Origin of the sequence: Aquimarina mytili (assembly GCF_016735115.1) — a bacterium.
Taxonomy (GTDB): domain Bacteria; phylum Bacteroidota; class Bacteroidia; order Flavobacteriales; family Flavobacteriaceae; genus Aquimarina; species Aquimarina mytili.
Map to the genome: position 1 here is coordinate 57,672 of NZ_JAERQJ010000001.1, position 461,373 is coordinate 519,044.

Genomic DNA, 461,373 nt, shown 5'->3' on the forward strand with positions numbered 1-461,373 from the left:
TGGGAGTGTGGGACTAATTTGGGAAGGTTCTATCATTAATCCTGACCAAAACTATAGCTATGCTTTTTTAGTCATTATCGCAACCTTTGGTTATGGGATTAATGTAAATATCATTAAACGGTATTTGCAGCACATTTCGCCTATGGCAATTGCCAATGGTAATTTTATTGTTTTAATACTTCCGGCGTTAATTGTGTTATATTTTTCTGATTTTTTTACTGAACGTTTAATTTCAGACGAGACTGTACACACCAGTATTATGTATATGGCACTATTAGCAGTTGTAGGTACAGGAATCGCTAAGATAATGTTTAACAAACTTGTGCAAATAAGTACTCCTGTATTTGCAAGTTCTGTTACCTATACAATGCCGATAATAGCACTTATTTGGGGACTGTGGGATGGAGAAAAATTTTCATTGTACCAGCTGTTAGCGTCTATGGTTATTATTTTTGGAGTATATCTAACGAATAAAAACCGGTAAGAAGTCAAAAGGCTGTTAAACAATAAATTAACAACCCTTTAAGGTTAAAAAACTCTTAATTTTCATACTTTTAAGTAAGAATCTTAAAGAGTGAAATTATGAAAAAGTCTACTATCCCTGTTAAATATGGAGTCTTAATAGCTATTGGCCTAATCGCTTATTTTTTAATTCTTTCACTTATTGGTGTACAAACTAACCCTATTTTTAGTCTTGGTAATGGTATTATTGTTGCGTTTGGATTATATACCGCAATGAAAAATTATAAAAAAGAAAAAGGAAGTGATTTTGATTATCAAAAAGGTTTTATGGCAGGTTTGTTTACTGGCTTTAATGCGACTTTAATCTTTACAATTTTCTTCGCTATATACGTAACTAATATTAATACCAATTTTCTGCCAGAAATGCTAGCGAATTGGAGCTCGCATTATCATGTAGGTGTCGGGATTGTTGTTTTCATTGCCGCAATAATGGGGTTTGCAACCACTTTTGTGCTTACGTTATCCTTCATGCAATTATTTAAAGAAAGCTGGAATCCCAAAAAAAATCACAATTCGTCTCCTGTAGAGGCCTAAAATGTTTGTCATTTAATTAATTAGCAGTATATTTGCACCCGCCTATTGAGAAAATAGGAGTGTTCTTTATATAAAATAATTAATTAAACGTTACGCTATGTACGCAATTGTAGAGATAGCAGGGCAGCAATTTAAAGTTGCAAAAGACCAAAAAGTATTTGTACATCGTTTAGCAGGAGAAGAAGGAGATAAAGTTTCTTTCGATAAAGTTCTTCTTGCAGCAGATGGAGATAAAGTTACTTTAGGCGCCCCAGCTATAGATGGAGCTCAAGTAGGAGCAAAAATCACGAGACACCTAAAAGGTGATAAAGTTATTGTTTTCAAGAAAAAGAGACGTAAAGGATACCGTGTTAAAAATGGTCATCGTCAATCTCTTACAGAAATTGTAATTGAAAGCATTGTAACTTCTGGAGCTAAAAAATCAACTCCAAAGGCAGCAGCTAAAAAAGCTGAGCCAAAAGTAGAAAAAGAAGCAAAAGCGGCTGCTCCAAAAAAGGCAGAAACTAAAGCTAAAAAAGCAGAACCAAAAGCACAAGCTGAAGATTTAAGTACTAAAACAGTAGCTGAATTGAAAGAAATGGCAAAGGCTAAAGGTATTTCTGGTATTTCTTCTATGAAGAAAGCAGAATTAATTGAAGCTTTACAAGGAAAATAAAAAACGGCAGGAATCCCTGTAAGTATTAACAATATAAAACCGAAAGAAAATGGCTCATAAAAAAGGAGTTGGTAGTTCGAAAAACGGTAGAGAATCAGAATCGAAACGCTTAGGTGTTAAGATATTTGGTGGACAAGCTGCCGTGGCTGGTAACATCATTGTAAGACAAAGAGGTACAGCACACAAACCAGGTGAGAATGTATACGCTGGTAAAGACCATACCCTACACGCTAAAGTGGATGGTATCGTAAAGTTTACTAAAAAGAAAGATAATAAGTCCTATGTTTCAATAGTTCCGTTTGAAGCATAACAGGATCTTTCCTTTGTAATATATACAGGCCCTTTTCAATATTTTGAAAAGGGCTTTTTTTATTTTGTGTTCGAAACAAACACTTTTTTCTTCTTAATTAAATTATAAAAGTTAAAAATTTAAGAAAAGTAATTATAAATTTATAAGAATCTTAAAATTTATAATTATGAAAAAACTAACAGCATGTATTTTATTATCGGCATCAGTCTTATTTTCTAGTTGCCTGGGATCTTTTTCTGCATTTAATGGATTAAGAGATTGGAATGATGGTCTTACCAGTAGCAAGTTTTTAGACAACCTTATTTTTTGGGTATTTAATATCATACCAGTTTATGGGTTGTTTTTCGTTGGAGACGTCATTATTTTTAATGTTATAGAATTTTGGAGTGGTTCTAATCCTTTAGCGATGAATGAGGGAGATATCGAAACACAAATTGTTGAGAAAGATGGTAGTACTTTTGAAATGATCGCTACCAAAAACAGATTACAGATTAAAATAATCGATGGCAAAAGAAAAGGTGATAAATTAGATTTAGTGTATAGTCCTTCTCAAAAATCATGGAGTGCAATAAAACCGAATGGAGAAGTGATTAAATTATCTTCTTTTGAAGATGGCTTTTATGTAATGCATTTGCCTAATGGAGAAAAAGTTAAAATTGATCCAATGGCATCAAGAAGTGAAGGTTTAGCATTGATTCAAAATAAAGTAGCGCATTATGAAAACTGCTTGTTAGCAGAGGCAAACTAAATATGTTATACTATATAAGAATAAGTCTTTCTTTTAACTAAGAAGGACTTTTCTTTGTTTATGAGAGAAATATACTAATGCTTACCGATGATATTGCAAATGTCTGGGTTGTTTTCGTCTTTAAGACTTAATAGTTTATGATATGATCCTATAATCTCTTTTGTTAGATCCTGAGAGCAATCTATTTCTTCGTTTTTTGTGGTATCAGATAGATTGTTGGGATGGTCTATTGATTTATCTTCATATCTCTTGACTAGGCATTTTATGGCAGTTCTATCATCAAAATAAATACGTTTTTCTTCATATGTCCATATTTCATTGGTAAATCCTTGGTCTGCAGGTGTGCATTCGTAATCCCATGTCCATGAGGCATATTCCGAAAAATGGAATATTAGGTGATTATTCCAAACATAATAATGAGTGTTATAATTGCTATGTCCTTCACTGAAACTATATGCTATGTATACCAATTCTTTACTATGATAATAAAAAGATATTGATGCATTGATTTGTTCATTATCATTACAATTACTTATTAAAGATATTTCTTCAAGACTGTCTTGTTCATGCAATTCTGTAATGGTATTGTATTTCTGTCTTATATCTTTTAGGGCGTCTTCGTTACTTTGACTATAACTACAGAAAAAGATAAATAAAGATGGTAAGGCAAAAACTAATTTCATTTTAAATTGAATTAATCTAATTGTCTAAATTTACTATACCAAACTTATAAATTAAATAAAAACCATGAAAACTTCAATGATTACTGCCTTATGGTGCACTGTCTTTTTGTTGTTTATTACATTTGAATCAATTTCTCAGGATATACCTACATATGATTACCTGGAGGTTATTGTAATACAAAAAGTAAACAATAGCGGTAAAGTAAAGCGAATAAAGGTTGAAGAGCAACAATCTTTGGAAGGAAAGCAAATCACTATCAAACAAATAGAAAAATTAGAAAACACATCAGATTTATTAAATTTTATGAATACAGCAAATTGGGAATTTGTAGATAGGCAATCGGTAGTTTCTGAAGAGAATGATCCGGTATGGATGAGTTATATTTTTAGAAAGAAAAAATAAATCTATTCAAAAATGTAACCCCCACTAAAAAGTGAGGGTTATGTCTATTTTCAAAAAGAAATAAGATGTTTCTTAGTATCGGTAATGTTCAGGTTTAAATGGACCCTCAACAGTAACGCCAATATATTCGGCTTGATCACTACGTAATTCTGTTAATTCAACACCAATTTTAGCCAGGTGTAATTTTGCTACCTTTTCATCAAGATGTTTGGGTAACATGTATACTTCATTTTTGTAGCTTTCAGAATTTTTCCAAAGTTCGATCTGGGCTAATGTTTGGTTTGTAAATGAGTTACTCATTACAAAGCTTGGATGCCCAGTTGCACAACCAAGGTTTACCAAACGTCCTTCTGCAAGAATGATAACATCATTTCCATTGATGTTGTATTTGTCTACTTGAGGCTTGATAGTGTCTTTGGTATGACCATGGTTTTTATTTAACCAAGCCATATCAATTTCATTGTCAAAATGCCCAATGTTGCATACAATTGCTTTGTCTTTTAATGCTTCAAAATGTTGCGCTTGTACAATGTCTTTGTTACCAGTAGTAGTGATTACTACATCGGCATTACCTATAACAGTTTCTAATCTCTTTACTTCAAAACCATCCATTGCTGCTTGCAAAGCACAAATAGGATCAATTTCGGTTACAGTTACTATAGATCCTGCTCCTCTAAATGATGCTGCGGTACCTTTACCAACATCACCATATCCACAAACAACAACTCTTTTACCTGCAAGCATCAAATCTGTAGCTCTTCTTATTGCGTCAACCGCACTTTCTTTACATCCGTACTTATTGTCAAACTTTGATTTAGTAACAGAATCGTTTACGTTAATGGCTGGCATCGGTAGTGTTCCATTCTTCATTCTTTCATATAAACGATGAACACCAGTTGTTGTTTCTTCAGATAATCCTTTGATACCATCAACCAACTCAGGATATTTGTCTAATACCATATTGGTTAAATCTCCACCATCATCTAAGATCATGTTTAATGGTTTGCGATCTTCTCCAAAGAATAACGTTTGTTCTATGCACCAGTCAAATTCTTCCTCATTCATTCCTTTCCAGGCGTATACTGGGATACCAGCATCAGCTATGGCAGCAGCTGCTTGGTCTTGAGTAGAGAATATATTACATGAGCTCCATGTAACTTCTGCACCTAAGGCTTGTAATGTTTCAATTAGTACTGCAGTTTGGATGGTCATATGCAAACAACCAGCAATACGTGCACCTTTTAGAGGTTGCTCATCTTTGTACTCTTCTCTAAGAGACATTAATCCAGGCATTTCAGCTTCAGCTAATTCGATTTCTTTTCTTCCCCAGGCAGCTAATGAAATGTCTTTCACCTTGTAAGGAACGTAAGGTACTGTTTTGGTACTCATAGGATTTATTTTATGTTTATGAAGTGCATTCTAGTATTTCGCACTAAATTGTTCTAAATTCGTTTTCAGAAAAAAAGAGTAATAATCTCCCAATTTTCAGTTTGCAAAGATACGTAATAACTTTAAGAATTTAAATGCCTCTTTACAAAATAATAACAGTAGACCAGGGTACTAACATATTGATTTGGAAGATAGAAGAGTCTTACGAGGATCTTTGTAAAGACATAGATTTAACTTCACATTGTAAGGATAGAGTATCCAATATGAAATCTGACATACATCGTAGAGGTTTTATGAGTGTAAGGCATCTTTTGGCAATACAAGGGTATACAGATCATGATTTATATTATGACGAAGCTGGAAAGCCTCATCTTAAAGATGGTAAACAGATTTCAATTTCTCATTCTTTTATATTTGCGACAATAATAATAAGCGACCGACCCGTTGGTATAGATATAGAAAAGCAGCGAGAAAAGATTCGTAAAATTGCACATAAGTTTATCAATACAGGAGAAGAAACATATTTAGAAGATCAGAAACTTGATAAAACAAGAGCCTTGACTATAATTTGGGGAGCAAAAGAATCCTTATATAAACTTTATGCGACTGCAGGATTAAGCTTTGAGCAACATATCTATATTCCTGCCTTTACAATGGATCATCCGTTTCTTTTTGGAGTGATAAACTATAATCAAGAAATTACGCATTACGATTTAACTTATATGGAGTTTGAAGGTTTTACCTGTGTATATGCTTTACCTTCGATCTAATATCTTTACCTTAGTAATTCTAAAAATAGAAAATGTAATTATACTTTCATGCAAATATCCGTAGAACTCACTCTTACCCCGCTTCAGGATGATTTTGAAGAACATATTATTCGATTTATAAAGAAATTAAGAGCTTCAAAATTTACAATTTTAGAAAATCCATTAAGTACCCAGGTTTATGGAGATTATGATAAATTAATGCCTTTTTTAACCGAAGAAATTAAAAAAGCATTTAATGATATGGAGCATGTTTTGGTACATATGAAAATTGTAAAAAGCAATAGAAGTGATTATGACCCAAATTTTTGATTTTTTCTTCGGGCAGTATGCCGAATATTCAACGCTTGATATTTCATTAGAAATTACTGCTGTTTTTTTTGGAATAGCCAGCGTCTATTTTGCTTGGTTGAATAGAATTTGGGTATATCCAACAGGGATCATTAGTACGGCAATTTATGTGTATTTACTTTTGAAATGGTCACTATTAGGAGATATGATGATTAATGCATATTACTTTATTATGAGTATATATGGATGGTACATTTGGACGCGTAAGATTGATGAAACTCATGTAACTCCAATTTCTAGAACGACCTCAATAGAAAAACTGGTGCAAGTTTTAATCTTTATCGGGACTCTTATTTTTGTATACGTGGTTTATATAGCATTTGATAAGTGGAATGATTGGACTGCTTATGTGGATACATTAACTACAGCAATATTTTTTGTTGGAATGTGGCTAATGGCACGAAGAAAAATAGAAAATTGGATTTTTTGGATATTAGGCGATATTATCTCAGTACCGTTATATTTTTATAAGGGATTTACATTTTCTAGTTTTCAATACATGATTTTTACAATTATGGCAATTTTTGGATATCTAGCATGGAAGAAAAGCTTAAACAACAACCTAGTAACTGCATAAAAGTAGTATTGTTTGGTCCAGAATCTACTGGAAAAACCACCTTGTCTAAGCAATTGGCCGAGCATTATAATACACAATGGGTACCCGAATACATGCGTGAATATCTTCAAAAAAAATGGGATCAGAGTAAAGAAACTTGTACTTATGAAGATTTACTTCCTATAGCTAAAGGTCAGATGAAATTAGAAAATGAAATGACCCTTAAAGCTAATAAATTGTTGTTTAGTGATACTAATTTACTAGAACTGAAAGTGTATTCAGAAGTATATTATAATGAATCGGTGCCAGAAGAATTAAATAAATTTTCATTAGAAAATCATTATGATTTGTATCTTTTAACTTATATTGATACTCCTTGGATCCCTGATGATCTAAGAGATAAACCCGAAGAAAGAGAAAAAATGTTTTCGCGATTTAAAGAATCGCTTGAAAAATATAAACTTCCTTATGCGGTTATAAAAGGAGATAAAGTATCGCGTTTAAAACAAGCAGTTACAATTATTGATCAATTAATAATAAAACGAAAAAGTGAACATAACAGATAAAGACATTAAATTAATTAAATCCAAAGGGTTAACAGTTGATAAAGTTCTATCTCAAATAGAAACCTTTAAAAATGAAATTCCTTTTGTTGCTTTGAGAAGTGCAGCTACTCTGGATAACGGTATTCTCAAGTTTTCTGAACACTATCAAACAGAATTAGCCAAATTGTACGATTCTAGATTATCCGATCTTGAAACAATAAAGTTTGTTCCAGCATCAGGAGCGGCAACACGCATGTTTAAAGATTTATTTAAGTTTTTGGATAATTATGATTGCGAAAAAGAAAGCCTAAATTCTTATACGAACCATGAAAAAGCAAATGCAATTCGTCTTTTTTTAATTGGATTAGAAAAATTTCCATTCTATAACATCGTAATGGAAAAAGTAAAGAAAGCGTACCCTAAATTTGAATCCTTATCAGAAGGTAGACAGCTATATATTTTTGTTGAAATGATGCTAAAAGAAAAAGGGCTAAATTATGGAGGGTTTCCTAAAGGGTTGCTTCCTTTTCATAAATATACCAATAGTATTGCCACATCATTTGAAGAGCACCTTTATGAAGCTGCTGGGTATAATACTAATGATAAAGGAGAGTCTGAATTACATTTTACAATCTCTAAAGAGCATTTAAAAGGCTTTAAAGGAGAGTTTGAAAGAATTAAGAAAAAAGTAGAAGAAAAAACTAACACTAATTTCACAATTACGTATTCTTTTCAAAAACCTGAAACAGATACTATAGCAGTTACTAAAGATAACGAGCCTTTTAGAAAAGAAGATGGTTCGCTGGTATTTAGACCAGGAGGTCATGGTGCTTTAATTGAAAACCTTGATGACTTGGATGCCGATATCATATATATAAAAAATATAGATAATGTTGTGGTTCGTAAATATCAAGATGAGGTTTCTGGCTATAAAAAAGTATTAGCAGGCAAATTAATAGAGATACAAGATGAGGTGTTTAGAATATTAAACGCACTTGATGAAAAAAAACCAACCGATGCTGAACTTAAGGATATTAAGAAATTCTTGGTACAACAACTAAATGTAAGATTACCTTTGGATTTTGATAAATTTTCTGATAAATATACACTGCAATTTTTGAGAGCATCTTTAAATCGGCCAATTCGTGTTTGTGGTATGGTTATTAATGAAGGAGAACCGGGCGGCGGGCCGTTTTGGATAAAACGAGAAAATGGAAGGTTGGTGCTTCAAATCATAGAGACTCCACAAATAAATAAAAGAGATCGTAGACAACAGGAAATTTTGGAGAGCGCAACACATTTTAATCCGGTAGATTTAATTTGTGGAGTGCGCGATTATCATGGTAACAAATTTAATTTATTAGAATTTGTTGATCCTGAAGCAGGGTTTATAACGCAAAAAACCATGAATGGTAAAATTCTAAAGGCTCTTGAACTACCCGGTTTATGGAATGGAGCTATGGCAAATTGGATTAGTGTTTTTGTAGAAGTTCCTTTAACCACTTTTAACCCAGTAAAGACGGTTAATGATTTGTTGAAGTCAGCCCATCAGGTAAAGCTTTTTTCGTGAACACTTCTGTCATCATTAATGAGTTAAAATTTAAAGCTATTAGAAGCTCTGGATCTGGGGGGCAACATGTCAATAAAGTATCATCCAAGGTTGAACTTAGTTTTGATATTACAAGTTCTAAAGGACTCACAGAAGATGAAAAAGCAATTCTTGCTCGAAAACTATCTTCGAGACTTACAAAAACAGGAACGCTTTTGCTGCAATGTGGCGATAGTAGAAGCCAACATAAAAATAAGGAATTGATCATTAAAAGGTTTTTAAATATCTTAAAAGCTAATCTGCATATACCCAAAAAAAGAAAGCTAACCAAACCCTCTAAGATTGCAATTAAAAAAAGATTAGAGAACAAACAAAAGCAGTCCATAAAAAAGGCAAATCGCAGAAAACCACCACTCTAAAACTGATTTCTCCATAGAAAAGTGTGTAATATTTCCACAGTTTTGTGGGTATTCCACGGTTTTTTGATTCCGTTTTATTGCGGAATAAAAACATAAATAACTGTATTTCAACAATTTAAATAATACTTCAGTTACATACCTTCTTTGGAACAATTATTACTATTAAGTAAGTGTAGAAATTATTTTACCAAATAACCCAATGAAAAAGTTACCAATGATAGTAGCGATTGTAGTAAGTATTTTTTCGGCTCAGGGTGTAGTAGCTCAAAATGAATTAGCTTATAATGATAATTTTGGATATGGAGATTATGAGTATGAGTTACAAGAATTTACAGAAATAAATATTGTAGAGCTTCCTATAGTAATTCAAGAGATTGCCGCAAAGGATTTTGAAGAATATAGAATTACAAAAGCATACATATCTAAAGATAATACATATAAGATTATCTTGAATGATAAAAATAATAATACGAAAGTTGTATTTGCAAGCGCTAATGGCGAATGGATAAAGCCAAACGACAATAAATCTTAAATCTAGGGGTAGAAAAAGGATATCGTTTTGCAACCAAGGACGATATAAAGTTGTTTAGTGCTAAAAAAGAGACTCACTCCCAAGGGTCTCTTTTTTTATGTTTTTATTCTAGCAAAGTGTTTTAAAATTGTAATTTTATAGCATAGCTTTTTTTAGGTACCAAATTAGTAGATATGTCTAAAATACTTATTGTTGAAGATGATGTAGCTTTTTGCACAATGCTAAAGACCTTTTTGCAAAAGAAGGACTATGAGGTTTTTACTGCATTTTCTGGTAATGAAGCTATTCCTCAAATTAAAGAAAATACATTTGATGTTGTACTGGCAGATGTTAGGTTGCCAGACACAGATGGTATCACATTATTAGATACGGTTCTCAAAAATAACCCGAATACCCAAGTAATAATTATGACTGGTTATGCAGAGATTAATATGGCAGTAAATGCTATTAAACAAGGGGCATTTGATTATGTTTCTAAGCCGTTTAATCCAGATACTATACTACATACAATAGAAAAAGCACTTAAGAAAGAGACTTCGAATACAATAAGTAAGAAAAAAACTGCAACAGCAACAGACAAGCAAAATGATACTAATAATTCCTTCGTAAAAGGAGTGAGTGACGCTTCTAAGAAACTAAATGAATATGTCGCTTTAGTAGCTCCAACACGTATGTCGGTATTGGTTATTGGAGATAGTGGAACAGGAAAAGAATATGTTGCAAGCAGTATCCATAAAGCAAGTAAAAGAGCTGATAAACCTTTTGTAGCTGTAGATTGTGGAGCAATCCCAAAAGAAATTGCTTCTAGTGAGTTTTTTGGACATATAAAAGGATCTTTTACAGGTGCGGTTAATGATAAAGTAGGACATTTTGAAGCTGCAAATGGTGGTACATTATTTCTGGATGAGATAGGGAACTTAAGTTACGAGCTTCAAGTTCAGTTATTAAGGGCGCTACAAGAAAGAAAAATTAAGCCTGTAGGAAGTAATAAAGAAATAGAAGTAGATATTAGAGTGATTGTGGCTACCAATGAAGATCTTAGTCATGCAGTTAAAGAAGGTGAGTTTAGAGAAGATTTATATCATAGACTTAATGAGTTTTCTATTAAGGTCCCTCCTTTAAGAGATAGGATTGAAGATTTAATGCTTTTTGCGAATCATTTTCTTGAAGAATCAAATATTGAACTAGAAAAACATGTAGTTGGATTTGCCGATGAGGTATTAGATGCATTTAAAAAGTATGACTGGCCCGGCAATCTAAGAGAATTAAAGAATATAGTAAAACGCTCCGTTCTTCTGTCGCAAATAGATATGATTACGCTAGATGTTTTACCTAATGATATTGCATATGCACCTCATAATGCTAAACAAACATATGGATTGTTTAAAAATCAAAACGAACAGGAGCTGATTTTGGATGCGTTAGAAAAGGCAAACGGAAACAAAGCAAAGGCTGCAAGAATGCTTTCAATTGATCGCAAAACATTATATAATAAATTAAAGCAATACGATATTAGTCTTTAATTTTCTACTTTAAGTTTGTCGATAAGAACTTCAATTTTAGTAATTCCATTTTTAGTTAGGTCTAATATAGATTCTTCATTTAGATCATATTGATCCGGGTGCTCTAATTTTTCGAGTATTGGGATTACTTCTTTTGCTTTTATTTGTTTGAACATAGGTAGCATTTTGTGTGCTATCCTTTTGATATGGGCTATATCTTGATTTTGAACATTATCTTTTAACTCTTTTAAATTATCAATAGTGCTATCATAAAAAGTATCCAAAATGGCATATAAAGAATCAGAATCACCATGTGCAAAAAGCATCAGGTCGTTTAAAGAATATTCCTCGTTTAGGGTATCATTTATAGAGGTCTCTTCATATTCAATAATATCAACTTTAAGAATTTCTGCAATAAGATCTATTAATTCCTTTGGAGCATATGGTTTGCGTAGACTACCTGCAAAACCCGCTTCTTGATATTCTAAGAATGACGTATCTGTTCGGCCAGATAGTGCAATAACCGGTAATTTGGTTTGATCGGTTTCCTTTTTAATGGCCTCTAAAAGCTCAAAACCATCCATCTTAGGCATTTGAATATCTGTTAAAATGAGATCATAAGTATTTGCTTGTATTAAAGAAAAAGCGTCAACACCATTTTCACAAACGTCATAAGACAATCCAGCAAGTGAAGCCACTTCACTAGTTAATGACAGTTGACTCGGATCATCATCTACAATTAGAACTTTTTTATTGAAAAAATTCTGAATCTCAGAAATTTCATTTTCCTCTTCTGGAGCTAACAAATGTGAAAGCTTAATAGGAATATAGAATATAAACTCACTTCCTTTATCAAGTTCACTTGTCAAGGTAATTTTTCCATTAAGAAGCTTAATTATTTTTTTAGTAATAGCCAATCCAAGACCAAAACCTCCATATCTTTTTTCGGTATCATCATCGCCTTGAGAGAACTCCTCAAATATATGACGTTGTTGGTCTTTGGTAATACCAATACCTGTATCCTTAACAGATATTACTAATTGCTTTTCTGACAATCCATTTTCAATAATTTTACTTTCAATGACTATCGACCCTTCATTAGTAAATTTGTATGCATTATTGACCAGGTTGGTTAATATTTGTTTAATTCTGAAAGGATCACTTAAGTATTGCTTTTTTAGTTGATCATCAGTAATAATCTGTATGTCAAGATTTTTTTTATCATTTATAGGAATTACACTTGAAATCGTATTTTCGATTAATTTTTTTGGAGAAAAAGGAAGCTCCTCAATGACCATCTTTCCAGCTTCAAGTTTGGATAAATCCAGAAGATCGTTTACCAGATGAAGAATATAATCTGATGACTTTTTTAAATGTCCTAGGTAGTGTTTTTGTTTAGTGTTTAGTCCGGTTCTTTCTAATAAATCAGAATACCCTATTACCGTATTTAATGGTGAGCGTAGATCATGTGTAACAGTATTGATTAATGACTCTCTGGTATTTAATAGAGATTCTGTATATGTTTTTTCGGCTTCAAGTTCGTTACGGTATTTCTGACTTTTAGAGACATCTTTAGTAATTAGATATAGAAATATAATAGCAATCAAAAGACTAATGGCTGCTATAACTACAATGATATTCGATGTTTTGTTGAGTACTTGATTAGAAGCCTCTAACCGCTTGTAATATTGATTTCTTTCATTTAATTCTATAGCGGCCAGTAAATCTCTTAACTGTTTGGTTATAATTTGATCATTTTTGAGAAGATTGTTTTCTTTGATAGATATTTCTCGTTTATACCTTTTGTCTTTTTGTTCTAATTCAGCAAGTACTTGTTTAACAGAGCTGGCCAAAGAATCTACTGTTTGATTCGTTAAACGTTTGGCGTTATCCTTCTTAGTGTATTCTAAAATGTCAATTAAAGCTCTTTTGGTACGAGGATCGTAGTTTTTGAATCTTATGTCATAGTTTTCGTATCCTCCGAAACTTTTATTTACTTTTTTTAGTTCATTGATTGCAGTTTCATAGAGTCCTTTTTGTTTTCGTTGTTCATAAATTTTTATGAGCTCTTCGAGGTTTTTATTTTTGCTATCAATAAGATATTTGATACTATCTATTTTCTTTGTTTGTAAAGTGTCATCAGATATTTCAGATACCTTATTGATTGTTTTTAGTATCGTATCAATTTTCGTTTTATAAATATCAAACTTGCTTACATCAGAGGTTTGAATAATATTTCTAGTTAAACTCTCTGCCTCATATAATCCAGTTATTGTTTCGCCTACCAAAAAGAGTTTCTCGTTGTTTTGACTTTTAATTTCGGTAATCTGAGTATAGTTATTTAATTGGCGATAAATTACCCAAAAGGCAGTTACAGCAAGTAAACCTGCAACCAGGTATCCTGCAATGATCTTAAACGTAACTGATCTTTTTGTGTTTTTCATATAATTAATTCAAGTACTATCATAACTAAAAATACCTGAAAGCATTGTTTTTTATGTATAATAAAGTTACAATAAATCAATAAAACATAGTATTTTTGCCCCAAAATCTCAAAGGGGTGCTTTAGATTAGGTCTTAGAATTGAGATTTTGGGTATGAGGGTTAAAAATTGACTCCTCAATACTAAAATCTCAATTCTAAGACCTAAACAAGGCTGAGATCATACCCGATGAACCTGGGCAGGTAATGCTGCCAAGGGACGACGGAGCTAAAAAAGAAACAATATCTTTTTTGCGACGGGCGAGATAGTGAGACGGAAAACAAAATACATGATTAACCTTGTACTCCAGAAACACTATTGAACGCCAAATACATCAAATTAATATAATAGTAGAGTAATTACCCCTTTTATTCGTAATAAATCATTTACGAATGAAAAATGTAATGTTTTTTCTTATACTTTTTTCTTTGAGTATAAGTGTGTTGGGTCAAGAACAACAAAAAGATTCGATCTCTAACGAGGTTGAAAAATTGGATGAGGTGTTAGTTAAATCTGTTCGAGTTAGTGCAGATTCTCCTATTACACATTCTAATGTTTCCAAAGAAGAATTGGCAGAACGTAATCTGGGGCAGGATATTCCAATTTTATTAAATTACTTACCAGGAGTAGTGACCACAACAGACGCAGGTACAGGGATTGGATATACTTATATTCGAGTACGTGGAAGTGATGCATCTAGAGTCAATGTAACTTTAAATGGAATACCCTTTAATGATGCCGAGAGTCAGGGTACTTTTTGGGTCAATTTACCAGATTTTGCATCTTCAATAGAAAATCTTCAGTTGCAGCGTGGTGTTGGAACTTCTACTAATGGATCGGGAGCATTTGGAGCTAGTTTAAATCTATTAACAGATGCAGTTTCCAAAACGGCTAATGCTGAAATTTCAAATTCCTTTGGATCTTTCAATACCCGAAGACATAATGTAAAATTTAGTACCGGATTGTTAAATGATCATGTAGAGGTAGCAGGGCGATTGTCTGCAATAGCATCAGATGGGTATATTGATCGAGGATCATCTGACCTTAAATCATACTTTTTACAAGGATCTTACATCGCAGATAATACCCTGATAAAAGCAGTCACTTTTGGAGGCCATGAGATCACATACCAATCCTGGTTTGGTATCGATAAAGAAACATTAGAAACCAATCGCACTTTTAACCCGGCGGGGCAGTACACCGATGAAAACGGAAATACACGTTTCCATGATAATGAAGTAGATGATTACAAACAAGATCATTATCAATTACACTGGAACCAAAGGTATGACAACAATTGGTCAACAAATTTAGGCCTTAATTATACCTATGGTAGAGGATTCTTTGAGCAATATAAAGAAGATGAGGATTTTGCAGATTACGATTTTACCCCAATTATTACTGTTGGAGATACTATTAATACTACTGATCTAATTCGTAGAAGATGGTTGGATAATGATTTCTATGTAGTAAATGCAACGGCTAATTATAAAAACGGCAACATTGATTTAGATTTTGGGGCTTTCTATAGCCACTATGATGGTGATCATTTTGGCGAGGTAATTTGGGCTCAAAATGCTGGAGGATCAGAAATAGGAGATCGATATTACTTCGGAAATGGAGAAAAGAACGAATTTACCGTTTTTGGAAAGACAACATATAGAGTAAATGATAAATGGAGTGCATTTTTAGATCTTCAAGGAAGATTTGTGGGATACAAGACCACGGGGGATACTTCAGATCGAATTCCATTAGAAGTAGACGAAAACTATGATTTCTTTAATCCAAAACTAGGAGCAACCTACCAGTTTAATACATCAAGTCAATTATATGCATCTTATGCAAGGGCTAATAGAGAACCACGAAGAAGTGATTTTGAAAACGGGATCGACACAGCCGAAATATTGAACGATATAGAATTAGGGTGGCGTTTTTCAAAAAATAAGACTATCGTAAATGCTAACCTATATTATATGTGGTATAAAGATCAATTAGTATTAACAGGGGCTCTGGATGATGTTGGTGCACCTATACGAGCTACAAGCGGAGAAAGTTATCGCTTAGGGATCGAAATTGATGCCGATATTACACTTTTAGATAAATTTGTTGTAAAGCCTAATGTCGCTTTAAGCACGAATAAGAATAAAGATTTTGTAACCTCTAAAGATGGAAGCCTGGTTAATCTAGGGGACACAAATATTTCATATTCTCCTAATATTGTTGCTGGGAATATGTTTATTTATCAACCTATTAAAAACCTTCAATTGGGATTGTTGTCTAAGTTTGTTGGAGAACAATACATGGGTAATATCGATAGTGAAACCTCTAAATTAGATAGTTTTTTTATCAATGACCTTAATGTTGTGTATGAAATCAAAGATGTTTCTGTCTTTAAATCAATTGTACTTACAGGATTGGTAAATAATATTTTTGACTCAGAATATGTGTCTAATGGATATTTCTTCACTTTTGATGATGATTTTTCTAATCCAGGAACAATCACAACGGTTGAGGGTGCAGGGTTTTATCCTCAAGCAGGGATTAATTTCTTACTTGGAGCAACACTAAAATTTTAAGTAAAAAAAAGAGGTTAAATAGATGTTTAGCCTCTTTTTTATATTACTTTTATAGTATAAACTTTAGGGGTGTTTCCGCAATAGCGGAATCTGAGAAATACCCTTTGAACCTGATGCGGTTAGTACCGACGAAGGGAAAAGTTAATATCACATTATATATGTGATTTATCTTCTACAATTAGGTAAATAGGGTATTACCTAAAGTTTATAGTTTTTGTATTAATAAAAATAGATATGACTATAAACGTTAACAATCAATCACAATCCATTTCAGAAAATAGCTCGATATCAAACTTGTTAGAACAAATAAACATTGTGCCTAATGGAATCGCTATTGCTATTAATAATGAAATCATTACTAAAGAAAAATGGGATCAGACTATACTAAATAGTAATGATCAGGTTACCATTATTCAAGCTACGCAAGGGGGGTAATTAGAATACTTCCTCAATTAGGGTTGTCGAAATGATACCGGGATTTAAAAATTGAAGTTTTAGCTTGTTGAAGACTAGCGTTACATAAATATATAGAAGAAAATTACCATAAACTCAAACATACCAATGAAGAAAAAAGATACTGCACCACAAGGAAATGTGATTTCCACGACACCTTTCCCAAATTCGAAAAAAATCTATGTAAAAGGTACGATACATCCACAAATTAGTGTTGCCATGCGCGAGATATCGTTAGAAGATACTACCGATAGTTTTACAGGTAAGAAAACACCAAACCAACCAGTAACAGTGTATGATACTAGTGGTCCATATACAGATCCTTCAAAAGAGATTAATGTACACAATGGGATCCAAAGAATACGAGAGCAATGGATTTTAGATCGTGGCGATATTGAGGAATTAGATAGTTTTTCTTCAGAGTATTGTAACCAAAGATTACGGGATACCAGCCTGGATCATTTGCGATTTAACCATTTGCATAAACCAAAAAGAGCTAAGGCCGGAAAGAATGTTTCGCAAATGCATTATGCCAAACAAGGGATTATTACTCCCGAAATGGAATATGTTGCCATTCGGGAAAATCAAAAGATACAAGAAGCAAAACGTTTGTCAAAACAGCATCCCGGGCAAGATTTTGGAGCAAGCATACCTGATGTAATTACACCAGAGTTTGTTAGAGAAGAGGTTGCCAGAGGTAGAGCAGTGATTCCTTCAAATGTAAATCACCCAGAGGCAGAACCTATGATTTTAGGGCGTAATTTTTTAGTGAAAATCAATGCTAATATTGGAAATTCTGCCACAACTTCAAGCATCGAAGAAGAGGTAGAAAAAGCAGTATGGGCTTGTCGCTGGGGGGCAGATAATATTATGGATCTTTCTACAGGGCAAAACATTCACGAAACTCGTGAATGGATTATTCGTAACTCACCGGTACCTATTGGGACAGTACCTATATATCAAGCTTTAGAAAAAGTAAATGGTAAAGCCGAATATCTTACTTGGGAGATTTTTAGAGATACACTAATCGAGCAAGCAGAGCAAGGAGTAGATTATTTTACAATACATGCAGGTGTGCGATTAGCCTATGTGCCCATGACTGCAAAACGGATTACAGGTATCGTGTCCAGAGGAGGGTCAATTATGGCAAAATGGTGTTTAGCACATCATAAGGAAAGTTTCTTATATACGCACTTTGAAGAAATTTGCGAAATTATGAAATCGTATGATGTAGCCTTTTCTTTAGGAGATGGACTACGACCTGGTTGTATTGCCGATGCTAATGATGAAGCACAGTTTGCAGAATTAGAGACTCTGGGAGAATTAACCAAAATTGCTTGGAAACATGATGTACAAACGTTTATTGAAGGCCCTGGTCACGTACCGATGCACATGATCAAAGCCAACATGGATAAACAATTAGAAGCCTGTGGAGAAGCACCATTCTATACCTTAGGCCCATTAACAACAGATATCGCACCTGGGTATGATCATATTACTTCAGGAATTGGAGCTGCAATGATAGGGTGGTATGGTACCGCGATGTTATGCTATGTGACCCCCAAAGAACACCTTGGATTACCAAATAAAGAAGACGTGCGTATAGGAGTAATTACATATAAATTAGCTGCACATGCTGCAGATTTAGCAAAAGGACATCCAGGAGCGCAACATAGAGATGATGCATTAAGTAAAGCTCGTTTTGAGTTTAGATGGCAGGATCAATTTAACTTGGCTCTAGATCCCGAAAGAGCAAGAGAATATCACGATGAAACCTTGCCAGCAGAAGGTGCAAAAATTGCTCATTTCTGTAGTATGTGTGGACCAAAATTTTGCTCTATGAAAATTTCTCAAGAAGTTAGAGACTATGCTGCTAAAAAAGAGATGGATGATCAAAAAGCCTTAGCAACTGGAATGCAGGAAAAAGCAGAAGAGTTCAAAGAAAAAGGAAGCGAAGTATATTTATAAATTAAGATATCGGCTATAAGGGTATCAGTTATTCATGAAAGTTACCCAATCCATAACAAAATACCATAAAAATGTTAATAGTACTTACTTCAGAAAAGCCATTACAGGATGAAGCACAACAGATTAATAATCTGTTTGATGCAGGTTTAGAAATATTACACCTGCGCAAACCAACTTTTACTATCGATGGATATCGTTCGTTATTAAATCTAATAGAAATAAAATACCATAATCGTATTATGACCCATCAGTTTCCTGAGTTGACTCTAGAGTATACATTACGAGGGATTCATTTACAAGAACAAGCTCGATTAGATTTAGAAGATGCATTGGCAGTAACAACAAAAGTCTATAAAAATAAGGGGTTTTCAGTAAGTAGCTCTTTTCATTCTATAGAAGATATCAAGAACTGCCCGGTTGATTTTGATTATGTTTTGTTGAGCCCTGTTTTTGGATCAATTTCTAAATCAGGTTATGAAGGAAAAGAATTTGATGTTACAGCGCTTAAAGAAACTGTAATTGGCATGGGTGGTATCAACGAAAATACATTACAAGAAACATATAAACTCGGATTTAAAGGAGTCGGTGTATTAGGAGGAGTATGGAATACAAAAAACTCATTAACGAGTTTTTTAGAGATAAAACAGGCAAACGATCAAGTGATTAAAGCTAAAAATTAGCGTATGAAACCTCGGCCAAATGTACTAACTATTGCAGGTTTTGATCCATCTAGTGGAGCTGGACTCTCTGCAGATATTAAAACTTTAGAATCTTTAAAATGTTATGGATTGGCAGTTTGTACTGCAAATACGATTCAGAATGATATTGAGTTTAAGACCTGCAATTGGGCCGAAGTTGAGATAATCAAAAATCAGATTCAAATTCTGTTTGATAGGTTCGATATAGACTTTGTGAAAATTGGAATTATAGAGAATTGGAAGGTGCTTAATGAAATTATTGATTTTTTGATTTCTAGGAACGAAAACGTCAAAGTCGTTTTGGACCCTATATTAAGATCGAGTTCTAATTTTGACTTTCGTAATTCAAATGTTAGTTCGAGTGACCTCGATTTTAATCGGAATGGTATCGAGAACCAGTTTGATGAAATCTTAAATAAAATTTACTTACTCACTCCAAATTATCAAGAAATAGAGCAATTGTATACTGATAAAACTATAGTAGAAACTATTAAACATATTATTAGTAAAACCAATTTGTTTTTAAAAGGAGGGCATCGAGAAGAAGCCAAAGGAAAGGATGAATTATTTACGGTAACGAGAGAACATTTCAAATTAAACCCAAAAGGGAAGAATAGTTATGAAAAGCACGGAAGTGGTTGTGTGCTTTCGTCAGCTATTATAGCAAATTTGGCATTGGGATTTCCTCTTCTCAAAGCTTGTTATAGAGGGAAACGATATACTGAAAAATACTTGAGTTCAAATAAAACACTATTAGGGTATCATAAAATGTAGAAATGAAGAAGATGAAAGAAGTCAGTTTACAGTACATCTCTCAGGGAAAAACACCAGACGAACACCTAAAAAATATCGAAGAGGTTTGTAAATCTGGAGGGAAATGGATTCAGTTGAGGTTAAAAGACGTAGATATAGCAACATATCTGAATACCGCAGTACAATGTAGAAATATTTGTGATCACTATGAAGCGATTATGATTATAAACGATAATGTAGGGGTAGCCAAAGCCGCTATGGCAGATGGAGTGCATCTGGGATTAAATGATACGAATCCTTTAGAAGCACGTAAAATACTTGGAAATAACTTTATTATTGGAGGTACGGCAAATACTTTAGAAGATTGTAAACAACATATCGATTCTGGGGTAGATTATATAGGTTTAGGTCCATTTAGACATACCACTACAAAGAAAAAGTTAAGTCCAATATTGGGGCTCGATGGGTATCAAGAAATACTTTCAGAATTGCAGGATCAAAATCTAAAAATACCCATTGTTGGAATCGGTGGTATTACTGAGAATGATATATCAGATATAATTAAAACAGGAATACATGGTATTGCAGTTTCAGGAATGCTAACCGATAAGAAAGATTTAAAAGAAAAAATTAAAAACATAAAGAGTTATAGTTTAGGATAATGGATACACTAAAAATTGCAGATAAAGAATTCTCTTCAAGATTGTTTACAGGTACAGGAAAGTTTAGTTCTTCTCAAGTGATGAGAGATACATTGCTTACTTCAGAAAGTGAATTAATAACAGTAGCCCTAAAACGTGTTGATGTCCATAATGAGAATGATGATATATTGACCCATTTAGATCATCCAAGAATTAATTTATTGCCAAATACATCTGGTGTTCGTGATGCTAAGGAAGCCGTCTTTGCGGCTCAATTGGCAAGAGAAGCTTTAGAAACAAATTGGATAAAACTAGAGGTTCATCCAGATCCCAAATACTTATTACCTGATCCAATAGAAACTCTCAAAGCCGCAGAAAAGTTAGTGAAACTAGGGTTTGTAGTAATGCCCTATATCCATGCAGATCCTGTTTTATGTAAACGATTAGAAGAAGTTGGAGTACAATGTGTTATGCCATTAGGAGCACCTATCGGAAGTAATAAGGGATTAAAAACATTAGAGTTTTTAGAAATTATAATAGATCAAAGTAATGTCCCTGTTATTGTTGATGCCGGTATAGGTAGTCCTTCACATGCGGCAAATGCGATGGAGATTGGGGCAGATGCAGTGTTAGTAAATACAGCTATTGCAGTATCGCAACAGCCCGTTGCAATGGCAGAAGCGTTTAAAATGGCAGTTGAAGCAGGTAGATTAGCGTATAATGCAAAGTTAGCACCTGTAAAACAACATGCAGAGGCAAGTAGTCCGTTGACAAGTTTTTTAACACAAGGCTAAAAAAGGTAATGGGGTTTCAGGTCTCAGGTTTCAATGCATACTTAAAGTATAGAATTTGGATAATAATTATAAAAAATGAAATCCTTCAAAAACATATTTGATCAATATAATTGGGATGATACATTATCTAGTATTTTCTCTAAAACAGAAGACGATGTTGTTAGAGCATTGCATAAACCCAAAAGAAATCTTGAAGATTTTAAAGCGTTAATTTCTCCTGCTGCAAAACCATTTTTAGAGCAAATGGCAAGCTTAAGTAGTCAGATTACTAAAAAGCGATTTGGTAATACTATGCAAATGTATGCGCCAATGTATTTGAGTAATGAATGTCAAAATATTTGTACCTATTGTGGCTTTAGTATAACCAATAAAATTCCAAGAAGAACATTAACAAATCAAGAGATTTTAAAAGAGGTAGATTTCTTAAAATCAAAAGGATATGATCATATTCTACTGGTTACTGGTGAGGCCAATAAAACTGTTGGCACGGACTATATTAATAACGCAATACAACTCATACAATCAAAATTTGCAAATATAACCATAGAAGTGCAGCCACTGGATCAACCAGACTACGAAATATTAAAAGAAAGTGGTCTCTATGCTGTACTGGTATATCAAGAAACCTATCATAGACAAGAATATAAAAAGCATCATCCTAAAGGGAAAAAATCAAATTTTGATTATAGATTAGAAACTCCAGATAGATTGGGTCGCGCAGGAATTCATAAAATAGGATTGGGAGCTCTTTTTGGATTAGAAGATTGGCGGGCAGATAGCTTCTTTACGGCATTACATTTGCAATACCTGCAAAAAACTTATTGGAAAACAAAATATTCAATCTCTTTCCCGAGATTAAGACCTCACAGTGGAGGATTAGAACCAAAGGTAGCCATGACAGACTCAGATTTGGTACAACTAATTTGTGCTTACAGATTATTGGATGAAGATGTAGAACTATCTATTTCTACCAGAGAAAGCGAAGTGTTTAGAGAGCATATTATTAATTTAGGAATTACTTCAATTAGTGCAGAATCCAAAACAAATCCAGGTGGATATGTTGTAGAACCACAATCCCTGGAACAGTTCGAAATTTCTGACGAACGATCTACAGAAGAGATAGTGAAAATGTTAAAAAATAAGGGTTTGGATGTAGTATGGAAAGATTGGGCTTACAATTGGCAATAAAACTTAATATAAAAAGATAAAAACAGTTTAATTAGTCACAAATATCGTATTCCCTTCTTTTATAGCTTTATAAGGTAAAAGGGGTCTTCCTCCTGTACCCTTAATTTGTTGACCCAATGAAGTAATTTCATATATATTTTCATTTCCATTGCAATTTGATGAAGCCCGTGAACCTTCAACCGTAAGATTTGAACAGGGAAGACTTGGGCTCAAATTAGGATCACTTAATTCATAAGCAAAAAACTGATCATTATTTTGATTATATATCACTACACCTTTTATTCCTCTTCCTTCAGTACGATCTTCAAAAATACCTCCTGGTACCCTCAGGTTAACATATTGAGGTAAATTAAGGTTAATACTAAAGTTTACATTTACCGGTGTTAGGTTCGGATTATTAGGATTATCATCATCACTCTTACAAGATGAAATCAGTAGAATTGAAAGTAAAAAAAAAGCCTTTTTCATAACATGAATATCTGTGACCAAATTACATAAATTTGTGGTCTTCCGTAAATTTTTTGTTATCTTTGGATAACTAATCCCATAGCTATGGGATTTTTTGTATTTATATAAACGATGAAGTTATGAGCAAAGTATCTTATTACAGTGCAGAGGGGCTAAAAAATTTAAGAGACGAACTAAACCAATTAAAGGATATAGAACGTCCGAAAGCTTCTCAGGCGATAGCAGAAGCAAGAGATAAAGGAGATTTAAGTGAAAATGCAGAATATGATGCTGCAAAAGAAGCCCAGGGGCTATTAGAAATGAGAATTTCTAAACTAGAAGAAACCCTTGCCAATGCCCGTTTAATAGATGAATCACAATTAGATACATCTAAAGTATTAATTCATTCTACGGTTAAGATTAAAAACCAAACCAATGGTGCCGAGATGACCTATAAATTGGTAGCACAAAGTGAAGCTGACCTAAAAACAGGGAAAATATCTGTAGATTCTCCAATTGGTAAAGGATTATTAGGTAAAAGTGTTGGCGAAATAGCCGAAATCCAAGTGCCTAATGGAGTTATGAAATTTGATGTCGTAGAAATTACCCGAGAATAAAAGAGTTAATTTTTTTACAATATATAAAAGCCTTTTTTGAATTTTCAAAAAAGGCTTTTATATGGTTTTCACTTACAGATAAATAGAGTATATTTCGAATTCATAAACCGACTAAAAATTAACATAATGCCTACCCTATTCACTAAAATTATTAATGGTGAAATCCCATCTTACAAAATAGCTGAAGATGAGGACTTCTATGCTTTTTTGGATATTAATCCTAATGCAAAAGGCCATACCCTATGTATTCCTAAAAAGGAAGAAGATAAAATATTTGATTTGGATGAAGATACATACTTAAAATTGATGAAGTTTTCTCGTAAAGTTGCAAAAGCTATTGAGAAAACGGTTCCCTGTAAACGTGTTGGAATTGCTGTAGTAGGTCTTGAAGTTCCACATGTGCATGTTCATTTAATTCCATTGAATAATATGAGTGAAATGACTTTCCAGCATAAAGTTTCGTTGTCTAAAGAAGAATTTGAAGCTTTGGCGTCCAAGATTCAGTCGAATTTATAATGTATGGAAGATTCAGATTTTAAATTATCCCTAAAACTTCGGATTGATTGGAGTGAAATGGATACGTATCAGCATGTAAATAATGTAAATTTCATGAAATACATGCAAAGTGCCAGAGTGCAATTCTGGGAAGTTACCGGATTGTCAAAATTGTATACCGAAACCAAAAAGGGGCCGATGTTAGTTTCTACTAAATGCGATTTTAAACATCCATTATTTTTCCCGGGTAATGTTTTGATCAAAACCAAGGTCGACTATATAAAAAATTCTAGTTTTGGACTACATCATAAATTATATAATGATAAAGGTATACTCTGTGCAGAAGGCTATGATGTTGCTGTTTGTTTTGATTTCAATATTGACAAAACATTTAAGATCACAGATAATTTACGTGAGATAATGTTGCAATATTAGTTTAAGTATCGAGTCCTAAAAGATCTGGGTGATTTAGATATAAATATCCTGCGGCTACAACGATTAATAGTAATAAAAACAAGAGATAAAATAAGCCCGTAAACCGTATCGAAGAAGGCAGAGAGGTTATCGTTTTTTTGTGGTATTCATATACCCGTTCTATGTCTTGAGTCCATTGTCCCGGGAAAATTTGGTTTTCGCAGGTGTTACAGTTGATACTTTCGATTACATTTCCTTTAGTTTTGATTAAAAGTTTTGATTTTTGCTTCTTCTGTTTAAAAGATAGAATCATACCGTTGGTAGAATAACATTCTGGACAATTATTATTTAACGCGGCTTCCTTAAGGATAATATATTCAGTTTTCACTTTTTGAGATTTGATATCTACTATAACGTACTGAAAAAAATATTGTTATACGTTAGCACCAGATTTACGAAATGTGATTTGAAAAGTAGTCCCCTTATCAATTTCTGATCGCAGCACTTTAATTTTTCCCAGATGATACTCTTCAATAATTCTTTTTGCTAGTGATAAACCTAGTCCCCAACCACGACTCTTAGAAGTATATCCGGGTTCAAAGATTTTGGTAAACCTGCTTTTTGGAATACCTTTTCCAGTATCTTTAATTCTTATAAATACTCTTTTTGCGTCATCTATAAGGTCAATCTTTAGATCTCCTTTTCCTCGCATGGCATCAATTGCATTTTTTACCAGGTTTTCTATGGTCCAGCTATAGAGTTGCGGATTAATAGATACATAAATTGGTTTTTCAGGTAAATCAAGCGAAAAATTGATCAGTTTAGAGCTTCTGGATTGGAGATAGGTATAGGCATTTCTTGTTTCTTCAACAATGTCTACTTCTTCAAGATTTGGGATAGATCCGATTTTAGAAAAACGCTCTGTGATTACTTTTAACCTTTCAATATCTTTTTCTATTTCTGTGATGTACTCTGGGTTTACATTTTCGGCTTTTAAAATCTCGTTCCATCCAACCAGCGAAGATAAAGGGGTTCCAATTTGATGAGCAGTTTCTTTAGCCATACCCGCCCAGAGTTTATTTTGTTCGCTAGCTTTTGATGTGGTAAAAAAGAAATAAATCACTCCAATAAGTAAAAAGATGAGCAATGCTATGGCAATAGGATAATATTTTAATTTGTTTAATATATCCGAATTTCCGTAATAAATATATTGGAAAGTATCCTTTAGGTCCAGTTCTATAGGTTTGTTTTCAGACTTTATCTTGTCTAAGTATGATCTTAGTTTCTGCTCATTATTAATAAGGCTTTCAGATAGGTTTTGGAAATAGCTGGGATCCGGTTTTCCATTAGAATCTCTAATAAAATCACCTTTAGAATCAGTAATAATGATAGGAATTGATCTGTTGGTTGAACCAATAATTATAGAAAGTTCCAGATAGTCATCAGATTGTTCACTATTTAAAGCCTTTTGTGATTGAGCCCATATTTCAATTTTGGTACGCTCATCATCTTTTAATCGCTGTAGAAATAATGAAGTGTTCCATAAAGCAAGAACAGTGATTACTATAACAGCTAAAACAATGAAATAGCTAGGAAAATTACGCTCATCAGAGAAATTCATACAAATCTGTTAACTAAATCCTAAATATAAACGTTTTAAAACGATTTTATTGTTTATAAAATAGATTACTAAATCAAATTTTAACCATGATCAAGAGGCAAAAGTTTAGTTATCTTTGTTTAATATAAAACAAATTATGATTACAATTGATCCTTCAGTGGTTTCTACAGGTAAATTGCATGGTCTAATGCTTGGCGCAATTGGTCCCAGGCCTATAGCTTTTGCTAGTACTGTAGACGCAAATGGCAATCCCAATTTATCGCCATTTAGTTTTTTTAATGTATTTAGCGCTAACCCTCCAATATTGATATTTTCTCCAGCTCGTAGGGTAAGAGATAATACGACTAAACACACACTTGAGAATGCTCAAACTACCAAAGAAGTAGTAATCAATATTGTAAATTATGATATTGTACAACAGATGTCGTTGTCAAGCACAGAATACCCAGAAAATGTTAATGAATTTATAAAATCAGGGCTTACAATGGTGCCTTCAGAAAAAGTGAAAGCATATCGTGTTGGAGAATCACCTGTGCAATTTGAGTGTAAAGTAAATGATATAGTTCCAATGGGAAATGAAGGTGGAGCCGGAAATCTAATTATTTGTGAAGTATTACTTATGCACATCAATGAAAATGTTATGGACCAAAATGACAGAATTGATCAGCATAAAATAGACCAGGTTGCTCGTATGGGAGGTAATTGGTATACTCGAGCCAATAAAGGAATGTTTGAAGTTCCAAAACCATTAAGCACCATAGGTATTGGTATAGATGTATTGCCTGAAGAAATAAAAAACAGTACGATTTTTACTGGAAACGATTTAGGAAAGCTCGCTAATGTAGAAAGAATACCTGAAAATACAGCAGCTTTGGCGTTTGTTAATAAACATGATAATATTAAGGATAAAATTCAGCAAGCTAACCAGATAGAAATTCATAAATTTGCAAAGCAATATCTGGATCAGGATGATATAGATACTGCATGGAACATATTAGCAGCAAAATAATAATACAATACGATGGAAGTACAAGGTAAAGTAAAGATGATCGGTGAGACCCAAACTTTTGGAAGCAACGGTTTTAGAAAGAGAGAAATTGTAGTCACTACTGAAGAGCAATATCCACAGCATATTATGGTAGAGTTCATTCAGGACAAATGTGATCTATTAAACACCTTTCAAGTAGGGCAAGATGTAAAAATTAGTATTAATTTAAGAGGACGTGAGTGGGTGAATCCACAAGGGGAAACAAAATATTTTAACTCAATTCAAGGCTGGAGAATAGAAAGTTTACAAGCTGTTTCTGCAGGAGCTGGAACACCACCGCCAACACCACCAGCAGATGCTTTCGAACCTGCAACTGATTTTTCTGAAGAAGAACATGATGATTTGCCATTTTAAGGAAATAACAGTTATTAATATAACACTAAGCTATCATACTGAGCTTGTTGAAGTATTGACGAAGTGTTAAAGTAAAAAGTCCGATACTAAACTATCGGACTTTTCATATTGTGGTTTTAGATTAACCTTTTAATAAAACTCAAAAAAGCAATGATGAACAAAATTTATCTTAAAAGGTTTTAACAAATATTGCGATTTTTTTGGTCAATTCAAACAACTGATTGATATTTAACGTTGTAGAAATAGTATTAACCATATTTTGTTTATTCTTACAGACTCCATACAATTTCCTGATGTTGCCTACGCTGATATGGATGGGTTGTTAGCTATAGGTGGAGATTTATCCCAAGAAAGACTCTTGGAAGCATATCGTAACGGTATTTTTCCTTGGTACAATGAGGGTGAAGTGATTTTATGGTTTAGCCCAGATCCTAGAATGGTCCTATTTCCATCAGAGTTGCATGTAAGTAAAAGTATGAGGCAACTTATTCGGAAGAATAAATTTGAAGTAACTTTTAATCAAGAGTTTTCAAGTGTAATAGATAATTGCGCCGCTATCAAGCGTTTGGAGCAAAATGGGACATGGATTACAAACGATATGCAAAAAGCCTATAAGAATCTTCATGAATTAGGGTATGCTATATCTGTTGAAGTTTGGGAGAATTCGAGGTTAGTAGGAGGATTGTACGGAGTATACTTAGCGGATAAAAATGTATTTTGTGGAGAGAGCATGTTTTCAAAAGTGAGCAATGCATCAAAATATGGTTTTATTAAATTGGTGGAGTGGTTAAATGAAAAGGAAATAAAACTGATCGATTGCCAGGTATATACAGAGCATTTGGCCAGTTTAGGGGCAAAGGAAATACCAAGGAAAACATTTTTAGAGTTTTTGAAATAAATAATATACATCTGGTTTGTATACTAAAATATATCTTTTATGACCATTCATAATCTAGCGTTAGAAAATTCACTTTTGAATCAATTTGTACTTGAACTTAGAGACGTCGAGATGCAAAAAGATACCTTGCGATTTAGAAAAAACATTGAGCGCATTGGTGAGGTTTTAGGCTACGAATTAAGTAAAACGTTAGCGTATGAAACCAAAATGGTTCAAACTCCTTTAGGAACCAAAAAAATGACAGTTCCAGAAAAAGAACTTGTTTTATGCTCTATTCTGCGGGCAGGGTTGCCGTTGCATCAAGGACTACTAAATTATTTTGATAAAGCGGAGAATGCATTTATCTCAGCATATCGAGATCACAAAAATGATGATGATGATTTTGAAGTTGTAGTAAATTATTTGGCCGCTCCCTCACTACAGAACAAGATTTTAATCTTGGCAGATCCAATGCTTGCTACAGGCAAAACTTTGGAGAATACATTTAAAGCTATGAAAAAACATGGCATACCTAAGCAGATACATATTGTATCGGTTATAGGTTCAAAACAAGGTGTAGCCTATGCAAAAGAGGTCTTTCCTGAAAATACGCACCTTTGGATCGCTGCTATTGATGAAGAATTAAGTAATCGAGGTTATATTATACCTGGTCTTGGAGATGCTGGGGATTTGTCTTATGGTATTAAACTATAGAAATTAAACTTCGTTATATCTAAAACATTCGGTGGTATGGTCATTTACCATACCTATCGCTTGCATAAATGCATAGATAACTGTTGATCCTACGAACTTGAATCCGCGTTTTTTTAAATCTTTGCTAATACTATCTGATATTTCTGTAGTTGCAGGACAATCCTTATGATGTTTCCATTTGTTTTTAATAGGTTTTCCGTCTACAAAATTCCAAATATAGGTGTCAAAACTGCCAAATTCTTCTTGAATTTTCATAAAGTTTTGGGCATTTGTTATTGCCGAATTTACCTTTAGCTTATTGCGAATAATTCCAGCATTTTGAAGCAATTCTTCTTTTTTCGCTTCTGTATATGATGCAATTATTCTATAATCAAAATTATCAAAAGCTAACCTAAAATTTTCTCGTTTACGTAGAATTGTGATCCAACTCAATCCTGCTTGAAAAGTTTCTAAAACAAGAAATTCAAATAAAAGTTGTTCGTCATGCAGAGGTGTGCCCCATTCATTATCATGATAGCTTTCATATAAAGGGTCACCAACGCACCACCCGCATCTGATTTTTGTCATAGTTCAAATTTTAAGATATAAATATATTACATTCGCCTGTTTTATTGTGTTATTCAGAGATAAATACAGGGATTCGTAAGTTTTAAAAATAATTAACGTCTTATATCATAACATTTATGAAAAAAAATATGGAAACCACTACTATAGCAAAACATGAATTAATTGAGCAAGGTATCGCAAATTCATATACCTATCAAGAATATAAAGAACAAGTAAGTAATTTGTTAGCCGAAAATAAATCTACGGGCCATGAGCAATCAGAAGCATTGACTAATTATAGTATGCTTAATGATCGGAGAATGAAACGTCTTGATAAAACTATAAAGATCGATGAATCGATTAAAGAAGCTTTTGTAAATACTCCTACTAAAGTAACTTGGTTAGTGTTGACAGAGGGGTGGTGTGGTGATGCTGCGCAATCTCTGCCTGTAATTAATAAACTTGCAGAATTGAATGATGGTATTGATTTAAAGATTATTTCTAGAGATGATCATGACGAGCTTATGAATAATTTTCTTACTAATGGAGGAAAAGCAATTCCTAAATTAATAGCATATGACACAGAAAAAAAGGAAGTTGTAAACTCTTGGGGGCCAAGACCTTCAGTAGCTACACAAATGGTTAACGACTATAAAAAACAGCACGGAGGCCTTGATCCTCAATTTAAAGAAGACCTACAGGTATGGTACAATAAGGATAAAGGAAAAAATATAGCCGAAGATATATCTAAGATAATCTAATAACTATAATTAAAATAGTACGTAATTAGTCCTTCTTGTTCTTCTACATCTGATTTAGAAAATAATGCTTGTTTGGCATAATTCATTGCATTGTCAAATAAGCATTCGTTTCGAGTTGTAGAGTTTCTCTTATCGATTTTAGTGTCGATTACGTATCCATTTTTATTTACTTCAATTTTTACAACAACTTTACCACTTCCATTACAGGTATATACAGGATTTGGTAATCTTCCTACAACTTTTCTGCCCTTTAGGGTATAGCTTGAAGAACTATAACGATTATTCGTTTTTTCCTCCTCGGGAGTGACTTCTTCTTTTTTCTTTTCCTCGATCACGACATCTTCTTCATTTTGTTCAGGTTCTTCAGTTTGAATATCCTCTTCGATTTCTGTCAAGGATTTTATTCTTTGTTCAATTTCATCATGATCCTCAAAATCCTCATTATAGGCAGCATGTGTTCTTTTAGCATCATCAATCTGCCTGTTTTCCTGGGCTAGTTCTTCTTCGGTTTGCTCCTCTTCTTCTTCATCCATTAGAAATTCTTCAGGAATTTCCATTAAAATCTCTGCTTGCTCTTTTTGCTTATTAAACATCGTAATGTTGTATAGACCAAGAACAAGAATCCCCATCAACATTGATGTAATGATTAGAGCTTTATGTTTTTCTATAAATTCCATAGGTTACTATAACTTCTTTTATTCTACATTATTTTATGCAGTTTCAATTTTTGTTTGCAACTGATTTTCAAAAGATTGAACCGTAATGGCATCATCTACTGAGAATGAGCCTATTTTTGTTCGTCTTAATGCAGTTAAATGAGCCCCACTTTTTAAAGTTTTACCAAAATCATGTGCTAGTGATCGTATATAGGTTCCTTTACTACAAACTACCCTAAAATCGATTTGGGGCAATTGTATGCGTGTAATTTCAAATTCTGAGATCGTTATGTTACGAGGAGGAACTTCTACATGCTCACCTTCTCGAGCATATTCGTATAATCGTTTACCATCTTTTTTTAGAGCAGAAAATACAGGAGGGTATTGTTCTATTTCTCCAATAAAGCCTAAGGTGGCATCTTCAATATTATTTTCTGAAATATGATCGATTGGAAATGTTTGGTCTATCTCGGTCTCTAGATCATACGATGGTGTTGTAGCTCCTAACGTTATGGTACCTGTATATTCTTTAATTTGTCCCTGAAACTCCTGAAGCCGTTTTGTAAACTTTCCTGTACAGATAACCAGTAAACCTGAAGCAAGAGGGTCTAAAGTGCCCGCATGTCCTACTTTAATTTTTTTGATACCAAAATTTTTTCGAATAAGCCAACGAAGTTTATTTACAACCTGGAAAGATGTCCATTGCAGCGGCTTATCGATCAAAAGAATTTGACCGTCTTTATAGTCTTTTTCGGTTAGCATAATATGGGGCTACTATTTAATAAAACCAAAGATGATGGCTAAAAAACCAACAAGTATACAATATAAGGCAAAATAAGTTAATTTACTCTTTTTTACCAAGGAAATCATCCATGTACAGGCAAAAAGACCAGAAATAAATGCTGCAACAAAACCAATTGCTATTGGAACAGTGTTTTCTGATGAAAAAGAGAGATCGCCACTAAGAATATCTTTGGCTATTTTTCCAAAAATTAAAGGAATAACCATTAAAAAAGAAAAACGAGCTGCTTTGGTTTTGTCATTTCCTAAGAGTACTGATGTTGATATTGTGGCACCACTTCTAGAAATCCCTGGTAGCATAGCTATAGCTTGTGCAACTCCAATTACAAAAGCATTAGAAAAGCTTACTGGTTTCCGTGTACTTTTGGCTTTGTCGGCAAACCAGAGTAATGCTGCAGTAATAATAAGCATGAAACCAACAAACATAATATTACCTCCAAAAAGTTGTTCTAACTGTTCTTCAAAAAATAACCCAACAATGACTGCCGGAATCATAGATATAATAATCTTTAAAGAAAAATGGGTTTCTTCATTATTTTTAAACTGTAATAACCCTCGAATAATAGTCCAAATATCTTTTCTGAAAACAACAATAGTACTAAGTGCAGTTGCAAAATGAAGCACTACCGTAAAAAGTAGTGATTCTTCAGGGATGCTATTGTCTCCTAAAATTGCTTTGCCTAATTCTAAATGCCCGCTAGAAGAAACAGGTAAGAATTCTGTAAGACCTTGTACGATTCCTAGAATGATTGCATCAAAGATTTCCATGTAGTATGTGGGGTTTTCTTAAAAAAATTGGTGCAAATATAGGACTACAAAAAGATAATTTGTTGAATTACTGCTTTTTCTTCTTGTTAGGATTAAGCAAAATCGCGTAGATTTCTATACCAAAACCGATCAAAACTATAGTTGGTGCAAGGCGTATCCTTCTAAAATTATAAATCTCAGGGTTAAAAACATTAGGGTCATCACTTCCTCCTCCGGCCATAAGTATAAAACCTAAAGCAATTACAGCAATTCCGATAGCCATAACAACATAGTTCTTTTTTCCGAAGACAAAATCCGGGGTATACGGCGTATTTTTATTGGATTGTTTTTTCATGCTCATCGTTATTTATTTCGTTATAGATCACACGGTCTTTAATCATTAGTTTGGATATATGTCCCATGTTACTATCTGGGGTAAAGATAGTCCATCTTTTAATAGCATACAAAGTAACTCTTTTGTTTAGAATATCGGTACCTAACTGCGCTACAGTTAAATTGTGCTGTAGTCCTCTATTAATGTAGTAGTAATGTTCATCATTTTCGAGGGTAAGCACAATATCAAAGCCAGGAGCTTCTTTAATATCAATTACTCTACCGGTAATTTTAAGTACATCATCAGGTTGTACATTGCGTACAGGCCTGAATGTTTGAATTGCAATAGCTAAGAAAGCTAAAAAAAGTACAAAAACAATTAAAAACCATATTTTACCAATTTTGCCCATGATCACGCTATGTATTTAATTTTCTTTTTGCTAAGAATTACCAATGCCACTCCAACCAGTATAAAAGGTATGCTTAATAACTGCCCCATATTCAAAGTCATATTGTCTTCAAAAGCGACTTGATTTTCCTTAAAAATTTCTAGAACCAATCTTGCCGAGAAAAGAGTTGCTAATAAAATTCCGAAAATGAAACCTTGATTCTTTTTTAGGTCAGTTTTTTGATATAGATACCATAATAATCCAAAAATCAAAAGATATACAAAAGCTTCATATAATTGTGTGGGATGTCTTGGGATTAAATCATCCTTCATAAATATTACACCATAGTTTCCTTGGGTTGGCTTTCCATATATTTCTGAATTCATGAAGTTTCCTAGTCGAATAAATGCTCCGGTAACCGGTGCCCCAATTGCTACACGATCTAATACCCAAAGCAGTGATGTTTTGCTTCGGAAACAATATGTTATAATTGCTAAGATGGCTCCAATACTACCTCCATGGCTTGCGAGACCTGCAAAACCTGTAAAATGCCAATTTCCATTTACAATCTGAAACGGAAGAAATATCTCTAAAGGATGTTGAGAGAAATAAGCAAAATCATAAAATAAACAGTGACCAAGACGCGCACCAGCTAAGATTCCAATAAAGAGATAAGTGGATAGTTTTTCGAGGTTTTCAACCGGGATATTTTCAGATTTATAGATACGTTTAACGATCTCATAACCCAGCAACAAGCCTGAAACAAATAGTATTCCATAATATTTTATAGGAAAAGTCCCGAATAACATTACAATTTCAGGATCGACATTCCATTCTATTGGCCCCATAAAATCTTTAATAATATAGTTCGTCGGTTCTAAGATTCAAGAATCGCTGTGTGGCAAAAAATGTGCTTATCCATGTAATCAATACTCCAATCCCAAAAACACCAAGAAATAGAATGATAAGCAATATTTCATCTTCTAATAGAGCTAATTCTGGAAACGTCTTGTTGAGATAGTATAGCACTATTGCAACGCCTATTAATGCGACTATAGCCCCGATCATACCTAAGCGAATACTCTTCCATACAAAGGGTCTTCTTATAAACTTTTTTGTGGCACCAACCATTTGCATGGTTTTAATAATAAAACGCTTAGAATATACAGATAGACGTATTGAGCTATTAATAAGCAGTACTGCAATAAAAGTGAAAACACCGCTAATTAATAATACCCAAAAACTAATTTTTTTGATATTATCATTTAGCAAAGAAATCAAAGGCTTGTCATAGATTACTTCATCTACAAAATTCTTTTTTGAAATAGATGCCGAGATTTCTTCAATTTTATCGGGAGCTACAAAATCAGCTTTCAGGTATACGTCGATCGAGTTTTGTAGTGGATTATACCCAAGGAAATCCATAAAATTTTCTCCTATATCCTTGCTATGTTCTTCGGCAGCTTCATCCTTAGAGATGTATGTTGTTGATTTTGTATATTCTGATAGTGCTAATGTTTTTTCAAGTTGTTTGATTTCTACATCTTTAGCAGTGTCTTTTAAATAAATAGTAAGTGCAATTTTTTCTTTAAAATGATCTGCAACTTTTTTAGTGTTTAAAACTAATAAACCTAAGAGGCCCAATAAAAATAGCACCAACGAAATACTAATAACCACTGAAAAGTAAGAAGAAATTAGTCGTCGTTTTTGGTATTTTTCAAAAGATGAGCTCATATATAATTCAATTTTCGGTAAAAATAATAAAGTTAATGAGACTTATTGTGCAAAAATGTATCCCATTTTAGAATAAACAAGCCGAATTAACCTCGTTAAAGAAGAGATCTGTTTTATAATATAGTTTGATTAAATTTGATATATAATAGTAACGCAGAATGACAATTAAAATTTTTTGTCACCATGTGTATTCAATAAATTATGACATATGCATATTGTAATCATTGGTGTTGGGGGTGTTGGCGGATATTTTGGAGGAAAAATATCTCATTCAGGTCAAAAAGTTACGCTAGTAGCCAGGGGGAAACATCTAGAGGCAATTAAGAAAAACGGATTACAAGTCAAAAGTATAGATGGGGATTTTGTAGCAAAGCCTTTCATGGTAACTGATGCTATTGAAGAAATAGAAATGGTTGATCTGGTTTTAATTTGCACAAAATCTTGGCAAGTGTCTCAAGCCGCAGAGTTGATTAAGCCTATACTTAAAGAAGAAACTATAGTAATTCCATTGCAAAATGGTGCAGATAATGCAGAAAGGTTACTTTCTGTTCTGGATGCAAAGCACATTTTAGGAGGATTATGTAAAATCTATAGCAAAATAGAAGCTCCGGGAGTTATTTCACATTTTGGTCATTCACCCGAAGTAGTATATGGAGAAACTGATAAAAGTAGTACGGAGCGATTGCTGAAGGTGAAAGAAGTATTTGATAAGGCCGGATTTAATAATACGATTTCAAAAGATATTTATGTAGATATATGGAGTAAATTTATGTTTATTGCTACGGTAAGTGGTTTAGGTGCCTTAACCAGAGCTACCATTGGTGAAATGTATGAAAATCAGAAAACGCGTCAGATTTTAGAGCAAACTGCAACCGAGATTTATGAAGTAGGCAAAGCAAAAGGAGTAGCATTGCAAAAAGATCTTGTGGATAGAATCATGATGTTTATAAGTAAACAACCTTATGACTCAACTGCATCCACGCAGCGCGATATTATAGAAGGACGCCCTTCTGAACTGGATAATTTTAATGGATTTATTGTTAAAGAAGGAAAGAAATTAGGAATTGCAACACCTGCAAATACTTTTGTTTATAGTTGTTTGCAACCTATGGAAACTAAAGCAAGGTTAGCGAAAAACTAAAACAAAAAACAATAGTTAACTCACATAAAATCGTAAATTTGCGGTCTTAATTTTAGATGGATGAGCTACGATTTTAATACCATTGAAGCCAGATGGCAAAAATATTGGGCAGAAAACGAAACGTTTAAAGCACAAAATGGCGGTGATAAACCAAAGTACTATGTATTGGATATGTTTCCTTATCCATCAGGTGCAGGATTGCACGTAGGACACCCATTAGGGTATATTGCCAGTGATATTTATGCACGATACAAACGTCATAAAGGATTTAATGTATTGCATCCACAAGGATATGATTCTTTTGGTTTGCCGGCAGAGCAATATGCTATCCAAACAGGACAACATCCTGCTATTACAACTAAAGAGAATATAGCTCGCTATCGTGAGCAACTAGATAAAATTGGTTTTTCTTTTGACTGGAGTCGTGAAGTAAGAACAAGTGACCCCAAATTTTATAAATGGACACAATGGATTTTTATCGAACTTTTCAATTCATGGTATGATAATGAAGAGAATAAAGCCAGAAAAATTCAAGATTTGGAGGCTATTTTCTCTTCTGAAGGAAACGCAAGCGTAAACGCAGTTTGTGATGAGGGTGTAACTGAATTTACAGCAGAGAATTGGAATAACTTTTCGTCCAGAGAACAACAAGAAATTTTACTAAAATATAGGTTAACTTATTTAGCAGAAACTGAGGTGAACTGGTGTCCACAATTAGGAACAGTATTAGCCAATGATGAGATTGTAAATGGAGTTTCTGAGCGTGGAGGATATCCAGTTATTCGAAAAAAAATGACACAATGGAGCATGAGAATTTCTGCTTATGCTCAGCGTTTACTTGATGGATTGGATACGATCGATTGGCCGCAACCGCTAAAAGATTCGCAAACCAATTGGATTGGACGTTCACAAGGAGCGAGTGTGATTTTTAAGGTAAAAGATCATAATGAAACCATTGAAGTATTTACAACAAGACCTGATACTATTTTTGGAGCTACGTTTATGACGTTAGCACCAGAACACGAATTAGTTCAAAAAATTACAACTGCCGAACAAAAAACCGAGATAGATGCATATATAGAAGCCACAGCAAAACGTAGCGAGCGTGAGCGTATGGCTGATGTAAAGACCATTAGCGGAGTATTTACAGGAGCCTATGCAGAGCATCCGTTTACAAAAGAGCCGGTGCCAATCTGGATTGGAGATTACGTATTAGCAGGATATGGTACAGGTGCAGTAATGGCTGTGCCATGCGGGGACCAGCGTGATTATGATTTTGCGAAGCATTTCGATATTCCAATTACTAATATTTTTGAAGGAGTAGATATCTCTGAAGAAGCTTTTGCCGATAAAGAAAATACAGTCATAGCAAATTCTGAATTCTTGAATGGTTTAAATTATAAGAAAGCAACCAAAACGGCCATCTATGAACTAGAAAAATTAGGGCAAGGAGAAGGTAAGATCAATTATAGATTACGCGATGCTGTATTTAGTCGCCAGCGTTATTGGGGAGAGCCATTTCCTGTATATTATGTAGACGGTATGCCGCAAATGATTGATGCAAAACATTTACCTATTGAGTTGCCGGAGGTTGAAAAATATTTGCCTACTGAAGCTGGAGACCCACCATTAGGTCGTGCAGAGGTTTGGGCTTGGGATACCGAAACTAATACGGTGGTTTCTAATGAAAAAATAGATCATAAAACGATTTTTCCATTAGAGTTGAATACGATGCCAGGTTGGGCTGGAAGTTCATATTACTTTAATCGATATATGGATCCTAATAATGAAGATGAGGTGTTTTCTCAAGATGCTATTACGTATTGGAAAGAAGTTGATCTATACATAGGAGGTAGTGAACATGCCACAGGTCATTTACTATATGCGCGCTTCTGGCAAAAGTTTTTATTTGATAGGGGTATCGTTCCTGCAGATGAGTTTGCAAAAAAATTGATCAATCAAGGAATGATATTAGGAACAAGTGCTATAATCTATAGAATAAGTGGCACAAATACCTATGTTTCTAAAGGACTAAAAGACCAACATGAAACTGAAGAACTTCGTGTTGATGTAAATATGGTTAATGCTTCAGATGAATTGAACCCCGATGAATTGAAAAACTGGCAACCTCAATTCAAAAATGCAGAATTTGTTCTTGAGGATGACAAGTATATTGTAGGTCGAGAAGTTGAAAAAATGTCAAAACGATGGTTTAATGTCGTTAATCCAGATGATATTTGTAATGATTACGGGGCAGATACATTGCGTTTATATGAAATGTTCTTAGGTCCATTAGAACAGGCAAAACCTTGGAACACAGCAGGGATTACCGGGGTACATTCTTTCCTTAAAAAATTATGGAAATTATACCATAATGGCGACAAGTTTGAGATTTCAGATACAGAGCCGACAAAAGATAGTTTAAAAACCTTGCATAAAACCATTAAAAAGGTTAAAGAAGATATTGAGAATTTCTCTTTTAATACTTCAGTAAGTACCTTTATGATTGCTGTGAATGAACTTACAGCTCAAAAATGTAGTTCAAAAGCGATTTTAGAACCTTTATTGGTATTAATTTCGCCATATGCACCACATATTGCTGAAGAATTATGGAAAAAAATAGGACATGATACGTCTATTTCAACAGCGTCTTTCCCGGTTTTTGAAGAAAAGCATCTGGTAGAAAGTACGAAGCAGTACCCGATTTCATTCAACGGTAAAATGCGTTTTACTTTAGAGTTATCTTTAGATTTAAGTAAAGATGAAATTGAAGCAGCTGTACTAGCACATGAAAAAACACAGCAACAGCTTGCAGGTCGAGAACCTAAAAAGGTGATCGTGGTGCCTGGTAAGATCGTAAATGTTGTTGGATAAGTAAAATATTTACTTATAGTGGCAGGCTGAGGTTCTCGAAGCCTGCAATTCACTATTATAGATTGACCCTTTATTTATTAAAACATGATTAACCCTATAGAGATCTTAGGATTGGTGGCTGCAATTTTAACTACTGCTGCATTTTTACCACAAGTGTATAAAACCTGGAAAACAAAATCTACCGATAGTTTATCTTTAACAATGCTATTGATTTTTGTTTCTGGAGTTTTATGTTGGTTAGTTTATGGGTTTTTGATTGATAGTTTTCCAATTATTTTGGCTAATTTTATAACAGCAATTTCAGGTTTTCTGCTATTGTATTTTAAGTATCGATATAAAAATTAAGGTAAACTCTTCAGGTTTATCGTTTTTTAACAATTTCTATTATAATTCCATAAAATTATTGATACAATATTTTTTGAATATGATTTATTGGTTTATTTCATAAAAACAGCTATTTTCGACAAAAAAATAAGAATATGATAATTGGTGTTCCTAAGGAAATCAAAAATAACGAGAACCGTGTAGGTGTAACCCCTGCCGGAACTATGGAGCTCGTTAGACATGGCCACACTGTTTTCATTCAGCAAAATGCTGGTCTTCAAAGTGGTTTTAGTGATGAAGAGTATATCGGTGCAGGAGGTAAAATTTTACCGACCATTGAAGAAGTATACCAAACTGCTGAAATGATTATCAAGGTCAAGGAGCCAATTGAACCTGAATATTCTTTAATAAAGAAAGATCAATTAGTTTTTACATATTTTCATTTTGCATCAAGTGAACCACTTACTAGAGCTATGATTGATAGCGGCTCTGTATGTGTTTCTTATGAAACAGTTGAAGATCCAGATCGTAGTTTACCTTTATTAACTCCAATGAGTGAGGTTGCAGGAAGAATGTCTATTCAACAAGGTGCTAAATATCTTGAAAAACCACTCAAAGGGAGAGGAATCCTTCTTGGTGGTGTTCCAGGAGTTGCTCCGGCCAAAGTTTTAGTACTTGGGGGTGGAGTTGTAGGCACTCAAGCCGCAAAAATGGCTGCTGGAATGGGAGCAGATGTAACGATTTTAGATATTAGTCCTAAAAGATTAAAATATCTTGATGATGTAATGCCTGCCAATGTAAATACAGAATATTCTAATGAGTATACCATTCGTAAGCATATTAAGACATCAGATCTTATTGTTGGTGGTGTATTGATCCCTGGAGCTAAAGCACCAAAATTAATCACTCGTGATATGTTGAAGGATATGCGTCCGGGAACTGTTTTGGTAGATGTTGCAGTAGATCAAGGAGGTTGTTTTGAAACCACAAAACCAACAACACATCAAGATCCGGTATATATTATTGATGATGTAGTGCATTATTCTGTAGCGAATATGCCAGGAGCTGTACCTTTTACGTCAACTTTGGCATTAACTAATGTCACTTTGCCATATGCTGTTCAACTTGCTAATAAAGGTTGGAAAGCTGCTTGTGCAGAAAATGAACCACTTAAAAAAGGATTAAACGTCATTAACGGAGATGTTGTGTATCCGGCAATATCAGAGGCTTTTAGCCTTCCTTTAAAAGATGTAGATACATATTTATAGTAAACTTCGACGTATTGGCTAACTCAAGTTTATTTAACCAAAGACCTTGCTATTATGGCGAGGTTTTTGCTTTTATAGATAGTATATAAATTGTAAATTTAACAAGCATAAAAAAAGGATAACGTTATGATGGGATATTATATCATTGCCGGAATCATATTTCTGGTAAGTTCATATGTAAGTAATAAGTTAAAAAGTAAGTTTAAAAAATACTCAAATCTGCATTTGCAAAATGGAATGAGTGGAGCAGAAATAGCAACAAAAATGTTGCATGATAATGGAATACGTGATGTGAAAGTGATTTCTACACCAGGAATGCTTACGGATCATTATAATCCATTAAAAAAGACAGTAAACCTTAGTGAAGGTGTGTATAATCAACGTAATGCAGCGGCAGCGGCTGTAGCCGCGCATGAGGTTGGCCATGCCGTGCAGCATGCAACCTCATATAGTTGGTTAACGATGAGGTCTAAGATTGTTCCTGCAGTTGGTGTGGCCAGTAAGCTTTCTAATTTTGTAATTATGGGAGGACTTGTTTTATCAGCATCAGGTATGGTTCTTGGGAATACAGTTTTCTTAATTGGGATCATGTTATTTGCGGTAACCACTTTATTTACATTTATTACCTTACCAGTAGAGTATGATGCCAGTAATAGAGCTTTAGCCTGGTTAGAAAATAATAATATGGTTACGCAGCAAGAGCATGCCGGGGCAAAAGATGCTTTAAAATGGGCAGCTAGGACATATTTAGTGGCTGCCTTAGGGTCATTGGCAACATTACTGTATTTTATTTCAATTTTTTTAGGAAGAAGAGATTAAGTAAAATAATATAAAAAGATTGCGGGCCTCAAAGATTTCTAATATCTGTGAGGCCTTAATTTTTATATTTTAATTTGTCGATCAATTTGTTGATCTAATGATATAAAGGTTTCTGTACGAGAAACGCCCTCTATTGCCTGAATTTCTTTATTTAATACATTCATCAAATGTTCATTATCTCTACATAAGATCTTGATGAAAATAGACCAATTTCCAGTAGTATAATGACATTCAATTACTTCTGGGATGTCTTTGAGTTGTTTTACGGCTTTTGGATTACTTACTGCCTTGTCTAAAAAGACGCCAACAAACGCCATCGTTTTGTAACCAAGTACTTTAGGATCGATAATAAACTTGGATCCTGCAATTAATCCTGAGGCTTCAAGTTTACGAAGACGTTGATGTATAGCTGCGCCAGATATTCCGACCTTTCTGGCAATTTCTAAAATTGGCTTTCTGGCATCTTCCATAAGATTCCTTAGAATCTCTTTATCAATACCATCTATTTTTAAGTTATTGTTTTGACTTTTCATTACAGACAAAATTACAAATGATAATCAAAAATACAAGTACTGCTTTGTAATTGAAATTAAATAATGGATAATACTGCATATGTGGATGGCGTTTAAAGAGTACTTTAGTTTTTACCCTTTTACACCATCGGGGTTATATCCAAGATATTCGCGTTCTTTTTCTTTAAATATGATTCCGTATTCTTCAAGCTCTTTAAGTATGGGTTCGTATACTTCTTCTTGAATAGGGATTTGTACACCTGTGGTGGTAATTTGTTGATTTAATATGCGTAATGTTGCCATTGCAACTGGCAAACCAACTGTTCTAGCCATTGCGGTATAAGTCTGATCTTTACCCATGGTGACCATAGTGGCATCTATTTGTTTACGCTCTCCATTGAGCTCGTATCCAAATTTGTGGTACATCACAATCATATCTTTGTCTCCCTTATCCAGAGTCCAGTCATCCATCAAAATTTTCTGAAGAATTTGAGCTGGAGTAGCATTAGGGATTCCTACTTTTTTGTCGGGATTAAATAGATCAAGTTCTAGAAGTTTATCCCACATAATATCGTCTTGGTCGATCTTAAGATAATGTCGAAGTTTTAGTTCAACCGAATCTGTAGGGGAATATGCCAAAAAGGAATTGGTAAAATCACGATAGCTCATGTTTTCCGAGTTGGTTATAGTGTAGTCATCTGCGGTCATTCCTAGCTGTACAAAAGTATTCCAAGCTTTTGAAAACCCTACTCTTCGAATCGTTCCTCTATATAATGTAAGAATATCATTTAAACCATATATACTTTTGTATTTCAAAGAATTTCGATTTGCATAGGCTTCAAAACGCCCATATCCCTCAACTTCAAGAAACTCTGTTCTTCTAAATAGCTTGTGATAGGGTATGTATTTGTATGTTCCTTCCTGCAAGAATTCTGCGGCACCCCCTTGTCCGGCAATTACAACATTACGGGGATTCCAGGTAAATTTATAGTTCCAAAGGTTGGTATCACTCTCTGGGGCTACCAGACCACCAGTAAATGATTCGAATAAGATGATTTTACCTCCTTGATTTCTTATGCGATCAATAACTTGCATGGCACTCATATGATCAATACCAGGGTCTACTCCTATTTCATTCATGAAAATGAGGCCTTTTTTGCGAACCTGATCATCTAGCTCTTGCATTTCCGGACTTACATAAGAAGCAGTAACCATTGATTTTTCATATTTCAAACAGTCTTTAGCGACCTCAATATGAAATCGTGCTGGCAACATAGAGACGACTATATCTGCATCTTTAATTGCAGTCTCTCTAGAATTTTTATCAAAAACATCTAAAGCTTGTGCTTTAGTATTTGGATGATTATTTGCTAGTGCAATAGCATTTTCTACGGAGATATCTCCAATGGTTATATGAAGTTTTTCAGAAATAGATTTATCCTGAAAATATTTAATTAAGACCGCAGTAGATTTACCTGCACCAATAACTAGAATCTTTCGCATACCTCCTGATATTTTGATAACTTTGATACGAATGTAGTGAATACAGTAAAAAGTAAGCTCTCAAATTTATGAGATTAATTATTCTTTCTGAAAAAATGTGTCTAAAACATAAAATCTACTACAAGATATAATCAATTATGAAAAATAACAGAATTAATAAAACTATTTTGATCACTGGGGCTGTCCTAGCGTTATTAGCAGTGCTTTTAGGAGCATTTGGAGCTCATGGATTAGAAAAACTAGTAGATACTCAAAGTATTGACTCATTCAAGACTGGGGTTAGATATCAAATGTATCACGCTATTGTGTGTCTCATTTTAGGAAACATGAATGTCATAAGTTTAGAATCCAAGAAGCGAATTTTTTATTTTTTTATGGGGGGAATACCCCTTTTTTCAGGGTCAATATACCTTTTGGTTATTGATGAGGTATTAGGAGTTTCTTTGTCAAGCCTTGCTTTTCTTACACCTTTGGGAGGTTTATTGTTAATTTTTGGTTGGATTTTCTTTATTGTTTCACTTGTTAAGATTAAGTGATGTTTTTGACGGTTAGTGTAATTATTATTTATAATTTTGCACGTACATAACAAAACACAACATATTTTTATGGAACCACTGTATCCAACTACGAAAACGTTTTCGTTAAAGCATTACGGTATTGAAAATGCTACAATGCGCTACCAATTATCTCCAGAAGATCTAGAGAAAGAGGCAGTGCAAAAAGGTCAAGGGAGAGTAACCAAATCTGGTGCACTGGCAATTAACACAGGAGAATTTACCGGTCGATCTCCAATGGATCGCTTTATTGTGAAAGATCATATCACAAAAGATAAAGTGTGGTGGGGCGATATTAACCTTCCTTTTGATTCAGAAAAGTTTGATGCATTATATGATAAGGTAACCAAATATTTATCTGGGAAAGAAATCTTTGTAAGAGATAGCTATGCTTGTGCTGATCCGGAGTATAGGCTAAATATAAGGGTTATCAATGAATATCCTTGGTCTAATATGTTTGCCTACAATATGTTTTTGAGGCCTACAGACGAAGAATTGAAAAGTTTTGATCCAGAATGGACTGTGATCAATGCACCTGGATTTATGGCAGATGCTAAAGTTGATGGTACTCGACAGCATAATTTTGCGATTTTAAACTTTGATAGAAAAATAGCTCTCATAGGAGGAACAGGATATACTGGAGAAATTAAAAAAGGGATTTTTTCTGCATTAAATTTTATTCTTCCGGTAGAACGTGATTGTTTTCCAATGCACTGTTCTGCTAATGTTGGCGAAGAAGGAGACACCGCAATATTTTTTGGACTTTCTGGAACAGGTAAAACTACATTATCTACAGATGCTAATCGCAAATTAATTGGTGATGATGAGCACGGATGGACTAAAGAAAACACTATTTTTAATTTTGAAGGAGGGTGTTATGCAAAAGTGATTGATTTGTCTCAAGAAAAAGAGCCAGAAATATATGGAGCTATCAAGAAAGGAGCGATTCTGGAAAATGTAATCATTGATGATAATAATGAAGTAGATTTTGCAGATACATCAATTACACAAAATACGAGAGTAAGTTATCCGATTCATCATATCGAAAATATCAAGGAGCCTTCAATCGGTAAAAATCCAAAGAATATATTCTTTTTAACTGCAGATGCGTTTGGGGTAATGCCTCCAATCTCTAAATTGACACCAAGTCAAGCTGCATACCATTTTATATCTGGATATACGGCAAAAGTTGCCGGAACTGAAGCAGGCGTTATAGAGCCACAACCATCTTTTTCGGCTTGTTTTGGAGCGCCATTTATGCCTTTACATCCAGCTGAATATGCTGAGATGTTAATCAAAAAAATGAAAGATACAGGGGTAAATGTATGGTTAGTAAACACAGGTTGGACAGGTGGACCATATGGTGTTGGTACGCGTATTAAACTTAAGTATACCAGAGCGATGATACAGGCTGTATTAAATGGTGATTTAGGTTTGTATTCTTATGATGACTATCATATTCACTCGGTGTTTGGAGTAGCTCAACCTAGAACTTGTCCTGGCGTTCCGGATAGTGTTTTAAGTCCGAGAGCAACCTGGAACGACGATGAAGCTTACTATACAACTGCATTTAAATTAACAAATGCATTTAGAGAGAATTTCAAGAAATTTGAATCGTATGCTAATGAAGAGATTCGTAGAGGAGGTCCTCAACGATATTCTTTCTAAGAAAGCATACTTTTTATAAATAAATAAAGCCCGAAATTTAAATTTCGGGCTTTATTATTTTTATTGTTAAAGAGAGAAGAAGTTCTAGCTCTACTTTTTATTTACTTCTTTAATATATTTTTGAAGCGCCATAGTCATCGACGGAGTCTCTGGAGTTGGTGCTTGAATATTTACGATAAGATTGTGCTCTTCGGCAGCTTTTACCGTAGAATTTCCAAAAACTGCAATTCTAGTATCGTTTTGCTTGAAATCTGGAAAGTTTTCAAATAGTGATTGGATTCCTGAAGGGCTAAAGAAAACTAAAATATCGTAAAATACATTTCTTAAATCAGAAAGATCACTTACTACAGTTTTATAAAAAACACCTTGCTTCCAATCCACTTTTAAACTATCTAAAGTTTCTGGAATTAATGGTTTTAGCTTATCAGATGATGGTAACAAAAACTTCTCGTTCTTATACTTTTTTATAAGAGGTGATAACTCCTGAAAAGTACGTTTTCCAACATAGATTTTTCTTTTTCGGTATACAACGTATTTTTGCAAATAGTATGCAACCGCCTCACTTTGACAGAAATATTTTAGAGTATCAGGAACCTTATATCGCATTTCTTCAGCTATTCTAAAAAAATGATCGACAGAATTGCGGCTAGTAAGAATAATAGCGGTGTATTGTGATAAATCCACTTTTTGCAATCTTACCTCCTTAGCATCGACTCCCTCTACATGAATGAATGGAATAAAGTCAATTTTTACTTTTTCCCTTTCCTCTAGATCAAAATAAGGTGAATTTTCTACTTTAGGCTCCGGCTGCGAGACCAAAATTGTTTTCACTTTCATAAATATTCTTTTCTTACGTTCCTATCTTAGTACTTAATGGACTTATATAGTATAAAATAAGGCGCGATTTCAAGTGCGCAAAGATACAAAATAAAATAAAATAAGTGGTTCAAAATTATATTTTCATTTTTCCTGTAGAAAGAAACGAGTATAATAATGTTAAGAATAGCAATCGCAACTAACAATATTATAAAGGCAATTTTTGAAGGCTCAAAAGTGTATATAAACACTATATTAATTGGTAATAAAAGCAATCCAGTAAAATTGCGGTATGATATTTTATAAAAAAGATATTCATCAATGATAGCATCAATGGAAAAAATAGTAGCAATAATTTTTTCAATTAATACTTTGAAAATAACAATTACAGTATAAATTATTGCTATTTTAAAGTATAAAGTGATTTCGATTGGAGTTGTCCGCCATTCAAAAACATCAAAACATAAGTATAAGAATAGCGATACTGAAGCAATTTGCAATAACAATAAAGTAATATTAAATAAAGAAGAAAGCTTATTTGGCTTTTGATATGATATAATATACTTATTGTTACTAAAAAGTGCTACAAAATCATAAAACCTTAAGGCATTAATACTTTTGGCAGTAGCCAATAAAACTAGGCATATCACGATTAAAACGGTAAGCCAATTGGTTGATAGTATTTCTCTAGTAATAAATTCCATATAATACAGATGATAAAATTACAATCTATTAACGAATAAAAACAAAAAAATGTTGAAGATGCCTAATTATTAATCGAAATACATTTTATATCCCTCATTTATAATCTATGCGCTCTGAACAAGTTTTTCTGTAGTAGGAAGGAATGATTATTTGGTTATATTTGCTTGAAAAATAGTATAGATGGCAGATGCCTTAGTTATCATTCCTACCTATAATGAAATTGAAAATGTGGAGCGTATCATTAAGAATGTATTTTCGCTGCAACGTGATTTCCATATTTTGATTGTAGATGATAATTCACCTGATGGTACAGCTAGCAAGGTTGAAGAGTTGCAATTAGAATATCCTGACGAACTCTTTTTGTTACAAAGAGAGGGTAAATTAGGACTAGGTACTGCTTATATTGCCGGTTTTAGATGGGCTCTAGAGCGCTCTTATGAATATATTTTTGAAATGGATGCCGATTTTTCGCACAATCCTAATGATTTGATACGATTGTATAATGCATGTTCCAAAGGATCTTCTTCTGTTGCGATAGGGTCTCGATATGTTACAGGAGTAAATGTTGTAAACTGGCCAATGAGTAGAGTATTATTGTCGTGGCTAGCATCAAAATATGTTCGTTTTATTACCGGAATGGATATTCATGACACAACCGCAGGATTTATCTGTTATAAAAGAGAGGTGTTAGAGAAAATAAATTTAGATAAAATCAAGTTTGTGGGATATGCTTTTCAGATTGAAATGAAGTTTAAAGCATATTTGCTAAAGTTTAAAATAAAAGAAATCCCGGTAATATTTACAGATAGAACAAGAGGTACTTCAAAAATGAGTAAAGGGATTATTTCTGAAGCAGTTTTTGGAGTTATAAGAATGAAATTTAAGAGCTTATTTAAAAGTTATGAGATATGAATAGTGTACTTATTAAAAATGCAAACATTGTTAATGAAGGAACGATTTTTAAGGGTGACATTTATATAGAAAATGGAATCTTCAAAGAAATTGCATCGCATATTAGTGCTAAATCAGACCATGTTCAAATAATCGATGCAGAAGGGAAATATCTAATCCCAGGAGTAATAGATGATCAAGTACATTTTAGAGAGCCTGGTCTTACTCATAAGGCTAATATTGCGACAGAGTCTAAAGCTGCTGTTGCAGGAGGCATAACTTCATTTATTGAAATGCCTAATACTGTCCCTCAAACTACAACCATAGAGAAATTAGAAGAAAAATTTGAAATAGCTGCAAAAACAAGCTATGCTAATTATTCTTTCATGTTTGGAGGAACCAATGATAACCTGGAAGAAATAAGAAAGGTAGATAAAAAAAATGTGGCAGGCTTAAAATTGTTTCTTGGGTCATCTACGGGAAATATGCTTGTTGATAATCCCGAAGTTTTAGAGAAAATATTTGCATCTACAGATCTTTTAATTTCGGTACATTGCGAAGATGAACAGACGATAAGAGATAATACTAAAAAATATAAAGAGCAGTACGGAGAGGATATTCCAATAGAGCTTCATCCTATTATCAGGAGCGAAGAAGCTTGTTATCTGTCGTCGTCAAAAGCGATAGAATTGGCAAAAAAAACGGGTGCTAGGTTACATGTTTTTCACCTTTCTACGGCAAAAGAAACGGATTTGTTCACGAATAAAATTCCGCTTAAAGAGAAGAAAATTACAGCAGAAGTATGTATTCATCATTTATGGTTCTCAGATGCAGATTATAAAGAAAAAGGAACCTTAATTAAATGGAACCCCGCGGTAAAAACATCTAAAGATAGAGAAGCTTTATTCGAGGCTTTATTAGATGATAGATTAGACGTGATTGCAACAGATCATGCTCCACATACCGCTGAAGAAAAAGATAATGTGTATACAAAAGCACCTTCTGGAGGTCCATTAGTGCAACATGCGCTCACCGCAATGCTAGAATTTTATCACCAAGGTAAAATTAGTCTAGAAAAAATTGTCGAAAAAATGTGTCATAATCCCGCAATTTTATTTCAAGTTCATAAAAGAGGGTATATTAAAGAAGGATACTTTGCAGATGCTGTTTTGGTAGATCTTAATGATCCATGGACAGTGACTAAAGATAATATACTTTATAAATGCGGTTGGTCTCCGTTCGAAGAGACTACATTTAAATCAAGAATTACGCATACTTTTGTTAATGGAGGTTTGGTGTATGAAAATTCTAGGTTTTATGATGTAAAACTAGCGCAACGGTTAACTTTTGATAGATGATTAGAACTATAAAATATAGTATATGGTGTTTGATGTTACTTGCATGCCAAAGCATTGACAAGGCATCAGAACCTAAAGTTTTGATAGGCGAAGATCGTATGGTTGAAATTCTTACAGATATAGCTTTTGTAAAGGCAGCCAAGTCTTCAAATAGAAAAGTATTTGAACAAAAGAAAATCAATCCAGAAAAGTATATTCTAAACAAATATGGTATTGATAGTATTGTTTTTGCTGAGAATAATACCTGGTATGCTGGTCAATTAGAAAAGTATGAAGAGATTTTTAAGCGCGTAAAAGGTAATTTAGAAAAATCCAGAGATGCTTTTGAAAAGCTGAAAAAAGAAGAGGATTCAATTAAAAAAGTTGAAGATTCTATATTGAAAAGCAAGGATACCTTACAGGACAAGGATAAACTTATAATTCCTTCAGAATTAAAACCCATTGAAGAAGATATAGAAAAAGCAAAACAGAAGAGGCTTAAACCTCGTTTAAAAAAGCAGTAGCAGTTTCTTCAATTGCATCTTGAACAGGTGTAAATGTATACTTTAACTCGTTTTTGATTTTATCGTTTTTGTAGAACGAATTTGAAAGAGCACTACGTATCGAAGATTTGAATATAGAGCGCTTAGTTCTAAAAAAGAAATGACTAATTCTTTGGATATTATAGGCTAGTTTTAGTAAAAAAGGAGACGCTTTTTTTGTTGGTACAGGCTTTTTTAATGCTTTGGCAATCATAGAAAATGCATCCTTATAACTTAAGTTTTCTCCAACCAGAATATATCTTTCGTTAGTATGGTTTCCTTTCATAAGTTGATGCATGACGTTTACAACATCCTTTATGGCTACATATCCTGTTGCTCCGGTGGTATAGTACCGCATTCCTGCATATATTCTTTTAAACAAAAAGCCACTGCCACCATTAAAAAAACCGGGTCCGATAATAATTCCTGGGTTGACGATAACTGTATTTAACCCTTCTTGAGTTCCTCTCCAGACCTCCATTTCGGCACCATATTTAGTAATTGCATATACCGATTTTTGAGTTTCGGGATTCCATTCTACGGTTTCATCAATAAACGATGTAGCAGGATCTTCTTCTAGAGTTGCAATCGAGCTAACGTAGCATAGCTTTTTTACATTATGAATTAAGCAAAGGTTTACAATATTGGCTGTGCCCTCAATATTCACCTTTCTCAGTTTTTTATAATGAGAAGGGTTGAAACTAATTTTTGCAGCACAATGATATACATGTGTAATTTCTGTAAAGGCTTCAGATAATTCAGGAATATTATTTATTGTAGTTTTAACCCAGTCTATAGAGTCGAACAGATGTGCTTTCTCAGGTAAATGATAAGAAAACATTTTTTTGGCGTATTCTTTTTTAGCTTCTGATCTATATAATGCACGTATAGGTTGTTTTTCATTTATCAGTTGAACTAATAAGTGAGTGCCTACCAACCCTGTTGCTCCTGTAATTAAAATCATAGTATTTGTTCTGCTGTACTAAAGTAAACATATTTAGGATTTCTGCCGTATTGATAGCTCCATATTAACCATATTTTTATCTTTGTCGCGTCTTAATTCAATGATAAAAAAATGACTAAGAATTTTATAGAAGAGTTACGCTGGAGAGGAATGCTACATGATGCTATGCCCGGTACCGAAGAATACTTACTAGAACAGATGAGATCTGCATATGTAGGCTTTGACCCTACTGCAGATTCTTTGCATATTGGCAACTTGGTTCCGATTATGTTATTGGCTCATTATCAAAGAGCTGGACATAAACCTTTTGCTTTGGTAGGTGGCGCTACAGGTATGATTGGAGATCCATCTGGCAAATCTGCAGAGCGTAATCTTTTAGATGAAAAAACACTTAGACATAACCAGGAAGCCATAAAAGCTCAGTTATCCCGGTTTTTGGATTTTGAAAGTGATGCATCGAATGCCGCAGTATTAGTAAATAATTACGATTGGATGAAAGAATTTTCATTCCTTGATTTTATTAGAGATGTAGGGAAACATATTACGGTAAACTATATGATGGCTAAAGATTCTGTAAAGAATAGAATTTCTTCAGAATCTTCTGAAGGGATGTCGTTTACAGAGTTTACGTATCAATTAGTTCAAGGATATGACTTTTTACATTTGTATAGAGATCATGACTGTACATTGCAAATGGGCGGTAGTGATCAATGGGGGAATATTACTACTGGAACAGAGTTGATTAGAAGAATAGCAGGCGGAAAAGGATACGCCCTTACATGCCCATTAATTACAAAATCTGATGGATCAAAATTTGGGAAATCTGAAGGAGGTAATGTATGGTTAGACGCTAATAGAACCTCACCGTATAAGTTCTACCAATATTGGTTAAACACCAGTGATGAAGACGCTGAAAAGTACATCAAGATTTTTACTTTTCTAAATAAGGAAGAGATAGAAAGCCTTATTGTTGAGCATAAAGAAGCGCCCCATATGAGAATCCTACAAAAAAGATTGGCAGATGAAGTTACTGTGATTGTACACTCTCAAGAAGATTTAGATAACGCTATAAAAGCATCAAATATCCTGTTTGGAAAATCGACTTCAGCAGATCTGAAAGATTTGGATGAAGCTACATTTTTAGATGTTTTTGATGGTGTGCCACAAGCCGAAATTTCAGGAAGTATGATTGATAATGGTTTGGATATTATTGGGGCATTGGCCGAGCATACTGGTTTTTTAAAATCAAATGGAGAGGCCAGGCGAGCGTTAAAAGAGAATTCTATTTCAGTAAATAAAGAAAAAGTTACGGAAGGTTTTTCTATATCAAGTAAAGATTTGATTAACAATCAATTTGTCTTATTACAACGTGGTAAAAAGAACTATTTTGTAATTAGAGTGGTTTAAAGAACTCTGTTGGATTTAAAAACTAAGGGTTAAATCTCTTGACTTCTGAGACTGTATTTAAAAACAGGAGTCAAGAGATTTTGGACCATACGAGCTTACATAAAGCTATTTGATTGATAAATGACCTAGTTGTTAATTATTTATGCGGTCTTGCTCGTCTTGTAGCCCTGATTTTTTCTGTTTTTTAGCCTTTACATCTTTGTTTCCGAAAGAATGGCTAATATAAAATTGTACCGTTCTACTATCACTACCACCACTTCCATCAATAAAAAGATTTCCAAACTGCGTGGTTCCTCTCCATGGGATCGTATATAAAATATCATTGCCAGTAAGTTTTACAGTCCAATTATCCCATTTCTTTTGTATACCGATGTTTAAAGAACCTAAAGATTCGGTAGCATAGGTGCCACCCCAGATCGAAGGGCTGCTGTACCAACCACTTAACTCAAAAGTCAATCCTTTGCTAAGTGTAAACGTACTTTGTGCATATCCACCATAAGTGGTTTGGTCGACTGCAATAAATGAAGAGTCTGTAGGCTTAAAATCACTATAATATATATAACCACTCATGTAAATATTCCACCAATTATTGATTTTTTTAGGGTAAGAAATACTCAGATTAATGACCTCTTGATTTGCAACATTACGGGTATTGATAAAGTTCCTGTTTTCGCCTTCTGCTTCAGTTATTTGTGCAAAGAAGTCATTTATAAAGGAGTAACTTAGACTAGTGGTAAGTGTGTACTTATAGGTATGGGATAGTTTTAGATTATCCGTATACTGGGGTTGTAAAAAAGGATTCCCTCTTCTAAAACTTAATTCATCTAATTGAAATTCAAACGGGTTTAATGCTTGATAATTGGGTCGTTGTATTCGACGACTATATAGTAATGCTAAGGAATGATTCTGAGAAGCTTGATACGTAAGTCCGCCAGATGGAAACCAATCTGTATACTTTCGTTTTACAGTTTTGTTATCATTTGGACTCGCAGCAGCAAGGTCTCCTTTAGAATCAGTGTTTTCTACACGTAATCCTGCCTGTATCTTGAATTTGTTAATTCCAAAATTGTAATTTATATAACCTGCAGTAACAATTTCATCATATACAAAAGTATTACTTCTGTCCATGTCCAAAGAACGAATTCTATTTTGAATAGTAAAAAAGTCAAATGTGTTGTCAGTTTTAACAAAAGAAAGCTTTGATCCTAGAGATAACATTCCTTTTCCTAATTTTTGTTCATAATCAACTTTGGTTACATAAATGTCTATATCGATTGGAGTATCTTGTGCGGTAATATTTTCATTGAGTGGATCTCCTTGTGAAGTAATATAAAAATTGGGCTGATTATTAAAGCGATTTCTTTGATAACGACCATAGTTTAGATCAATTAGCAAGCTTCTGCCTAGTGTATCTTTATATCGATAATTAAGATTGGTATTTAGGTTTAGACTTTCATTTTCATTGCTATTTGGTGCCAGCAAGATACTGTCAATTACACCAGTATTTCTTTGAATGATCGGAGTTCTAGAATTTGTTTCTGAAGAAGCATCTCTTAAAGAAAGATTTGCAGAAATACCAATTGTGTTTTTTGTATTAATTATATAATCTGCTGAGGTTCGAATATTGTGATTAATTACATCATTTTCAGATGTTGAACGAGCATCAAAAATATTATCTCCTTGTACACGATAAAGGTTAATAAAACTAGTAGGTTTCCCAATAAAATTACTGTAATTGGCGTTAAGTGTCCACTTTTTTGTTTTAGTCGTAATTCCTAGTTGACTATTATTTCTTAAAAAATCACCATAGGTCAACGTATTCGAAAAACTACCTACGGTACCCAGTCCTTTTTCTCTTTTAAGACGTATGTTAATGATTCCGGCATTTCCAGCAGCATCATATTTTGAAGAAGGTTGTGTGATAATTTCAATGCTCTCTATTTCATCTGCTTGTAACGACTGTAAAAATGTAGTAAGATCATCTCCTTGAAGAAAATTCTGACGATCATCAATATATATAAGTACTCCGTTTTTACCTTCAACTACAATATCATCATTATTATCTACGCGAACTCCTGGAGCCTTGCGAAGCACATCCAAACTATTATTTCCGGAAGATGTAATCGTTTCGGCAACATTAAATACTGTTTTATCAGGTTTTACCTCTACAATTGGTTTTTTGGTGGTAATAGTAACTTCTTCAAGAGATTCTTCGTTTTGTTCAAGAGTAATAGTTCCTAAAGTCAATGCATTATCCGAAAATGCAAAAGTTTTGTTGTAGGCTGTAAAACCAATACTACTAATAGTAATTTGGTATGTATTACTCTCAATGTCTTTTAATAAAAACACACCTTTATCATTAGTAATTCCGGCTTTTATTAGTTTTTGATCGGCATCTTTCAAAATAACATTAGCGTAAGGGACTGGTTGATTGGATAAATCCTGGACATTTCCGCTAATAGTTTGTGCAGACATAAGGTTGACAATGCTTGTAACTAAGTAGATTAAAATAAATAATAATGATCTCATAATTTCTAATTTTGATCCAAAGGTGAATGTTTTTAGAAATGGTTAAAAGAGTTTTTGGTCGAGTGGTCCAATGGATCGATCAATGGACCCGGTGCAATTTATCTGTGTATAGGGCCATTGATCGGGAAATTCTTGATACGTATAAAGTGAACAAGTAGTTTTGTAAGTGTCTATTTGTGTATGATGCTCTTTGGCTACTATTTATATAGTAGTATTTTAGTTTGAAAGAATAGTGAAATAATGCAATGTCCAATTTTGAAAGATTAAACTTTATGTGGAACAAAAGAATTTACGGAATAAAAGTTGGTGAAATAGCTGCGGTTATTGGTTTATATTTATTACTATCGTTTGCATATCGATTTACACTTTGGACAATTTACTGGGAAAAACCTGATCGATGGGAAAAGCTATTTAGTTTATGGGAATGGTTTGATACTAGTGGATTACAATACGTTTTGATGTTTATGGCTACCGCACTGATTTGGTGGTTGATTTTTAGAGTTTTTTACAAATGGCCACTTCGCTACCGTATCCTATTACATCTGATAACATTACCTTTTTTTATACTTATTGCCTGGAAAGGATATTATTGGGTATGCGATCGCTTTGATATGATGCATTTAGAAGGAAATCCTGAAAAATGGGATATTTATATTCCCGCACTTATCTATATGATTCAATTTGCAATATTTCATGCATACGAATATTATACAAGTAATCAACGTAAAATTCGTTATGAGATCGAGCTAAAAAATACTGCTTTAAAGAGTGAGTTAAGTGCTATTAAAGCACAACTAAACCCTCATTTTTTATACAATGTATTTAACACAATCAATGCCAGTATTCCAAAAGAGATGGAGGGTACTCGAGAAATGGTTGCCGATTTATCGGATCTATTCCGATATCAGCTGCGGGCAAGTAGAGAAGACTTGGTTCCTCTAAAGGATGAATTGGATTTCGTACGTAAATATCTGGATCTAGAACAGAAACGATTTGAAGATCGCTTGCAGATCACTATCAATGTAGATAAGGCGTTACTCAATAGACAGATTCCTCCGATGTTATTACAACCTTTAGTAGAAAATTCTGTAAAACATGGCATTTCTCCACTTACTGACGGTGGACATATTGATATTACTGTCAAAGAGAAAGAGAACGGAGTTTTATTATTTGAAATTAAGGATACTGGAGTTGGGGTACCTGATAAGGTTTCTGTAATGGATACTGGTGTAGGCTTAAGCAATACACAAAAACGATTGGAAAAGATGTACAACTCAGGGCTATTTTTGTCCGATAATCGACCAAGGGGCTTAATAGTACAGTTTAGTATTTAAATTTTTGATATGAAATTTGTGTGTGGTGTGTAACTAAAAACACTGCGAATTTTTTAGATGTTATATACATGAAAAAAGTTATTATAGTTGACGACGAAAAATCAGGTCGTACTTTGATCAAAGAGTATTTAGAATCACATCCTGATTTGGTTTTATTAGGTGAAGCCAATAATGGTGTAGATGCTGTCAAAATTATTAATGAGTTTAAACCTGACTTGGTATTTATGGATATACAAATGCCAGGAATGAATGGTTTTGACGTGTTGCAACATCTAGAAGAACTTCCACAGATTGTATTTAGTACAGCTTATGATCAGTATGCCTTGAAAGCCTTTGAAGTACATGCTGTAGATTATTTGTTAAAACCTTATACTAAAGATCGTTTTGACACTGCTATTTCTCGTATCGGCGAGGTAAAACAAATTGTTCCATTAGCTGAAGAGCACATTCATCAGAAGCATGAATTCCCTGAACGCATCATCGTACAAAAAGGAACTAAATATGTAACCTTATCTACAAGCGATATTTATCAGATAGAAGCGTATGGCGATTATTCAAAACTCCATACCGTTTCAGACACTTTTATTAGCAATCACGGAATTAGTGTATTAGAAGAGAAACTTAATCCAAAACATTTTTTACGAATTCATCGTAGTACCATTGTACATTTGGATAAAATCAAAGAAGTAGTAAAATATGGTAAGAGTTATATGATCGTCCTTTTGAATCAAAAAAATGTAAAAGTTAGTAGAGGTTATGCAGATAAAATCAAAGCATTGATGTTTTGATGAATGTGTTCCCAATAAACTAATAAAACTTTACATACATGATCTAAAAAACAAAGCCTACCAGAAGGTATTCTTAGTAGGCTTTGTCAACTAACCAATCAATTATTGAAAAAACTTAGCATTCAATACAGTTCGATGCAACTGTATTATCTTTTTATTTTAATTTTTTGCCAATTTGCATCAGCTTTCGCCTGCAATTGTTTCGCATCTTCTTCTATCCATTTATCTAGTGTATTAATTCCCCATGAATTGTAAAACAAGTATAATTTACCTTCTCTTACTTCAAAAGTTTTAGGGTTAATATCTACTTTTTCGCTATTTACTGCTACAGCGTATGCGCAATAACCCCCATACTGTGGGATAAATTTTTCAGGGTTGTTGTTAAACTTTTCTAAGTTTTGCTGATTTGCAAACTTATAGTGTACATTATCATGTTTAGCAACAAATTTACTATCCCCTTTGACTGCTCGGTTATTAAAATATTCTGTAACATCGTATCCCTGAGCGACAAAGCTTTTCTTTGTATTATAATCTAATTGTTGTGCGCTTAAACTCACTACAAAAATAAAGAATAATACAGTCAAACTTTCTTTCATTAATATCATTTTATGATCGTTCTATTAATTAAGACGTGAAAAATTCTTAATCATTACAAATTTAACATAATTATAAGATTTACAGGGGGTTACAATAGAAAGTTAGTGGTTTCAGGATATGGAATTAAGGCGCTGATTAGTAAGCTAATACTGTCTTTGGCAATTAAAGTAATGGATAGTAACGTAGCAGTAACTATTATTGCAGTTGCTATATTATTGTCTTGAATATCTTTAAACTCATTAATGCCCTTTGTGAGAGCCGAAAAAAGTAAAAAAACGGAAGTATTAATTAATATTGCGAAAATGAATCCGATAAAAAGATATAGCCCTGAATATTGAATAATTATTGACAAGGTAATTTGATGTGCATCAGACATCGATAATCGAACCATATTGGTAATCGAAGGAATGATTTCTCCAAGAATAATACCTATAGATAAAATAATACCAGCAGAAAAAACAGAGAATGCCATATTATTTTCTCTAATAGAAATATTTTTAAAGAAAACTTTTTGCAAAATCTTAAACGAAATAAATAAGATCAATACAGAGACAAAAATAGCTAAAGCTATTTCAATAAAAGCAAGGGTTAATAATTTGGTTTGCATAATTTTTTAAGTATTAGTTAGCACTATATTCCAGTGATTAATATTTTTAAAGTTATTGGGCAAAGTACCAAGCGTAAAATATTTGTTTGTGGTTTCCCAGATGTAGTATCGTTTACCATTATGTAATTTATAAATTCCTTTGCCGGGTATGTTAAGGCCCAAAATAGAATGTCTGTAATAATCACTATTCAGAATAGCAACATCATATCCAAAATAGCTCAGAATAGCATAAACAATAACCGTTCGGGTATCACAATCACCTTTTAAGTTTCCCATAAAACCTACGGGGTTTTGTATGCCGTGAGGAATATTTCCAATACAGCAATCGGGGCAAGATTCTAATATTACACGAATAGATTCTTCGTATTGATCGGCAGATTTACAACTGTTTTCAAAAACAAAAGAGTAAGGGATATCCTGTATAAATGTCACCACCATATCAGCAAACTCAAATTGATTGAGCGTATTGGATTCTTTTATTTTTTTAAGCTTTTTAAGAATTAAATCCAGCTTAGGTGTATCTGATTGGGCAAGATGTTGGTAGAGACCTCCCCAGGATAATTGTTTATGTTTCTGAGCACTATTAAAATATTCTTTTTTGGAGGATATATAGTCCTTTTCCCGAACTGAAAAATGTCCTTCAAAAGAGTTTCCGTAGTTATCATTCCATTGTCTTTTTTGACTTAAAACAGGAATGGAATCTCCGTTTTCAAAAATGCGTTCTCGATAAATGTTTTCTGAAATATCAGATTTTATAATTGGGTCAGATGATGGGATATTAGAAACTATATATCGCAAACCAAAGAGTACGATTAAAACGAATGCACTATAGATTAGATAGCGCCATGCAAAGGTGTTTTTTTCTCGATTTTTGGATCTTCCAAAGATAAATGAAAGTGAAAGTAGTAGTGTGATAAATGCTGTAAATGTTGAAACATGTAAAAGTCCTTTGATAAAACCACTTCCAATAACCGAAAATAGGATAATAGTTAAAAATGGAAAACAACCTGTTTCTTTTTTTTGTGCCATAGTTATAATGCCATTAAATTACAGCCGCGTATATCGCTATGATCAAATCTACCTAATATTTCAAAACTACCATCTTCATATACTTTTCCAAGATCTTGAGAAGCGATAAATGAACAAGAATTAATATTGGCCAGATCAATAATATTAACACCACCAGTCTTGTGGTGCCCTAAATTAGTAAGTGGATCTTCGGGGTTTCTAATAGAAATTTTCATCCAAGGTGGGCAATAAAAAAGGCCATTTCCTTTAGAGTATGCTTGCGATAAAAGTTCGGTCATTCCATATTCACTATGTATTTTATCAATATTAAATCCTTTTTTAAGACGTTGATGCAATTCTCCGCGAACCATTTCTTTTCTTCTTCCTTTCATGCCTCCGGTCTCCATAATGATAGTTTGATCATGCAATTGAACATTATGGTGCCCTACAAGATCTAATAAAGCAAAAGAAACCCCTATAAGTAAGATTTTTTTATTCTTAAGGCTATCTTTTTTAAGAGTTTTGATTAATTTTTCAATATCATAAAGATAGAATCCGCTTTCAGGGTGACTGCTATCTTTTATTAGTTTTTCTGCCATATAAACTAATGAAGATCCTTCTCTTTCTAAGTAAGAAGGGAGTAAAGCCAAAACAACATACTCTTTAATATCTCCATAGAAATACTCAAAACCTTTTCTGAAGCTTTTTTCGTAGACATCAAGGTCTTTAACATAATGCTTGCTGATAGTACTTCCTGTGGTGCCACTACTTGTGAAAATTTTTTCTATAGAATAAGGAGTGCTTACTATTTTTTCCTGTTTAAAGAACTCAATAGGCAAATATGGAATGTCATTGCTGGATTTTACTGAGGCTTTCGTAATCCCCAGAAGATTACAAAACCTTTGATAAAAGGTGTTATGGATGTATTGATGATTAAATATTCTTAATGCAATCCGCTCAAAATCTAAATGGTTTTGAATAGAAAAGATAGTATCGGTTTGCATGGAGTATGTTCAACAATTATGTAGAACAAAGGTATAAAAATGCAGTCTTTTTTAGGTAATATTATAAAAGCTTATAATTTATAAGATTGGGTATAAGAAAAACGATAAAAAATTCGAAAAGGCTAATTACTCAATAATAAGTTTTTGAGTCGAGGTTTTAGTTCCTTCGGTCACCTTGATAATATAAACACCTCTATTAAGATGACTGATGTCTAATTCTTTTCCAATTAAGACTTTAAAGAATATTTTCTTACCTAAAACCGAATAAATTGAAACTTGTTTTGTCAGCCCTAGTTCAGAAGTAATATATAAAACACTTCCTGCCGGCATAGGATTAGGAAAGATACGAAGTTGCTCGATCTTTACATTTTTTGAATCTTGTTTTTCGACTATATTCGATTGCGCTTGAATTCCTGAAGTAAAGGACAAGCAGACTAAGCAAACAAATATAAATAGCAAGTAGATTTTTCTCATACATTATTATTTTGGGACGTTAAAGATACAATTTTTAATTAAAATTGTACTAAAAATTGAAGTGCAATAGTGTTAAATATTGATTATAAGGTAGTTCCGTAATCGAATTACGGTTTTTTATATCTAAAATAGCTCATGAATAGCTTTGAAAATCAAAAATAATGGTGCATATTTGTTTCATTATGAAGTTATAAAGAATTATGTACATAATTGTGCGCACACTCACCCAGCGATTTACAAGCTAAAAACTTCTTTAGCTAATCTTCCTATTTTTTTATTTCTAATTTCATAATTCTTTACATAATGGCACAAAATAAACACATTATTAATCGCCTTTTCTCATATTTCAAAATAGCAGTAGCTGGTAAAGAGCAAGAATTTACTTCGGGTAGTATTCGTAGAGCTATTTTTATGTTATCTGTACCTATGGTACTTGAAATGATGATGGAGTCTATTTTCTTTCTTGTAGATGCATATTTTGTTTCTAGTTTGGGGGCTAATGCGATAGCCACAGTTGGGTTAACGGAATCGGTTCTTACCTTGGTATATGCAGTGGCTATTGGCCTTAGTATGGGAGTAACCGCAATTGTTGCTCGTAGAGTAGGAGAACAAGATATTCGAGGAGCGTCTCAAGTAGCTGTACAATCCATATTTCTAGGAATTATTGTTGCTATGATCATTAGTTTGATCGGTATTCTTTTTCCTAAAGAAATTCTCGGGCTCATGGGAGCCGAATCAGACTTGATAGCCGATGGATATAGATATACTCAGATACTCTTAGGAGGCAATGTTACCATAATGCTTTTATTCTTAATAAATGCAGTGTTTCGAGGGGCAGGAGATGCTTCTGTTGCAATGCGTGTACTTATATTCTCAAACCTTTTAAATATTGTTCTCGATCCGATGTTTATATTTGGGTTTGGACCCATTCCGGCATTTGGAGTGCAAGGAGCGGCCATTGCTACAACAATTGGTAGAGGAAGTGCTGTGATTTTTCAACTATTGATTCTGTTTTATGGATGGAGCAAAATTAAAGTAGCATTAAAAGATATTGTTTTTCAGGCCACAATTATGCTTAACCTTATCAAAGTTTCTCTAGGAGGTATTGGTCAATTTATTATAGGAACATCAAGTTGGGTATTCTTAATGCGTATAATGGCAGAGTTTGGTAGCGAAGTATTGGCAGGATATACAATAGCGATCAGAGTATTAATGTTTACACTAATGCCTTCTTGGGGGATGAGTAATGCTGCCGCAACATTGGTTGGTCAAAATTTAGGAGCGAAAAAACCAGATCGCGCAGAGAAATCTGTCTGGAAAACGGGAAAATATAATGCCTGGTTTATGATTGCGGTATCGATTTTTTATTTATTGTTTGCCGAAATGATCATTAAAATTTTTAGCGATGAAGCTTTAGTGATAGAATATGGGGCTTTAAGTCTACGAGTAATTGCTGCGGGATACGTTTTTTATGCCTATGGTATGGTTATTATACAGTCTTTTAATGGTGCAGGAGACACTTTAACACCAACGATTATTAATTTCTTTTGTTTTTGGGTGTTTCAATTACCATTTGCCTACCTGGGAGCTTTAGTTTTAGATTGGGGAGCGATGGGAGTGTTTTTGGCCATTACTTTTGCCGAAGTTTTGATTGCAATTATTGGAATCATCTGGTTTAGAAAAGGAACATGGAAAAAAGTGCAAGTGTAATCATTTTCTAAGTTTCAAAAAGCAAAATAGAGATTGGTTAATGTTATACTAGTATCAACAAAAAAGAGGCTATCTTATGATAGCCTCTTCCCATTTTTGTAAGATAATCTTATAAACTAGATGCGAGTCCAGTTTTCTGCCCAAGTATCTCCTTCTTGTAATGCACCTACATAGTTGGCAGCATCAAAGAATGATCCTAACGTCGATGGGTCAAAATTATCCACCCCGTCTTTAGTAGCAGAATATTGATAAGTACCTGTGAAACCGTTAATTTTAAAGTCATTTGGGATAGCCGTTCCGGTTGGATCCAAAGAATAGTTATGATACTCAGAAAAATCTGCTGGATTTACCGTAGATGTACCGCCGCTTAGATCAAAAGAGTTTACATTATCAATGATCGAATTTCTAAATACGATTTCGTTGTTGTTTAGATTTGTAAAAGTTTGATCATCATTTAATTCAATTCCTTTGCTTGGAAATCCCTTGATAATTGAATTGTACATGGTTAATTTTGTACCTCGTCGTAGTAAGATTCCTTTGTTTTTACCATCTCCATCTTCAGCACCGATTAAAGTAATGTTTGATAAAGTGGGATTTGAGAAAGGAGCAGCGGCATTATTAGATTTTAAATTATCAGCTTCAATTCCTCTATCACCAGCACTTGTAGTTTGCTGAGCAATCCAAAACTGTCCGTTTCCGGTCCATCCGTCAGTCCAGTCAAAAGAATCGTCACCAGCGCCAGTTACGATCGCATATTTTAGATTTACTGTACCACCAAAAAATTCAATACCGTCGTCATTACCATTAAATGCCTGAATATATTCTAAAGTTGTTCCGTTACCAACACCGTAAAGAGAAAGCCCATTATATTCTGCATCTGCATTAATTTTTCCTCCAGTGTATTCTAAACGTACATAACGTAATATTCCAGAGTTGTCTGTTGGATCAGTACCTCCATAAGTAAGATTAGCAACTTCGGTAGTAGCAGTTGTTCCTCTATTAATAGGAGCTTTACCAGCAAGTAGTAATCCTCCCCAATCTCCTGGATTTGGAGTTGATTTGTTTGAAGTAAATACTATTGGCGAGTTAGCGGTACCTTCAGCCATAATTTTGGCTCCTTGTTCAATTGCTAAATAGGCAAATACTCCTCCAGTATTGCCAGCAATGATTCTGGTTCCTCCTTCAATAGTTAAAGTAACACCATCTACAACTGATACACCACCTCTTAATTCATACACCTCATCTGAGGTTAAGGTAAGATCTTCTGTAATTTGTCCTTCAAGAATTATTGTTCCGTTATTATCTGCTCCTCCTGGATTTATGATTACATCCCCTATATTGTCTTCCTGAATTGTGCATGCGCTGAAAAGAACAGCTGCACTTAATACAATTCCCTTAATTAAATTTCTAGTTTTCATCTTGATATATTATTTAATTTTAGTTGTGTTTTCTTGTTAAAGTTTGAAGGTTACCCCAAGACTGAAGTTAATACCGTTATCGAAATTATAATTTGTGATTTCGCGACCTATACTTTCTTGATCGATATACCTTTTTATGTCTGGATTCAATAAGTTTTTTGCTTTGAAGCTTATTTCAATATGATCACCGATTTCATCTTTAAAATTGAAATTGAGAGATCCATATCCTTGTTCAAAAATGTCTCCTACACCGTTTCCTCCTGCAGAGTATACTCTGTCTCCAAAAATGTTGAAGTCTATGGCTGAAGTAATTTTGTGTGATTCGAATTCTTTAGAATATGCAAGATCTGCATTAACTAAAAATGGTGAAGCTCCTTGTAATTGTCTCTCTAAATTGGTTGGAGCAATATTTGATCCATTAAATGTAGTTATCGTCGGGTCAATTTCTACTTGGGTATACATTAATGTAGCATTGATTCCAAAACTTAGATCATTCCAAGTAGTTTCTTCTACCTTGAACAGGTTACCCAAATTTTTCTTGTACTCTAATTCTGCTCCAAAAATCACGGCATTATCAGAATTTATAAAGGTATTTTGATTAGCAGCTGAGGCAACGAATACTTTTTCGATAGGGTTTTCTATATATTTACCAAACAATGTCGCCGCAACTAACTCTCCAGATTGTTCCGGGAAATGTTCCCATTTGATATCTACATTATAATTATCAGAGTTTGTAACGATAGGGTTTCCTAAAGTAACCTCGGTAACGTCTTCATCTAGGAATGGGGCAACTTCTGTAAATTTTGGTAAGGTTACTGTTTTACTTGCAGCAAAACGGAGGTTGGTTTGATTATTAACTTCGTATTTAAAGCTAATACTTGGTAGGATAAATGTTTCTTCAATCTTTCTAGTCCTGAAAGGAGAAGTTTCTAAATCCTGTTGCTCTCTATAGAAAACGTTTTGCTCAAACAATTCGGTACGAATACCTCCATTGAAAGTTAATGTTTTAGATAAAGCATACTGCAAATTTGCAAAAGCGGCTAAGGTTGATAAATCTGCTTCATAAATTCGGGTTGGGTTAAGGTTTTCTAAAACCACATAGGCGCCATCTAAGAAATTGGTTTCATTTAATAGAGCGTCTGGATTGTTAAATTCAACGGGTGTGTTTCTAAAATTATTCAGATTATAGTTTAGCTGATTGGCTTCAAATTCTCTGTCTTTAGATCTGGAAGCAACTCCAACAGTGAGTTTATTTTTAAACTCGTCATCCTCATTTTTTCCAAAGTTGATATCAAAATCAATTTTAGCCGAGTAGTCGTTTTCATCCAGTTCCTGATAAAATCGTTGGTTGTTTGCAAAATCAGGACTGGTTCTGTCTCCTAATACCACAAGGCCTTCTTCGATTTCGGTAAAGAATAACTGCCTTCTGTCTGGGATTAATCCTTGAGCTTTGTTATAAGCCATTCCCCAGCTTAATTTGTATTTATCTTCTTTAAATTTGTGCTCTCCTGTAAGTTGTTGAGTAAATAAGGTGTTTTGCTCATAGGTACCTCTTCTGGCAAATATTCTTGTACTTGCGTCTTCATCTCCAAGGCCTCTAAATTCTCTTAACTCATCTTGTGTATCATTAACAAATAAAGTGGTAGCTAATATTTTGTTATTGATATTCCATCTATATCCAACACTTCCTAAAACTGTTGTGTTGGTGTTGTAACGGTAACGATTTATATCAGAAAAATTAGAAATTGGACCTCCCTGAGCATTGAAGGTTGATTCGATTCCAGCTGTAGCAGTTTCATGATTTTGGCCAAAGGATCCGGTAAATAAAAGATCTAATTTTTGTTCATTTCCAACGGTAAACGTTTTCCCACCGGTTATACTTGCAGAACCATCTGGGGCATTAAATCTTTTTTCAGGATTAAAAGAAGTATCAAATGGAAAATTGTTAATGTCAGTACTTACGTAGTTATAGTTTGGAATGTCCAAGAATATAGGCACTCTTCTTGATCCATCATCTAATCCCCAATCGTCATATTTTCCACCATTAAGCAAGAAAAAATCATTGCTAACAGCATTGGTGTTTACTCCAGAACTAAAACCAACTTCCAAGAATCCTTTACCAGGACGGTCCTTGGTATCGATATTTACACTTGCACCTGCAAAATCTCCATAAATATCAGGAGAATAGGTTTTGTAAATTCCTAAATTTTCTACAATATCGGTAGGGAAAATACCAAGGTCAATAAGCTTTAGCTTTGGATTTAAGGAAGGAATCGGTAAACCATTTAGGTAAGCATTATTGTAACGATCCCCAAGACCACGAACATAAAGTTTATCACTTTGTTTAGAAATACCTGTAGCTTTAGTAAGCCCAGTTGCTACATCACTCACTCCTTTTTTGGAAAGTTCTTGTGCGCCGATTTTTTGTTGAATAGTTACTGCATTTTTTTGCTCAAGTAAAATAGCAGCTTCCGATTCTTTTTTGGTGGTGGTTTTAATAACTACTTCATCCAGTGCAGCTGCACTGGCACCAATAGATGCATTAACAGTAGTTGTTTGACCGGCAGTGATGACCAACTCTTTGTCTAATGTTTCATACCCAACAAAACTGAATTCTAGTGTATAGGTACCAGGCTCCAGGTTATCAATAGTGTACAGTCCATCAAAATCGGTGGTGGTTCCTTTTGTGGTTCCTTTAATTAATACATTTGCAAAAGGAAGCGGTTGATTGTCGGCTTCTTTGTCTAGTAATGTTCCGGTAACCGAACCGGTTTCTTGCGCATTTAGCATTCCAACAACAAATAGCGCTATTAGGATAACAATTTTTCTCATTTGTTTTGTTCTCAGATTCCGGGGCAAAGAACGATAGGAAGTGTTAAATGTGTGTTACTCAAAAATTAAGGATTGTTCATTAAAATGTTAGATAATTGTTATCGATCTTTGCTTTATAATAACTTTCTAAGCAGAACATTTTTGCTACAGTTTGTTTTGTAAAGTACTGATAATGAAAGAAAAAATATTTTTTTGATATGTAATGAGGTGAAGTAATGGAATGTTAAGAAAATGTTTCCATTATCATTATTGTAAAAGAAAATTTAAGGATTTTTAGATCTAAAAATCAAGTTATAGAAGGGAAGGGTATTTTTCATAAACAAAAAACACCTCAAAACTTTGAGGTGTTCCCGTTTATATTTTTGATGAAAATCTAATTATTATAATTAACTACAACATTATCCTTATTAGACCATGTAGTTACATCGGCAATCTGATTTTTTGAGTAGTTTACTTCAGATAACTTATCAGCTCCCCAGAAGAACCATTTTCCGATTTTTACGCCATTATCATATCGTCCCATAGCAATTTTTTTTCCTGTTGCATCATATGCTTTCCATACGCCATGCAATTTACCTTCTTTATTATAGAAACCTTGTTGACGAATTTCTCCATTTTCATGAAAGAAAGTTCCTTTTATAGCATTTCCTTGTTTTTCAAAAGTAGGTTTTACATCCTGAGCCATTAAAGTTGTAGAAAATAAAACGGCTATAACTACTAATATCTTTTTCATGTTCTTTAAATGTTTAATGTTATTTGGGATGTCGACTTATGTACTATAAAAGTAATATTTATTTTACGTTTAAGCAACATTTGCATAACATTAAATTAACATTAAAATCTTACTTATTTGATTGTCAATGTTTTGAATTTGATATAATTCCCTATTTGGTTTAGTGTCATGTCATTGATTTGCTACTTTTTCAAGTTAGATGAGTTCCTATTATATTTATATTTTTGAGCAATATAATTCTAATAAGAAAGACAATACCTGAATGAACAAGAATAATAAACTGATAGAAGTCGCAACGGTTTTCTTTAAACTTGGATGTATTGCTTTTGGTGGACCGGCTGCTCATATTGCTATGATGGAAGATGAGATCGTTCAGAAAAGAAAATGGATGGATAGGCAACATTTTCTAGATCTTATGGGGGCTACAAATTTGATCCCTGGGCCTAATTCTACGGAGATGGTTATGCATTGTGGTCATGAACGAGCCGGAGTTATTGGTTTATTTGTTGCCGGTACATGTTTTGTTTTTCCTGCTGTTGTTATTACTGGAATATTGGCTTGGTTCTATACATCATACGGACAATTACCAGAGGTTGTACCTTTTATTTTTGGAATAAAACCGGCAGTACTGGCTATTATTGCTTCTGCCATTGTGAAATTAGGTAAGAAAGCTTTGAAGAGCTGGGAAATTGGTATTATAGGAATCTTGGTGTTGGTTATTAGTCTTTTGGGAGTCAATGAGGTTTTAGCATTACTTAGTGCTGGTGTTGTTGGAACCTTATATTTTTATTCAAAATCAAAATTATTTACTACTTCCAAATCCATTGTGCCTATTCTTTTTCTAAAAGCACCAACAGCGATTTTTATCAAGCTTTCTTCTTTAAAGGTTTTTTGGACATTTCTAAAAGTTGGGGCTATATTGTATGGTAGTGGTTATGTCCTGTTTGCATATCTCGATGCAGAACTGGTGACCAAAGGCTGGTTAACAAGACCTGAACTAATAGATGCAATTGCTGTAGGACAATTTACTCCTGGTCCCGTTTTGTCTACGGCAACCTTTATTGGTTATCAACTAGCAGGATTTTGGGGAGCAGTTGCTGCTACAATCGGAATTTTTCTTCCTTCTTTTCTTTTTGTATTACTTCTTAATCCTTTGGTGCCCAAAATGAGAACATCCAAAGTGCTGAGCTACTTTTTGGATTCGGTTAATATTGCCGCAGTATCTATCATGTTATCGGTACTATATGTAATGTCTTTGGATACATTAACAGATTGGAAATCGATAGTAATTGCTTTATTAAGTGTGTTCATGATATTTGGTGTAAAAAAGGTAAATGCCATGTGGATTGTACTTGGGGGATCAATATTGGGGTATTTATTGCATTTTATATAGAATTATTTTAACGATTGCTTAAAGTTGTGATAACATAAAAACTCGCCAAATAAAATATTTTTGACGAGTCGTATTGACAAATAGTAATTTCAAAAAATCGTATTAGTTTTTGTCGACTTAGATTTTTGAAATACTGGGCTGACCACAATTGGTCAGCCTTTTTTTGTCTTTAATTAAGTGCATAAATACTTAAAAAAAAGGTGGTTTTAAAATAATTATTAAAAAACATTAAGATAACATTAACTTAACATTGATATTGGTTCTTTGCAGCGACAAAAACTAGTATCGGATTATGAAATTAAAGACTACACTTACGGCGTTAGCCTTATTTACATTTTGTTTTATAAATGCTCAGGAGACTACTGAAACCAAATTTGGAAAAGGAATACTGAATGTGGTGGCAAAAGATAGTTCTTGGAGCATGAAATTTGCTACAAGATTCCAATTACTTGGTACTGCTGGCTGGGATATCAATGATGGAGATTACAGCAAGTCTGAGACCAATTTTTTGGTTAGAAGAGCCCGTCTAAAATTTGATGGATTCGCTTATAGTCCTAAGGTAAAGTATAAAATAGAGCTTGGACTGTCTAATAGAGATATATCAGGAGCTTCAGAATTTACAAATAATGCACCCCGTTACATTCTTGATGCGGTTATCAAATGGAATTTCTATAGAAACTTCACCCTTTGGGCAGGTCAAACAAAATTACCAGGTAACGTAGAGCGTGTTGTTTCTTCAGCTAACTTGCAATTAGTAGATCGGTCTAGATTAAATAGCAGATTTAATATTGATCGTGATCTTGGTGTACAATTAAGACATCACTTTAAGTTATCAGACAAATTTTTGGTAAGAGAAATATTAGCTGTTTCTCAAGGAGAAGGGCGAAACATAACTACCGGAAATTTAGGAGGTCATGAGTACACGGGTAGAATAGAATTACTACCTTTTGGAAAATTTAAGAGTAAAGGAGATTATAAAGGAGGAGATTTGAAAAGAGAACAGGCTCCAAAATTAATGCTTGCAGCTACTTATGATTTTAATGCTGATGCTGTTAAAAATAGGAGTAATCAAGGATCATATATGGAAACTAGTACAGGTTTCTACGAAACTAATATTTCAACAATATTTGTTGATGCAGTATTTAAATACAAAGGCTTCTCTTTTATGGGAGAATTTGCAGATAGAGATGCTGATGATGCTATTGCTGTAGAAGAAGATGGTACTCCAACTGGAGATATTGTACAAGTTGGTAATGCTATAAATCTTCAGGCAGGGTATTTATTTAAAAATAACTGGGAAGTAGCAGGACGCTATACTAATCTTAATTTTGATGCTGTGGTGGGCAGAGCTCTTGAAGAGCAATACACTTTAGGTGTTTCAAGGTATATAGCAGGCCATAATTTAAAAGTTCAATCTGATATAAGCTATACTACTCAGGATGGTGATGCTAGTGGATTAGCATATAGATTACAATTTGATATACATTTCTAAACATTAGATAAATACATAACAGTTTGATAACATTAAGCTGAGAATTGATTATAATATTTGCACTTTAAACAAAAAATGTAATGGATAATATTTATTTATTGATGGTAGTTGCACTTGCAGTACTTGCAATTGCAGACCTTGTAGTTGGAGTTAGCAACGATGCAGTTAACTTCTTGAACTCTGCGATTGGTTCTAAAGCAGTTTCTTTTAGAACCATTATGATTGTTGCCAGTGTTGGTATTGCCGCTGGAGCTATTTTTTCTAGTGGACTAATGGAAGTTGCAAGAAAAGGAATATTTAATCCTGGAGAGTTTTATTTTGATGAGATCATGATCATTTTTATGGCGGTGATGATAACAGATATACTCCTTCTCGACTTTTTTAATACACTGGGGATGCCAACTTCAACAACCGTATCCATTGTATTTAACCTTTTGGGAGCTGCAGTTTGTGTAGCATTAATCAAAATTGGAGCAGATCAAGGTTTATCTTTTGCTGACTTAGGAAATTATATCAATACCAAAAAAGCAGGAGAAATTATTAGTGGGATATTACTCTCGGTAGTTATCGCTTTTTCTGTAGGAGCCATTGTACAGTTTATTACTCGTTTGTTATTATCTTATAATTTTGAAAAGAAGGCTAAGTGGGTAGGTGCTTTGTTTGGAGGAATTGCCCTAACAGCGTTGTTATATTTCATTTTTATGAAAGGGATCAAAGGTACTAATTATGCAAAAGCGATAGTAGATGTTGTGTATAGTGGTGGTGCAGAAGGACTTTTGAGTTGGGCAAATGAGTATTTAGGAACTGGTTATGAAAGTGTTAAAGAATTAGCAAAAGCGCAAAAAGACTTTTATAAAATAGATGCTGATGCTGGCACAATGAAATTGACATTACGAGGATTTCTCGAAACAAATGTATTGCAAATTGTAGCAGTAGGCTTTGTAGTATGGTCAGCATTATCATATGTATTGGTGAACTTCTTTAAAGTCAACATATATAAATTAATTATTATTGTAGGTACTTTTGGATTGGCTTTGGCCTTTTCAGGTAATGATTTGGTGAACTTTATTGGAGTACCTATTGCAGGATGGCAATCTTATGAAGCTTGGGTAGCCTCTGGTACTCCGGCTGCAGAATTTTCTATGGATGTTTTGGCTAAAAAAAGCGAAACACCAGTATTGTTATTGTTCCTTGCAGGAGGTATTATGGTGTTGACATTATGGCTTTCAAAAAAAGCGCGATATGTTGCGGATACGGAAATTAATCTTTCTAGAGAAGGAGAAGCTAAAGAACGTTTTAAGCCTAATTTCTTATCTAGAGGAGTCGTGAGAGGTACCATATTAATATCTCAAGGACTTACAGCTATTACTCCAAAGCCTGCTAAAGAGTTTATAGAAAAGCAATTTACAAAGCCAGTTATAGATTTACCGAAAGATAAGACATATCAGATGCCGGCTTTTGATATGGTAAGAGCAGCAGTAAACCTAGTAGTTGCTGGAATTTTGATTTCTATTGCAACTTCAATGAAATTACCGCTTTCTACGACTTATGTGACTTTTATGGTCGCTATGGGTACGTCATTAGCAGATAGAGCGTGGGGAACAGAGAGTGCTGTATATCGTGTAGCCGGAGTATTAAATGTAATTGCCGGTTGGTTCATGACTGCAATCAGTGCATTTATTGCTGCAGGAGCAGTAGCCTTTTTGATTAACCTTGGTGGTCCTGCAATGATAGCTGTGCTATTACTTGTGGCAATATTACTTTTAGCAAGAAATACAATAAGTTATAGAAAAAGAGTAAAGGCAGAAAAAGCAGAAGATAGCCTTAAAAGCTCTGAGAGTAGTTCTATTCAGGGGGTTATTGAAGAAAGTGCCGATAATATCAAGTCATTTGTAAATAGAGGAAACAAAATTTACTCAAATGCCGTGGATAGCCTTGTAAAATATGATTTACCGGCTTTGAAGAAGGGTAAAAAAGGTATTGCCAAATTAGATGCTGAAGTTGAAGATCTTAGAGACAATATTTTCTACTTTATTAAGAATTTGGATGAATCCAGCGTAGGAGCTAGTAATTTTTACATTAACATACTAGGGTATTTACAAGACATGTCACAATCGCTTGAGTACATTACTAAAGCAAGTCACAAACATGTCAATAATAATCACAAAAAACTTCGATTTAACCAGATTAAAGATCTAAAAGAAATTGAAGAACAATTGAATGAGTTGTTTGGACAAATTAAGAAAGCTTTTAGCGATAGAGAATTTGAACGTATAGACTCAATTATTGATGAAAAACAAGAATTATTCAATAAAGTAAATCAGAAAATTGACAAGCAAGTTGCACGAACCAGAACCGAAGAAAGTAGCCCTAAAAATACTACTTTGTATTTTGGATTGTTATTAGAGACCAAGGATCTTATTACAGCAACAATGAACTTGTTAACGACATACAGAGATCATCAATAAAACATTGTTTTAAGAATCAAGTAAAGACCGAATAGTTTACTATCCGGTCTTTTTATTTTTATATACATATGTGCTAATAGCACAAACTATAGAAACATTACCAAAATGTTATCATCATATGGATTTAATGTTAGATTATTGTTACCATGTACATGTAAGTATGTATACTTGGCATTAAATAGTATATTTATCAAATGTTATGTAATACTATATTATGAAGAATAAAAAAGATATTACCATACTATTGGTAGACGATGAACCCGATATTTTAGAAATTGTGGGATACAATCTTACCGCAGAAGGATATAATGTGTTAACTGCAGAAAATGGCGTTGAAGCTGTAAAAATTGCTAAAAAGAAAAACCCACAACTAATTATCCTTGATGTCATGATGCCAGAGATGGATGGGATCGAAGCTTGTGAACAAATCCGCAAGTTACCCGATCTTAAAGATACCATCATTACTTTTCTTACCGCAAGAGGAGAGGATTACTCTCAATTGGCAGGATTTGATGCAGGGGCAGATGATTATATTACAAAACCAATTCGACCAAAAGTCTTGGTGAGCAAAGTAAAGGCCTTGCTCCGTAGATTAAAAGAAGAGGATTCTTCTGATAACGTGATAAAGATTGGAAGCTTGGTGATTAATAGGGATGAATATAAGATTGTAAAAGACAAAAAAGAGATCGTATTACCTAGAAAAGAGTTCGAATTATTATCTTTATTGGCCTCAAAGCCTGGAAAGGTATTTAAGCGAGAAGATATTCTTGATAAGGTTTGGGGTAACGAGGTTATTGTTGGTGGTCGTACTATCGATGTTCATATCAGAAAACTAAGAGAGAAGATAGGCGATAATAGCTTTAAAACGATCAAAGGAGTAGGATATAAGTTTGTGGTATAAATGGCAGAAAACTTTAAGAAGTCGTACAGATTTGCATACCTGTCGTCTCTATATATAACTATAGTATTAACGCTCGCATTGGGCGTTTTTTTATATACTCAATCAATACTTAACCCCATTTTTGTGATAGGTTTTGTTTTGGTATGCTATGCCATTTGTTTTTTCATCATTCAGTACAGGGTAGAACGGTTTATTTATCGTAGAGTGCGTAAAATATATGATGATATTGAAATGCTTGATGTAGAAACTATAGAAGATACCCCTGTTACAACCGATATGCGAACTTTGATCAAAGAAGTAGAGAAGTTTGCACAACAAAGAAAAACAGAAATCGAAACTCTAAAAATACGCGAGGATTATCGTAAAGAGTTTATGGGTAATGTTTCTCATGAACTTAAAACACCGTTATTTACTGTTCAAGGATATATTCTTACTCTTTTGGATGGAGCAATGAAAGACCCAGCAATTCTCGATAAATATCTTAACCGAGCCAACAAAGGGGTCGAACGGTTGATTTATATCGTAAATGACCTCGATATGATAACCAAACTTGAGGTAGGCGATCTTAACCTTAACTATACTGGTTTTGATATTGTAGAGTTGGTGCAAAGTGTATTTGATCTCTTTGAAATGAAGGCTTCAAAAAAAAATATAGCACTTACTTTTGATATGAATTATACTGAGCCGATCATAGTACACGCCGACAAAGAAAGAATACAACAAGTACTTTCTAATTTGATAGTAAATTCAATTAAATACGGAAAAGAAGACGGTACAACCGAAGTGAGTATTGAAGATTTGATTCGAAATAAAGTCATTATACGAGTAACAGACAATGGAGAAGGGATCGCGCAAGCACATATTCCTAGGTTATTTGAACGCTTTTATAGAGTGGATAAAAGTGGTTCGCGTAAAGAAGGAGGTTCAGGTCTTGGGTTAGCCATTGTGAAACATATCATCGAAGCACATCACGAACGTATTTATGTAGAAAGTGACTATCGTGTAGGTAGTGAATTTTCATTTACTCTCGAAAAAGTGAAAAAGTTTCCTGTAGTCGATGTCAGTACTAAAACTTCTTAGTCCTTTATACATATTTATATTCCTCAATTTTTTTAACGTAAATTCATTTTGTGTGCAACTAGGCACAAGTTTTTGACTTGTTAAACGATCAGCTAAGTATTCCTGTTCGAACTGCCCCGGAGTAGGTATAAAAAATGCTTTTTTCTTTAGTTTGGCCAAATCCATAACTGTAGTATATCCAGAGCGAGATATAATTAAATTGCTGCTATTAATAGTGTTTTCTAGTTCTTTTCCAGCTAAATAATTATGAACCGTTATATTGTTTTTTACATAAGTTTTATGAATATTTTCTATGAGACCACGTACAAAAACAATTTTTTTATCACTTTGTTCAAATTCCTGAAAAAGCTTTTGCTCTAAAAGCGTGCGTTGTGGTTCTGGACCGGACAGCAATACCATGATATCATATTTTTTGGGTACAATGTGATACTCAAACCTGCTTAATGGTCCTAAGTAAGTTACCGGCAAACTATTTTTTTTTGGATGGCCTAGTTCTCCACTTAAATTAGGATCATCTGCCATATCTGGCACCCAGCATAAATCAAATTTCTTAATGTATTTATGGTGCAGTTTTGTACTAAACGAGGTAGTCTTTCCACTTAAAACGGTGAGTTGATGTGTTATAAAAACTGAAGGAAGGCTTTTATGTCTAACTCCCATTCTATTATCAGAAATGATCCCGCAAAACTCTTCTTCTTCAACTAATCTTTTTGTGGCTTTTTTTTCTGCACTTATGGCATGGGCAATTTTAGAGCTATTTAATAGCATTTTGAACTTAAAATTGCTGCCTTTTTTAGAATATTCGATATTATACGAAGGAAGTGTTTTTGTCTGTAATTCAGGAAACTCCTTTTTTAATAATGAAAGCGCTGCTCCATCTGAAGCAATAATAGGTTCAATTCCCTCGTGTATTAATGCATGGATAATAGGGATACATCGGGTTGCATGGCCTAGTCCCCAATTAAGAGGAGCAACAAGTACTTTTTTGTTCAAATGTATTAGTTTTTAGTTTGCCATACTGACTAACTATTTAATTTGTAATAATAAAAGTAATCCTATTTCTGTATGCGTATATTTCCTTAATTTTACCAAAAAATTATCTTTAGGTATAGTTGTGAAATAGTTGATTATGAGGAAGGCATATTAGATTTTAAAAGAATGAAAATTCAAATCTATAACAGGTGCTAAGAAATATTTAGTTCTATCTAAAAACGCATAACTAGTGTAACACAATATAAGTTCTAAAGACTAGTAAATAAGAAATAGAATAATACGTGGGAAGTAAAAATAAACTAAAACGATTTAACGAGAATAAAACCTTTCATAATGTACTAGAGCCTACTAGAGAAGAAGTACTTGATAATATGTCGGGTTTAAAAGGAAAGTGGAATAAAAAATTTTTTAAGAATCCAAATCCCATAGTTCTTGAATTAGGTTGTGGTAAAGGCGAATATACGGTTGGTCTTGCCGAAAGATATCCTGATAAAAATTTTATAGGTATAGATATTAAAGGAGCCCGTTTTTGGAGAGGAGCAAAAACAGCAATAGAAAATGAGATGAATAATGTAGGGTTTATTAGAACTCAAATTGAGTTAGTAGACCATATTTTTGGCGAAGGGGAGATTGATGAGATTTGGATTACGTTTCCTGATCCACAAATAAAATATAAACGTACAAAGCACAGAATGACCAATACTACATTTTTACAACGGTATAAAAAGATTTTAAAGCCCAATGGTCTTATGCATCTCAAAACCGATAGCGAGTTTATGCATGGATACACCCTGGGATTACTTCATGGCGAAGGACATGAGGTGTTATATGCAAATCACAATGTGTATCATAATGAAGGAGCACCAGAGGTGGTAACATCAATTCAAACTTTTTACGAAAAACAATATTTAGAACAAAATAAACCCATAACTTACATCCAGTTTAAGATCTCATAATTGGTACTACAATTTTGGAAACTACTAAACTTTTTTTAGTCACTTTTTTTGCATCACTAGTAGGCGTAATTCCTCCTGGATTGGTCAATATGACTGTAGCCAGAACCTGCCTAGAACGAGGTAAAAATAATGGGATTTTGGTAGCAATTGGAGCTTCTCTTGTTGTTGTGTTTCAAGCATTGGTAGCTATCCTTCTAGCTAAATATATTTTCTTTAGTCCATACGTTAAAAATATTTTATTGCGCACGGGAGCCGTAATCTTTTTCTTGATGGCAATTTATTTCTTTGCAAAAGCAAAGCAAAGAAAGACGAAAATTAAAGTATATAGACATAATAATACCAGAAGTTTTTTTAAAGGAGTCATGATGTCGGCTATAAACGTATTGCCCATACCATATTTTGTAGCGATTGCTGCGGGTATGAGTGTTAGTGGCGAAATAGAATACGATGCCCCAAGAATTATAGCTTTTATTATTGCTGCAGGATCAGGAACCTTTGTAACATTATACTTTTATGTGTTTTCATTTTTAAAGATTGAAAAGAAAACAACCACAATTACAAAGTATTCAAACTATTTTATGGGTATACTAATGCTAATTTTGGTCATGATAACGCTTGCAAGAATTATATATACATGGGAGTAAAAGATAATGATAATACGAAATCAGAATCCGGAACAAACTTTTTTGAAAGAGTTTATGAAGTAGCAAGATTGATTCCATATGGTAGAGTAACTTCTTATGGAGCGATAGCAAAATATCTTGGTGCAGCTCGTAGTGCCCGAATGGTTGGATGGGCTATGAATGCATGTGATGGACGAGAAGATGTGCCTGCACATCGAGTGGTAAATAGAAAAGGAATTTTGACTGGTAAACATCATTTTCAGGGTACAAATCTTATGCAGCAGCTATTAGAAAGTGAAGGTGTCCAAGTGATCGATAATCAGATCCAAAATTTCGAGCAATTATTCTGGGATCCCATGCAAGAATTGTAATTTTTTAAGACTTAAAAAGATATTCCTAAACCTACAGAAAATGTTGAAAAATTGGGGTGACCAATTTTGAGATGCTCGTAACCACCAGAGATTTTATAGCGGTTTACATGGTAGTTTAAAAGTATATTAAACTTGTTTACAGTTTCTTTATTAATAAAAGTTTGGTTAAAATTAGTTTCCAGACTGAAAGGTTTTGTAAAGAAAAACTCTGCTCCCAGTCCATATGCAAATCCTAATTCTTCAACTTCTCTAGCAATATAGGTAGTGCCCAATCCCCACCAGGCATTAAACTTTTCTGTACGAATTCGATGGTATTTTGCCATGAAAGTAAATATAGCTAAAGAATTGTTTCCAAAATTAGTGTTCTCTTCCCATAATTGAAGATAATCTGCCTCAAATCCCATTCGTCTTAGAAATCGAATGTCAAGGTTAAAATGATTTCCAGTAATTTTAGGGTTTTCGATAATAAATCGATTAGAAAAAGAAGTCCGAAACAATCCAGTATCTTCTCCTCGTTCATAAGCGTAGTTACCTTTATTAGCGTTTAGATAAGGGTATTTGGTAATAGCCGCTGTGCTCCCTCTGAATTCTTTTTCCATAGGGCTTTCTATGGCTATGTAATATGTTGAGTACAGGCAAGCTTCGACCAAAAGAAACCCCAATTCTTCAACAAGAAAATTATCTTGATAATCTTCAGAATCATTAGAATTTGTAGACCTGGATCTCGATCTGTTCCCAGAGCGTTGATGCTCTTTTTTAGACAAGCTTTCTTCAGCTTTTTCAAGCTTACCTTGACTATAATTTATAGTGGGAGTGCTGAACACTAGAAATATGATTAACGCTATTCGGTACATAGAGATTTGCTTTGAAATGAGCTATAACAATTAGTTAATGACTACTTATGGTTATTGATAGTGAATTTATCTGATTAGTTAAAAAACAAATAAAACTCAAATATTTTAGCGATCACAAATCATACCGTTTTCAAAAAAAGAGGGTATCATAAATAGCGATACTATTATAAATCATTTCGATTCTTGAGCTTTATAATCTTAACTTTTCAACCTATCTTTGCGTTTAGAATGAATCTAGATAGATTTGTTTTTAAGAAAAAGAAAAATACGCATGAAGTTAGAAAAATCTGATATACTAAAAGCATTAGAATCCATTACAGTAGCCGGAGAAGGAAAGAATATGGTAGAAAGTGGAGCCGTAAAAAATGTAATTACTTTTGGAGATGAGGTTGTTGTAGATTTAGTGCTTTCTACTCCAGCATTACATATTCGTAAACGTGCAGAGGTAGATGTGCTGAAAGCTATTCATGAAAAAGTATATGAGAAAGCAAAAGTAAAGGTCAATATTAAGGTTGAAGCAGCTGAAAAGCCTGATTTAAAAAACTCAATTAAAGGAAAACCAATACCTGGGATTACAAATATTATTGCGGTTGCATCGGGTAAAGGAGGAGTAGGAAAATCTACGGTTACATCTAACCTTGCCGTTTCTTTAGCAAAAATGGGTTTCAAAGTTGGATTGCTGGATGCTGATATTTATGGTCCTTCTGCACCAATAATGTTTGATGTTGAGAGAGAACGACCACTTTCGGTTAAAGTGGGTGATAAGTCAAAAATGAAACCTATAGAGAATTATGGAGTAAAGATATTATCAATTGGGTTTTTTACACAACCTAATCAAGCTGTTGTTTGGAGAGGTCCAATGGCGGCAAAAGCTTTAAACCAAATGATTTTTGATGCAGCTTGGGGAGAGCTCGATTTTATGTTAATTGATTTACCACCAGGAACAGGAGATATACATTTATCGATCATGCAATCACTTCCAATTACCGGAGCCGTTGTTGTTAGTACCCCGCAAAATGTGGCCCTCGCAGATGCCAAAAAAGGGGTAGCCATGTTTCAGCAAGATAGTATTAATGTTCCTGTTTTGGGGATTGTAGAAAATATGGCGTATTTTACTCCAGAGGAACTTCCTAACAATAAATATTATATCTTTGGGAAAGAAGGGGCTAAATATCTTGCAGAAGATATAGGAGTTCCATTTTTAGGAGAAATTCCATTGGTACAAAGTATTCGAGAAGCTGGTGATATAGGAAGACCTGCAGCCTTACAAACTGCAACTCCTATAGAAAAAGCATTCGAAGAATTAACTAGAAATATAGTGCAGGAAGTAGTAAATCGAAATGAAAGTTTACCACCTACCGAGGCAATTAAAATAACGACAATGGCAGGATGTTCTGCTGTAAAAAAATAGAGTATGACTTCTGAAGAATTAAGAAAGAATGTAGAAAAGGCTCTTGATGAGATTAGACCTTTTTTAGAAAGTGATGGAGGTAATATTTCTTTGATTTCTATTGAAGATGATAAAAGAGTCAAGGTTCAATTAGAAGGGGCATGTGTGGGGTGCAGTGTAAATCAAATGACATTAAAATCTGGAGTCGAAATGACAATAAAAAAATATGCTCCCCAGATTGAAGAAGTATTAAATATTGCTTAGAAATATTAATCAGTTATAAATTGATTTAATGGCTTAGGGCCTTCAAGTGGTGTTCTTATAATTTTTAAAACACCATCATTTGTGGTTGATATTTGCCATTTGATAAGAGTAATATTACCACCTTCTATCTCAATTCCTGTAATACATCTGGGATGCACACAACTACCATCATTAAAAAGATTTAATTCTCCAATTTCAGGAAACCTGGGGCGATGCGTATGACCAATTATAGTGCAAAGGTTTTTATTATTGGCAATCCATTTTTTAATCCTGCGTTCTATTCGAATGGTTTCTTTAAAATTTTGTGCAGGACTTGTCGGATCTGATATACCTATAACCTGTAAAGGTTTCCATAATACACGAACCAAAAATCGGTGAATCCTCCAACCCGTATAATTCATAAAATCTGCCTGATGGCCATGTAGAAGGAAGATTTCTTGAGTTGTAGTCTTATGCTTTAGGATAATGGCTTCTTCATATTTTATGCCCGGAAAAAGAGAGATTTTTTTTCCTGTTTTATGATCCAGATAATGACTAAGGTGTTTCTTTACATATTTTGGGTTTCTGTATACCATATCATGATTACCCCAGATCATTTCTAATCGATTTTCATTATAAAATAACTGAAGTAGCTCATAGATATTTTTATGAGCCCTAAGGATCATATTGAAATTTAAATTTTCCCATAGCTCATCTCCATCACCTAATTCGCAATAAGTAAACCCTTTAGTATAATAATGATTTAAAGCGTGAAAGTAAATATTTCTATTATTTGCAAAATCATCAGCAAAACTATTATCTCCACGATGGCAGTCACTAAAAAGTATAAACTTAGAATCATTATCAAACGGAATTACTTTGGCATTTTTATAAGCACGATCCAGTCGGGATTGAGAAGACATACACTAAGTTTTCAGTAAATATAAAATATTCCATTAACTTTTTTATGTACGTATCTCTTTTAAAAAAAACACCCTTCAAATGGGTTCAACTTTGAATAATAATCAAGATGTACTAATGTAATTTAAGACTTCATATACCAATATTGCAGGCCAGACAATTGCTTTTAAGACTCCTAGAGCTCCGATCCAAAAACTAGTAGCATGACTGATAAAATAAATTACAGTCCCTATAAACCCTAATCCATAGATAGTATTTGAGGAAGCCCTTTTTTTTGCGGTCTCTTTCATAATGACTTTTATTTGATTAATCTGCCGATAGCACAGCTTATATACGATTTGACCTTTTTATTGGCGCCATTTTTATCTCCTTGAATGGGGTATCCTAGTTTTGAAAGCTCTTTTTGTACAGTTTCGGTTACATTTGGAGTTTCATAACTATACGAAACCATATGGTTTTCAATATTTATCGATATATCTTTTATTCCCTTTATAGTGCTTAATTTGTTGATTATCATATTTTCACAACCACTACATTTTAAGTTTTGTATTGCTATTGTTGTTTTCACAGTGTATGATTTTAACAGCTAAAATTATTTTAAGATCAGCGATCTAACTATGATATATATCAGTATAAGAAGACGAAGTATCTGATTTATGTCATTTTTAATAGGCCTGGCTACTTCTATATTTGAGTAATTATAGAAGTAGACGTTTTTCATGACTCAATCACTTAACATAGTGAAAAGAACTAAGGCTTTCTTTATAGAGGTTAGGGATTTGTCATTTTTTGCCGGAAAATTTTTCAAAGAAGTATTTGTGAGGCCTTTCGAATTTCAAGAATTGTTGAAACAGTGCTATCACATGGGTAACCGTTCTTTGCTTTTGGTGGGAGTTACTGGGTTTATTTTAGGATTAGTATTTACGCTTCAATCCAGACCCACGCTTATGGAATTTGGAGCAGAATCGTGGATGCCTTCAATGGTTGGGATCTCTATTGTAAGAGAAATTGGTCCGGTAATCACGGCATTGATTTGTGCGGGTCGCATAGGTTCTGGAATTGGAGCAGAATTGGGATCCATGCGAGTAACAGAGCAAATTGATGCTATGGAAGTATCTGGAACAAACCCCTTTAAATACTTAGTGATTACACGCATTATGGCTACTACGTTAATGCTACCAATTTTGATAATCTTCGGCGATGCAATTGCATTACTAGGTTCTGCCATTGTAGAAAATTTAAAAGGAGCCGTATCATTTCAATTATATTTTAATCAAGTTTTTGATGCGATCGAGTTTAGTGACGTTATACCTGCCACGGTTAAGTCATTTTTCTTTGGGTTTGCCATTGGATTAGTAGGGTGTTATAAAGGATATAATTGCAAAAAAGGTACTGCTGGAGTTGGAGAGGCATCAAATTCTGCAGTAGTGTATACCTCAATGTTATTATTTGTAATTGATTTTATAGCCGTATTTCTGGCTGATATTTTTTTTGAGATTTGAAATGGAAACTAAAAAAGAAATAGAACCGGTATTAGAAATTAAAAATCTTCAGAAAAGTTTTGGAGATAATCATGTACTTAATGGTTTTAATTTGCAATTGTTTGAAGGAGAAAATTTAGTCGTAATGGGTAAATCCGGCTCTGGAAAATCAGTAATGATTAAATGTTTAGTGGGGTTGTTACAAGCAGATAGTGGAAGTATAAGAATAAGAGGTAAAGATATTACTGCGTTAGGACAAATTGAGTTAGATCTTTTACGTACTGAAATAGGGTTTTTATTTCAAGGAAGTGCTTTATATGATTCTATGACGGTTCGCGAGAATTTAGAGTTTCCTCTACGAAGACATAAAGACAGGTTAAATATGATAGAGGATACAGAAGCATTAGTCATAGAAGCACTTGAAAACGTGGGATTGGAAGATGCCATTGATTTAATGCCTGCAGAGTTGTCTGGAGGAATGCAACGCAGAGTTGCATTAGCTAGGGCTCTTATTTTAAAGCCTAAAATAATTTTATATGACGAACCTACCACAGGGTTGGATCCAATAACGGCCAAAGAAATCATACAGCTTATGCGAAGCATACAAAAAAAGTATGGAACATCATCTTTAATTATTACTCATGATGTGGATTGTGCAAGGGTTATCTCTAATAGAATTATTTTATTAGTTGACGGTATTAACTATGCAGAAGGTACGTATCAAGAATTGTCTAAATCAGGTGATTCTCAGATAAAGGCATTTTTTAAACATTAGAAAACGATAGAATATGGTTACGATAAAAAAAACAGCTTCACGAAAACTAAAACTTGGGGTTTTTGTTGTGTTTGGAACCTTACTTCTTATTACAGCATTATACTCCATAGGAAATAGACAAAATCTTTTTGGGAGCAACATTAAAGTCATCACCAAATTTAAAAATGTGAACGGACTAGAGCTAGGTAATAATGTTAGATATTCAGGGATTAACATCGGAACCGTTAGCAAAATTCAAATGATTGATGATGCACAAATTATTGTAGAGATGATTGTAAAACAAAGCGTAGGGAGATATATAAAAAAAGATGCAGTTGCGACAATAAGCTCAGATGGTTTAGTGGGCAATATGATTGTAAACATTGTACCAAAAGAGAGTAAAGCACCACCCGTAGTTTCTGGAGACACCATTCAATCCTATAGAAAAATTGGGGCCGATGATATGTTGACTACTCTAAATGTAACCAATGAAAATGCTGCATTACTCACTGCTGATTTATTAAAAATTACTACTAAAATTACTAATGGCAAGGGCGCATTGGGGTTGTTGATTAATGATTCTGTTATGGCTAGAGATCTTAGATTAACCATCCATGAATTGAGAAAAACAAGTACTGAAGCTTCAAAAACAATGAAAGAGTTTAATAAGATTATTAAATCAATACACCAAAATGAAAATGTAGCTGGCGTATTACTAAGCGATAGCTTGTCAGGGCAAAAAATGAAAACCATCATAGATAATCTGGAACGATCAAGTATTGGAATTGATGAAGTAACCAAAAACTTAAACAGTATTATAAAAGATATTAAGAACGAAGAAGGTACGCTAAACTACTTGATTAATGATCGCGACTTGGTGAAAAATATAGATTCTACACTGAATAATATTAAAGAAGGTACTGATAAGTTTAATCAAAATATGGAAGCACTAAAACACAACTTCCTTTTTAGACGATATTTTAAAAAGAATAAAAACAAATCAGAGCAATAAATCTTCCATAAATACAAATTGATATAAATTGATCACATTTTTATTAGCTTCTAAAATTCTCACTACTGTTTTGCATTTTCAAATGGTGGGGAGTGAACTTTTTAAGTAAAAACCGCAATATATTTAAGGTAATATTTCGATTCACCTATAATTATTCTATATATCTGATTTTCAATTGAATAATTATTTGTTTTCATAATTTCATTTGAAATAAAGTAAGAAACCCCCTTCATAAAATACACTTAAACTGAAAAAACAGCATTTGATCGTTAAAAAAATTGTTAATTAACAATAGAATATTTTAACATTTTTTGCCTATTTTCGCAGTCTTTGTGTCTAAAAATGAGGTACATAATCAAGATGTAATTCATTTTATAGCAAAGAAATATTACAGTAAATAATTTTAACCCAATATTTAACCTATGAAAAAAGGATTACTCTTTTTATTAATGACCATTACCGTATGTACTACTAAAGGTCAAGAAAAACCTACCGACGTTGTTTACAGAAGAAGTTCATTATTTACCTTGATGGTAACTGATGAGACTAGAAAGTTTGCCGATGTTATTCAAGATGCATTTACAAATGCTCAGATTCCAGACAAATTTAATGATCATAATATAGATGGAAGAACAATAGAAAAAGTGTATGATGAGTCATTGTCAAAGGAAGAGCTAAAAGAAGCTCAAAAAGTTGCTATTGGCGAATATTTTACAAAAAATAGTGTTGCAAAGGCAGTCGTTGCAAAATGGTTTAACAGAAGTGAGCAAGGAGGCTTTAATATGGATCTGATTTCGGAAAGAGGATCGTATAATGCTACAGAATTAGATGTGAAAATTGCTAAAAATAGTGAAAGAGGTTTGTCTTTATTAGCTGATGCAGGTGAGGAGTTGATCAATAATACATTTGTTGTTGTTAATGATTTTAAATACATAAGTAAAGAAGAAATCGCTCAGAAAGCAAAAGCAGGATTAGCATTAGCAGGTGGACTAATGGGAAAATCAGGACTTGGATCTAAATTAGCAGGTAAAGCCCTTGATGTTGCAGGAAAAGGATATGTTATCAAAACTACATCACATCTATATAAATTAGTATGGAATGAAGAAATAGCGGCTACATTTTATAATGACTATTGGACTGATGATGCTCATTTTGATGAGGCAAAAAAGAAGGCGTTTGATGATTCAAACATATTTAAATTAGAATTAGTAGGTACAGAAGTTGCATGGGCAGATCTTCAAAGTACTGTGTTTACTAAAAAGAGCGAAGAAGAGTTAGTTGCTATAGCAACCGTAAAAGCTGTTGATGCCGTAATTGCAAAATTGCAAAGAAAATATGAAGTGTTTAGAACTAAGACACCATTGATAAGTGGTGATCCATTATCTGCAAAAATAGGACTTAAAGAAGGACTAGAAGGTGGTGATAAATATGAAGTTTTAGAGCAAACTATTGACAAGAATGGAAAAACTGTTTATAAGAGACAAGGTGTTATCAAAGTAGACAAAAAGCAAATTTGGGACAATCGTTTTATGGCTGGAGAAGAAAGAGAATCTAATGAAGAGGTTAAAGAATATACTTTATTCAAAGGAGGTAAAAATTTCTACTCAGGAATGCTAATCAGACAAATTAACTAAAAAAATCAAACTTTATATTATGAATAAATTCATTGCAAAAACGACTTTGGTGATGCTATTACTTGTAAGTTTTAGTTTTAATGCCAATGCACAAAGAAAAAAGAAATTAGCAAACCAAGATACCAAAGAATGGAGATATGATATTGAGTGCGAAGGTATCGCTAAACAAGGATCTAAATTAGTAAAGGTATGGTCATATTCTAAGAAACCTCAGTTTGCAATAGGGCAGGCCATGAAAAATGCTGTGCATGGTATTGTTTTTAAAGGATACGCTGGTGGAGGAAATGGATGTACGCCTTTCAAACCTTTAGTAAGTAACCCAGGTGCAGAAAATGATCATGCAGAGTTCTTTGAAGCATTTTTTAGTGATGGTGGCGAATTTAGAAAATATGTTACTGCAGCAGCAGATGGTAACATAGCACCGGGAGATCGCTTAAAAGTTAGTAAAAGAGAATATAAAATAGGAGTAGTTGTAAATGTTGCTACTGATCAATTAAGAAAGAGATTAGAATCAGAAGGAATCATTAGATCATTAAGCGCTGGATTTTAATATAAAAAGATAACTGTAATGAAAAAAAATATAATAGTACTCATAGGAGTTTTTATGCTAACGCTTACCACAGGATTAGCTCAAGCAAAAAAACCTACACTTATGGTTGTGCCAAGTGATGTTTGGTGTAATCAAAATGGATACATGCTAAATTTTGATAATCAAGGAACTACTGTAAAAGTACCTGATTATAAAAGAGCTTTTCAAGAAAATGCTGAAGTACTTCAGGTGATCAGTCAAATAAACGGTATGATGGCCGAAAGAGGTTTTCCTCTTAAGAATATGGAATCTGCAATAAAGACCCTAGAGGCTAATGCTGCAGAAGATAATATGCGTTCTTCAAAAGAAACAGGTAGTGGAGTAAGCGAAAGCCCTATTGATGCACTTAAAAAAGTAGCTAAGGCAGATATCATTATGCAACTTACCTGGACAGTGAACAGAACTGGACCAAAAAAGTCGATTACATTTAACTTACAGGGATTAGATGCGTATACAGATAAGCAAATAGCAACAGCTACAGGAACGGGAGCGCCATCATTCTCTGCAGAAGTGCCGGTACTGTTATCAGAGGCAGTATTATCACATATGGATAATTTTACAGGTTCGTTACAAACTCATTTTGATGATATGTTTGAAAACGGAAGAGAAATTATAGTAAGAATCCAGAAATGGGATGATTGGGATGGAGATCTTGAAACTGAATATGGTGATGATGATGAAGAACTTGGAATTATTATTGAAGATTGGTTAGCAGATAATGCTGTTAAAGGAAGATTCAATACTACTGATATGACTGAAGATATGGCGTTGTTTGAGCAAGTTAGAATTCCTCTTTTTAATGATAAAGGTAGAGCTATAGATGCACGAAGATTTGTTAGAGGGCTAAGCAAAATGCTTAAGAATGAACCGTATTCAATTCCTAACAAACTTGTTATGAAAGGTCTAGGTAGAGCAACTATCATATTAGGAGGAAAATAAAACATACAATTATGAAAAAAATAGTATATATAGCATTATTTTTTGTGGTAACATCATTAGTTGCGCAAGAAAAGAAAAGCAACGATGGTATTACATTAGCGGCATATGTTCCACAACAAGTTGAAGGAATTCCAGCTTCTGCAAAGAAAATGCTACTTAATCGATTAACACAAATAATTACTAAAAATGGGATTAGTAATAACGTGTATAATTCTAGATTTGTATTGGCACCAAATATTAGCGTAGTAAGTAAAGACATTACTCCTACCGCGCCACCTAAGACAGCATTAAACCTAAATGTAACATTATACATAGGAGATGGTATATCGGGAACGTTATTTGCAAGTCAATCTGTAGAATTAAAAGGAGTAGGAACTAATGAAAACAAAGCATACATTGCTGCAATAAAAAGATTAAGTCCTAAAAATCCTGAAATTTTAGAATTTGTTGATAAAGGAAAAGAAAAAATCATAGAATATTATAATACGAATTGTAGTAACATTCTTAAGCAAGCCGCAGCATTAGAAGCTCAGAACCAGTTTGAAGAAGCTTTGATTTTATTGACAAATGTGCCCGAAGCGAGTACATGCTTTAATAAAGTGAAATCTAAAATAGGTATCCTTTATAAAAAGAGTATCGATAGAGATTGTAAGCAAAAATTAGCTGAAGCATCTGCTATTTGGGCTGCTAATCAAGATATAAATGCCGCTAATGAAGCTGGTGATATTTTATCTTCGGTTGAGCCTCAAGGAGCTTGTTATGGTCAGGTTAAATCTTTATATGCAAAAATAGCTGCAAGAGTAAAAGATTTAAGTGATAGAGACTGGAAGTATAAGCTAAAAGTACTTGATCTTAAGAAAAGTGCAATCAAAGCCGCTAGAGATGTAGGTGTAGCTTACGGAAAAAATCAACCAAAATCTGTTACATATAATGTAAGAGGTTGGTATTAAAAAATAGCTATTTACAAATAGATGAAGGCTACTCTTTTTAGAGTAGCCTTTTTTGATAGGGCTATACTATTTTTGGATTTTTACGATGCGTATCCAAATGATGCTCTAATAATTGTCTTAGACTATCTAAGTAATCTAGTAGCGTTTTATCATTTGTATCGCAATGGTTGTTAGAAGGTATTGTGATTGGCTGTTCTTCAATGAAATGATATATTTCTGGATACTGAGTTTCTATCTTGGTGGTTAACCTATTAATCTGATTAATTAGATTTTGAGAAGGGTTCATAACAGTGGTTTATAGAATTAACTAATTTATGCTATAGAAGATACGATAAAAAAGAAGTAAATCATAGTTAAAATATGGATAATTAAAATGATAGAAAATACTTGAAGTTTGTATTTAACTAATAATCCTGCCATCACCCATCTCAATAATTCGGTCTGTTTTATGGGCAAAATCTATATCGTGAGTTACTACTAATAGTGATAGTCCTTGTTGATCACTAAGTTGCTTGAAAATATTAAAAACATTATCAGAGTTATAACTGTCTAGGTTTCCGGTTGGTTCGTCTCCCATAATGATTGCGGGATTATTTATTAATGCCCGGGCAATGGCAACACGTTGTTTTTCGCCACCAGATATTCTTGAAGCTCTTTTTTTTGCTAAATGATCGATTTCTAACATGCGTAATTTCTCTATAGCATTATGTTCTATCTCTTGTAAAGGTTTTTCTGCTAGTTTTTTAGCTGGGAGCATTACATTTTCAAGTACCGAAAATTCGGATAACAAATAATGAAACTGAAATACAAAACCAATGTGTTTGTTCCTTATAAAAGATAACTTTTCTCTTTCTTGCCCGGTTACTAATTCATCATTTAGATATAATTGCCCTTCGTAATCGGTATCCATCGTAGAAAGTATGTATAGCAACGTTGATTTACCACAGCCCGATTTTCCCATTATGGAGGCAAATTCTCCTTGATTTACTTTAAAATTGATATCCTTTAGCACATGAAAAAGTACCGGTTTTTTAAAGTACTTGTTAATATTTCTGGCTTCGAGAACTGTTTTCATAGTATTGTTTATTGACCTCTGATGATTCTAACAGGGTCGATTTTTTTTGCTTTTCGCGAAGGTAAATAACCAGCTAAAAATGTTGAAATCATGGCAAACGTAATGCCTATCACATAAAAAGTTGGGTTATGATTAATAGGGTAAGTAGTAATTGTTGGAAGCGCTTCAGTCTCAAAAGGTAGGTTATCAATAAAATGTGATAATCCTAATCCGATCAACAAGCCTAAGATTCCACCTACAGCACCAATAATCATAGCTTGGCTCATAAAAATCAGTTGCACATCTTTACCCGAGAAACCAGTTGCTTTCAGAATGGCTATATCATTCATCTTCTCATAAATAAGCATATTTAGAATATTATAAATACCAAAACCTGCAACAATAAGTAAGGTAATCGAAACAGAATATGTAATCAGGTTTCTAATGGTAGTACCGGTTTCAAATTGAGCATTAGCCGTTTTAATATCAATTGCTTTTAGTTTGAATTGTTTTTCGATTTTTTTTGATAAAGAAATGGCGTTTGTTATATCATACAGCTTTACATTAATATCAGTAATATAATTTTCGGCTTCGCCCAGGATGCGTTGAACAGTTTTTACGTTAGCAAAGCTTTGTATATTATCTATATCAGCAATACCGCTCTGATAGATCCCTACTATTTTTAAAGGAAAAACATCGCCTTTAATGGTACTTACCTGTACTCGATCACCAATGTCTAAAGACATTTTCTCTGCTACCCCAGCACCCAATAGTATTCCGTTATCATTGTTGTTTAGGGCTTGTGGTGTTCCTTTTATTATATAATCTTTGAAATTAAAAAGCTCAACTTCTCTTAATACATCAATCCCAGTTAAACTTCCTCCTAATTCTATAGAACCTGCAATGTAAAATATCTGCTCTTTAATTTGTGGAATTGCTCCTCGCACCTGTGGATCTTTGTTCAGGTAATTCATAATAGGTAATGCATTATGAATTCTTTTCTGACTTTGCTTGGGCTTTATAGAATGAATAACATTAAAGGTATTTTGCAGTTTTGTGTACAAATCAACGGGCTGTTTTTTTGAAGGTTCAATTTCATTAAAGATGTGAATGTGTGGAGTTACATTAAGAATTAAATCATCGAGCATAGCATTGAGGCCCGTCATAAAACAAACCAGAGTTATATAGGCACCTATTCCAAAGGTTACTCCCAAAGCAGCTGTTGCTGTTTGTTTAATTTTGGTTAGCAAATGCGTTTTTGCAATGTTTAATATAACGTTCCAATTAGCCATTAGTTGGGTTTATAAATCCATGTTTCTGTAGTGATGCCGGATAATACTTCGACAGTGTCCATACTTTGCAGTCCGATTTTTATTTCAATAATCCCAGCATCAGTTTTTACCTTGGTATCATCAATCACATACTGTTTAGGTATCGTTAGCACATCTTTTTTAGTATCAATAATAATATTTGCTTCTCCTGATAGCCCTGGATACAATACCTCTGGGTTTTGGTCAAATAAGGCTTCCACCATAAAGGTTTGATTACGTTCATCTTTTTTAGGATAGATTTTACTTACTTCAGCTGTAAATACCTTGCTATTATAAGCATCCAGGGTGATCACAGCTGTTTGTCCCTTTTTTATTTTTACAATATCCACTTCATCTACGAGCATTTCGATCACAAATACATTTGCGCTACCAATAGCGGCCAAAGGTTCTAAAGTATTGACAATCTCTCCCGGATTCTTGTAGAGGGCATATACTTTTCCATGTATTTTACTGTTAATTGTGAAATCTTTTGTCGTGATAAGCGAAGTTTTATAATTATTTTCAGCTTGTTTTAGTTGGGTTTCGAGCTCATCTTTAGTACGTTGATATTTACTTTTTAGGAGGTTTAAAGAGCTTTCAGAAAGTTCGTAAGCAAGTTTTTTTGTATCAAATTCTACCTTAGAGCCTATACGTTGTTCCCAAAGATTCTTTTGACGACAATAATTAATAGAATCATTAGATAACTTCAAGGTTGCGGCCTCAATTTCATCTTGGATACTACTTAAGATGGCAGCACTGCCGTTATAATTTTTTTGAGCAAGATCTAGAGATAACTTGGCATTTTCGGTATTTAATTTGGGGTTACTATTGATAATTTGTACCAAAGGCGTTTCTTTTTTAACAACATCTCCTTCTTCTATTAGATTTTTATCTAAAATACCATGTACCGCTGCATAGGCATGGTATAAACTGTCTGGTTGGATAGTAACTGAAGAATATACCGATTCGGTAATGGTAGTTTTGGTCGGTAAGATCTTTTGATCATTAGGAGTACAAGATGCTATAAGGATATAAAAAAATAGCAACAAAAACTGCTTATAGGCGCCCATTGTTTTTTCTTCAAATGTCTGCGAAAACTAGAATTTTTGGAATGATATTTATCATATTTAATATAGAATTGAGCAGTTATTTTTGAATAAATAACGAAAGCCAGGAGCTATGGATATTTCTATTTTTTTAGCAAAGTTTTGGGGTTGGTACCTGATTATATTTTTCTTTATTCTAAGTTTTAATCCCACTCGGATTAAACAAATTTTTGATGACTTAAAGGATCAAAAGTTTCTGATCATTACCTCATTTGTAGGAATCATCGTTGGATTGCTTACGATTCTTTTTCACAACGTTTGGGAACCAAATTGGAAATTTATAATCACTGCAATTGGTTGGATGGCATTAGGTATAGGATTGGCTCTTTTTACCTTTCCTGTTCAAACCACAAAATGGCTAGAAGCTAGTAATGTGAAATTAGTGCAGCTCATATATATACTCTTATTTCTAATTGGAGTATATTTATTAAATGCTGCTTATCAACTGGTTCCTTATTAAGATTGAATACTTTATAAATTTAAATAAATAATTGCATATGAAAACGAACATTCAATTTGTACAAATGCCAACGAGTGAGGCTATGGAAGGCTATGTGCATGAAAAATTAGATAAGTTTTACAAAAAATATGATTGGATTATCAAAACTGATGTATTTTTCAAAAAAGAAAACGACCCAAAAGGAAAAGGAAAGATTTGTGACCTGGAGTTAAGTCTGCCTGGCCCAAAGATATATGCCACATCAAACGAGAAAAATTTTGAACTGGCTTTTAAAGAAAGTTTAAGTGATATTGAGAAACAACTTAAAAAAAGAAAACAAGATATGAAACCCTACATGTAGTATTGTTTTTATTGAGTTTTGCTGAATGTTACAAAAAACCTAGAAACTGATAATTGTCATATTTTTAGAGGTGTTTATGGAGTATTTTAGCAGGGTAGTTGAACAATGATTTTTTGTATTTTTTAGTTAAAAATAAGTTTTTGTTATCGCAATGTGACAAAAACCAAATCGAAGAAGTTAAAAATATTTTAGGATGATAATCCAATGTCTTTATTTAGAAATAAATGGAGTATGAAGATTATGCAGATGCTATATAAAAATAATTTCTTCGAAGTAAACAGGTAGATTTTCATTTACCTGTTTCTGTTTTTATGTCTTTATTGTCAATGGTCTACCTTCTTCAAGTATTGTTCAATTTTGCTTATCTCTTTTGTTTTTTGAGGAGCATTATATTTTGACCAAAATGCTGCATTGTATTCGTTTGATTGATTTTCAAGACTATTTCCAATATTCATATTTTGTTGAAAAGGATATTTGTCAAGATCATCCACAATTATTTTATTTATAAATAACTCCTTTTTAGGGTTTTTAATAAATAGTAAATTGTTAGGTTTTTTAACATCATAAATTTTCCAGGTATCCTCCTCTTTTTGATATTTTAGATACATTTTATTATTATACTCTTGATATTCAAAAATGACATTATAATATACTTGTTCTTGTCCGTTTGTTAACCTTCTTTTCCATGATTTTCCATTATGCGCACTGCGTGTAAGCTCTAATCTTACAAAAGCAAAAGACTCTGTATCAATATATAATATTGCTTTTTGAAAAGGAGGATCTGTCCCTTTTATTTTATAGACATACTTCTTGTTGTAAAGCAAAATGTCTTCCAATTCATATTTCCATCCATTTTTGCCTTTGATAGGACCGTAATCGAATCGAATAAAATCGTCTTCGATTAGATCTATAATCGAATTTTTTCTATCCCATTGTTCATTCCATGGGTTTTTTTGTGCGATATATCTATTTCTTATTTCAACTAATTCTACTTTTGCTTCGGTTTCTATATCTGTAGGCTGATTATAAAACTTAGCCGCGCACTCAAGATATTCTACATAAGTACTATCTTCTTTTTGAAGATCTCGAACAAACCCTTCAAGAATATAAGGTTGATTAGGATAGTTTTTGTTAATCTCTTGATACGCCTTTTTAACAATTTGTTTGGCTGTTAGTTTTTTCTTTTTTGTAGTCTTAATTACTACTTCATCGAGACTTTTAATTTGAGTACTTAGAAATATATTTTGATTGGTTGTAAAATCGCCAATTCTTTTCTCCACAGAACCATATCCGAGACTAGATATTACTATGGTATTTGCATCTTTGAAATTAGAAATATGAAAAATAAATTTACCTTCTTCGTTAGAAGTGGTACCTATTGATTGTCCTTTTAAATATATAGATGCAAATGCAATTGGTTCATTATTTGTTATATCTAAAATCTTACCTGTAATGGTTTGCTCATCATTTTGTGCAATAGTTATACTTGAAAAAAATGAAATAATAGTAAAAACAAAAAATCTAATAGTCATGTTGATAGTATGATGACGAATCAAATATAGATTCGTTACTTTTTCCTTATTCTTTCTTGCACTAAAATAATACTAAATATATTATGTAATTCGTCTACTTTCCTTTGGGTCGAAGTAAAGTTAGGATTCTTCTATATTTTCTCTAACCAAAATTGATGTTGCGTATGTCTTTTTAAACTTTTTAGTTACTTTAAATTTGGAAAAGCTTCGTGGTTATTATAGATAGTAAATTCATCATTTTTTAGTACAAATTAGAGTCTAGGCTCAAATCTCAGCTGATGTAAGTTGATTGCTATACTATGATTCTTTTAAGTGTTAAAATGAAGTTTCTATGGCATAGAGATTCCAAAGATTATTTTTGTTTTTGACTGCAATAAGATCTGATGATAAAAAATGGGAGTGTATAACCGGAGGCTTTCTAAGCCTGTCTTTTTTATACACTAGATGTATGGGGCCATTTAAAAAAGTTTTACTTTTTCCGGTAGTATCAATAACGATTTCATCATAACTATACGAAACTACTTTCTTATCCAATAAATCATTTCTTCCTAATTCTTCTTTAGCGATTTTAAGCACAATGGCATGACCATTTTCAAAATTAGTAGCATTAAGAAATTCTGGTTTAATGACAGTATTACCTTTTTTATCTATATAACCAAATTGGGATATACCATTTGCTTTTTGCTGTATACGGCATCTACCATCTTCAAAGTATGGATATGCAGTAGTATTTTTATCGGTTTTAGAAAGCACAAGATCGTCTCTATAAGCAATTACTAATGCTCCTTTTTTATCTATAAAGCCCCATTGTGTTCCTTGTCTTACTGCGGCCAGTTCTTCATGAAAAGGAGCAATCTCATCTATATTTTTGAGTACTTGTGATGATCCCATAAAGGGCAACATCAAAACTAGGTTTATTAAAATGAATATACGTCTCATTATTATGTGTTTTAAGGGTTATTCCTTAAAATTACCAATGGATAAGGAGAGATAAAATGAGAAATATCATACAGTGGGTTTATTTTAAAATTTCAAAAAGAGTGAAGTGTTGCATACTTGCTTCTTCAAAAGAGACATGATCTACATTGGCAAATTTAGGGCCTATATGGCACCAATCTACTAATAACTGTAGCTGATTTTGATCTCCTTCGGCTTCGATATAAACATCTCCATTTGGTAGATTTTTCACAAAACCAGTGACCCCCAATTCCTGAGCTTTATCCAGAGTACTTTTTCGGTACCATACACCTTGTACTTTCCCTGATACTATAATGTTGTAATGTTTTATCATTGTGTGAAATGAAATAACTGTTATGTATTTATAGCGAAAGATAGGGCAAATTTTATGAATCAAGAGTATGACAATTATCATATTAATTAAGGAATACATGATCTAATTTTGAGAGTATAAAAACAGAGAACACATGAAAAAAATTCTTGTCCCAGTAGATTTTTCTGAATATTCAGAATATGCTTTGCAGGCAGCTGCGAGTATTGCTAAACAGCAAAATGCTAAAATTATAGTATTGCATATGCTTGGATTGTCTGAAGCGGTATTGACCAAAAATGAAGGCCAGGAGGTAGCCGAAGCAATGTATTATATGAAACTTGCCGAAAAAAGGTTTAAGACGTTTTTGGATAAAGAGTATTTAAAAGGAATCCAAATTGAGGAAACCGTACAGAACTATAAAATCTTTAGCGAAGTAAATGAGGTTGCACATGAAAATGATGCTGATCTTATTATTATGGGATCTCATGGCACAACAGGTTTGCGAGAAGAAGTCTTTATAGGCTCAAATACCGAAAAAGTGGTTCGTACTGCTGATGTACCGGTATTGGTTATAAAAAAACCGGTCAATGATTTTAAAATAGAAGAAGTGGTATTTGCCTGTGATTTTAAAATGGAAAATATCAGACCTTATCTTAATGCAGTCAAATTATTTGAATCCTTAGGAGCTAATATACATCTGCTATATGTAAACTTACCAGGAGAACGATTTAGAAATTCTAATGAAATCGAAGAAAAAGTAAAAGAGTTTCTTTTTAAAGCAGAATCGGGTAACTTAGAAATGCTTGATAAGGTAGTGTATTATAGTGATTATAGTGTAGAAAGAGGGGTTTTTAATTATAGTAATAAAATCAATGCTGATGCTATTGCGATTCCAACGCATGGTCGACGAGGCTTAGCACATTTCTTTAGCGGAAGCATAGGCGAGGATATTGCAAATCATGCTACAAAACCAGTAATAACCTTTAAAATATAACCTCATAAAATTATTTTCCTTGTAAAAGTTGGGTTTTCAATAAAGGGGGTTACAGTATTGTCCTGAAATTTGATTTTCAGGACAATATTATAATATACCCAAGGCAAGTTTTATCATCTTACTAAATGTAGTCTCACGTTCTTCGGGTAATGTTCTTTCTCCTGTAACTAACGAATCTGAAATAGTTAGAATAGTTAGTGCTTCTACATTAAATTTTGCGGCAATAGTGTATAATCCAGCAGTTTCCATTTCAACACAAAGCACGCCATAATCTGCCCAATGTTTGTAAGAATCCGGATCATCTTCATAAAATTCGTCTGAGGATAATACATTTCCTGCCTTTATCGGAATATTATGATCCATGGCATACCGAGTAGCTTTCATAAACAAGTCAAAACTGGCTGTGGGTGAATAATCTGCATTAATAAACCGTGTGTTATTAATACCCGAGGTAGAAGATGCAGCCATGGCAATAACGATATCCCTTATATGTATATCTTCTTGATATGACCCTGCTGATCCGACTCTAATGAGGTTTTTGACACCATAATGGTTAATGAGCTCATGACAGTATATTAACGCCGAGGGGATTCCCATTCCTGTTCCTTGTACCGAAACGCGTTTGTTTTTATAAGTTCCGGTATATCCAAGCATTCCTCTAATTTCATTATAACAAAAAGGGTCGTCTAAGAAGGTCTCTGCGATCCATTTAGCTCTCAATGGATCGCCTGGTAATAAAACTGTTTCGGCTATGTCACCTGGTTGGGCACCTATATGTACACTCATTTGATTTTATTTTGAAGTCACAATTTGTATTCCTGATGAGGTGCCTAGTCTTGAAACACCCAAATCTATATATTGCTTTGCAGTTTGAAAATCTCGAATACCCCCAGAAGCTTTTATCATTACATCCTCCTGCACTTCATTTTTCATTAGTTTTATATCTTCAAGGGTGGCACCGCCAGTTCCAAAACCGGTAGAGGTTTTTATAAAATCTGCACCAGCATTCATAGATAATTTACAAGCAACTTTTTTTTCTTCATCGGTTAAATAACAGTTTTCAAAAATTACCTTTAGAACCTTATTTTCGATGGCTTTTTTGATCGCCCTGATTTCGTCTTCAACAATTTTATAGTATCCAGATTTTAATAATCCAATATTAATAACCATATCAATTTCATCGGCGCCTTGATCTATACATTTTTTTGCTTCAAAAACCTTAACCTGGTTTACAATTGACCCAAGAGGAAAACCAACAACCGTTGCGACTTTTACATCGGTATGCATTAGTTCGCTATTGGCTAAGGCAACATAATAACTGTTTACACAAACGGCATAGAAGTTATGCTTTTTGGCTTCGTCGCAAAGTTTTTTAATATCTTCTACAGTGGCATTAGCTTTTAGTAAGGTATGGTCTATATACTGGTTTAGTAACATAACTATAGATATGTGTTTATTACTCCTATAATGTCATTTTTTTGTAATACGCCAGACTGTCTCCAGAGTTGTTTTCCATCTTTAAACAAAATCATTGTAGGAACACCTCGTACTTGATATTTTGCTGATAAGGGTTGATTTTTATCGACATTAATCTTTACAATCTTAATGTGATCCCCTAATTCGTCTTTAACTTCTTTAAGAATAGGAGATAGTACCTTACATGGACCACACCAATCAGCAAAAAAATCGACTAAAACTGGTTTTTTTGAATCTATAATATTGCTAAAACTGCTCTTCATTATATGTTGTTTTTATACCTAAAATATAATAATGAATCGAGAAAACATCTAATACAACGAATTAACTTACATTTGGATTAGCATTATATTTTTTTAATAAATGCATAATCTTTGTTATAGGAATAGTTACAGAGTAGGTTCCTGTATATGATGGGCAAATAACACAATCATCAAAGTAAAATTCAACAACATCATCATCAATTACAAAGTTATTTTTATACGCTCTAAAATCACCGTCAGAAATTTCCCAACAATCGTAATATAGTTCTCCAGAATTGATCTTTTCTTTAATCAAATTATTGATGACATTAAATACTGCTTCTTCAGATCCTGTTTTGAAGAGATCATTAAAATATACAAATTCATGTGTATTAAGGTCAAAATTTATGCAATCAAAAAGATAGGTAGAATAACGCATTCCAGAATAATAGTTTTCTTTGTAAAGAACTACACTTAATACCTTATCGTTTACATTGTAAATTTTGTAATCAATGATTCTCTTTTCTCTTAATCTATTTGTTTTTAACGTATCGCAAAGCAGTTCCTTGTCTTCTAATATTTGATTTTCGGTTTTTTCGATGTTGAGATAGTTTTCTTTGATTACATTGTTAAATACCGAGTAATATTTGTTGATATTTTCATTTAAATACGGATACTTATAATCTAAAATGTAAAGATCTTCTTCTTTATAAAACTCTTTTGAGATCACTAATTCCTGTAACTTGGATTTATCGTCTTGAGCTTTAAGTAATCGTTCTCGTTTAATAGATTTAGTTTTCTCTTTGTCATAATCTTGTATTTCTTCAGAAAATACGGGTACTGAATCTCTAGATTGATTATGGTTTTGTTGTTTGGTTTCAGTTTTTTCGACATCAGTTGTTTTATTCGATGATGTATCGTTTTTACAAGCAATAAAACTGAATACAATGAGGCAAGTGATTAGGGTTTTCATAAGATTATTGTTTAAGACATTTTTTAATGAGTTTATAAGCCCAGTCGTAATGACTAGAAGTTGCTGAAATAAGGTATGAAGCTAATGATGTTGTGCCTGTCCATGTGTACCTTCTTTTTTCAAATAACTCTTTTTCGGTGTGGTGATTTATTATTTCTTGTAATTCTTCAAAAGATTTTTCGAGTAGGATTTTCACCTCTTCAAAATTAATTTCCTGATATTTTTTCCATATGTCTTTATTAAGTTCAGGGGTGGTTTTCCAAGTGTATCCTTTTGCTGGCATATCGGGTTTTTCTCCTGTCATTCCAACAGTATACCAATCGAACATCATAATATGCCAGTGATGAAGATGAGCCAATACATCTCTGACGTTTCGGTTTAAATATCCTTTGGGAAATTCGGTTTTTAGCTTTTCTTCAGAGAGTGAATTGATATAATTCCATAAGTTTTTATAATTCTGATTGCTTACGCTTAGTAATTCATTTTTGGTTTTTGGTCTTGGCATTTTTTTAGGTTTGAGCTATGTATAAATGTAACAGAGATCCAACGAAAAAAATATGATATTGATCAGTAACCATAATAATAAAGGTGAGATCAGAAGACCTCACCTTTTGCTATTTATATATGAGTGTGATTAATAAAGTCCGTTACCAAGAATAATCAACGTATTTACGACCAAACTGGCGATTAATAGATCTAATACTAGTTTGGGTTTTTGAACGGTTAAAATTGCAGCATTATGGGCACTACAAACAACAACACTTAAAAAAACCAGAAACATTTGGATCGTGCTATTTCCATTAAGTAATGTTGCCATAATAGCAATAGAACCTAAACAAGTAGAAGCGATAATTGCAAGAGCAGAGTATCCGATATAATTTTCTGAAAAGTCAGCATTTATTTTAGCATATAGTGTCATAGTATTTGTTTTTTAATTTGAAGTAAAAGTAGTAGTCAGGGATTTTCTAAAATATGAGAAATATCAGTTTTCAAAAGTGAGCTTCAATTTTCCCAGCATAATTAATTCAGATTTATTTTTCCCAGAAAAAGCCCCAGCGATAGTATTGGCAGTTTCCCAAATTAGTTGTTTGATACGCTCAGAGAAACGAGGTTTATGTTGGTTATAGAAGGATTCAAATTCTTGAAAACAGGATTCTGCAGTAGGAGTTTCATAATCCATCCAATCAAAAACAATTTCGATCTGAAAAGCTGCATCTACACCAAACTCATCTACTACATCATCTACTTGCAGCCATTTCGATTTTACAATTTTTCTCAAAGAATCATATTCTGATTCCCGAACTACTTTATCAGAAGCGGCGATGGCATAGAATAATTTTCCGAGGTTTTGATAAAATTTGATTCCTATATTTTGAGTGATGTTCATAATATCGTTTTTAATGATTTATAACATAAAATTAAGGGGTTTATAACAAGAATTTTATGATATTGGTCAGTTCTGGTAATAAACCAAAATCCGTACATTTGAATAATGAAAGTTTTTGAAAAACAAAGCAATGTTTTTAGGATATTATCCGAGGCCGTTTCTGAGGGGATTATTGTAGTAAACAAAGATCAGATTGTGGTTGCTACCAATGGATCGGCTAATGAAATCTTTGGATATGATGAAGAGGAACTTTTGGGAAAACCTCTAAATACATTAATACCTCAAAAGTACCACCATAGTCATAGTGGTCATTTTGAAAATTTTGTGAAACATAGTGAGAAACGCCATATGGGGCGTGGAAGAGATCTTTATGGAGTTCGAAAAGATGGAACCGAATTTCCTTTAGAAGCGGGTCTTAATCCATTTACTATATATGATAATAATTATGTTATGGCTTTGGTGATTGATATCACAGAGCGAAAAGAACATGAAAAGAAAATACAGGAGTTAAACGCAGTACTCGAGCACAAAGTAGAAGAACGTACCGAGGAATTGCACCGTACAATCCAGGAGTTAAAAGAAGAAGTAAAACTTCGTAAGGAAGCAGAAGCCAAAGCCAAAGAATCATTAAAAAAAGAACGTGATCTTAACGAATTAAAAACGAAGTTTTTATCAATGGTTTCTCATGAGTTTAAAACACCATTAGGAGGGATTCTTACATCGGCAACTTTAATAGGAAAATATACTAAAGAAGAACAACAAGAAAAAAGAGACAAGCATCTTAATACCATTAAAAATAAGGTGAAATACCTGGATAATATTCTTACCGATTTTTTATCTGTTGAGCGATTAGAAACAGGTAAAGTAAGTTATAAATTTAGTCAGTTCCCACTGAGTAAAGTAATCAATGAGGTAGTATATAATGCCAATATGTTACTTAAAGATGGACAAAGAATCAACTACCCAAATGATATCGATGAGTATACAATTGAGTTTGATGAAAAGATCTTAGAATTGATATTGTCAAATCTAATTAATAATGCTATAAAGTATTCTAGCGAGAATACGATAATAGATTTGCAAGTAAACTTTGAAAAAGACGTTCTTATATTTAAGGTTATAGATCAAGGTCGGGGAATCCCTAAAAAAGAACAAGAGTTTATTTTTAAACGATATTTCAGGGCAGAAAATGCCTTGCTAGACCAAGGAACTGGAATAGGATTAAACATAGTTAAAAATCACTTAGAAAACCTTGGAGGGACTATTACATTTACTAGTCATGAAAATCAAGGCTCTATATTTATTGTTAAAATACCAATAGTAAACAATCACAAAAAATGATGAAAACCATTCTATTAATTGAAGATGACGTTGCCCTTAGAGAAAACACTGCCGAGTTATTAGAACTTTCAGATTATAATGTAATTACTGCTCCAAACGGAAAGATTGGAATCATAAAAGCAAAAGAAGAAAAACCTGATATTGTTGTTTGTGATATTATGATGCCCGAGGTTGATGGTTATGGAGTTTTAGAGGCATTATCTCATGATAAAAATACCAACCAAATTCCTTTTATATTCTTATCAGCAAAAACAGAACATAAAGAAGTACGAAAAGGGATGGATTTAGGAGCCGATGATTATCTTACTAAACCATTTGAGGAAGAAGAATTACTAAGTGCGATAGAAAGTCGGTTGGCCAAAGCTCAGATCATCGCTAGTCTACTTGATGAGTATAATAATCAACCCAAAGAGGATAAAAAAGAGGATGGACTTAGAAACCTTCATGAACTCAAGAATTTTTTTGATGATCATGGAGAGATCGCCGAATATAAAAAAGGAAAAATAATTTATAAAGAAGGTGAACATTCAAACAAGATTTATCTAATTCTAAAAGGTGTAATCAAATCTCATAAGATGGATGAAAATGGTAAAGAGTTGATTACAGCATTATACAAGGCCGATGATTTTCTGGGGTTTACTTCATTTACAGATAATGTCCCATATCAAGAATCCGCCACAGCAGTCGAGGATGCCCAATTGGCAGGAATATCTAAGAGCAATCTAAAGGATATTTTAGACAAGAGTAAAAATATTTCTCTGGAGTTAATGGAGTTGCTTACTGATAACCTATCAGAAATAAAAGACCAATTACTACAAATGGCGTATAGTTCGGTGCGAAAAAAAACCGCACAAACTATTCTTCAATTTGCACAAGTGCTTAATAAAAAGCCCGAAGATAATATCAAAATTTCTCGTAACGATTTGGCAAGTGTTGCGGGAATAGCCACAGAGAGTTTGATAAGGACTCTATCGAGTTTCAAAAAAGACGGTTTAATAGATATAGAAGGGCGTAATATAAAAATCCTCGATTTGGCAGGTCTTCAACTAGTTGAATAAAAAACAATTCCAGAGGTAAACTGATTTTTATCATACTTTTCATCAAAGCATCCTGATACATTTGTTGTATTAGAAAGTATTAATGATGAAGAATATTCTAATTCCGACAGATTTTTCTGAAAATTCGTGGAATGCCATCCTCTATGCATTATCATTTTTTAAAAAGATGCGGTGTAATTTCTATGTGTTACATGTTTCGCCGTATAATGAAATGATTGGTAGAGCACCATTTCATGAGACAAAAGATACCATTCTGGAAAACATCACGCATACAGACCATGAGCATATGCAATTACTGCTCAAAAAAATCCAAAAATTACCATTAAATCCAAAACATCGTTTTTTTACGCTTAATGAGTATGTGTTTTTTATTGATGCGATTAGAAAACAGGTAGAGGATAAAGAAATTGATTTTATCGTGATGGGTACAAAAGGAGCTTCTGGACTTAAGGAAAAAACAATAGGAAGCAACACAGGTGATGTGATAACCAAAGTAAAATGTCCAGTTTTAGTAATTCCAGAAAAAGCTAAGTATACCAAACCAAAAGAAATTGCTTTTCCTACAGATTACAACTTGTTATATAAAAGTAGAATATTAAATACGATAACGAGTGTTTTATCTATAAATAGTGCTGCTCTTAGAATACTTCATATTGCCAAAAAAGAACAAGAACTTACTGATTTACAAAAAAAGAATAAGAGCTTTCTTGATGATTATCTAGAAGATGATATCGAGCATAGCTTTCATTTTTTATCTAATCCAAATATTGAAGAAGCAGTACAATGTTTTGTAGAGAGTAGAAATATAGATATGATCACAATGATTGCCAAAAACCTTAATTTTTTTCAACGTATTTTATTTCACCCTATTGTAGAAAAGATAAGCTATCATACCGATGTACCGTTCTTGGTATTGCATGAATAGAAAAACTCAGATAAATAACAAAAAACTCAAAAAATAATTCAATGTGCTCAAGCTTAGTTCATAAATATAATATACCAGGACCGCGATATACAAGCTATCCTACTGTACCATATTGGGATATTAATACATTTTCATTAAAGAATTGGACAACATCTATCAAGAAATCATTTGCAGAAAGCAATGATTCTGAAGGCATAAGTCTATATATACATCTTCCATTTTGTGAGAGCATGTGTACGTTTTGTGGTTGCCATAAAAGGATTACAAAACGTCATGATGTAGAAATACCCTATATCCATACCGTATTGAAAGAATGGCGATTATACACTAATCTTTTTAACACTAGACCTAAAATCAAAGAATTACATCTCGGTGGTGGCACCCCTACTTTTTTTTCTCCTAAGAACCTGGAATACCTGATCAATGGGATTTTTAGATTGGCCGAAAAATCCGAAGATTGTGAGTTTAGTTTTGAAGGACATCCTAATAATACAACAAGAGAACATTTACAAGCTCTTTATAATGTTGGTTTTAGAAGGGTTAGTTTTGGCGTACAAGATTATAACGAAACTGTACAAAAAGCTATTCATCGAATACAACCTTTTGAAAATGTAAGATATACTACAGAAGCAGCTAGAGAAATTGGGTTTACTTCAGTAGGTCATGATATTATTTTTGGGCTTCCTTTTCAGAAACAAGAAGCAGTTGTTGAAACAATTCTAAAAACCAAAGAATTAATGCCAGATCGGTTGGCATTTTATAGTTATGCACATGTACCCTGGCAAAAGGGAAATGGGCAACGAGGCTTTAAAGAATCAAACTTACCCACAGCTGAAGAAAAAAGAAAACAATATGAAACAGGTAAGAAATTACTATCAGAAGTAGGTTATGTTGAAATAGGAATGGATCATTTTGCACTACCAAACGACTCATTATACACCTCTATGAAATATAAAACGTTACATCGTAATTTTATGGGGTATACTGCATCTAAGACCCAAATGATGATTGGTTTAGGTGCATCTTCTATAAGTGATAGTTGGTATGGTTTTGCACAAAACGCAAAAAATATAGAAAAGTATCAACATTTGGTTGACGAAGGTATAATTCCAGTATACAGAGGTCATATGTTAACTCAAGAAGATGAAATTATAAGGAAACATATCTTAAATTTAATGTGTCATTTTGAAACCAACTGGAAAGATGATGAATTATATTTTAAGGAGCTGCCTGAAGTAATTGAAAATTTGAGAGAGTTAGAAGCAGATAATTTATTAGAAATTCAAGAGGATTCTTTAAAAATTACAGACAAAGGGCGTGCTTTTGTACGTAACGTATGTATGGCTTTTGATTTAAGATTACAACGCAATAAACCCGAAACAACATTGTTTTCTATGACCGTTTAATCTATGATTAATGACATTCAAAATTAGAAGAAACTATTTCTGTAGTTGGTTTTGGCGAAAGGTATGGGATTCCTAATCCCAGACCACGCACAATGAACAACAAACCTATAATAATTATAAATAGAGGAATAACTTTTTGGACGTGCTTTTGTGCTTTTCCCTTTAAAAAATTACCCGCATATACAGCACTGGTCATTAAAGGGATTGTGCCTAATCCAAAAAGTAACATGTACAGGCTGCTCTCTAAGGCATCGCCATAGGCAATAGCACCAAATACTGCCATATAAACTAATCCACAAGGTAAAAATCCGTTTAAAAAGCCGATCGTTAAAAAGGTGTCCGGTGTTCTCTTTTTAAGTGCTGTACCCAAAGCACTTTTCACCTTAGAAATTAAGATATATATGGGTTTAGTAACGTTATATTTTGTCAAAAAATGAGTTGGGATTAATACGATTAGAATCATTAAAACTCCTATTGTGATCGATATGCCTTGTTGGATACCAAAAATTTTAAGGCTTTTTCCTAATAGACCAAAAAACAACCCAATGATGCTATAAGCCAATAATCGACCTAAATGATATAGAAATATCTGTAAAAATTTTTGAACACTATTAGATCTGCTTACGGGCAACATAAAAGCAATAGGTCCACACATCCCTATGCAGTGAAAACTACCTAATATACCCAATATGAGTGCAGATGCTAACATTTTTAATATGTAAATGATTTTTTAAACATATAGGAAGTACTCTCGTATTGCCAATCAATAGTAATATTCCAGCGACCTTCGATCATATATTCATCCTGAATAAGATAAATGTTGTTTTGAAGTGAGATCGGAATTTCGAAATCTAGTTTCTTGTTTGATGGACGGTATAAGAATATTGTTCCTGAGATTTTATCGAATTTTTTTTCCTCTGGAAAAGTAATGAGCATCCCATAAGAAGTTTTCTTAAGAGTAATATTATTTTTTAGAGCCTTTGCATTTTTTTCGGCATCGATTTCCTTTTGAAATGCTAGTTCTTCCTTATAATATTCTTCGGTAACCAAATCATGAGAATATTTTTCATTCGTGTTCATTTTTATAACAAAATACATTATAAAAGATATGAATCCGATAAATGCAAGTACAATGGCTGTTCCCCAATTTATTTTCATTTTTTAAAGTTTTTGAGTATATGGATCATGAGTTTTGGAGTAAGAGAGAGGTGGATGTTTTTCAATTCTTCTTTCCGCTCATGGATTCGTATACGATTTAAATATTATCTATAGCTTCTAGGTCCTAAAAAGGTGGCGGTTGTAGTTTCTATAAGTTTGTTACTACTATACACACCTATTTTTACTTTGTCCTTATCTCCACTTAAAGCAGAAGCATTTACTTCTATAAATAAGGTACCTTCAGCCAATCCTTGTTTGGGAACCGCGAAGTTTTTATGCGTTACTAATTCGATCGTTCCTTTGTGAGATAATAATTTAAAATGAACATCTTCAATTTGTGAAGTAGTTTTATTTACGAGTTTATAAGTATATACATTGCTGATCATATTATTATCTTTTCGTTCATACAGTTGTCCAGGTAATCGTAAGATATTAGCTTCAACATCATTTCTTAATAACGACATTCCTAAGAAAACACCCGTAAGAATAATTAGTACAGCACTATACCCTTTTAATCTGGGTGTAAATTTGAATTTTGCTTTTTTAGCAATATTTTCTTCACTTGCGTATCGTATCAATCCCTTTGGTAGATTTACACTTTCCATCATATGATCACATGCATCGATGCATGCGGTACAGTTTACACATTCTAGTTGAGTTCCGTTACGAATATCAATTCCGGTAGGGCAGACATGCACACATTGAAAACAATCTATACAATCACCTTTCCCGGTAGAAGGGCGATCTTCATTTTTTTTAAACTTAGCTCTTCCAACTTCTTTCTCTCCTCGTTTATAATCATAGGCAACCACAATAGATTTTGAATCGAGGAGCACTCCTTGCAATCGGCCATAAGGGCATGCAATAATACAAACCTGCTCTCTAAACCAGGCAAATACAAAATAGAATACAGCCGTAAAAATGAGTAATGAAATCAAAGTACTTACGTGGACTAGAGGTCCGTCGATAACATATTGAAGTAATCGATCACTACCAATTAAGTACGCCAAGAATATATTTGCTATAAGAAAAGAAATGATAAAAAATATGAACCATTTCGTTACTCGTTTTCTTATTTTTTCAGAATTCCAGGGTTGCTTATCCAAACGTATTTGTTTACCGCGATCCCCTTCGATCCAGTATTCGATTCTTCGAAAAACCATTTCCATAAATATGGTTTGCGGGCAAATCCATCCACAAAAAATTCTTCCGAAGGCTACGGTAAAAAGTGTAACAAATATGACTCCAATAACCATTGAAATCACAAATAGATGAAAATCTTGAGGCCAGAAAGGAGCTCCAAAAATATTAAATCGACGTTCTAAAACATTAAAAAGTAGGAATTGGTTACCGTCAATTTTTATAAAAGGAGCCGAGAATAAGAATAGTAACAATGCATAACTCACCCATTTTCGATATTGATAAAACCTACCACTTGGCTTTTTGGGATACACCCAGGCACGTTTTCCTTCTTCGTTAACCGTAGCAATCGAATCTCTAAATTTTTCGTTTGTTGGTGTTTCCAATGGGTTTTGTTTAGAATTATAGAATTATCGGCCTTCCTGTAGAGCGTTTTGCAATAATGCTACTACTGTTGAATCAGAAATTGTTTCTTGAATTTCTTCTTTCGGAGTCTCTTCTTTTGACGCATCAGGATCAATCCATATTTCCCCTTGTGCTTCTTTAGGTTCTGCAGGAGTAGTGCCGACTAAAGTGATGACATAACTAGCTACCTGAGCCATTTCGGCAGGTTTTAAAGTTTGTTTCCAAGCAACCATTCCTTTTCCATCTCTTCCTCCTTCAGAAATAGTTCGGAACACATTTTTGATTCCTCCTCCCAAAATCCAATATTCATCGGTAAGATTGGGACCAATACCACCACCTCCATCGGCTTTATGACAAGCGACACAATTGGTTGCAAAAATTGCTTTTCCGGCATTAATATCTGATGTTTCGGTTAATAAGGTTACCGTATTGACATCTACCAAATCTTTGGCGTTCTTTTTATATTCTTCGATAGCGATTTTGGCTTCGGCCACTTCGGTTTCATATTCTTCTGCTTGCGTGTAATCATCAAAAACATGAAAACGGATCATATAAATTACACCAAAAATTATTGTAGCATAAAACCCATATACCCACCATGGTGGTAGGTTGTTGTCTAACTCTTTAATTCCGTCGTAATTGTGGTCCAAAATGATTTCATCTTCTTGTTCTAGAGGTTTACTATCGAGAAGTTTTAGATATACATCTTTAATCCATCTAAATTGTTTCTCTTTTCTCACTTTTTCTGCCAGCAGGTATCGTTCTTGTGCTTCAGGCTTTAAAGACATAAACAGAACATTTCTAAAAGCAGCTAAACAGATTTCGGCTGCAACAACGAACAGCAATGCCATCCCTAAGCCTAACCAACATAGTGGCTGGGCTATAAATGCAGATTGATCTCCTGATTCTACTGTTATTTCTATTAAAACATAGGTTATCAATAGAAATGCAATGATTCTTATATACGATGCAGTACTTCTCATAGTATAGTTTCGTTTTCGGTGGTTTCTAATGGAATGTTGCTTACTTCTTTAATATGCTCTTTTTTAGCAGTGAATACCCACCAGAACAATGCGGCAAAGAAGATGAAAAATATGAGTAAGGATATCATAGGATAAATCTCCACTCCATCGATACTTTCCATATGGCCTTTTACAAATTTTAGCATGGCTTTATTCTTTAATTTGAACTTATTGTTTCTTCATTTTCATTTTTGACCTTAATATCGGTTCCTAATCTTTGGATATAGGCTATTAAAGCTATGACTTCGCGATCACGCATCTCTATAAAATCCAGCCCATTTTCTTTTGCATATTTTTTATCTGCTTCATACGTTTTTGCAAAATCAGGATCACTGTATAGGTTTTTTTCGATAGTTGTAGCTTGTTCATCCATCCATTGCTGTGCTTTTGCAATTTCTTCGGGTGTATAAGGTACTCCCAAAGAAACCATTGCCTCCATTTTGGTTTCGGTTAGAGATCGATCAAGTTTATTTTGTATCAACCATTTATAGCTTGGCATGATGGATCCAGATGAGGTACTTTGTGGATCGTAAAAGTGATTCAGATGCCAGTTGTCAGAATATTTACCTCCAATTCGCATTAGATCTGGTCCTGTTCTTTTACTTCCCCATAGGAAAGGATGATCATATACATATTCTCCTGCTTTAGAGTATTCTCCATATCGTTCCACTTCGCTTCGGAAAGGTCGTATCATTTGCGAATGACAAGACACACAACTCTCTCTTATGTATAGATCTCTACCTTCTAATTCTAATGGTGTATACGGTTTGACACTTGTAATAGTTGGAATATTAGAATCAACCATTAATGTGGGTATGATCTGTACCGCTCCGCCAATAAGAATAGCAATAGTAGCGTATATAGTAAGTTTAACTGGTCTTCTTTCTAACCAGGTATGATATCCTTCTTTCGCTGTACGTAATTTTGTTACTTTTTGAAGTGCTGCAGCTTCAGCCAATTCGTCTGTAACCGAACTTCCACTTCGTATTGTTTTGATAATATTATAAAGCATTACAAAAGTTCCAAGGATATATAAACTTCCTCCAATAGCGCGCATCCAGTACATCGGAATAATCTCGGTTACTGTTTCTAAGAAGTTACCATATACCAAGCTTCCATCTGGATTAAACTGTTTCCACATAGAGGCCTGAACAAAACCAGCAACATACATAGGTAAGGCATACATAATAATACCTAAGGTTCCAATCCAGAAATGTACATTGGCGAGCCCTGTAGACCATAATTTTGTCTTTGTTAGTTTAGGAACTAACCAATATACCATCCCGAAAGTTAAAAATCCGTTCCAGGCTAAAGCTCCTACATGTACATGGGCAATAATCCAATCGCTAAAGTGCGCAATGGCGTTTACATTTTTTAGGGATAACATGGGGCCTTCAAAAGTAGCCATACCATATCCGGTGATGGCAACAACCATAAATTTTAATACAGGATCTGTACGTACTTTATCCCAGGCTCCTCGTAATGTTAATAACCCATTAATCATACCTCCCCATGATGGAGCGATCAACATAATCGAAAATGCTACACCAAGGTTTTGAGCCCAATCAGGTAATGACGAATAAAGTAAATGATGCGGTCCTGCCCATATATATATAAAAATAAGAGACCAAAAATGTACTATAGATAATCGGTACGAATATATGGGCCTATTAGCCGCTTTCGGAATGAAATAGTACATCAATCCCAAAAATGGAGTAGTAAGGAAGAATGCTACAGCATTATGACCGTACCACCACTGCACCAAAGCATCTTGTACTCCTGCATATACCGAATAACTTTTTAGTGCACTTACAGGAAGCTCAAGACTATTAAATATATGAAGAACAGCTACAGTGACAAAAGTTGCAAGGTAAAACCAAATCGCTACATATAAATGACGCTGTCTACGTTTAAGTATTGTACCAATTAAGTTCCATCCAAAAACTACCCATATGATTGCTATTGCAATATCAAATGGCCATTCTAATTCTGCATATTCTTTTGAGGTTGTATACCCCAATGGTAATGTGATTGCAGCGCCTACAATAATCAATTGCCAAACCCAGAAATTTATAGAGCTTAGTGTATCACTAAACATTCGGGTCTTTAACAAACGTTGGGTAGAATAATATACCCCAGCAAAAATAGCATTCCCTACAAAGGCAAAAATAACAGCATTGGTATGTAATGGTCTTAATCGACCAAAACTTAACCAGGAAATACCATCAGTAAGATTGGGGAATAAAAACATAAATGCCAGAAGAAGGCCAACAGACATTCCTACAATACCCCAAAGCATTGTAGCGTATAAGAATTTTTTTACGATTTTGTTATCGTAATAGAATTGTTCCATTTCCATATTATGATTGATTATTTTTAGTGGGTACCGAAGATTTTTCTTTACCTTCTTTTACGAGTTCATCGTCAAAAAGCATACGTATAGAGGGTGTATAGGTATCATCATATTGACCATTTCTTACAGATAGTATAAATGCTATGAAAAAGATGATGGCAACGATGATACTAATCGTTAAGAGTACATAAATTACACCCATACTTATTTAATTAGATGTCAAAAGTAGAGGTGAACATTTTCCTAAAAAATGACTTTTATCAGGTTTTAATACAGAATATCAATTAGACACAAGTCAATTCTAAGTTAAACTTAGAATTGACTTGTGTTATTTATTTGATAATAAGTGTTTTATAAAACTACTTGTTTTTAAACTGTAGTTTTCCGGTTTCAATTTTGATTGCGGTTTTTGCAAGAATTGTAAATATGAAAGCACCAAGAGCCCAAATGCCGAGAGTGACCCCTATTTCTATACCCGTGGGAGTATATTCTGCAATTTTACCATAAGGGCCGGGAATAAAGCCAGGAACGATTAAACCAAACCCTTTCTCTATCCAAATGGCAATGAATAAGATAAAGCAACAAAAATAAAGCACCTTGAGATTGTTTCTTAATTTACCAAAGGTAAGGAGTATTGTTGCCAAGACATTTAGGGGAATCGCAGTCCATATCCATGGCAATAACGCCGTTTTACCGTGTAATCCAAAGAATAAATAATACGCGCTTTCGCTATGATGAGTGGGTGCATAAAACTCTTTGAATAACTCTGATACAAGCATTATTAAGTTGATTTGGGCCGCAACTGTAACGATCATCCCTATTTTTTTGATGGTTTTATCTTCGATTTTAAACGTTGTAAATGTTCTGATAACTGCCAAAACCAAAATAATTAATGCTGGACCAGCGGCAAAGGCAGATGCTAAGAACCGAGGTCCCAGTAAAGCATTATTCCAAAACGGTCTGGCTTGCAATCCCTGATATAAAAATGCAGTTACTAAATGAATAGCTACAGCCCAAAAAACAGAAAGAATTGCTCCAGGAACATATATTTTAGGGTCTGGGGTTTTTCCTTGGTAACGTCTAAATAGAATATAAAAAGGAATAGAAATGTTCAAAAATAGATAACCATTTAGTACTATGACATCCCAGGTAAGCATAGAATTCGGGAAGTTAAATACTCCAATACCAGGTATCATATGCCATAATACTGAAGGGCCTCCCATATCTGCAACCACAAAAGCCAGACACATGATTAATGCCGCAACGGCTAATCCTTCGCCTATAAGTACAGCTTGTTTAAAATCAATATCTTTTAATACGTAAGTAGGCATTACTAACATTACTGCAGCTGCTGCTACACCAACCAAAAATGTAAAATTAGAAATATATAACCCCCAGCTTACTCGATCTGTCATCCCTGTTACGCTTAAACCAAACTCTAATTGTATCGAATAGCAATACATTCCTATGAGCATTACAAAGGTTAAAAATGCCATCCAGATATGATATTTTTTGGATCCTTGTGTCGTAGTATCTAAACTATCCTTTACTAAACTTGTAAAAACTTTAAGTCTTCTCATTTTGAGTTTTTTTAATTAGTCCATGAAGTACCAGAATTTTGGTTCTGTACCCAGATCTTCTTTTAGTCTAAACACCTTTTTGTTTTCTAATACCCAGCGAATAGTACTGTTGGGGTCTAGTAAATTTCCAAAAATTCGGGCACCAGTAGGACAAGCTTCCACACATGCTGGATTTTTACCGGCTCTGGAGCGTTGAACACAGAATGTACATTTTTCCATCACTCCTTTTTTACGCATACGGTTGCCTAGATAATGTTGATTGTTATTAATTTCATTTTCAGGAACTTCTGGAGTGCTCCAATTGAATCGACGGCCATCATACGGGCAAGCAGCCATGCAGTATCTACAACCCACACACCAGTCATAATCAATAACTACTAATCCATCATCTTCGCGCCAGGTGGCTTGAACAGGACATACATCTACACATGGTGGATTATCACAATGAAAGCACTGTGTACCCATATAAAAATGCCCTTCGGCAGGGACCTCATGATAATAATTGTCATCAGCCTCATCAAATTTAAAGCCTTTTCCGTCTTCCATCTCATGAATACGTATGTATTGCATTTGGGAATTTCTATCTTGATTATTTTCTTCAACACATGCACTAACACAATCCATATATCCCTGGCATTTTGAAATATTAAAAGCATAACCAAAAAGCACATTTTCTTCAGCATTTTTTGAGGACATAGTGATGTTTTTTCCTTTACGTAATTGATAGGATCGAACCAATCGATCTACAGTAGCTTTTTTTTCATCATCAGTCATTAATTTGTAATTGCCTTTGAACTGTTCTTCCCAATCAATTTGAGCTTTTTCTTTGCTTTTGTCATCGCTAATTACACTACACGAAGTGCTTACGGCTCCGGCACCAATCATTAAACTCGCCGTCAATTGTCTGAAAGCAGTTCGTCGATCCATTTTTACATCAAAAACCTGATCAAAACCATCCTTTTTGCGTTCCTCCCCAATGGCATTAGTATGAGACCCACAACTACCAGAAGATTTTCCACAACCACACGATCCCGTAGATTCTTTTTTTGAAGTGCCAAGGTTTAGCGAAAACCATTTTTTGTTATTGTTGCTCATATGACTGGTGTTATTTATGATCTGATTATTCTCTTTCTTTTAATTTTTGGGTATTATATTGTGCTGGCCATTTAGTTTCAAAACCTGGTTTATGTGGATTATGACAGTTTACACAGGTCATAGAAGCTCTGGGAGGTGCCCATCCTGCAACTTTTTTTCCGTGTGCTCCACCTTTCCAATCTTCAAATTGCTTATTATGGCATTGACTACATAATTTATGGCTTCGGTTAAAATCAATCTTATTTCCTGTTAGACTTTTTAGGTTGTCCATATTCTCTCCATTATGACAGGTAATACAGTTCATTGTATTCAGATTTGCATGTGCTAGTTTAATATCCCAATGTGCTTTTTTAAGAGTATCATTACTTTGTAATTCATGTAATGGCTTTGTGTGGCATTCTGTACAGGCATATGATGTTATCTGACTTTTACGCTCGGGAATCAAAAAAGTATGTTCACCTTCCGTAATTTTTATAGTATGAATATCTTCTAATAGTGATTCTGAAGAGATTGAAGTGCCCTGATAATTTTTACTTTCGGCTTCTATTTTGTCGTTAATGCTATGATATTCACCTTCGCCATGCTTACAGGAAAAAAGTGTAACAATGAAAGTACAGCCTAGTATATATATATAATTTTTTTTAGTCATTTTGGTGGCGATTAGTTCTTGTAAAAATTTCCACATCTACATACTCACGAGTATCAGGTACGTGACATTGACGACAGTTTATCCTTTCTGGATGCGTAACTCGAATCTCTTTTGGTGCTGCTGGGCCTGCATGACAAGACAAACAGTTCTCTCTCATTTGAATATCATGTGGCATCATTGGCGGACTACCAGGTAAAGCATTATTTATACCTACTTTGGGAGCATGCACTTTTGCAAAATTTACATTGGTAAAAAGTGTTTCGACTTTTTGAGCTACGTGACATTGCCGACAATTAATCAATTCGGGATGTGGAGTTACGGGAGTATAGGCATTAAATTGTTCTACAAATCCTCCATTTTGATGGCATTGTAAACAAGCACTTCCACCTATGCCTCTTTCGCCTTTAAGTAAAGGGTGAGGAATGCTTGGTGGTGCTCCTGGGTATGCTCTATTATTATAATATGTTTCTAAACTTCGCTGATGAGCTTCATCGACAGGCATATTAAGATATTCTAAAGCAAATTCTGATCGTGTAAATACTCCTTTTTCTGAAGGAATCACAGAAGAGGGAACAGTAGTTTCAATTGGGATATAAGCTTCTTCTAACCCTTTTTTATAACTATAATTCCAGATCGTTATAAAGGTTATGAATAAAAGTGTAAATAATGATATAATACCTAGTCTCTTTTTCATAACCTATACTTTTTCGACTTTGACAGCACATTTTTTATAGTCCGGCTCTTTAGAAATTGGACAAAAAGCGTCTAGAGTAACATCATTAATCATCATGTTTTCGTCAAAGAAGGGGACAAAAATTTGCCCCTTGGTTGGCAACCCTCTTTCATTTATGGATACAGGTAATGTGCATGACCCTCTTCGCGAAGTTATTTTTACATTTTCTCCATTTCTAATTCCCAATGCTTTTGCATCTTCGGGATGAAACTCAACATAAGCACTTGGCATTGCCTTATGCAACACAGGAATTCTACGTGTCATAGAACCTGTATGCCAATGTTCGATAACTCTTCCTGTATTGAGCCAAAAAGGGTATGTTGCATCTGGGATTTCAGGAGCGGGTTCGTAGGGTCGTTGCCAAATTACAGCCTTACCATCAGGTTTTCCATAAAAATGAAAATCCTCACCATTAGAACATGCGGGATCATATTTTGCATTGAAGCGCCACTGAGTGGATTTTCCATTTACATACGGCCAGATTACTCCAGATTCTTTTTTTAATACTTCTAATGGAGCCATCCCATGTTTGGCTCCTTCATGGAATTGTCTATATTCGTTGTAAATTTCTTCAACATGATTTTCTTCACTGTAAGGGAATAAATCACCATAACCCATTCGTTTTGCAACTTCGATTGTCATCCATGCGTCTGGAGTTGTTTCTCCTGGCCCCTCTACCATTTTATCCCAATGTTGTGTTCTTCTTTCTGAGTTTCCATATAATCCACTTTTTTCTATGTGCCATGATGCTGGTAAAATTACATCGGCAACATCTGATGTTGGTGTTGGAAAGACATCCGAAACAACAACAAAACAGCTCTTTTTTTCCATACCAGGACGATAACGACTTGTTTTAGGTAATGACACTAGAGGATTTGTTACTTGTGTCCAAATAAATTTAATATCTCCGCGATCGACAGCTCTAAACATTTCTGTAGCATGATATGTTGGTTTAGCAGGAATACGTTCATACGGCACTTTCCATATTTTTGCTGCCAAGCGTCTATGCTTTTCATTTATAACCAATCCTTTAGGTAACTTATGCGTAAAAGTACCTACTTCTCTTGCGGTACCACATGCAGAGGGTTGACCTGTTAATGAGAATGGCCCATTTCCAGGTTGCGAAATTTTTCCTGTAAGTAGATGAATATTATACACTAAGTTGTTCATCCATGTTCCTCGGGTATGTTGATTCATTCCCATACACCAGTAGGAAACTACTTTTTTATTTGGATCTCCGTATATAGCCGCCAGATACTTTATATCCTTTACGCTTACTTTTGAGTATTTTGCTACCTTTTCTGGGGTGTAATCTTCTAAGAATTTTTTGTAGGCTTCAAAGTCTATTTTTTCTGGCTTGTCCTTAAATTTGTAATTATCTTCCAGACCATATCCCATATTGGTTAACCCTTTACTAAAGTTACAATGCTTTTCAACAAAAGATGTATTTACCCATCCATTATTAATAATTTCATAACAAATAGCATTAGCCACTGCCAAGTCAGTTTGAGGTTCGAATAATATAGATTTATCCGAAGCCGTACTAGAGCGTGTTGTACGTGTAGCAAAATCAATAATTTTAGCACCTCTTTTACTTTTTTGTTCTAACATTCTAGAGAATAATACAGGATGCATTTCTGCCATATTATTACCCCATGTTATAAAAAAATCTGCATGATCTATATCCTCATAGCACCCCATGGGCTCATCTGCACCAAAAGTAGTCATAAATCCAGCCACGGCACTAGCCATACATAGACGAGCATTACAGTCTAGATTATTAGTGCCAATAGCACCTTTCATAAATTTTGATGCAACATATCCTTCAGGTATAGTTGATTGGCCAGAGGTATACATAGCTACAGCATCTCTACCATGCTCCTTAATAGTTTCTTTCATTTTGTTGGCAACAATATCTAAGGCCTCATTAAGCGGAGTTTTAATATATTGACCATTTTTCTTTACCAGAGCATGAGTTAGTCTATCTTTTGATTGAATGCACATGGTTTGATGATATCCTTTTACACAAAGTAATCCTTTATTTACAGAACTGTTAGGATCTCCTTTTACAGCAACAGCTTTTCCATTTTCGGTTCCTACCAAAATACCACATCCTACACCACAGAATCTACACGGAGCTTTTTTCCAATCTAAGTTTGCATTAGCAGGAATGCCGTTTTCTTGTTCATCTGCAAATAAGATTCCTGGAAACATGGTTGCAGCTGCAGTCATTGCAGATAACATGGCCATTTTCTTGATAAACTTTCTTCTATTGGTTAGAGAGGTATACATATGATTAATTATTTTGTGGTGTATTAAATCCAGAAACCATAGCCAATAATTTTAAGCTTTCAATAGCCTCTAGTTTTTCTTTTAGAATTGCTTCTTCTGCATTATCCTCGGTTTCGGTAATTAAAATGAGAACATCTTTATTTTGGGCAGGCATAATTTCGCATTGTTCTATAGTCGATAGCGATTGAATAAGTTCTTCTTTCTTGCCCGAATGTGGGTGGGCCAAATAGCTCTTGATAGGCATATTTTTGGTTTAAGGTTCTTTAAATGATATCTATATTGATCATTTTTTATTTAATGTAACCTTCTTATTATGTGATTAATAAGATAAGCATTTTTATTCATTTTCCTTTTTAAAATCTGTAGTAAAAAGATTAGGATTGATGATTAATTGTGCCCAACCCCAATTATTGGTATTATCATGTGGTCTTCCTCCTTTTATAAGCGACATACTTTCTGAGGCGAACATATGTGAATACCCTAGGTTCAGTTTTACATTTTTTATGATTTTTTGGGTAAAAACAAGATCTAATTCAGTGCCCAGATACTTATCTTCATCACCTGTTAAATCTGCATTAGCCATAAAATAGTGCCCTTTTAGTAACAACGTAGATTTTTCTCCGGTTGTAAAAACGACTTTAGCATACAGGTCATTTAATCCAACATTATTAGCATGATTTCCTACATAGAAATAATCCATATAACCGTTGAATTTATGATTAGTTCCATAAAGAGGGAAGAAAGATTTGTTTTTATCATCCCCATCTTGATCTGTACCACTTAGGATTTCTATACCTAATCCATATAGCGTTTTTTTGGGTTTGTATGTAGCTTCTAAAGAAGCTTGATAAGCGCTTAAATCGGTATCTGCATTTGCCTTGCCGAACTGATAATAAATGCTACCTGCGATATTGACTTTTTTGATGGGAAAAGTGAAATAAGAACCAGCGGTTTGTCTATAAAAAGTTCCATCAGGCTCATCATTATCGACTCCGGTAAATTTTTGAAATCCGGTATTCAAAAACAGAAAGCTTGCAGAAGTTTTTTCCCAGTTCTTTTTTAGATAGGCATACTGCATTACTTTATACGTAAAGAATCCCTGAATATTAAATCCTGTTCCTTCGTTGGGTTGTCCTTCTTGACTAAAAGCGGCTCCAATATCTGCCTTGAAGTCTTCACTTTCATATTTAATTAACGCGGCATCATGAAAGCGCCCTTGCATAGCCCAATCTAACCCACCAAAAATACGTTGATCATCATAAGAAATAACTTGTCTACCCGCTTTTAAAGACCAATTTTGGTCAAGAAATATTTGCCCCCAAGCCTGGAATAAGGAAAAGGAGTCGTTTCCATCATTAAGTAATATTTGGCGTGTATCTCCCCAAGTGCTTACATCCTGAATACTAAGAAACAGTTTTAACTTTTCTTGCTGGTATCCAACATTAAGTCGCGAACGCTGAGTAACAAATGCTGCTGGATCTGCATTATCAGGAAATAAATTATTAAATCCGTGACGATATTCGAATCGTGATCGCAGATCTGCATCAATTATTAATTGAGAAAATGAGTTGGTTGTAAAAAGGACAAGAAATAGAACAAGAAGAGATTTAATAACTTTCATCAGAAGTGATATTGGTTTGGTATCACAAATGTTGATCTAAAATTTTTGTTAAAACATGATATTTATCATCGTTTACATATTAATAGTTTATGAACTTAAGCATGATCGTTTTCTCTTTAAAAGAGAAGGTTTATAGATTTAGATAACTCTCTTTTCTTTCCCAACTATAATTCTGTTGTATTGTATATCTTATAAAATGGCTAAAACCTGTTGATAGATCGTGCTCAATAAATTCCATTCGTTTAGGTTTAATAATATATCCTCCCCAATATTTAGGTTTGGGTATCGATTTATTTTTGAATTTGGCTTCATAATGTTTTAATCGGGTGTTCAGTATTTCGCGAGATGTAATTACTTCACTTTGTTTAGAAACCCAAGCACCTAATTTACTACCTTCAGGGCGAGATTCGAAGTATCCTTCAGAAAGGTTTTCGGATATTTTAGATGCTTTTCCTGTAATTAGAACTTTTCGTTTTGCCGGTGCCCAATTAAAAGATATAGATACATTATTATTAGCAGTTATTGCTTTTCCTTTTTCGCTCTTATAATTGGTGAAAAAGATAAATCCTTCCCATGTAAAACGTTTTAATAATACGATTCTACTTTTTGGAAACCCATCGATCCCGATTGTAGAAAGAAACATGGTATTAGTTTCGATTTCGGGATGAGCAATATCGACCTCATGAAACCATTTCTGAAAATGTTGTATAGGATTATGATCACTTGATATACTCATCATTTTTAAGTTTTCTACTGTAGATATTAGTAAGTAGTGTCACATATAATACTACCGAGATCGAGCTCAGAGGCATCAAAATGGCTGCAACAAGTGGTGAAAGCTGACCAGTAACTGCAAAATATAAACCTACAATATTATATAAGAAAGATAACACAAAACTTGACTTGATAATTTTTAGAGCCCTTTTTGAAGTTGAAATATAAGTCGAGATTTGATCAAATTTTGAGGCGTCTAATATAGCATCGCAGGCAGGAGAAAATACATTAACATTCTCTGATACTGCAATACCAACATCGCTTTGCGCTAAGGCACCAGCATCGTTTAAACCATCACCAATCATAACTACCTTTTGTTGATGCTGCTGTAACGATTTTATATAATTGAGTTTATCATCGGGTTTTTGGTTAAAGAGTAATTTAGTTTTTTTAGGAAGCAATTGTTTTAAATATTTTTTTTCACCCTCATTATCACCAGATAAGATAGACAGATTATAAGTTTTTGAAAGAACATGAAATACTTTTTTGATCCCGTTTCGATATTGATTATAGAAAACATACTTGCCCTTGTATTGATCATTTGTACTTATATGTACTGCAGTATTAAGTACTTCAGATTCGTTTTGATTGCCTACAAATCTAGAAGAACCAATCTTGATGGTATTCTGCTCTGATTTTCCTTCGATTCCTTTTCCTGTAAACTCTTGATATTCGTCTAGGGGGTAGATATTATGTTCGGCTAAGATTGCATAAAGAGATCTACTTAGTGGGTGATTTGATGCTCGAAGTGTATTTTTTAACAAAGATTCTTCTTCTGATGTTAATTGCAATCCTTGATACTCGATCTTATTTTTTTTATTGGTAGTTATGGTACCAGTTTTATCAAAAATAATAGTATCGGTTTTTGCCAATTGTTCAATTACATCAGCATTTTTAAGATAAAATTTACTTTTCCCAAAGATTCTAAGCACATTTCCTAAAGCAAAAGGTCGTGCTAAGGCCAAGGCGCAAGGACAGGCAATAATGAGTACAGCAGTTAATACATTAATGGCTTTTGAGGCATCGATATATAACCAAAATATAGTAGCCAATACTGCTATGCATAAAATGACCATTGTAAAATACTTACTAATGGTATCGGTTAAATTAACGAAAGATGCAGATTTGTCTTTAGTAAATATATCATTGCTCCATAACTGTGTAAGGTAACTTTGTTCTACCGATTTGAGCGCTTCGATTTCGATAGCTCCTGATAACTGTTTTCCGCCAGCAAAAAGTTTATCGCCAGATAGTTTCGTAACAGATTCACTCTCTCCGGTAACAAAACTATAATCTATTTGAGCATTACCTTCAATAAGAATAGAATCTACAGGAATTAATTCTTCATTTCTAATTAATAACCTATCGCCTTGTTTGATATCATATACTTGTACACTTTCTTCTTTTCTTTCATTCTTTTGTTTTGCCTTTATAACTCGGGTCACTGCAATAGGGAAATAGGATTTATAATCGCGCTCAAATGATAAAAATGAATATGTTTTTTGTTGAAAAAACTTTCCTAATAATAAGAAGAATACAAGCCCCGTAAGGCTGTCAAAAAAACCTGTACCAAGGTCAAAAACGATCTCTGTAGTACTTCTTAAAAATAATACCATGATCCCTAATGCTATAGGAACATCAATATTCAATATTTTAGATCGTAGTCCTTTATATGCAGACACAAAGTAATCCTGAGCAGCATAGAATACCACTGGTAAAGAAAAGCTAAACATTAACCATCTAAAAACATATTTGTATTGCTCTAACCAATATTCTGATATTTCAAAATACTCTGGAAAAGATAAGAACATGACATTGCCAAATGCAAAACCTGCAATTCCTAATTTATATAATAAACTACGATCAATATGTTTTTTCCCAGAAGTATAATCATCAAGACTTATATAGGGTTCATATCCTATAGAACTTAATAAGAGTACTACTTCTTTTAGTGAGAGCTGTTCTTTATGAAAGGTAATACGAACATTTTTTTTTGGAAAATTTACTTGAGAAAAAGTAATACCGGGCTGAAGTTTATGTAAGTTTTCTAGAATCCAGATACAGGAACTGCAGTGTATATGAGGAATGTTTAAGGTAATGATTTGTGTACTGTCATTATTAAATTCTATTAATTTTTCAGCAATAGTATCAGTATCGAGATAATCGTATTTTCCTTTAATTTCTTCAGGGATGGCTCCAGGAGCAGATTGTAGGTCATAATAACAGGATAAATCATGAGTCGAAAAAATATCATATACAGTTTTGCACCCATTACAACAGAATGTTTTTTGATCAAAGTTTATAATTGTTTTACCACAATCGTTTCCGCAGTGAAAACAAGTTGACTCTATCATAGAGATATTGTTTTGCAACAAAATTGAAAAAGTATCACACAATATACTATGATAAATGTCATCATTTCTTAACTGACAAAAATCATAGTTTCTACCTTTGTCATTATCTAGATTTGGATAAACTATCAAAAAGAGCGTAACGATGAGAAAAATAGTAATTCCTACAGATTTTTCTGAAAATGCAATGAATGCCATTCGATATGCTGTTGAGCTTTTTAAGTACGAACGAAGTCATTTTTTTATTCTACATGCATATGCCGATGAAGTTTATGATCATAATGCCTTGGTTTCTCGTGATATTTTTGACGAATTAAAAGAAATTGTACGTCAAAACTCTGATAAGCAATTAGCAAAGATTCTTAAAGAAATACGTAAAATTTCACCAAATCCAAGACATGATTATGATACATTATCAAGTTTTGGAACGTTGATCGATGAGACCAATGACTTAGTAGATAAAGAAAATATTGACATTCTAATTATGGGGACTCGAGGTAAAACAGATGATAGAAATCTTACTTTTGGGAGTAATACATTACAAGTACTTAAGTACGTAAAATGCCCAGTTTTGGCCATTCCAAAAGGGTGTTCCTATGATCAACCCAAAAAAATTCTTTTCCCTACAGATTACTTATTACCCTTTATGAGAAGAGAATTAAAATTATTGAGCACGTTAATTAAAAGTTTTAGATCCAAGATTCATTTTTTACATGTGTCAAACTTTGACAAACTATCAATAAGACAAGAAGATAATAAAGCTTTTATAATGTCATCTCTACCAGAGTCAGAACTTGAGTTTCATAGAGTAGAAGCAGAAAATCTTACTACGGCAATAAATGAATTTATAAAAAAACATGACATAGACTTTTTGGTAATGGTTAATTCTAGGCATTCCTATTTAGAGAATGTCTTATATCAATCCACAATTGATAAAATAGGGTTATCTATCAAGATTCCATTTTTAACAATGCAAAATTTACAACGATACTAACAATGAAACGGATATTATTACCTACAGATTTTTCAGAAAATGCGTATAACGCAATTCGATATGCACTACATTTTTTTAAAGAAGAAAAAGCAACATTTTACTTGCTCAATACTTTTACTCCTGTTTCTTATCATACAGGGTATCTTATTGAAAATCCCACGCCCTATGGTATGGAAGATGTAGCAATGTTAAATTCTAAAAGAGACATAAAACGTACCGAGGAAAGGATAAGGAAAGAGTTTACGAATCCGAAACATGAATTTGTACAGTTATCTGCTTTTAATACTCTTATTGGCGAAATTAAAGAGGTGATAGAAAAATATAATATTGACTTGGTTATCATGGGTACCAAAGGAGCAACAGGCGCCAAAGAAGTTTTTATAGGTACCCATACTATGTATACTATTAAGAAAGTAAAATGCCCAGTGATTGCAGTTCCTTCTGGATTTGATTTTGAAGAACCTAAAGACATTTTATTTCCTACAGATTATCATTTAAGTATAGATAATAGATATTTACCCTTTGTAAAAGAAATATGTAATACTCATGTGTGTAGATTAAATATTTTGAATGCGTACTATGGGGTTCCGTTAAATAATCAACAACAAGAGGTTAAAGATTTTTTGGACGAATATTTCAAGGGCATTGCTCATATATTTCATATTGCTGAGGGAGTAGATGTATTAGAAGCCGTTGAAGATTTTCAGAAAAAGCACAAAATTAATTTACTGGTTATGATTCATAATAAACATTCATTTTTCGAAAATCTTTTGTTTAAACCGGTGATTAATCAAATAGCCTATCATACTAATATTCCTTTTTTGGTGATCCCATCAGAGAAAAGAATACAATAGTTTGAAAAACTTAAAATATAAACCAATGAAACGAATTTTGATTCCTACCGATTTTTCAGAAAATGCATGGAATACCATATTGTATGCTATGCAGTTGTATGGAGATGTTTCTTGTGAGTTTTATATTCTTAACTCATTTGATGTTACTCCTGTGCAACTTATTAGTACGGTGAGTTCGCAACGAGTAGGCCACTACTATGAAGCCGTTAAAATGAAATCTGCACAGACATTGGAAATGGTAATGGCTGATATCATAAATTCTAATCCTGATGAGAAACATGTTTTTAAATCTATCTCAAAACCAGGTACTTTGATAGAAGCAATGGAAGAGTCAATTAATGAGAACCATTTTGATATGATTATTATAGGTACAAAAGGAGCTACCGGCGCTAAAGAAGTTTTTTTAGGAAGCAATACTCAAAAGGTTATTAGAAATATTGATGCCTGTCCAATTTTAGTTGTACCAGAGGATTCTTTTTTTGATAACATTACCGAAATAGCCTTTGCAACAGATTTTGAAAGAATGTACTATAATTCAGAGATAAAGCCAATAGTTGATCTTGCCAAAAGTCATAACGCCACTGTAAGAATGATACATGTATATGATACGCCAAAGTTAAATCAGATACAGCGTTATAATTCGAATAATCTCGAGCATTATTTCAAGTCGATTCCCTATGATTTTCATGTCATCCCTGATTTTTCTACTATAGAAAGAGCCATTCAGGCATTTATCGAAGAACTTGAAATCGATATGTTGGTAATGATTAATTATAAACACAGCTTTATAGAACGACTTACAAGAGAAGCAGTGATTAAAAAAATAACATTTCATACCGCCATTCCTTTTTTAATTATTCCTTCAGATACCTGAGAATTGTCATAGTATTCTTCAGATTTTAGAAATAGTTTTATGTATCACTTATAATACTATTTGTCATGAAACGAATACTTATACCAACCGATTTTTCAGAAAATGCATATAGTGCACTTTTCTATGCTACCCGTTTATTTCAGCACCAGAAATGCCAGTTTTATATCTTGAATACTTTTGATGTAAATACTCCCGTTTTAACCAGCCGGATTGATACAAGTAAAGGGGATTTGTTATATCATCAGCTAAGTAATGAATCTCAAGACAGGCTTTTAGAAACGTACCATTCAATTGTTAGAGATGCAGATGAGTTTGATCACACTTTTGAAACTATTTCTGTTTCCAAAAAATTATCTGAAACCATTAATAAAACCATAAAAAGCAAGAATATTGATCTTGTAGTTATGGGAACCAAGGGAGCAAGTGGTGCTAAAGAGATTTTTATGGGTAGTAATACGGTTAGAGCAATTCAAAAAATTAAAGATTGTCCAATATTGGCTATACCTGATGAATTTGATTTTGAAAAACTTGTAGATATCGCCTTTGCAACCGATTTCAGAAGATTTTATAGTAAAGAAGAACTTGAACCTCTTTTACAAATGGCCTCGTTATTTGATTCAAATATTAGGATCATGCACATCCATGAAGAAGAAAAGTTGGATGAGTTGCAAGAACATAATTTTAAGAAGCTTAAAGAACATCTTGAAGGATACAATTATACATTACATTGGATGTCGCGGTTTGACAAAAAAACGGAAGTGATTAATACGTTCATAGACAAGATGAATATAAATATGCTAGCCATGCTATACTACAAACATAGTTTTATAGAAAGCATTACTCACGAACCTGTTATTAAAAAGATAGGATTTCATGCATCAATACCATTTCTGGTAATTCCAACGGCCAGCTGATAATTATCATAGTTTCCAAGAGTTATGACCCATAAATTTATACTGTAAACCTTAAAAACTTAAGTAATGAAAAAGAAGATTTTATTACCTACCGATTTTTCAAAAAACGCATGGAATGCCATACAATATGCTATAGAATTATATAAAAATGAAACCTGCGATTTTTATATACTCAATGCTTTTAATGCCACTGGCTATGCATTAGAAAGCATGATGGTACCAGAACCTGGAGAAAAACTTTACGAAGAGGCTAAAGAGAAATCAGAACAAGGACTAGGCAAAATTTTACAAAGGTTGAGTTTTAGAGATGAATCTCCTAATCATAAATTCTTTATGGTATCACAATTTAATAACTTACTAGATGCAATCAAGGATATTGTTGATAAAGAAGATATTCAGATGATTATTATGGGGACCAAAGGTAAAACAGCAGCCCAAGATGTTGTCTTTGGAAGCAATACCGTTATGGTAATGGAAAAATCCAGAAATTGTCCTGTGATGGCAATTCCAGAAGAAGCAAGCTACAAAGATCTTGAAGAAATAGTATTCCCTACAGATTATAAAATGAACTTTAAACGTCGAGAACTTCAGGATATCGTAGAAGCTGCAAAAATGAGCGATGCAGCTATTAGAATTTTACATGCATCAAATGGAGACCCTCTTGATGAAGAACAGGAGAACAATAAAAAATTACTAGGAGAAATTTTTGATGGATTACCACATACATTTCATACCGTAACTAATGTTGATCCACAATCTGCAGTACGTTGTTTTGTTGAGAGTAGAGAGAGTGATATGATTACTTTTTTTAATAGAAAACATAGTTTCTTCGGAAGTGTATTTTCTAGACCAATGGTAAAAAGTCTTGGGCGCTATTCTAAGGTGCCAGTATTAGCTTTACACGATTTAAGAAATTAAAAATAGAAATAAGATGAACAAGAATATAGGAATCTGGATGGATAAAGAAAAGGCCCATATTATTACAGTAAAAGAAGATGGGGAAGACATGATTACAATTATATCAAATATTGAAGACTTTCGTATTCATGGTGGATCTGGAACTCGATTAAAAGGAGGACCGCAAGATGTAGTGCAGGACAGTAAATATCTGGAACGCGAAAAAAATCAGTTTAGAGTTTATTTTGCAGAGGTCGCTTCATATCTAAAAGAAGCAGATAAAGTAGCCATTTTCGGACCTGCAGAAACTGGAGAAAAATTTAATAAAGAATTAAAAGAAAAGTATAGAGATGTTAGTGCTAAAGTGGAAGGTGTTTTTAAAGCAGATAGCATGACAGAAAACCAAACAAAGGCCTTGGTAAGAGATTACTTCAAAAAACGCAAGAAGAGTATTGCTTAATCTTTCGTTTACATAATATATTCTGATTCTGAATTAGATCAGCTAACGAGAGTTTTATGTACAATTAATTTCTATGTAAAACTCTCGTTAATCAAATTATCCCCCTGGGTTTAAAAGAATGAATATGCAAAAACAGGATTTTGATATTATAAAATCTTCTGGCGAGCGAGCCAAATTTTCAATTCATAAATTACGCAAATCTCTTAAACGCAGTGGAGCCGATGATCAGTTTGTTGAGCAAATATTATATAAGGTCAGAGATGAGCTATATCAAGGAATTTCTACCAAAGAGATTTATAACCGTGCGTTTGCTTTACTAAAAGAAAAGAAGTCATTTTTTGCTTCAAGATATAAGCTTAAAAAAGCTATATATGAGTTGGGCCCTACTGGATTTCCTTTTGAACGTTTTGTAGCCACCATGTTGAAGTATTCTGGTTATAAAATAGCAGTTGGGCAAAATATTAAAGGAAAATGTGTTTCCCATGAAGTAGATGTTATCGCTAGAAAAAATAATCAATATCTTGTTATAGAATGTAAGTTTCATAGTGAAGAGGGTCGTAATTGCAATGTTAAAGTGCCTCTGTACATTCATTCCCGATATCAAGATATCATAATTCTAAATCAAGAACAGAACAATGGAGATATGACTCCAGATAAAGGTTGGGTAGTTACCAATACGCGTTTTACCAAAGATGCTATTCGATATGGAGAATGCGTGGGATTATATTTATTGAGTTGGGATCATCCGATGGGTAATGGACTTAAAGATAGAATAGATCGTTTAGGATTATATCCGGTAACTGTATCTACATTATTAACCAATCGCGAAAAACAATTTTTATTAAGCCGGGATATTGTATTATGCATGCAGCTTATTAACGACGTGTTTTATCTGGATCATTTAGGGATTTCAGAACAACGAAAACTAAAGATTCTAAATGAAATAAAAATGTTGTGTAATGTCTAAAACAAACCATTATGCCAGCAATTAAAATTCATTTTCTAGGTGCTACCGGAACCGTTACAGGATCAAAGTTTTATATCCAAACACCGCAAAAAAATATACTTGTAGACTGTGGGATGTTCCAGGGAGTGAAGGAGCTTCGGCAATTAAATTGGAAAGATTTACCTATAAATACACCTGATATAGATGTCGTATTACTCACACATGGGCATTTAGATCATACTGGCTATTTACCAAGATTAATCAAGCAAGGGTTTACCGGAGATATTATAGGAACACCTCCTACATTAGCTATAACCGAAATTATCCTTAGAGATAGCGCAAAAATACATGAAGAAGAAGCTGAAAGAGCTAATAAAGAAGGATACTCAAAACATGACCCAGCTTTACCTTTTTATACCAAAAAAGATGCTGAAAAGACAATAGGATACTTTAAGAGTCAGAAAGAAAATACGTGGATTTCTCTATCCAAGGATATTCAATATCGATATAAATATAACGGACATATTATAGGATCTACGTTCATAGAATTAGAACTCTATGGTAAAATTTTCGTCTTTTCTGGCGATGTGGGAAGAAGCGATGATATACTTCTTAATCCTCCCGAAAAACCAAAATGGGCAGATTACCTTTTTGTCGAAAGCACGTATGGTAACAAATTACACCCTGCTGAAGATGTAGAAGAAAAATTAATAGAATTGATTAAAGATACCCTTTATAAAAAGGGGATTTTGATTATCCCTTCTTTTGCGGTAGAAAGGTTACAAGTATTAATGTACATATTGTGGAAATTATATCAAAAAAACCGTATTCCCAATATTCCGATATATGTAGATAGTCCAATGGGGAATAATGTGCTTTCAGTTTTTGAAAATTTTCCGGATTGGCATAAATTATCAATACAAGAATATCATGCCATCTGTAATCATATTAATATTGTTACCTCATATAAAGAAACCTGGGAGGTAATTGATAAACCTCATGCCAAAATTGTTATTGCAGGAAGTGGTATGGTTACAGGTGGTAGAGTGCTTACATATCTAAAACAGTTTGTTGATTATAATACAACCACTATTGTATTAGTAGGTTTTCAGGCCGAAGGAACCCGAGGAAGATTATTACAAGAGGGAGCGCATGAAATTAAATTATTTGGGAAATATTATCCCGTTAGAGCAAAAATTCATCAAATTGAAAGTCTATCTGCCCATGCCGATCAACAAGAATTGTTAGACTGGATGAGCAAGATCAAAAACATACCAGAAAAAGTTTTTTTGATTCATGGAGAAGCTACCGCCGCCGACACATTACGAGTAAAAATACAAGATACACATCGCTGGAAAGTTTATATTCCAAAATTATATGAAGTTATCGAAATCCTGGTTTGATTTTTTGAGATCTCGAACCATGGTTCGCTATCCCTAATTTCCAAAAAACATTCGTGGTTACAAAGTAAAATTTTATGAACACGTAGGTTTTGTTTTTCTTCAAAAAGCTCTCATAACCTGATAATTATCATTTTTTTATTGCTTTTATATGGTTAATTTTCTCAATAGCCTTAAAACTTAGAAAAATGAAAACTGCAATACCACCATCGTCAGGAAAAGAGCTCAAGGAAATTCATTTAGATACATTAGAATGGAAATCCAGCCTTCATTTTATAGAAGTAGAAATTCAATTTATGAATCAATTACTCAATGCGTACATTTTTGAACCCTCAACACCTAATCTTTTTGAACACTTACAAGGATTTAAAGAACAAATTATAATTGCAGAAGAAGAAATTGCATACATACGTAAGAGTATTAATAAGCACGAAAATCAACTGGGAGGGTTATTAGAATATCACACGATTTCTTACGATCATTCATACTATCAAGAGCACGAGTTAATGAAAATAACAGTTGATGATTTCTATAAAAGTTTTAGAAAACTAAAAGCCGATGTTTTTAATTATACTGGAGGTATTCTTAGAAAGAGATGTAAATAAAGTTAAAAAATCTTTAAACTGATATTTGTCATTTGTAAAGGGGCTTAACCATCTTAATTTTAGCAATATAAATAAATTAATAACTCTAATAAACCACACTATTATGTCAATAATTAAATTTAACAAAAACAGATTGCCCTGGATAAATGATAGGGTAGCAACTTGGATGGATACTGATGATTTTTTTGCAGATGACTTTTTCATGAGAGATAAAAATGTTCCTGCAATGAATGTCAAAGAAAATAAAAACGACTTTGAAATTGAACTTGCTGTTCCGGGCTTTTCTAAAAAAGATATCGAAGTGACCCTAGAGAACGATATTCTACATATTTGCGCAAATAGCAGTAAAGAAGAAGTTGAAGAAAATGAAAACTATGCGCGTAGAGAGTTCAATTATAACTCATTTGACCGAAAACTACAATTACCCAGTAGTGTAGACCAAGGCAAAAATGTTAAAGCTATCTACAAAGACGGAATTCTTACACTAAATCTTGTAAAAAAGGAAGACGCTATAGAACCACCTAAAAGAGTGATTGACATAGTTTAGTTGTATGTTGACCTCACAGGTTTTAAAAACCTGTGAGGTCTTTTCTAAGATAAAATACCAATAGTTATGAAATCGAAAGAACCAAATGTGAAATATATTGAGTGGAGAAGTCCAGAGGAGCTGCATGAGACTTCATTAAATTGGGTTTCAGAGCTCAAATTCATAAAAGATGAGCAGCATTTTTTAGATGAATTAATCGAAAATCATATACTACAACTTATTTCTGGAGCAACTTTTGAAAAAAGTAAAGCTGTAGTGAATGCGTTATCTCAAAAAAAGAAAACGATAGATCCTTTATTAAAAAGAATAATTAATCACCATAATGAACTCACTATATTACTCGATGGAATAGATCAACCAAAAGAAGAAAAACAATACAAAGAAGACCATAGGGTATTGCTTGTTGAGATAGCAAACTATTTAAACGAATACAAAAATGTAAAGAGACAGATTTTTGACTTGATCAAGACTATCATGAAACAAGAAAAACAAAAACGGCTATTGCGTTAAAATATTTAGATGTTACGTATTCTCAAAATAATTGTTTTATCCGCTTTAATATTATTCGCCGGGTTTTGGGCGTGGTACGAGTATACATATTCTATGGATACAGTGATTCCTTTTGAGGTTAATGACTCTAACCTAAAAACTAAGGTGTTAATAGCTTCACAAGGAAGTAGATTCAAAGATTCATTAGTACAAGGTATCTTGAAACATTATGAGAAAGATACGATCTACTTTAAAGTAATAGATGTATATACTTTATTTACTGTAAATATTGAAAAATGGGATGCCTTAGTTATTATTAACTCCTGGGAATATGGGAGTCCGCCACGCAATGTTAAAAGATTTATTAAAAACCATCCTGATCGACTGGATAAACTTATCATTTTATCTACCGTAGGAAGCAGTAACATTGCCTTGGAAGATATAGATGTTATATCTGGAGAATCTATTATAGAGAAAACACCACAGTATACCAATGTGGTTGTAGAACGATTAAATAACATTATAAAATAAACCTAAAAATTATGAAAAAACCATATATACTTTTGTTATTTATTGCAGTGGTATTGTATAGCTGTACTTCTAGTGAATTAGTCGAAAATTGGAAGAATCCGGATATTGACACTTTTGAAGCTCAAAAAGTATTGGTTATTGGTATAACTCCTGATGATGGCAATCGAAAAATATTTGAAAAAAAACTAGCATCAGAATTAAAAAAGAGTGGAGTTAATGCAGTAAAGAGCCTTGGTTTCTTTCAGAAAAATTTTACAATCTCACCAAGAACCGAAGAAGAATTAATGGCATTAGAAGAAGAATTAATACAACAAGGTTTTGATGCCATATTACTTTCAAAAGTAGTTGGTATTGAAGATAAAGTAACTGTGGTAAAAGCCTATAGAAATCTTGATAAAAATTTTAAAAGCTTTAGAGATGATTATTTTGAAAATCAGGAAATCTTTCATGATGAAGATTATTACGAAGAATATCAAGTTTTTCATGCAGAATCATCATTGTATTGTATTTGTCCAGATAAAGATCGAGAGTTAATCTGGAGAGGTTCTATAGATATTACAGAACCTGAGAGTACTAAGAAAGCAGTAAATGATTATGTTAAAGTATTGGTATGGGCATTAAAAGGACAGCAATTATTAATTATAGAAGAAGAACTAACAGATGAAGATCTTGATATATAGTGCCAAAGATTTTGAAATACCTTTTCTTGAGAAGGCCAATAATAATGAACATCAAATTAAATATATTCCAGAACGACTTACTACCGAAACCGCGAGATTAGCCTTAGGGTTTGATGTGATTTCTATTTTTTCTGCCGATGATGCCTCATCTTTAGTCCTAGAAAAATTAAAGGATTTTGGAATTAAATACATCACTCTTCGCTCTACTGGATATGACAATGTGAACCTGACTGCAGCAAAAAAACTAAATATCAAAGTGGCTAATACTGCAGGGTATTCACCAAATGCTATTGCAGAACATGCAGTAGCACTTTTACTGGCATTAAATCGCAAGTTAATCCTTTCTAATACCCAGGTAAATAGTTATAATTTCTCATTAAGTAATTTAGTAGGATTTGATCTAGATCAGAAAACAGTTGGTATCATCGGAACAGGTAGGATAGGAAAAGTAATTGCTAAAATAATGCATGGATTTGGTTGTCATATTTTAGCTAAGGATACCTATGAGGATTCTAAATTAAAAGAAAATTATGATGTTTTTTATACCGATTTAGAAGATTTATGTAAACGATCCGATATCATCTTTTTAAGTATTCCTCTTACCACTCAAACACATCATATGATCAATAAGGATGTTATTCAGCATATGAAAACACACACGTTATTAATTAATGTGGCTAGAGGAGGAGTGGTCTGTACTGAAGATATCATACAAGCATTAGAATTAAAAAGAATTGCAGGCTATGGTACAGATGTATATGAGCACGAGAGTGGTATATTCTTCTATGATCATTCGAAAAATAAACCAAAAGATGTTTCCTTGCAAAGTTTGATTAATTTGCCTAATGTATTACTAACTCCACATCAAGGTTTTGCTACTCAAGAGGCGCTTAGTAATATAGCCGAAGCTACATTCTATAATATTAACTGTTGGAGCCAAGATCAACCTGGTAAAAATGAACTTACTGATAAAAATTAGTGGGGTAGTTTATCTTTTAATACTCCATATAAGAAAGTCCCTAAAATAGCCGAAAGGATTACAATAATAATTGGAGTATATCCTGCTCCTAATAGTGCAAACATAGGCCCTGGGCATGCACCTGCAAGAGCCCATCCTAACCCAAAGATAATTCCACCAAACATATATCTACTAAAACTTCTGTCTTTGGGAGTAATGGTTATAGGATCGCCATAAAAAGATTTCACTGAGTATCTTTTAATAAGTTGAATTACAATAACACCTAATCCAACTGCAGAACCAATAATTCCATACATGTGAAAAGATGCAAATTGAAACATTTCATAGATTCTAAACCATGAAGCAGCTTCAGATTTGAATAGAATAATTCCGAAGAAGATACCGATACTTAAATAGATGATAGAGCGCATATACTAAAAGATTAAAGGGAAAATGAAATGAATCATGAGTAAACCTCCAATAAAAAAACCAATTACAGCAATCAACGAAGGTAATTGTAGATTGCCTAATCCAGAGATGGCATGTCCAGAGGTACATCCTCCCGCATATCGAGCTCCAAAACCAACAAGTAGACCTCCAAGTATTAGTAGCAATAAATTTTTGGGACTGGTAAACACATCATTAGAAAATAATATATCCGGCATATATGCATTCCCTGCACTTTCAAAACCTTTAGACCTCAAATCAATAATCATAGCGGGGTTGAGGTCTACCGCAGAGTCCTTGGATAAAAAGGTATTAGCAATAAATCCACCAATAATTACACCAAGAACAACGATAAGGTTCCAGCGTTGCGTTTTCCAATCAAACCTAAAAAAGTCAGATGTTTTGCCCGCACCACAAAGAGTGCACATTGTTCTTAAATTAGAAGACATCCCAAATCTTTTACCAATCATTAGCAATAAAAACATCACTAATGTTATTAATGGCCCCGATACATACCAGGGCCATGGATTATAAACCCAATTCATATACATTATTTTTGGGCGAAATAATTAAATTTATGAAAGGTAGTCAGTAACAAATGTTACATAGCAGTATTTTTATTTCAAAGTTGTAGGACACACATAGTCTGTAGTTTGGATGCCTACCCCTTTAATATCTTTAAATCCACCAGCAATATCAATAAGATTGTGTATTCCTCGACTTTTCAATATAGACGCTGCAATTACAGATCGATATCCGCCGGCACAATGCACATAAAAAGTTTTATCATCAGGAAATTCGGTTAAATAATCATTTAAAAAATCTAAAGGCGAGTTATGTGCTTTATCCATATGTTCAGCAACAAATTCACTTTCCTTTCGAACATCAAAAACAGGAACTTCCTTTGTGGCTACAATATCTTTAAATTCTGATGCAGGGATTGAAGTTATTGTATCATATTCTTTACCCGAGGTTTCCCAAGATTCGAATCCACCGTCTAAATATCCTAAAGTATTATCGAACCCTACACGAGATAAGCGGGTGATGGTTTCTTCTACACGTCCTTTGGGCGCTACTAGCAATATAGGTTGTTGTACATCTGCGATTAGAGCTCCTACCCACGGTGCAAATCCACCATCGATTCCTATAAATATAGATCTGGGGATATGCCCTTTTATGTATTCACTTTGGTGTCTTACATCTAAAACGATAGCTCCGGTTTTATTGGCTATTGCTTCAAAATCTTCTGGCGATAATGGTTTTGTGCCTTGTGCAATTACTTTATCGATATCCTCATATCCTTCTTTATTCATTTTTACATTAAGAGGAAAATATAACGGAGGAGGGAGCAACCCATCGGTAACCTCTTTTACAAACTCTTCTTTGGTCATATCTGCACGAAGCGCGTAATTCATCTTTTTTTGATTGCCTAAAGTATCCACAGTTTCTTTCATCATATTTTTACCACATGCAGAACCCGCTCCATGTGCAGGATATACAATTATATCATCTGCCAATGGCATGATTTTATTACGAAGACTATCATAAAGCGTTTCAGCAAGTTGTTCTTGTGTCATATGTGCCGCCTTTTGTGCAAGATCTGGTCGTCCTACATCCCCTAAGAATAAGGTATCTCCACTGAAGATGGCATGATCTTTTCCATCTTTATCTCTTAGAAGATAAGTCGTGCTTTCCATCGTATGACCCGGAGTGTGTAATGCTATGATGGTAATATCTCCTAGTTTAAATTCTTGATTATCTTTTGCGATAATAGCTTCAAAAGAAGGGTTAGCCTCTGGCCCAAATATAATATCAGCCCCTGTTTCTTTTGCCAATGTAATATGACCGCTCACAAAATCAGCATGAAAATGTGTTTCAAAAATATATTTGATTTTAGCCTGATCAGCATCAGCTTTTTCTATATATGGCTTTACTTCTCTTAAGGGGTCTACAATAGCAACTTCACCTTTACTTTCTATATAATATGCTCCTTGGGCAAGGCATCCAGTATATATTTGTTCTATTTTCATTTGTTCTCTTCTTTACGTATTCTCTAATTGTAGAAAGAAATACTATCTGTTTATTAATTATTTGTCAAAAATACATCAATTATTGTTTCAAAACAGTAACAATTGTTACAAAGCTTAGTTTATGTTATTTCTTTAATAATGATATAAATTCCCATTATCAAAACGAACCATCCAAATCCTTTCTCTAATTTTTTGCCTTCAATATAGTTGGATAAAAACATTCCTATAAAAATTCCTATGACCGAAATAGCAGTAAACATTAATAAGAAGCTCCACTCTATTTCCAGATTTTGAATATCACCAATAAACCCGATAAGAGATTTAATAGCAATAATTAATAATGAAGTGGCTACCGCTTTTTTCATAGGTAGTTTTGCCAACAGCACCAATGCCGGAATGATCAAAAAACCACCACCAGCGCCAACGATCCCAGTTAAAATACCCACTACAAAACCTTCAATTAAGATTAAAGGATAGTTGTACACCTTTTCAGTTTTGGTTTCAATATCATTTTTGTTGTTTTTAATCATTGAAATTGAAGCCAATACCATAATGACTGAAAAAAATATCATAATCCCTATATTTTTAGTAATCATAAATCCTTGAACTGTAAAAAGATCATTCGGTATGGCGGGAACCAGATATTTTCTAGCAATATACACAGCAATTAATGCTGGGGTTGCAAAAACCAATGCTGTACGCAAATCGACCAGACCCTTTCTAAGATTCGTAAAAGTCCCTACAAGAGCAGAAACTCCTACTACAAATAAAGAGTATGCCGTTGCGGTTATTGGATTTATATACATAAGGTAGACAAATACAGGAACGGTTAATATTGAACCACCACCGCCAATTAAACCAAGTACAATTCCAATACATAATGCTCCTGAGAAACCCAGAATTTCAGTTATTTCCATCAATTATTTTTTTGCCAAAAATAATTTTAGGAATTCGGCGATACAGTAACATTTGTTACATACACTAGAGCTGTATTACTTCGATATTATTTCGGTTAAGTTTTACTTTTCCATCATTTTCTAATTTTTTAAGAAGCCTTGAGATAACAACTCTGGAGGTATGTAGATCATATGCAATTTCTTGATGTGTATTGTTGATGATTTTATCTTGGTTAACCTTAGTTTTATCTTTAAGATATTTTAGTAATCGCTCATCCATTTTAAGAAAAGCAATACTATCGATGGTTTCAATAGCTTCATTTAAGCGTTTATGATAACTATCGAAGATGAATCTTCTCCAGGATTTATATTTTGCGGTCCATTCTTCCATTTTTTCAATAGGAATCATAATAAGTTTGGCATCGGTTTCGGCAATTGCCTTGATTTCACTTTTGTGATGCCCCAAACAACAGGATAATGTCATTGCACAAGTATCACCGGTTTCTAAAAAATACAATAGTAACTCATCTCCATCATTATCTTGTCTCAATATTTTTATGGCGCCATTAAGGATTAAAGGCATAGATTTTATATAACTTCCTGGTTTGATTAGCTCAAAACCTTCTGGAATTTCTTTAAAAGTGCCTACTTCATTAATTTCCTCTACAAGTTCGTCTTCAAAAAAGTTTTTGTAATTATTTTTTATCTCCTGAATCATTTTCTTGATTTTTTAGAAATAGTGATATCTGTTGTTTTGCTTCCTCGTATCCCATATCATATACTTTTTCTAAGCTACTACTATTAAAAATACCATGATTAACTAACTTTTTTGGTTGTACTACAATGTCGCATTGTTTAAATTTTACTTCGGCATTGGGCATGGCTCTAAGATAATAAGCGCGTTGCATAACGTTATAAGAGTGTTTAAAATCTGTGATTTTTGGTTTCTTTATTGGTGATACATCTATGCCAATAATAAAGTCGCATTTTTTTTTCAATGGTTGTATCGGAAAATTGTCCAAAATACCGCCATCGGCATACAACTCTCCATCGATCATTACAGGGGTAAAAACTCCAGGAAATGCAGCAGATGCCAATATGGGTTTAATAAGTTCTCCAGTGTCGAATACTTTTGTAGTTCCTTCTACCAGATTTGTAGCGGTTATACATAGTTTTTTCTGTAAGGCTTCAAAAGAATTATCTGGGAAAAAGGTTTTGAGATCATCTAAAAATTTTTCAGAATCTAAGAAACCAGCTTTTTTTCTGGTAAATCGGTTGAATTTAAATATAGGGGTTTTTTTAAAGAAATCTTTAATCTCTTCAGGAGAATAACCACCAGCATACAAAGAACCTACAATAGCACCAGCACTAGTGCCCGAAATATATTTAGGAACTATATTAGCTTCTTCAAAAGCTTGTATGGCACCGATATGAGCAACGCCTTTAAACCCTCCGCCCGATAAAACTAATCCTATGTTTTTTGAATTTTTCATTACATGCATGTTATAAAACTGGACTAAATATTTTAGCAATCCCTTCTTTTATTTTATTCTGCCATGGTCGTTGTACAAAGGTATCATACTTCAATTGAATACTTTTATTACAATCCTTTAAAAAATCATTTTTCAGTGCTATTGCAAAGATATCATCATAAATGACTGCATTTACCTCGTAATTATGCTCAAAACTTCTGATATCCATATTCGTAGTTCCGATAGAAGAAATGGTGTTGTCTGCTACAATTATTTTGCTGTGTAAGAAGTTTTCAGGAAAAAGATAGATACTCACTCCTGTTTTCAATAGATCTTCAAAATATGATCGAACACACCATCGTACAATTTTACTATCGGATTTGTCTGAAAGTAATAATCGAACATCAACACCACTTAATGCAGCAACTTGTAACGCTTTTAAAATTCCTTCACCCGGAATAATATAGGGATTGATAATATACACATATTCTCTTGCTTGGTTGATGATTGAGAAATAGGCCTGTTGTGTTGAAGAAAAATCTGAATCGGGCCCGCTATGCACAATTTGAGCACTAGAATTTCCAATTTTTGGATGTCGTATAAAGTAAGTTGAACTCAAAATATGATCATCGTTGGTAGTGGAATACCAATCCATAGCAAACACAGCATGTAAACTGTTTACAATAGGTCCTTCAAGTTTAATATGTCTGTCGTGCCAGATTCCTAGATAAGGATCACCTTTGATATATTTATCTGAAACATTTATACCTCCAGTAAAGGCTATTTTGTCGTCGATAACAATAATTTTCCGATGGTTTCGGTAGTTAATCGAGGATAAAAATTTTCCAAATTGTATGGGTAAAAAGCTATACACTTCGCATCCGCAATTTCTTAATTCTTTTATATATTTTTTGCTTAAAGAGAAACTTCCGATACCATCATATAGAATACGTATGGATACCCCTTTTTTACTTTTGGATTCGAAAAGCTGAAGAAGTCGATTGGCTAATTCACCATTTTCAAAAATATAATACTGTAAATGAATGAATTTTTCAGCTTTTTCGAGAGCAGAAAATATTGCGTTAAAAGTAGCTTCTCCATCTTTCAGTAATGTAATTTTGTTGTTAGAACTTGGAGCAAAACCACTATTTTTCGAAATTAAATCGATAACTCTTCGATGTTCTTGGTATTCTGAGGCGGGCATTGGGTCATAACTCTCTTCTGTTCGTTGTACGTATGCGGCAATTTGCTGATTTTTTTGTTCAAAAAGCTTATTCTTTCTTCGATTTCTTCCCAAGGAAAGATACAATAGCATTCCGCCAACCGGGATCGTAAAAATGGCAAGCATCCATGCTAGTGTTTTAGTCGGACGAATCCCGTTTAGAAGTAACTTTACAATAATAAAAATTCCGATCAGGATATATACAATAAGAAGAATAGTAAATATCATGAGAATTAATGATTTTGCAAGGTATTAGCTATGCATAATTAATAAAGGAACTCGGGTTCCATAGCTGATTTTTGAAGTCTCAGAACCTTTAAAAAATCGTTCCAAAAAAGTTTCTCTCTTAACAAACATGGCCGTCATATCAACATCCATGATTTGCACAAAACTATTAATGGCTAGTGCTGTTGGCACATTGATTATAGAATGAAAAGTATGATTGATCCCTTTAAAGAATTCTTTCATATGTTTTTTGTCATCAAATTCAGCTACGGTCACTGTTTCATCTTCCTTTACTTTAAGGATACGTAATGATGATTTATACTTAGTGATCGTATCCATTAAGGGCTCTATGCCAGTAGTAATAAAACGGTCTCTATAATCAATTGTAAATAAAACGATCTTAGGTTTTTTGAAATGATACCCTTGAGGGATTGCTAACACTGGGCAATCTATTTTTCGGATAACGTTAAGCGTATTACTTCCAAAAACTACTTCTGAAGCACTTGTGGCACCATTGGTTCCCATAACGATTAGATCTATATTTTTAGAAGCAATGGCTTGCCTAATGGCATCGGTAAAAATATCATAATCCGTAATGGCATGATACGAATAGGCTTGGTTAGGATATTGTAGTTTAAGGTCCTCAATCATGGTTTTAAGTTTCCTTTTTGCTTCACTAAGTACGGATTGATGCACAGATGTATTTGCCGGAGCGGCCATAAGATCATCAGTTGTATAACTAGATGCTTTCTGTACATTAAGAAGATAAAATGTACAGAGTTCGTTTTTAAAATATTCCATGGCAAACAATATGGCATTCTTTGCATTATCAGAAAAATCGGTCGGAAGCAGGATATTTTTCATTGTAATGGTTTTTGTATCCTTAAAATTAGCCCAGATTCAATAGGATAACAATGATATTTATCATACTGTAATGAGAGTCCTCTTTCTTAATCTTATATTAAAATTATCGATAATGCCTTTTAAAGTGTAACATAAAGAGGTAGAAGAAAGTCTTATTCTACATGGGCAGGATTCTATCATTCATAGTATTGTATTTGATTTGTAATACTTCAATTATAGCAAATGATAGTGCGTCTTGGATTTTCTCATCAGAGAGTGGTATTATATTTCCTAAAGCTGAAATTCTTAATGAGTATACCGCCCGAATTCCGTTTAAACTTGTCGACCGTTTAATTGTTGTTGAAGCAGAACTTCATAGTAAAAAAGGTAGTTTTATAATCGATACCGGATCAGAAATATTGATGTTAAACGAAATACATTTTCCACAAAAAGATCATTTTTTTACCAAAAGAAAACAAACTTCTGGTGTTATTGCTGTGATGGACGATACATTCGAACAAAATGTAAAAGAGTTTATATTGCAAAATTTTAACCTAAAAAATCAAATTTCAGACATCGTTGATTTATCTCATATTGAGAAAGCAAAAAAAATGCATTTATTAGGGATCATAGGATATAGTATTCTGAAAGATTATGAAGTATTTATAGATATGCACCTAAATCAGATTACATTAACCAAGGTTGATACATTAGGGGTTAAATTAGACCAGAATGTCTATGCTGAGAAAATTACTGACAGTGTCAATTTTGATTTGAGAACTCATACTATTGTTGTAGAAGGATATATTGGAGATCAACCTGTAAAATTTGGATTAGATACTGCTGCCGAGTTTAATCAAATAAATAAAAGACTAAGAAAAAAAGCACTAAAGTATTTTTATCCAAAGAAACGATTGGTATTATTAGGAGCCAGTAATAACAAGATTGAAGTTATGGCAGGAAAATTGTATCGTGTAAAGCTAAGTGAAACGGTTTATTTTGGACCTATGAATACAATATTGACCAATTTAAATAAGATGAATGAAGCTTTTGGAACTGATTTGGATGGTGTTTTGGGATACGAATTCTTTCAACAAAAAAGAACTATTATCAATTATCAAAAAGAAAAGCTTTATTTTGTAGATTACCCAATACGAAGAAATTGAGTAGAACCATATTATATAGCTTTCTTTTTTTACTTGCTTTTGCAAGCAGTTACTCTTATGCCCAAACCGAGTCTTTTAAAGGGTATAGAATAGAAGGTGATGATCTAGTCTTTATCTTTGATAAGAGAGATTATAAAATTGCTACAGCAGATAATTTTAGTAATGTATTTGATTTTGACGATCTGGATATAAAAAGAGTTGTAGTAGCGGGGGAGTTCAATAATTGGTCAAAGAATAACTGGAACATGACCAAAATTGATGAGAACCGATATGAATTAAGAAAAAAACTAAGTGATTTTACAGATGAATTTTCTTGGGAATTCAAATTTGTAATAAACAATGCCTATTGGGCAGAACCTGCCAAAGAATATGGTAATGCAGTTAGAGCTTTTAAGAATGGACATGCATTACAAGCCTATAATCTAAAAATGTACACGGCTTATCCTGATGAAGAAGGAAATATAACATTTACACTTAATGGCTATACTGAGGCCAGAAAAGTAGTACTAAGTGGTAGTTTTAATAAGTGGAACGAAGAACTTTTTAGAATGACCAAGAGCGAAGATTGTTGGACAATAACTCTAAAGATAAAACCGGGAGAATACGAATATAAATTTATAGTCGATGGGGATTGGATTGAAGATCCTGATAACCCCTTAAAAAAGAGAAATGAGTTTAACCAATACAACTCCTTTATAGATATTAAAGCACCTAAAGAGTTTATACTTAATGGTAATCTAGAGGCACAAGAAGTTATTCTAACAGGGTCATTTAATAACTGGTCAGAACATGAGAGTAAAATGACCAAAACCAAAAGTGGATGGGTAGATACTCTTATGCTTTCCGGAGGGAAATATCATTATAAGTACATCGTAGATAACAAATGGATCTTAGATCCCGATAATACTGTAAAAGAGTATGATGCCCATGGGAATGTGAATTCTGTTTGTATTGTGAAATAATGCAATTTTATCCCCCAATAGTAATCATACTTCGATTATTATGCCCGTCTATTTTTTTGAATTTCTCTATAGTGTCCATTCCATTGCGGATTTTAAATTTGGATTGAACAGTTTTTTGAATAATAGGGGATATAGATTTTCCTTTGCGTAGTGCAGTTAGTACATCTGATTCTTTTGAAGAAAACAAACAATTTTTGATCTGTCCGTTAGCCGTTAGACGAATCCTATTGCAACCATCACAAAACGGATTAGTAACAGAGCTTATAATGGCAAAAGTGCCTTGGTAGTCTTTAATCTGATAACTTTTTGTAGTATCGTTAGGAGCATCTTTAAGTTTTACGATACGATCTTTTTCGAAGTTAGCATTAACTTGAGAAAGTATTTCTTGTAAAGAAACAAGTTTATCCATATTCCATTGATTGCCATCAAAAGGCATAAATTCTATGAAACGCACATGCAAGGGGAAGTTCTTACTTAAATTAATGAAATCAATAATCTCATTATCATTGAATCCCTTCATTAAAACACAGTTTACCTTCACATGAAACCCTTCTTTCACCAATAACAGAATATTTTGATACACTTTCTCAAAATAATTTCTTCTGGTGATTTCTTTATTTTTTGTATCATCTAAAGAGTCCAAGCTTACGTTTAGCGCTTTGATACCGCATTTCTTGAAAAGGTCGATAAACTTATCAATGATGACTCCATTTGAGGTTAGTGTAAGTTCTACTGGAAGTGAAGCAAGTTTTTCAATAATAAGAGCAGCATCTTTGCGAACTAAAGGTTCTCCGCCGGTTAAACGAATTTTTGTGACACCATGATCCACAAATTCTTTGGCAATAGCGTAAATCTCTTCATAGGTCATGATATGTGCCTTGGGAGATAATTGAATTCCATCTGCAGGCATACAATATGTACAACGAAGATTACATCGCTCTGTAAGCGAGATCCTAAGGTAGTTGTGTTTTCTACCAAATGTATCTGTAAGTATGTTAGATTTAGTCATGTCTTGCTCCTTTTAAAATTCTAAATACATGCAGTACTTCAGGAAAAATGGACTCCATAGATTCTTTGGCGCCATTGGTCGATCCTGGCAGCGCCATCACTAAGGTGTTTTTAATAGTTCCTACCACACTTCTTGATAACATTGCGTAGGGCATACGATCCTGTCCATATTTTCGAATGGCCTCTTCAATTCCCGGGATTGTTCTGTCTAAAAGAGGTCGTAACGCTTCTGGAGTTACGTCTCTTGGCGATAAACCCGTACCCCCAGTATAAATAATTAGGTCAGCACCTTGCTCTTGATATTGCTTTGCTTTTTCGCGAATGATTTCTATTTCATCAGGAATTATAATATAATCCAGAATATCAACTTCGCTGTTTTCCAATGCTGCTATAATAGCTTTACCGGCTTTATCCTCTTTTTTCCCTTCAGAAATGGTATCAGAGCATACAATTACTGAAGCCTTAAGATCTCTTCTAAATTTATCTTTATAATCTGATTTCCCTCCTTTTTTATCGAGTAGTTTAATATGATGGATTTCTACTCCTTTATCAATGGGTTTTAGCATGTCGTACATATTTAAAGCAACTATGCTAGCACCATGCATGGCTTCGACTTCAACACCAGTTTTATAAATCGTTTTTATAGTAACCAAAACGGTAATCTCCAGGCCGTTTATAGAATAGTCAATCCCGGTATATTCAATAGGTAAAGGATGACAGTCTGGTAGCAGATCCGGAGTCTTTTTTACACCAAGTAACCCTGCGGCTTTGCTCATAGCAAACACGTCTCCTTTGGGTACGGTACCATTTTGAATGGCATCGATAGTTTCAGGTTTGCTTACTTTTACAACTGCTTGTGCCGTGGCAATTCTTAATGTGGATGTTTTATGTGTGATGTCTACCATAATTATAGTTACACTTTTTTATGTTTTTGTGTTTGTCATCCCAGTGAAGACTGGGATCCATAGTACATATATCGTATTCATACTTGGATTCCGGCCTACGCCGGAATGACAGATTGGTATTTTCTTAAGTATTTTGTTTCCATTGATGTGTCTGATCTTCAAAAACTTCTTTCCCGAAAACAGGAACATCTGCTTTGATAGCCTCAACAACATATTCCAGGGCTTCAAAAACCACTCTTCTTCTAGGTGAAGACACAAAAACAAATAAGCAAATTTCTCCGGCATTTACCTTTCCTAAACTATGATAAATATGCATACAGGTAAGATCAAATTTTTCGAATGTAGCTTCTCTAATTTCATGAAATTTTTGGTTTGCCATCTCTTCATAAGCGGTGTAATCAATAGCCGTAATAATTTTCCCTTCAATTTCATCGGCACGCACTTGTCCTAAAAAGATATTGTGTGCTCCAATACTCGTTTTTGTTTGATGCTTGGCAATAGAATTTCCTATAAATTCTGACGAAATTGCACCTTCTACAAATACATTTTTTAGTTTCTTTTTTTCCATAATTTGTTTTTATTGAGCTTACAGGTTTTTATGCCCTATGAGGTCTGGTATAATTTCATTTAAGGCAACCGCGCCTCCTTTTATATGAGATACATTTTCAAATCCATTCTCTATGAGGATTTCTACCGCTTTTTTGCTTCGAATACCAGATTGGCAAAAAACGATAGTTTCTTGTGTTTTATCAAAAGAATGTAGCTGTTCCTTAATTGTATGTAAAGGAATACAAATGGGATTTAGTGTATCGATTTTTGGTTGTTCATGAGCTTCGCGAACATCAATACATTGTACTTTATTTAGTATCTGAAAAGCAGTTTCAGGTGATATCTCTTTTATGTTTTGAATTCCGCAGAAAAGGTCATAATCCATAGTTTCAAAATCTTTCGCTGTGGCCAATACTTTTGATATTTCAGAAGCAACTCTACCGATAGAAAAAGTTGAAGATTGAGTGGTTAAACTATCATACATTAATAACTTTCCTTTAAGCACATCGCCAAGGTTTAGAATTATTTTCAGTACCTCGTTGGCCTGCATACTTCCTATAATTCCTGGTAATACTCCCAACACCCCAATCTCGGCACAAGAGGGAATACTTCCTGCCTTGGGAGGTTCAGGAAATAAGCATCTATAGGTAGGCCCGTTTTCATAATTAAAGACAGAAACCTGGCCTTCGTATTTAAAAATAGCGCCATACACCAGGGGTTTACCTGCGATTACACAAGCATCATTAACCAAATATCGAGTAGAAAAATTATCGCTACCATCGACTATAATGTCATATTGCGAAAAAAGTGATATTGCATTTTTTGTCGTTAATTTTTCGGGATAGGCGTTAATATTTATAGTAGGATTAAGGTCTTCAAGGCGACTCTTGGCTGCAAGTGCTTTGTTTTTTCCAACACCACTATCTCCATAAAGTATTTGGCGGTGCAGGTTAGATGTGTCTACCAGGTCAAAATCAATAATACCAATAGTGCCAATTCCGGCTGCTGCAAGATATTGTAATATGGGACACCCTAAACCACCTGCTCCAATAACCAATACCTTGGATGCATTAAGTTTTTGCTGTCCTGATTCTCCTATTTCTGGCAGTATTATTTGTCTGTTATATCGATTGTTTGATTTCATTTCATTTTCGATTATCCTCCCGCAAAGGGTGGTAATAATGCAATTTCTGCATTGGTATTAATGACATGACTACGATCTACTAATTGTTGATCAATAGCTACTTTAAAATCCTTTTTGTTCAATTTTGGATGTTGATGTATTAATTTTTCTACCAATTCAGACACCGAGCAACTATCAATTTGTAATTGTTCTTCTGAAATTGAAGTAGCTTCTACTAGCATTCCAAAATATTTAATAGTCAATTGCATTTGTGATTGTATTTAAATCTTCAATGGTGTTAATATTTTTTACCAGCGTATATTCGTCTTGTGAAACAGGAATTGTTTTAGCGTTGAGTGCTAATACTAATTTTCTTAAGCGTTTTTCATTGCTGGAAAGCAGTTCAAAACATTTTGATAAGCATTGTTTTTTGTACAAAGCGATTAACGGAATGGTTTTTCTTTCAGCCTCAAATTGAATGATATCATAATCTTCCTTTTCATGGAGTAGTAATTTTTTAAGCAGGGGAGTTGTGATTAAGGGTACATCACAACTTAAAACCAAATTGTTTTCGGTTTTAGAATGAGTTAAGCCAGTATGTATACCCGATATAGGTCCAGATTCTGGTATTATATCCTGTACTCTTTTTACTTTAAATACATCATGATCGGGATTATTGCTTACGAGTATAATCTCTTGGACCAGAGGTGTAAGAGCATCAATAATGTGCTGTAAGAACGGCTTATTATCCAGAAATAGAAGTCCTTTGTCACTGCCCATTCTAGAACTTTTACCTCCAGCAAGTATGATTCCGGTTATGTTTTTATCTACATTCATTTTAAAAAATAAGAAGCCCTTTATAGCGTTATTTGCTTTAACTCATTGTCTAAAAATTCCCAACATTTTTGATTAATGGTATCAAAGGTTTTGATCACTTTTTCACCATAAATTGTCAGATTTGCACCGCCGCCACCTTTTCCACCGGTAGAGGTAATTACCAAAGGTTCTTGAGCCGTTTTGTTCATACTATTTAACAGGTTCCAGGCCTTTTTATAAGACATATCTAGAGTGCTAGCGGCCTTACTCAATGATCCGGTATCTGCAATGGCTTTTAATAAGCGCACTCTTCCTTCACCTAAAAAAACGCCTTGTTCAGACTCTATCCAAATCCTGCTTTTTATCTTATAATCCATAGCTTTTATATAGCGTTTGGTTTTTAAAGATATAACGATTTTTTTACAGGATCTTTCTCTTTATCTAAATTTTAGCAAATAAAAATCATGAAGGGTGTTTTTTTCATGATAATAATCATTTTTTGAGGTTTTTATGGCAAATCAATAACCTGAATTGGGTCGCCAACTTTTATTTCTGAAGTTTCTTCAGGAAGATATACCAAGGCATTAGATAATGCAAAAGACCTAAGCATAGATGATGCTTGCCCATCAAGAATGGTTACTTGTTGATCTTTAACAATAGCTTTTAAAAACTCACTTCTTTGGCCTTTTTTCGAATATGTAGAATTAGAAATGCGTGTGCTCTGTTTTAATTTATAGGCAGCAAGACCAGAAATTTTATTTAGGGTCGGTAGTGCATAAATATAGAAACAACTTAATGAAGAAGCAGGATTACCAGGCAAAGCAAAAATGGTAGTATTATTTTTTTTCGCAAAATAAAGGGGCTTACCTGGTTTTTGTTTTACCTTATAGAAAACTTCTTCTACTTTGAGATCTTGAAGTGCTTTACCCACAAAATCATAATCTCCAACCGATATTCCTCCCGAAATAAGTACTACGTCATATTGCTCTATTACCCTTTGTAAAAGCGATCGGGTAGCTTCATAATTGTCTTCTACTTTATGGCATTCTATATCGGTAAAACCTGATGCCTGAAGTGCGGCGGATAACATTACAGAATTACTTTCATAAATCTGCCCGTGTTTTAAATCTTGACCTGGAGGAATTAATTCATTTCCGGTTGCGATAATAGCAATAGATGGTTTTTGATACACTTCGACATGAGTAATCCCTAAAGTAGCCAGATATCCAATCCCCGCAGGTGTAATTGCAGTTCCTTTAGTTAGTGCAATTTCTCCTTTTTTTATCTGCTCACCTTCGGGCCGTATATTTGAATCTGGTGTAGAGAATTCATCCAATACGATATTGCGACCCTCGATGGTTACTTTTTCCTGCATAACTACAGCCTTGGCACCAGAAGGTACAGGGGCTCCTGTAAAAATTCGAATGGCTTCTCCTTTTATAATATTTGGATTTTGATCATCTCCTGCCTGGACTTCGCCAACTAGAGAAAAAGTTTTCTCTTCTATAGAACCCAAAGCATACCCATCCATTGCCGATTGTCTAAATGGAGGCATATTAATAGGAGATAGGATGTCTTTTGCTAATACAAACCCCAAGGATTGAGATAATGTAATTGCAGTTGTTTTTTCGGTTGTTTTTGTATACGTATCAACCAAAAGAAGTGCTTGTTCTACAGATGTCATGAGCAAATTTTGTTATGCATGTAAAGATAAAATGAATTTGGGATAGAAATTCATTCTTTTTATAATATTTAAAGGTTAGTGATTACAAGACATACATACATATTAAAATTATTTTCTAATTTTTTTATTTCATATGTAGTGGCTTTTATAAGCCTTTTAAGCTTTCTTCTTTTTATTCTACATTTTGTAGACACCAAATCGTTTTTAGATCGATACATTAATGATTCACAATAATTGATGCGATCAGGATTAGGGAGTTGTGAAATGACTTTTTTATATAAAGAATCGATTTCTATTAGTGTTTTTTTGGAGTTTTTTTTAAATGAGAACATCTTAGTTCAATTTAGGGAGTTGTTAAATAGTTGTGCATTTTGATCTCTATAATTGTATCAATATTTATTCCCTAATCGTGATTATAATCTTAAGATATGTTAAGATTTGACTTATTATCTTATCCAGAAGAAATGTTGTATAAAAAAACAGTTAAAGATATAAACCTGTAACTGTTTTTATGTTTATGTTATGTTCGGATTTATAATCCGAGCTATCTGGATCCTTTATATTCTATAGTTGGTATTCTATGCCTAGATTAAAAATAGAAGATTTAATGACACTATTTCTTTCTGTAAGACTAAAGAAATATCGTGCATTAACCCCAAAATGTTCCGTTAGCTTATATCCAGCACCGGCAGTTAAGCCTACATCGAATGTATCATAATCCAGATCAAAAGTTTGGTTATTAATTTGATTAAATGGGTCTTCTTTTACCTTTTCTTTAGTATCTATAATAAACCCTAATTGTGGACCCGCTTCTAGGTAAAAATTACCGGTAGCATAATACTGTAAGACGATAGGTGCGAGAAGTGTTGTCTCACTAATATTGGTTCTAAAATCCCCAACTATAAGTACTTGATTTTGTGGGATAAATATCTCGATACCTTCATTTAAAGTCTTAGAACCCTGAATTGCGAACAATAATTCAGGTTGAAGTTTAAATTTTTCAGAAAGATTGATCTTAGCGAACCCCCCGATGTAGAACCCAAACTTTTTTTTGTATTCTAATAAGGTAATATCTCTAGTCTCTATATCAGGAAAATATTGGGCGTAATTTGCTCCCGCTTTAAGTCCAAATTGGATATTTTTTTCTTGCGCTTGGGTACTAAGTGCCACTAAGGTAAAAAGTAACCCCAAGATAAATTTGTTTGTTTTCATTTGTTGGTTTTTCATTGTATAAATGTAAATAATCAATTATTAATGTCTTAACCACAATACATGTTACCTTGTTTTTCAGGAACTAAAAAAACAACTACAAGTTTGCACTTGTAGCTGTTTTTGTATTTGTGATACGCTTGGATTACAAATACAAGTTATCTGACACTATTAGATTATAGGTATAACCGATATGTTCTTTTTTTTTAATATCGGGAAGTAGCAGTAAGTATTGTTATACTATTCTCTTGTATGAAATGCGTACCTGTTTCATGGATATGATTTCCACCTTTTATGGTATTCATATTGTCTAGTTTTGTGATTGAAACTTTGCGTAAAGAGAGTTTTGAATTTTCAGATTTTTTCATGATGTATTGTTTTGTATGATGCCTACTCTATTAAAGGCTTTTCGGTTTCCGCCCATTGGATCTAATGGATATTGATCTATCATAGTGTTCTGGAAAAGCCGAAATCTTACCCACTGATTACAAATTTCAAATATGAGTTAAATAAAAAAGCCATAAGCAAAATGCCTATGACTTCAACCCCTTCTGCTCAAATGAAGCTAGAATTGATATACTTCCATTTTAGAAAACATTAGTTTTGGTATAACATTTTTTAGCGTCCTCAATTATTCCATTGATTACTATACTCCTTTGTTCTTTATCAAAAGGTTCTGTTTCTTGAGTTCTAATAATTAGTCTTTGGTGTCTTCTTACACAGGATTGTATTCCTCCTCCATTAATAGATTGTTGAGCTGCTTTTTCTAATACAGTAACATTTTTTAGCTCTAAAACTTTCTTTAACATGACTTTTTTTTGTTTTTAATTAATACTTGATAACGTAATATGTCTTTAATGTATGCTATTGCAGAAATGTTACCCATGTTTTTTTATTTTATTGCAAAAAAAGAGCTACAGTTTATAAGCTGTAGCTGTTTTTGTTAATCAAAAATAAGATTTATGAACCCTTAATAGTTCATATTATTGATCAAGATCGCCGCTGGTATTACCTAATGATGCATCTTCATGGGCGTTGGGATTGTTTGAATCGACAGTAGTGGTAAACGTCATTTCTGAGATAGAAGGTCTGGTCGGTTTTGTGGTCATCACTTCTGCTGCTTCAGGTAAACCTTCGTTAATATCAGAGCTGCACGCATAAAGAAGTACTAATATATATGCAACTACAACGAGTACTCCAATTTTTTGAAATTTCATGTTTTTTTATTTTATAATTTTTATTTCATGTTCTTAAAAAGCAAAAAATATTACCCCCTATACGTATAAATTTTATAACGATTTGATATTTTTAATCGCTTCAAGGATATTTTTGTCTTCCATTAAGTTTTTAAAATTATCTGATTTTACAACGGGTATATCGGGAATAATTTTATCGTATTCGACTCCATTTCGATCAACATCATAACCTTCGGCATTGTTGAAAAAACCTCCAAATGGCATACGATATGTATTATTGGTGGTAGTGTAACCGGCACTTGGTTCTCCTATAAAAATGGTATTTTCCCTACCTTTGAAAGCTATAGCTACTACTTCTCCAGAGCTTCCTGTAAGAACACCGGTAATGATAGCCACTTTTTCTTTACTAAGATCAAGTTTTGATGTCCTATCTATTTCAACGATTACCTTATCTGTTTCGAATGCTTTTCCATCTTTAAGATAACACTTTTGAATGCGATTTTCGATGTTCCAACCGCCAAAATGGCCTTCGCCGAGCAATTCGTATAATCCTGCTACCATGGGCCACATATTTCCTCCGGTATTAAATCTAAGGTCGATAATCCACCCTTTTATGGTATTATTCTCTGCTAAATTTGCTATGGCGTCATACATCGGTTGGGCAATAGCTTCTAAGTTTTCTCCACTGGGTAGAGAGTTTCCCGGAATAAAGAGGTAGCCATATTGATTGTCGAGTACTTTACACTCAAATTCAAAATTACCTTGTTGGTATCTCGCCATTAATCCAGGGCTAAATTCTTCTCCAGTATAAACCCCGGCATATGGATTTCTTACATCAAAATCGCCAAGTTGTATAGAGGTATGCTTATCTCCTAAGTCTACAAATAGTTTACGATATTGTAGCAGCGCATCTTTTAATGTTTTATGAGCTGAAACTTTATTTTGAAATTCTTTTTTGTAGGTGGACCAATCGATTTTATCTCGGTATAAGTTTTTATTTTCTAGGATGCTAAAGACACTATCAGTAAATACAGTGATGCTGTCTTTTACAGTATAGTTTTGACTAAATGTAATAGATGTACATAAAAAGAATAATGCAAATAAGCTTGTTTGCAGAGTAAGCCTCATAGTGTCGATTTTTAGTTATTTAAGCTTAATGTACGTTACGAAAGAAATGTTACCCTTTTAATGATTAGTTTTTTGATTTACACATATTCTATACATGAAAAAAAGCCATACACTATGTGTAATGACTTTTCCCTTACGTATGAAAACTAGAACTCTCACAAACCAGCTTTCATTATTCTTGTTTCATTTTGAGTTATATCTTACCCTAAAATGTGATCTTTATGTATTTGCTACATCACCCGTTACCATAGAGATAACTCTGCTAGTAGCAAAATTTGTAGATGTGGTTTGTGTATGATCTCCTCCATATATTGTAAGAAGTTCTTCTTTCGTTAATTTAATTACGTGGTTTTCTGTATTGATTTTCATGATCTTTTATGTTTTAGTAATGATAAGCTCGGATTGCAAATCCGAGCTATCGGGTTTTCATGATTTCTATATATTATTTATGAGTTGTTTACGTGATTAATGTGTTTGGTTAAAGAAATGTTACCCTTCATAAAGGAAATTGTATATAAAAACCCAGCTACACGGATGTGTAATTGTAGCTGGGTTAATTTTGGGATAAGAATAGATTACAACATTAAATCCGAGCTATCAGTTTTTCGATCAATCAATTTTCTGTTTAAGGCGAAATTGTTTTTCACAACGATTACAACTGTCTGAAGACCTATCTTTTATAGCAAAACCAGCAATTATACCAAGACTACTAGCTCCTAAACTTATTTCTGTTGCATAAGCTATTCCAGCGGCCCAAGGTCCGCCTGTCGCTATACTAATTAAACCTAATGCTGTTCCAACAGCCTCACCTGTAGTTGGTCCTTTATATTCATTTCTATTTGTTATTGATTCGTGATTTTTATCGGTAACTCTATAGTTAATAGCATCTTTAACATACGAATTAAGAGTACTACTTATTTTTGAATTCTCTGTTATTATAGGCTTGGTGTTTGGATCTGGGCCAAAACCTCCGGCATGGCCTCCATATTTGTCTGTTACACCTGCCGATATTTTTGTAACCGTCTCAGTAGTATTAGTAAGAACCTCTTGTGAAAGTAAATTTCCCTCTTCATCCCATTTCAGATGTACCGTTGCTAATGTTTCTGTATATGTTGTGGTAATAACTTCTATTTTATTCCCAATACCATTTTTAGGATTACCTGTAATCGTCATATCACCAAGTAACTGATTGAATCTTGACCTTGGATTGTTGGGTTGAGCATAAATAGTTTCTCTGATAGTTTGTCGACTAGAAATTTTTTCGGTTATTTTATCTATGGTAAACCCTATTGATTCAATAAATATATCATGAAAAAAGAAATCAAATAATGGAAACGGAAACATTCCATCAGGATCTATAAAATATACAGGGTTGTTAAATGCATAGTTATATGGAGAATGACTTTGCATAAGTTCTGCTAGAGGATCTAAATTCATCCATCGCCCTAGGGCCGGGTCATAATTACGTGCTGTAATGTCAATCCAGTCTAAGCCTAGTTCATCCTGCTCTTCTTTACCGCCAAAACCGTATTTATGATTTCTACCTCGTATCACCTCATTATATCCTTTGTGCTTTAATCCAAAAGGATAATAATTATTTTCTTTACGTATTTCATCTTTAGTAACGATACCATCTTTATTGGTATCACTATAGCTTAAACGAATATTATCTATATGGTCTTTGTATTGGTATATATAATCAAATCCACCATTGGTATTGGGTTCTACATACCCTTCAGGCTGAGTAAAGAATTGTAAATCTGGTCCTTCATAAATATAACCCCTATCATAATGGGTGAATTTACCATCAACCGATTTAGTTAATTTTATACCATCTGCGCTATAAGTATACTTTATAGATTTTCCATTAATGGTAACCTTAGTAGGTAAGTTTAAATGATTATAGGTAATATTGGTAATACCTTTATTGTTATCTACTGTCATATTTCCATTAACATCATAGGCATAATCATTACCGGTATTAGTACCGTCTTTAAAACCGTAGGTCTTATTACCACTATCGGTAACTTTTACAAGCTTATTGCCTTGATCATAAGTGTATAATAGATTATCCATAGCAGCATAATTATTAGAGTTTTGCCAACCGCTACGTGTCAATCCAAGGATGTTCCCATTTTTATCATACGATACGGTACTTAAGTTATATTGACCTGTGTTGTGAATTCCTTTGGTAATTCTGTTTAAAGCATCATAGGTATATGAATATTGTCTTTTGATATTGTCGCTGGCAGTTCTCCATAACGTTTGTGAGATATTACCATTATATAATGGAGTGTTTCCATTATTAGAGGTATTGTAATTAATACCAAAGGCAAACAGATCATCTCTTAACTCCTGATTTGGATTATTAATTTGCTTTAGCCAACCTCTTACATTATAGGTGTAATCTACAGTTTGTAAGCCTTCTTTTAGCTCTCCGGTAACCTTAAAATCTTTAATACCACTTCGATTATTGTACATACATACATCTCCCATTAGGGATCCAGTGCTAGCTACAGTTGAAGGATAAAATGTTATTCCATTTTTTTGATAATAAATTTGACTTCCTTTTCGTTCGATACTCAAGATATCTGTAGTAGAATAGCTTTCGAATGTGCCCTTACTTTTACCTTTTTCATAAACACCTATTTTACCATCAGACCGTAAGTACATAGCATAATCTATCGTATTGTAATGATTATTCACATTTTTATAGGATAGGCCAACCATTACGGCTTGATTGTTTTGTAGTGCGCTAAATGATACTTTTCCATCGCCAGCTATTTGATTTTTGCTCACTGTACCGGCATTCCAGGTTTCTACGGTATAGTTTTTTCTAATTTCTCCTTGCTCATTTATTTCTACATTAACTGCATTAGTGTATTTTTTTGTACTACCTCCAACAGTCTTTTTAACAAGGATTCCTAATTCATCGTAGGTATTACTGGTAATCAGTTCTTCGGGTTGATCATTAATGGTTTGTTTTTGGATTAATAACCGATGTGCGTGATCGTAGGTAAACTTATCTTTGGTTATAATTGGCTTGGATTCAAAACGTTTGTGGCTCGTTGTGCTTTCTAGTACTTTACCGGTAAAATCTAATTTGTTACTTGTGATATTGGTTGTGCCTAAATATTCATTATAATTATATCCATAGACTAAGCGCGCCTTTTTATCATAATAATTTACTGAAGTAATCCATTTATTGGTTCCTAATACACGGATTTTGCTCCCTGTAGATAAAGTTTTGACGTCTGTCTTTATAGATTCTCCGTACACTTGGTTTGGTTTCACACCACCAGCTAAGTCAAAATTGTAATCATCATAATAACTAATGGTCATTAAGTTATAAATGTTCTTTGGCTCTGCATTGTTGCTATAATAGAGTTTAAAACCAGTTCCGCCTAAATTAAGTGGGCTGGTTACACGTTCTTCGAATACAGGGGCTGTACTGTTATCATAAAACGATTGCATGGTTTTGCGGTTTCTATCATCACCTAAAATCCCTGTATAAGCAACCCTGCCAAATATATCGTATTTAGTAAATGTCCATTCTTTTGGAACTTGTCTACGTTGTTTAGGATCTTGCATAAGAACAGGGCGGTCAAGACGATCATATACAATGTACTCCCAATCTTTTTTGCCAGGCACCTTTTTCTCAACTAAACGATTTCTTGTATCATATTTGTATTGATAACAGAGTTCGGCGAGTTTACCCTGGTTAATTCCGTTTTCAATTGTGACTTTTGGCGGAATTACATAGCTTAAATTATCATAGTCATTATATACATAATAGGTGTCATGAGGGATGTTTTTGTTATACGTCCGCTTTAAGATAAGCCTATCGTTCATATCTATGAACTCTTCTGAGGTGTTATCTTTGTCAAACTCTTGTTCGGGCTGCCAATTTTCGTTGTAAGTGATATTTTTATATAGCTTATCTACATGGTAATATCCATTACGTATAAGACTAGGTTTTTCTTTATCTCCACTATCAAATTTTACCTCGAATAAAGCTACTTCGTTCTGGGTGTTAAAAGCATATTCGTGCCTAATTGTATGGTTTTTTGAAATTCTTTTTGCATAGTCCTGCCTACCTTTTATGACAGGTAAATTAATATTCAGATCTACAGATAACCTCTCTGCTTTTAAAGAACCACGATTATCTGTACGATAAAACTCTAAGTAATTATTACGTATTCTTGCTCTAACGGTTAATCTCCTAAACCCTTGACTAATACGTATGATTGTACCAAGTTCTGTATCTGGTAATGATGCAGGAGAGGAATTAATTTGTTTGATGCGGCCTAATTTGATATCACCACTTGAGGCCCATCCGGCATCAAACTTAAAATGTAAAATGTTGTTTTCAATTTTAATAAAACCACTACCACCACCAGAACTAGTAGTACAAATATCATTTAAACCTAAGGGTATATTGAGATCATCATAAACTATTCTGTCCCTTGTGATTGTTTTAAGTGATACTTGATTAGGATCATATTTCCAACTGCTTCCGGGAGCTGCTTCTTCTAGAACTCTCTGTAATGGTGAAGCTTCATAGATAGTTTCATTATATGGATTTAATGTTTGCTCATATTTTTCGGTATTATAAAAACTTAAATTATCGTCAATTGGATTCGAGTATATTAACCCAAGTTGAGTTTCTGAAGAACTATACGGCAAATACGCCTTAGGATTGTTGCCATATGCATCATAAACATACGGAGTAATAACATCTTGGTGATTGCCACCTGCGCGCACAAGTACTTGCTGAGAAACTCTGCCTAATCCATCATGATAGGTTACTTCTTCTATTTTATCATCTGATTGAACATTACCGTCAGTAGTTGCTACATGATACGTTGTAGTTTTTATATAGTTTTCTGTTTGGGTCTGCCCAAAGACTAATACGGGCAAAAACACCAAGAATAAGAAAAAATTTTTCATTTGCTATTCGTTATTTGATATGTTAAAGTGATATTCACTTTTCGTGATTAGATTTCCTTCAGAGTCCTTGGTTTCTTTTAATCGATTAAATAGATCATACTCATAGGATACCAGATTGCCTTTAGGATCTTTAATACTTGTGATTCCTATTAATGGTTTATGTAGATATGTGGTTATATGACATGTATTGTCATAAGTTTGAATAGTAGTACGAAATTTATCTAACCAATCTTCAAGTATATGGTTATCAGAAGGTTTGTTAGATATGTCTTTTAAGAAAAATAATCGTTTCCCATGTTCAGCCAAGAAACGAGCTTCTATTTCTTTATAAGATAATTTTCCTTCAATTTTAACAATAGGGAGTTGGTCATTATACCCCCATATATATACGGCTTTAGGAGTGTCTTTAAATCTATAGGTTTCTCTAACATTTCCGGTACTATTGTAACGAAATACACTTTGATCTTCTAAATGATCTTTGTTTATTCCGCGTTGAATTTTTTTGATTCTAACAGACCCGGGCGATCTTTCATCATATACATTTCTTGTCACTCCAATGACATTATCTTCTTTTCGATTTTCGATAAAAACAGGTTGGATGCGATTTTGTTCTTTTAAACGAAAAATTGCACTTCTCTCTGATGGCAGTAGATTATCTGTTGGGAACGTATCTCCTGGGTAATAGGCTAAAGTTTCTCTTTTTTTTCTATCACTGCCCTCTGATATCACTCGGGTAGTTTGCATATGTGAAGCACTATTTTTTTGATACGTAACTTCGTTAAGCATATGATCAGGTGTATCAGAACCAAATGTTTTAATCGTACGCTTTTTTATAAAGGGGAAATAACTTTGAACCTGACCCACATTATAGAATTTGGCCGTTTGATGAGGAAATGGTGGAACAAGATTTTGTAAATCAGGATGCCATATTCTTGTAGTATTTACAAGAAACTCGTTTTCGATTGTTAAAATGTTTTGCTCAATTTGATTATGATATCGTGGGTTTTCTTCGTAGTCTATGTATTCAGCTCTAATTATTCTGCCATTCTCATCATAATCTGTCTTTTCTTTTAGTAACCCGCGCAATGGATCTTTAGATATATGTATTATATCGTGATGAGGATCAAAAGCACTTTCAGACCTAAAGGGAGATAAAAATCGTTGTCCTTGTCCATCTGGATTATCTTGTGGATTTGTAAATTGATATACACTTTTGCCTAAGCCGGGTATGTTAACCGTTACTTCTTGATAACCTACCCAACCGCCTTTAGTTTTAAGCAGAGGATAAATAGGTTGGGCACTTTTTCTGATATAAAAGTAGCGTTCAATAAATTTGTTGTCATAATCAAAAGATGTCAAATATGCATCTCTTTGAAAGTTATGATACCAGTTGCGATCTACAAAATTAACACTGCTGCCAGATGAAGCACCAGGCCTTCCATAAGTATAATTTTTGATTATTTTTTTTGAATCTATACTGGATGTAGCAGTAATCGTTTTTTTAATTCTCAAACCACCTATATTATGTTCTAGTCGTAAGTCTTTATCTTTATATGTATTTATCTCATATTCGATCTCGCTATACCCTCCTGTAGGATATATAATCTTTTTTAGCATAGCCGCTTTCATGCGGTTTTCATCGGGTTCTCGATTAGCTCCCGGATAATTTATTCCTTCTCTACGACTAGTAGGAATTAAGGTGTTAGCTGTGTTGGCATTAAAATATCCCCAGTAATCTTGTTGATTAGATTCATAAGAAGGTAACTTGATATGTTCATGATATTCAAACCTATGCTGTTTTTTTTCATTACCGGTAGTAGCAATTTCAGAAAAACTAAGTAGTTTAAGTCTTGAGCTTTTTTGTAAGTTTTGATAAGGAAATGCTATAAAGTAATCATACCTAAATCCGAATTTTTTAATAACATGATTGTCATTGTTGGTTATAACAATTTGGTCTAATGCATGATTTCCCGGAAGATCAGATCGATCACTGTTTTTATACTTAAAGTTAACACTGCCTGAACCAAAAGAAATTTTGCTAATGTATTTAGGATTTTTAATAATGCTTAAATTCGGAATCCAATAAGAGTCATTTGTATTGGCATAAAAGTCATATAATGTACCCGTAGGTTGACTAACAAAAGAAGTAGTTCTGCTATAAGGTCTTTCTGGTCCATCACAGTAATTAGGAAGGCTTCTCTCAAGTTCATCATATTGATCTTTAAAAGTTTTAATATAATGCATGCGCTGTTCAGTAGTTTTGAACTCTTCAATTGGCCCTTGATCTTTGTAGGTAAGCACAATTTCTGATTTAAATCGTAAAGAGTTGATCTTTGAAGGGTACCAGGTATTAATCAAATGATTTTTATCTCGTGGGTTTTTAAGATTAGAGTTGCGCTGCCATTGTCTATAGTTTGGTCTGCTCATAAACTGTTCTTTCGTTTCTTTTGGGCCAGCAACAGCTCCTATAGAGGGGTGAAGCATATAATTTTCGGTAGTTTCGGTATATTCATCTGTATGAGGGAAAGCATATGAAATCCCATTGGGAGTAGTAATAACCCATTCTGGATTTATGGGATCAGCTTCTGGACCTATAGCAGGTGAAATGACTACATCTGTATTTCCTGAAATAATAACCGGATTCCCATTTCGGTTTAAAACAAATGACCCTGATGCTGTAGGTGTTTTATAGTAAAAAATATCGGGTTGTGTATCCATCATTCTTTGAAAATGATATTCTATTTCGGGATATGAACTACCCGATCTTGAAGGAACGGAGCTCAAAACCTTCAAATGACTAAATTCTTTACTGGGGATACAATTATTATCATTGTAATTCCTGTTTTTAACCATTGTTACATAATCATCTATGATGAAGTCATCGATAACATCACCAAAAACTAAGGGCCTAAATTTTAAATTATTAAACCTGCCATAGTTGATACGAATTTTATCTCCACGATCATTAGTTCCGTAAATATCCTCGTCAGGATTACCTTTTACCTGTCTTTTGATATACCCAACAGTGTTTAAACCCCAACCAAGCCCAACGTCACTTGCTTTTTCATCAACCAGAATACCATCTTTTCTATAGCTTAAGGATATCGGAACTTGAAGATCATTGTTTTGTACGGTGTATATAGGAATGTTTATATTCACCATTCCTGTATAGAGGTCTACCAATTCTTGATTAGAATAATCATTAAACCCGGCTAGCGAAGGATTGGTTAGATAGTCGTTGGGGTTATCGTTGCCGGGTAAGATTAGCTTTTGTGAGTAGGTTTGAAATGAGAAAACAAGAAATGCCAATAGCAGCATTTTTCTTGATAAAGGAATTATAATACCAAACTCGCCTTCTTTTTTATATACGCTTTTTATAAAAAAGTTATGGAAGTATAGAAGATTCTTCCAATTTAATAATTTCTGTTTCATTTTAAGACTGATTTATGTGTGTTTATTAGCCTTAATGTGGGCATCTAAGAAAATGTTACCCTCCTTTATGAAAATTTTAGAATAACAGGTAGGAGATAGGTGTTGAAATTTGAACCAAAAGACACTAGAGATTGAGTAAAAAGAGGTAAAAAGAAACCCGAAAGATTCTGTATTGAGTCTTTCGGGGTATGTAATGATTTCGGATTGTAAATCTGAGCTATCAGGTTTAGAATAAAAAACTTGCTTGTTCTTCTATTAATCACATTTAAAGGGGGTTAATTCAATATCAATCAATTTAAGTTTTTTATAGTTTCCATCTATATCTTCTAATTTTATTAAATCATTTTTATAACTAATTTCTTGAATAGCAAATACATTTTTAACGGTACTTGATTTATTAAGATAATTTCTATGATTTTTTAAAAACCCTCCATCTACAAATTCTGTTACTTTTTTCTTTCCTGATTTTATGTCGATTAAAATAACTTTGTTTCTTTCAAAATTTTCAGGCCCAGCAGCGAATTTATTTTTATAAGTATTTGAAGTAGATATAAGTAAAACTTCATTATTAAAAACCTCTAATAAGAAAAGGCATTTTTTAGTTCCTTCAAATACAATCTCATTTTCAAACAATAACTTAAAATTCCCATTTTCTTTGTTCAATACTTTTTGAAAAGGGATATTTTTATATAAAGTAATCCTTTTATTTTTATCGTCAATAGTTTTTTCTTTCGATAAATAGAGTAAGTAATTACTATCATTAAATAGCTTTTCTGATGCTATATGATTATTTGACTTACATGTAGTATTGAAGAGTATAATTAATATTATAAAAAACCTCATAGTTAATTTTTTCGATAATATGGGGATTTATCCGATTGCGTTACTGTTTTTGTTGTCCCGTCAGCATTAGTAACTTTTTTCGTATAGTTTTGCCTCCCTTTAGCTTCCCCATATTCACTGGCATATGTTTGTACGAGTTTATTTTGAGTCATAATTTGATAGGGTTGTCCATTAATAAAACCATTCTTCGTAAATATCTGGATTCCATTATCATTCTGCAATAAAAAAACAGAACCATGTGTGGTAGTAATACCTCCATCAGCACTATATCGTATAGCATCACCAATTCTTGGTTTACTTACGTTTCTATAATCGCTCCCTAATTTATTATCAAAATTACTCTCAATTGCCATTGATGTAAATAATTCTTCAGCTGTTTTTGGCAAAAAAAATGGTTTCGAATCTACTCTCCCATCAGTAGTTAAATTTATCGTACAGTTCCAACAATTATTAATTGCATCCTGTGGTGCTTCTGAAGGGTTTTGTGCTAGTTCAATGTTACCTGTTGTTAAAGCCTCTTCCATTCCTTGAAGCATATATCCTATTTTAGATTTACTGCTAAATTCGGATACATTAAAACTATCTTCTCCTCCTTTATTCAGCTTTGCTTCGAGATCTTTTTTACTAACTCCGAATAGTTTTTTGGCTAGTCCTACTGATATTCCCATTTGTTCTAAAAATGAATCATAAGTATCACCTTCTTGTCGATTAAGACTCAAAGTACCTGTCTCGCTATCAAATACAAATTCCCATAATCCATTAGGGTCATTAAATAAAATAGGGTTGTTCCCGGAAAATCTATATGGTGTAAGATTATAACTTTGTTCTGCCAATGGGTCCAAATTCATCCAACGACCTAATGCAGGGTTATGATTCCTTGCTCCAAAATCATACCAATCTAAGCCCAGCTCGTTTTGTTCTTCTTTGCCTCCAAAACCGTATTGATGATCTCGCCCTGTTATAATAGTATTATACCCCTTATGTTTTAAACCAAACGGGTAATAGTTATTCTCTTCTCGAATTTCTTGTTGGGTGACTATCCCATCATTATTATTATCACTATAACTTAAACGAATATTACCTAAATGGTCTTTGTATTGATATATATAATCAAAACCACCTGTAGTATTAGGTTCAATATATCCTTCGGGGTGGTTAAAAAACTCAAGGTTACCATTTTTATAAACATAATTCCCTGCATATTCGGTATTCGTTGCAGAACTTCCTATGGTAACCGTTTTTTTGAGTTTTATTCCGGCAGCATTATACATATAGGAAATAGTACCAGCACCATCACTATTTGATATGGCTAAGGTCTTGGGTAAGTTAAGATGATTATAAGTAATATGGGTTATACCATTGTTCAGATCTTTGATCATATTACCATTGGTATCATATTCATAATCGATATTGGTCGTATTACCATCCTTAAAACCATACTGGTTGTTACCGTTATCGACCACCTTAATAAGCCTGTTACCCGAATCATAGGTATAAAATAGGTTATCCATAGCCGAGTAATTAGTACTATTTTGCCATCCATTACGAGCTAGTCTTAGAATGTTTCCATTTTTATCGTATTTCAAATTGTTAAGATCATAGTTACCTGTACCATGAAGCGCTTTGGTTATACGATTTAATGCATCGTATTCAAAAATATATCTCCTTTTTCTATTAAGGTTATCATTAGCAGTTTTCCAGAACGTTGCCGAGATATTACCATTGTATAAAGATGTTATCCCTGCCAATGGAGTATTGTAGTTTACTTCAAAAGCAAAAAGGTCTTTACCCAATACTTCAGGACTATTAATTTGTGTTAACCAACCTCTAATATTGTGTGTATAATCTATGGTTTGTAATCCTTCTAAATCAGTAGTGTCGCCACCCACATCCTTTTTGGTCAGAATTCCTAATTCGTCATAGGTATTGCTAACGATAAGTTCGGCAGGTTGATTATTGATCGTTTGTACCTGCGTTAACATACGTCCCATATGGTCGTAGGTAAATTTATCCAAAGTTGTTATCGGTAGGTTTGAACCCTTTCGATGTATAGTTTTGTTTGTTATAACTCTACCTGTAAAATCAAGTTGAGTTTCAACGACATCTGTTGTGTTTAGGAAGTCATTCTTGGTATGTGCATAGATCAATCTTCCTTTCTCATCATAGTAGTTAAAAGAAGTGATCCAATCCTCTGTATCTAATACCCTGACGTAAGACCCTGTTGCTAAACCAGTAACGTTCAGGTTTACGATTTGATTTAAAACCGTTCCTGGAGTAGGGGTATCTTGATCAAAAGTATAATCATCATAGTAATTGATGACATGGATTTCTGAAAACAAATGTGGAATTGCATCATTACTGTAATAGATTTTGGTTCCTCCTAGTACTGTAGGATCGGTTATTCTACTTTCATATTGAGAATAAACACTGGTATTATTAGCAGATTCTTGCATTGCTTCTCTTGTACTATTGCTTTGTTTTATTCCTGTATAAGCCACTCTACCTAATGCATCATATTTAACAAATGACCATTCTTTTGGTGAATTATTTTGTTGGTTAACGTCTTGTGTCATAATAGGTAGATCTAATATGTTATATACTATGTACTCCCAACCTTTGCCTGGCACTTTTTTCTCGATTAAACGATTTCGGTTGTCATATATATATTGATAGCAAAGCTCGTTAAGTTCACTCGTACTAACTCCATCTTGGATTGTAACTTTAGGAGGAATAACGTAGGTTAGGTTTCCAAATTTATCATGTACATAATATGTATCATGGGGTTCATTCTGATCATAGGTACGCTTTAGAATTAGTGTACCACTTTTATCTGTATATTCTTCTGTAGTACGATCCTTATTGTATTGTTGACCCTCGACCCAGTTTTCATCTTTGGTGATCGTAACATAAAGTTGATTTTCTTGATAGTGATTATTCTGAATCAGAGTAGGTTTTTCTAAGTCATTAGTAACAAAGTCTACCTCAAATAATGGAATTTCGTTTGCTTTATTATGGTGTCGATTAAACTTAATCGTATGCTCATTAGCATTAGAAGCATTAACCTTCCATGCTTCTCCCGGAGCTCCTGTTTTGGTTATGCGGTTTAAAGGTGATGCTTCAAAAACACTTTCTTTATAAGCATTTATATTGGCAGCATTAAGATTAGGAAAGTCCTCTGGATATTTGTTTTTGTAATAATAATTTATATCTGTAAGTACATCTACAGGGTTAAAATTTCCCAGAGCGTCACTTTGTCTTTCAAAAGGTAAATAGGTTTTATTTTGCCTTCCGTAATTATCGTATGCTATATGAGTTACGATATCTTGTTTATTAGGAGATGCGTTAATGGAAATCTGTTGTTTAGGTCTTCCTAATCCATCAAAATACGTAATATCAGATATGATATTCTTAACACTGTTTTGTGGTATTGTTGACATTTGGGTTTGAGGAACTTTGGCAAGCACATAGTTTTCGTTACTAGGTTGTAATGGCTTGCTGGCGCATCCTTCATATATTCCATATTCGTTTGGACACTTGTCATTTTTGTTGTTTACGTACCCTGAAGGTTTTGTACAACTACTCTTTGTTGTATTAGGGTCCCCAAAACCATCATTATCGGAATCGCTGTACCATATTGTGGTAGGGTTAATATTGGCTACAGTGTCATCACAATCCAGATTATTAGCTACATAACCATTAGGTTGATAACTTTGATATTTTTTCACATTAGGATTCCCATACCCATCGTTATCTACATCTCTATAAAAATTTCTAGGCTTAATATTAGTGATTAATGAAGTGGTATCATCATAATCGTCATTATTGGTTACATAACCATTAGGTTTAAAACTTTGATACTTTTTTACATTAGGATCACCATACCCATCATTATCTGCATCTCTATAAAAATTCTTTGGACTAATATCGGTTATAAGAGATGTGCTATCATCATAATCCTTATTATTACGAACATAACCTGTTGGAGTTTGACATTGCCTCAACGTATTACTTGGGTCTCCAAAACTATCATTATCGGCATCGCGATACCATACTGTATTAGGGTTAATAGAACTATCATTATCATTACAATCGTCTTGATTGGCTACATATCCAGGAGGTTTAGTGGCAGCATTTCTAGGAAACCTTGGATCTCCAAAACCGTCTCCGTCTCGATCTCTGTTCCATCGGTAAGTAAATCCACCACCGTCGCCATCGCCACCACTGCCATCATCCGGTGGGGCTACATTTGGTATGCTTTCTGGATTAGTGTTAGATATTTCTTGTCCCAAACCTATGGTACAGGATAAAAGGAGTGCTGATAAAAAAATTAAATATTTCATCTATATATTTTTTAATAAGAATGATTAACATTCTAGAAGTGATACTTTTATACTTACGTGCTTTTAATTAAGAGTTTTGTAGTTGTACTCTGTTTTAGATAAAAGATGTCCGTTATGATCTTTTATGACTTCAAGGCGATTGTAACTATCATAGTGATATGTAGTTTTTTGTCCTCTAGGATCTGTAACACTGGTAACCCCAATCAACGGAGCATAGGTATATGTAGTTATATGTGCTTGTGGAAGTCTTTGCCTTAAAGTATCAAGTAAGCTTAACTGATTATCGCTAAGGTTCTCTAATTGGCTTTGCGATATACCAAGTGCTATAGCTATCTCGGCAAACGTGGCACCTATAGCTTTAGCCACAGGATATTTACCTTGATATCCCCACACATATGTGGTATATGTATCCCCTTTTTTAAACATTTCTAGTGGGTTGCCCCATTGATCATATTTATGATACACTAATCTGGTTTCGAGGTCATAATCTGCTTTAGCTAGTTTTAATTCTTTTGGAAAGGGAATCCCATTTAGATTTTGATCTCCAAATTCAGTTTTTTGGACGGATAACGTAATATCATTTTCTAAAGCTTCTACCAGGATTGGGGTAGCAATTTGGTGTAGGTCGATTAATTTTTGTTCGGCAATAGTTGGATTAGCTATATCCTGTGGATAAATTGTCTTGGTTTTTATAACATCCTCTTTACTATCAGTAATTTCAACTCTTGTAAGTTGTAAATGTTCTGGATTGTCATAATAATACCTGGTTTCAGTGTGCACAGGATTTAATCCATTTTCATCGTATTGTTTCTCTAAGGTACTACTTAAGTAATGCCAATACGAGTTAGTACTATACTCCATAAAATCAAAATGATCTAATAAATGAGGATATGTAAGTATAGTGCCAACCGGTTTAGTATAACAATGATGATAATGTACTTTTCTTACGTTATCAGCGCCGGATGCGATACATTTTCTGTTTTTTGTACCTATAAAGTAATTATGTTTATGATTGGTCAGGCACTCATATCCTTTATAATATATTTTAGTAACATCATCTTGGCTACAGGTATAGGTGATATCTGTAGTGCAAGGTTCACCTTCATGTTTTTTTACCACCCTATATCCATATGTTTTCTTAAAATGTCGAGTATCTTCTTTATAGGTATTAATGGTTTCAGATAGAGTTATCAATCCATTACCCTCTTTTTTAAAGATTGACGTTTTTTTCTTTAATCCATTGCTCCAACCCAAATTTACCCACGGAGATGATTCTATAGGATTACCAAAAATAGAATTACCCGGATAGTCATTGTGAATAATAAACTCATGCTCTTCTCCACCATTTTCAAAATTACTACCCCCATGGCTCACTGTTACATATTGATAATAGGTAGAATTCACAGAAGTATTAAACAATTGTCTTGTGCTATTAGAATGAAGTTCGTAATACTTAATGTCTGAAAAACTACAAGGGACCATATCTCCAGGGTTACAGGTTTTTCTTTCAATATTATTAGAAACATAAAATGGGGTTTGCCCTTTTTCGGCAGATGAGGTATTTAAAGACTCTTTTTTGCCATAATAATAAACACGAGTATTCGCTATACTTGATGCAGCATCAAAAGATTTGATAGATTTTATTCTTAAACCACCACTAGTAATATTGGTGGCTACTTTTTGAGGTTTGTCTTTGATGTACCATAGTGTAAAATTTGATTGTACACATTCAAAACCAGGACTTAAAGTTATGGTATACGAATGCCCTTCTTTTAAATTTGCCAGAATATCTGCGATATTGCTATTTTCTGTTATAGTAATAGAAGTACCAATATTGGTCACTTGTCCTCCCAGGGTACGTTTATAAAACATGACCTTTTGGTTGGTTTGATTGTCTACAATGGATACCACAGCTCTAGATTTTCCTACGTCTAGATAACTATCACATGCATTTGAGTTAAATCGGGTGCTCCCATATGCAGTAATGGTCTGATCAAAAGGAACATTTATAACCTTTGATTTATTATAACCCGATCCAAATTCGTCGGGACCTGTATTAGCTGATAAGGAGAGGTTTACTTTTGGTGGTGATACTACTTTTTCTCCATAATATGAATTGCCTTCATACTCAAAACGTTCGTACCCTTTTGTAGGGTAGGTAATTTGTTTCAAAAGACCTATTTGAGCTTTTGAGGGATCCGGATTTTTATTAGCGCCAACATCGTAATACGTTAAGATTGGATTGATCGATGGTCCTAATGTTCTGGGATTTGGAAACAGATAGTTGTTATTTTTTGCATTATAATATCCCCAATGGTCCTGGCTGTACGACAATCTTTCCGGAAAGCTCGAAGGCTCTATATACTCAAACCGATAGTTTTTGCTAGGGTCTTTGTATACAACTTCTTCAAGAAATACTCGTTTTTTAGAAGTCATTAGGTAAGAGAAATCAAAACGTTCTATAATCGTATTATTTTTATTTTTAACTACGATCTTTGAGACAAGATCATGTCCGTCAACTTTGGGATGTTCAATATTAGATTGTAGATTGATTACCCCGTCGTTTGGATTATTACTTTCGATTCTAACTAGTTTTTTACCAACTATTCTTAAATTATTACTTATTACAGTACCAACATTATTTCTTTCAGCAAAATAGGAGTCACAAATCCATTGCCCCGGAGTTACATAAAAAGACTGTGATTTACCGCTTACATAACCATAGTTGTTGTCGCTATATATGAAGCTAACAATATCTCCTTTAGGGTGCCTTATTTGAGAAAGATACCAAGCCGTGGTAGTATCTTCTGGAGGGCCATGATGCCCACCATTGCCACCACCAGAAGCTCTGTTTAGGTTTATCTCTGTTTCGGTAAAGAAATATTCGATCCCATCGGAAGTGGTAATTTTAAAACTTACCTCACGTTGGTCTTCAAAATATGTCATTTGAAAGTCTTTATGAGGTACAAGGATGATATTTTTGTTTTTGTCGAAAACAAATTGCCCAGTATGCCCATTAAAATTATACATGAATACATCTGTTTCGCTATCTATGTTTGGGTTCTCGGCAATGGTCTGAAAAAATTCTAATGCCATTGGAGTTTTTTTACCACCAGGTTTGTGGATGTCTTCGTCGGGGTAGAAATAATTATTATATTCATCAGATTTATCTCTTGTGATACGAGAAATTACACCCCCAACATTAAGACTCCAACCTAATCCAACATTAGAAGATAATTGATCAACTTTAATACCATTAGAATTATAGCTTAACGAAATAGGGATGGATAAGTTATTTGTTTGGTATTGATATAAAGGAACATGTATACTAGGAGTACCTGTGAACAATCCTACGGGAGCTTGCCCGTATTTTCCAAGTTCGTAAGCCGTAGGAGACGGAGGGGTAATATTAGGCATATCTTGTGCAGAAATAGATAAAATACTCAAAAACAACCCAAATAGCTGCAAGATTAATTTAGTATTCATCTTTATGATACGTTGATTGCAGTACCAATGCAGGATTAGGGCAATGTACTTTTGCTGTTGTGTGTTTTGTTTCATTTTAAGATTGATTTATGTGTGTTTTGATTACCCTTAATGTCAATAGCAGATAAGATGTTACCCTACTTTTATGAAGATTATAGAATAAGCGGTAGGAGATAGGTGTTGAAGTTTGAATCAAAATCACTGGAGACTGAGTAAAAAAGACTCAAAGTTGAGCCAAAAACACTCGAATTTGAGTGAAAAAGACTCGTGATTGAGCAAAAAACATTCGAATTTGAGTAAAATATACTCGAATTCGAGTATAAAAGATTCAATCGCGAGTATAAAACACTCAAACTTGAGTATATTTTATTCAAAAAGAAACCCGAAAGAGTCAACCAGGACTCTTTCGGGTTAGAACACAATATATGACGGTGTTTATTTTCTAGAAAATCGTTGTCTTAGATCTTCATAGATTGGTTTTGCACTCTTTACCCCTTTTTTGTTGGCCTCTTTAATTTGTCCATAGTACAATAAGGCAGCTTGTAAAGCTTCGCTACCCGCTAATAATCGAGTATCATCTACATCAGAAAAAAGTTGCTCTAATATATTGGCAATAGGAGTTAATTGTGATACTACGGTTTCGTCTTTTAAAAACTCTTGCGTATCCATATATCCAGGGACAAACTCTGGATTGGTTTCTGCATATGATTTTACTTTTTGTACGGTAGGTAATGATTTATCACCCATCTTAAATAACCCTGAGCGGTCGTTTGCAGTTAAAGCTTGCAGATAAGGCGCTAAGTCATTTTTACATTCTTGTAATTTGTTGGTGATGTTGTCAATTACGTCTTGCGGAATTACCACGCTAATTTGATTTTCTTGAGACATTTGTGTAAATTTAAAATGGTTAATACATATTTTGAAGTCACAAACCTAAGGCAAAAATGGTTGGGTTACTCAGGGGACAATATCCCATTTTGATGTGCGATTATTCTTAAGGAATTAACAATACTCACTTTAAACCCTTTGTAATAAAAAAGCTCCCTGATCAGGGAGCTTTTCATTACAAGTATAGTTGATGTACCTACCTGTTCGACACTGTTGTTTTTGGCACTATTCTGTACCAAAACCGTATTCGAAAGAAAAATCTACTGTAGTATCAAAATTGTAATCCATTAGAATTTGATTACCACGCCTTATAGCCAAGTTGTCTTTGCCATCACCATCCCAGTCACCAATTAGGTATTGATCTTCTGAGTTCCCGTTTCCAAAGGTTTGATAATAATCGGTTGTATTACTGTAAAAATTGTCCATGGTGATGTATTGTTGTCTTCTAATACCAATATTATCTTTACCATCTCCATCACGATCTCCGGCAAAATATTGATCTTCTTGGTCTCCTAATCCAAAGAAGTATGTGAAATAAGGAGAACCATTTTTGTAATAATGCATGATAATTTCGTTTTGCTGTCTTCTTACGGCTATATCATCTCTACCATCACCATTCCAATCACCAACTAAGTATTCTGCTTCACTATCTCCATATCCATAATAATATGAGTGATCTGCTGTACCATCAAAATTATAGTCAATAATAATTTGATTACTTCTTCGAACCGCTATATCATCTTTTCCATCACCATTCCAATCTCCTACCAAATATTCACCTTCTTGATTTCCATTGCCAAAGAAGAAAGAATGATCCGGTTCGCTGTCAAAATTGTAATCCATTAAAATCTCATTACCTCTTCGCACTGCAATATTATCTCTACCATCACCATCCCAATCTCCGACCAGGTATTCATCCTCAAAAACTTCTGGTAATAAACCATTTCCACCCCAGTTGTTAAAAAGTTCTGGCACGAAGATTTCTGTAATATTATTGTGGCGTAATTGCATATTATCTCTCCAGTGATTCCAGGATATGGCTCCTCTTAATCCTTGTTCTACCTGTTGTAAGGTATAGCCAGATACTCTATCTCGAGGCAGATTAGGATCACTATTGTTTTGGTTAAAAGTATCCATTAAATCTAATACCACAGGGGTGTAGATTGGTCGTTGTTGAGCGGTTCTGAATTGATTACCTCCTTGATAACTATATTGTGGGTTATTTGCCAATGTACGATATCTATGCGTTGTAAATTGCCATTCTACACCTTCTGGCCAGCTTTCAATAACACGTTCAAAACTTTGTTTTATTTGATCATCTGATCCGGTATATGCTCTGAGTGCTAAAAACCTAAAAGCATCTCGGTCCATATCCCAATGAGCAGCATGTGCTAATTCATGAATGGTGGTGCCATAAATAGCCTCTTCATCATCTCCCCATCTTCTAATGTATATCGAAGGAAAAATCCCTCCCGTACGTGCATACAATGCAGCATGACCGGGTGCTTTGTTTGTGTTAGTTTTAAAATTGGCAGCTATTTTTATTTGCGGTTTAAAGGCACCATTTCTAGGGGGGCTAGATAACCCAAATCTACCTGTATAATAGTAGTCATAAGCCGCTTGATGGATTAGGGCATAGTACTGTTGCGCATCTACAACCCAGTTACTTCCTGAAGTTCCTAAATTAACATCCCATCGCCCTCTTTTTTTAGGACCGTTTAATACAGCTTGTCCAAAATTTCCAGATCGTACACTATAATCATGTCTTTCCCATTTAATACTATAATTAACAGGCCTTCTAAATGATGCGGTTCTAAAGTACCCATTGGCATCAGTATAAGCTATTTCAACTCGATACCATCGTCGGGCTCTCACTTTGGCACCAACAACAGGTACATAACGACTAACTCCATTTGTGTTATCCCAAACCATAATGTGACCATCAGGATTCCATTTACTGAACTTTTTCTTTGCTAGCGTATTTGCTTTTGAATCTGCATCCAGATTTCCAGTAATTCGTAAAGCTTCTTCTTCTAGAGTACTATTGAAATTATCATTTCTACCGCCACTACTTGAACCAGAACTGATTTCTGGAAGATATAATTCTTCTAGGATTTGATAAGACACATTTGGAAATTTATACCCAACAGGAACAGAAGCATACTGATATGTTACTTTGTCTTGTGGTATTTGTGGATCATGATAATGATCCCCTCCTTCAATTATTTCATAATCTAATGGGTACGAAAATAATTCTAAAGTTTGATCATTTTTAAGAATATCTAATTTTTCTTCGGTTCTAGGATCAAATCGTACATAATAGTGTGTGGTGTTTAGAGTTTGAGCTGTAGTTCTTGAACCAGCAGTAAGATTCTGATAAGCTCTACGCATGTTTTCTACCGAATAGGGGTTTTCTAATTTTTCCCCTAATATAATCGCTCCATTTTGGATAGCTGTTTTTGTATTATTTTCTTCGGTTGATAATTCTTCAACTAGCATAGGCATTTCATCATCTTTTTCACAAGAAAAGGATAATGCTACCAAGGCTAGTAATAGTAACTTTTTGATACTTTTTTTCATAACATTTTTTATAATCAATTAAATTTTAGTTTAAATCGATTATTAATGTTTTAAGTGCCCAATATGTTACCCTAACTTTTTCAAAAAATAAAAGCTCCCTGATCAGGGAGCTTTTATGCGCTATTTACGTATGGTTTGCTTTTTAGTTTACCATAAACTTTAAAGACGTTTTTTTGTTTGTCTCGAGTATTTGAATGAAATACATCCCTGTTCCTAATTTTGATCCAAACTTAATTACTTGTTCTGCCGAAGTATAAGGCAATGTATTGGTTTCAATCAGTTTTCCTGTGATATCATAAACGGCATAAGAAAAATCAGTTTTTACTCCTGAAATAGTAACTTGATTACCTTTAGAAACCGTTGGATAAAGGATTAATTTATCAGAAGATATAGTCGGTAACACGTCTTGCAATACTGTTTTAGCTCCACCTGATTTTCTTCGTTTAAACAGTCCTTGTCCAGGTATTGGGATAAAGCACGGATACGGCACTCTACTTATATATTGAAAATCTTGTGATGGCTCATGCCTTATTTTCGCTTTTTCAATGATTCCATTACATATAAGTGAATAAATTGTAGTGTAATTATATATTACTAAAGGAGGGACTCCATCAATAGCAAATAATGAAGGGTTGTCTTCAAGTATGAAATTATCCCCAGTATCTGTTATTTTGGATAGATTATAAGGAAGCCCTCCAAGTGTTGTAAGCGCTGTATTATTTACGATTCTCACTTTATTTACTTGCTTAAGGGTTTTTAATGAGTCTAGATTGGTGATATTGCCAGGTACCGATTCAGAAATGGTTAATGTTCCTCTAATAATAGTATAGTCAAAACTATCGATCTCTGCCTGAGACGTAAGTGTAACATCTGCAAACGTGGTATTATTACAGGCATTAATAATATCTATTTTGGCGCTGGTGTTGGCTGCGTTGTTTGCTATGGTTGTATTAAGCCTCACTCCATAGAATGAGTATGAGCTTGTATTGCTATCTTCTATCAGAGATAATATACCACAAGCATCACTCAAAGAAGTATTATCCTCGATAGTAAGATTATCCTGTACTGCCCTGATGTTAGATAACCCATCTAGATTTTGTAATGCCGGGTTAGCTGTTATAGATACATTTCCAGGTACAAATCCTAGTTTAGATAATGCATCTATGTTAACAAGATTTGGATTGTTATGAATAGTAACATCACAATAGCGATACGGGTCTAATCCGGAGATGTTTAGTCCGTCAAGATTTGTTAGGTTTGGGTTATTTTCTATGTGTAAATCTCCTCCAAGAGATTGTACAGCAGAAAAACCAGATAGATTCGATAGTATGGCGTTATTTTCTATACTTAATTTACCTCCAATTGCGGTAAGGTTTATAAAATTACCGGTATGGGTTAGATTGCTATTTCCTTTTAGGGTAAAATCACCTCTTACTGCAGTAAGATTAGAAAGTACATCTAAATTATCAATAGTTTGGTTATTGTGTATTAAAACATCTCCTGTTACTATCGAAAGGTTAAACAGGGCGTTTAAATTTGTTATTGCATTTGGTGATGATTCTTGTATGGTAAGGTCACCATTGATTTTACAATATTTGAAATTGTTTACTTCTGTTTGGGTAGTAAGTAATAAATCACCATTTAGGATTCGACAGTTATTACAGTTGTTTATAATTGTAGCGGCGTCGCTGGAATTGGCACCATTATTATCTAAGGTTATTAACCCTCCAACTGCACTTGGTTCTTCAAGCAGTTGTATAATTCCACAAGCACTTTCCAGACCAGTATTATTACTAACATCCAAATATTGATGTACACGTACCAAATTAGATAAAGCATCTAGATTTTTTAGGTTTGGATTATTAATAATACGTACTTTACCTAAACTTGCAAGATTTTCTAATCCTGTAAAATCTTCTAACTGTGGATTATTAAGAACATCTAGGGCTACTATACCTCCATCAAGGGCTGCAGAGATACCACTTATGTTATTAAGGTATGGATTGTCGCTTACAAATAACCCTCCTCTGATTTCGGTTAAACTAGATAAATGATCCAAGGTATTAAGACCTGATTTTTTGATCATCAAACTTCTTACACTGGTTACATTAGACAGAGGACTAATTTCGTACAGCTTTTTATTATTAATGATTCTTAAATGCCCTCCGATGTAGGTTAGGGTATAAAGACCATTTAGATTATTTAAATTAGGGTTAGAGGTAATAGAAAAATTACTACCCACAGTGGCAAGTTTTAGAAACCCATTAATACTAAAAAGCTTAGCATTCCAATGAATACTTACCCAACCATTTACTGCTGTAAGTTCATTAAAAGTACCTATTGAAGTAAGTTTGTGGTTTTTATGGATTGCCAGATTCCCTAAAATCGTTTGTATATTCGATAATCCTGTAAGGTCCTCCAGGTTAGCATTATCCTCTATGACTAGTGTTCCATTAATTGTCGATAAAGAGGATAGTCCATTTAGATTTTGTAGACCAGAATTTCCTTGTATGGTTAATCCTCCTTGTAATATTTGCAATTTAGATATAGGAGAAAGATCCAAAATATTTCCAGGTACAAGTTCTTGAATGGTTAAACTTCCATTAATTTCAGTATAATTAAAAGCATCTATTTGGGCTTGAGTAGCAAGTGTTAAATCGCCATCATGAACTTGAGCAAATGTCCATTGAATTCCGAGCACGACTAATGCATACAGGAGTACTGTTCTTTTCATTTTTTCCAATTTTGTTTCCTTTTTGTTTTCCCTTTATGTAGGTAAACATAAAAATGTTACCCTAGTATTCTAACGAATAATTTTGCGAAAATACAATATTGATTGATTTATGACTTGTCAAAAACTTTCAATTTTTTGTTTTTCGCTTTGATATAAAACAAACCTAATAAGAAGATTAGTACAAATACTGCTATTGCCAGATAGGTGTATATTGTTTTATGATCTTGAAAATCGATTGTAGAGGTATCACCAATAAGATAAAACCCGCCCCAGTAAAAAGGATTCGATGTATAGATGTCGGCGTTTTCAAGATATTGTAATTTAGCTTGTTGTAAGGCTTGCGCTTTATTCATACCCTTTTTAAGGTTTGTATAGAAGTTTTTCATTAGCTCGGGAGTGGTTTCATCTGACACCTCCCAATTGGTAAGGACCAAGCTTCTGGTACCGGCATATTGAAAAGCCCGACCTAGACTCATAACACCTTCTCCTTTAGATATTTTACCGGTTCCTGTATTGCAGGCACTTAATACAGCTAATTCAGCAGGAATTTTTAAGGCATATAGTTCGTGATTATATAGATAATTATCTTGAGTAGAATCTTGTACTTGTGTGAAGTATAATTTAGAATTTTCAGGATTTTCATTATCTAATTCACCGTGTAGTGCCAAATGTAATAATGCATATTGATGAGCATTTTGTTTGAAGTTTTCTTCGATTGCATTTTTTCCGTAAAAATAGGCACCATCAATAATGTCAGAAATCGCTTTGATCTCTTTTCTTGTTCCGGGTAGATCATCGTCTGTACTTCTAAGAACGGCAAAAGATGTTGAATTTTCTGTAGCTAAGCTTGTCGTATCAGAAAAAGAAAAGGCTAAGCATTCTTTAATGATAGCTTTAGGTTCTTCTTTCTTTTTGAATAGAAGATTTGCAGAATTTGCATAACTGATCACTTGTGTTTTTAAAAAATACGGGAGTTCTTTTGGGTTTTTAGGACCTGATTCTTCAGTTAACAATACGTCAAAATTGAGTTGCCATAACATCCCATCAGGAATAATAATCAGATGCTGATTCTTTTTTTCAAAAGAGAAAGGTTGTATCAACTCTTGGTATAATGTAAAGGCAATTTCTCTGTAGGCATCAATATCTTTATTTGTAATTGCTTTATGTAGTTGTAGTATTTTTTTGTCAAGATTAGAAACTTTAATTTCCTGAACCGAAAAATCATTCTTAGAGAGTAGAAAACCATAGATGATATCATCAGTTACAAAATATTCGAGTATTGTTGTTTTTTCAGGTAAATTTTGTTGTATATCTGAAATAGAGATGATAGAATTATCATATTTAAGTTCGTGATATTTTGGGTATTCTAACTCAAGTCTTTTCATTAAAGAATCATTTTTTTGAGTTAGTGTAAATACTAAATTAGAGTATGTGCTCGCCGTGATCGAATCCTTTTTTTCACTAGTAATCGAATTTTCATATAATTTGGTTTTATAAAGTGCTAGTGTGGTTCTTGTATTCTCAATCAGACTTAATTTCTCTTCAGGGATTTCAGCAAATTGCTGGGCTTTTGTTTTTCGTAATTGCTCTTCTAACAGGCGTGCTCTGTTTTTTTCAGAAAAATAGAATGCATTTTCTAGATTAGAATCATCTTTGGTTTTTTGATGTAATACTAATGATGTTGCTATAGCCTCTTTATAAATCTTTGAAGAGGTAGAAGCTAATAAAACTTTATCTTCTATAGATACGTATGAATTACGTGTTTTATCAATCAAGGCATCACAAAGTGTAAAGTTTGAAAGAGATAATTCCAATTCTTTTTCGCTGTTGTTTTTTTTAGCTAAAGATTTGATAGCCTTTGCTTTTCCGTACACCGCATTAAGAAGTGTATTAACATTAATGTAATCATCTGTATTAGGTAAAGAGGATAATGACGAGTCTTTAAAACTTTTAGTTCCTGCAATTATGGCTTTATGATAATTATTAGCGGCGGTAGAAAAGTTGTGATTTAAATATTCTACATCTGCAATATTGATATAGCTCTCAGCGGTCTTCTGGTTTTTCTCTCCGAAGTTTTGGATTGCGATCCCTAAACTTTTGGTGTAATATTCGTTTGCTAACGTATAATTTTGTTGATTTTTATACAGTAAACCAAATTGGTTAAGGATCAAAAACATATTTCTATGATCTTTATCAAAAAGGCCTTGATGGATCTTATAAGATTTTTTTAGGTAGTGAAGCGCTTTTGTATAGTCTCCTATTATACTATATGCTTCTCCAATATTAGCAATGATATTGGCTGTATTAAAATTTTGATCTCCATAATTTTTAGAATAGATATCTAAAGCTTTGTTATAGTTTTTAAGAGCCTCATCTTGCTTTCCCAATTGAATATATTTAGTAGCAATACTTTCATAACAAGAAGCAATAATATCGCTATTTTCGGCATATGCATTTCTAAAAATCTCTAACGCCATATTATAATATTGGAGGGATAAATATGTTTCTCCTATATAAGAGTAATTAAGGCCTAAGTTATAATAGCTATCAGCAATATAAGGATGTTTTTCTCCATACTCCTCTTTATCTAAAGCAATAGCTTTATTGTAGTAGGGTATAGCTTTGTTAAAAAGTCCATTTCCGCTATAGAGTATGGCTAAATTGAGATAAACAGTACTCAATTCATTATACTTTTTTTGATCATATAGGTATTGATTTATTTTTAAAGCTTTCTCGTAATTTTCTTGAGTTTGATCTATAAGTCCTAATTTGTCATATTCAACACCTATATTAGCAAATAAACTGGCAATTTTAATATCATTAGAATCTACTTTTTTCTCAAGAATACTGAGTGCTTTTTTATATAATCCTAGCGCTTTATAAGAGTGGTTTTGACTGCTATAAATTAAACCTTTAAACCCTAGCGCCCTGCTTTCTTCTATACTTTCTTTCTCTAGTTTCTCTCTACAAAGTGTTATGGTTTGATGAATGTTTTCAGATGATTTTTTTAAATCCCCAAGCCGATAATATAATAAAGAAACTTCATTGAGTGCTTGTGCATATCTCCTCCAATATGATTTATTTTTAAAGTCTACGGCTGCATTTTGGTATAAAGAAATGGATTCTTGATACTTTCCTTCTTTGAACAAAGAATCGGCTTTGATATAGTTATAATGCGCTTGTAGTGTATCCTTAGATATCTGCGCATTGATGATACAGCAAAAAAAAGTAAGAAATAGTACTATTAAAATTTTATGGGGTAGAAATCGTTTTGTCATTAATCATGTTTTTTTCTAAACTATAAAGGCTTGTTTATCAGTGATTAGTTGCTATAAAAATAATTATGTTACTTTTATATGTCTAAATTTTTCTCAAAAAAACGTAACAAATTGAGAACATCTTACATTAATCAATGAATAATACACAGGATACTATTATTAACGGAATTATTTCGGGAGATTATATCATAATTAAAGAATTTTATAAAAAACATTTCCCGCAAGTAAAAAGTTACATTTTAAAAAATTCTGGCAGCGAGGCAGATGCTGAAGATATTTTTCAGGATGCAATGGTGTTTGTATATGAAAAATTAGAAAGCAATTCTTTAAAGCTTACATCATCATTAGGAACCTATTTATATTCGGTATGCAGGAACCTTTGGATGAATAAATTAAAGAAAAATAAAAAGATGGTACGTCATGAGGGTATTCTTTCTGTTTCAGAAGCAAATGATACTGATATTCTCGAGGACATTGACAAAACCGAAAGAAATTATGTCTACCAAAAATATTTTTTAAAATTAGGCATAGGTTGCCAAGAGTTGCTTGCTCTTTTTTTTAAGGGAACACCGATGCGGGATATTGCAAAACAAAAAGGATATTCTGAAGCGTATACCCGAAAGAAAAAGTTTGAATGCAAGAATAAATTAGAAGAGATGATACATCAAGATCCTGTTTTTCAAGAATTAAAAACAGATGCTAAATAGTTTTATTATGGAAATGACTCAAGAATTATCAGAGAAAATTGAAGCTTATATCCAGGGGATGTTATCAGGTACAGAATTGGCTGATTTTGAGAATATGATCTTAGAAAATCCAGAACTGAATAAACGGGTTAACATACAAAAAGAACTATGGGCTACTTTGAAAAACCAAAAATCTCTTGATTTTAGAAAAAAACTAATCACTATAAACCAAGAGCTCAAAAACGAAGCAGACACTAATAAGAAATCAACATTTAGTACCTACTGGAAGATAGCAGCTTCATTTTTGGTATTAATCGGGATGTCTACTTTTTTATGGTTAAATCATAATCCAGAAGAAGAACTGTTTGCAGCGTACTATGCTCCGTATCCAATTGGAGATATCAAACGAGGAGCCGACACCGCTACTGATGATTTTAAAGAAATTGTATTAGACTATAAACGTAAAGAGTATATAAAAGTTATTCCGGCCCTTGAGCGCTATGTGCAGCAAAAACCAGATAATGAGCAACTAAAATTATGTTTAGGGAATAGCTATTTAAATACAAATCAACTAGCAAAAGCAGAAACATTATTTCAAAACTTTTCTTCAGAAAGCAAATATTATAGCGACGCTAAATGGTTCTTATCATTGACCTATCTTAAAATGAAAGAAGAAGATCAAACCACATTATTATTAAAAGAATTGATTTCATTTGACAATATTTATAAGCAAAATGCCGCTAAACTTTTGCAAGAAATTGAAGAATAGTTTACGCATGGCGATTTTTATATAAATATAAGTTGATTGTGCATCATTCTTTATGCTATTTGTAATAAAGGGATCATATTTCGCTTATCTTTGTATCATGAAATTTTTAACCGTACTTTTCTCATTGTACTTTTTCGCACTTAACTTTGTTCCGTGCGAAGATGCTCATACAAGCATGGACGATGTACAGGTTGAAGTCTGTCAAAATTTAGATATCTGTGATGATCATAATGGATCAGATCACTGCTCTCCATTTTGCCAATGTCATTGCTGTCATGTGCATGTAATTAATTTTGATATCGTGCAATTTGAAACGCAATTAGCGTATATCCCTACCAAGATTTTCTCTCCAAACGAAGGGATTAGCGAAGATATAGTAGACCCTATATTACAACCTCCTCAATTAATTGGTTAATACATAAAGAAACGTTCACGTTTCAGTTATTTTTTAATCAATTAAATCACACATTAAATGAATATACAAAATGTAACCCTGTGTGGTATACTAATGCTTTGTGTTTTAGTATCTCGACAAAGCTATGCACAGGATTCAACACAAACAAATACTATTGAAATTAAAGTCGTATCAGAAAAAGAGTCATTACCAGGTGCAACTGTGTATATCAAATCTTTAGAAAAAGGTGCGGTTACTGATTTTAATGGAATTGCCCGAATAGAAAATGTACCAAATGGCGAATATATTGTATCGGTTTCATTTGTTGGATATACACCCATAGAACAATCAATTCGGGTACCATTTCAGACCCCACTAATTTTTTATTTGAAAGAAAGTGAAAGCACCTTAGATGCTATTGTTTTGCAATCTACGCGAAGTACAAGAACCATAAAAAACATTCCAACACGTATTGAGTTTATAGGTGCAGAAGAATTAAGCGAAAAAGTGGCAATGAATGCATCTAATATTGCCATGGTGTTACGAGAGAGTACTGGTATCCAAATGCAGCAGACATCGCTAAGTAGTGGTAATTCTAATATCAGGATACAAGGGTTGGATGGTCGATATACTCAATTATTAAGAGATGGTTTTCCTTTGTATAGCGGGTTTTCTAGTGGATTAAGCATATTGCAAATCCCGCCTGTGGATCTAAAGCAATTTGAAATTATTAAAGGAAGTTCATCTACGTTGTATGGCGGAGGGGCTATTGCCGGACTGGTCAATATGGTTTCAAAAACCCCAAAAGAAGATCCACAATTGGATATCATGATAACCCAAACACACGCCTTAGGAACTACGTTTAACACTTTTTATGCAGCGCGTAACAATACATGGGGGTGGACATTATTTGGTTCTGGGGATTACCAAAAAGTGTATGATCCAGAAGAAGATGGTTTTAGCAATTTACCAGAAACAAAATCTGTAACCGTTAACCCTAAACTCTTTTACTATCCTTCAGAAAATACTACAATATGGCTTGGTCTTAATGGTACTTATGATGATAGAAAAGGTGGAGATGTAAGAAAGATAGAAGATGGAGAAAATGGTATACATCAATATACAGAAGAGAATATTTCAAAACGACTAAGTACTCAGGCAGTATTAGAAACTAAAATCGATGATCAGCAATCTGTTACCGTTAAAAATAGTGTCGCATTTTTTGATAGAAACCTAAATATACCAGATCTTACATTTGAAGGAAGCCAGTGGAATACATTTACAGAGGCTACATACAAAAGACAAGGTCAAAGGGCAGATTGGGTACTGGGAGCAAATTTATATTCCGTATCATTTGATGAAGATTCTCAATCTTTGGAGAGAGATCAAAAGGATATTACATACGGGTTGTTTGTTAATAATCTATATGATATTTCTGAAAACTGGATTCTAGAAACTGGTCTTAGAACGGATTATGCTCAAGATTGGGGCGTCTTTGCCTTGCCAAGAGTTTCGCTACTATACAAGTTGAATAGTTCTTTTACCAGTAGAATAGGTGGAGGTTTAGGATATAAAATCCCTGATATTTTTACCGAAGAAGCCGAGTTTGTTAGTTTTAGAGATGTTCAGCCTATTGATAAAGATGCTTTAAATGCAGAGCGTTCCTATGGTGTTAATCTTGATTTCAATTATCAAACCCCATTAACAGATGAAATAGAATTCTCTATAAACCAGTTATTTTATGTAACTGCAATTCGTGATGGCTTATTGTTAAATACTAATAATAGTGCAGGTTTATTTCAGTTTGAAAATGCTGAAGAAGATATCGTAAGTAAAGGAGCAGAAACCAATATTAAGTTTACCTACAAAGATTTTAGATGGTTTTTGAACTATGCCTTGATTGATACAAGGTTAAATTATTTACCTGGTAATCCACAAAAACCACTCACCGCAAGACACAATGCAGGTAGTGTAATCATGTATGAGACTTCAAAATGGAGAGTAGGATTTGAAACCTATTATACCGGAACACAAATATTATCAAATGGGATAGAAACGACAGATTTTATTACAATGGGTTTACTAGCCATACGTAACTTTAAGTGGGGTAGCACTTTTGTCAATTTTGAAAATTTCACCGACCGTAGACAAAGTAGATTTTCACCATTAGTATTGCCACCACATGATGATCCTGTATTTCCTGAGATTTATGCCCCTACCGATGGTTTTATACTTAGTGTAGGGATTATTTTAAAACCTTTTGGTAATGAAGAAGAACATTGATCAGGTTATGTAATTACTATTTATATCCAAACAAAAAAGTCAAATCATTTGATTTGACTTTTTTGTTTTATCGCAAAATACTAGAAGTCATGATTAGTTTGGTCATAATTGTTATAAAAACACAAAATATATTCGTAATAAACATTTGTTTTTCAATGTTTTATGTTAAAAAATGATTAACTTTAAAGAGTAAATATATGATAAGAGTTTTCACGCTCTTCATGAAACATCTTTTACACCTCTTTTTGGCGTCATAACAAGAAGGGTACACCTCATTATTTTTTTAGAATTTGATAAATACTGGATATAGTTTATGTAGTTATCTCTATATCGTTTTATCAAATGCGTGATAAATTATCTCGACTGTAAGCACAACGGTACCCCTAAGTAAAGTTTTATTCTGAAAATATTATTAATACTATGAGTACTATTTTTCTTGGCAGTTGTGACATAGGTAAAAAACCTACTAACACAAAAGAGTTTCTAGCACCGTACCACTATTTAGGTGTCCTAAAAGGCACAAAATCTTTCAGAGACGATGATCGAAGTAAATGGCGCAGATTTAGAGAAGTTGCAGGTAATGAAGTTACAGATTTACAACAATTTTTATTTAAGGCAGGTTTTATGCCCAGGGGAGTTATTGATGGTGTTTTTGATTATGTTACTCAAGCATCTACACGTTTGTTTCAAGAATATGTTAGAACTATAGAAGGAGAAATCAACATGATTCCAGATGGGATTATTGGCCCTTTTACCAGAAAACATATTGATCGTTGGAAAGCTTCTGGAAAAGTTTCGGAATGGGGGCAAGCTACAACTTCTAATGCTTCCGAAGAATATAAGAAATGGATGAACATACTTCAGAAGACTAAGACACATTATCAGAACAACCATAATGCTATAGTATCTCAAATAGCTCTTTTTAATAAAATTTCTGATACTCGAAAAGTAAAGGATTGGGATTTTAACCCCAATGAAATTCATCTTATTGGGATTCGAAGAGCTCAGGATGTTTCAAAAAGGAAACGAGATAATGACGATATTTTTATATTGTTAATCAATGGCATGGTTTTTAAATTTTGGGGATCAACCGATCCAAGTCAAACCATGGCAGCCGACCGATCAGATGAAGCATTTTTGGTAGAGGGACAACATAAGTATCGATTTGGATGGCATAAAATATCTTCAGAAGCAAAGGTATATCGGGCACTACGACCATATCAACATGGAGTTTTGGTTTTTCGGGATCGAGATGATGATAATGCGCTTACCAAAGCAGATCTCTTACACGGAATAGATGCTAAACCAAACAATACCATTAATATTCATTGGTCAGGCATCGGAGAATCGAATTGGTCTGCTGGTTGCCAGGTACTAGTTGGAAAAAGCTATATTAATCATTTAGATAGAGTAATAGATTGTTCGGGGTTTGCTGCAAAAAACTATAGCACCCTTAATGATATTAATGGAAAAACTAAAGGAGCATATAATCTTTGTGCAGACCTTATTCTAAGCTTTGCTAAACCTGGCGTAGATTATATCTATTATACCCTTGGTAGAGAATCTTCTTTAGATTTAGATACTAATCTTATGCCTAACTATGCTTCCGTTATGTTGAATAAAATGAAAAAAGTAGAATGAGAATCATAAAATTACTTAACCTGGTTTTATTGTGACTTCACTTTTTAAGGGTGAAGAAATTATGCGTATGGAGTATGGCGAATAACGGATCCCCAAAAAGAAAACCCAATTCTTATGAGTTGGGTTTTTGTGTTAAGAGTACATTTCTCGTTTATTTCTAGAGACTCGTGATTGATTTTTAACTCTGTGGAGTAAAATACTATAGATACAAAAAAAGCTTCTCAATTAAGAGAAGCTTTTCTTTTTCAGTGCGGGCGGAGAGACTCGAACTCTCACACCTCGCGGCACTAGATCCTAAGTCTAGCGTGTCTACCAATTCCACCACGCCCGCATTAAAAACTCTTACAATACTTAGGACTCTTTGTAAAAGCGAGTGCAAATATAAGCAATAGTTTTAAAATAAAAAGACCCATTCAAAAAAATATAAACTTTCATACCAATTCTTGTATGAAATGACCGTTTGATAAATGGAGTTATTTTGATTTTAGACAAGGAAGAAAATCTATGGATAGCCCTAGCTATCGATACTATTTTATGACGAAGTATAAAACCAGAGGAAACTATTTTATACTGTTATTTTATATAAGAATTGGTATTTGTACTTTTAAGCCTAAATTAACTCAGATTCATGCAAAATATAAATACTTACGTTCAAGAACACAAAGATCGATTTATAAACGAGCTTATTGAACTACTCAAAATTCCATCGGTTAGTGCAGATACTGCCTATAAGGATGATGTAATTAAAACCGCAGCAGAGATTCAAAAAAGCCTTTTAGCTGCAGGTTGTGATCATGTAGAGATATGCGAAACACCGGGGTATCCGATTGTTTATGGAGAGAAAATTATTGATACTAACCTTCCCACGGTGTTGGTATACGGGCACTATGATGTGCAACCGCCAGACCCAATAGATCTTTGGGATAGCCCACCGTTTGAACCTGTAATTAAAAAAACAGAAATTCACCCTGAAGGAGCAATTTTTGCAAGAGGCTCATGCGACGATAAAGGACAAATGTATATGCATGTCAAAGCATTAGAGATTATGACCAAAACTGGGCAATTGCCTTGTAATGTTAAATTTATGATTGAAGGCGAAGAAGAAGTTGGAAGTAAAAGTTTGGGTTGGTTTGTAGAACGAAATCAGGAAAAACTAGCTAACGATGTGATTTTAATTAGTGATACAGGTATGATTGCTAAGGATGTACCATCAATTACTACCGGGTTGCGAGGTCTTAGCTATGTCGAGGTTGAGGTTACAGGGCCCAACAGAGACTTGCATAGTGGTCTCTACGGAGGTGCAGTTGCCAATCCGATTAATATTTTAACGAAGATGATTGCTTCTCTTCATGACGAGAAGAATCATATTACGATTCCTGGGTTTTATGACAAAGTAGAAAATTTATCTAATGAAGAAAGAGCCGAAATGGCTAAGGCACCTTTTTCTTTAGATGCTTATAAGAAATCATTAGACATTAATGCGGTATATGGTGAAGATGGGTATACAACTAATGAGCGTAATTCTATTCGACCAACACTTGATGTAAATGGTATTTGGGGAGGATATACTGGAGAAGGAGCAAAAACAGTTATTGCCAGTAAAGCATACGCCAAAATATCAATGAGATTAGTGCCTAATCAAGATTGGGAAGAAATTACTCAATTGTTTAAAAAGCATTTTGAAAGTATCGCTCCAGAAGCAGTTACAGTAAAAGTAACACCACACCATGGTGGACAAGGATATGTCACCCCGATTGATAATATTGGATATCAGGCAGCGAGCAAAGCATATCAGGATAGTTTCGGAAAGACACCAATTCCTCAGCGTAGTGGAGGTAGTATTCCTATAGTTTCTTTATTCGAAAAAGAATTGAAAAGCAAGACTATACTTATGGGATTTGGTCTTGATAGTGATGCTATTCACTCACCCAATGAGCATTTCGGAGTGTGGAATTATTTAAAAGGAATAGAAACCATTCCACTATTCTATAAATATTTTACAGAACTCAGCAAATCATAAATTACAATTACCCTGATCTATGATCAGGGTAATTTTTTTCTAACAATACTGTCGTATAGGCATATTGAATGAAACATCCTACATAGATAAAAATGTACCGCTTCTTTTATCGAAAATGGTAAATATCTTTCTTATTACCTGTTTAAAGTTGTAGTTTTAAACAAGATTATCCCTCCTTTATTCTTATCTGAAAATTTTACGTTCAGCGTTAGTTTGTTCTTTCAAATTAATGAAAATCAAAACTTTTAATTTTAAAAATTCTACAATGAAAAAAACAGTATTAAGTTTTTCAGCGCTTTTTAGCGTGGCATTTTCATATGCCCAGACCAATGTAACTGATATCAATCAATCAGGTATTGATAATACTATTGAAATTTCCCAGGAAGGGAAGCGAAATACACTAACCATCCTTCAGGATGGCGATAATAATGAGATCGAAGTTGTACAAGGTACCGAGGGTGATGCTATTGGCGATGGTTCGATTACTCAAATACAGCTTGGTAATGAAAATAACACGGTTGCATTTCAAAAAGGAGAATTTAATGAGATTACACAGAATCAACAGGGGGATCGCAATATTGCAAGGGCTAGTCAAGGAGTATTTATAGGAAATCTAAATACAATTGAACAAACTCAGGAAGGAATCTTAAATCTTGCTGAGATTTCTCAACTTTCAGGTTCTGGTAACAATATAAAACAAGAACAACTTGGAGATTCAAATGTTGCTTTTGCAGAACAAACTGGACAAAATGCAGTAATTCAACAAACTCAAAATGGAGCGGGCAATATGGCTAATGCAACACAAAATAGCGGATTTGTGATTGCTTCAATTGCTCAACAACAAACCGGAAATTCAAATAATGCTACGGCAGAAACAGGGGCTTTTGGTAGTAACTTATCTCAAATACAGCAAGGGAACAATAATATAGCCTCTTTAACAGCATTAGGAGGAGAAAATGATGATTTTCAGGTGCAAATAGGAGACGAAAATAGCAGTAGTGCATTTACTTCTGACAATAATTCCAGAATTAGGCAAACCCAAAATGGATCTGGAAATAACGCCATAGTTGATCAACAAGAAGGAACGTCAAATAATATTGAGCAAAATCAAACTGGAGATGCTAACGTTGTCATTGCAAATCAAACGAGCACTTTTTCTACACTTATTCAGACCCAAATTGGGGTGTTAAATAGAGCAACGGCTACTCAATCGGGGAATAATAATTTAGAACAAATACAATCTGGAATAGATAATACCATTGAAACAACTCAATCGGGATTTGCAAATATAGCTTTAAGTATGCAAGAAGGAGTTTTAAATAGTATCATGCAAACCCAATTGGGAAGTGAAAATAATCTAGAAGCCTCTCAAATCAATAGAGAGTTCAATAATGATAGTAATAGCATAACTCAGGTTCAAACAGGGAGTAAAAATGGTATAAGTACCGAGCAAAGTGGAGAGTTTAATTCGGCACAAGCAACCCAAAATATTGATGTTTCTGAAAGTAGTATTGAACAAAAACAAATCGGACAAGGAAATATGGTAACTGCCAGTCAAGGAACAGAGACAGGTTCAGAAGATGTTATTACACTTGGGAATGAGATCATACAAGTTCAAAATGGTGCAGCCAATGAAGCCATAGCAATACAAATATTTGAAGGAGGTCAAAAACGTATTATTCAAAATCAGAGTGGAGAGTCTAATTATGCTAATGCCATACAGAACTCTTCAGTTCTTAATGATAGAGGGAGCACTAATACTATTGAACAAACTCAAGATGGAGAATTTAATGATGCAGAAGCATTTCAGCAAGAAGGTTTTCAGGTATCGATCATCCAGGAACAACGTGGATTTGGTAATCAGGCTCAAGCAAATCAGAGGACTCTTGGGTTTAGTATCATACGACAAGAACAGGGCGGGGTAGGGAATAGAGCTACTGCCAATCAGGATTTTGGAGGAAGTATTGTGCAAACCCAATCAGGTGAGTCAAATGAAGCTTTTGCACAACAATCAGGAGAAGCAATAACGCTTCAGCAAACTCAAAACGGGATAAGAAATGTGGCTAGAGCCGTTCAAAATGATCAAGATGGTATCGGTGGAATTTCTCAAGATCAAGTAGGAGATTTTAACACCGCTACTATTGATGCAGGTTTTTTTGGTGGAAATATCTCGCAACAACAAAATGGAAGAGGAAACTCAGCTTCTTTTAGCACTTTTGGAGGAGGTATAGAAGGCTTTCAAATACAGAGTGGTACCGGTAATATAGCCTCTGTTAGTACTTCAGATTCAGATTCCAGGGTATTGCAAAACCAAAGGGGTGTAGAAAATAAGGCTACCATTAATCAGGAAAGTGGATTATCAAATACCATTGAGCAAAACCAGGATGGAAACTTTAATACTGTAACAGCTAATCAAGGTGGTTTTTTCTCTTCAATAATTCAAACGCAAACTGGCGAGTTTAATACGGCTATAGCAACCCAATCTTTGAGTAATGCCATAGAGCAAACTCAAAACGGAACAGGGAATACTGTTCAGACCAATCAATCTGGGGGATCTGGAAATATTGCTATAAGTTACCAGGAAGGAATTTTTAACAATATACTACAAGCACAAACCGGAAATTTAAATGTAGCGCAGGCTATACAGGGTAATGATGGTTTTGATGCTCAGGAAAGTGTTATCTCTCAAACCCAAACAGGTAATGAAAATAATGTGATAACGATACAAAATGGTATTGGAAATTATAGCGAAACACTACAAATAGGAAATTCCAATATGATCAACAATACACAGTTTGGAGCTAATAATAGTTTAATACTGTCTCAAAATGGAGATATGCTTTCGACCACTATAATTCAAAGTGGCGAAGGAAATAATATTACTGTTTTTCAATAAATTGAGCCAATTTTAAATTAGAATTTTGGTAATTAACCTCAAGAATTATAGAAAATCCTTGAGGTTAATTTTTTCGTAATTCTTAATGAAATAGTGTGATTTTCTTATGAAATATGTTAAAAAAATTAAATTATGGTAATATAGTACGTCTTTAGGGTATAATACAATGATCATAATCTTTTTGTTGACTTTAATTTTACAAAGATTTAACACAAATACTCAGATTATGAAACTCAAAACTATAGTTATGGCATTTCTATTATATGGATATGCTTCACTTCTTTTTGGTCAAGAAGTAAACGAAAACCTTCCTAGATGTATTTCAACAGAAGCTAATGAGGCTTATTTTGACAAACACCCTGAAGCCAGAAAGGAACACCAGAACTTTAACAAATATTCTCAGACAGTAGAAAAAAGGAATAAAGGATTCGCTCAGAAATCGATGGTTACAGTTACCATACCGGTGGTAGTTCATGTATTTGGAAAAACACAATGGGGGAAAACGGTTACATATGAAAAAGTTAGAAATGCCATTGATATTGTTAACGAAGATTTTAACGGATTGAATGCGGATTATAATACTGTAGATCCTGCTTTTTCTGCTATTAAATCTAAAATGAATATCAAATTTGCCTTAGCCAAAATCGATCCTAATGGAGGTAGTACTAGTGGAGTAGTTTTTCATCAAGAAGAAAAAGGTTTTGGTAATGATTCTGGATATGATTCGGAAATTGCTTATTACGCTTGGGATAATTACAAGTATATGAATTTATATATTATGGCCGATTTAAAGGATGATGGTGTAAGTACGCGTTCGGGAGTAGGTTGGTTTCCTAATACATTCATGTCTGATGAAAACATTGCAAGAATTGTATATAATGGGCAGTATCTTCATGATAATTATTTTAATAAAGAGTTTGCACAATTGACGCACGAATTTGGACATTGGTTGAACTTGTACCATACTTTTAATGGTGGTTGTGATGATCCTAATGGAGATTTTGTAAGTGATACTCCAAAAGAAGATAGTAATGCAGGAGATAAAGGATGTACTGTTGGAGCCAGTGAATGTGGTAATTTGATTAATTATGAGAACTACATGGGATATGATGCTGCTACCGGTTGTTCTAAAATGTTTACCGAAGGTCAGGTGGCAAGAATGATAGCAGCTTTAGATCATCCAACAAGAAAACCTTTATGGCAACAAGAAAACCTAATCGCTACGGGAGTTAATCTTACCGGAGCATCTCTTATAACAGAGAATCGTATAGTTCAAGAAGCAGATGACAATAATGGAACTTTAGCAAATTCATCCTATGATGTTACCATTTTAGATGGAACATTTGCTGTAAGTAGTGGTACCTTAACCCAAGGCACACATTTTACAGCTAACTTACCACAAGGCTATTCTGCTGTAATTACTGTAGAAAATAATAAGAAGTTAACCGTAAAGTTTACTGGTCAAACACCAAACCATGCTATTGCAAATAATACAGTAGGAACTATTACATTTACTAATGCCGCTATCACGGGAGGAATTTCCAGCCTAAATACTAATAAAGTCACCTATAATTTCTCATTCTTTGACCCCTACAAAATCATATATGTCGATATTCCAGACGAAACAGCCACTTCTAGCGCGGTTTGGAAACCTTTTACAGTCAATGCAGGAACCATAGAAAATAGATATGGCGCATTTTATGAAAACGCTGATTTAAAGTTAGAGACCTATAAAAAAGCATTGGTTTGTCAAGCAAATACAAAAAATCCGACGGTTATTGAAGCTGATCAATTAATATCTGATGATAGTAACTGGGTGAACGGTGGAGATTATCCAGATCTTCACGAAGTGAGATCTTCTACATATACTCCTTGGATTGGTAAAACAGCTTTTGTTGGATTTCAATTAGAAATGTACCCCGGAAAAATAAATTATGGATGGTTAAGAATTAGAGTAAATGCTTCTGGTTCAGAAATCACAGTATTAGACTATGCATATAGTACAAAACCTAATGGTCCAATTCAGGCAGGAAGTAAAGAATTGAATCCTGATACTCCTAAATGCGATGATGGTATTCAAAACGGAGATGAAACTGGGATCGATTGTGGTGGATCTTGTGAACCCTGCAATGTGCCTATTGTATATTGTGATTCTAATGGAAGAAGCGTTGCAGGAGAGTATATTAGTCGGGTTCAATTCAAAACAATAGATAATTCTTCAGCTGGTTCTAGCCAAGGTTATGGTGATTATACTTCGGTGTCCACAACAGCATCAAAAGGGGTTGTAAATACCATTACAGTAACACCAACCTGGACAGGGAGGGTATACAATGAAGCGTATTCAGTATGGATTGATTACAACCAGGATGGAGATTTTGAAGATTCTGAAGAGCAAGTATGGAGTAAAGCAGCATCCAATGAAAGCCCAGTACGTGGAGATTTTACAATTCCATCCAATGCTAAAAATGGAAGTACAAGAATGAGAGTATCTATGAAGTATAATGGTATACCATCATCGTGCGAGTCTTTTAGTTACGGCGAAGTTGAAGATTATACTATAGATATTACAGGTGATTCCGGATCAACGTGTAATGACGGGATTCAGAATGGAGATGAAACCGGGGTAGATTGTGGAGGTTCATGTTCGCCTTGTACAGATAATGGTACTGTAGTGTATGTGGATATGGAAGATGCTACTGCCAACACATCAAATACATGGAATTTCTTTAGAATAGAGGTAGGGGATGATAATGGTTTTGGAGCATGGTTTTCTAATAATTCTGTGAGATTAGTAACCTATGATAAAAATATTGTATGCGAAGGAATCACTAATAATGTGACTCTAATTGGGGAAGGAGTTCAAGTTGGCCCATCGAGCAATTTTATAGCCAATTCTAATAGTTACGTTGTTAGTTCATCGTCGTATACAGACTGGAATGGAAAATCCGGTTACATAGGATTTGCATTTAAAATTAATGGCAATACTCACTATGGCTGGTTTTATGCGACAGTAGCTAATGATGGATTATCGTATACTATACTAGATTATGCATATAATACAACTCCAAATCAAGGTCTCTTAACCAAAAGAAATTTGGGAGTTGCAGGTGCCCGAGCAGAAAATCTAGTAAAGGTTTATCCCAATTCGTTTTCCAGAATGACAAATGTTGATGTAACAAAATTAGAGTCAGAAGGCTTTACAATAAGCGTGTATGATATGTTAGGTAGAATAATCTATCAAAAAGAATATCGCCAAAATCCGGGAATATTCCAGTTAGGAGAAACAATTACTAATAAAGGTAATTATTTCATGAAAATAACTTCAAAAATAACAACAGAAGTACATGTAATTGTAAAAGAATAATTTAAGAATTTACTTTTAGGATAGCTTAAGGCTAATTGAAGAACGGATAAGGGTGAGGGTAACTTCATCCCCGTTTTTCAGTTAGTTTTTTTGTTAAACCAGGATCGATTCACTCCATATAATCACTTAGTCCATAATGATCTTTAACATCATTTTTAGACTATTTATTTGAAAATATAAATTTTTATTCTACATTTGTAGAGTTAATTCTAATTAAGTAGAGCAATGCAATTATCAAAAGCCGAAGAACAACTTATGAAGTACCTCTGGAAACTGGAGAAAGGATTTATGAAAGATCTTCTAGATGCGTTTCCAGAACCAAAACCTGCTACAACTACGGTGGCAACATTGCTCAAAAGAATGAAGGATAAAGGATTTGTAGATTATACCCTTTATGGGAAATCAAGAGAGTATTATCCTTTGGTAAAAAAGACCGATTATTTCTCTAAACATGTAAATGGTTTAATTAAGAATTTTTTTAATGATTCTGCTTCACAATTTGCATCGTTTTTTACTTCTGAGACAAATATGTCAACTTCAGAATTAGAGGAACTTAAAAAAATAGTTGATCAACAAATTAAAAAACAAAAGAAATGATAGTGTATTTAATAAAATCATCACTTTGTATGTTCCTGTTATGGGGGTTTTACGTGTTGTTTTTAGAACGGGAGAATATGCATTATACAAAACGATTTTACCTACTTTTTAGTGTAATATTTGCTCTTTTGATTCCGTTAATTACATTCACATATACGACCAATATTCAAGTAGAACCACCAATAATACAAGAACCTTCTGCAGCAACCATAATTTTGCCAAATGCAGCTCCTGTGGTCGAATCATCGACAGATTATGTTACAATTTTATTGTACTGTATGTATAGTATTGGTGTATTAATTTTTGGATTTAGATTTATTAAAAATCTTAAAAACTTAACGCAAAGAATTAATGATAATGAACAACTAAAAGAGTCATCACACACTAATGTTTTAATCAGTGATACGATTGTTCCTTATACATTTTTACGATATATATTTTTACCAAAAAAAGAATATCAAGAACAAAACATCCCCGAAGAAGTATTACTTCATGAGAAAACACATGTTATTCAAAAACACACATTAGATATATTATTTATAGAGATCTTACAGGTTATTTTTTGGTTCAATCCTTTATTCTTTTGGATTAAGAAATCGATTAAATTAAATCATGAGTTTTTAGCCGACTATACCGTTCTTAAACGTCAATATTCATTACAAACCTATATGAACCTACTCGTTACATATCCAAACAACTCTAATCAAGTTGAGTTAGCGAGTCCTATTAATTATTCATTAACTAAAAAACGAATCGTTATGATGTCAAAACAATTTTCTCAAACAAGAGCAGCAGCCAGGTTGCTGCTGCTTTTACCTATTCTACTTGGTTGTATGCTATTGTTCAATAATGAAATTATAGCCCAACAAAAAAATGTAAGTTACACCAAAACCAGTCAGGATATAGATCCTGATAAAAAAATAAAAATTCGTGTTAAAAATGAGCAAATTACAGTTAATGGTACTGCAACAAAACTTGCAAATTTTGCAAAAGTAATTGATGAGAAGACAAAGCAATGGAATAATAATCAGCTTACAGACTTTCAATTTGATGTACAAATCATGGATTCAGACGATGCATTTGTGCAAAAACTTAATACAGAGTATAGAAAAACACGATTATATAGTGCAAATCCAGATAGTCATGATCTAATTCCTCCAGCACCACCAATACCAGAAATTCCAAATATAAAAACAGGTGTTATTCCTCCTCCACCATCGGTACCAAAAACGATACATGTAGATGAGAATACAATTACACCTCCTGTGCCTCCAAAGGTACCATCTCCTCCCGTATATCCTGATGTAGAAGTAGAAATTGATGAAGTAGAAGCTTCTGTAGAAGAAACTGAACTGGCAAGAATTGAAGCTGAAATGGCAAGGGTTGAGGCCGCAGTAGAAAGAGAATACGCCCTAGCAAATATGCACGAAGTTGAAGTATATGCTAAAGAAGCCGCAGAAATAGCGAGAAAAAGTGCAATGTTACGTGCAACTCAAGCCAGAGAACAAGCAGAACAGGCTAGAGCAATTGCTATGGAAGCTGCACATCGGGCAGCTGATGAATCTCATAAGCATAGAGATTTGGCGATGAGACATGCAGAAATGTCTAGATTAGAGGCTGAGAAGGTACGTGAAATGGCTATGCGTGAGTCTAGAATTGCAAGGGATAGAGTATTACATGATAGAGAAAAGCTGCATGAAGAAGTAAGAGCTGCTGCTGAGCAAGCAAGAAAACATGCAGAGAAAGCAAGAAAAGAAGCTATAGAAGAAGCGAAGAAAGTGCGAAAAGAAGCCCGTAAGATTGCTGATGCGGCAAGAAAAGAAGCTCGTAAAGAGATAGAAAAAGCAAGGAAAGAGCGCGAAAAGGCAAGAAAGAAAGCTGAAAAAGCGAGGAAAGAATAACTTTATTTTATAGATTTTTACACCAATGAACTCCCGTAAGGGAGTTTTTTACGCAACATTTTGTTGTAAATCAGCGTTATAGGTCTATTGTCAATCAAAACCCTTAGATGTTATGTTAAAACGTTTTTTTATTTTATGCTCAGGAGCAGATGCCGATATTTTGGCCGATAGTTCTAGTGGCGAACAGAACAAGTATGTTGGTATCGGAGCCACAGTTTTTTTTACTGCCATAATGGCTTTTATTGCAGCAACTTATGCGTTATATACTGTTTTTGATAATTATTTTACTGCGATTTTTTTCGGATTAATTTGGGGAGCATTGATCTTTAATTTGGATCGATTTATAGTGTCGACGATTAAGAAAAAAGATAATTTTATAGATGAATTGTTACAAGCTTCACCACGAATCATTTTGGCAATTATTATTGCCGTAGTGATTTCTAAACCATTAGAATTAAAAATCTTTGAAAAAGAAATTGATCGTGTATTGCTTGAACAAAAAAATGATTTCGCCTTAGCGAATAAAGAACAGATCGCTACCCAGTTTACTCCTGCGATTACTCAAATAGATTCTGAAATTGAATCTTTAAAAAAAGAGGTCACCGATAAAGAAACAGAAGTTAATGGTTTATATGAAACCTACATTGCTGAAGCTGAAGGTCGAAAAGGAACAGAGCTTGTCGGAAAAGGACCTGTTTATAAAGAAAAACGTGAAAAACATGATGCAGCCTTAGCTGAGTTAGTGGAGCTTAAGAAGGCAAATACAGATAAAATTGTTGGACTTGAGGCAGAAAAGACTGAATTAGCTGCACAATATGAAGAACAAGTTATTACATCCCAACCCATAATTGACAATTTTGATGGATTAATGGCAAGAGTAAATGCCTTGAATGAATTACCATGGCTGCCGTCATTTTTTATCTTTTTGTTGTTTTTAGCAATCGAAACATCTCCGATTTTTGCAAAATTACTTTCTCCTAAAGGAGAGTATGATTATAAGTTAGAAGATATTGAAGGAGAAGTTAAAACTTGGGTAACTCAAAAAGAAGGACAACGTAGTGTATTATTAGAAACCGATCATACCATCAATGATAAAGTGTATGGGGATCTTACTGAAGAGGAAGAACTATATGCCTATAAGAAGAAAATAGCCAGAGAAATCATGAAAAAACAACAAGATGCCTTTTATAAACGTCAAACTGGGATTTTGTAAATAATAAGAATAGACCTCTTCGATTTTTCAAAAACTGAGAGGTCTATTTGAATTAAAACTTTCGGTCGGGATGAAATGCATCGAGATTTAGAGATGTTTTTTTATTAGAAATAATTTCTGAAACCAGTTTTCCGGTGGCAGGCCCCATGCTCCAGCCCATCATGGCATGACCTGTGGCCACAGTTAAGTTTTTGCACTTAGAAGATTTACCAATATAGGCCATTCCATCAGGAGAAACTGGTCTTAAACCGCAAGCAGCATTATTTTTTTCTTGTTCAGAGATTTCGATATTTGGATAGTATTTTTGAGTTGCATTGGCAATAGCTTCAACACGTACTTTATTAATCTTATGATTTATTCCGGCAATTTCCATTGTTCCCGCAAATCTTGTAAACCCTTGCATCGGTGTTATAGCGACTTTAGCTTCTGCTAAAATTGTAGGCATAGTAATACCCAGATTTCTTTCAGAATTAATTCGATATCCTTTTCCGGCTTCTAGTAGTAGTTTAATCCCTAGTTTTTTACTTAAAATGCTTGACCAGGATCCAGCGGCAAGCACAAATTCATCTGCTTTATGTATATTACCTTTAGTGTGTAAAGCACTTATTTTTTCACCGTCAAGAATAATATCATGTACTTTTTCATTTTTGTAAAAAGTAACCCCAGAATTTACTAAATATGTTTTCATCTCTTCCATAAATATATGAGGAGTTGTATGTCCATCACATTCATATAGTACCGCACCTTTAGCATTATACTGTACATTGGGTTCTATGTGTTCCAATTCAGAAAGTGAAAGTTCTTTTACTGGTAATCCTTCTTTTTTAGCGATGTTAGCAACCCGAATTTCTTCCTCGAGCATTTTTTCAGTTTGACACAGCATTAACAAGCCTTTTCGTTCTAATTGAAATTTAAAACTTTCTTGCTGTTTAATATCTGAATATAAATCCCTTCCCATAATATTAATATCCTTAATGGCAGTAATACTTCGTTCTACATTTTTTATTGAGCAAGATTTATTAAAAGCCCATGACCAACGTAAGAAATCTGCATTAAGGCGGGGCTTTATAAATAGAGGACTAGAAGGGTTAAACATCCATTTAAGTCCTTTTTTCATAACGCCAGGTGCAGCTAATGGGATAATGTGGCTTGGTGTTAAATACCCTGCATTGACATATGAGGCTCCAAAATCCATAGAAGATTGATCAATTATAGTCACTTGGTGCCCTTCTTTATTTAGATAATATGCAGAGCAAAGTCCTATAATTCCGCCACCGATGATGATTACTTTTTTCAATTATTTATTGTTTTAATGAAATAATGATTTGGCCTGTTGTGTATTTAAGAAAATTGCCTCAAAAAAAGCGTCAATTCGAGTATTTTGTTGCAATGAAATAAAGACAAAATGTATCGAGAATAGATTTTTTTTACCAAATAATCCTATTCTCGATACACTTCTCCTAAGGTCGAAGCACTCGAATTGACGGATTTTGGCAAAAAAATCTATAAATACATACAGGTTGATTTTATATAATAATATTTCTAATTAATATGTTCTTTCTGACTCTTGAAACTATTTTAATTCATTCATTTTTATAATATGATATTAGATCATTGTTTCATTAAATCATTCATAATCTATATCACCTGAAACCCATGAGCGTATGGATCATCTTTGTCATCAATAATGATGGTGTTATACCCATATACTTTTGCCCATCCTTTAATACTAGGTATGATTGCTTTTTTGCCTTCTAATTCGATTTCTTTTTCTATTTTTCCTATAAATGTACTGCCTATAAAGCTTTCATGAATATACTCATCTCCTTTTTTTAATTTTCCTTTGGCATGTAATTGTGCCATTCGTGCAGAGGTCCCAGTACCACAAGGAGAGCGATCAATAGCCTTATCACCATAAAAAACTGCATTTCTACCTGAAGATGTTGGATCAATAGTATCTCCGGTCCATAGGATGTGACTTACATTTTTAATCGTTTCATTTTGAGGGTGAATAAATAGATCAGGGTATTTTTTATTAATTCGTTCTCGAATAACTTGAGAATATTGTATCAATTTTCCGGCTGTAAAATCTTCAACTCCGTTGAAATTTTTTTGAGGATCTATAATAGCATAAAAATTTCCACCATAGGCTACATCAAAAATAAGATCTCCTAATTCTGGACAATCTATGGAGAGATTTTCTTGTGCTAAATAAGAAGCAACATTTTTGAGTTTAACCCAGTCTACTTTTTCATGGGTCTTATGATATTCTATTTCTACCAACCCTGCTGGTGCTTCCATCCTGATTCTTCCTGGTGTTTTTGGGGTGATTAAATTTTCTTCAATCGCAATGGTAATTGTACCGATAGTACCATGGCCACACATGGGTAAGCAGCCAGAGGTTTCGATAAATAAGATGGCAAAGTCATTTTTTGGGTCATGCGGTTCAAACAAAAAACTACCGCTCATCATATCATGGCCTCGCGGTTCAAACATTAAGCCTGTTCTGATCCAATCAAATTCCTTAAGAAAATGCTGTCGTTTTTCGCTCATGGTTTTTCCAATAAGTTGAGGCCGTCCAGAGGTAACAACACGCACGGGATTTCCGCAGGTATGAGCATCAATGCATTTAAAAGTTGTTTTTGTCATTTTAGATTGACTCTTTAGTTTGAATACCGTTTAGTAGTCTTGAGATATGTAGAGGATTTTCATCTTTAAGTTCATCGGGCAATAAATCATTTGGCCAACTCTGATAGCTAAATGGGCGAACCCAACGCTTAATAGAATGAATCCCAACAGCAGTAAATCTACTATCTGTAGAGGCAGGATAAGGCCCGCCATGCAGCATAGCTGGGCAAACTTCTACTCCCGTAGGAACACCATTAAATATGATTCTACCTACTCGATTTTGCAGAGTTTCAATAATTGCGCTATATGTTGAGGTTTCGCCTTCTTCTGCAAGAATAGTTCCTGTAAGCTGTCCTTCAAGATTTGAGATTATAGTTTCTAACTCTTGGGCATTTTCACATTGTACGACCATAGAAAAAGGCCCAAATACTTCTTGGTGTAACGTAGTGTTTTGTAAAAAGGTTTTTCCTTCGACTGTAGTGATAGTTTGTCGTGCATGATTAGCAATTACATCGTTACCATATTCCGCACTTAAATGTATTCCATTTTGTCGCAGGGTATTTGTTTTATTTTGCTCATAATTTCCAATAATATTAGGATGCAGCATACATGAAGGTTCAATTTTGATAATTTCTTCAGAAAGTATTTGAATAAAACGATCCAGGGCTTCACTTTTTATACCCATAATCAAACCTGGGTTAGTACAGAATTGACCAGTTCCTAAGGTGATTGATTTAGCGTATGTTTTTGCTAAATCTTCTCCATTGTTTTTTGTTGCTTCTGGTAGTAGAACTACAGGATTAATACTTCCCATTTCTGCAAATACAGGTATGGGTTCTGGTCGTTGCGATGCTAAATCGAAGAGCGCTCTTCCTCCTCGGATACTTCCTGTAAAGCCAACAGCTTTTATTTTGGGATGTTTTACTAATTGCACCCCAACTTGTATCCCAGCACTATTAAGATTTGAAAATACCCCATTAGGCATCCCGGTTTTTTGAGCCGCTTTATGAATTGCAGAAGCAACTAGTTCTCCTGTTCCTGCATGCATTGGATGTGATTTTACTATAACCGGACAACCAGCGGCAAATGCAGACGCTGTATCACCACCTGCAGTAGAATATGCTAATGGAAAATTACTGGCGCCAAAAACAACAACAGGGCCCAACGGAACCAACATTTTCCGAATGTCTTGTTTGGGGATAGGAGTTCTATCTAGATCTGCGGTATCTATGGTTGCTTCTACCCAAGAACCTTCTGAAACTAAATCGGCAAAAGCTCTAAGTTGACCAATAGTTCTTCCTCGCTCGCCTTTAGCTCTTCCTTCTGGTAAACCGGTCTCAGAGACATACGTTTCAATTAGAATATCGTCTAAGGCTAAAATCTCATCGGCAATGGCATTTAGAAACTCGGCTTTTTTCGATCCTGTAGTATTTTTGAACGTTTTAAAAGCTTCAGAAGCCAGTATTACAGCTTTTTCTATTTCTTCATCAGAAGCTTCATAAAAAACATAATCGTTTTCAATATTTAACTTAGGATTAAATGTTTTATATGCTTTGTTTCCTGTTGCTGAAAGTTGATTTCCTATATAATTTTGACCAGTAATCATTGTTTTTAAAGATTTAATGTGAACATACGTTAATGAATAAATTCTAGGTTTTTATAATCTGGCAGAGTTGGTCTGGTTTTTAGTCCATTTTCAATGATTCCTAACACTTTTCTGCGCTCTTCTCCAACAAGTGGTAACCTTGGCGCGCGCACATTTTCTGTACCAATTCCCGTTGCAACTTCAGCTAGTTTTATGTTCTGTACTAATTTAGGGTTTATGTCTAACTCTAGCAACGGTAAAAACCAACGATAAATATCTATGGCTTCTTGTATTCTTCCTGCTTTTTGAAGTTCGTAAATAGCTACAGTTTCAGCAGGAAAAGCATCCACTAATCCGGCAACCCAACCATCAGCACCCATAAGTAGACTTTCTAAAGCAAGAGTATCTACTCCTGATAATATTTTTAGTCGATCTCCAAATCGATTTTTTATACGGGTTACATTAGAAATATCTCTTGTAGATTCTTTTACAGCTTGAATATTGTTACATTGTAATAGCTCTTCAAACATATCCAGGGTGACTTCAATTTTATAGTCTACAGGGTTGTTGTAAATCATAATGGGTAGATCTGTGCTTTTGGCCACTTCTTTAAAATAGATAACGGTTTCTCTATCTCCTGCTTTGTATCGCATTGGTGGAAGCATCATTAAACCACTTGCTCCATCTTCTTTGGCTTTTTTTGCGGCTTCAATTGCCCCTTTTGTAGTTTGCTCTGCAATATTGATAATAACAGGAACTTTGTTTTTAACAATCTGGGCCGTTGTCCTTACCAGAATTCTTTTTTCTTCATCACTTAATGTACTGGCTTCACCTAATGTTCCGCCAAGTATAATACCATGTACACCAGCTTCTAATTGCGCATTAATATTTACCTCAAACATTTTGAGATCTAAAGTATCTTGATCAGTGAATTTTGTAGTCACCGCAGGCATTACACCTTCCCAATGTATTATCATAATTTATGTTTTGGTCAAAGATATTGTGAATATAAAGGGTAAAATATCCGTAAATTACCTAATCATGATACTATTTTACCTTTAATATGTAATTATCCTAATTAATTGAGTAATATTGGTATAGTTTTATGAAAGCTTTACCCTTTAAAATACCAAAATCATCTACCGATACTCTGATTATACAGGAAGATAAAGGAATGGTTTTTTATGATAAATTTCATCAACATGAAGAGATTCAGGTATCTCTTATTGTATCAGGAGAAGGGAGTCTAATTGTTGGCGATACAATTACCAATTATAAAACTGATGACATCTTGATTTTTGGAAGCCAGGTTCCTCATGTTTTAAAAAGCGCCCCATCATCTGTAAGGTCTTATATGATTTCAATTTTTTTTACTGAAAAATCATTTGGCAAAGGTTTTTTTGAACTTTCTGAATTTAGTGATCTGTCTAATTTTTTTAATAATCTGTTATATGGAGTAAAGGTTATTTCTGAAAAAAAACAGTTGAAAGATCAATTTTTCATGCTTTTAAAGCATAAAAACAGACTGGATCGCCTAGTGATTTTTTTACAGGTTTTGAAATTATTAAGCTTAGCCAAAATTGAAACCATTTCTTCTTCGATTACAAAGAATAATTATACTGATAATGAAGGAAAGCGAATGGCAAACGTTTTTCAATATGTAATGACTAGTTTTTATGGTGATATTAGCTTGCAAGAAGTTTCTGATATAGCCAATATGACTCCAAATGCTTTTTGTAGATATTTTAAACAACGAACAAATAAAACTTTTTTTCAGTTTTTGACAGAAGTAAGAATCGAAAATGCATGTCAAATTATATCCAAAGAACCTGATATTTCGATTGCCGAGGCTTCTTATTCGAGTGGATTCAAGAATCTTTCTAATTTTAACAGGAAGTTTAAAAGAATTAAAGGCATGACACCTTCAGAATATAGAAAAAGATTATACGATTCCCATCTTCTCTAACAAGAAAGATGCATTCATGTTTTGACAAACCCCATCTTTAAATTTGTAATCAAAATAAAGTTCATCGTTAATAATTTGGGCATCAAAAAAACGATTTTGAACTTGAGGCAATTCCGAAGCAATTTCGCAAAGACTTAAATCATGAGTTGCAATAATCCCTGTTGCTTTGGCAGCTACTAATTTCTCTACAAATTTACGCGAACCAGCAGCTTTATCCTTACTATTGGTCCCTTTTAGAATTTCATCGAGAATAATAAAATATTCATTTTCTTCAAGTTTGGTTACAATTTTTTTGAGTTGAGTAAGTTCCGAAAAGAAATACGAAGCTTCATCGCTAAGCGAATCTGAAGTACGCATGCTTGAGATCAATTTAATAGGTCGATATTGGCATGATTTTGCACAAACGGGCAATCCAATATTAGACATAACGATTTGTAGTGCAACTGTGCGCAGAAAAGTACTTTTTCCAGCCATATTAGCCCCAGTAATAATAAAGAACTGTTCTCTAGAAATGATAATATCATTATCAATTCTTTTTTGATTTGAAAGCATTGGATGTCCTAGTTCTTCTGCTTTTAATATGATATTTTCTGATGTAATATCCGGATATACATACTTTGGATGATTAAATGCGAAATTTCCTAATGAATTGTAGGCATCAAAAAAAGCAATAACTTCAAACCACTGTGATACTTTATAATGATTTTTTGCAATCCATTGTTCTATACGATAGCTCTGAAGAATATCCCATAGTATTAATCCATTAGCAATAACACCAAACATCATATTATTGCGTTGGTCAAAAGCACTTAGGATACTAGCAAATTGTTTTAAGGTCTGTGATGCTTTTTCTTTTTTACTAACAACCAATTGTTGTTTTTCTTTTAGCAATGAAGCCTCAAAATCGGTATTCTCAATTTTATCAACAAGCTTATAATATTGTTCGAATGTGTTTTTTACTTTGTTTGCATCATTATAAAGAATATTTATTTTTTTGAGTTGTGTTCCGGTAATGGTAAGCCCTATAAAAAACCAAAGCAAAAACATGCTAAAGGTTATAAAATTTAAAAACAGAAGGACTAACATAAGTACAGATATTCCTGAAAAAATAGCAGGAAGAATGCGCATTATTTTAGGAACCCAGAAAGTGTAATTTTTTAACCAACCTAAGATTGCAGAGACCGAAACTGTTGTATGCGCTAATGATGCTACAGCACTGAACTCTTGTCGCCATTCGGGTAGTTTTGATAGATTTTGTATGACTTCTTGCTTCTTTTCAATATTTAGAATTGAATTTGCGGTAAGTATTTCGGCTAATTTACTTTTTCCTGCTATCGTAGCGGTACGATTTGCGTACTGAAAAAAGGATTTATGGCCAAACAAATCTATATCATGGCTATAAGGATGTGTAGGGTCAATAAGTTCTTTTCCAGAATCAAGAGTACTGATATCATCATTAAAAACATCTAATTCTAATTGATTTATCTGAATTAATTTTTCCAATTTATTCTTGGTATAGATATAGTCTGTATGTCTATTTACTAGAAAAATAAAAGCCGTAATTCCAATAACAATGCTGGCGATAATAATTTGAGCATTTGGATAGCCAAAATATATACTCGCTACAATAGCAAAAAAAACAAATACCCGTATGGTGCTGGAAACAGCTAATTGTTTTCTTACTTTTTTTAATGATGTAGTATGTAATGCTATTTGTTCTTTATAAAACTTCTGTGGGTTACTCATATAAAAAAATCAAAGATTTTCTAATTCTTGCCTTAGCTTTTTGGTCAATCCACTCACAACTAAGTTATAAGAATGATCAATTAATTCGTACAACATATCTGTCGCTAAAGTACCAGAAAAGTTAACAGTATTCCAGTGTATTTTGCTCATATGGTAACCGGGAGTGATTTCGTTGTGATACTCTCGAAGTTCGATAGCTCGATCCGGATCACATTTTAGATTTACACTAAAAGGAAGTCGATCCAATCCTGTTAATGCAAACATTTTTCCCATTACTTTAAATACTAGTGTGGTCTCGTCAAAAGGAAACTCTTCAGTTACTCCTTTTTTTGCCAGGCAATATTCTCTAAACAATTCAATATTCATTACTCTTCTAACTGTTTTGTGTCGATGTTATTGTTATGAAGTTCTAATGCAGAATAATCTAATGTCCATCCGATAGATGCGGCAAGAGTTTCCATCAGGGAAATAGCAGTAAGAGCTTCATGCTTTGCAGATTCCATTAAACCACTTTGAGGGATCTTATCTTTGATAAATTGTTTGGCTTCTTTGTTCAGTTCGGTAAGGTCTGAAGAAGTAAACGGATTAAGCCAACCCTCTTTTTTGTCATAGTATTTAAAATCGGTTTCGATAGTTAAAAGTTTTGGCTGCGGAAAATGAGTGAGGATAATGCACTTTTTTTTAGTATCACTTTCTAACTTTACCTGAGATAAATCAAAGCCTACATAGGCTTTAGCATCAATTAGAATCAATGCTTTTTTGGTACCTGTAAGAAGGTTGAAAAACTTTTCTTTTACACTTTCATAATGATAAATTTCAGCAAAGTCGCCTTCAACGGTTACCAGTTTACAAACACTTTTAATTTTTTCCATAAGAACTGTAGACTGAGTTTTTATGGCGGACTTATTTTTTACAGCATTGAAACGTGCAAAAATAAAGTAAGCTAAAATGGCGCCTCCTAAAAGTCCTATAAACAATAATTCCATAATGTAAATATAGCTAATATGTAGTTCAACCTGTTTTTACGTTACATCATTTTACGATTTAATCGATGATGCGATACAATATTGGTTTACTAGGAGCTGCATCATTTACGAATGAGGCTATTTGAAGATTTAGGAGATAGTTTCCGTCTTTAATCTCATTATCAACATATACCATTTCTGTTATGGTAGCCTCGAAACGCGTGGCTTTAGGGTAATTCCAAAAAGCTTTGTGGGCAAGTAGTTTTCCTTCGTCTTTTTCTTTATCAACCGATGGAAGATCAATCAGAAGGTGCTCAATATTTAATTCTCTGATATAACCAGCTGCTTCTTCAGTTAAATATGGCCAATTTGAATTTGAATATTGCTTGTTACGCTTATTGTCTTTATTCGGAAGTGTTCTAATTATGATTGCCTCTATATTTTTATAGGTTATACTGTTTTTGATCTGCTCTTTAGTAATCACAAAATCGTTTCCTCGTTTTTCGGGATCAATACTAATTACTTCTGCCATAAAAAAGAATCTTTTTAGACTCTCATTAATGCTATAAAATTCTTTGGTGATATGGCCTACACATTCGGTATGCGTGCCATGACCGTGCGGGTTAAATATAATGGTATTGAAATTGGTTGATGCTCCTTCAGAAACTTTTCCTATCCAATCACCATTAGTAACGGGTTCTATTCTTGGGACATCAATATACCAGGCATTTACATTGTCTTGAGATGCTCTTAAAGAGATAGAAATATCTAAAGGTTTAGAAAGATTAATTTTATATAGGGTATTATTGTGTTCTACAGTTGTAATCATAAAATAGGATCCACTTTTTTGATTTTCATAAAGAGATAATCTCCCTCTGTATTTTCATATTTTTTGATGATATGATTAATAGTTCCAGAATTAATATCTTCTTCTAATATTTTTAACCCTTTCTCAACTTCTTCTGCATTTGCCAATGAAGAGAAAGATGATATACCTTGTCGCACTTTTGGGTTTAAATATAATTTAGGGTTATGTTTTCCTGAATATAGAAAAAGATCTTGTAAATCAGGCTGAATAAAATATTTCTCAGTATGGTCAATACTTAAGTTATTCTTTTGCAGGTTCGATTTGATCTTATCATATTCGGGCATCTGAACCATAGAATCAACTAACATTTTTGGAAAATAATGGTTGAGCCAGTATCCTTTCATTTGGAGCGGAGTGGCTGTAAAAATTACAATATCACCATTTGGTTTTAAGACTCTATTAAGTTCTGAAAATCCTTGGTCAAGATCTTGCCAGTGATGAAGTGTTAAGCTTGCAATAATGCCATTTACACTTTGATTGGATAATTCGATGCTTTCAGCTTTTCCGACTTTCCATTGTATTGAGTTGTTCTGTTTTTTTGCTTTTTCCAGCATTTTAGTAGAAGGATCAATACCAATAAATTGATATCCTTTTTTAGCAAATTCTGAAGTATAATTACCTGTTCCGCATCCTATATCAAGGTATACTCCGTTTTGAGTTGGATACAGCAAATGCAACAACTTATTAAAAAGATAGGTGTCAGCTTTTCGGGTCGTATTATAATCGATCCCGATAATATCATATTTTTCGTGCATCGCCCTTGATTTAATAATTACCCTAAATTTACTAAGAAAAGATCACTTGCAATTCCGTCGCTTAAAAACTTTCCTTTTTTTGTAACTAATAAGGTGTCATTATCCAAAAACAATAAATGTTCTTCTATATGTTTTTGAGCCTGCTTTAGTAAATACTGTTTAAATGTTTTCCCAAACTCGGTTTCTATTTTTTGAAGCGAAACTCCCCAGATCGTTCTGAGTCCAGTCATGATATATTCATTATATTGATCTGTAGGGGTTAAATTCTCAATTTCTCTAGGGAATTGGTTTTGTTGAATGGCTTTAATGTACTTGGCGTTGTTATTAATATTCCAACTACGTTGTTTTCCGTTATACGAATGTGCCGAGGGGCCGATACCCAAATAGTGCTTACCTTGCCAATATGCAGTGTTATTTTTACTGAAGAACCCTTCCTTACCAAAATTTGATAGTTCATAATGAACAAATCCTTTATTTTCTAGAGTTTCTACCAAGACTTCGAAATGTTTTTGTGCTAAAACGTCATCTACAGGGGGGATCTCTCCTTTTTCGATTAACTTGGGTAAAGCCGTATTTGGCTCAACGGTTAATGCATAACAAGAGATATGAGGAATCCCCAAGTCTAAGGCATACTGAATATTTTGCTTCCAATGTTCTATAGACATGTTGGGGATACCGTAAATAAGATCAATTGAAATATTGTCAAAATAGTGAGTTGCAACAGATAAACAATTTATAGCCTCTTTAACATCATGAGCTCGATTCATTAATCTAAGATCTTCTTCAAAAAATGATTGTACGCCTATACTTAAACGATTCACTTTGCTTTTGGCTAACGCTTCAATTTTTTCATGTGTAAGATCATCAGGATTAGCTTCGATGGTTATTTCTACATCCTTTGAAACGGTATAGTTTTTATAAACGGTATCAATAATTTTTGAAAGCTCATCAACAGACAACACTGATGGTGTTCCTCCGCCAAAATAAATAGTCTGAATAAAATTATTATCCTTGATCTCCGAGCTTCTCAATTCAATTTCATGACATAAGGCAACCATCATTTCATCTTTTTTCTTTACTGAAGTAGAAAAATGAAAATCGCAATAGTGACATGCTTGTTTGCAAAACGGAATATGGATATAGATACCGCTGATAATTTTAAATTTTAGAGTTACGATTTTAGAGTTTGATGTGCACTAAAGTCATTACTATTTTTTAACTCGTTTCTCATTTTGTTTTACAAAAGAAGCCCATCCGCTATAACTCTTGCCAACGATGTCTGCTCTTCCCATATTATAAAAATGACATACAGCAGCAGCTAATCCGTCAGTAGAATCTAGGTTTTTGGGCAATGTTTTGATTTTTAATAAGCTTTGTAACATTTTCGCAACTTGCTCTTTACTGGCATTACCATTACCGGTTATGGCCATTTTAATTTTTTTTGGAGAGTATTCGGTGATAGGTACTTCTCGACTTAATCCTGCTGCCATAGCCACTCCCTGGGCTCTCCCCAACTTAAGCATAGATTGCACATTCTTACCAAAAAAAGGAGCTTCAATGGCAATTTCATCTGGGTGATAGGTATCAATAAGCTCTATAGTTCGCTCAAAAATGAGTTTTAATTTTAGATAATGATCATCATATTTACCAAGTTGAAGTTCATTTAGTTGTAAAAAAGACATTTTTTTATTTTGAACCTTAATAAGTCCGAACCCCATAATAGTTGTTCCGGGATCAATACCTAATATAATTTTCTCGTCGCTCAAGATTGGTTTTTTATATAGTGCAAAGCTACATAAATCAAAATAAGCAATGATTATTCTATTCGAATTACTATTGGAAGTTTATATCGAGTTGTTACCGGGGTACTTCGTGTATGTGCAGGTTCGACCTTTGGTAGCGTTTCAATACCTTTTTGAAGAATTTCTTTTAGATTGGGTATTTCTATTTTAAGGATACTCGTAAGCTCAAAATCTTCTAAAATAACCTGTCCATCTTTTGTGATTAACAAAGGAACCCAAATGGTATCATCAACAGGTTGTTTTATTTTAATGATTTGTGTGGCAAGATGATCTTGAATATGCCGAGTTATTGTATGTTGAAAACACTGTTCTAGTTCTTCTTCAGGTGTTTCTTTGCAAATTTCAAAAAGTGGAGGTTCTTCTACTTCGTTACGATTGAGTTTTTTTAGCTCTTCTCTTATAATCTCTTCTTTGTTTTCTTTTTTAAGGACAAAGCTATCGCAAGAAAACATAGTAAACACTAATAAACCGATATGCCAAACTCTATTAATCATTGCCAATGTGTGGTTTCCAGGTGCCAAGCTACATAAAATTTTGAGAGCATAAAAACAGATCTTAAAATAACAAGAAAGTACACTAAGCAATTTTATTCTGTAGATGTTCTCTTAAAGAAACATCTTCCGGAATATTCATTTTTTTCTTTAGCCTTTTTCTTGCCATTTTTACTGCATGAGTAGAAACACTTAATAATTGAGCAGATTCTTTGATAGATAAGTTAAGCTTCATTAAAAGACAATGTCTTATATCATTGGTTGACAATTCTGGGAAAGAAGTATTTATTTGAGCTGTTATCCCGGGGTATTGAGATTCTATACGGTCTTTTAAAATGGTAAGATCAGACGTAGAAGAAATGAAACGATCCAATCTTTTTTCAACCTCTATCATTTCTTCTCTATTATTATATTTTATGGCCGAAGATAAATTCTTTTTTATGTATGAAAGTTTGTTTAATCTCTCATTTACTGATATCATAGTGGCTAGAAATTCCTCTTCTCTGCTTTGCAAATGATTTTCTAAAATCTTTTTTTCGTTTTCTTTTAATAGCTCTACCTGGCGTTCACTTTTATTATACTTTTTGTAAAGAAATACTGATAAAAGGATAAATAACAGGCTAAAAAAACCTACAGTAAGTAATATAATATACAACTTTTGTTTTTCATTTTTATAGGTTAGAATATCGTTGTCTTTTGTGAGTAGATCATTTTTATATTCTTCTTCTAATAGTTGTATTTTACCCTCTGATATTTTAGAGATATCCTCATTTCTGTTTGTATAAAGACTATCTATTAAAGTTGCATATTTTTCATAATAGTTTGCCGTTTTATCCCAGGATTCCATTCTTTTATAGATAGCGCCCAGATTTTTATATGAGAAAGCAATATCTATTGGGTTATCTGAGTTTTGCAGAATAGCGTTTTCGAAATATATAATAGCTTGATTAGGATTGTCTAAGGAATTATAAATTTTACCTAATACTAAAGCATTTGCCGCCGAAAATGTACTTAATTGGGGTTCATTCTCTAGAATTTCCTTTGCTTCAAGCCCTTTTTCTAACGCGATGTCATAATTTCCAAGGTTTCTGTATGCATCAGCAATTGAGGTTAGTAAATGGCTTATTTGACCTATTTGATCAGAATCTTTAATAAGTTCAAGATTAGCCGTCCACCAATTGATTGCTTTTCCATACTCTTTTTTATCAAAATGGGCTGTACCCATATTGTTATATAACTGAGATTTCAAATCTTCTTGATCCATTATTGTTGGATCAGTGATCAATTCTTTTGAGTATGCAAGTACCTTGTCGGGTTCACCAAGAGCCAAATGGCAGTTTAAAATATTCATTTTGGTAATCATTGCCATTTTTGTATCACCTTGCTTGAGGTTTATTTTATGTGATTTATGATAGTATTTTAGCGCCTGATAGTGTAATTGTTGATTAGTTAAGATAACGGCTTTGTTATTGTAGATATATGAAAGTGCAAATTCTAGATAGGGATATTGTTTTATAAGTTTCTCGCCTTTATCATAAACAAAATTAGCACTATCGATCATAGAGTTATTGGTGTAATACACCCCAAGGTTGACTAACCCTCGAACTTCTCCTTTAGGATAATTTGCATTTTTTGAAAGTGTTATTAATTTTTTTAACGAATCCCCATTTCCGATAAGGTCTTTTTTAGCAATTTCGAATAGGCTGTCTATATACTTGATTTGTTTGTCACAACTCTGCGAGTCTTGGCAGAATAAAGGGTTAAGGTTTTGCAGTAGGATAAATACTAGAATCCAGTAGACTTGATATTTCACAATAAATGGGGTTAGTTAGTATTATTTTATGTTAACGTTCAAATTAAAAAATAGTATGCTGTTTGTATTCTTTTTTTGAGCGATGTACCCCTAATGTACCCTTGATATCATCCAATTTACTCGTTTTATTACAAGAACTTTACAATTAAAGTGACGATAAAAAAATCGATCACTAATTGATATAACATTATTACTAATTCAAAAATGAAATAACAGAAGTAAAATTTAATTAACCTCACTCTTATCACGCAAATTAACACAAACTCAATCATGAAAACATTACTACTAAGGTATATTGCATTACCAAAAATTCTTAGACCCTCGTCATTGATTAATCAGCTCTTAGGGCTTTTTAAAAAAGAAGTACTTCATAACTCATTGTATTGCATTTAGCATTAATTGCTTCAAAATGACAATCTGTTTCTTAAAACGTCTGATACTTCTGACGCAAATCTCTCTGTAACACAATATAATCAACACACCTACAAAATATTTTACATTATGAATTGTATAAAATATGTGCTGTTGCTACCATTTTTTTGTATTGGTATCAATTATTTGACTGCACAAATACCAACGCCTCCCAATGGAAAGAAATGGGAAAAGATAGAAGAACTCTCTGATGAATTTAATGGAAACTCGTTAAATACTTCCAAATGGGCAATAAATGTTTCTACATGGATAGGAAGAGCACCAGGAATTTTCAAGAAGAATGCGGTAAAGGTTGAAAATGGTAAACTACAATTTACCGCATATAAGCTATCAACACCAGAAACCGTAAACGGAAATTTGTATACCCATGCCGGCGCTTTGGTAAGATCTCTTAAAAACCAAACATACGGATATTACGAATGTAGAATGAAGGCTAATAAAACCTTTATGTCATCAACATTTTGGTTGATTAATAAAAGAAATGAAGGTTCTGGTTGTAATGTTAGGACTACAGAATTGGATATTACTGAAACGGTTGGGGTAAACTCTAATGGAGCAAACTGGGTGAATACTACCATTACCAGTATGAACTCTAATACACATAGCCGCGGTACAACTTGTAATACTACACCTACTGGTCAGCAGGGAGGTAAAGCATCTCTAGGAGAACCTTCGTGGAAAGGATATCATACATATGGAGCTTGGTGGAAAAGTAAGGATGAAATATTATTTTATTTGGATGGGAAATTCGTAAATAAAATAAAACCTCCTGCAAATTTTGATCTTCCAATGTATTTGCGTTTGGTAACAGAAACATATGATTGGAACCCTCCAAAAGAAGGGAAAGATGGTATGAACGATTCTGCAGAAAACCGTTCAACGTATTATGATTGGGTGCGATCGTATAAACTGGTAAATGATAATGGAAACGGTCTTGTTGACAAAGTTGAGTTTAACAATGCACCAATGACTATTAATCCACAAACCAGCTATACTTTTAATGCGGATTATGAAGCATCTACAGATAGAGAAATTATAGTAGAGTTCTGGTCATCTACTAGTTGGATAGCGCAACAAAAGGAAACAGTTTCTAAAGGAAAAGGCACAAAATCTATCACAGTTACTTTACCTTCTGTACCAAATGTAGGCTCTGGGTATATGTATAAGGTACATATTCGACCAGTTGGAACCACTTGGAGAGAAGCTATAGATAGAGATCAGATTGATAATGTAATTGTTGAAAATGAGACCGTATTTGAAGATAAGATTTTATTTAAAAATGCACCGATTTCAATAAACCCAAAAAACGAATATACCTTTAATATGGAGTATTCGGCATCTGTTGACCGAGAGATTGCGGTAAGTTTTTGGAAAAACAATACCTGGTTAGCTAGCAAAGTCGAAAGAGTTTCAAAAGGTTCTGGAATCAAAGCCATTACAGTGAGTTTATCTTCACCACCTGAGGCAGGCAACGCGTATGCCTATAAATCACATATTAGACCAATAGGGACGAATTGGCAACAGGCGCTTGATAATGATCAAGTAAATAATGTTACTGTGATTGAAAATAATCCACAACTCATTTCCAATGGCACATATTATATAACGTCTGCTCAAAATGATCAGCGATTATTGTCTCGAGCATTAGAGCAGTATAGCTCTAGAATGCATGATCCAGGAAATTATGACGATCAAAAATGGGCCTTTAGTCACCTTGGGAACAATGTATATACAATTAAGAACAAAGGAACAAATAGGTATTTAGAAGTGCCTTATGCTAAATGTGGTAATGCTCAGAATGTAGCGACCTCGACTACCGCCAATGAAAATCACCAAAAATGGAAGATTCTTGCTATAGGAAATACGTATGTATTTAAACCACTGCACTGTCAAAATGTTGCAATGGATAGAGCCGCAGGAGCAGTAAACGCTAATGTGCATACTTGGGGATATAGTGCTACAAATAATAATCAAAAATGGAAAATCATTTCGATAAGTCGTAATAGATCATTCAATAAAAATGAAAGGATAGTAGGGTTGTATCCTAATCCTGCTCAAGATTATGTTACTATTATTGGGCATAATCAAGGAGAAAAAATTGTCATTTACAATCTTTTGGGAACTATTGTAAAAACGGTAGTTACTAAATCGGATAAAGAAATTATCTCAACAGAAGATTTTGAGGCAGGAATTTACATTATATCCATTTCAGGAAAATCAAGACTGCAATTAATCAAAGAATAATAACCTTTAAAACCAAGTATTTATGAAGTAAACCATTAATGAGACAAATATCACACCACAGGATATTTGATTTTAAAAAGTAAACAAACATCAACTAATGGTTAAACAGTAATAAACATACAAATCAAGAATGATTATGAAGAATTTTATAAAATTAGGCACACTACTAATTTTGTGCTTGCTGTGTTGTAATTTAACGACCGCACAGTTTAATTACGGAGAGGCGCTCCAAAAATCAATCTTCTTTTATGAGGCTCAACAATCGGGACCTTTACCTGATTGGAATAGAGTACCTTGGAGAGGAGATTCTGCATTAAATGATGGATCCGATGTTGGGCTGGATCTCACCGGAGGCTGGTATGATGCCGGAGATCATGTAAAATTTAACTTCCCAATGGCGTACTCGGTAACCACATTGGCTTGGGGCGGTATTGAATTTAAAGATGCGTATATACAAGCGGGTCAATATGATATCTTAAAAAGAAACCTTCGGTTTGTAACTGATTACTTTCTGAAATGTCACACAGGGCCTCAAGAATTATGGGGACAGGTAGCTGCAGGTGGTATTGATCATGCGTGGTGGGGGCCGGCAGAGGTTAATCCGCAACCAAGAGAATCATTTAAAATCTCTGGAGTTAATGGTGGATCTGATTTAGCCGGAGAAACTGCAGCTGCACTTGCAGCCGTGAGTATCTTATTAAAAGATGATGATCCAGCATATAGTGCTCGTTTATTACAAAGTGCCGAGGAATTATATGCATATGCTGATCAAGTAAGAGAAGCATATTCTAATTCTATAACAGATGCTGCAGGTTTTTATCGCTCATTCAGTAATTTCGAAGATGAAATCGTATGGGGTGCAGCGTGGTTATATCGAGCAACAAATGATAACAAATATCTGGTTAAAGCTGAAGCAGAGTATGATAATATGCAAAGAGAGGGTCAAAGCGCTACAGCAAAGTATAAGGAGGCGTTTTCATGGGATGACAAGGCATATGGAGCCTATGTACTTATGTCAATTCTTACAGGCAAAGATAAGTATAAGCAAGATGCAGAGCGAAACCTAGATTGGTGGACTGGTGTAGGGGTTAATGGTGATGTAGTTCCAACAACTCCAGGAGGTCTTCCACATATACGACAATGGGGGACCCTTAGATACGCTAATAATGAAGCTTTCTTAGCCCTTGTGTATAGTGATAAGGTATCAACAAATGCTTCACAACAAACAGCCTATAGAAATTATGCAAAGTTTATGGCTGATTATACGTTAGGAAACAATCCTATCAATCGAAGCTTCATGATAGGCTTTGGTAATGATCCAGCAAATAAACCACATCACAGAGGTGCTCATGGCGGATGGACGAACAATTGCTCTGGAGTACCAGATGCTTCAAGTCATATTTTGTATGGTGCTGTTGTTGGAGGGCCTAAAAGTCCTGCAAATGATGGTTTCGCAGATGACAGATGTGAATTTATTGCCAATGAAGTGGCTTGTGATTACAATGCAGGAATAACAGGTGTTCTGGCATGGATGTATGGTGCTTTTGGGGGTACACCATTAGCCAACTTTCCACCGGCTTCAGCAGGGATTCCAAATCGGGCTGAAGTAAGAACTATGTCAAAATTTAATAGTAATAATGCTTCCGGGAGTACTGTTCAAATTCGAGTACAAAATAGAACTGCATGGCCAGCAAGAGTTACAGATAAGCTTTCTTACAGATACTTTTTTGATATCTCTGAAGGTGTGGCGCAAGGCTTAACAATTGCAGATTATCAACCAACTCTAAATGCGGTTCAAGGTTCTAGTACCATAACTATAGGGACCTGGGACGCCAGTAGAAATATTTATTATGCAGAAGTTTCTCTGACAGGTGAGCAAATTGCTCCGATTGGAGATCCACAATTTAGAAGAGAAACACAACTTAATTTTAGGGTATCAAACGGAGTTCCTTATGATACATCAAATGATTGGTCTGCTCAAGGAATTGGAGGTACAGAAATTGAAAGTACTAATATTCCAGTATATGATAATGGAGTACTTGTATTTGGTAATGAGCCAGATGCCGGTAATACTCCAATAGCATCATTTACGGCAACTCCAGAATCTGGTGTTTCACCATTGGATGTTCAATTTGATGCTTCGGCATCTTCAGATCCTAATGGAGACGTATTATCGTACAATTGGAATTTTGGTAATGGACAAACATCGTCAGTCGTAGATCCTTTGATTACCTACTCACAGATTGGTTCATATTTAGTGACGCTTACCGTTAGCGATGGACAAAATATTTCCTCAGAAGTTAGTAAAACAATCACTGTATCTGATGGTAATATTGCACCGGTAGCAAATTTTACGGCAACACCAACTACGGGTATTGCTCCTGTAACTGTTAGTTTTGACGGATCAACATCTTCTGATGAGAATGGAGATACACTTACCTATACTTGGGATTTTGGAGATGGAAGTACAGGAACCGGAGTAACAGTTACCCATGCGTATTCTACAGTTGGTGAATATACTGCGACATTAACAGTTAATGATGGAAGTAAAACAGGAACAAAAACAACAACAATTAATGTTACCGATGGAAGTCCGGTAGCAAGTTTTACGACTAGTACTGATTCTGGAACAATTCCTTTTGATGTCTCTTTTGATGCATCAGCTTCTACCGACCCAACGGGAGGTACTTTATCGTATTCCTGGGATTTTGGAAATGGATTAACTGCAACGGGAGCTACAGCAACTACTTCTTTTACTGAAGTAGGAACATACACTGTTACGCTTACTGTTACTAACTCTGTTGGAAGCAGCTCAGAAATAAAGACTGTAACTGCTACAGACGGTAATGCAAGCTGTACTTTTGGTACACCAACCGCTGAAGCTTTACCAGCAATTAATACAGAGTTTACCAATATTTTTGTATTGGGAGATGGTGGTCCAAATCTGGACAATGTAACCAATTTTAATATCAATTGGGATCTAGCCAATAATGGATTATATCAATTCTCGATGAATACTAATAATGGTATTCCTAGTTGGTGGAACGATTTCTTACCAAAAGTTACACAAAACTTTAATTCGGCAGAGCCCGCAATTACAATTACGGGATCTGGGTTTTCTGGTTTAGATGGAACATATTGGGTAACTATAGATAACGGTAATTTTGTATTAGTATCACAAACCGGTGGATTTACAATTTATTTTAGTACTACTGCAACTGCGCCTGATTGTGGTGTTGTTACTCCTCCTTCTGTAAATGGAGGAACAATTGCAGGCGGTCCATTCGTATTTACAGTAGGAGATGGAGTTGCAGATAATGTATCTGGGATCACGCGTACGGGAAATATTGGAGAAACCAGCCAGTGGATTATAACCGATGATCAGGGAAAAATATTAGGATTGCCACCTACACCAGAAGCCGTTGATTTTGACGGGGCTGGCGTTGGAAGTTGCTTTATTTACAATGTAAGTTATAATGGAACAATTACTGGTCTAGCACAAGATAGATTACTTTCTGGTTTAGCCGGGGATTTTGATTTATCTAATAGCATAGAAGTTGTAAGAAATCCTGTGATTACTAACCCTACTGTCGATGGAGGAACAATTGCAGGCGGTCCATTCGTATTTACAGTAGGAGATGGAGTTGCAGATAATGTATCTGGTATTACGCGTACTGGAAATATTGGAGAAACTAGCCAGTGGATTATAACCGATGATCAGGGAAAAATATTAGGATTGCCGCCTACACCAGAAGTTGTTGATTTTGATGGAGCTGGCGTTGGAAGTTGTTTTATTTATAATATAAGTTATAATGGAATGATTACTGGCCTAGCACAAGACGGATTACTTTCTGGTTTAACTGGTGAATTCGATTTGTCTAATAGCATAGAAGTGGTAAGAAATCCCGTTTCAACAGGTGGAGATTGTACTTTTGGAACACCATTAGCAAATGCTTTACCATCTATTAATTCTGAATTTGAGAATATTTATGTTTTAGGAAATGGCGGTCCAAATCTTGATAATGTTACCAAGTTTAATATTAACTGGGATTTGGCAAATAATGGATTATATGTACTTTCTATAAATACAAATAACGGACAGCCAAATTGGTATGTAGATTTAAGAAGTAGTCTTACATATAGTTTCAATACTGCTAATCCAGATGCAACATTTTCTGGAACTGGAATTACAGGTTTAGACGGTTCTTATTGGGTTACACAAGATCAGGGTAATTTTGCAATGGTATCAAAAACAGGTGGATTTACCATTTATTTTAGTACTTCAACAACCGCTCCAACGTGTGGAGGTTCAGGAAATACACCACCAGTAGCAGATATTTCTGCAACCCCTATTTCTGGAGAAGCTCCATTAGTTGTAACCTTTGACGCTTCTGGGTCTACAGATGTCGATGGAGATACTCTTACATATGATTGGAATTTTGGAGACGGAAATTCTGGAACTGGTGCAATAACTGATAACACCTTTACTTCAAAAGGAACTTATGAAGTTAACTTAACTGTTTCAGATGGAAAAGGAGGAGAAGATACAGCAGTAATTTCAATTAGTGTAACCGATGGAGACATCATTATTAATCCTCCTACGGGTGATAATGAATATGTAAATCGTTTCATTGAAATGAGAAATGAGTTCTATGACCCTGCTAATGGATATTTCAGTGCAGATGGTTCTCCGCATCACTCTATAGAAACACTCATCGTTGAAGCACCTGATCATGGTCATGAGTCAACAAGTGAGCTGTATTCATATTGGTTATGGTTAGAGGTAATGAATGGTAGAGTAACTGGTGATTGGGCTCCATTAGGTAACGTTTGGGATAAAATTGAGCAATTTATTATTCCTACAAAGGCAGATCAACCTACAAATGCGGCATATAACCCTTCTTCACCCGCAGCATATGCGGCAGAGTTTGCTCTTCCAAGTAGTTATCCTGCACCGTTAGAATTTAGTGCTCCAGTGGGTTCTGATCCGGTTTCACCAGATTTAACAGCAGCATACGGAGCTGATATTTATCAAATGCATTGGTTATTAGACAATGATAACTTCTATGGATTTGGAAATCGAGGAGATGGTATAAGTACACCTTCTTATATCAATACCTTTCAGAGAGGAGAGCAAGAATCGGTTTACGAAACAGTTCCACATCCATCGTGGGAGAGTTTTGACTGGGGAGGTACAAATGGCTATTTACCACTTTTTATCGAAGATCAGAATTATGCAAAACAATGGAGATACACTAGTGCTCCAGATGCAGATGCCAGGGCTGTTCAAGCAATGTATTGGGCGCAAGTATATGCCAAAGAACAAGGAATTAGTTTAGCAAGTTTAGACCTGGATAAAGCTACAAAAATGGGAGACTATTTAAGGTTGGCAATGTTTGATAAATATTTCAAACCGCTAGGAGTGCAAAGTGCAACAAGCGGAGCCGGAACAGGATATAATAGTGCACATTATTTAATGTCTTGGTATATGTCATGGGGTGGTTCTGCAGATCCTGCTTCTCAATGGGCTTTTAGAATTGGTTCTAGTCATTGTCATTTTGGATATCAAAACCCTATTGCTGCATATGCAATGAGTCAGGTACAAGAGTTTGAACCAAAATCTCAAAACGGAAAAAGAGACTGGACAGAAAGTCTTAAAAGACAAATGGAATTCTACACATGGTTACAATCTAGAGAAGGAGCGATTGCTGGTGGAGCTACCAATAGCTGGAATGGAGACTATAGTCCTTATCCTGCAGGTAAATCTACTTTCTATGATATGGCTTACGATGATAATCCAGTTTACGAAGACCCGGGAAGTGGTACTTGGTTTGGATGGCAAGCATGGTCTATGGAACGTGTAGCAGAGTATTATTATATAACTAATGATGCAATGGCCAAAAACCTAATGGATAAATGGGTAGATTGGGTAAAAAGTGAAGTAAGACTTATTGCAGCTAATGATTTCGAAATTCCTGCTACATTAGAATGGACTGGAGAACCAGATACCTGGGATCCAACTAACCCAGGAACCAATAGTAATCTTAGTGTTACAGTAACCGGTTATAGTCAAGATCTCGGAGTTGCAGCATCTATGGCAAAAGCCTTAATTTATTATGCAGCAGCTACACAAAAGCATGCTACTTTAGATACTGATGCTAGAGATCTTGCTAAAGAAGTTCTAGACAGAATGTGGACCACGTATAGAGATGAAAAAGGAGTGTCTTCTCCAGAAAATCGTGGAGATTTCAGTAGAATTTTTGAGCAGGAAGTATATGTGCCACAAGGATTTAACGGTATAATGCCTAATGGTGATGTAGTACAACCTGGAGTATCGTTTTTAGATATCAGATCAGATTTGAGAAACGACCCAGAGTTTGATCGATTACAAACTGCATACAATGCCGGACAAGAGTATACACAAAGATATCATAGAAGTTGGGCACAGATTGAAGTTGCTTTAGCCAATGCAGAATATGGTTTCTTTTTTGGTGAAACAACTACTGCACCTTCCAATCGAGTATCAAATATGGTTGATGTTCTAGTAAGTCCTAATCCTGCTTCAAGTTTTATCAATATATCAGCTCCGTTATCAACAGGAATTGGTAAATCTAGTACTTCTAAAGTTAACAACCTTTCAATTCGATTAATTAATTTGACGGGTAATGTAGTTAGGTCTAAAAACTTAAGAAATAGTCAACAAGTACAGGCTCGAATCTCTGTTGATGGGGTGCCTTCAGGTATCTATATACTAGAGGTTTCTAATGCAACTACAGGTGAGATATCTAGAAATAAAGTAATAGTTAATAGATAGTTTTTTTAATTAATACAAAAGAGAGAGGTTAGAGTACCTCTCTCTTTTATACTACTCTCAATGAAATGAAAAATACAATTATAAATATAAAACAAACCCTAATACTACTAGGGTTACTAGTACTTAGTTTAAGTAGTAGTATATCTGCACAGCAACAGAATTTTTTATCTGTTTCGGGTAACAAATTATTTGATGTTCAAGGTAAAGAAGTTCGTTTGACTGGAGTGAATTGGTTCGGATTTGAAACCCAAAATTATTTCCCTCATGGGATATGGACTCGGGATATGAAAAGTGTTTTACAACAGATCAAAGATCTTGGGTTTAATACCATTAGGGTTCCTTGGTGTAATGAAATGCTTAACCCTGGTGTAACTATTAATGTACCTTCTTATGGTAGTGATGCTTATACAGGGATATCCCCTATGAATGAAGAGGAAAGCAAAGTAACCAAGCCAATTGAATTAATGGACATTTTTGTAAGATGGTGCCAGGAAAATGATATGAAAATAGTTTTGGATAATCATTCCAGAGCAGCTGATGGTTTTTTAAATGAAAAGTTCTGGTATACTCCAGAATATTCTGAAGAAAGATGGATCAATGATTGGATTTTTATGGCTAATAGATATAAAGATTTTTCAGCCGTTGTAGGTATGGATCTTAATAATGAACCTCATGGATCATCTTGGGGTAATAGCAATCCTGCAACCGACTGGAATAAAGCCGCAGAACGTTGTGGAAATGAAATTCTTAAGGTAAATCCAAATGTGTTAATTATTGTAGAAGGTGTAGGAGAGTTTGAAGGAAATTCATATTGGTGGGGAGGACAGCTTATGGGAGCAAAAAAATACCCTGTTCAATTATCTGATCCTAGCAAGTTAATGTATTCTGCACATGAGTATGGTCCAGAAGTTGCTCCACAAGATTGGTTTGATGCTCCTAATTTTCCGCAAAATATGCCACAAATTTGGAACGATAATTACCATTATCTATACAATGAAGGAACTTCACCTATATTTTTAGGAGAGTTTGGGATAAAAGACCAGGATGCTTTTGGTGGTATAGCCTTTACATGGTTTACAGAATTTACAGGATTTATGGGAGATATTTATTCCTGGACATTTTGGAGTATGAACCCTAATTCTGGTGACACTGGAGGAATTTTAAAAGATGATTGGTCGTCTGTTAATCAATGGAAATTAGATGTTTTAAAACCGTATCAGGCACCTATTATTCCTAATGTAGTTGGAGCTACAGATAATAGACCACCGGTTGCAAGATTTACACCTTCAGTTACATCTGGTAATACACCTTTAACAGTTCAGTTTGATGCTACAACATCTTCAGATCCAGATGGTGATACATTAACATACTCATGGGAATTTGGAGATAATACAACTGCTATGGGAAGTGCAGTATCTCACTTATTTAATGAAGTAGGAACTTATCTAGTAGTACTCACTGTTAGCGATGGTAAATTAAGTGATACTGAAACAGTAAACATTACAGTTAACGATACAAGCACACCTGTAGTAACTGCAAATATTGCGGTAGATGTTAGCACTGCAGTTGCTCCAGCAACAATTAATTTTGATGCTTCAGGGTCAACAATTTCAGATGGAAGCATATTGACGTATACTTGGGATTTTGGTGATGGATCTACAGGAGGAGGCGTTGCAATTGCTCACGATTATACAACGGCTGGGGATTATACTGTTACGGTAACAGTTTCAAATGCCAACGGGATTTCGGATACTGCTACGCAACTAATTACAATTACCGAGCCCACTTCTGGAGGTAATTGTAACTTTGGAGCTCCTTTAGCAAACCCACTACCAACCATAGCTAATGTTCCTTATAGTAAAATTTATGTTTTAGGGAATGGAGGACCGGATTTAAGTAATGTAACCAACTTCACGATCAATTGGGATTTGACAAATAATGGATTGTGGCAATTCTCTATGAATGCGAATAATGGGACTCCAGGTTGGTGGAACAACTTATTAAATAATATTACAAGTCAGAACTTTAACTCGCCTCAACCAGGGATTACACTTTCAGGCACAGGATTTCCTAATCTAGATGGAGCATATTATGCAACCATAGATGGAGATAATTTTGCTTTAGTTTCAGTAACTGGTGGTTTTACTATTTATTTCAGTAATAGTACTACAGCTCCTACTTGCGAAGGATTGCCACAAGGACAGTTATCGTCAACTGGTTTGAGCATAAAAACATTCCCAAATCCAGTTCAAGACAAATTAGTGATTAGTGGAAAAGATCTTCTTAACGGAGCTAGAATCAATTTGGTAGATATAACCGGAAGAGTACTAAGAACTGTTAATGTTCAATCTAAAGTAAAGCAAATAGAACTTAATACCACGGATCTTATATCCGGGCTATATTTTGTAAAAGTATATCATGATAAAGAAACCAAAACAAAACAAATCATAAAAAAATAATTCTAACAACATATTGATATAGGAAGGAAGTCGATGGAATCTATTTTCTAAGAATTCAACAAGGCAGGCATTCTTTGATAAAACGAACATTAAAAAATAAATAACAATACCTAATAAAGCAGTTTTAAAAACCAATAAAATAATTGTTAACCGATAGATGATAATATAAATGAGGTGGCGGCACTTCACTTTTCTACCCCTAGTTGACTTGTATTTAATACATAATGGGAATTTATTAACACAGAAATATACGTTTAACTAGAATTAATTTAATTATGAAACTTAACAAACTCAATTTTTTAATTGCGTTTCTCCTTCTTGGGCTAGTATCAAAAGCTCAAACCCCCGAAGGAGAACTAAAAAGGTGGCATAAAGTCACATTAACATTTAATGGTCCTAATACTTCTGAGACCGCGAACCCTAATCCTTTCTCAGATTATCGATTAGAGGTTACGTTTACGCATCAAGGGAGTAATAGGAGTTATAAAATTCCGGGTTACTATGCTGCCTGTGGAAATGCAGAAAATAATAGTTGTGTTTCGGGGAACAAATGGAGAGTACATTTTGCTCCAGAACAACCTGGAACTTGGAACTGGTCGGCATCATTCAAATCAGGATCTAATGTAGCTATTAATGGTGGTGGGTCTGGAGCAGGATTTATGGATGGAAGTACTGGATCTTTTAATGTTTCAGAATCTGATAAATCAGGTAAAGATCATAGAGCAAAAAATAAAGGAATGCTGCGTTATGTCGGGCAACATTACCTAAGATATACAGGAACAAATCCGGTTAGTCCAAATGGGAATTGGTTTGTAAAAGCAGGAGCAGACTCTCCAGAGAATGCTTTTAATTATGTTGATTTTGATGCAACCCCAAGTTTTAATAATAACTTGAACAAAATTGGTAACAAAACCTGGCAGCCACATCAAAGAGATTATGTAGCGGCCGATGCAAGTGCATATACGTGGAATAATGGTAAAGGTACCGAGATATTAGGTATGCTTAACTATCTATCTGGCGAAGGGGCTAATGTAATGTCTTTTTTAACCTGGAACACCGATGGAGACGGAGGAGCTGTTTTTCCGCATGTATTAAAGGTTTCGGAGCAAGAGTATGGAAATACATCGAGAGGGCAGCAATGGAGTAAGGTACACCATGATCGTTTCGATGTTTCCAAACTGGCTCAATGGGAAAAAGTTATGGAATATGCTGATAAAAAGGGAATTTATCTGCATTTCAAAACTATGGAAACCGAAAATGATAATAAAATGGATGGTAATGGTTTCGGAAGAGAAAGAAAGTTATATTATCGTGAACTTATTGCTAGATTTTCACACCACTTAGCACTTAACTGGAACTTAACAGAAGAGACCACATTAACCGATAATGTTGTTAAGGCCACTGCTTCATATGTCAAAAATGTGGATCCTTACGATCATAATATTGTAATTCATACCTATCCAGGCCAACAAGATCAAAGATATAATCCGTTACTTGGAAATAATTCTGAGCTAACGGGTGCATCTATTCAAACCGATAAGAACAAAGTTCATAATGATATAAAAAGATGGTTAGAAAAGTCTCGTAACGCAGGAAAAAAATGGGTTGTTGCTAATGATGAGCAAGGTCCTGCTTCAACTGGAGTACGAGTTTCTGATAAAGAAGTAAGGCATAAAGTACTATGGGCAACCTTAATAGCCGGTGGTACAGGAGTAGAATACTATAGTGGTTATACCAATAATGATGGTGATATTAACGGAAATGATCACAGAAAAAGAGGTAAAAAGTATAAAGAAGGAGGGTATGCACTTAAATTCTTTAATGATCATTTACAGCCTTATATGGTAGATATGGTAAGCGCAGATGGAGTTACATCTGATGGGAATGATTATGTATTAGCCAAGGCGGGAGAAATATATGCAGTGTATAGACCTAACGGAGGGTCAACAGGACTTGGTTTGCCCACGGGAAATAATAATTATGATGTGCAATGGTATAACCCTCGTGCTGGAGGTAATTTAACAGCTAAAAACACATTAGGTAATACTTTGGTAGCTCCAGATAATAATGATTGGGTTGCCTTGATAAAGAAGAAGGATAATGGAGGAGGAGAACCAGATCAATGCGCCGCTTTAGAACAAAATGGTATCGTAGCTGTAGAGGCAGAGCATTTTGCAAGTCAATCAAAAACGGGTAAGCGAAAATGGTATGTACTTGATGGAAGCGGATCCACACCAACACCGGATCCAGATCCAGATCATTCAAATGGAGCAAGTGGTGGAGGATATTTAGAAATTCTGCCCGATACAAGAGTTACTCATGGTGATCCATTGATCGCTGGAGAGAATTTTAGCAATACAGCAGGTCAAATGACAATTGTAAATTATAAAGTAAAGTTCACCACTCCCGGAAAGTATTTTGTTTGGGTAAGAGCCCATTCAACAGGTTCTGAAGATAATGGAGTACATGTAGGTCTTAACGGCAATTGGCCAGCATCAGGAAACAGAATGCAATGGTGTGCAGGTAAAAATCAATGGACCTGGGAAAGTAAACAGCGTACTGGTGCTAATCATTGTGGAGAAGAACAAAAGATATTTTTAAATATACCCTCAGCGGGAGTTCATACCATTTCATTTTCTATGAGAGAAGATGGATTTGAAATGGATAAATTTGTATTATCTAAAGCTTATACCAAACCGACGGGAACAGGACCAGCTGAGGTACTAGTAGATTGCGGTGATGAAAATAATGCACCACAAGTTGGAATGACATCTCCTACTAATGGGGCCGTTTATCAACCAGGGGCCGCAATACCATTAGCCGCTACTGCATCTGATAGTGATGGTACTATTACCAAGGTGGAGTTTTTTATAGACGGAAATTTGGTGGCAACAGAAAATACCGCTCCCTATGAAACAACTTCTACGATAACCAATACAGGGAATTATACCATAACAGCAAAAGCCACAGATAACGATGGTGCGGTTACAACATCACAAGGTATAGGTATCAAGATTGAAAATGATACTCCTCCTCCAACAGGAGATATTGGCATTCCGGGCAATTTTGAAGCTGAAAATTATTCGGCTAAATCAGGAAGTGTGCGTATCGAAAATACGCCGGGTACTTCTGGTCAAAACCTTGGGTTTATTAAAAATGGTGATTACACCGAGTATAATATTACCGTTGCATCAAGCGGAGAGTATACTTTCGAGTTTTATGCCTCTAGTGCTGGTAAAGGTGGAACAGTTGAAATTATTGAAGCAGAAAAAGCTGTAGGCTCTGTAACGCTTCCTGTTACAGGACAATGGCATAATTATAAGAAATACGCTGTAAAAGTTTCACTAACAGCGGGAGTGAAAACGCTAAGGTTTGCTTATAATGGACAATCAGGATATTTGTTTAATATTGACAAAATCGTAACGATAAAATCCGCTACACCTACAATACAAACCGTAGTTTTATCTCCAATTCATGATGCGTATTTGCAAGGTTCAGCTCGATATAATAGTGATATTGTTAGAGTGGAGCAAAATAGAAGATCTGGATATTTAATGTATGATCTTTCTTCCATTAATGGAACAATATCCAAAGCAGAACTGAAGTTTAAAGTAGTTTCTGATCCAGGTAATGGTAATTTAAATGTTAATAAAGGTACTTCGAATACTTGGACAGAGAGCAACCTGTCTAATACGAACAAACCTTCGGTAGGAGTATTACTAGGTAATATCAATACAACCTATGGAATTGGCAACGCAAAAACTGTAAATTTAAATGCAGGTGCAATATCAGGTAATAAATTATCTCTCGTGCTTAACATGACCTCGGGTAATGACTTTGCCTTTGCATCTAAGGAAAATGCGAGTAGCACCCCTCCACAGTTAGTGATTACGTATACCAGTACATCGGTACAGCGTAATAATGCTATTGTTGATACAAAAGATGAGGCTAATAAAACCAGTGTATATCCAAATCCTGCAATTGATTGGATAAAAGTATCTGGAGTATCCAAAGGTTCAAGAGTTCAGATTTTTAATTCTATAGGAATCTTACAAAAAGAAGTGATATTAAAAGACAATAGAAGTTTGATAGATGTAAATGATTTACCGTCTGGATATTATATTTTAAATATTTTCGATGGTCAAAAAACCAATAAGATTATATTGATCAAGGAATAAATCTAATGATCACTAAATAACAAAAAAGGTTACCTTCAATAGGTAACCTTTTTTAATTCACTATATCTATGTATTGAATTAAGAAGGATTTTCATCATGTTTATGATCGTCATCAGTTAAATCTACTGATAGCCTATAAGAAGGAACATTTAAACCTTTATCCGTTTTTACAGTATTCATATCCAAAATATCATTACCAGTTTCTTTAAATTTTTCATTTTTGAAAAATGCTGTACAAACTCCATTAACTATTTTTTCTGTGTACCCATCTCCATATTTAATATCTAATTTATACTTTCCTTCTGGGATGTTTTGGATTCTATAGGTGTGATTTTTGCTTAAATAAATGGTACGTATATTTTTTGAAGACTCGATAGAAATTACATTAAGAATTACTTCAGCATTTTCTCCGTTTGTTATTTCTATGAAGTTATCAATATTTTTGTTGTATTCAGCATTTTGATTTGGACATCTGGGCTCTTCTTGATTAGTTGTGTTTTCTGCCAGATCAGTTTTTATTTCTTCTGCAACTTCAATTGTTTCTTTTTCTTTATTTGTATTTGGTCTTTGACTGCAAGAGGTGTACGTTAAAATACCTGTAATAGCTGGAACTAATAGTAAATACTTAAACTTTGCAATTGATTTAGATTTGGTTTTTTGTAACATAAGGATTCGTTTTTTGATTAATGATTGATTAAAAAATTGATTGACGAATGTAACTTCTTGAGTTTGAAAAGTAGCATTCAATAATTGATGTATATAGTTTTTCTTACTTATTGAAGATATTACCGCAGCATCGGCCAGATATTCATGTAAGACCGTTATTCTGGATTGATTGATGTAGATCAAAGGATTCCACCATAAGAAGACTTTGAGAATCTCAAAATACAATTGATCTAAGGAGTGCTTTTGTTCTACATGTACTATTTCGTGTATCAGGATTTGCTTTTTTTCTTCTTCACTTAAACCATCTCCCAAATAAATGGTGTTCCAAAATGAAAAGGCTTGAGTACTGTTAGGAAGTGTAACAATTTTCCTATTCTTTATATGAGATGTAAAAGAAAAAGCCTGCATAACGTTTAACTTATGAAACTTGAGAATTAATGTAAAAAGACTTATCCCTACACCCACAAAATAGAGTATCAACCACCAATTTATAGGGTTTTGTTCCGTGCCAGTTGTTCCTAAAACTGTTAGATTTTCAGATGAGATTGTAATCACTCTTTCTAATTGTGATACATATCCTTGTGGAGTAGATATGTTTAAGGTTTGAATTTTTATAAATGGAAAAATTAATGATAAAATAGGAGTTATAATAAGATACAGTCTATTCCAGCTAAAGAATGTATCCTTTTTATGAAATAGATCATAAAGTGTCAAAAATAGCACTTGAAATATCAGGATTTGTAGTAGGTAGTGTAGCATCGGGGAATTAATTATCGTTATCTAATTCTTTTAAAATTTCTTCTAAATCTTTAATGTCCATGTCATTCTTTTTCACAAAAAAAGAAACCATATTTCTAAAGGACCCATTAAAATAGTTGTTCATGAGCTTGTTAAGAGATTGACTGCTGTACTCTTCTTTTTTTACCAAAGGGAAGTAGATATAGCCTTTTCCAACTTTGCGATGAGATACAAATTCCTTATTCTCTAAAATTCTAATAATTGTCGAAATGGTGTTATAAGCAGGTTTAGGATCTGGCATTTCTTTAATGATTGAAGCTACATTGGCTTCGTCCAGTTTCCATAACAATTGCATAACCTCTTCTTCGGCTTTAGTAAGTTGTTTCATAGAGTAATGAACTAATTTTTTAGTTTTAGAAAGCAAATATAACTAAATCTTTAGTTTAAACTAACTTTTTAGTTCAAAAAAAGTATATTTGTGAACTGATTATGATAATAATGAGATTGATAGAAGGTAACTTTATCGGTAACAAATCATAAATAATATCGTCATATAAATAAAAAAACATGGATATTGCCTTATTAATAATCGGTTTATTGTTTTGTCTTTTGGGTATTATAGGAAGTTTTCTACCTGTATTACCAGGGCCATTTACTGCCTGGATAGGATTGCTTATTCTTCATTTAACCGATGCCATCCCACAAGATTGGACCTTTTTAGGAATTACACTAGGGATTTCTATTCTGGTTTGGGCACTGGATTATATTGTTCCTGCCTTGGGAACTAAAAAGTTTGGAGGCACAACATACGGTATGGTGGGGAGCTCAATAGGGCTTATCCTAGGGATTATATTTATGGGCCCCTTTGGAATTATAATAGGTCCCTTTGCAGGAGCATTTATTGGCGAAATAATTAATAATAGCAGTGATTCGTCTAAGGCTATAAAAGCAGCTTTTGGATCATTTATTGGGTTTTTAGCAGGGACTTTTCTAAAGTTTATTGTATCCATCGCATTTTTATTTTTGTTTGCTAGTAAAGTATGGGATCATTGGGATAGGTTGTTTTAGAAAGTCGAAATATCTTGAGGTGGTATATTTTGAAAATTCGGATATAGCATGAAGTAAATAGCAGTAAAACAAATAGTTAAAATTAATCTAGTATATATTCAATCAAATCATCAAATCATCAAATCATCAAATCATCAAATCATGAAAACTTATTTTTTAATCATTTTAACGGCCCTTACAGTTCAAGGTGTTACTGGTCAAACAAAACAAGATAGTTTACCTGGAAATCCTTCTTTAGTATCATCAAAAGAAGAACTTAAAATGTTGGCAGATCAAGAAAAAGGAAACTTTGCGTATGCGGTTCAAGATTATTTTGAAAGACCAAAACAATCTTCTTTTCAATTCTCACCTAATGGAATGTACTTTTCTTATCGTGAAAAGGATGACGCAAGTAAACGTCATATCTATGTCAAGAATACTGAAACAGGGGTTGTAAAACGGGTTATTGACGAAAAAGAAGAGCTTATTCGGGGATATGGTTGGGCAAATAATAATAGGTTGATCTATATTATGGATAAAGGGGGAGACGAAAATTATCACCTTTTTGCGGTAGATTTAGATGGAACTAATGTAAAAGACCTTACTCCTTTTGATGGTGTTCGGGTGGATATTTTATCTGAATTAAAAGAACAGCCTGAGTATATGATTATTACAATGAATAAAGATAATCAACAGATATTTGAACCATACAAGATAAATATTAATACTGGTGCGCTAGAAAAACTGTATGAAAATAAAGATGTTCACAATCCAATTTCGGGATATGATTTTGATAAAGAAGGAGTTTTAAGAGCGTTTAGTCAGCAAGAGAACGGAACGAACTACTCGCTTTACTATAAGATTTCCAAGGATAAACCTTTTGAAAAAGTTCTTACTACGACATGGAAAGATAATTTTTACATCTTAGGGTTTGATTATACAACGGAGTACCCACACGATGCTTTTGTAATGAGTAATCTTGAAAATGATACAGACGAGATTGTACTTTACGATTTAGCAAAAAAAGAAGTACTAAAAAAAGTCTTTAGTAACCCTGTTTTTGATGTAGATGGTATGAGTCGTTCTCGTAAACGGGGGTATGAAATAGATTATTTTGATTACACAGGAGAAAAAAGCGTTGTTATTCCGGTTAGTGAGGTGTACAAAACATTACATCAAAAATTTAAACAACAATTTGGAGATAAAGACTTTTCTATTGTCAACAAAACGGACGAAGAAGATAAGTATTTGTTATATGTAGACAGTGATAAGTTGTATGGAGTGTATTATCTATATGATACAAAAAAAGACAATTTTAAAGAAATCATGAACTTGATGCCACAGCTTAAAGAGCAGGATATGGCAGAAATGAGGCCTATTAAATTTAAGTCTAGAGATGGGTTTACATTATATGGATATTTAACTATTCCAAAAGAGGCAACAACAGGAAAAAAGGTCCCTTTAATTGTAAACCCTCATGGAGGGCCTTATGGACCGAGAGATTACTGGGAGTTTAATCCAGAAACACAATTATTTGCCAGTAGAGGATATGCAACATTGCAAATCAATTATCGAGGATCTGGAGGATATGGTAAAAAGTTTTATTTAGCAGGAAGTAAACAAATTGGACGTAAGATGCTCGACGATCTCGAAGATGGAGTACAGTATGCAAAATCGTTAGGTTTTATAGATCAAAACCGTATAGCAATATATGGTGGTAGTTACGGAGGACTTGCAACTTTAGGAAGCATGGTTAAGACTCCAGATCTATATCAATGTGGAGTGGATTATGTAGGAGTCTCTAATTTGTTTACTTTTTTCAAGTCGTTTCCGCCATATTGGAAACCATATCTGGCACAGGTGTATGAACAGTGGTATGATGAAAATGATCCAAAGGATCAACAGATTATGAAGGAAGTTTCTCCAGCACTTAACGTTGATAAAATTACAAAACCGCTTTTTGTTGTTCAGGGAGCAAACGATCCTCGCGTAAATATTAATGAGTCTGATCAAATTGTAACCAATTTAAGAGAAAGAGGGTTTGAAGTTCCTTATATGGTTAAATATGATGAAGGTCATGGATTTGGTCATGAAAAAAATAGAATAGAATTGTACAAGAGTATGATGGGCTTTTTTGCAAAGCATTTAAAGTCTGATATTGCTCCAGAAGATAAAACCTCTTTTAAGAATTAGTAAGAAAATATAGATTAATGTAGTCCGGTTGTTTTTAACAATCGGGCTTTTTTGTTTTTTAAAATAAATAAATATTAGTGATAATCAATCCATATGTCAAAAAAGGTTTAAGAATACAAATGTCTCATACAGATAGTATAATAGAAGAAAGTTAAGGGTGATAAAACAACACAATGTTTTTAAAGCGTCGTGGTTCAAAACTAAAAAAAGCCTCTCCAAATGAATATGGAAAAGCTTCTCATTGGTTTACTACTAAACCACTCACGCAACGCGTGAGACAACACAACATTTTTAATTGCCAAAAAAAGCTTCAATATTTATTGAAGCTTTTGCAATTTTGCGGTCTGGACGGGACTCGAACCCGCGACCCCCTGCGTGACAGGCAGGTATTCTAACCAACTGAACTACCAGACCAAGGCCTTATTGCGGATGCAAATATACACCTCATTTTATTACCCGCAAATGTTTTTTTTATTTTTTTTGAATTTAATTCATCTCCTTTAAGCAAATTTCTGTCTTTCAACCAGATATGTAGTCAAGATTTTATCAAAATCTTTTCGCGTATCGGCTTCTACATATTTGATTCCGTATTGGGCGCATTTCATTTTTAAATCATAAAAGTATGAAGACACCGCTTTTTGATAATTTTCCTTAATATTATCGGCATAGAGGTTAATAAATTCTCCGGTTTCAACATCTACAAATCGGGTAGGGCGATTACTAAAATCAAAATTCAATTCTTTTTCGCTATCAAAAGTATGAAACAAAATAACCTCATGCTTGTTATATTTAAGATGTCTTAAAGCCTCAAACAACTTATCCGGAGTAGAGGTGGACTGAAACATATCTGTAAACAAAAAAATCAGCGACCTTCGATGTATTTTTTCTGCAATAAGATGTAAAAATCTATACGTATCTGTATTTTTAGTACTTGATGTATTGGTGATGGATTGATTAAGTTGGTTAAGCAACATTTGATGATGTCTTTCGCTTCCCTTTTCAGGAGCATAATAATCATATTGATCGCTATATATACTTAGCCCTATAGCATCTCGTTGTTTTTTTAAAATATTCATCAAACAAGCTGTAGCCAATACCGAAAAACTTATTTTATTTAATGACCCTAGATGATGCTCTTTTACCTTGGGGTAGTGCATTGAGGAGGAGTTGTCAATAATAATATGACATCTTAGGTTGGTCTCTTCTTCATATCTTTTGGTAAAGAGTTTATCTGTTTTGGCAAAAAGTTTCCAATCGATATGCTTAGTACTTTCTCCACTATTATAGACCTTGTGTTCTGCAAATTCTGCAGAAAAACCGTGAAAAGGACTTTTGTGCATACCCGAAATAAAACCTTCGACCACTTGTTTGGCTAACAATTCAAGATTTGTAAATCCACCGGTTTTATTTATTTCATTTTGAATATCCATGCCGCTACGCTACCCTTTTTATTGATTGTTTTAATGTGAAAGATACATATTTATAATGTGGTATTCACAAAAAAAGGCTTGACATGATGCCAAGCCTTTTTTTAAGTATCGTTTTTGGTTTTTACAGAAGCGAATCTAAAGCATCTGCATATACGTTTTTAGGAGAAACTCCAACCTGACGACCTACTACTTCTCCATTTTGGAAAACTAAAACCGTAGGGATATTTCTCACTCCATATTTTGCTGCAAATTCTTGGTTAGCATCAACATCAACTTTACCAACAACAGCTTTTCCGTCATATTCTTCACTAATTTGTTCGATAATAGGGCCTACCATTCTACAAGGACCACACCAAGCTGCCCAAAAATCTACCAATACCGGTTTATCGCTTTTTAGTACTACTTCATCAAAAGTAGCATCTGTTATTTCTAATGCCATATTATTTATTGTTTAATAATTCTTATTTATTTTAATATTCACAAAATTAGTCAATAATTCTGCGAAAGCTTACAGTCGTAATATTTGTTTTAATTATAGAGTTATTTGATTTTCTGATACCAATGTACTAAATCAAATGATATATCAAAATTTTTATTGTATTCTGCCCACAAATAAACAATAAATTCTAATGAGAAGATCGTGTGATTGAAATAAAATTAACATTATATTTGTAGGAGCCGATTAACCATGATTAAAGAAACCCAACTGCCATATTGCAATCTTACTTTTAAAGAATCTCATGCTATTTTGGTTATGCATGATGGCTCAGCGGTTACCGTTGAAACGGCTAGAGAAATCACTAAGCACTTAGAAGAGTATTACAGGGGGAGAAATTTCATTTTCATTACACATAGAAAATTTCCGCATGATATAGACTTAAATGTATATAAAGGAAGAATCTTAAAGAATATGATTGGTTTTGCTATCGTTTCTGATAATCCTGAAGAGGTAAAAAGAGCTTTGCAAGAACAACCACTTTGGAATGAAGCCTTTACTTTTTTTACATGTTTAGATGAAGCAGAGAATTGGGCAAGAAGCTTTTTTGATTAAGAATATATTATTCTAAGTTTTGGTTGTTATAGATACCGATGAGATGCGTTCTTACTTTAACTGCCACTTCTTCATCTTCTTTAACTTGAATTTTCATTGATTTACTATCGACTAATGGCATATGGCATTGCACGCAGTTATTACTCATTTGTTGTGTTTTTACTTTGTCTCCTGTACAAGTAGTAGGGTTGTTTAGTGACGCGTGGCAATTCATGCATTTTTGATTAAACAAGGATAATTGTCCTCTTTCCTTTTTATGGGGGTTGTGACATGAAGAGCAATCCAGCACTTCACTCTTTTTAAAACATGTACTCGCTTTAAGCAGGCCATATTGATTTCCATGTACATCGAGCTCTTCAAGGCTTGATTCATCATAATCCGGAAAAGAAAAGTTTTCTAAAGAATCTCCTGTCATAAATGTAAAAGCACGCTCTGTGGTTTTGGTACGTAAACCAGAGTGACATAATGCACAGGCGTCTAGTCGTTGTTGTCTGGATAAAGAACTATATTTTAATATATGCCGAGCTGTATTTTCTTCTGGATTTTGTTGATGATATTTTACATGGTCAGTGACTGTGTCATGACAACGTTGACAATCAATGCCGTAGGCAATATTTTTTCTATGGAATTGATTGCCTTTTTTACTTCCTGATATGTTTTGAGCATAGGTTGTATGGCATTCTAAGCAACGTTCAATGACAGGTCTTGCAGGGGCAAGTTGATCTGGAGCCCCCGGACTGTTTATCCAGCTATTTGTAGGAGTAAAATAAGAAGCCTGTAATTGAAATAAGCTATTATTGTTCCACATAAGGTAAGATTGGCCTTTGGTTCCTGATCCAACAACAAGGTCCATTTTAGCACTATAAAAAGGAGTTTTTTGGGTATTGATAACGGGTTCTTGATAAAATCCACTATCCTTAGCAACCATATTAAATACTACCTTCTCGTTAAGTTTAAAACTGTTTTTGTCATTCTCGAAGCTGCCTTTGATTGTATTTGCATTGGCTGGTTGAAGTGAATTATAATGGGCGGTTTTTAAGTGATCCTCAACTATCTGTTTATGGCATTCTATACAAATTGCTGAATCAAAAAATTCCATACCATTACGATGCTGCGCTATAGGTGTAATAGGGACATATGTAGCCGCATTTTCTTCTGATTTAATCAAAAAGAATATAGAAGCACCAATGATAATAAGTAATATAGGTACTATAAGGATTAATCTTTTGCGCATAGAGGATAGATCTTAACACCAAGATACGCTAAATTTACAGAATACTTTTTTTAGTTTAACTTATAATACACAGAATCATTTTCTAAAGCGGCTAGCAGTTCCTGAGAGATATTTACTTTTTGTTTTCTGCTTGGCATATGCAATTTCAGTTGTTCGGCCATCTCATAAATCACAAAATTTAGCGTATGATTTCCAGAATGCTCTGTCAGTAATTCTTTTAACCCATCAATTCTTGAGTCAGAAAGATTGTTGATGTCTAATTGAATGGTTAATTTTTTGGCATAAGTTTCCATGACATCGTGTAATAACTGAAAGCTATTAAACTGTATTCTGGGATCACCTTTTTTACCAGTGTCTCGATTTACCCAACCTTCTTTTACATAAGCTTTAGCATAGACAAAAGTGCTTTTTACTAAAAATGGCCTATGTTTAAGATACTCTTCTCCAAATATTCTGAATTCGTGAGCGGTATTATAATCTTCTACAGTAAAAGTAGCCCAACCTTTACCATTTTTCGAAGTACGATGTTCTACAGTAGTAATCACGCCACCAAAAGAAAGCTCTCTATTAATATTGCTTTCTAAATCTGCAAAATTCAATAAAGTAGCATTACAGAAATATTTCATTTCATATTTAAAATCATCTAGTGGGTGGCCAGAGAGGTATATCCCCACTACTTCTTTTTCACGTGCTAATTTTTCCATAGTTCCCCATTCTTCACAAGGGGGTACTATAGGTTCTGGAATTTGTACATCACTTGATTCACCAAAAAGACTTACTTGCGATGAGTTTTCGCTTTCCTGATATTTAGATCCATATCGCATTGCTTTTTCTAAAAAGGTAACGCCATCTCCTTCGTCATGAAAATATTGCCCTCTATGTGTTTCTGTAAACGAATCAAAACCACCAGCAAGAGCTAAGCTCTCGAAAGCCTTTTTATTAGCTGCGCGAAGATCTATTCGTTTTGCCAGATCAAAAATAGATCGATAGGGGCCATCTTCCTTTCGGTTTTCTACAATGGTTGCAACAGCTCCGGTACCCACACCTTTTATTGCACCCATACCGAAACGAACAGCGCCATCCTTATTCACCGAAAATTTACGGTAGGATTCATTTACGTCTGGACCCAGTACATCTAATTTCATTCGTTTACATTCTTCCATAAAGAAAGTAACCTGCTTGATATCATTCATGTTATTAGAAAGAACGGCAGCCATATATTCTGCAGGATAATGGGCTTTTAAATATGCAGTTTGATAGGCAATCCAGGCATAGCATGTAGAGTGTGATTTATTAAATGCATAGGCTGCAAAAGCTTCCCAATCTTTCCAGATTTTTTCAAGTTTATCTTCAGGATGGCCTTTGGCAGCCGCCTGTTCGATAAATTTTGGTTTCATTTTATCCAGAACAGCCTTTTGTTTTTTACCCATGGCCTTACGCAAAACATCGGCTTCACCTTTTGTAAAATCAGCTAGTTTTTGAGACAAGAGCATCACTTGCTCCTGATACACTGTAATACCGTAGGTTTCTTTTAGGTATTCTTCGCAGGCTTCTAGGTCGTATATGATTTCTTCAGTACCATGCTTTCTATTAATAAAACTAGGAATATATTCTAATGGCCCTGGTCTGTATAATGCATTCATGGCAATTAGATCAGCAAAAACAGTAGGTTTAAGCTCTTTCATATATTTCTGCATCCCGGGAGATTCGTATTGGAATACTCCAACTGTTTCTCCACGTTGGAAGAGCGCGTAGGTTTCTTCATCATCGAGAGGGAAATTCTCTGGATCTAATTCTACACCATGTTTGGCCTTTACAATTTTTACAGTATCTTTAATTAAAGTTAAGGTTTTAAGCCCCAAGAAGTCCATTTTGAGAAGGCCTGCACTTTCTACAACCGAGTTGTCAAATTGTGTACAGTACATATCAGAATCCTTGGCTAGCGCTACGGGAACAAATTTGGTGATATCATCGGGTGTGATAATTACACCACAAGCATGGATTCCTGTATTTCTAACAGATCCTTCTAAAACCCGAGCTTGATTTAAAGTTTCTGCTTCCAGATCAGAACCTTCTGCTATATTTAAAAGTTCATTAACTTTTTCTAGTTCGTCGCTTCTAAATTTTTTCTTTAAGGTTGCTTCGTCAACTCCAAAGATTTTTCCAAGCTTTGACATATTAGGAATCAACTTAGCAATGCGATCGGCATCACCAAGAGGCAGATCCAGTACCCTGGCGGTATCTCGTATCGAAGATTTTGCAGCCATTGTACCATACGTAATAATTTGAGCTACTTGGTTGGCTCCATATTTTTCGATTACGTAATCCATTACCCGACCACGGCCTTCATCATCAAAATCAATATCAATATCGGGCATGCTTACACGATCCGGATTTAGAAAACGCTCAAAAAGCAGGTCATACTTTATAGGGTCTAGATTTGTAATCCAAAGGCAGTATGCTACAGCAGACCCAGCTGCTGACCCACGCCCTGGCCCCACTGATACGCCCATATCTCGCGCAGCACGAATAAAATCTTCTACAATAAGAAAATATCCTGGATATCCTGTTTTTTCAATTACCTTAAGCTCGAAATCGAGACGTTCATCAATTTCTGGTGTGATATCACCATATCTTATTTTAGCGCCTTCATAAGTGATATGTCGTAAATACGCATTTTCACCACGTTTACCTCCATCAATATTATCTTCGTCAGATTGGAACTCTTCGGGGATATCAAAGGCGGGTAATAATACATCCCTGGCAAGTACGAAAGGCTCTATTTTATTAACAATTTCCTGTATATTAATGATCGCATTTGGTAAATCTTTGAAGAGGTTCTTCATCTCTTCCTGAGACTTAAAATAGTATTCCTGATTTGGCAATCCGTAGCGATATCCTCTACCACGTCCTATCGGAGTTGCTTGTTTTTCACCATCTTTCACACATAATAAGATGTCATGGGCATTGGCATCTTTCTTTTCGCAATAATATGTATTGTTTGTGGCAACGGTTTTTATATTATGCTTTTTAGAAAACTCGATAAGTACTTGATTTACTCTGTTTTCGTCTTCTTGATTATGTCGCATGATTTCTATATAGAGATCATCGCCAAACTCTTGATGCCACCATAATAAAGCTTCTTCTGCTTGCTTTTCTCCAATATTTAAAACCTTACTAGGTACTTCACCATAGAGATTACCAGTAAGCACAATGATATCTTCTTTATATTGTTTGACAACTTCTCTATCAATTCTTGGGATATAATAGAATCCATCTACAAAGGCAATAGAAGACATTTTGGCTAAGTTGTGGTACCCGTTTTTATTTTTTGCGAGCATCACGATTTGATATCCATTATCTTTTCTGGATTTATCTTTATGATTTTCGCATACAAAAAATTCACAACCTACAATAGGTTTCATTTCAACACCTTCTGGTTCTTGACCATTTTCAAGAGCTTCTGCATTTGCTACCTGAACACTTTTATTGTGGTTAGATACGGCTTGTACAAAATGGAAGGCCCCCATCATATTAGCATGATCTGTCATAGCAACAGCATTCATTTTGTGAGAGGCAGCTACTTTTACCAGATCTGGGATACTGGTTGTGGATTGTAATACAGAAAACTGTGTGTGATTATGTAAATGCGCAAAGTTAACCTCGTCAAGTGCGGCAATATTTTGATCTAGTTCTTGTTGAGATAAATCCGAAGTTTGATCTTTTGCAAGCTCTTCTTGTATTTTTTGCGAAGCTTTTTTGAGATTAATATGTTTTAATCCAATAAGCTGAATGGGTTCAGGATTTCTTTCATTGAAATTTTGAAAGTAGCCTGGCTGAACGTCAAGTTCTTCAAGTGTAAATATTTGTTTCCGAATCAATTCTAGAAAACAACGTGTAGTTGCCTCTACATCGGCTGTAGCATTGTGCGCATCACCAAAAGCAACTCCAAAAAGGTGTTCATGCAATTCGGTAAGCGTAGGTAGTTTAAATTTACCACCTCTACCTCCAGGTATTTTACAAAGTTCTGCGGTAGTCTCGGTACAGGTGTCTAGAACGGGTAAGTTCTGTAAATCATTTTCTACTCCTAAACGATAAAATTCGGCACCCATGATATTGACATCAAACCCTACATTTTGACCAACGATAAACTTAGTTTTAGATAGCGCGATATTAAATTTTTCAAGAACTTCTTCTAACGTAATTCCATCATGATCTGCAAGCTCTGTAGAGATACCATGAATCTTTTCCGCATCATACGGAATGTTGAAACCTTTGGGTTTTACCAAATAGTCTTGATGTTCGATGCAATTTCCCATAGCATCATGCAATTGCCAGGCAATTTGTATACATCTAGGCCAATTATCAGTATCGCTAATAGGTGCATCCCATCGCTTTGGTAATCCGGTAGTTTCGGTATCAAAAACTAAGTACATAAAAGGTGTATTTCGAGAACGTCTAAATCCTTACTTATAGACTTTCAAAAATACAGAAAATCATAGATTCGTTTCTGTAAAAGTTATTCATAATTATTAACTATTTAAAAATAAAAAAAGCTTAGAAACATATAATGCCTCTAAGCTTTTACAATTGCTTAATTTTTATAGCCAACGTTATCTATTGCGCGGTGATCCTATTTGAGTGCCGATTACGCTTTCTGAAGGCTGCGTAATTACAGGGCAGTTAATGATTGCTCCAGTAGCGGTTAATAAATCGGATAACGAATTTGCAAGAGGACTTGGATTTGCATTCCCTCTAAATGGGATCAATACACCGTCTGCCAAAAGCTCATTTATTTGATCGAAGCTTTGTAAAATTGGACGGTCAGATTCAGGAATTGTAAATTCTGTGATATGGGCATCCCACATAGGAGCATATCTTGTGTCTCTTGGGTCAATTGGGAACGTATTCGTTGGATCCTGTACTTGTCGGTCACTTAAAGAAGCCGAATTTAAACCTTGTACTCCAAGACCATCTGTATCGGTAGTTCTTCCATTTGCTGTAGGGCTAAAAGGGAGCATAGAGCCTCCTGGAAACAGACCAAATGTGGGTAAATTAGCCAATCTTGGAGCAAAAACTCCTAATTCAATAGTAGCTGGTCCGGGGTCAGAAGTATCTGTTACAATATGAAAGTAATAAGGTCTACCATCTTGCCATCCATCTAAAAGTTGCATTACCACAGAAGCTTGATCAGGAGCAAAATTTGGATTATTTAAGTCATCTTCTTGCTCTGGTCCATTTCCATCTGGATGAGGAATTCTATCATGAATGCCAGTGCTATTTGCTACCGGTTGAGCATTGATTACGACTCCGCTAGGTAAAACTACATAAGACGACCAATTGGCATCTGCAATAGCTCCAGGGTTTACCTCTGCTGGGGGAAAACCAAATAATAATCCATCACTTGAAGTGCCACCAGCTACTAGTGATCTTTTAGGTGAAAAATCTACAGATCCTTCAAAAACAAGTCTTCCTCGGCGAGTAAAATACCCTTTTTGTTCACCGCCGGACCCAATTGAGGCGGCCATTCTAGGAGAAAATATGACCCCCAGTTTTTTAGCCATCTTTTTATTAGATGCTTCGGTTATTACATAATAAATTGTTCTACGACTTCCATCAGGCAAAGTTTCCCAGCCTTTAAACATTGGAAATCTTGCCGTGGGCCCTGCAGGTACTACAGATCGATCTATTCGATAATCTATACCTAATACACTTGGCAGAAATACATTCTGCTCTTCAGTAAAACGAAGTGCAGGTCTAAAAGCATTATAAGGAGTTCCTCCATCTCTTCGAATACTATTTAATAGTAGTCTGGCTTCTTTTAAAGCTATAAAAGTCTGAAAAGATTTTGCATCTGCTTCTTCTACAGATTGATCTTCTATAACTATAGCATCATCATCGGTATTGCATGCAGTAAATATTGAGGCTACAAATAGGGTTAAGAGTATTGTCTTTAAATTTTTCATGATGTTGTTTTTTTAAATTTTTGTGTCTTTAAAAAAACAATTGGCCAATCGTCTTTAGGTTTCAAAAGCTAATATTTAAGTTTTGATATATGTTCAGACGACAGCACTATTTTGTGCTTACAAAGAAAAATTTTAAAATATGCGAAGGGTAATGGGGCTTATATCATTAATAAACTTGTATACCCTTGATTAACAGTTGTTTATTTATTTTGTTTAGAACGAGTTAAGGATCTTATTAAAAATGTAATTTGGCAATTAATTAACAAAACTGTACAGATAGTGAAGATGTGCAGAGACCAGCAAATGTTAGCTATCTAACATATTTTATAAGGATAGAGGAGTACTGTTTAGAAAATATTTTAGGTTTCGTTCCTAAAAAATTAAAAAGTGCTCATTGATATCAATGAGCACTTTTCATGGTTAAGTTGAGCTGTGGTTTTTTAATAACCAAATTCAAATAAACCTTCTGATATTTGTACGCCGCTTCTGGTTTCAAATTCAAAACTTCCACTAATACATTTTGTTACTGTATCGTGACTAGTTATTGTAAGTGTTCCAGATCGTGCAGAAGACTTGTCATTTAATGCGGTATATGTAGCGCTATAATCACCAGATCCAGTTAAAGAATAATTTCCAGTGGATGCATTAGAAGGGAATACTATTGAAATTTCTCCTTCTTGATTTGTAGCTTTTATGATGATAGATACGTTTTCTACACCAAAAACTTCGGCAGAATGATCATCTGTAATCATTTCAGAACCATTAACAAGTGCAGTTAATGATGCATTAAGTAAACAAGGGTTAGTATTGTTTCGAATCACTTCTTCTTCTGTAACTCCATTTTCTAAAGGAATTTTGTAAAACCACCCATCGCTAAAGTTCGTAGTGTTTCCGTTTTCATCCTTAAGGTTGTTAAAGAAAAAAGTTCCAGAAATTTCATTGTTATGAATTTCTGTAATAGTTACAGTTCCTTCTGTTTCTCCTTCTGCAGAATTAAATTCTTCCTGATCCTTTTTAAAACTTACTTTTTGAACAGTTTGTTGCGAAGTTTTGTAAGATCCAACTTGTGTTGCTGAAGTAGAAAAACTTATTGATTTTTCGCCAGCAGTTCCTGAGATTACTAATGTACCATCTTCATAAATGACTGCACTCTTGATCGAAGATCTAAAAATTTCTCCATCAATTTTAGTCTGTAAAGCAGGGTCATTGATTTCGATATCAGTTGAACAAGAAGTAAAAATAAAGCAGAAAACTGCTAATAGTTGAGTAGTAGTTCTGATCATAGGCTTGGGGCTTTATAAAAATTTACGGATAAACCGTATCTTGTTTATGACCACAAACATAAAATGAAAATTTCAAGAAAACAACTTTTTTATCGAAAAAAAGCATGTTTTATCGATGAAATACACAAAATGTTGTTTTTTTAGTTAAAAAGTAGGTGAATTTTGTGTTTTAGTACTCCAAATTTCACTCTGCTGCATAGAAAATTGATTTTTAAAAAGTTAGCGTATTGAGCATTTGAGATAAACTTTTGTAATTATTAATTCTTTTTCAAAAAGAAATAAGTATCTTTGCGCCCTTAATTATAAACAGGGTCGAGTACCCAAAAATTAATTTTTATGCCTGTTAAAATTAGATTACAGAGACATGGTAAAAAAGGGAAACCTTTTTACTGGATCGTAGCAGCAGATGCTAGATCAAAAAGAGATGGTAGATATCTTGAAAAATTAGGGACGTACAATCCTAACGTAAACCCAGCTAGTGTTGACCTTGATGTTGATGGAGCTGTAAAATGGTTACAAAATGGAGCACAACCTACTGATACTGCAAGAGCTATTTTATCTTATAAAGGAGCTTTACTTAAAAATCACCTGGCAGGTGGAGTAAAAAAAGGAGCCCTAACTGAAGAACAAGCTGCTGAGAAATTTGAAGCTTGGTTATCAGAAAAAGAAGGTAGTGTTAATGCTAAGAAAGATGCATTAGCAAAAGCTGAAGCAGCTGAAAAGGCTAAGGCCCTAGAAGCTGAAAAAGAAGTAAATGCTAAGCGTGAGGCTGAAGCTGCTGCTGCAAATGCACCAGAAGAAGCGCCAGAAGCTGAAGCTGCGGCAGAAGAAGTAACTACAGAAGCTAGCAACGAGGAAGAATAGTTGCATTATTGACGATGAAGAAAGAAGAATGCTTCTATCTAGGTAAAATCGTAAGTAAATTTAGTTTTAAGGGTGAGGTGTTGATTAAATTGGACACCGATGAACCTGAAAGTTATGTGAAAATGGAATCAGTATTTATTGATTATAACAATAATCTGGTTCCATTTTTTATTGAAAGATCTTCGCTTCATAAAAGCGATTTACTTAGAGTAAAATTCGAAGATGTAGACACTGAAGAAGATGCGGATGATCTTATGAAAGCCGAAATTTATCTTCCACTTTACTTATTGCCTAAACTTGAAGGGGATCAGTTTTATTTCCACGAAGTTATTGGGTTTACAATTGTAGATAGTGCTTTTGGAGAAGTAGGTCTTATTAAATCGATTAATGATTCTACAGCTCAGGCATTATTCGAAATAGATCGCGAGGGTACCGAGATTCTTATCCCAATGAATGATGAATTTATCAATACAATAGATAGAGAAAAAAAGATAGTTCAGGTAACCACCCCCGAAGGATTGATTGATCTTTATCTGTAAGTGTTGTATTTTACGATAAAATCCAACAATTCGAATACTTTCCAAAAGTTAATATACTCGAAACAACAATTTTCTAATATTGGAATTTAAATTATGAAGCCTTTCAAATTTAAACAATTTACGGTCCTTCAAGATCGTTGCGCTATGAAAATTGGCACCGATGGAGTTTTGTTAGGAGCGTGGACTCCAATAAGCGATACAACAAATTCGATTCTTGATATAGGTACAGGAACTGGCGTGATTGCATTAATGGCGGCTCAACGCTCTGGTGCCGAAATCATAGATGCACTAGAAATTGATACTGAAGCATATGAACAGGCGGTTGATAATTTTGAAGCCTCTCCATGGGGAGATCGCTTATTTTGTTACCATGCATCGTTTCAGGAGTTTTTTGAAGAAATAGAAGATCCATATGATTTGCTCATTAGTAATCCTCCATTTTATGCCGAAGATTATAAAACTTCAGACGAACAGCGAGATATGGCAAGGTTTCAAGATGCACTTCCGTTTGAGCATTTATTTATTGGGGCGTCACGATTGTTGTCCAATCAAGGGAAATTAGCTATGATTATACCTTTTAAAGAAGAAGAGAGAAGTATCGAAATAGCAGAACAATTACAGCTGTATCCTCAAAAAATAACTCGGGTAAAAGGCAATACCACTTCAGAGATAAAGAGAAGCTTACTTCTATTTGGGTTTAATCAAATAGAATGCGAAATAGATGAGCTGGTCATAGAAAATTCAAGACATGTTTATACAAAAGAATATATGGATCTGACCAAAGATTTCTATATAAAGATGTAGCATATTATAAATTATCTGGTTTAAGAGATGGGGAATGACTTTATCCTAGACCTTGTTTTATAGCTTTGATAACCATTTTTTCCAATCTTCAGCAACTAGATCCCAGTATTCAAGCATTGGATAAAACTCTCCTTTTTCAAACGGGAAGTAATTTGCCCCGAGCCCATCATAAGCCCTAAACTCTACATTGTCTTTATTGTACTTAATCATTTCAATTCTAAGAAGGTCATTGTAAGGGCTCACAATATCCCTGGCACCATAACTTACAAGAATCGGAATATCCAGTTTTTTGAAACAGGTATTCAGGTTTTCAGAAAAAGAAAGTAATCCTTTTTGTTGATTGCCTTGGGATAGTGTTTTCAGATCCATAGCTTTAGCCCAATCCTCAAACTGTACTACGTCTGTCTCTTGAATAGTATCCTTTATAAGTGGTTTTAGCTCTCTAAGACCTAAATAGCGTCTTTTTTCTCGAATTTCAGAAAGTATTTTAGAATAATACGGGATTCCTCCAGAATAAATTACATGTGATATATCAGAGTGGGTTGCCGCAAGTTTGATAGCTATAGAGCTTCCTTGCTGACCATGGCCAGCAACAATAATTTTTGAATCATCTACCCAATCTTGTTTTCTTAAAAACTTGAGAACAGCAGTATGGTTTTTTACGTAATACTCCAAATTATTATTTTGGAGGTACTCTTTAGGAGGTTGGCCAGTTAATTTGTCTATATATCGATACTGTTTTCCTAAATCTTCAAAAAGACTGATTACAGGTAGCCCAGGTTTACTTATCGTAAGTATATGATATTCTTCTTCAAGGATTTTGGATGAAAATGGATAAGGAGGAAAATGACTCTTGCCATCATGTGTTATGAGTGGTGAGGGTAATGTATCTTGAATAAAGATAAAGACAGGTTTTTTTTGAAGCCTTCCTTTGGACCTGGATCGTACAATGAAATTAATTGTATCTTTTTTTTGTACTGTAATAAAGTGTTTATATCCATAATCCTTCGGAGAAGTTTTCTGGCTATACAAATTGATAATATTTAAAAATAAAAACAACACCAAAATTGTGTTGAGACCCTTTTTAAAATTTACTTTTATAAGATTTTTGATCTGCACTATCTAGAGATTTATCTGATCATAAAAGTAAAAAAATATTATTCAAAAGTTAGAGGATATATCTTTTACAAACAAAAAGGAAGGTCATTATCAAAACCTTCCTTTTCAAAATTCAATCACTCTATAAAGTTTAATTTATCACGAAATAAACTAAGACTCTTACTTGTTAATGATCAAAAACTTATTTTTTGATCCAGTTTCCATCTGCATCACAATAAACCTCCATTGTTTTTTCTCCTTGTTTTAATACCAGCATAAACTCTGAAGCATCTTCTTTGGCACCTGCTTTTTCTATAGTTGCACCGGCAAAATCTTTAGCAACAGCATCAATTACTTTTTGCGGTAAGTTTTCTACAGCCAGGTCTATATATTTTTCCTGAACAGGAGTAGTAATTTCTGTAGTATCAGTAGAGGCTATTTCTTGCGCGTTGATTCCTTGAGTTGCTACTAATAGTCCAAAAACTAATACTGGTAATACAAATAAATTTTTCATTTTGTGTGTCTTTTAAGATTTACATTTTGTTACATCATATACTTTGGAATAATTATGCCAGAGAAGATCTGTATATCAAAATGATAAATTAATCACTTGATTGTCAGATCATTGAGTGTATTTATGATTTACACAGGTGTTCTTTAATTAACAAGATCTTATGTAGAAAAAAGTTTTAAACTGCGGAATTTATACACAAAAACAGCGCCCAACTACAAAGGGATAAAATAAAATAGGGGTAACATTTTTACGGAAGCACACATTAAGTACGAATATGTATATCAATACAATGCAACAAGCTGTTTTTTTGAAGACTTACTAGATTTTTAATACATACAATAGTGAAAATCATTTTGCTACAAATAAAAGATTGAATTTATAATGACTTGTCAAAACGATGACTTCGATAATGCGCAGAAATATGACCCGCATGTATTGAATAAAATAGATTCTAAAAAGGAGAGCACTAAGAAAGAAGTATATCGGAAATTGCTCTTAGCCAGAAATTATATTCATGATAATTTAACAACAAAAATAACGACTAAAGAACTTTCTGAGATTTCTGCTTTATCAAATTATCATATTTATACATCATTTAAAAATGTGTTTGGCTTTACACCACATCAATACCATAATAAAGTAAAATTAGAAAAGGCATATATGTTGTTAAAGAATGGATCATTTTCAATTTCAGATGTGGTTGTACTTTTAAATTTCACAGACTTGCAATCCTTTAATAAATTATTTAAAAAACTCTATGGGAAACCTCCCTCAAGTTTAATGAAGTAAATATATCATGAAATACGTATTCCTAATTAATATAATTGGCACCTGATGAATCCGTAATTTTTTGATTATCAAGTAAAAACAAATTTTTAAACTTGTAAAAAAATTATATTTTTGCAATCCCTAAAATAAAAAACATACCTACTTTGAGCTATCAAAACATTTATTATAATCATTTTGATCGTATAAAACGAAATGACCCTCATATGTTAAATAAGGAAGAAAACTTTCTTATTCGTTTTAAAACAAATCTTCCTTATTATAAGTACAATGAGAGTAGTTTAACGATAACGTATTTTCATGAAGGTCAAGGAAATGTACTGGTAAATCAAAGATCGCATTACCTAAAAAAGACTGATTTTATTATTTCAAATTCAGATTCTCCTTGGGAGTATATTTGTAATGAATCTATACAAAATGATATTTTATGTTTTGCCGTATCGGATGCCTTGGTTTCAAGATTTATAAATTTTTTGTCGTGTAGCACCGAAAAACTGCTTGATACTCCATTTGATTTTCCTGAAAAATCTCCAATACTTTTAGAGAACAGCTTTAATACACAACATTCTAAGTTGGGTAAATTTTTAGAACGGGTATATTATCTCAGTAATCATGGTGATTTTAATCAAGTTAATGCTATCGACTTAACTTTTGAGATGCTTCAGGTGCTTTATGACGAGCATATAGGCCTATACAAATTGCTAAATAGAATAGATTCTAAAAAATCGAGCACCAAAAAAGAAGTGTTTAGAAGATTACTCCTGGTTAGAAATTATATTCATGATAATCTTTCGGCAAAAATTACAATGGAAGAACTTTCAGAAATTTCTGCTCTATCAGATTACCATATTTATACATCATTTAAAAATGTATTTGGTCTTACACCGCATCAATATCACAATAAAGTAAAACTAGAAAAAGCATATATGTTATTGCAAAATGGAGCATTTTCAATTTCTGATGTGGTAGCACTTTTAAATTTCACCGACTTACAATCCTTTAGTAAACTATTTAAAAAATTCTACGGAAACCCTCCTTCAAAATTTTAAATTCTTAAACCATTTTTTAATACCCTTCTCTTTGACAATAATATATGTTTTGTCTTAACGGCTATATAATTATAAAAAAAAGGGTAACATTTTTATTAGCAAATACATTAAGTACGGATACGTAGATCAATAATGTGAAGTCACAAGTGTTTTTGGTGCTTAATTGATTGTTTACAATGATATTCGATAAAATCGTAAGTTTTTGACAACATGATCGATACGCTCTGAAATACTTTTGTCTCAAAATTTTAAACAAAAAAGATGAAAAAACTTAACCTATTTTATGTAATGATGCTATGCTGCATACAAGTAAGTATAGCTCAGGTGTATGTTGGTGATTTAACACTTAGAACTCAAGCCGAAATTAATGCTTTTAATTATTTTGAAATACAAGGAAGCTTAACTATTGAAGAGTCCAATCCTGGAGATATTATACATTTAGATGGACTATCTGAGCTAGCAAGAGTTTCTGAAAATCTTGTTATCCAGCATAACCAGGAGCTTAATAATATTAATGGATTATCCAACTTGGGAGAATTGCGACAAATAGAAATTCGAAATAATCCGCAATTAACAACACTCGATGGTTTGTCGAGTGTGAGAACAGGTGATCTTTTTATAGAAGCAAATGATTCTCTACAAAATTTAGATGGATTAAGTAGTATAAATACCAATGGAATCGTTGTAAGAGGTAATCACTCATTGACCAATATAGATGGTCTATCTAATTGTTCACAAAAGGCATTTTTTATTGAAATAATTGGTAATGTATCACTTAAAAACCTGGATGGATTGAATAATATCCCAGGTTTGAGTAATCTTTTAGGGGTGCTTAGAGTCAGGAATAATAATGCTTTAGAAAATGGATGTGGGATTACCAAAATGTTATTGGATCAGACTAATGGATCATTTATAGAAAAAACAATTCACGACAACGGACCCACAACAAGTTCTATAGATGATATTCTGGATAATTGTATTACCTGTAATGGTACATACACAGGAGACTTGGTGTTAAGCTCTCAAGTCGAAATTGATGCATTTAATTATTGTGAAGTCATCGGTAATTTAACTATTGAAGAAGGGATAGCAGGTAATATTATAAACTTAGATGGTTTATTAGGTCTAGAAAGAATTTCGGGAGAGTTTATAATAACTAATAATCAAGAGTTAAATAATCTTATAGGACTCACTAGATTAAGAGAGGTTGATCTAATCGATATAGATAATAATCCGAAATTATCCACCCTTATTGGATTATCTAATTTGGAAGATTTGAGTTATATTAAAGTTTCTTCAAACAAGTCATTATTAAATATAGACGGCTTTTCAAAAATAAATACAGGATCTATTGTAGTTGAAAATAATGATTCTTTAGTTAGCGTAGATGGCTTTTCTAGTTGTACCAAACCTGCTTTTTTAGTGCAGATTAAAAATAATAAATCCCTCAATAATCTAAATGGGTTAAATAATATCCCCGAAATGGATCAGCGTTTAGGAGTTTTAAGAGTAGTGGATAATCCAGTATTAGAAAATGCATGTAGTATCACCAAATTATTATTGGATCCAAATTCTTTAGGATCTAATGGAGAAATAACCATACGCGATAATGGGCCCACAACAAGTTCTGTAGATGATATTCTAGATAATTGTATTACTTGTAATGAGATATATACAGGAGACTTGGTATTAAGTTCTCAAGCCCAAATAGATACTTTTAATTATTGTGAAATTACAGGAGATCTAACAATACAAGAAACAACAGCAGGAGGTATTGTCGACCTAAGAAACCTAAATAAATTAGAAAGATTAGGAGGAGATCTTAATGTTTTTGGAAACTCTGCCTTACTATATGTAAAAAGTTTTAGAGGATTAACTAAAATTAAGACATTACATGTTAGAGACAATGCTAGCCTAAAAAGATTTGTTGGTTTTACGAAATTGAAAGAAGTAGATAATGTAATATTAGCTAATAATGACAAGCTTGTTGTTCTTGATTTTAAAAATATAACAACACTACAAGATCTAAAAATGTTAAACGTTGGTTTATCAAGTCTAGATTCGTTTAACGGTTTAGAAGCAATAAATGGAGATTTTTATCTTGATAATATTAATATAAGCAATTTAGATGTACTACAAAATGTGACAAACTTAGGCAACCTATTTTTGTATCGTAACCAATTATTGCAAAATATTACTGGATTATCTGGTGCATCAGTGCATGGCTCTGTAGTTCGAATTTCTAGTAATGCAGCATTAACAAATCTTAATGGACTAACCGGTCTTACTTCATTAGGTGCAGATTTAATAGTATCAAGAAATCAATCACTACAAAATTTAGATGGGTTAATTAATTTATCTTCTGTAGGAAACAGGCTTATCATTGGAGATAATAAAAACCTACAGAATGGATGTGGAATAGTAGTATTGTTAGAGAATCCAAATACAGTTGGTGGGCAAATAAGTATTTATAATAACACCATAAATACAAACAGCGCAGAGGCAATTATCAATAATTGTAACCCTGCGATTGGTCCAATAACCTCTACCTTAGAATCCGGAGTCTCTATGTATCCTGTGCCTTCAACGGGGAGAGAGCTAAACATAAGTGGTGCAATACAAAACACGAGATATCAAATAGTTTCTTTTGCAGGAGAAGTAGTTGCAGAAGGTGTTATAGAAGGAAATAATGAGCAAGTCATTTTTGCAAAGCCTTTAGAAAAAGGTATCTATTTTGTAAAACTGATGAGTGGCAATCAAACCGAAACCCAAAAGTTTTTGGTGAACTAAACACGAATAACATAATCAAAAGTCATTAAAACCCACTCCTTTGAGTGGGTTTTTGATTAAAATATATTCTGATTTATTCATGTTTTTTTAAAAACATTAAAAAAATTGCTTGCTCTTTTTCCATTAATTACATTTGTTAAGCACATACGTGTAATAATTTTGATAATACTTTAAAGATATATACCAAATGAAGCCAGATCTTTTTGAAGCTCCCGATTATTATAATTTAGACGAATTACTTTCTGACGAGCATAAGCTTGTTCGTGATGCAGCCCGCAGCTGGGTAAAACGTGAAGTATCTCCTATTATCGAGGAATATGCTCAACGAGCAGAATTTCCTAATCAAATTATTAAAGGTTTAGCAGAAATTGGAGCATTTGGGCCGTACATTCCAGTAGAATATGGTGGAGCAGGACTTGATCAGATTAGTTATGGATTAATTATGCAGGAGATCGAGAGGGGTGATTCTGGTGTGCGATCAACCTCTTCTGTACAATCTTCTTTAGTGATGTATCCTATCTGGAAATACGGTAACGAAGAACAAAGAAAAAAGTACCTCCCAAAATTAGCATCAGGTGAGTTTATGGGATGTTTTGGGCTTACCGAACCCGACCATGGCTCTAACCCAGGCGGAATGACAACCAATTTTAAAGACAAAGGCGATCACTATTTGCTTAATGGGGCCAAACTTTGGATATCAAATGCTCCTTTTGCTGATATCGCCGTAGTTTGGGCAAAAAATGAAGAAGGAAGAATCCACGGACTCGTTGTAGAACGAGGCATGGAAGGATTCTCAACCCCAGAAACACATAACAAATGGTCGTTGCGTGCATCTGCAACTGGAGAATTGATTTTTGATAATGTAAAAGTACCAAAAGAGAATTTATTACCTAATAAAAGTGGATTAGGGGCACCGCTGGGGTGTTTAGATTCTGCTCGTTATGGTATTGCCTGGGGAGCAATTGGGGCTGCAATGGACTGCTATGATACAGCTTTGAGATATGCCAAAGAGCGCATCCAATTTGATAAACCTATCGGAGCAACACAATTACAACAAAAGAAGCTTGCCGAAATGATTACCGAAATTACCAAAGCACAATTGTTAGCATGGCGATTAGGAGTATTACGCAACGAAGGAAAAGCTACCTCTGCCCAAATTTCGATGGCAAAACGTAATAATGTTGATATGGCGATAAAGATTGCTAGAGAAGCACGACAAATTCTAGGTGGCATGGGGATTACCGGAGAGTATAGTATTATGCGTCATATGATGAATTTAGAGAGTGTAATCACTTACGAAGGGACTCATGATATACATCTGTTGATTACGGGTATGGATATTACTGGTTTTTCAGCTTTCAAATAATATAAGAATGATAAAATAACCTAAAGAGGGTGGTTCTGAACCACCCCTAACCAGGTTCGAAACCCCCTTTAGGGTGGTCTTTTACTTATTCGAACCAATGTAATACTGTTTATAAGAGGTTCTGAACCTTTTCTAACCGGTTGCATAAGTGATTATAATAGGTTATTTACCGTCTAAAATAGGTTTGTTACCTATTATAATAGGTTCAAAGATGATTCGAAGCGGTTTAATAAGTACTTCGAGATGGTACATAATAGGTTGGAAAGATCTCTGAACCACCAAAAAATAGTAATAAACCACCCTTTAAGGAGTAAAAAACACAACAAAAAGGGTTTACAACCGGTTTAGAATGGTAATGATTGGGCAACCCAATACAATACGCAAAGTTTCTATTTCTATACTAAAATGTTTAACAATCGAAGAGTAATGATCTTCAATTTTCAATGAAATACAAGTATGAAAATATTTGGACATCGTGGGGCAGCCGGATTAATAGCAGAAAACACATTAGAATCAATTACAGCAGCTCTTGAGCATGGTGTTGATGGTATCGAGATCGATGTACATCGATGTAAATCCGGCGAGTTAGTCGTAATTCATGATAACACGCTTCAAAGAACAACTAATGGTCAAGGAAACGTATCAAAGTTCACCTGGTCAGACTTAAAAAAGTTTAGAACTATTGAGGGTTATATGATTCCTTTACTTGATCAAGTATTGGATTTAATTGATGCAAAGTGTGTACTCAATATAGAATTAAAGGGAATTGGAACAGCACTGCCAACTATTGAACTTTTAGAAAAATATATTAAAAATTCTAGTTGGAAGTATGATGACTTCATAATATCCAGCTTTGATCATTCACAATTATTTCAAATAAAAAGTGTGACCTCAAAATTCAATTTAGGTGTGCTTACCGAAGAAAATAGCACACAAGTGTTGAAGATTGCCAAGGAACTTAATGCTTTTTCAGTTCATCCGCCTGTAACTACCTTGACTAAAGATGAAGTCGATCTGATGCATCAGGAAGGATACCAGGTTTATGTATGGACAGTAAATGACAAGACACTAATCGATCAATCAAAATCATGGAATGTTGAGGGTATCATTACAGATTTTCCGAATTTAGCAAAATGAATTATGATCTAATTGTCATTGGTGGTGGAGCCGCTGGTTTTTTTACAGCAATTAATGTTGCAGAGAATAAGCCAAATTTAAAAATTGCTATTTTAGAACGAGGAAAGGAAGTCTTATCCAAAGTACGGGTTTCTGGTGGCGGTCGTTGTAATGTTACTCATGCTGAATTTATTCCTAACGAACTAAGTAAAAATTATCCAAGAGGGGAAAAAGAGTTGAAAGGTCCATTTCATACTTTTATGACGGGAGATACTATGGAGTGGTTTGATCGTAGGGGTGTAGCACTAAAAATTGAGGAAGATGGTAGAATATTTCCGGTTTCAGACTCGTCCGAAACTATAATTGATTGTTTTTTATCAGAAACAAAAAGGCTGGGTATTGAGGTGCTTACAAATCATTCGGCTAAAAAAATTAAAATTGAGACTCAGGGGTGGGCTTTAGAAACTACTCAAGGAAATTTCACAGCCAAAAAATTGATGATTGCCACAGGCAGTAATCCTAAGATTTGGAAATTGCTTAACGACTTAGATCATAGCACTATTAGCCCGGTACCATCATTATTTACATTTAATATTAAGGATCCTAGAATTAAAGATTTACCTGGTGTTGTAACAAATGCTTCAGTTAAAGTTAAAAACACTAAGTTATCCAGCGAGGGACCATTATTGATTACGCATTGGGGGATGAGTGGTCCGGCGATTTTAAAGCTATCTGCTTGGGGAGCAGTAGAGCTAAATGCGTTAGAATACAATTTTGAAATTAGAGTAAATTGGCTTCAACATTATGCAACACAAGAGATTCTTGAAGAACTTAAAGGGTTAAAAAAAGAGAATCCAAAACAACATGTTTATAAATACGCACAATTTGAACTTCCTAAGAGGCTTTGGCAAAGTTTAGTTGTTGCTTCAGGGATTAAACAAGATACGCGTTGGGCAGATCTAAACAAAGTTCAACTCAATACGTTATCAGAACAACTCACACAAGGTGTTTTTCAAGTGCATGGGAAAAGTACTTTTAAAGAAGAATTTGTAACAGCTGGTGGGGTTAATCTTAAAGAGATTAATTTTAAAACTTTTGAAAGTAAAAAATATCAGAATTTATACTTTGCTGGAGAGGTTCTAAATATTGATGCAATTACGGGAGGTTTCAATTTTCAAAATGCATGGACTGGTGCTTATATTGCAGCAAAAGCAATAGCTTCGGGTGATTAATTTAATAAAGCGATAGATGAAAATATACATAGCATTATTACGTGGGATTAATGTAAGTGGTCAAAAAAAGATTAAAATGATCGATCTTAAAGCTATGCTTGAGGGTTTAAGGCTCACTTCTGTTACTACGTATATCCAAAGTGGTAATATTGTTTTCAAAAGTGAAAAAAAGGATACTCAGATACTGTCAGATTTAATAAAAAATGGTATTTCAACACGATTTGGATTTGATGTTCCGGTATTAGTTCTTACGCCGGAAATCTTAACTAATATCTATGAGGAAAATCCATTTTCTGATGGCCTTTTAAGTGGAGAAATCGAAGACAAAAAAATGTATTTCACATTGTTATCTAATCCTCCTGATGCCAATGCAGTAGCAGAACTTATGGCTAAGGATTTTAAAGAAGAAAGATTTGAAATCACCAGCAAAGTGGTCTATTTTTATGCTGCTAACGGTTACGGAAAAACTAAGCTTACTAATAATTTCTTTGAGAAAAAACTAAAGTGCGACGCAACTACCAGAAACTGTAAAACAGTAATTAAATTACTGGAATTAAGTAAGTTAACATAGTAAATTGTTTGGTTAATCTAGCTATTCTTCAGAAAATTTTGTATCTTAATGGGGTTTAACTAATACCTCATTAACTATGAAAAAAATTACTTTATTCCTCATTTTTGCATTTCTAAGTAATGGATTGTACCAGGCATACGCTTACAACGAAAAAGAACCTGTTAAGCAGCTATTAATGGACTATGTCAATAAAATGAATGCATTAACACAGGGTACAAAAAAAGAAGATGTATTAGAATTATTTGACGAAAAATATAGCGGAAATACTGTTTATGTAAATTTATCCGGAACTCTGGTGCGGAAGAATTATGAAAAAAAAGATATTTCTTCTCAATTGGATGATATTATAGATGATGATAATTATGACTTTAAGTTAATTCTGGATAAAGTCGTTTTTCAGACACAAAAAGAGCGGGCAGGAATTATCTCGGCGGTTATTAATTTTGAGTCTTATATAGATAAAAAGTTAGCCGAAAAAGGAACAATGTTAATGGATGTTGTTGCTATTCAATCAAATGGAGATTGGAAAATTGTACAAAATAATATGGTAAGAGTTTCTGAAGCTAAGGATATTGGTGAGTGTGTATGTTATGTATATGAAAAAGGGTCTACCAAGTTTGTTACCGAGGTATATTTTCCATCTGGACTAGAATATAGTCAAGAGTTTGATGCCTTTCAGGTAACTACAAAGGATAATAAGCGAATTATAAAAACAGATAGTGATGAGTATTATTGGGATAGGAATACTGGAAAATTAAAATTTAAAGGAGGAGAAATTGGAAGAGGTCAAAATGCACGAAAAGCTATAGAAATAGTTCTCAAAGATCTTTATAAAGAATCTTGTGTGAATATTGTCTTTAACTAAATAAGGCAACTAATATAATAACATGAATTTATCCCGCTACATAGCGGGATTTTTTTAATCTAGATTAAATAATGGTACTATCTTTTAGAAATCCTCTCCAAGAAATTTCTATGGCTTGATTGATATGTTTTTCCTGAAGATTTACGGTTTCGTTTTCATGAATTTTTACGAGAGATACTACATTTCCAAAGAACAATTCTTCCATAACCAAAGTGTTGTATGACTTAAAAATCTTTTGCCTCACACCCTCTTTAAAAAATTGTTCGATGTCATTATAATATTGTCTTGCCTGGTCTTTTAATGATTGCGGAATTTCTGGAGAACGAGCAATCTGTTCAGAAAAAATAAAAGCAATTGGATTGTTGACAAAATAATAAAACAAATTAAGCCACATCACTGTAAACTGTTTTTTAATATCATCTTCAGGAACATTTCGCATAACAACTGTACCAAAATCTTGGGTAAGCATTAAATACAACTCTGTAATGATTTCTTCTTTATTTTTAAAATGATGATATACAGTACCATTGGCCACTCCAGATTCTTTAATAATTTGAGAAAGCGAAGTAGCTCCGATGCCCTGTTTTGTAATTAATTCTAGAGTAGTCTGTAAGACTATTGCTTTTTTACTCATAAAATGATATTCCTTATTCTTGGTTTAATTTAGTTGCCATATGCCAAAATTCAATGTAGTTGCAAAAGCAACCCAAATAATATAAGGGATAAGTAGGTAAGCGGCAGTTGCATTTACAACTTTGAACCATCTATAGGTAAACATTAAAAGGATAAATAGGGCTATAATATCCAATAACGCAATAAGCGGGTTCTGCAATCCAAAGAAAAATATGGACCACGCAGCATTGAGTAACAATTGAAACCCAAAATGATATAACGCAGTTTTTACCCATTTATGATAAAAACCTTTACTCCATACAATACCTGCTGCAACCCCCATCATAATATATAAAATTACCCAGACTGGAGCAAAAATCCAATTTGGGGGATTAAAAGAAGGCTTGTTTAAAGTAGTATACCAAGTATCTATAGATGACTTAGTAGCAATACTACTCAAAAATCCTATTAAAAGGCATAACAATACAGAAATACCAATACGAAATAACTTTTTTTTCATCAAAATGGGTTAGTGCAGTACTAAAATAGCAATTTATTTTTACTACAATATGCATTAAATACCATACAGCATGTATCTTTGTTCAAAATTATCTATTCTTATGAAGGATTACCCTCAGTTTATGTCATCTGAATTTTTAGAACTCCCTAATGAAGGGAAGATTATATGTACTTCTCCAAGTAATATTGCTTTAGTGAAATATTGGGGCAAAAGACCAGTACAACTTCCTGAAAATCCCTCAATCAGTTTTACACTCAACACCTGTAAAACAAGCACAAGTTTAACATATAAAAAAAGAGATGTAGTCTCAAAAGATTTTGATTTCGAATTATTATTTGAAGGAAAACCAAAACCGGATTTTAAACCTAAAATTCAAAGTTTTTTTGAAAGAATCGAAGAGTACCTTCCTTTTTTAAAACAATATACCTTTACCATAGAAACCAGTAATACATTTCCACATAGTAGTGGGATTGCTTCTTCGGCTAGTGGCATGAGTGCACTTGCATTTTGCCTAATGCAACTGGAAAAAAAGATAAACCACGATATTGAAGATGAAGAACTTTTACAAAAGACTTCGTTTTTAGCACGTTTAGGTTCTGGAAGTGCGTGCCGAAGTATAGAAGGACCAATAACCGTATGGGGTAAACATCACGAGATAGAAAATAGTAATGATGCTTTTGCAATTAAATTTCCGCATAAAATTCATCAAAATTTTGAAAAATATTGTGATACTATTTTGCTAATTGATAAGGGAGAAAAACAAGTAAGTAGCACTGTAGGACATGATTTAATGCATGGTCATCCATTTGCAGAAAGAAGGTTTGAGCAAGCAGCAGAAAACCTTACCAAATTAAAACATGTGTTAATTTCTGGAGATATGGATTCTTTTATAGAAGTAGTTGAAAGCGAGGCATTAACACTTCATGCCATGATGATGACTTCATTACCTTATTTCATTCTTATGAAGCCTAATACGTTATCTGTGATCAATAAAGTATGGGGATATCGCAAAAAAACGGGCTCTAAATTATGTTTTACACTAGATGCGGGGGCTAATGTGCATCTATTATATCCAGATTCTGAAAAAGAGGAGGTTTTAGATTTCATTACCAGTGAGTTAGTTGCGTATTGTCAGAATGGGCAGTATATTTGCGACAAAATAGGATTGGGAGCAAAAATATTGTAACTTTATCTTACTAAGGAATACAAATTAGATATAACCTACAAGAGAAATAATGAAAGGACCACTTTTTTACTCTAAAATATTATTGTTTGGAGAATATGGTATTATAAAAGATTCTAAAGGTCTTTCTATACCATATAACTTTTTTAAAGGAGCATTAAAAGTTTCTGAAACCCCAAATCAAGAAGCTATAAAATCTAATACAAACCTTAAACATTTTGCTGAATATCTTGAAGAAATCCAGAGTCAGGGAGTGGTTGCGTTTGACTTTGAAAAGTTGCATGCCGATATAAAGGCAGGGATGTATTTTGATAGTAGTATTCCGCAAGGGTATGGAGTAGGTAGTAGTGGAGCCTTAGTTGCGGCTATTTATGATAAGTATGCCGAAGATAAGATTACGGTTTTAGAAAATCTTACTCGCGATAAATTATTGAAGCTTAAAGAAATTTTTGGCTTGATGGAATCTTTTTTCCATGGTAGTAGCTCTGGTTTAGATCCTTTAAATAGCTACCTTAGTTTACCGATACTTATTCACTCTAAAGATAATATTGAACCTGCTGGTATTCCTTCTCAAAGTACACAGAGTAAAAAAGGAGCAGTTTTCTTATTGGATAGTGGTATTGTAGGTGAAACTGCACCTATGGTTAGCATTTTCATGGAAAATATGAAGCAAGAAGGGTTTCGTAATATGCTCAAAAATCAATTTGTAAAATATACGGATGCCTGTGTTGATGATTTCCTAAAAGGGGATGTCAAGTCTTTATTTCTAAATATAAAGCAGCTTTCGCATGTCGTTTTAGATAATTTTAAGCCCATGATTCCTAAACAATTTCATAGCTTATGGAAAAATGGTATTGAAACCAATGATTACTATCTTAAATTATGTGGCTCTGGAGGAGGAGGTTATATATTAGGATTTACACAGGATTTTGATAAAGCGCAAGCTTCACTTAAGGACTATAAACTAGAGGTTGTTTATAATTTTTAATGAGCAGCTATGCTTACCAGAAAAAACAAACTCATTCTCCTTAAACTGTTGAGTTTATTTTCTGTAGTACGTGGGTATAACATCCTTATTATAGTTCTTGCTCAATACCTTACTTCGATTTTTATTTTAGCACCCGATGTTAGAATGCGAGATGTAATTCTTGATCCTAATTTATTTGTTATTGTATTAGCTTCAGCCGGTGTGATTGCAGCTGGGTATATAATTAATAATTTTTATGATAGGGAGAAGGATTTAATTAACCGCCCTCAAAAAACAATGCTTGATCGTTTGGTGAGTCAGCAGACCAAACTTACGGGCTATTTTATCCTGAATTTTTTGTCTGTAGTACTAGCCAGTTATGTGTCTTTTAGGGCTGTGCTTTTTTTCTCACTATACATTTTTGCAATATGGTTTTACTCGCATAAATTGAAAAAATATCCAATTGTAGGAAATACAGTTGCTTCAATATTAGCAATTACTCCCTTTTTTGCGGTCTTTATTTACTATAAGAACTTTGATGAGGTAATCTTTGTGCATGCTACCTTTCTATTTTTAATGCTTATGATTAGAGAGATGGTTAAAGATTTAGAAAACCTTAAAGGAGATATGGCACAAAATTATAAAACCATTCCTGTTGTGTATGGTGAATTATCTTCCAAAAAAATAATAAGCATATTAATTTTAACATCAGGAGTTCCCGTTTATCTACTATTAACAAGGTATGAAATAGGGTATATGTACCTTTATTTTTATGGATGTTTAACGTTGCTTTTTGTTTTTTTAATTGCATTATGGATTTCTAAACAAAAGATTCATTATGTGTGGTTGCATAATATTTTAAAGTTAATCATAGCAATAGGCGCTTTTAGTATCATACTTATCGATGTCAATATGATTTTGGATCGTATTCTTTGGTAAAAAAAGAAAGCAGCAACCTAGGTAACTGCTTTACTTGATAAGAATAATAAATTAGGATTACGCTTCCTTGGGTTTTTTGATTTTTAGAATAAGTTTAAATATTCTGTTTTTGTTTTTTGAAGTATTGGATGCTATTTTTTTATAGTTTAATCTTGATTTCACATAATTAACTACTAATTCTTCTTTAGAATCAACGTTTAAAACCACGATTTCTCCTTTTACATTCAGAGTAAATTCAATATTGGCTTTAAGCTCTTCTTTTACTACTATTTCTGGGCTTTTTAAAAGAATAGCTACTTCGTTTCTTAGCTGTTGCTCTGAGCCAACAGGGCTGTTATTTGATGCAAATAATTGCCCGAATCCAAATACAAGTGCTAATAATACAGTGAATTTTTTCATTTTTTTGTGTTTAAAGATTTGAGATGTTGTTTGTTTTAATTTTACAAGACAAATGTACCTTTAGAAACAAGAGTATTCGGTTTTATAGTTTTATTAGAATGTGTTGTTTCAATTACGATTACGTTAAAATGAATGGGTTTTAACGTAAATTAAACTTTGAAGAAAAAATACTTTTCATATGTTTACTTTTCAGGAATGTATGCAGAAAAGGTATTTGTGTAAAAGATTCTCAGATTTTAGACGCTGAGTATAGCTATTTTTCATTTTTTGAAGATGTTTTAATGTTAAGTAAAGGTTGTGTTATGGTTTTTCCATAATGTGATATTTCGAGTTCAATAATATGAATTTCAGTATTTTACATTCTTTTTTGCTTTGTGGCGATTTTGCCGACTTTCTGATTTTTTTAATGTTTTAAATTCATACTATATACTCGATACTATTTATATGAAAGATCAATTATTGACAGTTGCATTAGCGCAAATTGCTCCGGTTTGGTTAAATAAAGTTCAAACGCTTAAAAAAATTGAAAACACAATTGAAGAAGCAGCTTTAAAGAAGGCAGAATTAATTGTTTTTGGAGAAGCACTATTGCCAGGATATCCCTTTTGGGTTGAGTTGACCAATGGGGCAAAGTTTAATAGCTCAATTCAAAAAGAGATACATGCGCATTATGCCCAAAATGCTATTGTAATTGAAAAAGGTGATCTAGATTCTGTTTGCGAACTTGCAGAAAAGCATCGTATGGCAATGTATTTGGGGATTATTGAACGACCATTAGATAGAGGAGGACATAGCTTATATGCATCCTTGGTTTATATTAGTGAAATGGGCGAAATTAAATCTGTACACAGAAAGCTACAACCCACGTATGAAGAGCGATTGACCTGGTCCCCAGGAGATGGTAATGGGTTGTTGGTGCATCCCCTAAAGGCATTTACTGTTGGAGGTTTAAACTGCTGGGAAAATTGGATGCCTTTACCCAGAGCTGCTTTGTATGGACAGGGAGAAAATTTGCATATTTCTGTTTGGCCCGGAAGCGATTACAACACCAAGGATATTACCCGTTTTATTGCCAGAGAATCCCGTTCTTATGTGATTTCGGTATCTAGTTTAATGAGGAAGGAAGATTTTCCGAAAGCAACGCCTCATCTCGATGAAATATTGAAAAAAGCTCCAGATATTTTGGGCAATGGTGGCTCTTGTATCGCAGGGCCAGATGGAGAATGGGTTTTAGAACCCGTTTTAAATACGGAAGGACTTTTGATCGAAACATTAGATTTTAATAGGGTATTGCAAGAACGACAAAATTTTGATCCCGTAGGCCATTATTCAAGACCTGATGTAACTCAATTACATGTAAATCGTAAACGGCAAAGTACAGTTCGTTTTGAGAGCGAATAATTAGTGTTGTACCTACGAAGTAATCAACTATCTTTGCACAAAATTTAAGATATGAGTCGTGGAGATAATTCCCGTGGAGGAAAAAGAAGTGGAAAATCAAGAGAAAAGTCTTTTGGTCGAAGTAATGCCCCTATCAAGAAGACGGCAAAGTCACCAAAAAAGATATCTGATTCTGATGAGATAAGGCTCAATAAATTTGTGGCTAATTCTGGTGTTTGTTCAAGAAGAGAAGCAGATTTGTACATCCAAACGGGTAGTGTATGGGTAAATGGGAAACCAGTAACCGAAATGGGTTACAAAGTAAAACTAACAGATGAAGTAAAATTTGATGGTCGACTCATTACACCCGAGAAAAAAGAATATATTTTACTTAATAAACCTAAAGGTTTTGTTACTACGACAAGCCCAGAAAAGACCAAAACCGTGATGCATTTGGTAGCTAATGCTTCTAAAGCAAGATTAAAACCAGTAGGAAGATTAGAGCGCAATACAACAGGTTTGTTGCTTTTTACAAATGACGTAGATTTAGAAAAGAAACTCACACATCATAAAAGTGGTGTGCGTAAAATTTTTCATGTTGAATTAGATCGTAATTTAAAGTTCGAAGATCTTGAAAAAATCCAGAATGGAGTTAAGCTTCAGGAAGGGTTTATCCAAGTAGACGAGATTTCGTATATCGAAGGAGCCTCTAAAAATGAAATAGGAGTGCAGCTTCAGTCTTCAAAAAATAATATTATAACGAAACTTTTTGAACACCTTAATTATAGCGTGATCAAATTAGATCGAGTAATTTTTGGGGGATTAACTAAAAAGGATTTGCCTAGAGGACATTGGCGAAAACTTACAGAGCAGGAGGTGATTAATTTAAAAATGATGTAGTAGGAACTGATTTGGAAACCTTTGAGTTTTTATAAATTTCCCACCCTAAAACACTAAATACGATACCATATTCTAATCCAACCATCCAGAGATTTTCTTTGAAATCTGGATGAATATAGGCCGTATAGCTCAAGATAATCACAAAAGACCATATCATAGGAAATTTATATCTGGTAAATACACATAGTGATAACGGTACGGCGATGTACCATGGATGTACAGTAGTAGACAAGAAGTAATAGGTACAAATACCTAAAACCATAGCTGTGATTAACTGTACGGTCGTTTTGTTTTGTCTAAAGAACGTTAGTCCAAGAAGTATAGTGATGGTAACCAGGGGTAAAATCTTACCCGCAGTTTCAATAACATTCCATCCAACGATTTGATACCCAATCCAACGAATAATAAAGAAAATACTGGCGTTAAATTCAAAATTCTGAAACCACAGCGTAATTGTTCTTTTAAAATTATGAAAGAATTCTCCCGAGAGGAATGGAGCAAAAGTCAGAAATACCGTAATAATAACAATACCGTAGAACATCATTAATTTTGGTAAGCTTCTTTTTTCACCCATAACAAACTTCTGGAAAAACAAGGGTAAGAATAATAACGGAATAAGTTTTACAGAAACCGAAAGTGCCAAAACAATAGCAGTCCAATACCAATATCCTTTTTGTAAAAGATATAGGGACCAGATGATAAAAAATACCATTACAGCTTCAAAATGGAGGTTGCCAGTGAGTTCTATTATAATAAAAGGATTCAGGATGTACCAAAAGATGTTTTTTACAGGAAGCTTAAGAGCTTCTAGTAACTTTTTTCCATAGAAAAAAGTACCAATATCAGCTAAAATGATAAGGACTCTAAATACCATTGCAGATCCTAAAATGCTTTTGCTTGCAAACAAAGCTGCAATAAAATAGCATAGTTGACTTATTGGAGGATAATTGGTGTAGTGGCTTCCATTTAATTGCCCCATACCATTATATAATTCCTGAGCTTGAGCAATAGGGGTATTGCCTTGTGCTACCCATACTTCTGGTAACGACAAATAAGGATTAAATCCTTCCAAAAGCATACGTCCATCCCATATAAATCGATAAAAATCTTGTGATAGGTTAGGGATTGCAAATAAGAATACAATTCGAAATAATAAAGCAGCAATGGCCAAAAGTTTCCAGTTGTCTGCGTTTTCTTGAATGATTTTATATGCGATAATAAATAAACCTGCCCATAAGGTGATCATCTTAATAAAATCGGTGCGTTCTAACTGAAAAGCAAAGCTCCAATAAAAGAGTATACCAAGAAGGAGTAGTAATATGGAAAACCGGTTATTTTTCCATACCTGTAACATCATTATATTTTGGAAGTAACAGATTTAAGAAAAACGAACCCAAACCCTAAGAATAACATAATATGAAATAGGAACAACCCAAAGTCTTGTAATTTGAATGCGCTATATAAAGCAAAACCAAAATATCCCATTAATAGAGCTTCAATAATAGTATTTCCTGAGATGTTTTTGCTTACATATTTATTGCCTTTCCAGGAGTCTTTTAAGGTATTTATATTAAATTTAGGAGTACGAACAAATTCGCTTTTCTTACCAAAATGGCCTTCAAGTACCGCCATAGAATTATGTACAGAGAATCCCATTGCAATTGAAAAAAATGTAAAGAACATTTTAATATACTCCATAAAGTTCCAGAATCCCTTACCGTGTATTTTTTTAAACGTATGCCAATAACAAAAGAAAAAGATAACAGTACTTAATGCAAAAAATGCTATAACGTTAAAATACCAGCTAAACATTGGATTACTGTTCTTAATGTACATAACTGGTACACTTAGTACAGCAACTAACAATACTAATAAGAACATACTACTATTCAATAAGTGAAAGAAGCTATGAAACTTTGTTTTAAAAGGTACAGATTTGTCTTTAAGTAGTTTCCAGTACAGTTTCTGGAAATTTTCGGCAGCACCCTTATTCCATCTAAATTGTTGTGATCTTGCGGCACTTATTACTACAGGTAGCTCTGCAGGGGTTTCGACCTCTTCAAGGTATTTGAATTTCCACTTCTTAAGTTGTGCACGGTAGCTAAGGTCTAGATCTTCGGTTAGCGTATCTCCTTGCCAGTTTCCAGCATCTTCGATACATGTTTTTCTCCAAACACCGGCGGTACCGTTAAAATTAATGAAATGATCTTTATAATTACGACCCACTTGTTCCATGGTAAAATGGAAATCCAGAGCAAATGCCTGAATTTTGGTTAGCATAGAATAATCTCTATTGATATGGCCCCATCGCGTTTGTACAACTCCTATGTTCTCATCTTTGAAATAAGGAATGGTTTGTAGTAACCACTTTTTACCGGGAAGAAAATCTGCATCAAAAATGGCTACGTATTCTCCTTTGGCTATTTTTAACCCTTCTTTTAAGGCTCCAGCTTTAAAACCAGTACGATCTTCTCGACGTATATGTTTAATATCTAAACCTGTTTTTTGAAGTTTTTCGATATGAGCAGCTGTACTAATTACAGATTCATCTGTAGAATCATCTAAGACTTGTATTTCTAACTTGTCTTTAGGGTATTCTAGTTCTGCAATGTTGTCGAGTAAACGATCCATTACATATAGTTCATTAAATACGGGTAACTGGATCGTTACTTGTGGAATCTCTACTTGTTTAGAAAAATCAAAAGTGGGTGAATTGTCAGGTTGCTTTCGGGCTTTCAGGTAATTAACAAGCAGATTCAGTTGAGCCAGACTATACATAAATATGATTAGTAGGGCTAATGTGTAGGTTATGATGATAGCAATATCCATTATGAAAAGCTATATTTAAAAATCCAACTTAAAATCTTAATGCCTGCAAATATAGCACCTTTTATGGTTCCTGAAACTTTTGAGACGCCAATTCTCTTTTTGTAATGCACAGGTACTTCGGTATAACTATAACGTTTCCTTAACACTTTTAACTGCATTTCTACAGTCCAACCATAGGTTTTATCGACCATTCCCAAGGATAGGAGCTTATCATATTTAATCGCTCTAAAGGGACCTAAATCTGTAAATTTAGCACCAAAAAAAAGTTTCATTAGGTTGGTGGCTAGCCAATTTCCAAAAATTTGAGGAAATGTCATAGAACCAGGTTCTCTAAGTCGCTTTACCCTAGATCCTATTACAAGATCAGTACCATTATTTATGATTGGGTTGACAATATGGGTAAGTTCTGAAGGATAGTCGCTATAGTCACCATCCAGAAATACAATGATATCCGGCTTAACGTCTTTAGAAGCAATATAATCCATACCTTTTAGACATGCATAACCATACCCTTTTTGCTTTTCTTGCAATACAGTTGCTCCTGCCTGTCTTGCAACATCCTCTGTATTATCCGTAGAATTATTACTCACGACTATAATTTCAGAAACTGCGTCAGGAATTTCTTTAATGACATGAGCTATAGATTCTTCTTCATTAAAAGCAGGTATGATAACGTTTATGATTGGAGGCATTTATAAGGAAGCATTAGGGTTGTCTCTTTTAAAACTGAAGATGTCGGTCCATTCACCGGTTTTTTGATTATTGATATATCGTTCTGCTTTAAAAAGCTTATTGTTTTTATACAAAAGACAATACCCTTCTTTTTTATTGTTTTGATATTGATACTTTCGTGTTATTCCTGTCGCAATATCGTAAATAATCCACCATTTTTCGGCTTTATCATTTATAAAATGCCCTTCTTTAAGTAATTTTCCTTTTTCAGAATAGAAATACCAGTATCCATTCTTTTTATTATTCTTAAAATGTCCTTCGTGCGATATAGTACCATTGGTATGATAGAAATGCCAAAAGTCAACTTTAGTTTCTCCAGTTTTCCAACCTTCTGCTTTTAGTACATTATTTGGATAATACTCATAATGATATTTTTTTTGAGATAAGATCGGATTAGTTGAAAATACTAATATCAGAATTAGAATAGATAATTTTTGGATCATGGTAATTGATTTGTATGCTGCTTTAGACGAACAATAGTATTCAAACTAACATTTTTTACTCGATAATAGAGATTTAAATGCTCCTAGGCTTACCTCGAAATCAAAATTATTTTCCAGCTAATGTCTTGCGGACTTGCCCCGAGGTAGTTTACTATAAAAAATCATATTATGTTGTACGATCAACTTCAATAGGTTTTTTAAAGCAATTTCCCGAGTAAAATTGGCTCCGTAGTGCTTGGAGAAGGATTTTCCCGGGTAAAATTGGCTTCGCAGTGCTTTAAGAAGGATTTTCCTCGGGAAAATTAAATTCTTTGGTTCTTTTTAGATAAAAACAGGATTATTTTTTATTCACATAATCCATAAGGTCTACATCATTTCCTAATAAAATTTCATTAGAACTTATTCTTCCGTCTAGTTTATCATTTTCTAATTTAAGCACGCCTCTTGGGCATACTGCAGAACAAATACCGCAACCTACACAACTTGATCGAACTATATTTTCGCCTTTCTGTGCATAAGCACGAACATCGATTCCCATTTCACAATAGGTAGAGCAGTTACCGCATGAGATACATTGCCCCCCGTTGGTGGTGATTCTAAATTTTGAAAATAATCGCTGTTGAAAACCAAGGATAGCGGCCATAGGGCAACCAAAACGGCACCATGCTCTGTTTCCTAGAATTGGATAAAAACCAGTACCGATTACTCCAGAAAATATAGATCCAATGGCAAATCCATAAGAAGATCGAAGAGTTTCGGCCTTTAGAAAGAATATTTTACCGGTATCACCAAAAACATGTATGCCTATTAATAAAGCAATAACAACAAAATATCCAACAGCTCCGTATTTGGCATCTTTACCTAATTCTTTTCTTTTAAAAATCATAACACCTGCAAAAATGAAAGTAAGAAAACCGGCTACACTCATCAAAAATACATCTTTGGTAAGCCAATATTTATTGGGATCATATCCCAGATAGGTATATACTACTGCGGTTGTCATTACAACTGCAAAAACCAGCACGGTATGGATCAGCCAACGCTCAAGTCTCCAGGCACTTAGTTTTTTGCTTGATAATTGTCGGAATGAGTCTCCTGCAGTTTCGGCTAAACCTCCACAACCACAAACCCAAGAGCAGTACCATCGTTTTCCAAATTTATAGGTTAGAATAGGGGTGATAATAAAAATTGAAGCTACTCCAAAAATCAATAAAGCTAACCCGATATTGCCGGCATTGATAAATTCATCAATTCTATATTGTTCAAAATTGTAATAATTAAGAGGCCAAACATTTTTCAAATCATAATAGGGTAATTTGAATGTGTCAGAATTTAATCTGGCCATAAATTCTGGGATAAGAAATGCAAATCCCAATTGAAAAAACATAACAGAAACCGTTCGTATCTGTTGGTATCTATTATGTCTATATTTTAAAATAAATTTATATCCAAATGCGATTATGGCAATCGTATATAATGTTCCATATACAAACCATTGACTAGCAGGATTACCACTTAGCAACCTACTCAAAGGATCAAAAAGTGCGACTAAGCCTGTGTTAGCTTCTCCATTGGTTCCTAAACCTAATAGATCGGCATAAAAGTACAAGACTATATAGAATGCAGTTAGTCCAACCCCGGTAAGCCATCCTAAGACTCCACGAGATGATATAGATTTAAACCAAACCTGATCATTTTTAATCCCTTCATGTTTTGTAAGGTAGGCATCATTGGCATATAGAATTGTACCAACAGTGATTAATCCCAGGGATATAGTTAAAAATGCTCCTTGATTAGGTAAGTTGGTATTAAAAAGTGCCAAAGCCAATATAAAAAGGCCAATAAAACCAATAGCCAACGCTATTTTTTGTTTTGTCGAAATCCCGTTGGCATCAGGACTGGCTAGAGACATGCTATGATTTAATTTATTGCTCATTATTTTATCTTTTTTTCAGACTTTATAGGTTTTAAAACCTATTATGCCTAAGTATTATATTTTATGCAGTTTGAAGTTGTGATTTTTTATAAGCAGAAAGGATTTCTGCTTCATGAGTTTTATAGAACTCAGGGTCAAAATTTGCTTCAGGAAGATGTTCCATTACAAAATCAACATCTCTTTTTTCGGTAAGCCATCGGTCAAAGACTTCATGCCTCATTCTAATTCCGAAAGTATTGATCCCTAAAAACTCATTGGTGTCTTTATGATAAGAAACAGTTATGCATTTGGTATCATCTTGGTGTATCCAATGAAATTGTTGTTCATATTCTTTAGGTTGACCAAATACCCAACCATAGGTTTGATATTCGATATCCATAAATTTTGCACTATTAAACCAATGACCAGGTTTATATTCGGTTTTATTTCCGCAGATAGTTTGTGCTATAGTTTCGCCCATCATACGGCCGGTATACCAAACAGCTTCAATTGGTCTGCGGTTGCCTATGGCTTCATGTTGTTCTGCACAATCACCTATGGCATAAATATTAGAAATATTGGTTTCTAAAAACCTATTTACTTTTACTCCTCTACCTAATTCGATACCCGAGTCTTTTAAGAAATCAACATTCGGTGATACGCCAGGAGTTAATCCTACAACATTGCAATCTATAACTTCTCCCGTCTCTTGCACCACTACAGCTTTGGCTTGTCCATTTTCATCTGCAATAATTTCTTTTAAGTTTACTCCTAACCTTAGGTCGATATGATGATTATTGATATGTCTATTAATCATCCCGCTTTCACCAGCAGGTAGTACGGCGTTCCAGAAGCTTTCTTCGCGAACCAAAAATGTAACCGGAATATTTCTAGAGTGTAACATTTCGACAAGCTCTATGCCTATTAACCCTCCCCCAACAACAACAGCACGCTTACATACTTCGTTATTAGGAGCAAATTTTTCTAAATTCTCCAGATCTTGCTTATGATACATCCCCATAACGCCATCCAGATCCTGGCCGGGCCATCCAAATTTATTGGGTTTAGAACCAACGGCTATGATAAGCTTGTCATAGTTTAATATTTCTCCGTCTGAAAAAATAATTCTATTGGCTTCATGATTTACTTTGGATACAAAACCTTTTTTGAGCTCGATTTTATTTTTTTTCCAAAACCAATTTTCGTAAGGCTGCGTATGTTCAAATTTCATATGCCCCATATATACATACATAAGAGCAGTACGAGAAAAGAAGTAATCGGTTTCGGCAGAAACGATAGTGATTCTTTTGTCAGACATTTTTCGGATATGTCTTGCAGCAGTTACCCCTGAAATTCCATTTCCGATAATTACAATATGTTCCATAAAGATGAGTATTGATTGTCAATATTTACTTAGAAGTGATCACTTCGGACATTAAGTCGATTATAAATATAAGAACTTAAGCGATTGGTTTAATTTAGAATGAATCTAAAAACAGTACAAACCTGTAAGGAAATGATTTGGGTTGCGAACGTGTTCTACTCTTCTTGTTTGAAGTACAGAAAAATAAAAATTGTTTGTAAGTTGCTGATTTACCGTTCGACTGAATGCCCATTACCGAGGTAGATTTTAACAATTTCAAAAAAATAAACACGTTGAATTCAGCTTCTAAAAGAGCTGTAAAATGGTAAACTATGAAAAAGATAACAATCGTCTTAATACTGCTTTTGACTCAGATAAGTTTCGCTCAGAGTACTGCTGATTTTTTTACAAAAGCGGATGCGTTCTTTAAAACGTATGTTTCTAATGGGAAAGTAAAGTACAGTGCTATTAAAAAGAATCCAGCTACATTACATGAGTTATTAGATATGGCCTCAAAAATTAAAGTAACACAAAGTAAAACGAATACATTTCAGGCGTTTTATATTAATGCTTATAATTTGGCAGTAATCAAAGGTGTTGTAGACAAATACCCAATTAAATCACCATTAAATGTTAAAGGCTTTTTTGATAAAACTACATATGACATAGGAGGAAAAGCGACAACACTTAATGATTTAGAAAACAAAATACTACGTAAAAATTTTCCAAGTGAAGCCCGTTTTCATTTTGTATTGGTATGTGCAGGATTAGGATGTCCTCCAATTATTGCTGAGGCATATCAACCTTCGACATTAAAGAATCAATTACAACGTCAAACCGTAAAAGCTCTTAACAATCCTAATTTTATTAAGGTTAAAGGAAAGAAGGTGCAACTATCTCAAATTTTTGAATGGTATAAAGTCGATTTTACACGTAATGGATCAGAGGTCGATTATGTAAATAAATTCAGGAAAGAAAAAATACCTTCAGATGCGAAAGTATCATATTACTCTTATGACTGGAGCCTAAATCAAATCAAATAATTTTCAATATTAACAATTAACTACTATATAAGTCTTCTTCAAAGGGAAACTTTAATAGAATACTTATGCAATTAAAAATCACAAAAATGGAAACCAAAAAAATAATAGTAACAGTAATAAGTCTTTTTGTTTTAGTAATCGGATTTGCACAGGAGCAAGAAGAAAGTCAAGGGTCAGTAATCCAAACACTAACACCTTCCAAATTAATTGGTAAAGGGCAATATGATATCAAGTGGTTCAATAATCTATATACACAAACTGAAAGTACATTTAGTGACGGAGACGAACCTAGACAAACTTTTTTTACATCTACACTCGAGGCATACACAGGAGTTGGGGCTAACAAACGATGGAACCTGGGAGTTATTTTAGAATTTAGATCCAATGTAATAGCCGATAGAAGTGCATTGGATGTCTTTTCATTTGATGGAGAAAGTGGTACTGCTCGTTCTGGGTTTACATCATTTGCTCCTTCTGTAAAGTTTGTACCTCTTAAAAGCGTAAACAATTTCTCTGTTCAGAGTTCTTTTTTCATTCCATTAGTAGATAACGAATCTGAAAATGGTGTTTTCCTGGATCAAGATGGGTATATCTGGCAAAATAGATTTTTCTATGATCACACATTTCCGGGGAATAAATTTCAAATTTTTGGAGAACTCAATTCTGAATTAAATTTTGGAGAAGAAGAAGATAGTTTTGCAAATAATAGTCTTAGGCTTACTCCTGGAATATTTTTCAGCTATTTTCCGAGTTCTAAATTTACTGTATTAGCGTTGGCGCAACATTCAGAATTAATAGATTTAGGGAATGATTTCGACCAAAGTTTCACAGCATTAGGTGGAGGAGCAAAATACCAATTAACCGATGAACTTAATATAGAAGCATTATATACAAACTTTGTAGATGGAGATAATACTGGATTAGGAGAAACATTTAATATAGGATTAAGAGCCGTATTCTAATAAAGTTGTATTTTCAGCAGTAAAAAATAAAAATGAAGAAGTTCTTTTTACTGCTAATCTTTGCAATTTTTTCTTCCAGTTGTAGTGGACAAAAATCTAAAATTAATGGAATTAGTTTTGTAGGTTCTCCCAGAGAAATCAAAGCAAAAACAATACAGCCAGTAGTAGACCTAAATGCCAATTGGGCAGCTGTAATGCCTTTCGGATTTTTAAAAAACCTTGAGAGCCCAACCGTAGTTTTTAATATCGAAAGACAATGGTGGGGCGAACGAAGAGATGGAGCAAAAAGAACCATCGAGTTATTAAATGAAAGAAAGATACAGGTAATGTTAAAGCCTCAAATTTGGGTTTGGCAAGGAGAATTTACAGGTAATATCAAAATGAATTCTGAAGAACAATGGAAAGAACTAGAAAGATCATACAAAGAGTTTATACTATTATATGCGCAATTAGCCGAAGAGATGAAGGTGCCTATTCTTTGCATCGGTACCGAGCTGCATACGTTTGTGCAAACAAGACCAACATATTGGAACGAGCTCATCAAGGAAATAAGAACCATATATAATGGAAAACTAACATATGCCGAAAACTGGGATCAATTTGATAAAGCACCATTTTGGAATCAACTAGATTATATTGGGATTGATGCTTATTTTCCAGTTTCAGAGCAACAAACCCCAACCGTAGAAGAGTTACAACAAGGTTGGCAGCAACATAAAAACAACATTATTGCATTGCATACCAGAATAAAGAAACCCATTTTGTTTACAGAGTATGGGTATCGAAGTATACACTATACCGGTAAAGAACCGTGGGATTCTGGCAGAGCCAATGGTAATGTTGATCTAAAAGCGCAAGAAAATGCATTAACCGCTTTATATCGAGAATTTTGGCAAGAGCCTTGGTTTGCAGGTGGATTTCTTTGGAAATGGTTTCATAACCATAATGAAGTAGGAGGAAAAGATAATAATAGGTTTACGATACAAAATAAGCCTTCTGAAGAATTAATAAAAGAATTTTATTCAACACAATAATGAAAACGACGCTTACTTTTATTATCCTACTCATAACCAGTATAACTCTAGCCCAAGATAATGTCATTACAGACATTGTTGTGCAAGGAAATAACAAAACCAAAACTTCAGCTTTAATTAAGCTTACAAGCATTAAAAAAGGCGAAGTACTAGACTCACTACTCATCGAAAAAGATGTCAAAAGACTTAAAAGATTACCGTCGGTTGCCCATGCTTATTATCAGGTACATGAAAAAGAAGACGGTTATGAAGTAATATATGGGGTTGAAGAGAATTTTACCATTATTCCTTCCGCCAATGTATACACCACTAACGATGATGAGTTCGCATTTAGAGTCGGACTTTATGAGTTTAATTTATTAGGAAGAAACATTACTATTGGAGGGATCTATCAAAATGATATTTACCCGTCATATATGGGAAACATACGAGCTCCTTTTTTGTTTGGAAAAAGAGCAGGGTTAGCCCTTAATTATAGCAACATCACTACTGAAGAACCCGTATTTCTTGAAAATGGAACGGCCGATTATAAATATAACAATACCTCATACGAAATATTAGGATTATACCAGTTTAATCTTCAAAATAGAATCGAATTAGGAGTCAATTACTTTAATGAAGATTATGAATACAAAGAAGGAGTAACAGATCCTAATGTTCCCCAGGATTTTGATGTAAACAAACTACTATATAAACTCATTTATGAGTATAACAACCTAAATTATGACTATCAGTATGTTTCTGGATTTCGAAGTATCCTCAATGCTCAATATGTAATTAGCACAGAGGATGTATTACCCGACTTTTTTATCTGGTGGAACGACTTTTTGTATTATCATAGAGTGGGTAAAAAAGGAAACTGGGCCTCGCGACTGCGATTTGGACTAGCAAGTAATGATGAGTCTCCTTTTGCTCCCTTTGCAGTAGACAATAACCTAAACATAAGAGGTGTAGGTAACGTGATTGACCGCGGTACGGGAGTAATTGTACTTAATACTGAATATCGGCATACCTTGTACGAAAAAGATTGGTTTGTATTGCAGAGCAATGTCTTTGTAGATGGGGGTAGCTGGCGCAATCCCGGTGGTGATTTTGACGACTTTGGCGATTCACAAAACTTTAGACTCTATCCTGGTGTAGGACTGCGCTTTATGCACAAAAAGATCTTTAATGCCATTTTTAGAATCGACTACGGCTATGGCGTTACCGAAGATGCTACCAATGGTTTTGTATTTGGTATTGGGCAGTATTTTTAGCAATTAAATAATTGTTAACTGCATTCAAAATGAATGGTCTTTTATAACTGTATTTTCAATAATTAAGGTATGTAATTACCTTAGAGTGATTATATAAATAGGTTGTGATATTCAAATATTTCTTACTCTTCCTCTATTTCAACCCTATCAGTTGTATAGTAATTCATTAAAACAACTAAAAGAATAAAGCCAACCAATCTAGAATATTAAAATATTAGGCATACTACTAAAACAGAATCGAGTTTTGTAACTTTAGAATCGTAGATAAACCAAAAGCTAGCGAAAATGACCCCACCATTTTTAAAGCATTAGATTGTTAGTGGTTATTCAAAAAAGTAAATGATGAAAAAGATGCAATGGTTTAATGAACCTGATACATGGAAAATAATTAATGACTCCTCACTGTCTATGTATGTAACGCCGAACACAGATTTTTGGAGAAAAACCCATTATGGTTTTACGGTAGATGATGGGCCTTTTTATTATTCTAATGTGGGTGGGGAATTCGAATTAAATGTAAAAATAACAGGTTCATACAAAACTAGGTTCGATCAAATGGGAGTAATGATAAGGGTAAATGAAAAAATCTGGATTAAAACCGGGGTAGAATATGTCAACCAAAAAATCAATTTAAGCGCAGTTGTTACTCATCAAAATAGTGATTGGAGTATGGTTGAATTAAACCAGAAACCAGTTTCTGTTTGGCTTAAGATCACACGACGATTGGATGCTGTAGAAATAAAATACTCTTTAGATAATGCAGACTTCACGTTAATGATGCTTGCGTATTTTCCGGATAATATACCCGTAATGGTAGGATTGACTGCTGCTTCTCCCGATGGTAATGGATTTGATGCGTTGTTTGAAGATTATACGATTAAACACCTTCCGGATAAACGAAGAAGTGAATGGTTAAAACAAAATAAATGAAAGGAGAAAATCGATCTATACTATTTTTTAAATGGTCATGCTTTATTAATTCTTGATACAATATCTTAAAACCAAATGAAAGGAATAACTCTTCAGGGAATACAGTTTGATGAAAAATCATCATATCAAAAAGGCCCTAAACTGGCCCCACCACTCATTAGAGAAGCCCTACATTCGGGTTCATTAAATCTATTTACCGAAAGTGGAGTTTCTATAGAAAATAATGGTATTGAAGACAAAGGTGATTTTGAGATTTCAGACTATTTTGATATCCATGAAATTACGCAAAGACATCTCGATTCTGGGAATAAAATTTTCACACTAGGTGGCGATCATTCTATTACATTTCCAATTATAAAAGCTCATAGCCAAAAATATTCCAAACTTGATATTCTTCAAATAGATGCACATCCTGATTTATACGACATTCTAGATGGTGATAAGTATTCTCATGCCTGTCCGTTTGCAAGAATTATGGAAAATGGTTTGGCAAATAGACTTGTTCAAGTAGGAATTAGAACGCTAAATACACACCAGGCGCAACAGGCAGAAAAATATAATGTAGAACTCCATCAAATGAAGGATTTTGATCCATCAATGAAGCTTACATTTGAAAACCCATTATATATTTCTTTAGATATGGATGGTTTTGATCCGGCATATGCACCCGGAGTATCACATCACGAACCTGGAGGCTTAACGTCACGAGAGGTTATTAAGTTGATTCAGAATATAGATGCAGAAGTGATAGGAGCAGATATTGTAGAATACAACCCTAAAAGAGATTTTCAAAACATGACTGCTTTTTTAGCAGCAAAAATGATAAAAGAGATTTTAGCCATAATGATTTGAAATAGTAATAGATTTTTTATTCAGAAGGTATTTATTAAATTAGGAGTATAAATCATACCATAAATCAATAGTCGTAGGCAATACAGAAAATCGTGATAAAAAAATTCGAAACAGAAACAGAAGGTGTATTGGTATTAGTATCAAAAAAGGGGTTGCAAAATTATTATGAAAAAAATGACTTTGATTATAGTTACCCAGAAGGGATTTTATCTTTAGTAAATACAGGAATTGTACTTCCAATAACTACCGAAAGTACCGATCTAATAAACGTTAACATTCGTTTTGAAGAAGGTGGTGATATTGATGGAATACAATTTGGACAATGCAAGTTGTTTTTAGAAGAAGAAGATACCCTTCAAATCTTAAATCATGCTGATTTTACTATGATTTGTGATTACAATAAAGGAGATATCGATAAGTACGAGTTTTATTATGACCAACAATTTGTAAATGATTTGAAAAAAGGGTGGTATTTGGTCACCTTATTTGGTAAAATAATTGAAGATGGAGATAATAAACAAATAGAAATTATCTTTGATTTGATATGGTTAGCTGAAGAACCATTTTTTATACAACACAGTGATGTGTATGTTGTTTAAAGGAATCAAATTGTAAATTTCTAATAAACACAAAATTCCAAATTAGAATTCTCATTCAATGAAGGTGAAAGAATATATTTAAGAATTAATACCTCTTGCCGATGATTAGCCGTAAACCGAAATACAAAGAAAAAAAATAAGCGCCCCCATAATATAAGATTTAACAACAAGCAAAAATGCCATTTAATACGCAAAAAATACACTTCACTAACTGAAACAGCGTGTTACCTCATTCTGTATTTGGTATCAGCTATTTGATTTATAGGTTTACAGTGTAATCTAAAAAACGACACTATGAACAATCAATTCAGCTTACAGATCAACGCACCATGTACAGAAAATTTTGATACCTTTTCTTCTACGCAACAAGGAGGGTTTTGTGATTCGTGTAAAAAAGAAGTAATCGACTTTACAAGGATGAACACTCAAGAAATCGTTCACTACTTTCAAGCGAATACAACACAAAATACATGTGGAAGATTTAAAACCCATCAATTAAAAACGTACGATCATCCTATTCAAAAGAGGAGTAAACTTAGTTTTATTAGTGGTATAGGGTTAGCATTTATTGCTCTTTTTTCTTTTGGCAAAATACAAGGACAAGAGATAAAAAATCAAACCAATACATCAGATCAAAATACAGCCAAGCTTCAGGATACGACAAGCCAAAAAAATATTACAGTCAAAGGTACAGTGACCGATGATGGAGGCCCATTACCTGGTGCCAATGTTATATTAGAAGGTACAACTTTGGGAGTAAGTACCGATTTTGATGGTCACTTCGAATTTCCTGAAAAACTTAAGAAAGGAGATGTTTTAGTAGTAAGTTATATTGGCTTTAACTCAAAAAGAATAGTGGTCCAAAATGAAAATTCGGCGCAAAGCATATCCATGAAAGTCAACTTAAAAATGGATTCATGCGTACTTATGGGAAAAGTAGCAGTCAATAAGGTATATAATTCAAAAAGAAATTAATCTATGCGCATCTTTATACAAATCAATATCTACCTGTTGTTGATTGCATGTTTTAGCAATTGCTTACATGCCCAGGTTTCTGATTTTAAATCTACCGACTTTACAAGAGCAGATAATATTGCCCGGCTGTATAAAGATGCTCCTATAAACAATCTTCCGGTATTGGCATATCAACTCACCCATGATTTACCAACCCAGGTAGAAAAATTCAGGGCTATCTATATTTGGGTGTGTAATAATATTAAAGGAGATAATGCCCAGCACAATACCGTTAGCCGCACCCGTAAAAAGCTAAAAAAAGATAGTCTTGCATTACTCAAATGGAATAATGTATATAAAAAAATAGCGTTCAAAAAGTTGTTAAAACACAAAAAAACCATGTGTACCGGGTATGCCTATTTAATTAAAGAATTATGCTATCTGGCTAATATAGAATCTGTAATTGTAGATGGTTACGGAAGATCGGTAGATGCCAATGTCAAAGAGCTTGAAATAGCCAATCACTCCTGGAATGCGGTACGATTAAATAACAAGTGGTACTTATGTGATGCAACCTGGTCTAGTGGTTATATGGATCAAAGTAATGTATTTATAAAAGAATATAATAATGGGTACTTCTTAACAGATCCCGTTTTATTTGGAAAAAATCACTTCCCTTTAGAACAAAAATGGGCATTACAAGAAAAGCTAACTCCAGATGTATTTGTTACTGCTCCATTGGTATATGGAAAAGCGTTTAAACACAAAATTCAACCACTTCGTCCACAAAAGATGAATACCGTGATTCATAAACAAGATGAAGTGACCTTTAGTTTTAAAACGACTAGAAAAATTGAAGATAAAAATATTTCACTGATACATTATTTTGCCAGTAAAGAAAGAACACTAGACATTTATAATGTTCAAAACGAGGACGGCATCATTTCATTTAATTATCGATTTAAGAACAAAGGCATTTATGATACACATTTAAAAATCAATGATGATATTGTGGCTACCTATACGGTAACAGTAACAAAAAATGAAAAAAGATCTCGGTCATAACTCAGAATACAGTTTATAATCGAAAACACAGAAACCATTTCTATACTTTTAATTCTGGAGGATTTTTAGTTATTTTAGGAGTATTAAATAATGGTAAGTTTAATACACAAAATGAATGCTCATAAATAGTATGTTGAGGTAACTATGTAACTATGTTTTGCTTAATACAAAAATCGAATTCATTGAATATTAATAAGCTAGAATTTTTCTTTGTTTTTAAATGAGAGAAATAGAAAAAATATGGTTAGAAACGGGCTATAAGTGTTTTGCTCATGAAGGCCCTAAAGGACTTAAAATAGAAAGATTATCTAAAAAAGTTGGAAAGAACAAGTCTTCATTTTACCATTTATTTGCTGATTTAGAAGTTTTTACTGAAAGCTTGTTGGAATTTCATTTAAAACGAGCAAAAAATATTTCTGCAAAAGAATCAAATACAAAGACCGAAGAAGAATTAATATCCATTATTATCGAACATAAAATTGACTTACTCTTTAATCGTCAATTAAGAATTCACAGAGACAATACAGCTTTTAAAAAATGTTTAGCTCAAATAAATCAATTCTCAATTCAAGGATTGTTACCTGTATGGAAAAATATAATTTCTTTGTCAGGAAATAGTCCACTAGCTAAAATGGTATTGCACCTTAGTTTGGAAAATTTTTACCTTCAAATTACATATGAGACTTTAAACCGTGATTGGTTAAAAGAATATTTTGCCAATATTCGGGAAATGGTACTTCTTTTCCAAAAATCAAAAAAGGAATTAAATTAGACGGAACCGTCTAAAGTTTGACATTTGTGATATTTAATTTTGTGAAAATACTTCATTACAAATGCAGACAAACAGATTACATTTTTTAATACTCTGCTTGGCTTTATTAATTAATCAAGGTTGTGCCATGGTAAAAGTAAAAATAAGTGAAAAAATAAATCCAATACCTCAAAAAGTAACTATTAGAGAAAACATAACTTTAACAACTTGGGGGGCAATCAAAGTGAACAAATCACACTTTTTCCCTTCGAGTTTTCAGCTGAAAATTGATGATAAGATAATTTACATCGACCCTGTAAGGGTTGGAAAAATTGAACAAGCTGATTATATTTTAATAACTCATGCTCATCCAGACCATTTCTCTGTAAAGGATATTAATAATCTTTTAAAAAACGAAACAAAGATTATTTGCTCAAAAGGAGTTTCAAAAAAATTGAGACATATCAAAAACAAAATCCAAGTTGTAAAGCCTAATCAAAAATTACAATTTGAAGAGTTTAGCATCGAGCCAACTTTTGCGTATAATACGAAATCAGTTTTTTTATGGATTAAAGCTCATCCTAAATCGAAAGAAAATGTGGGCTATGTCATTACATTAAAAAATGGTTTAAAAATTTACCATGCAGGAGATACAGACTACATTTCTGAAATGGAAGAACTAATGGATATTAATGTTGCTTTGGTTCCAATAGGAGGGGACAACTTAACGATGAATGAAGGGGAGGCTGCCAAGATTATAAATAAAATTGGACCCGAAATTGTTATTCCAATGCATTACGAAATAAAAAACAGTGAAGAATTGAACCGGTTTGAAACTTTGATAAACAGTACAACCAAAGTAATTAAATTAAACTAGAAAGCCCATTAAGAATACATAGAACATATGACACTTCAAGATTTAGGATATAATGATTACTTCGAAAAATTAAGAATAGATAATAATCTTGAGGACTTTGAAATTGGACGCGTAATAGCAGAACATAAGGGAAGATATATTGTAAAGAATGAAAAAGGTGAATTTGAAGCAGAGATTACCGGAAACTTAAGATTTTCTGCCAAAAGCCGTGAAGATTTTCCAACTGTTGGAGATTGGGTTTCTTTACTAAATTATGAAACAGATTTTGTTATTATTCATAGTATTTTATCCAGATTATCAATTCTTTCAAGACAAGCCGTTAACAAGTTTGGTGAGCTGCAAATAATTGCTAGCAATATTGATTACGGGTTAATTGTGCAATCGGTAAATAGGGATTTTAATATTAACCGATTAGAACGATATTTGACCCTTTGCTTCGCTTCTAAGATTGAGCCTATAATTGTTATAACCAAAACTGACTTAATAGACGAGCATAACTTGAATGATTTACTCAACAAAATAAAAACCAGAGTTAAAAAGATTCCTGTTGTTCATGTAAGTAATGAAACAAAGGTAGGAATGGGCGAATTGAAAAAACTTCTTTATAAAGGTAAAACATATTGCCTTCTTGGCTCATCAGGTGTAGGAAAATCATCTCTTATCAACAGCTTGACTGGAGAAAATCGAATGAAAACTGCCTCCATTAGTGAAGGTATTGATAGAGGTAAACACGTCACAACACATCGTGAATTAATTCCGATAATAAATGGTGCAATACTCATTGACAATCCAGGAATGCGAGAAGTTGGTATCACAGGCAGTTCAGACGGACTAGAAAGTACATTTGAAAAAATATACGACTTGATACAACATTGTAAGTTTTCGGATTGTACACACACCTCAGAACGTAATTGTGCAATTCAATTAGCTATAGAAAAAGGACAAATAGACAAATCTCATTTCGAAAACTATTTGAAAATGGAACGAGAAAAAGAACACTATGAATCAACTGTGGTTGAAAAACGTAGGAAGGACAAAGATTTCGGAAAAATGATAAAACACTATAAGAAAACAAGAAAATCAAATAAGTACTAAGCACAACAACATGTAAAAAATAGTGGTTTGGGCGTGAAACCTGAGCTGTTTTCCTTTTTAATTAAGTATCTTGTTTTCTGAAAGCTTAGTACATAACATCCGTTACTTTTATACACAAGACCATTACGATAAATGAATACCTTAATCAATCACATTATAGAACAACTCCTCGAAATTCAGAATGGAAAAATATGGATAGGAAGTTCTTATGAAAGTAAATTACGTAGCATTGATGATAATCTTGTTTTTGTAAGACCCACTAAAGATTTACACAGTATTGCCGAGATCATTTCGCACCTTACCTTATGGAGAAACGAAGCCATTTTAAAAATTAAAACAGGCGCAGGAAGTAAAACTGATGATTGTGAAGAAAACTGGCTTACAAATGAAAAATTGAAAGAAAAAGGTTGGGCCAGGATAAAATCAGAATATGATCATACGTTAACCGAGTTAATTGCATTACTCAAAGAAAAGGATGATTCGTTTTTAAAAGAAGAATACTATGATACCGACTTTAAGGGGGATTACGAATATAGATTCTTATTGCATGGCATGCTTCATCATGATATTTACCATTTAGGCCAATTGGGACTGATCATAAAACATTTGAAATAAAAGCGTCATCTGCACCTCTGCAACAGATAGTAGTATACTATGCAATTATCTCTCGCCATTGGCAGGAGTTGCTTATATGGCATACTAAGACCTCTCGCCATTGACAGGAGTTATTCTTATAATATACAACGATCTCTCGTCATTGGCAGGAGCTATTTGTATAGTATACAACGAGCTCTCGTCACTGGCAGGAGTTATTTACATGTCTGATAATTAGCATTTTATAAAAAAGGGGTTTAATCCCCCCAAGCACCTATTTTTATTCGCAGATCTACACAATATATTTGCCCTTCACAAACTTTTAAAACTCACATATGTTATCACCAACTAATGTAATTAGGCTAAGCAAAGAAGAGGTTATCGAATACCTGAGAAGCACCAAAGATATCTGCCTGCAAAACCACCCCAAAGCATTACAAATCAAAACCCAAGTGGCCGATCTTACCAAAGCAGTAGAACAACTAGATGATGCTTTGATCTATGACCGTAAAAGTGATTTTACAAAAGTCTTAGAAGAACTAGATGAGCAACGAGACAATGCTATCACCGGGATGCGATACGGATTTTTAATGAATACGTATCATAACGATATAACAAAAAAAATAGCAGGACAAGCATTACTAGATCATATGGATACCTATGGTAACCGTATTGCAAGACTTAATTATGAAGCCGAAAGCACCGTGTTGCTTAATATCATTGAAGATTATGAAACCCAACCCAAGCTTGTAGAAGCACTTACTACTGTAGAAATGGCCGATTGGGCCACAATTCTAAAAAATACCAATAAGGCATTTAGAACCAAATATCAGGAGCGTATCACCATAGAGAGTGCTGCAGAAAAGCTATCCTTTACGGCTATTAAACCACAGGCACTAGTGGTATACGAAAAACTATATAAACGTATTGAAGCACTTACCGAGTTAGATGAAAATAATACATATACTACATTGAATAACGAACTAAAAACGCTGGCCAAACGATATCAGCAAATCATCAATACACGATTTGCTAACAATCAAGAGGGCGAGCAAGAAAATAATACAATGCTTAATTAAAAATTTTCTAGTGTCAAATGTGTGATCCGTCTGGTTTTTTATGATCAGACGGATTTTTTGTTGTTCGCATTCTCTTCTCTTCTTAAAAAGGAGTCTTGCCCATCCCTATAATATTTTTAAGATTTTGAATGCTACAGATTTATAAATATCAGGTTGTATTTTTGTGATTACATTTCTAAAATATACTTCTACGATTCAAAATTCGTTATATTTAGAGGTATTCAAAGTTCTGAATACAATATTAACTTCACATAAAAATCAATTCATGAAAAAAATTTTAGCATTAATGGCTATAGCGTCAGTTACATTGGCATGTAGCTCTAATGGTATCACAGGAGAGTATAGTTGCGAAAGACCCAACGGTAAGTTTGGTTCTACCTTGCGATTCAAAAAAGGAGGCAAGATGTTTTTAGATCTCGTAACTCAAGAATTAGCAGAGCGATCTCCAGATACACAAAAGTATCTTAACGTAGCTGGTGAATACGAAATCATAGATGATATGATTGTGATTAAGTATCATAACGGATTTCAAACACATACACTAAACAAAATTGGGGATAAACTAACTTCTAATACAGATATCTTTACACTTTGTACTTGTATATCAAAATAGTAAAGTAAAAAATACTTTCTGTATGGGTAAAAAACCAATCGAAGATAATACGGGCTATATTTTAAACAACCTGGATATTGGTTGGTTAAAGAAGAGAGTGGGAAATATTGATGTCATATGCCCGTGTTGTCTTGATAAAAAGGATAGTAGAGACACTCCTTTATTTGATAACTTCCTCAATCTTTTGAAACATGGATATATACATAAAGAATTAAAAACTCTTGAAAGTATAGCTAACGAATTGCTCGATTATATTAATAAGCAATCAAAAGCTAATACATTAAAAAAAGACCAAATCATGTATCATACTCGTCTATGGGCATGCAACCAATGTGTTATAAACAAAAAAGCATTGTTTGCGGATATATCTAAGCAACAGTCATCTTTTGAAGGCCCATGTATGATGTATGTAGATATAAACTTAAATTGTAAATATTGCAATGTTCCATTCTGCTTTACAGCCAGAGAACAGCAATATTGGTATGAAGAACTTAGCTTAAGACTAGAGTCTAAGGCAACTAGATGTTCTGAATGCCGAAAAAAGAAAGATGTTCAAAAACGATTAATGAAACTTCTGGCTAAAAACACAGAATTTAGTGCCGAAGAATTAGAAGAATTGATTGAATGTTATACGATTATTGGATCTCATAAAAAAATAAAAGAATTTAAGGGAAGACTCCGGAACATAAAAAATAATAAAAGAAAATCTTGACCTTGTAAAATACATCGGGATTATAGAACCAACACGAGTTCATGAATTTAGAAAAGAGGGCAAATTTAATTCAAGCCTGAGCATACTGTGATGCCAATCATAAAATATGGATTGGTACCCAAGTATAGAAATAGAATAAGTTTTTTCAATACGATGAAATAGTTATCTACATAAAATAAAACGATCTCTTACTGTTGACTAGAATTCTTTTTCTTTTGTCAAAGTTATAGGATCAATTTATCTAAAAACTTTAAATATAAAACATAAAGAACATTATAATTATTAGGTAACATTATAGCCTGTTGCTACATTAAGTAAACAAAATGACAACTAAAATTATAAGACTATGGGACTATTCAGCTTTTTATTCGGAAAAAAGAAAATGACATTAGAACAGGCCAATCAAAAAAATCAAGAGTACGTTGCTCAAAATCCTGAGCCTAAAAATGATGAAAATGCAATGATGAGACAAGCATCAATTATGCTTACAAGTGGAAAGTTTGAAGAAGCTATAGAACTTTATAAAAAACTTGCAGAAAATTATCCTGAAAACAAGGGGTTGTATCTGAGTCAGGTTGGAGCAGCTTGGTATTTTTTGAATGATTTTCAAAAAGCAATACAGTATTATAAAGAAGCTAGAGAAAATGGAGCAAATGAAAGTATGATGGATGACAATATTTGGGAAGCTTCCGAAGCTATATATAAAAACAATAACGATAAAAATGCTATAGAAAAATACCTAGAGTATTATCCTGATGGAAGTTATGTTAAGAAAGCAAAAAAAATACTTTCTAATTAAATTCTAAAAAGGAAAATTATACTTACAAAAGCCTTAATACTTATCAAAGTGCTATCTACATATGTAAATAGTTATGATTTCAAAATGAAATTTAAAGAAAAAACATTGACGACAATACCTGTGGGGTTGTTTTAAAAGATATTCACCTTAGCTTAGATACTCGAATCTTTTAGGTGTAAAGATTTAGTTCTGCGTATAGTTATTTCTGTTGAGGTTCTATTTTTAATTCATTGATACATGAAAACACAAACAAAAATAAATATAGCTATAGGGGTTGTCGCAACAATACTTTTGTTTGTGTTTATGACTTATAAACAGGTAGAAAAAGGAAAGCATAAAAAGCTGGAGATTGAAGCACTGTTTAGTATCTGTTATGAATTAAATCGTAACCTTGTCGATTTAAATTCTGAATTGTCTAGTGATATGAAATCTCTAAAATCATATAAAAAAATTGATAGTATATTTAAACTTGATCTTGCATATAGAGATGAATTAAAATATGATTTCTACTTAGTTATTCAGGATTATGGAAGCTATTTTGATATAGAAACCCAAGGGATTTCGAGAGTAAATGTAATCAAAGATGATACACTTGGTGTAAATATAAGAGAGCTATATAAGTATGATTTACGATCGCTTCCTATCATACGTTATTCTGATCTTGATATAGATATAAGGGAGTATTATCAAAATCATTTCAAAATTTTTGAAAATAAACAGGAGGGAGATGTATCTCTTAGAAATAGGAATAAGCTCCCTTCTAAGGGTTATAAGCCTAATGATTTTGAAAGATTAAAAAATGACCCTCATTATCGATCTATTTTAGACAAACTTCTAAAAAGAAGAAACCATAAAATAAATATGTACAAGCAAACTATTCATAAAGTAGAAAAAACCATGAGGAGAATAGAAAATTATACAGGAATAGTATGCATCTAGTAAGTAGAAACAAAATAGTTCTAAGAAAAGCAGATTTAATTCACCACCTTTTCTTTATAATACCGATACAAATCTTCAGAAGAGGCACCCATCCATCTGCGCATATGGATATTTAAAAAATGATATTGTAGTCTCCAGACACCAATTTCTCGATATCGTCTCGCCGAAGTGATTACATACTTGGGAATAATCACAAACTGATTAATAGCAAATAGGCGATCAACCAAATCATTGTCTTCATATACAATATAAGATTCATCATAACCATTTACTTCTTCAAATAATTGTTTAGTAATAAACTGACTTTGATCCCCACCGCGACAGCGTTTGCTTTCAAATTGGGTTAACCATCCTAAAAAACGTAACCATATATGATTGGAATCAAACTTCATTCTAAAACATCCTGCGTTATTTCCTTTTTTAACCTCTTCGATAACATCCTGGTCAAAATATAACGGAGGAAAAGAGTCTGCATGAAGAAAATATAGAATATCTCCTTTGGCAGTTTTGCCCCCAGCGTTTAATTGAACCGCTCTTCCTTTTTTTGAAGAAATACATTTAATCTCAACATCATAGTTTTTTGACACTTGTTCTACAACAGCTATAGAAGTATCAATACTTCCTCCATCAACTACAATAATTTCTTGAAGATTGGCATTATCTTTTGTGTTGTTTATTAAGTGAGAAAGCAGCTGACCAATGGTAGCTGCTTCGTTAAGTATAGGTATGATAATTGATATTTTCAATTTTGGGATATTACAATTAGGCTTTAAATTTACTGATTTAAGTAGCAATCGTATCCTTTTTTTGTTCTTTAATCTAATACAAATGCTGGAGTAACTACAGTTTGTTCATTAAGATTCCAATCATAATCTTTATACCCTTTTTTAGGTTGATTTGTAATTTTTACTTCAGCGTATCGATTAATGAAGTCTTTTACATCACCACCATTAACTTTAAAATCTTTTTTATACCAACTAAATATTTTTGATACACTTACTTCGGTATTTGTTATGGTGTTACGAGTAGGATCATTTATAAATTTACCCGTTTGTTGATCTAATGCAGTATGTAAATTATCTGCTGTATAGGCTCTGTTCCATACCACCGGACAAGAAATCGAAGCACAGTTAATGGCAAAATGAATTCTTGGATCTCCAAATTTTCTCAAGATCTTATGCTCTAACTCTCCTAGACTATGCCATACTCCATCAATTTTGAAGAATTTTTTACCCCATGGATCTTCGAGATCTTTAATGCTTTTTAAAGGGTAGCTGTCTATAATAAGTTTTATCGTATACGCATTATAGGCGTTAATCCAGTATGCTAATTTTTCTTCTCTACTCCAATTTTCTTTTGGTGGATTTTCAGAAAGTTGTCTAAAGTAGCGATACAGTTGAGAGCTATCTCTCATAAATCCATCATAGTCTACTTTTCCGTCTTCAGATACATTTAATAGTAGTGCCTGATCCCAAACACTATGGTCAAAATTATTTTGGGCTTGAAGTTGATTTAAAAATAATACGCTAAAAAGAATGAGTATAAGTCTTGGAGCTTTCATAGTTATATTTTTTGAATGGTTATTATTTGATTTATGATTGTATTCTAAATTTGAGTATTTAGTTGGCAATCAAGAAATGACCTTACAAGATTTAGCACATAAATTTTAGAGAAGAAGTATACCTATTCACTTAAATAGAAGTTGGTATTTTAAAATAAAACTTTGTTAAATAGCTGCAAAACAAGGAGTTGTGGTTGTTTTTAAGGTAGGCGTTAAACCGAAATTTTAATAATAAGTTGGCTGTGTATTTACAAAAAAATTAACAATCTTTAAAAGATGATTTCCCTGACTTTTTGAAGAAAAATGTCTTAGCACGTAATTTTTTGAAGCGTATTATGCAATACATTATTGGTTTAAATTCCAATCGTATGTCTTGAAATTCTTTTTAGCATTTTTGTTGATCTTAATGTTGGAATACGAGTTTAAAAAGTCAATAAGTGATCCTTCTTTTTTGAAATCTTTGGCAAACCAAGAGAATATTTTTGAGATTTCAATCTTTTCTGAGGTAATGGTGTTTCTTTTAGAATCGTTTATAAATGCAATAGTCAGTTTTTCTAGTTCTTGGTCTACAGTATTGGCAGTAAATGCTTTATTAAGTAAAGGAGGGCAAGAAATTGAGGCGCAATTAATACCAAAATGAATCCTTGGATCTTCCATTTTTCTTAGAATCCTGTGTTCTACATCATTTAGAGTATACCATTTTGTTCCTAGTTTGAAAAATCTCAAATCCCATGGATCTTTAATATCTTTAATACTTTTTATAGGATAGTTGTCAATAATCAATTTTACAGTAAAGGCGTTATAAACATTCATCCAGTAAGCAAGTTTATCATTTTTGGATGCAGTTTGATCAGGCATGTTTTGTTCTAATATTTTGAGATAGGATGTAAATAATGCTCGATCTTTTTTAAAACCTGCATAGTTTACAGATCCGTCTTGAGATACGTATTTGGCTAACAAAGTATTCCAGAGTTGATGGTTTATCGTTTTTGAAACTGCTTTAGGTTTTTCTATTACCGTTTTGGGTTTTTCAATAATAGAATCTTTCTTTTGAGAAACGATATCTTCTTTGATTTCAATTTCTGGAGCTTTTTCTTCAATTGGGATCTCAATTTTCGGAGTATCCTTTTTTGGTTCTTGGATACTATTTTTTGAAGGGGTATCAGGAGTATTTTGCACAACTTGTTTGCTTCCGCCACAGGCAAAAAATAAAAAGGCCGATAGTATGATAAGTAGGTTTTTCATTCTGGATACTTACTTTTTTAGTTTGATAGGGTATATTTCTTGTTGGATAAAATCTTGAGGAAAATCTTCATCGCCTTCAAACCCAAGTTCTATATCCCGACCATCTTTTGGAATATGATTAGTTTTAAAAATATAATCCCATATACTTAACGTAAGACCAAAATTCGCGCCATATTTTTTGTGATCAGGCAAATCCTTGGCATGATGCCAAATATGCATCTTGGGGTTGTTGAATATATACTTCAGAACTCCGTAATCCCAACCCAGATTTGCATGGTTTAAATGCCCCACAGCTAGAGCAAAGAAATGTATAATAGCCACGTCTTGCGCATCAAATCCACCAATAACTGCAATTGGGATGTACAATAGGGATTTATATACCACAGGTTCCATCCAATGATATCGCAGATGTGCTGCAAACCCCATCTCTTTTACAGAATGATGTACTTTATGAAAATTCCACAAGAAAGGAATTCGATGCAACAACCGATGCGTGTTCCATTGTGTAAAGTCACTTACTAGAAAAAAGATAATAAGTCCCAAGGCTTTTGGTAGGGCATCTATATCAAAAACTTGAAAACTTGAGATCGATAACCCGATAACGTTTAGAATATCATTAAAAAAAGCTGCAGCAGTATTAGATAACGCTATTAGTACGATTAGGTTAAGGAGAAAGAAATTAAAGAACATATAAAATACATCCAGCCAGAAATCTTTCCTGAATTTTGATTGATCTTTTCTCCAGGGGAATGCAATTTCGAGCATCCACACTAAAAAAGAAACGATTATTAAACCGTAGAAATAGTTATCCCAATTATTTTGGAATAAAATTTCGGTTTCAAGATAATTCCAATATCCCGAATACGATTTTTTTATAATTTCTATATATTTCTCCACGTAGTAAAAATAACGATAAGATTGTTCTTATCGTTATAATTTTTAAAATCTAGGTATACTATTGCTCATTTAGAGACCAATCGTATTCTTTGTATCCTTTTTTAGGTATTTTTTTGATTTTGACTTCAGAATATTGATTAATAAATGCTGCAACATCACCTTTATTAAAATCATTTTTGTACCATTCAAATATTTGTGAGACGTTAATTTTGTTTTCGGTAATTATATTTTTTGAAGGATCATTAATAAAATCTCTTGTACACTTTTCTAAGGCTTCTTCTATATTCTCGGCTGTATAAGCCCTGTTCATAAGCTTTGGAGAAGATTTAGAGGCGCAATTAATTAAAAAATGAACTCTTGGGTCTCCCATTTTTCTCAAGATTTGATGCTCGATATCATCAAGGCTGTACCGTTTATCTTTAATTCTAAAGAATTTTTGATTCCAGGGATCATGAAGTTCATTAATGTTTTTTACAGGATAATTATCGATAATCATTTTTATGGCAATAGCATTATATGCGTTTGCCCAATACGCTAAGATTTCTTCTTTTGACCATTGATCAGTAGGTGGATTTTCTGATAATGATCTAAAATATTTATAAAATAAGGAACTATCTTTCATAACTCCTTCATAATTGACTTCCCCATCATCAGAAACATTAAGTATAAGAATCTGATCCCACACAGAGTGATCTACAATACCTTGAGCAGTACTTTTAATATAAAATAAAGTAAGTAATAGCAAGGGTAATATGAGTTTGCATTTTTTTAAAACTACCATTTGATATCTCAATTTTGTGGTTATTCAATGATGTTAAAAGTAATAATTTTCCGGTTTTTTTACTTGTAAAACAGTTAAAACAACCGATAAAACACAAATTTTATGGTTAAACCGTAGAATTTTTAATCATAATTCATTTCTGATTATTAGGTATTTGATAGGTATAATCGCATTTTTTGATTGTGCAATATGCTAGGATTATGTATCATTGCAATCGAACTATTTGATTATGATTAGTACAGAATTAAAATTACCGTGTGGTGTTAGGTTAAAAAACAGACTGGTTAAGTCTGCTATGACAGAGCGTATTAGCAATAAAAATTTTGAACCTACAAAAGGGCATGAGCGATTATATAAAGATTGGTCTGATACCGGAGCAGGTTTATTAATTACAGGAAATGTAGTTATAGATCATAAGCATTTAGAATCTGCAGGCAACGTCTGTTTTGATGAAACAATGTTGCCAAAGATTAGCTCATGGGCAGAGGCTTCAAAATCAAATGGCAATCAGGTGTGGGTTCAGATTTCACATTCAGGTAGGCAAGCAAATAAGTTTAGTACGAGTCGTCCATTAGCCCCATCTGAGGTGCAATTAAAGAAAATGGGTCTTTTTGGAAAACCAAAGGCTATGACCGAAGAAGATATTCAGGAAGTGATTAAGGGTTTTGTACGTACAGCTAAACTTGCTAAAGAAGGTGGTTTTACGGGGGTGCAAATTCATGCGGCACATGGATATTTGTTAAGTCAGTTTTTATCTCCAAACACTAATTTAAGAACGGACCAATGGGGTGGAAATATAGAAAACCGTAGTCGTTTATTGCTAACAATTATTAAAGAAGTAAGAAAAGAAGTTGGGCCAGAGTTTCCTATTGCAGTAAAGTTAAATTCTGCCGATTTTCAACGAGGCGGATTTACAGAAGAAGAATCATTGGAGGTTGTAAAGATGTTGGATAAAGAAAGTATAGACTTGCTGGAAATTTCAGGAGGAACATATGAAAAACTGGCTTTCTTTATTATGAATGAGGAAGGAGCAGAGATAAAAGAAAGCACCAAAAGAAGAGAGGCTTATTTCATTGATTTTGCAAAGAAAATAAGAACAATAAGTAAGATGCCTTTAATGATAACAGGTGGTTTCAGGTCTTATGATTTTTGTAATGAAGTTTTAGAGAACGGCGAGGTAGATCTTATAGGAATGGGGCGCCCTTTTATAACGAACAAAGATGATATTTCCGCATTTTTGAAAGGTGAAGTTCCAAATTTGGAGAACCTTGTATTACGAACCGGAATAAAGCAATTTGAAGATTCTGCTGAAGGAGGTTTTTACGCTAGACAATTAATTCGTTTTTCTAAAGGAAAGAAACTAAAAGTTAATATGAGTCCATTATGGTGTTCAATGTTTTTAGTGATCTATGAATTTAGAAAGGCAATGGCCAAGAAATTTTAGAAACCATCTTTTATTCATTTGTTAAATCCTGAATTTAAAAAATCACCTCTTAAAAACGATATGTTATTTATTCTGATAGCTGCTCAAGGTGCTTACTAATTAAAAGCGTCTCAAATTTATTTCGATAACCTGCTATGCTATATTTTTAAGTAATAGAAATAATAGCATGCTAATAATAGCCGCAATAGGCAATGTAAGTACCCAGGACAATAATATCTTAGAAATCATTTTAGGGTTTGCTTTTTTAGTAACGGTTCCAATTCCAAAAATAGAACCTACGGATACATGTGTGGTTGAAACTGGTAAACCGTGAATACTTGCCGTGGTCACTAATAAACCTGTGATCATGTTTGCTGTAAATCCTTGTCCAGAGTTCATAGGAGTTATTTTCTTACTGATTATAACCCCTACTTTTTTGGCATTCATAAGTCCTCCTAATGCCATAGTAATGGCAACGGCGATCATTCCCCATTGTATATCCAGTGTATTAATGATTAGTAATAACCCTACAATTTTTGGTGTATCATTAAGGCCTCTGGCAAAACTAACTATCCCAGCACTTAGAAAATGTAAGTTGTCTAATATTTTCTGAGAAGAAATGCCAAATAGTTTTCCACCATATGTTTCAACTATAGCAGGTTTTATTGATGTGGATACCTTGGTCGTGGTATTTGCAGTCATTGTATGTGCAGAAACAGTTAACGAATCTACCTTCTGTTCTTCTTTAATATAAATACCGCTATTTTTAGTGATCTTCAGTTTTTTCCTGATATATCTAAATATTATATAGGCTATTAAACTTAGTACGGCAGCCATTAACGGACTTACAATAAGCGGTATTAAAAATGTTTTACCAAGTTTTATGAAGTTAAATTCGGTACCAATAGCCATAACTCCTGCTCCAAAAAGTGAACCAACCAAACTATGGGTTGTAGATATTGGCATACCAACTCTTGTTGCAATAAAGACCGTTATTGCAGCTCCCAGAGCAATCGAGATGGCAAAAACCGGCATTGCAATTAACTCGTTTGGGACTAATCCTTTTCCTGAGAAATTTTTAACCAACTCTTCGGCTAAAAAGATAGCAGCAATAGAACCAGAAAATGTTGTTATGGTTGCCCAGTGTATTGCTTTTTTATAATCGGTGGTACCACTTCCGAAAAGAGTAGCGACACCTTTAAAATTATCATTCGCGCCATTACTATAGGCCAAAAAACAAGCAGCAATAAAAAGAAGAACCAAAATCATAAGTTTATTGAAATTAAAATACTTATGATTTGACGTTTTATATGAGTTTGCCTTACAGAATAGTTGAATTATGATATGCTGAAGTAAAAAAGTCGAAAACAAAATACTGTTTTCGACTTTGGGGATATTATAGTTAGTTAGTAAGTAATTGTTTTTAACAACAGCCTCCACCATCATAATGATAGGTCGATTCGCTAATAAATATATCATCCCTTCCTAAATCAGCTAATGCACCGGCAGTTTTATCACAAACTGCAATAGGTTGATTTTTCAGTAAAACATGCCCTTTTTTATCATCAAAATAATCTTCGTCACCAAAATAAATAGCCGCTTTACCAGTAAAAATACATGGACCATCTTTTGGCATAGGGTCTTTAATAGCTGCAACTTCGATAGATTCAATATAGATTAACTCATCGGTATCATAATTCTTTGGATCAAGAATTCGGTATGGTTTGCGCGCTCTAATTTCAATAGTACCAAAACCGACATCGGTTAATGCTTTTACATATTCTGCAATAGGTAAACTACCACTAAGACATAAAGCTCTTAAACGTTCATCATTTCGCAGATTGTCATTCATTGGCTGCTCACATGTTGGATCACTCATTACTAATCTACCATGTGGTTTTAGCACTCGGTACATTTCTTCAATCGCTTTTCTTAAATCATCAGCTTTAAAAATATTGAAAAGGCAGTTTTGAGCGGCGACATCTATACTATTGTCGTCAACAGGAAGATGTAATGCATCTCCATATCGTAAATCAACAAAATCACTCTTAAACCAATCATTTTGAGCCTCTGCTTCTTTAAAATTTTTACGAGAGGCATCCAACATTTCTTGTACCACATCAATACCAATAACACCATTTTTTTGGCGAGAGAAATAAGAGAATTGCAATAATTCCATTCCTCCACCAACGCCAACGTACAAAATTTTAGGATTATTCGTTAAATCTCTGGCATTTACCGTGCTACCACATCCATAGTTCATTTCCTGCATAATTTTAGGAATTTTGAGACCTGGTAGTTCCCATATTGGATTCGTAGTACAGCATAAACCTACATCTGGAGTTAATGCTGCTTCTTTATACACATCGTGAGTAGTATCTAAATAGCTCATAAATTGATTTTAATCTTTCCTTTAAAGTGGAAATATAAGGTATTATTGGGTTATAAATAGTATAGTCGAGAAGTAAAGGGATACCTTTCAAAATTTGTTTTAAAGGAATTGTATAACTTCTTTGAATAGCGTAATCATATCGGGCTCAGCTTTTCCGGCCAGAGCAATAATCTCGTCTATGTCTATTGGTTTTAAGTTGTCAGGATCACATTCGTCTGTAAGAACGGATACTGCCGCTACCGGAAGATCAAGATGGTTGGCTACAATAACTTCGGGTACTGTGCTCATCCCAACGGCATCTGCACCAATAGTTTTGAGATAACGATATTCTGCTCTGGTTTCTAATTGAGGTCCTAATACCGAGGCATAGACCCCTTTGTGCAGATTAATACTTTTTTCTTTAGCTATAGTTTCAAGTTTTTCATTAATACTTTGATCATAAGGAGCACTCATATCTGTAAAACGAGTACCTAATTGCTCTACACCTTTAAAAGCTAACGGAGAACCTCCTTGAAGATTAATATGATCATCGATAAGCATTAGTTCGCCCTTTTTGAAGTTTAAATTTACTGCTCCTGATGCATTAGAAACCAATAATGTTTTGATTCCGAGTTTATGCATGATTCGCACGGGATAGGTAACATCTTGTAGAGAGTATCCTTCATATAGATGAAAACGTCCTTGCATCACTACAACAGTTTTGCCTTCAAGTTTTCCGTAAATTAGTTTTCCTTTATGAAACTCCACAGTTGCTGTCGGAAAATTAGGGATATGATTATAACTTATTTCTTTGATGATCTCAATTTCGCTAATTAATTGCCCTAATCCGGTACCAAGTATAATTCCTATTTCTGGATTTTCAAATCCTTTTTCCTGAAGGAATTCTGTTGTTTCTTCAATGTATTTGATCATGTTGTTTGTTATCTTAAAAATTTTTGAAAAGCATCGATGTCTTTGATGTCTTCATAATAATCAACATCATTGCGCTCTTCTAATAGTTTAACATTGTTGTTTTGCAAATCTTTTAATGTATCCTGAAGCACTGTTTCTGTACCCCAGTTTTTACGCTTAAAAACTTGTGAATTTAAGGATTTCATTCCAAATAAGTAATATCCTCCATCTTCAGCCGGACCTATCACATAGTCTTGAGATTCTAAAGCGGTAAAAGCATGTTCTATATCTTTTTGTTCCAAATCATACATATCACTACCAATAATAATAATATTTTGATATCCTTTAGAAAATCCCTCTGTAAATGCATGTTCCATACGCAAACCTAAATCATCTCCATATTGCTGTTTTTTATCATATAGATTGGGATCCCATATATCATTTTCTCTTACTTTGATAGAGTAATGAACCTCTTTAGATACAGTAAGATTTTTGGTAATTGCCACTGTATGATCTAATAAGAACTTATAAATATCTAATGCAGCCTGATCTCCAATTGAGGCAGCAAGGCGTGTTTTGCATTTACCCAATTCTGGATTTCGGGTAAATATCATGAGTAATTTTCTTTGCTTCAATTTGAATATACTTTTTTTCCCTTTTGTAACCATTTTGCCCATTGCTTAGAGCATGCATGAACATTTTCGGTGATTTCTCCTTTCGAATTTACAACAGTATAGTTTTTATTTTTCCATTCAAAAATACCGCCATAAAGATTATAAACATTTATGTAACCTGCCTTTTTAAGTTTTTCAGAAATATCTTCAGATCGAACACCTAGGCTGCAGTAAACTACAATGGTATCACTTTTTGGAATATTATGTTTGTTGATAGATTTTATTTTAAAATGAGTATAGCCTACAAATTTTGCATTTTTGATGTGACTTACTTCATATTCGTTTTTTTCTCTGGCGTCAAGAAGAACAACATTATTTTCTACGTTTTTCAATTCATCAACATATATATAAGGAATACTCTCATTATTATATTGTTTCAATACTTCATCAAGTGAGTTTTGTGCAATACTATAATGAGCAACGAGTAGAAATATGTATACTATTTTGAATTTCATTTATGCCACGGTTCCCTGACAGCTGCTTCCTGCACCGGCAGTACAGCCATAGCAATGCTGTGAGATCACTATATTTCTATTTTGAAGTAATTCTTCGTTATATTCGCTTATATGTTTCACTTTGCTGGCTACTTTAAGACCGAGCATCTGATTAAAATCACAATCATATAACCATCCATCCCAACTTACAGAAATAGTATTGGTGCACATAACATTGGCAACCGCAGAAGGATTATAAGCATCTACTAAGGCGTACATGTAATCTTCGTAATTATCTGAAGCTATTAAATAATCTAAAAATCTACTTATAGGTAAATTTGTGATTGCAAAAAGGTTATGAAACTGAATATTGAAATCTTCGAGTAATGCCTTTTTAAAATCTTTTTCCATGGCAGCTTGATCTCCAGGTAAAAAGGCTCCGGATGGATTATATACCAAATCTAAGCTAAGATCACTATCAGGCATACCATATCCTCTTGCATTAAGTTCTTGTAAAGCTTTGATTGATTTGTCAAAAACACCATCACCACGTTGTTTATCTGTTTTTCCACGGGTCCAGTGTGGCATAGAGGATACTACATGTACATTATGTTTTTTGAAAAAATCCGGAAGATCATAATACTTTTTATTTGCCCTGATAATTGTAAGATTACTTCTAACAATAAAATCTTTGATTCCGGCTTTGCTTGCTTCTTCTACAAACCATCTAAAATTTGGATTCATCTCTGGGGCACCTCCTGTTAAGTCTAAAGTATGTGCTCCTGTTTTTTTAATAACTTCAAGACACTGTTGCATGGTCTCTTTCGTCATAATTTCTTTGCGATCAGGTCCGGCATCAACATGACAATGTTCGCATACCTGATTACACATATAGCCCACATTAATTTGAAGAATTTCGAGTTTATTTGGGCGCAATGGCGAGTGACCAATTTCGGCTATTTTATCTGCAAATTTTGGTAATTCACCATTTGCAAAAATTCCATTATTTAAAATCTCCAACTGCCTATTAGCATCTGCTAATTGGTTATTGCGTTTATGAAGAGATTGTTTTGTTTTAGCTTCAGACATCTTCTGTTCTTAGATTATTTTATGTTTTGGAATATAGTCAAAACGAATTATTTGTCTTTATTAACAAACAATAAGGAGCTTTAGCAAATGACTAAAGAGTTTCCTTACATTTCCAATTTATTCACCTTATTCATCATCATAACTCCGTGCACTAATGTAGCGCCACTTTTGATTGCAGCTCCTACATGAACAGCTTCCATCATTTCTTCTTTGGTTACTCCTCTTTGTAAAGAGTCTTTTGTATAGGCATCTATACAATAAGGACATTGTTCGGTATGTGCAACCGCCAAAGCAATTAAAGATTTTTCACGGGCGGTTAATGCACCTTCTTCAAATACTTTTCCATAATAATCAAAGAATTTTGTGCCTAATTCTTCACTCCATTCGGTGATTTTTCCAAATTTTCTTAGATCGGCAGGGTCATAATATGTTTTTGACATGTTTCTGTATTTTTTTTTTAGTTACAGACATACTTATATATGTCGAGATTAAGGTATCAATACTTACACTAAAAACTATTTTCATTACTTAAAAATGGATTTGAGTTTTTAATATCTAGGTGAAATATAAGACAAAGTACAATTATTGAGATTTTTTTATCAATTTTTTATCAATTAAATCACTTGTATTGTACTTTTAGACTGATATATGAAATTTCACAAATCTTCCACATATGAAAACTCAGAAAAATTTTCAGCAAAAACGACGTTTTGGTAAAAATTCGATAATACAAACGCTTGCATTTTTTTGGATTGCATTTTTATTTAATTCGGGGAATTTGTTTCCTCAGAATTCAGTAACTTCTAGTATATCAGGAACTATAAAGAGTGATATGATAGAAAAAAAAATAGATTCTCTCTTGTCTTTGATGACACTTAAAGAGAAAATAGGGCAGCTTGTTTTGTATAGCGGAAGTTGGGATGTTACGGGGCCGCCATCTGATGTAGGAAATAAAGAAAAATATGAGAAACTTAAAAATGGCGAAGTAGGAGCGATGCTTAATGTAGTGTCTGTAGCCGGAACTACAGAGTTGCAAAAGACAGTAATTGAGAATTCTCGTTTAAAAATCCCACTGCTTTTTGGTTATGATGTCATTCATGGTTTTAAAACAATTTTTCCTGTGCCTTTGGCAGAAAGTGCAAGTTGGGATCTTGAGGCAATAAGAAAATCATCTTCTATTGCAGCTAAAGAAGCTACGGCTTCAGGGATTAATTGGGCTTATGGTCCAATGGTTGATATTTCAAGAGATGCACGATGGGGTAGAGTTATGGAAGGTGCAGGAGAAGATCCCTTTTTAGGATCAAAAATAGCAGTAGCAAGGATTCAGGGATTTCAAGGAGACGATCTTTCTAAAAATTCTACCTTAGCCGCATGTGCAAAGCATTTTGCAGCATACGGATTTGCAGAAGGTGGAAGAGATTATAATACAGTTAGTGTAGGTGAGTTTGAACTTCATAACACGATTTTGCCACCATTTAAAGCAGCAGCAAAAGCTGGAGTTGCAACAATGATGAATGCTTTTAATGAAATTGATGGGATACCCGCTACTGGCCATAAAGAACTGCAAAGAGACATTTTAAAAGAATCTTGGGATTGGGATGGGTTTATCGTTTCAGACTGGGCATCAATTGCAGAAATGATACCTCATGGATATGCAAAAGATGAAGTTCATGCCGCCGAACGTGCAATACTAGCTGGTAGTGATATGGATATGGAAGGGAGGGCATACGAAAAAGGATTAGAACAGTTGGTTAAAGAAGGGAAAGTTGATGAGAAATTAATAGAAGATGCCGCTAGACGTATTCTAAGAGTAAAGTATCAATTAGGACTATTTGATGATCCTTATAAGTATTGTGATAAAGAACGCGAAAAAAATGATATTTATACCAAAGAGAATTTAGAGGCTTCTAGAGATGTAGCCAAGAAATCTATTGTGTTGCTTAAGAATGATAATGAGATACTACCTCTTAAAAAAGATATAAAGAGTATTGCTGTTATAGGGGCTTTGGCAAATGATAAAGATTCTCCTATTGGTAGCTGGAGAGGTATGGCTACGGCAAACTCTGCCGTTTCACTTCTAGAAGGCATTAAGGCAGCTGTAAGTAAAACGGTAAAGGTTTCATATGCCAAAGGAGTTAAGATTGGAGTAGGGGAACGAAGTTTTATTAAAGAATTAGACGTAAATCGAGAGGATTTAACAGGGATTTCTGAAGCGGTAAGTATTGCAAAAGAAGCCGAAGTGGTTGTTTTGGCAATAGGAGAAGAAGCTTTTCAATCAGGAGAAGGCAGAAGCCAGGTAAGCATAACACTTACTGCGCCTCAACAAAAACTTTTTGAAGCGGTTTGGGCCGCAAATAAAAATATTGTTGCCGTTTTAATGAATGGCCGTCCTTTGGCAATAAGTAATATAGCAAAAAAAACCCCAGCTATACTTGAAACTTGGCATTTGGGATCAGAATCGGGCAATGCAATTGCTGATGTGTTGTTTGGAGACTATAACCCTTCTGGTAAACTACCGGTTTCATTCCCACGCAATGTTGGCCAAATGCCTCTTTATTACAATATTAAAAATACCGGAAGACCTACTAATAAAAATGACATGGTATTTTGGTCACATTATACTGATGAGCAAAATGAAGCTCTATTCCCATTTGGGTTTGGGTTGAGTTATACTACTTTCGAGTACAAAAACTTAGAATTAGATGTTTCTTCTTTTACATCAGGTGGTGCAATTACAGTTTCGGTCACATTAGCCAATACAGGAAAAAGAAAGGGTAAAGAGGTTGTGCAGTTATATATTAGGGATATTATTGGTAGTATAACCCGTCCTGTAAAAGAGTTAAAAGGTTTTGAGCTTGTAGAACTTGACGCAGGTAAAAGTAAAACAGTGTCGTTTACAATTAATGAAGAAACAATTCAGTTTTATACGGCTAATAAAAAGTGGGAAGCCGAACCAGGACAATTTAAAGTCTTTGTGGGGGGGAGTTCCAAAACTACGCTAGAAGCTGATTTTTCTTTTAAAAAATAAACCTCCTTATATAGGCGATTGCATCTCAATACATGTTGTTTGTCGTTATAAGTATACAAAGTGTAGTCTTAATCGGTCATAGATTCAGAAAAAAGCTTACTTTAGACTCCAAAGAAGTTTTATCAATATTCTTTTAGTCTTAAATATGAAAATGCCAAAATTGAGGTTATGAGGAAAAAAGTTACCCTTAAACAGCTTGCAAAAGAATTGAATTTATCAATCTCTACCGTTTCAAAATCATTAAAAAATGATCCGGAAATTAGTGATAAAACCATTAATAGGGTTCATGAATTGGCTAATTTTTATAATTACAAACCTAATGCATTAGCTGTAAGCTTAAAGAGCAATAAGACTAAAACTATTGGGATTATTTTGCCAGAAATTCTTAATCATTTCTTTGCTAAGGCTTTGTTTGGTATAGAAAAGGAAGCCTCAAAGAGCGGGTACAAAATTGTTACGTGTATTACCAACGAGTCTTATCAGAAAGAAGTAGAATATGTAGAAATGCTAAATTATAGTAGTGTTGATGGTTTTATAGTAGCGTTAAGTCAGGAAACTCAAGTGCTTAATAAATTTGATCATTATCAGGTTTTAAAAAGAGATAATGTACCAGTTGTAATGTTTGATCGTGTTAGTGATGAAATTGATTGTGATAAGGTAATTGTAGATGATAAAGTTGCTTCAAAAAATGCTATTCAGTATCTTATTGATACAGGATGCAAAAAGATTGCAGTGATAACAACAATAAGCGACTTAAGTGTTGCTAAATTGCGTTTAGAAGGTGCTAGAGAAGTTGTTAATGAAAATGACCAGGTTTCCTTAATAGAATTAGCTGTGAAGGATACTATAATAGAATTGTCTGTAGATGATGCTAATAATGTTGAAAAAGAAATAGAAGAGTTTTTAAAGAATAATGATATAGATGCAGTTCTTGGTTTGGATGAAACCGCCGCAGCCATTACTATAAATATGTCTCATAAGTTGGGGTATAAAATTCCGAAGGATATCTCGGTAATTGGATTTACAGATGGTTTATTATCAAAACATTCGTATCCAAAATTAACAACAGTGTCACAACATGCCGAAGAATTAGGAGCTAAAGCTGCTCAAATTTTATTAAATCAATTGGATCATTTTGTTGAAAACTATAAAACAAAAACAGAAGTGGTTAAGACATCTTTAATCCAAAGAGATTCAACCAATTAAATGTATGCAATCAGGTACTATCTCTTAACACTAACTCAGTGTTTAACTTAATTACTTTTTTTAAGTGCGTTTCATTTTGCTCATTAAATTGTTCAATTAATAATTCTGCTGCTTTTTGTCCCATAGCATAAGTTGGTTGGGCTATGCAGGTCATTGATGGAACATAAACCTCTCCTAAACCTAAATCTCCAAAACCAATCACAGAAACTTCTTCAGGGATCTTATAGCCCGATTTTAAAAGAGTTTTCATGGAAAGTAAACCATAATTGTCAGTACAAGTGAAAACGGCATCAGGCTTTATGGGTATATTTTTGAAAAAATTCTGTATTTCGGCATCTTCAAATTCTCGATCAAGAGATTCGCAATGAAGTATTAACTCTTCTCTGATTGGAATATTATATTTTTTCATGGCATCCAAATAGCCTTTGTATCGATCTTGAAAAACCTTTTTTTCTATAATACCACCAATAAATGCAATATTTTTCTTTCCCTTTTTTATTAGAAATTCGACACCATTAAATGAAGCTTTATCATCATCTATCAATACATGATCTGCACCTTGAACTTCTTCTCTGATGTTGTCAAATAACACAACGGGGATTCCTTTTTTAATAACACTTCTAATATGTGCGAACATTTCTGTTTCATGAGTTGGTGATAAAATAATACCATCAACTAAACCACGCTCAAAAGCAATAAGATTATCCCTTTCAAATTCAAACGAGTTTCTGGAAGAACTAATAAGAATTTTATAATTATGCTCCCTGGCATAATCATCAATACCCCTACAAACTTCTATAAAAAATGGTTCATCGTATCTGGGAATAATAACCCCAATAATATTAGTCTTTCCTGAGCTTAGGCTTTTGGCTATTTGGTTAGGCATATATCCCATTGATTGTGCCATTTTAAAAACCTTTTCTCTGGTGCTAATCTTTACCCGGGGGTTTTTGTCTAAAGCTCTTGAGACTGTCGCAATAGAAATGTTGAGCTTTCTGGCGATATCTTCAAGTTTTATCCTTCTTTTTTTTACAGGCATTTACAATTACGTTAAAAAATTATTATTAAAACATCATTTTTGTTAAAAATATAATAATACAAACGTTTGCATTTATTAAAATGGGAGTATTGCTTTATAATTCTATGAATAGTTTAGTAATTTGTAATAGTCATAATTGATTTTTGAACAATTAATAAATTACCTACTTACAAATTAAGATTCTTGTAATATCCTCCCCAAAAGACACTTGCGTTCAAATGATTATATGACCACGTTAATCAATGGACAAATAATGTTTAACTATAAATATAAACATTATTTGAAATGCAGTAAGGAGATTAAATATAAATTAATTTAACTTTTAAAGATTTAAACCTGAATTGCATGGAGCTGCCTTGGTTCAAAAAAGGAACTATTTATCAGATATACCCTAGAAGTTTTAATGATAGTAATGATGATGGCATAGGGGATTTGAGAGGAATTATTGAAAAATTGGATTATCTCCAGAGTCTTAATGTGGACATACTGTGGTTAAGCCCAATTTTTAGTTCACCAAATGATGATAATGGATATGATATAAGCGATTATTGTGCAATAATGCCAGAGTTTGGTACTATGAAGGATTTTGAAGAACTACTTCAAAAAACTCATGATAATGGCATGAAGCTGATACTAGACTTAGTTGCAAATCATTGTTCTGATGAGCATATATGGTTTGAAGAGGCAAAAAAATCAAAGGATAATCCATATAGAGATTACTTTCATTGGGAAAAACCTTCTGAAGGAGGAGGCCCTCCCAATAACTGGAAATCTTTTTTCGGAGGAAGTGCTTGGGAGTATGATTCGGCTTCCGGAGAATATTATCTGCATCTTTTTACAAGAAAGCAACCAGATCTTAATTGGGAAAACCCAAAAGTAAGAGAAGAGATATATAATGCCATGAGGTTTTGGCTGGATAAAGGAGTAGATGGATTTAGAATGGATGTTATCCCTTTAATTTCAAAACGAGAGGGATACCCAAATGCTCCAAATGTTGGTTTTAGAAAAATTATTGAAGATGTATATGCTAATGGGCCACGACTTCATGAATTTTTAAAAGAGATGAACGAAAAAGTAATTAGCCATTATGACGCTTTTTCTTTAGCCGAAGGGGTCGGAATTAATCATGAAAATGCAAGCTTATATATAGACTATGATCGTAAAGAACTCGATATGTTATATCATTTTGATATTCTAGAATGCACAATTGTTAATGGAAAGTTTGAAGAAGCTTCTTCATTCGATTTAACAAACATGAAAGGCATTTTTAAGAGATGGAGAGATGCAGTACATAAAAAAGGATGGTTAGCTAATGCTATGGGAAATCATGATTTTGCGCGAATGGTATCTAGATTTGGAAATGATACGGAATATTGGTCAAAATCGGCAAAAATGCTGCTTATCATGCAGGCAACTCAAAATGGAACATTAAATATTTATCAAGGAGACGAGATTGGGATGACCAATGTTGCTTTAGACTCTATCGATGAGGTAAGAGATGTACAGTCTTTAAATTTTTATAAAGAAAATACAGAAACCAAAAGATACTCAAATGAGTTAGCATTGCAAATGATTAATAAAGAAGGTCGGGATAATGCTCGAACACCAATGCAATGGAATGACGAAATAAATGGAGGCTTTTCTAAGGCATATCCATGGTTAAAAGTTAATCCTAATTACAAAGAAATCAACATTGCAAAGCAGGAAAATGATTCAGATTCGGTATTGAATTTTTATAGAAATCTACTAAAAATAAGAAAGCAGCATGATGTTTTTGTATACGGTGATTTTGAAGAGTTAGAGTTTAATAATCCAGACCTGTATATATACAAAAAAATGTATGGTACTAAAAAAATTATAGTGCTGTTAAATTTCAGTACCACAACTCATGTAGCAAATTTAAATGAAGAGGTTAAGGAGTTGATCAATAATTATGATGATTTAATACTCAAGAAAGGATTTATTGAGCTAATGCCTTATCAAGGAGTGGTTTTAGAATTATAAATGAAATATAAATATGATTTACTGTAGAAAGTGAAATTAGTTTTTGTTTGTTAGCAGGGGGGCTTTTATAATAAAAAAACTTCCCTAAGGTGTAACAATTGGGGCATCTATTTTTTTTGTAACTTTTAGTTTTGAAATATTGGTTTATAGTTACAGAATTAGTCAAATGTGGTAAAAGACGTAGATGTCCCATTGTTACTAACAAATGAATTATACTTTCTTATTGTAAAAAGCGATAAAAAAAACGTAAACAACAAAACAATTCAAATTTAAACCAAACACTATATTATGAAATGTATGATACTTAAAAAACTCATATTCTTACTGATATTTTTATCGGGGAGTATGATGTTTGCACAAATTTCGGTTTCAGGGGTGATTTCAGATGCCGGGGGGCCGATTCCTGGAGTAAATGTTCTCGTAAGAGGAACAAGTAATGGGGCAGTTTCTGACTTTGATGGAAACTATACAATCAATAATGTAGCCGAAGACGCCATTCTAGTGTTTAGCTTTGTTGGTTTTAAAGCTCAGGAAGTCCCAGTAAATGGTCAAACTACTATTAACGTAACTATGCAAGAAGATGCTGCAGAACTTGAAGCTGTAGTCGTAATTGGTTATGGGACACAATCGGTTAAAGATGCAACTGGAGCCGTGGCCGTGGTAAGTTCTGAAGATTTTAACCAAGGAGTCATTGCATCTCCAGAACAATTGATCCAAGGTAAAACAGCTGGTGTACAGATCACCCAGGCGAGTGGTGAACCAGGATCCGGGGTTGCATTAAGAATTCGGGGAACCAGTTCGGTGAGATCTAACAATAATCCTTTATTTGTGGTTGATGGAATACCTCTTGCTGGTGACGAGACAGGGGCTAGCGGTAGCAATATAGGAGTTGGGTCAAGTGCATCAAGAAACCCATTAAATTTTATTAGCCCAAATGATATAGAAAGTGTAAGTATCCTAAAGGATGCATCAGCAACCGCAATTTATGGATCTAGAGGTGCAAACGGGGTTGTAATTATTACCACAAAAAGTGGGAGAGGTTCTGGTAAACCGCAATTTGAATTTTCTTCTACTCTTAGTATTGCTTCACCAGCAGAAGAATTTGATTTATTAGACAGAAATCAGTATTTGTCTGCTATCGAATCTTTTGGGGGTGATGTAGCTGGACAAGACTTTGGAAATGACACAGATTGGCAAGATGTGATTACCAGAAGAGCAGCCTCACAAAACCAAAATCTATCGTATGCTCAAAGCTATAAAGGTGGTAACCTAAGGGCTTCGGTTGGTTATGGTAAACAGTTTGGGGTAGTTGAAAAAAGTTCACTAGAAAGAATAACAGGACGACTAAATATTACACATCGTTTTCTTGACGAAAAATTAAAAGTAAATGTACAAGGAACACTCTCAAGAGTAAATGATGAAGCACCTCCGATTGGTGCAGATGCTGGATTTCAGGGAGATTTATTAGGAGCAGCGTATATTGCAAACCCAACATGGCCGGCAGATCCTAGTTTTAATCCAGGAGGGTCATTTGTTAATCCTCTTAACTTATTACGAAATAGTCAGTCCGAAACCAATACGAATAGAATTTTGGTTAATGGATCTGTAGAATATGAAATCATAGAAGGGCTATCCGCCAAACTTAATTTAGGATATGATGATTCAGAATCTACAAGAGGTAGCGCTATATCTGGTAATGTTACAGGTTTACAAAACGGAACACCTGGTAATGGTAGGGCAACAGTAGATGATATTGATGTTACGAATCAGCTACTAGAATTTACAGTAAATTACGAAAAAGAATTTGAGAATTCTAAGTTTTCGGTACTTGCAGGATATTCATTTCAGGATTTTGCTAGATCGGGAAGAAATGTGGGTGGTTTCGGTTTTTCGACCACTGATTTAAATCAAATGATTAGTGGCTTAGAAGCCTCTGCAGATGCTATAGAAGCAAGTATTGATGGTCCGTATCAACAATATGTTGTCTCTGATAGAATTAGAGATGGTAGCGGAACCATTGCAGGAGCATTTATTAATAGAATTGTTCCAGTTGTACAAGGTAGAGTTGCTTTTTCTCCCCCAACTACTGGGCGGGCGGCTAGATCGATCACAGGAAATACCTTTGATTTTACAGATGAGTTGCAATCTTACTTCTTAAGAGCAAATTATTCAATAGCGGATAAATATATTCTGACAGCTACAGTAAGAGCAGATGGTTCTTCTAGATTTGGTGAAAATAATAAATATGGATATTTCCCGTCTGGAGCATTTGCATGGAAAATAGATCAAGAGGATTTTGCACCAGATGCATTCTCTACACTTAAATTAAGAGTTGGTTATGGTATTACAGGTAACCAGGATGGGTTAGGCTTTGGTAATTTTGTTCGCCGTGAACGATTTTTTGTTCCCGTTCCTTGGATAGAAAATGGAGGAGAAGTTGTTGTTCCTGGAACCCAAGATGTATCCTTTGAAAATAATGATTTGAAATGGGAAGAGACCTCTCAATTAAATTTTGGTATTGACTTTGGGTTTATGAATGATCGTCTTAGTGGTAGTTTGGATCTATATAGAAAAGATACTCAAGATCTTTTATTACAAGTGTTTTCTGCACAACCAGCTGCACAACCTTTTACCTTTGAAAATGTTGATGGTAGCGTGATTAATCAAGGAGTTGAGTTTGCCATAAACTATGATATTATCCAGCAAGAAGAAATGAATTGGAATTTTGGATTTAATATTGCTTATAATAAAAATGAGCTTCAGGATTTTGAAGGTGCATTTGATGCGGGTACCATATTTGGTCAAGGGCTTACCGGTGCCTTCGCTCAACGTTTAGTTGAAGGAGAGCCTTTATTCTCTTATTTCCTTAGAGAATTTCAAGGTTTTGATGAAAATGGCCTTGCTATTACTGCAAATAATGATTTACAGGTTTTAGTGGGTAAAAGCGCCTTACCAGATTTTAATGTAGGGATTTCTTCAAGTTTTAATTATAAGAATTGGGATGCTTCTGTTTTCTTTGCTGGTCAATTTGGTCATTATATATATAATAATACTCAAAATGCCTTTTTTACAGCAGGTAGTATAGCAGGAGGGCGTAATGTAACAACAGATGTGATTGGTAATGGAGAAGCAGGAACAAATGCAGCAGATGTATCAACACGATTTTTAGAAAAAGGAGATTTTTTAAGATTACAAAATGCCAGTATTGGATTTAATTGGCCATTATCGGGTGATGGTGTATTTAAATCGTTACGACTTTCTGTTACCGGTCAGAATTTATTTGTAATTACCGATTATAGTGGTTTAGACCCAGAGGTAAGTACAACCCCTACCGCAGGGAGTAATAACCTTTTAAACAATCTCCCAACAGCAGGAATAGATTATACAGCCTTTCCAAGACCAAGAACATATACGTTTGGATTAAACGCTTCATTTTAAAAAATTAGAATTATGAAAAGAGAACATTTTAAATCAAGTTTGTTGATCATGCTGTCAATGTTACTTGTGGTTTCATGTACCGATTTAGAGATTGAAGAATCTGATTCTTTGATTGCCGATTCTGAGACCGAATTTACAGGAATTGAAGAACCTGGACCATTTATTGATAATTTATATTCTGCAGATCTAAAGGGAATTGTAGAAAATCAACAAGATCTATATGCTTTAAACGAGGTTACTACCGATGAATTGTTAGTGCCAACAAGAGGAACCGATTGGGGAGATAATGGGATATGGCGAAAATTGCATGAGCATACTTGGGATGCACAACATCCTTATGTACTGAACAATTGGAATAATTTGAATCAATTGGTTTTTAGAGCAAGCCAGGTTATTGATGATCGTACCACAAATGCAAGTGCGACTCAAAAAGCAGATGCTCGTTTTGTAAGGGCATATGCGATGTTTTGGGTGATGGATATGTATGGACAAGCTCCGTTTAGAACTCCTGGAGATGGACCAAATATCGACCCTATGGTAATGACCAGACCAGAAGCATTTGAGTTTATTTTAGATGATTTAAATACAGCGTTACCTGACTTGCCTGCAAGGGGACCAAGTGATGAAAATTTGAGACCCTCAAAAGCAGCAGTGAATTTTTTATTGGCTAAGCTATACTTGAACAAACATATCTATTTAGGGTCAGGAACCCCAGCTGCAGCAGATATGACCAAAGTTGTTGAATTGGTAGATGCTATTACAGCAGATGGATATGCTTTAGAGTCAGGATATTTCAACATATTTAGATCTGATGTGGATACAGAAACTATCTTTTTTACAATATCTAGTGTGGGTAACAGAATGTGGAATGGATTACACTATAACCAAAACTCACCTGGTAATGGAGGAGGAGGATGGAACGGATGGTCTACTTTAGCTGAGTTTTATGATTTATTCGAAGGTGATCCTAATACCAATGTGCCAGGCAGTGGCCAGGAAGAGCGAAGAGGTTTTGTACCAACAGATGGATCAAATTTGGGTATAGGTTTTGGGTTTTTGATAGGACAACAGTATGATGCTAATGGAAATCCTTTAACCGATAGACCTGGAAATCCGTTAATATTTGAAAAAGAGCTTCCTACTTTAGCAGGAAATAACGAACGAACAGGAATTCGTACTATAAAGTATCACCCTGAGAATGGAGAATTTGAAGGGCATCAAATCATATTTAGATATGCAGATGCACATTTAATGAAAGCCGAAGCTATCCTTAGAGGCGGAACATCAGGAGATGCTACTTTAGCTCTGGTAAATGATTTACGAACTATACGTAATGCCACACCTCTTGCTGCTGTTACAGAACAAGACCTAATAGATGAAAGAGGTAGAGAATTGTATAAAGAATTCTGGAGGCGAAACGATTTAATTCGATTTGGAAAGTTTGCAGATGCATGGGCCTTGAAAATTAATACTGATGATTTCAGAGTATTATTTCCTGTTCCTGCTACAGCTTTATTAACAAATCCGAATTTAACACAAAATCCTGGTTATTAATATGTAAGCCCAATTTTAAAAGTGTTGAAAACTGAGCCCTTCTATTTTGAAGGGCTCTTTATTAATCAAATCATCAGTAAGTACACCATCTTTAAGAAAAATAATTTGAATTGAAAATATATTGTAAATACATAGTTATTTATACAATGACCTTTGTCTTTTTTACTTCTTGTAAAAATGAGGGAAAATCAAATCTCTTCTCTTTAATATCAAGCAATCGTACTGGGGTTTCATTTAGTAATGAACTAAAAGATACACCAGAACTTAATATTCTTAGGTATCTTTATTTTTATAATGGAGCCGGAGTAGGTATTGGAGATTTTAATAATGATGAATTAGAGGATTTATATTTCGTTTCTAATCAAGGCGAAAACAAATTGTATATAAATCGGGAAAATCTACAATTCGAAGAAGTAAGATCAGAAGTGCTTAAGGATAATGATGGTTGGTCTACAGGAGTTACGATAGTCGATATAAATAATGATGGATTACAAGACATTTATGTTTGTAAAGTTTCTAATTACAGAGGTTTAGAAGGGAAAAATAAATTATTCGTAAATCAAGGAGTAGATCAGAATGGGATTCCTACATTTAAAGAAGACGCCTCAACTTATAATTTAGATATATCAAGCTTTTCTACACAAGCGGCTTTTTTTGATTATGATCTTGATGGAGATTTAGACATGTATCTACTAAACCATTCTGTACATCCGAATAGAACTTATGGAAGAGGGACTAAACGAAAACAGATAGATTCATTATCCGGAGATAAACTTTATAAAAATACTAAAGGGAGCTATAAAGACGTATCTTCACAAGCTGGTATTTTTCAAGGTGCCATAGGATATGGATTAGGTATTGCTACGAGCGATGTGAATAACGATGGCTATCCTGATATTTATGTTACGAATGATTTTTTTGAAAATGATTATTTATATATCAATCAAAAGAATGGAACTTTTAAAGAAGTAATTTCTTCTAAACAAAGCAATATTCAGCATACATCACACTTTTCAATGGGAGTCGATATTGCCGACATCAATAATGATGGCTTGACGGATATTTTATCACTGGATATGCTTCCTGATGATATTGAAACGTATAAATCTTCAGGAACCGAATATGGATATTCAATTTATAATCAATATCTAAAAAACGGATACCAACCTCAATACATGCAAAACGCATTACAAATAAATCAAGAAGGTGTTAATTTTAGCGAAATGGCCTTTTTCTCAGGCATTGCAGCTACAGAGTGGAGTTGGGCACCTCTAATGGCAGATTATGATAATGATGGATATAAAGATATTTTCATTTCAAATGGGATAAAAGGAGCAACAAATGATATGGATTTTATAAGTTTTATTGCAAACGATAACATCCAAAAAAGAATCGAAAAAGGAATGACAAAAGAAGACTTGGCCTTAATCCATGAGTTACCCAATAAAAAAACAAAAAATTACTTTTTTCGAAATAACAAAAATCTAACTTTCGAGAATGTGTCTGATACATGGTTAGAAAACAAACCATCCTATAGCAATGGAGCAGTGTATGCTGATTTGGATAATGATGGAGACCTAGATATTGTTACGAATAACATTGATGAAAAGGCTTTTATATATGAAAACAAATTAGATCAACGCTCGGGAAGTAACAACTATATAAAAATAAAACTAAAAGGCACTAAAAGTAATCCAGATGCTATAGGAACCAAAATAGCTGTCCATACTAAAAATAAATCTCAAATATCCGAAGTTTTTAGAACTAAGGGGTATTTGTCTTCAGTATCTTCTGTCATCCATTTTGGATTAGGTAATGAAACAAAAATAGATTCTATAAAAGTGTATTGGCCCGATGGATTAGTATCTTTAAAAAAGGAAATTGAAGCTAATCAAATCCTGTTTTACAAAAAAGAAAACACAAAGGTTGACTCTACCATCCAGTCTGAACCCATTAGATTATTGAAAAAGGATACCATAAATGTAGATTATAAACATCAAGATTATGAGTCTAAGGATTTTAGTATTGAACCATTAGCTCCTTATGCTAATTCTAATGAAGGGCCGCATATTACAGTTACAGATGTCAATAATGACGGATTAGACGATATTTTTGTGCCTGGAGGGAGACATAAGGCCGCAATGTTGTTTATGCAACAAACTGATGGTCGTTTTGTAAGTGCTTTGCAACCAGATTTTGAAATAGATAAACGTTTAGAAGATATTGATCAATGTTTCTTAGATGTAGATGGAGATAGTGACATGGATTTGATTACTATTTATGGTGGAAATGAGATGTATTCAGATTATCAAAGTGCTCCAGGATTATTTATTAATGATCAAGGGCTTTTTAAGAAAAAACACAATGCTTTTCCAGAAACTGTTATCAATGCTTCAGTTGTAGTTTCTGCAGATATTGATAACGATGGAGATCTAGATGTATTTGTTGGAAGCAATTGCGAGCCCAGTAAGTATGGAATTACACCAAAAAACTACCTTTTTAGTAATGATGGTAGTGGCAATTTTAGCGAAATAGCTTCAACTTCAACAACAGAACTTCATACTATAGGACAGGTTTATGATGCCACATTTATTGATATCAATCATGATACATTTGTAGATTTAGTGATCGCAGGTCATTATATGCCCATTACAATATTGTTAAATGACGGTAAAGGTAATTTCAAAAAAGATAATAATTCAACTCTAAAAAGTACACATGGTTGGTGGAATTCTATCGCTGTTCATGATATGGATAAAGATGGTGACCTGGATATAATTGCTGGTAACTGGGGATTAAATAGTAGGCTAACGGCTTCAGAAAAAGAACCCATCAAATTATACCTTAGTGATTTTGATGATAATGGTAAAATAGACCCTATTGTAACTTATTTTTATAAGGGAAAACAAACTCCAATCGCAACAAAAGATGAATTGGTAAAACAAATACCCCAGTTAAATAAAAAATATTTGTCGTATACAATGTTTGCAAAAGCAGATTTCAAAGACTACTTCTCTAAAACTAAAATTAATAATTCAGAGGTGAAAGAAGTATATATACTAAGCACAACGTACTTTGAAAACCAAGGAGATCTTAGTTTTATCGCTCATAAATTACCCTTAGAAACACAGGTTTCTTCCGTTCATGATATCCTGATAAATGATATTAATAATGATCTATATCCTGATATTGTTATGGCTGGTAATACCTATGAAATCAGTACTCAGTTAAGTAGATTAGACGCTTCATACGGCGTAGTATTGCTAAATGATCAAAAAGGAGGTTTTTATACCGGTAAGAACAAAGATTTTCATATAAAAGGAGCCGTGAGATCTATAAAAGAAATCAAAATAAAAGATTCAACATATTTATTGTTTGGAATTAATAATGACAGCCTTCAGGTAGTTAAAAAAATAAAAAAGTAATATGTATAAACTTATTTATAGTTGCCTTGTCTTAGTAATAGTTATCTCTTGCAATAAAAAGCAAGCCCAAGAAGAAAACATAGAGCAAAATGAAACATTGTTCACCAAACTATCTTCTGAAACTACCAATATTGATTTTATCAATCAGGTAAATAATGAGAAAGATTTTAACATTTTTACCTATCGAAATTTTTATAACGGTGGTGGAGTGGCCATAGGCGATATTAATAATGATGGATTGCCAGATGTGTACCTTACAGCAAATCAAAAACAAAATAAGCTATACCTCAATAAAGGTAATTTTAAGTTTGAAGATATTTCTAAATCTTCAAAAACTACAGGAAAAAATGCTTGGTCTACTGGTGTAGTGATGGTTGATATTAATGCAGATGGATTATTAGATATTTACGTGTGTAACGCGGGAAATGTAAAAGGCGATGATCAAAAAAATGAATTGTTTATTAATAATGGTCCTTCGAAAGACTCAGGAATCATAACTTTTACCGAAAAAGCAGCCGAGTACAACCTTGCCGATAGTGGGTTTACAACACATGCTGCTTTTTTTGACTATGATGCCGATGGAGATCTTGATGTATATTTACTTAACAATAGTTTTATACCTGTAAGCAGTCTTGGATATGTAAATAAACGAAACCTTAGGGCCAAAGATTGGAAGATTCCCGATATCTTAAAAGGTGGGGGAGATAAACTACTTAGAAATGATAATGGAGTATTCAAAGATGTAAGTGAGGCTGCAGGAATTTATGGTAGTCTAATTGGTTTTGGATTGGGGGTTACTATAGGAGATGTCAATCAAGATCTACTTCCTGATATTTATGTGTCTAATGATTTTTATGAGAGAGATTACTTATATATCAATAAAGGCGATGGAACCTTTTCTGAAGAAATCAAAAACTGGATGCAACATTTAAGTATCTCTTCGATGGGTGCAGATATGGCAGATATCAATAATGATGGTCTTCCAGAGATTTTTGTTACCGATATGTTACCCGAAGATGATCAAAGACTGAAAGAAACAAGTTCTTTTGAAAGTTATGATGTATACAGGTTAAAGAAAAGCAGAGATTTTTATAATCAGTATATGCAAAATTCTTTACAACTTCATAATGGTGATAATTCTTTTTCTGAAATCGCTTTCTATGGTGGAGTTGCAAAAACAGATTGGAGCTGGGGAGCCCTTTTGTTTGATATGGATAATGATGGGTATAGAGATATCTATGTTAGTAATGGAATTTATCATGATCTGACTAACCAGGATTTTATGAATTTCTTTGCCAATGATATTATTCAAAAAATGGTTTTAACAGGAAAAAAAGAAGAAGTTGATTCAATTATAAGTAAAATGCCTTCTACCCCTGTTTCTAATTATGCATTCAAGAATAATCAGGACCTCACTTTTCATAATGTAACCAAAGATTGGGGGTTTAACGAACCTACATTTTCTAACGGATCGGCATATGGAGACTTGGATAATGATGGAGATTTGGATCTGATTGTGAATAATTTTAATATGCCAGTTTCGATCTATAAGAATAATAGCGAAAAGGAGCAAAATAATTACCTGAAAGTACAGCTTAAAGGCTCTGATAAGAATGTTTTTGCAATTGGTGGTATTATTGAAGTGTTTTTAAAAGATCAGGTATTAAGGCAAGAACTTATTCCAACACGAGGTTTTCAGTCGTCTATTGATTATATAATGACTATAGGCTTGGGTAAAACGGAACAGGTAGATTCTCTACGCGTTATATTTCCAAATAAAAAAATGATTAGCATAAAAGATGTTAATCTTAATTCTTTGATGGTATTTGATCAGAAAGAAGCAACGCAACAGTATCAATTGAATCCGATTACGGCAAAAAAATATTTCGAAACTATACAGCATAATATATCAGCTCATGAAGAAGATGCATATGTTGATTTTAATTATGAGGGGTTGATTTATAAAATGCAATCCAAAGAGGGACCAGCTATAGCTGTTGGTGATATTAATAATGATGGAAATGATGATGTATTTATTGGGGGTGCTTATAAACAAACAGGTAAACTGTATATCCAAACAGAAACTGGAAAACTAAAGCAGTCTACATTTGAAACTGAAGATTTTTTTGAGGATGTTGTAGCTATTTTTGAAGATATTGATGGTGATCAGGATTTAGACTTAATTATAGGCTCAGGGGGCAACTTCAAAGGAGCCAGAACAGGAGTAAGAAGTTATATGAATGATGGTAAAGGTAATTTTTCAAGAGGAAACATAATAATGCCAACGAACACCAATATATCAGCTTTAGCAGCATTTGATTATGACCAGGATGGAGATGTCGATATTTTTGCCGGTAGCCATGGTGTTGTTGGAACATTTGGAGTTTCGCCAGATAGTTATTTAATGCAAAATGATGGGAAAGGCAATTTTAAAAATGTGACAAAACAGAAAGCTTCAGAAATTGGATCCGTTGGAATGGTGACTGATGCCGTTTGGCAGGATATCGATGGAGATGGTAAAAAAGATCTAATTGTAGTGGGAGAATGGATGGCTCCTAAAATATTTAGAAATTCATTAAATGGATTAAGTAGCTTTTCCTCAAATTTGGATACTATTTCCGGGTGGTTTAATACAGTCGAAGCCAAAGACCTTGATCAGGATGGAGATATAGATTTAGTACTAGGAAACAGAGGAACAAACGCAATGTATAAAGCCAGCAACCTAAATCCGATCAAAATGTATATTAATGATTTTGACAATAATGGTACCGTTGAGCAAATTTTTACACAAACTATTGAAGGAAAAGATATCCCAATACATCTAAAAAATGAAATTACAGGTCAGATCAATTCGTTGAAAAAACAAAACCTGAAATATTCAGAATATGCTAAAAAATCGATTGATGAATTGTTTTCTGAAGAAGTATTGCAAAATACAACGATAAAAACAGTAAATAATTTTGCAAGTTTAGTGGCGTATAATAACGGGAAAGGAGATTTTGAAATAAAAGAGCTTCCGCAAGAAGTACAACTTTCGTGTGTATGCGATATAGAAACAGAAGACTTTAATGGAGATGGTGTTCTAGACCTTATTTTGGCAGGTAATGAATATAATTTTAAGCCGCAATTCTCTAGATTAGATGCAAGTAGGGGTAATATTTTGTTAAGTGATGGAAATGGTAATTATATAGATCAAAAATCTTCAGGATTTATCGTTCAGGATCAGGTTAGAGCAATGCAATGGGTAAAAAATAAATCAGGAGAAAAATATCTGATTACCGCAATTAATAATAAGGCACCAAAGATTTTTAAACTAAAAAAATAAATTTCTTTTTAAAGCCTGTTGTGACTACTATTTAGCATAAAAAATAATGATCAAATATATAATTATATCAGTTTTCGGAAGTATACTTTTATGTAGCTGTGCTAAACAAAAAGTTACATCAGGAGAATTGTTTGACAAAGTGCCTTCAAAAGTTACAAAAGTTACTTTTCAAAATCGTTTAATGTCAACCGAAGATATGAATATTCTTGACTATCTGTATTTTTATAATGGAGCAGGTGTGGCTGTTGGAGATATTAATAACGATGATTTGGTAGATGTATTTTTTACATCAAACCAAGGCGAAAATAAACTTTACCTTAATAAAGGAGATTTTCAGTTCGAAGATGCCACCAAAAAGGCAGGTGTGTCAGGAACATCCGACTGGAATACCGGGGTTACTATGGCTGATGTTAATGGAGATGGTTTTCTGGATATTTATGTTTGTGCTGTGGTGGGGCTTCATGGATTAAAAGGAGGTAACGAATTGTTCATAAATAATGGTGATGGTACATTTACTGAGAAAGCATCGGCATATGGTCTTGATTTTCAAAATTATTCAACTGCTGCAAGTTTCTTTGATTATGATAATGATGGAGATTTGGATATGTACCTCTTAAATCATGCTATTCATACACAAAATTCATTCGGAAGTGCATCTCTTCGTAATCAGAGAAGTGATAAAAGTGGAGACAAGTTATTGCGTAATGATGGTGATCTATTTGTTGATGTAAGCAAAGAATCAGGGATTTTTGGAGGAGGAAACGGGTATGGTTTGGGTATAGCCACATCCGATTTTAATAATGATGGTTTCACTGATATTTATGTAAGCAATGATTTTCATGAAGACGATTATTACTATATCAATACGGGAGATGGTACATTTACCGAACAGTTAAAAGAGAAATTTGGCCATACAAGTCGTTTTTCTATGGGTAGCGATGTTTCTGATATCAATCATGACGGATATCCCGATATTCTAACTCTTGATATGACTCCCGAGGATGAAAAGATTCTCAAAGCATCTGCGGGAGATGAAACAGTAGATATGCTGAATATGAGAGTCAATAGGTTGGGCTATCACTATCAATATGCAAGAAACATGCTTCAGATTAATCAACGGGGTAAGTTTTTTACAGAAACAGCTCTGTTAAGCGATATCGCTTCTACAGATTGGAGTTGGAGTGCCTTATTTGCAGATTATAACCTGGATGGAGAACAAGATGTATTTATTTCTAATGGTATTCCAAAACGCCCTAATAACCTGGACTATATCAAATATATTTCTAATGAAAAGATTCAGGAACAATTAAGCAGTACTAAGTTGGTTGATCAAGAAGCTCTGGATATTATGCCATCTGGAATGGTTCAGAATTATATATTTCAAGGTACCACTGGGGTGAAATTCAAAAATAAATCACAAGAATGGTTGCCCATAGATAACAACGCGTCTACAGGAAGCGCGTATGCCGATTTTGATAATGATGGTGACATCGATATTGTTACAAATACCATTAATGATCAACCCATTTTTTATAGAAATAAAAGCAATACTAGTACTTCAAATTATTTAAAACTGAAGTTTGTGTATAAGGACAAAAATCCTTTTGGTATAGGAACCAAAGTGATATCTTATCATAATGGAATACCTCAATTCAAGCAATTGTTTGTTTCAAAAGGTTTTCAATCTTCATCAGAAGCAATTATTCATTTTGGGTATGGAGATGTTAAAACAATTGACTCTCTTAAAGTAATCTGGCCAGACAACACCATACAAGTAGCCGAGAATATCAAAACCAATCAAACCTTAACAATTAAATCACTTCATAAAAGAGGAACAGTAATTTATGATAATCTGTTTCCGCAATCCAAAGGTTGGTTCAAGAAAGTTGATAGTATTCCTGGTCTTGATTATATCCATAAAGAAAATAATTATACAGATTTCAATAGACAAAAATTAATTCCGTATAAGATATCCAATAAAGGACCTGCAATTGCCGTGGGGGATTTAAATAATGACGGTAAAGATGATATTTTCTTTGGAAGCTCAAAACACGAAGTCTCTACCCTGTTTTTTCAAACACTAAATGGTTTTGAAAAACAAAAAATCGAGGTACTTCAAGAAGATAAAGTCAAAGAAGATGTCGCCGCAATTATTGAAGATCTTAATCAAGATGGTAAAAAAGACCTTCTGGTTGCTTCATCAGGAGGCGAATTCTTTGGAAAATCAAAAGAATTGATCGATAGGCTATATATAAACTCAGATTCAGGATTAATAAGAGGAGATTTTCCTGAGCTTTTTGAACACGAATCGGTAATTAGACCTTATGATATAGATCAAGATGGCGATTTGGACCTATTCATAGGTGCGTATGCAGTTTCTAATGATTTTGGTAAAATCCCAAACTCTACAATACTGATTAATGAAAAGGGAAGTTTTGGCATTCAAGAACATTCTGATGTTCAAAAAATTGGTATGGTTACCGATGCGATTTGGACTGATTTCGATAATGATAACATTAAAGATTTACTCGTTATTGGCGAGTGGATGTCACCACATTTCTTCAAAAACCAAAAAGGAAAACTTATAGATGTTACTAATAGCATCCTAACCCAGAAATTAAATGGTTTGTGGCAAGTAATTCAGGAATTTGATATCGACAATGATGGTGATATGGACTATCTACTTGGTAACTTTGGTTTGAATAGTAAATTTAAGGCTTGTGAAGATTACCCGCTTAGAATGTACTATTCAGATTTTGATAACAATCAAAAAACGGAGACCATAATTGCTATACCAAAGGGAGGAAAATATTACACCGCATTAGGGCTCGATGATCTATCTGGTCAATTGAACTTTTTAAAGAAAAAATTCACAACCTATGCCTCGTTTGCAGGCAAAACGATTGAAGAGATTTTTGGCAAAGATGCTCTGGATAAAGCAACACTTTTTGAAGTACATCAATTGGCTTCAGGATATTTGAAAAATGAAGACGGTGTTTTTACGTTTGTTCCTTTTGATGATGAACTTCAAGTCGCTCCAATTACCGTGATGTTAAAACATGATTTCAATAAAGATACAATTGAAGAGGTGCTTTTAGCCGGGAACTACTTTGGTGTTATTCCGTATCATGGAAGATTTGATGGTTTTGCCGGAGCGATGCTTCAAATTAACGAAACTAGTAGTAATGCAAATACACTACATATTAACCTTACTCAAAAAGCAGTACGAGGCTTAAATATTATTAATTTTGGTAATAAAGAATACCTATTGATCACAATAAACCATGGAAAAGTTGAAGTTTATGAATTTTCTAATGAAAAAAACAAATAAAAGACAACAGACACTTTTTTGTCTGTTGTCCAGTATCATATTATGTGTTTCTTGTCAAAAAGAAGAAAAAACTATAGAAATTACACCAAATAATTATCATGACGTAGTAGATACAGTTACAGAAGTGATGGTACATGATATATTCTCTCCTCCGGTGGCCAGTAGAATATATAATTATCCCAATATAGCGGCATATGAGGTGATTTGCCAGGGGGATCCAATGTATAAAACCTTATCAGGTCAACTGCATAATCTTTCACCGGTTCCTCAAGCCGATACTACGAAGTCAATTAATTTTAAAGTTGCCGCTTTAGTGGCGTATTTAGAGGTTGGAAAAGAGCTTGTTTTTTCTGAAAATAAGGTAGAAACGTATCGAGATAGTTTATATACTTCATGGGAATCAATAAACAAGAGGAGTTTTAACGATTCTAAAGCCTATGGTTTACTGGTAGCAAAACATATTAAAGATTGGTTATCGACTGATCGATATGCACAAACCCGCACTATGCCAAAATTTTCAGTAAACACTGAGGACCCTGCACGTTGGCAGCCTACTCCACCAGATTATATGGATGGTATAGAGCCACATTGGAGAGAAATTAGGCCCTCGATTATAGATTCGGCTTCACAATTTACACCCTCTAGACATCCTGATTTCTCTTTAGAAAAAGATTCACAATTTTATAAAGAACTTACAGAAACATACGAAGTTGGTAATGTTATAAAAGAAGAAGGCGAAACGTCAGAAAAACTCCAAATAGCCCAATTTTGGGATTGTAATCCATATGTGTCTACGCACAAAGGGCATTTGATGTTTGCTACCAAAAAGATTACACCAGGAGCGCATTGGATCGGAATATGTAAAATAGCTAGTAAAAAAACTGGATCAGATTTTAATAAAACTATATATGCATACACCAAAACTTCAATTGCAATTGCAGATGCATTTATTAGTTGTTGGGATGAAAAATATAGAAGTAATTTAATTCGTCCGGAGACCTTGATCAATCAGCATATTGATGAAAACTGGGAACCTGTTTTGCAAACACCACCTTTTCCAGAATATACCAGTGGACATTCTGTGGTATCTGGAGCAGCTTCTACCGTGTTAACAGAAATTTTCGGAGATAATTTTTCGTTTAATGACGATACCGAGTTAAAGTATGGTTTGCCCATTCGTTCTTTTGTCTCCTTCAATCAAGCAGCAGATGAGGCGGCAATCAGTAGATTATATGGAGGGATCCACTACCGTGCGGCAATTGATTTAGGTCTTGAACAAGGCCGTAATCTTGGAAGATTCGTAATCAACAAACTTCAAATGATAGCGAATGATTAAAATTATAATGCATTGTAACTAGCCTTCTAATGAAGAAAATAGCACTTGGGATTCTGGTCTTATTTATAGGTCTGTCTACTTGGTATCTTTTTATCAAGCAATATGATTATGAGATTACTTTTAGGGCTAACCTTGCTCCCCTAGGAGTGTATCATCAGGTAAAACAAGTAAAACTCGACACCCAAATAAAGAATGAAAGAATTGATCAGACAGGAGCTTATCTTAAGCAAGAAACTATCATAAAGAATGAGAACGCAATCTTAGATTGGCAATTTAAAAGTATAAGCGATACGGTTACAAAAATTAGAGTAGGTATTATTTCTAAAGATCATTCAATAAAGAATAGAATACAAGTATTAACAGGATCTTCTATTTTATTAAATGAGGTAAAGCATATTCTAATTAGTTACAGAGCAAAATTAAGATCGTATACAGATAATTTTAAAGTAATTGTAGAAGGCGAAAGCACTTTACCTCATAGACAAGTATTGTATGTTTCTTCTACAACACAGAGATCTAATAAAGCCACAGAAATGATGAATCATAATGGGTTTTTGTTTCCAAAGTTGGCAGAATATGGTATAATTCAAGATGGATATCCATTTGTAAGAATAAATGAATGGAATCGTATTACAGATAAGATCAAACTAGATTTTGGTTTTCCTATTGTAGAACAAGATTCATTACCAATGGATACGAGGATTATATACGATAAAATTGAAGCCCAAAAAGCTCTGAAAGCAACATATTATGGTAATTATAGAAATAGCGATGAGGCATGGTTCGCATTAATAGAGTATGCAAAATCTAAAGATATTTTGACCGAAAATAAACCTATAGAGATTTTTTATAATAATCCTATGCATGAAGCTAATGAGAGACGATGGAAAGCAGAAATATTCCTACCAATTAAAAATCAATAAGTTACATAGGGTTTTGATGTGATTAATTCAAAAAATATAGTAACATTTGACCTTTTTTTCCTTAAAAATTTAAATAACGTTAAAAATAACATAATACAAACGATTACATCTTTTATAAAATGGATTCGGTTTTTATTTCGATAGAATAGTTCAGATATTTATAGAATAAGTATTTTTTCTATGGACAAGAAGTATATTATTGCGTTTGATCAAGGCACTACAAGCACAAGAGCAATTATTTTTAATAACGAAGGAGAAATTTGTGATATTGCTCAGAAGGAATTAACTCAACATTACCCTAAATCCGGATGGGTAGAGCATGATCCTAATGAAATATTTACACACCAACAAGAAGTATTTATTGAAGTACTTAAGAAATCAGGAATTTCTGAAAAAGAAATTGCAGGTATTGGAATCACAAATCAGAGGGAAACAACAGTCGTTTGGGATAAAAATACGGGTGAGCCTATATATAATGCCATAGTTTGGCTTGATAAGAGAACAACCAAAATTTGCGAACAACTTAAATCTTTGGGACTTAGTGATTATGTATCTAAAAATACAGGACTAGTGATTGATTCCTATTTTTCGGGAACCAAACTCAAATGGATTCTAGATTCTGTAGATACCGCACGAGAAAAGGCTTCAAAAGGAGAGCTGTTATTTGGAACCATCGATACTTGGTTAATCTGGAAATTTACCAACGGCAAAAAACATGTAACGGACCACTCTAATGCTTCCAGAACCATGTTATACAATATTATAGATTTGGATTGGGATGATAAGTTGCTAGAAGTTATGGATATTCCTAAATCGGTACTCCCCAATGTGCAATATTCTTCTTCTGATTTTGGAACAATTAATTACAATGGTCAGGATATCCCAATTTATGGCGTAGCAGGAGATCAACAAGCTTCATTATTTGGACAAGGAGGGTTTAAATCAGGAATTGCTAAAAACACCTATGGTACAGGTTGTTTTATGCTACTCAACACAGGAAAAAAACCATATGCCTCTAAAAATGGATTATTAACCACATTGTGTTGTAGTCTTCCTGAAGATAAAATTAAATATGCACTAGAAGGAAGCGTTTTTGTAGGAGGAGCATCAGTGCAGTGGTTGCGTGATAAACTTCAGGTTATTGATAATGCAAGTGAAACGGAAGCTATTTGTAAGTCAACTACATCATCAGAAGATCTTTATGTCGTTCCGGCATTTGCCGGTTTGGGAGCCCCACATTGGGATATGGAAGCCAAAGGAGCTATTTATGGACTTACTTTGGATTCTGGAAAAAATGAAATTATAAAAGCGACTATTGAGGCTTTGGCATATCAAACAAGAGATGTGCTGGAAGCTATGATCGAAGATAGTGGAAAACAAATGGCAATGCTTAAAGTGGATGGTGGTGCTTCGGCAAATAACTATCTCATGCAGTTCCAATCCGATATTTTAAATGTTCAGGTTGATCGTCCCAAAATGCTTGAAGTTACTGCGATGGGTGCTGCATTTTTGGCTGGGATTAAAGCGGGAATTTGGACTAAGAAAGATATTTCAAAAATAAGAACTGTCGATAAAGTTTTCAAACCAGAAATTACAGAGCATGATCGAAATCGAAAATATACAGGTTGGCAACAAGCAGTAGCACGTACAAAAACAGCAAATAAAAATATGCTTGCTGTAAAAGAAGAAGGACCGATTCGTTTTTCGGTGTTGGATCGTAAGGAACAATTACGTAGAGTACAAAATGAAAAACATGATTTAGTCGTGATTGGAGGTGGGGTCACAGGAGCAGGGATTGCTCTTGATGCAGCTTCAAGAGGATTAAAGGTGTGCCTGATAGAAAAAAATGATTTTGCGTCGGGCACCAGTAATAAGTCGACTAAACTAATTCATGGAGGATTACGATATCTTAAACAGATGGAAATAGGTTTAGTAAAAGAGTCCGGTAGTGAAAGAGCAACTGTTCATCAATTGGCACCCCATCTTGTAGTACCTGAGAAAATGCTACTTCCTCTTGTAGAAGGAGGTACTTATGGTAAGTTTATGGCATCGGTGGGTTTAAAAGTTTATGATTTTCTAGCGAATGTAGAGGGAGATGATAAACGAAAAATGTTGACCGTAAAAGAAACCATGGACAAAGAACCTTTATTAAATAAAGAAGGACTTACCGGAGGAGGATATTATGCCGAGTATAGAACTGATGATGCACGACTTACAATAGAATTATTGAAAAAAGCGGCTTCTTATGGTGCTAATAGTATCAATTATTGCGAGATGACTTCTTTTAACTACAACGAAGACAATAAAATAAAAAGTCTGCAATGTATAGACCATAATACCAAAAAGACATTCACTATAAAATCCAGAAACTTTGTATCTGCAGCAGGGCCATGGGTAGATTTATTGAGAGAGAAAGACCATTCCATGAACAACAAACATTTACATCTTACCAAAGGAGTACATCTGGTGTTTTCTAGAGAACGATTTCCACTCACACAATCGATTTATTTTGATGTGCCAGATGGCAGAATGATTTTTGCTATTCCAAGAGGTAGGGCAACTTATGTGGGTACTACAGATACAAATTATAATGCAAATTTAAATAGAGTAGTAGCTACGCAAGATGATGCAGCGTATTTACTAAAAGCGGTAAATCATATGTTTCCTAGTCTTGATCTTACTATTGGAGATATTGAGTCTAATTGGGCGGGGTTAAGACCTCTAATCCATGAAAAAGGAAAAGATCCGTCTGAGCTCTCCAGAAAAGATGAAATTTTTGAATCAAAAACGGGGTTGATTTCTATCGCCGGGGGAAAACTTACAGGGTATCGCAAAATGGCACAACGAGTGATTGATGCGGTACTAAAAACAATGAGCAGTAAAAAAAGAGATGCATTTTTAAAATCGCATACAAAACAAATACCTCTTACAAGTGACCCACTTAAGGATAGTTCTGAAGTAAACACATATTTGAATCAGATTACACAGCAACTTAAAGACCTAAAAGTAGAAGATCAGTACTATGGCTGGTATCTGGTATCAACTTATGGCAAACAAACAGATATTATTCTTAATAAGGTAAATTACTTTTTGAATGATGCTATAGAAGAGCGATTAATTAGAGCAGAACTATGGTATGGTGTGCATCATGAAATGACGAATAGCCTGGCAGATTTCTTTGTAAGAAGAACAGGGCGATTATATTTTGATATTAATAGTGTACATAAGTTTAGGTCAATTATAGAAGAAGATCTTATAAAATACTTAGGTTGGGATGAAATTCGTCTTCAAAATGAAAATCAATATTTGGATTTGTTGTTACAAGATGCTGCAACGTACTACAAAGAAGAATTTAGTTAAAATCTGCCGACAAGACCAATTTGGCTTGCGCCAAATCTAAGGTTCCATCTAATTTTATGTTTTTTATCTCCATGTACATAGCGTTTATCTTTCTTTAAATAATTGTCAACACTATCCACAATAACCACACTTAAAGCAAGTCCAAGTGTTACATCCGTTAACCAATGTGCACCATCCCAAAGTCGGGATACAGGTGTTACTAGGCCTAATGCGTATATACCTCCTTTGACAAACAAATTGTCAAACTGTTTGGCAAATGCATGAGCTGTTGTAAATGAAAGAATCGCATGCCCGGATGGGAAAGAATGATATCCAGCTTCACTCGACCAAAATCGAAAACTTAAATTACCTTCACCAGTTAGAGGGCGAGCACGGCCAATTGCAGTTTTACTAAGCGTTTGTAAGAGCCCACCCGCAGTAGCAGATGCAATAAGTAGAACTCCTGTTTTTCTTATTTTTTCATTTTTTGTTAGTAATCCTAAAGTGTATACACTGGTTGTTAATCCATAGTTGAGGAGAGGTTTTCCAAAACGAAATCCAGCTTCTTTAATAAGATCAGGAACACCATTACCTTGTTTAGCGAAGATATCATTTGCGGGTTCATCAACGGCAAGTAAAATAGCATTTCCTGCCATGATTCCTCCAAATGTTAACCAGTCTTTACCTTTCCATCGTAGTGGGCTGGTATATACGTGTTTTACGCCCCCAAATACAGATACTCCATCATATTTAATCATTTGCCATCTGGTCATTGCATTCTGAGAATCTTTTACATGAATACTGTCTTTGGCTTCTTCAGAATTTTTTATAACCTCTGTATCTTGAGAATAAATAGTATAGGTAGTAAGGTATATTAATATACTTAACAATAAGGTTTTGTAGTAGGTCATAGTAAAGATTTGCCCAGCAAAAATAACAACTTTATAAAATAATAATAGAATAATGCTTCAGAATCGATATAAAATATAGGTTTTTAGACTTATATTTTGCTAATAATACTAAAAAAATGGGCCTGCAAAGCAAACCCATACTACATATAAAACATTTTTTTATAGACTTTTTGATAATAGAAATTGTTCAAGTACATATTTCATTGAAGATTTCCATCTATGTGCTTGTTGTTGGGAGGCTGAGTTTTTATCCGATGTTTTTATCTTTAAATCTTCTGTAAAACTAACATTATACTTCTCGGATGAAGCATCGTATAATTTAAATGTAATACTTGTTTTTATACCTGACGAAGTTGGTACTGTTGATTTACTAGTCGAATAGAAGTTGGCAGCCTTATTTTCGCTTTTAAGAATAGAAGATTCTTTCAATTCTGCACTTAAAAGAAATTCTGTTCCAATAATTTTTCTAAGAGTTTCAGAGCTAGATTCTCTAAGCTGTTTGTGGTTTATACCACTATTTATAAGTTTATTAATGGTAGTATTCATGTCTTGAACTTGAATGCCATATTGGCTGGCATTTTTAAGTAAAAAATCTGTTGCATAAGAGGTTGCTTCACCGGATAATGTTTCTTGGTATTTTCCATTTTTTACAAACGAAAAAGGAATTACAGCCAAAGTGTTTTCCTTATAATCTGGTAACAAGTAAATATCTTCTTTAGGAATCAAAGGGTTTGTTTGTTGTACAGGATTATTATTTTTATTTAAAGATGAATTTTCTTTGGGTAATACTCCGGCAGATTGAGAAGAGTTAAAAGTTTGGGTTCTTCCACTGGCAAAAACTATTTTTTGAAGATTACTCACTTTTATTTCATTTATTACACTTTCTCCGGGATAATTAAAGCTAATATTATTATCAGTGACTTTAACTACTTTTGCCTGGATTAGTTGACCATCAGATGTGACTATAATGTCATTGTTCGTGATATTTCCTTGAGAAAATATTATTGTAGAACATAGCAAACTAATTAATAAGATTAAATTTTTCATCATACCATTTTTTAGATAATTAAATTAAAAAATAAAGATTAATTAACTGATAATCAAATTGTTAAATAAAACACGGTTTTATAATTTTTAACAATAAAGATTGTTGCTTAAAAATCATGAGATATTTCTTTGATTGAAATAATCTTTTAGGTAATTCCCCTCTATTTTATATAAAAACATCATCAAATCGTATACCATGATCGGTGCTTAATGTGTTAATTAACAGTAAATTAATAGGTGGTTTGGTAGATGTGAGAATTTTGATTTAATACAAAATAAAACCCGAACAACTAGTTCGGGTTTTAAGGCAAAATACTTAAATAATTTTGCAAATAGATGCTTCATTATCCCCCTTGAATCATCGTTGTTTCTTATTAAAGATATCTACCTACCATACTCGAGGTTTTGTCATGCATACCAACCGATCTCAGATTGGGATTGTATTTAATTTCTCCTGGTGCAAGTATTAAGGTGTATATCCTTCCTTGATAATTATCGTGTTCAAAATATTGAGCTAGATATCCTCTTGCACTATAATTTGTTACAATTGCAGATGAGATAAGGTCGTTGAATCCATGCGGTCTTAGACTTGGGTAGGCAAAGTTGCCTGTGCCTCCCAAAGGAAACCCTCGATAATACTCATGCTGGTAACCCGTACTTTGGGCTACTCCAGATTTTTGATACGATACTCCACTTTTATTGGATAGTGAAGAAGTTTTTGCTGTAATTAGTGAATTAACTTCATCTATTTGATCATACAGATAAATAGTATTTTCTTCGCTTAGTTCTACAACATGACTTGATGAAATAGCTTTAATCAGATCTTGATTAAGATCAGTTTTATCAATTTCTCCGTGCTGATCTAATTGAACTGTGTAGGAGATACCTTTGTATACAATTGTTTTAGATTCTGTTAACTCTACTGCAGTGGTTTCTTCTTGTGCTATGTCATCTTTACTGCAAGAAAACATAACCAAACTTAAAATGATTAATGTGAAAACTTTTTTCATAATTATTAGGTTTTAAAGGTTACTTACTCTGTCAAAGGCTTTTCAGTTTCCGCCTGTTTATTGTGTAATAGAATTTTAATTATCGTGTAGATATGGTGGTGTTTAACACTTTCAAAACTAGTATGATTACAGTGTTAAATACAACTGGTTATTCTTGATATTTATAAATGCGTAGCGTAGATTTATAAATATCAGCAAGTATTAAATCCTTAGTTTTAGAATAGCATGGATGAACTTTCATAGGAATAGTAATCTATTTCTTATTTGAGCAGTTCTTTACTATAAATTCTCAAAACCCTAGGTTTGTTAACTTTTTTTTAGGAAGAAGATATTATTTTGATATCTTGCTAATACCCGTGTTTTCTGGGTAATTCATTATTATTTTAAATAATTAAGAATCATTTAAAAACATAGTATGAATAAAATTTCATTTTATTTTATTATCACGATACTTATAAACAATTGCTATGTTAGTATAGCTCAAAATAGTCATGTTAATACTCCTGGTGATTCTTTAAAACTAAAAACGTATGAAGTATTAAAAAACAAGTTCTATGAAAATCAAAGTAATTCCAATTTGGCAAGACTTTATGCAAAAACCTATTTAGAAAAAGCTAAACGCGATACAGATACTATAAAGATTGCGGATGGGTTTTATTTTTTTGGATTGATAGATGAGTATGCGATTGCACATCAATACACAGATAGTATTATCGATATTACAAAACATCTGGTTCATGAGAAATATCCTGGGTTTGCATATAAGTTAAAAGGAAATTTGTTTTTTATGGAAGGGAATTACAGGGAAGCATTTAACCAATATGTGATTGCTTCCGAATTTGCCAAAAAGAGAAGAGATAAATTAGAATATGCGATACTAAAATTTAATATTGGTTTACTCAAAAATCAATTGGGAGAACGAGTAGAGGCACTAGATTTTTTTAAGGATTATATGAATTATATCTCTGAAAAGGAGTTAGTAGAAAAAAGAAGAGATTTATATATAAAAGGGATATATGCGCTTTCAGAATCTTATACCTATAATTTGAAATTGGATTCTGCAGAGAAGTATATAAAAAAGGGAGTTGTTGAAACATTAAAAACAAAGGATACATTAATGTATAACTTATTTGTTTTGCAATCAGGGATTAACTACTTCTTTCAGGACAAGTATCAAATAGCGATCGATAGTCTGGAAAAGGCAGAAAAACGAATTAGAAGCTTTGCTGGAGATGATAAGATTGGTCTAGCCATTTGCAACTACTATATAGGAAAATCTTTTTTCATTCAAAATAATACAGATCAAGGAGTGTATTATCTAAAAAGGACTGACACATTATTGAATGAGGCCAATACAATTACTCCTGAATTAATTGACACTTATAATGTTTTGATAGCACATTATAAAAACGAAAAAGACGACAAGAATCAATTAAAATACATCAATTCTTTACTAAAGTTTGATAGTATATTAAAATATAATTACAAGTCATTATCAAACAAGATAATAAGGAATTATGAGTCTAAAGAGCTTTTGGATCAAAAAAATCAATTAATTGATAAGTTGGAAGAAAATACATTTTTCTCTAAAAAATTGATTACAGTTTTTATCGCCGTTATATTGATCTTGGTAACAATAGTCTTTTTTGTTATTAGAAAAAACTGGATTTATAAAAAAAGATTTCAGCACATAATAGATCAAACAAAAAATAACATAGAAGAGTCTAAGGAAGAAAACTTGAAAATAGCCACAAAAAATACAAACTTACCAGAAGAATTGGTTAAAGAGGTTCTGGAAAGATTAGAACGATTTGAACAATCAAAAAAGTTTTTAAAAGGAAAATATACACTCAATAGTCTAGCTAAAGAATTAAATACAAATAGTAGTTATCTATCAAAAATTATTAATGAAACCAAAAAGATAAATTTTGCTAATTATTTAAATGATCTAAAAATTAAAGAAGCAATCGATAGACTAACCAACGAGAAAAAATTTAGAGCCTACACAATAAAAACTATAGCCAATGAGGTTGGGTTTAATACAGCACAGTCTTTCTCGTTAGCATTTTATAAAAAAACGGGTATATATCCATCGTATTTTATTAAACAGATTGAAAATCAGAAGAAATAGAACTTTTAGAATCTTAGGTGTTTTTTGTTTTCAGAGGTTGTGATTTATAAATCCGGAGTATTAAAGTGTTTGAAAAACGGCGCTTTTGACTACATTTATGTGAAATCTATAATAAATCACATCATGAAAATAGAAAACAAAAAATTGATTTCAGATAAATTGACTTTAGAAAAATTTAAAGTTGTAAAATTAAAAAATACAATTGTTATTAAGGGAGGATTAGGTTCTAAATCGAATGGCTGTCCAACGAGAACAGAACATTAATTTATATAAATTAATGTTTAAGGCGGTTTAACAAAAATTGGTCATAACAAACTCTACTTAGAATTAAATAATGTACAAAGTCTATAAATATTTGAAACAATGAAAAAGCGAAAACGAAAATCAAATAAGCCAAGTTTAGAAAAATGGACAGTGGTCAAATTAACTAAGATTGATGCCATTAAAGGTGGATTAAATCGGGTAGATGGAGGAATGTCTGGAGGTAAAACGTGTCCGGTAACAGGATGATTTCAAGTGTAATCAATACTTTATTATCCAATTCCTATTAATCTTTATGTTTTTATGGTATAACATCTATTTCTGCAAGGAAGTGAAAAATTTATAAAGGATATTTTTATCCTTTATAAAAATTACGTAACTTTGTGACATTAATAATTACTATATGTTTTCAAAGTCTTGCGAATATGGTCTGAGAGCGGTGATTTTTATCGCCCAACAAACAATGCATGATAACAAAGTGAGCTTAAGCACTATTTCAAAAGAAATAGATTCTCCTCAAGCGTTCACAGCAAAAGTCTTACAACAACTTACTCGAAAAAATATTGTAAAATCTATTAAAGGCCCGTATGGGGGGTTCATAATAGAAAAAGAAAAGATGGATACCAAACTTAGCGAAGTGGTGCGTGTATTGGATGGAGATTCGATATACACTGGATGTGGATTAGGATTAAAACAATGTGATGCTAGTTCACCTTGCCCTCTTCACTTTAAGTTTGTAGAAATAAGAGATCAACTTAGAACTATGTTAGAAAATACATCATTAAAATCTGTAGCAGATGACATGAATGCTGATTTAACAATATTAAAAAGATAAAAAATTTAGATATATAAAGGATAAAAAGATCCTTAAATCTTTTTTGAATGAAACAACACTATATTAATTATGCGATAGCCACTATTTTTATTTGGATAGGATGTGTATGTGCTATTAGCTTTATGGAAGCTTGGTTAAAGTTTCAAGCCCATGGGATTACTACTAAACTAGGCTTAGGAATTGGACAATTAGTTTTTTATGCTCTTAACAAAGTAGAGATTGCATGTGCCGTATTGGTTAGCATCTGTCTATTCGCTTCAAAAATCACAAGTAAATGGTTTTTGGGGTGGCCCTTACTTCTTTTACCTCTATTTATTCTAGGTCTACAAAGCTCGTGGTTATTACCAGCATTAGATCATCGTGCAGATGCTATTATTTCTGGGCAAGAACTACCTAAAAGTAGATTGCATCTATGGTATGTGATATTGGAAATAGTAAAAGTAATAAGCCTTTTTATATCGGGAATGAAACTCTTTAGAATTAAAAATGAAAACTAAGAACATTATGAAAATAGGATCACTAACAAAGAATATTATCTATAAAAAAGATAAACCAGCAATTACGGTCGCACTAAAAACAGAAACCACTAAAGAAATAAGAATTGTCATGAAAAAGGGACAACTAATGAAAGAACATAAAGCCCCTTTTCCTATAGTAATTGAAATATTTGAAGGCACAATTGATTTTGGAGTTAGCGGTAAAAAGCACCTCCTCAAAAAGGGAGACCTGATAGCATTAGATAAGAATATACCTCATGATTTAACCTGCATCGAGGATTGTATTGTTCGATTATCAATTTCCACTTTAGACACTGCCGATAGAGTTAAAAAACTAGTATAAACAGATTATAAAAGATTAAAAATATAGGAATGAAAAAGATTTGGATTGGATTTTTCAGTGTAGTTATACTTTCATTTATTGCATTGATATGGGTTGGAACAGAAATATATCAGACGCAGCCACCCACACCGGATGTAGTTATTGTTAGAGAAACACAAGAAGTAGTATTTACCAAAGAAGATATTCAAGTAGGACAAAATGTTTGGGAGTCGATTGGAGGAATGGAAGTAGGTTCTATTTGGGGGCATGGTAGTTATGTGGCACCCGATTGGACTGCAGATTGGATACATAAAGAAGCTAATTTTATGCTGAATGCTTGGGCTCAAAAGGATTTCAATACGGATTATGAAAGCTTAGAAGTAGAACGAAAAGCAGCTTTAAAGGCACGGTTAATTAAACACATAAAAACCAATACCTATAATGCTTCTGATCATAGTATAATGATATCTGCTGCACGATTTGATGCAATCAAGCAAAATTCGAAGTATTATGCTACTATTTTTTCCGAAGGGCACGAACAATATGCTATACCAGAAGGAGCATTAGTCGATACAGAAAAATTGGAAAAACTAAATGCGTTTTTGTTTTGGACTTCATGGGCTGCCAGTACAAATAGACCAGATAAAGAATATACATATACTTCTAATTGGCCTCATGAACCATTAATTGATAATACGATTACCCCCGATTCTCAAATTTGGTCTGGATTTTCTGTCGTACTACTACTATTGTTTATTGGGATACTCACCTATTACTACGTTAGAAATCATGAAAAAGGAGAAGCTGTAACACATCCAAATGAAGATCCACTTACGAAAATCATATTGACAAAGTCTCAGGAATCAGTATTAAAGTACTTCATTGTTATCTCTTTACTCATAGGATTACAAATTGTTCTGGGGATTTTAACAGTCCATTATACCGTAGAGGGTCAAGCTTTTTTCGGCTTCGACTTGGCAAGTGTTTTACCGTATTCGATAACCAGAACTTGGCATACACAACTGGCAGTATTTTGGATTGCAGCTACTTGGTTGGCTACGGGATTATTTTTGGCTCCAATGATAAGTGGCAAAGAAATGAAATTTCAGGTTTTTGGAATAAATTTTCTTTTCATAGCACTACTCATCATTGTATTGGGTTCAATGCTTGGTGAGTGGTTAGGTGTACACCAGTTCTTGGATCTAACGACTAATTTTTTCTTTGGCCATCAAGGTTATGAGTATATGGATTTAGGAAGATTTTGGCAACTTTTTCTGGCCGTTGGATTGGTTTTATGGGTGATTATGGTAGGAAGACATGTACTTCATGGTATCAGAAAAAAAGATGATGCAAAGCATTTATTAATTATCTTATTAATATCAGTAGTGGCTATAGGTATGTTTTTCTTCTCTGGATTAATGTACGGTGAAAATAGTAGTTTACCAGTGATTAATTATTGGAGATGGTGGTTGGTACATTTATGGGTAGAAGGGTTTTTTGAAGTTTTTGCAACAGTTATTATAGCATTTGTATTCTTAAAAATGAAAATCCTTTCTGCTAAAACTGCAGGTAAGGCTTCCATTGCGTCTGCCACTATTTTTTTAGCAGGAGGGATCATTGGTACACTTCATCATTTATACTACTCTGGCACACCTGTGCAGGCAATTGCCCTAGGAGCCACATTTAGCGCTTTAGAAGTAGTACCTCTTACACTAATGGGATTTGAAATAAGAGAAAATTGGAATCTACTGAAATCTAATCAATGGATTCAAAAATATAAATGGCCTATATTTTTCTTTATTGCTGTGGCATTTTGGAATATGATTGGAGCCGGTGTATTTGGCTTTCTTATTAATCCGCCCATTGCATTGTATTACATTCAAGGCTTAAACACTACAGCGGTACATGCCCATACAGCACTTTTCGGAGTATATGGTATGCTGAGCATGGGATTCATTATCATATGCTTACGATTTTATTCTAATAGAGAATGGAATACCATAAAATTAAAACGAGCTTTTTGGTTCTTAAACATAGGACTAATCACTATGGTAGTATTGAGTTTGTTACCCGTGGGGATTATTCAAGCATATACCTCTATTACTAAAGGATATTCTTTTGCAAGAGATGCAGAGTTGTTGTATTCGCCAACTGTACAAACCTTAAAATGGTTAAGAATGGTGGGCGATATTCTATTTTCCATTGGGATATTTTATTTCTGCTGGTTTGCTATTCAAGAAACAATCTATTGCCTAAAAAAAGACAAACTAAATTATAAATCATCACAGAATACTGTGACTTCGGCACTAAAGAAAATATTCTAAAAAATGAAAGAAATACGTAATAGAGATGATGTCTTTGTATTGGTGTCAACTTTTTACAGAGCTATTAGAAAAGATGAACTACTAGGGCCAGTATTTAACGGCCATATATTAGAAGAACAATGGCCTGGACATTTAGAGAAGCTCACTGATTTTTGGGTTACTGCATTATTTGGAGTCGCCTCTTTTAAAGGAAATCCAGTACAAGCGCATAGAAATGTAGATAAGAATTTAAATCATACCATGAGTCAACTCCATTTTGGGAAATGGTTACAATTGTGGTTTAGTACAATAGATAGTCTGTATGAAGGAAAACTAGCGCAAAGAGCAAAAGATGCGGCACGAAAAATGGCAACGAGTCAATACTTGGCAGTTTGGCGACATAGGCCATGATTTCATATATAATAACTGAAAAAGAAAATTTTAGCATTTATAAAAAATGAGGATATGAAAATTTATCAAGAATATTTAGAAGAGTATGAGAATGGAATTATAGGGTATACACCATTAGCTATAATTGGGCAAAGCTGTTTAGGATCTGTTGCTGCAATGTTTATTTTAATGAATGGAAATTCGATAGCACAAATGAGTCAACTATTTATTGTAACGATTATGTGTATGTTTTACAATGGAGCAATATTGTCTCAACAGAAACCTAAGATAAGCTTTAACCTTCTTATAGTTAGCGTTGTATTTAGCATAATTATTACCATTTTCAATCTTGTGTGATGCAATACGTAGTTTTTATAATTTTAGATCTAAACTAAACTCAAAAATCATGAAACAAATGGAACAAAAAGAAACATGGCTTAAAAGCCTAATGACAAAAAATCCTCAAGAAGGGTATGAATTGGCAATAAAACTTTCTAGAATGGGAGTAAAATCAACTCAACCTGATATGGATGTTTTAAAAAAATTAAGAAAAGAATATGCCAATAGCGCTTCTGGTCTTACAGCTGCTTCTCATGTGGTGGCTATAAATTTTCAGACAATTTCTGCAGCAAATAATTACTGGAAATAATACATTCATAATTAAACAAGGCAATGTATGTAATCATGAAACGGTTTTGTAAACAAGAAATTCTAGGCCAATTTGCTTAGGTTTTCTTGTTTATATATTAATGCTGAAACTTAACTAGATTTCTCGTTGAATTAATAATTTGTATTATTGTAATAGGAATATATTTACATTGTTAATTGAGAATCAATAAAGTAATACCTCTTTTTTTACTGATTTTTTTCTGTGCTGGTAGTAAAGCACAGGAGCTACCTCCTATTCAAAATTTTTCTCCTAAAGAGTATAATGCCGAAAACCAAAATTGGTCAATTTCCCAATCTTCAAACAAATTAATCTATGTTGCTAATAATAAAGGTTTATTAGAATATAATGGCGCTAGTTGGAAGCTTTACCCTTCTCCAAATGAGAGTATAATGAGATCTGTTGGTGTTGTTGAAGATCGCATTTATACAGGGTGTTTTATGGAGTTTGGGTATTGGCAGAAAAATGATTTGGGAATTTTAAACTATACATCGCTAACCCAACAAACAGGGGTTAAACTACTCGAAGATGAGGAGTTTTGGAATATTATCAATATAGATGATTGGGTAGTTTTTCAATCTTTAAAACGTATTTACATCTATAATGTTAAAGATACATCTGTAAACATTATAGAATCAGACGATACTATAACAAAAATGTTTAAGGTCGATCAGAGTATTTATTTCCAAAGAATTAATCAAGGAATTTTTAAAATTGAATATGGCGAGAGTTTTTTGGCTTTTGATGATGATATAATCAAGAATAATGAAGTAATTAATCTTTTTAAAAGCGGTAAAGAGTTACTTGTACTTACTAGAGATAATGGCTTTTATATTTCAAAAAATAATTCGCTGATCAAGTATGAAAAAAATTCAAACGATTTATTAACTCAGGTCAGCATTTATGATGGTATTAGATTAAAGGATAAGAGTTTTGCTTTAGGAACTATATCTCATGGTTTAATTCATCTTAATGAAAATGGAGAGTTAATTTCTAATATTGATCAAAGCAAAGGGGTATCAAATAACACCATTCTATCGCTATTTGAAGATGTAGATAACAATATTTGGCTTGGTCTTGATAACGGAATCAGTTATATCAATATAAATTCACCATTTAGAATATATGAGGATAATAAAGGGGTTTTAGGTAGCGTATATGCATCGGCAATTAGTAATGGTAATCTGTATTTAGGAACTAATCAGGGATTATTTTATAAAACCCTGGAAAATAATGATGATTTTATTTTTATTGAAGGTACAGAGGGACAAGTTTGGTGTCTAAAACAAATAGATCAAACACTGTTTTGTGGACATAACTCCGGAACGTTTATTATTGAGAATAATAAAGCAAAAAAAATATCAAATATTCAAGGAACTTGGGGGATAGATACATTTAACAATAAACCTAATCTTCTTCTTCAGGCAAATTATGACGGGATTTATATCCTGGAAAAAATTAATAATACCTGGCAAATAAAAAATAAGATTAGAGGGTTTAATAATTCATCCCGATATCTTGAAACGCTAGACAATGAAATTTTTGTAAATCACGAATATAATGGAGTATATAAAGTAAAGGTGGATAGCGCTTTTACTATAGTAAAAAGTGTTTTTACAGACTCATTGATTAAAGGTGCAAACTCTGGAATTATAAAGTATAATAAAGATATATTGTATGCCTATAAAAATGGAATTTTTAAATACGATAATGCCAATAAAAAATTTAGTAAGGATAGTATTTTAAGCAATGTCTATACCAAAGATGAGTACATTTCCGGAAAACTGATTTTAGATAAAAGAAGTAATAATCTATGGGTTTTTACAAAATCTAATATAAACTACATCTCTCAAGGCGAATTAACAAATCTTCCGAAAATAAGAAGTATACCTTTAACAAAAGAAGTTAGAAACGGGATTCTTGGTTATGAAAATATAATTAGACTTAATGATGATAATAAATATTTAATTGGAACCACATCAGGGTATATAACTGTTAATATAAACGAAATAAAAGCGAAAAACTTTCAAGTTCATATTGGTAGTATCAAGGAAGGAAGAAGTGAAGTAAACAAAAGGTTGTTGGATAAAAGAATAGCAGGTGATTTTAAAACAAAACAAAATAATTTTGAATTTTCCTTTTATGCCCCGGAATTCAATAAGTGCATAATTACTCAATATCAATATCAACTTACAGGAATGTATAATAGTTGGAGTGATTGGTCAGAAAATCCCAATGCTTTATTTGAAAATCTTCCTTTTGGAGATTACACATTTAATGTAAGAGCAAAAATAGGTAATGATATCTCAGCTAATACAGCTTCATATTCATTTTCGATTGCTAAGCCATGGTATATTTCAAACATAATGCTATCTATCTATGCTTTGGCTATTATTCTGTTTTCAATTTTTATGCACACCATGTATAAGCGATATTATAATAAGGAACAACAAAAATTGATCGACAAAAATAAGCATGAGTTAGAATTTGCTAAAGTTCAAAACGAAAAAGAAATTATTAGAATCAAAAATGAGCAACTAAAACAAGAATTTAAAAGTAAAAGCAAAGAGTTAGCTGCTTCGACCATTGACATTGCGAAAAAGAATGAATTATTAACACAAATCAAAAACCATCTTACCAAAGTTCCGGATCAAAACTCTGTGAAACCAGTTATAGGTATTATCGATAAAAATATAAATCATGCAGACAATTGGGAGTTTTTTAAAGAAGCATTTAATAATGTTGATAGGAAATTTTTGAAAAAATTAAAAAAGACTCACCCGGATCTATCGCCCAATGACCTAAAACTCTGTGCGTATCTCCGCCTTAATTTATCTTCAAAAGAAATAGCACCACTATTCAATATATCTGCAAGAAGTGTTGAAATTAAACGTTACAGACTTCGAAAAAAACTAAATCTGCAACACGAAGAAAACCTCGTAAATTACATTCTACAATTGTAAGCACCTATACAAACCGGATTTACACCTATACATTACCTATACACGGTAATCCCAAATACTTTTTTAACGGTTGTTTAATCATTTATTGAAACCTTTCAATAACAAGGGCTGAGGTATTAATAATTCAAAAAAACACTCTTTTTATTGTCATGTATGTTTTTTGTTGAGGTGTTTTTTGTGGATCTCATAACTTTTTAAGATAAGTTTATCATGTCGGGGAGATGTCTAATAAAACACAATCAATCTTTAATTTAATATTTTAAAAGTCATGTCAAATAGTATTTGGGGCGAATACAGCAAAAGAAATTTCTTCACATTTTTTACAGTCATTCTTAAAGTAAATAAACTCTATGAGAACTAATTTTCTAAAATTGATACTTTTCTTGTTTACCATTATAGGGAGCGCACAGGTTGATCAAGTATCTGTTGTTAATGATAGCAAAGGGATAAAATTGGTAGTCAACGGAAAAGATTTTATGGTCAATGGGGTAAATTGGGATTATGTTCCAATTGGTACCACAATTACTGACCCTGGTATTTGGGCTAAGTCCGATGATATCATTAAAGCAGCCATAGATGGCGAAATGTCCTTATTAAGGAATATGGGTGTTAATGCTATTCGTACCTATAACCTTAAACCCAAGTGGATTCAATACATCTACGAAAATTATGGTATTTACACCATGCTCAATATTACTTTTGGAGCCTATGGGCTTACTATAAATGGTGCCTGGGTACCACAAACCGATTATGCAGATCCTGACACAAGAAAAGTGTTAATGGAAGAAGCCAGAGATATGGCTAATACGTATAAAAATACACCAGGGTTACTTTTATACATGATTGGTAATGAAAACAATTATCACTTATCATGGACTGGCGCAGAAACAGAAGATATCCCAATTAATGATACCAGTTCGGGTATTAAACTGGCAGCTAGAGCATTGTATAAAGCATTTAATGATGCAGCAAAAGAGGTAAAAGCTATAGATCAATCACATCCGGTTGCAATATGCAATGGAGATCTATTATATGCAGATATCGTAAAAGAAGAATGTACGGATATTGATATTTATGGTACTAATATGTATCGCGGTATTTCGTTTGGAGATGCCTTTCAAAGGGTTAGAGACGAATTAGGTTTGCCAATTCTTTTTGCAGAGTTTGGTGCTGATGCTTTCAATGCTAGAGATAATCAAGAAGATCAATATTCTCAGGCATACTATAACTTAGGAAATTGGAAAGAGATTTATGAAAATGCATCAGGACTAGGTAGAGCGGGAAACTCAATTGGAGGATTTACTTTTCAATTTAGTGACGGTTGGTGGAAATATAAACAAACCGAAAACTTAGAGGTTCATGATAATGCAGCTTCTTGGTCTAACGGAGGGTATAATAGAGATCAAGCAAAAAAGGATGATAATAATATGAACGAAGAGTGGTTCGGTATTTGTGCCAAAGGGCCAACCAACGAAAGAGGACTCTACGAATTATATCCGCGTGCCGCCTACTATGCTTTAAAAGAAGCTCATCGACTTAACCCATATGAAAGTGGAATGACACTTGATTTTATGGATAATTATTTTGACAACATTCAAATAATGGATGCCATGTTGAGAGCCAGAGGGGATAAAGCAGCTTTAGAAGCTGAAAGTGGAGGGAAAATAAGATTAAGTCAACTAAGAGCAGAATTCACTACGTTTAATACCGGCGGGACCTTGATCACAACTCCAGAAAATGAAGATCCAAACGCAAATGTATTTCCAAATCAATTAGGTTTTGATCACATGCAATCCTATTACATAGGGGTAGAAGGAAAACCTTCACCAAGTATGCGAGCTAATGTTAATTTTAATATCCTAGGCAATGTTGCCGAGAACCCGATTAATGAATTGTTTTATGAAAGTGTAGGTAGACCGGTTGTAGTTCAAGGCGTGGAAGGAGGAAACGATTTAGATGTTGAAATAGCCGATTTTAATAGATTACGTGTTTATAATGCAGAATACGAATGGAACACTAAAATTGCCGATATAAAAGGATTCTATAGGACCGGACATTACCATTGGGGTTACGAAGGTGATTTTTTTGGGCTATATCCAGAGGCTAACTATGGTCCTAATTTAGATATTTATAATGGTGAAATTTTAGGTATGGAGCTGAATGGGAAAGGCAGTCTAAACGGTTTGAAAGCTGCATTTGGCCCTCAAATATGGTGGGGAGCTAATCCAACAGCTTTGCTAAAATATAGTACCAAGATAAAGAAATTTGATATTACGGGTATTTACCATAGAGATTTTGATACAGATATAGAGTTAGATGAAAGTGGTAGTCGAATCTTGGATGCAAATCAGGTTAGAAGTGGTGTAATTCCCCCCTGGCCAACAGAAAGAGCCACTTTGGTGGTAGAAAGAGATTTTGGACCGTTAGGAATTATACTTGGAGGTATATGGGCGGGTAATCCGCTAAACGGTATTACGTATCAGGATGTAAGAGGTGAAACAGGAAACTATGTAGTATATCAAGATAAGATAAATAGCGAAGATAACTGGGGCGCTAAAGCTAGGGTTACATTTTCAAAAGGAAAGTTTAATTGGTATGCTCTAGGTGGTATCACAGGCTTGGTAGCCAATGGGGGAGTTGATCAAACGCAATCATTTGCCGGGTGGAAACTAAAAGATAATGGTAGTGGAAACCAAAATAGTTTTCTAACAGGTTTTACATATACTATAGGAGATTTTCAAATAGCACCAAACTTTTTATGGCAAGAACCATTAGTAGATGCGATACCAAATGATGTTGGAGGGGCGGGAAGATTAAGAAACATACTTGTAGATCCTTTTGTAGTAAGAGCGAACAGAAAAACAACAGCTGGAGAATTATTATTGACCTATGATCCAACCCCTGGATCATGGTTTTATCAATGGGATAATGATAGATCTGAAGATGCTAAACTTGCGTTTAATTTAGGATTCGTGTATTGGCACCTTCCAACTACAATGGATGCACATATTGGTTTTTTAGCAGACCGTACCATATTTGCTTTCCCTAATTCTGTACCGGCTAGAGATTTATGGGAAGTTAATTCACGTATCGTATCTAAGATAAGCCCAGATTTGGGACTAATAACAAAGTTATTTGCGGGTAATGGACAAGCCAATGGTAGCGATCCCAGAGAAATCGATAGAATTGGAGGTGATATTCGGGTTATCTATAAAAAGTGGATGTTTCAGCATACTTTTCAAATAAATGATTGGGGGCCGTATGATTATCATCGAGATTTTAACCTAACATATCCAGTGCAATTAATGCTGGATATATCGACATCTATCGGTAAACCAGACTGGTTTGTGCTACCAAGCACCAGAATAGGGATTCGTGGTACCTGGCGTTCATTAAATGAGTTTTCTCCAAGGTATTCACCAACAGCAGTACCGCCAAATACATTTCCCCCAGAACCGATATTAAGTCCGGTTGGATTTGACGATGGTAACGAATGGGAAATAAGAACATATATACACATTAACATAGGAAAATAATACAATGGAAACGAAGAATAGAAAACATATCAATTTGAAAACCATATTCTCCTTAGCATTGGTTTTAATACTACTATCTAGTTGTGAGAGAGATCTTTCAGACGATGCAGTATTTGCAACTTTTCCAAATACCGCCGACATTTTTACGGATAGCCCAGTAGGTCTTACAGATGAATTTTTTAAGTCGTTTGACCCTGCACTTGGGGCTAACCCAGAAGCCTTTGGTACCGATGATAACGTAGCCTATGAAGGATCCTCTTCTATAAGAATTGATGTACCAGCTCCAAATGACCCAAACGGAAGTTTTGTAGGAGGGATATTTCTTGACAGAGGAGAAGGAAGGGATTTAACAGGGTATACAGCCTTATCTTTTTGGGCTAGGGGATCTACCACTGCAACTATTGGTCTAGTTGGCTTTGGGACTGATTTTGAAGAGAATAAATTTGCGGTTGAAAGACCAAATATTCAGCTATCCACAGATTGGCGAAAATACATTGTGCCAATTCCAGACCCTTCAAAATTAGTACAAGAGAGAGGGATGTTTGTTTTCTCTGCAGGAGGCTTAGACGTAATCGATTCAGAACCTAACGGAAATGAGATTGGCTTTACTTTTTGGATGGATGAATTACGATTTGAGAACTTAGGTACAATAGCTCAGTTAAGACCAGCTATATTTTCTGGAGAAAATTTGACAGAGCAAGGTTTTACGGGAACTGTTTTACCAATTGTTGGTTTAGAAGCCACCTTTAATGCGCCTACCGGGCAAGATATTACGGTTGTACCAGCACCTAGTTATTTTGATTTTTCGTCCTCTGATATTAATGTGGCCTTTGTTAATGAACTTGGATTGATTGAAATTGTTGGTGAAGGTACAACAACCATTACGGCACAACTTGATGGTGTTTTAGCAGAAGGATCTTTGAACTTAGATGTACTTGGTAGTTTTGATGGCGCAGAAACGCCTCCAGCAAGAGATCCTGGAGATGTTATATCAATATTTAGTGATGCATATACGAGTGTTAATAATTTGAATCTTGCCGTGTTTAATGATGAAAACGTACAGGTCCAAACACAAAACTTCAATGGGGATCAGATTGTTACTTATGACAATTTAACCTTTGTAGGACTTGGCTGGGAAGGTACAAATGATGTATCCGGTATGACACACCTGCATGTAGATGTACAATTGAGTAGTTCTGCAGCCCCATCTCTCACGGTTCAATTAATTGACTTTGGTGCAGACAACTCTGATGGTGGTGGAGACGATACAGGAGGTGGATTTACTATACCAAGCTCAGATCTAATTGAAGGCACCTGGGTTGGTGTAGACATACCTATAAATGCCTTTACAGAAGCAACGGCAGTTTTCCCTGGTTCTCCTAATTTAAATAATATAGCAAGAGTTGCTCTTGTGTCAAATGGCAGTTCTTTTATAATTGATAATATATACTTCTACAGAGAATAAAAAATTAAAAAAATGAATAAGAATATAAATACGATAATTGGATTTCTGTTTATTTCCTGCCTTTTTATTACAGGTTGTGGGACCGATGATACTCAAAACGTGGCCACTCTCAATAGTTTAGTGGCAGAAGATAATTTTGATGTAGATGGCCAGATTGACACCTCTTTTTGGAATTTTGACATTGGTGATGGCTCAGAACAAGGTATTCCTGGATGGGGAAATAATGAGCTGCAATTCTATACCGATAGACCTGAAAACGTTACTGTTGAGAACGGTTTTTTATTGATCACCGCTCGAGAAGAGAATTTTAATGGGGCACAATATACCTCTGCAAGATTACAAACCAAAGGAAAAATTCAACAACGCTATGGTCGTTTTGAGGCGCGCATACGCCTACCTTTTGGTCAAGGAATGTGGCCGGCCTTTTGGTTGTTGGGTGATGATAGTGATGGTGGCGTTTGGCCACAGATAGGAGAGATAGATATTATGGAGAACACAGGGGATGCACCAACAAAAATATTTGGTACTGTACATGGGCCAGGGTACTCTGGTGGAAATTCCATATCAAAAACGTACGCCTTAGAGAATAATAGGGTGGATACCGGCTTCCATATATATGGCATAGAATGGGGTCCAAACTACATCAACTATTATGTAGATAACGCATTGTATTACCAAATAACTCCTGAAGATGTGGATGAAGAAACTGATGGAGAGGGTGAATGGGTATTCAACGATAGGCCGTTCTACATTATTTTAAATCTGGCTGTTGGAGGTAACTTGCCAGGACCACCCAATGCAGAAACAGTCTTTCCGCAGACCATGGTGGTAGACTATGTACGTGTATATCAATAACGAAAACAAATCAATTTAATTAATAAAAAATCATGGGACGATTTATCAAAAAAAGTAAGGGAGTTTGGCTTTTGGTAGTAGTTATAACCTTTTTTGGTTGTGAGGATGATGATGACGCTAACTTACCACAAGTTCTTGCGAGTTTTGCTCAAACTATAAATGAAGATACAGGCAGGGTTTCATTTTTAAACCTTTCTGAAAATGCGGATAGGTATACTTGGGACTTCGGTGATGGTACAACGTCTACCGAAATTAATCCAATCAAGACATTTCCGACAGGGAGTTATACGGTTGTACTTACCGCCAAAAATACTGCGGGGGCTGAAAATACCTTTGAAGATGATATATTTATAAACATCCCTCTTCCAATAACACTACCTGTTAGTTTTGATGACACTAATGTAGATTACGAGGTAAGTACATTTGGTGGCGCAGCATTTGCAATTGTAGAGAATCCAGATCCAACAGGGGCAAATCCTGATGTGTCTAATGTAGGTGAAATCACGAATAGTGGAGCTGTTTTTGAAGGCTTTTTCTTTAGTTTAGGAGATCCAATAGATTTAACGGAGCAAAAATCTGTAAAAGCTCTTTTCTGGTCAGATACTCCTATAGATGTTTTACTCAAACTAGAAGACGGAACCGGTCCTGATGTCGAAACTACTGCAAGTCATGGAGGGACAGGTTGGGAAGAAATTTATTTTACATTCAATTCATCAGATGGATTTTCAAGATTTACAATGTTTGTAGATGGTCCTGGTACAGCAGCGGGTACTTTCTATGTAGATGATATAGAACAGGTTTCGGGGATGGTTGCAGATCCATGCACTCCAGAAACCAGTCAATCATTAGATGCATCAGATTTTAATTTAACATTCCAAACAGATCCAACGGCAAGTATAAGTTCATTTGATGCGGGTCTATCATGGGTTGATAATCCGGATTTTGATAACAACGTGAATAAATCGTGTAAAGTAGGTCAGATTGATAGATCTGGAGCAGCATTATTTGCCAATAACCAAATTGATTTCACAACAAAATTTGATTTTAATGCGAACGCCGGGTTTAAATTAAAGGTATGGTCTCCCAATGTAGGAACCAATGTTTTAGTAAAACTTGAGGATAAGACGAATAATATGATTAATGTAGAAGTGGGAGCTGTAACTAGTATAGCAAGCGGTTGGGAAGAATTGACGTTTAATTTCGCAAGTAGTGAAAGTGGAAAATACGATAAAATTATATTGTTCTTTGAATTGAACACTAACACTACTGAGACCTATTTTATAGATGATTTTAGACTATTTAGTTCTGGTGGCGGAGGCGGTTGTCCTGCACCACCAGCTGGAGAGCTGTTGTCTAATGGAGGTTTTGAAGCTAATGGTGGTGATGGTGTTTGTTGGCAACTTAACGCTGGCGGCACCAATATACCAACAGTAACTAATACCGACGCCAATACCGGTACTTACTCTGTAAAAATAACGACTGGGCCTGTCCCAAATCATGTTCCAAATATTAAAATGGAGCGTTTTGCACCTAGTGTAGCTGGAAGTAAAACAATTGAAGTTTCGTTTAAGTATAAGATTACTACGGCTTTTGTTGATGGCTCAATATTACAAGTCTTAGCATTTTCAGAAAGTTCAGGAGGTGCAGTACCTCATGATTTGGGTAATGCAGCAGATACAGGAACAATAGGCGGTTGGCTTACGTACTCGCAAACATTTGTTACAGATGCTGCTGTAGACGAAGGGTTGTCATTACTTATACAAGCTACGTGTGGTGGCGCTGCTACTTGCGCTGGTGAAGTATTTATAGATGATGTCGTTGCGAAAGAACTTTAGTGTTAGTGGCCTTAATTAGAAAAAAATAGTAGTTAATTAATATTGAATTATTAAGCAGTATGAAAAGGTCGAGATAGCAAAATCCTTTTCAAAACTAATTAAAAATTTATCATTTGATAATGGAGGGTAATTTGACCGTAATGCAAGAAATAAACCAAGACAAAAAAATAAAACTGAAACATGTAAAAATTGACGGTGAAGCGTTTTATATGATCTCTAATAGTGATCTAATGCGGCCCTTTTTTATGAGCATTGTTAGTGATTCTAATCATTGGATGTTTATCTCTAGTAATGGAGGGTTATCAGCGGGCAGAAAAGACGCAAACAATGCAATTTTTCCATATTATACCGATGATAAAATTACCGAATCGTATGATATTACAGGTAATAAATCCATTTTTAGAATACAAAAGGATGGAAAGCTATTCATATGGGAGCCCTTTTCTGAAAGGTATTCCGGGACATACCAGTATTCAAGAAATGTTTATAAAAATGCCTACGGAAACAAGGTTTTATTTGAAGAAGTACATCATGATTTGGATTTGACATATACCTATATGTGGAGTTCGAGCAATGTATATGGTTTTGTTAAAAAAAGTACATTAATAAATAATTCTAATTCATCTCTGCATATTGAGGTATTAGATGGTTTACAAAATATTATACCCTACGGGGTTAATACTGATCTTCAGGCGATACGAAGTAATTTGGTAGATGCTTATAAAAGAAGTCAACTTATTCAAGATAGCGGACTGGGTATTTATGCCTTAAGTGCTATTATTTTAGACCGAGCAGAACCGAGTGAAGCGTTAAAAGCGAATACAGTTTGGTCTAGTGGCTTAGAAAATCCAAAGTACCTTTTATCTTCATTACAATTGAATTCCTATAGAAATGGAAAGGAAATCGATCAGGAAATTGACATCAAAGCAGAAAAAGGCGCATATTTTGTTAATTGCGCGATTGTGTTACATGCAGAAGAACGTAAAGATTGGATAATGGTTGCTAATGTCAATCAAGGACCTTCTCAGGTAATAGAAATTTCAGAAGCAATTAAAAACGACACCAATTTAATTCAGAAAGTGTACGATGACATAGAACTTGGGATACAACGTTTAATAAACTTAGTATCTGCATCAGATGGACTTCAGTGTACTGCCGATAAAAGAAGAAATGCCAGGCACTATTCAAACACGTTATTTAATATTATGCGTGGTGGTATTTTCGATGCTAATTATACCATAGAAAAAAAGGATTTTATTAACTATCTGGGATTAGCTAATAAACGTGTATATCATAAGAATGAAGAACTATTAGAAAATTTTCCAGATACCTTTACGCTTTTAGAACTTAGAGAAATAGCACATCAAAATGAAGATAAAAATTTTAGGAGACTAGCTTTAGAGTACATGCCGCTGAAGTTTAGTAGGCGTCATGGAGACCCTAGTCGTCCGTGGAATAAATTTTCAATAAATACTCGGGATGAGATCGATGGTTCTAAAATATTAGATTATGAAGGAAATTGGAGAGATATTTTTCAAAATTGGGAAGCATTAGCATATTCTTATCCAGAGTTTGTGGAAAGTATGATCCATAAATTCCTAAACGCAAGTACTTTTGATGGTTATAATCCTTATCGAATTACAAAAGGAGGTATAGACTGGGAGGTTATAGAAGAACACGATCCTTGGTCTTATATAGGGTATTGGGGAGATCATCAAATTATTTACTTATTAAAGTTTTTAGAATTTTTCCAAGATCATTACCCAAGCAGACTACAATATTTTCTTACTAAGGATTTGTTTGTGTATGCTAATGTACCTTATAAAATTAAACCTTATGAAGACCTTTTAAAAAATCCAAAAGATACCATAGATTTTGATTACGATCTTGACAGAAAGATACGAGAAGAACGTGCTGAATTGGGTGCAGATGGAGCCTTGCTAAAAGACAAAAATCATCATATTCACAAAGTGAATTTCATAGAAAAGATTTTGGCCACAACCTTAGCCAAGTTATCCAATTTTATTCCTGAAGCGGGTATTTGGTTAAATACGCAACGCCCAGAATGGAATGATGCTAATAATGCTTTGGTGGGTAATGGGGTTTCAATGGTTACACTATATTACTTAAGGCGTTTCTTTAAGTTCTTTGAAACCATTCTTGAAAATATAGAAGATAAGGACATAGAGATTTCTGAAGAACTAATAGAGTTTTATAAAAATATAAATACCACCTTCAGAAACCATGAAGGGTTTTTATCTGGTAGAATAACAGATGAAGAAAGAAGAAAAATTCTTGATGGCTTAGGAAGTGCCGGAAGTACGTATAGAACCAAAGTGTATATTGATGCTTTATCTGGTAGAAAAGAAATACTTAAGCTTGGAGACTTAAAATCTTTTATTGATCTGACCATGAAATATTTAAATCATTCTATAAATGCTAATAGGCGGGGCGATAATATGTATCATGCATATAATTTAATGACTGTAGAAAATGAAAATGAAATTTCTGTTACTCATTTAGATGAAATGCTAGAAGGTCAAGTAGCCGTTTTAAGTTCGGGTTATTTATCATCAAAAGAAAGTTTAAGCCTGTTAGACGCCATGAAGAACAGCGCTTTGTTTAGAGAAGATCAATATAGTTATTTACTATATCCGAATAAGGAATTGCCAAAATTTACGGAAAAAAATAGTATCCCTAAAGAGTACGTGGAAAACTCAGGACTGTTAACACAATTACTTGCAGATAACAATACACGAATCATTGAAAAAGACGTAAACGGAAATTATCATTTTAATGGAAACTTTAATAATGCCGAAAGTCTGAAACAAGAATTAGAAAAGCTGTCGGGTAAAGGATATCATGCTCTGGTTGAAAAATATAAAGGTGTAGTATTAGAGACTTTTGAAAAAGTATTTAATCACAAAGCATTTACCGGGCGCTCCGGAACATTTTACGGTTATGAAGGATTAGGTTCAATTTACTGGCATATGGTATCTAAATTATTATTGGCAGTACAAGAATGTTGTTTACGAGCGATTGAAGAAAACGAAAGTGAAGAAACCATAGGTAGATTATTAGAACATTATTATGAAATCAATGAAGGTATTGGTGTTCACAAATCTCCTGAATTATATGGAGCTTTTCCTACCGATCCGTACTCACATACACCCACAGGAAAAGGTGCGCAACAACCAGGTATGACCGGGCAAGTAAAAGAAGATATTCTAAGTCGTATAGGAGAATTAGGTGTAACGGTTAACAATGGCGAATTACAATTTTGTCCATACTTGTTACGAATAGGAGAATTTTTGAAAGATCCAAAATTGTTCCAATACGTAGATGTAAATCAGGATATAAAACAATTACAGTTATATAGACACGAATTGGCCTTTACCTATTGCCAAGTACCTATTGTGTATTCATTATCAGGAGAGAATAGCCTGGAAATAACCTATGTAGATGGTTCAATTACTTCGCATTCGGGATTAAATTTAGATACTTCTAATAGTCAAAAACTATTTGAGAGAACCAATGAAATAGAAAATATAAAAGTAAATATTGAGAAAACTATTTTAAAATAAAAGCAAATGATACAAAGACTCAACATAGTACTATCATTATTTTTCGCAGTACTTATGCTGTCTTGCAATCAAGAACAAAAAATTAAACAAGCTATGCGTCCCCAAAAAAGCATTACGGCCAAAGATATTTTAGGCAATCCAAATTATTTAGCAATATCCTATGGAGGTTATCGTAAAACTTCGAGAGAGTTTCAGCCTACAATAGCACAGTTAAAAGAAGATATGAAAATTCTACAGGCTATGAATATTAAAGTCTTAAGAACCTATAATGTTCAATTGGCGCAAGCCTCTAATATATTAAAAGCTATACGTCAGCTAAAAGCAGAGGACCAAACTTTCGAAATGTATGTAATGCTTGGTGCTTGGATTGATTGTAAGAATGCCTGGACAAATAAAGAACCAGATCATACCGCAGAAAGTGTACAAAATGAAAGTGAAATTAATAGAGCCGTGGCATTGGCTAATCAATACCCCGATATCGTAAAAATAATTGCCGTGGGTAATGAAGCTATGATTAGATGGGCAACCAGCTATTATGTGCTGCCCAATGTGATATTAAAATGGGTTAATTATTTACAAAATTTAAAGAAAGAAGGTAAACTTTCTAAAGATCTATGGATTACGTCTTCAGATGATTTTGCATCCTGGGGAGGCGGTGAAGAAAGTTATCATGTTAAAGATTTAGAAGCTTTAATAAAAGCAGTGGATTATGTGTCTATGCACACCTACCCATATCATAATACGCATTATAATCCTGAGTTTTGGGGGATCGATGATGAAGAAGTAAATCTCTCTTCAGAAGAAAAAATAGAAGCCGCTATGCAAAGAGCCTTAAAGTTTGCACAAAAGCAATACAAGGCAGTGTCAAATTATGTAGAAAGTTTAGGTGTAAAAAAGCCTATTCATATAGGCGAGACCGGTTGGGCTACTGTATCCAATGGGCACTATGGGTCAAATGGTTCTAAAGCTACTGATGAATTTAAAGAAGCATTGTATTACAAATACATGAGAGAATGGACGAATAAAGAAGGGATATCATGCTTCTATTTTGAAGCCTTTGATGAACCCTGGAAAGACGCTCATAATAACAAGGGTTCAGAAAATCATTTCGGATTAATTACGGTTGATGGTAAAGCAAAATATGCACTTTGGGATAAAGTAGATAAAGGTATGTTTAAAGGATTAACAAGAGGAGGTAACATAATTACCAAAACGTATAATGGTGACAAAAGCGAGATGATGAAAGATGTAGAGCTACCTAAAGTAAAAGAAACCGTTGGCTTTTGAAAGATCAGATAAAAGAAGTGTACGGTACTATTGTTTTAAGAGCCAAGAGAGTTTAACAATGGTAAAAAAATAATCGAAATGCAAAATCTAAAAGATTTTCACTGTAGAACATTGGAATAAAGAAATTTCTATTAATGCATAGGCTATTCAATTCATAGTCCTGGCTAAATATAATTCATACTATGTCAACTATTAAAACCGCTGCAAAAGATAAAGTCCCTGTGGGTCAAAAAGCCGCCTTTGGTGCCGGCCATTTTATACTAAATATATTGCCGGGAACACTTGGGGTTTTTATCCAATTTTTTCTATTAACCGCGTGGGGAGTTGATCCTTTATGGGCAGGACTTTTAGGTGGTTTGCCAAGAATATTTGATTCGATAACCGACCCCATAATGGGTTTTATTTCTGATAACACAAAATCTAGATGGGGACGCAGAAGACCTTACATTTTTGTTGGAGCAATCATAAGCGGGATACTTTTCTTTTTAATGTGGCAGATTGATGACAATGCTTCTCAATCCTATATTATTTGGCATGTCATGGTACTTCAATTACTATTTCTTATAGGAAATACTATGTTTGCCACTCCATTAGTTGGACTTGGTTATGAAATGACATCAGATTATAACGAAAGAACACGTTTAATGGCATTTTCTAATACCATGGGGCAAATAGCTTGGATGATTGTACCGTGGTTATATGTTATTATTCCAGACACTAATACATTTAATACACAGACAGAGGGTGTGCGTACGATGGCTCTTATTGTAGGTGCAATGTGTATAGTTTTTGGAATTTTACCGGCGTTATTTTGTAAAGGTATCGATTCCTCTCATATGGAAAATAGAAAAGAAATCAATTTCAAAACACTTGCCGCAAACATGAAAGATTTATTTGCCGGGATTGTTCAGGTTTCTAAAAATAAACCTTTCATGAAATTATGCGGTGCTACGTTCTTGGTTTTTAACGGATTTCAACTTGTTGCTGCCTTTGGTGTTTTCATTATTGTGTTTTATATGTATAATGGTAGTTATGAATTTGCAGGTACTTGGCCAGCATGGTTTAATACTATCAATGCTATAATTACTGCATTTATTGTCATACCTATTATTTCAAGAATGGCTAATAAGTGGGGTAAGAAAAAAGCTTTTATAATTTCAACAGTATTATCAATAGTAGGTTATCTCTTAAAATGGTGGGGTTTTGATAAGGAACTTAATAGTCAATTTAATCAAACGGGATTGGGTAAATCACTAAACTCTGGAATAGGCGCAATATTTGAATCTATAAACCCAATGCTCGATAGCATAGGGATGTCCTGGTTTAGTATAGATCCCGGTAGTGATGTGCCATGGCTTATATTTTTACCAATTCCATTATTTGCTTTCGGAATGGGAGGGTTATTTACATTAATGATGTCAATGACAGCAGATGTATGTGATTTAGATGAATTAGAGAACGGAATGCCGCGTAAAGAAGGGACCTTTGGAGCTATTTATTGGTTGATGGTAAAAATAGGTCAATCTATAGCACTAGTATTAGGTGGGTTAATCTTAAGTATTGTTGGGTTTGATCCTAATGTTACTGAGCAATCTATAGAAACTATGAACAGACTTAGGGTGGCCGATATTGTAGTCCCATCAATAACTGCTGCATTAGCCATATGGGTTATGTGGAAATATAGGTTAACAGAGGATAGAGCTAGAGAAATTAAAGTAGAATTAGTGAAGAGGAGGGGAGAATTATAAATTTTATAAAAAATAGCATAGTGTAATGTCGATACGAACCGAAAAATTTTTAGCATTAGCATCTATAGATTATGCAGGAAAAAGCACCGAGGACTTACAAGCTTTGTTTAGAGAGTTTTTAGACGAGGGTATGCATGGGCTGTGTTTTAGTCCATATGTAGAAGGGCAGCAGCCTGGAGATCAATTAACCGAGGCGCAAATAAGACAGCGTATGGAGATTATAGCGCCATATACACAATGGGTCCGGTCATTTTCTACTACCGAAGGAAACGAATTAATACCAAAAATAGCCAAAGAATATGGTATAAAAACTTTGGTAGGTGCATGGCTTGGAGAAGATGACGAGGTAAATCAAAAAGAGATCACTAATCTTATTGCTTTGTGTGAAGAAGGTTGTATTGATATTGCAGCAGTGGGTAATGAGGTTATGTATAGAGGTGACTTGACAGAACAACAATTGTTGGATTTCATTAATCACGCTAAATCAAACATAAAGAATATTCCTGTAGGGTATGTTGATGCATATTATGAGTTTGTGGATCACCCAAGAATTAGTGAGGCTTGTGATATTATTTTGGCGAATTGCTACCCTTTTTGGGAAGGTTGTGATTTGGATTATTCATTATTATATATGAAAGATATGTACCAAAGAGCACTTCGCGCTGGTAAAGGGAAAAAGGTTATTATTTCTGAAACTGGATGGCCTAGTAAGGGCACAAACCTCGAAGGAGCATTTCCATCCTATGAAAATGCTATGAAATATTTCATGAACACTCAAAAATGGGCCAAAGAAGATGACATCGAAATATTCTTTTTTTCTTCTTTTGATGAATCTTGGAAAGTAGGAGCAGAAGGAGATGTTGGTGCATATTGGGGTATCTGGGATAAAAATGAACAGCTGAAATACTAGACATTATTATACTTATAGGAAAAACTATTAAATGCGAAATCAGTATAAATATCCAATTCTACATAAGTTGTAACTGTTTGAAAATCATTTTTTTGAGTATAAAAAAAGCCCAAACAAATTGTTCGGGCTTTCAAGGTGGTGCCTCCAGGAATCGAACCAGGGACACAAGGATTTTCAGTCCTTTGCTCTACCAACTGAGCTAAGGCACCTTGCTGTAAGCGGATGCAAATATAGAACGCTTTTTTTAATAGTCAAAAGAAAAAATTAAAAAAATCGTTTTGTACTTTTGCCACTTACACTGTAAGACATGAATCTTGTAATAGATGTAGGGAATACTTTCATAAAAATAGGGGTCTTTGATGAATCCGACCTGGTTTATAAAAAAACCATCGAACCATCTGACTTTATTGAGGAAATCGATATTGCGCATAGAGATTTTTCATCGATTAGGCAGGCTATTGTTTCGTCAGTAGCAAATTTAGATGATGATGCAATTACGTACTTAAAAAAACTTTTTAGTACTCTTGTAGTGGATCACCATTTAGATATGCCATTTAAAAATCTTTATGAAACTCCTGAAACACTTGGAATAGATAGATTAGCTTTGGTAGCTGCCGCTGTAGATCAATTTCCTGAAAAAAATGTGCTCGTCATTGATGCGGGCACCTGTATAACTTATGAATTCAAAAATTCTAAAGAAGAATATTTGGGTGGGGCCATCGCTCCAGGAATAAGATTAAGATATCATAGTCTTAATAATTATACGGCAAAATTACCTCTTTTAGAACCTAAAATACCTATAAACCATATTGGTAAAAGTACAAATGAGGCTATTCATTCTGGAGTTGTGCAAGGAATTTTATATGAAATAAATGGAGTAATTGAAGAATATTGCAACATTTACCCTGATTTAACAGTTATTTTAACCGGAGGAGATGCACATTTTTTGTCTAAAAGATTAAAAAATAGCATATTTGCCACTTCCAATTTTTTATTGGAGGGATTGAACCACATTTTAGTATTTAATAATAATAAATGATAAAGAAGATTTTAGTAATAGTATTAGTTTTTGTTACTGCAATATCTAATGCTCAAGAAGGGACTTCCTCACCTTATTCTTTTTACGGAATAGGCATCCAGAAGTTCAAAGGAACGGTTGAAAACAGGTCGATGGGAGGATTGAGTGTTGTAACTGATAGTATTCATTTAAATCTTCAAAATCCCGCATCTTTTGGAGAATTGAAACTTACAGCATATGCTTTAGGTGCTTCTTACAACAATTTCAAAATTAGTAATGATAATGAATCTTCTTCTGGAGATAATGCGTCATTAGATTATTTGGCTGTGGGTATCCCTGCCGGAAAGTTTGGATTTGGATTTGGAGTAGTTCCTCTTACATCGGTTGGATACGAACTTAATGATGTTAATGGCGATATAGAACGACAGTTTACCGGAAAAGGAGGGTTAAATAAGGTTTTTTTAGCTGCAGGAGTTAAAGTTAACAAGAATCTGAGTTTAGGTTTGGATTTTAATTATAACTTTGGGAATATTGAAAATAAGACTATATTAAGGAGGTCAGATGTACAATTTGATACCAGAGAAATTACTAAATCTGATTTATCAGCATTTAGTATGTCTTTTGGATTGGTGTATAAGGCTATGATATCAGAAAAATTACAAGTGTCTACTTCTGTAGTGGCAACACCATCTTTTGGTTTAGCATCTGAAAATACTAGAGAATTGGCCACTGTGGTTATTGGTAATACTGGTCAAGAAGCCGTTGTAGAGCGCCAAGATGTACAGGTTGATGATCAGGATATAGATCTTCCTTCTGAATTTAAATTTGGAAGTGGAATAGGAGAAAATAAAAAATGGTTTGTAGGAGCAGAGTATGTATACTTGGATTCGGGGAAATTTACAAATACGTTATTTACTCAAGACAACGTTACATATGAAAGCGGCTCTAAATTCAAATTGGGAGGGTATTATCTTCCAAAATATAATTCATTAACTAGTTATTTTAGTCGAGTTGTATATAGAGCCGGATTTAGATATGAAGAAACCGGATTGGTTATAGATGGTAACTCGATTGATGAGTTTGGCATGTCTTTTGGAGTAGGTCTACCAGTTGGTAGATTATTCTCTAATCTCAATTTAGGTTTTGAATACGGTCAACGGGGGACAACAGATTTCGGATTAGTAAAAGAAGAATTTTTTAATGTCTCTATAGGTTTATCATTAAATGATAAATGGTTTAGAAAAATAAAATTTAATTAAATACAATTATTACAGCTATGAATACTAAAGTTCTAACTACTATAGCAACAGGATTGGTTTTGAGCACTGCAACCATAAGTGCTCAAGCTACAGATTGTGCTACTACGGCTTCTATCGCCTATGAGCATGCCAAAGTAAAGAATTATGATGCGGCAGAAGAGCCTTTATGGAAAGTGAGAAAAGAGTGCCCTACGTATAGCGTTGCAACCTATCAATTTGGGAAAAAATTATTACAGGCAAAATATAAAAAGGCAGCGGCTGCTGATAAAGTAAAGCTTGCTAACGAGAAAATTGCCTTATGGAAAGAGCGTTTTCAGTATTTCCCAGGAAAAACTAAAATAGGAGATATGCATTCTGATATCGGACAGTTAATGTACGATAATAAAATTGGAACAAAAGAAACTCAATTTGCAGAATTTCATAAAGCATGGACCGAAGATAAAGGGAATGTGAAAAACCCTAAAAATGTATATACATATTTTTCTCTTCTAGTGGATTTACATGGTGAAGGTAAAAAAGAGCTTCAAGCTGTTTTTGATCTTTATGATGAGGTTATAGAGAAGATCGAAGACGAAGAAAGTAATAAAGCAAAGAAAATTTCAGAACTTACTGAAAAAGAAGAGTCTGGAACAGCACTTTCAAGCAAAGAGAAGAAAAATCTTAAGAGATCTACTATTATACTAACTAACTATAGTAAGGTAAAAGCTGGTGTAAACCAAAAACTTGGAGAATTAGCTGATTGTAAAAACTTAATACCATTATATAACGGACAGTTTGAAGGTAAAAAGACTGATGTAAACTGGTTGAAGGGTGCTGCAAGCAGGATGTCTTCTAAAGACTGTACAGAAGATCCATTGTTCTTTAAGTTGGTTGAAGCATTACATAAAGCAGAACCTTCAGCAAAATCGGCTTACTATTTAGGGCTACTGGCTATTAAAGATAAAAAAACATCTACTGCGTTAGAATACTTTAATCAATCTGCAGAGCTTGAGACTAAAGGTAGCGATAAGGCAAAAGTGTACTTCAAGATAGGTGAAGTAATGAAAAAGAAAGGAAGTAAAGGTAAAGCTAGAACTTACTATAGAAAAGCGTTAAAGTATAAGCCATCTATGGGAGTATGCTACCTTAGAATTGGATCAATGGTTGCAAGTAGTGCAAATAACTGTGGAACCGATGTTTTCAGTAAAAGAGCAGTATACTGGTTAGCGGCAAACTATGCACAAAGAGCTGCTAAGGTTGATCCAAGTTTAAAATCTACGGCATCTAAGTATGCAGCTAATTATAATGCAAAAGCACCAACAAAAACAGATATTTTCAATAACCCGGGAGTTACCTCTGTGAGTGTTGGATGTTGGATTGGTGAAACTGTTAGGGTGCCAAAACTATAATGCAACCCAAAAAATATAATATAGTAATCAACATTGTCATGGCATTTGTCGTGACAATGTTTTTTTCATGTCAATCAAAAAAAACAAAATCACAAGGCTACTTAATTTCAGAAGAAGCTCCAATTGCAGAAGCTTTTGAAGTTAATCTTAAATATACAGATTCTGGTAGACTCACTGCTGTGCTAAAAACACCCAAAGTATTAGATTACACCAATAAATCTTTTGGGTATCACGAGTTTCCTGATGGTATCGTATTGGATATTATTGATAAAGAAGGAAAAGTAAGTGTAGTTACTTCAGATTATGCAATCTCTTATCAGTTGACTGGGTTAATTGACATGAGAGGTAATGTCGATATTTTAACTGCAGATAGTACACATTTACAAGCAGAACAATTATATTGGGATAAAAATATCAACTGGGTATTTACAGATTATCCTTATAAAAGTTACATGTCTGACGGTAATATTAACGAAGCTGATGGTTTTGATGCTAATCAAGATTTTACTATCTTGAATTCAAGAAGTAATGATGGATTGATTTTTATTGAAGAATAATCTAATACCAAAAATGAAAATATTTAAGTTTTTTGAATATGCCTATCTGGCGATTATGATCTTTTTTATCTACCAGGCGTATGTAGAATGGGGTCAAGAAGGCGGGAGGAGTGTTCTCTACTTGTTTTTTGCAGCAGCAGCCATTTTCATGTACTTCTTTAAAAGAAATTTTAGAAAGCGATATGAGGCAAATAACAAGAAATAATTCATGGAATTAGATATCATTGTTATTTTACTGTCGCTTATTCTTTCAGCCTTTTTTTCTGGAATGGAAATAGCATATGTTTCTTCCAATAAAATCCATATCGAGATTGAGAAAAAACAAGGCGGGTTTGTATCCAATATCCTTGCCAGATTAACAAAAAAACCTTCTAAATTTATTGCAACCATGCTGGTTGGTAATAATGTGGCATTAGTGATATATGGTTTTTTTATGGGTGAAGTGTTAATGAATTTATTTCTCTCATTTATACCTTCAGGCTTTTGGTTGTTAGATTATGTTCTTACAGATCTTAATCTTTTAATGCAAACACTAATTTCAACAATCATTATTTTAATCACTGCCGAATTTTTACCAAAAGTTTTTTTTCAGATATATGCAAATACACTTTTAAAAGCATTTTCATTTCCTGCATATATTTTCTATCTCATATTTTCTCCAATTTCAACATTTGTAATCTGGATATCGGATTTTGTGCTAAAAAAATTTCTTAAAACAGAAGGAGATGAGGTGCAGCTCGCCTTTAGTAAGACAGAGTTAGGAGATTATATTAGTGAGCAAATGGAAACAGTTGAGGAGCATGATGAAATAGATAGCGAAATTCAAATCTTTCAAAATGCCTTGGATTTTTCTGATGTGAAATCAAGGGAGGTGATGATTCCAAGAACGGAAATTGTTGCTGTAGAAAAATCACAATCTATTGAAGAGGTAAGTAAATTTTTTATAGAGACAGGGTTGTCTAAGATCATTGTGTTTGATAGCACCATAGATGATATTATAGGATATGTGCATTCTTTTGAGTTGTTTAAAAAACCAAAATCCCTAAGATCTATTCTTTTACCTGTTGTTTTTGTTCCCGAAACCATGTTTGTAAAGGATGTTCTTAATCTTTTAACTAAAAAGCATAAAAGTATTGCCGTGGTAATTGACGAGTATGGAGGTACCAGTGGGATTATTACTGTAGAAGATATTATCGAAGAACTTTTTGGTGAAATAGAAGATGAACATGATTCTGTTGCTTTAATAGAACAAGAGTTGGCAGAAAAACATTTTTGTTTTTCTGCAAGATTAGAAGTAGATTATATCAACGAGGTGTACAAATTAGACCTGCCTAAGGGTGAGAATTATGAAACTCTGGGCGGAATGATTGTAAACCATACCGAAGAGATTCCTCAAAAAGGAGACGAAGTAATCATCGGTGCTTTTAAAATCAGCATAATTGAAACCTCAAATACAAAAATCGAGATTGTCGAATTAATAGTTACTTCTGAAGATTGATCCGTATTTTAATTAATGAACAAAAACATTTCAAATCAAAAAATTCTTCCTTTTGCAACGGTATATCTAATCGTTTTGATATGCGATTTAGTATGTAGTAGTAACGATGAGTATTTGCATTTAAGATTTTATACAAAACCATCCATTATAGGTTCGTTGATTATATTTCTATTTACGCAAAGAAAAAGTATGGTGCGGTCTACATTTCGAATCACCATGCTTGCTTTGATATTTTCTTTATTTGGCGATATCTTTCTTTTGTTTACTCAAACATCACAGCTTTTTTTTATAACGGGTTTGGTTATGTTTCTGTTTGCTCATATTATGTATATCGTGATTTTCTTTAAACAACGAGAAAATCAAAGAAAGAATAGGCTATTTTCTATGTTTACCATTGGATATGGTGTTATCTTGTTTTATGTGTTATATCCTGGTTTAGAAAAGATGCTAATTCCAGTAATACTTTACATGATTGTGATTTTATTAATGTCCAATGCTTCTTTTATAAGATCAGAACTTGTTTCTAAAAAGAGCTATATTCTTGTATTGGCGGGTTCTCTTTTTTTTATGCTTTCAGATAGCCTTTTAGCAATAGATATGTTTTATACACCACTACCTCTGGGTAATATCTGGATTATGCTTACCTATGCAAGTGCTCAGTTTTTAATTGTTTATGGAATTATGAATCAAAAAGAGCTGCTAAGATCTTAAAAAAATCAATTTAAAAAGGGTTCAATTCTTCAATAAAAACCGATTGCAAAAAAACTTCATAAGACTTTGATATTTTTAATTGGTATTATTGCAATAAAATGGTATTTTCGCCCACTATATTTTGAATAAATTATATATTACACCATGGCAGTTTTAAATAAAATCAGACAACGCTCCGTTTTTTTAATTGTGATTATTGCGTTAGCGCTTTTCTCATTTGTAATTGGGGATTTGATTCGTAATGGAGGAGCTATTTCTCAAAAAGCAGAAAATACCATAGCTACGATAAATGGAAAAGATATTGATAGAACAGACTTTGCCAGAAAAGTTGAAGCGGCTTCAAGAAATTTTGGAGGAAGTGGATCTAGTATTCAGGCGGTAAATTATGTTTGGAATCAAGAAGTACGTCAAGCTGTTTTTGAAGAGCAATTTGAAGAACTAGGAATTACCGTTGGAGAAGAGCAAGTAAATGAATTATTAGAAGAATCATTAGCAAATAATCCAACATTTCAGAATGAAGCTGGAGTTTTTGATAAAGCAAAAATGCAAGAATACGTTGCTAATATACAAGCAACGTCACCACAAGCATATCAACAATGGTTAGATTATGAAATATCTGTAAGTAAAGGAGCGGTAGAAGAAACATACCTTACAATGATAAAAGCAGGAGTAGGTTCTACTCTTAAAGAAGGTGAGCTGGCTTATAAAATGGAAAATGATAATGTAGATATCAAATATGTTCAGTTGCCATTTTCTAGTATCAAAGACGAGGATGTAAAGGTGTCGGATGCAGAAATCCAATCGTATATCGATAAACACCCGGGGCAGTACAAAGCAGATGCTTCTCGAAGTATTCGTTATGTTATGTTTACTGAAACTGCTAGCCAGGAAGATGAAGATGAGATCAAAGCAGAAGTTGCTACTTTGTTAAATGATAAAGCAGAGTTTAATACAACAACTAAAACAACAGATTCTATTTCAGGATTAAGAAATGTAAAAAATGTTGAAGAATTTGTAAATCAAAACTCCGCTATTAAATTTGACAATCGATTTAAGTTTAAAAAAGATTTACCAACAGCAGTTGCAGATACATTATATAACTTAGCAATTGGAGATGTATTTGGTCCATATAAGGATGGAGAGTTCTTCAAAATTTCAAAAGTTGTTGCACAAAAACAAATGCCAGACTCTGTTAAGGCAAGTCATATCTTAGTTTCTTGGGAAGGACTTAGAACTGCTGGAGATCTAAAAAGAACCAAAGAAGAAGCTAAAACACTAGCAGATAGCATTATGAACGTTGTTAAAGGTGATAAAAGTAAATTTTCATCTCTGGCATCAGAGTTTTCTGCAGATGTTTCAAATAAAGATAAAGCTGGAGATTTAGGATATTTTGTTCCAGGAGCTATGGTTCCTACATTTAATGATTTCTGTTTTGAAAACGAAACTGGCACTGTGGGTGTTGTAGAAACTCAATTTGGATATCATATTATCAATATTGAAGATCAAAAAAATCAACAAAAGGCAATACAAGTTGCTACAGTTGCTCGTAAGATAGAGCCGAGTGAAAAAACTATTAATTCTATTTTTACTGAAACGACTAAGTTTCAAATCGCAACAAAGGATAAAGATTTTGAAGAGGTTTCAAAAGAGAGTAACTTAACAGTGCGTCCGGTAAATAAAATCAAAGAATTAGATGAAAATATCCCAGGATTAGGTGCAAGAAGAGCAATAGTGCAATGGGCATTCAATGAAGAATCTAATGTTGGCGATGTAAAACGTTTTGATGTACCAGAAGGGTATGCGGTAGTTCAATTAACGGCAAAAGCAAGTAAAGGAACTATGTCTGTTAAGGATGCTAGTGCCTCTGTAAAATCAATTTTGATTAAAGAAAAGAAAGCAGAATTGTTGAAGAATAAGATTTCAGCAAAATCTGTTGAAGATATTGCTAAGAATCAAGCGCAAGTTGTAAAAACAGCATCTGCACTTAATATGAAAACACCAACGATTAGTGGTGCAGGTACAGAACCAAAAGTTATAGGAACTGCATTTGCCATCAATACAGGTGATGTTTCAAATCCAATTGTTGGTAATAATGGAGTATATGTTGTAGAGGTTACTAAAAAAACACCTGCTAGCGGTTTAGATACGTATATTAGCTATGCTGCGCAGACTTCTAAGTCTCAAGCAGGGTTAGTAAATTCTAAAGTGTTTGAAGCGCTTAAAGAAGCTGCAGAGATCGAAGATAAAAGAGCTAAGTTTTACTAGAACACTCTATTATCTATATAAAACAAAAAACCTGAAGAATTATCTTCAGGTTTTTTGTTTTATAGTTTAATCGCATATTTGTCGTTGCCGTTAATTTCCAACCTTTTTCTGCCATTTCCAGGCAGAGCGAAGTGAGTCGTCCAAACTACTTTTGGATTGCCATCCTAATTCATTATTGGCTTTGGTGGTATCGGCATAAGCTGCAGTAATATCTCCCTCTCTTCTTCCTACTATTTTATAATTTAATTTTTGCTCTGATACTTTCTCAAAAGATTGAATTACTTCTAAAACAGTACTTCCGGTTCCTGTACCTACATTAAATACATCATAGTTAGAACTGTTTTTATCTTCTATAAGTCGTTGTAAGGCGACAACATGAGCTTTTGCTAAATCTACTACGTGGATATAGTCTCTGATACAAGTTCCATCGGATGTAGGGTAATCATCACCAAATACAGATAATTGCTCTCTTAGCCCTATAGCAGTTTGCGTAATAAACGGAATTAAATTTTGAGGAACTCCTATGGGTAACTCTCCTATTTCTGCAGAAGGATGCGCACCTATCGGATTAAAATATCTTAGTGAAATCGCTTTTAGGTTCGAATTTACCTTGCAGGTATCTCTAATGATTTCTTCTCCAATTTGTTTTGTGTTTCCATAAGGCGATTCGGCAACTTTTACTGGGGCATTTTCGGTGATAGGCAATTCGTCTGCTTGTCCATAAACCGTACAAGAAGAGCTGAAAATAAAGTTTGAAGATACTTTATTCGTGAGTTCTTGTAGGATATATACCAAAGTGGATAGGTTGTTTTCGTAGTATAGTAATGGTTTTTCTACACTTTCACCAACAGCTTTGGAAGCTGCAAAATGAATTACACCCTCTATATCATGATGACGACTGAAAAAATCTTGTACTTTTTCTTTATCTCTAAGATCAAATTGTTCGAAAATAGGTTTTTTACCAGTTATCGATTGTATTCCTTGGAGCACATCTGGAGATGAATTGGAACAATTATCAATAATGACCACTTCATAATTTTTATTTTGTAGTTCAACTACGGTGTGAGAACCTATAAAGCCTAATCCCCCGGTGACTAAGATTTTCATGTTTAAAATGATTAAGTGTTAGTACAGACGAAGGAACAATAATTAAAGGATTTTAGCAACTTCTTGATTTACAAATTCTAAAAACCTTTCATCTTTTTCAGTAAAAGGATCTGCAGTATCCGAGTCAATATCGATTTGTCCTATATTTTCCCCATTTTTAAATAAAGGAATTACAATTTCTGATTTGACATTAATGCTACATGCGATATAATTATCCTGTGCCTGTACATCGGGAACGACAAAATTTTCATTAGAAATTGCAACCTGACCACAAATACCTTTTCCGAATGGGATTATTTCATGATCAGTTTTTTCTCCTACATATGTGCGAAGTTTTAATTCTTCCTTATCTTCATTTTTAAAATAAAAACCTACCCAATCATAATAGGTCACATTTTCTTTAAGTAATTTACATACCTCATAAAGCCTATCTGTAACCGATTGCTCTTTACTTTCAAGTATGTTAATTACTTGTGGTTTTAAATCTTCTAACAGCATTCTAACAATTTTTTCCGGCAAAAATATTTAAAATAATTAGAACAACCTCCTAATTATACTGGTATTGTTTTGTTAAAAAAGATACTAAAAAAGAAAATACGGTTAGTAATTGTTTTGAGTATAGGTTAAATTTGATGACGAAATAAGTTATAAATTATAAAAAGATTAAATTTTGAAGAGTATAAGAAGAGTTTTTGGGTTGTCAATACTACTAGTAATGTTAATGACAGTTTCTTGTAATAAGGATAAAAAAACGACTACCGGAGGTAAGAATGAAAATAGTAATACTATAGAGAATACTCAATCTAAAGTTGAATTTATAGATAAGAGTACTCAAGAAATTTATGGCACGTACCTTAAGATTAAAAATGGATTAGTAAACTCTAATAGTAAAGTAGTACAAGAAGAGTCAAAAAAAATAGAAGCTGCACTAGACGATTCAAAAGACAAAGAGCAATTAAAGGCTACTTTAAAGCTTATTTCTTTGACAAAAAATATCGAGGAGCAAAGAGGTTTTTTTGTTACTCTTACAGCCGAAGTAGAAAAGTTAATTAATGCTACAGAAATTAAATCGGGAGAAATATATAAGCAATTTTGCCCTATGGCTTTTGATGGAGAAGGTGGTTATTGGTTGTCGGATTCTAAAGGGATACGAAACCCATACTTTGGAGATAAAATGCTTAAATGCGGAAGTGTAAAAAGTGTGTTGAAATAAAATAAGTAAGTGTTAAAAATGAATTTGATGGTCGAGAACGTATGTTTTATAAAGTAACGCAATTAAAAATTAAAAAATATGATCTATAGAATAGTAGTAGGGGTAGCTTTTTTTGTGTTATTTTTTTCTTGTAAAGATGTAAAGAAAGTTCCTGGTTCTGCAAATGAAACAACAACTAATGTTGAGAAACCGCAAGTAGTAAAACCTCAAAAAGAGGCAAATCAAAAAGATACTATAGCGGTTTTAGATCATACCACCATTAAAAAGGATGTAATAGAAAATAGTGACTTTATCAATATTGAACAGATATCAGGCGATTTTGTTTTGGATATGAAGTATGCTACATCAGATAATTTCCTTAAAGAAAAAGTATACTCATGTGCAAAATGCTACATTCGAAAAAACGTAGCAGAAGCACTTATAAAAGCTAATAAAGACTTCATAAAACAAGGATATAAGATAAAGTTTTTTGATTGCTACCGTCCTCATAGTGTACAAAAAAAAATGTGGAAAATTTTTCCGAACCCAGGTTATGTAGCAGATCCTAAGGGCGGTTCTATACATAATAAAGGAGCAGCTGTAGATATTACGCTGGTAAAATTAGATGAGTCTCTTGTTGACATGGGTACTGGTTTTGATCATTTTGGCAAAGAAGCTCATCATGCCTACAGTAAACATTCTGAAGCAGTACTTGCTAATCGTAAATTACTACGAGAAACTATGAAAAAACATGGTTTTAAAACGATAAGAACTGAGTGGTGGCATTATAATTTTTATGCAGGTAAAAAGTATCAAATTTCTAATTTTGAATGGGAGTGCGATTAATGCTATCGATTAAATGGGTATTCATTGATCCAGTGAAACCCTCGATTAATCAATAAAAACTCATCTCTTTCTTTCTTTTTGGCTTTAATTTTTAAGGTGTCACTTTTATAAATACTTTCGAAAATGTAAAGGCTATCTTTAATAATGTAAGAAAAACTTTGTATATCTGTACTGTCTTTATACGAAGTAAGCGTTAAGGTTTTTGATACGGTATCAGTTTTCTCTTTAAAATGTACGATTCTTTCATCCATGGTTTGAACTCCGCTATTTCGTTTGTCGATAATCAAACGTTTCCATCGAAAAGAATCTGTTGTTAAAGGAGCAAGTGTATCATTATTCTTTATAAATTCTTCAACCTCATAAATACCATATAAAACTGATTTTTCACTTCTTTCTTGCTTTATTTTCATAAAAAAATTAATACTGGAGAGTATTAAAAAACAAATACATAAACCTTTAACAATATAGCCTGTTGTTATATGCTTTTGTTTTGAAAAATATGGGGCTATAATTTTTGGTTGAACAACTTTGTTTAGAACAAAGAATTCTAAGATTCGCTTTATATCGGGAGCAAGTATAAAAATCCCCATGACGATAAGCACTATACTATATGATTTTACAGGGATGTCGTAACTCATGTTCATCATAAATACATTGAGCATGATTCCAATCAAAATCAATGATCCAAAAACTACAGTTCTTCTATACAGCAACAGTACCCCTACTAAGACTTCGACAATACCAGAAAATCTTGTATAGGTGTTGCTATATTCCATAAAATTCCACAATAATCCCATAGGAGATTGGTCGCCAAAGGTTTTGATCAGATCAAAATTGCTTACTTCTGAAAATTGAACGCAAAAAACCTTAGAGAACCCATATAGAAACATGGTTAATGCTAAATAGTATCTAATTAGAATTCGTAGGTATAAAAATAGCTGGTTGTATTCTTTTCTTTTTACATCTAAAAGACTCCATAAAGCTGTTACTAAGATTGCCGTCGTTATCGCAATAACCTGGAAGATATAGTTAACCGTTGTATCCCCACTGCCATTAAAATTAACGTGTAGCTCTCGATTTATATTAAGAACATTTTGCCCAATCCAGGCCCAAACTTGATTAAACGAATTTATGTAAACCGCGATGTCTTCAGCACCTAAAACTGCAGGAATGTAGTAACCAAGTTTTTGTACAATATTGAAAATAAAAAACACAAAAAAGAATCTGAATGCAATGCGTTTGGTTAAATTCCAGTTAGGTTCTGCTGAAATGCCTTGTGTGACTTTCATTAATGCCGGTATTTGTTAGAGGTTTTTTTAGAGAAGTACAAATGTATTGTTTTAGACTCATTAAATCCAAAGAGATGTTTTTTTATAATTCAGTTAATTTTAAAGGAAAATAAAAGCGACACCCACATACGTGAATGCCGCTTTTGAGCACAATTATAAAAATCGGAAAAAATTATGCATGTTGTTTAGAACTGCTCAACTTCAGTACTACCCTCCATAGTATCAGTAGGTGATTTGCCTATTGTTACTGTAATTTTTATAAATATTGATAAGCACTAGTGGTTAAGAATTCTTCAAATTCTTCTTCTGAGACTACTAATTTTTTGAAAATTGAAATTGCATTTTGATAATTTTCTGTATTATATAGCTGCTCTCCAACTTGATCTTTAATAATTCTTAATTCATTTTCAAATAATTGATTAAAAAGTGTCTGATCTAGAATTCTTTTATCTTCAAGAGTCACTTCATTTTTTAGCCATTGCCATAATTGAGTGCGACTAATCTCTGCTGTAGCAGCATCTTCCATTAAGTTATAAAGTGCTACTGCGCCGTTTCCACTTAGCCAATTTGCGATGTAATGGATCCCAACATTGATGTTTTCCTGAATCCCTTTTTGAGTAATTGTTCCCTTTGGGATAGCCAATAGGTCATCTTCGGAAATATTAATATCGTTTCTTTTTACATGCATTTGATTTGCAGTAGGCATGTGAGTGTCAAATACCTGCATCGCAAGTTTTACTAATCCTGGGTGTGCGACCCATGTACCATCATGGCCATTTTTTACTTCACGCTCCTTATCGGCTTTTACTTTTGCATAAGCAGCGGCATTACGTTCTTCGTCATCTTTGATAGGGATTTGTGCTGCCATACCCCCAATCGCCAGAATATTTCTTTTGTGACATCTTTGGATCACTAGTTTGCTATATGCATCCATGAATGGGCTTGTCATAGTTACCTGTGCACGATCTGGAACTACAAAACCTTTGTGGTTTCTTAATTTTTTGATATAGCTGAATATATAATCCCATCTGCCACAGTTTAGCCCTACGATATGATCTTTTAAAGCATATATGATTTCGTCCAATTGAAAGCTCGCCGTTATAGTTTCAACAAGTACAGTAACTTTAACACTTCCGTGATCTATGCCTAAATATTCTTCAGAAAAATCAATTACATCATTCCACCATATTGCTTCAGTAAAATGCTCTAATTTTGGGAGGTAATAATATGCTCCTGTTCCATTTTCTTTTAATTGCTCGTTATTATGGAATAAGTACAAAGCAAAATCGAATAGAGATGCGCTCATTTCTTGCTCCTTAATCAAAAGATGTTTTTCATTAAGATGTAAACCTCTAGGGCGAACAATTAATGTGGCGATCCTTTCTTTAAGCTGATAGGTTTTGTCTCTTTTTGGATTATAAAACGAAATAGTTTTATTGACGGCATCTTTCAGGTTTTTCTGCCCTTGTAAGCAGTTTTCCCATAGTGGTGCATTACTGTCTTCAAAGTCAGCCATAAATGTTTTGGCTCCAGAGTTTAAGGCATTAATGACCATTTTTCGATCTACGGGTCCTGTGATTTCGACTCTACGATCTTGCAAATCTGCAGGAATCGGAGCTGCCGACCACTCACTGTTACGAATTTCTTTGGTGTTTTCTGGAAATGTTGGATAAGTTCCCAGGTCAAACAATTGCTGTTGACACTCACGATTTTTTAAAAGCGTTAATCGTCTATCATTAAAACGATCTTGTAAGGCCTCTAAAAAGGTCAGTGCTCCATCGGTTAAAATTTCCGGATGATAGTTCCTAACTTCTTTTGCGAAGCTGATTTTCTGACTAAGGTTTGTTTGTGTTTCCATAACTATATCGTTTTGAGTGAACAATATTATAAAAAAGTTTTTTATAAAACAAGCGAACGTTCGCTAAATGTGAATATTTTATTTTTTCGTCATTTACGCAAAAATGGTTACTTTTGAAATTATGGCAATAGCAGAAGAATATATAAGGTTGATTTTTGGTCTGAAAATCAAGCAAATACGTACAGAAAAGGATTTGTCGCTTTTTGGATTATCCAAACTAAGCGGGTTATCGAAATCATATTTAAATGAAATAGAAAAGGGGAAAAAATATCCTAAAACAGATAAAATAATTAAACTGGCTGAAACTCTAGAGGTTCCTTATGATCAGTTAGTGTCTTTGAAACTGGATAAAAACCTGGCTCCTATTGGTGAGATATTACAGTCGGGTATATTGGACGAAATTCCTCTAGAACTGTTCGGGATTCAGCAGAGTGATCTTATTGATATTATTGCTAATGCTCCTTCTAAGGTAAATGCATTTATAAGTACAATTATAGAAATTGCACAGCATTATAATATGAGTCGCGAAGGATTTTATCTGGCTTCTTTAAGGTCGTACCAAGAAGCACATAATAATTTCTTCAAAGATTTAGAAGACCAGGTGATTCGTTGTGCAAATTCGTATCAATTGGATTTAAACGGAAAAATAACTTCGGCAGAATTAGAAGAAATTCTCAAAGAAGAATACGGATACACTATTAATGAAGCCGGAATTCCTAAACAAGAAGAGCTCGATAATTTAAGATCGGTATTTGTTCCTTCAACAAAAACATTATTACTGTCGGATCGAGTAGGAGAGGCACAAAAAACATTTATTTATGCCAAGGAGTTAGGGTATCAATTTATGAATATTACAGAAAGACCTTATACATTTACGTGGATACGCTATGATAACTTTGAAGAAGTATTGCATAATTTTTATGCTTCTTATTTTGCGGGGGCGCTCATTATTCCTAAAAACCATCTTAGAGATCATTTAAAGGAACTTTTTGCTATGAAACGTTTTTCTGAGAAAGCTTTTCATAAGATTATGAATCTTTATAATGCATCTCCAGAGTCTTTTTATCAACGTTTGACCAATGTGTTACCCAAAGATTTTGGAATGCAAAATGTGTTTTTTCTAAGGTTTACGCATAAAAAGGGTGTAGAAAAGTTCAATCTGGTTAAAGAATTACACATTACGCATCAGCAGCAGCCTCATGCTAATGAGATTAATGAACATTATTGTAGGCGTTGGATGGCGATTAAAACGTTACAACGTACTGCAAACGAGGATTTAAATTACGCTTTTGATATTCAGATTTCTGACTATGCGGATTCGGGTCAGCAATATTTGGTATTCACATCGGCAACAAAGGATCCATTTAGAAAGGATTACTATCGCAGTATTGGAATTGGTTTTTTAATATCATCAGCTTTAGAGAAAAAGATCAGTTTTGTAAATGATTCTAAAATTCCAAAAGTAAAAGTGGGGGTAACCTGTGAGTCATGCTCTTTAAAAGATTGTGATGTGCGTATGGCGCCACCAAAACGCCTGATTTCAAAAGAAAAATATAAGCGAACTGCAACCTTGGTTGAGGATATAGTGAAACAGTATTCTTAATCGATTTATGGAGATTCGGAAAATACAACACTTTTCTTAATTGAAATAGATAATCTTAAAAATATAAAACCCGTTTTGAAAATTTCAAAACGGGTTTTTTCTTTATTTTATTTAACTATAACTGCTTTTTTGCAAATAAGTTAAATTATATTACTGTTACTATCGACTTACATCATCCCTGGCATACCTCCGCCCATTGGTGGCATTCCGCCTCCTCCAGCAGGAGCTTCTTCTTTAATGTCGATTAATGCACATTCAGTAGTAAGAATCATACCTGATACTGAAGCTGCATTTTCTAAAGCAATACGTGTTACTTTTTTAGGATCAATAATTCCAGCTTTTAGCATATCGACATACGCTTCAGATTTAGCATCGTAACCAAAATCGTTTTTACCTTCTAAAACTTTTGAGATCACTACAGATCCTTCTCCACCAGCATTCTCTACAATAGTTCTTAATGGCGCTTCTATAGCACGGTTTACAATTTGTACACCAGTAGATTCGTCATCATTTTCGGTTTTTACGGCCTCTAAAACTGATTTTGCCCTAACTAAAGCAACACCACCACCAGCAACAATACCTTCTTCTACCGCAGCACGAGTTGCATGTAGTGCATCATCCACACGGTCTTTCTTTTCTTTCATTTCTACTTCAGAAGCAGCACCTACATATAGTACAGCTACACCGCCAGCTAATTTTGCTAAACGTTCTTGTAGTTTTTCTTTGTCATAATCAGACGTAGTAGTTTCGATCTGCGCTTTGATCTGGTTTACTCGATTCTTAATCATTTCTTCTTCTCCAGCGCCATTAACTACAGTAGTATTATCTTTATCGATAGCTACTTTTTCTGCAGTTCCTAAATGCTCGATAGTTGTGTTTTCTAGAGTGAAACCACGTTCTTCAGAAATTACAGTACCACCAGTAAGAATAGCAATATCTTCTAGCATAGCTTTACGTCTGTCTCCAAAACCAGGAGCTTTAACTGCTGCTATTTTTAGTGCTCCACGCAATTTGTTAACAACAAGAGTTGCTAAAGCTTCACCATCAACGTCTTCAGCAATAATTAAAAGAGGTTTTCCAGTTTGAGCAACAGGCTCTAAAACAGGAAGTAAATCTTTCATTGCAGAGATCTTTTTGTCATATAATAGAATATAAGGGCTCTCAAGATCTGCAGTCATTTTTTCACTATTGGTTACAAAGTATGGAGAAAGGTATCCTCTGTCAAATTGCATTCCTTCAACAATATCTACATGAGTGTCTGTTCCTTTTGCTTCTTCAACAGTAATTACACCTTCTTTACCAACTTTTTCGAAAGCTTGAGCAATAAGATCACCAATAGTTTCGTCATTATTTGCCGAAATAGCAGCTACTTGTTTGATTTTATCAGAAGAATCTCCAACTTCTTTTGTTTGTTTAGCAAGGTCATCTGTAATTGCAGTTACAGCCTTATCGATCCCACGTTTAAGATCCATTGGGTTGGCACCAGCTGCTACATTTTTAAGTCCTTCTTTTACGATAGCTTGAGCCAGTACAGTAGCCGTTGTTGTACCATCACCAGCAAGGTCATTAGTTTTTGAAGCCACTTCTTTTACCATTTGTGCTCCCATATTTTCAAGAGCATCTTCTAGTTCTACTTCCTTGGCTACAGAAACACCATCTTTAGTTACTGTTGGAGCGCCAAAAGACTTACTAATAATTACATTACGTCCTTTAGGTCCTAATGTTACCTTTACTGCATTGGCTAATGCATCTACACCACGTTTAATTCCGTCGCGTGCTTCTATGTCAAATTTTATATCTTTTGCCATGATAAATTTTATTTTTTTTCAATTCTGCAAAGGCAGAATTTTTTTAATTTAAGTTTAAATTAATTTGTGTTTTGAATTGATAGATTCTTAAACAATAGCAAGGATATCATCCTCACGCATGATTAGATAATCTTTCCCATCTAATTTTAACTCAGTCCCGGCATATTTGCCATAAAGCACAGTATCACCTACTTTTACAGTCATGTCGTGATCTTTTTTACCACTACCAACTGCAGCTACTTTACCTTTTTGTTGTTTTTCCTGAGCCGAATCAGGAATATATAGTCCAGATGCTGTTTGTGTTTCAGCAGGAAGTGGTTCTACTACCACACGATCCGAAAGAGGTTTAATATTTACTCCCATTATGATTAGTTTTTATTATAAAATTAAAATGAAATATTATGATGCTTTGTATTTCAGAAATTGTGCCACTGGTGCGATACTGACAAATTGAAACAAAAAATGCCGACTGTATGACAAGTCGGCATTTTTGTTAGTATCATTTCAAAAGGTATTACTCTTCATTATTATCATTTGCTGCTGGAGCTTCAGGAACTTCAACTTGCACATCTTCTGTATTTACTTTTGATTCTTGAACAGAATTTCCGCTCATTAAGTCAATATTAGAAAGTAAGATCAATACTAGTAATAGTGTAGCTAAAGTCCATGTACTTTTATCTAAAAAGTCTGTTGTCTTTTTTACACCACCTAGTTGTTGTGTTCCGCCACCGCCGAAAGAAGAAGATAACCCTCCTCCTTTAGGATTTTGTACCATAATTACTACTACCAGTAAAAAAGATACGATAACGATTAGTATTAAAAATATTGAAAACGTTGTCATTATATATATTATTTATTTTCTTGTAATTTTTTTATTGCTCGAATTTGGTCTGCAAAGAAACCACTTTTTTCGGGATTTTTCAAAATTAATATGTTATAAGCTTGAATTGCCTTTTTGTAGTTTTTCTGAGCGAGATATACTCTTGCCAATGTTTCGGTCATTAGCTCATCTGCTGGAACTTGATTTTCTTTTGCAAGATTGCGAGCAGGAGTGTTTTTTGCCGCTGGTTTTATCTTAGGATTATTGGCAATAAACTCATCAATAAGATCAAATTTCTCTTTTTGTAGTAAAGAGGGTGTTTTATCTTTTTTCTCAGTTTCTGGAGCTGAAGGCTGAGCTTCTGCGGGATTTGTTTTTTGATCAAGAGGTTGCGTCGAGGTTAGTTTTAACCATTCAGCAAAAGAATGTGTCTCCTTTTTGTTAAAATCTAATGGAGCGTCAATTTGTAATTCTTCTTCAGGATTTTTTCTATTTTCTGAAGAATTGGTTTGTTCTTCTTCTGCTTGATTAGTTATAGATTCAGAAACTTCTAATTGACGCAACGTACTTTCTTCTTTTCTTGTTAAAAATAAAGTGGGATCGAGTACATCTTCAGCTTCTTCCATTTTCATTCTTACAGCATCATCCATTGCCATTCTGGGCAATACTTTTACTTCTTCATGATCGACGACATTAATATCTGATTTGTGTTTTTTCTTTGCTTCTTGATCCTGAGGTTTTTGATTAAATAGGTCTGAAGTAATAAAATCAAATAAAACGCTTCGATCTGTTGTGTATGCAGCGGTTGTTTTAAGCTCTTGATTATATCGAAAACTTTCTTGATTTTTTAAGCCTTTCAATAATAAAGGTCTCACAGATTGAAAATATGGAAACTCACGAGAAAGTTTTTCCAAGGCATTTGTCTGCTCCTTACTAATCTCTGAAGGATTTTGTAATAAATATGTGAGTTCTTTAGTGTTCAATATAAAAATTTAAGTATGCTATTCTTATGTTACCACCTTGCCAAGGTTGCGTTAAAAATATCTTGAGTAATTCGTTCAAAAATTATTTGCAATGCTTCGTCTCGGATAGCATTTTCTGATCGATCGGCCGGGTAATCAAAGAAAAATGAAAAACGTTGTTCTATATCTTGAGAAGGATCATTGGCGTCATAAAATCTCATGTTTACTGCAATTGTCAGTCGGTTTTGGGCTGCTGTAATATCTGAAGTAGCTGTATTAGGAGAGACATAATCTTGAACAATTTCTCCTTCATACACAATATCCCCTCCAGATGTGGTTAGGCTAAGGTTAGTTTGATTAAGTATTAAATCTTGTAATTGATTGGTAAAGGTTTGATCTGCTCCCGGAAAAATTCTTGGAGATTGATTTTGAAAAAAATTAACCTGAAATGTTTTAGTTTCAGGAGAAATAGATATTCCACTAAAAGAATATACACCACATCCTTGAAATAAAAACAGGCCGACTATTGTGCAAACTATATATTTTAATTTTCTCATTAATTCTTTCCGTATGTGTTTTTTAAATTCACAATTTTATATCCTGAATTCATAATTATTTAGAGGTCGTATTGTTTGATTTTTCTGTACAAGGTGCGTTCACTAATTCCTAATTCTTCAGCAGCTGCTTTTCGTTTTCCTCGGTGCCGTTCTAATGATTTTTTAATTAACTCTAATTCTTTATCATGTAAAGACAAGGTTTCTTCTTCTTCAATTTCTTCGGCAAAAGAATATTTATCTTCTTCTTTTTGAGGGATAATGCTTTGAGGTGGTATTTGTAATACCTCGGTGGTTGTGTTTATTGGTTCTTCGAATGGTATTTCTTCTTCCTCTTTATCTTCTCTATAGATTTTTCTGATTAATCCTTCGTTATCCTTTTGTACTTGTTGTGCATTACCACTTTGCATAAGCTCCATGGTTAATTTTTTTAGATCATTGAGATCACTTTTCATGTCGAATAACACCTTGTACAGAATCTCTCTTTCATTGGCAAAATCACTTTCTTGCTTATCTGAAGAAATTACTGCTGGGAGGTTACTTCCTATGTTTGGTAAATATCCGTGCAGAGTAACTGCGTTTATTGTCCTGTTTTGTTCAAGGACTGAAATTTGCTCTGCAATGTTGCGTAATTGTCTGATATTACCGCTCCAATGATATTTTTCTAATAAAACTACAGCGTCATCTGTTAAACGTATAGTAGGCATTTTGTATTTTGTAGCAAAATCTGAAGCGAATTTCCTAAACAAAAGATGAATATCATCTTTGCGATCTCTTAATGGAGGGAGCAGTATCTCAACAGTACTCAAGCGATAGTATAAATCTTCTCTAAACTTACCTTTTTTAATTGCTTCAAACATGTTTACATTGGTGGCGGCTACAATGCGAACATCTGTTTTCTGAACTTTAGATGAGCCAACTTTGATAAACTCTCCATTTTCTAAAACCCTTAATAAACGTACTTGCGTGGTAAGGGGGAGTTCTCCAACTTCATCAAGAAATATGGTTCCACCATCGGCTACTTCAAAATAACCGCTTCTAGTTTGCGTAGCTCCGGTAAAAGCACCTTTTTCATGCCCAAAAAGCTCACTATCAATAGTGCCTTCTGGAATCGCTCCACAGTTTACTGCAATATACTTACCGTGTTTTCGATGAGATAATGAGTGTATGATTTTAGGAATACTTTCTTTACCTACACCACTCTCTCCTGTTACTAAAACAGAGATATCGGTTGGGGCTACCTGTATAGCCTTTTCTACGGCACGGTTAAGTTTAGGATCGTTTCCTATAATCCCGAATCGTTGTTTTATGGCTTGAACTGATTCCATCTATTAGTTTATGATTGTGTGTGTTTTTATGCTTTCTGGTTAATTATTATCTGAATATCCAACAGCTTCGCCAAGCAAAGTTGCACTGGTACATTCGTTAATGCAAACCATTACAAAATCACCAATTTTGTATTCTCCTTTCGGAAAAACAGCAACAGTGTTTTGAGTTGTTCTTCCACTCCAATGGGCATCAGATTTTTTAGACTCTTTTTCAATTAAAACCTCTAAGGTTTGTCCGATAAAAGCTTGATGTCTGTATTCGCTATGTTTGCGTTGTACTTCTATAATTTCAGAAAGTCTTCTTTTCTTAACATCTTCAGGAACATCATCCTCCATTTTACGTTCTGCAAGCGTACCGGGTCTTTCAGAGTAGGCAAACATAAATCCATAATCATATTTTACATACTCCATAAGAGATAAGGTATCCTGATGATCTTCTTCGGTTTCTGTTGGAAATCCTGTAATTATATCTTGGGAGATAGCACATTCAGGAATAATACGTTTTATGTTGTCTATTAAATCAAAATATTCTTGTCGCGTGTGTAAGCGGTTCATTTCTTTTAATATGCGATCGCTTCCACTCTGAATAGGCAGATGAATATATTTACAAATGTTTTTATGTTTTGCCATAATTTCAATCACATCCAAAGTCATATCTTGTGGATTTGATGTAGTAAAACGTAAGCGTAATTTTGGGTGTTTTGCAGCAACCATATCCAATAGTTTAGCAAAATTAACTGCAGTAGCTTTTTGAAAATCACTTGCCTTATCAAAATCTTTTTTCAGGCCACCACCATACCATAGATAGCTGTCTACATTTTGACCTAGCAATGTAATTTCTTTAAAATTTTGAGCAACCAGATCATCTATTTCTTTCAAAATACTTTGTGGGTCTCGGCTACGTTCTCTTCCTCTTGTAAAAGGTACCACGCAAAATGTACACATGTTATCGCAACCTCTGGTAATCGATACAAAAGCCGATACACCATTGCTTTGTAATCGTACTGGAGAAATGTCTCCGTAAGTTTCTTCTTTTGAGAGAATTACATTAACCGCATTACGGCCAGCATCTACTTCTTCAATAAGGTTAGGTAGGTCTTTATAGGCATCTGGTCCAACGACAAGGTCAACAATTTTTTCTTCCTCTAGGAATTTACTTTTTAATCGTTCTGCCATACAGCCCAGAACTCCAACCTTCATTTGTGGATTGATCTTTTTTACGGCATTGTATTTTTCTAAACGCTTTCTAACCGTTTGCTCTGCTTTTTCTCTAATAGAACAGGTGTTTACCAAAACTAAATCTGCATCTTCAAGGTTTTGTGTAGTATTAAATCCTTCTTTAGCCAAAATTGAAGCTACAATTTCGCTATCGCTAAAATTCATTTGACAACCATAACTCTCAATAAAAAGCTTGCGTTGGTTTTCTTTCTTCTGATCAAGAACTAATGGTTGTCCTTGTTTGTTTTCATCTATAATCTTCTCCATAAAAAATAATTCCTTAACGATTAAAGGCAAATAATGTGCAAAGATACCTTTTAATACGATTTATGACAAAGTGGCAGGGTTTTATTTCTGAAAAAAATTATATTTGGTCTTTTCCAACCGATAAAACAGATGATGTTATGACTAATAATCTTTTTGAGAAGATTGAAAATAGCTCTCCTATAGATTTTGGAGATATTTTTAATAAAAGTATAGAGCTTTTTAAAAAAATCTGGGTACAAGGATTTGTACACTTGCTTATTACTATGGCAGTCATGATTCCTCTGTTTGCTGTGATGTATATTCCAATTTTTGCTCTTGCGGGGCTATCAGGGTTAGAAAACAATTATGGCGAATATGGTGATTATGGATATCCACAAGAGGAATTATCTATCGGTTTGATGATCATTTTTATAGTGTTGGTATTAATAGTGTCTATGGTTGCAACTACATTTCAGTTTGGGATCAATGCACATTTTTATAGAGTATGTAGACAGGTTGATATGGGTGAAGCCCAGAGTTCTAAGTATTTCATGTTTTTTAAAGGTAAATACTTAGGGAAAATCTTTGCAATTTCGATAGCAACGTTTGGTATTGCTTTGTTGGCGGCATTGTTATGTTATATTCCAATACTGTATGTAATGGTTCCAATACACCTATTAGGGGCAATTTTTGCCTTTAATCCAGATCTTAGTGTAAGTGATCTTATAAAAGCTAGTTTTAAATTAGGGAATAAAATTTGGCTAATAGCTTTTGGGTTGATTTTTGTTTCCTCTATGCTTGCTCAATTGGTGGGAATGCTACTGTGTTTTGTTGGAATATTTTTCACCGCTTTTTTTGTATATATGCCAGTGTATTATATGTATAAAGAGGCAATAGGTTTTGATGAGACCGAACCTAAAGAAGATACGTTACTTGTAGAATAAAAGTTATAAGCCTGCTAATTAGCAGGTTTTTTTTAAACTAAATTTTTGATAAAGAATCTCGATATCAAAAAATTGATATACTTTTGTGGTCAGAAATTAAAGGATTATGGCTAAGAATTTAGTGATTGTGGAGTCGCCTGCCAAGGCCAAAACTATAGAGAAATTTTTAGGAAAAGATTATACGGTAGCGTCAAGTTTTGGGCATATCGCAGATCTTCCTGCAAAAGAATTAGGAGTAGATGTCGATGGCGGTTTTAAACCTAAATATATTGTCTCTAAAGACAAAAAAGATGTCGTTAAAAAACTAAAGGATCTTTCTAAAAAAGCAGAAATGGTTTGGTTGGCTAGTGATGAGGATCGTGAGGGAGAGGCTATTGCCTGGCACCTGGCCGAAACACTTAAGCTAGATAAAGAAAGAACCCGCAGAATTGTGTTTCACGAGATTACCAAAAATGCTATTCTTAAAGCTATAGAAAATCCACGTTCTATAGATTACAATCTTGTAAATGCGCAACAGGCTAGACGTGTATTGGATCGTTTGGTTGGGTATGAGTTGTCTCCAGTGCTATGGCGCAAAGTGAAAGGAGGATTGTCTGCCGGTCGTGTACAATCTGTTTCTGTGCGACTAATTGTTGAAAGAGAAAGAGAAATACTAGGTTTTAAACCAGAAGCCTCATATAGAATAGATGCAGAATTTTCTAATCAAACAGGAAAATCTTTTAAAGCAAAGCTTCCTAAAAACTTTAAAACAAAAGAAGAAGCAACGTCTTTTTTAAAACAAAATATAGGGGCGTCTTTTAAAGTCGCGGATCTTACTACAAAACCGGCTAAAAAATCTCCAGCACCTCCATTTACAACCTCTACTTTACAACAAGAGGCTTCCAGAAAGTTATATTTTTCGGTTAGTAAAACCATGACTATGGCACAACGGTTGTATGAAGCAGGATTGATAACATATATGAGGACCGATAGTGTAAATCTGTCTGTTGAAGCGCAAAATGGAGCAAAAGCTGAAATTGTATCAGCGTATGGAGAAGATTTTAGTAATCCTAGACAATATAAAGGTAAGTCAAAAGGAGCGCAAGAAGCTCACGAAGCCATTCGTCCCACAGATTTTTCCAGACATACTGTAAATGTTGATTACGATCAACAGCGATTGTATGAACTAATATGGAAACGTGCAATTGCATCGCAGATGAGTGATGCAAGATTAGAAAGGACCAATGTTAAAATTGAAGCGAATTCTCATAAAGAGCAATTTACTGCAAATGGAGAGGTGATAAAATTTGAAGGCTTTTTGAAGGTGTATCTGGAAGGAAACGATGATGAAGATGAAGAACAAGAAGGAATCCTCCCGGAAATGAAGGTTAACGAGAGCTTGTTTAATAAATATATTTCAGCTACAGAGAGGTTTACCAGGCCACCAAGTCGATATACCGAAGCTTCATTGGTTAAAAAACTAGAAGAATTGGGTATTGGAAGACCATCGACGTATGCGCCAACTATTTCGACTATTCAAAACAGGAATTATGTAGAGAAAGGAGCTAAAGAAGGTGAAGTGCGTAAATATGTGCAGATGATTCTTTCTGGAGATAAGATGCAAGAAAAAAACCTGTCAGAAAAAGTAGGAAGCGATAAGGGTAAATTAATCCCAACAGATGTAGGTATGGTGGTTAATGACTTTTTAGTAAATCACTTTTCTTCAATTCTAGACTATAATTTTACGGCAAAAGTAGAACAGGATTTTGATGAGATAGCAGAAGGTCAGGAAGATTGGACTCATGTAATGAAAGAGTTTTATGAAGAATTTCATCCTAGAGTAGAAGATGTAGCACAAAATGCAGAACGTGAAGTAGGAGAACGAATTCTGGGTGAAGATCCTGTAACCGGTAAAGTGGTTAGTGTTCGTTTAGGTAAGTTTGGGCCTATGGTGCAAATCGGTACTGTAGATGATGAAGATAAACCTAAGTTTGCTAGTTTGCCACCAGGACAAACATTAAGCGGAATTACTTTTGAGGAAGCAATGGATTTGTTTCAGTTGCCAAAAGAATTAGGAGTATATAAAGGAGAGACTATAGTGGTAAATAATGGCCGTTTTGGTCCTTATGTACGTTTTGGTGAAAAATTTGTTTCCTTAGAAAAAGGAGAAGATCCATTAAGTACTACGCTAGATAGAGCAATAGAGTTGATAGATGCTAAAGAAAAAGCGGATGCTCCTATATATATGTATGAAAATCTTCCCGTTCAAAAAGGTAAAGGACGATTTGGGCCATTTATAAAATGGAACAATATGTTTATCAATGTTAATAAAAAATATGATTTTGATAATCTGTCTGATCAAGATATTGTAACCCTAATCGAGGAAAAGAAGCAAAAAGAAATCGATAAAGTAATTCATAATTGGGAAGAAGAAGGAATTCGTGTTGAAAAAGCGAGGTGGGGTAGAAGCAATATTATTAAAGGTAAAATAAAAATAGAATTACCAAAAACGGTAGACGCTACAAAATTAACTCTTGATAAGGTAAAAGATCTTATTGAGAAAAATGCACCTAAGAAAAAGACAACAAAAAAGAAAACTAAGCCTAAAAAGAAATAATACATGTCTTTCGAATTTCTTGCACCAGTTAGCGACTTAGTAGCAGCGCATACCAAGTTGCTTTCTGATCAATCATTAGGAAAACAAATAAAGGTTCATACTGCAGAAAACGGAATTCCTGATTTGGAAAAAGTCGATATTGCCATTCTTGGTATTCAAGAAAATAGAAACGATATTGATTTTTTAGGAGAAAAACTAAATTTCGATACGGTACGTAAGTCATTATACGAACTTTATCCTGGAAATTGGGGAAGCACTATTGTCGATCTTGGAGATGTGACTCCGGGTAATGAAGTTAGTGATACTTATTATTTGGTTCAAGAAGTTCTATCGTCTTTATTACAAAAAGATATTATTCCTATAATAATAGGAGGAAGCCAAGATTTAGTTTACGCACAATATAGATCTTTTGATATATTAGAGCAGATGGTAAACTTGGCTAATGTGGATAGTAAGTTTGATTTAGGTAATTCTTCAGAACCCATAACGAATACTTCATTTGTTGGTAAAATTATAGTAGAACAACCGTATAATTTATTTAACTATAGTAATATAGGATATCAAACCTATTTTAATTCTCAAGAAGAAATTGATCTTATAGAAAAATTATACTTTGATGCATATCGTCTAGGCGAGGTGATTTCAGATATGACCATTGTAGAACCAATTATGAGAGATGCAGATATTGTGTCAATAGATCTTGGAGTTATAAGTGCTACTAGTATGGGTGGGTTGGTTTTTTCACCAAATGGATTTGATGGAAGAGAGATTTGTGCTATTTCACGGTATGCGGGAATAAGTGATAAAGTAAAAAGTTTCGGGATTTATGAATTTAAAAATTTCAAGAACGAAGAAACTTCGGCTATGTTAATTGCTCAAATCATTTGGTATTTTATTGAAGGAGTCAATTTTAGATCTAATGAGATCAATATAAAGAGCCTAAAAAGTACGTTACATTATAATGTTCCTGTAGAAGATGAAATTTTGTCGTTTTATAAGAGCGCAAAAACAGGAAGATGGTGGATAGAAATACCATTTATTTCATCTGGTAATAATAAATTGAAAAGACATACGTTATTACCTTGCACATACAACGATTATGAGCGTGCTTGTAATCAGGAAATACCTGAAAGATGGTATAAGGCAAAACGAAAAAACGAAGTTTAACATTTTTATTAGGCAGATTTAAGGTTTTTTTTAGAAAAAAATTGTTTTTCTGAAAATAAATAAATAGGTTTACGTCCTTAAATCTAGAAGATCTTAACCTAAAACACGTTATGAAGAAATTTGTATCACTCTTTGCTATTTTAGCAATGCTCTATAGTTGTGGTGGAGGAGGAAACCGAGGAGAACTAGTCGGAGCACAAGGAAAAAAATGGCACCCACAAAAGCCGTACGGAATGGCCCTTATCCCCGGAGGATCGTTCATTATGGGTAAGTCGGATGATGACAAAGCGGCGTTGGCAAACGCACCTACCAAGATGGTAACTGTTCGTTCATTCTATATGGACGAGACCGAAATCACCAATAGTGAGTATAGGCAATTTGTAAATTGGGTTCGAGATTCTACAATCCGAATGAAATTGGCTATTATGGCAGACGAACTAGGTAAAACACCTGGTGATGATGGTATCGGAGAATATGCATTTTTAGATGCAGATACCGAGAACATGTCAGTCTACGAAAAATATATGTACGATAATTATAGTGGTACAGGAGAAACCGGTTACGAAGGTAGAGCTCTTAATAAGGATATCGATATCGAGTGGGATATTGAAGATTACCCAGATGAGTTTTATGCAGAAGTTATGGATACTATGTATATTCCTTTAGAAGAATCGTATAACGGTAGACGTACTTTAGATGTTAGTAAGTTCGAATTTAGATTTACCTGGATGGATATTCAGGCTGCGGCAAGAGCCCGTAAAGGTGGAAGAAAAGATTTTGTAAAAGAAGAAGTAATAAAAGTCTATCCTGATACTACGGTATGGATTAAAGACTTTAACTATTCATATAATGAGCCTATGCATAATGATTATTTTTGGCATAGTGCATACGACGATTACCCTGTAGTAGGAGTTTCTTGGGAACAAGCTAAAGCTTTCTGCAGATGGAGAACTATTGAGAAAAATACATTTCAAAAGAAAAAAGGTAAAGAATTCGTGAACTATTTCAGACTGCCTACAGAAGCAGAATGGGAGTATGCTGCTAGAGGTGGTCTAGAATCAGCTACATATCCATGGGGTGGTCCTTATGCTTTAAATGACCGAGGTTGTTTCTTGGCAAATTTCAAACCTCTTAGAGGAAACTATGCAGCAGATAACTTTTTATATACTGTCGAAGCCAAAACATTTGAGCCAAATGATTATAACTTATATAATATGGCAGGTAATGTTTCAGAGTGGGTACAGTCATCATATGATCCCTCAGCATATGAATACGTTTCATCAATGAACCCAAATGTCAATGATGATGAAAATAAACGTAAAGTAGTGCGCGGTGGATCCTGGAAAGATGTTGCTTATTTCCTACAAGTAAGTACCAGAGATTACGAATATGCAGATTCTGCTAGGAGTTATATTGGATTTAGAACCGTTCAGGACTATATGGGTACTGACGTGACTGGAGATGATAATACGCAGAATCAAAAATAAGTCCCAAAATTCTATCAACTTAATTACTAACCCTTTTTTTAAAATTTAGATTTAAAAAACAAAACAAATTTATTATGGCAAATTCAAAAGCAAGCAAAAAATTAATGAACATGGTATACGGTCTAGGAGCGGCCGTAGTAATTCTAGGTGCACTTTTTAAAATTATGCACTGGCCATTTGGTAATCAAATGCTTATTATTGGTTTGATCACGGAAGCTTTCGTATTTACAGTTTCTGCATTCGAACCTGTTGACGACGAATTAGATTGGTCTCTTGTGTATCCTGAGTTAGCAGGAGGAAATAAAAAAGATAAGAAACAAGACACTACTCCTGAAGGATTATTATCTAAAAAATTAGATGATATGTTAAAAGAAGCTAGAGTAGATTCTAGTCTTATGAGTAGTCTTGGTGATAGCATCCGTAATTTTGAGGGAGCAGCTAAGAATATTTCTCCTACTGTTGACGCAATACAAGGTCAAAAGAAATATAGCGAAGAAATGCAAAAAGCAGCTTCTCAATTAGAATCTCTAAATAGTCTTTATAAAGTGCAATTAGAATCTTCAGCATCTCAAGCAGAAGCTAATCAGGCAATAGCTGATAATGCACAAAAATTAAAAGATCAAATGGAAAGCCTTGCTAGTAACCTTTCTTCTCTTAATGGAGTATATGGTGGTATGTTAACTGCAATGAATAGAAGCTAGTTAACTTTTTAATAAATATTTTATAATAACTACCAAAATCTAAGAAGAATATGGCAGGAGGAAAATTATCCCCAAGGCAGAAGATGATTAACCTGATGTACCTGGTTTTCATCGCGATGATGGCATTAAATATGTCAAAAGAGGTATTATCGGCATTCGGTTTGATGAACGAAAAGTTAGCAGAATCAAATGTTATCTCTACAGAACGTAATAATGCGTTTATGACTGGTTTAGCTGAAAAAGTTTCTGAGCAACCTGAAAAATATACCCCTCTAAAAGAAAAAGCAGATCAAATTAGTGCTTTATCAAATGAGTTTAACGCATATTTAGATAAAATTAAATCTGAAATAACAGCGGATTTAAGTGATCCTACAGATTATGAAACCATGGACAAGTCTGTTACATTAGATCAGAAATTTTTTGCTGGAGGTAAAGTTACTCCATCGGCTCAGGAATTTCTTGATAATGTATCAAAATATAGAGATGGTGTATCTGCAGCAATCAAAGAAGTAAAAGAAGTTGATCCATCTGTTGCTAGCGATGTAGAAAAAACTTTTTCTACTAGTGATGTTAAGGATAGATCTGGAGTAAATAAGAAATGGTTAAATTATAACTTTGAAGGGTTCCCATTAGTGGCAACTTTAACAAAGCTTACACAGATGCAAGCTGATGTTAAAACTACAGAGAGTAAAGTGCTTTCTGCATTATTAGCAGGACAACAAGCATCTGAACTTTCTTTTAGCAACTATGAAGCAATCGTTGTTGCTGATAAAACTGCATTTTTTAGTGGTGAGAAATTTAAAGGTAGAATTGTTCTTGGACGTTTTGATGCTACTTTAAAACCAACCAAAGTTATGGTTAATGGTAAAGAGCAGACAGAGGTTCAGAATGGACAAATTATGCTTGATTTCCCAGCAGGAAATATTGGAGAAAGAGAAGTAGCCGGAGAGCTTGAGTTTAAAGAAGGTGATTCTATTGTAAAAATTCCAATTAAGAGTTCTTATACCGTTATTCCAAGACCAAATTCTGCTGTAATTTCTGCGGATAAAATGAATGTGGTATATCGTGGTGTAAACAACCCAATGACAATTTCTATCCCTGGAGTACCAAATGTAAATGCCTCTGCGCCTGGTTTAAGAAAATCTGGAGGAGCTGGTAAATACATGATGAATGTTACTACAGTAAAAGCTCGTACGGTTAGTATTAAAGTAAGTGGAAAACTTGCAAATGGAACTACGGTTAGTGATAGTAAAAAGTTTAGAATCAAAGATATTCCTAGACCAGTGGGAACTGTTCGTGGAGAAGATGGATCTATCAAAATGGCAAGAAATGCGTTAGAAATTTCTTCTATTGGTGCTATTTTACCTGATTTTGATTTTGATATTAAATTAAAAGTTACAGCGTTTAAATTTAAAGTTGAAGGACAACCAACTGTTAGTGTACGTGGTGGTAGATTAAATTCTAAAGCTAAAAGTGCGTTACGTAAGGCTAAAAGAGGTTCGGCTGTACAAATTATTGATATAAAAGCACAGTTAACTACTAACGCTGGATATAAATTAAAGAAAATATCTCCAGTAATTGTTGAGTTAACAAATTAAAAATAAACTAATTAGTTATGAATTTGAGAAATTTAATATTAACCATTTTAGGTCTATTCGTTTCTGTTATTTCATATGGTCAAATTAACGTTCTTAACGCTGATCAACCAGATGATATAGGAAAGAAAACAGAAGAACAGATTATGTACGATAATGATCATCCTTTAGAGTATGGTTATGTTGATAAGCGTGATGTATTATGGGCTAAAACAACTTGGGAAACTATCGATCTTGATGAGCGTATTAATTTTCCATTGTATTATCCTATCGATACTAATAATATTGGTGTGAACAGACGTTCATTATACGATGTATTAGTATCAAATATTAAAAGTGGTAAAATCAAGAATATTTACTCAGATTCATATTTTACAGAGACACGTACATTTCAAGATCTTGAGTCTACAATGTCAAAAATTGACACTACAGATTTAGGATATGAGCAGTATAATGCTGGAGAAGAAGTAGATCCTCAGTATATCAATAGAAGAGATATTAGTTCTGCAGATATTGCAGAATATAAAATCAGAGGTTATTGGTATTTTGATAAAAGACAGGGAGAATTAAGATATAGGTTGTTAGGTTTAGCTCCAGTAGCTCCTGATGTTAACTTTATCGATGATGACGAGCCAGATATGGTTGCTTTATTTTGGGTTTGGTACCCAGATGTAAGAGAGATTCTTCATAATGCTTCGGCATTTAATAGAAGAAATACATCCATGCCTTTTACGTTGGATCATATTCTTAATGCGAGAAGATTTAATTCTATCATTTATAAAGAAGATAATGAACAGGGTGACCGTTCGATTAATGACTATATCGTAGATAATGCATTAATGCAGCTTCTCGAGAGTGAAAGAATTAAAGAAAGCATCCGTAATTTTGAAATGGATATGTGGAGTTATTAAGCTCTGTAACTATATAATTATACAAACGCCCGGCAATTGTCGGGCGTTTTGCTATTTTTGGGCTATGTTAGATTATATCGTTGTTGGATTTGGTTTGTCTGGATTGTCATTTGTAGAGTATTTAGACAATGAAGAGCGCTCATTTGTTGTTTTTGAAGATTACTCTCAAAAATCTTCGAGAGTCGCAGGGGGGCTATATAATCCAGTAATTTTAAAACGATTTACACCAGCATGGCAGTCTTTAGAACAACTAAACAATGCATTACCATTTTATAAAAATATTGAAGATAAGCTTCAGGAACCATTAGTTTTTGAGCTCCCAATATTGAGAAGGTTTAATTCTGTTGAAGAGCAAAATACCTGGTTTGAAGCTTGTGATAAGCCAATCTTAAATCAATTTCTTTCTGCAAAACTCATAAAAAATACGAATACTGCATTAGACATTCCATATTATTTTGGAGAGGTTAAACGTACCGGAAGGATAGCAATCGAAAGTATGCTTTCTTCATATATACAATACCTCGATAAAAAGAAAAGAATACAATACGAGTCTTTTGAATACGAAAAAGTAATAGTAAAGGATGATTATGTCGAATATAAAGGCATTAAGGGGAGAAATATTCTTTTTGCTGAAGGCTTTGGCGTTAAAGAAAACCCATTTTTTAGATATTTACCGTTAGTAGGCAATAAAGGAGAGTATATTATTATAAAATCAAACGAATTAAAGCTGCAGGAGGCAGTAAAATCGTCTATATTCATTATTCCATTAGGAGACAACCTATATAAAGTAGGGGCGACGTATAATAACGAAGATAAATCTCCCGAGATTACTAGTAATGCACAAGAAGAATTACAAAAAAAACTAGAATCTTTTCTAAATGTAAAATATGAGATCGTGGACCAGGTTGCGGGGATAAGACCGACGGTACGAGATCGCAAACCATTGGTTGGAACACACCCCGAGTATCAAAATGTGCATATTCTTAATGGACTAGGAAGCAGAGGAATATTGATCGGTCCGTCTGTAGCAAAAGAACTGTATGATCATATTCAAAATGACGTTCCTCTTAATCATGAAATTGACATAAAACGTTTTGAGAAACTACGATAAGCTTTTTTCTTTATCATAATGCATGAAAAAGTTAATCCAGATGTTTCGTGATAATCTCAAGATAATCGGCAAAGAGACAATCATAGTCGCAGCAATTACAAAAAAAGTTGCTACAAGGTTCAGTTTGAAAACAAAATGACCAATGACAAAAGCTGCAACGGCAAATGCAATTCCAACGGGATAACTTACATACATCGCGCCATAAAAAAAAGAAGGCTCTATTTTGTATTTGGTATCGCAATGGCTACAACGTTCATGCATTTTTAAAGTTTCACTTAACTTATAGGGGTTAGAAATTTTATACATACTTTCTTTTTGACATACAGGGCAATTGCCTGTAAAAATGCTATAGATTTTAGTTCCTTTTAAGATGTTCATAAGCGTTTTTATTCTACGGTAAAATTAATCATCTTTGCACAAAATATTCAAAAGCTGATGTTAAACATACATAACTTATCGATTTCGTTTGGGGGTGAATACCTTTTTGAAGAAATAAGCTTCAGGTTGAATGCTGGGGATCGAGTTGGTTTGATTGGAAAAAATGGAGCAGGTAAGTCTACAATGCTTAAAATTTTATCTAAAGAGCAAGAACCTGACTCTGGACAATTGGCAATGGATAAAGAAGTGAAAATTGGTTTTCTAAAGCAGGATATCGATTTTACTCAGGGTAGAACAGTTCTTGAAGAGGCATATGAAGCTTTTATAGAAATTAAAAAGATAGAACGCGATATTGATAATATTAACCAACAATTAGCAGAGCGTACAGACTATGAAAGTGAAGGATATAATAAGCTTATTACTGAACTGAGTGATTTTACGCATCATTATGAAATTATTGGTGGGTATAACTATCAAGGAGAAACAGAAAGAGTTTTACAGGGACTCGGTTTTTCAAGAGAAGACTTTAATAGATTGACAGATACATTCTCTGGAGGGTGGAGAATGCGTATAGAACTAGCAAAGCTTTTATTACAAAATAATGATATTTTATTATTGGATGAACCTACCAACCATTTGGATATAGAATCAATTATCTGGTTAGAAGGTTTTTTGAAGAATTATACGGGTGTAGTAGTAATTGTTTCTCATGATAAGATGTTTTTAGATAATGTAACCAATAGAACTATTGAAATTTCCTTAGGACGCATTTATGATTATAATACTCCGTACTCAAAATATTTGGTGCTTCGAAAAGAAATGCGTGAACAACAATTGGCTGCTCAAAAAAATCAATCTAAACAAATAGAACAAACAGAAAAGCTGATTGAAAAATTTAGAGCCAAAGCCACAAAAGCTACCATGGCACAGTCGCTTATCAAAAAACTAGATAAGATAGAACGTATAGAAGTTGATGAAGATGATAATGCGGTGATGAATATCAGTTTTCCTGTGAGTATACAACCCGGTAAAGTAGTTATCGAAGCCGAAAAAGTTGCAAAATCATACGAGGAAAAGGAAATTTTGAAAGACATTAATCTCTTGGTCGAGAGAGGTTCTAAAATAGCCTTTGTGGGGCAAAATGGTCAAGGAAAAACCACATTAGCAAAAATTATTATTGATGAAATTTCGCATCAGGGAACTCTAAAATTAGGACATAATGTACAAATTGGATATTTCGCTCAGAACCAATCCGAATATTTGGATGGCGAAATAACAATTCATGAAACCATGATCAATGCTGCCAACGAAAAAAACCGAAGTAAAGTTCGAGATATGCTGGGGGCATTTTTATTTAGAGGTGAAGAAGTAGATAAAAAAGTTAAAGTACTTTCTGGAGGCGAACGTAATCGATTGGCATTGTGTAAAATGCTTTTAGAACCTTTTAATGTGCTGGTAATGGATGAACCTACCAATCATCTGGATATTAAATCTAAAAATGTGCTTAAAGAAGCGCTTAAAAGCTTTGAGGGCACATTGATCCTGGTATCTCACGATAGGGATTTCCTTCAAGGGCTTACCAATACAGTATATGAATTTAAGGATAAGAAAATAAAAGAATATCTAGGCGATATAGATTTCTATCTTGAGCAACGCAGAGTAGATGATCTTAGAGAGATTGAAAAGAAAGATAAACAAACTAAAGAATTATCAAACACTAAAGAAACGGCAAAACAATCGTATCAGGATCAAAAAAAACTAAAATCCCTTAATAATAAACTAAGCAATGTCGAATCTAAAATCAATAAGCTCGAAAGAGAAATAAAGGATATAGATTTAGAATTAGCAATCAATTATGATCAGACAATAGCGCAACCTAATTTTTTTGATGCATATCAATCAAAAAAAGATCTGTTAGCATCATTAATGGACGATTGGGAAAAAATCCAGGAAGAAATCGACTCTTTAACAGAAGCGTAATTATCAAAAGTATTTTTATTAATCTGTTAGTAGTTTAGAGGATAAATTATTGAATCGTCGCACTTCATTTGTGTTTTTTAGGATTATTCAAAAAACGATAAGGTTACCTTAATGTTACCTGAAAAACAATAGATTACTTTTGTGATATTTTTATTGCCAGTGGCGAGGGCAACTAGATTTTTATGAATATTTTTGTAGCTGTAAATTAAACAATAGTATTTATGAATAATACAAAAGCTATCGATTTAAATGCCCATGCATTATCCTGGGTAGGTAAAATTCATTATGATTTTGGGTTTTTAGTTCAAAAGGCATTTAGTGATAATGGGCTAGATCTATCCAAAGAACAGTGGAGTGTGTTAAAACGATTACATGTAAATGATGGGCAACCTCAAAATGATTTGGCTTTTATTACGCATAGAGATAAAGCGTCTATGACCAGATTGGTAAATACCATGGAGAGTAAAAAGTTAGTAATTCGAAAGAGCGATGAGAACGATAGGAGAGTTAATCGTATTTTCTTAACCGATTATGGAAAAGAGACGATCCAAAAAGTACAGCCTATAATGTACAATCTTATTCCTGCTGTTCAAGAAAGTTTAAATGAAGAAGAAATAGAAATCTTAATTACAGCGCTAAAAAAGGTGAAATCTAAGATAGCCGAGATAGCCGAAGAATAAAAGCATTTTTGTGCTTATTTTAATAGTAAAAAACATCTATTTAATAGATGTTTTTTTAGTTTTTGTAGATTGGTAAAAAGTGCCAATTAACTTTTATGAGTTCTTTAACGGCAAACTATCGTTGTTGTTGATAGCTTTGTTCAGGCTTTTGTAAGAAAAAACTTAAACAAAATTGCTTATATGAGAAACATAATACTTTCTATTCTGGGATTATTGCTAATTGCCGGAGCTATATTTTTTGCAAAAAAAATAATAGATAGTAAAACCAGGCCCAAACCCAGGCCAACCAAGGTAATAAAAACCGTTTTTGTAGATACAATACAGAATGAAACTATTTCAATTCGAATAGCTGCTAATGGTAATTTGACAGCAAAAAGAAGGTTAGAGTTGTACGCTGAAGTACAAGGTGTTTTTAAAGGTGGAACTAAGTTATTTAAAACAGGGCAGAAATATAGAAAAGGGCAAGCATTAATACGGATTGATGCCTCAGAATATTACGCAAGTGTACAATCTGCAAAAAGCAATTTGTATAACCTCGTTACTTCAATTATGCCTGATCTACGATTAGACTATCCAGAGATTTATGATAAATGGCAAACCTATCTAAATAATTTTGATATGAATAAGGTAACTCCTAAGTTACCCGAAACTACTTCAGAAAAAGAAAAATACTTTATTACCGGAAGGAATATTTATACGACATACTACAATGTAAAAAATCTAGAACAACGTTTAGCAAAGTATACTATTTCGGCTCCTTTTGATGGAGTGCTTACCGAAGCTTTGGTGAATGAAGGTACTCTAATTCGTCAAGGACAAAAACTGGGCGAATATATAGATACAGATGTGTATGAAATGCAGGTGGCAATTGGTAAAGAGTATGGAGATCTTTTGCGTATCGGAAAATCTGTTGAGCTTACAAACCTTAACAAAACAAAAGTATATACAGGAGTTGTAACTAGAATTAATGGGAGAGTAGATCAAGCGACTCAAACAATAACTGCATTTATAGAAGTGGCAGAACCATCACTTAAGGAAGGAATGTATCTTGAGGCAAATTTAGATGCTAAGAAAGAAGAAGATGCCATTGAAATTGATCGTAGCTTACTTCAGGAAGGCAATAAAATTTTTGTAGTAAGAGATAGTATTTTGGATATCGTTGATGTAAATCCAGTATATTTTTCTGATAAAAAAGTAGTCCTAAAAGGAGTGCCAAACGAAACTATAATTCTTGCTAAAAGTGTTCCTGGTGCATATGCTGGAATGTTAATTTCGGTGTATGGTTCAAAAAAAACAGGAGCTACAAATCAATCTAATCGAAATGCTGCACAATAATGAGAAAGGTAATAGCATATTTTATCAAGTATCATGTGGCGGTTAATGTCATCGTACTAGCATTTTTTGTTTTTGGGATTGTTGGGGCATTATCATTGAAATCTTCATTTTTCCCCCTGGTAGATTCTAAAATCATAAATATAAATGTTACATATCCTGGAGCTTCTCCTCAAGAAATAGAAGAAGGGGTAGTACTTAAAATCGAGGATAATCTAAAAGGCCTCGAAGGGGTCGATCGAGTGACATCAACCTCGCAAGAAAACACAGGAACCATAACCGTAGAAATTACAAAGGATGAAGATATAGATTTCATGCTTTTAGAGGTGAAAAACGCGGTAGATCGCGTACCGTCGTTTCCTGTTGGTATGGAACCTTTGATTGTAGGCAAGCGCGAAGAAATAAGACAAACGATTAGTTTTGCGGTGAGCGGAAATGATATACCCCTCGGAACCTTAAAACAAATTGGGAGACAGATCGAAAATGATCTACGTGCCATTGATGGGATTTCTCAAATAAGTGTTTCTGGTTACCCAGAAGAAGAAATAGAGATCGCCGTCGATGAAAATAATTTACTTGCTTATAATCTTAGTTTTAATGAAGTCGCTCAAGCAGTTGGCAATGCAAATATTCTGGTTACCGGAGGAAATATAAAAACGAATGCCGAAGAATATTTAATAAGAGCTAATAATAGATCTTATTATGGTGATGAGTTATCAAATTTGATTGTACGAGCAGATCCATCAGGTAAGGTAGTGCGATTAAAAGATGTAGCCCACGTAAGAGATCGTTTTTCTGAAACTCCAAACGCGTCATATTTTAATGACGATCTCTCTGTAAATGTTACGGTAACAAGTACCAATAATGAAGACTTAATATCATCTGCCGATAAGGTGAAAGTATATATAGACGAGTTTAATCAAAAATATAATAACGTTCAGCTTAATGTAGTTCGCGATCTGTCTATTACCTTAAATCAAAGAACAGCTTTACTTACCGAAAATGCAATTATTGGGATGATTCTGGTGCTAACTTTTTTATCCCTGTTTCTTAATACGAGATTGGCGTTTTGGGTAGCTTTTGGATTACCTGTAGCTTTTTTGGGAATGTTTATTTTTGCTGGTCAATTTGATGTCACCATTAATGTATTATCATTATTTGGGATGATTATCGTAATTGGTATTTTGGTCGATGATGGGATTGTAATTGCCGAGAATATCTATCAACATTACGAAAAGGGTAAGAGCCCTGTTCAAGCGGCCATTGATGGTACTATGGAAGTAATTCCACCAATAGTTTCGGCAATTGTAACAACCATACTTGCATTCTCAACATTCTTATTTTTAGATGGAAGAATTGGAGAGTTTTTTAGTGAAGTCTCGACCATTGTGATTCTTACTCTTGTGGTTTCTTTAGTAGAAGCCTTAATTATTCTTCCTGCGCATTTAGCACATTCTAAAGCATTAAGAGCAAGAAAAAATAATGTTCCTAAAGGCAGTATTGCTAACTTTTTTTCAAAAATGCGGTATATCAATGAGTTTGGAGACAAAATCATGAAATGGCTTCGTGATAAGATATATAGCCCTGCATTACTATTTACAATAAAAAATAAAGTGTTAACCTTTGCTTTTTTTGCAGCCGCTCTTATACTTACTATCGGTTCGATTGGAGGGGGCGTAATAGGAGTTACTCTTTTTCCAAGGATAGCAAGTGATAGAGTGCAGGTTGATTTGGGTATGCCTAATGGAACGAATGAAAAAGTTACAGACTCTATTATTTCAATGATAGAAGAAAAGGCATGGATTGTCAATAAAGAACTAACCGAAGAATTTTTGAAGGATGAAGAATATGAAGGCAAGGAACTTTTTGAGAATATTATAAAAAATATTAATGCCTCTTCTAGCGCATCATTAAATATTAATTTATTACCGGGAGAAGAGCGTCCTGATGTTATAAACTCAGCCCTGGTTGCTAATCGTTTGCGAGAAAAAGTGGGACCTGTTTTTGGTACAGAGCGATTAATCTTTGGATCTGGAGGTAATTTTGGTGGAAGCCCTGTATCGGTTTCATTGCTTAGTAATAATATCCAAGAATTGAAAGCCGCAAAAGCTGAATTGAAGAAGATTCTAGAAGATGATCCTAGATTAAAAGATGTAGCTGATAATGATCCAGCTGGGATTAAAGAAATTCGCTTAGAACTTAAAGAAAACGCGTATTTGCTTGGATTAGACCTGCGTAGTGTAATGAATCAAGTACGAGCAGGTTTTTTTGGGGTACAAGCGCAGCGTTTTCAAAGAGGTCAGGATGAGATTAGGGTTTGGGTGCGTTATGATCGAGAGAACAGATCTTCAATTAATGATTTAGATGAAATGCGAATTGCTACCCCTACAGGGAATAAAATTCCGCTAAAAGAGATCGCAAACTATAGTATAGAAAGGGGTGATGTAGCAATTAATCATCTAGAAGGACAAAGAGAAATTCAAATCTCTTCAGATTTAAAAGATCCCAGTCAAAGTGCTACTGATATTTTAGATGAAATCAGAACGATTGTAATGCCGGATTTGCAGGCAAAATACCCGACAATCACAGCTTCTTTTGAAGGGCAAAATCGAGAGGCCTCTAAAATATCTAAATCTGCAGGAGTTGTATTTCCAATTGTATTTTTCTTGATTTATATCACCATAGCATTTACGTTTAGAAGTTATAGTCAACCTTTATTACTATTATTGTTAATACCCTTTAGTTTGACTGCAGTAGCCTGGGGTCATTTTATTCATGGTTTTTCCATTAATATATTATCTGCATTAGGGATTATTGCGCTCATAGGGATTATGGTTAACGATGGTTTAGTATTGATAGAAAAATTCAATAGCTACCTTAGACAAGGCCTCACATTTAATAATGCTTTATACGAAGCTGGACGATCTCGTTTCAGAGCAATATTTCTTACTTCATTAACCACTATTGCCGGATTGGCACCTTTGCTGTTAGAAAAAAGCAGACAAGCACAGTTTTTAAAGCCAATGGCAATTTCTATAGCCTATGGAATTGGTTTTGCAACTATACTTACTTTATTAATGCTACCGTTATTTTTATCTTTTAGTAATAATTTTAAAGTAGGCACCAAATGGCTAATAACCGGAAATAAAATTACAAAAGAAGAAGTAGAGCGCGCTATAAAAGAACAAAAAGAAGAACATGAACAACAACCTGAATTGCAAATATAGTTACATAGGTGTATTGGTGTTGTTTCTATTTTTAATTTCGAGTCAGGCGATTGCTCAGAAATTAACAAAAGATGAAGCAATACGATTAACTTTAGAGAATAATTTTGGGATACGTATTGCAACTAATAATATAGAAGTTGCCAAAAATAATAAAGGAATCCTTAATTCGGGATATTTACCTTCATTGGTGGCTAATGCTGGGGCCAATTACCAATCGGCAAATAGTACTACATCTTTTCCTGGAGTTACAGAAAGAGTTCCTGTGGCAGGAACCACGGATACGATTACTCGCCCACGACCAGATATTGAAATCGAAGGAGCAGAGACACAACGATACAATGCATCACTAAATCTTAATTACACGTTGTTTGATGGTTTAGGTCGTTTCTATAATTATAAAAGGCTTAAAGAGCAATATAACCTTACAGAATTGCAAGCCAGGAGCACTATAGAAAATACCATTTTACAACTGTTTACGGTGTATTATGAAGTAGCCAGATTGTCTGAAAATGTAGAGATTCTTGAAGAGACCTTACGTATTTCGCGTGAGCGCGTTTCCCGATCTAATTATCAATTTGAATATGGTCAAAACACAAAACTTAATGTGCTTAATGCCGAGGTAGATGTGGCCAATGATAGTATTAATCTGCTCAATACAAAACAACAGCTGATCAATACAAAACGGGATCTTAATGTTATTTTAAATAATGATTTAGAAAAAGAATTTGAAGTAGATACGGTTATTCAGTTTACTCCAAAGATCGTTCTTGATGAGTATGTAGAAAAAGCAGAAGAAAATAATGTAACATTATTGCAAAACAAAAGCAACATACGCATAAGCGAATATGATATTAAAGTTAGTAAATCTGGATATCTGCCAACGATTGGTTTAACAGGCTCATATGGATGGAATGAAAATCGTAACCCTCCATCGGCATTCTTTCCTGGAAATATTGCTGATACCTATACCCTATCAGGAGGTATAAACCTAACCTGGAATCTTTTTGATGGAGGAAACACGGTTACAAGAGTAAAAAATGCAAGAATAGCATTAGATAATCAGGAAATCTCTCAAAATCAAATAACTCAGGAGGTAAAAAGAGACATCGCAAATGCTCTTGGGAATTATAAAAATAGATTGAATGTATATGAGATTCAACAGCAGAATGTACTGACTAATCAAAATAACTTTGAGCGTTCGCAAGAGCGTTTTAAATTGGGGCAAATCACTTCAATTGAGTTTAGACAAGCACAGATTAATTTGATTTTGGCAGAAACGAATAAGAATGCTGCAAAATATGATGCTAAAATTGCAGAGTTACAATTACTGCAACTTACCGGTCAATTACTTAATATAGAGTTTTAAGCGGTGTTGTTGTGTCTAGAAGTTGGCTTGTTAAAAGTATCTTTTTTTGATCCTAATTTTAAAGAATTATGTTTGAACACTTTTTTCAGTGCCCATACTGCTGGGAAGAAATTTCAATGTTATTAGACCCTTCCATCACCCACCAGGTATATGTAGAAGATTGCGAGGTATGTTGTAATCCTATAGAGTTACATCCTAGGTTTGAAACTCAGGAATTGATAAGTTTTAGTGCTAATAGTATCGAGCAATAATTATAACCTGCTTATTAGTAGTGGTTTGTGTTATTTTTTGAATTTTTTAATAAAAATAGTGTTGTATAACATAAAAATGGTTGTATATTTGCCGTCCAATAGCGCGGGATAGAGCAGTAGGCAGCTCGTCGGGCTCATAACCCGAAGGTCACTGGTTCGAGTCCAGTTCCCGCTACTAAGCAGAGCAAGGCTTTCGAGAAATCGGAAGCCTTTTTTTATGCCTTGGGTACAACATAGGTACAACATTTCACAGTTTTTCAGTCCCTAATTCATAATGCTACTATACGGTACCAAATGAATATAAAGAACATTTTTTAATTCTAATTTTCATAGAATTTATAGCTTCTAATAAAGAAAAATAGCTTTTTTGGAACCACTATTAGCAAAACAAATAAATGTTAATCTTAATAATAATTGTTAAATTTTTGTAATTTTGCATTTAAATGAAGCAATTTATTCACAAATCAATGGCAATTTTTATGGCAGCCGTAGTTCTTATGACTACGATGTCATTTACTATTGATATGCATTATTGCGGAGATTCTTTGGTAGATTTTTCATTTGTTCAGAAAGTGAAAACTTGTGGGATGGAAAAAGCTCAGGCTACAACCAGTTGTGAGAACCCAACCCTTTCAGAAAAAACGTGTTGTACGGATAAACAAGTCGTTAAAGAAGGAAAGGATGATTTAAAAGTTTCATTTGACCAACTTACCTTAGAGCAACAAGTCTTTGTTGCCTCATTTACATATTCGTATTTAAGTCTTTTTGAAGGAATTGAATCTAACGATGTTCCTTTCATCGATTACCCGCCCCCCTTTGTCAAACGGGATGTGCAAGTGCTGCACCAGACTTTTTTAATTTGATTTATTAGACTTTTGAAACAATGCCCAACAGTTACGCTGTAGTGGGCTAAATCTCGTGTATAGTATTTTCTACTTTGCACAATTTCAACTATCTAATAATCATATCTTATGCTAAATAAAAGCATAAAATTTCTCATAGAAAACAAACTTGTCGCCGTTATACTACTCGCCTTATTCGTAGGTTGGGGCGTTGTCAACGCACCCTTCAATTGGGAAACAGGCATTTTACCAACTGATCCTGTAGCTGTTGATGCCATTCCAGACATCGGCGAAAACCAGCAAATTGTTTTCACAAAGTGGCAAGGGCGTTCACCGCAGGATATCGAAGACCAGGTTACCTATCCACTTACAACTTCATTGTTGGGAATTCCTGGGGTCAAGACCATCCGAAGCTCTTCAATGTTCGGTTTTTCAAGTATCTATATCATTTTTGAAGAAGATGTAGAATTCTATTGGTCACGTAGCCGTATTCTCGAAAAACTCAATTCCCTTCCCGCAAACTTATTGCCCGATGGTGTAAACCCTGCATTGGGTCCAGATGCGACAGGCTTAGGACAAATTTTTTGGTACACGCTGGAAGGTCGTGATAAAGATGGTAATGTAACTGGCGGTTGGGATTTACAGGAATTGCGTAGCATACAGGATTACTATGTGAAATATGGATTGTCTTCGGCAAGCGGTGTTTCCGAAGTGGCCTCAATTGGTGGTTATGTCCAGGAATATCAAGTGGATGTTGACCCAGAAAAAATGCGGCAGTACAACATCGGTTTGACCGATATTGTAAAGGCTGTTAAAGAAAGCAATCAAGACATCGGTGCGCAGACCTTGGAAATCAATCAAGCCGAATACCTGGTTCGTGGTTTAGGGTATGTGAAATCTGTTACAGATATCGAAAATGCGGTGGTCGCTTCGGAAAATTTTACTTCTATCCGAATCAAAGACATCGCTAATGTCCATTTGGGACCACAAACGCGACGTGGTATTTTAGATAAAGAAGGTGCCGAAGTGGTAGGCGGTGTCGTTGTGGCTCGTTATGGTGCTAACCCATTGGAAGTCATCAATAATGTAAAAGACCAAATAGCCGAATTATCATCTGGACTACCCACAAAAACCTTGGCAGATGGTCGTACTTCACAAGTGACCATTGTTCCCTTTTACGACCGTACTCAGCTTATTCAGGAAACACTTCACACGCTCAATGAAGCCCTTACACTTGAAATCCTGATTACCATTTTGGTCATCATCGTAATGGTGTTCAATCTACGCGCATCCATTTTAATTTCTGGCTTGTTGCCTGTTGCCGTTTTAATGGTTTTCATAACAATGAAGCTCTTTAATGTAGATGCCAACATTGTTGCCTTGTCAGGAATTGCCATTGCTATCGGTACAATGGTGGACGTGGGCGTCATACTTGCCGAAAATATGATTCGCCATCTGGAAGATGAAAAATTACGCTTTCGCGAAAGCAGTATAGAATACACTACAAACGAAATTATTTACAATGCAACTTCGGAAGTTTCCGGTGCAATTTTAACCGCTGTACTCACGACGATTATCAGTTTCTTACCTGTATTTACGATGATAGGTGCCGAAGGGAAACTCTTCAGACCATTGGCTTTTACAAAGACAATGGCACTTTCTGCATCGCTTGTAATCGCGCTGTTTTTAATACCGCCATTTGCCGCGTTCCTTTTCAGAAAAACAAACATTCGCCAGCGCTCTAAGCTGCTTTTGAATAGTCTGTTAATCGCACTCGGCATCACTGCACTTATATTTGGTTACTGGCTTGGGTTGATTTTGATAGCTTTTGGATGTAGCGGTCTATTCTTTTCGCTTAAAGCGAAAAAGGAATACAACCATACCATTGCTGGTTACAGGCTCAACATCAATCAAAATGTATTAAATATCATCATTTCCTGTATTGCTATCGTCGTGCTATTAGCCGAATACTGGCGACCACTTGGTTTTGACCGCAGCATTCTAATGAATTTGATTTTTGTAGCGATTATCTGCTTTGGACTGCTTGGTGTGTTTACAGTTTTCCGAAGATATTATGATGGCATTTTGCGCTGGGCACTTCAAAACCGATTTCTTTTTTTAATTATTCCAACCACGGTGCTGATTTTAGGTCTAGTCATAATGCGTAACACTGGGAAGGAATTTATGCCAGCACTTAATGAAGGTTCATTCTTATTAATGCCTACATCCTTACCGCACGCCGGTGTGGAAGAAAATAAACGGGTGCTACAACAGCTGGATATGGCCGTGGCAAGCATCCCTGAAATTGAAACTGTAGTGGGAAAAGCAGGAAGGACAGAATCTGCCCTCGACCCTGCACCACTCTCGATGTATGAAAATGTCATTCAGTATAAGTCTGAATATATGCGAAATGAGAATGGCGAGAGACAACGCTACCGTGTGAACGATGATGGTCTATTTGTGCTGAAAAATGACAAGTTCATTATTAACCCAAATAATGAAATCGATGATGATGCAAACTATGCAGCATCAAAACTCAAAACAAGTGCAACACGCAATGAATTGATTGAAGATAACGATGGGGAATACTACCGAAACTGGCGACCGGAAATAAGCAGTCCTGATGACATTTGGAATGAAATTGTAAAAGTTACCAAATTCCCAGGCGTGACTTCTGCGCCCAAGCTGCAACCCATCGAGACGCGACTCGTTATGCTGCAAACAGGTATGCGAGCACCTATGGGTATCAAGGTAAAAGGCCCAGATTTAAAAACCATAGAAAATTTTGGACTGCAATTGGAAGACATCCTAAAACAAGCAAAAGGCGTCAAAGAACAAGCCGTTTTTGCAGACCGCATCGTGGGCAAACCCTATTTGCTAATTGACATTAAACGAGACCAGTTGGCACGCTATGGGATTTCAATAATGGATGTTCAGGAAGTGCTTCAAGTAGCTGTGGGCGGTATGCCGCTTACCCAAACGGTAGAAGGCCGTGAGCGGTATGGTGTAAGAGTACGCTATCCACGGGAATTGCGTGCAAATCCAGAAGATTTGAAAAGTATCTATGTTCCTGTATCAACTGGAAGTCCGGTTCCTTTGGGCGAACTGGTAGATATACGATACGAGCAAGGTCCACAGGTCATTAAAAGTGAAGACACCTTCTTGATTGGCTACGTGCTGTTTGATAAACTCGATGGCTTTGCCGAAGTAGATGTGGTGGAAAATGCTCAAGCGCTCATTCAACAGAAAATCGATAATGGCGATTTGGTCGTGCCGCAAGGAATCAGTTACCGATTTACAGGAACGTACGAAAATCAATTACGGGCAGAAAAAACGTTATCGGTAGTTGTGCCACTTTGTTTGCTGGTCATTTTCTTGATTTTGTATTTCCAGTTCAGGTCGGTTTCTACGTCCTTTATGGTTTTTACTGCCATCGCTGTAGCCTTTGCAGGTGGTTTTATAATGATTTGGTTATACGGTCAGGATTGGTTTTTCAATTTCAGCTTTTTTGGCGAGAACCTACGCGATTTGTTCAATATGAAAACCATCAATTTAAGTGTGGCCGTTTGGGTCGGTTTTATAGCCTTGTTTGGAATCGCGACAGACGATGGTGTTGTAATGGCAACTTATTTAGACCAATCCTTCAAAAGCAACGAACCAGACAGTAAAAAGGACATACGTCTCGCCACTTTGGAAGCCGCAGGAAAACGCATACGTCCTTGTTTGATGACCACCGTGACCACAGTTTTAGCATTGTTGCCAGTACTCACATCTACAGGGAAAGGAAGCGACATTATGATTCCGATGGCCATTCCAATTTTTGGCGGAATGATAATCGACGTCACATCCTATTTCCTTTTACCAGTTTTATACAGCTGGAAAAAAGAATACCAACTTAAAAGAGCAAACAAATGAAAAATATAAAAATCATAATCTGTCTTTTGTTTGTTTCCGCTGAAGTTTATGCTGAGCGAAGACGAAGTACGAAAGCCCACCTGAACGCACTGTTAATAATGAGCATTGGACTGATTTCAATCAGCGGGCAGGCACAACAACTACAAAGCTATATTGAAGAAGCTGAAGCTAATAACCCAGAAATTCAGGCTTTTGAATTGCGATACAATATTGCCGAAGAAAAAATCAATGAAGCAAACTGGCTACCCAATACTGAAGTAAGCGCAGGCTATTTTGTAAGTGAGCCAGAAACAAGGGTGGGTGCACAACGAGCACGGATAAGCGTAAAACAGATGTTGCCTTGGTTTGGCACCATTAGCGCACGTGAAAACTATGCGACTTCAATGGCCGAAGCTGAATACGTGGAAATCACAATCGCCAAACGAAAATTGGCGCTTTCAGTAGCGCAATCCTATTATGGATTGTATGAAACAAGAGCAAAGCAAAAGGTACTCGACGAGAACATCCAACTATTAAAAACTTATGAGCGTCTTGCCCTAACCTCGGTAGAAGTAGGCAAGGCATCTGCGGTAGATGTATTGCGGTTACAGATTCGTCAAAATGAATTGCAGCAGCAAAAAGAGGTATTGGAAGAAGAATTTAGCGCAGAACAAACAACATTCAATAATCTCTTAAATCGGGATGAAAATAGCACGGTTGATTTAGTTGTAGAAATGAAAATACCAGAGAATGACCCTATATACGGAACAGACGCACTATCGCTCAATCCTGAACTGCTCAAGTACGATAAATTGTACGAATCCGTAGCACAATCAGAATTGCTCAATCAACGCGAGAGCCTACCTATGGTTGGCTTTGGTGTGGATTATCTACCGGTAAGCGAGCGTACCGATATGAACCCTATAGACAATGGAAAAGATGTATTGATGCCTATGGTTTCAGTTTCTATTCCCATTTTCAATAATAGGTACAAGTCTATTACAAGGCAAAATGAGCTACGCCAGCAAGAAATCGAAACTCAAAAAGAGCAACGATTGAATGTTTTGGAATCCGCTTTCGCGAAAGCGATATCCCAACGCAACCAAGCCCGAATTAAATTCAATACTCAGAGTAAGAATCTAAAGCAGGCCAAAGATGCCGAGCAAATTCTAATCAAGAATTATGAAACGGGAACTATAGACTTTAATGACGTACTCGATATACAGGAACTACAATTAAAGTTTCAAATTAATCAAATAAATGCGATAACAAAATACTATGCGCAAAGTGCGGTAGTCAATTATTTAATAACTCAATAAACACAAAACAATGAGAAATTTAAAATTAGTTTTAGTAGCAATGGTAGTATTTGCATCAGTAACAATAGTCTCTTGCATAGACAATAAAGCCGAAACAAAAGTAGAAACGACAACTGAGAAGCAAGGAAAGGAATATACTTCTGCCTACGTATGCCCTATGCACTGTAAAGATAGTGGTAGCGATAAAGAAGGAAAATGTGGTACGTGTGGGATGGCACTTGTAAAAAATGAAGACCATACATCAGATGGACATAAGCACGAATAAATAACTTAAAAAAAATTGAAAATGAAACACACCTATCAAATACAAGGAATGACCTGCAACGGTTGCCGAAATCACGTTGAGCAAACACTTTCTAAAGTGAAAGGTGTGACCAATGCTTCGGTTAATTTAGAAAAAGAAGAGGCTACTATTGAAATGGAATCTCATATTCCCATCGAAACATTTCAGAAAGCATTGAAAGAAGATGGCGGTACGTACAGTATTCACAAACCAGGCGAGCATCATCATAAAGATGATTCCGCTTACACGAAAAAGCAAAAACCTAAAGGCAAAGGAACTGGCACCTTTTACTGCCCAATGCATTGCGAAGGCGATAAAACTTATAACAAGCCGGGAGACTGCCCTGTCTGCGGAATGGATTTAGTCGAAGAGCAAAATTTGTCAGCAACGACTTCAGAGCAATGGACGTGCCCAATGCACCCAGAAGTCATTAAGGATGAATCTGGTAGTTGCCCTATTTGTGGTATGGATTTGGTGCCGATGGAACCTGATTTATCTGCCGAAGAAAAAACATATAATAAGCTGATTAAGAAATTTTGGATAGCAGTAGCCTTTACGCTTCCTATTTTCATAATCGCTATGAGCGAGATGATTCCCAACAATCCACTTTATGATGTAATGGAGCAGAAATGGTGGAACTGGATTCAATTTGGGCTTTCCATTCCTGTGGTGTTTTATGCCACTTGGATGTTCTTTGAACGTGCTTATCGAAGTATTAAAACCTGGAATCTCAATATGTTCACCTTAATCGGTATAGGTGCGGGCGTGGCTTGGCTCTTTAGTGTTTTTGGGATGTTGTTTCCAGACTTTTTTCCGGAACAATTTAAAACAGAATCCGGTGCGGTTCACGTGTATTTTGAAGCCGCTACGGTTATCCTCACATTGGTATTGATGGGTCAAGTTTTAGAAGCCCGTGCACATAGTAAAACCAATTCAGCAGTGAAAGAATTATTAAAGCTTGCACCTAACAAAGCAGTACGCGTAGTGGATGGAAACGAAGAAGAAGTTTCCATCGACCAGATTGAAAAAGGAGATATCCTACGAGTAAAGCCAGGAGATAAAATCCCTGTGGATGGCAAAATTACCGAAGGCGAAACTACCGTAGATGAGTCAATGATTTCAGGAGAACCGATTCCAGTCAATAAATCTGTAGATGATAAAGTAAGTAGCGGTACCATTAATGGGAATCAATCTTTCTTGATGGAAGCCGAAAAAGTAGGTAGCGACACCTTGCTTTCCCAAATCATACATATGGTAAACGATGCCAGTCGCAGTCGTGCCCCTATTCAGAAATTGGCAGATACGGTTTCAGGCTATTTCGTGCCTGTCGTGGTTATCATTGCGGTCATCACTTTCATTGTCTGGGCGATTTGGGGACCAGAACCAGTTTATGTATTTGCTCTTGTAAATGCCATTGCCGTATTGATTATAGCCTGTCCTTGTGCATTGGGATTGGCAACACCGATGTCCGTTATGGTAGGTGTTGGTAAAGGTGCCCAAAATGGTGTCCTAATTAAGAATGCCGAAGCCTTAGAGAAAATGGACAAAGTGGACACCCTTATCGTTGATAAAACAGGAACCATTACGGAAGGGAAACCAACGGTTGAGAAAATTGGGTCGTTTGATGAATCTCGCTTTCGCGAAAGCGAAATTCTACATCTTATCGCATCCCTAAACAGTTCCAGCGAGCATCCACTTGCCGAAGCCACCGTGAAATATGGAAAGGAGCAGAAGGTCGAAATATCAAAAACCGAAAACTTTAGCGCAGTAACCGGAAAAGGCGTAGAAGGAACAGTTGATGGCAAGAAGCTCGATTTGGGAAATGCCAAAATGATGGAGTATGCAAATGCCAAGCTATCACCTGAAATGGAAACCGAAGCACAATCCTTTCAGAAACAGGGAAAAACGGTTTCCTACTTATCCATTGATGGCGAAGTTTCAGGCTACGTGGTCATAGGCGATAAAATAAAAGAAACGAGTGCTAAGGCAATCAAAGAATTACAGGACAAAGGCATCGAAGTAATAATGCTCACAGGAGATAATCACGACACCGCCCAAGCTGTGGCGAGCGAACTCAATCTCGCTGACTTCAAAGCAGGAATGTTACCTGAAAACAAACTGGATGAGGTTAAAAAACTACAACAGCAAGGCAAAGTAGTCGCAATGGCAGGCGATGGTATCAATGATGCACCAGCACTGGCAAAAAGTGATGTGGGTATTGCAATGGGCACAGGAACTGATGTCGCTATAGAAAGCGCTATGATAACCTTGGTAAAGGGCGATTTGCACGGTATCGTAAAAGCAAGAAACCTTAGCCACAAAGTTATGCGTAACATAAAACAAAATCTATTTTTTGCTATGATATACAACACGCTGGGTGTACCGATTGCGGCAGGTGTATTATTCCCATTTTTCGGAATTCTGTTATCGCCTATGATTGCGGCGCTGGCAATGAGTTTTAGTTCAGTTTCAGTAATAGCAAACGCACTTAGGCTCAGAACAAAATCAATTAACTAAACCATCCTATATAATGAAAAAAAGTATCATTCTATTATGTATTATCCTTTTAGCTTCTTGTAAAGAAGCTTCAAAGGAAGCTCAAGAAGTGCCAATTACCGACAGAACAGAGCAAAATTCAACAAGTGCAGAACCTAATAAAAAAAAATCATTGAGTCCGCATACAAGCGCAATGGCGATGGTGGGCGATGCGCATATTCATATTGATTATTCATCCCCAGGAGTTCGTAAACGTATCATTTTTGGCGGTTTACTTCCTTATAATACCGTTTGGCAAGCGGGCGCACATATGGCCACTTGGATAGAAACCAATAAGGATTTGACCATTGATGGTAAAGAGTTGAAGGCAGGGAAATACGGGTTCTTTGTTATTCCGAATCAAGAGGAATGGACAATTATTTTTAATTCCAACTGGAACCAGCACGGTAAAGATGAATATAATGAGAAAGATGATGTGATGAGATTTAAAGTAACCCCAAAAATTTCCGAAGAAATCAAGGAACATTTAGAATACAAGGTAACAAAGACTACCAATGATTCAGGAACAATTAGCTTGAGTTGGGAAAAGGTTCTTGTTGAATTTCCTTTTGAAGTAAAATAAAATGGTCAAAAGAAAAACAGCACTTAAAATAAGAAAAGCGCATCGCTATCTGGGTATCTTTTTAGGTATTCAGTTCTTGATGTGGACGATTAGTGGAATGTATTTCAGCTGGACAGATATTGATGAGATTCACGGCGACCATTTCAAAAAAGAGATTCCTGAACAAACTGCATTTTCAGATTTACTGGGAAGTTCTCAACTAAATATTCAGGAACCGATTCAATCATTAGAATTACTTGAAATAGCGGATGAGCCCTATTATTGGATTAATGAAACTGTGCTTTATAATGCACTTACAGGAACAAAGAAAGACGAGCTCACAGAACAAGAAGCAATCAAAGTAGCAGAACGCTATATGTTGGCCGATTTAGAATTTGACCAAATACAACGGATTGAATCTGTAGGCGACCACCACGAGTACCGTGGAAGACCATTACCGGCTTATGAGATTTCATATAAAACCGATGAAAATTTAAAAGCCTACGTGGCGATTGAGAATGGAGCTTTTCAAACCGTACGTCATCGCGATTGGCGTTGGTTCGATTTTCTTTGGATGACGCACACTATGGACTATCAAGGTCGAGACAATTTTAATACAATTGTGCTAAGGGCTTTTTCGCTTTTAGGCTTGATAACGGTCTTTAGTGGATTTCTACTTTGGTACACAAGTTCACCTACTGTGAGAAAATTGATTAAAAACAAACGTAAATAAGTAACAAAAAACCGACTATTATGGAAAATTCAAATGAACACAAAAAGAAAAATCAATACACAAAATTTGTAGGAATGCTCGCAGCGTCCTTCGTAGCTATGTACATCACAATGTACCTGAACACTTATGAGTGGGACCACGTATGGTTCAGTCTAACTCGCTTTTATATGGTCTGCTTAGGGATTGCGGCAATGGCCATTATAATGTTTGTAGCAATGCGTGGGATGTATCAAAATAAAAAGAAGAATATCGCCATTGTTTTGGGAAGTATCGTTCTATTTGTAGGTGCGTTGGGACTGGTACGTGACCAAAAATCAACTGTAGGCGATGTGCTTTGGATGAAAGCAATGATACCGCATCATTCCATAGCAATTTTAACAAGCGAGCGTGCAGACATCAAAGACCCAGAAGTAAAAAAATTAGCCGAAGATATCATCAAAGCACAACGAAAGGAAATTGAAGAAATGAAGCAAATGATTGATAGGTTACAAAACGAAAAATAGTATGAACAAGAACATTTTATATATAGCAATTGCAGTAATCGTGGGACTACTGGCGGGTTGGCTCATTTTTGGCAATTCCGGTAGCGAAGCAAATGCAAACAAGGACGTTACTGAAATGTCAGATACCCACGACCATTCTGGCGAATCTGCAAACCAAATGTGGACCTGCTCAATGCACCCACAGATTATGCAACCTGAACCAGGCGACTGCCCTATATGTGGAATGGACTTGATACCTGCTGAATCTGGTGCTGATGGCCTTGCAATGAATGAGATTAAAATGACAGATAATGCAATGGCGCTGGCCAACATTCAAACTACTATTGTGGGTAATGGCACTATGTCAGAAGATGATGGAATAATTTCGCTTTCGGGCAAAATCGCCACCAACGAAGAAAACAATGCCGTACAAGCAAGCTATTTTGATGGGCGTATCGAACGTTTGAATGTCAATTATGAAGGCCAAAAAGTAAATCGTGGTCAAACATTGGCTACCATTTATGCGCCAAATTTGGTCGCTGCACAGCAAGAATTGCTCACAACAGCTTCATTAAAAGAATCGCAACCTGAACTGTACAAGGCAGTGCGAAACAAATTGAAAAATTGGAAGCTTTCCGATAACCAAATTGATGCAATAGAATCCTCTGGAAACGTGCGCGATAATTTTCCTGTATATGCCACCGTTTCAGGAACGGTTTCAGAAGTGATGGCACGTGAAGGCGACTATGTAAAACAAGGTCAGCCTATTTTGAAAGTGAGCAATTTGAATTCGGTTTGGGCAGAATTTGATGCCTATGAAAATCAAATTTCAGATTTAAAAGTAGGTCAGAAAATAAAGGTAGTAACCAATGCCTACGCCAATAAAGAATTTGACGCCACGGTTTCATTTATTGACCCTATACTTAATAATGCAACGAGAACGGTTACCGTAAGAGCAACACTAAAAAACACAGATGACCTCTTTAAACCAGGAATGTTTGTAACGGGTAAACTCAAAGGGGAAATGATGATGACTAACGAAGTGATAACAGTTCCTGCAAGTGCCGTAATGTGGACAGGCGAACGCTCATTGGTCTATATAAAAACCAATCCCAACGAACCCGTTTTTGAAATGCGTGAAGTAACCATCGGAAATCGTAATGGCGAAAATTATGCTATAACAGAGGGCTTACAAAAAGGCGATGAGATTGTAACTAATGGAACTTTCACAGTAGACGCAGCAGCACAGCTACAAGGGAAAAATTCTATGATGAATCAAGGAAAGAAAGAGGATGCTATGATGCCAATGTCTGAAATGGAAATGGAATTTTCAGAGAATTTTCAAAGGCAATTTAAACAAGCGCTCAAGCCTTATTTACAGATGAAAGATGCTTTGGTAGCGAGCGATGCAAATCTGGTTTCCGCTTTCGCGAAAGCGACATCAGAATCCTTAAAGTCCGCAGATATTAAAAGTCTCGGTAGTATGGAACAATCACATATCAAGAAAAGTATCGAAATGCTCGACGCCATTGCAGCGAATGACAATCTTGAAAATCAACGTGACCATTTCGTGATATTAAATGAAAATATGGTGCCCATTGCGATGAGTGTAAATGGAACCGATGCGATGCTATACGTTCAGAAATGCCCGATGGCAAATAATAATAAAGGCGCAGTTTGGCTAAGCACGGAAGAAGAAATTCGTAATCCCTATTATGGCGATGCGATGCTCACGTGTGGTAGTTTGATTGAGGAAATTAAGTAGTTTTATTCCTTTAGTATTTTAAGAAGCTAAATACCGAAAACCTTTAAGATACTTTTCAATTTTTTTATAACCCCTTTCGATAGAGAGGGGTTTATTATCATACAATATACCCGCAAGGTAAACTCGTAAAATACTTCCATCAAAAGACTACGGCATAAAGCCAACGCTTCTTCCACTACTCATTTATTCCGTTTCCTTTTGAGCCAAGATTTTATCTTCCGTTTGGTTTCTGCTCAAATATTGTTTAATCAAAAATTTGAGTATTATGACAACAAAAGCGAGTACCACAAAGAAGCGCAGTAGAGCAAAAGCAACTGCTAAAAAAGAAGTGAATGGAAAGAAATCATCCGTACTTCAAATTCAGAATTTACCATTGGGCAAAATCAAGACTGACCCTGAACAACCAAGAAAGACTTTCAGTAAAGATGCATTGCAGCAACTTTCTGAGAGTATCGAAAATCACGGTGTATTGCAGCCAATCACGGTAAGGCAACTAAACGGTCATTACATAATCGTGATGGGCGAACGCCGATATCGTGCAAGCAAACTGGCAGGAAAAAAGACCATACCCTGTATCGTGAGGACTTATGAGAACAATGATGTTCTTGAAGTCCAAATCATAGAAAACCTACATCGACAGGATGTAGAACCCACAGAAGAAGCTGAGGCAATTGCCTACCTAAGCGAGAAATATGCGCCAACTGAAATTGCAAAGCGATTGGGTAGAACGGACAACTTTATCAGACAACGCCTAAAATTGGCAGGTTTAATTGAGGGTTTCAAACACTTTGTTCGGAATGGCGAAATGACCATTTCCTTAGGTGTAGGTGTTGCATTGTTTACACCAGAGGAACAGCAGATGATGTTGGAAACGATGGGCGAAGATTTCAATGCACACCAAATTAACAGGATGCTAAAAGACCAAACCTATGATTTGGAAAAGGCATCTTTTGATGTAACCGATAAGAAGTTGGTGCCGAAAGCTGGGTCTTGTATAAAATGTCCCTTCAATGCAGCCAATCAAGGAAATCTGTTTGGCGAGGGTAAAATGGTCTGTACAAAATCAGCTTGTTTCGAGACAAAGAAAAGCAAGTCGTTCTTGAACTTAATTGAAAAAACCAAGAAAGAGAACATCCTGCTGATTCCTGAAATACGACAGTATTGGTCAGATGACGAAAACAATCAGCTCATTATTTCACAGTTGGAAAAGAATGGTTTGAAAGTCTATTTACTGGATGATGTTGAAATCATCGAAAATCCAATTGAGCCAACAATTGAGGCCATCAAAATAGAATATCAACATTACGATTATTCCGAAGATGAATTAAAAGCTGAATTTAAGGAAGCAATTCAGAACTATGAAGAAGAATTGAAAAATTACAATTCAGCAACTGACAATGGATTTGTAAACGGCATCGTGTTCCATCCTGAGACCTACCAGAACAAAGAAGTGTTTGTCAAGGTAATCGAGAAATCAAAAGATGAAGTAACTGATTATTCAGCACCATTGACCAATAGAAAAATGGCAGATTGTACACCTGAAGAACAAATCATTAGAATCAACGAAAGGGAAATCCGTAAGAAGCAGATTGAGAACAACAAGCAGTTTGAAGAAGTTGTCCAGATGATTCGTGAGACCAAATACATCGATACTAAGAAGACACTTTCAACAGATGAAATGGTGGCATTCTCGATATCGCTCTTTGAAAATAATGTGGACTATATGAGCCAACAAAAGTATTTCTCAAAGTTCTTGGGCGACACATCAAAGATGACCAAAGTTGAAATGGTCGAGAATTTCAAGAAGAAATTTAAAAAGGAAATCTTTCACAAGCTGATACGCTATATGCTTACAAAGCAAGTGCATTTTGGCGAAAGCAATCACGTTAATAACCTAACGAACGTTTCATTCTACAATGCGATGCAGGGATATTACAAATCCAAGATTACCAGCATTGAAAAGGAATATGCTGAAAAACGAGACAAGCGCGAAGCACGTTTGAAAGAGCGCATCACAGTTCTTGAAAAGAAAATTCAGTAACTCAACGATTAGCTTTTGTTGTTTGAAGAAGGGTCGGCATTCGTGCTGGCACTTTTTCTTTTTTATGATAGTGCATATAAAAAATGTATTTATCAGGAAGGGGTTATCAATCAATAGTTGGCGCAAAGGTAAACTCGTAAAATACACCCATCAAAAGACTACGGCATAAAGCCATCGCCGCACCCTACGCCCATTTATTCCGTTTCCTTTTGAGCTGAGATTTTAGCTTCCGTTTGGGTACTGCTCAAATATTGTTTAATCAAAATATATCATTATGAAACGAGTATCGGAAAAACCTGAAATTTCGCCAAAAGAGGCTGAAATACATTATCAGTCAAGTAAAGAAAATTACACTATTGAAAGTGCAGAAAGCCACTTGGCTTATTACAGAGAAAAACATCCAATCTATTATGCGGTGTTATTACAAAATGTTTAATCTAAAATTCAAAAGCTATGTATTTACAAAATTTGCAACAGGATGAAATCTTTATTCCATCAGAAATGAAATCCTTAAAAAGTCTGACCCAGATGGAATCTCGCAGAGGACTTGAAAATGCCATTATCTCAAATGGCAAAATCGTCAATGTGGTCTCGAATAGCTATGGCCATATTCCGAATCAACTGTTTTTCAAGAAAGCCGAGGAAATGCTGACCGATGCACATCTGAATTTTCACAAGCGCACCATAAATAAAAATGATAGGTCTTTCATTACCGACTTTATCATAGACGATAAAAGCCAATTTACGGTCAAGAATGATAAAGACCTGATTCTGCCAATGCTTCGGTTTAAGAACTCGTATGATGGTAGCGAAAAGACCTCTGGCCACTTCGGATTTTACAGAGAAGTATGTTCCAATGGTCTGCACGTTTCACAAGCTGAAATTGAATTTTCCATCAAGCACAGTAAGAACAATACACACCTCATTATGCCGAGGTTGAATAATTTGTTTGATAAATTTCTTGATAACGAGTTCTATACCATTACTAAGAAATTCGATAAGATGAAAGAATTTAAAATCATCGACACACAAGAATTTGTAAAAGCAGTACTCGATAAGACAAAGCTATTCAGATACGAATGTAGCGACAAGAACAGTGACCCTTCAAAAAAGTCTCGTAAGGTTAACGAAATTTTAAATTACGAGGCCTTGTTGCTCAATGAAAAGCCTAATCTTTGGCTGGGCTACAATGCATTCAATTCTGTACTTCATAATGTATTGAAGAAAAGCTTCGGCCAACAAGAACGGTTGGATAAAAACCTGTTTGATGAAGTCTATGCTATGGCATAAATTAAATAAAGGTTTGTCCAGTACCTTAAACTGGATGACTAAATATATCATAAGCATTTACTTTCCCACTCAGCACATTCCCCTACATTCCACGCTTACCTGCCGAAAAAAGCAGGCAACCACTTCATTCCGGGAAAAGAGCTTCACTACAAACGTCTTGGACACCGTACCCGATTTCTACTTTTCATTTCGCTAAACCCTGCCCGCTACGCTGGGAAGGGACGCTTCATTCCCAATCCGAAATAGGGTACGAAGTCCGCTTTTCATCGGAAAGCCATCACTTAGGTTTTCTTAACAGGATTTTCGGCGCGGTCTTCTTGAGCCCTCACTCGAAAATTCTTAAAAACCGAACCGCTGTCTTACACATTTTAAGGGGTTTATAATGGATAAAGCCTTTATTGTTTTTCGGGGCATCGAAAAACAGGCACGACATAACCAATTCTAATTTAAACCCAGCCACTCATTTCGCTTAACTGTCGGTACGCTCAAATCGTAACCGGTTTTAAAAGAATTGCTAATGCCCTTATGGAACTTGTCAAGACTATACAAAGTTTTAGTGCAAAATAAGGTTTCTACTTCCTTGAAAACCCAAGGGTTTTACTACGTCGCAAACACACCTGATTTTACTCTAAAAGTCTTGACAAAACCCACTCTATCCATTGTGCGATGCACGAAAGAAAAGAACAAACACCCCTTAAAATTTAATCTGAATTGAAAAGGGAAATATTAATCAAGCCTGTAAAGGGCATTTAAAACCATTTAGTTATGAGTACTATTAGAAATCACGTACAGTTAATCGGAAATGTTGGTCAAGAGCCAACCATTACGAACCTTGAAAGCGGAAAGAAAGTAGCCCGCTTCTCACTCGCTACGAACGAGTATTACAAAGACAGCAAAGGCGAAAAGCAAACGGACACCAATTGGCATACCGTTGTGGCTTGGGGCAAGACCGCTGAAATAGTAGAAAAGTATGTCGAAAAAGGTAAAGAAGTTGGGATTACGGGAAAACTAAAGACCCGAACCTACACCACCGACGATGGAAACCAACGCTTTGTTACCGAAGTGGTAGCCGATGAAATCCTATTACTTGGAAGTAAAAACGACAAGTAGGACTTAAAATTAAAGAGGGCGTTCCTCTCGAAAGTTGCGCCCTCTTTTTCATTATTCACACATTAAATATATGCACAATGAAAATACAAGTTAACGAAATTAAAGAGCGGTTGCAATATTTTAATGGAACTGAAATGTTCTACCAAATCCCATTATTAAGAACACGATTTACAGACGGGTTGAAATACCTTACCGAAGTTGCCGAATGTTTTTGGCTCATTACCGATACTTCCGTAATTGCAAAAAGTCTGATGAACCGAAGCGAATTTATCACAATCGACTTTAAGAGATTGCCCGAAGAAAAACAGGATTATACAGGCTACGAAGCCGAGATAATTTACAGCGATGGCAACGATAACATTTTAGAAAAACACGGCTATCGTGCCACCGATTTTCCACTCGATGAACTGCGGTTGTTTTTTGTAAATGATACGCTGATGTTACCAAGTGAATATTAAAATCTATCGCTATGGTATATCTCAATTTTACAGACTTGAGCGAGGAAGCTCAAAACCGACTTTTGGAAACGTCCAAAGAAGATGTGAAACGAAAATTTGGGGATAGCATTCGCAAATACGTAAAAGAAAATTATGGCTGTTTTGAAACGTTGATAGAGGAAGAAGCACTTAGAAATTTATATTCCTATACCTACGTTTTCAATATATAGTTTTCGGCAAAAATGAAGCAAGCACCTCTAAAATTTTAGAGGTGTTTTTGTATGCAATTACATCTACATCAAGAAAAAATTACTATCTTTATTTGGCTGAAATTCAGCATTCAAATTAAAGTAAGGTTATCCACTTTTCGACTTTCGCCGATAGCCTTACACATCGAAAAATAACATATCGGAAAATCATTTTCCCTGAAAATGGCAATCGGCTTTTTAGCCGGATTGTATGGATTTTTGTCCCGCGAGCGGGACGAAAAGGAATAGCAAGAGGGTAACGGGCTGCGCCGCGTTACATATTCCATTTTCGTTTTAATCCATTGATTTTTAAGTAGTTAAAATCAATCAGGATTTAAAAATTCCAACAATTTGCGTCAAATGGTCTTGGAACACCAGTAAATAGGGATGGATTTACGTCAAATCTTTAAAAAAGCGGAAGGAAATGGATTCATTCATTACTATCAGGTTCAAACGAAAAACTGCCAAGCGGTTTCAGGAATTTTCCAAAATGCACTTTAAAACGCACACCGAAGCGATGGAAAACATCCTTGATTTCTTTCTCTATAACGAGATTTCCCCACGAGAAAAATTTGGTCCTACAGGTAGAACTATTGAAGCCAAGCTCTTAAAAAGAATCAATGCGGTCATCGCCATAATGCGTGATGTAGAAAAGACACAAACCAAACCTACGGTCGCAATGTTGCAATCCCTTTTTGTGATGGAAGAACCCAACAAAAAGCCATTGATAGTTGAAAAGAAATATGTTGAGGAAAGGAAAAAAGTACGCTTTCGCGAAAGCGATAACCCGAACAATCAACTTTGAAATTTCCAGCTATGTACATCACAATAACACCTCAAAAAATGGGCGGTAATTTTTCCAAAAGTTCGGCAGATTTTGTTGGCTATTTAGAGAAAGAAAATCAAGGTTTGGAACAGCAGGATATGGAACATTTTTTCAATCAATACGGCGATGAGATTTCTGCTGAGGAAGTCATTAAGGAAATCGATGGGAATACCGCAAAATTGGAAAAACACGAACCAAGATTCTACTCAATTACCGTGAGTCCTTCAAAATATGAATTGCGAAAACTTCAGAACAGTAGCGAAGATTTAAAAAAATATACCCGTGAGCTGATGAAAGATTATGTGGCTTCATTCAATAGGGAAATCAAAGGGCGACCGGTTAACATCGATGACATAAAGTACTATGCAAAAATAGAGCATCAACGCACCTTCAAGGGAACAGATTTTCAGGTAAAAGAGAACCAACCGTACGCCACCAAAATTCTTCAGCTCAAAACCGAAATCCGAAACGTTCAGGAAGGACGAGCTGAGGGGAATATTAAAAAGATGAAAAAGGAAATAGCAAAATTGGAACGCCAAGCGCCCCACCAACAAAATGGTAAACGGATTGTCCAGGGAATGCGAAAAGATGGAAACCAAAGCCACATCCATATTATCGTGAGCCGTAAGGATGCGTCCAACAGATTCAGCTTATCGCCGGGAAGCAAATACAAAGCATCTGATGTAAAGTTGAATGGGGAAACCGTAAAACGGGGTTTTGACCGAGACAAGTTTTTTGAAAGAGCAGAAAAAACATTTGATAAGACTTTTGGCTATAAGCGAAACTTTGCTGAATCCTACAAAGCCCGAAAGGATTTTGTAAAAAATCCCAATCTCTATTTCGCCGCCTTGATGAAGCTACCAGCTAACGAAAAAGCATTGGCTTTCAAAATAATAACAAAAACGGGACTGCCGATAGTGCCAAATATTCCAGTTAGTCAAACACAGATTGCACTTCGGATTCTTAAACGGTTGAGACGTGGTGCTGAAATAGCGATTAAATCAAGTTCCATTGGAATCTAATAGGTATGCAAATAGACAATCTCATAACGACACTTTCAATTATTGGTCTGGCCAGTATTGTTTTCTATGCGATGTTTCGGGCAATTAGGTATGCATTCATCGTTAATTTTCTTGTGCTTGGTGCGATGGTGTTCTATTTTGACGAGGAAAACCGACTGATTCTGATTTCTCTCTATCTGGCTTGCCCTCTCATATTAATTAACATAGGAATGTATGTTTTTCTACATAAAACTGACAAGCCGTTAAATGGCGATAGCAAATATCAGGTCAACTTTCCTACGACCAAGGGCAATTTCAAATTGGATAACATCAAACGAGGTGCATCCATCATTGGTTCTGCCGGAAGTGGCAAGACCGAAAGTGTTGTGTATGGTTTTCTGAAACACTTCCGGAAAGATGGGTTTTGCGGAATTATCCACGATTATAAGGATTTTGAACTGACCGAAATGGCGTACCCACTTTTCAAGGATAGTTACATCCCGTTTAAGGTCATTTCCTTCGATAAAATCATCCACAGGGTAAATCCTATTGCGCCACGCTATTTAGAGAATGAGGAAAGCGTAAACGAAGTCTCAAGAGTATTGATTGAAAACCTTTTAGAACAAAGAGAAAGCGGAACTACGGGAACGACAAAATTCTTTAACGATGCGGCTGAAGGTTTGATTGGTGGGTTGATTTGGAAACTGAAAACAGACTATCCTAAATATTGTACTTTGCCACATTTGATAGCAATTTATCAATTATTGGACACCGATAGTCTTATCCAGTTTTTGGAAACCAATACGACATCAAGGGCAATGGCAGATGCTTTTATAAGTGGCAAGGATTCGGATAGGCAAACGGCTGGGGTAAAAAGTACTTTGGCCAATGCGCTGAAACGAATTAGTACACAACGCATTTTTATGGCATTGTCTGCAGATGAAGTGCCGCTCAATATAAACAATGAGAAAAATCCAGCGGTTATTTCAATCGTAAATAATCCAAAATTTGAAACGTCTTATTCGCCAGTAATCGCCACCATTATCCACACCATCACAAAACAGATGAGTGTGCGTAGTTCAAAACCATCATTTCTGCTGATGGAAGAAGCGCCAACCATCCGATTATTGAATATGCACCGTATTCCAGCAACGCTTAGAAGTTATGACATTGCTACAATTTACGTTATGCAGGATAAAATCCAGAACGATATGATGTATGGCGATAAGGCAAGTAAAGCGATATTGAGCAATCTGTCTTATCAGTTTTTCGGCAAAGTAAACGACCCAGATACCGCCAAATACTACGAACGTTTTTTTGAAATCATCAAGGATCCTACAAAAAGTATTAGTCGAGGACATAATCTGGATTTTGACACACGCATTACCACGGGCGAAAAGGAAATTCCCAAGATTCGAGCAGATGTATTTTTTAGATTGAAACAGGGCGAATTTATAACGTATGCAGATGGGAAGGATAAGAAGGTGCAATTCAAACTATCTAAAATCAACAGGCAACTACCAGAAGAAACCAAGCAATATTCAAGTGCAGATATGAATGCTAATTTTGAGCGGGTCTATGAAGAAGTGCGGTCGATATTTAAATAATATGCTGTGCTTTCATTTTTATTGAAATCATTAACATCTTTATTAATTACAGTTCATTTAATTGGGTAACCAATTACCTATCCGATTTTTTGGAATATATCCAAATAATAGTAAAACTTCGATTATCAAAATCGCAAAATCATTTGTACCTTTGGAATTAATTTAGTATGTAACTAACTATCAGATATTTTGGACAACTTTCGATATGATTGATTTTGATATAATAGAAAATTTAGGCTTGGACAAGGCCGTCTCTGTTACTTCGGAATTTAATCAAATTTCTGAAAGTCAGCTAGTTGTAATTAATCAAGTGAAAGACTTCGGTATTGATGAAATTTATTTCAGTACCGACGAAAATCACAATAGTTATCCTGCGGTTTTTTTAAAAAAGGTTGAAAAATTTGATGACCGTGCTCTTCATCAAGTTGCAAAGACTCAAAAAAAAATCTGGAACTTCAAAAAGGTAATTTTTCTTTACGTTTATTCGGAAACTGAAATCCGTATTTACAATTGTGCCGAGAAACCTCTTATAATCAAATCAGATGATTTTGACTATAAGAAGGAACTTAAAACGCTCGAAATAGAGTCTTATAAGTTCAAAGATAAAACCAAACTCACACAGCTTCAAAATCTTTTTTCCACTATTGCTATTGATACAGGGATTATATGGACATTAGAAGAAGCTTATGAGATTAGAAAGAAGATAAGCCTTCAGCGAAGGGTTGATAAATACCTTGTAGAGAGCCTTACCTATACTGCTAAGCAATTACAAGCGGAAGGCTTAGAAATAGACCTAATTCATAAAATAATAATGCGTTCTCTATTCCTATTGTATTTAGAGGATAGAGGCGCAACCGATGAAAAGTTCTATTCAGAAATAAAGAAAGGAGCGAAGTCTTATTTTGACATTCTAGATGATGCAGATAAAACATACTCACTATTTAAGAAACTGGAAGAATATTTTAATGGTAATGTGTTTACCATAGATAGCAATGAGTCAATTTCTAGAGAACATCTAAAAATTATCCGAAAGTGTTTTATCAACGGTAATGATAATACCTTACAGCAGAATCTTTTTGAAGATCTACGTCTATTCGATTTTAGCATTATTCAAATAGAATTATTAAGTGAAATCTATGAAAATTTCTTGGCTGAAATAAACCCTACTTTAAAACAAGATACTGGCACTTATTATACACCACCTTCACTAGTTGAACTCATATTAAATGAGAAATTACCAATCTCTAGGACAGAAAAAGAATTTAACATTAAGGTCTTAGACCCAACGTGTGGTTCAGGGATTTTTTTAGTTGAAAGTTTCAAACGTTTGGTAAAACGTTATGAAAATGCCAATTCAGAAAAGCTTACGGATTTTAATGAATTGAAGAAGCTACTAACGGACAATATATTTGGTATAGAAATACACCCCCAATCCATCAAAGTAGCAGCTTTTAGTCTTTACCTGGCTTTAGTTGATAACTTGAATCCTAAGACGATTTGGCAGAACAAAGATTATCGTTTACCATATTTGATAAATGACCCTTTGGACGACACACTAGAAGAACAGGGTAACAATCTATTTCGAAGTGATACAATTAAGCAAAACCCTGAAGTAGAACAAATAGATTTTGATTTGGTGGTGGGAAATCCGCCTTTTGGCACTAAGAACTTATCTCAATCCATCCGAGATTATAGTGATAAATATGGGTTTGCTAAAGAAATGGTTCTACCATTTCTACACAAAGCAACGACTTTTTCGGAAGATGGAGAAATTGCCCTGATTTTCAATACCAAAATCCTTACCAATACCAAAATAACTTATCAAAATTTTAGGAACTGGCTTTTCAATGAGTGCTATGTAGAGAAAATTTATAATTTTTCAATTTTAAGGAATGCACCTAAAGACTTTGGTGGTCAATTGTTCGGTTCGGCTACAGGACCAATAAGTATTGTGTTTTACAAAAAAAGTCCACCAAAGAAAAAATCGGAAACTATTATTTATTACGCCCCTAAGACTTACATTAAATCCAATGTTATAGAGGGTGTTAGCATTGACGGTACAGATTTGAAATATCTTCCACGCGAAGAATGCAAAAAACCAACTTCAAAAATTTGGAAAATTGCAATGTGGGGTGGAATTGGAGATATTAATTTAATTCAAAAACTAAATGCTTCTGATAGTCTTGAACAATTTATCTCGGATAAAAAAATTTATAAAGGCTCTGGATTACAATTTTTAAATAATTCTACTAAAAACCCGAAAGTAGACAACGAAATTCCAAATAGATACATTGCCCCTAAGAACATTAGACGTTATGTTTCACACTCGTTTTCAGATTTGAATTCTGGGCTTACTCAGAGGTCAAAGGAAATATATGCTAAATATTATGGTGTGCAAGTGGAAGACTTACCCACAATTAATGTTTTTAGACGTGTGGGCGCGAAAAAAACTTATTTTGCACCACATATCCTAATTAAGGAAGGTCTTTCCAATTGGAAAATTTGTGCCTCGTATGAAGATGAGGCCTGTTCATTTAATAGTAAAGTTCTAGGTCTCAGTCATACTGATTCAAAAGTACTTAAAGGGTTAACTTGTTTTATAAATTCAAAACTTGCCTATTATTATCTTTTCTTATGTTCAGCATCTATCGGGATAGAAAGAGAAGAAATCAAGCCTAATGAAGTTTATCGGCTACCATTTTCCTTATCTAAAAAGAACCTATATCATCTTGCCGATATTTACGATAGGATGATAATTGATGAATCTAAAATTTTCAACACAAATACAAAAAAGTTTGAACAGGAGATTGATAATTATATAACTAAATGTTTTGATTTCTCAATCGACGAAAGTTTAATTGTTGACAATTTCGTAGAATTTACAATTCCATTATTGATTAAGAAGTATCAATATGTTCTTGGTCCAACTGACAAAAATGCAATTCAAGATTATTCAATTAAGGTCTCGCAGCATCTAAATGACTTTTTACAAAGTCAGAATCTCTATGCTAATTGTACCATTTATGAAAACATAAGTCATTTCTCACCTTTAATGGTATCTAAGGTTGCGTTTGAAGATTCTAAAAAAGAAGTATCAAAATCCAGTGAAGATATTCACGATATATTGCGAGAATTGGATAAAGAGTTATGGCAAAAGAAGGCAACTAACATCTATTTCAGAAAAAAATTAAATTATAAAACAGGCAACGAGATTTTTATTGTTCGTCCCAATCAGAGACGATTCTGGACTCAATCTATGGCGATTGAAGACGCTTCGGAATTAATACTGGAAATTCTTAATGAGGTATAGTAAATGGGATTAAACAAAGTCATAGTTGCCAGCTTTAAAAGAGGCTTTGAAGAAAAATGCTTTCAGCTGATAACAGAATCTTATGTTTCAGCTATAGAAACAAAAGTCATCAAACTCAACTGGGATGAAAATGACATTACTTGGGAATTGCACAAATGCATTAAGGAAAATCCACTAAGATTAAAGTGGCGAATCGTTACAAATGTTGAGCAGCACTTGCCGAAAGACGATATAGAAAAGGAAAAGGGTTTTGCAGCGAAATTTCCTAGAATAGATCTTAGATTGGTAACTATAAATTCATCCCTAGAATACGAATACCATATGGAAGCCAAAAACCTCAAGGAAAAAGATTCCGGTTTAAAACGACGATATATTGATACCGGAATTAACAGTTTTGTTACTCATAAATATGAGAACGGATGCCTACTTGGGTATGTACTCGAAGGAGATTTAGACAAAACCGTAAATGGGGTTAATAAACTTTTGAAAAGAGACGAAAGGGAACTTGAATTTTTGAAACCCAAACCCTATCATTTTCACGAAAAGTATTACGAATCAGAGCATCCTGACGATATGGTAATAAAACATTTTATGTTTGATTTCACTTCTTTGAGTAGCGCCTAAAGGACTCTGGCATCCCTCGTATTTTGGAACACTATGGCAAAGAGAGCTTTAGTTTTTCAGATAACTTTCTCAGAATGACATTTATGGCCAAAGAAACTACTCTTGAAGAAGGTGGTCAAATAGGTGGTCAAAAAGGTGGTGCAATAGGTGGTGTAACAGGTGGTGTAAAAGGTGTTGCAATAGATGCTATAAATGCACTTACTAAAAGACAAAAAGAAGTTGTTAAACTTATTGCTGCAAATCCATCTATAACCTACAATGAAATAGCCGAAGCGTTAAGTATCAATGAATCTGCTGTTGGAAAACATATAACAGCTATAAAAAACAAGGGCGTCCTAATTCGTCAAGGTGGCACACAAGGTTATTGGGAAATTAAGCTACCGAAAACCTAAAAAACAACTTTCATCAAAAAGGCGATTTATCCTTTGAACCTCTCGCATCTGCCAACCACTTTCCATCCTGCTTAACCAGTTTGAAAATACCAGGCGTTTTGTCATAAGCTGTGGTATATTTTACCCAAGCCACGTCGCCCATAATCGTGTCCTGCAAAACAGTAAAATTGGAATCATCTTTTGGCGTAGCGTTGAACATATTTATGGTATTCATATAGTTAGAATACGCCTGTGGTGTAGAGTTGGCTTTTAAGGTTTCTTCATCCTTTTCATAAAAGCTTTCGATAACAACTTGGGCTGTGGCACTTGGTCCTGAAACTTTAGTTTTAGAATCGGCGCACGAAAGAAACAGTAGCACGAGTGTGAAAATTATAAAATTTTTCATAATGACTTTAATTTGGGTTATTGATATATCTGTGCGATAGTTTCATTTCAATATTTCGTTCACCATCCTTTTCATTCAGTTCTAAAATTGCTCTGCGGTCATTGGATAATGAAAACTTGGGCAATACATAAACGAACCGTACCGTTTGACCTTCTACAATTTTTGAAGGCAGATTATGTTTGTATATCGGCTCTTGATATAGGCGTTGTAACGATTTTCTTTTTCCTTTCTGTCGTGTTTCAATCGAAAGGTTCAAGAAATTCAAATCGTAATCCAAGGTGGAATTATTCTCAATCTGGATAACGAAATAGAGCTCTTCTTTATCAAAAACGATATTCTCAACACTCAAAACAATGCCTTCATTTCGCTTTTTGATTCGACCGATACGCTGTTTTCTATTGAGAAGATACGAGCAGAATTTTTGGTAATAAAAGGTTCTGTTATCTATACGCTCTTCAGAGGATTCAGCAAGAATTGAATCGGTTACAATCGGCTTTTCATTCCCGATACTATTGGATGCTGGAATGAAATAATTGAGCTTAGAAAGCTGTTTTTTATACCTTACAATATACGAAAAAATCGAGCCATTTCGGTTGACTACCAGCAAATTACTTTCCTTTCCTGGCTTGGCTTGCAATAGGCCGAAATACTGTTCTTTTTCACGATTGTAGGTAAAGACAAAATTATCTGAACCGGTTATGCCTTGCCGAATAGGTTCTGGAAAGAAAAGCGCAACATTCTTGGTGTCGTTGGCATATATGGTATCTAATTTTATAGTTGTTTGCGCTTTTGCGAAAGCGAAAATAAATACGGTTAATATGGAAATTGTCACTTTCATAACTTTGGTTTTAGAATTAATCTGTAATTGTTCAGGACGGTTACTTTTACCCGTCGGTTAGAACGCCTGAAAACTTGGGTAAGTCCGCCAACTTGTGGGACACTCGGGATATTTATATCACCAATAACATCATCGAGCACCTCTCTCGTAGCTTCTTCTCTAAAGTTGTTCTCAACATAGATGCCCTCGCTACCGTCTTGCAAATCGAAGGCTTTGAGCTTGGTGGGATGGTGCTTTATGTTTTCAATCTCAATCAATGCACGATTGGGCTGAAAGCTGATAAACCCAAAAATCGGTGTGTTCTTTGGCATCAGTTTGCCATTTATTGTAGCAGCTTTGGTAAGGCGCATCCGTAATCGGGTATTTGCCTGAACAATTTGGTCGCCATCCACGACCACGTAAATCGTTTCGTCTGTATTGCCGATAATTGAAACTTCATTGGGCTGAGGATTGGCAGCAAAGAACAGTTGATGTTCCAAGCCCAGTTCTTTAGCTTCAATTTTTTGAGCTCTTTTAACTTCAGCTGAATCCACCTTTGGTACTGTTTGTTGAACAGCTCGCCTTTGCCCTAAATTTTGATACCGCTTTTCGGAATACTTAATTTTGCCAGCATCATAGATACTGTCAACAATGCGTTCTTTTTCACGTTCCGGTAAATCTGGGTCGTAAAAGCCAAGGGAATCAATCAACTTTTCATCATAGATGCTGGGCGCGTTGGTTTCACGCACTTCCTTAAGGTCATTAATTGCATCGAGTTTGGATTCGTATTCCTTTTGGTTTTCTTCCAAATCAGGAACCAAGGTCTGTTGTAGGCTTTCGTTATCGCTGTCATCATCGCCCATTACCATTACAGAATAGGAAATGAGGAATATGAAAATCACGGCCAATACCGCTGCAAATACTATTTTATTTTTCTCAACTTTCATCGTTTAATTTTTTAAGGGTGTTCTCGAAGTAATTTGTAATCAAAAGTCCGTGCGGATTGTTGGGAAAGTTCCGGTCCACCATAATCAGGTTTCCGGTGGAAACTAATTCATAGGTATCTATGATTGAACCTCTATTAATTTCAAAAATGGTTGTGGTCGTGAAACTATACGTGCCATTGCTTTCTGAAATTCTTGAATCAATACTCAAAACTTTTTGAACCAATGAATACTGAAGCAATCGGTTGTAAACACCATCCGCTTTTTTCTGGCGATACAGATTGTCCACAGAACTATTGCCCAACCAAAGTGCCTTTTCTAAATTCCGTTCATAATTGCTCGCATCGATGTTGTAGAAGTAGTTGTGAAACAATTCCAGATGCGCCAAAGCTTCCACCCTGAAATTTTCCTTTTGTGTAACCAGCTTTAGCGGAATGATACTGCCGTCCGTATTGATGGCAAAGGCACTACTGAGCGCTGTTTTGTTCATATTGTAAACCATTAAAAGCGAAAAGCTGCTGGACAGCAACGCACAGATGACTACGGCTAAAACGATAAACCGATTCAGTTTCAATATTTTGTATATGTTCTTGTAAGGTGTTTTCATTCTGAATTGGATTAGTTGGTAAATAATCTGAGTGTAAACGAGGTGGCACGTCTGTACAATTTGAATTTGAGAAAAACGATAAACCCAACTGAGCCTAATTGAACTACAGGTGCAAAAAAGCCTTGACCTGTATCGGTTCCAAACAGGTTGACCCAGAAATTGGTATTTATTTCCGTGTAAATGGCATTGATAAACACATTGACCAGAAAGAAGGCTGGCACGAGCATATAAACGGCAGCGTACAATTTAAAGAAGGTATAGGCGAGCGAACGGAACTTTTCAAAAACCGCCAAACTAATGACCAATGGAAAGAACGCCTGCATTATTCCCAAGAGGAAAAAACGCTCTGCCAAGAATAGCGGATAGATGAACAAATCCAATATCCAGAGGATGGTACTTAGGATAAAAGCCAATATCTTGAAACCGTAAAGTGGCGTTACCAACGCCTCATACAAAAGCGTCATTGCCGAACTTGCGGCATCAAATAGACTTACATCTTCCTCTAATGGAATATCCTGCATTTGCAAGGGAAGTAACGCAGGTGCCGTGCCCCTATATTGTCCCTCGATGGCTACCAATATCCCATCAAAGAATCCTAACACCTGCGTTGAAAATATGACCAGTAGGACAATGGCAAAATTCTTAGCCAGTTCGCCCGGACTCAATCCCCAAGTGTAACCGTCCTTGTCTGCAATGCCTTCATTGTATTTTTTAAGGATGTTTACCAAAAAGAATAGGACAGCGAGCGTTTTCATTCCGGCAATAGTATATTGCGAAAAGTCGCTGGCCTGTATGGTCTGGAAAACCGTATCAATGTATTCCAACCCAATCCCTAAAATGATGGTCGCTGTCATTGTTAATATTCTGTTTCGCGGTTATTGACTTTATCCTGCATTTTTCTGAAGGAAATAATATCACGATAGCGTTTTGTCTTCGTAGTGATGTTGGAAACCATTTGTTTAGATTCCAGTTCTTTTGCTTTCAATATTTCGGCACGTTCGGCATCGCTCATTTTCAGGTAATCGCTGGATAGGACTTCGTCTATAAAATCCACCGTGTCCAATGAATTTTGTACAATGGTTTCAAAAGAGGCTACAACCCTATCAATTTCTTCGGGTTTGATGTAGGGCGAATTCAGAATATCCTGAAGGTCATTCTGCATTACATTGATAAGGCGCTGATTGTTCTGTGCGATTTCCTCAACCGCCCTTAGCTGTTGAACGACGCTGGATACTTTCTCAATTGCTTCCTTGGCATCCTTCAAGAACTTTACGGACTTGATCATTTCTGCCGTCTGCTTACCAGATTCCAAGAGTTGTTTTACCAAGCTGATAAAGTTGGTATTGTCATAAACTGGCATTCCCTGGCACGCAGCGCGTGCAGGCAGTAAAAAGATGAATACCGTTGCGATAATTAAAATTTTTGTCTTCATAATATTATATTTTAGATGTGAATTGAATGATTGCTTTTTGCATATCCTGATGCTCATTGTAGAGCTTCATTATTTCTTCGTTTTCCTTACCGTCTGTGAGGTAAGCTGCATAGACTTCCTTCGGGACTTCGAGACGGAAGATGTTGCTTTCCCTACCTATTTTGATGAACATTTCGGTGTATTTGCGTGGTCCAGAAAGATTGTTTTTTATGGATTTTAATTGGTTCAGGTCGTGGCTGGACAGATTGAGCCTTTTAACCAATTCGTCATAGCCCTTTTCATTGTTCAGGCTATAGATGACCTGTGTGTTTTCAAGTATACTTGCGGAAGTCGAATTATTAGGCAACTGGTTGATGGACTGAAGAATAATCCCGATGGCACCATTTTGTTTACGAATGGCTTGATAGTAAAATTCCACGCTTTCCAGTACGTTATCAAACTTCAGTTGCTTTGCAAACTCGTCGAATAGGATGATGCCTTTTTCAGCTCGGTTCTTCCAAATCGTTCTTTGGATAGCTGACTTTATTAGTTTGAGCATTACGGATAGGATTTCCTTATTGTCCTTGACTTCATCAAGTTCAAAAACAATCAATCGCTTGTCCTCGATTTTATATGTCTGGTCTTCGCTGACCTCGAACAGAAAACTATATAGACCATCGCCGACGTATTCGGACATTACGTGCAAAAAGCTCGTCACATTGAAGTAGTCGGGATGGATTTTTAAGGTGCTCAGAAGCTCTTTCTGATTCCTTTCTATAAAGCTGTAAAAACCATCCAAAGAGTGATTTTCTGTGGTGCTATCGTAGTAATGGCGCAATATCTTTTTAACCGAAACCGATTGTGCTTTGGTCACTTTCAAATCCGAAGCGAAGAGTTCAAATAGGAATACTGATAGGTCTTCCAAACGTTCAGGTGTCAGGTCGTTTACATCGCTTATGTAGAATGGATTGATACCAAGATTTTTTCCGCTTTCGTAGCGTAGTACCGTGTATTTTTCTGGGTAGAGTTTGGCAAACTTGGTGTAGGATCCACCGAGATCAATAATGACCAGGCGGACACCACTCTCAAAATATTGACGCAGAATGTTATTGGCCAAAAAGGATTTTCCTTCGCCTGTGGGCGCGAAAATAGCAAAGTTACGTGCCTTGATGCGCTTCTTGCGCTCGTCCCAGACATCCTTTAGAACAGGAATGTTGTGTTCCCGGTCGTTAAAGATGATTCCTGTAGTATCGGATTTATAGTTCGTGTTATTAATGAACAAGCACAGGGCGTGCTTCAAATCGGTAACGTATAAATCGTTATTCGAGAAATTGGATGAAAAACAGCAGTAGCTATTCAGAATATAATTCTTCCGTTCTTCGCCTCGTGGATAGTATGGGATGATATCCAGTTCCTTAAATTCGGTTTTGATTTTTGAGGTAATCTTATCGAGTTCTTTGGCATCTTTAGACCAATACACGATGTTCAAATGACCACGAATGATTCGTGCATTGTCATCTGCATTTATTTGGTCAAGGATGTGTTGAATCTTCCCAAGCACCACTTTGTTCTGCGAACCGAAATTTGAACTTTTGTTCAGTTCCTCAACTTTCTTGTCGAGCAGCTTTCGCCACTTTTGCTTGTCATCCAGATATAGAATTTGGTTGACGATATGGTTCTCGTTAAGCGTAAGCCCTAAGCCATCAATAAACCCTTGATGAAACACAAAATCGTCAGAAGTGAATTTCTCATTGGTCTTGCTACTCTGTACACTTTCGCCAAAGCACAGTTCGCTATTGATGGCCAGGGCATCAAAATGGTTTTCGCCAATATTGACGCTTTTCTTTTCTAATATGATGTCCGTGTCAAAACCTTCGTTGAAACCATTGAAATAGCCATTTGTAAGCTCTTGAATCTCTTTCGCTTTAAGCGAAAGGAATGTCATTTTGCGGCTATTGTTTATAAAGGATACAGAATCACTTACCGAATTGACAAAGCTCTTAACGTTGTCATCCAGTTCTTGCACTATTCCCTTTGAAACTTTCCTAAAGGGATTGACGTATTTTGAATTGTTAAGTGCCTTGTTCTTGGTCAGGATGAAAAACAGATAGCATTTATGCTCAATGTGTCCTCGACCTTTGAAATGCTCGTGAGTTACTTTCTCTAAAAAAGTTTTGTTCGGAAGCTGTTCTGAAGAATAAGATTTCTTCAGGTAGATATCCTGTTTATGAACCACAGTCCCCACAGGCAATGATTTTAGAGCCTGAAACCAAGCACCGTGCATATCCTCAAAATCCTTTTCAGATAAGGAATAGATTTCTGGCAAATTCCCTTCATAACACAAAACGACATTGCCATTATTGGCAAACACGATATTGTCTTGAATATCTGCAATGGGTTGATATTTAGAAAGGTTAATCTTGTTCATAGTCGAAGCCTGAATTTCTTTTGTTGCTTATTATTCTGGGAAACGCGTTGGCAGTTTGAAATAGCTGAGGGTTATGGGAAATTCTTGTCAATGCGACATAGAGCCCAGCATTAAAAACCAGTACGCCAATAATTATCCCAAAGCTGAATGAGAAAATAATAACCAAAAGCGACGCGAGAATAGAAACCATCATTAGGGCAAACAGGGAAATGGGCAGCCCAAAAATGACCGCCCGTTTCCTGATGTTTCTATAGACCTCGAACCGTTTCATTTACACAACAATTCCTATGAGATACGTGAATATGCCGACTACGGCACCGGCAATCAAAACAAAGACGAGAACTCGGGTAATCCCTTTTTTAAGGTCAGCATTTTCGCCAAAGAAGTGTCCTGCATTAAACAGGAAACCAACAAGGAAAATGACACCGAGTAAAATGGGAAATACGGTTCTTATTGTATCGCCCACATCGTTAACGGAATCTTCAATGCCACCAATTTGAGCAAATAGCGAAGTGGATAAGAGCGAAAGAAAGGATGCTAAATAGAGTGATTTATTCATAACGTAACAGTTTAAATTTTTGTGTTGTTTTCGTTATGGGAAATTTACATATATTTGAATATAAATAACTGAAAATCAAATATTTGTGAATAAAATATTATTTGGTTTTGTTTGAATTCCGTTGCTATTATTTGGCATCAAATTTTATGAAATTTTGAAGTGAAGTTGTTGATAACCCGAAAATTGAAAATGAAAAAAGTGCTCAAAAACGTCAGTTTTGTCTTTTTGCTTCTAAAAATATGTATCATTTTTGGTCAGGAAACTGCAATCCAAAAACGAATTGTAATTGACGTCGGACACGGTGGAAAAGATTCCGGTGCGATAGGTGTAAATGGCATCCAAGAAAAGGATGTTGTACTCAATATTGCAAATGCCATTTTAAAGTTGAATGATGAGTTAGATAAACCTTTGGAAATTTACTTAACCAGGTACACCGATACGCTCATTTCTTTATCGCATAGGTCGAAGCTGACCAAAGCCTTAAAAGCAGATTTGTTTGTGTCGCTGCATTGTAATCATTCGGATAATCCAAATACACGAGGGATTGAAGTTTATGTGGCAGGTGCAACATCCAAATATTCTGATGATGCCACTTGGCTTGCATTTCAGCTACAGGCTATACTCAATAAACAATTAGGATATGAAAGTAGAGGTGTAAAGTTTGCCGACTTCCAAGTGCTTCGGGAAACTATAAATCATTGTCCCTCGCTTCTTTTGGAATTGGGATTTTTGAGTAATGAGGATGAAGGCAAGTATACTTCAGATTCCAATAACATCCAAAGTATCGCATTGACCGTTTTGCAATCCCTTCAAAAACATTAGAATTATGAAAGAACTATTTTTAGAGTTAACAAAGAGCTTAAAGGATATAGTATTACAATTCATTTCAGAAGTTATTCTGCTATATAAGTCCTTCAGAAATTGAGCTACTTCCTTTTATCCCCAGCCTTAGTATCAAAAGCTATCAAGTTAAACAGCTCTCGCATTCTACTTCGCACACGATTGCCATAACGTTCTTCTAGTTCCTCAGCATTGAGATTAGTAGTGGCGTGAGTTTTAATTTTGCGCTTGGTATCTAGAAAGAGTTCGTAGCGAGACAAGAGAACTTCGCCCATCACATTTAAGTCTTTCCCGTAAAACCTACCAGCAGGTTCAACACCTAAATCATCAAAACAGTAGAATTTGGTATTCCCATATTCCTCTACCGTCTTAAACCCTAAATGATTGAAACCAAACGCCACATTTCGACAAGGAATCATTTCATACGGTCGCTGCATCGGTACGATGTGCCGAAGCAACTTCATTAAGCTGGTCTTTCCACAACCAACAGGTCCAGAAAGTAAAATGCCTTTGTCAACATCGATCCCGTAGGATTCGCAATTCTCTTTGTCCTTGATGAAGTAGGAACACAACTTCAGTAAAATATCCTTATCCTCATCGTAAATCCTAAATTTTTTACCGAACATTAGTCTGCCCTTAGCGTTCAGGTAAATCAAAATTTTCGGGAAATCGTACAAAACACTTTTGCCATCAAAATTTCCCAGCGAATATTCCACGCCACCTTCGATAATTTTAGAGGGGTTGTCCATAATCTTTGTTTTTAGTGGTTCGCAAGTTGTCCTTGATTTGGGACACTTCTTTTTTGTTTGATTTGTTTTCTTCTTCGAAAAGTTCGGTTCTATCCATCCAGTTTGTAGCCAATGAGCGCCAATCCCGTATCGGCTTTCCGTCGCTCGTTTGCCATTCTCGGTCGGCATAGTGCTCGTAGAATTTTTTTCCTTCATCAGAATCAAAACCTTTTTCTTCAAAAAATAAAATAACGGCCTGCCTGCCCTTTGGCTGTTTTATATTGTTTTCTTGTTTGTTATTGTTTGTATTAGATACCAATGCTTGTCCACCTATGGGACGGTGTTGGTACACAACCTGTCCGTTTTTGGGATGGTGGTGTCCCTCAAGCGGTACACCTCTGGGATGGTACTGTTCCGCAAGCTGTTCTAAAATGGGATTGTACTGTCCCGCAACTGGTTCATCACTTGTCCCAATAATGGCCATCTTGATTTTACTGCCTTTGTATGGATTGTTGGAAGGAAAGTAGGATAGGTACTGCCAAGTATCCAAATCAACAATACATCTATGGTATGTTGATTTTGAACCAATCTTGGCAACGCGCATCAATTCCCGTCGGTTTACAAAGAATTCGTTCATAAACCGAGAGCTGTTCCATTCTTGGAACAGCGCCATATACAAACTGATATGGGTAGGATTTAGGCGGTCATCAAAATAGAACTTTTCAAAAGCCGCATTGAGTAGCTTTATATAGTTCATCGCTTAAGAATTTAAACCGTGCTGTACACGGTTGGTATCCATCACTTTTTGAATTTCTTCTGTATCGTAATAGATAATGCCACCAACCTTTGTGTAAGGTAATGTGCCATTGATACGAAGATTTTGCAAAGTGCCCGGACTTACTTGAAGTAAATCCATAACCTCTGAAGATTTAAGGTACTTTTTAAGCTTTCCTTTGGACTGGTTGGTAAGTAGTTTCTTGATGTCATCGAGCAATTCCATTTTGAATTCCCGAAGGTCGTCTGTGGTAATAATACTTGTCGGCATAATAGAACGGTTTTAATAGAAAGGGACTATCTGGGTTCATACTTTTAATTGATAGTCCCTGACCTAATTTGACTTTCGTTCTACAAATTTGAATAGGTTTATTGGATTTTATTCCCCAGTACGACCGTACTACGGTCAAAATTTAACATCTTGAAATTTGTTATGTTTTATACTGTTTTGAGATAATTTTTATAAAATGATGCTATCAAATCACTCTAAAATTTATGGTAAATTGATGCAGAACTCGATTACCGTAGGTCAACCGTACTACGGTCATTTTTTAACAGTTTAAAGCGTCCTATTTATAGTGGGTAATGAAGGTCTATTCCTCACTTTTATCCATTTCAATGAGTAGTGATGTAGAAAGTTCGTCGAGAAAAAGTGTTCTGCTGTTTTTCCTGTTTTTAATGTCCTGATAGGTTTTGTAGATGTCCTTTGGTTCAATATTAAAAAGTTGTTCCAACTTCTTTGAAACTTGCATAATCCCTCGATTGTTTTGTTTTCCCAATCCTTTTGAACATAGAGCGTAGAGCAGTTCCACATAATCTGTGTTGGAAAATGGCCAATCAATTTTTTCCATTGGTTTGATACTCTTGTGTTTTCCGTTTAATCCGTTACGAACCCTATCTTTCTTTTCATCTAAATAGGTCACTAAATAATCATAAGCCTTGTATTTACCCAAAAGCATATCTCTTGGTGTGCAAAATTCAGGGTCTTGGAAGTAGAATTTGGATGTTGTGATATGAAAGCTTTCCAGATAATCCCTTGTGTAATATTCTTTGTCAAAATGGGTAGCCCCAGAATTGACGTATCGACCAAAATCAATATTGTAAAGAAAAAACCGGTTTATTTTATTGATTTTTTTCTTTATCGATTTTAGTTGGGCATCCGTATCGCCTTTGGGAAGCTGAATCTCAAATGAATGTATTTCAGAAAAGTAAATGAGTTTAATGAGTGGAACCTGCTTTGTGTTCTTGAAGAAATTTATCTCATCTTGAACCGTCTTAAATTTCGTTTTGATTATTTCTTTTTTGTAGGCGCTCAGTAGTTTGCGACAGGCCTTTATGGAAAGGTAGGTACTTTCTATAATGTTTCCATTCTGAATTTTGATTTCATCCAGATCCTTTAAAAGTTTTTGAGATAGCAATTGTGAGTTCATAAGCAGGAACTTTAATGATGTAAACCATAGAAATGGGATTTAGTTGATAAGGTTGGTTAAATGATGTCATAGTCCTGCAAAATGGTATAAATGAAAGTCACGCTTCATAAAATTTGTGATTCATTGATGTATTTTAGGGAACTCTATCTAAAGTAACTTTACCTTGGGATTTTTACAAGGAAAACGTACCGTATATAATTACGGAATAGTCCGTATTTTTCTACGGATAACTTGTGAGGCGTTGCCAATAGTGGTTTCTGTAAGAATTGAATTTGTCTATTTTTTCTTCCTGAATCGCTTTAAAAATTCACGCCTATTCTTTACGCCTGTCTTTTTGAAGATATTGGATGCGTGTTTCGATACGGTACTTTCAGCGATGAATAAATCTTTGGCAATATTTCTATAGCTCAAATTGCTCAGAATTGACAAGGCTACCTCGATTTCCCTTCGGGTTAAATCTTCATAGATGATTTTGCGTTCTACCGATTCATCCCGTTGTTTTTTCTTTAGCGCGAATACCTCATACATTCGATTATTGTTTTCTATAAAGTACAAATACCTATCTGCTTCAATAGCGGTTATCGCAAAAAAAGCCAAGTTCATTACTGTAAAAGTTATCCATTGGTAGTCGCCTATAACCGTACAAATGGGTAATAAGGCTATGCTTGCCACACTAACCATCGACAGCTTGTTTCGCCTTACTATAAAGGTATTTGGATTGCTGGGATTTGCGATTCTACGGTAAAAAATAAATAGAAAAATGAAGGCTATTATAGAAATGGGAATGGTAAAAAGAAAACGTGCCGATTTCAGCGAATCTGTCAGGAAATAAGGAATCAAAAATAAAACTACAAAGCTAACGCTTGCCAGTATAGCGAGATTTCTAATAGATGAGTTGAACTTCAATACAACGATGTCATACTCTTTATAAAGGTAGTAAACAATGTAAACGCAAAGCGCAATGGCCACACCGTATGTGATGATATATTGAAGGATAAAAGGTCCGGGAAAGTTTTCTACGGGTAGAAACCCGCCAGTGGCATTATAGGCAATAAATAAAATTCCGAGATAAAGAAATCGCCTTAGGCTACTGCGAGTTTTCTTTCTTGAAAAATAAAGGGTAAGCAATACAATGAACGTATCTATTAAAAGATAGAAGAACGTTGTCCAATGTATTGATGTCCCAAACATTTATATTTCTACTCATTGCGCTCAAATTTGTTGGTTTCTAAATTTTTTGAAACATTGTTCCAAAGAAAAATTTGTCCGTTCATAGCAATATAAACATCCGGTTTTAGAAGCTGAAGCGAGCTGATTGCATATCCTAAATTAAATGGTGCATCTGTATTCTCAGATGAACCTAAAGTGAAAGACCCAACCAGAATAATGGTTTTTTTCAGATTGAGTCTTCCGATATATTTTGCGGTATCTTCCATAGTGAAAGTACCGTGTGTTATTAAAATCTTAGTCGCATTAGATTCCTTAATCTTGCAAACCAATTGCTCTCTGTCATCATCCGTTATGGCTCTGCTATCTTTTTTGAAAACACTTTCTATGGTGTATTCAAAACCAATATTGGCTTTATCAAGAAAGCCTTGAATACTGATATTTGATTGGGTAATACCTTGACCATCTACATAATCCAGTCCCTCAATGGTGCCACCTGTTGTAAGAATATGTATCATAAAATAGGACGTGTTGTGACCAATAAAGATAGCGGATTTTTATCGGTAAATATTTAGCAGCAACATTATGAGAACTTTGAAAGATTATGATTCCCATTTCATCCGTTGCAACCGAACCGCATTTAAAATAGCAAGCAACGCCACACCCACATCGGCAAACACCGCTTCCCACATTGTGGCAAGACCACCTGCACCAAGAATAAGCACAATTACTTTCACCCCAAATGCCAAGCCAATATTTTGCCAAACGATACTTCGGGTAGAACGCCCAATTTTTATTGCTCTTGCAATCTTGCTTGGTTGGTCGGTTTGGATGATAACATCTGCCGTCTCAATGGCAACATCGCTACCCAAACCACCCATTGCGATACCTACACCACTTGCTGCCAATACAGGCGCATCATTAATACCATCGCCTATGAATGCCACTTTCGTTTCAGGTTGTTTTTTGAGTTCTTCGACCTCGTTTAACTTATCTTCCGGCAATAAACCACCTTTTGCCCAATCAATATTCAATTCTTTAGATACTTGCTGGGTAATGGAATCCTTATCGCCCGAAAGCATTATGATTTTTGAAATACCAGCCTCACGTATTTGCTTAATGGCTTGGTGGGCATCTTCCTTCAGCTCATCGGCGATGGTCACATAGCCTGCAAACTTTCCATCAATGGCAACCATTACTATGGATTCTACAATGCTATCGGTTTCAGAAGGTACTTCGATGCTGTTCGAGGTCATCAATGCTTTATTACCGACCAAAACGGTTTTTCCGTTGACCGTTCCTTTTAAGCCTTTTCCAGCGACTTCAGAAACTTCGGTCGCTTCCAAATCTGCACCATCTGCCTTATATTCCAAAATTGCTTTTGCAATGGGGTGGGTGGATTGTTCTTCCATCGCCATCAGGTATTGCATAAATTCCGCTTCCGCGAAAGCGGATTTATTGACCACTTCCTTAATCTTAAAGACCCCTTTGGTAACAGTTCCCGTTTTATCCATTACCACGGTATTAACTTTGGTCATTGCATCCAAAAAGGATGCGCCCTTGAACAAAATACCGTTTCGGGATGCTGCACCCAGGCCGCCGAAATATCCAAGCGGGATGGAAATGACCAATGCACAGGGACAGGAAATAACCAAGAAAATCAACGCACGATAAAGCCAATCCCTAAATACATAATCGTCCACAAAAAAGTAAGGCAAAAACGTTAAGCCGATAGCAAGAAATACAACGATAGGTGTGTAAATCCGTGCAAACTTTCTGATGAACAATTCAGTCTTTGATTTGCGGGCGGTGGCATTCTGAACCATATCCAGAATACGGGCAATAGAACTATCCTTAAATTCTTTGGTGGTTTCAACTTCGATGACACCATCGAGATTGATACTTCCCGCAAAAACCTTTTCGCCTTTTGCAATCGTATCGGGCTTGCTTTCGCCCGTTAACGCTGCGGTATTAAACGACCCTTTCTCTGAAAGTAAAATACCATCGAGAGGTACTTTTTCACCCACCCGTACTTGAATTTTCTCGCCAATCTCGACGGTTTCAGGATTGACAGAGACAAAATCATCATCACGATAGACCAATGCTTCGTTAGGGCGCACATCGAGTAGTGCTTTGATATTTCTTTTGGCACGGTTGACCGCTGCATTTTGAAACAGTTCGCCTACGGCATAGAAAAGCATAACCGCCACACCTTCGGGATATTCGCCTATGGCAAATGCCCCCAAAGTGGCAATGGACATCAAGAAAAATTCCGTAAAGAAATCGCCTTTTAAGATACTGTTCCATCCTTCCCGTATAACGGGAAATCCCACCGGGATATAAGCTACTGTATACCAGACAACACGAATCCAACCTTTAAAAAACGGAAAGGCATCAAAATAATCAATGGCAATACCAGCAATCAGCATCACAAAGCTGAAAATGGCAGGCAAATAAGTTCTGAAGTTTGACAATTCTTCCGGACTGCTGTGATTGTGTCCGTCATCGTGGCTGTGCTCGCCCTTATGTTCTTTAGGGTCTATGTCGCGTAAATTTACTTTTTTCTTTTTCATCTATTTTGATATCCAAATTTTAGCTTGTTCTTTATCTTTTAAATCGAAGTATTTTACTTCCGAGCTTGTGAAGAAGTCGGTGGCTTTCGCAGCCCATTCTTGCCATTTCTTTTCGCCAACAAACGCCATTTTCCCATAGTCATCGATATGTGCGGCATCTGTTTTTATGTCTTCCCAAAAACCTTTTAGAGTATAGCCTTCAAAATCTTCCATTTCAAAATAAAAGTCCACTTTGTAACCCTTGTCGATGATTCTATGGATTTGTTTGTGAATGGTCTTTAAATTTTCTTCGTTCAATTTACCCGAAAGCTTTGCGGCAATCAGGCTCTCTTTATTCGTATCTATAAACTGTATCATAAGTTCTTATTTTTCAGCGTTCAAAGTACAGGTTTAAACCGTGCAACGGAAGTGCATTTATTGCCCGCTACACTTTTCGCAAATACCTTTTATAACCAAGTTAGCATCCTCAGCCACATATCCATCTGGTAGATTAACCTGCGGTATCTTATGTTCTGTAAGACATACGGTTTCATCGCAGTTGTTGCAATGAAAATGCAGGTGTAAATCTTGTTCGATTTCACAATTGCACCCAGGTTCACAAAGCGCATATTTTGAAATATTAGTGCCATCGTCTATTTGGTGCACGATTCCTTTTTCTTCAAAAGTTTTTAAGGTTCGATAGAGCGTAGTTCTGTCCGCTTTCGCGAAAGCGTTCTCAATGTCTGTTAATGCAACAGCAATTTCTTTCTCGGCCATATACTTATAAATCAAAATGCGCATAGCCGTAGGACGCACACTTTTGTTTTCCAATGTTTTTTCTATTTCTTTCATTATTTATCAAGATTCTTTTTAATGTTTTTTGCTTTGGTAAAGGCTTCCCAGCCTTCTTTTGCCGCATAGGGGACAATTAATAATGCCGCAACAGGGTCGGCCCACCACCAGCCCAACAATTTCACGAGCAGCAGACCCAATAGGACTACCACGGTTTGGTACAGGCAGATAAAAGTGTCCTTGGCATCCGCTAACAGCGCGGGACTATCCAGTTTATTTCCATAGTTCCTTTTGTAGTAAATCAAAATGGGATTTACAACCAATGATACCATAAGTATCACAATGCCAATCGTGGACCAGGAAGCCGTTTCTTGACTAATCAGTTTTGATATGGAATCATAGGATATGAAGGCACAGATAAGCGCAAAGGATATCGCAATGACGTAGAGCGTTATCATTTTTCTTTTCTCTACACGCCTTTCATCAATGCCTTTGATTTCGCCGTGCAACCGCCAGCCCAATGTTCCGGCACTTATCACCTCGATGGTGCTATCAAGACCCCAACCTATCAAAGCCGAGCTGTTTGCTGTAAATCCTGCGATAAGCGATACAACCACTTCGATGACATCATAGATGACATTCCAGATTTGAAGTGTGCGTGCTTCCTTTAAATTTTGTTTTCTCTCGTTTTCCATACGATTAGTGGCTATGTTCCGCTTCGCCTTTTTTCATTTCTGCCATTAAATAGTAAGCATTGTTAAAAGCATACTTCACATTCGATTTTTGTTCTGTTAGAAAATCAATGGGAATCCATTCACCATCTTGAGCCCCTTTTGTTACTTCATTAGGTGTAAAAGACCAGTCATCACCTTCCTTTTCAACTAAAAACACAAAAAATCGGTTACCATCAGCGGCTATGGCACTTTCGGGTATCGCCAACGTCTTATTGTTGTCCGTTTGTATGCGCCCTTGGATGTACATTCCGGGTATCAGGTTGCCTTCCTTGTTCTCAATTTCTGCGTGCACGTGTATTGCTTTCGGGTTCTGCTCAAAAGTCTTTCCTACGGAATAGATTTCAGCAGTAAGTTCCTTCCCTGGAATGGATTGAACATTGAACGTCACTTTCTGACCTTCTTTAACCTTATAGACATCCTTTTCAAAGACCATCAAATCTGCGTGAACGTGATGTGTGTCCACGATTTCCATTAGGTCTGTCTGCGGTTCTACATACTGCCCTGTTTTGACCTCTACCTTTTGTACAAATCCTTCTATGGGACTTCGCAGTGCAACACGCTGGTAAATCGTTCCGTTTCTTACGCCCGATGCACTAACATTTAGCTGTTGCAGTTGGGCTTCAAGACCATTTGCCATACTTCGGGATGCTTGGTATTCGGCTTCTGCCTTTTGAAAATTAGCACCGCTTCCTACACCTGCATCGTAGAGGGTTTTTTGTCGTTCAAATTCCTTCTTTAAAAATTGACTGTTGCTATACGCGTTCAGGTAGTCGGTCTGTTTTTGGATAATGTTGGGATGCGAGAGGTAAGCGACTGTTTGCCCTTTATTGACCTTATCACCTTCTATAACTTCTATAGAAACTACGTTTGCACCTACAACCGTTGTGATGGTTGCTTCGTTTTGTGGTGGGACTTCCAACTGGCCATTCGCTTCCACATACCCGCTCATATTTCGCATTTGTAAGGTGTCGATTTCCATTTGTAATGCATCAAACTGTTTTGCAGTAAGCATCACTTCTTCAGCATCGCCTTCTGTGTGGGCTTCTTCCGTTACAGGATTTCCCTCATTATTTTCAGCTGATTCTGATTTAGAATCACCACAAGAGGTCAACGCTAAGAGTATCGTCAATAATCCTATGTTTGTATATTTAGATAGATTTTTCATTATTGTTTGAAATATTGTAGTTCGAAAACTGATTTTAGATAATTGTCGAGCGCGTCCAGCGCATCCATTTCGGTATTTATGGCATCCCGTATGATTTGCGTGAACGCTGCATAGTCCACCGCGCCTTCCTTGTAGGCAAGCAGCGCACCTTTGCGTTGCTCTTCAGCAAGCGGCAAGGCTTTATCCCTATAAAATTGCCAGGATGCTTCCCATTTTTGATAGGATTGTACCGCCTGCTGATATTCAGATTGCAATTGGCGTTGTGTATAATCAGCATTAGTCCTTGCGATTTCGCTATCGATTTTAGCGGCCTTCGCTTGGCTACGTTCCGTTCCAGAAAATAAAGGAATGGAAATACCAGCTTGATAGCTGTAAAACCCGCTATTGCCGTTCACTCTTTGAAGTCCGCCCTGAAGATTAAACTTAGGAAGCAAGTCAGAACGGGCTGCATCATAATTTGCCTCAGCTTCATCAATTTGCTTTTGCGAAAGCTTCAGTTCGGGATGATTTTCTACTGTTGCGGGTATGCCCAATACGGCAACTTCACTTTCGTCAAGCGATTTGGGAACAGTATAGAAAATGTCCGAGACCAGCCATAAGTTGAGTTTTTGTAGGGCAATGTAATAATCGCTTTCAGCCTGTTGCAATTTATTGCTGATTTGCAAAGCTTGATTGGTCGCTGATGAATATTCCAATCGTGAAATGGCTTCCACCTCATAATTGAGCGCAATGGCTTTTTCAAATTGTGAATAGATAGAATCCAGCTCTCTGTACAGTTCAAATTTCTGCCGCTGCTGATAAGCTTGCGACCACGCCTTTTTCACTTCCTGTTCTATTTGAAGTTCAGAAAGGTCAAGAGCTGTTTCGGCCAAATCGATACGTTGCTTTTGCAGACGCTTTTTCGCACCGATGCCAAATAAGTTGATATTCTGTTGCCCTAAACCAACCAATGTATAAATACCCTGACCATCTGAAACTTCCTCGCCACCAGTAAACACTTGGGTGTTTCCAAAATCGTAAGCTGTGCCTTTAAGAGCAGTCTGTCTTTGTATTTCCAACTGTTTCGTTTTCAAGAGTGGATAGTTTTCCTTAGAAATTGCTACCGCTTTTTCCAATGAAATAATTGGTAGAGAATCATTCTGTGGAACTTGCTGTGCTTTCGCGAAAGTGGAAGTAAACAGCAAACAAACCACTGCCATAGCGGTAGCAAATTTTGGGTTCAATTTCGCTTTTCGTTCCGAACGTTTCTCAACCCATTGATAAAAAATGGGCAGTATAAAGAGCGTCAAGAGGGTGGAAGTTATCAATCCACCAATGACCACGGTTGCCAAGGGTCTTTGCACTTCGGCCCCTGCGGATGCTGAAATCGCCATAGGCAGGAAACCAAGAATGTCGGTAAAGGCAGTAAGCATAATAGGGCGGATCCTTCGTTTTGTGCCTTCCACTATGCGGTCTTTTAAATTGGTCACACCTTCTTCCTTCAATTCATTTAGACCGCTAATCATTACCAATCCATTCAGTACCGCCACACCAAAGAGCACGATAAAACCTACCCCTGCGGAAATGCTAAACGGCATATCCCTTAGCCACAGGGCAAACACACCGCCAATGGTCGCCATCGGGATGGCCAGATAAATCATCAAGGTTTGGGGAAAGGATTTTAGGGCGAAATAAATCAGAATGAAAATGAGCAATAAAGCAATTGGGACAACGGTCTGTAACTTATTGCTGGCACGTTCAAGGTTTTCAAAAGCACCACCATAACGAATGTAATAGCCTGCGGGTAGCTCAAATTGGGTTTCCAATTTATCCTGAATTTCTTCGACTACCGATTTAACATCACGGTCACGAATATTGATACCTACATACGTTCGTCTGTTTGTATTGTCCCGGCTTATTTGCATCGGGCCGGGTTCGTAGCTCACATTCGCAATTTCCCTTAGCGGAATTTGTGAACCATTGGGCAAATTGATAAATAGGTTTTGGATATCGGCAATGCTTTCCCTATTTTCTTTTTGCAGTCTTACTACCAAGTCAAATCGCTTTTCACCTTCGAAAATCACACCTGCCTTACCACCTGCGAAAGCAGCCTGTACCACACTATTGAGTTGGTTGATTTCCAGACCGTATTGTGCCAGTTTATTGCGGTTGTAGTCGATGGTAATTTGTGGCAGACCGTCTGTAGCCTCTACTTTCATATCGGCAACACCTGGAACGGTCGCAATAATTTTACCCATTTCTTCCGCTTTGCTTGCCAGAACATCTAAATCTTCCCCAAACAGTTTGATAGCAACATCTTCACGTACACCTGTAAGCAATTCATTAAAACGCATTTCTATGGGTTGGGTAAATTCATAATTGACACCGGGAACTATGCTTATGGCTTCCTTCATTTTTTCCACCAATTCATCTTTGCTCTCGGCAGATGTCCATTCATCACTTGGTTTTAAAATGACGAAAACATCTGCAATATCCATTGGCATAGGGTCGGTAGGTACATCGGCCACACCAATACGGCTGATGATAGTTTCTACTTCTGGAAATTCCGCTCTAACTATACGCTCTATTTTTGTTGTTGTCTCTATGGTTTCCGAAAGGGAACTTCCGGGTTTTAGGATGGCGTGAAACGCAATATCGCCTTCATCCAGCTGTGGGATGAATTCGCCGCCCATTCTGGTAAAGGCAAAAATGGCAACTACAAAAAGGGCAATGGCGATACCTATTACCAATTTTCCTTTTGCGAGCGATTTGGTCAACAGCGGTTCGTATTTTCTTTCAATCCAATGGACAAACTTATCGCCGTAAGACTTTTTTTCTGATTTTGGTGGTCTAAGGAATAATGCCGAAATCATTGGAACATAAGTCAAGCAAAGCAACATTGCGCCAATCATAGCAAAGATGAAGGTCAATGCCATAGGCTGAAACATCTTACCCTCAACACCTTCCAAAGCTAAAATTGGCAGGAAAACAATTAGAATGATGAGCTGGCCAAAGAAAGCGGCATTCATCATCTTTTTAGAAGCCTTTGCAGCGATTTCGTCCCTCGTTTCTGAACTCACAGCCTTCTTTTTAACCACATAAGAATACATTAGGAAAACAGTACTTTCCACAATGATGACAGCACCGTCCACGATGATTCCGAAGTCAATCGCCCCCAAACTCATAAGGTTTGCCCACACGTCGAATACGTTCATCAGTATAAATGCGAACAACAGCGATAGGGGAATGGTGGATGCTACTATTAGACCACCGCGCCAATTCCCTAAGAGCAAGACCAAAACAAAGATTACTATGAGGCCACCTTCCAATAGGTTTCCAGTTACTGTTCCCGTAGTTTCGGCAATCAATTCGCTACGGTCGAGGAAAGGTTTTATATTTACCCCATCTGGAAGGGATTGCTGTATTTGTTCCATCCGTTGGGTTACGTTTTCGATGACTTCGTTTGAATTTGCGCCTTTGAGCATCAAAATCATTCCGCCTACGGCTTCACCCTTACCATCTTTGGTCAGCGCACCATAGCGCACGGCGCTTCCTATATTCACGTTCCCTATATCTTTGATTTTTATAGGAATACCGTTGACCGTTTTTACGACCATATTTTCGATATCCGAAACGGTTCTGGCAAGACCTTCGCCACGTATAAAATTAGCTTGATGATTTCGCTCGATATAGGCACCGCCCGTATTCTGATTATTATTTTCCAAAGCTGAAAACACTTCAGATATTGTAATTCCGATGGCACGAAGTTCGTCAGGGTCAACCGCTACTTCGTATTGTTTTTTATTTCCGCCAAAAGCATTCACTTCCACAACGCCAGTAACCATTGCCATTTGTCTGCGAACTATCCAATCCTGAATGGTTCGTAGTTCTGTTGCTGTGTATTCACCTTGGTGTTCTTCATCGACTTCAAGGGTATATTGGTAGATTTCGCCCAGTCCCGTTGAAATGGGCCCCATAGACGGTTCGCCAAAACCCATCGGGATTTGTTCCTGTACCTCTGTCAGTTTTTCTGCAACAAGTTGTCTGGGTAAATATGTTCCTACATCATCGTCGAAGACAATAGTTACAACAGAAAGACCAAAGCGGGAAACCGAACGGATTTCCTTGACATTGGGCAGGTTACTCATAGCCACCTCGACAGGATAGGTTACAAATTGCTCGATATCCTCTGTCCCCAAATTGGGCGATTGTGTAATGACCTGTACCTGATTATTGGTAATATCTGGCACGGCATCAATAGGAACTTGGGTCATACTGTAAATGCCAGCACCAATTAATGCAAGCGTGAGCAGACCAATTATAAATTTGTTATTGATTGAAAAATCAATGATTTTATTAATCATAGATAAGGGTGTTAATTCAGTTTAAATTCTCTGTGGGCGCATTACAGAAATGCAACGCACTATTTTGACATATCCAAAATAAGGACACGTCAAAACAGGATATAGCTATCCTATGAAAACTGAATTATACCTGTGGGGGCTGTAAAAGGGAATGGGGAATATCTTTGCCAAGATTATCAAAATGGGCGAAAAATTCGTTTGGAATTGCAGGCTGTAGCGTTTCAAAAGCAACAAGCCCAAAATTTATAGTGTGAACGTGGCAGCAATGACATTGGCAGAAAGGCGAGCATAACTCGCAATCCTGGTCGTGTTCGCCATCAAAATCGATTACTGTAACAACTTGGGAATCAATTTCGTTATTCGCCGAGTCGCTACAAGGCACAGCATTAAGTGCCAAGAAGTAAAAGGATAATATGAATGCTATAAATTTCACAATACAAAGATAACAGAATTTTGATGCAATTGTGTTGCAAAGTATTCTATGTTATGTGTAAAGACCAGGAATATATGTTTTAGGTGTCAAAAAAGGTATGGTCAAACTCGCCTGAACAGTTTGATTGAAAACATAATTTTTAAAATCAGTAATTTCAAAAAAATCATTACGTGTAGGTTCAGAATTTAAGGCATAAACTAAACCAAATGGCGGATAGGTAATCTCGCCAAGAGTGTGAAATCCTTTTTCCGTTCTTGCCATTCCCCAACCATTTCTTACTTGCTTTGTAGCAGTATGATAGACAAAAACCCTTATATTTTCAGGAAGTGCCTGGGAATCTTTATCCAATAGAAATTTTGATAGCCCTTCTAAATTTAGAAGTTGGTCACTTGTATCAATCGACATAAACATAGACAAGACTTGCTTTAGTATGTTGAGAGGTTGAATGGCGTATTCAAAAGTTATAACCTTTGATGCCCAAATTCGATTTGTCAGCGCCATCATTCCCATATATGCAAACTTCTTATAGCTTTCGCCGTAGTAACTGCCTGTTAAGTTGTTGCAGGATTTGCAAAGATAATAGCCGCCAGCGCCTTGATTACTGCGAATTCGCTTTCCATACAAGGGACTTTTCTTATCGTGAAGATGTACTGATTTCTGAAAAAATACGGGGTTAGTGTTGAATGCACTCTGAGGCGGAACGTGCTCGAACGTTAGTTTGCCAAATTTGCCGCATATTCTGCAAGTACCCTCGCGTGTCAAGTAAGGCTTTGTATTTTTTCGGTTAGACCTTCATCTTGTTGTTTAGTTACAGCTTTACGTTCAACACGTAGTCCTAAGCCCTTGGTCTGATTAATATGGTTTGAAGTAAATTGATTTACGTGTGTATAGATGATACCTATATCACTATCTAACCGGCTGTCCCAATCAAATCCATAAAGTTCATCCAACCATTCAGTCGGTGTACTTCTAAACATTACATTCGGGTTTTTATAATGGCGGCCATCGTCCAGTAGTATAACCATAAGATAGACCCTACTAAAACCAATTTCACCATATCCATTAGCTTGTTGAGTCCCTTTTTTCTGTACGCTGTTTACCTTATTTATTTTTGGTGGTTTATTCTCTGAAGATTCTGACTTTACAATTTTACATTCTATACCAATGGTATTTTCTGGTTTCCCATCTTCAAAAAGAAGAATGTCAATATCGCCAGGCATTTTATTAGGTACTGTGACGGGCTCTTTAATACCGCAATGGTATTTTACAGAATTGGATGCGGGAAATAAGTTTTCAAATAGCATTTTTCGAAAATCGTTATTGTCCATAAGCCAATTAACGGTCGCATCTTCGCTCTCAAAAGTTCGTGTTACGCTAACATCTGGCTTAGGATTGTTTAAGAAAAAGGAAATAGTCGATTTATCATCAATACGCTGTCTGTCCGAAAACACAAATTGCGTTACCTCATATTCAGGTTGTTTATTTTTCTGAAATAGTTTTTTGAGTTTGTTCCTGAATCTTGCAAATAACTTCATAGATTAAAATGGCAATACCTGATTTGTAAATTCTTTGAATATTTCGCTGGCTAATGCTTTATCTAAGGCTTTGGCAGTTACCAAATCATACAACTTAGATTTTAATAGTTGACCGAAAGATTTTTTACTCAGCTTCGGAATATCATCCCTTAGCTCATCAAATTCATCAAAGATGATTTGTTGGCCAATTCCCAATTTCTTGACTTCTTTTAGAACACTTTCTATAAGTGCTTTCAGCTCTTCTTCAGAACTACTAATTTTTGAATAGTCTGTTACTTGGGCTTTTCTTGCCTGCTCTATAGCATATTTTCCTTCTAATGTAAGCCTGGCACCAGTATCCTTTGTGGTAATGGTATCAATAAGATTTCTGTTTTCAAGCATTTTGGCATAATCCCAATCTTCACCGTGATTATTTAAGTTCACGCCATTACCTTCAAGAATCCATTTAATGGAATGGTATTTTCTATCATCATACAGGTCGTAAAGTTTGGATAGAATAAGGTCGAGCTTGCCTTCTGTATCAAGGTTTTGTCGCTCTTCCAAGTCAATTTCATCATCACGAATTATAACATCAGAAATGAAGAGTATTTTCAGGTAATATTCGAGGCCATTGATTTCATCTTTTAGAGCTTGGATGACATTTTTAATTTTTTGGTCAATGCCTAACTTCATTCCCAGATTATAGCCTCTCTGGGCTTTGAATTCATAAGCGAAATTAAGGTGTTCTGGTTCGAAGGATTTTTTTACAAATTCTATCACATCATTTTCCCAAGACTGCTTTGAAGCTTTTAACTCGGCAAATTCTTCTTCAGTTCTTGAAGATTTATATTTTTCAACCAGATCTTCGCCCTCAATTATATATTTATCGATTTGACTTTTGAAATCTACCCATTTGACCTTTAAAACCATAAGCAAAAATTTTAGCTTATAAAGGTAGAAGAATGAAATTCTAAAATGTTAAAATTATTATGGAAGATGTTCACAGCTGGTAAACATTCTGCTTAAAAGTTTACTACACTGTCCAAAGCATCATCGGCATCTTTGTGGATAAAGTTTGCTTGGTATCTTATCGTTGTAGTTACAGAAGAGTGGCGATATAATTTTTGCAACATCTGTATCGGGATTTTGTCACCAGAAATATTTCCAAAGCTATGCCGAGCAATATGCATACTTATATTTTTCTGTATTCCGAGGCTTTTTGCTGCAATTTTTAATCGTCTGTTCAAATTGCGGGTAATGGATTGGGTTCTTTTTGATACTTCCTCGGTGTTATTTAGATTTACACCTTTCAGTTGAGGAAACACGAAGCCATTATAATTTGAGTTTTCCTTGTAATGATTGAAAATCTCGATGGCTTTATCAGGAATTTTGAGTGAAACCAGTTTACTGTTTTTGTTCATTCGGTAGAGTAGGCGCCCATCATTAAAATCTGACCACTTTAATTTTAAAACATCGCCAACGCGTATTCCAGCAAAGTAAAAACTGACAAGCCATATGTGAACGGCTTTCTGTTGGGCTTCAGTTAAACCCTCTGCATTCTCTAACTTTTGTATTTCATCAGCGCTAAATCCTATTTTTTGAGCCTCTGGGATTTTGATTGTCATTTTACCCTTTCCAAATGGATATAATCCTCTATCTGCAATTGATTCAGAAATTGCAAGATTGAATATCGTTCTAATAAGGATTAAATAATTCACGACTGTTCTGGGCGCAAGTTTTTTCTTGTGAAGCAGGAAAGTTTCAAACTTTTTAAGAACTGTTGAATTCAGTTTGTTGAACGGAAGAATATCTTTATCAAGAAATTCCTTGAACTTTTTTATTCGCCCAAGTTCAGTGTCATACTGATGATGTTTATTTCTGTTTTTTAAGTTTTGAAGGTGCATTTCAGCTACGGCAAAAAAATCAAGTCCCTTTGTAGCAATAATTTTCGTTTTAATATCCGATACGGTTTGATACTCTGGATTCATTTCAGATTTCAAAACCTTATCGTTGGCTTCTGCAACCTTGGTTGAAATAAAATTATTCAGCATCTTTGAATTAGGGTGCGATTTCCTAACATTGCGGTTTTTCTCGTCCCAAAATTTTTCATCTATATATTGACCTGTATTTAAGTAAGAACTTTTACGGTCTTTAGTTATGCGAATAGCAATAGGAAACCTTCCGGCTTTATTTTTCTTTTTTCTTAAAACCACTCTTACTGTTGCCATAATAATTACTTTTGGATTATAAAGATAATCATTTTAGGTACAACATAGGTACAACATTTGTTGGTTTTGTTTGATGTTATTTGCTGTCAAAATATATTAAATCATATATAAAACATTGATGTATAGCGTTTTTAAGTTAAATTGATATTATAGTATCAAAAACTCATAACCCGAAGGTCACAGGTTCGAGTCCTGTTCCCGCTACTAGGAAAGGTTAAAGCATTTATTTTTAATGTTTTAGCCTTTTTTAATTTTGTAATATTTCATCTATTTTTCCTTCATAATTGTGAACCTTTCATGTAACTCTCCCGAAGGTTTCAAATACATTATTTAAGATAATAATCAGGTTAACTTTTTTATTATAAGTGATTTAGGATGCTTTTAAATACAAACGTGTTTTTTGAAGTACCTAAACGAAGTACCTGTTTTTGTAGTTTTTATATCTGAAAATGACTCTCTTAATTGTGAAGATAGTTTAAAAATGGATCAAGCCTAAATGTTGTGTTTAGGCAAATATTCTTGTTAATCTAAAAAGGAAGAATTCTACATTTTTGACTCCTCTGAATTGTGCTCTAAATGCTTTTATCTTAGCATTGAATGATTCTGCTGAAGCATTTGTACTTCTGTTTATAAAATAATTTAAGATAGATCTATTGTTTAGCGTTATCGTATTAGCGATGGTATTAAAAGCCTTAAACTCTGTTTGCTCTACATCTTTATAAAAAGTATGTAACTTCCCAATTATTCTCCCGAAGGTCACAACTATCAATTTTATATCGAAAATTAAATTCAAATTACTGATTATTAAATAGTTATTGGTGATTTTAGAGAAAAGCTTTGTTGGTGTTTTGAATTTGGGAGAGAGGTTGGGAGAGAGGTTTTTGGTGTCATCATCCTTAAAAACCCTAAAAGTATTGGAGTTCCCTTGAGGATTGAGTCTGATTTCTTTGTTAATTTTAATCCTCAATACTACAGAATCAGGTTTAACTTTAACCTCCCTTTCTCCAACTACGGTTATTAGAAGAATATTCTCAAGTTGAGCAAATCCAGAATTACTCATTAAAATTGTAGTAGCAATGCGCCTTGTTTTTTAGTTTTCTAATGCATTTAGGTCTCTAATATATTTCACCATCAAGTAGAGCCGTTTCACTTTCCTTTTTAGAAGCTTCACACAGAAAACCTCTAATATACAACTCATCCAAAGTTAGATTTGTACAAGAAAACAAGGATAAATATAACATCTAATAAAGTACAAATATGGAAACGGCACCTTTAAAAATAATAAGAAATAATAAAAATAGATTCGATGTAACAGATGTTTCTCAAGAAGTAAATGTTGAAATACCGATTCAAAAATTCAGAAAATGGTTGATACAATTTTTTATTGGACTCGAGCAATGGGGATCTGCTGCAGCTAAGGCGATTAGAAAATAAATCACTTAAGAAAATTAATTAAAAGTATAATAAAATGAAAATAATACAATCAATCCTAGGAAAGCTTTCTAAAAACTTTTGGAATAGTATAGTTAGAAAAAAGGGATATGGAAACCAAAAAGAGTTTCTGCCTTTACACAAGCAAGAAGAAGTTTTTTTATTCATCTAAAAAACATAACAAATTATGAAAACAATAAAAAAAATGATAGGAATATTCATGGTGTTGATACTCTTATCAAGCTGTTCGTCAGTAAGAATAACAGATTCCTGGAGAAATCTTGAAGTGCCAGAGATAAAAGACAAAAAAGTGATGATAGTTAGTAAAACAGATGATCAAACGGTTAGAATACGTTTTGAAAAGGATTTAGTTGAAAATTTAAACAAAAAAGGATACCAATCGGTCGAAAGTTATGTTGTTTTCCCAAACTCATCCCCAACCAAAGAATTAAGCAAATCCGAAACATTAGAAATAAAAGAAAAGCTTAAAAATTATGGTATAGATGTAGTAATAGTTACTGTGCTAAAACATAGTGAAGAGTATACTAAAACAACTAATAAGAACAATTCCTTTCATACAGTGTACCCGTCATATTACGGATTAGGATATTATAGAGGATTTTATAGATACTACGGAACAATATATGTAGACTCTGATCCGGTCACTGTAATAACAGAGAATGTTAAAAAATATACGTTAGAAACAGTAGTATATGATCTTACACAACCAAAAGAGAAACAATTGTTATCGGTAATTACAACAGAGATTGATGATCCACAAACCCTTGGGACAGTATCGATAGATTTCTCTAAAAAGGTAGTTAAAGAATTGAATAAGTAATTTGTTTTTTAATAATAGAGTTTGGTTGATGACTGGCAGTCGGGAATTTAGTAGATATTTTCGGCTGCCTTTTTAAATAATTAGTATAGAACCAATTCGAAGTATGCTAAAAAAATATTGATTTAAAGAAGTGGAGAGCCCCCCATATCTTCACTTCTACATAGAAGCCTCCAATTCCCTTGCGGAGGCTTCTTCTTATTATGAAACAAATAATAAAAACATGAACATAGTTAATAATCATATGATCAGTATAATTTTACGTAAATTTAACAAGTACGAATCAAAGAATACGCTATTTATATTGAGGGCTAGGAAAATAAAACACATTGTGATGTTAAGGGTGTCACTGCTTATTGCAGCCCTTATTAGCTTACCACGTACATTGACATTATTTGATCTAAACCAGAAATTATTTGATTCTTTCTCAGAAGTTTCATTTCGAGATATAATCATTCGCTTTTTGTTTCTTTTTATAATGTCGTTAGTTTCATTAGAACTTAATACCAATTGGAAGCGTATATATTCTCAGTATTCTATTTTCGTAAGAACGAGTTTAACCATCGTATTAAATACAATGCTGTTTTTAGGCATAGTTCAGTTATTTGTTTTGATCTATCCTCTAGCAGTAAGACAAGTTTTATTGGAGTCAGAAATAGGGTTTACGTACTTCGTCTATTTTGTAGTTTTAGTGATTACTATTTTTATCACGAGAATTCTTAAATATCAAATGATACATCATGCAGATCTTTTAGAAAATGAAAAACTAAAGCAACAAAATCTTCAGAAAGAATTAACAGCGCTAAAAAATCAAATCAATCCTCATTTTCTTTTTAATTCTTTAAACTCATTAAATTCAATAGTACGTGATAATAAAAATGCAACAGAGTTTATAAAAAAGCTATCCTTTATGTATCGATATATATTACAGAGTGGAGAAAGAGATCTGGTCTCTTTACAAGAGGAGCTTAAATTTTTAGACAGCTATGTTCATTTGGTAAAAACTAGGTATCAGGATCGTTTTATAATAGATATAACAATAGATGAAAAGCACTTACAAAAAGAAATACCTCCGTTAGCATTACAACTATTGGTAGAAAACGCTGTAAAACATAATGAGATTTCGAAAAAGAATCCTTTGCAGGTAAACATATACTCAAAAGAAGAAATTATTTATGTCGAAAATGAAATACGATTAAGAACTTCGTTTGTGGATAGTACTGGTAATGGATTAATAAATTTAGATAAACGATATTTTTTACTACAAAAGCAACACATCAGTATTAGTAATAAAAAGAATATATTTAGAGTAAAACTACCTTTAAATTAATGAAAATGAAAGTAGTCATTGTTGAGGACGAAATAACAGCAAGTGATCAACTCACTTTTTTACTAAATGCTATAGATCCCAATATCGAAGTATTGAAAGTTTTAGATTCTGTAAAAGCAACGATCGATTATTTTTCTGGTACTCATGAAGCATCCCTTATTTTTATGGATATTCATTTGGCAGATGGTATTTCTTTTGAAATTTTTGAACAAGTCAAAATTGAAACTCCTATTGTTTTTACAACAGCTTATGATCAATATGCAATTAAAGCCTTCAAAGTAAATAGTATAGATTATTTATTAAAACCTATTGATGAAGATGAATTGTCAGAAGCTATTCAAAAATTTAAAAACAGCGCTGACGCAGAGGGTTCTTTAAATAATCAAATTCATGGGATGCTACAATTACTTCAAGCTAAAACAAAACCTCATAAAACCACATATCTGGTACTTCATCGAGATGATTTGATTCCTATAAAAACCGAAAATATTGCCTATTTCTATATAGACACAGGTGTTGTGAAGGCGATTACCTCGGAAAATAAAGTATACAACATTGATAAAAAACTAGAAGATATTGAGGATGAACTAAACCCAGAGGTTTTTAACAGGGTGAATAGGCAATTTATAATAAATAGAAATGCTATAGAGAATATTAAACAATATTTTAATGGGAAATTGATTGTCAATATAAGTCCTGTTTCAAAAGAACGTATTGTAGTAAGCAAAGCCAAAGCCACTGGGTTCAAGAAATGGGTGGATTTATAATTTGTTCTCTATTGTAGCACAACTAAGCTTGCTTATAGCTTCCTTTTTTATTCCTGAAATACGCTGTTACTGCAATAAGTATCATCAATAATGCCAATACATAAACTAAAGAAGGAATAGGTATTGGATCTCCAGCTGCATAACTATGAAGCCCTGATAAATAATAATTTACGCCAAAAGAGGTCATAATAATCGACCAAAAAGCAAATGTACTGGCTACATTCAATACATATCTATTTTGCAACCTCGGAATGAATCGTAGATGTAACACCACTGCATATACGATAATACTTATCAATGCCCAGGTTTCTTTGGGATCCCACGCCCAGTAACGTCCCCAAGACTCATTTGCCCATACACCGCCTAAAAATGTTCCTACTGCCAATATAAACAAACCAATGGTCATAGATATTTCATTAATATAAGTAAGTTCTTTAATACGTATATCAATAGGAGTCTTTGTTTTATCAGTTTTGATAATCATCAAGATAAGCGCCATCAGCCCCAAAATAGCAGATAAAGCCAATGGCGCATAACTGCTAATAATAGTTGCTACATGTACTTTTAACCAAAAGGAGGATTTAAGAACAGGCATCAAGTTAGTGATCTCAGGGTTTAACCAATCCAGATAACTTACAAATAATAATGCACCAGAAAACAAAGTAGCTAATGGCAATGCAAAATCTGATTTTCTAAAAGTCAATAGCCCACAAAGCATCAACACCCACGATACAAAAACCAGCATCTCATACCCATTACTCCAGGGTGCGTGCTGCGCCACATACCATCTTAATAATATGTTTCCTGTGAATATCAAGAAGCAAATTAGCGATAGGATTATCAATATGTTCCATAGCAATTCAATAGATTTTTTTTGAATAAAAATTTTGGTAATTGCGATTACTAATAATATAAAACCCAAAGTAAAAAATACCTGAAACAACCAAAAATTAAGATTCAACTCGTTATACCATAACTCTGCAGCAACTCTTTCATCATTTGGTATAATAGCTGCACCCAGTACATTTTGATACGTCTTTATATATGAAAGCTTCTCTGTTGCTGCATCCCAATTCTTTGAAATCACATCCTGAAAATAGGAAGGAACAATGGATTGTACAAACTTGCCGTCTTCGGCAGGGAAATCCCTAAAATGATAGGTATAACTATACCAAGTGTTATTCTTGTCATTACTATTAGGAAAAACCTTTAAATAGTTTCCACTAAAAACATTGTACAATATATTGAAACGTTCATCTACTTTTATTACTTCCTTATCAAATTCATTACGCTCTGCCGGTTTCTTAAGATTTGCTTTTTCGACCGCTTCGGTCAAGATATAAGCTCCTTTTTCGTCTAACAGCTCATTAAATGGAACCAGACCATCTTCACTTAGTACTAAAGGCTTAAATAATACTCCTCCTTTTTTTTGATCTATCTTAATCAAAGGGATTTGTTGCCATGCATTTGGATTTACGTGCATCGCTAAAAATGCTTGATTAGCATCTAAACGTATGTTTGATCCATTGTTTGAATACTTGAAATAAGGTTTTCTAGATATCTTTCTCAAAAACTCAGAAGCAAGTGTATTTATGGGTTTGATTCGTCCATCTAGATCTTGTACCATCAATCGACCAAAGAGTTCGGCGTGATACGCATCAATCTGTTGTTCCGCTACAAGTTGTTGTTCTTTAGTCGACTCAGTTATATTCCCTTTGCAGAAAGTAGATATAAACAAAAAAAGTAATAATGGAACAATTTGACGTTGTTTTAGTTTTTTTAATTTTTGATTGATCAATCGAAATCTTGAGTTTTTTCCAAATAATGTAAAAAACATCCCCAATCCCATTAGGAAATATCCCAGGTAAGTAATCCAGGTTCCAGCAGCATCATGACTAACAGAAAGTACGGTTCCTAATTCATCGGTATCATAGCTTGCCTGAAAAAATCGATAGCCTTGATAATCCAGCACATTGTTCATGAAGATTCGATATGGTATCTCTTTTTTATTGTCAATAATGGTTACTTCACTCGCATATGCAGAAGGGCTTGTAGAACCAGGATAACGTTCTAATTGAAAATCATTAAGATGTAACGAAAAAGGAACCTCTTGTGCTTGTGCTCCATAAGAGAGCTGTATCGTTAATCCATTTAATTCGAGTTGATGTGTTGTAGGTAAAAAACCTTCTCGATATAATAATGAGGATTCTTCTATCTGATCATTGACCTTAACATTCACAATTAGTGCATCATCTTTGCCCCTATCATTATCCTTTGGTTTTTCGGATTCACTAACTAGTTCTATAGTGGCGCTAGGATGAAAAGACAGCGGTACAAAAGAAGCATCACCATCACGATATAACGTACGTAGAGTTAACCGTTGTAGACTATCTTTCTTAATTTTTCCAGCAGTTTGAGAGGCCATAATAAAGAAATCAAGATCTCGTGGGGATAGCACACTAAAATCACCATCTTTCTCTATAATATTGATAACTCCTTCTTCTTTGGCATTATATCCAACTCTATGATGGTGCTTTCCGATACTTTCGACTTCGCCTTTTTCCAAAAATACCGTTTGCCTTCCGTTTCCAGACGATACAACTAGTTGTAAGAGTGCTTTTCCACCTTCAACATCATCCACTATTTCTGGTACAGCGTCTGCGACAAATTTGCTATGAGATATGCGTATAGGTATATTATCAAAATCTGTTTCTATCGTAAAATCATTATCACTGATTGGAGAGAAACTCAATTGTTTTCGAATTACCTTTGTCTTGTTTCCATCAGAAATTTGTGCTAGCAAATAATTCTGATCTGAAATTATAATGTTTGAAGCGTTTCCTTCTCTAATACGCATAATACCGCTATAAGAAGAATGTCGCGTTATTCCGGCACCTATTAAAATAACTATAAATGCCACGTGAAACAAAAGAATTGGCCACTTCTCTTTTCTCCAAAGTTTATATTTATAAATATTAGTACCAAAACAGATACCAAGTCCTATCATAACGAGTTCAAACCACCAGGCATCGTAGATAATTTTCCAGGCGGTAGCGGTACCAAAATCATTTTCTACAAAAGTAGCAGTAGCCATTGCGATTGCAAAAAGCAGTAATAATAGAACAGCCAATATAGGTGAGGAAAAAAAACGATATAATTTGTGCATTATGTGTTGTTTGAAAAAAGAAAGATAACCTCATTAGGCTTACTACTGAGGATATCTTGTTTATAAAAAGGATATATTCGATTATTTTATTCTTCTTGCATAGAAACAGTTTTTACATCTAGTTTTGCTTCTCTGGCTTTTGCTTCTTCTAACCACTTTGGTAGCAGTGTTTTTTTGAATTCCTCTTTTTCTGCTTCTAACTTTTCTATATCGAGACCAACATAAGCTTGGGCTTTTTCCTTAGAAGATATATCTGGCATTTCTACAGGTTTATTATGTCCTAAATCAGCCAATATACGAGCTAGTTTCACTCTAGCCTCTTGTGCAATATTTAACCCACCACCTATAACTCTAGCAGTTTCTACTGGAGAATGAAAAGAAGCACCATGAGAAGCAGCAGCATAATCCCAACGCCATTGTGCATGACGTATGTCTGTTAAAACAGCGGCCATTTGTTCTTCGGTAGCTCCAAGATCCCATGCTTTTTTAGCTTCTATATGAGCTTTAACTAGTAAATCTTCTAATTTTAAGCGGTTTTCTGTAGACTTTTGTTGACGTTCAAATACATTGGCCATTAATTTACTTCCTTCCTCTCTATGGCATACCTGGCAGGCATTCGCTATATTATTTAATGGAGATTGTATGTGATGATCTGTAAATTTTTGCCCTCCTTCACTTTTATAAGGCATATGGCAATCTGCACAGGATACTCCACGATCAGCGTGTACACCTGTTACATAAGTTTCATAACCAGGATGTTGTGCTTTTAACATTGGGGTTTTACTAATTTTATGAGTCCAATCTTTAAATTCAAGGTCATCATAATATTTTTCCATATCCTCTACAGCCATTCCATTTTTCCATGGAAAAACTAGATATGGAGTTCCTTCTTTTCCCGGTAAATTTTTATTGAAATAGTATTCTACGTGGCATTGTGCACATACCAACGATCGCATTTCTTGATGAGTAGCATTATTAATGTCTTTACCCATAGCATCAAAAGCTTCTACCAGTGCAGGACGTGTAATGCGAAGTTTCATACTTTTAGGATCATGACAATCTGCACAGCCGATAGAATTTACAATTTCTGCTCCTTTATCAGCCCATTTTCCTTTATAAAACTCTTCAATTCCTATCTCATTCATCAATCTCGGTACATCTGGACTTTTACAGGTCCAACAAGTAGCTGGCATTGGCCCATCACCTTTTCCTTTTGGACCTCCGGTTCTTAGAGTATTATGAATATCTTCGATAGCGTATGAATGTCCGCGTCCTTGATTATAATCTTTAGAAAAACCATATCCAGCAAATAGTACTACTAAACGTGGATCTTCTTCAAGCATATCGCGCATGGCAGAACCTCCTTGATAAGTGGAAAAACTGGTATCTGCCGTTTGAATAAAAGATTGATATTCCTTTTGAAAGTTTTCGCCCCAAACTGCATTTCGAGGTTCATTTTCACTAATATCCACTTTAGGTACATACTTATATTTTGCTTCAGACTTTCTATTAATAATACTGGAAGCAAGCAGTCCCAATAAAAATACTACGATAATAGTAACAATGAACAATACCTTATTTTTCATAATACTAGCTATTTATTTTTCTTCAATTTCCTTTTGTAACCATTCTGGAATAACAGCCTCTACTTCATCCGTAGGTATAGGCGCTATATTATATTTTATGGTAGAAATACCATGGCTACGTCCATGGGGGATTTCACGATGGCAACTCCAGCATTGCCTATCTGTTCTATCAGATGTGTGTCCATCTATCCAACCGTCATACTTAGTTTGGGTTACTTGTTGTACATGGCAACGAATACAATTATTCTGAACAACTTCTTGAGATGCCTCCCGCATAAAAATCACGTCAGGTTCTGCACGTAATGTAAATATAGAGGCATGATATAAGCCATCTTTAGCTTTAAAATAATATTTATTGAATATATTATCATGGGGAACATGGCAATCATTACACGAAGCCCATTCGCGATGTGAACTATGCATCCAGCTATTATAAACTGGTGTCATTACATGACAATTAACACAGGTTTGTGGATTATCACCCATATACGATACCACCTCAGATTCTTTAGCCATAAACAGTCCTAATCCAATAAGGGCGGCTATAAGAAAAACCGCAGTAGGACGCCATCGGGATTTTTTATCTGGTAATACTCTGTCTTTTATTGCCAAGATTTGTGTGGTGTGGATTAGTCTTTAAATTTAATAAAAAAAAGAATAAAATGAGTGATTTAGCTTTGTTATTAGGTTATGTTTTTTGTTCTTATGATAACAGAATCTTATATTTCCACTACTTGCCCTTCACGAGCCAAAAAACAATTTGAAAAACGTTGCTGACACTCTTTTTCCATTTTTCTTAGAAATTCATCATCATGATCAGGGTCATGATGTGTAAGGAAAAGTTGTTTAACATTAGCTAATTTTGCTACCTCTATTGCCTGTTCCCAACTACTATGTCCCCAGCCTTTGTGATTTGGTAACTCCTCAGGAGTGTATTGAGCATCGTGAATAAGCACATCTGCATTTTTACAAAAATCTACTACGCTAGGATCTAATGCATCACCATGTTCTATATCTGTGCAATAGACAAACACTTTTCCCTCGGCTTCTAGACGATATCCATACGCTCCTCCAGGATGTGTATGTTTATTAACTATTATTTGCCCACCATCAAAGATAACTTTATCACCTTTATTCACAGTAAATGTAAAATTTGCCCCCATATCATCAATACCTATAGGAAAATAGGTGCTCTCCATTTGTTTAGCCAATATTTCTTTGAAATCATGTAAGTCAGGAGCATCATCTCCAATGATAAAAAATTCAATTTCTTTAGTACTATCATACGCAGGAGCAAAAAATGGAAACCCCTGAATATGATCCCAATGGAAATGTGAGAAAGTGAGATAAATCTTATTACCAGGAGAAAACTTTTTAGTGATAAGTTCTTTTCCAAGTTTTCTAATCCCAGTACCAGCATCAAAAACGAGTACACTCTCTCCTTCTTGTCCTCCAGACACCATTACACAAGTAGTATTACCTCCAAATTCCTGAAAACCGGACTCACAAACAGGTGTTGAACCTCTGGTACCGTAAAATGTTATGATCATATATCTAGCTTAGTTAAAGAAACAGGATGACAATAGATTACTTATTAATATTCCTGATTTCCTCTTTATACGTTTCTTGATCTATCCCTCTCTCAATAACAGCTAATGATTTTCCAACAATGTATTTAACATTTCCTGGGGTAAATCCTATTGCTTTGGCCATTCTTTCTAACCAAAGAGTTTGTTGTTCTCCAGAAATGGTTTCATCTTCAGAAATAAGCTTTGTTAAGGTATACATACTTTCTAATCGCTCATTATGGGTAGTGGTAGGTTCTAATGGATAGGTTAGATAGTTTTGCATGATATGATCATATTCTTCTCCTGAAATTCCTAAAACTTTGGCCAAATGATCTAAAAAGGTTTTCTCCTCTTGCGATACTTCGCCATCTCTTAAGGTTATTTTTACAACTGCGCCAAATTGATAATGATAGGTACTTTCTGATTTCATAATATCTTCTTGTAAATATTTGATTTATTAAATTTAAAGAATTATTCGATTAATTCTCATGATAATGTTTGTTTTAAAAGAAAATATTAAATTAAAAATCACCAAAACACAAAACCCATATGTTATAAATTCCACAAAATTGCACTAACTCGAAAGAGTAGAAGATAATCTTATACCAATATCATTTTTAGTTTGTTCCTGACTTTTAACATCGTTTATTATTAAAATGATTCATTAATCCCAAAATAAAAACCATTATTACCATTTTCTCCAAATCCGGTGTCCAACCGTAACCAAGTACTTTTGTTTTTAAGTAATTTAAAGCGTAT

General features: G+C 34.3%; 405 protein-coding genes, 4 tRNA genes and 1 riboswitch (2 of these 410 running past the window's edge). Of the genes, 220 read left to right on the forward strand and 189 right to left on the reverse strand.

Features of this window, described 5'->3' with window-relative positions; genetic code table 11:
- The 5 genes from JJQ60_RS00250 to JJQ60_RS00270 all read left to right on the forward strand — a co-directional run.
- Nucleotides 1-484, forward strand: the 3' portion of a protein-coding gene (locus JJQ60_RS00250; protein ID WP_201915923.1) for a DMT family transporter. It extends 392 nt beyond the left edge of the window; only the last 484 of its 876 coding nucleotides appear in the window; its start codon lies beyond the left edge, outside the window; the stop codon is at nucleotides 482-484.
- Between the two features lie 98 nt (nucleotides 485-582).
- Nucleotides 583-1,056, forward strand: coding sequence for a DUF4199 domain-containing protein (locus tag JJQ60_RS00255; protein ID WP_201915925.1), 474 nt, complete (start codon nucleotides 583-585; stop codon nucleotides 1,054-1,056).
- Nucleotides 1,057-1,153: 97 nt separating this feature from the next.
- Nucleotides 1,154-1,711, forward strand: a complete 558-nt coding sequence (rplU, locus tag JJQ60_RS00260) for a 50S ribosomal protein L21 (RefSeq protein ID WP_201915927.1) — start codon at nucleotides 1,154-1,156, stop codon at nucleotides 1,709-1,711.
- Between the two features lie 49 nt (nucleotides 1,712-1,760).
- Nucleotides 1,761-2,021: a 50S ribosomal protein L27 gene (gene rpmA, locus JJQ60_RS00265; protein WP_073318462.1), complete on the forward strand. Its 261-nt coding sequence runs from the start codon at nucleotides 1,761-1,763 to the stop codon at nucleotides 2,019-2,021.
- A gap of 166 nt (nucleotides 2,022-2,187) precedes the next feature.
- Entirely contained in the window at nucleotides 2,188-2,769 is a 582-nt protein-coding gene (locus JJQ60_RS00270) for a DUF3332 domain-containing protein (RefSeq protein WP_201915929.1), read from the forward strand.
- A 74-nt stretch (nucleotides 2,770-2,843) separates the two neighbouring features.
- On the opposite strand, the gene JJQ60_RS00275 is transcribed toward JJQ60_RS00270, so the two are convergent.
- Entirely contained in the window at nucleotides 2,844-3,452 is a 609-nt protein-coding gene (locus JJQ60_RS00275; RefSeq protein WP_201915931.1) for a hypothetical protein, read from the reverse strand.
- 64 nt (nucleotides 3,453-3,516) lie between these two features.
- Between JJQ60_RS00275 and JJQ60_RS00280 the strand changes: the two genes are divergently transcribed.
- Nucleotides 3,517-3,855 carry a hypothetical protein gene (locus tag JJQ60_RS00280; protein ID WP_201915932.1) on the forward strand — a complete coding sequence of 113 codons (339 nt, stop codon included), beginning with the start codon at nucleotides 3,517-3,519 and terminating at the stop codon, nucleotides 3,853-3,855.
- Nucleotides 3,856-3,927: 72 nt separating this feature from the next.
- Here JJQ60_RS00280 and ahcY read toward each other — a convergent pair whose 3' ends face one another.
- Nucleotides 3,928-5,244, reverse strand: coding sequence for an adenosylhomocysteinase (ahcY, locus tag JJQ60_RS00285; RefSeq protein ID WP_201915933.1), 1,317 nt, complete (start codon nucleotides 5,242-5,244; stop codon nucleotides 3,928-3,930).
- Nucleotides 5,245-5,378: 134 nt separating this feature from the next.
- Here ahcY and JJQ60_RS00290 point away from each other — a divergent pair, with 134 nt between their 5' ends.
- The 8 genes from JJQ60_RS00290 (at nucleotide 5,379) to JJQ60_RS00325 (ending at nucleotide 11,486) form a co-directional block, all read left to right on the forward strand.
- Nucleotides 5,379-6,014, forward strand: a complete 636-nt coding sequence (locus JJQ60_RS00290) for a 4'-phosphopantetheinyl transferase family protein (RefSeq protein WP_201915934.1) — start codon at nucleotides 5,379-5,381, stop codon at nucleotides 6,012-6,014.
- Between the two features lie 48 nt (nucleotides 6,015-6,062).
- The gene (locus JJQ60_RS00295) at nucleotides 6,063-6,323 is read left to right on the forward strand and encodes a thiamine-binding protein (protein ID WP_201915935.1); all 261 of its coding nucleotides are present in this window, start codon (nucleotides 6,063-6,065) and stop codon (nucleotides 6,321-6,323) included.
- Nucleotides 6,307-6,939 carry a nicotinamide riboside transporter PnuC gene (pnuC, locus tag JJQ60_RS00300; protein WP_201915936.1) on the forward strand — a complete coding sequence of 211 codons (633 nt, stop codon included), beginning with the start codon at nucleotides 6,307-6,309 and terminating at the stop codon, nucleotides 6,937-6,939. The genes JJQ60_RS00295 and pnuC overlap by 17 nt, the downstream gene beginning before the upstream one ends.
- On the forward strand, nucleotides 6,900-7,484 hold the full coding sequence (locus JJQ60_RS00305) for an AAA family ATPase (protein WP_201915937.1): 585 nt from the start codon (nucleotides 6,900-6,902) through the stop codon (nucleotides 7,482-7,484). The genes pnuC and JJQ60_RS00305 overlap by 40 nt, the downstream gene beginning before the upstream one ends.
- On the forward strand, nucleotides 7,468-9,033 hold the full coding sequence (locus tag JJQ60_RS00310; RefSeq protein ID WP_201915939.1) for a DUF4301 family protein: 1,566 nt from the start codon (nucleotides 7,468-7,470) through the stop codon (nucleotides 9,031-9,033). Before JJQ60_RS00305 ends, JJQ60_RS00310 begins: the two co-directional genes overlap by 17 nt.
- Nucleotides 9,030-9,431 carry an alternative ribosome rescue aminoacyl-tRNA hydrolase ArfB gene (arfB, locus tag JJQ60_RS00315; RefSeq protein ID WP_201915941.1) on the forward strand — a complete coding sequence of 134 codons (402 nt, stop codon included), beginning with the start codon at nucleotides 9,030-9,032 and terminating at the stop codon, nucleotides 9,429-9,431. Before JJQ60_RS00310 ends, arfB begins: the two co-directional genes overlap by 4 nt.
- Nucleotides 9,432-9,630: 199 nt before the next feature.
- A complete protein-coding gene (locus JJQ60_RS00320; protein WP_201915943.1) occupies nucleotides 9,631-9,963 on the forward strand; it encodes a hypothetical protein in 333 nt (110 codons plus the stop codon).
- 173 nt (nucleotides 9,964-10,136) lie between these two features.
- Complete coding sequence (locus JJQ60_RS00325; RefSeq protein WP_201915944.1) at nucleotides 10,137-11,486, forward strand: sigma-54-dependent transcriptional regulator; 1,350 nt, start codon at nucleotides 10,137-10,139, stop codon at nucleotides 11,484-11,486.
- Here the strand turns inward: JJQ60_RS00325 and JJQ60_RS00330 are convergent.
- Nucleotides 11,483-13,909: a hybrid sensor histidine kinase/response regulator gene (locus JJQ60_RS00330; RefSeq protein WP_201915945.1), complete on the reverse strand. Its 2,427-nt coding sequence runs from the start codon at nucleotides 13,907-13,909 to the stop codon at nucleotides 11,483-11,485. The genes JJQ60_RS00325 and JJQ60_RS00330 overlap by 4 nt on opposite strands.
- Before the next feature lie 430 nt (nucleotides 13,910-14,339).
- On the opposite strand from JJQ60_RS00330, the gene JJQ60_RS00335 reads away from it, so the two are divergent.
- The 8 genes from JJQ60_RS00335 to thiH all read left to right on the forward strand — a co-directional run bounded on the left by JJQ60_RS00335 (nucleotide 14,340) and on the right by thiH (nucleotide 23,018).
- Nucleotides 14,340-16,523, forward strand: coding sequence for a TonB-dependent receptor (locus JJQ60_RS00335; RefSeq protein WP_201915946.1), 2,184 nt, complete (start codon nucleotides 14,340-14,342; stop codon nucleotides 16,521-16,523).
- Between the two features lie 55 nt (nucleotides 16,524-16,578).
- A riboswitch (TPP riboswitch) is annotated at nucleotides 16,579-16,677 on the forward strand.
- A gap of 80 nt (nucleotides 16,678-16,757) precedes the next feature.
- Nucleotides 16,758-16,958: a sulfur carrier protein ThiS gene (gene thiS / locus JJQ60_RS00340; RefSeq protein WP_201915947.1), complete on the forward strand. Its 201-nt coding sequence runs from the start codon at nucleotides 16,758-16,760 to the stop codon at nucleotides 16,956-16,958.
- A gap of 126 nt (nucleotides 16,959-17,084) precedes the next feature.
- Nucleotides 17,085-18,944, forward strand: a complete 1,860-nt coding sequence (gene thiC / locus JJQ60_RS00345; protein WP_201915948.1) for a phosphomethylpyrimidine synthase ThiC — start codon at nucleotides 17,085-17,087, stop codon at nucleotides 18,942-18,944.
- A gap of 71 nt (nucleotides 18,945-19,015) precedes the next feature.
- Entirely contained in the window at nucleotides 19,016-19,624 is a 609-nt protein-coding gene (locus JJQ60_RS00350; RefSeq protein WP_201915949.1) for a thiamine phosphate synthase, read from the forward strand.
- 3 nt (nucleotides 19,625-19,627) lie between these two features.
- The gene (locus JJQ60_RS00355; protein WP_201915950.1) at nucleotides 19,628-20,416 is read left to right on the forward strand and encodes a hydroxymethylpyrimidine/phosphomethylpyrimidine kinase; all 789 of its coding nucleotides are present in this window, start codon (nucleotides 19,628-19,630) and stop codon (nucleotides 20,414-20,416) included.
- Between the two features lie 2 nt (nucleotides 20,417-20,418).
- Nucleotides 20,419-21,057, forward strand: coding sequence for a thiamine phosphate synthase (locus JJQ60_RS00360; protein WP_201915952.1), 639 nt, complete (start codon nucleotides 20,419-20,421; stop codon nucleotides 21,055-21,057).
- On the forward strand, nucleotides 21,054-21,830 hold the full coding sequence (locus tag JJQ60_RS00365) for a thiazole synthase (RefSeq protein ID WP_394369533.1): 777 nt from the start codon (nucleotides 21,054-21,056) through the stop codon (nucleotides 21,828-21,830). The genes JJQ60_RS00360 and JJQ60_RS00365 overlap by 4 nt, the downstream gene beginning before the upstream one ends.
- Before the next feature lie 75 nt (nucleotides 21,831-21,905).
- A complete protein-coding gene (thiH, locus tag JJQ60_RS00370; RefSeq protein WP_201915954.1) occupies nucleotides 21,906-23,018 on the forward strand; it encodes a 2-iminoacetate synthase ThiH in 1,113 nt (370 codons plus the stop codon).
- Between the two features lie 27 nt (nucleotides 23,019-23,045).
- Here the strand turns inward: thiH and JJQ60_RS00375 are convergent, their stop codons facing one another.
- Nucleotides 23,046-23,486 (reverse strand): hypothetical protein, encoded by a 441-nt coding sequence (locus tag JJQ60_RS00375; RefSeq protein WP_201915955.1) that lies wholly within the window; start codon nucleotides 23,484-23,486, stop codon nucleotides 23,046-23,048.
- 119 nt (nucleotides 23,487-23,605) lie between these two features.
- Between JJQ60_RS00375 and greA the strand changes: the two genes are divergently transcribed.
- From greA to JJQ60_RS00390, 3 genes are all read left to right on the forward strand, one after another.
- Nucleotides 23,606-24,082 carry a transcription elongation factor GreA gene (greA, locus tag JJQ60_RS00380; RefSeq protein WP_201915956.1) on the forward strand — a complete coding sequence of 159 codons (477 nt, stop codon included), beginning with the start codon at nucleotides 23,606-23,608 and terminating at the stop codon, nucleotides 24,080-24,082.
- A 126-nt stretch (nucleotides 24,083-24,208) separates the two neighbouring features.
- Nucleotides 24,209-24,598, forward strand: coding sequence for an HIT family protein (locus JJQ60_RS00385; RefSeq protein ID WP_201915957.1), 390 nt, complete (start codon nucleotides 24,209-24,211; stop codon nucleotides 24,596-24,598).
- Nucleotides 24,599-24,601: 3 nt separating this feature from the next.
- Nucleotides 24,602-25,012, forward strand: a complete 411-nt coding sequence (locus tag JJQ60_RS00390; RefSeq protein WP_201915959.1) for an acyl-CoA thioesterase — start codon at nucleotides 24,602-24,604, stop codon at nucleotides 25,010-25,012.
- A gap of 1 nt (nucleotide 25,013) precedes the next feature.
- Here the strand turns inward: JJQ60_RS00390 and JJQ60_RS00395 are convergent, their stop codons facing one another.
- Nucleotides 25,014-25,379 (reverse strand): hypothetical protein, encoded by a 366-nt coding sequence (locus tag JJQ60_RS00395; protein WP_201915960.1) that lies wholly within the window; start codon nucleotides 25,377-25,379, stop codon nucleotides 25,014-25,016.
- A 45-nt stretch (nucleotides 25,380-25,424) separates the two neighbouring features.
- Nucleotides 25,425-26,612, reverse strand: coding sequence for a sensor histidine kinase (locus tag JJQ60_RS00400; protein WP_201915961.1), 1,188 nt, complete (start codon nucleotides 26,610-26,612; stop codon nucleotides 25,425-25,427).
- Between the two features lie 136 nt (nucleotides 26,613-26,748).
- Here JJQ60_RS00400 and JJQ60_RS00405 point away from each other — a divergent pair, with 136 nt between their 5' ends.
- The 4 genes from JJQ60_RS00405 to upp all read left to right on the forward strand — a co-directional run bounded on the left by JJQ60_RS00405 (nucleotide 26,749) and on the right by upp (nucleotide 29,605).
- Entirely contained in the window at nucleotides 26,749-27,621 is an 873-nt protein-coding gene (locus JJQ60_RS00405; RefSeq protein ID WP_201915962.1) for a flavin reductase family protein, read from the forward strand.
- Between the two features lie 12 nt (nucleotides 27,622-27,633).
- Entirely contained in the window at nucleotides 27,634-28,014 is a 381-nt protein-coding gene (locus JJQ60_RS00410; RefSeq protein WP_201915963.1) for a DUF3127 domain-containing protein, read from the forward strand.
- Nucleotides 28,015-28,273: 259 nt separating this feature from the next.
- Nucleotides 28,274-28,912, forward strand: coding sequence for a leucyl/phenylalanyl-tRNA--protein transferase (gene aat / locus JJQ60_RS00415; protein ID WP_201915964.1), 639 nt, complete (start codon nucleotides 28,274-28,276; stop codon nucleotides 28,910-28,912).
- A 39-nt stretch (nucleotides 28,913-28,951) separates the two neighbouring features.
- Nucleotides 28,952-29,605 carry a uracil phosphoribosyltransferase gene (gene upp / locus JJQ60_RS00420; protein WP_201915965.1) on the forward strand — a complete coding sequence of 218 codons (654 nt, stop codon included), beginning with the start codon at nucleotides 28,952-28,954 and terminating at the stop codon, nucleotides 29,603-29,605.
- Nucleotides 29,606-29,608: 3 nt separating this feature from the next.
- Here the strand turns inward: upp and JJQ60_RS00425 are convergent, their stop codons facing one another.
- The gene (locus JJQ60_RS00425; protein WP_201915967.1) at nucleotides 29,609-30,172 is read right to left on the reverse strand and encodes a DNA-3-methyladenine glycosylase I; all 564 of its coding nucleotides are present in this window, start codon (nucleotides 30,170-30,172) and stop codon (nucleotides 29,609-29,611) included.
- A gap of 116 nt (nucleotides 30,173-30,288) precedes the next feature.
- Between JJQ60_RS00425 and JJQ60_RS00430 the strand changes: the two genes are divergently transcribed.
- Nucleotides 30,289-30,912 (forward strand): thioredoxin family protein, encoded by a 624-nt coding sequence (locus JJQ60_RS00430; RefSeq protein ID WP_236668998.1) that lies wholly within the window; start codon nucleotides 30,289-30,291, stop codon nucleotides 30,910-30,912.
- Here JJQ60_RS00430 and JJQ60_RS00435 read toward each other — a convergent pair.
- The 7 genes from JJQ60_RS00435 to JJQ60_RS00465 form a co-directional block, all read right to left on the reverse strand.
- Nucleotides 30,909-31,589 (reverse strand): hypothetical protein, encoded by a 681-nt coding sequence (locus tag JJQ60_RS00435; RefSeq protein WP_201915969.1) that lies wholly within the window; start codon nucleotides 31,587-31,589, stop codon nucleotides 30,909-30,911. The genes JJQ60_RS00430 and JJQ60_RS00435 overlap by 4 nt on opposite strands.
- A gap of 33 nt (nucleotides 31,590-31,622) precedes the next feature.
- Nucleotides 31,623-32,330: a tRNA pseudouridine(55) synthase TruB gene (gene truB, locus JJQ60_RS00440; RefSeq protein WP_201915971.1), complete on the reverse strand. Its 708-nt coding sequence runs from the start codon at nucleotides 32,328-32,330 to the stop codon at nucleotides 31,623-31,625.
- Nucleotides 32,331-32,342: 12 nt separating this feature from the next.
- Nucleotides 32,343-33,137, reverse strand: a complete 795-nt coding sequence (locus JJQ60_RS00445) for an undecaprenyl-diphosphate phosphatase (protein WP_201915973.1) — start codon at nucleotides 33,135-33,137, stop codon at nucleotides 32,343-32,345.
- 67 nt (nucleotides 33,138-33,204) lie between these two features.
- On the reverse strand, nucleotides 33,205-33,471 hold the full coding sequence (locus JJQ60_RS00450; protein ID WP_201915974.1) for a DUF3098 domain-containing protein: 267 nt from the start codon (nucleotides 33,469-33,471) through the stop codon (nucleotides 33,205-33,207).
- Nucleotides 33,452-33,859: a hypothetical protein gene (locus tag JJQ60_RS00455; protein WP_201915975.1), complete on the reverse strand. Its 408-nt coding sequence runs from the start codon at nucleotides 33,857-33,859 to the stop codon at nucleotides 33,452-33,454. The genes JJQ60_RS00450 and JJQ60_RS00455 overlap by 20 nt, the downstream gene beginning before the upstream one ends.
- 2 nt (nucleotides 33,860-33,861) lie before the next feature.
- The gene (lgt, locus tag JJQ60_RS00460) at nucleotides 33,862-34,686 is read right to left on the reverse strand and encodes a prolipoprotein diacylglyceryl transferase (protein ID WP_201915976.1); all 825 of its coding nucleotides are present in this window, start codon (nucleotides 34,684-34,686) and stop codon (nucleotides 33,862-33,864) included.
- Nucleotides 34,687-34,693: 7 nt separating this feature from the next.
- A complete protein-coding gene (locus tag JJQ60_RS00465) occupies nucleotides 34,694-35,572 on the reverse strand; it encodes a cell division protein FtsX (protein ID WP_201915977.1) in 879 nt (292 codons plus the stop codon).
- A 208-nt stretch (nucleotides 35,573-35,780) separates the two neighbouring features.
- On the opposite strand from JJQ60_RS00465, the gene JJQ60_RS00470 reads away from it, so the two are divergent.
- The 5 genes from JJQ60_RS00470 (at nucleotide 35,781) to JJQ60_RS00490 (ending at nucleotide 41,998) form a co-directional block, all read left to right on the forward strand.
- A complete protein-coding gene (locus JJQ60_RS00470) occupies nucleotides 35,781-36,713 on the forward strand; it encodes a 2-dehydropantoate 2-reductase (protein WP_201915978.1) in 933 nt (310 codons plus the stop codon).
- Between the two features lie 60 nt (nucleotides 36,714-36,773).
- Nucleotides 36,774-39,587, forward strand: coding sequence for a leucine--tRNA ligase (gene leuS / locus JJQ60_RS00475; RefSeq protein ID WP_201915979.1), 2,814 nt, complete (start codon nucleotides 36,774-36,776; stop codon nucleotides 39,585-39,587).
- 84 nt (nucleotides 39,588-39,671) lie between these two features.
- Nucleotides 39,672-39,932, forward strand: coding sequence for a SemiSWEET transporter (locus tag JJQ60_RS00480; RefSeq protein WP_201915980.1), 261 nt, complete (start codon nucleotides 39,672-39,674; stop codon nucleotides 39,930-39,932).
- 134 nt (nucleotides 39,933-40,066) lie between these two features.
- Complete coding sequence (ald, locus tag JJQ60_RS00485) at nucleotides 40,067-41,179, forward strand: alanine dehydrogenase (RefSeq protein WP_201915981.1); 1,113 nt, start codon at nucleotides 40,067-40,069, stop codon at nucleotides 41,177-41,179.
- A gap of 126 nt (nucleotides 41,180-41,305) precedes the next feature.
- Nucleotides 41,306-41,998 (forward strand): zinc metallopeptidase, encoded by a 693-nt coding sequence (locus JJQ60_RS00490; RefSeq protein WP_201915982.1) that lies wholly within the window; start codon nucleotides 41,306-41,308, stop codon nucleotides 41,996-41,998.
- 62 nt (nucleotides 41,999-42,060) lie between these two features.
- Here the strand turns inward: JJQ60_RS00490 and JJQ60_RS00495 are convergent, their stop codons facing one another.
- Together JJQ60_RS00495 and JJQ60_RS00500 are read right to left on the reverse strand one after the other, a co-directional pair.
- Nucleotides 42,061-42,531, reverse strand: a complete 471-nt coding sequence (locus tag JJQ60_RS00495) for an Lrp/AsnC ligand binding domain-containing protein (RefSeq protein ID WP_201915983.1) — start codon at nucleotides 42,529-42,531, stop codon at nucleotides 42,061-42,063.
- A gap of 111 nt (nucleotides 42,532-42,642) precedes the next feature.
- A complete protein-coding gene (locus JJQ60_RS00500; protein ID WP_201915984.1) occupies nucleotides 42,643-44,013 on the reverse strand; it encodes a saccharopine dehydrogenase family protein in 1,371 nt (456 codons plus the stop codon).
- Between the two features lie 137 nt (nucleotides 44,014-44,150).
- On the opposite strand from JJQ60_RS00500, the gene JJQ60_RS00505 reads away from it, so the two are divergent.
- Complete coding sequence (locus tag JJQ60_RS00505; RefSeq protein WP_236668999.1) at nucleotides 44,151-44,549, forward strand: DUF423 domain-containing protein; 399 nt, start codon at nucleotides 44,151-44,153, stop codon at nucleotides 44,547-44,549.
- Between the two features lie 69 nt (nucleotides 44,550-44,618).
- A complete protein-coding gene (gene pckA / locus JJQ60_RS00510; RefSeq protein WP_201915985.1) occupies nucleotides 44,619-46,235 on the forward strand; it encodes a phosphoenolpyruvate carboxykinase (ATP) in 1,617 nt (538 codons plus the stop codon).
- Nucleotides 46,236-46,325: 90 nt separating this feature from the next.
- On the opposite strand, the gene JJQ60_RS00515 is transcribed toward pckA, so the two are convergent.
- On the reverse strand, nucleotides 46,326-47,072 hold the full coding sequence (locus JJQ60_RS00515) for a uroporphyrinogen-III synthase (protein WP_201915986.1): 747 nt from the start codon (nucleotides 47,070-47,072) through the stop codon (nucleotides 46,326-46,328).
- A 26-nt stretch (nucleotides 47,073-47,098) separates the two neighbouring features.
- Complete coding sequence (locus JJQ60_RS00520) at nucleotides 47,099-47,755, reverse strand: DUF4271 domain-containing protein (RefSeq protein ID WP_201915988.1); 657 nt, start codon at nucleotides 47,753-47,755, stop codon at nucleotides 47,099-47,101.
- A 181-nt stretch (nucleotides 47,756-47,936) separates the two neighbouring features.
- Between JJQ60_RS00520 and JJQ60_RS00525 the strand changes: the two genes are divergently transcribed.
- Genes JJQ60_RS00525 through JJQ60_RS00535 form a run of 3 tightly spaced genes read left to right on the forward strand, consistent with a single transcriptional unit; the run spans nucleotide 47,937 to nucleotide 50,508 of the window.
- Entirely contained in the window at nucleotides 47,937-48,668 is a 732-nt protein-coding gene (locus JJQ60_RS00525; RefSeq protein WP_201915989.1) for a polyprenol monophosphomannose synthase, read from the forward strand.
- Nucleotides 48,665-50,005 (forward strand): dihydroorotase, encoded by a 1,341-nt coding sequence (locus tag JJQ60_RS00530; protein WP_201915990.1) that lies wholly within the window; start codon nucleotides 48,665-48,667, stop codon nucleotides 50,003-50,005. The genes JJQ60_RS00525 and JJQ60_RS00530 overlap by 4 nt, the downstream gene beginning before the upstream one ends.
- A complete protein-coding gene (locus tag JJQ60_RS00535; protein ID WP_201915991.1) occupies nucleotides 50,002-50,508 on the forward strand; it encodes a DUF4296 domain-containing protein in 507 nt (168 codons plus the stop codon). Before JJQ60_RS00530 ends, JJQ60_RS00535 begins: the two co-directional genes overlap by 4 nt.
- On the opposite strand, the gene JJQ60_RS00540 is transcribed toward JJQ60_RS00535, so the two are convergent.
- The gene (locus tag JJQ60_RS00540; protein WP_201915992.1) at nucleotides 50,483-51,490 is read right to left on the reverse strand and encodes an SDR family oxidoreductase; all 1,008 of its coding nucleotides are present in this window, start codon (nucleotides 51,488-51,490) and stop codon (nucleotides 50,483-50,485) included. The genes JJQ60_RS00535 and JJQ60_RS00540 overlap by 26 nt on opposite strands.
- 111 nt (nucleotides 51,491-51,601) lie before the next feature.
- On the opposite strand from JJQ60_RS00540, the gene tyrS reads away from it, so the two are divergent.
- The gene (gene tyrS, locus JJQ60_RS00545; RefSeq protein ID WP_201915993.1) at nucleotides 51,602-52,897 is read left to right on the forward strand and encodes a tyrosine--tRNA ligase; all 1,296 of its coding nucleotides are present in this window, start codon (nucleotides 51,602-51,604) and stop codon (nucleotides 52,895-52,897) included.
- Between the two features lie 132 nt (nucleotides 52,898-53,029).
- Here tyrS and JJQ60_RS00550 read toward each other — a convergent pair whose 3' ends face one another.
- Complete coding sequence (locus tag JJQ60_RS00550; protein ID WP_201915994.1) at nucleotides 53,030-55,426, reverse strand: outer membrane beta-barrel family protein; 2,397 nt, start codon at nucleotides 55,424-55,426, stop codon at nucleotides 53,030-53,032.
- A 272-nt stretch (nucleotides 55,427-55,698) separates the two neighbouring features.
- Here JJQ60_RS00550 and JJQ60_RS00555 point away from each other — a divergent pair, with 272 nt between their 5' ends.
- Together JJQ60_RS00555 and JJQ60_RS00560 are read left to right on the forward strand one after the other, a co-directional pair.
- Nucleotides 55,699-56,760, forward strand: coding sequence for a sensor histidine kinase (locus JJQ60_RS00555; protein ID WP_201915995.1), 1,062 nt, complete (start codon nucleotides 55,699-55,701; stop codon nucleotides 56,758-56,760).
- Between the two features lie 68 nt (nucleotides 56,761-56,828).
- Entirely contained in the window at nucleotides 56,829-57,548 is a 720-nt protein-coding gene (locus JJQ60_RS00560; protein WP_201915996.1) for a LytR/AlgR family response regulator transcription factor, read from the forward strand.
- Between the two features lie 146 nt (nucleotides 57,549-57,694).
- On the opposite strand, the gene JJQ60_RS00565 is transcribed toward JJQ60_RS00560, so the two are convergent.
- The 5 genes from JJQ60_RS00565 to JJQ60_RS00585 form a co-directional block, all read right to left on the reverse strand.
- Nucleotides 57,695-58,144: a YHS domain-containing (seleno)protein gene (locus tag JJQ60_RS00565; RefSeq protein WP_201915998.1), complete on the reverse strand. Its 450-nt coding sequence runs from the start codon at nucleotides 58,142-58,144 to the stop codon at nucleotides 57,695-57,697.
- A gap of 89 nt (nucleotides 58,145-58,233) precedes the next feature.
- Nucleotides 58,234-58,752, reverse strand: a complete 519-nt coding sequence (locus JJQ60_RS00570) for a DUF350 domain-containing protein (protein WP_201916000.1) — start codon at nucleotides 58,750-58,752, stop codon at nucleotides 58,234-58,236.
- A 6-nt stretch (nucleotides 58,753-58,758) separates the two neighbouring features.
- A complete protein-coding gene (locus JJQ60_RS00575; protein ID WP_201916001.1) occupies nucleotides 58,759-59,781 on the reverse strand; it encodes a hypothetical protein in 1,023 nt (340 codons plus the stop codon).
- A 2-nt stretch (nucleotides 59,782-59,783) separates the two neighbouring features.
- A complete protein-coding gene (locus JJQ60_RS00580; RefSeq protein ID WP_201916002.1) occupies nucleotides 59,784-60,764 on the reverse strand; it encodes a LuxE/PaaK family acyltransferase in 981 nt (326 codons plus the stop codon).
- Between the two features lie 126 nt (nucleotides 60,765-60,890).
- The gene (locus tag JJQ60_RS00585) at nucleotides 60,891-61,238 is read right to left on the reverse strand and encodes a T9SS type A sorting domain-containing protein (RefSeq protein WP_201916003.1); all 348 of its coding nucleotides are present in this window, start codon (nucleotides 61,236-61,238) and stop codon (nucleotides 60,891-60,893) included.
- A gap of 303 nt (nucleotides 61,239-61,541) precedes the next feature.
- Here JJQ60_RS00585 and JJQ60_RS00590 point away from each other — a divergent pair, with 303 nt between their 5' ends.
- Nucleotides 61,542-62,948, forward strand: coding sequence for an MATE family efflux transporter (locus JJQ60_RS00590; RefSeq protein WP_201916004.1), 1,407 nt, complete (start codon nucleotides 61,542-61,544; stop codon nucleotides 62,946-62,948).
- A gap of 116 nt (nucleotides 62,949-63,064) precedes the next feature.
- Here the strand turns inward: JJQ60_RS00590 and JJQ60_RS00595 are convergent, their stop codons facing one another.
- The 3 genes from JJQ60_RS00595 to JJQ60_RS00605 form a co-directional block, all read right to left on the reverse strand.
- Complete coding sequence (locus JJQ60_RS00595) at nucleotides 63,065-64,366, reverse strand: hypothetical protein (RefSeq protein WP_201916005.1); 1,302 nt, start codon at nucleotides 64,364-64,366, stop codon at nucleotides 63,065-63,067.
- Nucleotides 64,367-64,402: 36 nt separating this feature from the next.
- Nucleotides 64,403-67,198, reverse strand: a complete 2,796-nt coding sequence (locus JJQ60_RS00600; RefSeq protein ID WP_201916007.1) for a TonB-dependent receptor — start codon at nucleotides 67,196-67,198, stop codon at nucleotides 64,403-64,405.
- A gap of 373 nt (nucleotides 67,199-67,571) precedes the next feature.
- Nucleotides 67,572-67,931: a toxin-antitoxin system YwqK family antitoxin gene (locus tag JJQ60_RS00605; protein ID WP_201916009.1), complete on the reverse strand. Its 360-nt coding sequence runs from the start codon at nucleotides 67,929-67,931 to the stop codon at nucleotides 67,572-67,574.
- Nucleotides 67,932-68,193: 262 nt separating this feature from the next.
- On the opposite strand from JJQ60_RS00605, the gene chrA reads away from it, so the two are divergent.
- The 5 genes from chrA (at nucleotide 68,194) to JJQ60_RS00630 (ending at nucleotide 75,265) form a co-directional block, all read left to right on the forward strand.
- Nucleotides 68,194-69,324, forward strand: a complete 1,131-nt coding sequence (chrA, locus tag JJQ60_RS00610; RefSeq protein ID WP_201916011.1) for a chromate efflux transporter — start codon at nucleotides 68,194-68,196, stop codon at nucleotides 69,322-69,324.
- Between the two features lie 292 nt (nucleotides 69,325-69,616).
- Nucleotides 69,617-70,816 (forward strand): porin, encoded by a 1,200-nt coding sequence (locus JJQ60_RS00615; RefSeq protein WP_201916012.1) that lies wholly within the window; start codon nucleotides 69,617-69,619, stop codon nucleotides 70,814-70,816.
- Nucleotides 70,817-70,896: 80 nt separating this feature from the next.
- Nucleotides 70,897-73,284, forward strand: a complete 2,388-nt coding sequence (locus JJQ60_RS00620; RefSeq protein ID WP_201916013.1) for an inorganic phosphate transporter — start codon at nucleotides 70,897-70,899, stop codon at nucleotides 73,282-73,284.
- Between the two features lie 214 nt (nucleotides 73,285-73,498).
- Nucleotides 73,499-74,185 (forward strand): response regulator transcription factor, encoded by a 687-nt coding sequence (locus JJQ60_RS00625; protein WP_201916014.1) that lies wholly within the window; start codon nucleotides 73,499-73,501, stop codon nucleotides 74,183-74,185.
- Nucleotides 74,186-75,265, forward strand: a complete 1,080-nt coding sequence (locus tag JJQ60_RS00630; RefSeq protein WP_201916015.1) for a sensor histidine kinase — start codon at nucleotides 74,186-74,188, stop codon at nucleotides 75,263-75,265.
- Here the strand turns inward: JJQ60_RS00630 and JJQ60_RS00635 are convergent.
- Complete coding sequence (locus tag JJQ60_RS00635) at nucleotides 75,203-76,258, reverse strand: glycosyltransferase (protein WP_201916016.1); 1,056 nt, start codon at nucleotides 76,256-76,258, stop codon at nucleotides 75,203-75,205. The two genes, JJQ60_RS00630 and JJQ60_RS00635, sit on opposite strands and share 63 nt — an antisense overlap.
- A 281-nt stretch (nucleotides 76,259-76,539) precedes the next feature.
- On the opposite strand from JJQ60_RS00635, the gene trmB reads away from it, so the two are divergent.
- The 3 genes from trmB to JJQ60_RS00650 are packed head-to-tail and all read left to right on the forward strand — an operon-like array spanning nucleotide 76,540 to nucleotide 78,208.
- Nucleotides 76,540-77,214 carry a tRNA (guanosine(46)-N7)-methyltransferase TrmB gene (trmB, locus tag JJQ60_RS00640; RefSeq protein WP_201916017.1) on the forward strand — a complete coding sequence of 225 codons (675 nt, stop codon included), beginning with the start codon at nucleotides 76,540-76,542 and terminating at the stop codon, nucleotides 77,212-77,214.
- Between the two features lie 14 nt (nucleotides 77,215-77,228).
- Nucleotides 77,229-77,858, forward strand: coding sequence for a LysE family translocator (locus tag JJQ60_RS00645; protein WP_201916018.1), 630 nt, complete (start codon nucleotides 77,229-77,231; stop codon nucleotides 77,856-77,858).
- Complete coding sequence (locus JJQ60_RS00650; protein WP_201916019.1) at nucleotides 77,849-78,208, forward strand: MGMT family protein; 360 nt, start codon at nucleotides 77,849-77,851, stop codon at nucleotides 78,206-78,208. Before JJQ60_RS00645 ends, JJQ60_RS00650 begins: the two co-directional genes overlap by 10 nt.
- An 11-nt stretch (nucleotides 78,209-78,219) precedes the next feature.
- On the opposite strand, the gene JJQ60_RS00655 is transcribed toward JJQ60_RS00650, so the two are convergent.
- Entirely contained in the window at nucleotides 78,220-79,062 is an 843-nt protein-coding gene (locus tag JJQ60_RS00655) for a hypothetical protein (protein ID WP_201916021.1), read from the reverse strand.
- A 271-nt stretch (nucleotides 79,063-79,333) separates the two neighbouring features.
- On the opposite strand from JJQ60_RS00655, the gene JJQ60_RS00660 reads away from it, so the two are divergent.
- Both JJQ60_RS00660 and JJQ60_RS00665 read left to right on the forward strand, forming a co-directional pair.
- Complete coding sequence (locus JJQ60_RS00660; RefSeq protein WP_201916023.1) at nucleotides 79,334-80,473, forward strand: Mrp/NBP35 family ATP-binding protein; 1,140 nt, start codon at nucleotides 79,334-79,336, stop codon at nucleotides 80,471-80,473.
- 3 nt (nucleotides 80,474-80,476) lie between these two features.
- On the forward strand, nucleotides 80,477-80,716 hold the full coding sequence (locus tag JJQ60_RS00665; protein WP_201916024.1) for a NifU family protein: 240 nt from the start codon (nucleotides 80,477-80,479) through the stop codon (nucleotides 80,714-80,716).
- A gap of 5 nt (nucleotides 80,717-80,721) precedes the next feature.
- On the opposite strand, the gene JJQ60_RS00670 is transcribed toward JJQ60_RS00665, so the two are convergent.
- The 3 genes from JJQ60_RS00670 to JJQ60_RS00680 form a co-directional block, all read right to left on the reverse strand.
- Nucleotides 80,722-81,618 carry a metallophosphoesterase family protein gene (locus tag JJQ60_RS00670; RefSeq protein WP_201916025.1) on the reverse strand — a complete coding sequence of 299 codons (897 nt, stop codon included), beginning with the start codon at nucleotides 81,616-81,618 and terminating at the stop codon, nucleotides 80,722-80,724.
- A 102-nt stretch (nucleotides 81,619-81,720) separates the two neighbouring features.
- Entirely contained in the window at nucleotides 81,721-81,906 is a 186-nt protein-coding gene (locus JJQ60_RS00675; RefSeq protein WP_201916026.1) for a hypothetical protein, read from the reverse strand.
- Nucleotides 81,907-81,914: 8 nt separating this feature from the next.
- Nucleotides 81,915-82,184, reverse strand: a complete 270-nt coding sequence (locus JJQ60_RS00680; RefSeq protein ID WP_201916027.1) for a heavy-metal-associated domain-containing protein — start codon at nucleotides 82,182-82,184, stop codon at nucleotides 81,915-81,917.
- A 151-nt stretch (nucleotides 82,185-82,335) separates the two neighbouring features.
- Here JJQ60_RS00680 and JJQ60_RS00685 point away from each other — a divergent pair, with 151 nt between their 5' ends.
- The 7 genes from JJQ60_RS00685 (at nucleotide 82,336) to JJQ60_RS00715 (ending at nucleotide 88,975) form a co-directional block, all read left to right on the forward strand.
- The gene (locus JJQ60_RS00685; protein WP_201916028.1) at nucleotides 82,336-83,118 is read left to right on the forward strand and encodes an MlaE family ABC transporter permease; all 783 of its coding nucleotides are present in this window, start codon (nucleotides 82,336-82,338) and stop codon (nucleotides 83,116-83,118) included.
- Nucleotide 83,119: 1 nt separating this feature from the next.
- Nucleotides 83,120-83,872, forward strand: a complete 753-nt coding sequence (locus JJQ60_RS00690) for an ABC transporter ATP-binding protein (RefSeq protein WP_201916029.1) — start codon at nucleotides 83,120-83,122, stop codon at nucleotides 83,870-83,872.
- Nucleotides 83,873-83,885: 13 nt separating this feature from the next.
- On the forward strand, nucleotides 83,886-84,863 hold the full coding sequence (locus tag JJQ60_RS00695) for an MlaD family protein (RefSeq protein WP_236669000.1): 978 nt from the start codon (nucleotides 83,886-83,888) through the stop codon (nucleotides 84,861-84,863).
- A 422-nt stretch (nucleotides 84,864-85,285) separates the two neighbouring features.
- Entirely contained in the window at nucleotides 85,286-86,497 is a 1,212-nt protein-coding gene (locus tag JJQ60_RS00700; protein ID WP_201916030.1) for a hypothetical protein, read from the forward strand.
- Between the two features lie 19 nt (nucleotides 86,498-86,516).
- A complete protein-coding gene (locus JJQ60_RS00705; protein WP_201916031.1) occupies nucleotides 86,517-87,047 on the forward strand; it encodes a hypothetical protein in 531 nt (176 codons plus the stop codon).
- Nucleotides 87,048-87,065: 18 nt separating this feature from the next.
- Nucleotides 87,066-88,025, forward strand: coding sequence for a DUF6175 family protein (locus JJQ60_RS00710; RefSeq protein WP_201916032.1), 960 nt, complete (start codon nucleotides 87,066-87,068; stop codon nucleotides 88,023-88,025).
- Between the two features lie 11 nt (nucleotides 88,026-88,036).
- Complete coding sequence (locus tag JJQ60_RS00715) at nucleotides 88,037-88,975, forward strand: hypothetical protein (RefSeq protein WP_201916033.1); 939 nt, start codon at nucleotides 88,037-88,039, stop codon at nucleotides 88,973-88,975.
- A 61-nt stretch (nucleotides 88,976-89,036) separates the two neighbouring features.
- Here JJQ60_RS00715 and JJQ60_RS00720 read toward each other — a convergent pair whose 3' ends face one another.
- The 4 genes from JJQ60_RS00720 to JJQ60_RS00735 all read right to left on the reverse strand — a co-directional run bounded on the left by JJQ60_RS00720 (nucleotide 89,037) and on the right by JJQ60_RS00735 (nucleotide 92,409).
- Entirely contained in the window at nucleotides 89,037-89,261 is a 225-nt protein-coding gene (locus JJQ60_RS00720; RefSeq protein WP_201916034.1) for a hypothetical protein, read from the reverse strand.
- Nucleotides 89,262-89,375: 114 nt separating this feature from the next.
- Nucleotides 89,376-90,050 (reverse strand): ABC transporter ATP-binding protein, encoded by a 675-nt coding sequence (locus JJQ60_RS00725; RefSeq protein WP_201916035.1) that lies wholly within the window; start codon nucleotides 90,048-90,050, stop codon nucleotides 89,376-89,378.
- 8 nt (nucleotides 90,051-90,058) lie between these two features.
- Entirely contained in the window at nucleotides 90,059-91,321 is a 1,263-nt protein-coding gene (locus JJQ60_RS00730) for an ABC transporter permease (RefSeq protein ID WP_201916036.1), read from the reverse strand.
- Complete coding sequence (locus JJQ60_RS00735; protein ID WP_201916037.1) at nucleotides 91,321-92,409, reverse strand: efflux RND transporter periplasmic adaptor subunit; 1,089 nt, start codon at nucleotides 92,407-92,409, stop codon at nucleotides 91,321-91,323. The genes JJQ60_RS00730 and JJQ60_RS00735 overlap by 1 nt, the downstream gene beginning before the upstream one ends.
- Before the next feature lie 109 nt (nucleotides 92,410-92,518).
- Here JJQ60_RS00735 and JJQ60_RS00740 point away from each other — a divergent pair, with 109 nt between their 5' ends.
- Nucleotides 92,519-92,905: a hypothetical protein gene (locus JJQ60_RS00740; protein WP_201916038.1), complete on the forward strand. Its 387-nt coding sequence runs from the start codon at nucleotides 92,519-92,521 to the stop codon at nucleotides 92,903-92,905.
- A gap of 37 nt (nucleotides 92,906-92,942) precedes the next feature.
- Nucleotides 92,943-93,245 carry a ribosome hibernation-promoting factor, HPF/YfiA family gene (hpf, locus tag JJQ60_RS00745; RefSeq protein ID WP_201916039.1) on the forward strand — a complete coding sequence of 101 codons (303 nt, stop codon included), beginning with the start codon at nucleotides 92,943-92,945 and terminating at the stop codon, nucleotides 93,243-93,245.
- Nucleotides 93,246-93,568: 323 nt separating this feature from the next.
- Here hpf and JJQ60_RS00750 read toward each other — a convergent pair whose 3' ends face one another.
- The 3 genes from JJQ60_RS00750 to JJQ60_RS00760 all read right to left on the reverse strand — a co-directional run bounded on the left by JJQ60_RS00750 (nucleotide 93,569) and on the right by JJQ60_RS00760 (nucleotide 96,068).
- A complete protein-coding gene (locus tag JJQ60_RS00750) occupies nucleotides 93,569-94,777 on the reverse strand; it encodes a carboxypeptidase-like regulatory domain-containing protein (protein ID WP_201916040.1) in 1,209 nt (402 codons plus the stop codon).
- 315 nt (nucleotides 94,778-95,092) lie between these two features.
- Nucleotides 95,093-95,716, reverse strand: a complete 624-nt coding sequence (locus JJQ60_RS00755) for a WG repeat-containing protein (RefSeq protein ID WP_201916041.1) — start codon at nucleotides 95,714-95,716, stop codon at nucleotides 95,093-95,095.
- A 79-nt stretch (nucleotides 95,717-95,795) separates the two neighbouring features.
- Entirely contained in the window at nucleotides 95,796-96,068 is a 273-nt protein-coding gene (locus tag JJQ60_RS00760) for an acylphosphatase (RefSeq protein WP_201916042.1), read from the reverse strand.
- A gap of 133 nt (nucleotides 96,069-96,201) precedes the next feature.
- On the opposite strand from JJQ60_RS00760, the gene JJQ60_RS00765 reads away from it, so the two are divergent.
- A complete protein-coding gene (locus JJQ60_RS00765; RefSeq protein ID WP_201916043.1) occupies nucleotides 96,202-97,041 on the forward strand; it encodes a universal stress protein in 840 nt (279 codons plus the stop codon).
- A gap of 87 nt (nucleotides 97,042-97,128) precedes the next feature.
- On the opposite strand, the gene deoD is transcribed toward JJQ60_RS00765, so the two are convergent.
- From deoD to JJQ60_RS00800, 7 genes are all read right to left on the reverse strand, one after another.
- Nucleotides 97,129-97,827 (reverse strand): purine-nucleoside phosphorylase, encoded by a 699-nt coding sequence (gene deoD, locus JJQ60_RS00770; RefSeq protein WP_201916044.1) that lies wholly within the window; start codon nucleotides 97,825-97,827, stop codon nucleotides 97,129-97,131.
- A gap of 6 nt (nucleotides 97,828-97,833) precedes the next feature.
- Complete coding sequence (deoC, locus tag JJQ60_RS00775; protein ID WP_201916045.1) at nucleotides 97,834-98,478, reverse strand: deoxyribose-phosphate aldolase; 645 nt, start codon at nucleotides 98,476-98,478, stop codon at nucleotides 97,834-97,836.
- Nucleotides 98,479-98,480: 2 nt separating this feature from the next.
- Nucleotides 98,481-98,780 carry a thioredoxin gene (gene trxA / locus JJQ60_RS00780; RefSeq protein ID WP_201916046.1) on the reverse strand — a complete coding sequence of 100 codons (300 nt, stop codon included), beginning with the start codon at nucleotides 98,778-98,780 and terminating at the stop codon, nucleotides 98,481-98,483.
- 61 nt (nucleotides 98,781-98,841) lie between these two features.
- A complete protein-coding gene (locus JJQ60_RS00785; RefSeq protein ID WP_201916047.1) occupies nucleotides 98,842-99,732 on the reverse strand; it encodes an RsiV family protein in 891 nt (296 codons plus the stop codon).
- 4 nt (nucleotides 99,733-99,736) lie between these two features.
- Nucleotides 99,737-100,237 carry a ClbS/DfsB family four-helix bundle protein gene (locus JJQ60_RS00790; protein ID WP_201916048.1) on the reverse strand — a complete coding sequence of 167 codons (501 nt, stop codon included), beginning with the start codon at nucleotides 100,235-100,237 and terminating at the stop codon, nucleotides 99,737-99,739.
- Between the two features lie 129 nt (nucleotides 100,238-100,366).
- A complete protein-coding gene (locus JJQ60_RS00795; protein ID WP_201916049.1) occupies nucleotides 100,367-100,651 on the reverse strand; it encodes a hypothetical protein in 285 nt (94 codons plus the stop codon).
- Between the two features lie 63 nt (nucleotides 100,652-100,714).
- Nucleotides 100,715-101,119, reverse strand: coding sequence for a hypothetical protein (locus tag JJQ60_RS00800; protein ID WP_201916050.1), 405 nt, complete (start codon nucleotides 101,117-101,119; stop codon nucleotides 100,715-100,717).
- Nucleotides 101,120-101,224: 105 nt separating this feature from the next.
- Between JJQ60_RS00800 and JJQ60_RS00805 the strand changes: the two genes are divergently transcribed.
- The 4 genes from JJQ60_RS00805 (at nucleotide 101,225) to hemN (ending at nucleotide 105,849) form a co-directional block, all read left to right on the forward strand.
- Nucleotides 101,225-102,460: a PAS domain-containing sensor histidine kinase gene (locus JJQ60_RS00805; RefSeq protein ID WP_201916051.1), complete on the forward strand. Its 1,236-nt coding sequence runs from the start codon at nucleotides 101,225-101,227 to the stop codon at nucleotides 102,458-102,460.
- A complete protein-coding gene (locus tag JJQ60_RS00810; protein ID WP_201917147.1) occupies nucleotides 102,460-103,518 on the forward strand; it encodes a response regulator in 1,059 nt (352 codons plus the stop codon). The genes JJQ60_RS00805 and JJQ60_RS00810 overlap by 1 nt, the downstream gene beginning before the upstream one ends.
- Nucleotides 103,519-103,600: 82 nt before the next feature.
- The gene (locus JJQ60_RS00815) at nucleotides 103,601-104,443 is read left to right on the forward strand and encodes a universal stress protein (protein ID WP_317193975.1); all 843 of its coding nucleotides are present in this window, start codon (nucleotides 103,601-103,603) and stop codon (nucleotides 104,441-104,443) included.
- A 41-nt stretch (nucleotides 104,444-104,484) separates the two neighbouring features.
- Entirely contained in the window at nucleotides 104,485-105,849 is a 1,365-nt protein-coding gene (hemN, locus tag JJQ60_RS00820; protein ID WP_201916052.1) for an oxygen-independent coproporphyrinogen III oxidase, read from the forward strand.
- Nucleotides 105,850-105,856: 7 nt separating this feature from the next.
- Here the strand turns inward: hemN and JJQ60_RS00825 are convergent, their stop codons facing one another.
- The 16 genes from JJQ60_RS00825 to JJQ60_RS00900 form a co-directional block, all read right to left on the reverse strand.
- Nucleotides 105,857-106,558: a sulfite exporter TauE/SafE family protein gene (locus JJQ60_RS00825; protein ID WP_201916053.1), complete on the reverse strand. Its 702-nt coding sequence runs from the start codon at nucleotides 106,556-106,558 to the stop codon at nucleotides 105,857-105,859.
- A 2-nt stretch (nucleotides 106,559-106,560) separates the two neighbouring features.
- On the reverse strand, nucleotides 106,561-107,007 hold the full coding sequence (locus JJQ60_RS00830; protein WP_201916054.1) for a FixH family protein: 447 nt from the start codon (nucleotides 107,005-107,007) through the stop codon (nucleotides 106,561-106,563).
- Between the two features lie 104 nt (nucleotides 107,008-107,111).
- Nucleotides 107,112-108,533: a cytochrome c oxidase accessory protein CcoG gene (ccoG, locus tag JJQ60_RS00835; protein ID WP_201916055.1), complete on the reverse strand. Its 1,422-nt coding sequence runs from the start codon at nucleotides 108,531-108,533 to the stop codon at nucleotides 107,112-107,114.
- 24 nt (nucleotides 108,534-108,557) lie between these two features.
- Nucleotides 108,558-109,535, reverse strand: coding sequence for a cbb3-type cytochrome c oxidase N-terminal domain-containing protein (locus JJQ60_RS00840; protein ID WP_201916056.1), 978 nt, complete (start codon nucleotides 109,533-109,535; stop codon nucleotides 108,558-108,560).
- A complete protein-coding gene (locus JJQ60_RS00845) occupies nucleotides 109,532-109,720 on the reverse strand; it encodes a CcoQ/FixQ family Cbb3-type cytochrome c oxidase assembly chaperone (RefSeq protein WP_201916057.1) in 189 nt (62 codons plus the stop codon). The genes JJQ60_RS00840 and JJQ60_RS00845 overlap by 4 nt, the downstream gene beginning before the upstream one ends.
- Nucleotides 109,721-109,731: 11 nt before the next feature.
- Nucleotides 109,732-111,933, reverse strand: a complete 2,202-nt coding sequence (gene ccoN / locus JJQ60_RS00850) for a cytochrome-c oxidase, cbb3-type subunit I (protein WP_201916058.1) — start codon at nucleotides 111,931-111,933, stop codon at nucleotides 109,732-109,734.
- Between the two features lies 1 nt (nucleotide 111,934).
- Nucleotides 111,935-112,129: a cbb3-type cytochrome oxidase assembly protein CcoS gene (gene ccoS / locus JJQ60_RS00855; RefSeq protein ID WP_201916059.1), complete on the reverse strand. Its 195-nt coding sequence runs from the start codon at nucleotides 112,127-112,129 to the stop codon at nucleotides 111,935-111,937.
- 157 nt (nucleotides 112,130-112,286) lie between these two features.
- Nucleotides 112,287-113,507 (reverse strand): sulfate reduction electron transfer complex DsrMKJOP subunit DsrP, encoded by a 1,221-nt coding sequence (dsrP, locus tag JJQ60_RS00860; RefSeq protein ID WP_201916060.1) that lies wholly within the window; start codon nucleotides 113,505-113,507, stop codon nucleotides 112,287-112,289.
- A 15-nt stretch (nucleotides 113,508-113,522) separates the two neighbouring features.
- Nucleotides 113,523-114,602, reverse strand: coding sequence for a 4Fe-4S dicluster domain-containing protein (locus tag JJQ60_RS00865; protein WP_201916061.1), 1,080 nt, complete (start codon nucleotides 114,600-114,602; stop codon nucleotides 113,523-113,525).
- A gap of 25 nt (nucleotides 114,603-114,627) precedes the next feature.
- Nucleotides 114,628-115,251, reverse strand: a complete 624-nt coding sequence (locus JJQ60_RS00870; protein ID WP_201916062.1) for a cytochrome c3 family protein — start codon at nucleotides 115,249-115,251, stop codon at nucleotides 114,628-114,630.
- On the reverse strand, nucleotides 115,244-115,945 hold the full coding sequence (locus JJQ60_RS00875; RefSeq protein WP_201916063.1) for a cytochrome C: 702 nt from the start codon (nucleotides 115,943-115,945) through the stop codon (nucleotides 115,244-115,246). The genes JJQ60_RS00870 and JJQ60_RS00875 overlap by 8 nt, the downstream gene beginning before the upstream one ends.
- Nucleotides 115,946-115,948: 3 nt before the next feature.
- The gene (locus JJQ60_RS00880) at nucleotides 115,949-118,276 is read right to left on the reverse strand and encodes a molybdopterin-dependent oxidoreductase (protein WP_201916064.1); all 2,328 of its coding nucleotides are present in this window, start codon (nucleotides 118,274-118,276) and stop codon (nucleotides 115,949-115,951) included.
- A 4-nt stretch (nucleotides 118,277-118,280) separates the two neighbouring features.
- Nucleotides 118,281-118,520, reverse strand: a complete 240-nt coding sequence (locus JJQ60_RS00885) for a hypothetical protein (RefSeq protein ID WP_201916065.1) — start codon at nucleotides 118,518-118,520, stop codon at nucleotides 118,281-118,283.
- 93 nt (nucleotides 118,521-118,613) lie between these two features.
- Nucleotides 118,614-119,897 (reverse strand): alginate export family protein, encoded by a 1,284-nt coding sequence (locus JJQ60_RS00890; RefSeq protein WP_201916066.1) that lies wholly within the window; start codon nucleotides 119,895-119,897, stop codon nucleotides 118,614-118,616.
- Between the two features lie 130 nt (nucleotides 119,898-120,027).
- Nucleotides 120,028-120,636 carry a pyridoxamine 5'-phosphate oxidase gene (gene pdxH, locus JJQ60_RS00895; protein ID WP_201916067.1) on the reverse strand — a complete coding sequence of 203 codons (609 nt, stop codon included), beginning with the start codon at nucleotides 120,634-120,636 and terminating at the stop codon, nucleotides 120,028-120,030.
- A complete protein-coding gene (locus JJQ60_RS00900) occupies nucleotides 120,617-123,025 on the reverse strand; it encodes a heavy metal translocating P-type ATPase (RefSeq protein WP_201916068.1) in 2,409 nt (802 codons plus the stop codon). The genes pdxH and JJQ60_RS00900 overlap by 20 nt, the downstream gene beginning before the upstream one ends.
- 142 nt (nucleotides 123,026-123,167) lie before the next feature.
- On the opposite strand from JJQ60_RS00900, the gene JJQ60_RS00905 reads away from it, so the two are divergent.
- The 14 genes from JJQ60_RS00905 to JJQ60_RS00970 all read left to right on the forward strand — a co-directional run bounded on the left by JJQ60_RS00905 (nucleotide 123,168) and on the right by JJQ60_RS00970 (nucleotide 134,192).
- Nucleotides 123,168-124,016 (forward strand): universal stress protein, encoded by an 849-nt coding sequence (locus tag JJQ60_RS00905; protein ID WP_201916069.1) that lies wholly within the window; start codon nucleotides 123,168-123,170, stop codon nucleotides 124,014-124,016.
- A gap of 2 nt (nucleotides 124,017-124,018) precedes the next feature.
- Nucleotides 124,019-124,870 (forward strand): universal stress protein, encoded by an 852-nt coding sequence (locus JJQ60_RS00910; RefSeq protein ID WP_201916070.1) that lies wholly within the window; start codon nucleotides 124,019-124,021, stop codon nucleotides 124,868-124,870.
- Between the two features lie 25 nt (nucleotides 124,871-124,895).
- Nucleotides 124,896-125,744: a universal stress protein gene (locus JJQ60_RS00915; protein WP_201916071.1), complete on the forward strand. Its 849-nt coding sequence runs from the start codon at nucleotides 124,896-124,898 to the stop codon at nucleotides 125,742-125,744.
- 65 nt (nucleotides 125,745-125,809) lie between these two features.
- Nucleotides 125,810-126,658 (forward strand): universal stress protein, encoded by an 849-nt coding sequence (locus tag JJQ60_RS00920; RefSeq protein WP_201916072.1) that lies wholly within the window; start codon nucleotides 125,810-125,812, stop codon nucleotides 126,656-126,658.
- Nucleotides 126,659-126,724: 66 nt separating this feature from the next.
- Complete coding sequence (locus JJQ60_RS00925; RefSeq protein WP_201916073.1) at nucleotides 126,725-127,576, forward strand: universal stress protein; 852 nt, start codon at nucleotides 126,725-126,727, stop codon at nucleotides 127,574-127,576.
- A gap of 13 nt (nucleotides 127,577-127,589) precedes the next feature.
- Nucleotides 127,590-128,015, forward strand: coding sequence for a hypothetical protein (locus tag JJQ60_RS00930; protein ID WP_201916074.1), 426 nt, complete (start codon nucleotides 127,590-127,592; stop codon nucleotides 128,013-128,015).
- 124 nt (nucleotides 128,016-128,139) lie between these two features.
- On the forward strand, nucleotides 128,140-128,982 hold the full coding sequence (locus tag JJQ60_RS00935) for an ATP cone domain-containing protein (protein ID WP_201916075.1): 843 nt from the start codon (nucleotides 128,140-128,142) through the stop codon (nucleotides 128,980-128,982).
- An 11-nt stretch (nucleotides 128,983-128,993) separates the two neighbouring features.
- On the forward strand, nucleotides 128,994-130,364 hold the full coding sequence (locus JJQ60_RS00940; RefSeq protein ID WP_201916076.1) for an MBL fold metallo-hydrolase RNA specificity domain-containing protein: 1,371 nt from the start codon (nucleotides 128,994-128,996) through the stop codon (nucleotides 130,362-130,364).
- Between the two features lie 185 nt (nucleotides 130,365-130,549).
- Nucleotides 130,550-130,966: a hypothetical protein gene (locus tag JJQ60_RS00945; protein ID WP_201916077.1), complete on the forward strand. Its 417-nt coding sequence runs from the start codon at nucleotides 130,550-130,552 to the stop codon at nucleotides 130,964-130,966.
- A gap of 103 nt (nucleotides 130,967-131,069) precedes the next feature.
- A complete protein-coding gene (locus JJQ60_RS00950) occupies nucleotides 131,070-131,513 on the forward strand; it encodes an Hsp20/alpha crystallin family protein (protein ID WP_201916078.1) in 444 nt (147 codons plus the stop codon).
- 66 nt (nucleotides 131,514-131,579) lie between these two features.
- Nucleotides 131,580-132,023 (forward strand): hypothetical protein, encoded by a 444-nt coding sequence (locus JJQ60_RS00955; protein ID WP_201916079.1) that lies wholly within the window; start codon nucleotides 131,580-131,582, stop codon nucleotides 132,021-132,023.
- Between the two features lie 9 nt (nucleotides 132,024-132,032).
- Nucleotides 132,033-132,533: a hypothetical protein gene (locus tag JJQ60_RS00960; RefSeq protein ID WP_201916080.1), complete on the forward strand. Its 501-nt coding sequence runs from the start codon at nucleotides 132,033-132,035 to the stop codon at nucleotides 132,531-132,533.
- 11 nt (nucleotides 132,534-132,544) lie between these two features.
- Nucleotides 132,545-133,213 (forward strand): hypothetical protein, encoded by a 669-nt coding sequence (locus JJQ60_RS00965; protein WP_201916081.1) that lies wholly within the window; start codon nucleotides 132,545-132,547, stop codon nucleotides 133,211-133,213.
- The gene (locus JJQ60_RS00970; RefSeq protein WP_201916082.1) at nucleotides 133,194-134,192 is read left to right on the forward strand and encodes a 2-hydroxyacid dehydrogenase; all 999 of its coding nucleotides are present in this window, start codon (nucleotides 133,194-133,196) and stop codon (nucleotides 134,190-134,192) included. The genes JJQ60_RS00965 and JJQ60_RS00970 overlap by 20 nt, the downstream gene beginning before the upstream one ends.
- On the opposite strand, the gene JJQ60_RS00975 is transcribed toward JJQ60_RS00970, so the two are convergent.
- The 8 genes from JJQ60_RS00975 to JJQ60_RS01010 form a co-directional block, all read right to left on the reverse strand.
- Entirely contained in the window at nucleotides 134,189-134,602 is a 414-nt protein-coding gene (locus JJQ60_RS00975) for a DUF6691 family protein (protein WP_201916083.1), read from the reverse strand. The genes JJQ60_RS00970 and JJQ60_RS00975 overlap by 4 nt on opposite strands.
- 3 nt (nucleotides 134,603-134,605) lie before the next feature.
- Nucleotides 134,606-135,163, reverse strand: coding sequence for a YeeE/YedE family protein (locus JJQ60_RS00980; protein ID WP_201916084.1), 558 nt, complete (start codon nucleotides 135,161-135,163; stop codon nucleotides 134,606-134,608).
- Between the two features lie 72 nt (nucleotides 135,164-135,235).
- Nucleotides 135,236-136,648 (reverse strand): MBL fold metallo-hydrolase, encoded by a 1,413-nt coding sequence (locus JJQ60_RS00985; RefSeq protein WP_201916085.1) that lies wholly within the window; start codon nucleotides 136,646-136,648, stop codon nucleotides 135,236-135,238.
- A 119-nt stretch (nucleotides 136,649-136,767) separates the two neighbouring features.
- Nucleotides 136,768-137,565: a sulfite exporter TauE/SafE family protein gene (locus JJQ60_RS00990; RefSeq protein ID WP_201916086.1), complete on the reverse strand. Its 798-nt coding sequence runs from the start codon at nucleotides 137,563-137,565 to the stop codon at nucleotides 136,768-136,770.
- A gap of 64 nt (nucleotides 137,566-137,629) precedes the next feature.
- On the reverse strand, nucleotides 137,630-138,262 hold the full coding sequence (locus JJQ60_RS00995) for a Crp/Fnr family transcriptional regulator (protein ID WP_201916087.1): 633 nt from the start codon (nucleotides 138,260-138,262) through the stop codon (nucleotides 137,630-137,632).
- Nucleotides 138,240-139,037, reverse strand: coding sequence for a patatin-like phospholipase family protein (locus JJQ60_RS01000; protein WP_201916088.1), 798 nt, complete (start codon nucleotides 139,035-139,037; stop codon nucleotides 138,240-138,242). Before JJQ60_RS01000 ends, JJQ60_RS00995 begins: the two co-directional genes overlap by 23 nt.
- A 10-nt stretch (nucleotides 139,038-139,047) precedes the next feature.
- Complete coding sequence (gene cls, locus JJQ60_RS01005; protein ID WP_201916089.1) at nucleotides 139,048-140,466, reverse strand: cardiolipin synthase; 1,419 nt, start codon at nucleotides 140,464-140,466, stop codon at nucleotides 139,048-139,050.
- A 24-nt stretch (nucleotides 140,467-140,490) separates the two neighbouring features.
- Nucleotides 140,491-141,327: a universal stress protein gene (locus JJQ60_RS01010; RefSeq protein ID WP_201916090.1), complete on the reverse strand. Its 837-nt coding sequence runs from the start codon at nucleotides 141,325-141,327 to the stop codon at nucleotides 140,491-140,493.
- A 161-nt stretch (nucleotides 141,328-141,488) separates the two neighbouring features.
- Here JJQ60_RS01010 and JJQ60_RS01015 point away from each other — a divergent pair, with 161 nt between their 5' ends.
- Nucleotides 141,489-142,472 carry a pepsin/retropepsin-like aspartic protease family protein gene (locus JJQ60_RS01015; RefSeq protein ID WP_201916091.1) on the forward strand — a complete coding sequence of 328 codons (984 nt, stop codon included), beginning with the start codon at nucleotides 141,489-141,491 and terminating at the stop codon, nucleotides 142,470-142,472.
- Nucleotides 142,469-143,434 (forward strand): glycogen-binding domain-containing protein, encoded by a 966-nt coding sequence (locus JJQ60_RS01020; protein ID WP_201916092.1) that lies wholly within the window; start codon nucleotides 142,469-142,471, stop codon nucleotides 143,432-143,434. Before JJQ60_RS01015 ends, JJQ60_RS01020 begins: the two co-directional genes overlap by 4 nt.
- Nucleotides 143,435-143,441: 7 nt before the next feature.
- Here the strand turns inward: JJQ60_RS01020 and moaA are convergent, their stop codons facing one another.
- The 23 genes from moaA to JJQ60_RS01135 all read right to left on the reverse strand — a co-directional run bounded on the left by moaA (nucleotide 143,442) and on the right by JJQ60_RS01135 (nucleotide 179,583).
- Nucleotides 143,442-144,443: a GTP 3',8-cyclase MoaA gene (gene moaA, locus JJQ60_RS01025; protein WP_201916093.1), complete on the reverse strand. Its 1,002-nt coding sequence runs from the start codon at nucleotides 144,441-144,443 to the stop codon at nucleotides 143,442-143,444.
- Complete coding sequence (moaCB, locus tag JJQ60_RS01030; protein ID WP_201916094.1) at nucleotides 144,436-145,347, reverse strand: bifunctional molybdenum cofactor biosynthesis protein MoaC/MoaB; 912 nt, start codon at nucleotides 145,345-145,347, stop codon at nucleotides 144,436-144,438. Before moaCB ends, moaA begins: the two co-directional genes overlap by 8 nt.
- 124 nt (nucleotides 145,348-145,471) lie before the next feature.
- Complete coding sequence (locus JJQ60_RS01035) at nucleotides 145,472-145,915, reverse strand: molybdenum cofactor biosynthesis protein MoaE (RefSeq protein ID WP_201916095.1); 444 nt, start codon at nucleotides 145,913-145,915, stop codon at nucleotides 145,472-145,474.
- Between the two features lie 18 nt (nucleotides 145,916-145,933).
- Nucleotides 145,934-147,040 (reverse strand): HesA/MoeB/ThiF family protein, encoded by a 1,107-nt coding sequence (gene moeB, locus JJQ60_RS01040; RefSeq protein ID WP_201916096.1) that lies wholly within the window; start codon nucleotides 147,038-147,040, stop codon nucleotides 145,934-145,936.
- Between the two features lie 11 nt (nucleotides 147,041-147,051).
- The gene (locus JJQ60_RS01045) at nucleotides 147,052-147,288 is read right to left on the reverse strand and encodes a MoaD/ThiS family protein (RefSeq protein WP_201916097.1); all 237 of its coding nucleotides are present in this window, start codon (nucleotides 147,286-147,288) and stop codon (nucleotides 147,052-147,054) included.
- Complete coding sequence (locus JJQ60_RS01050) at nucleotides 147,272-147,856, reverse strand: molybdenum cofactor guanylyltransferase (RefSeq protein ID WP_201916098.1); 585 nt, start codon at nucleotides 147,854-147,856, stop codon at nucleotides 147,272-147,274. The genes JJQ60_RS01045 and JJQ60_RS01050 overlap by 17 nt, the downstream gene beginning before the upstream one ends.
- Nucleotides 147,857-147,876: 20 nt before the next feature.
- Nucleotides 147,877-148,212: a winged helix-turn-helix domain-containing protein gene (locus tag JJQ60_RS01055; RefSeq protein WP_201916099.1), complete on the reverse strand. Its 336-nt coding sequence runs from the start codon at nucleotides 148,210-148,212 to the stop codon at nucleotides 147,877-147,879.
- A gap of 131 nt (nucleotides 148,213-148,343) precedes the next feature.
- Complete coding sequence (locus tag JJQ60_RS01060; RefSeq protein WP_201916100.1) at nucleotides 148,344-149,519, reverse strand: molybdopterin molybdotransferase MoeA; 1,176 nt, start codon at nucleotides 149,517-149,519, stop codon at nucleotides 148,344-148,346.
- A 564-nt stretch (nucleotides 149,520-150,083) separates the two neighbouring features.
- Nucleotides 150,084-150,731, reverse strand: a complete 648-nt coding sequence (locus JJQ60_RS01065; protein WP_201916101.1) for a porin family protein — start codon at nucleotides 150,729-150,731, stop codon at nucleotides 150,084-150,086.
- Nucleotides 150,732-150,934: 203 nt separating this feature from the next.
- Nucleotides 150,935-151,096 (reverse strand): hypothetical protein, encoded by a 162-nt coding sequence (locus JJQ60_RS01070; RefSeq protein WP_201916102.1) that lies wholly within the window; start codon nucleotides 151,094-151,096, stop codon nucleotides 150,935-150,937.
- Nucleotides 151,097-151,315: 219 nt separating this feature from the next.
- Nucleotides 151,316-151,537 carry a hypothetical protein gene (locus JJQ60_RS01075; protein WP_201916103.1) on the reverse strand — a complete coding sequence of 74 codons (222 nt, stop codon included), beginning with the start codon at nucleotides 151,535-151,537 and terminating at the stop codon, nucleotides 151,316-151,318.
- A 174-nt stretch (nucleotides 151,538-151,711) separates the two neighbouring features.
- The gene (locus tag JJQ60_RS01080) at nucleotides 151,712-151,945 is read right to left on the reverse strand and encodes a hypothetical protein (protein ID WP_201916104.1); all 234 of its coding nucleotides are present in this window, start codon (nucleotides 151,943-151,945) and stop codon (nucleotides 151,712-151,714) included.
- 72 nt (nucleotides 151,946-152,017) lie between these two features.
- Entirely contained in the window at nucleotides 152,018-153,052 is a 1,035-nt protein-coding gene (locus JJQ60_RS01085; protein WP_201916105.1) for a S41 family peptidase, read from the reverse strand.
- 219 nt (nucleotides 153,053-153,271) lie between these two features.
- Nucleotides 153,272-153,421 carry a hypothetical protein gene (locus tag JJQ60_RS01090; RefSeq protein WP_201916106.1) on the reverse strand — a complete coding sequence of 50 codons (150 nt, stop codon included), beginning with the start codon at nucleotides 153,419-153,421 and terminating at the stop codon, nucleotides 153,272-153,274.
- 240 nt (nucleotides 153,422-153,661) lie between these two features.
- Nucleotides 153,662-158,002: a DUF6443 domain-containing protein gene (locus JJQ60_RS01095; protein ID WP_201916107.1), complete on the reverse strand. Its 4,341-nt coding sequence runs from the start codon at nucleotides 158,000-158,002 to the stop codon at nucleotides 153,662-153,664.
- A gap of 3 nt (nucleotides 158,003-158,005) precedes the next feature.
- Nucleotides 158,006-161,434, reverse strand: coding sequence for an RHS repeat domain-containing protein (locus JJQ60_RS01100; RefSeq protein WP_201916108.1), 3,429 nt, complete (start codon nucleotides 161,432-161,434; stop codon nucleotides 158,006-158,008).
- Between the two features lie 255 nt (nucleotides 161,435-161,689).
- Nucleotides 161,690-162,277 (reverse strand): hypothetical protein, encoded by a 588-nt coding sequence (locus tag JJQ60_RS01105; protein ID WP_201916109.1) that lies wholly within the window; start codon nucleotides 162,275-162,277, stop codon nucleotides 161,690-161,692.
- Nucleotides 162,278-162,279: 2 nt separating this feature from the next.
- Nucleotides 162,280-166,617, reverse strand: a complete 4,338-nt coding sequence (locus JJQ60_RS01110) for a DUF6443 domain-containing protein (RefSeq protein ID WP_201916110.1) — start codon at nucleotides 166,615-166,617, stop codon at nucleotides 162,280-162,282.
- Nucleotides 166,618-166,680: 63 nt separating this feature from the next.
- Nucleotides 166,681-170,178, reverse strand: coding sequence for an RHS repeat domain-containing protein (locus tag JJQ60_RS01115; RefSeq protein WP_201916111.1), 3,498 nt, complete (start codon nucleotides 170,176-170,178; stop codon nucleotides 166,681-166,683).
- Nucleotides 170,179-170,538: 360 nt separating this feature from the next.
- The gene (locus tag JJQ60_RS01120) at nucleotides 170,539-170,991 is read right to left on the reverse strand and encodes a hypothetical protein (protein WP_201916112.1); all 453 of its coding nucleotides are present in this window, start codon (nucleotides 170,989-170,991) and stop codon (nucleotides 170,539-170,541) included.
- Nucleotides 170,992-171,216: 225 nt separating this feature from the next.
- Nucleotides 171,217-173,571, reverse strand: a complete 2,355-nt coding sequence (locus JJQ60_RS01125) for an FG-GAP repeat domain-containing protein (protein WP_201916113.1) — start codon at nucleotides 173,569-173,571, stop codon at nucleotides 171,217-171,219.
- Between the two features lie 142 nt (nucleotides 173,572-173,713).
- Entirely contained in the window at nucleotides 173,714-176,305 is a 2,592-nt protein-coding gene (locus JJQ60_RS01130) for a T9SS type A sorting domain-containing protein (RefSeq protein ID WP_201916114.1), read from the reverse strand.
- Between the two features lie 107 nt (nucleotides 176,306-176,412).
- The gene (locus JJQ60_RS01135; protein WP_201916115.1) at nucleotides 176,413-179,583 is read right to left on the reverse strand and encodes a CHAT domain-containing protein; all 3,171 of its coding nucleotides are present in this window, start codon (nucleotides 179,581-179,583) and stop codon (nucleotides 176,413-176,415) included.
- Nucleotides 179,584-179,717: 134 nt separating this feature from the next.
- On the opposite strand from JJQ60_RS01135, the gene JJQ60_RS01140 reads away from it, so the two are divergent.
- The 5 genes from JJQ60_RS01140 (at nucleotide 179,718) to JJQ60_RS01160 (ending at nucleotide 185,356) form a co-directional block, all read left to right on the forward strand.
- Nucleotides 179,718-180,290, forward strand: a complete 573-nt coding sequence (locus JJQ60_RS01140; protein WP_201916116.1) for an RNA polymerase sigma factor — start codon at nucleotides 179,718-179,720, stop codon at nucleotides 180,288-180,290.
- Nucleotides 180,280-181,038 carry a tetratricopeptide repeat protein gene (locus tag JJQ60_RS01145; protein ID WP_201916117.1) on the forward strand — a complete coding sequence of 253 codons (759 nt, stop codon included), beginning with the start codon at nucleotides 180,280-180,282 and terminating at the stop codon, nucleotides 181,036-181,038. The genes JJQ60_RS01140 and JJQ60_RS01145 overlap by 11 nt, the downstream gene beginning before the upstream one ends.
- Nucleotides 181,039-181,135: 97 nt before the next feature.
- Nucleotides 181,136-181,453 carry a DUF6660 family protein gene (locus JJQ60_RS01150; protein WP_201916118.1) on the forward strand — a complete coding sequence of 106 codons (318 nt, stop codon included), beginning with the start codon at nucleotides 181,136-181,138 and terminating at the stop codon, nucleotides 181,451-181,453.
- Between the two features lie 57 nt (nucleotides 181,454-181,510).
- A complete protein-coding gene (locus tag JJQ60_RS01155; RefSeq protein WP_317193976.1) occupies nucleotides 181,511-183,715 on the forward strand; it encodes a TonB-dependent receptor in 2,205 nt (734 codons plus the stop codon).
- 420 nt (nucleotides 183,716-184,135) lie between these two features.
- Complete coding sequence (locus JJQ60_RS01160; RefSeq protein ID WP_201916119.1) at nucleotides 184,136-185,356, forward strand: peptidoglycan-binding domain-containing protein; 1,221 nt, start codon at nucleotides 184,136-184,138, stop codon at nucleotides 185,354-185,356.
- 249 nt (nucleotides 185,357-185,605) lie between these two features.
- Here the strand turns inward: JJQ60_RS01160 and JJQ60_RS01165 are convergent.
- A tRNA-Leu gene (locus JJQ60_RS01165) sits at nucleotides 185,606-185,687 on the reverse strand.
- Nucleotides 185,688-185,984: 297 nt separating this feature from the next.
- Here JJQ60_RS01165 and JJQ60_RS01170 point away from each other — a divergent pair.
- The 6 genes from JJQ60_RS01170 (at nucleotide 185,985) to JJQ60_RS01195 (ending at nucleotide 197,347) form a co-directional block, all read left to right on the forward strand.
- The gene (locus JJQ60_RS01170; protein WP_201916120.1) at nucleotides 185,985-187,376 is read left to right on the forward strand and encodes a dipeptidase; all 1,392 of its coding nucleotides are present in this window, start codon (nucleotides 185,985-185,987) and stop codon (nucleotides 187,374-187,376) included.
- Nucleotides 187,377-187,641: 265 nt separating this feature from the next.
- Nucleotides 187,642-190,272, forward strand: coding sequence for a beta strand repeat-containing protein (locus tag JJQ60_RS01175; RefSeq protein ID WP_201916121.1), 2,631 nt, complete (start codon nucleotides 187,642-187,644; stop codon nucleotides 190,270-190,272).
- Nucleotides 190,273-190,519: 247 nt separating this feature from the next.
- Nucleotides 190,520-193,636 carry a M43 family zinc metalloprotease gene (locus tag JJQ60_RS01180; protein WP_201916122.1) on the forward strand — a complete coding sequence of 1,039 codons (3,117 nt, stop codon included), beginning with the start codon at nucleotides 190,520-190,522 and terminating at the stop codon, nucleotides 193,634-193,636.
- A gap of 225 nt (nucleotides 193,637-193,861) precedes the next feature.
- The gene (locus tag JJQ60_RS01185) at nucleotides 193,862-194,233 is read left to right on the forward strand and encodes a BlaI/MecI/CopY family transcriptional regulator (RefSeq protein ID WP_201916123.1); all 372 of its coding nucleotides are present in this window, start codon (nucleotides 193,862-193,864) and stop codon (nucleotides 194,231-194,233) included.
- 29 nt (nucleotides 194,234-194,262) lie between these two features.
- Nucleotides 194,263-196,134: a M56 family metallopeptidase gene (locus JJQ60_RS01190; RefSeq protein WP_262896665.1), complete on the forward strand. Its 1,872-nt coding sequence runs from the start codon at nucleotides 194,263-194,265 to the stop codon at nucleotides 196,132-196,134.
- 112 nt (nucleotides 196,135-196,246) lie between these two features.
- On the forward strand, nucleotides 196,247-197,347 hold the full coding sequence (locus JJQ60_RS01195; protein WP_201916125.1) for a DUF4407 domain-containing protein: 1,101 nt from the start codon (nucleotides 196,247-196,249) through the stop codon (nucleotides 197,345-197,347).
- Between the two features lie 52 nt (nucleotides 197,348-197,399).
- On the opposite strand, the gene JJQ60_RS01200 is transcribed toward JJQ60_RS01195, so the two are convergent.
- The 4 genes from JJQ60_RS01200 to JJQ60_RS01215 form a co-directional block, all read right to left on the reverse strand.
- The gene (locus tag JJQ60_RS01200) at nucleotides 197,400-198,644 is read right to left on the reverse strand and encodes an NAD(P)/FAD-dependent oxidoreductase (protein WP_201916126.1); all 1,245 of its coding nucleotides are present in this window, start codon (nucleotides 198,642-198,644) and stop codon (nucleotides 197,400-197,402) included.
- Nucleotides 198,645-198,985: 341 nt separating this feature from the next.
- Nucleotides 198,986-199,996 carry a 4-hydroxyproline epimerase gene (locus JJQ60_RS01205; protein WP_201916127.1) on the reverse strand — a complete coding sequence of 337 codons (1,011 nt, stop codon included), beginning with the start codon at nucleotides 199,994-199,996 and terminating at the stop codon, nucleotides 198,986-198,988.
- Between the two features lies 1 nt (nucleotide 199,997).
- A complete protein-coding gene (locus JJQ60_RS01210; protein ID WP_201916128.1) occupies nucleotides 199,998-201,581 on the reverse strand; it encodes an aldehyde dehydrogenase (NADP(+)) in 1,584 nt (527 codons plus the stop codon).
- A gap of 29 nt (nucleotides 201,582-201,610) precedes the next feature.
- Nucleotides 201,611-202,537 (reverse strand): dihydrodipicolinate synthase family protein, encoded by a 927-nt coding sequence (locus JJQ60_RS01215; RefSeq protein ID WP_201916129.1) that lies wholly within the window; start codon nucleotides 202,535-202,537, stop codon nucleotides 201,611-201,613.
- Nucleotides 202,538-202,665: 128 nt separating this feature from the next.
- Between JJQ60_RS01215 and JJQ60_RS01220 the strand changes: the two genes are divergently transcribed.
- A complete protein-coding gene (locus tag JJQ60_RS01220; RefSeq protein ID WP_201916130.1) occupies nucleotides 202,666-203,526 on the forward strand; it encodes an AraC family transcriptional regulator in 861 nt (286 codons plus the stop codon).
- On the opposite strand, the gene JJQ60_RS01225 is transcribed toward JJQ60_RS01220, so the two are convergent.
- The 9 genes from JJQ60_RS01225 to JJQ60_RS01265 form a co-directional block, all read right to left on the reverse strand.
- Nucleotides 203,503-205,272 (reverse strand): MutS-related protein, encoded by a 1,770-nt coding sequence (locus JJQ60_RS01225; RefSeq protein ID WP_201916131.1) that lies wholly within the window; start codon nucleotides 205,270-205,272, stop codon nucleotides 203,503-203,505. The two genes, JJQ60_RS01220 and JJQ60_RS01225, sit on opposite strands and share 24 nt — an antisense overlap.
- 9 nt (nucleotides 205,273-205,281) lie before the next feature.
- The gene (locus JJQ60_RS01230; RefSeq protein WP_201916132.1) at nucleotides 205,282-205,638 is read right to left on the reverse strand and encodes an MmcQ/YjbR family DNA-binding protein; all 357 of its coding nucleotides are present in this window, start codon (nucleotides 205,636-205,638) and stop codon (nucleotides 205,282-205,284) included.
- Nucleotides 205,638-206,258, reverse strand: coding sequence for a DUF4230 domain-containing protein (locus JJQ60_RS01235; RefSeq protein WP_201916133.1), 621 nt, complete (start codon nucleotides 206,256-206,258; stop codon nucleotides 205,638-205,640). Before JJQ60_RS01235 ends, JJQ60_RS01230 begins: the two co-directional genes overlap by 1 nt.
- 58 nt (nucleotides 206,259-206,316) lie before the next feature.
- On the reverse strand, nucleotides 206,317-207,066 hold the full coding sequence (locus tag JJQ60_RS01240) for a cyclase family protein (RefSeq protein WP_201916134.1): 750 nt from the start codon (nucleotides 207,064-207,066) through the stop codon (nucleotides 206,317-206,319).
- On the reverse strand, nucleotides 207,063-207,860 hold the full coding sequence (locus JJQ60_RS01245; RefSeq protein ID WP_201916135.1) for a class I SAM-dependent methyltransferase: 798 nt from the start codon (nucleotides 207,858-207,860) through the stop codon (nucleotides 207,063-207,065). Before JJQ60_RS01245 ends, JJQ60_RS01240 begins: the two co-directional genes overlap by 4 nt.
- Nucleotides 207,861-207,877: 17 nt before the next feature.
- Nucleotides 207,878-209,014 carry a radical SAM family heme chaperone HemW gene (gene hemW / locus JJQ60_RS01250; RefSeq protein ID WP_201917153.1) on the reverse strand — a complete coding sequence of 379 codons (1,137 nt, stop codon included), beginning with the start codon at nucleotides 209,012-209,014 and terminating at the stop codon, nucleotides 207,878-207,880.
- A gap of 54 nt (nucleotides 209,015-209,068) precedes the next feature.
- A complete protein-coding gene (gene ruvC / locus JJQ60_RS01255; RefSeq protein ID WP_201916136.1) occupies nucleotides 209,069-209,626 on the reverse strand; it encodes a crossover junction endodeoxyribonuclease RuvC in 558 nt (185 codons plus the stop codon).
- 50 nt (nucleotides 209,627-209,676) lie between these two features.
- On the reverse strand, nucleotides 209,677-210,156 hold the full coding sequence (locus tag JJQ60_RS01260) for a hypothetical protein (protein WP_201916137.1): 480 nt from the start codon (nucleotides 210,154-210,156) through the stop codon (nucleotides 209,677-209,679).
- An 82-nt stretch (nucleotides 210,157-210,238) separates the two neighbouring features.
- Nucleotides 210,239-211,966: a tetratricopeptide repeat protein gene (locus tag JJQ60_RS01265; protein ID WP_201916138.1), complete on the reverse strand. Its 1,728-nt coding sequence runs from the start codon at nucleotides 211,964-211,966 to the stop codon at nucleotides 210,239-210,241.
- Between the two features lie 501 nt (nucleotides 211,967-212,467).
- Between JJQ60_RS01265 and JJQ60_RS01270 the strand changes: the two genes are divergently transcribed.
- From JJQ60_RS01270 to JJQ60_RS01285, 4 genes are all read left to right on the forward strand, one after another.
- Nucleotides 212,468-214,642, forward strand: coding sequence for a family 16 glycosylhydrolase (locus JJQ60_RS01270; RefSeq protein ID WP_201916139.1), 2,175 nt, complete (start codon nucleotides 212,468-212,470; stop codon nucleotides 214,640-214,642).
- A 136-nt stretch (nucleotides 214,643-214,778) separates the two neighbouring features.
- Nucleotides 214,779-221,456 (forward strand): glycoside hydrolase family 48 protein, encoded by a 6,678-nt coding sequence (locus JJQ60_RS01275; protein ID WP_201916140.1) that lies wholly within the window; start codon nucleotides 214,779-214,781, stop codon nucleotides 221,454-221,456.
- Between the two features lie 65 nt (nucleotides 221,457-221,521).
- Nucleotides 221,522-223,915, forward strand: coding sequence for a cellulase family glycosylhydrolase (locus JJQ60_RS01280; protein ID WP_236669002.1), 2,394 nt, complete (start codon nucleotides 221,522-221,524; stop codon nucleotides 223,913-223,915).
- 275 nt (nucleotides 223,916-224,190) lie between these two features.
- Nucleotides 224,191-228,093 carry a carbohydrate-binding protein gene (locus JJQ60_RS01285; RefSeq protein ID WP_201916141.1) on the forward strand — a complete coding sequence of 1,301 codons (3,903 nt, stop codon included), beginning with the start codon at nucleotides 224,191-224,193 and terminating at the stop codon, nucleotides 228,091-228,093.
- A 78-nt stretch (nucleotides 228,094-228,171) separates the two neighbouring features.
- On the opposite strand, the gene JJQ60_RS01290 is transcribed toward JJQ60_RS01285, so the two are convergent.
- Nucleotides 228,172-229,518, reverse strand: coding sequence for a M56 family metallopeptidase (locus JJQ60_RS01290; protein ID WP_201916142.1), 1,347 nt, complete (start codon nucleotides 229,516-229,518; stop codon nucleotides 228,172-228,174).
- Nucleotides 229,519-229,525: 7 nt separating this feature from the next.
- On the reverse strand, nucleotides 229,526-229,885 hold the full coding sequence (locus JJQ60_RS01295; RefSeq protein WP_201916143.1) for a BlaI/MecI/CopY family transcriptional regulator: 360 nt from the start codon (nucleotides 229,883-229,885) through the stop codon (nucleotides 229,526-229,528).
- A 179-nt stretch (nucleotides 229,886-230,064) separates the two neighbouring features.
- Between JJQ60_RS01295 and JJQ60_RS01300 the strand changes: the two genes are divergently transcribed.
- A complete protein-coding gene (locus JJQ60_RS01300; protein ID WP_201916144.1) occupies nucleotides 230,065-230,565 on the forward strand; it encodes a DUF456 domain-containing protein in 501 nt (166 codons plus the stop codon).
- Between the two features lie 141 nt (nucleotides 230,566-230,706).
- Nucleotides 230,707-232,737, forward strand: a complete 2,031-nt coding sequence (locus JJQ60_RS01305; protein ID WP_201916145.1) for a S9 family peptidase — start codon at nucleotides 230,707-230,709, stop codon at nucleotides 232,735-232,737.
- 340 nt (nucleotides 232,738-233,077) lie between these two features.
- Here the strand turns inward: JJQ60_RS01305 and JJQ60_RS01310 are convergent.
- The 3 genes from JJQ60_RS01310 to trxA (JJQ60_RS01320) form a co-directional block, all read right to left on the reverse strand.
- Nucleotides 233,078-233,151: transfer RNA gene (locus JJQ60_RS01310), tRNA-Asp, on the reverse strand.
- A gap of 86 nt (nucleotides 233,152-233,237) precedes the next feature.
- The gene (locus tag JJQ60_RS01315) at nucleotides 233,238-234,167 is read right to left on the reverse strand and encodes a DUF58 domain-containing protein (RefSeq protein ID WP_201916146.1); all 930 of its coding nucleotides are present in this window, start codon (nucleotides 234,165-234,167) and stop codon (nucleotides 233,238-233,240) included.
- A 121-nt stretch (nucleotides 234,168-234,288) separates the two neighbouring features.
- Nucleotides 234,289-234,606, reverse strand: a complete 318-nt coding sequence (gene trxA, locus JJQ60_RS01320; RefSeq protein WP_201916147.1) for a thioredoxin — start codon at nucleotides 234,604-234,606, stop codon at nucleotides 234,289-234,291.
- Nucleotides 234,607-234,855: 249 nt separating this feature from the next.
- Between trxA (JJQ60_RS01320) and JJQ60_RS01325 the strand changes: the two genes are divergently transcribed.
- On the forward strand, nucleotides 234,856-235,218 hold the full coding sequence (locus JJQ60_RS01325) for a hypothetical protein (protein ID WP_201916148.1): 363 nt from the start codon (nucleotides 234,856-234,858) through the stop codon (nucleotides 235,216-235,218).
- Nucleotides 235,219-235,225: 7 nt separating this feature from the next.
- Here JJQ60_RS01325 and JJQ60_RS01330 read toward each other — a convergent pair whose 3' ends face one another.
- From JJQ60_RS01330 to JJQ60_RS01345, 4 genes are all read right to left on the reverse strand, one after another.
- Nucleotides 235,226-236,452, reverse strand: a complete 1,227-nt coding sequence (locus tag JJQ60_RS01330) for a cytochrome c3 family protein (protein ID WP_201916149.1) — start codon at nucleotides 236,450-236,452, stop codon at nucleotides 235,226-235,228.
- A 50-nt stretch (nucleotides 236,453-236,502) separates the two neighbouring features.
- The gene (gene dnaE, locus JJQ60_RS01335) at nucleotides 236,503-240,888 is read right to left on the reverse strand and encodes a DNA polymerase III subunit alpha (RefSeq protein WP_201916150.1); all 4,386 of its coding nucleotides are present in this window, start codon (nucleotides 240,886-240,888) and stop codon (nucleotides 236,503-236,505) included.
- A 177-nt stretch (nucleotides 240,889-241,065) separates the two neighbouring features.
- Nucleotides 241,066-242,418 carry a hypothetical protein gene (locus JJQ60_RS01340; protein ID WP_236669003.1) on the reverse strand — a complete coding sequence of 451 codons (1,353 nt, stop codon included), beginning with the start codon at nucleotides 242,416-242,418 and terminating at the stop codon, nucleotides 241,066-241,068.
- Nucleotides 242,419-242,858: 440 nt separating this feature from the next.
- Nucleotides 242,859-243,701 (reverse strand): DUF6252 family protein, encoded by an 843-nt coding sequence (locus JJQ60_RS01345; protein WP_201916151.1) that lies wholly within the window; start codon nucleotides 243,699-243,701, stop codon nucleotides 242,859-242,861.
- 336 nt (nucleotides 243,702-244,037) lie between these two features.
- Here JJQ60_RS01345 and JJQ60_RS01350 point away from each other — a divergent pair, with 336 nt between their 5' ends.
- The 3 genes from JJQ60_RS01350 (at nucleotide 244,038) to JJQ60_RS01360 (ending at nucleotide 245,908) form a co-directional block, all read left to right on the forward strand.
- Nucleotides 244,038-244,565 carry a 30S ribosomal protein S16 gene (locus JJQ60_RS01350; protein ID WP_201916152.1) on the forward strand — a complete coding sequence of 176 codons (528 nt, stop codon included), beginning with the start codon at nucleotides 244,038-244,040 and terminating at the stop codon, nucleotides 244,563-244,565.
- Between the two features lie 14 nt (nucleotides 244,566-244,579).
- A complete protein-coding gene (gene rimM, locus JJQ60_RS01355) occupies nucleotides 244,580-245,104 on the forward strand; it encodes a ribosome maturation factor RimM (protein ID WP_201916153.1) in 525 nt (174 codons plus the stop codon).
- Nucleotides 245,105-245,197: 93 nt separating this feature from the next.
- Nucleotides 245,198-245,908, forward strand: a complete 711-nt coding sequence (locus JJQ60_RS01360) for a tRNA1(Val) (adenine(37)-N6)-methyltransferase (RefSeq protein WP_201916154.1) — start codon at nucleotides 245,198-245,200, stop codon at nucleotides 245,906-245,908.
- Nucleotides 245,909-245,965: 57 nt separating this feature from the next.
- Here the strand turns inward: JJQ60_RS01360 and JJQ60_RS01365 are convergent, their stop codons facing one another.
- Nucleotides 245,966-246,940 carry an alpha/beta hydrolase family protein gene (locus JJQ60_RS01365; RefSeq protein WP_201916155.1) on the reverse strand — a complete coding sequence of 325 codons (975 nt, stop codon included), beginning with the start codon at nucleotides 246,938-246,940 and terminating at the stop codon, nucleotides 245,966-245,968.
- A gap of 268 nt (nucleotides 246,941-247,208) precedes the next feature.
- Nucleotides 247,209-247,520: a hypothetical protein gene (locus JJQ60_RS01370; RefSeq protein WP_201916156.1), complete on the reverse strand. Its 312-nt coding sequence runs from the start codon at nucleotides 247,518-247,520 to the stop codon at nucleotides 247,209-247,211.
- A gap of 381 nt (nucleotides 247,521-247,901) precedes the next feature.
- Between JJQ60_RS01370 and JJQ60_RS01375 the strand changes: the two genes are divergently transcribed.
- From JJQ60_RS01375 to JJQ60_RS01410, 8 genes are all read left to right on the forward strand, one after another.
- Nucleotides 247,902-248,309, forward strand: a complete 408-nt coding sequence (locus JJQ60_RS01375) for a helix-turn-helix domain-containing protein (protein ID WP_201916157.1) — start codon at nucleotides 247,902-247,904, stop codon at nucleotides 248,307-248,309.
- A 143-nt stretch (nucleotides 248,310-248,452) separates the two neighbouring features.
- Entirely contained in the window at nucleotides 248,453-249,355 is a 903-nt protein-coding gene (locus JJQ60_RS01380) for a helix-turn-helix domain-containing protein (RefSeq protein WP_201916158.1), read from the forward strand.
- A gap of 261 nt (nucleotides 249,356-249,616) precedes the next feature.
- Nucleotides 249,617-252,145, forward strand: a complete 2,529-nt coding sequence (locus tag JJQ60_RS01385) for a T9SS type A sorting domain-containing protein (RefSeq protein WP_201916159.1) — start codon at nucleotides 249,617-249,619, stop codon at nucleotides 252,143-252,145.
- Nucleotides 252,146-252,332: 187 nt separating this feature from the next.
- The gene (locus JJQ60_RS01390) at nucleotides 252,333-253,511 is read left to right on the forward strand and encodes an acyl-CoA dehydrogenase family protein (protein WP_201916160.1); all 1,179 of its coding nucleotides are present in this window, start codon (nucleotides 252,333-252,335) and stop codon (nucleotides 253,509-253,511) included.
- A gap of 456 nt (nucleotides 253,512-253,967) precedes the next feature.
- Nucleotides 253,968-254,648 carry a glycerophosphodiester phosphodiesterase gene (locus JJQ60_RS01395; RefSeq protein WP_201916161.1) on the forward strand — a complete coding sequence of 227 codons (681 nt, stop codon included), beginning with the start codon at nucleotides 253,968-253,970 and terminating at the stop codon, nucleotides 254,646-254,648.
- Entirely contained in the window at nucleotides 254,645-255,859 is a 1,215-nt protein-coding gene (locus tag JJQ60_RS01400; protein WP_201916162.1) for a BaiN/RdsA family NAD(P)/FAD-dependent oxidoreductase, read from the forward strand. The genes JJQ60_RS01395 and JJQ60_RS01400 overlap by 4 nt, the downstream gene beginning before the upstream one ends.
- 16 nt (nucleotides 255,860-255,875) lie before the next feature.
- Nucleotides 255,876-256,430 carry a DUF1697 domain-containing protein gene (locus tag JJQ60_RS01405; RefSeq protein WP_201916163.1) on the forward strand — a complete coding sequence of 185 codons (555 nt, stop codon included), beginning with the start codon at nucleotides 255,876-255,878 and terminating at the stop codon, nucleotides 256,428-256,430.
- A 76-nt stretch (nucleotides 256,431-256,506) separates the two neighbouring features.
- The gene (locus tag JJQ60_RS01410) at nucleotides 256,507-257,295 is read left to right on the forward strand and encodes a hypothetical protein (protein ID WP_201916164.1); all 789 of its coding nucleotides are present in this window, start codon (nucleotides 256,507-256,509) and stop codon (nucleotides 257,293-257,295) included.
- Nucleotides 257,296-257,359: 64 nt separating this feature from the next.
- On the opposite strand, the gene JJQ60_RS01415 is transcribed toward JJQ60_RS01410, so the two are convergent.
- On the reverse strand, nucleotides 257,360-257,929 hold the full coding sequence (locus tag JJQ60_RS01415; protein ID WP_201916165.1) for a TetR/AcrR family transcriptional regulator: 570 nt from the start codon (nucleotides 257,927-257,929) through the stop codon (nucleotides 257,360-257,362).
- A 24-nt stretch (nucleotides 257,930-257,953) separates the two neighbouring features.
- Nucleotides 257,954-258,427 (reverse strand): TspO/MBR family protein, encoded by a 474-nt coding sequence (locus JJQ60_RS01420; protein WP_201916166.1) that lies wholly within the window; start codon nucleotides 258,425-258,427, stop codon nucleotides 257,954-257,956.
- A gap of 100 nt (nucleotides 258,428-258,527) precedes the next feature.
- Here JJQ60_RS01420 and JJQ60_RS01425 point away from each other — a divergent pair, with 100 nt between their 5' ends.
- From JJQ60_RS01425 to JJQ60_RS01435, 3 genes are read left to right on the forward strand one after another with little or no spacing between them, the layout of a single operon-like run.
- A complete protein-coding gene (locus tag JJQ60_RS01425; RefSeq protein WP_394369527.1) occupies nucleotides 258,528-259,613 on the forward strand; it encodes a diphosphomevalonate/mevalonate 3,5-bisphosphate decarboxylase family protein in 1,086 nt (361 codons plus the stop codon).
- A gap of 49 nt (nucleotides 259,614-259,662) precedes the next feature.
- Nucleotides 259,663-260,598, forward strand: coding sequence for a mevalonate kinase family protein (locus JJQ60_RS01430; protein WP_201916167.1), 936 nt, complete (start codon nucleotides 259,663-259,665; stop codon nucleotides 260,596-260,598).
- A gap of 9 nt (nucleotides 260,599-260,607) precedes the next feature.
- Nucleotides 260,608-261,516, forward strand: coding sequence for a geranylgeranylglycerol-phosphate geranylgeranyltransferase (locus JJQ60_RS01435; RefSeq protein ID WP_201916168.1), 909 nt, complete (start codon nucleotides 260,608-260,610; stop codon nucleotides 261,514-261,516).
- 57 nt (nucleotides 261,517-261,573) lie between these two features.
- On the opposite strand, the gene JJQ60_RS01440 is transcribed toward JJQ60_RS01435, so the two are convergent.
- Entirely contained in the window at nucleotides 261,574-261,915 is a 342-nt protein-coding gene (locus tag JJQ60_RS01440; RefSeq protein ID WP_201916169.1) for a hypothetical protein, read from the reverse strand.
- Nucleotides 261,916-262,359: 444 nt separating this feature from the next.
- Between JJQ60_RS01440 and JJQ60_RS01445 the strand changes: the two genes are divergently transcribed.
- Nucleotides 262,360-263,316, forward strand: a complete 957-nt coding sequence (locus JJQ60_RS01445) for a carbon-nitrogen hydrolase family protein (protein WP_201916170.1) — start codon at nucleotides 262,360-262,362, stop codon at nucleotides 263,314-263,316.
- A 51-nt stretch (nucleotides 263,317-263,367) separates the two neighbouring features.
- Nucleotides 263,368-264,195, forward strand: coding sequence for a pseudouridine synthase (locus JJQ60_RS01450; protein ID WP_201916171.1), 828 nt, complete (start codon nucleotides 263,368-263,370; stop codon nucleotides 264,193-264,195).
- Here JJQ60_RS01450 and JJQ60_RS01455 read toward each other — a convergent pair.
- The 6 genes from JJQ60_RS01455 to JJQ60_RS01480 all read right to left on the reverse strand — a co-directional run bounded on the left by JJQ60_RS01455 (nucleotide 264,176) and on the right by JJQ60_RS01480 (nucleotide 271,498).
- Nucleotides 264,176-265,552 (reverse strand): mannosyltransferase, encoded by a 1,377-nt coding sequence (locus JJQ60_RS01455; protein WP_201916172.1) that lies wholly within the window; start codon nucleotides 265,550-265,552, stop codon nucleotides 264,176-264,178. The two genes, JJQ60_RS01450 and JJQ60_RS01455, sit on opposite strands and share 20 nt — an antisense overlap.
- A complete protein-coding gene (locus tag JJQ60_RS01460) occupies nucleotides 265,552-267,024 on the reverse strand; it encodes a cellulose synthase family protein (RefSeq protein ID WP_201916173.1) in 1,473 nt (490 codons plus the stop codon). Before JJQ60_RS01460 ends, JJQ60_RS01455 begins: the two co-directional genes overlap by 1 nt.
- On the reverse strand, nucleotides 267,024-267,716 hold the full coding sequence (locus JJQ60_RS01465; RefSeq protein WP_201916174.1) for a glycosyltransferase family 2 protein: 693 nt from the start codon (nucleotides 267,714-267,716) through the stop codon (nucleotides 267,024-267,026). The genes JJQ60_RS01460 and JJQ60_RS01465 overlap by 1 nt, the downstream gene beginning before the upstream one ends.
- Nucleotides 267,717-268,199 carry a toxin-antitoxin system YwqK family antitoxin gene (locus JJQ60_RS01470; RefSeq protein ID WP_201916175.1) on the reverse strand — a complete coding sequence of 161 codons (483 nt, stop codon included), beginning with the start codon at nucleotides 268,197-268,199 and terminating at the stop codon, nucleotides 267,717-267,719.
- Nucleotides 268,200-268,536: 337 nt separating this feature from the next.
- Nucleotides 268,537-270,135 (reverse strand): 4Fe-4S binding protein, encoded by a 1,599-nt coding sequence (locus tag JJQ60_RS01475; RefSeq protein ID WP_201916176.1) that lies wholly within the window; start codon nucleotides 270,133-270,135, stop codon nucleotides 268,537-268,539.
- A 61-nt stretch (nucleotides 270,136-270,196) separates the two neighbouring features.
- The gene (locus tag JJQ60_RS01480) at nucleotides 270,197-271,498 is read right to left on the reverse strand and encodes an NAD(P)/FAD-dependent oxidoreductase (protein ID WP_201916177.1); all 1,302 of its coding nucleotides are present in this window, start codon (nucleotides 271,496-271,498) and stop codon (nucleotides 270,197-270,199) included.
- A 311-nt stretch (nucleotides 271,499-271,809) separates the two neighbouring features.
- Here JJQ60_RS01480 and JJQ60_RS01485 point away from each other — a divergent pair, with 311 nt between their 5' ends.
- The 18 genes from JJQ60_RS01485 to JJQ60_RS01570 all read left to right on the forward strand — a co-directional run bounded on the left by JJQ60_RS01485 (nucleotide 271,810) and on the right by JJQ60_RS01570 (nucleotide 287,631).
- Nucleotides 271,810-272,520 carry a DUF547 domain-containing protein gene (locus JJQ60_RS01485; RefSeq protein ID WP_201916178.1) on the forward strand — a complete coding sequence of 237 codons (711 nt, stop codon included), beginning with the start codon at nucleotides 271,810-271,812 and terminating at the stop codon, nucleotides 272,518-272,520.
- Between the two features lie 86 nt (nucleotides 272,521-272,606).
- Nucleotides 272,607-273,482 carry a hypothetical protein gene (locus JJQ60_RS01490; protein WP_201916179.1) on the forward strand — a complete coding sequence of 292 codons (876 nt, stop codon included), beginning with the start codon at nucleotides 272,607-272,609 and terminating at the stop codon, nucleotides 273,480-273,482.
- Nucleotides 273,483-273,514: 32 nt separating this feature from the next.
- Nucleotides 273,515-274,516 (forward strand): glycoside hydrolase family 113, encoded by a 1,002-nt coding sequence (locus tag JJQ60_RS01495; RefSeq protein WP_201916180.1) that lies wholly within the window; start codon nucleotides 273,515-273,517, stop codon nucleotides 274,514-274,516.
- Nucleotides 274,516-275,772 (forward strand): POTRA domain-containing protein, encoded by a 1,257-nt coding sequence (locus JJQ60_RS01500; protein WP_201916181.1) that lies wholly within the window; start codon nucleotides 274,516-274,518, stop codon nucleotides 275,770-275,772. Before JJQ60_RS01495 ends, JJQ60_RS01500 begins: the two co-directional genes overlap by 1 nt.
- Before the next feature lie 342 nt (nucleotides 275,773-276,114).
- Nucleotides 276,115-276,702 (forward strand): DUF1349 domain-containing protein, encoded by a 588-nt coding sequence (locus JJQ60_RS01505; protein WP_236669004.1) that lies wholly within the window; start codon nucleotides 276,115-276,117, stop codon nucleotides 276,700-276,702.
- Nucleotides 276,703-276,777: 75 nt separating this feature from the next.
- Nucleotides 276,778-277,554 carry an agmatinase gene (gene speB / locus JJQ60_RS01510; protein ID WP_201916183.1) on the forward strand — a complete coding sequence of 259 codons (777 nt, stop codon included), beginning with the start codon at nucleotides 276,778-276,780 and terminating at the stop codon, nucleotides 277,552-277,554.
- Between the two features lie 92 nt (nucleotides 277,555-277,646).
- Complete coding sequence (locus JJQ60_RS01515) at nucleotides 277,647-278,153, forward strand: hypothetical protein (RefSeq protein ID WP_201916184.1); 507 nt, start codon at nucleotides 277,647-277,649, stop codon at nucleotides 278,151-278,153.
- A 294-nt stretch (nucleotides 278,154-278,447) separates the two neighbouring features.
- Complete coding sequence (locus JJQ60_RS01520; RefSeq protein WP_201916185.1) at nucleotides 278,448-279,128, forward strand: carboxypeptidase-like regulatory domain-containing protein; 681 nt, start codon at nucleotides 278,448-278,450, stop codon at nucleotides 279,126-279,128.
- Between the two features lie 3 nt (nucleotides 279,129-279,131).
- Nucleotides 279,132-280,172, forward strand: coding sequence for a transglutaminase domain-containing protein (locus JJQ60_RS01525; RefSeq protein WP_201916186.1), 1,041 nt, complete (start codon nucleotides 279,132-279,134; stop codon nucleotides 280,170-280,172).
- Between the two features lie 220 nt (nucleotides 280,173-280,392).
- The gene (locus tag JJQ60_RS01530; RefSeq protein WP_201916187.1) at nucleotides 280,393-280,944 is read left to right on the forward strand and encodes a TetR/AcrR family transcriptional regulator; all 552 of its coding nucleotides are present in this window, start codon (nucleotides 280,393-280,395) and stop codon (nucleotides 280,942-280,944) included.
- A 97-nt stretch (nucleotides 280,945-281,041) separates the two neighbouring features.
- Nucleotides 281,042-281,800: an MBL fold metallo-hydrolase gene (locus tag JJQ60_RS01535; protein ID WP_201916188.1), complete on the forward strand. Its 759-nt coding sequence runs from the start codon at nucleotides 281,042-281,044 to the stop codon at nucleotides 281,798-281,800.
- A 27-nt stretch (nucleotides 281,801-281,827) separates the two neighbouring features.
- On the forward strand, nucleotides 281,828-282,895 hold the full coding sequence (rsgA, locus tag JJQ60_RS01540; RefSeq protein WP_201916189.1) for a ribosome small subunit-dependent GTPase A: 1,068 nt from the start codon (nucleotides 281,828-281,830) through the stop codon (nucleotides 282,893-282,895).
- A 132-nt stretch (nucleotides 282,896-283,027) separates the two neighbouring features.
- Nucleotides 283,028-283,510: a DinB family protein gene (locus JJQ60_RS01545; RefSeq protein WP_201916190.1), complete on the forward strand. Its 483-nt coding sequence runs from the start codon at nucleotides 283,028-283,030 to the stop codon at nucleotides 283,508-283,510.
- Between the two features lie 314 nt (nucleotides 283,511-283,824).
- Nucleotides 283,825-284,568, forward strand: a complete 744-nt coding sequence (locus JJQ60_RS01550; RefSeq protein WP_201916191.1) for a DUF6261 family protein — start codon at nucleotides 283,825-283,827, stop codon at nucleotides 284,566-284,568.
- Nucleotides 284,569-284,833: 265 nt separating this feature from the next.
- Nucleotides 284,834-285,181: a hypothetical protein gene (locus JJQ60_RS01555; protein ID WP_201916192.1), complete on the forward strand. Its 348-nt coding sequence runs from the start codon at nucleotides 284,834-284,836 to the stop codon at nucleotides 285,179-285,181.
- Between the two features lie 22 nt (nucleotides 285,182-285,203).
- A complete protein-coding gene (locus JJQ60_RS01560; protein WP_201916193.1) occupies nucleotides 285,204-285,893 on the forward strand; it encodes a zinc-ribbon domain containing protein in 690 nt (229 codons plus the stop codon).
- A 346-nt stretch (nucleotides 285,894-286,239) separates the two neighbouring features.
- Nucleotides 286,240-286,692: a tetratricopeptide repeat protein gene (locus tag JJQ60_RS01565; protein ID WP_201916194.1), complete on the forward strand. Its 453-nt coding sequence runs from the start codon at nucleotides 286,240-286,242 to the stop codon at nucleotides 286,690-286,692.
- Between the two features lie 237 nt (nucleotides 286,693-286,929).
- Nucleotides 286,930-287,631, forward strand: coding sequence for a hypothetical protein (locus JJQ60_RS01570; RefSeq protein ID WP_201916195.1), 702 nt, complete (start codon nucleotides 286,930-286,932; stop codon nucleotides 287,629-287,631).
- A 35-nt stretch (nucleotides 287,632-287,666) separates the two neighbouring features.
- Here the strand turns inward: JJQ60_RS01570 and JJQ60_RS01575 are convergent, their stop codons facing one another.
- From JJQ60_RS01575 to JJQ60_RS01595, 5 genes are all read right to left on the reverse strand, one after another.
- On the reverse strand, nucleotides 287,667-288,377 hold the full coding sequence (locus JJQ60_RS01575; protein ID WP_236669005.1) for a TIGR04283 family arsenosugar biosynthesis glycosyltransferase: 711 nt from the start codon (nucleotides 288,375-288,377) through the stop codon (nucleotides 287,667-287,669).
- A 68-nt stretch (nucleotides 288,378-288,445) separates the two neighbouring features.
- Nucleotides 288,446-289,192 carry a DUF547 domain-containing protein gene (locus JJQ60_RS01580; RefSeq protein WP_201916196.1) on the reverse strand — a complete coding sequence of 249 codons (747 nt, stop codon included), beginning with the start codon at nucleotides 289,190-289,192 and terminating at the stop codon, nucleotides 288,446-288,448.
- A gap of 345 nt (nucleotides 289,193-289,537) precedes the next feature.
- Entirely contained in the window at nucleotides 289,538-290,437 is a 900-nt protein-coding gene (locus JJQ60_RS01585) for a DUF547 domain-containing protein (RefSeq protein ID WP_201916197.1), read from the reverse strand.
- 9 nt (nucleotides 290,438-290,446) lie between these two features.
- Complete coding sequence (locus JJQ60_RS01590; protein WP_201916198.1) at nucleotides 290,447-291,334, reverse strand: sterol desaturase family protein; 888 nt, start codon at nucleotides 291,332-291,334, stop codon at nucleotides 290,447-290,449.
- 58 nt (nucleotides 291,335-291,392) lie between these two features.
- Complete coding sequence (locus JJQ60_RS01595; RefSeq protein WP_201916199.1) at nucleotides 291,393-292,115, reverse strand: DUF547 domain-containing protein; 723 nt, start codon at nucleotides 292,113-292,115, stop codon at nucleotides 291,393-291,395.
- Between the two features lie 229 nt (nucleotides 292,116-292,344).
- Here JJQ60_RS01595 and JJQ60_RS01600 point away from each other — a divergent pair, with 229 nt between their 5' ends.
- A complete protein-coding gene (locus JJQ60_RS01600) occupies nucleotides 292,345-293,559 on the forward strand; it encodes an NADH:flavin oxidoreductase/NADH oxidase family protein (protein WP_201916200.1) in 1,215 nt (404 codons plus the stop codon).
- Nucleotides 293,560-293,691: 132 nt separating this feature from the next.
- Here the strand turns inward: JJQ60_RS01600 and JJQ60_RS01605 are convergent, their stop codons facing one another.
- From JJQ60_RS01605 to JJQ60_RS01635, 7 genes are all read right to left on the reverse strand, one after another.
- Nucleotides 293,692-294,807, reverse strand: a complete 1,116-nt coding sequence (locus JJQ60_RS01605; RefSeq protein WP_201916201.1) for an inorganic phosphate transporter — start codon at nucleotides 294,805-294,807, stop codon at nucleotides 293,692-293,694.
- 154 nt (nucleotides 294,808-294,961) lie between these two features.
- Nucleotides 294,962-295,930 (reverse strand): arsenosugar biosynthesis arsenite methyltransferase ArsM, encoded by a 969-nt coding sequence (gene arsM / locus JJQ60_RS01610; RefSeq protein WP_201916202.1) that lies wholly within the window; start codon nucleotides 295,928-295,930, stop codon nucleotides 294,962-294,964.
- A gap of 99 nt (nucleotides 295,931-296,029) precedes the next feature.
- Nucleotides 296,030-296,842: a purine-nucleoside phosphorylase gene (locus JJQ60_RS01615; protein WP_201916203.1), complete on the reverse strand. Its 813-nt coding sequence runs from the start codon at nucleotides 296,840-296,842 to the stop codon at nucleotides 296,030-296,032.
- 8 nt (nucleotides 296,843-296,850) lie between these two features.
- A complete protein-coding gene (locus tag JJQ60_RS01620; protein ID WP_317193977.1) occupies nucleotides 296,851-297,435 on the reverse strand; it encodes a TIGR04282 family arsenosugar biosynthesis glycosyltransferase in 585 nt (194 codons plus the stop codon).
- Nucleotides 297,436-297,452: 17 nt separating this feature from the next.
- A complete protein-coding gene (locus JJQ60_RS01625; RefSeq protein WP_201916205.1) occupies nucleotides 297,453-297,950 on the reverse strand; it encodes a rhodanese-like domain-containing protein in 498 nt (165 codons plus the stop codon).
- Nucleotides 297,951-299,018 (reverse strand): arsenosugar biosynthesis radical SAM (seleno)protein ArsS, encoded by a 1,068-nt coding sequence (gene arsS / locus JJQ60_RS01630; RefSeq protein WP_201916206.1) that lies wholly within the window; start codon nucleotides 299,016-299,018, stop codon nucleotides 297,951-297,953.
- A gap of 104 nt (nucleotides 299,019-299,122) precedes the next feature.
- Nucleotides 299,123-299,458, reverse strand: a complete 336-nt coding sequence (locus tag JJQ60_RS01635) for an arsenosugar biosynthesis-associated peroxidase-like protein (RefSeq protein WP_201916207.1) — start codon at nucleotides 299,456-299,458, stop codon at nucleotides 299,123-299,125.
- Nucleotides 299,459-299,691: 233 nt separating this feature from the next.
- On the opposite strand from JJQ60_RS01635, the gene bglX reads away from it, so the two are divergent.
- Both bglX and JJQ60_RS01645 read left to right on the forward strand, forming a co-directional pair.
- Complete coding sequence (bglX, locus tag JJQ60_RS01640; protein ID WP_262896659.1) at nucleotides 299,692-302,046, forward strand: beta-glucosidase BglX; 2,355 nt, start codon at nucleotides 299,692-299,694, stop codon at nucleotides 302,044-302,046.
- 168 nt (nucleotides 302,047-302,214) lie between these two features.
- Nucleotides 302,215-303,252 (forward strand): LacI family DNA-binding transcriptional regulator, encoded by a 1,038-nt coding sequence (locus JJQ60_RS01645; RefSeq protein WP_201916208.1) that lies wholly within the window; start codon nucleotides 302,215-302,217, stop codon nucleotides 303,250-303,252.
- A 10-nt stretch (nucleotides 303,253-303,262) separates the two neighbouring features.
- Here the strand turns inward: JJQ60_RS01645 and JJQ60_RS01650 are convergent, their stop codons facing one another.
- The gene (locus JJQ60_RS01650) at nucleotides 303,263-304,291 is read right to left on the reverse strand and encodes a LacI family DNA-binding transcriptional regulator (RefSeq protein ID WP_201916209.1); all 1,029 of its coding nucleotides are present in this window, start codon (nucleotides 304,289-304,291) and stop codon (nucleotides 303,263-303,265) included.
- Nucleotides 304,292-304,636: 345 nt separating this feature from the next.
- Between JJQ60_RS01650 and JJQ60_RS01655 the strand changes: the two genes are divergently transcribed.
- The 9 genes from JJQ60_RS01655 (at nucleotide 304,637) to glpK (ending at nucleotide 326,987) form a co-directional block, all read left to right on the forward strand.
- Entirely contained in the window at nucleotides 304,637-306,295 is a 1,659-nt protein-coding gene (locus JJQ60_RS01655; protein ID WP_201916210.1) for a glycoside hydrolase family 13 protein, read from the forward strand.
- Nucleotides 306,296-306,583: 288 nt separating this feature from the next.
- Nucleotides 306,584-309,733: a SusC/RagA family TonB-linked outer membrane protein gene (locus JJQ60_RS01660; RefSeq protein WP_201916211.1), complete on the forward strand. Its 3,150-nt coding sequence runs from the start codon at nucleotides 306,584-306,586 to the stop codon at nucleotides 309,731-309,733.
- Nucleotides 309,734-309,745: 12 nt separating this feature from the next.
- Complete coding sequence (locus JJQ60_RS01665) at nucleotides 309,746-311,287, forward strand: RagB/SusD family nutrient uptake outer membrane protein (RefSeq protein WP_201916212.1); 1,542 nt, start codon at nucleotides 309,746-309,748, stop codon at nucleotides 311,285-311,287.
- Nucleotides 311,288-311,433: 146 nt separating this feature from the next.
- The gene (locus tag JJQ60_RS01670) at nucleotides 311,434-314,712 is read left to right on the forward strand and encodes a VCBS repeat-containing protein (protein ID WP_201916213.1); all 3,279 of its coding nucleotides are present in this window, start codon (nucleotides 311,434-311,436) and stop codon (nucleotides 314,710-314,712) included.
- Between the two features lies 1 nt (nucleotide 314,713).
- Nucleotides 314,714-318,037, forward strand: a complete 3,324-nt coding sequence (locus tag JJQ60_RS01675) for a VCBS repeat-containing protein (protein ID WP_201916214.1) — start codon at nucleotides 314,714-314,716, stop codon at nucleotides 318,035-318,037.
- Nucleotides 318,038-318,083: 46 nt separating this feature from the next.
- Nucleotides 318,084-321,368, forward strand: a complete 3,285-nt coding sequence (locus tag JJQ60_RS01680; RefSeq protein ID WP_201916215.1) for a VCBS repeat-containing protein — start codon at nucleotides 318,084-318,086, stop codon at nucleotides 321,366-321,368.
- Nucleotides 321,352-322,704 carry a vanadium-dependent haloperoxidase gene (locus tag JJQ60_RS01685; RefSeq protein WP_236669006.1) on the forward strand — a complete coding sequence of 451 codons (1,353 nt, stop codon included), beginning with the start codon at nucleotides 321,352-321,354 and terminating at the stop codon, nucleotides 322,702-322,704. The genes JJQ60_RS01680 and JJQ60_RS01685 overlap by 17 nt, the downstream gene beginning before the upstream one ends.
- A gap of 29 nt (nucleotides 322,705-322,733) precedes the next feature.
- Complete coding sequence (locus JJQ60_RS01690) at nucleotides 322,734-323,627, forward strand: GyrI-like domain-containing protein (RefSeq protein ID WP_201916217.1); 894 nt, start codon at nucleotides 322,734-322,736, stop codon at nucleotides 323,625-323,627.
- Between the two features lie 180 nt (nucleotides 323,628-323,807).
- Nucleotides 323,808-326,987, forward strand: coding sequence for a glycerol kinase GlpK (gene glpK, locus JJQ60_RS01695; RefSeq protein ID WP_201916218.1), 3,180 nt, complete (start codon nucleotides 323,808-323,810; stop codon nucleotides 326,985-326,987).
- Here the strand turns inward: glpK and JJQ60_RS01700 are convergent.
- The 3 genes from JJQ60_RS01700 to JJQ60_RS01710 all read right to left on the reverse strand — a co-directional run bounded on the left by JJQ60_RS01700 (nucleotide 326,984) and on the right by JJQ60_RS01710 (nucleotide 329,934).
- The gene (locus JJQ60_RS01700) at nucleotides 326,984-327,877 is read right to left on the reverse strand and encodes a phosphatase PAP2 family protein (RefSeq protein ID WP_201916219.1); all 894 of its coding nucleotides are present in this window, start codon (nucleotides 327,875-327,877) and stop codon (nucleotides 326,984-326,986) included. The two genes, glpK and JJQ60_RS01700, sit on opposite strands and share 4 nt — an antisense overlap.
- A gap of 159 nt (nucleotides 327,878-328,036) precedes the next feature.
- The gene (locus JJQ60_RS01705; RefSeq protein ID WP_201916220.1) at nucleotides 328,037-328,924 is read right to left on the reverse strand and encodes a hypothetical protein; all 888 of its coding nucleotides are present in this window, start codon (nucleotides 328,922-328,924) and stop codon (nucleotides 328,037-328,039) included.
- Between the two features lie 374 nt (nucleotides 328,925-329,298).
- On the reverse strand, nucleotides 329,299-329,934 hold the full coding sequence (locus tag JJQ60_RS01710) for a hypothetical protein (protein ID WP_201916221.1): 636 nt from the start codon (nucleotides 329,932-329,934) through the stop codon (nucleotides 329,299-329,301).
- Between the two features lie 415 nt (nucleotides 329,935-330,349).
- On the opposite strand from JJQ60_RS01710, the gene JJQ60_RS01715 reads away from it, so the two are divergent.
- The 19 genes from JJQ60_RS01715 to JJQ60_RS01805 all read left to right on the forward strand — a co-directional run bounded on the left by JJQ60_RS01715 (nucleotide 330,350) and on the right by JJQ60_RS01805 (nucleotide 355,523).
- A complete protein-coding gene (locus tag JJQ60_RS01715) occupies nucleotides 330,350-332,065 on the forward strand; it encodes a helix-turn-helix domain-containing protein (RefSeq protein ID WP_201916222.1) in 1,716 nt (571 codons plus the stop codon).
- Nucleotides 332,066-332,188: 123 nt separating this feature from the next.
- Nucleotides 332,189-332,329, forward strand: a complete 141-nt coding sequence (locus JJQ60_RS01720; RefSeq protein WP_201916223.1) for a hypothetical protein — start codon at nucleotides 332,189-332,191, stop codon at nucleotides 332,327-332,329.
- 99 nt (nucleotides 332,330-332,428) lie between these two features.
- Nucleotides 332,429-332,575 (forward strand): hypothetical protein, encoded by a 147-nt coding sequence (locus JJQ60_RS01725; RefSeq protein WP_201916224.1) that lies wholly within the window; start codon nucleotides 332,429-332,431, stop codon nucleotides 332,573-332,575.
- Between the two features lie 154 nt (nucleotides 332,576-332,729).
- Complete coding sequence (locus JJQ60_RS01730) at nucleotides 332,730-333,161, forward strand: RrF2 family transcriptional regulator (protein WP_201916225.1); 432 nt, start codon at nucleotides 332,730-332,732, stop codon at nucleotides 333,159-333,161.
- Nucleotides 333,162-333,208: 47 nt separating this feature from the next.
- Nucleotides 333,209-333,658: a hypothetical protein gene (locus tag JJQ60_RS01735; protein WP_201916226.1), complete on the forward strand. Its 450-nt coding sequence runs from the start codon at nucleotides 333,209-333,211 to the stop codon at nucleotides 333,656-333,658.
- A 7-nt stretch (nucleotides 333,659-333,665) separates the two neighbouring features.
- Nucleotides 333,666-334,001 (forward strand): cupin domain-containing protein, encoded by a 336-nt coding sequence (locus tag JJQ60_RS01740; protein WP_201916227.1) that lies wholly within the window; start codon nucleotides 333,666-333,668, stop codon nucleotides 333,999-334,001.
- A 29-nt stretch (nucleotides 334,002-334,030) separates the two neighbouring features.
- On the forward strand, nucleotides 334,031-336,304 hold the full coding sequence (locus JJQ60_RS01745; protein WP_201916228.1) for a nitric-oxide reductase large subunit: 2,274 nt from the start codon (nucleotides 334,031-334,033) through the stop codon (nucleotides 336,302-336,304).
- A gap of 3 nt (nucleotides 336,305-336,307) precedes the next feature.
- Nucleotides 336,308-336,694, forward strand: a complete 387-nt coding sequence (locus JJQ60_RS01750) for a group III truncated hemoglobin (RefSeq protein WP_201916229.1) — start codon at nucleotides 336,308-336,310, stop codon at nucleotides 336,692-336,694.
- A 54-nt stretch (nucleotides 336,695-336,748) separates the two neighbouring features.
- The gene (locus tag JJQ60_RS01755; RefSeq protein WP_201916230.1) at nucleotides 336,749-337,030 is read left to right on the forward strand and encodes a hypothetical protein; all 282 of its coding nucleotides are present in this window, start codon (nucleotides 336,749-336,751) and stop codon (nucleotides 337,028-337,030) included.
- Nucleotides 337,031-337,079: 49 nt separating this feature from the next.
- Nucleotides 337,080-337,322, forward strand: a complete 243-nt coding sequence (locus JJQ60_RS01760; RefSeq protein WP_236669007.1) for a hexameric tyrosine-coordinated heme protein — start codon at nucleotides 337,080-337,082, stop codon at nucleotides 337,320-337,322.
- Between the two features lie 176 nt (nucleotides 337,323-337,498).
- Complete coding sequence (locus JJQ60_RS01765) at nucleotides 337,499-340,303, forward strand: helix-turn-helix and ligand-binding sensor domain-containing protein (protein ID WP_236669008.1); 2,805 nt, start codon at nucleotides 337,499-337,501, stop codon at nucleotides 340,301-340,303.
- A gap of 350 nt (nucleotides 340,304-340,653) precedes the next feature.
- On the forward strand, nucleotides 340,654-343,839 hold the full coding sequence (locus tag JJQ60_RS01770) for a glycoside hydrolase family 2 TIM barrel-domain containing protein (protein ID WP_201916231.1): 3,186 nt from the start codon (nucleotides 340,654-340,656) through the stop codon (nucleotides 343,837-343,839).
- Between the two features lie 34 nt (nucleotides 343,840-343,873).
- Complete coding sequence (locus JJQ60_RS01775; protein WP_236669009.1) at nucleotides 343,874-345,304, forward strand: glycosyl hydrolase family 16; 1,431 nt, start codon at nucleotides 343,874-343,876, stop codon at nucleotides 345,302-345,304.
- Between the two features lie 12 nt (nucleotides 345,305-345,316).
- Nucleotides 345,317-346,159: a glycoside hydrolase family 16 protein gene (locus JJQ60_RS01780; protein WP_201916233.1), complete on the forward strand. Its 843-nt coding sequence runs from the start codon at nucleotides 345,317-345,319 to the stop codon at nucleotides 346,157-346,159.
- A 32-nt stretch (nucleotides 346,160-346,191) separates the two neighbouring features.
- On the forward strand, nucleotides 346,192-347,994 hold the full coding sequence (locus tag JJQ60_RS01785) for a PKD domain-containing protein (RefSeq protein ID WP_201916234.1): 1,803 nt from the start codon (nucleotides 346,192-346,194) through the stop codon (nucleotides 347,992-347,994).
- A 140-nt stretch (nucleotides 347,995-348,134) separates the two neighbouring features.
- Entirely contained in the window at nucleotides 348,135-351,578 is a 3,444-nt protein-coding gene (locus tag JJQ60_RS01790; protein WP_201916235.1) for a hypothetical protein, read from the forward strand.
- 6 nt (nucleotides 351,579-351,584) lie between these two features.
- Complete coding sequence (locus tag JJQ60_RS01795; RefSeq protein ID WP_201916236.1) at nucleotides 351,585-352,865, forward strand: glycoside hydrolase family 17 protein; 1,281 nt, start codon at nucleotides 351,585-351,587, stop codon at nucleotides 352,863-352,865.
- Between the two features lie 182 nt (nucleotides 352,866-353,047).
- On the forward strand, nucleotides 353,048-354,613 hold the full coding sequence (locus JJQ60_RS01800; protein WP_201916237.1) for an MFS transporter: 1,566 nt from the start codon (nucleotides 353,048-353,050) through the stop codon (nucleotides 354,611-354,613).
- A gap of 25 nt (nucleotides 354,614-354,638) precedes the next feature.
- Nucleotides 354,639-355,523 carry a glycoside hydrolase family 17 protein gene (locus tag JJQ60_RS01805; RefSeq protein ID WP_201916238.1) on the forward strand — a complete coding sequence of 295 codons (885 nt, stop codon included), beginning with the start codon at nucleotides 354,639-354,641 and terminating at the stop codon, nucleotides 355,521-355,523.
- 136 nt (nucleotides 355,524-355,659) lie between these two features.
- Here JJQ60_RS01805 and JJQ60_RS01810 read toward each other — a convergent pair.
- Nucleotides 355,660-355,732 (reverse strand) — tRNA-Phe (locus tag JJQ60_RS01810).
- A gap of 98 nt (nucleotides 355,733-355,830) precedes the next feature.
- Here JJQ60_RS01810 and JJQ60_RS01815 point away from each other — a divergent pair.
- The 8 genes from JJQ60_RS01815 to JJQ60_RS01850 all read left to right on the forward strand — a co-directional run bounded on the left by JJQ60_RS01815 (nucleotide 355,831) and on the right by JJQ60_RS01850 (nucleotide 364,219).
- On the forward strand, nucleotides 355,831-356,562 hold the full coding sequence (locus tag JJQ60_RS01815) for a type III pantothenate kinase (RefSeq protein ID WP_201916239.1): 732 nt from the start codon (nucleotides 355,831-355,833) through the stop codon (nucleotides 356,560-356,562).
- Nucleotides 356,559-357,800: a porin family protein gene (locus JJQ60_RS01820; protein WP_201916240.1), complete on the forward strand. Its 1,242-nt coding sequence runs from the start codon at nucleotides 356,559-356,561 to the stop codon at nucleotides 357,798-357,800. The genes JJQ60_RS01815 and JJQ60_RS01820 overlap by 4 nt, the downstream gene beginning before the upstream one ends.
- Before the next feature lie 17 nt (nucleotides 357,801-357,817).
- A complete protein-coding gene (locus JJQ60_RS01825; RefSeq protein ID WP_201916241.1) occupies nucleotides 357,818-359,188 on the forward strand; it encodes a tetratricopeptide repeat protein in 1,371 nt (456 codons plus the stop codon).
- Nucleotides 359,189-359,226: 38 nt separating this feature from the next.
- Nucleotides 359,227-359,745 carry an LPS export ABC transporter periplasmic protein LptC gene (gene lptC / locus JJQ60_RS01830; protein WP_236669010.1) on the forward strand — a complete coding sequence of 173 codons (519 nt, stop codon included), beginning with the start codon at nucleotides 359,227-359,229 and terminating at the stop codon, nucleotides 359,743-359,745.
- A gap of 13 nt (nucleotides 359,746-359,758) precedes the next feature.
- Nucleotides 359,759-359,950 carry a hypothetical protein gene (locus tag JJQ60_RS01835; RefSeq protein ID WP_201916243.1) on the forward strand — a complete coding sequence of 64 codons (192 nt, stop codon included), beginning with the start codon at nucleotides 359,759-359,761 and terminating at the stop codon, nucleotides 359,948-359,950.
- Nucleotides 359,951-359,953: 3 nt separating this feature from the next.
- Nucleotides 359,954-361,243 (forward strand): hemolysin family protein, encoded by a 1,290-nt coding sequence (locus JJQ60_RS01840; RefSeq protein WP_201916244.1) that lies wholly within the window; start codon nucleotides 359,954-359,956, stop codon nucleotides 361,241-361,243.
- A 15-nt stretch (nucleotides 361,244-361,258) separates the two neighbouring features.
- Nucleotides 361,259-361,954, forward strand: a complete 696-nt coding sequence (locus JJQ60_RS01845; protein ID WP_201916245.1) for a lysoplasmalogenase — start codon at nucleotides 361,259-361,261, stop codon at nucleotides 361,952-361,954.
- A 144-nt stretch (nucleotides 361,955-362,098) separates the two neighbouring features.
- Nucleotides 362,099-364,219 (forward strand): peptidylprolyl isomerase, encoded by a 2,121-nt coding sequence (locus JJQ60_RS01850; RefSeq protein WP_201916246.1) that lies wholly within the window; start codon nucleotides 362,099-362,101, stop codon nucleotides 364,217-364,219.
- 90 nt (nucleotides 364,220-364,309) lie between these two features.
- On the opposite strand, the gene galE is transcribed toward JJQ60_RS01850, so the two are convergent.
- Both galE and JJQ60_RS01860 read right to left on the reverse strand, forming a co-directional pair.
- Nucleotides 364,310-365,326, reverse strand: coding sequence for a UDP-glucose 4-epimerase GalE (gene galE, locus JJQ60_RS01855; RefSeq protein ID WP_201916247.1), 1,017 nt, complete (start codon nucleotides 365,324-365,326; stop codon nucleotides 364,310-364,312).
- A 42-nt stretch (nucleotides 365,327-365,368) separates the two neighbouring features.
- Nucleotides 365,369-365,824, reverse strand: a complete 456-nt coding sequence (locus tag JJQ60_RS01860; RefSeq protein WP_201916248.1) for a GAF domain-containing protein — start codon at nucleotides 365,822-365,824, stop codon at nucleotides 365,369-365,371.
- A gap of 172 nt (nucleotides 365,825-365,996) precedes the next feature.
- Between JJQ60_RS01860 and JJQ60_RS01865 the strand changes: the two genes are divergently transcribed.
- Nucleotides 365,997-366,539, forward strand: a complete 543-nt coding sequence (locus JJQ60_RS01865; RefSeq protein ID WP_201916249.1) for a DUF3347 domain-containing protein — start codon at nucleotides 365,997-365,999, stop codon at nucleotides 366,537-366,539.
- A 78-nt stretch (nucleotides 366,540-366,617) separates the two neighbouring features.
- Entirely contained in the window at nucleotides 366,618-367,364 is a 747-nt protein-coding gene (locus JJQ60_RS01870; RefSeq protein WP_201916250.1) for a M15 family metallopeptidase, read from the forward strand.
- A 2-nt stretch (nucleotides 367,365-367,366) separates the two neighbouring features.
- On the opposite strand, the gene JJQ60_RS01875 is transcribed toward JJQ60_RS01870, so the two are convergent.
- The gene (locus tag JJQ60_RS01875) at nucleotides 367,367-368,653 is read right to left on the reverse strand and encodes a hypothetical protein (RefSeq protein ID WP_201916251.1); all 1,287 of its coding nucleotides are present in this window, start codon (nucleotides 368,651-368,653) and stop codon (nucleotides 367,367-367,369) included.
- Nucleotides 368,654-368,909: 256 nt separating this feature from the next.
- Entirely contained in the window at nucleotides 368,910-370,511 is a 1,602-nt protein-coding gene (gene aceB, locus JJQ60_RS01880) for a malate synthase A (protein WP_201916252.1), read from the reverse strand.
- A gap of 127 nt (nucleotides 370,512-370,638) precedes the next feature.
- Here aceB and JJQ60_RS01885 point away from each other — a divergent pair, with 127 nt between their 5' ends.
- The gene (locus tag JJQ60_RS01885; protein ID WP_201917167.1) at nucleotides 370,639-372,114 is read left to right on the forward strand and encodes a helix-turn-helix domain-containing protein; all 1,476 of its coding nucleotides are present in this window, start codon (nucleotides 370,639-370,641) and stop codon (nucleotides 372,112-372,114) included.
- A 167-nt stretch (nucleotides 372,115-372,281) separates the two neighbouring features.
- Here JJQ60_RS01885 and groL read toward each other — a convergent pair whose 3' ends face one another.
- The 7 genes from groL to miaB all read right to left on the reverse strand — a co-directional run bounded on the left by groL (nucleotide 372,282) and on the right by miaB (nucleotide 379,071).
- Complete coding sequence (gene groL / locus JJQ60_RS01890; RefSeq protein ID WP_201916253.1) at nucleotides 372,282-373,922, reverse strand: chaperonin GroEL; 1,641 nt, start codon at nucleotides 373,920-373,922, stop codon at nucleotides 372,282-372,284.
- Nucleotides 373,923-374,009: 87 nt separating this feature from the next.
- Nucleotides 374,010-374,285, reverse strand: a complete 276-nt coding sequence (locus JJQ60_RS01895) for a co-chaperone GroES (protein WP_201916254.1) — start codon at nucleotides 374,283-374,285, stop codon at nucleotides 374,010-374,012.
- A gap of 151 nt (nucleotides 374,286-374,436) precedes the next feature.
- Nucleotides 374,437-374,763 carry a preprotein translocase subunit SecG gene (gene secG / locus JJQ60_RS01900; RefSeq protein WP_201916255.1) on the reverse strand — a complete coding sequence of 109 codons (327 nt, stop codon included), beginning with the start codon at nucleotides 374,761-374,763 and terminating at the stop codon, nucleotides 374,437-374,439.
- A gap of 8 nt (nucleotides 374,764-374,771) precedes the next feature.
- Nucleotides 374,772-375,725, reverse strand: coding sequence for a hypothetical protein (locus JJQ60_RS01905; protein ID WP_201916256.1), 954 nt, complete (start codon nucleotides 375,723-375,725; stop codon nucleotides 374,772-374,774).
- A 29-nt stretch (nucleotides 375,726-375,754) separates the two neighbouring features.
- Nucleotides 375,755-376,261: an LptE family protein gene (locus JJQ60_RS01910; protein WP_201916257.1), complete on the reverse strand. Its 507-nt coding sequence runs from the start codon at nucleotides 376,259-376,261 to the stop codon at nucleotides 375,755-375,757.
- Between the two features lie 59 nt (nucleotides 376,262-376,320).
- Complete coding sequence (locus tag JJQ60_RS01915) at nucleotides 376,321-377,586, reverse strand: sigma-54 interaction domain-containing protein (protein WP_201916258.1); 1,266 nt, start codon at nucleotides 377,584-377,586, stop codon at nucleotides 376,321-376,323.
- Nucleotides 377,587-377,625: 39 nt separating this feature from the next.
- Nucleotides 377,626-379,071, reverse strand: a complete 1,446-nt coding sequence (miaB, locus tag JJQ60_RS01920; RefSeq protein WP_201916259.1) for a tRNA (N6-isopentenyl adenosine(37)-C2)-methylthiotransferase MiaB — start codon at nucleotides 379,069-379,071, stop codon at nucleotides 377,626-377,628.
- Nucleotides 379,072-379,133: 62 nt separating this feature from the next.
- Between miaB and JJQ60_RS01925 the strand changes: the two genes are divergently transcribed.
- The 8 genes from JJQ60_RS01925 (at nucleotide 379,134) to JJQ60_RS01960 (ending at nucleotide 389,562) form a co-directional block, all read left to right on the forward strand.
- Nucleotides 379,134-379,994: a hypothetical protein gene (locus JJQ60_RS01925; RefSeq protein WP_236669012.1), complete on the forward strand. Its 861-nt coding sequence runs from the start codon at nucleotides 379,134-379,136 to the stop codon at nucleotides 379,992-379,994.
- Nucleotides 379,995-380,100: 106 nt separating this feature from the next.
- Nucleotides 380,101-382,590, forward strand: a complete 2,490-nt coding sequence (gene topA / locus JJQ60_RS01930) for a type I DNA topoisomerase (RefSeq protein ID WP_201916260.1) — start codon at nucleotides 380,101-380,103, stop codon at nucleotides 382,588-382,590.
- A gap of 3 nt (nucleotides 382,591-382,593) precedes the next feature.
- The gene (locus tag JJQ60_RS01935; protein ID WP_201916261.1) at nucleotides 382,594-383,757 is read left to right on the forward strand and encodes a formimidoylglutamase; all 1,164 of its coding nucleotides are present in this window, start codon (nucleotides 382,594-382,596) and stop codon (nucleotides 383,755-383,757) included.
- Nucleotides 383,758-383,867: 110 nt separating this feature from the next.
- Entirely contained in the window at nucleotides 383,868-385,244 is a 1,377-nt protein-coding gene (porK, locus tag JJQ60_RS01940) for a T9SS ring complex lipoprotein PorK/GldK (RefSeq protein ID WP_201916262.1), read from the forward strand.
- Between the two features lie 74 nt (nucleotides 385,245-385,318).
- Nucleotides 385,319-385,945, forward strand: coding sequence for a type IX secretion system motor protein PorL/GldL (gene porL, locus JJQ60_RS01945; RefSeq protein ID WP_201916263.1), 627 nt, complete (start codon nucleotides 385,319-385,321; stop codon nucleotides 385,943-385,945).
- Nucleotides 385,946-385,995: 50 nt separating this feature from the next.
- Nucleotides 385,996-387,543 (forward strand): type IX secretion system motor protein PorM/GldM, encoded by a 1,548-nt coding sequence (porM, locus tag JJQ60_RS01950; protein ID WP_201916264.1) that lies wholly within the window; start codon nucleotides 385,996-385,998, stop codon nucleotides 387,541-387,543.
- Nucleotides 387,544-387,560: 17 nt separating this feature from the next.
- Nucleotides 387,561-388,451, forward strand: a complete 891-nt coding sequence (porN, locus tag JJQ60_RS01955) for a type IX secretion system ring subunit PorN/GldN (protein ID WP_201916265.1) — start codon at nucleotides 387,561-387,563, stop codon at nucleotides 388,449-388,451.
- Between the two features lie 64 nt (nucleotides 388,452-388,515).
- Nucleotides 388,516-389,562 carry an NAD(P)/FAD-dependent oxidoreductase gene (locus JJQ60_RS01960; RefSeq protein ID WP_201916266.1) on the forward strand — a complete coding sequence of 349 codons (1,047 nt, stop codon included), beginning with the start codon at nucleotides 388,516-388,518 and terminating at the stop codon, nucleotides 389,560-389,562.
- Here JJQ60_RS01960 and JJQ60_RS01965 read toward each other — a convergent pair.
- On the reverse strand, nucleotides 389,554-389,940 hold the full coding sequence (locus JJQ60_RS01965; RefSeq protein WP_201916267.1) for a DUF983 domain-containing protein: 387 nt from the start codon (nucleotides 389,938-389,940) through the stop codon (nucleotides 389,554-389,556). The genes JJQ60_RS01960 and JJQ60_RS01965 overlap by 9 nt on opposite strands.
- 57 nt (nucleotides 389,941-389,997) lie before the next feature.
- Between JJQ60_RS01965 and JJQ60_RS01970 the strand changes: the two genes are divergently transcribed.
- The 28 genes from JJQ60_RS01970 to JJQ60_RS02105 all read left to right on the forward strand — a co-directional run bounded on the left by JJQ60_RS01970 (nucleotide 389,998) and on the right by JJQ60_RS02105 (nucleotide 424,077).
- Nucleotides 389,998-391,920, forward strand: coding sequence for an ABC transporter ATP-binding protein (locus JJQ60_RS01970; protein ID WP_201916268.1), 1,923 nt, complete (start codon nucleotides 389,998-390,000; stop codon nucleotides 391,918-391,920).
- Nucleotides 391,921-392,141: 221 nt separating this feature from the next.
- Nucleotides 392,142-392,600 carry a MarR family winged helix-turn-helix transcriptional regulator gene (locus tag JJQ60_RS01975; RefSeq protein WP_201916269.1) on the forward strand — a complete coding sequence of 153 codons (459 nt, stop codon included), beginning with the start codon at nucleotides 392,142-392,144 and terminating at the stop codon, nucleotides 392,598-392,600.
- A gap of 180 nt (nucleotides 392,601-392,780) precedes the next feature.
- Nucleotides 392,781-393,935 carry an efflux RND transporter periplasmic adaptor subunit gene (locus tag JJQ60_RS01980; RefSeq protein WP_201916270.1) on the forward strand — a complete coding sequence of 385 codons (1,155 nt, stop codon included), beginning with the start codon at nucleotides 392,781-392,783 and terminating at the stop codon, nucleotides 393,933-393,935.
- Complete coding sequence (locus JJQ60_RS01985; RefSeq protein WP_201916271.1) at nucleotides 393,935-397,159, forward strand: efflux RND transporter permease subunit; 3,225 nt, start codon at nucleotides 393,935-393,937, stop codon at nucleotides 397,157-397,159. Before JJQ60_RS01980 ends, JJQ60_RS01985 begins: the two co-directional genes overlap by 1 nt.
- Nucleotides 397,131-398,525 (forward strand): TolC family protein, encoded by a 1,395-nt coding sequence (locus JJQ60_RS01990; protein ID WP_201916272.1) that lies wholly within the window; start codon nucleotides 397,131-397,133, stop codon nucleotides 398,523-398,525. Before JJQ60_RS01985 ends, JJQ60_RS01990 begins: the two co-directional genes overlap by 29 nt.
- 68 nt (nucleotides 398,526-398,593) lie before the next feature.
- Complete coding sequence (locus tag JJQ60_RS01995) at nucleotides 398,594-398,776, forward strand: CPXCG motif-containing cysteine-rich protein (protein WP_201916273.1); 183 nt, start codon at nucleotides 398,594-398,596, stop codon at nucleotides 398,774-398,776.
- A 102-nt stretch (nucleotides 398,777-398,878) separates the two neighbouring features.
- Nucleotides 398,879-398,951: transfer RNA gene (locus JJQ60_RS02000), tRNA-Met, on the forward strand.
- Between the two features lie 268 nt (nucleotides 398,952-399,219).
- Entirely contained in the window at nucleotides 399,220-399,639 is a 420-nt protein-coding gene (locus JJQ60_RS02005; protein ID WP_201916274.1) for an HYC_CC_PP family protein, read from the forward strand.
- Between the two features lie 108 nt (nucleotides 399,640-399,747).
- On the forward strand, nucleotides 399,748-403,533 hold the full coding sequence (locus JJQ60_RS02010) for an efflux RND transporter permease subunit (RefSeq protein ID WP_201916275.1): 3,786 nt from the start codon (nucleotides 399,748-399,750) through the stop codon (nucleotides 403,531-403,533).
- Between the two features lie 98 nt (nucleotides 403,534-403,631).
- Entirely contained in the window at nucleotides 403,632-404,831 is a 1,200-nt protein-coding gene (locus tag JJQ60_RS02015) for a TolC family protein (protein ID WP_394369534.1), read from the forward strand.
- 10 nt (nucleotides 404,832-404,841) lie between these two features.
- Complete coding sequence (locus JJQ60_RS02020) at nucleotides 404,842-405,096, forward strand: heavy metal-binding domain-containing protein (RefSeq protein WP_201916277.1); 255 nt, start codon at nucleotides 404,842-404,844, stop codon at nucleotides 405,094-405,096.
- A gap of 21 nt (nucleotides 405,097-405,117) precedes the next feature.
- Nucleotides 405,118-407,631 (forward strand): heavy metal translocating P-type ATPase, encoded by a 2,514-nt coding sequence (locus JJQ60_RS02025; protein ID WP_126161003.1) that lies wholly within the window; start codon nucleotides 405,118-405,120, stop codon nucleotides 407,629-407,631.
- Between the two features lie 13 nt (nucleotides 407,632-407,644).
- On the forward strand, nucleotides 407,645-408,232 hold the full coding sequence (locus tag JJQ60_RS02030) for a DUF2911 domain-containing protein (RefSeq protein ID WP_126161002.1): 588 nt from the start codon (nucleotides 407,645-407,647) through the stop codon (nucleotides 408,230-408,232).
- Between the two features lies 1 nt (nucleotide 408,233).
- Complete coding sequence (locus JJQ60_RS02035) at nucleotides 408,234-408,944, forward strand: PepSY domain-containing protein (RefSeq protein WP_126161001.1); 711 nt, start codon at nucleotides 408,234-408,236, stop codon at nucleotides 408,942-408,944.
- Between the two features lie 20 nt (nucleotides 408,945-408,964).
- On the forward strand, nucleotides 408,965-409,447 hold the full coding sequence (locus JJQ60_RS02040; RefSeq protein ID WP_126161000.1) for a DUF305 domain-containing protein: 483 nt from the start codon (nucleotides 408,965-408,967) through the stop codon (nucleotides 409,445-409,447).
- Nucleotide 409,448: 1 nt separating this feature from the next.
- Nucleotides 409,449-411,191 (forward strand): efflux RND transporter periplasmic adaptor subunit, encoded by a 1,743-nt coding sequence (locus JJQ60_RS02045; protein ID WP_201916278.1) that lies wholly within the window; start codon nucleotides 409,449-409,451, stop codon nucleotides 411,189-411,191.
- Nucleotides 411,192-411,456: 265 nt separating this feature from the next.
- Nucleotides 411,457-413,232, forward strand: coding sequence for a ParB/RepB/Spo0J family partition protein (locus JJQ60_RS02050; protein ID WP_201916279.1), 1,776 nt, complete (start codon nucleotides 411,457-411,459; stop codon nucleotides 413,230-413,232).
- A gap of 274 nt (nucleotides 413,233-413,506) precedes the next feature.
- Entirely contained in the window at nucleotides 413,507-413,668 is a 162-nt protein-coding gene (locus tag JJQ60_RS02055) for a hypothetical protein (protein WP_201916280.1), read from the forward strand.
- 17 nt (nucleotides 413,669-413,685) lie between these two features.
- Nucleotides 413,686-414,522: a DUF932 domain-containing protein gene (locus tag JJQ60_RS02060; RefSeq protein WP_201916281.1), complete on the forward strand. Its 837-nt coding sequence runs from the start codon at nucleotides 413,686-413,688 to the stop codon at nucleotides 414,520-414,522.
- A gap of 765 nt (nucleotides 414,523-415,287) precedes the next feature.
- Nucleotides 415,288-415,632, forward strand: coding sequence for a single-stranded DNA-binding protein (locus JJQ60_RS02065; protein ID WP_201916282.1), 345 nt, complete (start codon nucleotides 415,288-415,290; stop codon nucleotides 415,630-415,632).
- A 77-nt stretch (nucleotides 415,633-415,709) separates the two neighbouring features.
- Nucleotides 415,710-416,090, forward strand: coding sequence for a DUF6876 family protein (locus tag JJQ60_RS02070; protein WP_201916283.1), 381 nt, complete (start codon nucleotides 415,710-415,712; stop codon nucleotides 416,088-416,090).
- Nucleotides 416,091-416,101: 11 nt separating this feature from the next.
- Nucleotides 416,102-416,299 (forward strand): hypothetical protein, encoded by a 198-nt coding sequence (locus tag JJQ60_RS02075; protein ID WP_009779478.1) that lies wholly within the window; start codon nucleotides 416,102-416,104, stop codon nucleotides 416,297-416,299.
- Nucleotides 416,300-416,741: 442 nt separating this feature from the next.
- On the forward strand, nucleotides 416,742-417,122 hold the full coding sequence (locus JJQ60_RS02080) for a BfmA/BtgA family mobilization protein (RefSeq protein WP_201916284.1): 381 nt from the start codon (nucleotides 416,742-416,744) through the stop codon (nucleotides 417,120-417,122).
- 11 nt (nucleotides 417,123-417,133) lie between these two features.
- Nucleotides 417,134-418,165, forward strand: a complete 1,032-nt coding sequence (gene mobB / locus JJQ60_RS02085; protein WP_201916285.1) for a MobB family relaxase — start codon at nucleotides 417,134-417,136, stop codon at nucleotides 418,163-418,165.
- 5 nt (nucleotides 418,166-418,170) lie between these two features.
- Nucleotides 418,171-419,751, forward strand: coding sequence for a type IV secretory system conjugative DNA transfer family protein (locus tag JJQ60_RS02090; protein WP_201916286.1), 1,581 nt, complete (start codon nucleotides 418,171-418,173; stop codon nucleotides 419,749-419,751).
- Nucleotides 419,752-419,956: 205 nt separating this feature from the next.
- Complete coding sequence (locus tag JJQ60_RS02095; protein WP_201916287.1) at nucleotides 419,957-423,061, forward strand: HsdM family class I SAM-dependent methyltransferase; 3,105 nt, start codon at nucleotides 419,957-419,959, stop codon at nucleotides 423,059-423,061.
- Nucleotides 423,062-423,064: 3 nt separating this feature from the next.
- On the forward strand, nucleotides 423,065-423,685 hold the full coding sequence (locus JJQ60_RS02100) for a hypothetical protein (RefSeq protein WP_201916288.1): 621 nt from the start codon (nucleotides 423,065-423,067) through the stop codon (nucleotides 423,683-423,685).
- A gap of 83 nt (nucleotides 423,686-423,768) precedes the next feature.
- Nucleotides 423,769-424,077: a winged helix-turn-helix transcriptional regulator gene (locus JJQ60_RS02105; protein ID WP_236669014.1), complete on the forward strand. Its 309-nt coding sequence runs from the start codon at nucleotides 423,769-423,771 to the stop codon at nucleotides 424,075-424,077.
- 13 nt (nucleotides 424,078-424,090) lie between these two features.
- Here JJQ60_RS02105 and JJQ60_RS02110 read toward each other — a convergent pair whose 3' ends face one another.
- The 8 genes from JJQ60_RS02110 to JJQ60_RS02145 form a co-directional block, all read right to left on the reverse strand.
- Nucleotides 424,091-424,462 carry a hypothetical protein gene (locus JJQ60_RS02110; RefSeq protein ID WP_201916289.1) on the reverse strand — a complete coding sequence of 124 codons (372 nt, stop codon included), beginning with the start codon at nucleotides 424,460-424,462 and terminating at the stop codon, nucleotides 424,091-424,093.
- A gap of 7 nt (nucleotides 424,463-424,469) precedes the next feature.
- Nucleotides 424,470-425,300, reverse strand: coding sequence for a DUF4138 domain-containing protein (locus JJQ60_RS02115; RefSeq protein ID WP_201916290.1), 831 nt, complete (start codon nucleotides 425,298-425,300; stop codon nucleotides 424,470-424,472).
- Nucleotides 425,297-426,226, reverse strand: coding sequence for a conjugative transposon protein TraM (traM, locus tag JJQ60_RS02120; RefSeq protein ID WP_201916291.1), 930 nt, complete (start codon nucleotides 426,224-426,226; stop codon nucleotides 425,297-425,299). Before traM ends, JJQ60_RS02115 begins: the two co-directional genes overlap by 4 nt.
- A complete protein-coding gene (locus JJQ60_RS02125) occupies nucleotides 426,216-426,830 on the reverse strand; it encodes a conjugal transfer protein TraK (RefSeq protein WP_201916292.1) in 615 nt (204 codons plus the stop codon). Before JJQ60_RS02125 ends, traM begins: the two co-directional genes overlap by 11 nt.
- An 11-nt stretch (nucleotides 426,831-426,841) precedes the next feature.
- A complete protein-coding gene (locus JJQ60_RS02130) occupies nucleotides 426,842-427,684 on the reverse strand; it encodes a hypothetical protein (RefSeq protein ID WP_067030851.1) in 843 nt (280 codons plus the stop codon).
- A 2-nt stretch (nucleotides 427,685-427,686) separates the two neighbouring features.
- On the reverse strand, nucleotides 427,687-428,262 hold the full coding sequence (locus JJQ60_RS02135) for a conjugal transfer protein (protein WP_201916293.1): 576 nt from the start codon (nucleotides 428,260-428,262) through the stop codon (nucleotides 427,687-427,689).
- Between the two features lie 4 nt (nucleotides 428,263-428,266).
- A complete protein-coding gene (locus tag JJQ60_RS02140; protein WP_201916294.1) occupies nucleotides 428,267-430,669 on the reverse strand; it encodes a TraG family conjugative transposon ATPase in 2,403 nt (800 codons plus the stop codon).
- 271 nt (nucleotides 430,670-430,940) lie between these two features.
- The gene (locus JJQ60_RS02145) at nucleotides 430,941-431,228 is read right to left on the reverse strand and encodes a hypothetical protein (RefSeq protein ID WP_201916295.1); all 288 of its coding nucleotides are present in this window, start codon (nucleotides 431,226-431,228) and stop codon (nucleotides 430,941-430,943) included.
- 189 nt (nucleotides 431,229-431,417) lie between these two features.
- Here JJQ60_RS02145 and JJQ60_RS02150 point away from each other — a divergent pair, with 189 nt between their 5' ends.
- Nucleotides 431,418-432,050, forward strand: coding sequence for an N-acetylmuramoyl-L-alanine amidase family protein (locus JJQ60_RS02150; protein ID WP_201917171.1), 633 nt, complete (start codon nucleotides 431,418-431,420; stop codon nucleotides 432,048-432,050).
- A 104-nt stretch (nucleotides 432,051-432,154) separates the two neighbouring features.
- Here JJQ60_RS02150 and JJQ60_RS02155 read toward each other — a convergent pair whose 3' ends face one another.
- From JJQ60_RS02155 to JJQ60_RS02235, 18 genes are all read right to left on the reverse strand, one after another.
- Nucleotides 432,155-432,817, reverse strand: coding sequence for an ATPase (locus JJQ60_RS02155; RefSeq protein WP_201916296.1), 663 nt, complete (start codon nucleotides 432,815-432,817; stop codon nucleotides 432,155-432,157).
- A complete protein-coding gene (locus JJQ60_RS02160) occupies nucleotides 432,801-433,553 on the reverse strand; it encodes a hypothetical protein (RefSeq protein ID WP_201916297.1) in 753 nt (250 codons plus the stop codon). Before JJQ60_RS02160 ends, JJQ60_RS02155 begins: the two co-directional genes overlap by 17 nt.
- A gap of 3 nt (nucleotides 433,554-433,556) precedes the next feature.
- Nucleotides 433,557-433,841 carry a helix-turn-helix domain-containing protein gene (locus JJQ60_RS02165; RefSeq protein WP_201916298.1) on the reverse strand — a complete coding sequence of 95 codons (285 nt, stop codon included), beginning with the start codon at nucleotides 433,839-433,841 and terminating at the stop codon, nucleotides 433,557-433,559.
- A gap of 322 nt (nucleotides 433,842-434,163) precedes the next feature.
- Nucleotides 434,164-435,000, reverse strand: coding sequence for an RteC domain-containing protein (locus JJQ60_RS02170; RefSeq protein ID WP_201916299.1), 837 nt, complete (start codon nucleotides 434,998-435,000; stop codon nucleotides 434,164-434,166).
- A gap of 276 nt (nucleotides 435,001-435,276) precedes the next feature.
- Entirely contained in the window at nucleotides 435,277-436,191 is a 915-nt protein-coding gene (locus tag JJQ60_RS02175; protein ID WP_201916300.1) for a helix-turn-helix domain-containing protein, read from the reverse strand.
- Nucleotides 436,192-436,199: 8 nt separating this feature from the next.
- On the reverse strand, nucleotides 436,200-436,685 hold the full coding sequence (locus JJQ60_RS02180) for an asparaginase domain-containing protein (protein WP_201916301.1): 486 nt from the start codon (nucleotides 436,683-436,685) through the stop codon (nucleotides 436,200-436,202).
- An 84-nt stretch (nucleotides 436,686-436,769) separates the two neighbouring features.
- The gene (locus tag JJQ60_RS02185; protein ID WP_201916302.1) at nucleotides 436,770-438,740 is read right to left on the reverse strand and encodes a heavy metal translocating P-type ATPase; all 1,971 of its coding nucleotides are present in this window, start codon (nucleotides 438,738-438,740) and stop codon (nucleotides 436,770-436,772) included.
- Nucleotides 438,741-439,097, reverse strand: coding sequence for a SpoIIAA family protein (locus JJQ60_RS02190; protein WP_201916303.1), 357 nt, complete (start codon nucleotides 439,095-439,097; stop codon nucleotides 438,741-438,743). It abuts the gene before it with no gap.
- A gap of 57 nt (nucleotides 439,098-439,154) precedes the next feature.
- Nucleotides 439,155-439,571, reverse strand: coding sequence for a Fur family transcriptional regulator (locus tag JJQ60_RS02195; RefSeq protein WP_126160965.1), 417 nt, complete (start codon nucleotides 439,569-439,571; stop codon nucleotides 439,155-439,157).
- Nucleotides 439,571-440,206, reverse strand: coding sequence for a cation transporter (locus JJQ60_RS02200; protein ID WP_201916304.1), 636 nt, complete (start codon nucleotides 440,204-440,206; stop codon nucleotides 439,571-439,573). Before JJQ60_RS02200 ends, JJQ60_RS02195 begins: the two co-directional genes overlap by 1 nt.
- 4 nt (nucleotides 440,207-440,210) lie before the next feature.
- The gene (locus JJQ60_RS02205; protein WP_126160963.1) at nucleotides 440,211-441,410 is read right to left on the reverse strand and encodes an efflux RND transporter periplasmic adaptor subunit; all 1,200 of its coding nucleotides are present in this window, start codon (nucleotides 441,408-441,410) and stop codon (nucleotides 440,211-440,213) included.
- Complete coding sequence (locus tag JJQ60_RS02210) at nucleotides 441,410-445,753, reverse strand: CusA/CzcA family heavy metal efflux RND transporter (protein WP_201916305.1); 4,344 nt, start codon at nucleotides 445,751-445,753, stop codon at nucleotides 441,410-441,412. Before JJQ60_RS02210 ends, JJQ60_RS02205 begins: the two co-directional genes overlap by 1 nt.
- 124 nt (nucleotides 445,754-445,877) lie before the next feature.
- A complete protein-coding gene (locus JJQ60_RS22245) occupies nucleotides 445,878-446,186 on the reverse strand; it encodes a DUF6660 family protein (protein ID WP_317193978.1) in 309 nt (102 codons plus the stop codon).
- A 51-nt stretch (nucleotides 446,187-446,237) separates the two neighbouring features.
- Nucleotides 446,238-446,810, reverse strand: coding sequence for a hypothetical protein (locus JJQ60_RS02215; protein WP_236669016.1), 573 nt, complete (start codon nucleotides 446,808-446,810; stop codon nucleotides 446,238-446,240).
- A 134-nt stretch (nucleotides 446,811-446,944) separates the two neighbouring features.
- Nucleotides 446,945-447,721: a hypothetical protein gene (locus JJQ60_RS02220; protein ID WP_126160958.1), complete on the reverse strand. Its 777-nt coding sequence runs from the start codon at nucleotides 447,719-447,721 to the stop codon at nucleotides 446,945-446,947.
- A 3-nt stretch (nucleotides 447,722-447,724) separates the two neighbouring features.
- Nucleotides 447,725-448,630, reverse strand: a complete 906-nt coding sequence (locus tag JJQ60_RS02225) for a hypothetical protein (protein ID WP_201916307.1) — start codon at nucleotides 448,628-448,630, stop codon at nucleotides 447,725-447,727.
- A 92-nt stretch (nucleotides 448,631-448,722) separates the two neighbouring features.
- Nucleotides 448,723-449,928, reverse strand: coding sequence for a site-specific integrase (locus JJQ60_RS02230; RefSeq protein WP_201916308.1), 1,206 nt, complete (start codon nucleotides 449,926-449,928; stop codon nucleotides 448,723-448,725).
- Between the two features lie 505 nt (nucleotides 449,929-450,433).
- Nucleotides 450,434-450,988 carry a transposase gene (locus tag JJQ60_RS02235; protein WP_236669017.1) on the reverse strand — a complete coding sequence of 185 codons (555 nt, stop codon included), beginning with the start codon at nucleotides 450,986-450,988 and terminating at the stop codon, nucleotides 450,434-450,436.
- Between the two features lie 197 nt (nucleotides 450,989-451,185).
- Here JJQ60_RS02235 and JJQ60_RS02240 point away from each other — a divergent pair, with 197 nt between their 5' ends.
- The 4 genes from JJQ60_RS02240 to JJQ60_RS02255 all read left to right on the forward strand — a co-directional run bounded on the left by JJQ60_RS02240 (nucleotide 451,186) and on the right by JJQ60_RS02255 (nucleotide 454,294).
- Nucleotides 451,186-451,362: a hypothetical protein gene (locus JJQ60_RS02240; RefSeq protein ID WP_201916309.1), complete on the forward strand. Its 177-nt coding sequence runs from the start codon at nucleotides 451,186-451,188 to the stop codon at nucleotides 451,360-451,362.
- 184 nt (nucleotides 451,363-451,546) lie between these two features.
- The gene (locus tag JJQ60_RS02245; RefSeq protein ID WP_201916310.1) at nucleotides 451,547-452,200 is read left to right on the forward strand and encodes a hypothetical protein; all 654 of its coding nucleotides are present in this window, start codon (nucleotides 451,547-451,549) and stop codon (nucleotides 452,198-452,200) included.
- 331 nt (nucleotides 452,201-452,531) lie between these two features.
- Nucleotides 452,532-453,527: a sensor histidine kinase gene (locus JJQ60_RS02250; RefSeq protein WP_201916311.1), complete on the forward strand. Its 996-nt coding sequence runs from the start codon at nucleotides 452,532-452,534 to the stop codon at nucleotides 453,525-453,527.
- A gap of 5 nt (nucleotides 453,528-453,532) precedes the next feature.
- The gene (locus JJQ60_RS02255; RefSeq protein WP_201916312.1) at nucleotides 453,533-454,294 is read left to right on the forward strand and encodes a LytR/AlgR family response regulator transcription factor; all 762 of its coding nucleotides are present in this window, start codon (nucleotides 453,533-453,535) and stop codon (nucleotides 454,292-454,294) included.
- Between the two features lie 22 nt (nucleotides 454,295-454,316).
- Here JJQ60_RS02255 and ccsA read toward each other — a convergent pair whose 3' ends face one another.
- The 6 genes from ccsA to JJQ60_RS02285 form a co-directional block, all read right to left on the reverse strand.
- On the reverse strand, nucleotides 454,317-457,460 hold the full coding sequence (gene ccsA / locus JJQ60_RS02260; protein WP_236669018.1) for a cytochrome c biogenesis protein: 3,144 nt from the start codon (nucleotides 457,458-457,460) through the stop codon (nucleotides 454,317-454,319).
- 86 nt (nucleotides 457,461-457,546) lie between these two features.
- Nucleotides 457,547-459,046 (reverse strand): ammonia-forming cytochrome c nitrite reductase, encoded by a 1,500-nt coding sequence (gene nrfA / locus JJQ60_RS02265; protein ID WP_201916313.1) that lies wholly within the window; start codon nucleotides 459,044-459,046, stop codon nucleotides 457,547-457,549.
- A 12-nt stretch (nucleotides 459,047-459,058) separates the two neighbouring features.
- Complete coding sequence (gene nrfH, locus JJQ60_RS02270; protein WP_201916314.1) at nucleotides 459,059-459,658, reverse strand: cytochrome c nitrite reductase small subunit; 600 nt, start codon at nucleotides 459,656-459,658, stop codon at nucleotides 459,059-459,061.
- Between the two features lie 107 nt (nucleotides 459,659-459,765).
- Nucleotides 459,766-460,596 (reverse strand): MBL fold metallo-hydrolase, encoded by an 831-nt coding sequence (locus JJQ60_RS02275; RefSeq protein WP_201916315.1) that lies wholly within the window; start codon nucleotides 460,594-460,596, stop codon nucleotides 459,766-459,768.
- Nucleotides 460,597-460,633: 37 nt separating this feature from the next.
- Nucleotides 460,634-461,044, reverse strand: coding sequence for a TerB family tellurite resistance protein (locus JJQ60_RS02280; RefSeq protein WP_201916316.1), 411 nt, complete (start codon nucleotides 461,042-461,044; stop codon nucleotides 460,634-460,636).
- A 221-nt stretch (nucleotides 461,045-461,265) separates the two neighbouring features.
- Nucleotides 461,266-461,373: the 3' end of a BamA/TamA family outer membrane protein gene (locus JJQ60_RS02285; protein ID WP_201916317.1), read on the reverse strand. The gene runs 1,011 nt beyond the window's last position; 108 of the gene's 1,119 nt are visible here — the last part of the coding sequence; its start codon lies beyond the right edge, outside the window; the stop codon is at nucleotides 461,266-461,268.

What these genes read in the sequence shown, in the direction of transcription:
- JJQ60_RS00255 (WP_201915925.1), top strand. Translation starts at nt 583, where the DNA reads ATGAAAAAGTCTACTATCCCTGTTAAATATGGAGTCTTAATAGCTATT.
- rplU (WP_201915927.1), top strand. Translation starts at nt 1,154, where the DNA reads ATGTACGCAATTGTAGAGATAGCAGGGCAGCAATTTAAAGTTGCAAAA.
- rpmA (WP_073318462.1), top strand. Translation starts at nt 1,761, where the DNA reads ATGGCTCATAAAAAAGGAGTTGGTAGTTCGAAAAACGGTAGAGAATCA.
- JJQ60_RS00270 (WP_201915929.1), top strand. Translation starts at nt 2,188, where the DNA reads ATGAAAAAACTAACAGCATGTATTTTATTATCGGCATCAGTCTTATTT.
- JJQ60_RS00275 (WP_201915931.1), bottom strand. Translation starts at nt 3,452, where the DNA reads ATGAAATTAGTTTTTGCCTTACCATCTTTATTTATCTTTTTCTGTAGT.
- JJQ60_RS00280 (WP_201915932.1), top strand. Translation starts at nt 3,517, where the DNA reads ATGAAAACTTCAATGATTACTGCCTTATGGTGCACTGTCTTTTTGTTG.
- ahcY (WP_201915933.1), bottom strand. Translation starts at nt 5,244, where the DNA reads ATGAGTACCAAAACAGTACCTTACGTTCCTTACAAGGTGAAAGACATT.
- JJQ60_RS00290 (WP_201915934.1), top strand. Translation starts at nt 5,379, where the DNA reads ATGCCTCTTTACAAAATAATAACAGTAGACCAGGGTACTAACATATTG.
- JJQ60_RS00295 (WP_201915935.1), top strand. Translation starts at nt 6,063, where the DNA reads ATGCAAATATCCGTAGAACTCACTCTTACCCCGCTTCAGGATGATTTT.
- pnuC (WP_201915936.1), top strand. Translation starts at nt 6,307, where the DNA reads ATGACCCAAATTTTTGATTTTTTCTTCGGGCAGTATGCCGAATATTCA.
- JJQ60_RS00305 (WP_201915937.1), top strand. Translation starts at nt 6,900, where the DNA reads ATGGAAGAAAAGCTTAAACAACAACCTAGTAACTGCATAAAAGTAGTA.
- JJQ60_RS00320 (WP_201915943.1), top strand. Translation starts at nt 9,631, where the DNA reads ATGAAAAAGTTACCAATGATAGTAGCGATTGTAGTAAGTATTTTTTCG.
- JJQ60_RS00325 (WP_201915944.1), top strand. Translation starts at nt 10,137, where the DNA reads ATGTCTAAAATACTTATTGTTGAAGATGATGTAGCTTTTTGCACAATG.
- JJQ60_RS00330 (WP_201915945.1), bottom strand. Translation starts at nt 13,909, where the DNA reads ATGAAAAACACAAAAAGATCAGTTACGTTTAAGATCATTGCAGGATAC.
- JJQ60_RS00335 (WP_201915946.1), top strand. Translation starts at nt 14,340, where the DNA reads ATGAAAAATGTAATGTTTTTTCTTATACTTTTTTCTTTGAGTATAAGT.
- thiS (WP_201915947.1), top strand. Translation starts at nt 16,758, where the DNA reads ATGACTATAAACGTTAACAATCAATCACAATCCATTTCAGAAAATAGC.
- thiC (WP_201915948.1), top strand. Translation starts at nt 17,085, where the DNA reads ATGAAGAAAAAAGATACTGCACCACAAGGAAATGTGATTTCCACGACA.
- JJQ60_RS00350 (WP_201915949.1), top strand. Translation starts at nt 19,016, where the DNA reads ATGTTAATAGTACTTACTTCAGAAAAGCCATTACAGGATGAAGCACAA.
- JJQ60_RS00355 (WP_201915950.1), top strand. Translation starts at nt 19,628, where the DNA reads ATGAAACCTCGGCCAAATGTACTAACTATTGCAGGTTTTGATCCATCT.
- JJQ60_RS00360 (WP_201915952.1), top strand. Translation starts at nt 20,419, where the DNA reads ATGAAGAAGATGAAAGAAGTCAGTTTACAGTACATCTCTCAGGGAAAA.
- thiH (WP_201915954.1), top strand. Translation starts at nt 21,906, where the DNA reads ATGAAATCCTTCAAAAACATATTTGATCAATATAATTGGGATGATACA.
- JJQ60_RS00375 (WP_201915955.1), bottom strand. Translation starts at nt 23,486, where the DNA reads ATGAAAAAGGCTTTTTTTTTACTTTCAATTCTACTGATTTCATCTTGT.
- greA (WP_201915956.1), top strand. Translation starts at nt 23,606, where the DNA reads ATGAGCAAAGTATCTTATTACAGTGCAGAGGGGCTAAAAAATTTAAGA.
- JJQ60_RS00385 (WP_201915957.1), top strand. Translation starts at nt 24,209, where the DNA reads ATGCCTACCCTATTCACTAAAATTATTAATGGTGAAATCCCATCTTAC.
- JJQ60_RS00390 (WP_201915959.1), top strand. Translation starts at nt 24,602, where the DNA reads ATGGAAGATTCAGATTTTAAATTATCCCTAAAACTTCGGATTGATTGG.
- JJQ60_RS00400 (WP_201915961.1), bottom strand. Translation starts at nt 26,612, where the DNA reads ATGAATTTCTCTGATGAGCGTAATTTTCCTAGCTATTTCATTGTTTTA.
- JJQ60_RS00405 (WP_201915962.1), top strand. Translation starts at nt 26,749, where the DNA reads ATGATTACAATTGATCCTTCAGTGGTTTCTACAGGTAAATTGCATGGT.
- JJQ60_RS00410 (WP_201915963.1), top strand. Translation starts at nt 27,634, where the DNA reads ATGGAAGTACAAGGTAAAGTAAAGATGATCGGTGAGACCCAAACTTTT.
- upp (WP_201915965.1), top strand. Translation starts at nt 28,952, where the DNA reads ATGACCATTCATAATCTAGCGTTAGAAAATTCACTTTTGAATCAATTT.
- JJQ60_RS00425 (WP_201915967.1), bottom strand. Translation starts at nt 30,172, where the DNA reads ATGACAAAAATCAGATGCGGGTGGTGCGTTGGTGACCCTTTATATGAA.
- JJQ60_RS00430 (WP_236668998.1), top strand. Translation starts at nt 30,289, where the DNA reads ATGAAAAAAAATATGGAAACCACTACTATAGCAAAACATGAATTAATT.
- JJQ60_RS00435 (WP_201915969.1), bottom strand. Translation starts at nt 31,589, where the DNA reads ATGGAATTTATAGAAAAACATAAAGCTCTAATCATTACATCAATGTTG.
- truB (WP_201915971.1), bottom strand. Translation starts at nt 32,330, where the DNA reads ATGCTAACCGAAAAAGACTATAAAGACGGTCAAATTCTTTTGATCGAT.
- JJQ60_RS00445 (WP_201915973.1), bottom strand. Translation starts at nt 33,137, where the DNA reads ATGGAAATCTTTGATGCAATCATTCTAGGAATCGTACAAGGTCTTACA.
- JJQ60_RS00450 (WP_201915974.1), bottom strand. Translation starts at nt 33,471, where the DNA reads ATGAAAAAACAATCCAATAAAAATACGCCGTATACCCCGGATTTTGTC.
- JJQ60_RS00455 (WP_201915975.1), bottom strand. Translation starts at nt 33,859, where the DNA reads ATGGGCAAAATTGGTAAAATATGGTTTTTAATTGTTTTTGTACTTTTT.
- lgt (WP_201915976.1), bottom strand. Translation starts at nt 34,686, where the DNA reads ATGGGGCCAATAGAATGGAATGTCGATCCTGAAATTGTAATGTTATTC.
- JJQ60_RS00465 (WP_201915977.1), bottom strand. Translation starts at nt 35,572, where the DNA reads ATGAGCTCATCTTTTGAAAAATACCAAAAACGACGACTAATTTCTTCT.
- JJQ60_RS00470 (WP_201915978.1), top strand. Translation starts at nt 35,781, where the DNA reads ATGCATATTGTAATCATTGGTGTTGGGGGTGTTGGCGGATATTTTGGA.
- leuS (WP_201915979.1), top strand. Translation starts at nt 36,774, where the DNA reads ATGAGCTACGATTTTAATACCATTGAAGCCAGATGGCAAAAATATTGG.
- JJQ60_RS00480 (WP_201915980.1), top strand. Translation starts at nt 39,672, where the DNA reads ATGATTAACCCTATAGAGATCTTAGGATTGGTGGCTGCAATTTTAACT.
- ald (WP_201915981.1), top strand. Translation starts at nt 40,067, where the DNA reads ATGATAATTGGTGTTCCTAAGGAAATCAAAAATAACGAGAACCGTGTA.
- JJQ60_RS00490 (WP_201915982.1), top strand. Translation starts at nt 41,306, where the DNA reads ATGATGGGATATTATATCATTGCCGGAATCATATTTCTGGTAAGTTCA.
- JJQ60_RS00495 (WP_201915983.1), bottom strand. Translation starts at nt 42,531, where the DNA reads ATGAAAAGTCAAAACAATAACTTAAAAATAGATGGTATTGATAAAGAG.
- JJQ60_RS00500 (WP_201915984.1), bottom strand. Translation starts at nt 44,013, where the DNA reads ATGCGAAAGATTCTAGTTATTGGTGCAGGTAAATCTACTGCGGTCTTA.
- JJQ60_RS00505 (WP_236668999.1), top strand. Translation starts at nt 44,151, where the DNA reads ATGAAAAATAACAGAATTAATAAAACTATTTTGATCACTGGGGCTGTC.
- pckA (WP_201915985.1), top strand. Translation starts at nt 44,619, where the DNA reads ATGGAACCACTGTATCCAACTACGAAAACGTTTTCGTTAAAGCATTAC.
- JJQ60_RS00515 (WP_201915986.1), bottom strand. Translation starts at nt 47,072, where the DNA reads ATGAAAGTGAAAACAATTTTGGTCTCGCAGCCGGAGCCTAAAGTAGAA.
- JJQ60_RS00520 (WP_201915988.1), bottom strand. Translation starts at nt 47,755, where the DNA reads ATGGAATTTATTACTAGAGAAATACTATCAACCAATTGGCTTACCGTT.
- JJQ60_RS00525 (WP_201915989.1), top strand. Translation starts at nt 47,937, where the DNA reads ATGGCAGATGCCTTAGTTATCATTCCTACCTATAATGAAATTGAAAAT.
- JJQ60_RS00530 (WP_201915990.1), top strand. Translation starts at nt 48,665, where the DNA reads ATGAATAGTGTACTTATTAAAAATGCAAACATTGTTAATGAAGGAACG.
- JJQ60_RS00535 (WP_201915991.1), top strand. Translation starts at nt 50,002, where the DNA reads ATGATTAGAACTATAAAATATAGTATATGGTGTTTGATGTTACTTGCA.
- JJQ60_RS00540 (WP_201915992.1), bottom strand. Translation starts at nt 51,490, where the DNA reads ATGATTTTAATTACAGGAGCAACAGGGTTGGTAGGCACTCACTTATTA.
- tyrS (WP_201915993.1), top strand. Translation starts at nt 51,602, where the DNA reads ATGACTAAGAATTTTATAGAAGAGTTACGCTGGAGAGGAATGCTACAT.
- JJQ60_RS00550 (WP_201915994.1), bottom strand. Translation starts at nt 55,426, where the DNA reads ATGAGATCATTATTATTTATTTTAATCTACTTAGTTACAAGCATTGTC.
- JJQ60_RS00555 (WP_201915995.1), top strand. Translation starts at nt 55,699, where the DNA reads ATGTGGAACAAAAGAATTTACGGAATAAAAGTTGGTGAAATAGCTGCG.
- JJQ60_RS00560 (WP_201915996.1), top strand. Translation starts at nt 56,829, where the DNA reads ATGAAAAAAGTTATTATAGTTGACGACGAAAAATCAGGTCGTACTTTG.
- JJQ60_RS00565 (WP_201915998.1), bottom strand. Translation starts at nt 58,144, where the DNA reads ATGAAAGAAAGTTTGACTGTATTATTCTTTATTTTTGTAGTGAGTTTA.
- JJQ60_RS00570 (WP_201916000.1), bottom strand. Translation starts at nt 58,752, where the DNA reads ATGCAAACCAAATTATTAACCCTTGCTTTTATTGAAATAGCTTTAGCT.
- JJQ60_RS00575 (WP_201916001.1), bottom strand. Translation starts at nt 59,781, where the DNA reads ATGGCACAAAAAAAAGAAACAGGTTGTTTTCCATTTTTAACTATTATC.
- JJQ60_RS00580 (WP_201916002.1), bottom strand. Translation starts at nt 60,764, where the DNA reads ATGCAAACCGATACTATCTTTTCTATTCAAAACCATTTAGATTTTGAG.
- JJQ60_RS00585 (WP_201916003.1), bottom strand. Translation starts at nt 61,238, where the DNA reads ATGAGAAAAATCTACTTGCTATTTATATTTGTTTGCTTAGTCTGCTTG.
- JJQ60_RS00590 (WP_201916004.1), top strand. Translation starts at nt 61,542, where the DNA reads ATGGCACAAAATAAACACATTATTAATCGCCTTTTCTCATATTTCAAA.
- JJQ60_RS00595 (WP_201916005.1), bottom strand. Translation starts at nt 64,366, where the DNA reads ATGAAAACTAGAAATTTAATTAAGGGAATTGTATTAAGTGCAGCTGTT.
- JJQ60_RS00600 (WP_201916007.1), bottom strand. Translation starts at nt 67,198, where the DNA reads ATGAGAAAAATTGTTATCCTAATAGCGCTATTTGTTGTTGGAATGCTA.
- JJQ60_RS00605 (WP_201916009.1), bottom strand. Translation starts at nt 67,931, where the DNA reads ATGAAAAAGATATTAGTAGTTATAGCCGTTTTATTTTCTACAACTTTA.
- chrA (WP_201916011.1), top strand. Translation starts at nt 68,194, where the DNA reads ATGAACAAGAATAATAAACTGATAGAAGTCGCAACGGTTTTCTTTAAA.
- JJQ60_RS00615 (WP_201916012.1), top strand. Translation starts at nt 69,617, where the DNA reads ATGAAATTAAAGACTACACTTACGGCGTTAGCCTTATTTACATTTTGT.
- JJQ60_RS00620 (WP_201916013.1), top strand. Translation starts at nt 70,897, where the DNA reads ATGGATAATATTTATTTATTGATGGTAGTTGCACTTGCAGTACTTGCA.
- JJQ60_RS00625 (WP_201916014.1), top strand. Translation starts at nt 73,499, where the DNA reads ATGAAGAATAAAAAAGATATTACCATACTATTGGTAGACGATGAACCC.
- JJQ60_RS00630 (WP_201916015.1), top strand. Translation starts at nt 74,186, where the DNA reads ATGGCAGAAAACTTTAAGAAGTCGTACAGATTTGCATACCTGTCGTCT.
- JJQ60_RS00650 (WP_201916019.1), top strand. Translation starts at nt 77,849, where the DNA reads ATGGGAGTAAAAGATAATGATAATACGAAATCAGAATCCGGAACAAAC.
- JJQ60_RS00655 (WP_201916021.1), bottom strand. Translation starts at nt 79,062, where the DNA reads ATGTACCGAATAGCGTTAATCATATTTCTAGTGTTCAGCACTCCCACT.
- JJQ60_RS00660 (WP_201916023.1), top strand. Translation starts at nt 79,334, where the DNA reads ATGAAGTTAGAAAAATCTGATATACTAAAAGCATTAGAATCCATTACA.
- JJQ60_RS00665 (WP_201916024.1), top strand. Translation starts at nt 80,477, where the DNA reads ATGACTTCTGAAGAATTAAGAAAGAATGTAGAAAAGGCTCTTGATGAG.
- JJQ60_RS00670 (WP_201916025.1), bottom strand. Translation starts at nt 81,618, where the DNA reads ATGTCTTCTCAATCCCGACTGGATCGTGCTTATAAAAATGCCAAAGTA.
- JJQ60_RS00675 (WP_201916026.1), bottom strand. Translation starts at nt 81,906, where the DNA reads ATGAAAGAGACCGCAAAAAAAAGGGCTTCCTCAAATACTATCTATGGA.
- JJQ60_RS00685 (WP_201916028.1), top strand. Translation starts at nt 82,336, where the DNA reads ATGACTCAATCACTTAACATAGTGAAAAGAACTAAGGCTTTCTTTATA.
- JJQ60_RS00690 (WP_201916029.1), top strand. Translation starts at nt 83,120, where the DNA reads ATGGAAACTAAAAAAGAAATAGAACCGGTATTAGAAATTAAAAATCTT.
- JJQ60_RS00695 (WP_236669000.1), top strand. Translation starts at nt 83,886, where the DNA reads ATGGTTACGATAAAAAAAACAGCTTCACGAAAACTAAAACTTGGGGTT.
- JJQ60_RS00700 (WP_201916030.1), top strand. Translation starts at nt 85,286, where the DNA reads ATGAAAAAAGGATTACTCTTTTTATTAATGACCATTACCGTATGTACT.
- JJQ60_RS00705 (WP_201916031.1), top strand. Translation starts at nt 86,517, where the DNA reads ATGAATAAATTCATTGCAAAAACGACTTTGGTGATGCTATTACTTGTA.
- JJQ60_RS00710 (WP_201916032.1), top strand. Translation starts at nt 87,066, where the DNA reads ATGAAAAAAAATATAATAGTACTCATAGGAGTTTTTATGCTAACGCTT.
- JJQ60_RS00715 (WP_201916033.1), top strand. Translation starts at nt 88,037, where the DNA reads ATGAAAAAAATAGTATATATAGCATTATTTTTTGTGGTAACATCATTA.
- JJQ60_RS00720 (WP_201916034.1), bottom strand. Translation starts at nt 89,261, where the DNA reads ATGAACCCTTCTCAAAATCTAATTAATCAGATTAATAGGTTAACCACC.
- JJQ60_RS00725 (WP_201916035.1), bottom strand. Translation starts at nt 90,050, where the DNA reads ATGAAAACAGTTCTCGAAGCCAGAAATATTAACAAGTACTTTAAAAAA.
- JJQ60_RS00730 (WP_201916036.1), bottom strand. Translation starts at nt 91,321, where the DNA reads ATGGCTAATTGGAACGTTATATTAAACATTGCAAAAACGCATTTGCTA.
- JJQ60_RS00735 (WP_201916037.1), bottom strand. Translation starts at nt 92,409, where the DNA reads ATGGGCGCCTATAAGCAGTTTTTGTTGCTATTTTTTTATATCCTTATA.
- JJQ60_RS00740 (WP_201916038.1), top strand. Translation starts at nt 92,519, where the DNA reads ATGGATATTTCTATTTTTTTAGCAAAGTTTTGGGGTTGGTACCTGATT.
- hpf (WP_201916039.1), top strand. Translation starts at nt 92,943, where the DNA reads ATGAAAACGAACATTCAATTTGTACAAATGCCAACGAGTGAGGCTATG.
- JJQ60_RS00750 (WP_201916040.1), bottom strand. Translation starts at nt 94,777, where the DNA reads ATGACTATTAGATTTTTTGTTTTTACTATTATTTCATTTTTTTCAAGT.
- JJQ60_RS00755 (WP_201916041.1), bottom strand. Translation starts at nt 95,716, where the DNA reads ATGAGACGTATATTCATTTTAATAAACCTAGTTTTGATGTTGCCCTTT.
- JJQ60_RS00760 (WP_201916042.1), bottom strand. Translation starts at nt 96,068, where the DNA reads ATGATAAAACATTACAACATTATAGTATCAGGGAAAGTACAAGGTGTA.
- JJQ60_RS00765 (WP_201916043.1), top strand. Translation starts at nt 96,202, where the DNA reads ATGAAAAAAATTCTTGTCCCAGTAGATTTTTCTGAATATTCAGAATAT.
- deoD (WP_201916044.1), bottom strand. Translation starts at nt 97,827, where the DNA reads ATGAGTGTACATATAGGTGCCCAACCAGGTGACATAGCCGAAACAGTT.
- deoC (WP_201916045.1), bottom strand. Translation starts at nt 98,478, where the DNA reads ATGTTACTAAACCAGTATATAGACCATACCTTACTAAAAGCTAATGCC.
- trxA (WP_201916046.1), bottom strand. Translation starts at nt 98,780, where the DNA reads ATGAAGAGCAGTTTTAGCAATATTATAGATTCAAAAAAACCAGTTTTA.
- JJQ60_RS00785 (WP_201916047.1), bottom strand. Translation starts at nt 99,732, where the DNA reads ATGAAAACCCTAATCACTTGCCTCATTGTATTCAGTTTTATTGCTTGT.
- JJQ60_RS00790 (WP_201916048.1), bottom strand. Translation starts at nt 100,237, where the DNA reads ATGCCAAGACCAAAAACCAAAAATGAATTACTAAGCGTAAGCAATCAG.
- JJQ60_RS00795 (WP_201916049.1), bottom strand. Translation starts at nt 100,651, where the DNA reads ATGACACTATATGCTAAAATAAATGCTGACTTTTCAGAAAATTATATC.
- JJQ60_RS00800 (WP_201916050.1), bottom strand. Translation starts at nt 101,119, where the DNA reads ATGAACATCACTCAAAATATAGGAATCAAATTTTATCAAAACCTCGGA.
- JJQ60_RS00805 (WP_201916051.1), top strand. Translation starts at nt 101,225, where the DNA reads ATGAAAGTTTTTGAAAAACAAAGCAATGTTTTTAGGATATTATCCGAG.
- JJQ60_RS00810 (WP_201917147.1), top strand. Translation starts at nt 102,460, where the DNA reads ATGAAAACCATTCTATTAATTGAAGATGACGTTGCCCTTAGAGAAAAC.
- JJQ60_RS00815 (WP_317193975.1), top strand. Translation starts at nt 103,601, where the DNA reads ATGATGAAGAATATTCTAATTCCGACAGATTTTTCTGAAAATTCGTGG.
- hemN (WP_201916052.1), top strand. Translation starts at nt 104,485, where the DNA reads ATGTGCTCAAGCTTAGTTCATAAATATAATATACCAGGACCGCGATAT.
- JJQ60_RS00825 (WP_201916053.1), bottom strand. Translation starts at nt 106,558, where the DNA reads ATGTTAGCATCTGCACTCATATTGGGTATATTAGGTAGTTTTCACTGC.
- JJQ60_RS00830 (WP_201916054.1), bottom strand. Translation starts at nt 107,007, where the DNA reads ATGAAAATAAATTGGGGAACAGCCATTGTACTTGCATTTATCGGATTC.
- JJQ60_RS00840 (WP_201916056.1), bottom strand. Translation starts at nt 109,535, where the DNA reads ATGAGAAGTACTGCATCGTATATAAGAATCATTGCATTTCTATTGATA.
- JJQ60_RS00845 (WP_201916057.1), bottom strand. Translation starts at nt 109,720, where the DNA reads ATGCTAAAATTTGTAAAAGGCCATATGGAAAGTATCGATGGAGTGGAG.
- ccoN (WP_201916058.1), bottom strand. Translation starts at nt 111,933, where the DNA reads ATGGAAATGGAACAATTCTATTACGATAACAAAATCGTAAAAAAATTC.
- ccoS (WP_201916059.1), bottom strand. Translation starts at nt 112,129, where the DNA reads ATGGGTGTAATTTATGTACTCTTAACGATTAGTATCATCGTTGCCATC.
- dsrP (WP_201916060.1), bottom strand. Translation starts at nt 113,507, where the DNA reads ATGAGAAGACTTAAAGTTTTTACAAGTTTAGTAAAGGATAGTTTAGAT.
- JJQ60_RS00865 (WP_201916061.1), bottom strand. Translation starts at nt 114,602, where the DNA reads ATGAGCAACAATAACAAAAAATGGTTTTCGCTAAACCTTGGCACTTCA.
- JJQ60_RS00870 (WP_201916062.1), bottom strand. Translation starts at nt 115,251, where the DNA reads ATGACTAAAAAAAATTATATATATATACTAGGCTGTACTTTCATTGTT.
- JJQ60_RS00875 (WP_201916063.1), bottom strand. Translation starts at nt 115,945, where the DNA reads ATGAAAAAGAGACTAGGTATTATATCATTATTTACACTTTTATTCATA.
- JJQ60_RS00880 (WP_201916064.1), bottom strand. Translation starts at nt 118,276, where the DNA reads ATGTATACCTCTCTAACCAATAGAAGAAAGTTTATCAAGAAAATGGCC.
- JJQ60_RS00885 (WP_201916065.1), bottom strand. Translation starts at nt 118,520, where the DNA reads ATGCCTATCAAGAGCTATTTGGCCCACCCACATTCGGGCAAGAAAGAA.
- JJQ60_RS00890 (WP_201916066.1), bottom strand. Translation starts at nt 119,897, where the DNA reads ATGAAAGTTATTAAATCTCTTCTTGTTCTATTTCTTGTCCTTTTTACA.
- pdxH (WP_201916067.1), bottom strand. Translation starts at nt 120,636, where the DNA reads ATGATGAGTATATCAAGTGATCATAATCCTATACAACATTTTCAGAAA.
- JJQ60_RS00900 (WP_201916068.1), bottom strand. Translation starts at nt 123,025, where the DNA reads ATGATAGAGTCAACTTGTTTTCACTGCGGAAACGATTGTGGTAAAACA.
- JJQ60_RS00905 (WP_201916069.1), top strand. Translation starts at nt 123,168, where the DNA reads ATGAGAAAAATAGTAATTCCTACAGATTTTTCTGAAAATGCAATGAAT.
- JJQ60_RS00910 (WP_201916070.1), top strand. Translation starts at nt 124,019, where the DNA reads ATGAAACGGATATTATTACCTACAGATTTTTCAGAAAATGCGTATAAC.
- JJQ60_RS00915 (WP_201916071.1), top strand. Translation starts at nt 124,896, where the DNA reads ATGAAACGAATTTTGATTCCTACCGATTTTTCAGAAAATGCATGGAAT.
- JJQ60_RS00920 (WP_201916072.1), top strand. Translation starts at nt 125,810, where the DNA reads ATGAAACGAATACTTATACCAACCGATTTTTCAGAAAATGCATATAGT.
- JJQ60_RS00925 (WP_201916073.1), top strand. Translation starts at nt 126,725, where the DNA reads ATGAAAAAGAAGATTTTATTACCTACCGATTTTTCAAAAAACGCATGG.
- JJQ60_RS00930 (WP_201916074.1), top strand. Translation starts at nt 127,590, where the DNA reads ATGAACAAGAATATAGGAATCTGGATGGATAAAGAAAAGGCCCATATT.
- JJQ60_RS00935 (WP_201916075.1), top strand. Translation starts at nt 128,140, where the DNA reads ATGCAAAAACAGGATTTTGATATTATAAAATCTTCTGGCGAGCGAGCC.
- JJQ60_RS00940 (WP_201916076.1), top strand. Translation starts at nt 128,994, where the DNA reads ATGCCAGCAATTAAAATTCATTTTCTAGGTGCTACCGGAACCGTTACA.
- JJQ60_RS00945 (WP_201916077.1), top strand. Translation starts at nt 130,550, where the DNA reads ATGAAAACTGCAATACCACCATCGTCAGGAAAAGAGCTCAAGGAAATT.
- JJQ60_RS00950 (WP_201916078.1), top strand. Translation starts at nt 131,070, where the DNA reads ATGTCAATAATTAAATTTAACAAAAACAGATTGCCCTGGATAAATGAT.
- JJQ60_RS00955 (WP_201916079.1), top strand. Translation starts at nt 131,580, where the DNA reads ATGAAATCGAAAGAACCAAATGTGAAATATATTGAGTGGAGAAGTCCA.
- JJQ60_RS00960 (WP_201916080.1), top strand. Translation starts at nt 132,033, where the DNA reads ATGTTACGTATTCTCAAAATAATTGTTTTATCCGCTTTAATATTATTC.
- JJQ60_RS00965 (WP_201916081.1), top strand. Translation starts at nt 132,545, where the DNA reads ATGAAAAAACCATATATACTTTTGTTATTTATTGCAGTGGTATTGTAT.
- JJQ60_RS00970 (WP_201916082.1), top strand. Translation starts at nt 133,194, where the DNA reads ATGAAGATCTTGATATATAGTGCCAAAGATTTTGAAATACCTTTTCTT.
- JJQ60_RS00975 (WP_201916083.1), bottom strand. Translation starts at nt 134,602, where the DNA reads ATGCGCTCTATCATCTATTTAAGTATCGGTATCTTCTTCGGAATTATT.
- JJQ60_RS00980 (WP_201916084.1), bottom strand. Translation starts at nt 135,163, where the DNA reads ATGAATTGGGTTTATAATCCATGGCCCTGGTATGTATCGGGGCCATTA.
- JJQ60_RS00985 (WP_201916085.1), bottom strand. Translation starts at nt 136,648, where the DNA reads ATGAAAATAGAACAAATATATACTGGATGCCTTGCCCAAGGAGCATAT.
- JJQ60_RS00990 (WP_201916086.1), bottom strand. Translation starts at nt 137,565, where the DNA reads ATGGAAATAACTGAAATTCTGGGTTTCTCAGGAGCATTATGTATTGGA.
- JJQ60_RS00995 (WP_201916087.1), bottom strand. Translation starts at nt 138,262, where the DNA reads ATGATTCAGGAGATAAAAAATAATTACAAAAACTTTTTTGAAGACGAA.
- JJQ60_RS01000 (WP_201916088.1), bottom strand. Translation starts at nt 139,037, where the DNA reads ATGAAAAATTCAAAAAACATAGGATTAGTTTTATCGGGCGGAGGGTTT.
- cls (WP_201916089.1), bottom strand. Translation starts at nt 140,466, where the DNA reads ATGATATTTACTATTCTTCTTATTGTATATATCCTGATCGGAATTTTT.
- JJQ60_RS01010 (WP_201916090.1), bottom strand. Translation starts at nt 141,327, where the DNA reads ATGAAAAATATCCTGCTTCCGACCGATTTTTCTGATAATGCAAAGAAT.
- JJQ60_RS01015 (WP_201916091.1), top strand. Translation starts at nt 141,489, where the DNA reads ATGGGCAGGATTCTATCATTCATAGTATTGTATTTGATTTGTAATACT.
- moaA (WP_201916093.1), bottom strand. Translation starts at nt 144,443, where the DNA reads ATGACTAAATCTAACATACTTACAGATACATTTGGTAGAAAACACAAC.
- moaCB (WP_201916094.1), bottom strand. Translation starts at nt 145,347, where the DNA reads ATGGTAGACATCACACATAAAACATCCACATTAAGAATTGCCACGGCA.
- JJQ60_RS01035 (WP_201916095.1), bottom strand. Translation starts at nt 145,915, where the DNA reads ATGGAAAAAAAGAAACTAAAAAATGTATTTGTAGAAGGTGCAATTTCG.
- moeB (WP_201916096.1), bottom strand. Translation starts at nt 147,040, where the DNA reads ATGAAATCAAACAATCGATATAACAGACAAATAATACTGCCAGAAATA.
- JJQ60_RS01045 (WP_201916097.1), bottom strand. Translation starts at nt 147,288, where the DNA reads ATGCAATTGACTATTAAATATTTTGGAATGCTAGTAGAAGCTACTTCA.
- JJQ60_RS01050 (WP_201916098.1), bottom strand. Translation starts at nt 147,856, where the DNA reads ATGAATGTAGATAAAAACATAACCGGAATCATACTTGCTGGAGGTAAA.
- JJQ60_RS01055 (WP_201916099.1), bottom strand. Translation starts at nt 148,212, where the DNA reads ATGGATTATAAGATAAAAAGCAGGATTTGGATAGAGTCTGAACAAGGC.
- JJQ60_RS01060 (WP_201916100.1), bottom strand. Translation starts at nt 149,519, where the DNA reads ATGACATCTGTAGAACAAGCACTTCTTTTGGTTGATACGTATACAAAA.
- JJQ60_RS01065 (WP_201916101.1), bottom strand. Translation starts at nt 150,731, where the DNA reads ATGAAAACAAACAAATTTATCTTGGGGTTACTTTTTACCTTAGTGGCA.
- JJQ60_RS01070 (WP_201916102.1), bottom strand. Translation starts at nt 151,096, where the DNA reads ATGAAAAAATCTGAAAATTCAAAACTCTCTTTACGCAAAGTTTCAATC.
- JJQ60_RS01075 (WP_201916103.1), bottom strand. Translation starts at nt 151,537, where the DNA reads ATGTTAAAGAAAGTTTTAGAGCTAAAAAATGTTACTGTATTAGAAAAA.
- JJQ60_RS01080 (WP_201916104.1), bottom strand. Translation starts at nt 151,945, where the DNA reads ATGAAATTTCAAAAAATTGGAGTACTCGTTGTAGTTGCATATATATTA.
- JJQ60_RS01085 (WP_201916105.1), bottom strand. Translation starts at nt 153,052, where the DNA reads ATGAGGCTTACTCTGCAAACAAGCTTATTTGCATTATTCTTTTTATGT.
- JJQ60_RS01090 (WP_201916106.1), bottom strand. Translation starts at nt 153,421, where the DNA reads ATGAAAATCAATACAGAAAACCACGTAATTAAATTAACGAAAGAAGAA.
- JJQ60_RS01095 (WP_201916107.1), bottom strand. Translation starts at nt 158,002, where the DNA reads ATGAAAAATTTTTTCTTATTCTTGGTGTTTTTGCCCGTATTAGTCTTT.
- JJQ60_RS01100 (WP_201916108.1), bottom strand. Translation starts at nt 161,434, where the DNA reads ATGAAACAGAAATTATTAAATTGGAAGAATCTTCTATACTTCCATAAC.
- JJQ60_RS01105 (WP_201916109.1), bottom strand. Translation starts at nt 162,277, where the DNA reads ATGAGGTTTTTTATAATATTAATTATACTCTTCAATACTACATGTAAG.
- JJQ60_RS01110 (WP_201916110.1), bottom strand. Translation starts at nt 166,617, where the DNA reads ATGAAATATTTAATTTTTTTATCAGCACTCCTTTTATCCTGTACCATA.
- JJQ60_RS01115 (WP_201916111.1), bottom strand. Translation starts at nt 170,178, where the DNA reads ATGAAACAAAACACACAACAGCAAAAGTACATTGCCCTAATCCTGCAT.
- JJQ60_RS01120 (WP_201916112.1), bottom strand. Translation starts at nt 170,991, where the DNA reads ATGTCTCAAGAAAATCAAATTAGCGTGGTAATTCCGCAAGACGTAATT.
- JJQ60_RS01125 (WP_201916113.1), bottom strand. Translation starts at nt 173,571, where the DNA reads ATGAAAAAAAGTATCAAAAAGTTACTATTACTAGCCTTGGTAGCATTA.
- JJQ60_RS01130 (WP_201916114.1), bottom strand. Translation starts at nt 176,305, where the DNA reads ATGAAAAGAACAGTACTCCTGTATGCATTAGTCGTGCTCGGAATTCAA.
- JJQ60_RS01135 (WP_201916115.1), bottom strand. Translation starts at nt 179,583, where the DNA reads ATGACAAAACGATTTCTACCCCATAAAATTTTAATAGTACTATTTCTT.
- JJQ60_RS01140 (WP_201916116.1), top strand. Translation starts at nt 179,718, where the DNA reads ATGAATAATACACAGGATACTATTATTAACGGAATTATTTCGGGAGAT.
- JJQ60_RS01145 (WP_201916117.1), top strand. Translation starts at nt 180,280, where the DNA reads ATGCTAAATAGTTTTATTATGGAAATGACTCAAGAATTATCAGAGAAA.
- JJQ60_RS01150 (WP_201916118.1), top strand. Translation starts at nt 181,136, where the DNA reads ATGAAATTTTTAACCGTACTTTTCTCATTGTACTTTTTCGCACTTAAC.
- JJQ60_RS01155 (WP_317193976.1), top strand. Translation starts at nt 181,511, where the DNA reads ATGAATATACAAAATGTAACCCTGTGTGGTATACTAATGCTTTGTGTT.
- JJQ60_RS01160 (WP_201916119.1), top strand. Translation starts at nt 184,136, where the DNA reads ATGAGTACTATTTTTCTTGGCAGTTGTGACATAGGTAAAAAACCTACT.
- JJQ60_RS01170 (WP_201916120.1), top strand. Translation starts at nt 185,985, where the DNA reads ATGCAAAATATAAATACTTACGTTCAAGAACACAAAGATCGATTTATA.
- JJQ60_RS01175 (WP_201916121.1), top strand. Translation starts at nt 187,642, where the DNA reads ATGAAAAAAACAGTATTAAGTTTTTCAGCGCTTTTTAGCGTGGCATTT.
- JJQ60_RS01180 (WP_201916122.1), top strand. Translation starts at nt 190,520, where the DNA reads ATGGCATTTCTATTATATGGATATGCTTCACTTCTTTTTGGTCAAGAA.
- JJQ60_RS01185 (WP_201916123.1), top strand. Translation starts at nt 193,862, where the DNA reads ATGCAATTATCAAAAGCCGAAGAACAACTTATGAAGTACCTCTGGAAA.
- JJQ60_RS01190 (WP_262896665.1), top strand. Translation starts at nt 194,263, where the DNA reads ATGTTCCTGTTATGGGGGTTTTACGTGTTGTTTTTAGAACGGGAGAAT.
- JJQ60_RS01195 (WP_201916125.1), top strand. Translation starts at nt 196,247, where the DNA reads ATGTTAAAACGTTTTTTTATTTTATGCTCAGGAGCAGATGCCGATATT.
- JJQ60_RS01205 (WP_201916127.1), bottom strand. Translation starts at nt 199,996, where the DNA reads ATGACAAAAACAACTTTTAAATGCATTGATGCTCATACCTGCGGAAAT.
- JJQ60_RS01210 (WP_201916128.1), bottom strand. Translation starts at nt 201,581, where the DNA reads ATGATTACTGGTCAAAATTATATAGGAAATCAACTTTCAGCAACAGGA.
- JJQ60_RS01215 (WP_201916129.1), bottom strand. Translation starts at nt 202,537, where the DNA reads ATGATAATACATTGGGAAGGTGTAATGCCTGCGGTGACTACAAAATTC.
- JJQ60_RS01220 (WP_201916130.1), top strand. Translation starts at nt 202,666, where the DNA reads ATGAAAGCTTTACCCTTTAAAATACCAAAATCATCTACCGATACTCTG.
- JJQ60_RS01225 (WP_201916131.1), bottom strand. Translation starts at nt 205,272, where the DNA reads ATGAGTAACCCACAGAAGTTTTATAAAGAACAAATAGCATTACATACT.
- JJQ60_RS01230 (WP_201916132.1), bottom strand. Translation starts at nt 205,638, where the DNA reads ATGAATATTGAATTGTTTAGAGAATATTGCCTGGCAAAAAAAGGAGTA.
- JJQ60_RS01235 (WP_201916133.1), bottom strand. Translation starts at nt 206,258, where the DNA reads ATGGAATTATTGTTTATAGGACTTTTAGGAGGCGCCATTTTAGCTTAC.
- JJQ60_RS01240 (WP_201916134.1), bottom strand. Translation starts at nt 207,066, where the DNA reads ATGATTACAACTGTAGAACACAATAATACCCTATATAAAATTAATCTT.
- JJQ60_RS01245 (WP_201916135.1), bottom strand. Translation starts at nt 207,860, where the DNA reads ATGCACGAAAAATATGATATTATCGGGATCGATTATAATACGACCCGA.
- JJQ60_RS01260 (WP_201916137.1), bottom strand. Translation starts at nt 210,156, where the DNA reads ATGATTAATAGAGTTTGGCATATCGGTTTATTAGTGTTTACTATGTTT.
- JJQ60_RS01270 (WP_201916139.1), top strand. Translation starts at nt 212,468, where the DNA reads ATGAATTGTATAAAATATGTGCTGTTGCTACCATTTTTTTGTATTGGT.
- JJQ60_RS01275 (WP_201916140.1), top strand. Translation starts at nt 214,779, where the DNA reads ATGAAGAATTTTATAAAATTAGGCACACTACTAATTTTGTGCTTGCTG.
- JJQ60_RS01280 (WP_236669002.1), top strand. Translation starts at nt 221,522, where the DNA reads ATGAAAAATACAATTATAAATATAAAACAAACCCTAATACTACTAGGG.
- JJQ60_RS01285 (WP_201916141.1), top strand. Translation starts at nt 224,191, where the DNA reads ATGAAACTTAACAAACTCAATTTTTTAATTGCGTTTCTCCTTCTTGGG.
- JJQ60_RS01290 (WP_201916142.1), bottom strand. Translation starts at nt 229,518, where the DNA reads ATGCTACACTACCTACTACAAATCCTGATATTTCAAGTGCTATTTTTG.
- JJQ60_RS01295 (WP_201916143.1), bottom strand. Translation starts at nt 229,885, where the DNA reads ATGAAACAACTTACTAAAGCCGAAGAAGAGGTTATGCAATTGTTATGG.
- JJQ60_RS01300 (WP_201916144.1), top strand. Translation starts at nt 230,065, where the DNA reads ATGGATATTGCCTTATTAATAATCGGTTTATTGTTTTGTCTTTTGGGT.
- JJQ60_RS01305 (WP_201916145.1), top strand. Translation starts at nt 230,707, where the DNA reads ATGAAAACTTATTTTTTAATCATTTTAACGGCCCTTACAGTTCAAGGT.
- JJQ60_RS01315 (WP_201916146.1), bottom strand. Translation starts at nt 234,167, where the DNA reads ATGGATATTCAAAATGAAATAAATAAAACCGGTGGATTTACAAATCTT.
- trxA (WP_201916147.1), bottom strand. Translation starts at nt 234,606, where the DNA reads ATGGCATTAGAAATAACAGATGCTACTTTTGATGAAGTAGTACTAAAA.
- JJQ60_RS01325 (WP_201916148.1), top strand. Translation starts at nt 234,856, where the DNA reads ATGATTAAAGAAACCCAACTGCCATATTGCAATCTTACTTTTAAAGAA.
- JJQ60_RS01330 (WP_201916149.1), bottom strand. Translation starts at nt 236,452, where the DNA reads ATGCGCAAAAGATTAATCCTTATAGTACCTATATTACTTATTATCATT.
- dnaE (WP_201916150.1), bottom strand. Translation starts at nt 240,888, where the DNA reads ATGTACTTAGTTTTTGATACCGAAACTACCGGATTACCAAAGCGATGG.
- JJQ60_RS01340 (WP_236669003.1), bottom strand. Translation starts at nt 242,418, where the DNA reads ATGAAAAATTTAAAGACAATACTCTTAACCCTATTTGTAGCCTCAATA.
- JJQ60_RS01345 (WP_201916151.1), bottom strand. Translation starts at nt 243,701, where the DNA reads ATGATCAGAACTACTACTCAACTATTAGCAGTTTTCTGCTTTATTTTT.
- JJQ60_RS01350 (WP_201916152.1), top strand. Translation starts at nt 244,038, where the DNA reads ATGCCTGTTAAAATTAGATTACAGAGACATGGTAAAAAAGGGAAACCT.
- rimM (WP_201916153.1), top strand. Translation starts at nt 244,580, where the DNA reads ATGAAGAAAGAAGAATGCTTCTATCTAGGTAAAATCGTAAGTAAATTT.
- JJQ60_RS01360 (WP_201916154.1), top strand. Translation starts at nt 245,198, where the DNA reads ATGAAGCCTTTCAAATTTAAACAATTTACGGTCCTTCAAGATCGTTGC.
- JJQ60_RS01370 (WP_201916156.1), bottom strand. Translation starts at nt 247,520, where the DNA reads ATGAAAAATTTATTTGTATTACCAGTATTAGTTTTTGGACTATTAGTA.
- JJQ60_RS01375 (WP_201916157.1), top strand. Translation starts at nt 247,902, where the DNA reads ATGACTTGTCAAAACGATGACTTCGATAATGCGCAGAAATATGACCCG.
- JJQ60_RS01385 (WP_201916159.1), top strand. Translation starts at nt 249,617, where the DNA reads ATGAAAAAACTTAACCTATTTTATGTAATGATGCTATGCTGCATACAA.
- JJQ60_RS01390 (WP_201916160.1), top strand. Translation starts at nt 252,333, where the DNA reads ATGAAGCCAGATCTTTTTGAAGCTCCCGATTATTATAATTTAGACGAA.
- JJQ60_RS01395 (WP_201916161.1), top strand. Translation starts at nt 253,968, where the DNA reads ATGAAAATATTTGGACATCGTGGGGCAGCCGGATTAATAGCAGAAAAC.
- JJQ60_RS01400 (WP_201916162.1), top strand. Translation starts at nt 254,645, where the DNA reads ATGAATTATGATCTAATTGTCATTGGTGGTGGAGCCGCTGGTTTTTTT.
- JJQ60_RS01405 (WP_201916163.1), top strand. Translation starts at nt 255,876, where the DNA reads ATGAAAATATACATAGCATTATTACGTGGGATTAATGTAAGTGGTCAA.
- JJQ60_RS01410 (WP_201916164.1), top strand. Translation starts at nt 256,507, where the DNA reads ATGAAAAAAATTACTTTATTCCTCATTTTTGCATTTCTAAGTAATGGA.
- JJQ60_RS01415 (WP_201916165.1), bottom strand. Translation starts at nt 257,929, where the DNA reads ATGAGTAAAAAAGCAATAGTCTTACAGACTACTCTAGAATTAATTACA.
- JJQ60_RS01420 (WP_201916166.1), bottom strand. Translation starts at nt 258,427, where the DNA reads ATGAAAAAAAAGTTATTTCGTATTGGTATTTCTGTATTGTTATGCCTT.
- JJQ60_RS01425 (WP_394369527.1), top strand. Translation starts at nt 258,528, where the DNA reads ATGAAGGATTACCCTCAGTTTATGTCATCTGAATTTTTAGAACTCCCT.
- JJQ60_RS01430 (WP_201916167.1), top strand. Translation starts at nt 259,663, where the DNA reads ATGAAAGGACCACTTTTTTACTCTAAAATATTATTGTTTGGAGAATAT.
- JJQ60_RS01435 (WP_201916168.1), top strand. Translation starts at nt 260,608, where the DNA reads ATGCTTACCAGAAAAAACAAACTCATTCTCCTTAAACTGTTGAGTTTA.
- JJQ60_RS01440 (WP_201916169.1), bottom strand. Translation starts at nt 261,915, where the DNA reads ATGAAAAAATTCACTGTATTATTAGCACTTGTATTTGGATTCGGGCAA.
- JJQ60_RS01445 (WP_201916170.1), top strand. Translation starts at nt 262,360, where the DNA reads ATGAAAGATCAATTATTGACAGTTGCATTAGCGCAAATTGCTCCGGTT.
- JJQ60_RS01450 (WP_201916171.1), top strand. Translation starts at nt 263,368, where the DNA reads ATGAGTCGTGGAGATAATTCCCGTGGAGGAAAAAGAAGTGGAAAATCA.
- JJQ60_RS01455 (WP_201916172.1), bottom strand. Translation starts at nt 265,552, where the DNA reads ATGATGTTACAGGTATGGAAAAATAACCGGTTTTCCATATTACTACTC.
- JJQ60_RS01460 (WP_201916173.1), bottom strand. Translation starts at nt 267,024, where the DNA reads ATGGATATTGCTATCATCATAACCTACACATTAGCCCTACTAATCATA.
- JJQ60_RS01465 (WP_201916174.1), bottom strand. Translation starts at nt 267,716, where the DNA reads ATGCCTCCAATCATAAACGTTATCATACCTGCTTTTAATGAAGAAGAA.
- JJQ60_RS01470 (WP_201916175.1), bottom strand. Translation starts at nt 268,199, where the DNA reads ATGATCCAAAAATTATCTATTCTAATTCTGATATTAGTATTTTCAACT.
- JJQ60_RS01475 (WP_201916176.1), bottom strand. Translation starts at nt 270,135, where the DNA reads ATGAGCAATAAATTAAATCATAGCATGTCTCTAGCCAGTCCTGATGCC.
- JJQ60_RS01480 (WP_201916177.1), bottom strand. Translation starts at nt 271,498, where the DNA reads ATGGAACATATTGTAATTATCGGAAATGGAATTTCAGGGGTAACTGCT.
- JJQ60_RS01485 (WP_201916178.1), top strand. Translation starts at nt 271,810, where the DNA reads ATGAAAAAGATAACAATCGTCTTAATACTGCTTTTGACTCAGATAAGT.
- JJQ60_RS01490 (WP_201916179.1), top strand. Translation starts at nt 272,607, where the DNA reads ATGGAAACCAAAAAAATAATAGTAACAGTAATAAGTCTTTTTGTTTTA.
- JJQ60_RS01495 (WP_201916180.1), top strand. Translation starts at nt 273,515, where the DNA reads ATGAAGAAGTTCTTTTTACTGCTAATCTTTGCAATTTTTTCTTCCAGT.
- JJQ60_RS01500 (WP_201916181.1), top strand. Translation starts at nt 274,516, where the DNA reads ATGAAAACGACGCTTACTTTTATTATCCTACTCATAACCAGTATAACT.
- JJQ60_RS01505 (WP_236669004.1), top strand. Translation starts at nt 276,115, where the DNA reads ATGAAAAAGATGCAATGGTTTAATGAACCTGATACATGGAAAATAATT.
- speB (WP_201916183.1), top strand. Translation starts at nt 276,778, where the DNA reads ATGAAAGGAATAACTCTTCAGGGAATACAGTTTGATGAAAAATCATCA.
- JJQ60_RS01520 (WP_201916185.1), top strand. Translation starts at nt 278,448, where the DNA reads ATGAACAATCAATTCAGCTTACAGATCAACGCACCATGTACAGAAAAT.
- JJQ60_RS01525 (WP_201916186.1), top strand. Translation starts at nt 279,132, where the DNA reads ATGCGCATCTTTATACAAATCAATATCTACCTGTTGTTGATTGCATGT.
- JJQ60_RS01530 (WP_201916187.1), top strand. Translation starts at nt 280,393, where the DNA reads ATGAGAGAAATAGAAAAAATATGGTTAGAAACGGGCTATAAGTGTTTT.
- rsgA (WP_201916189.1), top strand. Translation starts at nt 281,828, where the DNA reads ATGACACTTCAAGATTTAGGATATAATGATTACTTCGAAAAATTAAGA.
- JJQ60_RS01545 (WP_201916190.1), top strand. Translation starts at nt 283,028, where the DNA reads ATGAATACCTTAATCAATCACATTATAGAACAACTCCTCGAAATTCAG.
- JJQ60_RS01550 (WP_201916191.1), top strand. Translation starts at nt 283,825, where the DNA reads ATGTTATCACCAACTAATGTAATTAGGCTAAGCAAAGAAGAGGTTATC.
- JJQ60_RS01555 (WP_201916192.1), top strand. Translation starts at nt 284,834, where the DNA reads ATGAAAAAAATTTTAGCATTAATGGCTATAGCGTCAGTTACATTGGCA.
- JJQ60_RS01560 (WP_201916193.1), top strand. Translation starts at nt 285,204, where the DNA reads ATGGGTAAAAAACCAATCGAAGATAATACGGGCTATATTTTAAACAAC.
- JJQ60_RS01565 (WP_201916194.1), top strand. Translation starts at nt 286,240, where the DNA reads ATGGGACTATTCAGCTTTTTATTCGGAAAAAAGAAAATGACATTAGAA.
- JJQ60_RS01570 (WP_201916195.1), top strand. Translation starts at nt 286,930, where the DNA reads ATGAAAACACAAACAAAAATAAATATAGCTATAGGGGTTGTCGCAACA.
- JJQ60_RS01580 (WP_201916196.1), bottom strand. Translation starts at nt 289,192, where the DNA reads ATGAAAGCTCCAAGACTTATACTCATTCTTTTTAGCGTATTATTTTTA.
- JJQ60_RS01585 (WP_201916197.1), bottom strand. Translation starts at nt 290,437, where the DNA reads ATGAAAAACCTACTTATCATACTATCGGCCTTTTTATTTTTTGCCTGT.
- JJQ60_RS01595 (WP_201916199.1), bottom strand. Translation starts at nt 292,115, where the DNA reads ATGGTAGTTTTAAAAAAATGCAAACTCATATTACCCTTGCTATTACTT.
- JJQ60_RS01600 (WP_201916200.1), top strand. Translation starts at nt 292,345, where the DNA reads ATGATTAGTACAGAATTAAAATTACCGTGTGGTGTTAGGTTAAAAAAC.
- JJQ60_RS01605 (WP_201916201.1), bottom strand. Translation starts at nt 294,807, where the DNA reads ATGATTTTGGTTCTTCTTTTTATTGCTGCTTGTTTTTTGGCCTATAGT.
- arsM (WP_201916202.1), bottom strand. Translation starts at nt 295,930, where the DNA reads ATGAGCTATTTAGATACTACTCACGATGTGTATAAAGAAGCAGCATTA.
- JJQ60_RS01615 (WP_201916203.1), bottom strand. Translation starts at nt 296,842, where the DNA reads ATGATCAAATACATTGAAGAAACAACAGAATTCCTTCAGGAAAAAGGA.
- JJQ60_RS01620 (WP_317193977.1), bottom strand. Translation starts at nt 297,435, where the DNA reads ATGATATTTACCCGAAATCCAGAATTGGGTAAATGCAAAACACGCCTT.
- JJQ60_RS01625 (WP_201916205.1), bottom strand. Translation starts at nt 297,950, where the DNA reads ATGAAATTCAAAATAGTATACATATTTCTACTCGTTGCTCATTATAGT.
- arsS (WP_201916206.1), bottom strand. Translation starts at nt 299,018, where the DNA reads ATGTCTGAAGCTAAAACAAAACAATCTCTTCATAAACGCAATAACCAA.
- JJQ60_RS01635 (WP_201916207.1), bottom strand. Translation starts at nt 299,458, where the DNA reads ATGTCAAAAACATATTATGACCCTGCCGATCTAAGAAAATTTGGAAAA.
- bglX (WP_262896659.1), top strand. Translation starts at nt 299,692, where the DNA reads ATGAAAACTCAGAAAAATTTTCAGCAAAAACGACGTTTTGGTAAAAAT.
- JJQ60_RS01645 (WP_201916208.1), top strand. Translation starts at nt 302,215, where the DNA reads ATGAGGAAAAAAGTTACCCTTAAACAGCTTGCAAAAGAATTGAATTTA.
- JJQ60_RS01650 (WP_201916209.1), bottom strand. Translation starts at nt 304,291, where the DNA reads ATGCCTGTAAAAAAAAGAAGGATAAAACTTGAAGATATCGCCAGAAAG.
- JJQ60_RS01655 (WP_201916210.1), top strand. Translation starts at nt 304,637, where the DNA reads ATGGAGCTGCCTTGGTTCAAAAAAGGAACTATTTATCAGATATACCCT.
- JJQ60_RS01660 (WP_201916211.1), top strand. Translation starts at nt 306,584, where the DNA reads ATGAAATGTATGATACTTAAAAAACTCATATTCTTACTGATATTTTTA.
- JJQ60_RS01665 (WP_201916212.1), top strand. Translation starts at nt 309,746, where the DNA reads ATGAAAAGAGAACATTTTAAATCAAGTTTGTTGATCATGCTGTCAATG.
- JJQ60_RS01670 (WP_201916213.1), top strand. Translation starts at nt 311,434, where the DNA reads ATGACCTTTGTCTTTTTTACTTCTTGTAAAAATGAGGGAAAATCAAAT.
- JJQ60_RS01675 (WP_201916214.1), top strand. Translation starts at nt 314,714, where the DNA reads ATGTATAAACTTATTTATAGTTGCCTTGTCTTAGTAATAGTTATCTCT.
- JJQ60_RS01680 (WP_201916215.1), top strand. Translation starts at nt 318,084, where the DNA reads ATGATCAAATATATAATTATATCAGTTTTCGGAAGTATACTTTTATGT.
- JJQ60_RS01685 (WP_236669006.1), top strand. Translation starts at nt 321,352, where the DNA reads ATGAAAAAAACAAATAAAAGACAACAGACACTTTTTTGTCTGTTGTCC.
- JJQ60_RS01690 (WP_201916217.1), top strand. Translation starts at nt 322,734, where the DNA reads ATGAAGAAAATAGCACTTGGGATTCTGGTCTTATTTATAGGTCTGTCT.
- glpK (WP_201916218.1), top strand. Translation starts at nt 323,808, where the DNA reads ATGGACAAGAAGTATATTATTGCGTTTGATCAAGGCACTACAAGCACA.
- JJQ60_RS01700 (WP_201916219.1), bottom strand. Translation starts at nt 327,877, where the DNA reads ATGACCTACTACAAAACCTTATTGTTAAGTATATTAATATACCTTACT.
- JJQ60_RS01705 (WP_201916220.1), bottom strand. Translation starts at nt 328,924, where the DNA reads ATGAAAAATTTAATCTTATTAATTAGTTTGCTATGTTCTACAATAATA.
- JJQ60_RS01710 (WP_201916221.1), bottom strand. Translation starts at nt 329,934, where the DNA reads ATGAAAAAAGTTTTCACATTAATCATTTTAAGTTTGGTTATGTTTTCT.
- JJQ60_RS01715 (WP_201916222.1), top strand. Translation starts at nt 330,350, where the DNA reads ATGAATAAAATTTCATTTTATTTTATTATCACGATACTTATAAACAAT.
- JJQ60_RS01720 (WP_201916223.1), top strand. Translation starts at nt 332,189, where the DNA reads ATGAAAATAGAAAACAAAAAATTGATTTCAGATAAATTGACTTTAGAA.
- JJQ60_RS01725 (WP_201916224.1), top strand. Translation starts at nt 332,429, where the DNA reads ATGAAAAAGCGAAAACGAAAATCAAATAAGCCAAGTTTAGAAAAATGG.
- JJQ60_RS01730 (WP_201916225.1), top strand. Translation starts at nt 332,730, where the DNA reads ATGTTTTCAAAGTCTTGCGAATATGGTCTGAGAGCGGTGATTTTTATC.
- JJQ60_RS01735 (WP_201916226.1), top strand. Translation starts at nt 333,209, where the DNA reads ATGAAACAACACTATATTAATTATGCGATAGCCACTATTTTTATTTGG.
- JJQ60_RS01740 (WP_201916227.1), top strand. Translation starts at nt 333,666, where the DNA reads ATGAAAATAGGATCACTAACAAAGAATATTATCTATAAAAAAGATAAA.
- JJQ60_RS01745 (WP_201916228.1), top strand. Translation starts at nt 334,031, where the DNA reads ATGAAAAAGATTTGGATTGGATTTTTCAGTGTAGTTATACTTTCATTT.
- JJQ60_RS01750 (WP_201916229.1), top strand. Translation starts at nt 336,308, where the DNA reads ATGAAAGAAATACGTAATAGAGATGATGTCTTTGTATTGGTGTCAACT.
- JJQ60_RS01755 (WP_201916230.1), top strand. Translation starts at nt 336,749, where the DNA reads ATGAAAATTTATCAAGAATATTTAGAAGAGTATGAGAATGGAATTATA.
- JJQ60_RS01760 (WP_236669007.1), top strand. Translation starts at nt 337,080, where the DNA reads ATGAAACAAATGGAACAAAAAGAAACATGGCTTAAAAGCCTAATGACA.
- JJQ60_RS01770 (WP_201916231.1), top strand. Translation starts at nt 340,654, where the DNA reads ATGAGAACTAATTTTCTAAAATTGATACTTTTCTTGTTTACCATTATA.
- JJQ60_RS01780 (WP_201916233.1), top strand. Translation starts at nt 345,317, where the DNA reads ATGAATAAGAATATAAATACGATAATTGGATTTCTGTTTATTTCCTGC.
- JJQ60_RS01785 (WP_201916234.1), top strand. Translation starts at nt 346,192, where the DNA reads ATGGGACGATTTATCAAAAAAAGTAAGGGAGTTTGGCTTTTGGTAGTA.
- JJQ60_RS01790 (WP_201916235.1), top strand. Translation starts at nt 348,135, where the DNA reads ATGCAAGAAATAAACCAAGACAAAAAAATAAAACTGAAACATGTAAAA.
- JJQ60_RS01795 (WP_201916236.1), top strand. Translation starts at nt 351,585, where the DNA reads ATGATACAAAGACTCAACATAGTACTATCATTATTTTTCGCAGTACTT.
- JJQ60_RS01800 (WP_201916237.1), top strand. Translation starts at nt 353,048, where the DNA reads ATGTCAACTATTAAAACCGCTGCAAAAGATAAAGTCCCTGTGGGTCAA.
- JJQ60_RS01805 (WP_201916238.1), top strand. Translation starts at nt 354,639, where the DNA reads ATGTCGATACGAACCGAAAAATTTTTAGCATTAGCATCTATAGATTAT.
- JJQ60_RS01815 (WP_201916239.1), top strand. Translation starts at nt 355,831, where the DNA reads ATGAATCTTGTAATAGATGTAGGGAATACTTTCATAAAAATAGGGGTC.
- JJQ60_RS01820 (WP_201916240.1), top strand. Translation starts at nt 356,559, where the DNA reads ATGATAAAGAAGATTTTAGTAATAGTATTAGTTTTTGTTACTGCAATA.
- JJQ60_RS01825 (WP_201916241.1), top strand. Translation starts at nt 357,818, where the DNA reads ATGAATACTAAAGTTCTAACTACTATAGCAACAGGATTGGTTTTGAGC.
- lptC (WP_236669010.1), top strand. Translation starts at nt 359,227, where the DNA reads ATGGCATTTGTCGTGACAATGTTTTTTTCATGTCAATCAAAAAAAACA.
- JJQ60_RS01835 (WP_201916243.1), top strand. Translation starts at nt 359,759, where the DNA reads ATGAAAATATTTAAGTTTTTTGAATATGCCTATCTGGCGATTATGATC.
- JJQ60_RS01840 (WP_201916244.1), top strand. Translation starts at nt 359,954, where the DNA reads ATGGAATTAGATATCATTGTTATTTTACTGTCGCTTATTCTTTCAGCC.
- JJQ60_RS01845 (WP_201916245.1), top strand. Translation starts at nt 361,259, where the DNA reads ATGAACAAAAACATTTCAAATCAAAAAATTCTTCCTTTTGCAACGGTA.
- JJQ60_RS01850 (WP_201916246.1), top strand. Translation starts at nt 362,099, where the DNA reads ATGGCAGTTTTAAATAAAATCAGACAACGCTCCGTTTTTTTAATTGTG.
- galE (WP_201916247.1), bottom strand. Translation starts at nt 365,326, where the DNA reads ATGAAAATCTTAGTCACCGGGGGATTAGGCTTTATAGGTTCTCACACC.
- JJQ60_RS01860 (WP_201916248.1), bottom strand. Translation starts at nt 365,824, where the DNA reads ATGCTGTTAGAAGATTTAAAACCACAAGTAATTAACATACTTGAAAGT.
- JJQ60_RS01870 (WP_201916250.1), top strand. Translation starts at nt 366,618, where the DNA reads ATGATCTATAGAATAGTAGTAGGGGTAGCTTTTTTTGTGTTATTTTTT.
- JJQ60_RS01875 (WP_201916251.1), bottom strand. Translation starts at nt 368,653, where the DNA reads ATGAAAGTCACACAAGGCATTTCAGCAGAACCTAACTGGAATTTAACC.
- aceB (WP_201916252.1), bottom strand. Translation starts at nt 370,511, where the DNA reads ATGGAAACACAAACAAACCTTAGTCAGAAAATCAGCTTCGCAAAAGAA.
- groL (WP_201916253.1), bottom strand. Translation starts at nt 373,922, where the DNA reads ATGGCAAAAGATATAAAATTTGACATAGAAGCACGCGACGGAATTAAA.
- JJQ60_RS01895 (WP_201916254.1), bottom strand. Translation starts at nt 374,285, where the DNA reads ATGGGAGTAAATATTAAACCTCTTTCGGATCGTGTGGTAGTAGAACCA.
- secG (WP_201916255.1), bottom strand. Translation starts at nt 374,763, where the DNA reads ATGACAACGTTTTCAATATTTTTAATACTAATCGTTATCGTATCTTTT.
- JJQ60_RS01910 (WP_201916257.1), bottom strand. Translation starts at nt 376,261, where the DNA reads ATGAGAAAATTAAAATATATAGTTTGCACAATAGTCGGCCTGTTTTTA.
- JJQ60_RS01915 (WP_201916258.1), bottom strand. Translation starts at nt 377,586, where the DNA reads ATGGAATCAGTTCAAGCCATAAAACAACGATTCGGGATTATAGGAAAC.
- miaB (WP_201916259.1), bottom strand. Translation starts at nt 379,071, where the DNA reads ATGGAGAAGATTATAGATGAAAACAAACAAGGACAACCATTAGTTCTT.
- JJQ60_RS01925 (WP_236669012.1), top strand. Translation starts at nt 379,134, where the DNA reads ATGACAAAGTGGCAGGGTTTTATTTCTGAAAAAAATTATATTTGGTCT.
- topA (WP_201916260.1), top strand. Translation starts at nt 380,101, where the DNA reads ATGGCTAAGAATTTAGTGATTGTGGAGTCGCCTGCCAAGGCCAAAACT.
- JJQ60_RS01935 (WP_201916261.1), top strand. Translation starts at nt 382,594, where the DNA reads ATGTCTTTCGAATTTCTTGCACCAGTTAGCGACTTAGTAGCAGCGCAT.
- porK (WP_201916262.1), top strand. Translation starts at nt 383,868, where the DNA reads ATGAAGAAATTTGTATCACTCTTTGCTATTTTAGCAATGCTCTATAGT.
- porL (WP_201916263.1), top strand. Translation starts at nt 385,319, where the DNA reads ATGGCAAATTCAAAAGCAAGCAAAAAATTAATGAACATGGTATACGGT.
- porM (WP_201916264.1), top strand. Translation starts at nt 385,996, where the DNA reads ATGGCAGGAGGAAAATTATCCCCAAGGCAGAAGATGATTAACCTGATG.
- porN (WP_201916265.1), top strand. Translation starts at nt 387,561, where the DNA reads ATGAATTTGAGAAATTTAATATTAACCATTTTAGGTCTATTCGTTTCT.
- JJQ60_RS01960 (WP_201916266.1), top strand. Translation starts at nt 388,516, where the DNA reads ATGTTAGATTATATCGTTGTTGGATTTGGTTTGTCTGGATTGTCATTT.
- JJQ60_RS01965 (WP_201916267.1), bottom strand. Translation starts at nt 389,940, where the DNA reads ATGAACATCTTAAAAGGAACTAAAATCTATAGCATTTTTACAGGCAAT.
- JJQ60_RS01970 (WP_201916268.1), top strand. Translation starts at nt 389,998, where the DNA reads ATGTTAAACATACATAACTTATCGATTTCGTTTGGGGGTGAATACCTT.
- JJQ60_RS01975 (WP_201916269.1), top strand. Translation starts at nt 392,142, where the DNA reads ATGAATAATACAAAAGCTATCGATTTAAATGCCCATGCATTATCCTGG.
- JJQ60_RS01980 (WP_201916270.1), top strand. Translation starts at nt 392,781, where the DNA reads ATGAGAAACATAATACTTTCTATTCTGGGATTATTGCTAATTGCCGGA.
- JJQ60_RS01985 (WP_201916271.1), top strand. Translation starts at nt 393,935, where the DNA reads ATGAGAAAGGTAATAGCATATTTTATCAAGTATCATGTGGCGGTTAAT.
- JJQ60_RS01990 (WP_201916272.1), top strand. Translation starts at nt 397,131, where the DNA reads ATGAACAACAACCTGAATTGCAAATATAGTTACATAGGTGTATTGGTG.
- JJQ60_RS01995 (WP_201916273.1), top strand. Translation starts at nt 398,594, where the DNA reads ATGTTTGAACACTTTTTTCAGTGCCCATACTGCTGGGAAGAAATTTCA.
- JJQ60_RS02005 (WP_201916274.1), top strand. Translation starts at nt 399,220, where the DNA reads ATGAAGCAATTTATTCACAAATCAATGGCAATTTTTATGGCAGCCGTA.
- JJQ60_RS02010 (WP_201916275.1), top strand. Translation starts at nt 399,748, where the DNA reads ATGCTAAATAAAAGCATAAAATTTCTCATAGAAAACAAACTTGTCGCC.
- JJQ60_RS02015 (WP_394369534.1), top strand. Translation starts at nt 403,632, where the DNA reads ATGAGCATTGGACTGATTTCAATCAGCGGGCAGGCACAACAACTACAA.
- JJQ60_RS02020 (WP_201916277.1), top strand. Translation starts at nt 404,842, where the DNA reads ATGAGAAATTTAAAATTAGTTTTAGTAGCAATGGTAGTATTTGCATCA.
- JJQ60_RS02025 (WP_126161003.1), top strand. Translation starts at nt 405,118, where the DNA reads ATGAAACACACCTATCAAATACAAGGAATGACCTGCAACGGTTGCCGA.
- JJQ60_RS02030 (WP_126161002.1), top strand. Translation starts at nt 407,645, where the DNA reads ATGAAAAAAAGTATCATTCTATTATGTATTATCCTTTTAGCTTCTTGT.
- JJQ60_RS02035 (WP_126161001.1), top strand. Translation starts at nt 408,234, where the DNA reads ATGGTCAAAAGAAAAACAGCACTTAAAATAAGAAAAGCGCATCGCTAT.
- JJQ60_RS02040 (WP_126161000.1), top strand. Translation starts at nt 408,965, where the DNA reads ATGGAAAATTCAAATGAACACAAAAAGAAAAATCAATACACAAAATTT.
- JJQ60_RS02045 (WP_201916278.1), top strand. Translation starts at nt 409,449, where the DNA reads ATGAACAAGAACATTTTATATATAGCAATTGCAGTAATCGTGGGACTA.
- JJQ60_RS02050 (WP_201916279.1), top strand. Translation starts at nt 411,457, where the DNA reads ATGACAACAAAAGCGAGTACCACAAAGAAGCGCAGTAGAGCAAAAGCA.
- JJQ60_RS02055 (WP_201916280.1), top strand. Translation starts at nt 413,507, where the DNA reads ATGAAACGAGTATCGGAAAAACCTGAAATTTCGCCAAAAGAGGCTGAA.
- JJQ60_RS02060 (WP_201916281.1), top strand. Translation starts at nt 413,686, where the DNA reads ATGTATTTACAAAATTTGCAACAGGATGAAATCTTTATTCCATCAGAA.
- JJQ60_RS02065 (WP_201916282.1), top strand. Translation starts at nt 415,288, where the DNA reads ATGAGTACTATTAGAAATCACGTACAGTTAATCGGAAATGTTGGTCAA.
- JJQ60_RS02070 (WP_201916283.1), top strand. Translation starts at nt 415,710, where the DNA reads ATGAAAATACAAGTTAACGAAATTAAAGAGCGGTTGCAATATTTTAAT.
- JJQ60_RS02075 (WP_009779478.1), top strand. Translation starts at nt 416,102, where the DNA reads ATGGTATATCTCAATTTTACAGACTTGAGCGAGGAAGCTCAAAACCGA.
- JJQ60_RS02080 (WP_201916284.1), top strand. Translation starts at nt 416,742, where the DNA reads ATGGATTCATTCATTACTATCAGGTTCAAACGAAAAACTGCCAAGCGG.
- mobB (WP_201916285.1), top strand. Translation starts at nt 417,134, where the DNA reads ATGTACATCACAATAACACCTCAAAAAATGGGCGGTAATTTTTCCAAA.
- JJQ60_RS02090 (WP_201916286.1), top strand. Translation starts at nt 418,171, where the DNA reads ATGCAAATAGACAATCTCATAACGACACTTTCAATTATTGGTCTGGCC.
- JJQ60_RS02095 (WP_201916287.1), top strand. Translation starts at nt 419,957, where the DNA reads ATGATTGATTTTGATATAATAGAAAATTTAGGCTTGGACAAGGCCGTC.
- JJQ60_RS02100 (WP_201916288.1), top strand. Translation starts at nt 423,065, where the DNA reads ATGGGATTAAACAAAGTCATAGTTGCCAGCTTTAAAAGAGGCTTTGAA.
- JJQ60_RS02105 (WP_236669014.1), top strand. Translation starts at nt 423,769, where the DNA reads ATGGCCAAAGAAACTACTCTTGAAGAAGGTGGTCAAATAGGTGGTCAA.
- JJQ60_RS02110 (WP_201916289.1), bottom strand. Translation starts at nt 424,462, where the DNA reads ATGAAAAATTTTATAATTTTCACACTCGTGCTACTGTTTCTTTCGTGC.
- JJQ60_RS02115 (WP_201916290.1), bottom strand. Translation starts at nt 425,300, where the DNA reads ATGAAAGTGACAATTTCCATATTAACCGTATTTATTTTCGCTTTCGCA.
- traM (WP_201916291.1), bottom strand. Translation starts at nt 426,226, where the DNA reads ATGAAAGTTGAGAAAAATAAAATAGTATTTGCAGCGGTATTGGCCGTG.
- JJQ60_RS02125 (WP_201916292.1), bottom strand. Translation starts at nt 426,830, where the DNA reads ATGAAAACACCTTACAAGAACATATACAAAATATTGAAACTGAATCGG.
- JJQ60_RS02130 (WP_067030851.1), bottom strand. Translation starts at nt 427,684, where the DNA reads ATGACAGCGACCATCATTTTAGGGATTGGGTTGGAATACATTGATACG.
- JJQ60_RS02135 (WP_201916293.1), bottom strand. Translation starts at nt 428,262, where the DNA reads ATGAAGACAAAAATTTTAATTATCGCAACGGTATTCATCTTTTTACTG.
- JJQ60_RS02140 (WP_201916294.1), bottom strand. Translation starts at nt 430,669, where the DNA reads ATGAACAAGATTAACCTTTCTAAATATCAACCCATTGCAGATATTCAA.
- JJQ60_RS02145 (WP_201916295.1), bottom strand. Translation starts at nt 431,228, where the DNA reads ATGAATAAATCACTCTATTTAGCATCCTTTCTTTCGCTCTTATCCACT.
- JJQ60_RS02150 (WP_201917171.1), top strand. Translation starts at nt 431,418, where the DNA reads ATGAAAAAAGTGCTCAAAAACGTCAGTTTTGTCTTTTTGCTTCTAAAA.
- JJQ60_RS02155 (WP_201916296.1), bottom strand. Translation starts at nt 432,817, where the DNA reads ATGGACAACCCCTCTAAAATTATCGAAGGTGGCGTGGAATATTCGCTG.
- JJQ60_RS02160 (WP_201916297.1), bottom strand. Translation starts at nt 433,553, where the DNA reads ATGAACTATATAAAGCTACTCAATGCGGCTTTTGAAAAGTTCTATTTT.
- JJQ60_RS02165 (WP_201916298.1), bottom strand. Translation starts at nt 433,841, where the DNA reads ATGCCGACAAGTATTATTACCACAGACGACCTTCGGGAATTCAAAATG.
- JJQ60_RS02170 (WP_201916299.1), bottom strand. Translation starts at nt 435,000, where the DNA reads ATGAACTCACAATTGCTATCTCAAAAACTTTTAAAGGATCTGGATGAA.
- JJQ60_RS02175 (WP_201916300.1), bottom strand. Translation starts at nt 436,191, where the DNA reads ATGTTTGGGACATCAATACATTGGACAACGTTCTTCTATCTTTTAATA.
- JJQ60_RS02180 (WP_201916301.1), bottom strand. Translation starts at nt 436,685, where the DNA reads ATGATACATATTCTTACAACAGGTGGCACCATTGAGGGACTGGATTAT.
- JJQ60_RS02185 (WP_201916302.1), bottom strand. Translation starts at nt 438,740, where the DNA reads ATGAAAAAGAAAAAAGTAAATTTACGCGACATAGACCCTAAAGAACAT.
- JJQ60_RS02190 (WP_201916303.1), bottom strand. Translation starts at nt 439,097, where the DNA reads ATGATACAGTTTATAGATACGAATAAAGAGAGCCTGATTGCCGCAAAG.
- JJQ60_RS02195 (WP_126160965.1), bottom strand. Translation starts at nt 439,571, where the DNA reads ATGAAAGAAATAGAAAAAACATTGGAAAACAAAAGTGTGCGTCCTACG.
- JJQ60_RS02200 (WP_201916304.1), bottom strand. Translation starts at nt 440,206, where the DNA reads ATGGAAAACGAGAGAAAACAAAATTTAAAGGAAGCACGCACACTTCAA.
- JJQ60_RS02205 (WP_126160963.1), bottom strand. Translation starts at nt 441,410, where the DNA reads ATGAAAAATCTATCTAAATATACAAACATAGGATTATTGACGATACTC.
- JJQ60_RS02210 (WP_201916305.1), bottom strand. Translation starts at nt 445,753, where the DNA reads ATGATTAATAAAATCATTGATTTTTCAATCAATAACAAATTTATAATT.
- JJQ60_RS02220 (WP_126160958.1), bottom strand. Translation starts at nt 447,721, where the DNA reads ATGAAGTTATTTGCAAGATTCAGGAACAAACTCAAAAAACTATTTCAG.
- JJQ60_RS02225 (WP_201916307.1), bottom strand. Translation starts at nt 448,630, where the DNA reads ATGGTTTTAAAGGTCAAATGGGTAGATTTCAAAAGTCAAATCGATAAA.
- JJQ60_RS02230 (WP_201916308.1), bottom strand. Translation starts at nt 449,928, where the DNA reads ATGGCAACAGTAAGAGTGGTTTTAAGAAAAAAGAAAAATAAAGCCGGA.
- JJQ60_RS02235 (WP_236669017.1), bottom strand. Translation starts at nt 450,988, where the DNA reads ATGAGTAATTCTGGATTTGCTCAACTTGAGAATATTCTTCTAATAACC.
- JJQ60_RS02240 (WP_201916309.1), top strand. Translation starts at nt 451,186, where the DNA reads ATGGAAACGGCACCTTTAAAAATAATAAGAAATAATAAAAATAGATTC.
- JJQ60_RS02245 (WP_201916310.1), top strand. Translation starts at nt 451,547, where the DNA reads ATGAAAACAATAAAAAAAATGATAGGAATATTCATGGTGTTGATACTC.
- JJQ60_RS02250 (WP_201916311.1), top strand. Translation starts at nt 452,532, where the DNA reads ATGTTAAGGGTGTCACTGCTTATTGCAGCCCTTATTAGCTTACCACGT.
- JJQ60_RS02255 (WP_201916312.1), top strand. Translation starts at nt 453,533, where the DNA reads ATGAAAGTAGTCATTGTTGAGGACGAAATAACAGCAAGTGATCAACTC.
- ccsA (WP_236669018.1), bottom strand. Translation starts at nt 457,460, where the DNA reads ATGCACAAATTATATCGTTTTTTTTCCTCACCTATATTGGCTGTTCTA.
- nrfA (WP_201916313.1), bottom strand. Translation starts at nt 459,046, where the DNA reads ATGAAAAATAAGGTATTGTTCATTGTTACTATTATCGTAGTATTTTTA.
- JJQ60_RS02275 (WP_201916315.1), bottom strand. Translation starts at nt 460,596, where the DNA reads ATGATCATAACATTTTACGGTACCAGAGGTTCAACACCTGTTTGTGAG.
- JJQ60_RS02280 (WP_201916316.1), bottom strand. Translation starts at nt 461,044, where the DNA reads ATGAAATCAGAAAGTACCTATCATTATCAATTTGGCGCAGTTGTAAAA.